A 461373-nucleotide genomic window follows, 5' to 3' on the forward strand; every position below is an offset into this window, starting at 1 on the left:
TAGCCGGGACTAAAACTGTAGTAGCCCGAAGTAAGCGTCCAATCTAACCCTTTAGTAATGTTATGCTGCAAACGCAAAGTACCGCCGTACATAAAGCCACCCCCGGGATGATATTTCCCTGTCACAATGGCTGCTTCCGCGCCAATGCCTAAGCGCCATGGCGCATCGGTATTGGTTTGCGCTTTTGCACCGGTACTTAGCAGTACAGTTAAACATGTTATGGCTACAGCCATCCCTCTCATCAAATTGCTTGTTCTGTTTTTCATGTATAAGTGTATTTAGATTTATTTACCGGCAAATTTTTACAAATACTACATTAAATCAAAGTGAAGACAACTTATTTAACCATTATTAACATTAACATTTAACTAATATTTAACAATCATCAACACAATAAAAAACCCCTCACGGTTAGCACCGGAGGGGTTTCCTATAATAATTTGCGTTGTTACAGATCGAAGCCATAAGCTACACGCAAGCCTACAAAGCCAAGAGAGCCGTCGTTAGAAAGATGCTCATAACGACCGCTTACTTCCCATGGTCCCGATGCATAGCCTAAGGCAGGAGATAGATCGAGCAGGGTTTTGCCATTTTTTGCCGTAGAGAACGCGGCGCCAACTTCAGCGCCAAAATACCAGCCCTCGGTAAAAAAAGCCTTGATACCGGCCTTAAGAGGCACCAGGTTTACGTCGGCCCCGGTTACAGTGGCGGTTGTGGTGCCAAATGGTGTTAAAATGCTCGATGTATAGGTTTTACCAAAAAAGTGATAATAACCAGATGTAAGCGTGAACGCGAGATCGCTGCTCAAGCCGTACTGCAAGCGTGGCGTAATACCAATGCCGATGCTGGTAGCATCGCCAAAATCGCCCAGGCCCTTATTGACTTCAAGGCCAATGCCTAGGCGCCATTGCCCGTCTTTAATGGCTTGCGCCTTAGCGTTAAGGCCCGATAAAATTGCGGCCACAATAAATGCCGCTGCACTAAGTAATTTGATCTTTTTCATGGTTGTAAGGATTTAGCGGTGAATAATGGGGTAATAACAGGGCTTAAGCCCATATTGTTAGCAAAAGTTACATAAAAATTATTCCATACAAAAACCCCTCACGATTCGCATCGGGAGGGGTTTTTATTGATGGTTGTTTATTAGTGATTATAAACCAAAGCCATAGGCTATACGGGCACCAACCAAACCATAGTTATTGCTTTGGCCCGAGAAGTTTTCATAACGTACACCTACATCCCAGTGGGTATTGGCGTAACCTAAACCCGGAGACAGGATCAATTTGGTGCTGCCACCGCTGTTGGTTTCAAAACCGGGGCCACCTTCGGCACTAAAGTAAACGTTATCGGCAAAAAATGCTTTTAAACCTACTTTTAAAGGCACAATACCCAGCGAATTATATTTCACCCCGGTATTGCCAAACTCTTTCCCGAACATGTTGTAATAACCCGAGGTTAATGTCCAGGCCAGGCCTTTATCGGCGCCATATTGTAAACGTGCGGTACCGCCCAATTCAAAATTCGAAAAATTATGCGCATTACCGGTAGGCGCGCCTGCTTCTAAACCTATACCAAAACGCCATGGGCTGTTATCTTTACTTTGCGCTTTAACTTGTGTTGTTCCGAAGAAGATGGCAGCGGCTGCTATGGCTGATGCCATTAATTTAGTTGACTTTTTCATTTTGTTTTTCATGTTAGTGAACAATTTTTAGATTGTCGTTATGTCCACTTTTGCAAATACTTTGCCAAGCATGCCAAAAAAATTTTACCGGCCGGTTACCCTCCATGCCAATAACACTAAGTTAACATAGGCCACATTTGCGGTTAAATACTGAAAATCAAGCGACAATCACGCATAAAAACGCACCCCATTTTACTTTTATCATTTAAAAGTCAGGTTTGGGAGGGCGATTTATGGCACAAAAATTTGCTGCAAAGTTGTTCAGTATCGGCTGCAAAAACTGTACTGTATAGCGGAAGAATTGAACCGCTGATTTGTTTTGATTACATTGATTTCGCTGATGATTGCCGTAGTGCGATCAGCGAAATCAAAAAAATCATCTAAAAATCAGCGGTCAAAAAAAGCCATCCGTTCTCACGGATGGCTTCCTTATATAAACTGAATAATGGGGTATTCGTGGTTAGTGCAACAAGTCCTTGTCGGGCTTGTAGTTTTCGTGCAGTTCGGCCAGCTTCTTTTTGCCGTAGGCCGCTTTAGTGATGAGGTAGAACAGCACCGGCACTATAAATATAGCCAGCGATGTAGCACCTAACATCCCGCCAAATACAGTCCAGCCGATGGTTTTACGTGCCTCGGCACCCGCTCCTGACGCGAACAGCAGCGGTGCCACACCCAATATAAACGCCATCGACGTCATGATGATAGGCCTTAAACGCAGTTTCACTGCTTCAAGCGTGGCTGCTTCCAGTTCCATGCCCGCATCTACACGTTCCTTGGCAAACTCAACGATCAGGATGGCGTTCTTGGCGGCCAGACCGATTAGCGTAATTAAACCGATCTGCGCGTAAATATTATCCACCAGTTTAGGCATCAGCGTAAGCGCCAATATCGCACCGAACGCGCCCAACGGTACAGCTAACAGAACCGAGAACGGCACCGACCAGCTTTCGTAAAGCGCTGCTAAGAACAAAAATACAAATCCGATGGATAAAGCAAAGATGTACACCGTCTTGGATCCGGAGAGCTTCTCTTCACGGCTCAAGCCAGAAAACTCGTAGCCGAAGCCCTGCGGCAGCGTTTGCGCCGCTACTTCCTCCAAAGCTTTTAACGCGTCGCCACTACTGTAGCCCTCTTTGGGGTTACCATCGATCTCGGCCGAGCGGAATAGGTTGTAGTGCGATATCAGCGGCGCGTTTTCGATCATTTTGTACGATGTCAGCGTGCTAAGCGGCACCATCGTACCCGATGAGTTACGTACAAAGTACTGCCCCAAATTATCCATATTGGTGCGGTAATTAGTATCGGCCTGGGCCAGCACCCGGAAATTACGGCCGTAGATGGTAAAATCGTTAATATAGGCACTGCCCATGTAAGTTTGCAAGGCATTATTAACATCCGAGATCTGTACACCCAATCGTTTGGCCTTTTCCCTGTCGATGGTTAGCTGGTAAGCCGGGGTACGGGCGGTGAAGAACGAAAACGCCTTACCTATTTCCGGTCGCTTATTGGCTGCGGCCACAAAGTTTTGCAGTACCCGTTCAAAGTTCTTGATATCGCCCCCTGCCTGCTTTTCTTCTAAAATAAAGGCAAAACCGGCCGTGGTACCCAAACCCGGGATTGCCGGCGGCGGGATCACCACCACATTTGCTTCTTTAAACTTACCCAATTTTTTTTGCAGGATAGGCACCAGTTGCAGCGATGTAAGCTTGCGTTTTTCCCATGGTTTCAACTGCACAAATATGGTAGCGCTGCTGGATTTGGTGGCGAAGCTCACCACGTTCAAACCGCCCAATGCCGCGAAGTGATCTATCTCGGGCACCTTTTTCAGCGTGTCCATCATTTGGTTCAATATCGCTACGGTACGCTCGGTTGACGATGCTTCGGGCAAATCGTAGGTGATGTAGATACGGCCCTCATCCTCGGTAGGGATAAAGCCCGTTGGCTTTTGCTTAAACAGCATAATGGTGCCAACAACAATACACACCAGGATGATGATCACAAACTTAGAGTTTTGGATGCCCCGGTGCACGCCATTGCGGTATTTGCCGGTAACCCTATCGAACCAGGAGTTGAACGCGAAGAAGAAATGATCAAGCCCTTTCGATTTTTGATCTAACTTATGTGGTTTTAATAATAAGGTACATAAAGCCGGGGTTAAAGATAAGGCCACAAATGCCGATATCAGCACCGAAATAGCGATGGTGATAGCGAATTGCTGATACAAGCGGCCAACTATACCCGGGATGAAACCCACTGGTACAAATACCGCCGCTAAGATCAGCGCGATGGCGATAACCGGGGCCGAAATATCGCGCATGGCGTGCTGCGTAGCCTCTTTGGGCGACATGCCCTTTTCGTCCATATAATGCTGCACGGCTTCCACCACCACAATGGCGTCATCCACCACAATACCTATCGCCAGTACAAAACCAAACAATGTAAGCGTATTAATGGTAAAATGCAGCGGGATAAAGAAGATGAACGTACCGATGATGGATACCGGGATAGCCAGCACCGGGATCAGCGTGGTGCGCCAGCTTTGCAGGAACAGGAATACCACCACAATTACCAGCACCAGGGCGATAATTAGTGTTTCTACCACTTCATGCACCGATACCTTTACCACGGTGATCGCCTCGAACGGAACTACATAATCGATATCCGCAGGGAATGATTTTTTCAGTTCCTTCATAGTGGCGTAAACGGCGTCGGCAGTTTCGATAGCGTTACTGTTTGGGGCCTGGTAAACCAGCAGATACGATGCGCGGTTACCATCAACGTACGAGTTACCGGCATAGTTAAACTTACCCAGCTCTATACGGGCCACATCCTTTAAATGCACCACCGCGCCGGTATTTGGCTGCGTACGTACGATCACGTTGCCAAACTCCTCGGGCTTGGCCAAACGGCCCTTTACGATTACTGAATATTCGAAGGTTTGGCCACGCTCCTGAGGTGTCGCTCCTACGGTACCGGCGGCTACCTGCGCGTTTTGCTCGTTCAGGGCGGCGGTAACGTCGGCGGCGGTCATGCCCAGGGCGGCCAGTTTATCCGGCTTCAGCCAGATCCGCATACTGAAGTCATCGGCGCGCGATACCACGTCGCCCACACCTTTGGCGCGCAGCAAAGCATCCTTAATAAATACGTTGGCGTAGTTATCTATAAAAGTAACGTCGTGTGTTTTGTTAGGCGAGTACATGGCCACCAGCATCAGGATGCTGGGGTTCTTCTTACGTACGGTTAAACCCAAACGCTGCACTTCCTGCGGAAGGGTTGGCGTGGCAATGCCCACTCGGTTCTGAACATCAAGCGCGGCAATGTTAATGTCGGTGCCCACCTCAAAGTTGGCGGTCATGCTCAGCGCGCCGTTGTTGGTGCTGTTACTTTGCAGGTAGGTCATGCCCGGGGTACCGTTCACCTGTGTTTCAATAGGCGTGGCCACGGTTTGTTCAACCGTTAAGGCATCCGCGCCGGTGTAGTTGCCGGTTATGGTTACCGTGGGCGGTGTAATTTCGGGGTACTGCCCTACCGGTAAACTGGCTATAGCTAAAATACCCACAATCACGATCACTATCGAAATTACGATGGCTGTAACGGGGCGTTTTATAAAGGTTTCTGCTATCATTTATATCTCTTTTAAGATCCCTCTCTCAATTTAATTTTTTTGTTTGGCGGGCGCGCCGGCGGCGGGTTTGATGGGACCAAGCGTTACCTTGCCACTATCGCGCAGCCGCTGGAAGCCCTCGGTAATTACCTTATCGCCTTGTTTTATACCGCTCATGATCACCACGTTATCGTTCAACCGTGGACCTATCTTCACCTTTTTTTGCAGGGCGATGGTATCGCGCTCCATTTTGGTGGTATCGGGTTTGGCTTTCATGGTGGTATCCTTGGTTACAAACACAAAGAACTCGCCCATCTGCTCGGTAACGGCCTTGAACGGAATAATTATACGGTTACCCGATTTATTGTTCAGCACCTTTAACTGGGCGCTCATGCCATCGCGCAGCACATCGTTAGGGTTATCAAACTGCACACGTACTTTAATAGTGCCTGTTTGATTGTTCACGCCGCGGTCGATAGCTAAGATCCGGCCTGACTTATTATATAAGGAGTCGTTAGATAATTTCAGGCGGAAGGTACTGTCGGTAGGATGCTTTTGCAGATCGTAAAAACGGGCGATATCCTGCTCGTTCACTACCACGTCAACCGCTATCGGGTTCTCGGCCGATATGGTGTTCAGCAAGGTAGTACCCGGCGTAACCTGTGCGCCCAGTTTCACCTGCGAAATACCGATGCGGCCGCTGAACGGCGCTTTAATAATGGAGTAAGACAGATCGGTGCTTGCCGATACCAGCGCGGCTTTTGCTACCGCAACCTGGCTTTTAGCGGTCTCAAACGATGCCGCGGCATTATCTACCGTTTGACGGGCAACCGCATCAGCTTTTAACAGCATATTATAACGGTCGATATCTTTTTGGGCCTTTACCAAATTGGCCTGGGCGCTACTTACGTTGGCCTGCGCCTGATCATAAGCTGCCTGGTATTTACGGCGGTCTATCTCGTATAGCGATTGGCCTTTTTGCACCACGTCGCCATCCTTAACAAAAATATTGGTAATAAAACCTGCCACCTGGCTGCGCAGTTCAACACTGTTAACGGCAACTACGGTACCCTGGTACTGGTCGTAATAAACGGCATTGCCCTGTTGGGCTTCAACTATGCTTACCGCTGTTGGGGGTGGCGGTGGGGCTTGCTGGTCGGTTTTGCTTTTGCATGATGAGATGGCTAATAAAGCTACCGGCGCAATTAAATATAGATATGTTCTTTTCATAGATCGTATTGTCGGGGTGATAATTATCATTTGTTAACAGTGGCAACGGTGCCCAATGCCTTTTGCAGGTCAACTTTGCTGCTCAGCACCTGGAACAGGGCGTTAAAGTAATTCAACTCGGCCGTGCGCAAATCTGATTGCGACACGATGACATCAAGGTAAGTTTTAATGCCCTCGCGGTATTGCAGGCTCACTACATTATATACATCACTGGCCAGGCTCACGTTTTGCTTAAGCAGTTGCCAGGTATTATAATTGCTTTTGTACGATGCCAGCGCCTGTACATATTGGGTATTGATCTGGTTGCGGCTGTTCACCAGGTCAAGGTCGGCCCTGTCTGTCTGTAACCTGGCCTTCGACAGGTTTTGCAGCCGCCGCTTACCGGTAAATATCGGGATGTTAAGTGATAACCCCACGTAAGCATTCGGGAACGACTGGTTGTACAAATTGCCAAGGCTATTACTGAAATAATTTAAATTATAAGCACCGTTGGCCGAGAGCGATGGCAGGAAGCCATATTTATAATAATCGATATTCAAAGCTGTAAGATTACGGCGGGCCTGTAACTGGCGGTATTCTATACGGTTGGTATAGTCCAGTATCTGATTGGTATCGATAATCGCCTCGCCCTCAAACCGGGTAGAATCGTAAGCCAGGGTTAGCGGGCGCTCGGCCGGCATACCCATCGTTTGCCTTAAATAGGCCGATTTACTTTTAATAGCCTCCTCGGTTTGCTTGCGGGTAGCCATCGAATTATTCAGGGCGATGGTAGCCTGTTTGTAATCGGTCTTATCAGCCACGCCGGCATCGTAACGGGCGCGGGCATCTTTCAGGCTGCGTTGCAGGCGAACAATGTCTTCCTTAATAATATCCAGCTGGCGCTGCGATAAAAGCACATCATAAAAAGCCTTGCTTACATCGGTAATTACGTTGATGGTGCTGCTGATGGTGTTATCCTTATAATACTCGCGCGAGTATTTGGATGCCTTTGATGCCAGGTTAACATCGTTATTATAAATAACCTGCGTAGCCTGTATACCTATAATAGATACATTGCTGATGGATGAATTAGCAACGCCGTTGGCGGCCTGCGGGCTACCTTTAAAATAATGCGAGGCGCTATTGGCCGAATTAACCTGTGGCAACCAGGCGGCCATACTGATGCCGATATCGCGCTCGTTAATGGCCTCATCAATACCGGCCTGCCTTACGGCGGGTTGGTTTTGCAGGGCGTACTGGATACATTGATTTAAATTTAACAGCGGGGGCAGGCTATCTTGCCTTACCTGGGCCAATAAACAGAACGGAAGTAGGAACAGGGGTACTATCGCAAAGCGAAATTTGTTTTTCATACGGTAAATTAGAATGCACAACTAACAATAGCTTACAGGCAAAGTTTCACCAATCAGGGGGAGCAGATGTGCGAATATTGCACAAATTAACATAGCATTTGTTATTTAATAAATCTGTTACGTTATTTTGACATTATAACTACGGGGAATGGGTTATGGCAGATATGTTTATATGCCCAAAATAGAGTTAATAGTTTTAAACAGTACTATTGTATATTTACAGTTCATACCGGATCAGCAAAGCCTCCGAAAAAATTAAAAAAAGAAAATACAAAACTATGGCAGTATTTTAATAAAAATTTTAATTACTTTGCATGTTGGGAAATAACACTACCGGGTAAAGGGAATGTTAAAAAATTTGCTACCTTGATATAATAGTTTAGCTATTTCATGGTACTTTTACAAAAAATTAAAGTTAAGTTAATACATGGGTAAAAAACTACATGATAAGATTGCTCAGTTCAAAGATGCGGCAATAATAAGAGAAGCGGGACTTTACCCCTACTTCAGGCCCATTGAGTCTGGTCAGGACACGGAAGTTATTATTGATGGTAAACGCGTGTTGATGTTCGGCTCAAACTCCTATTTAGGATTAACCAACCATCCGAAAATAAAAGAGGCGTCGAAAAAGGCAATTGATAAGTATGGTACGGGATGCGCGGGATCGCGTTTTTTGAACGGAACACTTGATATCCACATCGAACTGGAAAGAAGATTAGCCGCATATGTTGAAAAAGAAGCCGCTGTTTTATTCAGCACTGGTTTCCAGGTTAATCTGGGTGTTTTATCATGCATTACCGGCCGTAACGATTACTTAATTTTAGACGAATACGACCATGCTTCGCTGATTGATGGCAGCCGCCTTTCATTTTCGCGCGTTATTAAATACGCCCACAATGATATGGCCGACCTGCAACGCAAACTAAGCATCCTGCCCGAAGACGCTGTTAAGGTTATCGCTGTGGATGGTATCTTCAGCATGGAAGGTGATATCGTTAAACTACCTGAAATTGTACAACTGGCCGACCAGTACGGCGCAAACATAATGGTTGACGATGCGCACAGCCTGGGCGTTATCGGCAATAAAGGCGCTGGTACCGCGTCGCACTTTGGTTTAACTGACGAGGTTGACCTGATCATGGGTACCTTCAGTAAATCACTGGCATCGCTGGGTGGCTTTATCGCTGCCGATGCCGCTACTATCGATTATTTAAAACACCGCGCACGTGCCTTAATGTTTAGCGCAAGTATGCCGCCGGCATCTGTGGCCAGCGTTATCGCCGCGTTAGATATCATCGAATCGGAACCAGAACGTATTGATAAGCTTTGGGCTAACACCAACTACGCTATGCGTTTACTGTTAGAAGAAGGCTTTGACCTGGGCCCAACTGAAAGCCCTATCCTGCCTATCTACGTGCGCGATAACGAGAAAACTTTCCTGGTTACCAAGCACCTGCAAGAGGCCGGTATCTTTGTTAACCCGGTAGTATCGCCGGCTGTACCGTCAGATTCATCGCTGCTGCGCTTCTCGCTGATGGCTACTCATACATTCGAACAAATTGAAGAAGCTATTGAGAAGATCACCAAAGCATTTAAAGACGTTGGTGTAACCGCCATCAAAGAAAAAATATAATTTTTTAAAGCATAACGCGCAAGGATGGTCTTTTTAAACAAAAAGACTACCTTGCGCGTAGTTTTTTTATAGTGTTACCGTAAACCATTATCAAACCTGTATCAATTATAAAATCCCCTGTTTGTGAAAAAGATAGTTTCCGTAAGTTCTAAAAAGGATTTAGCCGCGTTTATTGATTTCCCGCACGACCTGTATAAGGACGACCCTTACTACGTGCCCGAACTTTTCATCGCGCAGCGCGATCTGCTGACAAAGCACCCTTTTCATAAACACAACCAGGTACAGTGCTTTTTAGCTTATAATGGCGATAAGATAGTTGGCCGCATTGCTGCTATACTTAACAACGCCCACAACAGCTATAATAAGGTTAACGATGGCTTTTTCGGATTTTTTGATTGTGTGAACGATACCGAAGTGTCAACCATGCTGTTTGATATCGCCACCAAATGGCTGAAAGGCAAAGGCGTTACCGGCAAACTATTAGGCCCCGTAAATTTTTCGACTAATGAACCATGTGGTTTACTGGTGGAAGGATTTGACAGCTCGCCTTTCCTGATGCAGACTTATAACTATCCTTATTATGCGCAACTGATAGAGAACTTCGGTTTGCAGAAGGATGTGGACCTGATTGCCTGGCATTGGGATGGGCAAGCTTATGATGACCGGTCAGTGCGTCTGCTCGACTCGCTACAGGAGCGCTTAAAGCGAAATAATATCATCATCCGCAAGGTTGATCTAAAGAAGTTTAAGGAAGAAACCATTAAGCTTCGCGAGGTGTACAACTCAGCCTGGGACCAGAATACCGGCTTTGTACCACTTACCGATGATGAGTTTGATTATTTAGCAAAAGACCTGAAACTGATCCTTGATCCCGACTTTGCCCTTGTGGCCGAGCAAAACGGCAAGATAGTGGCCTTTGGTTTGGCCCTGCCCAACTATAACGAGATCTTTAAAAAGATAAAGCGAGGCCGCCTGTTGCCTACCGGCATTTTTAAACTGCTGTTTGGCAAAAAAGACATCCAAAGCATCCGCATATATGCCCTTGGTGTAATTGACGGCTATCGCAAAATGGGTATCGAAGCTTGTTTGTATGGTACCATTATTAAGGAGTACAAGCAAAAAGGCTACAAACATGCCGAAGCCGGCTGGACGCTGGAAAACAACACCATGATCAACGAGGCGATAAAAGCCATTAAGGGCGATCCATATAAAAAATACAGGTTATACCAGAAACAGATATGAGGGAACGGGTTTTAATAACAGGTGCAAGTGGTTTTGTGGGATATCATTTGGTAGAGGAGGCACTGAAAAACAACCTGGAAGTTTACGCGGCAGTACGCAAAAGCAGCAAAACAGATCACCTGAAAAAGCTGAACATTAAACTTACCTACCCCGATTTTAAAAATGTAGCATCCTTAAAAAAGGATTTTGAAGCAAACCAGTATCATTATGTGATACATGCCGCCGGTGTTACCCGTGCCAAAAACCAGCAAGCCTACAACGCGGTGAATGTTGATTATACCGTTAACCTGGCTAAAGCCGCCGCCGCATCGCCACACTTCAAAAAATTTGTTTTTATCAGCAGCCTGGCCGCTTTGGGACCATTGCACACGCTTACGGGTATTATTAATGATAATAGCATCCCGCACCCGGTAACATCGTACGGCAAAAGCAAAATGATAGCCGAACAAGCCATTAAAACAATACCGGGTTTAAATTGTACCATACTACGCCCCACCGGTGTATACGGCCCGCGCGATAAGGATATATACATAGCATTGAAGCAATTTTCTAAAAGTTTTGAAGCCTATATAGGCCATGCCCCTCAAAAACTGAGCTTTATTTATGTAAAAGATCTGGCAGCGGCAAGTGTAAAAGCCTTATATAGCGGTAAAAACAAAGCTTATAACCTAAGCGATGGTAATTTTTATGATAGATACGAACTTGCTGATATAACAAAGGATATATTGCGCGTTAAAACCTACAAATTTCATCTGCCGGTCAACTTTGTAAAAATTATTGCATCCATGGCCGAAATTATTGGTTCTTTGCGCGGACGTACCCCTGTATTAAACCGTGAAAAGCTGCATGAGCTAATGGCCGCCAACTGGTATTGCAGTATTGAGGAAGCCCGGCACGATATGGGCTTTTACCCGCAATACGATTTAAAGGCCGGACTAACTGAAACCTTAAACTGGTATAAAGCTAATAAGTGGCTTTAAAACTTTTTGTACTTTATATTTATACTGAAAAATAGACTCGAAAAATGAAAATTAACATCCAGCCTGCACAGGGCAAATTGGGTATTTTGATACCCGGCCTTGGTGCAGTAGCAACCACCATCATCGCAGGGGTTGAAGCCGTAAAAAAAGGCATCTCCAAACCAATAGGCTCGCATACCCAAATGGGTACCATCCGTTTAGGTAAAAGAACGGAAAACCGTAACCCTAAAATTAAAGACTTTGTACCACTGGCAAGCCTTGACAATGTTGTGTTCGGCGGCTGGGATGTGTTTTCGGACAATGTATACGAATCGGCCATGAACGCCGAGGTACTGGAACCGGGATTACTGTTTGCGGTTAAAGATCAGTTGGAGACTATCGTTCCGATGAAGGCGGCGTTTGATAAAAACTACGCTAAAAACCTGACCGGCACTCACGTTAAAACAGGTACCCGTTTAGATATGGCTAACGAGTTGATGGCCGATATCCAAAACTTTAAAGAGAAAAACGGCCTTGACCGCGTTGTGGTATTATGGTGCGGTTCTACCGAGATCTACTACGAAGCAAGCGATGTGCACAGCACCCTGGCTAAGTTTGAAGAGGGCCTGAAGAACGATGATCACCTGATTGCGCCAAGTATGCTTTACGCTTACGCAGCCCTTAAATTAGGTGTACCATTTGTAAACGGCGCGCCAAACTTAACCGTTGATACCCCCGCTTTAATTGAACTGGCTAAAGAAACCAAAACCCCTATCGCGGGTAAGGATTTCAAGACCGGCCAAACCCTGATGAAAACCATTCTGGCACCAGGTTTAGCTGCACGTTCGTTAGGCGTACGCGGCTGGTTCAGCACCAATATTTTAGGTAACCGCGATGGTTTGGTACTGGACGATCCGGATAACTTTAAAACCAAAGAAGTTTCTAAACTGGGTGTATTAGAGGACATCTTTAAACCAGAGGATAACCCTGACCTTTATGGCGATATCTTCCACAAGATCCGTATCAACTACTATCCGCCTCATGGCGATAACAAGGAAAGCTGGGACAACATTGACATTTTTGGCTGGTTAGGCTACAAAATGCAGATCAAGATCAACTTCCTGTGCCGCGATTCGATCCTGGCGGCCCCGGTTGCGCTGGACTTGGCCCTCTTTATCGATCTGGCCAAACGTGCCGGTATGGTAGGTATACAGGAGTGGTTATCGTTCTACCTTAAATCGCCGCAAACCGCACCTGGTCTGCAGGCCGAGAACGATATCTTTAAACAATTAATTAAACTGGAAAACACACTACGCTACTTAATGGGCGAAGACCTGATCACACATTTAGGTTTAGACTATTATGATGATGTGTTTGCTAATCAATAATTGATTTTTTGTGTTGGTGGTGATTTAACCACAGAGGACACAGAGATTTTCACAGAGGGCACGGAGATTTTCTTCGTGCCCTCTGTATTTCGTCTGAACCTGAACTTTAGGAATTTAAGAATGTACAGAATTCCGTGTATTTTATTAATTCTATAAATTCAGCTTCAAAAAATCTCTGTGTCCTCTGTGCTCATCATATTGCTTATCTCTGTGTTCTTTGTGGTTAAATTCGCCACAACAACACCCCATCTGTATTATTGTCATCCTAATTCCATACCACTATCTTCAACCAACATTTGACTTTTTGACCACAATAGTCTGTTGGGATTTTTTTTAACTTTGAAACGTTTTTACAGGCTTGTTAAACACGCATATATACTATACAAACTAAAAAGCATTTTAGCCCGTATGTAGGTGTTTATGAAAGGATTAAACCCCTTTAAACAAAACATTGTAAATAATGCTTTACCCCGCGTACTAAAACAAAACCCTTAAAAGGCAATTGTATCAGTAATGTTAAGCATCGATTCACAATTATTTACGGCAAAATAAGTTTGTATTGCGTAATTGTATTGAACACATGAATTTTAATCGCTTTATAAAAAATTTACTACTCCCCCTACTTTTACTATTTTGTTCAATACCTGTATTTGCGCAAAGTACCATTGTTAGCGGCACCGTTACTGATGCCAACACCAAACAACCACTATCTTTTGTTACCGTAGCTTTCAATGGCTCAACCATCGGCATTAATACTACCGACCAGGGTAAATACACATTGCGTACATCGCGCACCAATCTTACCCAAATAAAAGCCAGCTTTGTAGGCTATAAACCAGCCTTACTTACTATAGTTCCGGGCAAAACGCAGGTGATCAATATCCGCCTTTTCCCCGAAGCACAGGCTTTACAGGAGGTTACCGTAAAATCGGGTAAGAAGCAGAAATATACCAATAAGGATAACCCGGCGGTGGAACTGATTCGCCAGGTAATTGAGCACAAGCCGCAAAACCGCCCTGAGGCCTACGATTTTGTGGAGTACCGCGCTTACGATAAATTACAGTTATCATTCATCAACGTATCTACCCAACTGGCCGAGAAGAAGTTTTTCAGGAAGTATAAGTTTATTTTAGATAACCGCGATACCACACTTGTACCGGGCAAATCGTTACTGCCCATGTACCTTGATGAAAAGCTGACCCAAAACTATTACCGCAAAAACCCTGAAAAGAAACGCACGGTGGTGTTAGGCCAAAAAAGTGTAAACTTTGGCGCTGCTATAGATCATGACGGCCTTGGCCAATACATTAAGCATATTTATGCCGATGTAGATATTTATGATAACAATATCTTCCTGATCACTAATAACTTTTTAAGCCCGATATCAAATTCGGCACCTACATTTTACAAGTTCTTCATCACCGATACCGTGATGGTGAACAATAACAAGCTGATAGAGTTAAGCTTCACCCCGCGCAACACTACCGACCTGCTGTTTGAGGGCAAGATCTACATTACCCAGGACGGTAACTTCGCGGTGCAAAAGGCTGAACTGATCGTTAACAAAAACATCAACCTTAACTTTGTAAAATCGCTTACGGTTAACCTGGATTTCGAACAAAATCCGGATGGCCGCTATCACCTGAGCAAAAGCGATATCCTTGCCGATTTTGGCCTGAACAAGAAAAAGAACGGCGGTATTTTTGGCGATCGTACCATCACCTACAAAAACTACATTGTAAACAAGCAACTGCCCGATACCACTTATACTAAAGAAGAACCAATAGAAGTATCGGACGAGGTGAAGCACCGCAGCGATGATTTTTGGGAGAAGAACCGTTTAGATACTTTAACCACGGCCGAATCTAAGGTGTATAAAAATATCGACAGTCTTTCTAAAATGCCGTCGTTCCGCCGTACGATGGATATCGCAACGCTGGTACTGGCCGGTTATAAATCATTCGGCCCCTTCGAGATGGGCCCGGCTAACGCATTTTACAGCTTTAATCCTATAGAAGGCTTCAGGCTGCGCCTTGGTGGCCGTACCACACCCGAATTGAGTAAGCGTTACTATTTTGAAACCTACGGTGCGTATGGTTTTAAGGATGAAAAGTGGAAGTACTTTTTCAGCGCCACCTATTCACTAAACGATAAATCCATTTATAAGTTCCCGCAAAACTATATCCGTGCCAGTGTAAACCGCGACACCAAGATACCAGGGCAAAACCTGCAATTTGTGCAGGAGGATAACTTTTTGCTATCATTTAAACGCGGCGAGAACGATAAATACCTGTACAACGATTTTTATAAGCTCAACTACGTGCACGAGTATTACAGCCACTTCTCATACGCGCTGACTTTGAGCAACTGGACACAATCGCCTGCCGGCTCTTTGTATTTTATACAAAATGCCAACACCGCGAATGCCAATACCATCCACAGCTTAACTACTACCGAGGCCGAGCTGCAACTGCGCTACGCCCCGCACGAACAATTTTACCAGGGCAAGATCTATCGTATCCCTATCCCTAATACCTACCCTATTTTTACGGTTAACTATACACAGGGGATAAAAAATGTGTTCAACAGTTCGTATAATTATCAAAATATCGATCTGCGCTGGGACCAGCACATCCTTGAATCGATATTCGGTTATTCGGATATTTCTGTTGAGGGTAACCGCATACTGGGTAATGTACCTTATCCGTTGTTGAATATTCACCAGGCCAATCAAACCTATGCCTACGATATCGAATCGTACAACCTGATGAACTTTTTAGAGTTTGTGAGCGACAAGTATGTAGCCCTGAAGATCGATCAGCACTGGGAAGGTTTCTTCTTTAATAAGATACCGCTGCTAAAAAAATTAAAACTTCGTGAAACCACATCGTTTAAATTATTGTATGGTAGTGTAGGTGATAATAATAACCCCAACATCCACCCGTCGTTATATGCCTACCCGGTGCAGGCTAATGGCGCGCCTATCACCTATGGTTTAGGTAATACCCCTTATATGGAGGGCAGCGTTGGCGTGGAGAACATATTTAAATTTATACGTGTAGACGCGGTAAAACGCTTCTCATACCTTGATCATCCGGGCATAGCCACCTGGGGTTTACGTACCAGGGTTAAGTTTGATTTTTAATTTTTGTATTTTTAGCTGCTTTTTAAAACAGATCATGGACACGCAGGCACCTACTTCATTACGCACTAACCTGCAGTTAGGCATTTACAAGGTGATAGACCCCTTTGTTAAACTTTTAATAAAGCTGGGCCTTACGCCAAATGCCGTAACATCAATTGGTTTTGTGCTGAATGTGGGTGTAGCCGTGATATTTATCATCGGGGCCGAAGAAGGCAACCGCGGCGACCTGAGCTATGTAGGCTGGGCGGGCGGCCTGATCTTATTTGCCGGCTTGTTTGATATGCTGGACGGGCAGGTTGCGCGTTTGGGCAATATGAAATCAACATTCGGCGCCCTGTACGATTCGGTGCTCGACCGTTACAGCGAGCTCATTATGTTCCTGGGTATCTGCTATTACCTGGTGGCGCACCACTATTTCATCAGTTCCATCGCGGCTTTTATCGCCATGATCGGCTCGATGATGGTAAGTTATGTGCGTGCCCGTGCCGAGGGGCTTGGTGTTGAGTGCAAAGGCGGCCTGATGCAACGCCCTGAGCGTGTGGTAACTATTGGCCTTTGCGCCATTTTGTGCGGAGTAATGTCTATTTACCTGGGCGGAAATTACAAATTGTTTATCCCTGGTATTAAATATCACGTGTTCGAAACCATCTCGATATTTACCATCCCAATCGTCATCCTTTCGTTTTTAACAAATATTACCGCTTTTAACAGGTTGGTTGAAGCCAAAAAATCGCTGTTAGAGAAAGATAAGAATAATAACAACCTTAATTAATGCGCCCTCTATTTCTATTATTACTGGTATCCTCCATATTTCTGCAGGGGTTTACCAGTCAAAAGGTGAAGATCAATGCCGACGGTGATACCGTAAAAAGAAACTTAAGAAAAGAACTTCACTTTCCCGAACCGACAAACGTTAGCAAACTTTTCTACATTCAGCGCGACCCTAACACCAACACACTGATATACGAACTGAATACCGATAAAAGCGGCAACCTGGATACCGATAACCCTATGCACGTATACTGGATAAAGTATGCCGAGAAAGGCCAGCGCGAAGAACTGAACTATATACAGCGCAAATTTGCCTACGGTATTACCACCAAGCCTATAAAAAACGATGAATATGATGTGCGTTTTGTAGCTTATAAAAAGCTTCCGCTCAACCTGCAGCGCAGCAATGACGGGAAATATCATATCTTCGCCACAATTGCTAAGAAGCAAGCCATACTAAATCGTATATTTGTTAAAATTGACGGCGGATCGTTCTGGATACCCAACATTATTTATGTGGAGATGACCGGCACCGACCCATCGACAGGAAAAGAGATAGCTGAGCGTTTTAAACCCTGATTGAGCAATGAAAAAGAACTATGTTTCGAACTCTACCGAGAGTGTACGAATGTTTAAAAGCGACTTTTTGGAGAGTCTTTCAAAGGTGCATTTCACCGTGCCCCTGTATGTATATATCCCCGTGATACTGGCCTGCACTTATACGGCGCTGGCTGTTACCGGTTTAGGCGTGGTAAACTTTATCGAAATGTTTATCGCCGGGCTGTTCATCTGGACGCTGACCGAATATGTACTGCACCGCTTTGTATTTCATTTTGTACCGAAATCAAAATGGGGTTTGCGTCTGCACTTTATCTTCCACGGCGTACATCACGATTACCCAAGCGATGCCTTGCGCCTGGTGATGCCGCTTTCGGCAAGTATTCCACTGGCTACCGGTTTCTTCTTCTTGTTTAAGGCCCTGTTGCCGCATGATCATGTGTATGGTTTCTTCGCCGGCTTTATCCTGGGTTACCTGTTTTACGATATTGGCCACTACGCCATACACCACTTTAACTTTAAAGGCGGCATGTGGAAAAGGATCAAACAACACCACATGCTGCACCACTATGGCGATCCGAGCCGCGGCTACGGGGTAAGTTCGCCGTTTTGGGATAAGATCTTCCGTTCCGATTTCGCTAAAAAATAGTATGCAGCAGGCTAAGGCCCCGGGCGTTACGGTTAACGCCCGCTCTATTACTTTTCTAACTGTTGTTTCGGTAGTTTATTTGTTACTATCGCGCTTTTTCATCGGCCCCAAAAGCGATGAACTGGTGCTGGTGGTAATTGTGAACGTGCTGTTTTATGCCGCGCCTATCACCCGCAAGTTTATTTTAGGCTTCTCGATATTTGTGATCTATTGGATCATATTTGATTCGATGAAGGCTTGGCCTAACTACCGTTTTAACCCGGTGCATATTAAAGAGCTTTACGATTTTGATAAAGGCTTATTCGGTACCTGGTACCAGGGCAAGCGCATCACCATGAACGAATACTGGCTGATCAATCATACGCCAACTGTCGATCTGATCACGGGCTTGTTCTATTTATGCTGGATACCCGTACCGCTGGGTTTCGCTACTTATTTATTCTTCACCCGCAAAAAGGAATTCCTGTATTTCGCCCTCACATTTTTCACGGTGAACATACTGGGCTTTATTATTTACTACACCTATCCTGCCGCCCCGCCATGGTATGTGCAAATGCGTGGCTTCCAGTTCATCGCTAATACACCCGGTAACACCGGCGGCCTGGCCCGCTTTGATAGCCTTGTACATGCCGATGTTTTTAAAGGTATTTATGTAAAAGGGTCAAACGTTTTCGCGGCCATGCCTTCGCTGCATTCATCGTACCCGGTTATTGTGCTTTACTACGGCCTGCGCAACAAGCTGAAGTGGGCGAATATCTTTTTCGCCATGGTAATGTTGGGTATTTGGTTCACTGCTGTATACGCCAGCCATCACTATGTGGTTGACGTATTGTCAGGAATAGTGTGTGCTATAACAGGCATTTCTTTATTTAATTTTATAGCCAAACTTAAACCGGTACAATCATTTTTAAATAAATACGCAAGTATTATCTCCTGATATCAGCTTACCGATATTCGTTATCAATATTTTTAAATACTAATTAAATCCCCTTATCCGCTCTTTAATCCGGGAACCGGCCCTGGATAAAAAACGGCATATTATTTGCACGTGTAGGTTTAACTGAAACTTATATGAAAAAAGCACTACTTATTTTCATTATTTGCTTTACCGCATCTGTGCAGCGTATACATGCTCAAATGGCGGCGGTTTCAGGCAGTTCAGTATCCGCTGTAACATCATCCAGCTATATATCAGGCGCTATAACCGATACTATAAAGTGGGATGCCTTTATAACTAAAAATAAGGCAACTTTAGCAAAAGCACAGGCTGCGATTGCTGCAGCAAAACAAGCGGATTCATTAGATTTTGTTACCATGCTGGCCACCACCGCTAATGACCTGAAAAACAACATTGGCGTATACGGCTTATTTTATCCCAAAGTAGAAATAGCGAAGGTTGAACCTCAGCCCGAAGCTGTAAAGATCAATCCATACAAACACCAGGATTCGCTGGCATTTATCCACTTGCTGTTAGCCAACACCGATAGCATGAAAAGCCGGATAGGCTTGCTATCCTTTGTCCCAACCCGAAGCATCACAGCCGAAAGGGTACTGATAGTGTCTGATAACGACAAGCACCCCGAAGTGCTGGCATCGACAGATGTAAGTATGGCCTATTATGTACGCGCGCTGGAAAAGGCCGATACTGCAAACAACCCTTTTAAACCGGTTACCGATGATGAATTGCAGGCCAGTTTGGGGAAAAGAATAGCAGCGTCCTTTAAAGACCTGGCAGCTACCGATACGCTGCAACCATCGATGCGCCCGCAAACACCGGCACCTATTGCCCAGCTTAAACAACAGCTTGTGCTGGTTACCAATGATACCATAAGAGGATCGTACTATCAGAAAATAGCTGATTATTACCTGTTAAAATACGATTCGGTAACGGTGAGAAAAACAAAGCTGGCCTACCAGGAAGCAGCTATCGAGTATACCATGAAGGCCCTGCATTCGTATTCAAAATACAGCAATAACCTGGGCCTGCGCACCTGCTTTAATAACCTGGCACGTGTTTATAAAGATCAGCGGAAGTTTAGCCAGGCTAAATGGTTTATCCTGCAATCAAACACCATGTCGCGCCAGATCAACGATGTGCCTAATATCATCTCCAGCCTGGTGGTTTTGGCCGATATTAAAATGGCGATAAAAGATTACAGCCTGGCCAAAGGCGATTTGGAGGAGGCGTTAACGCTGTCTACCCAAAATAAATTCCCAAAGCAGGAATCGATAGTGCAGGTAAGCTTTTCAAATCTCTATACCAATTTAAAAGATCCTAAAAAGGCGACCATCGCCTTAAAGCGCCATGATTTTATAGAAGATTCCCTCGTAAAAGCCGAAGAAGCCCAACGCCTTGCCGAACTGAAAGCACAGGATAGCACCAGGCAGGTCAAAAAAAAACTCTATACCTCAGCTGGCAAAAAAGACTTGAAAACAAACTCGCTCAAGAAAACAGTTTCATTATAATATTAATTGCGACTATTACGTTAATAGTTGCCACCCTGTTAATTTACTATCGTAAAAAGAAAAAGTAATTTTCGCGCGATTAAACCCGGGCTTTAAAGGGCAGTCTTATAGACAATTATGAGAAAAATGATTTTCGGAGGGGTACTACTTCTCATTTTAACCATCGCCATCAGCACCGGTCGCTCACAACAGCCACCGCCCACGGGCGAACGGTTTAAACAGGATTTTTTAAACTACATTAACTACAACCGCGCACGCGGCTGCAATTGCGGCACCAAATGGTTTCCGCCTGCGCCACCCTTAACATGGAATAATATGCTGCAAAAATCGGCTTACGGGCATGCTAAGGATATGAACGACAGGCGCTACTTCAGCCACGACAGCAAGGATGGGCGCAGCATGCAAGACAGGATCGTATTTGCCGGCTACATTTTTAAAGGTTACGAAAGTTTTACCGTTGGCGAAAACATTGCCCAGGGCCAGCAAAGCATTAACGAGGTAATGGCCGACTGGTTTAAAAGCGAAGGCCACTGCCACAACCTGATGAACCCCGCGTTTAAAGAGGTAGGCATATCGCAATATAACGATTACTGGGTGCAGGATTTCGGGGGCAGGGTACCTTTCGCGCCGGGAGTACTGAAAAAGATCCAGGAGGGGAAAATAAAATTGAGCCAGCAGGTATCGGCGGCTAACTGATAATTTTAACCACAAAGGGCACAAAGAAACAGGAACACAAAGTTCATAAAGATTTTTTACGCTATGCAAGGCCATATGTATTAAACTACATGTGGCTTTTTATTTTTTTGTGTGCTTTGTGAAAACCTTTGTGTTCTTTGTGGTTAAATAATCAGCCATATAGATGTATCTTAGTATCTATGAAAACAACCCTCTGCATCGCCGCCCTTGGCTTACTTATCGCCGGCAACGTCCACGCGCAAAAATCGCCGGCCGCCTTTACCTTTAATGGCAAGCTAAGTGGCAAACCTATGGATTCGGTTTTTGTTGATTATGCAAATGCTGATGGCAAATACACACATGCCGCCGAAGCGATAAAGAATGGTACCTTCAGCATCAGCGGGAACATTAATCACCCAACAAGCGCGAGGTTGTTGTTTAAAACATCAGGCGAGGTAATTCCCCGTACTGCTCTTGAAGCCCGCACCCGCCAGTTTTATATTGAACCCGGTACTATAAGCCTTACCGGCGATGCAACCGACCTGAGGACACTGAAAATAACCGGCTCGAAAACCGAATTGGAATACCAGGAATTGCAGGCAAAAGTGTTACCCATACGCGATGAGATGAAGCCGGTGCTGGATGAATACTACGCCGAAAAAGACCACGAAAAACAGGCCGCTATCCGCGATAAATTTGAGCCTTATCAAAACCGGATCAAGAAGGCCACCTACGCTTTTTTTATTGCGCACCCTACCTCCTATATTACTGCCGACCAGATCAAATTCTATGTTTCCTCAATGCGTTTGGATTCGATCAAACGTGTATACGATGGTTTTAACACCGCACTGAAAGAAAGCGATAACGGTAAGGAACTGGCAAAAGAGATAAAGGATATCGAATCGGGTTCGCCAGGTGTTTTGGCGGCCGTTTTCAGCAAGAACGATATTGATGGTAAACCCCTTTCCCTGGCCGATTTTAAAGGCAAGTATGTAATGCTCGATTTTTGGGCCAGTTGGTGCGTGCCCTGCCGCGCCGGTAACCCACACATGATAGCGCTGTATAATAAATACAAAGGCAAGGGGTTGGAAATTATCGGCATATCCGACGATGACACCAAACCCGAATTATGGAAAGCCGCCGTTGCCAAGGATGGTGTAGGTATCTGGAAACATGTACTGCGCGGACTAAACATGCAACTGGCCATGAAGCGCCTGCCAAACCCAAATGACATCAACAGCCTTTACGGTATCCATACCATCCCCACCAAAATACTGATCGACCCGCAAGGAAAGATCGTCGGCCGCTTTGGCGATAGTATTGGCGGCACGGATGAGGATATGGATAAAATGCTGGCTTCGGTATTTAAGTAAAGAGCAATCTTCATGCACAGTTCCTTATAATCAGAAACATCTCTGTGCTCTTTGCGGTTCTACCTTTGTGTTCTTTGTGGTTAAATTTACTGCCCTGTTCTTCTAACAGGAGTAGAGGTTGCATAAGTATGGGCAGATATCCACATCAATCGTTCATCATTCATCACACTGCAATAATAAATTTGTCCACACACTCATTTGCCAAATTTTAAGGTAAATTTGGATAACCTGACATCGTACTTATATATGAAATTTCAACAATTGTTAGAGGAGGTAAAGCAGCATGTACTGGCGTATTACGAAGTGCACCACGATGAAACCCTCATCTATCACGATTTGGCGCATACCAAAGATGTAGTAACCAACGCCACCCGCATTGCCAACCATTACCAACTAAGCGACGAGGATTTTTTCATCGTAATAGCCGCCGCCTGGTTTCATGATATCGGCTATTTTACCGATAAGCAAAACCACGAGGCCCGTGGCACCGAACTTGCCGCCGAACATTTAAAAAGCCTGCATGTAGATGACGCCGTAATTGAGAAGGTGCGCGGCTGTATAATGGCCACCAAAATGCCGCAAAACCCAACCGGCTTGCTACAGGAAATTATTTGCGATGCCGACCTTTTTCATCTGGGCACCAACAGTTTTACCGACCGTACCAAGCAACTGCGCAAGGAATTTGAAATTTGTAAGCATGCCGATATCGACAAACAAACCTGGCGGCAAAAAAGCATCGAGCTGCTGGGCCAGCACCGCTATTTTACAGATTATGCCCGCCTGTTATTGAGCGATCAGCAGGAGAAGAACCGTTTAAAACTGGTGGAAAAACAAGAAAAGGCAATGGAAAAAGAAAAGAAGGAAAATGCAGTGGTGCCTGCCGATACCACAATCGATACTAAAGAAGACCATACGCACGACGACCATGATAATGATGATGATGGCCCGCACCTGGAAAAGGTAAAAAAGAAATCGAAGGGCGACCGCCCGGAAAAGGGCATCGAGACCATGTTCCGCATTACATCGGGCAATAATCAGCGCCTCAGTGATATGGCCGACCAAAAGGCGCATATCCTCATCACGGTAAACTCCATTATTCTTTCGGCCATCATTAGTTTGGTATTGAAAAAGCTGGACGAGAACGCGTTTTTAACCATCCCAACATTTATCCTGCTGACCATCAGTTTAATATCGATGATATTTTCTATCCTGGCTACCCGTCCAAATATCCCCAACGGTACCTTTACCCAGCAGGATATGGATAATAAGACGGTCAACCTGCTGTTCTTCGGTAATTTTTATAAGATGGACCTGGATACCTATACCCATGGCATGATACAGGTAATGAACGATACCGATTTCCTGTACGGCACGCTGATCAAGGACGTATACTCCCAGGGCGTGGTGCTGGGGCGCAAATACCGCTTCCTGCGCGCGGCATATAACATTTTTATGTTTGGGCTGGTGATAGCCGTATTGGCTTTTATAGTAGCTTCTGTGATCCATACAGCCGACACGGCACCTGTAGCACCGGTACGTTAAACATATGGCTGAATATACTTTTTTCGACCGCGACCTGAGCTGGCTCTCCTTTAACGACCGCATTTTACAGGAAGCAGCCCGCAAGGATGTGCCCCTAATGGAACGGGTTAACTTCCTGGCCATCTTCTCATCCAACCTCGATGAGTTTTACCGGGTGCGTATGCCGGTATTGTACGCGCTGGATAAACTGGGGAAGCTAAAAGATACCGCGGCAGGTAACAGTCCGCTGGTATTGGCACAAGCTATGATACAGCACCAGCAGGAACAATACGGGCAGATATTTAACGGCGATATTGTTCCTGGCTTAAAAGAAAACAATATCCATTTGCTGGTAAACCAGCCCATCCCAAAGAAGATAAACGATGCGGTGCAGGATTACTTCTTCAGCCAGGTGATGGCCTTTTTGCAGCCAATTGAGTTATCAGATAAAAAGCACTTCTTCCCGCAAAATAACCAGTTATATTTTTTGATAGACCTGGAATGTGCCGATAAAACGTCGAAGGTTATTGTGCTGGATATTCCATCAGGTAATCTGCCGCGCTTTTTTAAAACGGAAGCTGATGAGAAGACCTACATTCTTTTTCTGGATGACATCATCAGGTACAATCTGGATAAACTGTTCCGTAGCGAAAAGGTGATGGGCTGCTACTCGTTCAAGATCACCCGCGACGCGGAACTTGACCTGAAGGACGAATACTCCGGCGACCTATCGGTACAAATAGAAGAACAACTGCAAAAACGGGACCTGGGTATCGCTACCCGCTTTTTATATCAGCCAGGTATCCCGCTGCGCATATTGCATTTAATGAGTGATAGCTGGGGACTGCCTACGTCAAGCCATGTGCAGGGTGGCAATTATCATAACTTGAAAGACTTATTCGGCTTACCGGTAAGTATTCCGGCGCTGCGATACGATAAGTGGCCGGCCATCATCTACAATCCGGTTGATGATCACGAAACGATATTCGAACGCATCGAAAAAAAAGATTACCTTATTAATACCCCCTATCAATCATACGGTACCATTCTCCGCTTTTTTAACGAGGCCGCGTTGGATGAATCGGTAGAGGAAATATACGTAACCCTGTACCGCGTAGCCAGCGATTCGCGCATTGTAAACGCCCTGATCAGCGCAGCATCGGTGGGTAAAAAGGTAACTGTGCTGGTTGAACTGAAAGCCCGTTTTGACGAGGCCAACAACCTGAAATGGGCCAAGCGAATGAAAGCCGCGGGAGTGAGCATCATCTACAGCATCACCGCCCTGAAGGTACACGCCAAGGTGGCTTTGGTAAAACGTAACATTAACGGGAGGGTAAAATATTACGGCTTACTGGCTACCGGGAACTTTAACGAAAGTACGGCCGCCTTCTACACCGATCATATCCTGATGACCACCAACGGCGCTATGCTACGCGAAATAGAACTGCTGTTCATCTTCCTATCGCGCCGGGAAAAGCCCACATCGCCGGATCTGATACCGTTTAAGCATCTGCTGGTGGCGCAGTTTAACTTGCAAGACCGCTTTTTAGCGTTAATAGACCGAGAGATAGCTAACGCCCGCAATGGCTTACCGGCCAATATCACCATCAAACTTAATAATCTGGAGGAGAAGATATTGATAGCCAAGCTATACGATGCATCACAGGCAGGAGTTAAGATCAATATGCTGGTACGCAGCATTTGCTGCCTGGTACCAGGCGTTGAGGGCATGAGCCAAAACATTTCCATCCATCGCATTGTTGATCGTTACCTGGAGCATGGCCGTGCGTTCATTTTTCATAATAACGGGCAGCCCGAGGTTTATTTAGGTTCGGCCGATTGGATGAACCGCAATATTTACCGCCGTATTGAGGTTTGCTTTCCGATATACGACGAACAGATAAAGGCCAATATTATCGCCATGATAAACATGCAATTGCAGGATAACGTACAAGGAGTAGCCCTTAACACCAAACTGGAGAACATCCCGGTTGTAAACGATGCCCCGCCGCTGCAATCGCAAAAGCAGATATATGAATTTTTAAAGCAAAAGGCCCAGCCATGAAGTTAAGTATGCGCATCATCGTGTTAATTGTTTTGCCGGGTTTATTATTGGGCATGGCTTGTATGGATAAAAAGCCATACAGCAGCCCGCCAGGCTACGATCTGAACAACCCCGTAAAATATAATATGCCCGAAAAGCTGACCGAAATATCGGGCATTACCTTTCATAACGGCAAACCCGATTCGCTTTATGCCGAAGAGGACGAAAAGGGCCGCGTGTACTATTTTAAGCCAGGCGATAAGGAAGTGAAGCATACCGAATTCGGCAAGCCAGGCGATTATGAAGATATCGGCATACTGAACAATCGCGTCATTATGATGCGCAGCGATGGCGTTTTCTTTGTATTCCCCCTTGCGCAGGTGCGCCTGGGGCAGATCGGCGATGTGCAAAAATGGAATAACCTGTTGCCTGACGGCGAGTACGAGGGACTTTATGCCGATGAAGTCAGCGGGCAGTTTTACGTATTATGCAAGCATTGCAGCGATGAGAACACCAGTAAAAAGTCAACCGTTTACAGCTTTAAGGTATCTGCCGATGGCACATCAGCCAAACAAAGCGGGCAGTTTGATATTAATGTAAAGGATATCGAGGCTATGACCGGCAGTAAAAAGATCGCGTTCCACCCATCAGCCCTTACAAAAAATACGGCTACTAACGAGTGGTACATCCTGTCGTCGGTAAACAAAATGCTGGTAGTAGCCGATAACGCGTGGAAGGTTAAAGCGATATATCCCATCAACCCGGCACTGTTCAGGCAGCCGGAGGGCATCGCCTTTGATAACCAGCGCAACCTGTATATCTCTAACGAGGGCGATAAGGTTACGCCGGGCAATGTTTTAAAATTCAACTACAAAAAATAAAGTATGGGGAGTTTTTACCGATCGTTAACAATGAAATGTCTGCCGGCAATTATGGGCGTGGCTTTAGCCTTGCCTGTTTGGGCGCAGGTGAAGCCGGTTAACGATAGTGTAAAAGTGCCTGTAGAACCCCTATTTAACCGGGCCGGTAAAAGCCACCGTTTCTTTTTCGGCGAAAGCTACCGTAAGCTATGGGCCGAGCCGGTAACTATGCGGGTATTTCATTTGGCGCAGGAAAAGGGCGGGTTAAAGATCCTCCAAACAGGCGGCGGCATGCAAACTAAATCGCTACGATTAAAGGATTCATCCGGGCAGGAATGGGTATTGCGCAGCGTGCAGAAATACCCGGAAAAAGTGCTCCCCCCTACCCTGCGTAAATCTATCGCGGCTACGATCATCGACGATCAGATCTCTACCGAACACCCATTCTCATCACTCGCGGTACCACCGCTGGCCGAGGCGTTGGGTATACCGCATGCCAACCCCGAGATAGTTTATGTACCCGATGATCCGGCCTTCGGCAAATATCAAAAGGATTTTGCCAGCCAGGTTTTCCTGTTTGAAGAGCGCGAGCCGCTGGATGCCGACAAAACTGACAATACCGACAAGGCGCAGAAAAAGTTGCGGGACGATAACGATAACAGTGTAGACCAAAAAACGGTGCTGAAAGCGCGCCTGCTGGATATGCTGCTGGGCGATTGGGACCGACACGAGGACCAATGGCGCTGGGAACGCAAGGATGGCAAAAACGGCATTGTTTACGAACCCGTTCCCCGCGACCGCGACCAGGTATTTTACAGTACATCGGGCGTATTTCCATGGTTGGTATCGCGGCATTTGCTGATGGCAAAGTTCCAGAGTTATGAAGACCATATCCGCTCTATTAACCGCTGGAATTTAAACGGCCGTAACTTCGACCGGTATTTCCTTATCGGCCTCGACCAAAAGGATTGGGAAGAGGGTATTGCCGAAGTACAAAAAACGCTAACCGATGACCTGATCTACAAGGCGCTGAAGCGGATGCCCCCCAATATTTACCGGATCTCGGGCGAGGACATCGCTAAAAAACTGATCGCCCGCCGCAATATTTTAAATAAGCAGGCCATGAAGTATTATCGCTTCCTGGCGCAAGCGGTGGATATCCCACTATCTGATAAAAAGGATCATATCGACATCACTAACGAGGCTTCGGGCGCGGTAAAGGTGAAAGTCAACAAAATAAAAAAGGACGGTACGCTTGACCAGGCAACTTATAAACGCACATTCGATCCGGCCGATACCAAAGAGATCCGCATTTATGGGATGGGAGGCGATGATCAATTTGTCGTGCACGGCGAGGCTTCATCGCCAATTACCGTACGGATGATAGGTGGTGATGATGAGGATACCTTCGCTATTGACAGTAATATCACCGGCAAGGGCAACCGCTACGTTTACGACCGTAAGGACGAGAAGAATAACCTGCCACCATCTGGCCAAAGCCACCTGCGCACCGGCACGGATACCATGGTGAATAACTATAATCCTAAAAACTTTAAATATAGTTTTTTACAACCATTGATACTGGGCAGCTATAATAAGGATTATGGCGTACAATTCATCGGCAAGTTTATTTACCAAAAACAGGGCTTCCGTAAGGAGCCGTATGCTTTCAGGCAAAGTTTGCTGGTGAATTACGGATTCGGCACCAACTCCCTGCTGCTGAATTATAACGGCGAATTTAAGCAGGTTGCCGGCAAAACCGACCTGCTGGTGAACGTGCTGAGCAAGGGGCCAAATTATACCAGCAACTTTTTTGGCGTTGGTAATAACAGTGTTTTTGTGAACGAGGGCAAGCAGAAGATCCGCTATTATCACAACATTTATGATTACCTGAGCGCCGATGTGCGCTTGCGCCATGTGTACGATAACTGGACCATCAGCGGTGGCCCCGCAGCCCAATACTATAGCGGCAACCCAGGCGATAACGCCAATAAATACCTGGGTGCATACGATCAGATGCATCCTGATGAGACCGTTTTCAGCAGACGTACAAACGTTGGTGCAGTAGCGGATATATTGCTGGATACCCGCGACAAAAACAGTACCGTACCGCATCGCGGCATTTACTGGAGCACAAGTTTAACCGGCATGAAGGGCATCAGCAAATTGGCGACCGATTATGGTCAGGTACGATCTGAATTTGGCTTTTATATCAATACCGGCGGCGAGGGCGACTCGACCTTTGTGATAGCCAACCGTATAGGCGGCGGTACTACCATCGGCAACGCGGCTTATTATCAGCAACTAAAGTTAGGCGGTGCCGATAACCTGCGTGGATATTATAACTGGCGCTTTACCGGCAAAAGCATGGCCTATCATAACATCGAGTTTCGGTTAAAACTGGCTGATTATACCTCGTACTTACTGCCGGGCACATTGGGATTGATCGCTTTTAATGATATTGGCCGGGTATGGTCGCCGGGCGAAAATTCGAGCCAATGGCATGATGGCTATGGCGGCGGCTTATACTTTTTACCCGGGGGATTATTTTTGATACAGGGAACGGTGGGCTTCTCTAAAGAGGGTGTGTATCCGTATGTATCGGCGGGGTTTAAGTTTTAGGGCATCAAACTGCTCGTTTAACCAACTTGTCATTTCGAACGATAGTGAGAAATCTTATACGGCTTTGCTTATCGCACGTATAAGATTTCTCTGTCGCGCCACCTCACTTCCCCCGCAAGCTCTATCGAAATGACAAGGGGTACGTGGCGCGTCGTTTACTTCTTCTCCAACTTCGAAGCCGCCGCTTCATCTAAAAACCACTGTACATCATCATCTTTGCGAATCAGTTGCGCAGGATATTCCTGAATATCTTCCGCGTCTTCCAATACGTGGTGAACGGCGATAGCCTTACCTTCACCGTAAACTAAAAAGGCGATATGTTTGGCCTGGTTGATCATCCGGGCGGTCATGCTGATGCGGAACACCTGCTGATCGTGCAGGTAAACTTCCTGTACCGATGAACTGCGGTCGTGCAGGATTGGGGTATGCGGGAACAATGATGCCGTATGCGAATTATCGCCCAACCCCAGCAGCACCAGGTCGAACACGGCATCTTCACCTTTAAAGTAATTGTTAATGGTAACGGTGTATTCTTTTGATGCGCCCTCCGGCCCTGAAGAAGTATTCACCGCGAAGATGTTCTCCTTAGGGATATTCAACGGATCGAACAGGGCTATTTTAGCCATCAGGTAATTACTGTCCTTATGATCTTGCGGTACGTTACGCTCATCGCCAAAGAACAGGTCTACCTTGGTCCAATCCAGTTGGTTTTTATATTGGGCAGAGGCCAGCAGTTCGTACAGTTTTTTTGGTGATGAACCACCGGATAAGGATACCGAAAAGCGGCCATGGGCAGTTATGGCTTCGTTACCTTTGGCTATAAAAAAATCGGCCAGGCTGGTTAAAACCTCAGCTTCGGAATTGGCGATATTTAGTTTTACAGACATATTAAAAAAATGTAGAGACACGATACTTCGTGTCTCTCTTTGTAAAAAATTGCAGAGGCACAATACCTTGTGCATCTTTGTTATAATATTAAAAGAGACACGAAGTATCGTGTCTCTACAGTGTTACTTCTTCCCATTCAGCGGCAGCGTGAACCAATGGAAACCGTCACGGGCTATTAAAGCCTCGGCATTCTCAGGTCCCCACGAATCGGCTGAATAGTTAGGGAAACTCAGGCTCTTTTTATTCTGCCATGCGTTCAAGATTGGCATTACCAGTTCCCAGGCGCTTTCTACCTGGTCGCCACGCATAAACAGGGTCTGGTCGCCCAGCATGGTATCCAGCAACAGGGTCTCGTAAGCCTCTGGTGCCTGGTTGGTATAGGTACCTTTGTAATCGAACACCATATCAACGGCATTCAGTATCATATCCAATCCCGGACGTTTGGCCTGTACCTGCAGGCGGATGCTCATTTCGGGCTGTATACTAATGATCAGCCTGTTCTGCTGCCAGCTTTCAGATGATTCTGAAGGGAATACCCTATGCGGCACATCCTTAAACTGGATGGTAATTACCGATGCCGATTGGTGCAGGCGCTTGCCCGTACGCAGATAGAACGGCACATCTTTCCAGCGCCAGTTATCTACAAAGAATTTAATAGCGGCAAATGTTTCCGTGTTCGATTCGGGGTTCACGTTAGCTTCTTCGCGGTAGCCGGGCACTTCTTTACCCTGCATCCAGCCTTTGCTATACTGGCCGCGCACGGCCGAATTACGCACATCATCCGGACCAAATTTACGCATAGCCCGCAGTACTTCTACTTTACGGTCGCGCACCTCCGCGGCATCAAAACTGATCGGGGTTTCCATAGCCACCAAACAAAGCAATTGCAACAGGTGGTTCTGTATCATATCCCGCAGCGCGCCCGATCCTTCGTAATAATCACCACGGTCTTCTACACCCAGTTGTTCGGTAACCGATATCTGCACATGTTCGATATAGTTACGGTTCCACAGCGGCTCGAACAACGAGTTGGCAAAGCGGAAGGCCATAATATTCTGCACGGTCTCTTTACCTAAATAGTGGTCTATACGGTAGATCTGGCATTCATCAAAAATAGTAGCCAGCAACGCGTTCAGTTCTTTTGCCGAATCCAGGTCGTGCCCGAATGGTTTCTCGATAACGATACGCACACGCTTGGTATCAGCCGTTAATTTGGCTTTGGCCAGGTTAGATGCGATGATCGGGAAGAAGTTTGGCGATACGGCCAGGTAATAGATCACATTGGCCTTGGTCTTCCAGTCAGCGTTAAACTTGTCTATCTTCGAGCCAAATTCTTTATAGGTCTCAGCATCTTTAACATCCGATACCTGGTAGAAAACGTGCTGCGAAAATTCGTCCCACTTTTTCTTTTCGGCCTTGCCGCTGCGCGAAAAGCTGTTAATGCCCTCCAGCAGGGTCTCCCGGTACGATTCGTCGGTATACTTGGTGCGGCCGGTGCCAATAATGGCAAAGTTGGCCGGCAGCCAGCCGTCTAAAAATAAGTTATATAGCGCAGGGGCAAGCTTGCGCATATTCAGGTCGCCGGTACCGCCAAAAATAACAAATACGGTAGGGTCGGTGTGTATGGTCGGGTTCATGTTCTGTTGTTATTAGTCGTTCTTAGGCACCCATTGTGTATGGAAAGTACCTTCTTTACCGATCAGTTCGTAAGTATGGGCGCCAAAATAATCGCGCTGTGCCTGGGTAAGGTTAGATGGCATCCGGGCACTGCGGAAAGCATCGAAATAGCTTAGGCTGGCCGTGAATGCAGGTGCTGCTATGCCCGCCGTTATGGTTTTTGATAGTATGCCGCGCGCGCCTTTAACCGCTTCGGTAACCAGTTTGGCTACGCTGTCATCAAGCAGCAAGTGCGCCAGTTGGGCATTTTTGGTGTAGGCATTATAAATATCATACAGGAACTGCGAGCGGATGATACATCCCGCGCGCCAGATCATGGCTATCTCGCCCAGTTTCAAATCGTACTTATACTCGGCCGATGCATTGGTTAACAGGTGCATACCTTGCGCGTACGATATGATCATGCTGAAGTAGTAAGCCTGCTCCAGTTCTACCAGGTCCTGCTCAAGGTCGGTCACATCTAACGATGGCTGATCGCTGTAGATAGCACCGGCCTGCTCGCGCAGTTTTTTGTATTTAGAAAGGTCGCGCATGGATACGGCGGTATCAATAGTTGGGATAGGTGCCTGCAGATCCATGGCCACTTGCGATGTCCATTTGCCGGTACCTTTGGCGCGGGCCTCGTCCTTAATATCGTCTATCAGTAAATGATCGGTGCCCGGTGCTTTGTACAGGAAGATATCTTTGGTAATATCCAACAGGTACGATTGCAGCCTGCCCTCGTTCCATTTAGCAAACACCTGCTGAATATGGTCGTTATCCATCTTCAGGCCTTTTTTCATGATCTCGTATACCTCGGCCAGCAATTGCATTTGGCCGTATTCGATACCGTTATGCACCATCTTCACAAAGTGCCCGGCAGCACCCGGGCCGCAATAGGTTACGCAAGGTACACCGTCATCAGCTTTGGCGGCAATGGCTTCCAATATGGGCTTCATTACCTCGTAAGCTTTTTTATCGCCGCCCGGCATCATGCTTGGGCCACGGCGTGCGCCAACTTCGCCGCCCGATACACCCATGCCGAAGAAGTGGAAGCCTTTGCTTTCCAGCTCTTCCACACGGCGGTTGGTATCGGTAAAGTGCGAGTTACCGCCATCAATTAAAATATCGCCTTTATCCAACAACGGCAATAGTTCGGCTATCACATCATCTACTATCTTACCGGCGGGCACCAGCATCATAATGGCGCGGGGCGTGCTCAGGCTGGCAATAAATGGTTCTACCTCGCTAAATCCTTTCAGGTTCTTATTCTTATCTTCCTGCTCCAGTAAAGCGCCTTTGCTGGCATCTTTGTCAAAACCGGCGCCGGCAAAGCCGTGGTCGCCCATGTTAAGCAGCAGGTTGCGGCCCATGGTACCCAGGCCGATCATCCCGAAAGCGTATTTTTTTTCTGTATCGCTCATTGTTAGTTGAGGTTTTCTGTTTTTAATTGTTCTAATATCTGTTTGGTTGTTTCAAAGTCGGTATGCTGAAAAGCGCGGATGCCCAGCTTTTGCGCGGTGTTGACGAACATCAAACGGTCGTCAAAATAAACGCATTGTTTGGGCGATACCTGCGCAATGCCCATAGCCAATTGCCATATGCCGGGGTCGGGCTTGCGCATCTTTACCTCGCACGAAGATATAAAAGCATCGAAACAATCGTGCAGGCCAAATTTCTTTACCCGGTAATCGTTCAGTTCCTTGCCCTCGTTATTGATGGAGATAACGCGGAAACCGCAGTTCTTTTTCCACTTTTTAAGCCAGGCCAGCATATCGGGCAATTCAACCGACTGCTCGTACATAAATGCCTTAAAATCTTCGCGGGTAAACTGGCGTTCCTTGTTAAATATCACGGTGTCCAGATATTCATCAAGCGTAATGCTGCCAATCTCGTACACGTTAAATATGAAATTATGCAGGGCGTTCACCTCAGCATAGTCCAGTTTAAATTGTTCGGATGCCAGCTTGCGCGATTCGTGCCCCCAGCCATTGCTGAGCAAAATGCCGCCCACATCAAAAAATAAGATCTTTATCCGGTCGCTGTTCATTTGCCTGTGGCTTAGCTTTTATTTTTCTGATCTTCTATAGCTTTCAGCAGTTTTTCAAACGGCTTGTTAAATTTATCAATGCCTTCATCTTCCAGCTGCTGGGTGATCTGGTCGATATCGATACCGGCGGCTTTCAGGCGCTCCAGGTCTTTAGTCGCCTTATCTGTACCTTGTTCGAGTGTATTGGCTGCGATACCATGATCGCGAAAAGCATCAATAGTTTCCAGCGGAACGGTATCAACGGTATCCGGACCAATCAATGCTTCTACATACTTGGTATCTTTAAAAGCTGGGTTCTTGCTGCTGGTGCTGGCCCAAAGCAGGCGTTGCGGTTTGGCGCCTTTAGCTTCCAGTGCTTTCCACCTGTTGGTGCTAAACACGCGTTTGTAGATCTCGTAAGCTTTTTTGGCTGATGCGATGGCTACTTCGCCTTTCAGATCGCCTAAGCCTTTTTCATCCAGCATCGGGTCAACCAAAACATCTATGCGGCTCAGGAAGAAACTGGCTACCGATGAGATGTGCGAAATATCGTGCCCTGCTGCCAGGTGGTCTTCCAAACCAGCGATATAAGCTTCGGTCACTTCCTCGTAACGCGGCAGACCGAATAATAGGGTTACGTTGATGTTGATGCCTTTGGCGATAGATTCGCGGATGGCCTGAAGACCGGGTTTAGTGCCCGGGATCTTGATCATCACGTTCTTGCGGTCTACCTTTTTCCAAAGTTCTTCGGCTTGTTTGGCGGTACCTTCGGCATCCAGGGCCAGGAAAGGCGACACTTCCAAACTTACGTACCCGTCCGAACCTGTTGGTTCTTCGTTATAGATACCCTCAAAAAGTTTGGCCGCGTTTTGGATATCCTTTATAGCTACTTCGAAAAACAACTCTTCGTTAGTAGAGGTGGTTTTAGCTAATTCGGCAATGTCCTGATCGTAAGCAGAACTGCTGCTGATGGCTTTTTCAAAAATGGCCGGGTTTGATGTTACACCCCTTATGCCGTCATCATCAATTAAACTTTTTAGTTTACCGTTAGCGATGATCTCGCGGTCGATAAAATCAAGCCAGATGCTCTGGCCGAAATCGTGTATTTGTTTTACTTTATTAGTTGCCATGATAGAAGTATTTTAAATGTTAATTGATAGAACAAGCGCTCTACAATGTCTACTAATTTTATATACTAAGTGGGGCGCTAAGTTATATTATAATTTGTTATTCACAGTATTAAGTTCAATTTATAGCTAAACGATAAGTTTTTAACTATTTGCCGCCATTAAAATTTCCAGGTCGTAACCCATAAAAAGGCCGCTTTCTATTACGCCTGTTATGCTTTTTATTTCTTTTTCTAAGCCCTCGCCTATTTCGCCAAATTTACAGTCGATAACCAGGTTACCGTTCTCGGTTATTACCGGGCCATCCTTCCCTTTTGCCGGGCGAAGTTTGATCTCGGTAGCATCCAGCTTTTTCAATCCGTTTTCTACCAATAATAAAGCCTGCGGAAAAACCTCTATCGGTACCGGGAAATTAGTGCCCAGTTTATCCAGCACCTTGCTTTCATCAACAATAATATAATTACGCGGACTGCTGCGCATCAGCATTTTCTCTTTAAACATGGCCCCGCCCCTGCCTTTTATCAGGCTTTTGTTGGGATCCACTTCGTCGGCACCGTCGAACAGCCAATCGGGCGTATGTTCCATCAGGCTGGTAACCGGTATACCCAGCTTGCTGCAAAACATAGTGATCTCCAGCGAGGTTGGAATAGCCTTGATGTTCAGCTTCTCGGCTTTAACCTTTTCAGCAATGGCCAGCAAAGCCAGGTACGATGTAGAGCCCGAGCCAACGCCCAGCACATCACCGTCTTTTACTTTGGCCGCTATTTCATTGGCCACTTTTTCTTTACCACTGCGGTTAATGATCTCTGCCGACCATTCGAGGTTGTTTATTAAATTCATTCTTTTAGATTAGAATCAGGAAGTATGGAGTCAAGAGTCAGGACACTTTCTTGATTCCTGACTCTTGACCTCTTGCATCTTACCCCAACAGCGCTTTCGCCTTTTTAACTACATTATCAACGGTAAAGCCAAAATGCTTGAACAGGTCATCTGCCGGGGCCGATTCGCCAAAGGTGGTCATGGCCTGGATATCGCCCTCATCGGTTATATATTTATGCCAGCCCATGGGCGATGCAGCTTCAACCGCTAAACGTTTACGGCTGGTTTTCGGGAATACTTTCTCTTTATATGCGGCATCCTGTTTCTCAAATAATTCCCACGATGGCATACTTACCACGCGGGTAGATATGCCGTCTTTTTCTAATTGCGCCTGTGCCGCTAAGATCAGCGATACTTCCGAGCCTGTAGCCATCAGTATCAGGTCGGGCTTGCCGCTGGCTTCCGAAAGGATATAGGCACCTTTTTCCAGGCCGGTGGCTTTGCCGTATTTGCTTTGATCGATAATGGGCAGGCCCTGTCGGGTGAACACCAGTACAACCGGGCCACCTTTATGTTCCAGCGCTACCTTCCAGGCCTGGGTGGTCTCGTTGGCATCAGCCGGGCGGATCAGCGTAATATTCGGTATCGACCTTAATGATGCCAGTTGCTCAACAGGCTGGTGGGTAGTGCCATCCTCGCCTAAGCCAATGCTATCGTGGGTATAAACAAATATAGGGCTGATCTTCATAATGGCCGCCAAGCGGATAGGCGGACGCATATATTCAGAGAAGATCAGGAAAGTTGCGCCAAACGGTATTAGTCCTTTGGTCAGCGCCATACCGTTCAATATCGAACCCATGGCATGTTCACGGATCCCGAAGTGGAAGTTACGGCCATCACGGTTTTCGGACGTGAACGAGTAGAACTCCTTCAGGTTAGTTTCAGTAGATGGGGCCAGGTCGGCCGCGCCGCCGATCAGGTGCGGCAGGCTTTCGGCAATAGCGTTCAGCACTTTGCCCGATGCCTGGCGGGTGGCCATCTTTTTGTCGGATGGTTCAAACTTTGGTAGTTTATCCAGCCAGCCTTTGGGCAATTTGCCCGCGGCGGCCTGTTCGTATTCGGCAGCCAGCTCTGGGAACTGCTCTTTGTATTCGGCATACAGGTCGTTCCAATCGTCTTCTTTTTTGCCTTTGGCTACGCCTATTTCGTGGTAGTATTTAGCAACCTCGGCAGGAATATTAAAGCTCTTATCCGGATCGAAACCGAAGAATTTCTTCACCAGTTTCATTTCTTCCTCACCCAGCGGCGCGCCGTGCGAACCTGCCGTACCCGATTTATTTGGGCTGCCATAAGCGATCAGCGATCGTACACGGATCAGTGATGGCTTCTGTGTTTCGGCTTTGGCGTTGATGATGGCCAGTTGCAGGGCGTGGATATCGTTCACATCATCTACATGCTGCACGTGCCAGCCATAGGCTTCAAAGCGGTGGTTCACATCCTCGTTAAAAGCGATATCGGTGCTGCCTTCTATAGAGATGTGGTTATCATCGTACAGGTAAATGAGGTTGCCTAATTCTAAATGGCCTGCCAGAGATGCCGCTTCGGATGTTACGCCCTCCATCATATCACCGTCGCTGCAAATGGCGTAAATATGATAGTTGAATATCGGAAACTCTGGTTTGTTATACCTTGCCGCCAAATGCTTTTGGGCGATAGCGAAACCTACGCCATTGGCAAAACCCTGTCCCAGCGGACCGGTAGTTACATCGATACCCGGTGCCAGGCCGTACTCGGGGTGACCAGCTGTCTTGCTATTCATCTGGCGGAAATTCTTGATATCATCCAGCGAGATATCGTAGCCCAGCAAGTGTAAAAAGCTGTATTGCAGCATACAGGCGTGCCCGGCCGAAAGGATGAACCTGTCGCGGTTGGCCCAATCGGGGTTTTTAGGGTTGAAGTTGATAAACTCTTTCCAAAGCACATGGCCCATTGGCGCAAGCGCCATCGGTGTGCCGGGGTGGCCCGAATTTGCCTTCTGCACTGCATCGGCCGACAGGATCCTGACGGTATCGATGGCTAAGGTTTCGATGTTTTTATCTGCTGACATATTTTCTTTTTATGGTAGATGTATTGATGTATTTCTTTTATTTAGGCGACTTAACCGAGGAATGCACACCCTCCAGTTTGCCGGTTTGCCATAATCGTGCCCCGCCTTTTATCCCGTCCTCGTTGGTAACCAGTTTCATATTATCTTCCAGCTTAAAAGTAAGCCTGCGGGCGTTGCCGCCGCCTATATATAAATAGTCGTAATTGAATACGGTTTTTAAAACTTTAAAAACCTTGGTCATGCGTTTGTTCCATTTTTTCAAGCCGAGTTTATCCAGCGCCTTATCGCCCATGTACTCATCATACGCCATCCCTTTAGAGAATGGGTGGTGCGAAATTTCCAGATGCGGCAGCAAAACACCGTTTAGAAAAAACGCGGTACCGAAACCTGTGCCAAGGGTGATCACCATTTCAAAGCCGTTACCGTTAACTACGCCCAGGCCGGCCATATCGGCATCGTTAACTACTTTAGCGGGTTTGCCCAGCTCTTTACCCAATTCGGTTTGCAGGTCGAAACCTCCCCATGCCTTATTCCCTAAATTGGGTGCCGTAACCACTACGCCATTTTTAATATAACCGGGGAAGCCAACTGAGATCTGGTTATATTCCGGAAAGCCTTTTACAAGTTTTTTAATGGCGTCCATCATATTTTGCGGGGTAGACGGCATGGGCGTATCTTCCTTATCATACTCCATGGTTAGTTTGCCTTGCTTATTAAGGATGGTAGCCTTTACGTGCGATCCGCCGATATCGATAGACAGTGTATGCTGCCCTGTGCTTTTTTTCATATTGGGGTTAGATAGTTGGTTGAAAACGAATAATCAAATATCAACAATGCCAATGTAAATATGGTTAACGCGGCATCACAATATTAACATGAAATTGTAAAGCTTGTTTCGGCATTGACCGATGGGGAGAGCTTTTTACCGCGATATTGCAAATAGTGGCAAAATGTGAATAATAATGGCCTGCTATCAACCAGGCAACTACATAAAAACGGCCCGGATGCTTTCGCACCCGGGCCGTTTTACTTATTAGGATTGACTAATATCTAATCTCTAATCATTAGTTATAAATGAAGCTACCATCGCCACGGCGTTGCATAGTGCGGCCGTTACGTGTTGGCCTGCCGCTCCATTTTTGCAGGTTGAGGCGGAAACCCACCAGGAAGTAGCGGCTTTTGGTACTGGTAACTGTGTTTGTGATACCTGTAGCACTTACAGTTTGTGTAAGCGGGTTAGCCTGGTGCAGGATATCGTTCACATCGAATGTTAATGTAAACGAACGTTTTTGACCAAACTCTTTTTGGAAACCACCATTAATCAATAACGGGCTGTTATTTAATGTTGGGATACCGGTTACGCTGCTGGTTTGGGTGGTAAAGTTTTTAGAAGCATCGTAATGTACCTGGAAGGTTTTCAGGAAATAGAAACGACCATCTAAACCGAACGAATTATTAACAGCCTTGCTTGATGGGCTATTTTCGGCAGTAGAGAAGGTTTTGGTTAACGATGTACCAAAGAATGGGTTGATCTCTACGTTATCAGATGGATTGATACGCGGGCCAAAACGCTCGTTAAAGTTCCAGCTTGTTTGATGGTAAGTCTGGCCCTGGTTCATATTGATGCTATAACCGTAGTTAACGCCACCGTTTATGGCGATATTGTATCTTCTGTCGGCCAGTTGTTTAGAGATGTTATAGTTACCTCCATAAGAGCGTGCGCCACTGATGTTTACATAAGTGATGTCGCGAATGGTACGCTGCTGCGTAGAACCCGGTATAGGCACAAATATCTGGGTGGTATTGCTGGCTACCTGATCGGTGTAAAAGGTAGCGTTACCATTGAACGACAGGTTGAACCTTGAGTTAGGGAAATAGTTATTATACGTAGCGGTAATGTTATTAGTTAAGCCTGCACGCAGGTTAGGGTTACCGGTAACATAGTTATTAGGGTCGGTTTTATCGGTAAACGGTTGTATCTGATCAAACGCCGGCTCGGCGTTATTGCCATTGTAGTTAAGGGTAAACCTTTGTGTACGCGACCATGAGTAAGCGAAACGGAACAACGGAATGATCCTGAAGTTATACAGGCTGCTGTTTACGTTGGCACCGATTGTATTGTTAAACTTGGTACCCTCGATACTGTATGGCTTTAAAGTAGTACCTAACGAAAGGTTTACTTTAGAACCGTTGTAACGATAGTTGAAATTCAGGTTAGTTTCGGTGGTTATATAATTAAAGTTCAGGTTGGTTTCTTTTACACCACCGGCTGTAAGTATCGAGTCGGTTGCATTTTTGGTATCGTGCGAATTACGATTCACCTGGCCGTTAAACTCAAATTGCGAAAACTGGCCCAGTGGTTCAGAATAGGTCATGCTACCACGCAAAGCATCGGCATTGTTTGTTTTATAAGTTAACAGGTGGGCGCTTTGGCTTAATAACAGGTTATTGGTAGTAGCATCAGCATAGTTATTGGTAAGGCTCACCGTTTCACCGTTCGATTCGCTATCGGTGTGGTTATAGCTTGCCTGGAACGAGAAGTTGCGGCGTGGTTTTTTAAACCTGTGATTAAAGAACGCTATTAAACCATAATTGGTATTAGGCGTTTTTGACGATGTAGTACCGGTAACGGTTTGGTGTTCGAAACCGTGGCCGGTTTGAGTATAATCGTTTACATTGTCCGAGAACGAATCGTTAAAAGTTTCGGAGGTTGAGTAATTATAGCTTGGCGTTACTTGCAGGTAATTCAGGCTATCTATCTGGTAATCTAATTCAAAGGTTGCGCTGCGGCCATTCCTGTTGTTCTTAAAATCGCCATTGCGTTTAAAAATATTGTTACCAAAGTTATTATAGCGCGTGCCGTAGCTATCACTGGTGCTGGTATTATCGCTAAAGTTATAAGTAGCGCTACTAACTACCTGTACTTTAGGGCTGTACTGATCGCGATAGTTTAATGATAATGGCTGTAGCGATTTTGTAGTACCTGGATTCCCGCCGCCACCGCCGCCAAGCCCGCGCGCAGCAGTAGATTGTATACCGGTTATAGCATTACGGAAGTTACCTATTAAACCCAGTTGCTGGTTAGCATTGATGCGCTGCGCAAAAATATTAGCGTTATACTGATCGTAGTTACCGGCCTGGCCAATTAAACGGGCAGTTGTACCAACCGAGCGGTCGGCTTTGGTGGTTACGTTCAGCGTTTTGGTCGGGTCGCCGGTTTTGATACCGGTACGGGCGGCCTGATCGCCGTAATCGTCAATTACCTGGGCATATTCAATAATGTCGGCAGGCAGGTTTTGGATAGCCTGGGCCACATCGCCACCGGCATAGTCCTTACCATTCAGTTTTACCTTGGTAACGGCCTGGCCCTGGTGGGTAAGGCTACCATCGCTGCCTACTTCCATACCTTCCATCTTCTTCAGCAACTCATCTAAAGTAGCATTAGGGCGCACTTTATAGTCGGTTGCACGATATTGCATGGTATCAGGCTTGTAAGTGATGGTTGGCGTACCATTGATCACTACTTCCTTTATCATGGTGCTGGAACCTTTCAAAATAACCGGATCAAGCGTCAGGCGCGGAACCGCGTCGTTCATCTGGAACTTCTTTACGTAAGGCGCGTTGCCCAAACTGGTTACCGTAATGGTAAAGATGTTCATTTTTACCGATTTAAAAATAAAGATACCATCGGCATTGGTTGCTGTACTCAGGGTATCATGAGTTGATACCAGCTTTACAACTGCACCGGGAACGGTATTATCGGTTGAATCCTTAACAATACCACTTACCTGCCTTGATGGCAGCGGCGGTGGCAAAGCGTTGTTACGTTGCTGGCCCCCGGGTATCTGCGCGTATACAGCAGCAGTAAACAGCAGGGCGGCGATTATTAGTAGTGTTCTCTTCATCAGTGATAAGTATTAAAAAGTATGTGCAATATGCGCCCTGCCTGCTTTGCAAACAGGGCAATTAAGGGTATTAAATAATTTTGATCAGTTAATTTTTATTATTTTTTGGCCAGGGTATACTTTGCCCAAAAATCGGTGGAGCTAAACATATTGGCCATGTCGAAACCGCCGCCGCCGCCGAAACCACCACGGCCGCCGCCGCCGCCGCGGTTTCCACCACCGCCGCCACCGAAGTTGCCGCCTCCGCCGCCGCCACGGTTACCACCGCCGCCGCCATTTCCGCCAAAGCCGCCACCGTTGTTGTTACCGTCCCCGCCACCACGCTGGCCACCGAAGCCGCCGCCATCGCGATTGTTATCATCGCGGTTACGGTCGCGGTTCATTTGTATACCGTTTATCTTCAGGTTGTATGCTATCTCTTTAGTTTTATCAAGCGAGATACCTAATTGCGAAAAAGGCACAGCCAGTTCGCAAATAAAATTGCCATTGGCATCGTAAGCTACCGCGCCCTTCAGGCTGTATTCGTTATAAATAGATACCACGCTATCCGGAATATCTTTAAAACCTTTCAGCTTCATTTCTTTAACAGCAGCTACCGCAGTACGGCGCATGCTGTTAATAGTAGCGGTATCAGGAGGGCCACCCTGCTGTCCGCCGCCGCCGCCCTGGCCGCGCTGACCTCTTTGCCCCCCCCCCATCGCGCCACGCATAGCCGAACGGTTGATCAATGGGAAAGTGATAATGAACGCGTCTTTATCTTTCTTTTTACCTTCGGTATTTAATATAAAATCAATACCGCCGGCCATAATTTTATTAGCGGTAGATTGATCGTTGGCTTTAATGGCAAAATATAGGTTCTTGTCATCATTGCTCACGGTATAGCTAACGTTATCTGTTTTGTTATTAGCTTCTAAGGAGTTACCATACTCGTTAAGTTTGCCATCAACTTTAACATTTGCAGGCGCCCAAACGCCGGTTTCCTGTACGCTTTGCGCCCTGGCTGCAAATAAGCCCATGCTTGCGGTTAAGCAAAGGCCCAGTTTAATTAATGTTTTAACATTAGTGTTCATCGTTATATTTGGTTAAATAGGGTATATTCTAATCTTAATCATTTTCATGATGGCCTATATAGGCCAGTATCTTATCCTTATAATTATCGCTTACCGATATTTCGCTCTCGCCTATCATCACCCGGTTCTTTTTAAACGCCGTTATTTTATCCAGTGCCACTATAAACGATTTATGCACCCTCGCGAAGGCATCAGCCGGCAGCTTATCCTCCATAAAACGCATACTTAGGCGCGTAATTACCGGTTTTGTTGCACCAGCCAGGTATATCTTCACGTAATCCTTCAGGCCTTCTACATACAGTACATCGGGTATATTGATGCGCACAACCGAGTAGTCGGCATTTACAAAAATATAATCCGGTTCGGCCGGGGCCTTTACCTGTACCTGTTGAACCACAGGTTGTGCCCCCATATCTTTTTGCTGGCGCAGGCTCAATAATTCGTAAGCCTTATTTACCGCCTTTAAAAACCGATCGAACGATACCGGCTTCAGCAGGTAATCAACCACATCGAGGTTAAAACCGTCCAGCGCGTAATTATCATAAGCGGTGGCCATTATTACCAATGGTGGATTTGTTAAACTGTTTAAGAACTGTATGCCCGATATCCCCGGCATCTGGATGTCTAAAAAGATCAGGTCAACCGGCTCGCGGCGCATAAAGTCCATGGCTTCCATGGCATTTTTGCATTTTCCCATCAATTTCAGATACGGGACCTTCATCACGTTATCCTCCATCAATTCAAGGGCCAGTTTTTCGTCGTCGACTAATAGACAGCGTACCATTACTTTAGTTTAATTTTCAGGGCGGCAATAAATATATTGTCGTTCTGCATTATGTCCAGGTTATAATCCTCTTTGTATAGTAATTCAAGCCTCCTGCGCACGTTCACCAGCCCAATGCCCGAATCTTTATCCTTGGTATGTTGCTGAGGTGCAACAGTGTTCATCACTTTGAAATCCATCCAGCCGGTGGCGTCGTCCACACTTAAAGTGATGTTGATCTGTGGGTCCTCAACCATGCCAACCCCATGCTTGAATGCATTCTCCACAAAGGGGGCAAGTAACATTGGCTCAATATAGTAAGCATTTATGTTATCAGGAGGGTTGAACATAATTGTTACATCGTCGCCAAAGCGTAATAGCTGTAAAGCGATGTAACTTTTAAGGTAATCAACCTCGCGGCCCAGCGATACGCGCTCGTCGTCATTTTCATACAACATATAGCGCATCAGCTTGGAAAGTTCTATCAGCGACGGCTCCAGCATATCCGACTTTTTACGTGCCAGCGCCACCATATTGTTCAATATGTTGAAAATAAAGTGCGGGCTCACCTGCGAGCGGAGGAAGCTCAGTTCGGTCTTTAGGTTCTCGTTCTCTTTTTCCTTACGGATCTTTTCCTGTTTGGCATTATCGATAATGATACGGTAACTGATACTGATACCCAGGATGAAGATATAAGGTATAATGTTAAAAATGCACCAGAAAATCAACCTGTTACGCCTATCCCCGCCAAAATCTCCATGAGGGCCACGAGGGCCGCCGGGGCCAAAATCTCTCCGCTCAATTCTTCCATGCGCTACGCGTCCGCTATCTGCATGCTTGTCTAAGGTAATGCGCTGCCCGGTTAACGGCCTGGCTTCTACAACTTGCATGGTCCTGAAGCGCTGAGGCTGCGGAAATATAACATCATCTATTTTACGCAATAAGAACATTACAGATATGACCAGCACAACAAGCGATAACACGTATAACCATAACTGTTTGCGGCGTTTATATAATACCGGGTACAGGTAATACGCGTTGAAATAGAAAATGCCCGCATAAAGCGCGTTATTGAACATTGTACGATAATGCCACATATTGAACCCCTTCCAGGTAGATGGGTTACGGAAAAGGTATGGAGATATGATGTATAGCCCCCAAAGCAATATGTGTATTGCAGGGACTAAATATTTGCCAGAGAATATCTTTTTAAGTGCCATTAGGTATAAAAGTACCGTTAACCGCAATACCCGTTTTGCATAAGAGACAAAAGCGCCGTTATTTTAGACGAAAGCGTGGTTTTTTGCGATGAAATTTGGGGCGGTGTTGGTGGTGATTTAACCACAAAGTTCACGAAGGAACAAATTGGGGCCACCACAAAGTGCACAAAGGGCGTTATTTTATAAAAGATCTCGATCGCAAGAATCTTGTATGATCATTGCATGGCTTTGTGACCTTTGTGAAAAATCTTTGCGCCCTTTGTGGTTAATTGCCATCAAAACTCACACGCCGAATTTCATCCAGCCCTCTCCCTCGTACCCGAAGATGAATTGTTTGGGGTTAATGATCTCGGCCAGTATTTCTATCGAATCTACTATCCGTGGCCCCGGTCGGTTGAAGTAGTGGTTGCCATCGGTGATATAGAGGCGGTTATTTTTTACGGCCTTCAGCGCGTTAAAGCCGGGTTGTTGCAGCAGGATGCTCACTTCGCGCAGGGTGCGGTCCATGCTGAAGCCACAGGGCATCAGTACGATGATATCCGGGTCAGCAGCAGCGATATCATCCCACTTTACATAGGGCGAGTGTTTCCCGTTTGCAGCCAGTACGGGTGTACCGCCGGCTATCTCCACCAATTCGGGCACCCAGTTACCGCTGATCATTAATGGTTCCAGCCATTCTATACAGGCAACGGTGGGTTTAGTATCTATAAACTTCAGTTTATGTTTGATGATATCCACCCGCTCGTGCAGGCGTTCCAACAGGTCGGCGCCGGCTTCGGGGACATTTAAGGCATTGGCTACAGCGGTGATATCGTTAAAAATATCATCCAGTTTATTAGGCTGCAGGGATAGGATGCTGGTTTGCTTATCCAAATAATTATCCAGCGCCTGCTCTACCTCTTGCAAGGATACCGCGCAAACCTCGCACTGGGCCTGGGTAATTACCACATCGGGTTGCAGGGCTTTGATCTGTTCGCGCCTTACTGTATATACCGACAGTGCGTCGGCCAGTATCTCCTTAACTTTAATATCAATCTCCAGGCTGCTTAAGCCATCTTCAAAATTTGCTTCCGAACATACGGGCAGTTCTTTTACCGCTTCGGGGTAGTCGCATTCGTGCGATCGGCCTACCAGGTTTTCCTGTAAGCCCAAAGCGCATACAATTTCGGTAGCGGCGGGTAGTAATGATACAATTTTTTGCACCGGCATCAATTTCATTTTTTATTAGCAGGTGCAAATAACGGCAAATTCAATTTTTAACCGAAATATATCTGCCAAACTAAAAACCTTGATTACTTTTGGGTGATGATATTCCTTACCTTTTTCCTTGGCCTGTTCACCAATTTTATTGGCTATATCCCGCCGGGCAATATCAATTTAACCCTGGTACAGATCACCATAAACCGTGGAATGAAGCAGGCCATGCAATTTATCATCGCCTTTTCAAGCGCCGAATTTATCTTCACCTTCATTATCATGAATGCCGCCAAATGGCTATCGGCGCAAGTTCATTTAGATGTTGTTATCGATTGGGTGATGGTCATCCTTTTTGGCACGCTGGGCATCATTACCTGGCTGCACCGCAAAAAACCACCCGAAACCAAATACAAGCCACATCAAAGTATTAAATACGGCATACTGCTGGGCTTCATCAACCCCATGCAGGTTCCCTTTTGGATGATAGCCGGCACCTACCTTATCACACACGAGTGGATCATCACCGGAAACATCGCTTTAATTATTTTTAGCTTGGGCTCAGGCGCGGGGGCTTTTTTGTGCCTGTTCCTGTATGGCAGGTTTGCCCGGTATATACAAAGCAAATTTGAACTAAGCACACGGGCTATCAATACGGGTATTGCCATCCTTTTCTTTTCGTTCGCGGGCTATCATATAGCCAAAAGGGTTTATTTTTTGGTGCGCACGCCGGTTAAGCAGCAAGCGCGGGTTGCGCCTAAGAATAATCAGCCCGGGGAATATCCTTCCTGATCAAACCTACATCCCCACTACAAATCCCGACAATTAAGACTGTTTATTTATTCGCGCCTTCATTCTATCATTCAGATGGTTATATTTACATACCTATATCACCCTTGCCTGCCTTATGGGAAAAGTAAATACATCCGGGATACGCCGTTTTGCAATAAAGTTACTTTTCATCGCCCTGCTTTTGGGGCCGATGCTTGTAATAGCGCAAAACCAACCGCTAACTCCCGCACGGCAAATAGTTGATGCTATAAATACATACGCCAGCAACGCCGCGATAGAAAAACTATACCTGCAAACCGATAAAACCAACTATAGCGCGGGTGATACCCTTTGGTTTAAAGGCTACCTGTTCAACGCTGCCGACCTGTCGGCATCCCGCAAAAGCGGGCTGCTGTATGCAGAAATTACTGACGAGAATAATAAAGTAGTGAAGCGCGCCATGTTATCGGTTATTGCCGGGCAGGTTTGGGGCAATATCCCGCTTTATGAAAATGCCTACCCTGCCGGCTTGTATACCCTGCGCGCTTACACCAACTGGATGCGCAATTATAACGAAGCCTACGTTTTTAAAAAGCAATTCAGCATTACCAGCATCAATACCGGCGAGGGCTGGCTCATCAACTCGCGGCTGGATATGGCCGAAAAGGAGGGCAAGCCTAACGTTAAGATGACGCTTGATTTTACCGACCTGAAACAAACCGCCATTGCGGCCCGCGATGTGGAAGTAACGCTAACCGAGGGCCGCAAAAGATGGTTCAGGAATAAAATGATGATAGGCGTGGATGGCGCCCTGGACTTCAACTTCAACCTGCCCGAAAAAGCCGATCCGCAGAAATTGACCATCAAAATAACCGAGCAGAAAAAGGATAATACCGGGGCTACCTATCTTGTTCCTGTACTGTTAAAGCGCCCGGAACATACTGATCTGCAATTTATGCCAGAGGGCGGCGCACTGGTAGCCGGCTTGAAAAGCAAAGTGGCCTTTAAAGCCATAGCCGAAGATGGTAACGGCACCGATGTAAACGGTGTGGTTTACAACAGCAAGCAGCAGCAGGTGGCCATATTTAAATCGGCACACAGGGGCATGGGGTACTTTTACCTGCAACCGCAGGCCGGCGAAACTTATACCGCCGTCATAAAAAACGACGCGACTATCAGCAAAACCTATCCCCTACCACTGGTTAAGCCATCGGGTATGGTATTACGGGTGGCGGATGTAATGGGTACAGATTCTGTTGCGGTAAACATTACTGCCAGCGCAGATATGACCGATACGCCTGGCATTTATTATCTGGTAGCCCAATCCCGCGGCATGGCCAACTATGCGGCAGCTTTTAAGCCCGATGTACACGGCAAGTGGATCAGTATCAGCAAAAACATTTTCCCAACGGGTATTACCCGCATCAGCATCCTGAACCAAAGAATGCAGCCATTGAACGAGCGCATCATTTTTGTAGATCATCACGACAGGCTGTGCGTAAACATCAACAGTAATAAAAAAACCTACGGCAAACGCGATAGTGTTGGACTGGATATCACGGTAACCGATCAGGCCGGCATGCCGGTACAGGGTATATTCTCGATGGCGGTTACCGATGACAGCCAGGTGAAGGTAGATTCGATGAAAAACAGCACACTGGTTAACACCTTGCTTCTTACTGCTGACCTGAAGGGTAATGTGGAAGACCCGGGCTACTATCTAAAAGATATCCCAACGGAAGAAACCACGCGCGACCTGGATAACCTGTTGCTGACACAGGGATGGGTAAACTACGATTGGAGCAAGGTTTTCAACCTGGCGCAAGCACCCGCGTTCCCGGCCGAGCAATCGTTTACCATCAAAGGAAAGGTGCTGAATATATTTAATAAGCCGGTAGCCAATTCGGGGGTGGTACTGCTCTCAAAAAAGCCGGCCCTGGTGCTGGATACGGTCACCAATGCTTCCGGCGTGTTCGAGTTTAAAAATATTTACCCATCGGATACCGCTGCTTACGTTATACAGGCCCGCAATAAAAAGGGCAAAAGCTTTAACGTGGGCATCGAGATGGATGAATTTGTACCACCTGTGTTTGCAGCCATGAGTGGCCGGCTTATACCTAACTACCTGAATATGGACAGCCTTAGCCGTAAGGCCGTTAACACCCGCATGGCCAACAAACTGGAGGAAAACAAAATGATGGGTATCCACCAGTTAAAGGAGGTGGTGATCACGGATAAAAAGATCATCAAAGACTCGAAAAACCTGAACGGCCCGGGCGAATCGGACTTTGCCATGAACGAAGCTGATATAGAAAAAGCCGGTAAAACCACACTTGGCGATCTGTTGCGGGCCAACATTAAAGGCTTTAGCGACCGCGGCGGCCGGTATTATGTGGTGAATAGCGAAGCGGTTATACTGATTATTGATGGTGTGGCCATACATAAACTGATGACCGAAGGCATGCGGTCGTACAAGGACTTGTACGATGAATCGTTAAATTATTTTACCGCCGAAGACATAAAAGGCATCGAGTTTATGCAGGCCGGCCGCTATGGTATGGCCTACTTTGCCGAGTATATGCATCCCCTGCAAAAGCCTTTTGATTTTTGCTATGTGGAAGTGACCACCCGCGCCGGCAAAGGGCCTTATTACACCCACACTCCGGGTGTTTATGTATACAAACCGCTACCGTTTGCGCTGCCTGCCGAGTTTTATTCGCCAAAATACACGGTTAAAACCAGGGCCGTTTTGCCCGATATCCGCTCCACTATTTACTGGAAGCCCAATATCATTACCGGCAAGGACGGCAAAGCGCAGGTATCATTTTACACCGCCGACAAGCCCGGTACCTATACCCTTATGCTGGAGGGCAGCGATATGCAGGGCAGTATTGAAAGTATGCGAACGAGGGTGGTAGTGAAGTAATTTTCAAACAGTTTGTCATTGCGAGTGATAGCGTGGACAACCGACCAACGGGAGCTCATTAATGCCTTGATGAAAAATCAATACATTAATAATCACATAGGACATGCAACGAGGACCTGCCTATGAGATTGCCGCGCCGCTACGCTCCTCAATGACATTGTTTTTATTTACTTCTTCAAATTCCAGATTTTCTCCGCCTTTCGCCCAATCAGCCAAAACGATGCGGCCAGGATAGAGAAGAATACGGCCATATTGGTCTCGTTCCAAAAGTACTCGAAGTATTTGGTGTACAGGAAGATGATCAAAAAAGTAATGCCGAACTCGCGTGCAACGACATCATTGGTTTTTAAGCCGAACAACATAAATCCTGCCGCTACCACAGCCGAGATAATGCCCCAATAAAACAAGCTGATCTGCTTTACCTGCCACCACAGGCCCAAATCGCCGTAGTTGCCAAAAATGGTGAGCATCCACAGCGCTAAAAAGAAATAGAGCAAGCCTACTACATAGGTCAATTCCCAAAAATACTGCATCCATTTGCGGTTTTTAAGGATGTAGCAGGCGACAAGCAAAACCAAACCAAAGCCTACAAATCGCAGCGGGTAGTTCATCCCCAAAAAGTAATTGGTCCAATGCGTTTGATAGCCGGTTTCGGTACCGAACCAACTGCCCAGCGATATCAGCGCAAACAGCCATATCAATCTCGAGTTAAAGCGCCAGGCCAAAAAGCCATATACAAACACCGATATAAGGAACAGGATGGAAAAGTGATGCGAACCATCATCAAAGGTTTTACCGAAATAGGCAATGCTACAGGCCGTAAACAGGATACCCGTAAAAATAAAAGCCTCGTTACTGAATATCTTTTCGGGGTTCTTCTTTCCACGCCGCCGACCGTAGTAGAAAAGCAGGGCAGCTATAATGCCCGATCCAACAGCAATTACAACGTTAGGCGTATAATACAGGCTTTTTATCCAAAGGATCACCCGGGTATCGATCAGCAGCGAGCCAAAGGCCACTACACCGCAGAACAGCGCCACCCAAAACGAGTACTTGGCCAGCCGCATCCAGTCGAAGCCCTTTACTTCGATAGATTCACGCAGTTTTTCGGCACCAGGCGCATCCAGTAAGCCATCCTTTTCCCACTGGGCGATGGTTTTGTTTAAAAATTCGCTTTCCTGTTTATCCAGTTGCTGCTTCATGGCTGGGGATGAAGATAAAAGAATAATGCGTGAATTGAAATTTTGTTGGGGACGATGATGGCAATTTAACCACAAAGAACACAAAGTTTTTTCACAAAGTTCACAAAGGATCTGCCATCGTTAACAGAGACCCATCAGCTTAAAAATTCTTTGTGAACTTTGTGGTTCCTGTCTTTGTGTTCTTTGTGGTTAATTTGCCCCTAAAGCCGACAAAACATCTAACTTATCCTGCGCTAATTGCGCTTTCAGGGCGTCAAGCGAATCAAATTTCGCATCCCCCCGGATATAGTGCAGAAACTCCATCCTAACGGTTTGGTTGTAGATCTCGCGGTCGAAATCGAAGATATTTACTTCGATATTACGGGTGATGCCGTTAACTGTTGGCCTTGTGCCGATGTAGGCCATGCCTTTGTATTGTTCGCCGTCGATATCCAGCTTAACTGCAAAAATGCCGTCGCCGGGGATCAACTTATAAGTTTCCAGCGGTTGGATATTTGCTGTCGGATAACCGATCTGCCGGCCGATCTGATCGCCGCGGATGACCTTACCGGTGATGAAGAACGGGTATCCTAAAAAGGTATTGGCCGTCGCGATATCGCTTTGCAGCAGTGCTGTGCGGATACGGGTTGAACTTACAGCCACCTCGTTAATATCCTGTTCGGGAATTTCCATCACATCAAATCCGTAAACCGGGGCAAGGCGTTGCAGGTCTTCCAGGCCGCCGCTGCGGTCTTTACCAAAACGGTGATCATACCCGATAACGATCTTTTTGGTACCGATCTGCTTTACCAGCACAGTTTCGATATATTCCTGCGGGCTTTGATTAGAGAAATCGCGGGAGAACGGGGTGATGATCAGGTGATCTACGCCCATCTCCTCCAATAGCGAAGCCTTCTCGGCTATCGTGGTGATCAGCTTCAGCGACTGGTCTTCGGGATGCAAAATCATCCGCGGATGCGGGAAAAAGGTAAGCAGCACGCTTTCGCCGCCCGACGCTTTCGCCAGTTCTATAATATTGGATATAATTTTGCGGTGCCCCTGGTGTACGCCATCAAACGTGCCAATGGTAACCACCGCGCCATTTACCGCCTTAAATTCATCAATATGATGGTAGATCTTCATTACTTTTTGTGATTCCGCAGATTTTTGGATGATTTCACCGATGTGTTCAACTTCCGAAACTTTATACAAAGATAATCGGTGAAATCATTCCTGTATCGGTGAAGCCTCCTTCAATTGTCTAATTGAAGTCACTAATTCCATTACCTCGTGCGCGTCTTCTATCTTAAAATTGCCGCTGCGGGTACGGCGCAGGCGCGACAGGTAGGCCGCGTTGTTCAACGCCTTACCAAAATCGCTGGCCAGCGAACGGATATAAGTCCCCTTGCTGCATACCACCCTAAAGTCAACCTCGGGCAGTTCGATACGGGTCAGTTCAAACGCGGTGATGGTTACATTGCGCGGCCTAAGTTCCACCTCTTCCCCCCTGCGGGCTTTTTCGTACAGGCGCTCGCCGTCTATCTTCACTGCCGAATGCGCTGGTGGATACTGCTGTATATCACCTATGAATTGCTTGCAGGCTTCATGTAACTGTTCTTCTGTAATGTGGGCGGTATCAAATTTTTGCTCCGGTTCGCTTTCCAGATCGTAAGTTGGGGTGGTTGCACCGAGCGTGAAAGTACCTGTATATTCCTTTTCCTGCGCCTGGAAACTGTCTATCTGTTTAGTCATCTTCCCGGTGCAAACGATCAGTAAACCCGTAGCCAGCGGATCGAGCGTGCCGGCGTGTCCTACCTTTAGTTTAAGGGGCTTAAAGGCGTTGCGTATTTTGCCAACCACATCAAAGCTGGTCCAGCGGTAGGGTTTGTTTACCAGCAATAGTTGCCCGGCGGCGTAATCTTCTAATTTCAAAATTTGCTTATGTTATCGGCTGCCGTAAAAACTACGGCAGTTTTAATTCACGGCAAAGGTAGTCATTTTCGTTTTTACGGGGGGGGTATCGACTTGCCCATTAAACAAATAACCCCGCCGCAAGCGGCAGGGCTACGGAATATCTTTCATCAACAGACTATTTCTTCTCCTCTACACGCTTTAGCATACCGTGCAGGTTAGTGCCCTGAAAATTCACATCAATGGTGATGGAATCGCCGTAAAACTTACCTACGTTTTTTAACGGCGTACCATTAAAATTAAGGTTAAATACAAAATTATTACCGCTGATCTTACCATCGGTAATAGGGATAGAACCCTGGTCGGAATCGGCTGTACCGGTTAATGCCTCGCCATCTACTTTAAAGGTATATTTAACAGGAAAATCGCCATTAGGGGTTTTTATTGAACCCGTCCACTTGCCGGTCAGGTCGGCAGCTATGGCCAGGCAAATTAAAAAAGCGCCGCACACCAGTGCAATGGTAGAAAACAATCTCTTTTTCATGGTTTTAGTTTTTTATCAAAGATAAGAAAAGTCGGAAAGTCCGGAAGTCCGAAAAGTCCGGAAGATAATTTTGAAAAGCATCCTAACCGGAATATCTTTCGGACTTCCGGTCTTTCCCCACTTCCCGACTCTATTACGGCAACCGGTAATAATAGATCGGCTCGCCCACACCTTCGCTGGCGGTATAATAACCTTTGCCATCGGGGGTAAAACCTATGGCTTCGCCTTGCTTTTCCTGCTTGTAGTACAGCTTTTCGGGCTTTTTAGTCATGGCCTGCCAAACGGGTACGCCTTCCGGCCGTTTCCAGTAGTAAACGTGCTTATAGTTGCGCAACAATATTTGGGTGCCATCTTTGGAGATATCGCCGCCCGTTACCCATTTAAATGGCGGTATGCCACCTAAGCGGATGGTGCTGCGTTTGGTCAGCGTTACCGTATCACCTGTTTTATAAGCCAGCGGTGTAGTATAGATAGTAACCGCGTTCTTCCGTTTAGAAACAATGTATAGCAGTTGCTCTACCGGGTCAACCATCAGCGTTTCGGCATCTTTGGCACCATCGGGATACTTAACGTGCAGTGGCGCGGTATCTACATGTTTAACGCTGTCGGTAATTGAGGGTTCCTCGAAGCGGTAGATGGTTAAGTATTTACGCACAGCCTTGTTATCGCCGATATCGCCCAGGTAAACATAGCTTTTATTTTTATCCGGGCCGGGGCCAACCGCAATATCCTCGCAATCGCGCGCGCCAAGGGGCTCGGATGGATCGCCCTTGTAGTAGTAAGTTGCCTTCAGCTTACCCTCGGGCGTAATGGCGAAGAAGCGGCTGGTATCACCGCTATCGTTATGGATATAGTAAATATTGCTGTGGACAGATGACGCCGCGATGCCCGAAGTTTCGTCCAGTACACTGCCTGTAAGATAACCGGTTATCGTTTCCTTTTCATGCCTGATCTTTTGCGCGTAGGCGGCAATCAGCGTAAATATGATAAAGGCGGGTAATAACACCCGCTTCTTTTTGATGAGTTTAATCATTACTGCAAAGGTAACGTATGGTTTATGAAGTTATTATTAAATAAGCCCGTTTCTTAACCTTTGTCTATGATCTTATCATAAAAAAGTTCTTTTAATACTCGTTTTGTAGCGTTGTATTTTTACAACTGTTTTACGATGCCATATATTTAATCGCTCATCAAAACATCAAACACTTGCCATTAAGGCGGTTTTTATCCATTTACATATCAAAGAACGTTTATTTTGAAGTTTGCAAAACGTTTACTTTACCAAATTATATTTGGAGATTTAGATCTATCTAAAAAAGCCGGGTTTGCAAAAATCGTACAACAGGAACGTTGTACAGGCTATTAGTTGCTACAATATACAAAAATTTCGGCACCAAAACAAACGCTATAATTATTGCCCGGTATTAAACTAATTCTATTTGCGGGGCGTTATAATTATAACACAAGGTTAACTGTGTATCAATATGAAAGCAGATAACAAACATTACCGGTTTATCAACAGCGAAACCGGCAACACCCTGTATTATTACGCGCTCGACGGCATCCTTGACGAGGGACAGATAAAAGCCGAACTGGATAAAATAAAAGCGCAGGTTGCCATACAAAACAGTCTTTATGTAGATATTATTTATTGGGAGGAAATGCGGGAGGATGCGTTTGCGTAGCGTATTTTCCCGTCATGCTGAGCGGGAGCGAAGCATCCCCGTTAAGCAGAGCGTCCTTGCATGGTTTGGGATGCTTCGCTATCGCTCAGCATGACGATGGGGCATTATACCCCAAACCTGTACATCGTTGATGACTTAAACATCCCGCCCCTGCTTAACAAGGTAGACGGAAACGTGGGCTGGTTGGGCGAATCGGGGAAATGCTGGGTTTCCAGCGCAAAGGTGGTGCGGAAATCATCTTTGCTGCCGCCTTTAAAGGTATTGGTGCCATCCATAAAGTTGCCGGTGTAAAACTGCATACCGGGTTCGGTGGTCAGTACCTCCATTACAATGCCGGTTTGGTCGCCGGTTACCTTGGCGGCCGGGATTAGCTTTTGCCCTTCTACTTTATTTAATACGTAATTATGGTCGTAGCCGCGGGCAATGTTTAGTTGCTCATGGTCGGCTTCAATACGTTCGCCAATGGTATAGGGTTCGCGGAAATCGAACGGCGACATAGCCACAGCCGATAACTTACCCACGGGGATCAAATTTTCGTTAATACGGGTGTAAGCTGCTGCGTTTATCTGCATGCTATGGTTAAGGATACTACCGCTCCCCTCGCCATTCAGGTTAAAATAGGCATGATTGGTAAGGTTTACCACCGTATCACGGTCGGTAGTGGCCTCATAATCTATCAGCAGGGCGTTATCTATCAGGGTAAAGATCACCTTCACCTTCAGATCGCCGGGGAAGCCATCTTCTCCATGGGGCGAAAACAGGGTCATCACAGCGAACTGGTCTTGCGCCTCGGTTATCTCCCAAACCTTATCGTGGAAACCGCTGCCGCCGTGCAGGCAATTAGGGCCGTTGTTTACAGGCAACTGGTAAGCCGTATCCTTTATGGTAAACTGTCCATTGGCAATGCGATTGGCAAAACGGCCAATAGTAGCACCGTAATAAGGGGCAGTTGCGTTCAGATAATCTTCAACCGTAGCAAACCCGGCTACCACATCAACGGAGTTGCCATCCTTATCGTTCACCAACAACCCCGTAACCCTTGCGCCATAATTGGTAAGCGTAACCTGTAAATATTGATTTTTAAGTGTGATAAATCTGGCTTGCATGTCGCGTCGGGTAAATGTGGTATCCGTCAAAAGTATAAATTATCTGGTTTCGACGGATACACTGAACATTATTTTACAGCTAAAGGCGCTATTAAAAGCTGTTGGGTGGCCTTATTATTTTTCAGGTGATGAAAATTACGTAAAAATTAATGCTTGTACCTATAAACACCTGTAAAATTATCCTTAAAGCCATTTCCCGTAGAGGCACGATACTTCGTGTCTCCCATATGCATATCAAAAAGAGACACGAAGTATCGTGCCTTTACGGAGATCTGCAAAAACAAAAAAAGAGCCAGATAATTATCTGGCTCTACGTTATACTTTGTTGTAATCAACTATTGCTTCAATATCCAGGCGAAGATCAGCGGGGCCACAATGGTAGCATCGCTTTCTACAATAAACTTAGGCGTATCGATATCCAGCTTCCCCCAGGTGATCTTTTCGTTCGGTACCGCGCCCGAGTACGAGCCGTATGAAGTGGTACTATCCGAGATCTGGCAGAAATAGCTCCAGAACGGAATGTTTTCCATTTCCATATCCTGGTACAGCATTGGTACCACGCAGATCGGGAAATCGCCGGCAATACCGCCACCGATCTGGAAGAAGCCGATGCCCTTACCTTCCGAGTTTTTCACGTACCAGTCGGCCAGCCATGCCATGTACTCGATACCACTTTTCATGGTGGTGGCTTTAATTTCGTTTTTAATCACGTACGATGCAAAGATGTTACCCATGGTGCTGTCTTCCCATCCCGGCACCACTATCGGCAGGTTGCGCTCGGCAGCGGCCAGCATCCACGAGTTTTTAGGATCTATCTCGTAGTATTGCTCCAATTCGCCACTCAGTAATATTTTATACATGTATTCGTGCGGAAAGTAGCGCTCGCCATTGTCATCGGCATCTTTCCATATTTTGTGGATGTGCTTTTGCAGGCGGCGGAAAGCTTCCTCTTCGGGGATGCAGGTATCGGTTACGCGGTTATAGTGGTTCTCTAACAGGTCCCACTCGTCCTGCGGGCTCAAGTCGCGGTAGTTTGGCACACGTTTGTAGTGCGAGTGTGCTACCAGGTTCATAATATCCTCTTCAAGGTTAGCGCCGGTGCAGCTGATGATATCTATTTTACCCTGGCGGATCATCTCGGCCAGCGAAATGCCCAGTTCGGCGGTACTCATGGCGCCGGCAAGGGTCACCATCATTTTGCCGCCTTCCAGCAGGTGTGTTTCGTAGCCTTTGGCCGCGTCCATTAAAGCTGCCGCGTTAAAGTGCAGGTAGTTACGCTCTATAAACTGAGAAATTGGTCCTCTTGTAGTGCTCATGTTTTTTCAGATTTTTTGCAGGGGCAAAGGTAAGGATTACGTGGCGAGATTAACCACAAAGGGCACAAAGATTTTTCACAAAGGTCACAGAGATAAATTTAGCTGATTTAAGCCTTCAAATTTTTTTAAATCCCCAAAAGCCTTTGTGCCCTTTGTGAAAAATCTTTGCGCCCTTTGTGGTTAAATTACCATCTTGCCAAACAAAATCCCCCTATCTTAGTTCCCAAATCTGATCATGAAAAAACTTATCGCCCTTATCGCCCTCGCGCTGCTGGCCACTCCCCTGTTCGCGCAAAAGAATCTGTTGCCCAAATTTGTACGTAAAATGCTGTTTGAAAAGGATAGCAGCAAGCATAGCAGCTACTTTCTGCTGCCGGTATTAAGTTCGGCGCCGGAGACCGGCGTGGAGATCGGTGGTTCGGTATTATATTCGTTTTATACCGATACGCTAAGTAACGATACCCGGGTATCCAACATCTTCGGTTATGGCACCATCACCACCAAAGGCCAAAGCCGCCTAAGCCTGAGCACCGTTTACTGGGCGCCGCATAACACCTGGAAGTATACGGCGGGCATCAGCTATATTAACTTTCCGTTCGATTTTTATGGCATCGGGCCGGACACCTATAAAGCCAACAAAGATCACCTTGGCCAAAAACGCTTTAAGCTGAATGTTGAGGCCGATAAACGCTTTGGAAAATATGTTTATCTCGGCTTTATGCTTGGCGGCTTTGATTACAAATTCACTAATGAAAACCCGGGCGGCAGCTTTGATACCAACCCCAATGTGGTCGACAAAAAAGGCGGTACCAGCGCGCTGGCCGGACCCGTATTTATTTTTGACACCCGCAATAACAATACATACACTACCAGGGGAATTATGATCACCAGCTATTTTAACCTGTACCAGGGCCTGGGGATAGATTACGACACTTACAAAGGCGGCTTGTTTAATATCGAAATATCGCAATACAACCTGCTCACCAAACGCCTGGTGCTGGGTTTTGATATACAAAACCAAAACCTGACCGGCGCCCGTTCGCCGTTTTACCTGCTGCCTACCCTGGGCAGCGACGAGATGATGCGCGGCTTTTACAACGGCCGCTACCGCGACCGTAACCTGATTGCCGGCCAGGCCGAACTACGCTACCGCCTGAGCGATCGCATAGGTATTGCCGGTTTTGCTGGTGGCGGCACGGTGTATAATAAATCGTTCACGCTATCCAGCCTTAAACCGAACTACGGCGGCGGCCTGCGCTACTTCTTTGATGTGGAAAAGGGACTTACCATCCGTGCTGACTACGGCTTTGGCCAAAAAGTGCCTGGCGAGGAAAGGCAGAGCGGGTTTTATTTAGCGCTTGGGGAAGCGTTTTAGCCCCCGGCCCCCTAAAGAGGGAGTAAATGTGCAGATGCGGAAATGTGCAGATATGCAGATGAAGAATTACTAAAGGATATTATTCTCCCTCGTGGATGGTAATGTACCTTTTGCCATCCCAATAAATAACTATTCCGGCAACAAACGCTTTATCTTCAAGCTTGTAGACCGAAATGGCAAGGTACTTTAACCTGATCTTTTTTCCACCTGTTATGTCACCATCTTTACTAAAAATGGTTTGGTTAGCGGTAAAATTTTTCAGAAGCTTCCAGCCGCTTTGCCAATTAATATCGCTAAAGCCCTCCCCCGCGATCTTTTTACCTGCCCCAAACAAAGTGATCTCATGGCGTTGGTTTCCGGCAATTATCAAAACACCTTTTTTGCCCGATACTTTTTCTGCTACCTGAACCGCGATATCTTGTTTTCCATCACCGTCAAGATCGGCAATAAGGATGCCTGGCTTGCTGGCTTGCAAAATGGTGTAGCTTGCGTTTAATTTATGGTCGTTATAAGAGCGGGTAAACCATGACGGCAAAGGGGCACTTTCGCTAATAAACGCGCACAAAGTAAGAAATACTATCGAAGCTGTTCTAATCATACTAAAAATTCCATCATCTGCACATTTGCATATACGCACATCTGCACATTCTCAAAACTTGATCAAAAAATCCTCCTTCTCCTTCCCTTTTCTAAAGTACACCAAGCCTATCCAAAACAGATCGACGGTAATGCTTACCTGCGGGTGGGCTTTTATTTCGGCCCAGGCTTCCTTCATGCCCTCGCTCCAGTAAATATCGTCAAAGATGAGCAGGCTACCTTCGTGCACTTTGGGCAGGCACCATTCAAAATAGCGCAGGGTGGCTTCTTTTTGGTGGTTGCCGTCTACGTAAACAAAATCTAATTGGGACAGGCTGTCTATCAGCGGGTGCAGGGTATCGTCAAAGTTACCGACTTGTTGCCCGATCGTATTGGCCCCCTCCTGCTTAAATACCTCGCCGGCTACGGCGGCGGTTTGCGGGCAGCCTTCCAGCGTGTATGTTTTGGCTTTCGGCGCGGCTTGTTGCAGATATAGGGTGGTGATGCCCAGGCAAGTGCCCAGTTCTATGATATTGCTGGGTTGCAGGTCGGCTACCAGGCGGTAAATGAGTTGCGCTAAGCGTGGAGATTTCAGGGCGTTTTTGGCAATAACACTTACCGCTTTTTCACGGTTTTTATTCAGGTGCGATCCGGCACCCAGATCGGTCACCGTAATGGTTCTATTGTCATTCAGCAGTCGTTTTCGCGCGTTTTCAATTTCGGCGTATACTTTTTTTTCAGAAAAATCGTAAATTACCTCATCAACCAGTCGGTACACAAAAGGCGAATGCAAACCATGCCGGGTTTTGGCCGTAAATTTGTGTTTTAAGTAATCTAACGCGAACCTTATATTTAACATCCGGTAAAATTATTAATATTTTTGGTTGGCTAAAAAATGATAGAGAATACCAAGGAAATAGCATCACTGATACGCCTGCTGGACGACCCGGACGCAGAGATATTTGAGCATGTGCACGATAAGCTAAAATCGTACGGCAGCGAAGTTATCGAGTACCTTGAGGGCGCCTTCGGGCAGGCCTTCGACCCGATATTGCAGGACCGTATAGCCAACCTGGTGCACGAGATACAATTCAACTCGCTTAAAACCGAATTGCAGTTATGGCAGCAAGGCGGCGCGTTCGATCTGCTGCAGGGGGCCCTCATCATTAATAAATACCAATACCCCGATCTTGACGAGCAAAAGATCATCAACCAGATAGAATCCATTAAGCGCGATATCTGGCTGCAAATGATATACGATGGCAGCCCGGCCGAACACGTAAAGCTTATTAACCACGTGTTGTACAGCATCCACGGCTTCAGCGGCAACACTGCTAATCACCAGGACCCGCAAAACAGCTACCTGAGCCAGGTGCTGGAAACAAAAAAGGGCAATCAGATCTCGCTGGCTATTATCTATTCGGTCATCGCTCAAAAGCTGGATGTGCCTATTTACGGCGTCAACCTGCCGCAACATTTTATTTTGGCTTATACAGACGATAGCCTTGTGAACGAATTTGAAGGCGGCATCCTGTTCTATATCAATGCTTTCAACAAAGGCTTCATTTTTGGCAGGCGCGATGTAGATATGTTCCTGAAGCAACTTAACCTGAAACCAGAAAAGCAATTTTACGAACCCTGCAGCAACAGCGAAATTATTAAACGTGTGTTGCGTAACCTCATCAGTTCGTACGAGCATTTAGGCTCTACCGATAAGGTAAAGGAGCTGACCCAATTGCTGGAGATAATGGGGTAAAACCCAACTGTAGAGACACGATACGTCGTGTCTTCTGTATGGATATCAAAAAGAGACACGAAGTATCGTGTCTCTACAATTTATTACCTGAATAACCTACCCAGATCAAAACTAAATCCCGGGATAATTAACGATGGCAATTGTTGCGGCTTTAGCGCCTTTTGCTTTAGCTGGTAAACATTATTCTCAAGCGCGTAAAGTTCGGCGTTTTCCATTATCGGGTCGATAATAATGTATTCTTTAACGCCATGCTTTTCATAGATGTCCTTCTTTTCACGTAAATCAACATATGCACTTGATACCGACAATATTTCGATAATCATATCTGGCGCACCATTAACCTCACTACTTTTGATAATTTTTTTTCGCTTTTCGGAAACATATACTATATCAGGCTGATAAGTATATCCATCGTCAAAACGGACATCAATTGGGGCATACATTATTATGCCCTTGTTGCCTGATTGATTCAAAAACGAAACAAGATCGATAAAAACTCTGCCTGAAACGATTTGGTGTACCACTTGCGATGATGGCTCTGGTGAGTTCCACAACACCAAATCATTTTCAATTAGTTGATAATTGCCCCCCTCCGGCAATGCCATGTAATCTTCAATTGTGTATCTCTTTTTCTTTTCGCCGAGAAGCATATGTTAAATATAACTAATTTCGTACCAATTATGAAAAGCACCAAACCCACCATCCTTGTAGTGAACGACGACGGCATTACCGCGCCCGGCATTAAAGCCCTTATCAGCGTAATGCAGGAACTTGGCCGGGTAGTAGTTGTAGCGCCCGATAGCCCGCAATCGGGTATGGGGCATGCCATTACCATTGGTAAGCCGTTACGCTTAGACAGGGACGACCTGTACGAAGGCGTTGAGATGTACCGTTGTTCGGGTACCCCGGTTGATTGTGTGAAGCTGGCCGTAACCCGTGTGTTCCAGGGCCACAAGCCAGATCTGTGCGTATCGGGCATCAACCATGGGCTGAACAATGGCATCAACGTATTGTATTCGGGCACCATGTCGGCAGCGGTTGAAGGCGCTATCGAGCACATCCCCTCCATCGGCTTTTCGCTGGATGATTATACCTGGCAGGCCGATTTTAACCATTGCCTTAAATATGTAAGAGAGATAGCACAACAGGTATTGCAGAACGGCCTGCCCGTTGGCACGCTTTTAAACGTAAACTTCCCCAACACCCCGCACATTAAGGGTATAAAAATATGCCGCCAGGCCAATGCTAAATGGGCCGAGGAGTTTGACGAACGGGTTGACCCCTACAAACGCCCTTACTATTGGTTAACCGGCGTATTTCAGCTGAACGATAACGGGCAGGATACCGACTCGTGGGCTTTGGATAACCACTACGCGTCGGTAGTACCTGTGCAGTTTGATATGACGGCGCATCACGCCATCCCTGTTTTAAACAGTTGGAAGTTTGATGTATAACCTTATTACTTTAAGGTAACCACGTTATAATCTATGCCGATAGGGTTTCCCTTCATGCCCAAAGTAAGCGGATAATTGGCGTTGTTTAAGATCCAAAGCGAGGTTTTACCGTCGGCTGTAGCGGCAAAGGTGGCATCAACGGCTTTGCCGTCCACTTTAAAGCCGTCGGCGTTATCTTTTACGGTGTATGTTAATCCACTGTAAACAAAGCTTTTTTTATCTACCATCGTTTTGTAAGCGGCTTTAGAGATGCACATAAAGGTTTCATCATCGGCAAGTGCGGTTACCGCATCTGGCGCAGGTTGGTCACCGCCAAATTTGGTGCCGCTTTCTAATCCTTTAGCCTTCATGGCATAAGTGCCGCCGGTACCCGATACATTCCAGTCGATATTGATCACATCGCCCAGGCTTTTAACGGTTAAGCCCAGCACTAAGGATTGGCCATGATAGTCAAGGTCCATGCTAACGGTGGTTCCTGCCTTAATTTCAGGCGATAGTTTTTGTGCCTTAACGGCGATGGCAAACAAGACGATAAATGCCATTATAAGTACTTTTTTCATATCGGGTATGCTGGTTTTGTTGTTTGCCCAAAATACTAAATTACATTTAAATAAAATATTAAGCCCGCAACAAACTATTTACCAATTACTGACGTATTATTGAAATAAATACCGGTATCTTTATCATATCTTGAAACAAAACCGGCAGCACTTACCGAACCTGCTAATTTTATAAATGAGGAAACACCTACTATATCTAACATTTACGTTTATTGTAGCTGCTTTTGCCACAAGCTGCAAAAAGGACGATGATATAGCCAAGGCAACCGAAAGCAAGGTGGTACAAGGTAGTATTATGGGGGTAAACGGGCCAACTTCGGGCCTGGTTGACCAGGAATTAACCTTTAGCCTGGTATGGCAAAATACCGATGGCACTTTAAAACTCCATCACCTGCAGGATTCGGTAGCTAACGACACTACCATGGTGAAGCTTTTCACGCTCACCAATATTGCCGATACAACGGCAGCGGCCAAAAACCTCAGCATCGCGTCCTATAAATTCAAAGCCGCCAAACCCGGCACCTACTACCTGAAATTTTACAAGGCCGATAGCACCGGCAAAGCAGCCATTATTGATACGCTGAATATAAAATAAGCTTAACTAATTGTATATTTGGTATATACCCATTATACCTATGTTACGCCGCAAACATCTTACCTTATTACTTATTATGCTCAGCGTTGTTATCGGCGCAAACGCGCAAAACACGCCTGCTACTCCATCAAACTTTAAGCTGTTTTTTGAAAAGATTTACCTGCATACCGACAGGGACACCTATGTAAAAGGCGACACACTTTGGTTTAAGGCCTACTTAACCAATGCGCAAACCAATAAGCCCATAAAAACCAGCGGCACTTTATATGTAGACCTGATAGCCCCCGATGCGCACGTGATAAGTACCGAATTTGTTCGCCTAAACAATGGATCGGGCAACGCCGATATTGAACTGACAGACACACTTGCCGCCGGCAAATACCGCCTGCGGGCCTATACCAACTGGATGAAGAATTTTGGTGATGCCTTTATTTACGAAAAGGAGATCACCATAGTCGATTTATCCGCACCCGCAACGCCGGTTACTGCAAATAAAAAAGATAAGAAGAAAGCCAGTCAGCCGCAAACTGCGCCCATAATCGCCCCGGCATTGCCTACCGTCCGCTTTTTCCCCGAGGGCGGCTCCATGATAGCAGGCATCAGTAGCCTCATAGCTGTAAAAGCCGAAGATGCTAACGGCAAAGGAATACCGGCAACGGGAGCGGTAATATCTGCCGCAGGCGATACCATTGCCCGCTTTAAATGCGATGATCTGGGAATGGGATTATTCGCCCTTCTACCTGCAAAAGGACAAACTTACAGTGCTACTGCAAAAGTGGCTAACAAGCAACTGCCTGTGCAATTGCCCGCAGTGTTAAGCCAGGGACTGGCTTTACAGGTTAAACAAACCGATAGCTTATTGCATGTGGTGATCAGCAATACCTCGGCAGACCCGGCACAATATACTTTAACAGTTAAACATAGCGGCCAGACTATTATCAGCCAGGCGCTGGCATCTTCGGGACTACAAACCGCGGCAAAGATCTCCAGCCGTGATCTGCCTGAGGGCATTGTCGCGGTCGCCCTTTACGATACTCAGGGCAAGCCCAACTGCGAGCGGCTGGTGTATATTCATCACCCGGATTTTGGTTATGCAAAAATCAGCACCGATAAAAGAGTTTATGCGCCGTTTGAAAAAACTACCGTGCAGTTTGATACCGATGCCGGGGCAACCAACCTCTCGGTAGCCGTGGTTGATGCCATGGCAGTACCGCAGCAGGCTGATGATATCCTGTCGTACCTGATGCTGGGGTCTGAACTGCATGGCCATGTTGAACAGGCGCGCCGTTATTTCGACGCGAACAATGCCAACCGTTTTAAACAGCTTGATCTGCTACTGCTTACCCAGGGTTGGCGCGATTTTATTTGGCGTAGGCTCACCGATACAACAATACATATAGATCATACAGCCGAAAAGGGCATTAGCTTATCTGGATTTGTAAAGGATGAAGTTAACCACAAGGCCATGCCGGCTTTAAATGTTTCCCTGTACGCATCCGGCCTGGAGGGTACCAAGTTGTTTGCAACCCGTACAGATACTAAGGGCCACTTCATTTTCGCCGACCTTGCCATATACGATAAACAGTTTGTAAAGCTATCATCCATAAATCTTAAAGGCGATAGCAAGGGTACGGTTTATGTAGATACCTTTTTCACGCTGCCCGTAAAACCAGTGCTCAATAAGCGGACGGATACCCTGCCCGATACCGTTACACCCGCCATTGCCGCCCTAATAAAAAAGGCCGGCACGGCTAATCAGCTAAAAGGCGTTACTAACTTAAAAGAGGTGAAAATTACAGCAAACAAAAACATAGTAACCTTAGATAACGGGCGAAAAATGATGACCTGGGGCGATCCGCAGATATTTAATATTACCCCGCAGGATAATCAATACAGAACGCTTACCTGGTTTTTACAGCAACGGGACAAGAGGGCCATATTAAATGATGCGAACCGACCGGGTGTAGCTTATATGATTGATGGCAAAAAAACACAGCCCCTGTTAATGATAAATGGCAGCATGTTCCATATTGATAAGGAACTGTATTTTAATATGCCAATTGAAAAATATAAACGTGTGGAAGTAACGCAATTAGTGGCGGGCTCCAGGGCTTTTTTCTTGATATCAGCCTATACTAAACAGGCAAACCCGCTGATAGATAATCCCGGTTACTTGGGGCTTGACGTGCAGGGCTATTATCAGGCCCGCACCTTTTATAAACCGGTTTACGAGGGCGAAGCTAATCCGCCCAAAACCGATATGCGCACCACCATCCATTGGCAACCTTACCTAAAAACCGATGCCGATGGCAAGGCCACATTTAGTTTTTACAATACATCGGGCAGCACCACGGCCAGCATTATTGTACAGGGGATAAAAGATGATGGTACGCCAATAAGCGAAGTGCTAAATTATGAAGTGAAACAATAACGAAACCGATTCACGCTACCAGTGTTTGTTTTAAAGAAACATCAGCACCGCTATGAAAAAGGGAGATACCGTACACTGGAACTGGGGCGCATCGCAGGCCGAAGGCAAAATAGAGAAAACGCATAAAGAGCCGGTTGAGAAAAAGATAAAAGGCGCCGATGTAAAGCGGAATGCCACAAAAGATAGCCCGGCCTACCAGATAAAGCAAAAGGATGGTAGTATAGTATTAAAATCAGAAAGCGAGTTAAAAAAGGGGCCGAAATAATTATTTCTTTCGGATAGGGATCCACAATTCTTCCTCGGATGCAGGGCTATCCTGCTGGTATTTTTCGCCCATAACGGCAAAATGCGGGCGGTCGTCAACTTCATATTCAGATTGCGGTAGCCATTCTCTAAAGATATAATCGTATGTGCGTGCGCCCTCACTGGCGGGACCAGTGTGCAGAAACACGGCATATAAGCCCTCAGGAGTGTTCAACATTTCCATTCCCACAGGAATTTCTTCCACTTCAGAAACTTCCACCGCCGCCCATTTTTCAAATTGGCTGGCCGGATTAAAATTGGCGAAGAAACCGGTCGGGTAAACCTCCATCGAGTACAACTCGGTACCGACGGTATGCTTTATCTCTTTACGCTGCGGCATAAAGCCGCGCCACAATTCAAAAGTTTTGTTTTGAACAAATGACATGGTAAAATGCTTACCGATAAATGTTTTTGCGGGGAGGGTTGTGGTGCGGAGGTGCATTAGTTATCCTTTATGGTTTGCCATCCATATCTCATCATAAACTCATCTACTTCTTCGGCAAATGATTTCTTGGAGTGGTGTATTTCCTGATTTTTGATATAATTAATTACAGTTTTTACCTGTGATTCACTAACTGATACAGCAAAGTAATCATCCTGCCAGGCAAACTTTTCGATAGTCAAATTATTTTGATTGATCCAAAAGGAGGACTCTCCTTTTATAAGTTGACTTATTTTGGAGATATTTTGGTCTTTACCTAAAGATATCAGGCAATGTATATGATCGCTATATCCGTTAATAGCTTGCAGAAAAATATCTTTATCTATACAGTTTTCGGAAACATGTTTGTAAACATCATATCGAAATTCCTTTTGCAATAAAGGTTCACGATTCTTCGTGGCAAACACTAAGTGAACCCAGATTTTCACAAAAGACATATATGATAAGTTATAGTTGACCTTATAATTTATTTTGGCTAAAGCCAATTTATTTAATGCTTACGTCCGTCCCATAAATGGGACGGCAATGAATTTGATTTGCATTTTGCACAAGAATACACGCTAAAACGCCTTGATAAGCAAAATTCATTGCCGTTGGCTTTAGCCAACGGATTGCAAAACAAACAAATCCTGGCTTTAACCAAACTCGACTATTCCGGCTAAAGCCAGCTTCCTTTTATATCTCTGTCCGTCCCATAAATGGGACGGCAATGAATTTGATTTGCATTTTGCACAATAATACACGCTAAAACACCTTGATAAGCAAAATTCATTGCCGTTGGCTTTAGCCAGCGGATTGCAAAACAAACAAATCCTGGCTTTAGCCAAACTCAGCTATTCCGGCTAAAGCCAGCTTCCTTTTATATCTCTGTCCATCCCATAAGTTGGACGGCAATGAGCTTGATTTGCATTTTGCACAAGAATACACGCTAAAACGCCTTGATAAGCAAAATTCATTGCCGTTGGCTTTATCCAGCGGATCGCAAAAACATAAATCCTGGCTTTAGCCAAACTCTTTATACTATCGCCACCCTTTATAAGCATTGATCAACCCATTGGTAGATGCATCATGGCTGCTAACTTCCTCATCACCCTTCAACTCAGGCAATATCTTACCGGCCAACTGCTTGCCCAACTCAACGCCCCATTGGTCGAAGCTATAGATGTTCCAGATAATGCCCTGTACAAATATCTTATGCTCGTACATAGCGATCAGCGAGCCCAACGAACGCGGGGTGATCTTTTTAACCAGGATGGAGTTAGTCGGGCGGTTACCTTCAAATACCTTAAATGGCGCCAGTTGCTCAATTTCGGCTTCGCTTTTACCTGCGGCTTTTAACTCTTCAACTACCACATCGTAGGTTTTGCCGTTCATTAAAGCCTCGGTTTGAGCGAAGAAGTTTGATAATAGCATCTGGTGGTGCTCGCCCAGTGGGTTATGGCTTTGCGCAGGGGCTATAAAATCGCAGGGGATCAGTTTAGTGCCCTGGTGTATTAACTGGTAGAATGCGTGCTGGCCGTTTGTGCCTGGCTCTCCCCATATAATAGGACCGGTTTGATACTCGATAGCTTTGCCATTGCGATCGGTTGATTTACCGTTGCTTTCCATATCTCCCTGCTGGAAATAAGCCGCGAAACGGTGCATATACTGGTCGTATGGTAAAATGGCTTCGGTCTCTGCTTCGAAGAAGTTATTATACCAGATACCCAATAAGGCCAGTATCACCGGGATGTTTTGCTCAAACTCGGTAGCGCGGAAATGGTTATCCATAGCATGGGCGCCACTCAGCAATTCCTCAAAATTATCAAAACCAATGCTTAAGGCAATAGATAAGCCGATGGCGCTCCATAACGAATAGCGGCCGCCTACCCAATCCCAAAACACAAACATGTTGGCGGTATCGATACCAAAAGCCTCAACCGCTTTTGAATTAGTGGATAAAGCCGCGAAGTGCTTGGCCACATCAGCCTCTTTAGCACCGGCAGCCAGGAACCAATCGCGCGCGCTGTGGGCGTTGGCCATGGTTTCCTGCGTGGTGAAGGTTTTGCTGGCAATCAGGAACATCGTGGTTTCCGGGTCGAGGCCCTTTAAAGTCTCGGCAATGTGGGTGCCATCCACGTTAGATACAAAGTGCAGGTTAAGGCGGGTTTTGTAAGGCTTCAGCGCTTCGGTCACCATCACCGGGCCTAAGTCTGAGCCGCCGATGCCGATATTGACCACATCGGTAATTTGCTTACCGGTGAAGCCCTTCCACTCGCCGCTAATCACGGCCTCGCTAAAGGTTTTCATCTGTTGTAATACCGCGTTCACTTCGGGCATCACGTCTTTTCCATCGGCTAAAACGGGGGTATTACTTTGGTTACGCAGGGCGGTATGCAGCACCTGGCGGCCCTCGGTAACGTTGATCTTTTCGCCGCTGAACATCGCGCCCACTGCATCTTTTAGCCTACACTCACGGGCCAGCTGTATCAACAAAGCAACAGTCTCGTCGGTAACACGGTTTTTCGAGTAATCTACAAGGATATCCTCAAAGCGGGTCGAAAACTTTGTAAATCGTTCATTATCAGATTTAAATAAAGCCTTCAGATCAATGGCAGCTATATCTATAAAGTGATCCGTAAGGTATTTGTACGCGTTGGTGGTAGTAAAATCGATGTTTGGCAGCATAATTGAAGTATTTACGTCAAAACTAACCAATTAATGCTTAAACCGGTATTAATGTTTTTAAAAATCTGACATTGCTTTGCTGTAAACCCGCCCAAATTTGTGTATTTGCTACACATGCAGCTAAGTGTCTGGCTAACACCGTTTCTCTGTGTAATGTCAACACACTAAGTTAGTGTCAACAATACACCATTAAAATTGACAAATTCCTAAAGAATTTTTAAATATATTTTGATTATTAAAATTTATAATTGCTACATTTGTTGTATTGATAAATAAATGATGCTTTTGTCATCATTTTGTCAATCACCATTAAAAAACGTTAAGCCATGTTTGAAAAACTGTTTTTACTTGTTAAAAATAACGCCGGGACGGCCGTTATTAACAATCCGGTAATTGCCGCTAAAGATCGTGATGCAGTGATCATTGAAGCTTCAAGTTCTATCATCGAGGTTTTTAAAAACCAGATGGAGAGTGGCAAGATCAATGATTTGGTCAAGTTTTTTAAGTATTCGGGTGTTTACAGTACGGCATTAATTACAAGCATGGTAAACCGCTTTGCCAATAAACTGAATAAGTTTTACGGTATCGAGCCAGAGGCGGCCCGCAATGTATCGGCAATGCTGATACCGCCCGTGTTACAGCAATTGGTGCAACAATCAAAAAGCGGCGAAGAACAGGAGTTCGCGCCGGACAATATGCTATCAAACCTTAACGGTAACCGTGCAGACATTAGTTTGCTGGTTAAGGATATGATGGCCGCTTAATTAGCCCCCATATTAACTCTTTATAAGGGCCCTGCATTTTTTTGCAGGGCTTTTTTTGTCACCGGTACCGTCATTCTGAGCGGTAGCGAAGAATCCCAGGCTATACATGACCATTCTGCATACCGGGGATTCTTCGCTGGCGCTCAGAATGACGGAATGGAGTTAACTACCATCCCATCTTCGTATCATCCCCCCTTGGATCAGCGCCGCCCTGGTAGTAGCCCCACTTGGTTACTAAAATGGCATCTACGCGACCAATGCCGGCGCCAGGGTTTATCTTATAACCTTTTTTGGTGAGCTTATCAATAGTAAGGCTATCCAACGCATCCTTTTCGGTGTTTACCACATCGGGCAGCCATTGGTGATGAAAACGTTTGGCCGATACGGCACTCTGCATACTCTTATTAAATTCTATCACATTCAGGATAGTTTGGAAAACTGATGTGATAATGGTCGATCCGCCCGGCGTGCCTACCACCATAAATAGTTTGCCGCCTTTTTCAACAATGGTGGGTGTCATTGATGACAACATCCGTTTACCCGGCTGTATGCTATTAGCCTTACCGCCCACCAGGCCGTACATATTGGGCACACCTTGCTTCGAACTAAAATCGTCCATCTCATTATTCAATAGAAAGCCGGCGCCAGCTACCACTATTTTCGACCCGAATGAGCCATTCAGTGTAGTAGTGATGGATACGGCGTTGCCCTCCCTGTCGACAATAGAATAGTGGGTAGTTTGGTCGCTTTCGTAACCAACAAAGCTGCCGGCCTGTATGCTGCTGCTCGGAGTTGCCGCGGCCCAATCGAAACTTTTCATTCTCGAATCGATATAGGCTGGCCTCAGCAAACTATCAACCGGTACCTTGTAAAAATCGGGATCGCCCAGGTATTTAGAGCGGTCGGCATATACCCGGCGCTCTGCTTCTACGATCACCTGAACGGTCGAGTCCTTATTAAAACCCCATTTACTTAACGGATATTTCTCAACCGAATGCAGCAATTGCAGCAGCGCTATCCCCCCGCTTGATGGGGGCGGCATGGTAATGATCTTATAATCCTTATACATCCCCACAATTGGTTTGCGCCAAACGGAATGATAGTTCTTCAAATCTTCTTTGGTGATCATGCCTTTGCCGGTTTGCATTTCGGCTATTAACATATCGGCCACCTTGCCGGCGTAAAATCCATCCCGGCCTTTATCTTTTATCAGTTCAAGCGTATTGGCCAGGTCGTCCTGCACCAGCAGATCGCCCTCCTGCCATTTGGTATCTTTCAGGAAATATTTTTTACCGGGGTTACGCTTTTGGAAATCGGCCGCGTTGCGGTTCAGGTCGTCGGCCAGGCGCTTTGTTACCTTAAAACCATCGCGTGCCAGGCGGATGGCGGGTTCCACCAGGTCAGCCCATTTTAGCTTGCCGTATTTTTTGTGGGCTTGTATCATGCCATCCACGCTTCCCGGCACACCCGATGCCTGGTGGGTGCTTAAACTCATGCCCGGTATCACGTTCCCTGCCGAATCAAGGTACATATTGGCGCTGGCCGTGGCCGGTGCCTTTTCCCTGAAATCGAGCGTATTGGTTTGCCCCCTGCCCGATCGGTATACCATAAAACCGCCGCCGCCAATATTACCAGCCTCGGGTAAGGTTACCGCCAGTGCAAATTGTACAGCCACAGCCGCGTCTACCGCGTTACCGCCTTTCTTTAGTATCTCCACGCCTACCTTCGCCGCATCCGGATAAGCACACACCACCATGCCGTTATAGTACTGGTCGCTACTATCGCGACCTAACTGGCCGCGCACGCAGCCGGGTAAAACAATACCGGCCAGCAAAAGCATACCAGCTATAAAACAATACTTGCGGGGAATAAGGTGTTGCATGTGGGATATAATTTGGTTGACTAATTTAGAAATTAACCACAAAGTACACAAAGGTTTGCACAAAGGGCACAAAGAGAAATTATCTTAATAAAGAGAAGTATCTGTTGCCCATTGATAGCAACAAAAGCACTTTGTGATCTTTGTGGTTTCTCTCTTTGTGGCCTTTGTGGTTAAACTATCAAGCGCTATTTGCTGTCATAACACCATAAAACATCAAAAAATACGTTAATGGCATCAGAAGTATTATTTACATACCCTACTTTACCATGAAAAAAAGCACGATACTATTATTCTTCTTAACTTCATTTTTACTGTTCAGCAAGCGATCGAAAGCGCAGGATTACCAGGTGGCAGCCGGGTTGAAATTCGCTTACGAGTATGGCCCATCGGGGAAATATTTTATTGATAAAACCGATGCCATCGAGGCCGTTATTGGCTTGCGTAATCATGGCGCGGTGTTTACCGGTTTGTGGGAACGCCACCTGCCACTGTTCGAAGTTGACAAACTGAAACTTTACTATGGCTTCGGCGCGCATATCGGTGCTGTAGGCGATAACACTAACCCCAAATTTAACCATACGCTGCTGCTGGGCGCTGATGGTGTTGTGGGGGCTGAATACATCATCCCCGATTCCCCCATCGGCATCAGCCTTGATCTGAACCCGCGACTGGAATTTGGGCACGGGCCATATTTCGATCTTTCGCCGGGCATTGGGTTGAAGTATATTTTTAAATAGGGACTAATTAGCTTAAGATTTAGCCACAAAGGTCCCTAAGGTTTGCACAAAGTCCACAAAGATCTATTTGATTTTTGTGGACTTTGTGCTTTGTTTCTTTGTGTACTTTGTGGTTAAATCGCCCCCATTATACGCCTATCGAACTATCAATATCTTATGCCCATAAACCTTCCCGCCAAGGGTAACCTGTAAAATATAGGTTCCCGTTATCTGTTTGCTTACATCCATCACGGTACTAAAGCTACCCGAAATTATCGCCTGCTTTTGCGAATACACGGTTTGCCCGGCATTGTTCACCAGCGAAAGCGTGAGGTTATCATTGGCAGGGGCGTTAAAGGCTACGGTTATCTTTGTAGTGGCCGGCACCGGGAATACCGACAAGCCGATAGCTGAATTATCAGGATGGCGCGCTACCACAGCGAAACGATAATTATCTGAAAACACAGTACAACCCGTGCCCAGTGTTACGCCAACCTTGTAGTTACCGCTTTTAGTAGGTACATAGGTTTGGCCGTTGGCGCCTACTATCAAGCTATCGTTATAGTACCATTGGTTGCTATTGCTAAAGCTCGAACTCAGCAGGCTATCGCGTTGTGTTACCACCGGTTTGGCCAATGTTACCGCCTGCCGGGTAGTGGCTGCGCAACCCGCACTTTTTACCTGCATATTGTACAGATAGTAATAAAAGTTTTTATTGTAGGTTGTATCCGACGGATTGGTTGGCGATGTGGCATTATTCCCGGTGATACGGATAGCACCACCTAAATTATACGGATAGCCCATTACGCCGCCATTGTTTCGGTACAAGGTAGCGGTAGCGTCATAACTAACAGATACGGTATAATTACCCGCCGATGGGAATAACAAGTTAAGCGTATACACCCGGCCCTGGTCGTTAGGGTCGTCCGTTTGTGCGCCGGCCCCCGGTGTGGTGCGGGTGGCTACAGCGTTAATGGTTGCGCTTGATACGGTTTGTCCGTCGGCGTTGTTCACATTGAAAGTGATCTTACCCGGATTACCGATATACAACCTGGCGCTTTGAATAATTACAGGTACGCTTGTACTTACATTAATGGCTGGTGTAAACTGGTTATATCCGCCTGCCGTATACACGTTTTTAGTAGCCGGGCCAAGCGTGCCGCTCAGGTCGTTCACTCCGGCATAAAAGGTATTATTAACCGGTGTTTGCGCGGTATAGGCAGGCGCACCGGCAGCAACAGGCAAAACATCGTTTATGTTTTTATACCAAAGGATACCACCATCGCTATTACCTGTTAGGATATAACGTTTGGTATCATCGCAATAATAGGCTTGCAATGCATTGGCCGACGATGGCGTACCGGTAACCACATTGGCGGTAACCGTATTATTAGCGGTAACCGGGTCGCCGCTGAGATTGGTTGTGGCGCTTATGCGATAGGTAGCTCCCGACACGGCATTGAACGTACCCTGCAAAATAAAATCATCCTCGGCCGATGGCGGCAACACGAAAGTGTAGGTCTCGTTTAAAGTAGTAACCGAGTTATCGGGATTGGTGATGGTTACCGTTACCGGGATGTTGCTGATATTGGCGCTACCGAAATTCTTAACACGCACAGTTACATTTGTTGGCCCGGCGCATGCGCCGCCGGGGGTAGTACTGCTCACCGATATTACACCGGCATCGGCGGTGGTTTTGGTGAATTGCACACGATAATCCTGTGTTTCGCCTTTGGCATAAGTGCCGCAGGGCGTTATTGTCGCCGGATCGGTAGTTTCGCTCAGCACCACACGCATCAGGCTGTAATTATCGGCCACTACATTACCCGGTACGCTGATTGTACCAGTATAAGTCCCCGCACCTGCTATTACGTTTGTTGTAGCGGCCAATTCGGAAACCGGGTCGAAGGTACCATCGCCATTGTAATCAATATAAACCTTGGCTATCTTATTAAAATTGGCGCCGCAAGTACCGGCAGTTATGCTGATGGGATAGGTTTTTCCCTGCTCCAGGCTTACAGTGGTTGATGTATAATCGCTATAGCTGGTGCAGCCCGCCGCCGGGGTATTATTAAGATTTGAAAGGGTGATATTATTGATTCGCGAATCGGCGCTTGACGCCGGGGCCGATGCGCAGTAAGCAGCGCCGCCTACACCGGTAACGATAAGCGAATAAGGTTGTGATCCGCCGGATAAGGTACCTTTATGCGTTATGGTGATGGTATAAGCCTTGCCCGGCGTAGCGCCTGCTACATATACCTGCTCTACATTATCCCGGATATTATCGCCGGTTGTAGCGGCAGCCGATGGGTTAGCCGGGTCTAATACCCAGGGTTTAAAGGTAGTTGTTCCATCGCTGATACGGATATCCAGGTCGTTCACCAGTTTAGGGGTGCGATCATTGATCGTGGTACCCGCGGTAGGTGTTCCCTGCACATCTGTCCACACAATGGTAGCCGATAAAACGCCATTACCCGATGCGATAACGTTTACGGTTGATGCAGCCCCCTGCGCCAATATGCTTTCCCTGATGATGCTTTTAGTGCCGGCATCGGTGATGGCCTGGGCTGCACGCTTCATATCCAGCAAACCCCAGCCATAAATATAATCGGGGCCAACGTTGCCACCATCAAAGGCGGTATGGCAAACCAGGCCCTTCAGCGTGGCCGATTTCATGAAGGTGCCGTTATTTTTTTGCTGGTAATATTCCTGCAGCAAATAAAGCGAACCGGTAACGTTTGGCGATGCCATGGATGTTCCCGAAAGGGTGAGGTAAGCCGTGTTACTGCTGCTGCCTGTTGAAAGTACGTTAACACCCATCCCTACAATATCAGGTTTAACACGGCCGTCATCCGTTGGCCCCCAACTACTGAAAGGAGCTACCACCAGGTCAGATCGGTTGCTTGGCCCATAAGGCAAAGGGTTAACTGCGCCTACGGTTAATATGTTTTTGGCGTTCGCGGTCGAGTTAAGCACATCATAGGCATCGTTACTACTCATACCGGCGGGGCGGTTACCTTTATCAACAATAGTTTGATCGGTACGGCTGCGGTAACCCCAGTAATCGGCACCAACTGCGGGGCCGGTTTCGCCATGGCTATTTCCAGATGATTCCACAATGAGGTAGTAAGGCGCGTTGTAAGCTATCTTATCCCACGATTGGGTACGGGTATCATAAAAGCCAAAGGTATAATCTTCGGTATCGCCGGGCAAGCCATACCACTCCCAGCGGTTTTGACTGTCGTTAAAACTCCAGCCCGATACGCCACCGTACGAGTGGTTAGACAGTAACAAGCCCGTCGCGGCGGCGGCCGTCATTTCGGTTACATCGTTATTAAAATCGTAGGATAACAAAGAGGTAGCACCATAAGACATGCCCTTAGCCGGAGCATAAGTACCCTTAGCTATCATGGTACCGGCCACGTGCGTGGCATGGTCTATTACCGTTGAACCTGCATCTTTAATACTGATGGTTTTACCCGTAAATTCCTGGTGAGTGGCCAGCACCCAGCCACCATCCCAAATAGCCAGCTTGTTAGCCATTATAGCGCTCGATCCGGTAAGGTTCAAACCCAACAAACCGCCGGGCTGAACGGTGTTGGTACCCGTGGTGGCCGCGGCAATCACATTATCGGTAGTGCGCAAATAAACCGGGAAACCGAGGGCGTTAACCCCCTGCAAAACCAACACCGAGCCATCCCCGTTTTTACGCCTGATGGGCCACCCCTTAGTACGGGCCAAATTAACAGCTTTTTGATAATTAGTTTTGAAGGCCTGATCGGTTTGAGTGGCAAAGTTGGTCAGTTCCTGTTTTTGGGCATTACTTACCAGCACTTTTTGCGCGTTCGCCCAGGCAGCAGAAAGCAATATCAACAAAAACAACCCGCAGCAACGGCGTAAAAATTTTGCCATACCCAATTATGTAGCTAACTGTTAAATGTTATAAAACCCATGCATTGGTTTTATAAATTCAAATATTAAATATGTTTATACGTTAATTTGAATAACCGCCGTTAAATCATCCATACATTAATCATACGGCGGAGAATTTAACAGGGGCTAATAGTTTATAAATATATATGAAATCTAAATACCTGATACCCGCGGCAATTATTTTTCTTTTTGCCTGTTCGGGCCTAAGATCGGCCGGACAAGTTAAGCAGGGGATTGAGGGCTATGTGTATTTACTGCGGGGCAACCAAATGCCATCGCCGGGCAAACCTATTAGCAAAGGCCGGGGCGTAGCCCGCGATATTTATATCTATCAACCAACAAGCACCGGGCAAACTACGGGTAACCGGCCGGCTTTTACATCGATAAAAACAAAGCTGATAGCACAGGTAAAAAGCGATAGCGCCGGTCATTATTTTGTAAAATTACCGCCAGGCGATTATTCCGTTTTTATTAAAGAAGGCGCCTGTTTTTTTGCAGCAGAGAGTGATGGCAGCGGGACGTTAAATCCCGTAAAGGTTAATACAAATATCGTTACCCTAAAAAATTTAACCATCACCCTAAATGCGACTTATTAATTATCTTAATAGGAAATAAATCAACGGGTAATTAATTCCCCAGGCTGTAGAATTGTTTCCATATGGGGTAGCCGATGCAAATTATTTATTATTCATAATTTTCCTTTAAAAGCAACGCTAAAGCCAACATTCCTGTATGTTGTGGTAATTAAGTTGTTATTATCGTGTTACAACTCATAATAATACTTGTTTCGCATTATTTTTGTAATGTACTAACGATCAATTTACGATACTGTGAAGAAACGTTTACTCAGGTTCATTTCTCCCCTCATACTTCTCATCGGCTTTTTGTCGACCGCTTCAGCCCAAACAGCTACGTTTGCAAATTTAGATGGCGGCATTACCCCAAATAGTATAAGCAATGGCCAAACGCAGATCGTTCTTTATGGCTTTAGTGCAACCGTAAGCGGTGGTTCCATTACGTTTAACAAGTTTTATGTACCTTGTAACAACAATACTTTCAGTACTTATTTAACCAATGCTACCCTATTCAGGAGCCCTACCAGTACTTTTAGCGCTGCTGCCCCCGGTACGCCAATAGGTAATGCAACCATTACATCAAGCGTTGTTACTATCGATAATATTTCGGAAACTGTCAGCGGCACTAACTATTATTTCCTGGTAGTTGACCAATTGGCTGGTGGTTACACACAACCATATTTTAATAACACCAACCCAATTGCGGTTGACGCAAACGGAACAACCTATAATTCGGGTTTTAGCAAATACCGGGATTTTAACTTAAATGCCAGCACGCCGTATCCACTTACTGTTACGCCTGTACTTACCACAGGTGGTGGGTTAACGGCATCTACCACCGTTATTACATCGGGCACCAACACCCTTCCGCTGTTCGAGATCGCTATAAAAAACAACTCAAGCAGCAGCTATACTTTCAGCGATTTGATTTTTGGCAGCAACCAAACCAACCTGGGCCAGTTTTTTAACAAGTTTTACCTTTACGTAAATACCTCAAACGCGCTGCCGGGATCTGCAAGTGCTAACACAACAAGCAGCAGCGGCACGGTAACATTTAGTGGTTTAAGCCAAACGCTGGCAGCAGGTGCAACCAAATACTATTATTTAGTTGCAGATTGTTCGGTTACAGGAAGCTTGCCGGTAAACGTTCAGTTTAATATGCTGAATAACGTTACCAGTATAAAATCAAGTTCGCCCAGTGTAGCCAACTACGATGATTTTACCGTTTATGGCAATACTTACAACATCAACTATACCAACATCTCTGTTTCATCGCAACAGAACGGTATAACAAACGCCACGCTAACCGCGCATCAAACCGATATCGTTCTGTTTGGTTTCGGCGTTACGTCAAGTGGTGCTGTTACCTTATCGGGTTTCAACATCAATAGCAGCGGCCCGGCATCCACATACTTTAGTAATGCCAAACTTTACCGCAACGGCAGTGGTACTTATCCCAACTCGCCTGTACAGGTGGGCACCGTTTCATTTTCAGGAAATTTCGCGGTAGTTACCGGCCTGACGGAAACGTTCACCGCCGGGCAAACCAAGTACTATTTCCTTGTGGCCGATAACGTCGGGGGCGGTACATCCGCAACTATCGCATTCAATTTCACCAGCGGGCAATCCAGCAATGCCATTACCCAAAGTGCACCCGCGGCATCTACTTATAACACCTATGCTATAACGGGTAATACGTTTACCATACCATCGCCGGCTGTTTATACGGTTAGCGCCAACAGCCCTACAGCCAATGGTATATCATCGGGCGCACTATATTACGGGCGTAAAGATATTGTGGTATTTGGCTACGGTGTGGAAGCTTATGGCGCGGCGCTGACGTTCAATTCAAGCAGTATCATAACTTCGGGCGGGCCAAGCAGCTATTTTTCAAACATCAGGGTATATCGCTCTACCTCACCCGTTTTCCCGGGTGGCACTGCAACCTATACCTCAACTAATATATCCGATTGTAATTGCGGTTATTATCGGTTTTCAGGTTTTACAGAAACTGTACCGGCCAACACCACTTATTATTATTTTATAGTAGTCGATTATACCAACTCGGGGGGTAGTGCTCCTAAAACACTGCAATTCAGCTTTTCAACCAGCCAGGGCAACTCTGATAGCCAGGTGCTTAGGAGCAGCCCGTATACATTGTATAACCCAAGCAGTTTCTCTGGTCCGGCATTCAGCGTGGTTAATACCGAAGAATGGAAAGGCACTGTAAGCGGCGATCTAAACAACGCTTCAAATTATGTAGCTAAAGGTAGTTCAAGCGGTGGTTTTATACCTACCAGTACTACTATAGTACGTGTGGGCGGCGTATCGTATACCAATGCGCCAAACATTAATGCCGATTTAACCATTGGCGGCCTCGCTATAGAAAATAATGCCACCGTAGCGTTAACCGCTACAGCTACACTTGGCTCAACCTTAACGCTTAACAATGGTTTAACCATAGGCACAGGCGCGACTTTAAACTTCAGCGCAAGCGGGGTTAGCGGAAATATCACGCTTGCTAATGGCGCTGTTTCCTATATCGAAACTACCGGTCGCTTAAATTTAAGCGGCTCCAATGTCACCGTTGATAATTCGGCCAATACAACCGGTAGCTTTACGTTAAACTCAAGCGCAAGCGGTACGGGCTCTATCGGGGCAATTACCTATCCATCTGTAGTAAAGGGTACTTTTGTGGTGGAGCGATATTTTACAGGTGGCGCTTTATCTAATCGGGGCTGGCGCTTAATGAGTTCGCCGGTAAACAATTCGGGCACTAACCCGCTAACAACGCTCAATTCGGGATTAACAAGTTCTGCCACTTATAATTTTTCGAGTTTAAAAACCAATCTCCTGATCACGGGTACAGGCGGAAGCGGGGCAGGCTTTGACCAGCCCTCGGGCTATACCGCAAATGGGGCTACAATATTGTTCTATACCCCAACCGGTGCAAGTTCAGGCACATTTACATCGCCTTCGGCACCAACATCAACAGCTGCTGTAGGTTCGGGCTTTTACTTCTATTTCAGGGGAGATAATACCACCAACAAGATCTATAAAGTAGTTAAATCAGGCAATTACGCCACTCCCGAGTCGAACGTTGTGGGCCTGCAGTCGGGTACCATAAATCAACAGGCATTTACCGTTAACTTAATTAACGGGTATAATTTAGTGGGAAACCCTTACCCTTCTACCATTAGCCTGGCTTCTTTAACATTAACTGGCGGCGCTACGGCCTTCGCTTATACTTATACAAGCGGCGGTACCAGTGTAACAAGCACGCCCATAGCTTCGGCACTAATAGCAAGCGGACAGGGTTTCTTTATCCGGTCGACCAATACGGGCACCGTTAAATTTACCGAAGCCCTAAAAAGCACTTCACAGCTTACCGGCAGCAACTTATTATTAGGCACACCATCAACTACCGCCGAAGGTAATATTAAACTGCAAATGGTTCAGGATAGCGCTAATTACGATTTTGCCCAACTGCGTTATTTGGATACCTATGATAAAAATTATAACGAGACTGAAGATGCAGACGATTTTAACGGCAGCGGGCAGGTAGTATTTTTTGGCGCCATGACTGCCGATAATCACCTGGTAGCTATAGCTTCGCAACCGTTGGATAAAAAACTGACCTCGGTTTACCTAAGCGTGAACGATAATTCAAGCGGGAAATTCAAGATCAATAAGGTCGACCTTTCTAACATACCCGATAAATTTGATGTTTTTCTGATGGACCATTTCAAAAAGGACTCCATCGACTTACGTAAAGACAGCACCTATGCATTCACCATGGATAAGACCAACCCTGCTACCTATGGTAACGCGCGCATGGAGGTTGTTATACGTACCAAAGTACTGCCGCCATACCAACTACTTACCTTTACCGGCAAGCGCAACAGTAACAATAATGTATTAAGCTGGACCTCTAAAAACGAATACACTTATACTTATTTTGAACTGCAACGCAGCTTTGATAATAAAACTTTCGAAGGTGTAAATAACGCGTACTCTACCGGCAATGGCAGTTATACGTTTACCGATCAGTCAAACCAACCACTGATCTATTACCGCCTGAAACAAACCGATATTAACGATAATGTAACTTACTCTACCGTCATTATCTTAAAATCTGAGAACAGCAACATATTCAGCGTGTATCCTAACCCTACCGATAATACCCTGCACTTTGCATTAAACCAGGATGTTAAAACATCGGTTACCTTACGTGTTTATAACTCGCTGGGGACATTGATGAAGATAAAAACCTATACCAGCAATAGCGGCGACCAGGACGTTTCTACCCTTACACCGGGCAGCTATATGGCCGAGTTGGTAGACGATTACACGAAAAAATTAATTTCATCTGCTAAATTTATTAAGCTTTAGTAAAGTATTATGAGAAAAGGATTTAAAGCATTATTAGCGCTAACTATTTTACTGATCTGTTCGGTTGCAACAGTGTGGGCGCAAGTACCTTGTTCAGGCGATCCCGACGATCCGGGTTATGATCCGAACGGTTGCCCCGCCCCGCTGGATACCTGGGTTATAGTATTGGTTGCCCTTGCCCTGGTGCTGGGTTACAGGCATTTACAAAAGAAGCAAAGCACTGCCACATCACTTTAATATACTATATTTTAATTTATTTATTAATATTATAACTATTAATAAAATATAAATTAACCAATATTATATTTCACGTATTTTTCTGATTTTTAGCTATTTAGTTGAAAAATTAAGATAAATTAGTTTATCTATTTTATCCAAAAAGATAGATAAGCCCGATTGTGAAGCGCCTCCTGAGTATTATATTATCTGTACTGATCCTGTGCACCATTGTATCGCAAAATACATATGCGCAAATTAATGTTACAGGTGCCAATGCCGGCGGAAATGGCATTACTTCAAATCCACTGGTAAGCGGCGATACCGGCGATGTTTTGTTTGGATTTACGCTAACCAATACAACCGGATCGGCAATACCAATTAACCAGTTTGTTTTAGGGGCGACACAGGCTTTCGTTGGCAATGCTTATTTATATCGTTCGGCCGCGGGGAGCACTTCTTTTAGTACTGCAACGTCTATACAATCACTTGGTAGTTTAGCTACTTATATCAGCATAAATGTATCAGAAAGCATCCCTGCAAACTCTAAGTATACTTATTTTATAGTAGGCGACCTTAACAGTATACCGGGCTATGTTACATTGCCGTCAACTATACAATTCAGCTTTAGTTCAGCTATCCAAAATTCGCCGTATACAACCTACGGAAGTGCTTTTAACGGCACCAATTTCACCATCAATAATCCTACTTACAGTATATCTGATGCAAGTAATACCAGTAATGGTATGACCGCAAGCCCTGTAACCACCACTCAAACCGGCATTGTGCTATTTGGCTTTGGTGTATCGGCAAACGCAACCACTACCGTAAGCGGCTTTAACCTTAATAGTACCAGTACCCAAAACTATCTATCGTACTATTTAGGTAATGGTAAATTATACCGGTCTACCTCCAGCACGTTTACCGTTGGCACATCAACGCTGGTGGCCAGCGGAAGTAATGTAAGCTTTAGTAATTACCAGCATACGCCCGGTGTCACCATCACCAATCTTAACGAAACTATAACGGGTACCAAGATCTATTACTTTCTTGTGGCCGATTTTAATCAAACATCGGGCACGCTCCCTGCTACAATTCAATTTAAGATCCAAACATCCTTAGCCAACACAATTGTTCAAAGTTCGCCTAATAGCGCCAATATTGCGTCGTCAATCAACATAAACGGCAACAATTTTGTGCTGCAAAACCCCACCTACACTATTACCGGCGCGAATGCTTCGGGTAACGGGATCACCCAGGGTACCCTTACGCCCGGCCAAACCGGCATTGTATTATACGGTTTTGCCCTGAGTGCCGATGCTAACACAACGGTAAGCGAATTCCATTTGTACAATACCTATACACAGGGCGTAGCGCAGGCTTATTTTAACAACGGAAAGATATACCGTTCTACATCAAGTACATTCTCTTTGGCTACTGCCACTCAAATAACGGGAAGCGCGGCCGTAGCTTTCGGGTACGATAATAATAGCGGCATCAGTATTACCGGCTTAAGCGAATCCGTCAGTTCCACCCCGGTGTATTATTTTATTGTGGGCGATTTTTATACGGGGTACTACGGGGCGTTATCCGCCAGGTCGCAATTCGTTTTCAGGACTTCGCTCTCTAATTCTATTGTTCAAACAAGCCCCTCATCGGCCAATATAGCGGTAGGCTCCAATGTTAATGGTACAAACTTTACGCTCGATCTGCCTTCGGTAACATTTACCGGTTACAACACCACAAGTAACGGTATATCTGACGGTGCCTTGTATTATGGCCGTACCGATATTGTATTGTTCGGTTTCAGTGTGCAATCTACCGGCCTGATAAATATCACCAACTTCCATATCAAAACCACAGGCAACGAAAACTCTTATTTTTCAAATTGCAGGCTTTACCGTTCAACAACCAATGTATATCCGGGTGGCACGCCCCTGTATACTTCGGCAAATGTAAGTGCAAGTGGCGGCGGCTATTTTGATGCCACGGTAACCGAATCGCTTACGGGCAGCACCACCTATTATTACTGGCTTGTAGCCGATTACAATTCGGTTACTTACGGCGGTGTTAACACCACGTTCAGATGCAGTTTCGCGAAGAATCAATCTGGCCCCGCAGCCTTGCAAAGCGACCGGGGCGATTTCAGTCCATCTGGAACCATCAACGGCTTACAGTTTGATATTGCAAGCACAGAGAACTGGACAGGGGGCACCAGCAACGATTTTACAGTTGCGGGCAATTTTACCTTATTAAACGGTGGTACCGGTTTTAAGCCCACGACAACTACATTTGTTATTATCGGTACAGCCGGCTATACAAATGCACCCACAATTACAGCCAATACAACTTTAGGCGGCCTTACATTTGGCTCAACGCAAAACCCGTCAATAACCATTAATTCGGGTGTTACCTTAACCATATCATCCGGCAGTGGCGGTGGATTATATATCAACCCGGGCAGTACCCTTACCGTAAATGGCCCGGGGACGTTAAAGTTAAACAACAACACCATTTCTACCATTGCATCAACGGGCAGGTTGGTATTAGCCGGTGGCGCTACGATAGATAACACGCTGAATACGGGCGGATCATTCACCTTACTTTCCGACGCGAGCGGTACCGGATCGATAGCAACCATTCCTTCAAACTCCAGTTTAACGGGCACCTACACGGTTCAGCGATATTTTACGGGCGGTACACTGGCCAACCGCGGTTACCGGTTAATGAGTTTCCCGGTAAATACCAATAGTATACGCCCGGTTACCACATCGGCTCTTTCTAATTTCACAAGCTTTAAAAGCAACCTGCTCATCACTGGCGCAGGGGGCAGCGCCAGCGGCTGGGATCAACCATCTGGGTATACTGCTAACGGCCCTACCATACTTTTTTATAATACAGCCAACAATAACTTCACCATCCCTACAACTTTCTCGGCTACAACTGCCGCAGCGGGGCAGGGTTTTTACTTTTATTTCAGGGGTGATAATGTCAACAACCTAACCAACAAGGTAATAAAATCCGGCACTTACGCGGTGCCGGAAACAGGTATTGTAGGTTTGCAAACAGGCACGCTAAACCAGCAGGATTTTAACTATTCGTTATCAAATTCAAATTTGGGGTACAACCTGGTGGGAAATCCGTATCCATCATCTATAAGCGTTACGCAAGCATCGTTAACCAATACCAATAATACGGTGTATACTTACACATCGGGCGGAACCAGTATTACCGCTCACTCGGTAACCTCTACCCCATGGCAGATCGCCAGCGGGCAAGGTTTCTTTTTAAAGGCCACCAGCAGCGGGGCTTCCATCGCGTTTTCCGAATCGTTAAAATCAACCGGGCAACCTACATTACTGATGGGAACGCCGGCAGCTGTGCCCGAAGGCAATATTTTATTGCAAATGGTTCAGGATAGCGCCAATTATGATTTTGCCGAACTGCGGTTTATGGACAGCTACAACAAAAACTACGTTGAAGCCGAAGATGCCGATGACCTGAACGGCAGCGGCCAGGTAGTATTTTTTGGGGCTATGACCGCCGATAACCACCTGGTAGCCATCGCCTCGCAACCCTTCGATAAAAAGAGAACATCGGTTTACCTGAGCGTGAACGATAACACCAGCGGTACTTTTAAAATTAATAAAGTAAACCTGAACGCTATACCCGATAAGTATGATGTTTGGCTGATGGACCATTTCAAAAACGATTCGCTTGATCTGCGCGCCGGCACAACATACAGTTTCGCAATCGATAAAAATAATGCCGCCACCTATGGCAGCGCCCGCCTTGAAGTAGTTGTGCGTACTAAAGTTTTGCCACCCTACCAGTTGCTTACCTTCACCGGGAATCACATCAAAAACGATAATGTGTTGAACTGGACAACTAAGAACGAGTACACGTATACCTATTTCGAACTGGAACGCAGTTTTGATAACAAAACCTTCGAGGGGGTAAATAATTCGTATTCTACCGGTACCGGCACTTATACATTTACAGATCAATCAAACAAGCCACTTATTTATTACCGGTTGAAGCAAACCGATATTAACGATAATGCAACTTACTCATCTATCGTAATATTAAAGTCGGACAATAGCAGCGCATTTAGCGTTTATCCTAACCCTACCAGTAATACCCTGCACTTTGCACTGACACAGGAGGTTAAAAAAACAGTTACGTTACGCTTATATAACTCTATGGGGACATTGATGAAGGCAACAACCTACACCACTAATAGCGGCGACCAGGATGTATCTAACCTTACCCCCGGCAGTTATATGGCCGAACTGATTGACGACAACAACAAAAAACTAATAGCATCGGCAAAATTTATTAAGCTTTAGCGAAGTAAAAAATGAGAAAGGGGTATAAAGTATTATTAGCGCTAACTGTATTACTACTTGGTTTTATCAGCACATACGCGCAGGTGCCCTGTTCTGGCGACCCGGATGATCCCGGCTATGACCCTAACGGCTGTCCTGCACCGCTGGATACCTGGGTGATGTTATTAGCGGCAATAGCTATTTACTTTGGCTACCGGCACCTGGGAAAAACAAAAAGATCCCTTTCTGCCCTGTAAGAAAGGGATCTTTTATTTTTAGGGATAATCTTTTATCGCCCCGTTTTATTTATCTGTAATTTATTCAATATACCATCTACTATTTGCGGCAAATCGTTTACCGCACGTTCGGGATTATTCACCTCTCCAATGCCGTAGCCACGCCAGATAACTTTGTGGGTGTTGCGGTCAATAATATCCAATATTAAAGTACCCTCCTTGTAAGGCACGTGGTAAACATCATCGCCTACATAAACAGGGTATGCACCACGCCAGCCATAATAAAATGCCCGGCCGCCACGGTAGTAACCACGCGGATAAAAACCACCATAGCTATAACTATAAACAGGCTCGTTATAAGTGTGCACCTTGTTATCAACCATTATGGTATAACGCACCAGCAGGTCGGGGCGATTGGCCTTCAAACGCAGGCCTTTACTTTCCAGGTCGGCGGTAGCCTGGTCTTTAACCTTCTGATCGGCCAGGTCGTTATCAAAATAAGGGTTTTTGGTATTATTTGCGGGCGGCAACCAGGCAAAGGTGCTATACCTGGCTACATTGCTGCTGCTCCCAACCGAATAGTAATTGTATGATGAGCAAGCAGCCACAAGGGCAACTACCGCTAACAGCAGGCACCCGGTTATTGATCTTTTCATTCTCTTTTCTCTCCTCTCTCTCTAATTGATATTAGATGGAACAGCAGCTAAAAGGTTTAGTTTTATTAACTAATAAGAAATTCAACCTCCAAATAGCGTATAATTAAGCCTGCTTGTTGCAGATCGTCATATATATATGCTTCTTTTTTCACTATATAAATATCCGGAAAGGGAAAATACCGATAATAAGTACTATAAATGGTGGCGTAAGTTTGTCAGCGCCCTAAAAAACGGGCTTGTGTTGAAAAAATGAATTTCTGAACAAACGCACCTATCAATTTGTAAATCAATTTATTGCGTGTTCATTTTTTGTTCAAAAAACAAGATTTTTTGTTCATTTTTTTTCTTCTAATGAACAGCCGCCCCTTTCCACTACACAATAATCTGCAGCTTTTAATTATGCGCCTGCACGATAGTTCCGGACAGTGTGTTACGATAAGTACTTACCAACTATCGGCATCCTGCGGCCCATACCAAATGCCTTAGGCGATACCCTGAGAATAGGTGGTGTTTGATAACGCTTATGTTCGGCCGTATTTACCAGGCGTATTACGCGGCGTACCACCTGCTCATCGTAACCCAGTTTAATGATATCTGTTGATGATAGTCGATTCTCCAGGTATTCTTTCAGGATAGCATCCAGGATATCATATTCAGGCAACGAGTCGCTGTCTTTTTGATCGGGCCTTAATTCGGCCGATGGTGGTTTAACGATGGAGTTGATCGGGATGATCTCGCGATAGCGGTTAATATATTGTGCCAGCTGGTAAACCTGTATCTTGTAAACATCACCCAAAACTGATATACCGCCGCACATATCGCCATAAAGCGTACCGTAACCCACGGCAGCCTCGCTTTTGTTTGATGTGTTAAGCAGGATATAACCAAACTTATTACACATGGCCATCAGCACCACGGCGCGGCTGCGCGACTGGATATTTTCTTCGGCAATATTAAACGGCAAGCCCTGGAACTGCGGGTGCAACGCGGCTTCAAACGAATCAGCTATCTGCCGGATGGGTACAATCTCCGACTTACAGCCCAGGTTACGCACCAATGCCTCGGCGTCGGTAATGGAATGATCTGTAGAATAGCGCGATGGCAGCAATACCGCCATCACATTTTCAGGCCCCAATGCCTCGGCAGCCAGGGCACAAACCACAGCCGAATCTATACCGCCCGAAAGACCAAGAATGGCACTCTTAAAGCCTGATTTATAGAAGTAATCGCGAATGCCTAATATCAGGCCATCGTGTATCTGCTCAATATCGCTTTGACGCATTTGGCGCGATGTTGTTGGCTGTAGTAATTCTATCGATGAATTATCTTTCAGATCGTAATAGGTGATCGCTTCTTCAAAATAGGGCAGTTCGTCGGCCACCTTACCGTCCTTGTCAAACACCAGCGAACCGCCGTCGAAGATCAGTTCGGTATGCGCGCCTACGTGGTTCACATAAAATAGCGGCAGGTTATAACGGCGGGCGTTATCGCCAAGCACCGCGATGCGCTCTTCATCATGATTATACGCAAAAGGTGATGCCGCGATATTGATCATCACATCAGGCTTTTCCTTTATCAATTCGTCCATCGGTCGGGTGATATACAGCGGGTTTTCGATGGTGTTCCACAGGTCTTCACAGATGGTCAGCGCAATGCGGTGGCCTTTAAAATCGATACACTTAAATGAAGTTGACGGCTCGAAGTAGCGGTATTCGTCAAACACATCATAGTTGGGCAACAATGCTTTGTTTACTACAGCGCTGATCTTGCCATCAGCAATAAAATACGCGGAGTTGTTCAGATCCTTACCTTCAGGATTACTGTTTTTTGTTGGGATCCCGACGATGCAGGCAATATCGGTACACCCGGCAGCAATTTGCAGGGCGGCTTCCTCCCCCCTTTCAATATACTCCCTAAACTCAAGGAAATCGCGCGACGGGTATCCGCAAATACATAGTTCGGCAAACACCACCAGATCGGCGCCTGCCTGTTTTGCTTTTTTTATACTGTGGATAATTTTTGCCGTGTTCGATTCAAAATTACCAACGTGGTAGTTGAGTTGTGCTAACGCTATCTTCATTATATACGGTTGATGTTCGCGGGGCATGTTTGATAAAATGCAGCCCAAAAACTATAAATTTGCCGAAAGCATAAATATGATACGAGGCATCGACAAATCAAAGCAAATTTACTTAATTTTTATCACCTGCATCCTGCTGGTGTCCTGTAAGCAAGGTAAAAAAGTAGATGTGAGCAATATCCATGTCGATGTTAAGATCGAACGCTTTGATCATGATCTGAACGACATGGCCAAAAAGCCCATGCCCGAACAGGCCCTTTACATGCAACGCAAATACGGTGCCTTCTACCAGGATTTTATTGAACGTATTTTGCCTTTGGGTAGTATTAAAGACACCGCTTATTTTGCCAAACTACGCCAAATATTAGCCACAAAAGATTATGCAAACGTAAAACACGATGTAGATTCGGTGTATCCCAATCTTGATAATGAGGAGGCCGAATTAACAGATGCCTTTCGCCGCATCAAATATTATTTCCCTAAAAAGGAGTTGCCAAAAGTGTATGCCTATCTCTCGGGCTTCCAGGCGCAAACCAGCATTGGCGATGGCTATTTTGCAATTGGGCTGGATATGTTTTTAGGTGCCGATTCACGATTTTACCCGGCACTGGTGCAAATACTCCCCCGCTACATTACCCGCCGCTTCACGCCCGGCAACATCGCGCCACGGGTAGTTGAAGGCATTGTTCGTGAAGACATGTACCCCGAACCTGATACGCATAAAACCCTGCTGGATAAAATGATCTACGCCGGCAAGGTGATGTACTTTATGGACCAGGTGCTGCCCGATGTGGCCGACACCACCAAAATTGGCTACACCACCGCGCAAATGAAATGGTGCGAAGACTTTAAATCTAACATTTGGGGATACTTTATGGAAGAAAACCTATTGTACGAAAGCGACGCCCAAAAGCTTGACAAATACATCAGCGAAGCGCCATTCACCCCCGGACTTGGCGAACGCAACGAATCGGCACCGAAGCTGGGCGTATGGACCGGCTGGCAGATCGTGAGACAATACATGGATAAGAACCCCGATGTTACCCTGCCACAACTGATGGCAATGGACGACGCCCAGAAGATCTTGACAGGATCGAAGTATCGGCCGAAATGATAATGGGTCATTATATTTGCAATAGATCGCCGCGCCATGAGTTACATCCGCATACAGCCTCATCCACAGCTTGAACAACTGATAGAATGTTACTGGATGGTGGAAAGCGATGACCCGGCCATCCAAACAGAAAAGATCATTCCCGACGGTTTTACCGAACTGATATTTCATTACGGCGATCTTTACCGTGCAAATATCAGCGGGCAATGGCAAACACAGGGCCGGCACTTGCTGGCCGGGCAGATCGGCAATTACTTTTATTTAGAGAATACCGGCAAGGCTAAAATGATAGCCATTAAACTGAAACCTGCCGCACTGACACAGCTTTTCGGATTACAGATGAGCGATTATACCGATAGGGTTGTCACGCTTGACACTATACCGAACCGGGCCTTACAACAGCTACAAGATATCGTGCTTCAGTTTGAAGATGAACAACAAGTAAAGGAAGCGTTTGACACCTGGCTGCTCCCCTTATCTCATTCGGTTACTACCACGCCGGTTACTGCTGCTATCGATCTTATTTTTAAACAAAACGGTATGGTTACCGTAAAAGAAATGACTGAAGCCGCATGCATTGGCGAACGCCAGCTGGAACGCCTTTTTAAAAGATATGTAGGCTTAACGCCAAAGTACTATGCCCGCATCATTCGCTTCAATTATATCTTCCAAATTGTACAAAGCAAAAGCGCCTCATGGGCCGATGTGGTTTACCAGGCCGGCTATTACGATCAATCTCACTTTATCCGCGATTTTAAAGCCTTTACCGGCGAAGACCCATCGGCCTACTACTTTGATGCCGATAATATGGCCAATTTCTTTCTGAATAAATAAAGATTATTGAGGTCGGGTTTATACAATACCGGCGTTAGTGCCGGGGGTATCTTTGCTGAAAACCATTACATAACATGAAAAAATTATTCGTCATTATTGCCGCGCTATTATTTACATCGCAGGTTTACAGTCAGCAGAATACCAGTAAAGAATTTGAAAAGCTGAAATGGCTGTGCGGTACCTGGAAACGCAGCAACAGCAAACCCGGCCAAAGTGGCACCGAAACGTGGGTGGCTACATCCCCCGCCAAACTTACCGGCAAGGGCGTTACCATGCGGGGCACCGATACTGCCTTTGTAGAGAAACTATCGATAGTAATAAAGGGCGGCGATATATTTTATGTGGCCGATGTTAGCGGTAACCCCGAACCGGTATACTTTAAAATGACCACTATTACTGCCGATGGCTTTGTCTGCGAAAACCCCGAGCATGACTTCCCTAAAAAAATAGCTTATCAACTGATTGGTAGCCGCATCAATGCCAGCATATCAGGCAATGGCAAAAATATTGCTTATAATTTTGAGCGATTGAAATAACAGAGAGCCGTAGTAAAACAAGAAGCGCGATGGAACTCCATCGCGCTTCTTGTTTTATTTATGAGCAAATGCTGCTTACTTCATTATGGTAAACACGGCTTTCAGCGCGATCAGGATACCAATGATAAAAATCACGTTTGAGATGCTGGTATACATGAACGAATCGCCTGCAAAACGGAAGTATACACCTACTATGCCGATGATGATGGCGATAGTTAACAATACATAGTGGCGGGTTGCGTTTGCTTCTTCTGCTGAGTGGCTCATGTTGTTAAATTTTGTTTGTGCAAAAATAAAAATGTTTAACAAATAAGTGGCATTTGTTTTAATATTTTATGCACTTGTATCACTAACTATACCACCTTTTAGCCTGTAGCGGCGAATGATCAGCCAAATAATTATCGCTATAGCTATCAGCGTCCATAAGTTGGCACAGCCAATGATAATTTCCTTAAATATATACCAGCCGTTGTTTAACGCAAGGCCTAAACGGTTAAAAAATGGTAGACCATAAGCCGATGGGTCATCATTGGCAATTATTTCCTTCTTGATGATATTGCTTTGGTACAGGTTCAAGTTCACCATACTATACCTCACTGCTTCATCAACACGCTTGTTATCTATCTGCTGGTCAATAATATCATCTTTTAACAAAAGTACATCAGCGGCATGCTTGATCACCACCTTACCTTTCTTTTGTTGCGCTATGATATCCCGGCGACTATTCATTTTCAATTTGTTCGACAGGTAATCGAGGGTGCGGTCTTCAATATCCATTTTTCGCTGATCTACATAAAGCCCCATTGCCGCCACCTTGTCCATGAATTCTTCCAAATTTTCAGAAGGTACTTTTACGGTCATATCGGCCGATATATTTAGCGCGGTAACCCGCATAACAGAATCGCTGTTTACGCGCACATCATTACTTTTTTCGGCGCGCGAGTTCATTTGGTGGTGCATTACCATTCCTTGGTATTGCGTGGTAAGGGCAGATATATCTGTGCTGGTTTTTTCAACGCTTTTTACTTTAAATCTTATATCCGCAGTTTTAATAAGTTTGGGAATGGCGACCGAATCTGCCGCTGACCTTCCTATAGTAGCCGAATCGGCTGAGGAACTTGTTACTTCATAATGCCCGGTACTTCCGCTTTTGCACGCGGCAAACAGTGTGGTGCCGGCCAGCAGCGCCATTAAAATTTTTGTTTTCATGATGACAGTTTTAAGTGGTTTTAGTTCACCCTTTTAAAATTGCCGGCCGGCTTTAATTTCGGAGTGTGTTGTTTCTTATTTTTTAATTGATACCCGCAACACGATAAATGTAACCCTGGATCATTGTAAAATAAATTGTTACAATTATTAAGTGGGCCGTGGACAAAGACCAGTTTTTTTGTCATCAGCAGAACCATTTGGCTTGCCAAAAGTTAATCAGTATAATAATCAATAATACCTAATATTATGGCAGGCAAATTAAGTGTAACTGTTACTAAGCACATCAACGCGCACGTAGCCAGCGTTTGGCAGGCTTTTACAGACCCGGCACTGATCAAGCAATACTTGTTCGGCACCACCGTAACATCCGACTGGAAACTGGGCAGCGATATCACCTACACCGGCGAGTGGGAAGGCAAAAGCTACAAAGACAAAGGCCAGATCATTGATGTGATCCCCTTTAAAAAATTGCATACCACCTACTGGAGCGGCATGAGCGGCAAAGCCGATAAACCCGAAAATTATGTAAACGTTTATTACGAGGTTGAACCCGAAGGCGATGGCAGCAAGGTGAGCATCACGCAGGATGGGATTGAAAACGAAGCCGGGGTAGAGCACATGAAAGAGAATTGGGGGAAGGTGTTGGAGGGTATGAAGAAGTTGTTGGAGGGTATTTCCAACAACTAACCACATCGTCATTCTGAGCGATAGCGAAGAATCTCAAATTGGCAGAGCGGACATGCAGGGACGACCTGCCTGTCGGGGATTCTTCGCTATCGCTCAGAATGACGTGTTTATCTAACCAAAAAAGCCCCATCCGCTAATGCGAACGAGGCTTTGGATTTTGCTATTTAGATTATGATTAGCCGTTTGATAACGCAGCCGCGCCGCTCACGATCTCGGTCAGCTCGGTAGTGATGGCTGCCTGGCGGGCCTGGTTGTACGATAATTTCAGCGACTTTAACAGTTCGCCGGCGTTATCGGTAGCCTTGTCCATAGCGGTCATACGTGCACCGTGCTCCGAAGCGTGCGAATCAAGCACCGCTTTGTAAAGCTGGATCTTGATGTTTTTCGGGATCAGTTGCTCAACAATCTCCTCTTGCGATGGCTCAAGGATGTAGTCGATATTGCTGGCCGGTTTAGCATCTTTATTAGCCGTAGCCTGTGTTTTTGGTACAGGTAATAATTGTTCGGTAGTAAGGATCTGCATAGCCGCGTTCTTGAACTGGTTATACACCAATTCTACACGGTCGTATTTACCATTCACAAAGCCTTCCATAATGGCTTCGGTAATTTTAGATACGTTGGTGAAGTTAAGCGCGCTATACACCTCGTTATTGTTGCCAATTACGTTGTACTTACGACGCTCGTAAAACTCCTGCGATTTTTTACCGATAGCAACAATAGATACGTTACCCGCTGCCAGTTGTTTGCTGTATTTCTCAGCGATCATGTTGTTGGCGGTTTTGATAGCGTTAGCATTGAACGCGCCGGCCAAACCACGGTTTGAGGTAACAACTACCACCAGTACACGTACCGGTTCGCGTTCCTGCAAATATGGCGATGAACCATCTTCCAAACTGGCCGATAGGTTGCCCAGCAATTCCTTTAGCTTGGTAGCATAAGGGCGCAAAGCTACGATGGCATTAGTGGCACGCTTTAACTTAGCAGCCGAAACCATTTTCATAGCTTTGGTGATCTGCTGCGTTGAGCTTACCGACTTTATCCTGTTTCTTACTTCTTTTAAATTAGCCATGTTCTAAATGTGCAAATGTGCGTATGTGCAAATATGCAAATTGACTTATCTGTTAATTAATTCATGAAGATATGCATCTGCACATTCGCACATTTGCATATCTGCACGTTAATATTTCCCTGCCAACTCCTTAGCTACTGTTTCCAGTACGCCGGTGATGTTGTCGTCCAGTTTACCTGCTTTTAAACCTGCTAATACTTCAGGGTGGCGCAGTTCAAGCTGGCTGGTGTATTCTGCTTCAAATTCCTTGATCTTGTTAACCGGTACGCTACGCATCAGGTTCTTGGTACCAGCGTAAACAATAGCTACCTGTTTTTCAACCGTTACCGGCGAATATTGGCCTTGTTTCAGGATCTCTACGTTACGGGCACCTTTATCCAGTACGTTCTTGGTAGATGCATCCAGGTCTGAACCGAATTTAGAGAAAGCCTCTAACTCGCGGTATTGTGCCTGGTCAAGTTTCAAAGTACCTGATACTTTCTTCATCGATTTGATCTGGGCGTTACCACCTACACGCGATACCGAGATACCTACGTTGATAGCCGGACGAACACCCGCGTTAAACAAGTTCGACTCCAGGAAGATCTGACCGTCGGTGATCGAGATCACGTTGGTTGGGATATAAGCCGATACGTCACCTGCTTGTGTTTCGATGATCGGAAGCGCGGTTAACGAACCACCACCTTTTACCAAATGCTTGATAGACTCGGGCAAATCGTTCATCGCCTGGGCGATAGAATCGTTAGAGTTGATCTTAGCGGCACGCTCTAATAAACGGCTGTGCAGGTAAAACACGTCACCTGGGTAAGCCTCACGGCCCGGTGGACGACGTAATAACAACGACACCTCACGGTAAGCAACAGCTTGTTTAGAAAGGTCATCATAGATGATCAGTGCAGGGCGACCGGTATCGCGGAAGTACTCGCCGATGGCGGCACCTGCAAATGGCGCGAAGAACTGGGTTGGTGCAGGGTCTGAAGCGTTAGCGGCTACTACGATAGAGTAAGCCATAGCGCCGTTCTCTTCCAGTGTACGAACGATGTTCGCAACGGTAGAAGCTTTCTGACCACAAGCAACATATATACAAATTACAGGCTGGCCTGCATTGTAAAATTCTTTTTGATTGATGATGGTATCGATACAAACCGCGGTTTTACCGGTTTGACGGTCGCCGATCACCAGCTCACGCTGGCCACGGCCGATCGGGATCATCGCGTCGATAGCTTTGATACCGGTTTGCAGCGGCTCGGTTACCGGCTGACGGTAGATAACGCCCGGAGCTTTACGCTCTAATGGCATTTCATAAGTCTGGCCAGCGATAGGGCCTTTACCGTCGATAGGCTCGCCCAGTGTGTTAACCACACGGCCCAGCATACCTTCGCCAACTTTGATCGAAGCGATCTTGTTGGTACGTTTTACAGTATCACCTTCTTTAACACCGTCCGAAGCACCCAGCAATACCACACCTACGTTGTCTTCTTCAAGGTTTAATACGATACCTTGTAACGCGTTGTCAAATTCAACCAGCTCACCTGATTGTACTTTAGTTAAGCCGTAAACACGGGCAATACCGTCGCCCACCTGTAATACGGTGCCTACTTCTTCTAACTGAGTTGCTGACTGAAAGCCCGACAACTGCTGACGCAGGATTGCCGATACTTCGTCTGGTCTAACCTCTACCATTTGTTACTTTATTAAGTGTTAGTTTTAATTATTGTACTACCCTTTGGGCAAAATCTTTCTTAATTGTTTTTAAACTGCTGCTTACGCTGGTATCGATCTGGCGGTCGCCAACGGTCAATACAAAGCCGCCGATAAGATCGGGGTTAACTTTGGCATGCAATACCACATTACCACCGGTAACGGCTTTCACCTCGGCTGTCAGTTTTTGCAAGTTTTCTGCCGATAAAGGCGCGGCACTTACAACCGTAGCGTTAATAATGTTTTTGATCACATTGTACTGGTTCACAAACTCCTGCGCGGTTGGATATAAGATCTCGCCACGGCTTTTGTTTACCATGATATGGAAAAACGATGTGGTAACTTTACTTACCTTATCGGTAAAAATAGCATCCAGTATCTTCTTCTTTTTGTCGTGCGCGATAATAGGGTTGCGCAAAACAGCCTGCAGCTCGCTATTGGCTTTCAGGGTTTTTATAAAAAAGTCCATATCGGCCTTAACCGGCTCCAGCGAGTTTTGCTCCTGTGCAAGGTCAATCAACGATTTGGCGTACCTGGTGGCAACTGTTAATTCAGACATGCTTTTTATTTAGTTGTGAGTAGTGAGTAGTTGAATGAGTGAGCAGTTAGTAAGTATGACCTACTCACTATTCTCTGATCACTATTCACCAATCACTCTACTTCAATTTCACTTCTTTTAATAGGTCGCTTACCAGTTCGTCCTGCTTTTTAGCATCTTCAAACTGTTTGCGTAATATCTTCTCGGCAATCTCGATAGAAAGGCTGGCTACCTGGTTTTTCACATCAGCCATAGCGATAGCTTTCTGATTGTTGATCTCGATACGGGCGTTCTCTATCATACGGGCGCCTTCTGCCTGTGCAGCTTCTTTAGCTTCGCCAACAATCTGGTCTTTCAGCTTTTTAGCTTCAGCTAAAATTACATCACGCTCGGCACGGGCTTGTTTTAACAACGCATCGTTCTCGTTGGTCAGGCGCGACATTTCTTCTTTAGCAGCCTCTGCTTTAGACAGGGCTTCTTCAATATTACGCTCGCGCTCGTTAACAGCACCTAAAATTGGTTTCCAGGCAAACTTGCGTAAAATGATCAACAGGATAACGAACGAAACAAGCGTCCATACAACTAAACCAATCGCGGGTTGAACAATATCCATAATTACTTTATATAGCTATCTTATAATTCAAATTTTAAGTTTTTAAAACATAGCCCGGGGCCAACCGCTCCGGTGCTATGCTTTAATTTTTCTGGTGCCTGATATTACATCAGGGCAACTACCACGGCAAACAGTGCAACACCTTCTACAAGGGCCGCAGCGATGATCATGTTAGTTTGGATCTTAGAAGCAGCTTCTGGCTGACGGGCAATACCTTCAACAGCTTTACCACCGATTTGGCCAATGCCGATACCAGCGCCAATTACAGCTAAACCAGCACCTACAGCGCCAATTTTACCTGAAACACCTGCAGCTACTGCGGCCTGTGCGATCATTCCGATCATTCCAATCATTGTTTGTTAATTTAAACGTGTATATATAATATAATTAATAATTCAATTTTAGTGTGCCGCGTGGCTATGGTCATCAACAGCCATACCGATAAACAGCGCTGCCAGCATAGTAAAGATAAAGGCCTGCAGGAATGCTACCAATAGCTCTATACAATCCATAAACACTACAAACGGTACTGATACGGTGGCCATCCACATTGTTTTAAAGATGTAGATAAGCGATATTAAGCTCAATACGATAATGTGGCCGGCTGTAATGTTGGCAAACAAACGTATCATCAAAGCAAATGGCTTAGAAATGATACCGATCAGCTCTACCGGGATCATGATAGGATACAGCCAAAATGGGATATCCGGTAAAAAGATATGTTTCCAATAATATTTATTACCGCTGAAATTGGTAACTAATAATACGATAACTGATAAAGTAAGCGTAACCGCGATATTACCTGTAAGGTTAAACGCGCCCGGGAAAATAGGGATTAAACCAAGCAGGTTGTTTATTAAAATAAAGAAGAAGATGGTAAGCAGCAAGGGCATATATTTAGTATGCTTTACACCAATGTTTGGGATAGCCACATCATCGCGCACAAACAGCACAAGAGGCTCAAGGAATGACTGCATGCCCTTAGGCGCCTTGCCTTCACGCTTCTTATAAGCGGCTGACATACTGCCAAATACAACGATCAAAATGAGCATACCCATCCACATGCTGGCTACGTTTTTGGTGATGGAAAAGTCCCACACTTTTTTGGTGGTTTCTTCATCAACCTTACCTGCAGCGTCTACTACTTTTATCTTATCTTTCTCTAAAGCGTAAGCGTAATGTGTGCCCTGGTAAACTTCATGAGCGCCTTCTTCACTTTCTTTTACTTTAGCTGAAGAAAATATTTCCAGGCCCTTATCAGTAAATAATATTACAGGAAGCGGAATTGACAGATCGCCAAGGATGGTAATGCGGTGCGAATCGCCGATGTGCTCGAAAATTATCTCTTTAACATCAGGTTCTTTTTTTGCGCCTTCGGCATGTTCCTCCTGAGAGAAACCGCGAACCGGAAATGCGGCCAGCATCACAAAAAAGGCACAAAAGAGCGAAAGTTTAAAATTTTTTAAGTTCAAAATCGAGCTGTTATACATCTAAATGAAGTTTTCTACCTTAAATTTTGGTTGCGCAAGTTACGCAACAAACCATAAACTTCAAAGGCCGTGTTTAAGAAATATACATAAAAAAAATCGGCCGCGAAACTAAGCTTCATTACATGGTTTTTTCGCAGGAAAATCAGCACAAAAAACAATGTGCCCAGTATCTTTAACGTAGTTGCCGCAAGGAACGCCGGGGCGTATGATTCGGCATTTTTTTGCTGCACAAGCAGCACTGTCATAATTACTATAAACGTTAATGCCGATAAATAACCAAATAATAACCAAAATTTAACAATAATATATTCGGTTTGGCCGGTGTATATTAATACAGCAGGCGGTATGGCTATCAATAGCACAAATACCAGGTAACGGATAATGGTGTCGGAGATCTTCAATTTTTTACTGCGCGTATAACAAGGTACATAGATATAAATACACCAGCCAGCGACATAGCCGCTGTAACCCACTTGGTTTGGTGCCCGGCCGACTGGTCTATTTTATAGCCGGCATAAGCCATCAGCCCGATAATAGCGATCATTTGGAAGGCAAGCCCGGTAAACTTAGCATAAGCCCTGCCTTCGTTGCCCAGATCATCCTGTTCATTTTTAGCCATGTGCAAATTTATTAAACCGTTCCGGTACTATTTAGTAAATTAGCAATACTTTTATAAAATAGCAGCTGACAATAGACAATTATACCTGCAACAGGCCGTTTTAGCAAAGCACATTAACCTTTAACAACAAAGTATTTGAAGCGCGCTTCTACATTATATAGTTTTAGATATTTAGCATTTACAGTTTTAGCATCGTTGCTGGCCATTGGCTGTTCTTTAGAAAAAGAGAGCGGCTTTAACCGCACTATGCAAAACCTCACCGCGCATTATAACATCCTGTTTAATGCCAACGATCTGCTGCGCCAAAAGCAGGAAGTTTACCAAACCAGTTATATTGATGCTTACAACCAGTTGTTAAGCGTTTACCAGGATACCGCCGCACACCCTAACAACGCTGTTGATAAGGAGTTGGAAGCCGCCATTACCAAAGCCAATACCATTATCAGCGTAAAAGAACAAAGCCATTATATAGGCGATGCCTATTTGGTTTTGGGCAAGGCCAATCATTTGTACGGCCATTATTTTAACGCGATAGAGTTTTTCAGGTACGTTACCCTTTCCTTTCCAAAACAAAAGGCCCTGGTGCAGGAAGCCCGGGTATGGCAGGCACGGTCGGCCATCTACCTTAACCAAATGGATCAGGCTAAGGAACTGATCGACTCGACCATTAAAAATGTGAACCCTAAAAAAAGTATTACCGGCGATGTTTACGGTACAGCCCTGCAATACCACATGAACATGGGCGAGTATACCGATGCCGAAGCCATGGCCAAACTGGCCGTAAAATATGCCAATACCAAGCAGGAACGCCTGCGCCGTACATTTATACTTGCCCAGCTACAGGAACTGAACCGTGAACAACAGGATGCTTATCAAAACTACAGCAAGGTTGTAAAAAGCAATGCCTCGTTCGAGATGGCTTTTAATGCCGATCTGAACCGCATACGCCTGGAAGACGAACACGCCAACCGCAGCCTTACCCGTATGGAAAGGTTAAAGCGTTTGCTGCGCGATGATAAGAACGTTGATTTTACCGACCAGATCTATTACCAGATCGGCCTGCTTTATTTGGCCGGCAACGATATTGATAACGCGATAAAAAACTTCCAGCTATCGGTTAGGTACAGCACTAAAAATCAAAACCAAAAGGGCCTCTCCTATTTACGCCTGGCCGATATCAGCTTTAAAAATCAGGGCAATTATGTAAAGGCCAAAAAATATTACGATAGTACGCTGCTTAACCTCTCGCCCACCTATCCTGATTATACGCAGATCCAAAAAAAGAACAACAACCTGCAGGTGCTGGCCGACCGCCTGCAGATCATTGGCCACGAAGACACCCTGCAAACACTGGCCAAACTGGATGAGAAAGACCGCAACGCGCGTATTGAAGAAATGGTGAACCGTCACACCCAGCAACTGCAGGCATCGGCTTCTGCTATCGATCCTTTAAATAATGCTTACACCAACAGCATTGCAGCCGGTGGCAGTTCGGCAACGGGTACCAGCAGTTTTTATTTTTATAATTCGGCATCTATAGCCAATGGCTATGCCAGTTTTAAACGGGTGTGGGGTAACCGCAAGCTGGAGGATAACTGGCGCCGCAGCAGGCACATCAGCGGCGATGCTGTAGCCGCCACGCCAACCCAATTCCAAAACGCCGATCCGGACGCTGTAGCTACACCGGCAAATTCAAAAACGGTTGATGAGATCTCTTCTAATAACTATAAGCAGGAATTACTGCAAAACCTGCCGCTTACGCCGCAGAAATTAGATCAATCTAACCAGCGGGTTTATAATGCCTATACCGATATCGCTAATTTTTACCGCGATATCCTGGATGATAAAAAGGAAGCTATAGAGGCTTATCAAACCCTGCTCACCCGCTACCCTAACGACCCGAACAAGCCGGCCGTGTTTTATAGCCTGTATCGTTTGTATTTTGAAACCGGTAACGCGGTTAGGGCCGATGAATATAAAAACCGCTTACTTAAAGATTATGCTTCGAGCATATACGCGCAGGTGATCACCGATCCTGATTATAGTAAACGGATTGATGACAGGGATGCCGGCTTTAACCTGCTTTATAACCAGGTTTACGATTTATATGCCAAACGAAAATATGCCGATGTGATCAATAAGGCCGATAGCCTGCTGCGGGTATATCCCGGCAGTAAATTTGCCGCCCAACTGAATTACCTGCGTGCTATCTCCAATGGCCATAAAGAAAAGTTCGATCCGTTCCGCAGCGAACTGCTGGCCATTACCCAAAAGTACCCGAACGACAGGCTGATCACCCCGCTTATTAACCAGCATATTGTATACCTCGAGGAAAACAAGGCCAAAATGTCGGCCCGCGAGTTCGCGCTGATGGATAATGATCCATCCGAAGAACCTTTTATCCCGGCAACGGTTCCATCGCAACCAGTGGTTAAAGCGCCTGTGCAAAATCAGCCGCAACAAAAACCGGTGGTACAAAACCAGCAGCCGGTAAAACAAACCATTACTCCGCCTGCAAATAATAACCCGGTAACACAACAACAGGTTCCGCCACCGGTAAATAACCCGGTTGTTAATAATACGCAGCCACCAGCCGCTACAAACCCGGCACCGGGCAACCCGTCCGTAACGCCAACGGCACCGGCGGTTAAAAGCATATTTTCGTTAAAAGATAGTACCAATTACTATTTTGTGGTAAATGTAAGTACGGGTACGGTCAACCTGTCGTCATCACGTTTTGGCATCGGGCAGTTTAACAGGGCAAATTACCAGGGCACCGGGATATCGCACCAGTTAAAAAATGCCGGCGATAACAACCAACTGGTTTATGTAGGCCGCTTTAATAATATAACTGCTGTAAAGAATTATGCCCGGGCCATTATCCCGCTGATGCCGCAGATAATGAAGGTGCCGGCAGATAAATACACGTTTTTTATCATAACACAGGAAAATCTGGATAAATTAGCCGACAAAAAAACGTTAGACAGCTATATAGACTTCTATCAAAAAAATTATTAGTACATGATTGTTAAGCTTGCACAACAAGATATAAGAAGATATAACCGCTTTATCTGGAAGATCGTTATCGGCGGATTTGCCATTGTTGTACTGCTGTTTGTAGCGGTAGGCCTTGGTTTGTTCGGGCCGCTGCCATCTTTCCGCGATCTGGAAAACCCCAAAAGCAACCAGGCCAGCGAGGTACTGTCTGATGATGGAACCAGGCCATTAGGCTCGTACTATTGGGAAAACCGTTCGCCGGTTACTTATAAAGAACTATCGCCCAACCTGGTGCACGCCCTGGTAGCGACGGAAGATACCCGCTTTTACAAGCACTCGGGTATCGATTTTAACCGCGTTTTTACCATCGTTTTGTATAACATGATAGGTAAAAAACAAGGAGGTAGTACCATTACACAGCAATTGGCGCTTAACCTGTATTCAGAACGATCGCATAATAAGGCTAAGCGTTTTATACAAAAGCTAAAAGAATGGATAACCGCTGTGCGACTGGAACGCCATTATACCAAGGAAGAGATCATTACCATGTATTTTAATACCGTTAGTTTTGGCGATTACAATACGTTTGGTATTAAAATGGCTGCTCAAACGTATTTCAGTACCACGCCCGATAAGCTAACGCCCGATCAGGCTGCCGTATTGGTAGGTATGGTAAATGCCCCTGCCCTCTTTTCGCCTATCAGGCATCCTAAACGCTCGCAGGACCGCCGCGATTTTATACTGGGCCGTATGGCCGATGAAGGCTTTTTAAGCGATGGCCAGGTAACCGAATACCGTGCAAAGCCGCTGGGCCTTAAATTTCACCGGATCGATCATAACGAAGGGTTAGCGCCTTATTTCCGTCAAACGGTTAAGGATGAGATCAGGAAGATATTAAAGGATAACGGTATAGTTAAACCTGATGGCACCCAATATGACCTTGACCGTGATGGATTGAGAATATACACTACCATTAATGCCGATATGCAAAAATATGCCGAAGAAGCGCAGGCTACTTATATGCGCAACCTGCAGGCACAGTTTAACGAGCAATGGCGTGGGGTAAAATTATCTAAGTCGATACATAATTACGATCTGCTGATCAGGCAGGGGATGCTACGATCTGACCGTTATGCCTTTTTAAAGGATCAGGATAAAACCGATGAAGATATCCGTGAGGATTTCAACACGCCTACCTCTCTGCAATTATTTACCTGGCACGGCAAGATAGATACGGTGATGAAACCTATCGATTCGATAGTATACAATAAACTGTTGCTGCGCAACGCTATGATGAGTATGGACCCTGTTACAGGGCACATCAAAGCGTGGGTGGGCGGTATCAACTTCGAACATTTTAAATACGACCAGGTGAAACAGGGCGCGCGGCAGGTTGGATCGACAGCCAAGCCGTTTACCTATTCTGTCGCGATGGAAAATGGGGATTCGCCGTGCAGGCAGGTAAACAACGTACCCGATACTATCTACACCCCCGGCAGCGCCCCATGGTGCCCACGGTCGGGACCAAAGGAAACCATACCCGGTATGCTAACCCTGCGCCAGGCATTGGCCCACTCGCAAAACTGGATAACCGCCCACCTGATGAAGGAAATTGGCCCGGTGCCCGTTATGGAACTGATAAAAAAAGCAGGCATAACCACTCAGGTGCAACCATATCCGTCTATTTGCCTGGGCGTATTTGATGCCAGCGTTTTCGACATGACAGGCGCTTATACCATATTTGCCAACCAGGGCATTTGGACACAGCCGACCTGGCTGCTTCGTATCGAGGATAAAAACGGAAACGTGCTATATACACAACATACGCCTGTTAAGCAGGTGCTAAATCCGCAAACCGCCTACGTGATGACCTATATGCTGAAAGGTGTAATTGAAGAAGGCACAGGTGTACGTTTACGCTATAAATACAATCTGAATAATCCAATTGGCGGTAAAACCGGTACTACCAACGACAACTCCGATGGCTGGTTCATCGGCATAACACCACAACTGGTTACCGGCGTATGGACAGGTTGCGAAGACCGCGATATTCACTTCCGCAGCACATCGCAGGGCGAGGGCGCCAATTCGGCATTGCCTATATTTGCCTTATATATGCAAAAGGTGTACGCAAACCCGGCGCTGGGAATTAAGAAGAATGTAGACTTTGTAAAACCCCAAAACGGCGTGGAAATCGTAACCGATTGTAGTGTTTATAACCAGGCGCAAACTGGCCAGCCTGCATCACCAGCCGCGCCCGATAAAAAATTGGGGTTTTGATGAAAATCCGAAAAGTCGGGAAGATCGGATGTCGGGGAGCAGAAGTTTGAAGTCGTAAACTAAAAGTCAGCAGTCAAGGTCAAACTAATGACCGATGACCAATGACTAATGACAAAAAATGTTTGATTACAGGGAAGCTTTAAAGAAGATACCGCACAAGCCGGGGGTTTACCAATACTGGGACAGCAATAACGAGTTGATGTATATTGGTAAGGCTAAAGACCTGCGCAATCGTGTGGCATCGTACTTTATTAATAAGGATACGCAGTTCAACGGTAAAACGCGGGTGCTGGTATCCAAGATCCGCAACATCACCTTTACCATTGTTGATACCGAGATTGACGCCTGGCTGCTGGAAAACAGCCTGATCAAGAAGCATCAGCCGCGATACAACATCAATCTAAAGGACGATAAAACCTATCCCTGGATCATTATTAAGAACGAAAACTTCCCCCGCATTTTCTGGACACGCAAGATCATTCGTGATGGCTCAAAATATCTTGGCCCTTACGGCTCGGTGGGGATGATGCATACCATACTGGACCTGATACGTGAAACCTATCCCCTGCGCACCTGCAATCTGCCACTCACCCGCCAGAATATTGATGCAGGCAAGTTTAAGGTTTGTTTAGAATATCAGCTGGGCAACTGCAAGGGGCCCTGCCAAAACTATCAGACAGAAGAAGACTATCAGCAAAACCTGGAAGAGATCACCAACATACTGAACGGTAAAACCGGGGCAGTGGTAAAGGGACTGAAAGCCCAAATAGACGCGGCTGCCGCCAATCTTGATTTTGAACTGGCCCATCGTTTAAAAAACAAGTTTGATGTGCTGGAGAACTATCAAAGCAAGTCGACAGTGGTGAACTCATCAATTACTGATGTGGATGTATTTAGCATCGCGTCCGAAGAGAAGTATGCCTTTGTCAACTTCCTGAAAGTGATGAACGGCACTATTACGCAAACCCAAACCATCGAACTAAAGAAGAAACTGGACGAAAGCGACGAAGAATTGCTCACATTTGCCATAACCGAATTTCGGTCGAGGTTTAACAGCCAATCGAAAGAGATCGTTGTTCCGTTTGATATTGAACTGGATGACCCGGCTATTAAGTTTACCGTGCCTAAATTGGGTGAAAAGAAAAAGCTGCTCGATCTATCGCAAAAGAACGTGATCTTCTTCAAGACCGAACGTATCGATCAGTATGAAAAACTAAACCCGGATGTGCGCACCGACCGCCTGCTAACGCAGATGATGAAGGACCTGCGTATGAACCAGCTGCCGCGCCATATCGAGTGTTTTGATAACTCCAACTTTCAGGGTAAGTACCCGGTATCAGCTATTGTGGTATTTAAAAACGCTAAACCATCTAAAAAAGATTACCGTTTCTTTAACGTAAAAACGGTTGAAGGGCCTAATGACTTCGCGACGATGGAAGAAGCTGTTTTCCGCCGCTACCGCCGCATGCTGGATGAAGGGACAGCGTTGCCCCAGTTGATCATTATCGACGGGGGTAAAGGCCAATTATCGTCGGCCATGAAAAGCCTGAAATTGCTGGGTATAGAAACACAGGTAACCATAATAGGGATCGCTAAGCGGCTTGAGGAATTATTCTACCCCGGCGATCAGTACCCGATGTATTTAGATAAAAAATCGGAAACACTAAAGATCATTCAGCAACTGCGTGATGAAGCCCACCGCTTTGGCATTACCGCCCACCGCAAAAAACGCGATAAAGGGACGCTTACCACCGAATTGCACCTTATACCCGGCATTGGTAAAGTAACGGCGGATAAACTGCTGAAATACTTTAAATCTGTAAAAAAAGTGCGTGAAGCTACCGAGGAAGAATTGCTGGAAGCGGCTAATCTAAAGCAGGCTAAGGCGATAATGGAGTACTTTAAGGCACAGTAACTACTCCAACCCAACCTGTCATTGCGAGATACGAAGCAATCTCTACACACTTAGATCAGATAACAAAGGCCGATACATACGTAGAGATTGCTTCGTATCTCGCAATGACGGGTTGGAAAGCAAAACGGCCCCCGAAATTCGGGGGCCGTTTTTGTAATTTTGTTCAGGCAAATTAATACTGCCACAAATCCAATTCCCAGTCCATTAAAGTTTTCTTAATGCGTTGCGATTCGTATAAGCGATCAATCCCTTGGGCGTAATCCTTGATACGTTCGTCTTTATTGTTCGATTGTTTTACCACATAGGCAGTAAACAGGCGTTTCATAAACACGTCATCGAAACTAAGGCCGGTGGCATCGTTGTCGCGGTTCACCACTTCTTTAGTAGCCAATACCTGGCGGGCCTCAGGAAAGTAGATCCAAAATGCCGGTTGCAGGTCAAGTTCAACGCCCGGAGTAGCTTTAGGTTTGATCAACGGCGCGATACCAATAATACGGGGTTCAAATACCGAACGTTGTTTGTCAAACATCCAGTCTTCCTTTATCCTGAAGCGCACGATGCTATCCGGATTAAATTCGCCGGCTACCATGTTGCTTTTAATTACGTTATTAAGCGAGTCGCGTTTTTCCACCAGCGAACTATCTGCCATGCGGCCTTTAGCTTCTTCGGGTTTTAAGGGTTTGGTGAACATGTCGCCTCCCGGATCATCTTTGGTCGGGTTCGGGTCATAAGCGGTTAACTCACCGGCCATAACGGCATCCATCAGCACATCTATCAACCTCGATTTTGGCGAAGCCAGGTAAGTGTTTGATTTCTCGCGCACATCTATCTCCTGCCAAAGGCGTTTAGAAAACACCACATCCGATTCGCGAAGGTTTGCGTAAGGCGTAACACGCGCACTCAGGATATTGGATTTCTTATAATAACCATCCAGCGGCCTTTCAAAAGGTTTGGCCGGCACGGCAGCTTGCTTTTTGGTAGTATCGGTTACCGATGGCTGTTGCTGTACAGGCGGTGGCACCGGTTTATTAGCCGCGTTATTATTAGCAGCCTGCTGCGTGGTTGAGCCGGCGTTTTTTATCCCGGCGTTTTTATTAGGAGCAGTTGTTTTTTTGCCCGGTGTTTTTGCACCAGCCTTTGGCTTAGCCTTTTGTGCAAAAGCTGCCACACTAAGGGTGCAAAGTAAAATAATTAAAAGCTTCTTTTTCATATGCTTCTTAATTAGCTGATAATACGATACCGCCTATATCTTGTTGCACCCCATCGGGGCCAACGGCGATAATGTTTGTAAATACTACAGTAGTACCGGGCGTAACGGTGTTTAAAGCCGCCTTAATATCGGGCGATAATAAACCACTGTTGCCGGTTTTCTGAATAGGGTCCTGCCTTGGTTTAATTACCAGCAGGTTAAAGCGTACAACGTTAAATTTAGCGTCGAAGTCAAAACCTTTTAATTCGGCAAAGATCCTATCCTGCGACTTGATATTAGCTGAACTTGTAGTACCCGTGGTTTTTCCTGCAAATTGCGGTATAGGAGGCGGAATGCGTTTGGTACGGAATTCGGTACTACCCAACACCTGTACCTTACCACCGCCAATATCGCCGGATACAGTAACGGTAGCCTTGCCGATATTGCTAACGGTAGCGGTATAATGCCCGGCCGAACCAGATAATTCACCGCCTTCAATGCTCACTTTCAGTTTTTCTTTAGCTATACCCGGGGCAGATACCGATATCGGGTTTGGAACGCCGATGTATAGTACATTCATCTTATCGGGCGATACTACAGCCGATGGCTTGGCAACCTGGTAAGTTTGTGGCCCTGTGTTGTATGTTTTCGAAGTACCGTCTGTTTGCTTAACGGTAACGGTGCCTGTCCAGGTATAAATCCCTTCTTTGCTGGTTACTACAGTGTATTTACCTTTACCTTCAGTTGTTGGTAAAATACTACCACCTACAGCCACTACGGGATTTGATTTTGAATCTGACGCTGTCAGGAATACTTCCGCGGTATAAGGTTGCCCTGCTATTACATAGCTACTTGGCGCCACGGCTACCGCATTAAATTTATCAAGCGTTACCAAAGCCTGATCCATCTTGCCAAAGATCTTTTTAACGATCTCGGTCTCGGCATTCTTGGTATCGGCTTGTATCTTTGTTAATACAGTTAAGCCCGCTGTTAGTGGCGTGCCGTCGCCAAAGTTGGCATCTTCCCATGAGGTAACTTTACCACCGATCTTCTGGTCTTCGGCGTTAAGGGTAAAGGTGACACTTCCCTGATCTTTAGTATTTAACAAGCTGATCAGTTTTTGACGGGTGTCTAAAATTTTCTCTTTCAAAACCTTCGCCTTACCTTCAGTTATCATCATACGTGGAGTAATATCCAGGTCCGAACGTTTGGTCACATCCTTCGTCAAGGTGTCAATATCTTCACCCTCTTTTATCATTTGCTGTTTCAGATCCTCTACATATTTATTCAGATCATCAGCATATCCCTTTGCCATTTTAGCGGTATCTAAAATAGGCTTAGCCCTTACAGGCGATTCTTTTAGTTTTGTTGATTCGAATGTAGAAAACAGCTGATCCAAACTTGCCTGCGAATTATTTTTAGCAGTGTCCATGCTGTTGCGCAGGTTCCTGAACGCGTTCAATACAGAATCGGATACGTTTAATGCCAACATAGCGATCAGCACCAAATACATGATGTTGATCAATTTTTGACGAGTTGTTTCTTTACCTCCGGCCATTCCTTATCAATGTTACTTTATGATGTAAATACTAAAACTTTGTATTAGGTGCGTGGCTGGTTCATTGCCGATAACATATTACCATAAACCGAATTTAACGATGCCAGGTTCTTAGCTAAACGGCCAACTTCTTCTTTAAACTGTTTCGAATCTTCCATCGACTCGTTAAAGTTGCGCATGGTAAGATCCAGGTTAGAGTAGAACTTGTTCATCGATTTCAGGTGCGCGCTCGAATCCTGTAACTCCAATTCGTATACGGCGTTAAGTGCGGACAGGTTTTTGGCTAAGCTATTCACCTGATCGTGGTAAGCTTTCGAATCGATGTTAGAGTTAGCCATTTCACTAAGGTTGGCCGAAGCCTTCTCGAACGCTACGCTCAGGCTCTGGTAGCCTGCGCTTGCCGATTTCATGCTCGCTGCAAATTCGTTAGTAGCCATACCTGCATCGGCAACTTTTGAAATTGACGATACGGTAGTACCGAAACTACGTAAGCCATCGCCCAGGCTACCTATCAGTTCCGGGCCAATTTTAGCATCAGCCAGCATCTTATCTAATGCTGCTGTTGATGATGGAGCAGATCCGCCACCAATGCTTTTTGCCGATGATGCTGGCAGTTCGCCATCATAATCGTCGCGAAGTTCAGGATACACACGTTCCCATGCCAAATCTTCGCCGGGTGCAACAAAGCCGGTAATAAAGAACAGGGCTGCTTCAGTTATTAAACCCGCCTCTATCCATGTATCACCTCCGTGCATGTGCAATATTTTCATCATTGCACCAATAATAACCACACTCGCCCCCCATGATATCAGCGTGTGTAAAACTCTCGTAGCAGTAAGTTTCTTTTTGCCAGCCATAAAATTTTTTGAAAAGTATTTTTGATTAAGTTTTTAAACTACTGATGATAAAGATTAGCGCCTGTCTTTAATATCGCGGCCCAGGAACGAAGAAACGCAACGGAACCCGATGTACGATTTAGCAGAATCCTGGTATTCGAAGGTGCGTGATGAGTTTTGCAGGAAATAACCTATATCCTTCCACGAGCCACCTTTTACTACTTTACGTTTCAACACTTCCGGATCGGTAGCCTTTGCTTCAACACTGTAGGTTGGGGCTAAGTCATGCACAAAAGATGGTGCCGATTCGTCGAAAGTTGAACTTGTCCACTCGGCTACGTTACCGGCCATGTTATACAAGCCGTAATCGTTAGGGAAATACGAGCGTACGTTTACGGTATAAGTACCACCGTCATCGGTATAATTACCACGGCCGGGTTTGAAATTGGCCATTAAACAGCCTTTGGCGTTTTTAATATAAGGGCCGCCCCATGGGTAATCGGTACCTATCCTGCCACCACGCGCAGCGTATTCAAACTCGCCCTCGTTTGGCAGCGAATATGGCTGGCGGTGCGATTTTGACTGACCAATTTTATCTTTATAAGCATCGTTATAGCGTGAGCGCCAAATGTTGAAGGCACGTGCCTGCCGCCAGGTAACACCCACAACAGGGTAGTTACGATAGGCCGGGTGCGAGAAGTAGCCCTGCACCATCGGTTCGTTGGCGGCGTACGAGAAATCGCCCAGCCAGCACAGTGTATCCGGGTAAACCGGAACGGTATCGCGCAGGATGAAATCAGAACGTTTTTTGGTTTTATCGTTGCGGTAATTGGCCGCGTCGCGTAAGATCAGTGTAGAATAATTGTACTTTAACAGGCGTACATCCACTTCATCACGGTCGAAAACACGGTCATCGCCCTGGTAAAACATACCCTGCAATTTACCCAAATTAGGGTTTACTTTGCCTTTAGCGTTACGCCAGATAGGGTTGCGCGAAACTTTATTCCAATCGATGTATTTGTGGGTTGCCTGCGCATTTGCAGCAGCACCTTTAGGCTTAATGTAGTAAGAGTCGTCGTTAAGGTAATTGGTAATGGCTATCGAGTCGCGCACCCAGGTTACAAACATTTTGTATTGCGCGTTGGTGATCTCGGTTTGATCCATGAAGAAAGGGGCGATGGTAACCTGCTTGTTTTGAGTGATTTGCGCAAAGGTTACATCCTGATCTGTTTGTCCCATTAAAAAAGATCCGCCGGGTATATAAACCATTCCGTAAGGTATTTCGGCACGGAATGATCTTTGTGCCGGTGGCCTGATCTCCCCTCTGCTGGCATCGGCCCCTTTGGGTCCGCACCCATACATACCCGCACACACCAGTAGCACTAATAGAAAGTATATCTGCTTCATTTTAAAAATCAAATCGATTAAATACGCAATAGCATTAATTAGCCCCCGAATATATTAATTTTGAGTAATTAAATTATAAAAATGTTTTATTAATTGGCAGGATATCGTTAAAAAGAACAAAATAAATAGCAATTTATTGTGTCCATCTGCCAAATTATATATTAGCACTAAACCCGCAGTTACGTTACGGCTTTATACGAACATAGCCGAAAATAAGTTTCGGCTATGTTAAAATATCGATTGAAAAAGACTGTATCTTACTACAGCCCACTGGTTTATTTTTGCTATTTGTTTACCTGCTTGATATACTGCTCAATAGCCATCGTCATGGATGGGGCATTAGGCGTTGGGGCAGGGATGTCCAATATCAAACCGGCTTCAAGCAGGGCTTTGTGCGTAGTTGCACCAAAGGCTGCAAGGCGGGTGTTATTCTGCTTAAAATCGGGAAAGTTTTTATATAGCGACTGGATGCTGCTTGGGCTAAAGAACGCGATGATATCGTAAAACACCTCGGCCAGGTCGCTCAGGTCGCTGCATACGGTACGGAACAATACCGCGGGGGTAAAATTGTAACCGTTATCCAGCAAAAACTTCTGGGTTTCCTCGGCTGCAACATCGCTGCACGGGTACAGGAATTTTTCGGCGTGGTGCTTCTTCAATACCTCGGCCAGATCGGCAGCGGTTTGTTTACCGAAGAAGATCTTACGCTTACGGTACTGGATATATTTTTGCAGGTACAGCGCGATATTTTCTGTCAGGCAGAAATATTTCATATCTACCGGCACCTCAAAGCGCATTTCTTCGCAAATACGGAAAAAATGATCGGCCGAGTTGCGGCTGGTAAATATCACGGCTGTAAAATCGGCCAGGTTAATTTTCTCTTTACGGAAAACATTGGCAGGTACACCTTCAACATGGATAAAAGACCTGAAATCTATCTTCAGGTTATACTTTTTAGCCAGTTCGGTATAAGGGTTCTTATCGTTCTCTGGCTTGGGCAAGGTAACCAGGATGCTTTTAACCTTTTTCTTTCTATCTTCCAACTTATGTTTCTTCTAACGTTTACCTGATACTATATATTCAGCGCCTTTATTAATATCAAAACAGGGCAAATTTCGAGGGCACAAAGATAGATAAATAAATAAAATTTATGAAATCTAAAATTCGAAATTATATTTACGCTGCTTCGCAGGTACTGCCACACAAATATCACAATGGTTAAAACAAGCGCCACGCCCAAAATAACCGGGGCAAACTTTGCCGGCAACAGGCAAAAGCACAATGTTAAAGGCAAAAAAACAAAGGCGATGTTAAAATAGGTAAGGTACAGGATAGAGATATATTCGCCTACTACTTTGTTTACATCAAAAATAAAACCGATGAGCCTTAACACCAATAATTTAAGCGCGAAAAGCACCACGATAATAACTGATAACGAAACAAATAGCTGGAAGCCTGATATGGGATAATACCTGCCTTTTACTACCGATACCTGGTAAATAAACAAGCCCGATATTAGCCCGAATAAAACAAACAGGGCCAAAAAAGCGCGCGAATTGAGCAGGCTTTCCTCTTTACCGGCCTGCACCGACCGCTTGTTATAAAACGAATGAAATACAATGGCGATATCCTTATCCATCACCATGTTCACAATGCCGGTATAGAGCACCAGTACAACAATAACCCCGATGATCCAGGGGTCGCGTTGCTGGCGGGCGCTCCCCTCCTTAACTATACTGGTTGATTTAAAGTGGACATCCAAAAAACCATAGCCGTGATATACCAGATTGCTATCCTTTAAAATGGCAACCATCAGCATATTGACGCGGTTAGAATCGGGGTACCGGATATACTGCGTGGCCACCGAATCGTCGATAAACTTTTGCCGGGCAGCCATTGCCGCCGCTACCGAATCGATAACATGATTGCCGGGGCGATGATAACGGTTAGTATCGGGCTGCTGAATTGCACCGGTATCCTGTGCTAAAGCCTGCAGGCAAAGGGTTAAACAAAAAACACACAGCACTAATAAACGCATACGGAGGACTATATCGGCCAAACTGACTTACGCTTGCAAAGGTAAGCAATTAGTATTTAAGTCGCCGTTTTTTGCGATTGCCGTATGTTATGCTTTTATAAAATAGATCTCATTTAACCGGGAAACGGCTAACGATCAGGCGGCTAATTCAATATCATGTACCGATAGCATTTTAACTTCGCCCTGGTAGGTTACCCATATATCCAGCCAGCCGCTGCTATCGTATCCTAAAAAGGTCATATATGGTTCTTCTTCTCTAAAGCCGTCAAAGTGATTGCCTATGTATCTCAGCATGTCGCCTTTACTCATGTGTTGTTTGCTCATAGTTTTTGTTTGTTAAGTTTATAAAACCCATACAGAAAAGCCTGCCACTTTACCGCTGCGATGCAAGGGTAAACCATAAGATCAATAAAATGAACCGGATAGCAAGCTTGTTAATAGCAACACCCGTATCCGCAAATTGTTGCGTTTATCCACAAAGTGTTGCATAACTCCACAAAAGGCAATTTACTGCAAAAACCCTAAATAACTGATTACCTGAATATTAATAATATATCAAATTTTTGGTACAGTTATGCCAACATGCTTAACATATTTCAAAACATTAAATAATAACAACTATGAAAAAAGTGATCTTAGCCGCTGCGGCATTAGCTATGGTAGGCCTTACAAAAGTTAAAGCAAATTCAATTTCTCATAACCAGCATGTTGCCGTTGTTGCCAGCCAGGACAGCGTGCAAAAAACGCCTGTTAAGTTAGAAGATCTGCCCACACCTGTAAAAACCGCTTTGGCAAGCGAAGCACTTAAGGTTTGGACCCCCACTTCGGCCTTCCTGGTAAAATCGGGCACTACAGAATACTACCAGGTGAACGTTAAAAAGGATGCCGAGGAAAAATATATCAAGTTAGACAAAGACGGAAAAGTTGTTCAATAGACTTCGCGCTTACGCTTATTGGCAATAATTTTAAATCTGACGAAATACAAAAGCCGGGATATTAGCCCCGGCTTTTGTATTTTTGCAAGCTACCTACATGCTACCCGCTATGGCTAACATACTGCTTGTTGAAGACGATACCACCTTTGCTCAAATGCTTACCTTTTTTGTTGAAAAGCATGGACATAAAGTGCAAAGCGCCCAGCGCATTAAAGACGCCTTTAAACTACAGCAGCAACATACCTATCAGCTGATACTACTGGATTACCGCCTGCCTGATGGAACAGGCTTAGATCTGCTGACCCAGATACGCGAAACAGGATCTGCAATACCTGTGATCATTATGACCAGCTTTAACGATGTGCGCACGGCCATCCGCGCTATCCGTTCGGGTGCATCGGAGTATATCACCAAGCCGGTAAACCCCGATGAGTTATTGATGGTGATGAACGAGGCCCTGGCCGATAAAAAGCCCGCGGATACAAAATCGGATACGAAACACCCTCAATTTATACGCGGCAACAGCCCCTATGCCGATAAACTGCACGAATACATTAACCTGGTTGCCCCAACCGATATGGCCGTATTGGTACAAGGCGAAAGCGGTACCGGCAAGGAATACGTAGCCCGAATGATCCACCAAAACAGCAAGCGCGCCGATAAGCCATTTATAGCTATCGACTGCGGGGCGTTATCGCGCGACCTGGCAGCCAGCGAGTTGTTCGGCCATGCAAAAGGGGCTTTTACCGGTGCTGCTGCCGATAAGAAAGGCCTTTTTGAAAGTGCCGATGATGGCACCCTGTTTATGGATGAAATAGGCAACCTGAGCTACGATGTGCAGGTAAAACTCCTAAGGGCGCTACAGGAAAAAGTGATACAGCCCCTGGGCAGCAACCGGACTATCCCCGTAAATGTGCGCATCATTGCCGCTACCAACGATGACCTGCTGAACAGCATCAGCGCCGACAGCTTCAGGCAGGACCTTTACCATCGCGTTAACGAATTTAAGATCCAACTATCGCCCCTGCGCGAACGGGGCAACGAACTGGATAACTTCATCCGGCATTTTATCCAGCTATCCAACGCGGAGTTAGGCCGGCAGGTACAAAACATTTCGCCCGAGGCAATGGAAGTATTGCATCGTTACGACTGGCCCGGCAACCTGCGCGAACTGAAGAACGTGATCAAACGTATGGTGTTGCTCACCACGGGTGAAACAGCCGGAGCCGCCGCCCTGCCCGATGAAATGCTGTGGAGTACCCCGCCCGACCAAACGCCGATTGCCGCATCCCCCGAATCTGATCTGAAAGCCCGGAACGAGGTAAACGAAAAAGCGCTGATACAAAAAACCCTGCAACAGGTAAAATACAATAAATCAAAAGCGGCCAAACTGCTTAATATCGATAGGAAAACGCTTTATAGTAAGATGGAACGATACGGGTTGTAGCTGACTACAGGTTATGGCACCCTCTTTCCGCGCAGCGGAGAGCGGGTGCCCGGGCGAAGCAATGGGCGGGTGGATCTACCCGTAAGCAAAGGTTAACACAATATAACATATTTTGCATGTTGAAGTATTTGTAAATATTTGATAATAAAATATTTACAAATAAAAAATATGATTTTTACCCAAAATAGTGTTAACCTTTTATCCAGCGAATGAACAACCACACATATACATCTCATTCACAGCGTTTTATATGATTTTAAACCAGCAAAGCACTTAAGATCACGATACCGACGACTGGTACTGATATTCCTGCGCGGTAAGCGTCAGTTGATGCAATTGCGCTGAAAGTTTTAAGAAATATTCGGACCGGGCGGTGGTAATTTGTCCATCGCGGTTCAGTTCCATTTCGGCCATGCGGAAACTGCCGGCCAGTTCCTTTGCCCCCACCTGCGCGGTTCGGCCGGCTATGCGGTGCGCTATCAACGCGGTTTCTTCAGCATCCTGCTTTTCTAAAGCCCTGCCTAACAGCTTAATATCTTCCAGGCTATCATTCGCAAAGCGGGCCAATACTTTGGCCGTTTGCCCGGTATCGCCAAAGGTCATTTTTTCAATGGTGACCAAATCAAAGCCGGGTTTAGCAGTGTTATCGGGCAAATCCGCGCCGCCGTTTTTTATAAAGCGTAATAGTTCAGCCTCTTTAAAAGGCTTCATCAATACGGCATCAAAACCTTGTTTCGAGATATAAAGTTGCTCGCCCGGCGTAGCCTGCGCGGTAAGCGCGAAGAGTTTAACATGTTTAGGTACCCGCTCGAGCAGGCGGCGGCATAATTCAACCCCGCTCATTTCGGGCATGCGGATATCCATCAGCACATAGTTCACCGCATCGTCCCAGGCAGCGCCCAGCACATCAATCGGCGAATTGAAACAATGATGGGCTATACCATTCCGCGTGAAAATATCGGCACAGATATCTACAATAAAAGGATCATCGTCAACCAACCATATCTTCCCTTCTATACCCGCATTGTTGTCAGCCAATTGTGGTTCCGGTCCGGCAACCGGCGCTTCGGCATTGGCATAGGTAAGGTGAAAGGTGAACCGGCTTCCTTTACCCAACTGGCTGCTTACTTCGATATCGCCACCCTGATGTTCTACCAGTTCGCGGCTGATGGCAAGGCCAAGCCCTGTGCCTACACGTTTGCCAGCTTGTTCAAACTCGTTAAAAATGCGCGCCCTGTCCTGCACACTCAGGCCAATGCCGGTATCGGTAACACTAAAAGTATAATGCCTGCCATCCGGCACCCGTTTGTTATCTGCCTGCAGTGTTACACTCCCCTTTTCGGTAAATTTAATGGCGTTGCCCAACAAATTGTACAATACCTGTTTTAAGCGGAACGGATCGCCATTTACCCAGGTCTCGCTGATATTATTATTTACGATCAAAGCGAGTTGCTTATCCCCAGCCTGCGGGCCGATCACATTAATAACTTCGTCAATCACATCGGTAACCCTGAAAGGCTGATGCACAAAGTTGAATTTACCCGAAACTATCCGGTTGTAATCCAGCACCTCGTTAACTATTTGCATCAGGTGGGCCGATGACTGCGCTATCGCCTCCACATCCTTTTTTTGCGGATGCTGTTGCCTGTTTATCCGCTCGGAGTAGCCGATGATAGATTGCAGGGGCGTGCGCAACTCGTGGCTCATGTTAGATAGGAACCTTTGCCGGGCGATGTTATGGTATTCGGCTTCTTCCTTAGCCTGCTCTATCTCTTTACGGTAGCGGTTAATGCGGGCAATATCCATTAAAATAAAGTACAGCAACAACAGCGTGATGGCCAGAAACACCAGCATAATTATGCTGATGCGCCGTATACTGCTATCAACAACGTTACGGGCCGCGCTGTTGTTCAGGGCAACTTGCGCAATGCCGTCTGCCTCAACTTGCCTTAGTATGGTTACTATCTGGCGCATTACCTGTGCCCCCGAACGTATCAGTATGGCTTCCCTATCCACAAACCGGGCGCTTTTCTCTTCCTGGCCGGCCTGTACCAATTGTATGGCTTTATCCAGTTCGCTGATCAGGCTGTCTTTTATGGCTTTGCGGATGGTATCGCGCGTTACTTTTAATTCCTCGTTTACTACGCTATAGGGTGTATTATCCCTTTTAACGGGTTGCTTTTTCCCAAATAGCCTGTTAAAAAAGCCTTTAGGTTTAGCTTCTTCGGAAGAGGGTGCATCATCAGGATAAAAAGTAGTGGTGGATGTTTTTTTCACCGTAGATGTTACCATACTATCCGCATCGGCAGATTTTGTATCCACAATATTATTAAGCGATTGTATCTGCGCCGAGAACGAACTGTTATTCACCAGCCGCTCGCGCACTTTTAAATAATCAATGTAGATCTTGTCCCTGTCCAGCAATAACTTTTGCAGGGTTTTAAGGCGCTTTACCTGTTTAGGTTTATCGGCATACAGGTACTTAAGGGTATCTATCTTTTTGCCCAGTCTTTTGGTCTCGCCCGAGAAAACATCGTAACGGTATGGATCGTTCAGATCGCGCGCGCTTTGTGCCTGGTCTATACGCGATACATCCCGGGAAATTTCGTTAATGAGGCGCAGCTTATCATCGGGTGCCGATACGTTCTCGAACGCGGTAAGCATGGCCCTGAACGTATCGCGGCTGATCACCCATGCCATCAGCAAAGCCATGCAGGCCAGCAAGGCGGCAATAACGATTTTACCTTTAACTGATGTGAAGAAGTTATTTACGCGCAAAATGTATTTCCCTTTCCTACCGCAGCAGACTGTTTTGAAACACTAAAAAAGCGTATTTGTTTTATTAAAATAGGCTGCCAGTTGGTATCTTGTTGCCTTGATAAACTAAATCCGGATCTAATTAACAGACGATAGCAATTTGCCCGAAAACCCTTATGACAACCGAAAATTTAAGGAATAACAACTTTGACCTGCTGCGCTTTCTTTTGGCAACGCTGGTGATATTTAGCCATTGCTATGTAATTTACTACGGTAAACTGTTTGATATTGAACCGGGCATGATACTTACCCGCAACCAGACAGATCTGGGCGGCATAGCGGTAGATTTCTTTTTTATCATCAGCGGCTTTTTGATATTGCAGAGCTATTTATACAGCGGCGGGATATTCAAATACCTTAAAAAACGGTTCCTGCGCATCTACCCCGGCTATTTTGTGGCCTTTGTACTAAGCATATTGCTGTTTGGTCCGCTGGGCACCCTGCCCGATCATTCGATGGCGAGCCTTAAGCACTATTTTGTAACGATTGATAAAAAGCTGCTCCTCCTTAATATTTTCACACTGCAAAAACCGGTTGGCGGGCAATGCTTTACCTGGCTGCCCCTGAAGGCCCAGTTAAACGAATCGCTATGGACGATAGAGTACGAATTTATTTGCTATTTACTATTGCCCCTGCTGTTGTTCCGATGGCTTATCGGCAAAAAGTGGCCTATTGTCGCCTCGTTTATTGTGATCTATGTGGCTGTGATATTACAACACTTTTTTCCATCGGCAGTTACCGAAAAACATTTCCCCGTTGCTTTACTATATGTGGTCGACCCGGTGCTGATCCCCAGGCTTATGGTATACTTCCTTGCCGGGGCCTGTTTTTATTTATATAAAGAAAAAATCAGGCGCGTTGATAGCATAGCGCTTATTGCATTTGTAATAACGGTAATTAGCTGCGTTTGGATAAAAGCTATCGACCTGGTTTTGCCTTTTACGGGTACTTACCTGGTATTTTACCTGGCGTTTCATCCCCGTATCAAATTCCATTCGTTTGCCAAAAAAGGCGACCTTTCTTACGGGATGTACCTGTATGCATGGCCTGTTCAGCAATTGCTTACCTACTTTCTGTACAAACACCTTAGCCCGGTGCGGCTGTTTGTGCTGGCGGTACCGCTAACCTACCTGCTGGCCTGGCTTAGCTGGCATTGCGTTGAAAAAGTATTCCTGCAATTTAAAAACAGGCGTGTTGCCCCTAAAGCCGCGGTTTTAAACCATCCATAAGTACATAATTGTATCTTTGCCGCCGTGGCCGGTATTTATATCCATATCCCTTTTTGCAAGCAGGCTTGCCATTATTGCGATTTCCATTTCAGCACATCGCTAAAATACCGTGATGAGATGGTGCAGGCGCTGATAAAAGAGATTGCCCTGCAAAAGGATTATCTTAATAGCGAAACTATCCATACCATTTACTTTGGCGGCGGCACGCCATCCTTACTGAATGCAGGCGAGATCAATACCATTATCGATACCATCAGCAGCCTGCATACCGTTGCCGCCGATGCCGAGATCACCCTGGAAGCCAATCCCGACGACCTGCATCGCGAGGCCATACAGGCTTTGCGCCAAACCCCCGTTAACCGCTTTAGCATTGGCATACAATCTTTTTTTGATGAGGACCTGCTATGGATGAACCGCGCACACCACGCGCAGGAAGCAGAAGCATCGGTAAAGCGCGCGCAGGATGCCGGCTTTGAGAACATTACCGCCGACCTGATCTATGGCTATCCCTTGCTTACCGACGCCAAATGGCAGCATAACATAGCTACCATGCTGGGGCTGGATGTGCCACATATATCAGCCTATTCGCTTACCGTTGAACCGCGCACCGCTTTGGCCAAATTCATCAAAAGCAAAAAGCAGCCGCCTGTTAGCGATAAGCAAAGCGCCGATCAGTTTATTATCCTGATGGATACCTTGCAGCAAAAAGGATTTGAGCATTACGAGATCTCTAATTTTGCCAAACCGGGGCATTACTCGCGCCATAATACCAATTACTGGCGTGGGGTAAAGTACGCGGGCATCGGCCCATCGGCACATAGTTTTAACGGCGATACCCGGCAGTGGAATATCGCTAACAATGCCAAATATTTAGAAGGCATCAGCACAGGTACCATCCCCGCCGAGACCGAGCTACTTACCGAAGAGAACCGCCTGAACGAATACATCATGACATCGCTGCGCACCATGTGGGGCCTCGACCTGCAAAAGCTGGAAGCCATAGCGGCAGGCACCAAACCCATGTTGTTAAAAGAGGCTACCCTTTTTTTAGAAAAAGGCTGGTTGCTGCGCGATGGGGATACGTTGATCCTTACACAAGAAGGGAAGTTGTATGCGGATCATGTGGCGGGGGAGTTGTTCTTTGACCATGATTAAAGGATTTAAAGACTGACAGGATAGCCACTATCATTGATCGTGCTTTTGCTTCTGGCCATAATAATTATCAATCATGGCCCAATAGTCATCCGAGGTTGAAACACCATAATCAACTTGTGGTTCTTTATTGCCATCACATAAAATACTGCCCACTATATTATCATCTTTGGTACAATCTATATTAACTTTCCTACCGTTCGCTAAAACAACCGTAACAACCTGTTTATGAGTTATGGTAGTTTTTAGCCATGGGTTCTTTTTTAATGAATCTATCACCTGGCTCATATATTCATCAAAATCGCCCATCATTTCATTAGCCCCCGAATCCTCACCCTCCTTTTCAACCATTGCATCAAACTCTTTTTGTGTGGGCATAAAAAACACCATCTGCTCACCGCGCACTACAAGCGTATCTTTAGATTGCTCCCTTTTTAAGGGGACATATTCGGTTTTTTGATGCTTTTTGGCAACAGACGCAACAGGCACTTTTTGCGATGCGAAATAGTCGATGAGCAACAGTATGGCGATAAAAATAAAGGCTATTATTATGGTGCGTTTCATAAACTATTTTTCGAATAATATATATAATGCAGTACCCTTCATCTCTAAAACATCTGCATCAAAAGCAGCTTTTGCTTCTTCGTTAACCTGGCTACCCTTAACAGCCATCACCCAGTTGCCTTTAGGTATCTTTACGCCCTTGCCTTTGGTATCGCCGTTGATGAGTACCAGGATGTTCTTCCACTTATCGCCATTGGCATGATCTTTCAGTTGGTAGCCAATCACCATCGGGTCGCCGGTATCTATAAACTCCAGGTGCTGGCGGATCATAGCTGCCGATGGCATCCGGAATGCCGGGTGGTTTTTACGCAGCGCTATCATTTGCTGATAATAATTAAACACCGCTTTATAGCGCGATTTTCGGCTCCAGTTCAACTCGTTAATGCTATCGGGCGAGTTGTAGCTGTTTCCTACAAGGTTTTTGGTGCGCAGCATCTCTTCGCCCGCATGCAGAAAGGTTACACCCTGCGATGTGAGTACGATGCCATTGGCCAGCTCGTCCATTTTTATCAGGTCGGCTTCAGATGCGGTGGGGTTAGATAAACGCAGCCTGTCGAATAGCGTAGGATCATCATGACAGGATACATAGCAGATACTTTGGTAAGGCTCCTTAGCCCATGGCGCTTTTGAATAGTTAACCAGTTTATAATTGATCTGCGGGTGCTGCACCGCGCCAACGATACCGAATTTCACGCTTTCGGCCGTATTTGGCGCGCCGCTTACAAAGCCTTTTTGTTTTACATCGTTAAAAGGGCCGCGCAGACCGTCGCGCATATCGTCGCCAAAGGCGGCTATTTTATCCAGTTTCAGGGTGTTCTTTTTCACGGCACGTAATTCTTCAGGCAGGGGGCTTGCACCTACTGTCCAACCCTCGCCATATAGGAAAATAGTCGGGTCAACCTTGTGCAGCGCGGCGCTTATTTGGTTCATAGTCTCCATATCGTGTACACCCATCAGGTCGAACCGGAAACCATCTAAATGGTACTCTTTAGCCCAATACACCACCGACTCGATCATGAACTTACGCACCATGGCGTTCTCGCTGGCCGTCTCGTTACCGCAGGCCGTAGCGTTAGCGTAGCTGCCATCGGCATTGTGGCGGTAAAAATAGCCCGGTACCGCCTGGGTAAAGTTCGAGTGGTCAACATCGGCGGTATGGTTGTACACCACGTCCAATATCACCCGCAAGCCCTTACGGTGTATGGCCTGCACCATCTGTTTAAATTCGCGGATACGCACCTGCCCGTTATACGCATCGGTAGCGTAGCTGCCCTCGGGCACATTATAGTTCAGCGGGTCATAACCCCAGTTGTATTGCGGCGCGTTCTTACTTTCATCAACCGAATTATAATCGAACGATGGCAACAGGTGCACGTGCGTTACACCCAATTGTTTAATATGATCAAGCCCGGTAGCCTCGCCTTGTGGGCTTTTGGTGCCGCTCTCCGTCAAGCCCAAAAACTTTCCTTTATGTTTAATACCAGAGTTGGCGGCGATAGAAGCATCACGCACGTGCAGTTCGTAGATGATGATATCGGTAAAATTCTTCTGCACAGGCTTTTTATCGGCTACCCAACCGGCCGGATCAGTGGCCGCCAGGTTAACTACCATACCGCGCTTGCCGTTAACGCCTACTGCTTTGGCATACATATCCGGGGATTCCAGCAGCCATTTGCCATCTACCTGCGTTTGGATGGTGTAGTATTTGTTTTGGATATCGCCCTTGATAACCGTTTGCCAGGTGCCATTAACGCCCTTAGCCATATCGATAGTTTTTAACGCCTTGCCGCCATCGCCTTTTGCATATAGCCGCAATTTAACAGTGCCTGCCGTTGGCGCCCATATTTTGAAACGGGTTTGGGCAGCCGTGTAGCTTACCCCCAGATCGGTACCGCTATAAGCCGGCAAGGCAGCCATATCATGCTGCGGGCGAAACGAAAACAAAGAAAGCGCCATTATTAAACACAACGATATTTTATAGCGTGAAAGTAACATGTCTGAATAGATTGGTTTGATAAGCTAATTTACATGTTGATTACACCGATTTGAGAATGATTTCACAGATTTTTCTTCTTATAATTTCTTCATCGGTGAAATCATTCTTAAATCGGCGCAATCTCACTATAATTTATAGTAATAACCTATTAAAAAATATCGTGCACACTTTCTGTAAAATTGGTGTTATTTATATCAAAAAGCTATTTTTTATTGTCTAAGATTGCCAATAATTATAAGCCCATTATTAATATAATTAATACCAGCCATGCTAACCGTCGCTACCCCGCACCCTACTGTTATCCCCGAAACAGGATCATTGATCACCCATTTACGCTGCCCCGAATGTGGCAAAACCTATGTGGCGACGGCGGTGCAAACGGTATGTAATAACGGCACCTGCAACTCATCGCTTTTTGCGGAATATAAACTGGACGGAACAATTTCCAAAGAAATGCTAACCGGCAGGCCGGCTAACATGTGGCGCTACCGCGAGTTAATGCCGGTGATTGATACCGGGAACATTGTTACCCTTGGCGAGGGCTTCACGCCTATCCTGCCCCTGCAAAACCTGCAACATATAGCAGGCGATATCAACGTTTTTATCAAAGATGAAGCGGGCAACCCAACCGGCTCGTTCAAAGCACGGGGAATTGGCGCGGCCGTATCAAAGGCTAAAGAATTAGGCATAGACACCATTGTCACACCAACAGCAGGCAATGCGGGTGGCGCGCTGGCAGCCTATGCGGCTAAAGCTGGGATTAAAGCGATAGTTTACATGCCGAAACTCACCCCCAAGCTATTTAAAGATGAATGCCGCCTGTATGGAGCTACCCTGGTAGAAATTGACGGTAGCATTAGCGATTGCGGTAAACTGGCCAACGAGGAAGCGCTGCAGAACGGCTGGTTCCAGGTATCTACCCTTAAAGAACCTTACCGCCTTGAAGGCAAAAAAACCATGGGCTACGAAATTGCCGAACAGTTTAACTGGCAACTACCCGATGTGGTACTATACCCCACCGGCGGCGGTACCGGCTTGCTGGGCATATGGAAAGCCTTTGACGAGATGGAACGCATGGGTTGGATAGACAGCCATCGCCCAAGGATGGTAGCCGTACAGTCGGACAGTTGCAACGGCATTGTTAAAGCTTTTCACCGCGAGCACAGCGTATCCGAATTTACCGATGGCGGCTTCACCATAGCCAACGGCCTGCGCGTGCCCAAACCTTATGCCGATAAGTTAATACTAAAGGTACTGCGCGAAAGCCAGGGCAACGCCCTCAGCGTAAGCGATGCCGATATGGAAGCAGCTCTGAAAGAAATAGCCCGCAACGAAGGCATGCTGATAGCCCCCGAAGGCGCCGCCCTGTGGCATGCCTTTAAGCAATTAAAAGCCAGCAACTGGCTGCACGATGGCGAGACCGTGTTGTTACTCAACACCGGCAGCGGGTATAAATATTTGGAGAACCTATCCTGAAGTGTGATAATGTGGCAATTTAACCACAAAGGCACAAAGATTTTTCACCAAGGGCACAAAGGCTTTGATAACTTATTAAGTAAAAAAGCTTTGTGCCCTTTGTGTTAATAAACAGTATGCTTCTTTGTGTACTTTGTGGTTAAATCGCCGTTAACACGCCCCCAACAAACTGTCATCTCCATATCAAAAACAATATCCCGGTTTTGATGATTTTATAATCGGCTATATTTTTGCCATGTTAATTTAATATGAATATGGGTTTAAATCTGGCGCCTATTGACAGGGTAGATCATATCAGCAAGGAAGATTTTATTAATAATTACTTAATCCCGCGCAGGCCGCTGGTGATCCAAAAAGCTACCGAGACCTGGCCTGCCCTGCAAAAATGGACCTTCGAGTATTTAAAGGAAGTTGTTGGCGATAAGACAGTCCCCTTGTACGATAGTTCAAAAGCCGACCCCTCCAAACCCATCAACGCTGCGGCTGCGGAGATGAAGTTTGCCGATTATATCGACCTGATCCAAAAGCAGCCTACCGATCTTCGTATCTTCCTGTTCGATCCGATCAAACAAGCGCCGGCCCTGCTGGATGATTACGTTGCCCCCAAAGACCTGATGGGTGGTTTCCTTGACAAATATCCTAACATGTTCTTCGGCGGCGCCGGTTCGGTTACGTTTTTACATTACGATATCGATTTGGCGCACATCTTTCATACTCATTTTAATGGGCGTAAGCATGTGATTCTATTCGACAACAAATGGAGTGAGCGCCTGTACCGGATCCCCTTTGCTACCTACGCGCTGGAAGACTATGATATTGAGAACCCGGATTTTGAAAAATTCCCGGCTTTAGATGGTATTGAAGGGCAGGAAGCTTTTCTTGAGCACGGTGATACCTTGTTTATGCCTACCGGTTACTGGCATTGGATGAAGTACCTTGATGGTTCGTTCTCTATTTCGCTAAGGGCCTGGGATAAATCGTGGGTGGTGAAGGCTAAAAGTTTGTATAACCTCACTATCCAGCGTAAGTTTGATGATGTGATGAAGAAGAATTTCAGGGTGAAATATATGGATTGGAAGGAGCGCCTGGCTGTTAAGCGGGCTAACCGAGCGCTGGAAAACGCTAAGCCGTAGTTTCTTGTCATTGCTGTAAAGCAAGCCGGGGATGCGCGATGGAGCGACGTGGCAATCTCTTCGCGGGTAAACCAGCTACGAGATTGCCGCGCTATCGCTCGCAATGACAAGTTATTTATAAATGTGTTACGAAAGTTCCGGCAAACCAACCTTCTCTTTCAACCGCTGCAAATAAAGCCCAATCTCCAGGTCGCCCATGCCGTATATTTTTTCCGTTTCCCAAAATTTCATACACATATCCTGAAATTTGGTGATGCCGCTGTTATAAATATCCAGCAATTTTTGTTCAACGTAATTCAAACCGGCTTCATTCAGTTGCAGGCGCTTTAGGTGGGCTTGTAAAGCGGGCTTCAGCAAATGCAGGCTCCCCCAAAACTGGGTATTAGCAAGATACTGCTCCAAATGTTCAGCATCATGTTTTACATACATTTCCCAGGTTTCGGCGGCAATGGTAAAGTCCACTTCGCTTAGTTGCAAGCGGATGTTATCGTACAGGTATTGCAGCTCTTCGCCGTTCAGTTCGCCCATGCCGGCAAAATCGGGCTTGCCGGGAAACTCGCCCGGACTGATCAGGTAAATATTCGGTGCCGATAAGTCGGTTAACTGGTGCAGGTAGTTCATCACGCCCAGCATATTGCTCTGGCAGTGCAGATCGTACTCGAACCACAGGTTAATTTCGTCGTGCGGTTCGGTTAACTGGGCAAGGTGGTCTACCATATCCCGGCGGTAGTCCATATCGTTATCGTCGAATGTTTTGCAGATCCACTGGCAGCGGGTTTCCCAAAAGTGGGCAGCGCCGATGTTCATTTCCAGTGGGCCTTCGGATAAAACTTCGCGCCAAACCATGGTATCGCCATCGATACTGGTTTGCTTAAAACCATACAAGGTCGAGTCGCCGTTGAGGATGTGCAGGGTGCTCATATATTACAGATCAGTTTTTTTTTTGAGTGATTTAAACTTAGAGCCTATTATTGTGTAATTGTTACACTTGTTCTTCTTCCTTTATTAATGATACCATCCACACAATGAGCAGGCCGAATGCAGACATCATTCCAAAAGCAACCCTTAAGCCCAGCCCCTGCGCTACAAAACCCACCAAAGGCGGCACCAGCAAAAACCCCAGGTACCCAATAGTTGATATGGCCGCGATGGCCAGCGCGCCGCTCATGGTTTTTGATTTACCCGCCATACTGAACACCAGCGGCACCACACACGATACCCCGGCCCCAGTCAATACAAAACCGACACAGGCGATCACAGGATATGGTATCAGCGATGCTATAGCCATACCAGCAAAGGTAAGCCAGCCACTATAATATAAAATCGACTTCACACCGTAGCAGTTCACCAGGGTGTCGCCAACAAACCGGCTGATGGTCATGGCTACCATGTAAAATACAAAACCTATTGTAGCAGCATGTTTGCTGGTATGCACCGCTTTTTCAAAATAGATGCCGCTCCAATCGTACATCGTATTTTCGCAGGCCATACAGGCAAAGCATATCAGGGCGAACTTGAGCAGGAATTTATCGGGCAGGGAAAACACCGGCTTTTTTTGCTGCGCCGATGGTTTATGGTAAATCGTATCCGGAAAAAACAATAGCGCAGTTACAATCATGGCAATCCCTACGCCCGGAAAATGCCAGTTCGGGGCAATATTAAACATCACCATCAGGTAACCTACCGCCGCCCCGGCAAAACCGGCCATGCTCCATATTCCGTGGAAAAAAGTCATGATAGACCTATCGTACAGCGATTGAACGCTTACCGACTGTGCGTTGAGCGACAGGTTGAATAAATTTCGTGATGAGCCAAAGAAAAACAATATGGTTACCACCTGCCAGGTATGAGTCGCAAAACCCATCAATATCAGCATCAGGTTAAATACAAGGGCCCCCGAAAGCATAATGCTGCGGCTGGTAAAACGGCTAAGCAGTTGCCCTGTGACCGGCATGGTGAGCATTAACCCGGCCGGCATAGCAAATAGTACTGCCCCCAGTTGAGCCTCGTTTAAGTGAAGATGCGCCTGTATAGATGGTATGCGCGACGCCCATGCCGAATAACCGAACCCGGATATAAAATAAAATATGGTGCTTGATAAGCGGGCCTTACGCGGGGTTTTGTAGGTAATGATGGCATCGTGATGGGGCATGGCGCAAAAATAGTGGAAAATGTGCAAATGCGTGGATGTGCAGATATGCAAATGAATGCTATGCCAATTGCGATGAATAAATAAACAACAGCGCTATACAATCAGGATAGTTGCAGCATTAATAAAAGCAGAATAATTAATACCTTAGCGGCGCTTCGGGCACCCCATTTAGCTTGAAGTCAATCTTTTTATGAGCAATTTTTTAGACGAAAACTTCCTACTGAAAACAGAGACTGCCCGCAGGTTGTACCACGACTATGCGAAGCAAATGCCGATAATTGATTACCATTGCCACCTGCCGCCCGATCAGATTGCAGCTAACGGTAATTTTGCCAACCTTACCCAAATTTGGTTATACGGCGATCATTATAAATGGCGTGCCATGCGTGCCAACGGTGTGAACGAAAAATACATCACCGGCAACGGTACCGATTACGAAAAATTTGAACAATGGGCAGCCACCGTGCCATACACCATGCGCAACCCGCTGTATCACTGGACACATTTGGAGTTACAACGTTATTTTGATGTGCACGACATCGTATCATCAACCACTGCTAAAAAGATCTACGACGAGTGTACCGCCAAACTGCAAACGCCCGAGTTTAAAGTACGCAGCCTGATCCAGAACATGAACGTAAAGGTGGTATGTACTACCGACGATCCGCTGGATAACCTGGAATACCACCAGCAAATTAAGGCTGATGGTTACGGTGTAAAAATATTACCGGCCTACCGCCCGGATAAGGCCATGGCTGCCGATGATGTTGCCGGTCTGAACGCTTACATTGATAAACTGGAAGGTGTAACCAATACCAGCATCAGCACTTTTGATGATTACTTATCGGCATTAAAGGCCCGTCATGATTACTTCGCGGCTAACGGCTGTTCGGTATCCGACCACGGCCTGGAGCAGATCTATGCCGAGGATTATACCGATGCCGAGATCAGCGCGATATTTGATACCATCCGTGCCAATGGCGTGTTGATGCCGATGGAGATACTGAAGTTTAAATCGGCCATGCTGGTTTACTTTGCCGAGTGGGACCATGAGAAGGGCTGGGTGCAGCAATTTCACTTAGGCGCTTTGCGTAACAACAATACCCGCATGCTGTCCATCTTAGGCCCGGATACCGGCTGGGATTCTATCGGCGATTTTAGCCAGGCGCGTATGCTGTCTAAATTTCTTAACCGTTTGGATACCCAGGATAAACTGGCCAAAACTATTATCTACAACCTTAACCCGGCCGATAACGAGCTGATGGCTACCATGATCGGTAACTTTAACGATGGTTCGGTTGCCGGCAAGATCCAATTCGGTTCGGCCTGGTGGTTCCTCGATCAAAAAGACGGCATGATCAAGCAGATGAACGCCTTATCTAACATGGGCTTATTAAGCCGCCTGGTAGGTATGCTGACCGATTCGCGCAGCTTCCTGTCGTACCCCCGCCACGAGTACTTCCGCCGCCTGCTGTGTAACCTGTTTGGCGATGATGTGGAGAATGGCGAACTGCCTGCTGATATCGAGTGGATCGGTAAGGTGGTGCAGGATATCTGCTTCTATAACGCTAAGAATTATTTTGGCTGGGATGTTTAATCGCGATTAGGTCATTGAGCCATTCGCTGCGCTGTCATTGGGGCATTGAGTCATTTGGCAATGCAGATAAAACAAAAAGAGGCTGTCTCAAAAGCGAGGCAGCCTCTTTGTTTTTGAGCGTAATTTTCAGTAACTTAAAGGCATGGGAGGAAAAGTAGTCTTTAAGGAATATGATCCTGACCAGTTAACCTTTTTACCGTATAAACTGGAGGAACTGGTACCGCAGGGTCATCCGGTACGTATTGTATCGAAGGTGGTCGATCAGGTAGATGTTAAACCGATTAACCGCAAGTATAAAGGCGGCGGGGCATCCAGCTTTCATCCGCGGCTGATGCTCAAGCTGCTGATCTACGGTTATCTGACCAACACGTATTCTTCACGGAAGTTGGAAGACCAGGCCGCGCAGAATGTACATTTCATGTGGCTTTTAGGCATGAAAAAGCCTGATCACAATACCATCAACCGTTTCCGGAGCGAGAAGCTGTCGGGTGTTTTAAAGGAGATCTTCTCACAGATCGTATTGTTATTACAGCAGGAAGGTATCGTCTCGCTGAAAGAAGCTGTTTTTACCGATGGTACCAAGATCGAATCGGTAGCGAACAAGTACACTTTTGTATGGGGCAAAAGCATTAAGAACAGCAAGGAGAAGATGAAAGCCCAATTGGATGAACTGTGGAGTTATGCGCAAACCATCGCTGCCGAAGAACTTAAAGACACCGCACCGCTGGAATACAGCGAGATCAACCCGGAAAAAGTAAAAGAAACGATCTCAAAGATCAACGCCGCCCTGGACGATAAGGAAGATGTCGATAAGAAAGTAAGGCAGAAGCTGAACTATGCCAAAAAGCACTGGCCGGAGAACCTGGCCCGGTATGACGAGCAGGAAAAGCTGTTAGGCGGTCGCAACAGCTTTTCGAAGACCGACCCGGGTGCCACCTTCATGCGGATGAAAGAAGACCCTATGCTGAACGGGCAGCTTAAACCCGGATACAATCTGCAGATCTCCACCCAGGAGCAGTTCATCTTGAACTATAGCCTGCACCAAACCACAACCGATTACCAGACCCTTCCATCACACATCGAACAATACGAAACTTTATATCATGCACTTCCAAAAGCGGTAGTGGCCGATGCGGGCTACGGTTCGGACGAGAACTATGGCGTATTACAGCAAAAAGGCATTGAAGCTTATATCAAATACAACACGTTCGACCAGGAACAAAATAAAGGCATCAAAGCATTCGGTAATGACAGTTTGCACTATAATGAACAGGAAGATTACCTGGTATGTCCGATGGGACAACACATGCAGCATATCGGCACCGGGCAGCGGGTCTCCACATCCGGCTATGTGCAACTGATCAGCCGCTATCAGGCGCAGAATTGTGAAAACTGCCCCATGCGGGGCGTTTGTCACCAAGCAGCCGGTAACCGCGTGGTGGAGATCAACCACAGCCTTAGAATACACAAGCAGATAGCGAAAGAAAGATTGAATACCGAACAGGGCATCAAATACCGAAAGCGACGGCCCGCAGATGTCGAACCGGTGTTCGCCAACCTGAAGCATAATCACGGCTTCAGGCGATTCCTGCTGAAGGGAATGTCCAAAACCGAGGTCGAAATAGGGTTATTATCCATCGCACATAACCTCAGAAAGTGGAAAGCCTGATAAAAAAGGCTTTTTATCCGATAAAAACACCTGAACCAACTCAAAAAAATCGAAAGCAGGCTGATACAGTCCCGCTTTCCTAATAACTCATCTAAATCGGCATCAACGAAAAAACCGCCTCATAATTGACTTATGAGACGGCCTCTTTTTGTTTTATACTCAAACTCGTCATCCTGAGCGATAGCGAAGGATCCCAAACTATGCATATCAGCTCTGCTTGTCGGGGATCCTTCGCTATCGCTCAGGATGACGGGTTGGTTACTTCACCGCCTTTATCGTCTCCTTAACTTCACCGCACTCATCCATATCTTTACCGTAATACGGGTTCGATATTTTGTCGCTGGCGCTTAACCAGTAAGCCTTTTTCATAGGGCAATACTGGCGGTACAGGGTAACGTCGTTGCTTTTCATGTTTTTGATCAGGCCGTAAAAATCGTCAGACAGTTTTTGGAAGTGCTCACGCTGATGAGCAATATCGGTCGATTCGGCGATATGGTCGCCGTTGAAGCGTAGTTTTTGGCCGTATTTGGTCCAGGCGGCTTTTTGGGCGGCATCCATAGTGCTGGCGTTTACTTCCTTAACAGCGGCGGTAAACAGTTTGGCCTGCGCATTGGCGGTTTTGCTGTTATCGGTAGCCAGGGCGTCCTTCATGCCCAAATAAGCTTTTATCAGGTGGCTGATGGCGGCGTTATCCGCGGCTTTCACCTGTGCGCCAAAGGCCATAAATAATATCAGTGCAAATGTTTTTATTGTTCTCATATATTTTGTTTGATTTAATGAGTAAAGGTAATAAACAATTGTAAAAACTGAACGCCGCTGCAAACCAGATCGTACCGTTTCACCCAAAATTCATGGGCTTTTTATATCTTGCTTCATCCAAAGGATAAAACCCAATGAAGTTATACCGCTATATTTTATTTCTGTTATTCATTACTTTAAAAGCCACGGCCCAGCAAACTATAGTTTATAACGATATGGTTTACCGCCCGGAAATTAAAAGTGTGCAGCTAAGTATTTTGGGCAAGGATGGTTCGTTCCCGGTAATTAATTTACGCAGCAATGATCAGCTGTTACTGTCGTTTGATGATCTGACCAACCGCAGCCGCTATTATAATTACACCCTGGAGCATTGCGATGCCGAGTGGCATTCATCAAACCTGTCGCCTACCGAATACCTGCAAAGCTTTACCGAAGACCGCCTGATGGATTACCGCTATTCGGTAGCTACGCGGCAAAAATATGTGCATTACGAGTTGCAACTGCCCAATCAAAACATCATCCCCAAAATTGCAGGCAATTACCTGTTAAAGGTTTACGAGGACGGGGATCAGAACAAGATCGTTCTTACCCGCCGCCTGTATGTGCTGGGCAGTAAGGTGGGTTTGTTTGCCGATATCACCCCATCGCAAAATACGGCGCTGCGCCAAACCAACCAAAAGGTCAATTTCCAGGTGGAATATGGCGGCCTGAATGTGCAGAACCCTTACAACGATATCCGTACCTTTATTATGCAAAATGCCCGTACGCAAACGGGAATCATGAATAGCCGTCCGTCCTTTATCCGCGGCACACAGCTGATCTATAATGATGTAGCCACCAACGATTTTCCCGGCGGTAACGAGTTCCGGCATTTTGATATCCGGACGCTGCAGGTAAATTCCGAACGGGTAAACCGCATTTATCGCGACAGCATCAACACCGTTATCCTGCTTCCCGATCACCCGCGCGACCGGCCCGATTATACTTTTGAGTACGACAATGATGGTAAATACTTCGTCAACAGCACAGATGGCCGTGATGCCCGCACCGATGCCGATTACGCGCATGTTTACTTTAGCTTCGCAAGCACCAAAACCGGCCGCGAGGGCGATATCTACATCGTTGGCCAATTTAACAACTGGCGTATGGATGCCAGCAGCAAACTGGAATACGATAACGGCACCGCCCGCTTTTACATTAACCTGCTTTTAAAACAAGGCGTGTACGACTATGCCTACGTTTGGGTTGATGCCACCACGCACAAACCCGATTATACCCTGCTGGAAGGCAGCCATTTTGAAACCGAGAACGATTACCAGTTACTGGTATATTATCGCCCGGTAAGCGCGCGATGGGATGAGTTGGTGGGGTATCGGTTACTGAATAATTCGACGAAGCGGTAAGAAACACCATTTGTCATTGCAAGGAGCGTAGCGATGCGGCAATCTCATAGGCAAGTCCGGCTTGCTTGTCCTGCGAGATTGCCACGCTATCGCTCGCAATGACAAAATAAGACTTAATAACTCACCACCACTTCACCATCCGCTAAAGCTATCGCTTTACCCTTCGCATCTCCAAACCCATGCCATACCACTTTAGCCTGGTTAAACCTCGAGGTAAAATTCCCCTCAACTGCCGATAACGACACCTGCCTTTTCTTCGGATCGAAGCATATAGTACGTTTATAATAAGCCCCCTGCTCATAGCTGTAAGTCAAGCCGTCATCTTCGTAGTAAACAAATTCCGTAGCCTGCCTGCCATTCCAGATGTGCAGTTGCAGGATGCCGTCCCCTGGTTCGTTGGTGCTTTGCACTACGCTTTGCAAGGGGATGATCGCGCCCGCCTTGATGAATACCGGAAGATCAGTTAGTGGCGCATCCGCTTTTATGATCTTTCCGCCGTTCAGTTTTTTATCGGTGCCTAATCGGTACCACTCGCCGGGTGGCAGGTAAACTTTTATGGTACGCTGCAAACTTTCGGCAGGGGCAACAAGCATATTATCGCCAAACATAAACTGGTTTTGGTGATCGGCATCGTATACATGCAGATCAAACGGGTGTTCGATAGCCAGCGTACGGCTAATTGGCAACCCGGTTTGGTGCGATTGGTAAAATGAGGAATAGATGTAAGGCAGCAATTGGTATCGCAATTCGATATCTTTTTTAATGATGCGCTGGTTCTGCTTGCCCCAGCGCCAGGGTTCGCGCATAATGGTACCCATCATCGCATGGTTACGGAACATGGGCATATACACCCCAATGGAGTTCCAACGCACCATCAGTTCGGGCGTAGGGTTGCCGCTAAAGCCGCCGATATCCACCCCAGTAAAGGATACACCGCTTATACCCAGGCTGTTTACCAACCGGCAGCCCAATAGCATATGGGCGTCGTTAGCGGTATTATCACCCGTCCACACGGCCGAGTAGCGTTGTATGCCGGAATATGCCGCGCGGGTAAGCACAAACGGGCGCTTTCCGTTTAGTAAATGTTTGGTGCCATTATAGGTAGCGCGCGACATTTGCATGCCATAGGCATTCCGAACCTCGGGCATATAATGTTCGCCAAATTTCACAATGTTGGGTACGTTTTGGCCCCAGGCGGCAGGTTCGTTCATATCGTTCCAAAAGCCTTCCACACCGGGTTGGGTCAGCGCGCTAAATGATCGGCCCCACCATTCACGTACTTCCTTATCAAAAAAATCGGGGAAGTGGCAGCGGCCCGGCCACACCTCGCCGATGTAATTCTCGCCATCGGGATAGGTGGCAAAGTAGTTATTGGAGATGCCCTCATCGTATTGCTGATAACCCTCTTCTATCTTAATGCCGGGATCAACAATGGTCACCAGTCTAAAACCCATACTTTTCAGTTCATCCAGCAGGGCTTTAGGATCGGCAAAGGTCTTTTTATCCCAGGTGAAGATCTTGAAGCCATCCATATAGTCGATATCGCAATACATCACATCGGCCGGTATTTTATGCTTGCGGAAGGTTTTGGCTATGTCCAGTACTTCGGCGGCGCTCATATAACTCCAGCGGCATTGCTGGTAGCCGAGGCTCCACAGCGGCGGCATCTCCATACAACCGGTTAACCAGGTATAATCCTGTATAATATTGGCCACGCCCTGCGCGCCGAAGAAGTAGTAGTTCATATCGCCGCCGGCGGCGCCGAGCCAGTACATGATATGGTCGGTACTGGCGCCAAAGTCAAAGAACGAACGATGCGTATTATCCAGGAAGAAACCGTAGGTAAGGTTGCTGTGCAGGCCTATAAAAAAGGGAAAGGTTTTATACAGCGGATCGGTCTTGGGCCCGTAATCAACGGCGTCGGTATTCCAGTTTACGTAATTGCTGCCGCGGCGATCAAGATCACCGGTCTTTTCACCCAAACCAATAAAGCGTTCGTCTTTAAATAGCTTGCGGTAACTGGTTACGTTATCTCCCTGCCATAAGGTGCCGAAGCGCTCGTCGTCACCGTTTAGTAAAATGCCATCGGGTGTGTAAAAGTTAAACCGCAGGGGCGATTTGGTTATCCGCAGTTCCAACTGACCGGTGTGGATACACACTTCATCAGGCGATTCATCGTAACTGACATTCTTATCCGGCTGTTGAACGACGGCGAACGAATGATCATTAGCGTTAAACCCGCGACTGATATTTACCCGGATAATAGTTGGTGAGTAAACCCAAACCCTTGCTTCTGCATTTGCTGTTTTTATGAGGGTACAATTATCCTTATTACTGATGTGTTGAATGTTTCCTGTTAATTCGGTGTGCATGATTAATCAACAGGTTTTATTGCTATTGGTTTTGAAACAGACATCCACCGAACTGCAAACATCCCTGCTTGCCGGGGATCGTTCGCTATCGCTCACGATGACGATATAAGTAACACAATTCATCTACCAACTTCCAAAATCAATAGACGAACCCCTGGTTTCAATATATCAAACCCCAAAAACCGCACATAAGTGCCTGATTTATAAAAAATAGTGCTTTTTGAGGGTTTGGTCGAGTTATATCCAAAGGTGGTCTATTAGATATTTTCAGCTCGGATATTCTTTGTTGTTTTGGTCATTGAAACAATCAAACAACAAAATATTAACCACATAAAAATCTTAAATATCATGAAAACTTTAATCAAATCTTCAGCCCTTATAGCAGTATTAGCCTTAGTTAGCACCGGCGTATTCGCAACCGAAAACCCAGGCAAAAAAGCCGCACCTGTTGCCGCTAAAAAAGATGTAGTGGTGTTCACCGCTCTTGCACAGGACAAAGGCGTTGGCGTGATCATTCACAAAGCCGATGTAAGCAAAACATCAGTAGCTATTTACGATGCCGATGGCAATGTAGTGATGAAAGATATCCAGGCTAAAAACAGCAACGACGTGTTGAAAGGCTATGTATTAAGCGCTTTGGAAACCGGCAAATACACCATCAAAGTAACATCAAATAAGGAGGTTACCAAACGCGTGGTAAATATTTATACCGACGAGAATAATCAAAAAGCGTTCTTGTTCGAATTATAATCCGTCTCCCCTGGAATTTAGTGCAGGTTTATAATAAAGTTTAATTAAATGGAAAAATCCCGCTTGTTGGCGGGATTTTTTGTTTCGTTCCAACCCGTCATAGTGAGCGATATAATCCCGGCGGCCTCTAATGGTTTTTTATGACATGCCGATGAAAGCTCCCTCTAAATCTCCCCCAAAGGGGGAGACTTTGGAACCCTCTCCTCTGGAGAGGGCAGGGTGAGGCTTCAGCGGAAAAACAAACCCGTCATAGTGAGCGATAGCGAACTATCCCCGATAAGCAGAGCCGCTCTGTAAAGTTTGGGATAGTTCGCTACGCTCACTATGACGGGTTGGGTGGGTGTAGTTTACTGCTTACGCCCACAAATTAGCCGGATAGGTACCGTTAGCTACCAAATCCGAGATATTTTTCTGTACGATAGGTTTATCCTCTTTATAAGTAACACCAAACCATTTTGATGAGGTTGGGATCACTTTAAAATCGGCGGTGCCGGTTTTGATCAGTTCGTCGGCAACCAGTGGGATAAAGAACTCGGCTTTAGGGTTGCTTTCGTTAGCGTCAACAAAGCGTTTAAACATTTCTTCGCTTTGCTTGAAAACGGCCGGGGTGAAGCCCCAGAAATTCATCGATACGCGGCTATCGGCCGATAGTTCAGTTTCGCCGTTGGCATCTTTGTAATAAATATCGCCGTCTTTCCAGTAAACTTCGGTACGTTCGGTAACACCAATCATATTGCCTTTATCATCCATATCGCAAACACCGCGCGATACCGATCCGTAATCAGACAGGGTATTACCGATCTGGTAACCTACCAGCGAGTAATGGTCGTCGCGCACTTCTTCGGTCAGGAATTTGGCCATTTTTTCAAACGCGTCGTAACCGTAATAGTCATCGGCATTAATCACGCAAAAAGGTTCGTGCACCTGGTTGCGGGCAGCTAAAACCGCGTGGGCAGTACCCCATGGCTTAGCGCGTTCGATGGTTTTATCGATACCGAACTGCGTAAGATCGTAGCTTTGGAAAACGTAATCGGTCTCTACCTTGCCAGCCAGTTTAGGCTCGAATATAGCTTTAAAGTTATCCAGAAATTCCTCGCGGATGATAAAGCTCACCTTACCGAAGCCTGCTTTAATAGCATCATAAATAGAATAATCAATAATGGTTTCGCCGTTAGGGCCAAAGCCATCTACCTGTTTCATGCTGCCATAGCGGCTGGCCATACCTGCGGCCAGGATCAAAAGTGTTGGTTTCATTTGTTTAAAAATGGGGTGATATGTTTTTGTTAAAGGTGATTCTCTATCTTTTGTTTTTGCAGTCTCAAAATATCTTACGGACTTCCTGTCATCCTATCTTTTCGGACTTTCGGACTTTCCCGACTTCCGGACTATTTGATATACCTGAAATCCTGTCCGTCTTTAATATTCAGCAGCACTTCGTATATCAGGCTGATCACGTTGTCTACATCTTCCTTATGGATCATTTCAACCGTGGTATGCATGTAACGCAACGGTAACGAGATCAGGGCCGATGGCACGCCATCGTTAGAATAAGCAAAGGCATCGGTATCGGTACCTGTAGAACGAGATGAAGCCTGGCGCTGGAAAGGAATATCGGCTTTTTTAGCCGTTTCTATCAGCAACTTATTCAGGTTATTTTGTACAGCCGGCGCGTATGATACTACCGGGCCACGGCCACAGGCCAGATCGCCCTGGGTGATCTTGTTGATCATCGGGGTAGAAGTATCGTGGGTAACATCAGTAACAATAGCCACATTCGGTTTAATGCGATGGGCGATCATCTCGGCACCACGCAAACCAATCTCTTCCTGAACCGCGTTTACGATGTACAGGCCGAAAGGCAGCTTCTTTTTGTTCTCTTTCAGTAAACGGGCAACCTCGGCTATCATGAAGCCGCCGGCACGGTTATCCAGCGCACGGCCAACGTAGTAGCGGTCGTTAAGCACCATAAACTCGTCTTCGTAAGTAATTACGCAGCCTACGTGGATACCTAATTTCTCTACCTCTTCCTTACTGGTGCAACCGCAATCAAGGAAGATGTTTTTCAGCGTTGGCGCTTCTTCTTTTTCGCCGCCTAAGCGGGTATGGATGGCCGGCCAGCCGAACACGGCTTTCACAATACCGTTATCAGTATGGATATTCACACGTTTTGACGGAGCGATCTGGTGATCGGAACCGCCGTTACGGATCACATAGATCAAACCATCGCTGGTGATATAGTTTACAAACCACGAGATCTCATCGGCATGGGCTTCAATAACTACTTTATACTCGGCCTTAGGATTAATTACGCCAACGGCAGTGCCATAGTTATCGGTATAATATTCGTCGATGTAGGGTTTGATATAATCAAGCCACATTTGCTGGCCCATATATTCAAACCCTGTTGGCGATGGGTTATTGATATATTGCTCGAAAAATGCCAGCGATTTTTTATTAACTACCGCTTTGTGCTTTTTTTCGTCCTGTTTATCCTCTGTTTTCTTTTTAGACATATTCAATTCGCATTAGGGATGGCGAATGGCAAATATAACAAAGCGGTTGATAATGCGGTAATTAATCGGGATTTAATCAACCGGGATGGTGTTGTTTTTACACCCGCCAATTTCAGGCAAACTTATTACTCGCTTAACATTACGTTGATACGTTATGCCGTTATTTGCCGGTGAGTAATTCTTTTAATTTAATTGAACGTTTAGTTAGTTTGGGACCTGCGTATGTGGTACATGCGCAGGTTTTTTTATTAGTATCAGGCCATCACCGATAGCATGCCAAGTACAGGCAGGGCCAACCGTTCATCACCGCTGATTGAAATATAATTTAAAGCTTCATCACGGGTAATTCCTTTTGTAAACAAACGCCACGCGATCTCCCCGTCAATAATAATGGTTGCATTAGCAGCGGTATCTGTATCGCTTGTAAAAAGCTGCCATGCTCCCGGTTGTTTACACAAATACCATGTGTCGCCTCCATTCCCTGTAATGCTCATCTTCACCACAGTCCCTTCTTTAGCGTCAACTTCGCGATAGGTATGCGGCAAGGCCCGGGCAAAGGTATCCAGTAAAGGGTAGTATAACTCAGCCGTCATTAATGGCGCTGTTTGGCCAACCGCCAGCCTTATTTGCTGTTGATGATGCCAAATTTCGGTATACTGCCGTGCAACATGAAACCAGTTTGGCGATACGTCTTCGCCAGCCCAGGCTACAGAAAACACAGCATTCTCAAACGGTGGCAACTCTTTTAACAGCGCATAAATCTGCGGCCCGCTTTGCGCCAGCTGATCGGTAATTACAGCCGGGCTTAACCGCCGCGCCGCAACAACCCAGCTATGATTAAGCTGATTTAAATAACCCACAAGGCTTTGATAGGAATTAATAACCGTACCATCGTGGTGCGAATAATGATCACGATATAACGAGATCAGCCGCAGGTCGACATCCAATAAATGGGCGGCAATATCTTTTACACTCCAACCTTTGCATATCGTTGGGCGCTGCCAATCATCCGCGCTAAGTCCACGTAATAGCTCAACCAGGTGGCTTTGTACTACGGGGAAAAATGCCAGGGTATCAATTGGTTTAACAGCATCCATACTAACTATAAGCACTTATTAAAACAAGCCCAACTGCCCTTTATCATCCATTTCAATATCATCGGGGTTGGTGATCTCGAAATCGATCTTTTTTGCAGGTGGATCAACCGGTTTTTCTTCCGGTGATTGCACAGATTCTTCTATTGATTCCACAGATTTTTCTTCCGATTTCACCGATGTTTCCGGTTCAAAAGCCGGTGCCGATGGCGCTGCTTCGGCTACCGGCTGTACATCTTTCGCAGGTGGGATATCGGCTACCTCTTTTTCTTCAGGAGTGGTCACAATCTCAGTTTCCTCCACACTGTTTGGTTCCGGATCGGGCACATCGGCTTCGTCGTCATGTTCGCTAATGAGTGTTATGCTTTGCACCGTATGTGCCGAGAGGCGGTTACCCATGGCCTTCATGCCTTTTACATCTATCAGGTCGGCCAGGTTAATTTCGGCGGTTTCCGGTGTCAGGGTTTTGCCTTTTAGCTGCTCCACACTTACGATAGGCTGCGCCGCGCCAGATATCAGGATGAGTTTAGATCCGCCTTCATCGCTGATGACGCTGGTTTGTTTGCCGATCACCGTATTTTCGAACACAAAGCGCTTCACCATGTAATTCTTCGATTTACCTTCGAAATGCACCAGGGTATAAACCTTTTCAGGGTTATACTTTTCTATCAGGATCATCTTATCATCAAAGTGGTTATTCAAATCGAAGCTGGTCAGTTCGTACACCCCATTACCAAACATGGTCAGGATCTTATCTTCACCATCAAATTCGCCCAGGTATTTACCACGGCTATCGGCATTCAGGCGTTTCAGGATATCATCATACCAGATCTTGCGGCCGGCCAGCGTAGATACCCCTTTACTTTTCAGCACGATTTTTTTAACCGGGTACTTGGTAATGATATTACCCATACTGCCGCGGCCTTTAATAGCCAGTTCGGCAAAGTCTTCGTCAAATTGTAGCTTCTTTAGTTTAGAATGTGGTTTCAGTTGGATATTCACCACTTCGGCCTCGCCGTTAGGGTTGGCGCTGAAGTATAATACCTTGCTGCCTTTACTACCCTTGGTCAGGTCGTATTCCTTATCGCGGGTAACGCCAACTACGCTAAAGCGTTTGATATATGATACGCCGCTAGCACCATCCTTGTAGATCATATTGTAAACCGTTCGTTCGTCGTTCTTTTTGAATACGGCCACGTGCAAGATATCCTTGCCAACGAATACCTTCTCCTGCACCTTGGTGATAATCGCCTTACCATCTTCGCGGAATACGATGATCTCATCGATATCCGAGCAATCGCATACAAAAGCAACCGATTCATCACGCTTTAAGCCCGAGCCGATGAAACCGTCGGTTCGGTTAACATACAACTTGATATTAGCCAGGGCCACTTGGGCGGCTTCCACCTTATCAAAGGCCCGTAGTTCCGTTTTGCGTCCGCGGTCTTTACCAAACTTCTCCTTCAGCTTCTCAAACCAGTCAATTGTATAGTCGGTCAGATGTTTCAGGTGATGCTTTACCTGTTTTATCTCGTCGTTCAGGTTTTTGATCTGCTCGTCGGTCTTTTTAAAGTCGAACCGGGTGATACTGCTCATCGGTTTGTCGATCAGCTTTTTGTAATCCTCGGGCAGTATCTCGCGGTAAAATTGCGGGAAGAATGGGGTGAACAACCTTGTCAATGTTTCTACCACCAGCTCAAAGGTAGATGAGCTTTCATAGTCAGGGTGTTTGTACATCCCCTCCTGTATAAATATCTTCAGTAAGGAACTGAAGAAGATCTTCTCCATCAATTCGGCCAGGCGTATCTCCAGTTCCTGCTTCAGCAAGGCTTTGGTGAACAGGGTGCTTTCCTCAAGGATATCGTTCACACTCATAAAGTGCGGCTTATCATCCCTGATCACACAGGTATTGGGCGATATGGAAACCTCACAATCGGTAAAGGCATAAAGGGCGTCGATAGTAACATCAGGCGAGATCCCCGGCGCCAGGTGGATCACGATCTCCACATCCTTGGCCGTATTATCCTCTATTTTTTTGATCTTGATCTTACCCTTATCGTTGGCAGCTATCACACTGTCAATCAGCCCGCCGGTAGTGGTGCTGAACGGGATCTCGGTAATAGCCAGCGTCTTTTTATCGCGCTCTACAATTTTGGCGCGCACACGTACCTTCCCGCCGCGCTGTCCCTCGTTATAGTTAGAACAATCGGCCATGCCACCGGTAGGGAAATCGGGCACCAGATCGGCACGTACACCACGCAGGATCCCTATCGAAGCGTCAATTAACTCTACAAAATTGTGGGGCAAGATCTTGGTAGCCAAGCCTACTGCAATACCCTCGGCACCTTGCGCCAGCAACAGCGGGAACTTCACCGGCAGGGTGATAGGCTCTTTGTTACGGCCATCATAACTGGCCTGCCAAACGGTAGTATCGGGGTTAAAAACAACTTCCAGCGCAAACTTGCTCAGGCGCGCTTCAATGTAACGCGGCGCAGCTGCCGAGTCGCCGGTTATCGGGTCGCCCCAATTACCCTGGCAATCAATCAGCAGGTTTTTCTGGCCTATCTGCACCATAGCATCGCCAATAGAAGCATCGCCATGTGGGTGATACTTCATAGTGTTACCAATTACGTTGGCGGCCTTGTTATATCGCCCGTCGTCCATCTCCTTCAGCGAGTGCAGGATACGGCGCTGAACCGGCTTTAAACCATCGTTAATATGGGGAACGGCACGGTCGAGGATAACGTACGATGCATAGTCCAAAAACCAATTCTCGTACAATCCATCAAGCGATGTGACGTTGTGCAGTTTGTTTACTTCGTTATCTAAAGGCTCATCGTGGTTGCCTAAATCTTCACTCATTAGCAGCTATAAAAATTATGGATGGGTAAATATAAATATAGTTGCCCTATTTGGGTGCCATGAGTTTTGCACATTGGGGTGTTGGAAGGTTGTGGTGGTGATTTAACCACAAAGGGCACAAAGGTTTGCACGGAGGACACAGAGGTTTTTTGATCGGCGACATCATCAATCAATGATCTGTGAAATCAATCTTAAATCCGTGAAATCATATCATAAAGAAAATGAACGTTCCGTGTTTCATAGCGGCCGATAGCCCCGCTTTCTGTCCAAGTTTTGCCTGCCCCCACGCAGTTTATCGCACGCAAAAGCTTTCCCGCCAATCGGGTTTAGGTTGGGCGGTTCGTGCAGTAATTAATCAATCCGCTATGCAGAGCGATAGCGAAGCATCCCCGATAAGCAAAGCCAGCGTGCATGATTGGGGATGTTTCGCTGCCGCTTATGACGGGATGGCGAATGCTTGTCCGGCTGTCCTACTGGCAGGGATCAGGACAAGTAGGACAAGAACAGGACAGACTCTGCTCACCGTACCAAATAATCGCCCAAATTCTAATCCTGTCGTAAGTCTCTACATCATTTGCACATTTGTAATTTGCACACCTGCACATTCACACCTACTCCTTCTGCCCCAGCGAGAACCAGTTACCCGAATCATCCTTAAACAAAGCCTCGTATCCGTAAAACTCCTTTGTTGGTTCTTTAGTAAACTCTACACCTTTAGCTTTTAATTCTTCGTAGGTAGCCATCAGGTCTTTACATTCAAACACACCGAAGCCGAAAGTACCTTGCGCAACCAGTTCGCGCATTTGGGCGGCAGCTTCTTTTTTAAACATCATCCCCTCACTGATGCCCATCAGGGCAATTTCCAGGTCGGGTTGTTCGGGCGGACAAACGGTGAGCCAGCGGGCGCCGGGGCCCATAGCCGCATCGGTATGTACGGTGAAACCTAATTTGTTTACATAAAAATCATAAGCGCTGTCCTGATCGAGGACGAAGATGCTGACGTGGTTTAATTTGGTGATCATTGTTGCTGTTGTTAGTTTTAGCAAAGATGATCAAGCCTAATTAATTAAACTTCTTGAAAATTGCTATTCTTTTATTGTCTGGGGGCGTTCGCTACGGCAATGACGACAACACTCACCCCGACCTCGCTACGCTGGTCGACCCTCTCTTCGCTTCGCGGAAAGAGGGCTGGAAGTAATATCGGACAACCCCGTCCCCTCTTTTTCCGAAGGAAAGAGAGGGTGGTCGGGCGAAGCCGCGACCGGGTGAGTCTTAGCCTTGGTTAGTTTCCATGCGCGATCTTGTTTTTTCACAATGACATTACGCTACACCCAACCATTCTGCTCGGCAAAGCAATTGGGGATGAACCTGAGCGGAGCGGCACTCATATCGGCGGCACGTTGCAATTGGGCGTTACGATACTGCGCCGGACTAACTTTAACATACCGCTTAAACAAACTGGTAAACGAACCAATGCTGTCAAACCCCACCGCGAAGCAAACCTGTTGTACCGGCATATCAGTTTTTAATAGCAATTTGGCTTTATCGATACGCACACCTGTTAAATACTGATGCGGCGTTTTACCATATATCTTACTAAACAACCGGATAAAATGATAACGCGAAAAGTAAGCCTGGTCTGATATAGCGTGCAGATCGATAGCCTGGTGGTAATGGCTATCCATATACAGTTTGGCCTGCACAATGCGACGGTACAGGTATACTTGTGGATATGTTGGCTTCGCTGTCATTGGTTCCTTTTCATTTGCATATCTGTAATTTGCACATCTGCACATTAATTCCCCCTTTAGGGGCTTAGGGGGCTTTCCTTGCGTTCCTTAACATCTGCCCATAATTCCATTTATGCACCGCAGCGTTGATGGTATTGGCTATGCGGTTAGCGCGCGTAGTTTCGGTCTTGGCATCGTTTATCCATTTGATAAAATAATTACGGTGCGATTTAACCAGCGAGTTGAAGAACTCCAGCGCTTCGGGTTCATAATCGAAACACTCCTGCAGATCATCGGGCATCTCTACTTTAAACTCGGTATCCTCTTCTAAACTTACCTGCAGCATAGCGCCTTTATGCTTACGGATGCCTTTACGCATTTCGGCATTAATGGCCATAATAAAAACTCCTTCGCCCATGGGCATCAATGCAACTCCGGCGATAGGGAAACTATCCAAAGTACCCCTTACCCTGAACGATTTGCGGTTATCCGGTTTCAGTTGCTGCGCGATATCGGGCGGGATCTCGATATAGGTCCAGCCGGTCTTCTCGCCTTGCCCGGCAAATTGCAATATAATGGTGGTATAGCTAACCATCTGTTAATAAGATATATTTATTGGCTATCAATTAGGTTAAGGATACGGCCTAAATGTTAAAGTTTTGTTAAAACTAACAAATTAGTGCAAAACGCTGTAACGTTTTGCTTTCTCCCCGCATCTTATAATCAGAAAATAACAACAAAATAATTTACAACCTTAAAATACAATATTATGAAAACTTTAAAATCAATCGCCTTAGGCTTCGCATTATTAGCAACTGTTTGTGTAGCAAAAGCAGCAGATAAACCGGTAGAACGTTTAACCAAAAACTACGCCATCAACACCTACATTGATGCAATGGCCCACGGCAAACTGGCCGGCGTGAGCGATGTGCTTGATGCGACTGTAAAATTCAGCATGCTGCGCGGCGACAAAGTAATGAGTTACGGCAAAGCCGAAATGATCGGCTTCCTGAAAAACAACCAGAACGTTGAGCAAACCTGCACTGTAAGCACATCGGTAGTAGAAAGCAACGACGACCTGAGCGTAGTGAAGGTAGATATGAAATACGACGGCTTTGTGCGCAGCAACTACGTAACTATGGCCAACACCGGCGAAGGCTGGAAGATCACTAACGTGTACAGCGTGTTTAAATAACCAATATAGTTAAGTTTATAGTTTTGTTTATGGTGAAAGGCCCGGAATATCCCGGGCCTTTCTTGTACCTCTCTACAACCACATTTTAAGCCTCTCCTTTGGGGAGGTTTGGAGGGGGGCTAAAAATAACCCGCAATCACCTTCTCCCACCTGTCGTATCCATCTAAATTCAAATGCAGCATATCCTTTTGAAACATAGCCGAATCTGGCTTTGAGGCCGGGGTAAGCAGGGTGGTATTCATATCGATATAGGTTACGTTCTTTTGTGTTTTGATGTAGGCGTCTATCATCATATCGCCAAGGGCAACTTCATTATAATATTTAGCGCGACTGGGGCTCCATTTCATCGATAGAAAATATACTTTGGCATTGGGCAAGTTTTGTTTGATCATACCCAGCAAGGTTACAAAGTTATCGTAAACTGATTGCGCACCTGCTCCGGCCGCGATATCGTTATCGCCCACGTAAATAAATATCTTCGACGGCTTATAAGGATAAACCACCGACGGCATATAATACTTCACCCATTGCGATATCTGCGAACCGCCCACGCCACGCATAACGATGGGTTTATTGGCAAAATGCTTAGGCAGATCGACCCATTTACGGATAGACGAGCTGCCAATAAACAGGTAACCGCCTGCTTTAGGCATGGCCAAACTATCCTGCTGTTTAAAGGCTTTAATCTCATCCTCGAACGGATAAGCCAATTTAGGCTTCTGATCCTGGGCAAATAGTGTGGTACTTAGCAGCAGGGCCGCTATCAGTAAAAACTTGCTCTTCATTTATAATAGGTGTTATTGAATAACCAACCGGTCCTCGAAAAACATAAAGGGCAGAAAACTGCACACGCCCTGGGTTATCCATACCGGTCCGTCGATGCAATATAGGATTATCCGCAATTGCTGGTCCTGTTTTTTTTCATATTCGGCCATAACCTGCAGGCAGGAGCCGCATGGGGTAACGGGCTTGATGATGTCGAAGTTATCGGTATGGGCCGTAATGGCGATGGTCTGTATCGGATCATCCGGATGATTAGCACCCCAATTGAACAATGCCACCCGCTCGGCACAAAGGCCCGATGGGTAAGCTACGTTCTCCTGGTTGCTACCCAATACCACCCTGCCGCTTTGTAATTGCAAGGCCGCCCCTACCCTGAATTTTGAATAAGGTGAGTGCGAATTTGCCATCGCCCGCACGGCTTCGTTACATATATTTTGATCTGCCTTGCTTAACTCTGCTAAAGTACTATACTCCTCAAAGGCTATTTTTATTTCGTGATTTGTCATTATCTCAGCCCGCCAAAAAAAGCAGGGGAAACAATATCGGGAATAGTTTTGGGATATGCAAATCTTCCCTTTTACCAACTTGTCATTGCGAGCGATAGCGCGGCAATCTCGTAGTACGCAAATCAAACTACGGGATTGCCGCGTCGCCCCACTGCTCATTCCACCCCGCTGCTCCTCGCAATGACAAAGCTGCATTTACACTGCCACCGGCAACACTTCCTCTTCCGTGGCCACAACTATCCCCGGGTTCACCGTCTCATCATCTTTTTCCACCCGCAGGTTACCGATGATATGCTGCTGGCGTGCAGGGGTATTCTTACCCATAAAGTACTCCAGCATGCCTTTAATATTGGCATCTTTCAGTATTACCGGGTCAAGGCGCATATCTTTACCAATAAACAAGCCGAACTCCTCGGGCGAGATCTCACCCAAACCTTTAAAGCGGGTGATCTCTGGTTTTACGCCCAGGCGCTTGATGGCATTCACGCGCTCTTCATCGCTATAGCAATACACCGTTTCCTTTTTATTACGCACGCGGAACAACGGCGTTTGCAGGATGGATACGTGCCCGGCTTTTACCAAATCGGGGAAGAATTGCAGGAAGAAGGTCATCAGCAGCAGGCGGATGTGCATACCGTCCACATCGGCATCGGTTGCTATTACTACGTTGTTGTAACGCAGGCCGTCAATACCGTCCTCAATATTCAGGGCGTGTTGCAGCAGGTTAAACTCCTCGTTCTCGTATACCACCTTTTTGGTCAGGCCGAAGCAGTTGAGCGGCTTACCTTTCAAACTAAATACCGCCTGCGTCATTACATCGCGCGATTTGGTGATCGACCCGCTGGCCGAATCGCCTTCGGTGATGAACAGCGTGGTATCCTGGCGGCGCTCGTGTGTATCTTCAAAGTGCAGCTTGCAATCGCGCAGCTTGCGGTTATGCAGCGATGCCTTTTTAGCCCGCTCGTTGGCCAGCTTCTTAATGCCGGCTATGTCCTTACGCTCGCGCTCCGACTGCATAATGCGCTTCAGCAGGCCATCGGCGGCGGCGGGATTTTTATGCAGGTAGTTATCCAGCTCTTTTTTAACAAAATCGTTAATAAAGCCACGTACAGTCGGCCCGTCCGGACCAACATTTTGCGAACCCAGTTTGGTCTTGGTCTGCGACTCGAACACCGGCTCCTGCACCTTTATTGAGATGGCCGCCACAATGGACGCACGGATATCCGAAGCATCGAACTCCTTTTTAAAGAACTCGCGCACGGTTTTTACCACCGCCTCGCGGAAGGCTGCCTGGTGCGTACCGCCCTGCGTGGTGTTCTGTCCGTTCACAAACGAGTAGTACTCCTCGCCGTATTGTTGACCGTGGGTCATGGCTATTTCTATGTCTTCGCCCCGCAGGTGGATGATGGGGTAGCGGATGGTATCGGCATCGGTATTGCGGCTTAGCAAGTCGTACAGGCCGCGCTCCGAAAAGTACTTCTGCCCGTTGAAGTTCACCGTAAGGCCCGCGTTCAGGAACACGTAGTTCCATATCATGTTCTCCACAAACTCGGGAATGAAGCGATAGTGGCGGAAGATGCTGTCATCCGGAAAGAAGTTAATGGCCGTCCCGTTGCGCTGACTGGTCTCCTTTTCAGGCTCCTCGCGCACCAGTTCGCCTTTGGCAAACTCGGCTATCTTGGTACGCCCGTCACGGTACGATTGCACGGTGAACGACGTACTCAACGCGTTAACCGCCTTGGTACCCACACCATTTAACCCCACCGACTTCTGGAACGCCTTGCTATCGTACTTACCACCGGTATTGATCTTCGATACGCAGTCGATCACCTTACCCAGCGGGATGCCGCGACCAAAATCGCGCACGGCCACCTTATGGTCGCTGATGTTGATGTCTATCGTACGGCCCGCCCCCATCACAAACTCATCAATCGAGTTATCTACAATCTCCTTCAGCAGCACGTAAATCCCATCGTCATAAGCCGAGCCATCGCCCAGCTTACCAATGTACATGCCCGGCCTAAGGCGTATATGCTCTTTCCAGTCTAAGGACCGTATACTATCGTCCGAATATTCTACTTGTTCTGCCATTTATTCTTACCTCTTTTATTAGCAGGGCGCAAATTGCCCCATCTGCAAAAATAATAATAGGTGGGATATGTGTGTAGGTAAGTATTCCACATATTAACATCAGGGCGGGTGCTTTGAAAAGGTATTGGTTCCCTCCCATTTTAGGGGTTAGGGGGTTGCTTATTTAGAATATATCCAAATAATATTTACCCTATATTATTCAACAAAATAGCTGTATTTTTTTGTAGTTTCGCCACTTTAAGGCTGTAGGGCAGCTTAGTCGCCCGCAGCTATCCTTTTACCTCAAAAAATCAATAGAAAGATGGCTTTTGATTTAGATATGATCAAAAAGGTTTACGACCGTTACAGCACCCGCATTGAGGCTGCGCGTAAGGCTACCGGTAAACCGTTAACTTTAACCGAGAAAATTTTATATGCCCACCTTAGCGAAGGCGATGTGAAAGCTGCCTATAACCGCGGTGTGGACTATGTTGACTTTGCACCCGATCGCGTGGCGATGCAGGATGCTACCGCGCAGATGGCGCTGCTGCAATTTATGCAGGCGGGCCGCCCTAAAGTGGCTGTACCATCAACCGTGCATTGCGATCACCTGATACAGGCCAAAGTTGGCGCTACCGAAGACCTGCACACCGCTGTTGATACCAACAAAGAGGTGTACGATTTCCTGGCATCGGTATCTGATAAATATGGTATCGGTTTCTGGAAGGCCGGTGCGGGTATCATTCACCAGGTAGTGTTAGAGAACTACGCTTTCCCGGGTGGTATGATGATCGGTACCGACTCGCACACACCTAACGCGGGTGGTTTGGGTATGGTTGCTATTGGTGTTGGCGGTGCCGATGCCTGCGACGTAATGGCCGGCCTGCCATGGGAGCTTAAATTCCCTAAACTGCTGGGTGTTAAATTAACCGGGAAACTTTCGGGCTGGACATCGGCAAAAGACGTGATCCTGCGTGTGGCCGGTATCCTTACCGTAAAAGGCGGTACAGGCTTTATAGTTGAATACTTTGGCGAAGGCGCGCAGTCGCTTTCGGCTACCGGTAAAGGTACCATTTGTAACATGGGTGCCGAAATAGGTGCTACCACTTCGATATTTGGTTACGACGAGAAAGCCGCCGCTTACCTGCGCGGTACTGAGCGTGCCGAGATAGCCGACATGGCCGATGCTGTTGCCCAGCACTTAACCGGCGATGCTGAGGTTTACGCCAACCCTGAAAAATATTTTGACCAGGTGATCGAGATCAACCTGAGCGAACTGGAGCCGCATGTGAACGGTCCGTTCACCCCGGATCTGGCCTGGCCGCTGTCTAAATTTGCTACCGCTGTTAAAGAGAACGGCTGGCCAGCGAAACTGGAAGTTGGTTTGATCGGTTCGTGCACCAACTCATCATACGAGGATATTACCCGTGCCGCATCGATAGCTAAACAAGCTACCGATAAAGGTTTGAAAGCTAAGGCCGAATACACGGTAACCCCTGGTTCGGAACTGGTGCGTTACACCGTTGAGCGCGATGGCTACCTGGATACCTTCGAGCAGATTGGTGGTGTGGTACTGGCTAATGCCTGCGGCCCTTGCATTGGCCAGTGGGCACGTCATACCGACGACCCTACCCGTAAAAACTCTATCATTACTTCGTTCAACCGTAACTTTGCTAAAAGGCAAGACGGTAATCCGAATACACACGCCTTTGTAGCATCGCCGGAAATTGTTACCGCCTTTGCTATCGCTGGTGATCTTACCTTTAACCCGGTAACCGATACGCTGACCAACGAGGCCGGCGAGCAGGTAAAACTGGATGAGCCAATGGGTATCGAACTACCTGTAAAGGGCTTCGCGGTTGAAGATGCAGGTTACCAGGCACCGGCCGAAGATGGCAGTGGTGTACAGGTGATCGTTAGCCCTACATCGGCACGTTTACAATTGCTTGATCCGTTTAAGCCTTGGGAAGGTACCGATATTACCGGCCTGAAACTGCTGATAAAAGCTAAAGGTAAATGTACTACCGACCACATCAGTATGGCCGGCCCATGGTTAAAATTCCGTGGCCACCTGGATAATATCAGCAACAATATGCTGATCGGCGCTATCAACTTCTTCAATAATACTGCCGATAGCGTGAAGAATGAACTGACCGGCGAATACGGTCCAGTTCCGGCTACGCAACGCGATTACAAAGCGCATGGCATCGGTTCGATAGTTGTTGGTGACGAGAACTACGGTGAAGGTTCATCGCGCGAGCATGCCGCTATGGAGCCACGCCACTTAGGTGTACGTGCTATACTGGTAAAATCGTTCGCCCGTATCCACGAGACCAACCTGAAAAAACAAGGTATGCTGGGTATCACCTTTGCCGATCCTGCTGATTACGACAAGATCCTGGAAGATGATACCATCGATATCACCGGCCTGACCACTTTTGCACCAGACAAACAACTGGGCATTACGCTGCATCACGCCGATGGTACTACCGAAAGCTTCCCTGTTAACCACACCTACAATGCACAGCAAATAGAGTGGTTCAAAGCCGGCGGCGCGCTGAACATCATACGTGCGCAGCAAGGTAAGTAAGTTAAGCCGAAAGGTTAAAGGCGAAAGCTAAAAGGCCTCTTGCCAGACAATATAAAGCCGCTCCTGAAAAAGGGGCGGCTTTTTTTGTGTACCCAATCGTCATCCTGAGCGCGAGCGAAGGATCCCTAACTATACAGAGTGGCCCTGCTGATCGGGGATGTTTCGCTCGCGCTCAACATGACGTGGACGGACCGGGCGTACGTCGTAGGCAGCGATGAGTTTTATACCCATTGCTATGGTTGCCCGGAGATGTTTACATGAGGGTTTGGGTTGCGATACGCGTTACAGGTAGCGATGGGTTTGAAACCCATCGCTATATAGGGTTATCCGGCTGGGTGGAGTAGAAACACCAGAAAGGGTGCTAAATAAGATCAGGATGTTTAATTTTAATGCATCATTATCTATCTTCATTTTTTAAATAAACAAAAAGCCATTTCATGAAATTGATCATAACTATTTTTTGTTTTTGTTATGTGCTAACAGTTAAAGCACAAATTGGGACCCAGCATGTTGTAGAACCCACTGGCAACTATAAACAAATAGACTTGAGCAAGGAGTTACTGGTGATAAGTAGAATTAGCGACCCCAACAACAAGCAGAAGGCGAAATTGATCGATTCGGTGGAAAGTGTTACTAATAATTTCACTCCGTCTGTGTTATATATCCTGTCCTCGGTGCTGTTTAGCGATAACCAAAAAGAGAGAGGGATGTTCTGGTTTTATGTTGCACAATTAAGGGCCAGGTACGACGTGAACCGCTGCGCCGACAAAACCGCGTCAGCTGCACGTTATAATCAAATGATCGGCCCTCCAATTAACAAATACGCGTTTGAACATTTAGATACTTTAGAACGCATCATAGCACGGGTGATAGATTTTGTCAGGAATAATAACGAAAATTATGACCAGCGGTGGATCAATATGGAAGGAATGGGAGCGTTTGACTCTGCCATGAACCCCGATCATAAAAACGAACCATTAAGCATACCGAAAGATAAATGGGCAGCTATTAAAGCAAAGACCATAGAAGATTATAGTAATGGTTTTAAAGAGACTCTGGCCTCACAGAAGGCAAAGCACTGATCGGCCTGATGCTGAGACTAACTTGTAGATGACCTGAACGTAAATTGAACTCAAATTGATCTAATGACACCCGGAGCAGAAAAACAAATAAGCCAATTTTTGGCAGGCAAAAGCGAACATACCTTAAGCCTATACCATCATCTCCTAAGCCGCTTTGAACAGATCGGCGATATCATGGTTGAGCCTACCAAAACCATGATCGGTATCTCCAACAATCATAAGCGTATAGCCTGGGTAACGCAACTGGGCAGGAGTTTTATACATGTAGTATTTCCGTTTAAGCGTGAATATCCCGATAACCTGTGCTTTGTTAAAATGGGCCAGGTGCCGGGCCAAAACCAATTCAATCATCATTTCCGGATGAATTTGATAGACGACCTGAACGATGAAGTAATGGGCTTTATGCGACTGGCGTATTTTGAGGAGAATGTATAACACAAAAAGCCCCGGTTTCCCGGGGCCTTAACGGTATAGTAAAGAGAGCTGTATATCCAACTTTATCTGCTACCGGGTATCAATAGTTTAATAGCTTAGTATGCATCAAAACTCGGCATTAATGCGTCACTATAAAATAATGTAAATCACGTATTTTTTTGTGCGTGGCAACCCGCGGCCCCTCCCCGGGTAATTTCTACCCAAGTCTTCAGCATCTCACATTTGAACATAAAAAAAGAGGCCGTATCATAAATCAAATGATGCGGTCTTTATTTTTTTAGCCTAATAGCTGAATTTGGTATTGAGTTTCTATGGAATTTTTTGAGGGGGAGGGGGTAGCTTTCTTGGGCGAACCTGAGTGGTAAAACGACTCATTTAAGCCGCTTTTTTCCTTAGATTTTGTGCGATTGCAACTAAACCCCATTCTATTTCTACTTTTTCCTTGCCGCGGAGCATAAACCGTTTAAAGCCATGGTTCTGCTTAATATTACCAAATACAGGTTCTACATCAAAGCAGCGTTTCTTTCGCCGTTGTATGCCTTCTTCACTGTTTAACAGCTCGTGCGCCTTTTGTTTCAGGCGGTTCAGGTTTTCATTGATTTCAATGATCCGATTCCCTTTTGATTTATGGCAAATACCGTTCAGCGGACAGTTAGCGCAGTTAACTGCCTGGTATCTTTTTACCGTTTGTTCAAACTCCGTGCTTGTTTTTCTTTTACTTGTTCCGATGAAATTCATTTGCTGGCCCATCGGGCAGATGTAACAATCTTTCTCCTGGTTGTAAAAAAGCTTATTTGCTGCAAAAGGGTGCTTGTTGTTGTGATTCTCATTTTGTTCCTTATCGAACATCCCATACTTTACAAAGGCGATTGTTCCTTTTTGTTCCAACCGCGTGTAGTTCTCCTCGGAGCCATATCCGGCATCGGCTGTAAGCACTTGCGGTGCTTTGCCAAAGCTGACTTCATGCTGCGCTAAATGAGCACTTAATGTATTGGTGTCTGTGGTGTTGGAGTGAATGGTGTAATTGACAATGAACTGGTTGGATGTGGATATCTGAACATTATACCCCGGTTTTAACTGGCCGTTTTTCATGTGGTCTTCCTTCATCCGCATGAATGTGGCATCCGTATCGGTCTTGGAATAGCTGTTGCGTTCACCCAGCAGAGCTTCCTGCTGCTCATAGCGGGCAATGGCCTGCGGGTAATGTTTGCTGATATACCGCAGCTTGCTTTTGACCTGTTTGGAAACATCCTCACGCGAGGAAAGCTTCTCATTGAGTTTATCTACTGCGGCATTGACCTTTTCACTGTCAATAACAGTAAAGTCAGGCGGATCAGGCAGCCTGTCTTCTTCTTTTGCTACGCTTTGGGCATAGTCCCATATCTCTGACAGCTGCTTTTTCATCTTTTCCTTATTGGTCTGAATCGCTTTCTTCCAGACAAAGGTATACCGGTTTGCATTCGCCTCTATCTTTGTCCCGTCCGTATTCACTTCTTCAATACTGAGCAGGCCTTCCTCTGCCAAAAGTTTCACCACATCTTCGAACACATCACGCAGCGCATGCTTCAAACGTACGCCCCGGAAACGGTTGATCGTATTATGATCAGGATAGTTCATCGAACTCAGCCACATCAGGTAAACGCTTTCCCGGCAGGCTGCTGCCAGCTTTCGGCTGGAGTAGGTGTTGGTTACATACCCATATACCAGCACCTTTAACAACATTTGCGGGTGATAGCTTGAACTCCCGCGGATATGATAAGCTTTCAGCAATGGTTCCAGATAGAGCCTGTCGATCACATCGTTAACTACACGCACCGGGTGCGATGCCGGAACTAATTCGTCAAGTGTCGGAGGAATAGCCATCAACTGCCGTTGCTGGTAGGGCTTGAATACAGGTCTTTTAGAGGACATACTACGCTACTTTCGATACATAAATATATGAAAATCAGATTATTATATCAACTAAATACCCCTCTTTATTCCAATAAATTATGCACAAATAAAAAAGAGGCCATACCATGATTTATGATACAGCCTCTTTATATAAAAGGAATCCTTATTTAAGGGTTAACTTAGTTAGACTCCTCGGTTTTGCTTTTTTTAGCTTTGCTTTCAGCACCTTCCATTTGTTCTTTCAGTTGTGCTAAAACGCTCAGGTCGCCTAAAGTCGATTTTTCAACCGAATCTTTTACTTTCTTAACCGCGCTGGTAGTAGCTTTCGCTTCTTTTTTACGGTTTTCAAAGTCAGCTACCCTTGCTTCGCTGCGCTGATCTTCCCAGATACGTGAGTGAGAGATAACAATACGTTTGTTCTCTTTGTTAAACTCAATGATCTTGAATTCTGCAGTTTCGTCAGCTTTTAAAGCTTTGCCATCCTCTTTAACCAGGTGTTTGGTTGGCGCAAAGCCTTCAACACCGTAAGGTAAAGCTACAATGGCACCTTTGTCGGTCACTTTCAACACGGTACCTTCGTGGATAGAATCAACACCGAATACGGTTTCGAAAGTATCCCAAGGGTTTTCTTCCAGTTGTTTGTGGCCTAAGCTCAGTTTGCGGTTCTCAACGTCAAGTTCTAAAACTACTACGTCCAGCTTCTCGCCTACTTTAGTGAACTCGTTAGGGTGGTTAACTTTTTTGCTCCAAGAAAGGTCGCTGATGTGGATCAAACCATCGATACCATCTTCCAGTTCAACAAACACACCAAAGTTGGTCATGTTTTTAACTGTAGCAACATGCTGTGTACCAACCGCATAACGGTCAGCAGCTTGCTGCCATGGATCAGGGGTCAGTTGTTTGATACCCAAGCTCATTTTGCGCTCGTCGCGGTCAAGTGTTAACACTTGTGCTTCAATTTCGTCGCCTACTTTCAGGAATTCCTGAGGGTTGCGCAGGTTTTGCGACCACGACATTTCTGATACGTGGATCAAACCTTCAACACCAGGGATAATTTCAAGGAACGCGCCGTAATCGGCAACGGTAACAATTTTACCTTTAACGTGCGAACCTACCTTGATATCTTCGGTAAGGCTTTGCCAAGGATGCGGGGTTAATTGTTTTAAGCCCAGGGCGATACGTTTTTTCTCGTCATCAAAGTCAAGCACTACAACGTTGATCTTCTGATCTAACGCCAATACTTCACGCGGATGCTCGATACGGCCCCAGGAGATATCGGTAATGTGCAGTAAGCCGTCTACGCCACCAAGATCGATGAATACACCAAAGTCGGTAATATTTTTAACGGTACCTTCCAATACCTGGCCTTTTTCCAATTTGGCCACAATTTCAGTTTTTTGGTTTTCCAGATCGTCCTCGATCAGCACTTTGTGCGATACCACTACGTTTTTAAACTCGTGGTTGATCTTAACAACTTTGAACTCCATAGTTTTACCAACGTACACATCGTAATCGCGGATAGGCTTGATATCGATCTGTGAACCTGGTAAGAAGGCTTCTACGCCCATAATATCAACGATCAGACCACCTTTGGTGCGGCTCTTCACAAAGCCGGTGATGATCTCATCATTATCAAGAGCCGAATTAATACGCTCCCATGATTTTTGGGTTTTAGCACGCTTGCGTGATAATACTAACTGACCGTTAGCATCTTCCTGCGACTCAACAAATACGTCAACCTTATCACCGATCTTCAGATCAGGAGTGTCGCGGAACTCAGAAAGCGATACCATACCATCAGATTTGAAGCCGATGTTTAATACCACATCCTTGTTGTTGATGTTTACCACAATGCCTTCAATGATCTCACCCTGGTTAATAGAGTTAAAGGTCACATCATACATTGCTTCCATTTTTTCGCGGTCAGCAGCGCTGTAATTGCCGAATTTTTTGTCGTCGGCGTCCCAGTCAAAATCCTGGTTCGAAGTGGTGATGTTGGCCTTAATGTCCTCGATCGACAGTGAATCTGCTTCAGATTCAATTACCTCTTCGTTTGCATTGGCTGTAGCTGTACCCAGCTCAGCTTCTTTTGCTTTTAATTCGTTTTCTACTTCTTGTTTTTTTGCCATTAAATAATTTGTCTCCTTTTCCCAACTCAATTGGGACTGCAAAGGTAAGAATATATTTTTGACAGATAAAAATTATTTTATTGTTAAATATTGATTTTTAAGGGGTTTTGTGATTTTTAATTTCACCGATTTAATGGCAAGTGTGCAAACGATTTCACCGATTTTGTTTTACCCTAATAATTAAGCAGGTAAAAAATCTGAAGATCTTTGAAATAAGTTCAATCAGGATTCCGGCAAAATCGCTGAAATCATAATTAAAATTATGGCGTTGCCTGCGGCCCGGGCTGTACGCTCATACTGCACAGGCATTAGCCACAAGCCGGTATCCGCTCCTATCCAACGCAGTTTTGTGGCAAGCCTTTCGCCTTTAACCTTTCAGCTTTTACCTAACTTCTCCTCTATCTCCTCAAATATCTCCATAAAGCTATCGTATATCTTCAGGCGGTAGTTCATGATCACTCCAGTAAGGGCAGCCTCCTGTTCGGGGGTGAAGGGGTGATGCCATACCCGCATGCAGATCCGCTTCAAAGCGTAGGCCACCTGCGATGCATCTACGTAGGTCTCCAAATAGCGGTGCTTCTTAAAGGCTTCAAAAAAGGTGAGGAATACATCGGTATTCTTCATGCCGCTGAAGGTGAGAAATTCGTTGATCACCTCTTCGTCACAACTGCCCAGGTGATTGTAAAAGCCATCCACAGTAATTTTGCCGGTGGTGAGCAGCAGGTTATCCAGCAACAATTCGATAGCGATATGGCCCAAAAAGAAGGGCTTCACCGGCGATCCCTCGATAACTGGACGTAACACCTCTTTCAATCCGCGACTGTGGCGAATAAAAAACTCAGACGAATGGAAATGCTTGTCTATCTCCAAATGCTTCTGCCAGCCGGCAATAATGGAGTTGATGGTATCCTTTTGATGGTGCAATTTTTCGGGGTGCAGGATAATGGTTTTATCGGCGTTTTTCAACAGGTCGGGTAAAACCGTACCCAAAATGTGGTAGCAGTTGGCCGAATGCCTGTCAAAGTAATAGTGCGATAAAAAATTCATAGCGTTGGTGTTATGGCAAGATAACCATAGGGGTCGATATCTGCAAGTTAGGAAACCGTTAAGAAATCGCTAATACGCGAAATCCCGTCCGTTCCAGAGACATTAGGCACGGGATATGCAATTATAAAGCAGTGTTTTAGTGAGAGCCCAATGATTGATACCCGGAAAATTATATAGCGATGGGTTTGAAACCCATCGCTACGGAATGATCGATATTGTCATCCAAATCTCATCAAAACTTCATCTTTAATTTTTAACTTGCGGTTCCTTAATTGATTATAAATTATAAATATGCCCGGAACATATACGCTCCGTAATTTAATTTGTTCACTGCTAATTGTCTTTGCCGCCTCTTCTATAAACGCGCAAAACCTGCCATTGGACAATGCCTTTGCCCATAACGATTACCAGCACCGCCAGCCCCTTTTCGAGGCGCTGAACAATGGCTACACCAATATCGAGGCCGATGTTTATATCTACAAAAACCGTTTGGTAGTTACCCATGTGCTACCGCAGATCCATCATCACCGCCAGTTAAAAAACCTGTACCTGCAACCACTGGCCGACCAGGTAGCAAATAACAACGGCGAAGTTTACCCCGGTTACAAAGGCACCATTACGCTGATGATCGATATCAAATCGGACGGGGAACGTACCTACCAACTACTAAAACCCATGCTGGAGCAATACCGCGAGATGCTATGCGGCTATCAGAACGGCGAGTATAAAGCCGGACCGGTGCGCATCGTTTTATCAGGCCACAAACCGGTGCAAACCATTCGCAACGACCCTGACCGCCTGGCTTTTATTGACGAAGACCTGCGCCGCATTAACCGTGATACCACCATCGCTGCCGAAAACGCACTGGCCATGGCCAGCTGCAAATATTCTAAACTGTTAAAGTGGCGTGGATCGGGCTTACTTTCGCTGCGTGAGCGTATTAAGCTGACCAACTTTACCGCGCAAGCCCACCTGCTGGGTGCCAAGGTGCGCCTTTGGGGTTCGCCGGATAATGAAAAGGTTTGGCAGCAACTGCTGCAATGCGGTGTCGATCTGATCAATACCGATAAACTGACCCGCCTGCGTAATTTCCTTACTAAAGAGGGAGCGCCGGCTGTACAGGCTAATTAGCAACCCACTATATATAAATAAAACCAAGGTGTTTGTGCGTGCACGGGCGCCTTTTTTGTTTTAAAAATCCGTTGTCATTGCGAGGGGCATAGCAACGTGGCAATCTCATAGGCAGGTCCTCGTTGCTTGTCCTATGGGATTGCCGCGCTATCGCTCGCAATGACAAGCTGTTTTAGTTTTAAATTAAGCGTGGACGCTTAATTAGGAGTTGCGGCAAGCGTAGACGCTTGCCGCGGCGGTTTTCAGCCAATGACTAATGACAGTGCAGCGAATGACTAATGACCAAGCTTACTCCACCACTATCTCATCAGCAAAAATGTACGATGGGCTGCCTTTACTTTCATGCCAGTCGGGCAGCGGACCGTATTGCTTAGCGATAAGCCTTATATACCGGGCTTTTGTATTCAACTGGCCTACAAAGTTTTGGATGCTGATATTTTCGTCCTTAATATCGGTTTTGGTTTCCACCTTAACCACATCGCGATAGGTCTTGCCATCGTCCGATACCTGGTACTGCACATATTTAGGGAACACGATCCATGAGCGCGAATCTTGCAAGGTATTCAGGCTTACTTGCTTAACCTGCTTCACTTCGCCCAGGTCAAGTATGGCCACCAGGTCCTTGCCCTGGTAACCCTGCCAGTTGCCTAAACGCCAGTTGGTGCTGCCATGCAAACCATCGATCAGGGCATCTTGTCCCTCGGCCGGGTAGTTGGGCAGGTATTTGTTGATCAGCGTCAGCTTTACATCGCCCTTGGTTTTGGTGAACGTGCCTGAGTTGACCATGCTGCTTTTATCATCTTTAACCGCGATGGCTTTGATAGTAGTGGTAGCGTTAACGCTTATCGGTGCGGTAAATAGTGTGGAGCTTGTTGTCGGCGTTGAACCATCAAGCGTATAATATAGCTTAGCGCCTTCGTTTCCGCTGGTAATTTCCACGGTAGTTTTATCCTTAAATGTGCGCGCGCCGTTGATAAAGTAAGGATTAGATACGATAAGGTTATCGGTGATCTTCGACGTTGGCTTTTCCAGTTCCTGCATAAACAGGCGGTTAGGTAGCCGGCCGGCAAGATACTCAAACTCGCCGCCTTTGTTCACATCGTCGTAATCGAGATAGAGCTTATTATAAGGCTTCTTATTCAGGTTCATACCCTGCAGGTAGAAATTGTTTTGCGATACGGCCGTATTGGTGATGGTGAACTTTTTGCCATTCTCCAGGCTGATCACAGCTTTATCAAACTGTGGCAAGCCAATATTATATTGTTGCTGACCGGGAGCCACATTATAAATGCCAAGGGCACTCATCACATACCAGGCCGACATTTGCCCGCAATCCTCGTTTCCGGCTAAACCATCGGGACCGTCCTTATACTCCTCCTTCATAATCTTGCTTAGATATAGTTGGGTCTTGCTCGGATCATCGGTAAAATTATAAAGGTAGGCCATGTGATGACTAGGTTCGTTACCGTGGGCGTACTGGCCGATCAAGCCAGTAATATCCGCCTGTTCGCGGCCACTCAGTTTACTGGTGGTGGTAAACAGTTCATCAAGTTTGGCTTCAAACTTTTCTTTGCCGCCCATTTTTGCCATCAGGGTCTCCTCATCATGCGGAACAAGGAAGGCGTATTGCCAGGCATTGCCCTCGGTATAGTTGTTGTTTACCTCGGTAGGCTCGAATGGCAGGTACCAGCCACCGTTTACACGGGCCTGCATAAAGCCGTTTTGGTTGTTGTACTGATTTTTCCAGTATTGCGCCCGCTGGATGTATTCTACGTAATCCTGCTGTTTGCCCAGCATTTTGGCAAATTGGGCTATGCACCAGTCATCGTAAGCGTATTCTAAGGTTTTAGATACCGATTCGTGCTCGTCGTCGGCCAAAACTACGCCGTTCCTACGATATGAGTCTAAGCCAAATTGATCGCGGTTAACAGCCGCCTTCATGGCGCGCAGGGCCTTATCAGTATTAAAATCACGGATGCCTTTGGCGTAGGCATCTACTATCACCGGGATGCTGTGGTTGCCCACCATGCAATACGTTTCCGATGATCCTACCGGCCAGATAGGTAGCAAGCCGCCGTCATCATACATCGCTAAAAAGGTTTTGATAAAATCCAGTGTGCGCTTTTTATCTATCAGGCTTAGCAGCGGATGCTCGGCCCGGTAGGTATCCCAAAGGCTGAAAATGGTATAATAATTAAAGCCGTTGGCGGTATGCACCTTTTGATCCATCCCGCGGTATTGCCCATCCACATCGTTATAAATATTGGGGGCCAACATGCTGTGGTAAAGCGCGGTGTAAAATATACTGCGCTTGATCTTACCGTAATCTATAAATACCGGCTTTACTCTTTGGTTTGGGTTGGCATTATAGCCGCCGTACGGGTTATATCCATTATATGCATTCTGCATGTTCTGTACCGATTGCGGCACGGGCGGCGCACCACCCTCCACCTGTATCTTGGCGAGTTCGTTCACCCATTGATCGTGCGCGGCTTTTTGCACCTTCTTAAAGTCGAAGTCCGGAACCTCGGTATCCAGGTTCTTCAAAGCGCCATCGGCACTTACCGACGAGATCCCCACCTTGCTGATCACCTCGCCGGGATTATCAAACACCAGGATCATCTTTACGTTTTTGCCTTCAACCTTGCTTTTGCCCTCCTGCGGCTTATCATTCAACGCTATGCTGTAGCTTTTGAACGGACGGTTGAATTTGGCGTAGAAGTATACATACTGATCGCGCGCCCATGAGCGGGAGCGGCGAAAGCCCCTAACCTCATGGTTACTGATCATCTCCACCCACGATTCGATCACGTTATCGCGATGTTTCAGATCGATCAAAATATTAGCCTGCTGCGTGCTTGGGTAACTATAGCGATGAACACCAACCCTTGTAGTAGCAGTCAGTTCTACCCCGATGTTGTATTTATCCAGCCGGGTTTTATAATAACCGGGCTGTCCGCTCTCGTTCTTCTTTTTAAACGGAGAGCGATATTCAGTGTTCAACCATTGCGGATCACCTGTGGTAGGCATAAACAGGATATCGCAATAATCGGCAATGCCGGTACCGCTCAGGTGTGTATGCGAGAAGCCATAAACTAACGAATCGGTATAATGATAACCCGAGCAGCCGTCCCAGCCCTCTAATCTTGTATCGGGGCTTAGCTGCACCATTCCAAATGGAACAGCAGCACCCGGGTACGTATGGCCATGGCCGCCCGTACCTAAAAAAACATTAACACTTGGGGTATTATCTACCTTTTTTTGTGCCGATGCATTCAGGCTTAAACACCCAACTGCCACCGGTAAAATATAACGGAGTAAAGACTTCATCAATAAGCTTTTTTGAACTTGATAATAAACGCAAATTAAGGGTTTAATGTTGTTTTTGATAATTGTTTTTTAGGTTAACCACAGAGAGCACGGAGGTTTGCACAGAGGACACAGAGATTTGCTTTTATAATTACTTATTGAACTTTGCCTCTGTGCCCTCTGTGCAAACCTCTGTGTTCTCTGTGGTCAAAAATCGCCACCTGTAACCTTTCACTCATATTCACATCTAAAACAAAACATCAATCGTTATATTTGTTATACACCTATACCCCAATTATTATGGACAAAAGAGACACAAGCATAGTTTATGGCATATTGGGCATATATGCCATCATGATCAGTTGGTATTATAACCACTCTATTATCCTGGCGCTCATCAGTTATTTGTTATGGCCGGTTTATTTGATCTACGAAATGCTGATCGGACATCTGGCGCACGGCCTGTGGCGGGAGATACCGCTATCGTACTTTAAGTAACCTTAAAATTAAAGCGGCACCCATACAGGTGCCGCTTTTGGTTATATATGAATAGGGGATCATATTTTTGTGATGGCAGAAGCCATCAGTTATTTATCTGCATATCGGGTTACTCACCCGGTCTACGCTTCGCTAAACCACCCTCTCTTCGCCTGCGGCGGAAAGAGGGGAATTGATTGATCGACCACACCTCCTGCCCTCTTTTCGCGCAGCGAAGAGAGGGCCGACGAGCGAAGTAACGTCGGGGTGAGTCAACTCCCGATTACGAACTCACCGCTCCGATCCGCTTCAACAACTTCCTGTTCTCACGACGATGGATCAGCTTGTAAACCATCGCGTAAATAACCGGCAGTATCAGCAGGGTTAGGATGGTTGATGTTACCAAACCACCAATTACCACTACGGCTAAAGGTTTTTGCGTTTCGCTGCCGATGCCTGTAGATATCGCTGCCGGCATCAGGCCGATGGCGGCCATCAGGGCGGTCATTACCACCGGGCGTACGCGGGATATCACACCTTCTATAATGGCTTCATCCAAATGCTTGCCGGCTTCCAGGTTTTTGCGGAACACCGATACCAGGATCACACCGTTTTGGATACAAACCCCAAACAGCGCGATGAAACCGATACCTGCGGATATACTAAAGTTGATACCCGTAATATGCAAGGCCAGGATACCACCGATCAACGCGAACGGTACGTTCAGGATAACCAGTGTGGCATCCTTTACATTACCAAATGTTACAAACAGGATCAGGAAGATGACCAATAAGCAGATCGGCACCACGTGCGCCAGCGTAGCCGACGCGCGGGTTTGGTTCTCGAACTCGCCTGCCCATGTAATGCTATAACCCTGGTCGAGGTGGACCATACGGGCTACCTTGGCTTGGGCCTCGGCAATGGTACTACCCAAATCACGGCCACGGTTACTGAATTTTACGGCGATGTGGCGGGTATTATTATCACGATAAATAAACGCCGGACCGGTAATGGTTTTAATATCGGCTATCTCCTTAATGGCAATCTTCGATCCATTAAGCGTTGGCACCATCAGGTTTTCAATCTTATCCTGTGTATCGCGGAAATCCTTCTGGTAACGCACCCGGATATCGAAGCGGCGCTCGCCCTCATATAGTTCGGTGGCGGCCTTACCACCGATGGCCATCTCAATAACAGCGTTTGCATCGGCCGTGGCTACGCCATACAGGGCCATCTTGCGCTGATCCAGTTCTATCCTGAATTCGGGCTGGCCAAGGTTGCGCAGTACGCCTAAATCGTCCACACCTTTAACGGTCTTCAGCACCCGCAATACCTCGTCGGCTTTTTCATCCAGCACCTTAAAATCAGGACCGAAGATCTTCACCGCCAGGGCCGCGTTCACACCGGCTACCGCTTCCTCTACGTTATCACGTATCGGCTGCGAGTAGTTGAATACCGCACCGGGAATTTTGGTCAACTGCGCGTCCATCTGATCGATCAGCTCGTCCTCGGTTAGGCCTTTTGGCCATTCCTTTTTGTTCTTTAAGTCAACCTGGATCTGCACATCGAAGAAGCCCTTAGGGTCGGTACCGTCGTTGGTGCGGCCTACCTGTGCCAGTGTTTGCTTTACCTCGGGGAATTTTTCCAGTATCTGCATCATTTTCTGGTTGATGCTTTCGGCCTCCGGCAGCGATACGCTCATCGGCAATTCGGCCTCTACCCAAAGGGCGCCTTCATTCAGGTCGGGCAGGAACTCGGTACCCAGGAATTTGGCCGAGAAGAACGTTACTGCCATAAACGCTACCGCTATCAGCAGGCTTAGCTTTTGATTACGATAGGTAAAGCCAAACATCCTGCGGATACCGTTCTCAAAGAACAGCACTACCGGATTATGCTTCTCTCTAACATTCTTTTTCAGCAGGATGCTTGATAAGGCGGGCACCAGGGTCAAAGTGAAGATCAGCGCACCCAGCAAGGCAAACCCTAAGGTATAAGCCAGCGGCGAGAACATTTTACCCTCCACCTTTTGGAAAGCGAAGATGGGGATCAAACAAGTGATAATGATCAGCTTGGAGAAGAAGATGGCCTTGCCCATTTCGGCGCCGACGTTCTTAAACAGGCCCAGTTTGGCCAATTTGTTGAACTTCTCCATACCAACTTCATGCGCCCGGTGATCGAGCGCCACAAAGATGCCCTCCACCATCACCACGGCGCCATCTATAATGATACCAAAATCCACCGCGCCCATACTGAGCAGGTTGGCGCTCATGCCCTTTATGCGCATACAAATAAAGGCAAACAGCAGCGCCAGCGGAATGATGATGGCCACCGTTAAGGTAGTACGCCAGTCGGCCATGAACAGGAACACGATCACCGTTACCAGCACGATACCTTCCAGCAGGTTATGGATCACAGTTTCGGTACAAAAATCCATCAGGTTGGTACGGTCGTAAAAGGTATCTATCTTCACATCCTTGGGCAGCACATTATTGTTCAGGTCGGCCACCTTGGCGCGTACCCTTTCCAGTACTTCGGCAGGGTTTTCGCCTTTACGCATTACGATAATGCCCTCAATCACGTCCTTTTGCTTATCGCGGCTAACTTGTCCCAAACGCGGCAGACCGGCTTCGTGCACGTCTGCCACGTCCTTAGCCAGGATAGGCACATTGTTTACGTTTTTGATGATGATGTTCCTGATTTCGTCCACGTTACCGATCAAACCAATGCCACGTACCACGTAAGCCTGGTCATTCTTCTCGATCACGTCGCCGCCTACGTTAATGTTACTGCGGTTAATGGCCGTAAAAACATCAAGCGATGTCAAATTATACTTTTGCAGCAGCGCCGGGTTCACACTTACCTCGTAATCTTTTTCCTCGCCGCCAAAGCTATTCACGTCGGCAACGCCGGGAACGGATTTAAACTGGCGGTCCAGGATCCAATCCTGTATAGCGGTCAATTCGTGCAGCGATTTGGTCTTACTTTTCAGCGTATAACGATATATCTCACCAGTTGGACCGTAAGGTGGCTCTATCTCGGGCTTTACGCCATCGGGCAGATCGGCATTGGCCAGGCGGCTTAATACCTGCTGGCGTGCAAAGGCATCGTCCACGTCATCGTCAAAAATGATACGGGTGTATGATAAACCGAAAGCCGAAGTGGTACGCAGGTTCGATTTTTTCTGCACCGAGTTCAGCACCGTTTCAATAGGGATGGTAATAAACTTCTCCACCTCTTCGGCGCTGCGGCCGGGCCACTGGGCAATGATGATGATCTGCGTGTTGGTTACGTCGGGGAAGGTCTCGATGGGCGTATTGGTATAACTCCATACCCCTATCACCACCAAAATAGCGGTCATAAAGAACACAAAGTAGCGGTGCCTCAGCGAGAAGTATATGATATTTTTAATGAACTTGTTCATTGGTTGGTCATTAGTCAGTGGTCATTAGTAATTAGTATTTTTTGGGTAATTCCCACTTCTTAATCAGCTGTAAGCGCATCGTAAAGCAGCAACTGGTTTTTAGAGATCACCTTGTCGCCGGGTTTCAGGCCGCTGGCTATGTAGGTTATGTCATCCACTGTTTTTATTACGCTTACTTCGCGTACCTTCAGGTCGCATTTATCGTTATAAACCACTACATAGTTCTTGCTGCTATCAAAAACAATGGCTTTGGCCGGTACCGATACTGATTGCTGCTGTTCGCTATTGGTGATCACCACGTTGGTGAACATCTCCGGCTTCAACAGCATATCCGGGTTCGGCAGGGCGATCTTGATCTTCATCACCTTATTATCAGGGTCTAATACCGAACTGATCTCGTTCACCTTACCCATAAATACTTTGCCGGGATAGGCGATGGTGGTTACTTTGGCGGTGTAACCAACTTTTACTTTGGCGATGTCTGATTCGAACACATTAGCCCAGATCCATACATCCTTCATATTGCTGATGGTGAACATGCTGCCATTGTTATCGTTGCGGATAAAGCTGCCGGCAGTGATATTTTTCTCGATGATATAACCGCTCTGCGGGGCTTTGATGGTTAGCATGCCGTTTTCATCAGTATGGCCGCCACCGTTAATGGCAATGGCCGATTTCACTTTGCGGTTGGCCGCTACGGCCTTGTTGTAGTTCTCTTTCGCTTCGGTATAATCGCGCTCGCTGCTGATGCCGTTCTTGTACAGGTATTCGGCCTGGTCAAGCTGGCGTTTGGCTACGGCAACGTCCGAATTGGTCGACGACAGGTCGGTATAGTTACCGGCCACGTCGGCGCTGCGCATTATCGCCAGGGTCTGTCCCGCGCTTACCTTATCGCCCAGCGATACTTTTACCTCTACCACCTGCCCGCTGCTGAAGGGGAATACTTTTACCACATTGTTATCATCCGAACTTACTTCGCCCGATAGGGTCAGTTCATTTTTGATAGTGGATAGTTTGGCGGTATCTATGGTAACCATTTTGCTTAGCGAGTCGCTGATGCAAACCTGCTTGCTGGCGTTATCTTCCTGTTTCTTTTCGTGGCAGGCGCTAAGGCTTATTACCGCGGCTACACCGGCCATCAATATTTCTTTTTTCATTCTAATTTGGTATTATCAGTGTTTTGATTGATCAGGGTTTAATTATGGTAGTGCCGGTGGCATAATTCAGATCGGCGATGGACTTTTGCAGGTTATACTGTTGCTGTAAGATCTTCAGCTTGGTATCCTTATAGGTATCAAAAAAGTCAACGAACTCGATCAGGCCGATCTGCCTTTCCTTAAAGCTTTTCAGCATGCTGTTAAACAGTTTATCGTATTGCTCGTTAAAAGCCGTTTGCTGGGTACTGAACAATTGCTGGTTCAGTTTATATTGATTTACAGCCGATACCACATCGTTCTTCAAATGGCTTTCGTTGTCGCGCAGCGTGGCTTCCTGGCTCATCATATTATACTTGGCCGACTTGATATTGCCCTGGTTGCGGTTAAAAAATGGCAACGGCAAACCTATTTGCAGGCCGTAGTAATTCTGCGCGTAGCTGCTGTTCTTATCATAGGCTACCCCCACGGTTATATCGGGCGAGGCCATGGCTTTTTGCAGGGTGAGGTTATGCGTGGCCGATTCCAGCTGGTACTGGTTACCCAGGTAATCGGCGCGGTTGGCTTTGGCCTGCGCGATCAAGGCCTGCGGGTCAAGCATTACGTTCTTATCAGGTGTAGTATTGATAACAGGTACTACAAAAGCGGTCTCTTTAGTTTGCAGCAAGGTTTTCAATTCGGTTTGCAGGTCATTGATCTGCTTGCTGTTCTCTATCATATCGTTCTGCAAGCCGAACAGCAGGGCTTTTAACCTGATGAGGTCTTTCATCGAGGTATTACCTACATCGAATGATTTTTGGATAGCGTTCACCAGGTTAGTGGCCGATTCGATCTCGTTTTGATAAACCTTAGCCTGGTCTATTAGGGTAGCCAACTGGCTGAAATCCAGCTGCAGGTTATAGCGCAGGTTGCGCATCAGATCGTTAAAGGCGGCTTCCTGAACTTTGGCGTCGTCCTTAGCTACCTGTACTTGTTTACCACGCTTGCCCGCGGTTTGGAACACCTGGCTCAATTGTACAAACACCTGCCCCAGGCCGTCCGCGCTGTTATGATAAAAGAATTTCTTGCTCCCGCCGTCGTAAATGTTCTGATCGGTACTTAAGGTGGGGTTGTCCCAAAGTTTGGCCTGGTCTACCAGTGCTTTTTGGGCTTCTATATTATATTTCTGTGCCAGCAAGGCCAGGTTGTTTTGCAGGAATTGCTTTTCGGCATCCTGGAAGTTCATTCGCAGGGTGTCGGTTTGGGCCTGGGCACCTTTTGAAAAGGCAATAGCAAGCACACAGAATATCCCTATTCTAAATTTTTGTTTTAGCATGAGTTTAACCAATTCTATACGCTACAAAAATTCATAATCAGTATGAAGTTTCTATGAAGTGGGCACCTCACCATGCCTCTCCAAAATAGAGGGTTCTAAAAATGCCAACATCTGCTCCGGTGCCTGTGTCCTCACAGGCAACTTACATCATTCGTTTTACAGGTATTTGTACAGCCGTTCAAGATAAACCTGATAGTAGTGGAAACCCCGGAGCGTGTAAGGGTTTGCGCAGCAGACAAAGCGAGGAGTTGGAACGAATAGCAGGAACAAACTTTAAAATATAGCAATGGCCTTGCTTTTCAAATCTGTCTGAACCCTGATTAAGCAGATTCACACGATTACAGGATTTGCACGGGCAATGACCTAATGACAGCGCAGTGAAATGACTAATGACCAATGACTAAATGGGCGTTGCCTGCGGCCCGGGCTATCCGTTCCAAGTCCTCGCTTTGCCTGTGCGCAAACCCTTACACGCTCCGGGCTTTCCTCTCCTATCCAACGCGGAACAGCGCAACACCAAAAAATCACATCCCGTTTCCATACGCCAATGATATTTTATAGTTTAGGCATGTGAACATTGCACCCGCCGACAAGCCATGAAGGATGAACTGATAATTGAGACCATTAACATTACCAAGAATTTTTTTGGTAATAAATCGTCGGGCGTTAATAATATTACGCTGTTTATTCCGCGGGGTAAAATAACCGGCATTGTAGGCGAAAGCGGCAGCGGTAAAACCACCCTGCTCAACCTGTTATCGGGCAAAATGGTACCCGATTCCGGCGATGTGTTTTTTCACCAGGAGCTGTTGCCCGACCGTGAGAACGCCCGGCAGGAGGTACACCGCCACATTAAATTCCTGACGCAGGACCACTACGAAATGGACCTGAACGCCACCGTTTGGGAAAACGTAAAAGCCGGGTTAAGTGATAAAGACCTGCATTACGAAACCAAAAAAGTAACCGAAGCGCTGAGCAGTTGGAGCATCCAGCACCTTCACGACCAGATTTTTAGTAAACTAAGCGGCGGCGAAAAGCAACGTGTTACCATCGCCAAGGCGCTCATCAGTACACCTGAAGTATTATTGTTAGATGAGCCTTTTAACCAGGTTGATGCCCGTTTTCGGGAGGGCCTGCAGCAGGATATCCGCACCATTGTTACCAAAATGGGCATTACTGCTATCCTGGTATCGCACGATCCGGCCGAACTACTCTCCATGGCCGATCAACTGATCGTGATAAAAGAGGGCGAGATAGTAGAAAGCGGCAACCCGTTTGAACTTTACGAGGAACCCAAACTACTTTACACCGCACTGATACTGGCCAGTTGTACCCAGCTAAGCCCGGCGCAGGCCAGGGTTTGCGGCATTACATCGCGCCGCGGCAGTGTAGTTGTTTATGCCGAAGATGTAAAGGTGAGCAAGGGTATTGCCAACAGCTGGCTAATAAGCCGGATATTTTTTAAAGGCATTTACGAGGAGCTGATTGTAGAATACAAGCAGGTAAGCGTCCGCGTGCTGAATATGGCTAAGGGTAAATATAAAGTGGGCGATAAGGTGAGCATCAGCATCCGCAAGTATCACGAGTTTGGGAAGTGGGCAAGGTAAAACGCTCCCGTCATTGCGAGGTACGAAGCAATCTCTAAGCTATGCTCAGGACTTTGCAAAGCCGCCCCCTGTATGTAGAGATTGCTTCGTACCTCAATCACGGAATGATAATTATCACAACGGCAGCGTAAAATAAAACGTAGAACCCACCCCCTTTTCGCTTTCGGCCCAAATGCGGCCATCATGACGATGGATGATCTCGGCGCTGAGGTACAGGCCTATTCCAAAACCTGAAATATTGCGGGTGTGTTCGCTGTTTACCCGGTAATACCTGTCGAACAGGTGCGGCATATCGTTGGGTTTAATGCCCATGCCTTCATCCTTTACACTTACCTGCACTTCGTTACCTATAACTTCGGCACTCACAGTTACCAGTTTGCCCTTAGGCGAATATTTTACCGCGTTTGAGAGCAAGTTGGATATTACCGACCCTATCTTATCCGGATCGGCATCAACCTTCAAATCACCCTGGGGTTCAAAAACAAAAGTATGCGACGCGACGGTCAGTTTAATTTCACCGATCATTTCATCAATCAGAGCGTTCAGTTCAAACGGGCGTTTTTCTATTTGTAATTTACCCGATTCCAGCCTTGATATATTCAGGAAGCCATTGATCATGCTGCTCATTTTACGCACCTGAGTGTTGGCTTTTTCTAATGCCGATGGAACAAAGGCGTCTTCATTATTGTGCAGCTTCATATTCAACACCTGGATCAGGGCCGAAAGCGAAGTTAAGGGCGTTTTCAACTCGTGGCTGGCCATCCCAATAAAATCGTTCTTGCGTTGTTCGTCCAGCTTTTGCTCAGAAATATCCCGGGCAATTTTCGATATCCCAATTACCGCGCCCGAAGCATCGTGGATAGGCGAAATGGTTAGCGATACATCTATCTGCCGGCCATCGCTGGTTAAACGTTTGGTTTCAAAATGATCCACCCGCTCACCATTCCGCAGTTTCGAGAGGATCACCGGTTCTTCGTCCTGCCGCTCTTCGGGTATCAGTTTCAGTATCGATTGCCCTACCATTTCTGCTTCCGTATAGCCAAACATACGCTGGGCGCCGCGGTTCCAGCTGGTGATAATACCCTCCAGCGATTTACTCAATATCGCATCGTCTGATGATTCCACTATCGATGCCAGTTTGGCGCTGCGTTCTTCGGCACCCTTCATATCCGATATATCCTGCGCTATTACCAGGCCGGCATAAACTTCGTTGTCATCATCAAACAGTGGCACAAAATCTACCTGGTAATCATATCCGTCATAGTCCTTGCGTTCCACCCTGATCTGTTCACCGGTAAACATGCGGTCGTACAGGGGTTTACTGGCCTCATAACGTTCGGGGGGCGACACATCTTTTACCACTTTGCCTACCAAATTATTTTCCTGGAAGCCAAATCGTTCCAGCAGGTCGCCTTCGGCGGCTAAAAGTTTATGATCCTTGTCTACCACCAATATCAGCGAACCAGGGATATTCCCGGCAATGGTGCTAAAAAGTTTTTCACTTTTTTCAATAACGCGCTTACTATCGGCCAGTGCCTCGTTGGTCGATAACAATTCTTCGTTCATCGCTGTCAGTTCTTCGTTCAGCGCCTGGGTGTCCTCTTCGCTGTCGGCCAGGGCACGGGTGCGTTCGGCCACTTTTTGCTCAAGCGAGTCGTTCAGGCTTTGCAATTCCTCGCGGGCTTCTACCAGTTCCTCGTTTATAGCAATCAATTCTTCATTACCCGCACTTATTTCTTCGTTGGCAGCGGTCAGTTCTTCGTTTATGGCGGCGGTTTCCTGTTGCTGCAACAGCAGGTCATTATTCAGGCGGTCCTTTTCGCGCACATCGGCCATCACCCTAAAATAGGATACTACGGCTATGATCATCGCCACAGCAAGCGCCACAATGATAAATATAGGAGTAAGTGTAGTAAAGGTTTGAAAACGGCCGGTACGCTCCTTCAACAGCGCCTGTTCTGCTTTTTCAGCACGATCTACCGCGGTGCGCAGTTCGTCCATAGCGGCCTTACCGGCATAAAAATCGTTATCGTTCATCACATCGCCTCTATCGCGCTTTTCTATCATGGCTTGCAGGATAGACATACGCTGAACCATCACATCGCGCACATGACCTATATTACGCTGTTGGTCCGCATTGTCAGTTGTGTGTTTTTGAGCTTCATCCACCAGTTTCAGTGCCTCGCGGGGGGCACCGTTATATGGCGTCAAAAACTCTTTACGCCCGGTAAGCAAGTAACCGCGCTGCCCGGTTTCGGCGTCCTTCATCAGCGACAGAGCTTTCTCCAGTTTTTGGATCACCATAGCGCTACGCGACATAGAATGGTTGCTATCAAGCAAGCTAACCACCGTTTTGTAGGATACCACCCCTACCAGTAATAACATAGCAATAGAAAACCCATACCCGATTTGCAGGTTACGGTTAAACTTTCGGTCCATAGGTTGACGAAGTGTTAATTTAGCGAACAGTTTAAAGTTAATGATTTAACTAAAAATTTGTTTTAAGAAAACACAAAATACGTATAAATACCAAAGCCCCGGAGTTTCCCTCCGGGGCTTTGTAGGTAAATAAACGAGGGCACTTTACTTCTTATCGTTTACATCCTGTCCATCTCGGATCTCGTCGTTGGCATTTTTCACTAATATATCGCCGGGTTTCAGATCGCCGTAAACTTCTACTTTATCGCCGGCCTGCAGGCCCTTTTGCACGTTTACCCATTCGGCTTTGTGGTTAACCACACGTATCACAAATACTTTTTCGGTTGATATGGCCAGCGCGGTCTTCGGGATCACAAAGGCGCTGTCGCGGCCGGGCAGTGGCAGGTTTACTTCGGCATACATACCGGGCAGCAGTTTTTTATTATTGTTCTGCACATCCATTTCTAAACGCTCTGAGCGCAGTTTTTCATCCAGCGCGCCGGCTAAACGGGCCACTTTGGCTTTAAAGGTTTGATTAGGCAACGAACGTACGGTAAAACTCACCTCGTCTTTAGTGCTCAGGCCACCGGTTGATGATTCGGGGATAGATATCACCAAACGCAGTTTGTTTTGCTGCTGCAATACCAGCAGCGGGCCGCCTTTGCCGGATGGACCAACGTAGGCGCCCAGGTTTACATTACGGGCACTGATCACGCCATCAAACGGCGCGCGGATCTCTAAATAATTGCGATTTGCAGTTACCTCTTCCGATGCTGATTTAGCCGCCTCTACGTTAGCATAGTCGGCGTTTTTGCGGGCCTCGGCCTGGTCAAGGTCGTTTTGCGAAACCGTTCCTGGTGTTTTGCTGGTATTCAGCAAACGCTCGTAATTGGCTTTACTGGCCAGGTAAATAGCCTGCTGCTGCGCGATGCGCGATTTAGCCGCCGACAGTTGCGAGTTGATCTCGGGCGCTTCAAGGCTTACCAATAACTGGCCGGCCTGCACCTGCGAGCCAACGTCAACCAGCATTTTCTTAACGTAGCTGTTTACCTTGGCGTATAATTCCACCTGCTGATAAGCGGTCAGTTCGCCCGGTACCTGAAGGCTGGTGCTTAGTTTGCCTTTTTCGGCCGTAATGGTCTCAATAACCGCCGGCGCTGCCGATGCACTGTCCGCGGCTTCGGCTTTTTCTTTTTTGCCCGAACCGCAGGACGATAATATGGTAAGGGCTGCTGCCAGCGCTAATACAGTTGTGATATGTTTATTTTTCATGATGATGCAGGGGTATATAAAATTTACTGTCTTTATCTTCCGGATCTAAGGATACCGATTGGGTGGAGGCATTGCCCTGTACCCAGGCAAATACCAATGGTAAAATTAACAAAGCGGCAAAGGTTGATGCCAGCAGGCCGCCAATAACCGCGCGGCCTAAGGGCGATGTCTGGTCGCCACCCTCGCCCAGGCCTGATGCCATGGGTATCATACCAACGATCATGGCCACACTGGTCATCAGGATGGGGCGCAAACGCAGGGCAGCCGCTTCGCGGGCTGACTGTAGGGCATTGCCATTATGCTTGCGTAGTTCTTCTGCATTGGTGATCAGCAGCACCGAGTTGGCGATGGACACCCCTACCGACATGATCATACCCATGTACGATTGAAGGTTGAGCGTAGCGCCCGTTAATCTTAACAATACTAACGAACCCAGCAGTACTGCGGGAACCGTGGACAATACCACCAGCGATACTTTGAACGACTGGAAATTAGCCGCCAGCATCAGGAAGATCACCACAACCGCTACTAACAGGCCGTTCTGCAAACTATCCAGTGTATCGGTTAACGTACTGGTTAAACCGCGTGTATAAACATTTAACCCACGTGGTAATTCACCAAGGCTTTTAATGGCCTTTTGCACATCGTTATTGGCGGTGCCCAGGTCCATCTTATTCAGGTTGGCGGTAACGGTGAGGATAGGCAACGAACCGATATCGTCATTCTCGCCGTTGGTGATACCCTCTTTAATATCAGCCACATCACCTAAAACCGGGCGCGGATTATTACTTAGCAAAGGTATCTCGCTGATATTCGACTTGCTGGCCATCTGATATTCGGGCACTTCTACCTGTACGCTGTAGCTCAGGCCCACCTTCGGGTCTATCCAAACGTTCTTTTCGGTAAAACGCGATGACGAGGTAGACGCGGTTAATGAACGCGAGATCTCGCTCACCCCTACCCCTAACTGCGCGGCACGGATCCTGTCGATATTGATATTGATGGCCGGGTAGTTGATGGATTGCCCCAACTGCACATCGCGCAGGTATGGGATCTTTTTTAGTTTATCCATCACCTTATAAGCATAGGCGGCGTTCTGCTTTTTGTTTTTGCTGCCGATAACCACCTCTACCGGTGTCGGCGAACCCTGGCTCAGGATCTTGTCGGTCAACTCAATTGGCTCGAACGACATATTTACCTGCGGCATTTTCTTTTTTACTTCGGCACGGATCTTTTCCTTCAGGTCGTCAAGGTCTACCTTATAATCCTCTTTAAGATTTACCTGTAAAACCGCTTCCTGCGGACCGGCCATGAAAAGATAGATAGGACTGGTTGAGAATTGCCCCGGGTGCTGCCCCACCATCGCCGATGTGATCTCGATGTTTTCCTTACCGACGATCCCTTCCAGTACTTTAATCGTGTTCAGCGTCATGATCTCAGTACGCTCCAAACGTGTACCATCCGGCGCGCGCAAACGCACCTGGAATGTACCCGAGTTTACCTTAGGCAATACATCGCGGCCAATAGTGGTAATCAGCAATGCCACCACGGCGATAGCGCCCAATACATAAACTGCTACAATAGCTTTACGGTTTGGCAGCATCCTATCCATAAAGCGCATATACCGCTGCCTGAAACGATCGAACTTGCTGATCTTGCCATCGGCACCAACTTCGGGGTGTTCAACCAAAATCTTCTTCTGGTCCCAGGTATCATCTTCTTCCTGTGCCACGGCTTCGTTAAGGTAGTTGGCATGCTCGTGCTTATTGACCATGATCCAGTTGGCCATTATCGGCACAAAGGTTTGCGCCAGCAGGTACGATATGATCATGGAGAACCCGATAGCTAAAGCCAGTGGCAGGAACAGCGCGCCGGGGATACCCTTCATGGTGAAGGCCGGGGCAAATACCGCCAGGATACAAAACAGGATCAACAATTTAGGAAAGGCGATCTCCTTACAGGCATCCCAAATGGCCAGGGCCTTGGGCTTACCCATATCAAAGTGCTGGTGTATATTCTCTATCGTCACCGTCGATTCATCCACCAAAATACCTACTGCCAGCGAAAGGCCGCTTAGGGTCATGATATTGATGGTTTGATGGAACAGGTTCAAAAACAAGATACCCGATATGATAGAGATAGGTATGGTGATGATCACGATCAAGGCACCACGCCTGTCGCCCAAAAACAACAGAACCATCAAGCCGGTTAATATCGCGCCGATAGCACCCTCGCTTACCAAACTTTTTACCGAATTAATTACGTAAACAGATTGATCGAACACGTACGAGATCTTCACATCCTCGGGTAGCAGGGCCTGAAATTTGGGGATATTCTTTTTCAGGTTTTGCACCACCTCCCAGGTCGACGCGTCGGCCGATTTGGTGATGGGCAGGTAAACCGAACGCTTGCCGTTAACCAGCGCGAAGCTGGTGGTGATATCGGCACCATCTTCTATAGTAGCTACATCGCGCATAAATACGGTTTGCACGCCATTTTTATATAAAGGGATATCGCCAAAATCGGCAATATTTTTTACGCCCGTGTTGGTTGGTGTTAGGTAGTTGTAATCGCCAATGCGTACGTTACCCGCCGGCGATGTCTGGTTGTTATCGCGAAGGGCTGCCACTAACTGATCGGGTGTTAGGTTGTGCGAACGTAACAGTTCGGGGTCGGCTTTGATCAGGATACTGCGCACGTTGCCACCAAATGGCGCGGGCGATATCAAACCTGGAATAGAACTGAACGAACTGCGTACGTAAACGTTAGCCATGTCCATCAATTCGTTGTTGGTGCGCTTGCTGCTGCTTAATACCAGCTGCCCTACCGGCAGCGTTGAAGCATCGAACCGGATAATGAACGGCGGTTGCGAGCCGTTGGGGAAAATAGCCTGGGCCCTGTTGCTAAAGGTCGACACCTCCGCTGCCGCCTGCGCCATGTTGGTGCCTTCGTAAAAAGTAAGTTTTAATAGCGTTAAACCCTGGATGTTACGGGTCTCGATGCTTTTTACACCTGATACGTACAGCAGTAAGTTAACATACTGCCGCCCAAAGTACGACTCCATCTGATCGGGCGTGAAACCACCGTAAGGGTGCGAAATATAAATAACCGGAAGGTTAAGGTCCGGAAAAATGTCGATCTTAATTGTACGGACAGCGCCTATCCCGAAGAAGAACAGACCAGCCACAATAACCAGTATGGTTATGGGTTTCTGCAATGCGCCTTTTATCATTCCCATGTTTTATTCCTGCTGCTTATTGTTAAAAATTATTGATAAAGATGCCAAAATCGCCGGTGGCGGCAGCCTTGTACAGCATGGCCTGCCACACATTGTTATAAGCAATGTCGCGGTCCGTTTCGGCACGGTTAAGGGTAAACAGCGCCGTGGTAACATCTACAATGTTTGACAAGCCGTTTTTATATAGCGTATTTTTTTGCAGGTAGGCATCGCCGGCGGCTTTTACCTGTACCGGCGCTTCCCGGTAGTTTTTCATAGCGTTGCTGATGCGGCTTTCGGCCAGGCTTTGCTGAGCGATCAATCGTTGACTTACCACATCGTACTCATCCTTATATTGCAGCGAAGTATACTTTTGTGATTGTACCTGGTATTTCACCCGTAGCGGGTTGGTCAGGTTCCAGATCATCCCTACCCCGAACAGGTAATTGTAGCGGGTTGGATCGACACCGGCACCATAGCTATGGGTATAATCGCTGGTGTTGGTGCCGTAATCATACTTAAAGCCCGATCCGCGGCCCTGCATCACCCCAAATAAACTAAAGGTTGGATACGAGAAGGTTTTATAGTATTTAGCCTGCTCATCGCTTACGCCAATGCGGTTTTCGTAAAATTTAAGTAAGGGATGGTTTTGCACCGCAAGCGCCGCTGCCTGATTAACCGATTTTGGTGCCGAGCTTACAAAAATGCTATCGAGCGCGAAGGGCTGCGCCGGGATACCCAGGTATTGCGCCAGTATATTGGCTTGCTCCTGTTCTACATCCTGCGCACGGGTCAACGCTATTTTAGCGTTAGATACCTCGGCATTGGCCAACGAGCTATCCACACCGGCATTCAGGCCGTTCTTTACGCGGGCAACCACCACGCGGGTAAGTTCCTGCGCGCGGGCCAGGTTATTCTCCTGCGATTTGGTCAATCGCTGAGCAGCCAGCAAATTAAGATAAGCGCCTGCCACACGCACTTCGTGCTGAAATTGTTCCTGCACCAGATCGGTTTCGTTCAGGTTTACTACTGATTGCTGCACTTTGATCTTTTCCTTAGCGCGGCCAAAAGTGAAAAAATCCCAGTTGATGTTGCCCAGGTACAAGGCCCCAAAGGCCGAGTTCCAGTTCTGGTTGTTCAGTGCCGGGCCTGATGCTGCCGAGTTTAAGCCGCGGTAGCCGTAAAGCGGGCCGTTCTGTCCGTTAATAGTTCCGTAATCCTGCTGTGCCGAAATGTTCAGATCGGGCAGGTACTCTGATTTTGTTTCCTTTAAGTATGCTTTTGAAGCATTTAGCTGGCTGGCTTTGGCTTTTATGGTGCCATAATTATCTAAGGCTGTTTGTATAGCCTCTTTCATGGTGAGCACTTTTTGCCCGTGGGCATTAAAAGCAAAAAAACAACCCGCTAAAACTAAAAAAACACAGAATGAATGTTTTTTCATGTAGGGGTAGTGTAGAAAGTACGCGGCAAATGTAAATGTATGCAATGCATGAAAAAAATGAATTATTTTTGTAGATACTATTAGTTTATTTCATGATATGACAAATACGTCAGTAAACCATTAACCGGCTATGAATATCGCGCTGCACCATTTCCGTTTGGTTGATACCATTAACAAAGAAGGTACCCTTACCAAAGCCGCCGAAAGCCTGCACCTTACCCAATCGGCCCTGAGCCATCAACTGAAAGAACTGGAACGTGAAATGGGGGTCGAGGTTTTTCAACGCCAAGGTAAGCGTTTATTACTTTCCGAACAAGGCGACCGCTTTTTGCAGAGCGCCAAGAAGATCCTGGCCGAGATCCGGTCGCTGGAGGAAGATATCAGTAACTTTAAAAACGGGCAGGTGGGTAAACTGAGTATCAGCATGCAAAGCTATACTTCGTACCATTGGCTGCCAGCCATTATTAAGGATTTCCGCAGCCGCTGGCCCGATATCAATATCCAGATAGTAGCCGAAGCCACCCAGCGCCCGCTGGAATATCTGTTGCGGGGTGATATTGATCTGGGTATAGTCCGCACCCAAATGGTGAATACGCTGATACAGTATGAAAAGGTTTTTGAAGACCAACTGGTGGCCGTCATGTCGGCTGATCATCCGCTGGCGAAAAAAGAAGTTATTGATTTCACCGATTTCCACGATGAGGAAGTGATACTGGCCATCTACGATCCATCGTACCAGGATACCCCCCTTTTTGATGCCATGATGAAGGAACTGCAGGTAAAACCCCGCCACTGGCACCGCATCCATTATACCGATGCCGCTATGGATATGGTAGCTGCCAATTTAGGTGTGGCGGTGATGAGTGATATGGTAATTAAACCCTACCTGCAAACACGCAACATTGTAAGCCGACCGTTGCCAGATATTATAGCGCCGCGTACCTGGTATGCGGCTACTAAACAGCAAACGCCTGCTTTGCAGAATTTTTTGTGCTGTATGAAGGGGTATTTTCAGACTTGTTGTGGAAAATCTTTATAACCACTGTGGTTAATTCTCCATCACAATTTCGTAATATTGAATTAATGAACACCGAACTACTGGAAGAATACATAGCCGCTAATAACTTAAATGGCATTAACACCTTGTTAAGTGAACACCCGGCGCTGGCTAAGGCGCAAACCAGTCATGGGGTTTCGCCGCTGATGTTATCGTGTTATTTTAGGAAGCCGGATGTATCTGCCCTGTTGCTGAAGTATGTAGACGAGGTGAACTTGTTTGAAGCCGCGGCCGTGGGTAAGTTTGATGTGGTGGCTTATATTATCGGTAACCACCCCGATTCGGTTGATGACTTTGCGCCCGATGGATTTACACCGTTGGGGCTGGCCTGCTATTTTGGCCAGGCCGAGGTGGCGCGCTACCTGATCATGAAAGGAGCCGATGTTAACCTGCCATCAAACAATGGTTTCCATGTGTTCCCTATCCACTCGGCTGTAGCTGGTAATTATGCCGATATCACCCGCGCGCTGGTTAATGCCGGGGCACAGGTTAACGTTAAACAACAGGCCGGCGCTACTCCCCTGCATTCGGCCGCGCAAAATGGCAATGCCGATATCCTGATCCTGCTATTGGAACATGGTGCCGAAGTGAACATCCGTATGGAAGGTGGCAAAACCGCGGCCGATATGGCTAAGGAAAAGGGCTTTGATGAGATAGCGGATATCTTGAGTTAGTCATTGGTCATTAAGGAATTTCTTTTCGTTTTATTTGTTTGGGTTGAAGACTTAAAAACAGTTCCTTTGCCTGTACCTCAATCTCTTCATCATGAAATTTAGAAAGATACCCCTTCTTTGCATATCGCTGCTGCTTTTGGTTGGCGGTGCTTATGCGCAAAGCTTCAATACTGCCAAAATGGATAGTCTGTTGGATGCAGTGAATGCCAATAATAAGGGCATGGGCAGCTTGGCCATCACACATAATGGTAAAATTGTTTACCGGCATGCTATCGGCTATGCCGCATATCCCGAGAAGATCCAGGCTACGCCTGAAACCAAGTATCGTATCGGTTCCATCAGCAAAATGTTTACTACCTGCCTTATCTTTCAATTGGTAGAGGAAGGTAAGCTTACGCTGGATACCAAACTGGCTGCCTTTTATCCGCAGTTGCCCAATGCATCTAAAATTACTATCGGTATGATGCTACAACACCGTAGTGGTTTGCATAACTTTACTAATGATGCTGCTTATCTTTCTTATATGACCCAGCCTAAAACTCATGATGAAATGCTGGCCATCATCGCGAAGCAAACATCCGACTTTGAGCCTGACAGCAAGGCCGATTACAGCAATACCAATTTTGTGCTGCTGGGATACATTGCCGAAAAGATCACTAAAACACCATATCCAGAGCTGGTGAAGAAGCGCGTGGTGGATAAGATAGGTTTAAAGGATACTTATTATGGCGGCAAGATCAACACCGCTGATCATGAGGCGCACTCTTACAAGGCAGGTGCACCATGGATAAGTGAGACCCAAACCGATATGAGCATCCCGGGCGGCGCCGGTGCAATGGTATCCACCGCGACAGATCTCGACCATTTTATCGAGGCATTGTTTGCCGGGAAGATCATCAACAAGGAGCATGTCGCCATGATGCAAACCATAAAGGAGGGCTTTGGCATGGGAATGTTCCGCTATCCAGTTATTGGTAAAACGGGCTTCGGCCATACGGGCGGCATAGATGGTTTTGGTTCGCAGGTGATCTATTTCCCGGCTGATGAAATGGCGATATGCTATATCCACAATGCCGACGCGGGCGCTGGCGCCGAGATCATCCAGGGGGCTATCGGTATTTATTTTAACAAACCATACGCTATCCCCAATTTTAAAACCGCCAATATTAAAAGCGAGGACCTGGACAAATTCCTGGGCGAATATGCCAGTCCGGGATTCCCGCTGGTTATTGCGGTAAGCAAAAACGGCAATACCTTAACCGCGCAGGCTACCGGGCAGGGCGCCTTCCCGTTGACGGCAATCTCGTCGACAGTATTTGAATTTACAGCCGCAAATATTGTGATGGAGTTTGACGCAACTAAAAAGCAAATGACCCTGAAGCAAAGCGGCCATACCACCTTATTCACCAAAAAGGAGGCCGACATTAAGCTAAGCAGCACCGATCTGGATAAATACCTCGGCGTATATGCCAGTCCGGGAGTGCCATTAAAGATAACTGTAACCAAAGATAATACCACACTGATGCTACAGGCTACCGGGCAAGGTTCGTTCCCGGTTACACCAATCGGCGTAAATTTATTTGAGTTTACAAAGGCAGGTATTATTGCAGAATTTGACCCGGCAAAAAAACAATTGGTTTTGAAACAAGCCGGTCGCAACACTATATTTACAAAGGAATAATTTAACAGGGACAATTAAATTAAGAAATGAAGGCAGAAAAGACCATTATGGTAACCGGCAGGGAATACCAGCATATAAAAGAATACTTAGAAACTCACGACGCGTATAATTACCGGACGGGGAACGAATTTGACCCACAGATAGTTAAGGTAACCGAGATATACCTGGATACCGACCCCGACTTTACCCGCAACCCCAAACAATTTGCCCGCATAAACGATGATCTGCACGTGCAGGTGAAAATTGTTTATGAGGAAGAGTGATCCATCTTTATACTCAACTTGTCATTTAGATAGAGCAGCGATGGAATTGAGCGGGCGTACGAAAGAGAGATCTTGTACGCGTGATAAGTTTCTCCTCACGCAACCGCACTCCCAACCGCATGGTTCGTTCGAAATGACAAACTTTTAATTGCACAAAAAAAGCCGGACGGTGCCGGCTTAATATTTAGAAAAATAAAATAATAGCTAAACAGGTTTAAAACCTGGGTTTGCGGCCATTGCCACCGCCGCCGTTGCTTGGGCGGGGGCCCTTGTCGTCGGCAATGTTAACACGGATAATGTTGTCATAATAACGTTGTCCGTTCATGTATTTAATGGCTTCCTTGGCTTCATCCTCGTTCACCATTTCAACAAAACCAAAGCCTTTGCTTTGCTTTGTTTGATGATCTTTAATAATGCGGAGCGATTTTACCGGCCCGAAATCACTAAAAACCTCTGTTAATTCCCCTTCTCCAACTTGCAGGGGCAGTCCTGAAATAAATACCTTCATTAAATAATCTGAAATTGTTTTTTGATGGCACAAAGATACAAAATCGCTCGCCGGGAATTGTAGTAGAAAGGTAAAGAAGCTGTGAAGTTTATGAGTTCATGGCTAATAGTTCATTGTTCATGGCAACTTCTATAACGTCAGATCGCTATGAACTATGAACCATTAGCTATGAACCACTAACCGAACACCGTCTTCCACAATGCAGCCACTTCGCGCTTAACCGATTGCGGACAGCGCTCCTTAAAACGGATGGCGGGGCGGGTATCCTCTTCATCCATAATTATGGGATGTGCCGGGTGCATTACCGTAAAGTAGTTGGCCATATCCAATTTTTTTTCGTGGCTGGTATGATGCACCAGCGTACCAAATTGGGTAAGTTTTTTATAAAAGGCGTTCATAAATAACAGTGCTTTTATCCATCAATAAAACAACAATAAAATAACGGATAGTTAAATTTATTGTTCAGTATGATAACGCACTATTTACCAACAAGATATCTACATAAAAAGCATCAATATTAACATGATGTTAACAGGATGTGTTAACAAAACATATTGTTTATAAACAACTTATCAAAAGATTCAAAAATTAGGCTGGCAAGCACCAAATGCATTTTCGGGGTTATAAAGCTACCTATAATTAACCCAAACGAAAAGGAAAATTTTGAATAATTAACACCCCACAATTAAATTTTGATGATCTTATTATTGCCCCGCTTATCATCGTCATCATACGGTTTAGGGATCGATTTTACGATGCCGATAAGCGTATGTGTGATGGCGCCCATGGCGCCGATGCCAAATTTAACAAAGGGCTTCATCACGCTCAGGTCGTAGTGGTGATGTTCGGACAGGTTTGCTTTACCTTTATTTAGTTTTTTTATATCGCGCAATGCCATACTTTGTTCTTTTATTAATGTAATATATAATTACAAGCCACAATGGCCGTAATTTGTTTTGAGCAATGTTTAACGTAACATGCGCCAATGTTATTATCTTAGCTTTAAACCCTCAATATGGAAAACCCTGTATTTTTTAATTTTGATGATATCGTTGTAAAGGAAATTGCTCCCGGCTTTTTTTCTAAACTGATACATACCGATACCAATACCGTAAACTTTATAGAGGTGGCGGCAGGCTGCTCGGTGCCGCTGCACCGGCACATACACGAACAAATGTCGTTTGTAATAGATGGCATTTTTGAGATGACCATCAACGGCGAACCGCGAAATTTGGATAAAGGCCAATACTGCATCATCCCCTCAAATGTGGAACACGGTGGTGTAGCTATTACAGATTGCAGGCTGATCGATATTTTTAGCCCCGCGCGGGAGGATTACAGGAGTTTGAAATAATCCATAGTCGATGAAACTACACCGCTTCTACCAGGGAAAAGATCTTCTCCTTCAGTTCATCCGGCTTGAAGGGTTTGGATACGTAATCGTTCATACCCGAATCGTATACTTTTTCTTTGATATCGAACAAGGCCGATGCCGTTAGGGCAATAATGGGGATATTGGCCTTTTTAGGGTCGGGCATTTTGCGTATTTCTATGGCGGCGTCGAAACCGTTCATTACCGGCATTTGCAGGTCCATCAATACGATGTTGAAGTTGCCGTATTGCACCAGTTCAATGGCATGTTCGCCATTATCGGCAAAGGTGGGTACAATGCCCCATTTGCTAAACAGCTTCTTCATCAGCATCACGTTAACCGGGTTATCTTCGGCAATCAATATCTGTAAACCGGCATTAACATATCCAGCCGCATCCTGTGCTGGTTGAGCGACAGCGGCTTCCACCGTTTTTTCGGTTGATACCGGGAACTCCATATTAAACGAGAATTCGGACCCGGCACCCACCTTACTGGTTACGTGCATTTGTATATTTTGCAGTTCAAGCAGGCGTTTTACAATGGCTAAACCTAAACCAGTACCACCGTACTGACGGGTGGTAGTGATAGATTCCTGTGTGAAGGGCTCGAATATGGCCTCCATATTATCCTCCGCAATACCAATACCTGTATCCTTTACTGTGAAGTTAACCGTAAGTGTGTTGTGCCTGTCGCCCAGCGATGTTACCCTTACCCAAATATTGCCCTGCTGCGTAAACTTAATCGCATTGCTCACCAGGTTAAAAATGATCTGGGTGATGCGGGTAGGGTCGCCAAACAGTACTTTGCTTTTCAGGCGGTTATCCACATCCAGGTAAAACTTCAGGCCTTTTTCCTCTGCCTTGATGATCTGTCCGCCGCAAATATTACCCATCAGTTCAACCAGGTTAAACTTGATCTTTTCAAACTCTACCTTGCCCGATTCTATCTTGTTAAAGTCCAGCACGTCGTTTACGATAGACAGCAGGTTGTTGGCCGAGAACTTCAGGATATCCAGGTTATCCAACTGATCGGCCCGTGGATTACTCATCAGCATCAAATTGGTCATCCCGATCACGGCGTTAAGCGGCGTACGGATCTCGTGGCTCATGGTGCTCAAAAACTCCGATTTGGCATGCGATGATTTTTCGGCCTTTTCTATCGATACCTGGTAAGCCGCGTTCAGACGCCCCTGCTCCTGGCTGGTTTCATTTAGCTTGCGTATATTATTGATAAAGGCGTTGTAAAAGTGGCTGTGGATATAAATGATCATGATGAAGTTGGCCAGTATGCTGATGATAATGGTCGACTGATCAACTTTTTCGGGCTTAAAGGAAATGAAATAGCTGTTGCCGTATTCAAACACCATAAAGGCCAGTACCGGTATCAGGTTAGCCAGCGAGTAGAACAAGCCCCATCTTTGCCCCAACATATAAAAGCTGAACAGCACCGACAGGATAATAACCTGGATGGAGATGATATCGACGTTTTGGATGATGATAAAAACATCTAACAGGTTAACCACCAGGGCCAGTATCAGCAAGGTATGCGATATAAAGCGCCAGTTAGGTATCCACGTTAAATATTTAAACAGCAGGACAACGCAGATCAGTAAAATACAGGCAATAGATGTAAAAACAACCTGGTGTTGTAAGAAAACATTAATGGTTAACGCCGCTAATGCCACGGCTGCCAAAAACAAGCCATAATACAGCAAACGGATACGAGCCTCATCCAGCATGGATTGCTCCGGCGATAGGATGTTCCTTAGGAAAATATTAAAGAAATTGGGCTTTTTCTTCATTTGCAGGTTGCAACAACAATTTTTAAATATAAAATAAAAATTAATATCTGCTGTACATCCCAGCTTTAATGCAATTAGTTTGCCAACCCGTTTAAATTATCAGTTAGAATTTTAATTTTCGCTTCAGTATCCGCCTTCTTCTTTAATTCGTTTTGTACAATTTCCGGTTTAGCGTTTTGCATAAAGCGCTCGTTACTCAGCTTTCCCTCAATTGATCGCAGCAAACCCTGCAGGTATGCTATCTCCTTTTCCAGGCGCTCACGCTCGGCCGCTACATCTATATTGCTGCCCAATGGAATATAAAACTCGTCTGTTCCTACCAAAAAGCTTGATGCGCCCGCTACAGCATCGGTAACAAAAGTGATCTCGCTTATGTTTCCAAGTTTGGTAATAATTGCTTTAAACGGATCGTAATTAATACCAGAGTTAGCCTTCACCATTAAAGCCAGGCTCTCCTTAGGCGACATACCCTTGCTGCTGCGTGTGTTGCGGATCTCGGTTACCAGTTGCTTAACCACTTCAACACCGGCAGTTAGCTGTGTATCAATTTCCCCAATGGCGGGTAATTGCGCCACAATGCAGCAATCGGCAGTGATGCGCTCGCCAAACAGTTCATCATGCCATAATTCTTCGGTAATAAATGGCATAAAAGGGTGCAATATTTTAAACACATCGGCAAACAGGCCAATAGTAGTTTCGTAGGTTTCCCTGTCAATTTTTTGCTTCTCCACACCGGCCTGGTAAGCAGGTTTTACCATTTCAAGGTACCAGGCGCAAAAGTCGTCCCATACCAGTTTATAGGTATCCATCAAAGCTTCCGACAGGCGATATTGCGCAAAGTTATTTTCTATCTCGCCCAAAGCCTGGCTAAAGCGGCTTTTAAACCACGCTATAGCAACCTGGTTTGTCGCGGGCAAACTATCATCCGGTTCCCAGCCCTTTATCAGGTTAAAGGCATTCCAAACCTTATTGGCAAAGGCGCTGCCCTGCTTGCAATAGCTCTCGTCGAACATCAAATCGTTACCGGCAGGCGAGCACAACAGCATCCCAACACGTACCCCATCGGCGCCAAATTCATTCATTAAGTCGATAGGGTCGGGTGAATTACCTAATTGCTTCGACATCTTACGGCCCAGCTTATCGCGAACGATACCCGTCAGATAAACATTCCTGAACGGCAGTTCGCCACGGAACTCGTGCCCGGCCATGATCATGCGCGCAACCCAAAAGAATAAGATCTCGGGCGCGGTTACCAAATCGTTGGTCGGGTAATAATAGCTGATGTCGGCATTGTTAGGGTCCTTAAAACCATCAAATACCGATATCGGCCATAACCAGCTTGAGAACCAGGTATCCAATACGTCCTCATCCTGACGGATATTTTCAAAGCTTAAACCGGCATTTTTAAATTCCTGCACAGCTTCGGCTTGTGTTTTAGCAATTACAAATTTACCGTCGCCATTGTACCAGGCCGGTATTTGCTGCCCCCACCATAACTGGCGGCTGATACACCAATCCTTAACGTTCTCCATCCAGTGGCGGTAGGTATTGATGAACTTATCGGGGATCAACTTGATATCGCCTTTCAGTACATAATCAAGCGCGGGTTTGGCCATTTCCTCCATCTTGCAGAACCATTGCATAGATAGCTTGGGTTCGATAACCGCGTCGGTACGTTCGCTAAACCCAATCTGCGATTTATAGTCCTCAACCTTTTCCAGCGAACCGGCAGTATCCAGCAGCGCGGCGATCTTTTTACGGGCGGCAAAACGCTCCTCGCCTACCAGTATCTGGGCATTGGCGTTCAGTGTGCCGTCATCGTTCAGGATATCGATAACCGGCAGGTTATGTTTTTGACCCAGCTCGTAGTCGTTCAGATCATGCGCCGGGGTAACTTTCAAACAGCCTGTACCAAAATCCATGGTTACGTACTCATCCAGTATTACCGGTATCTCCCTGCCGATCAGCGGGATCATTACCTTTTTGCCGTGCAGATGGGTATAACGCTCGTCGTTAGGGTTAATACAGATGGCCGCATCGGCCATAATTGTTTCGGGACGGGTAGTGGCAATGGTGATATACCTGCCGCTTTGCGACCCAACAATTTTATAGTTGATATAATAAAGTTTCTGGTTAACTTCTTTACGGATAACTTCCTCGTCGCTAACAGCTGTTTTACCTTGCGGGTCCCAGTTTACCATGCGCACGCCACGATAGATCAATCCTTTTTTATACAGGTGGATAAACGTATCGATAACGGCATCGCTCAGGTCATCGTCCATGGTAAAACGGGTACGCTCCCAATCGCAGGATGCGCCCAGCTTTTTCAACTGTTCAAGGATGATACCGCCGTACTTCTCCTTCCACTCCCAGGCGTAGCTTAAAAATTCCCCGCGGCTCAGGTCTTTTTTGTTGATGCCGCGCTCCTTCAGCATGGCAACCACCTTTGCCTCGGTAGCAATACTGGCGTGGTCGGTTCCCGGTACCCAGCAGGCGTTTTTGCCTTTCATGCGGGCACGGCGTATCAGTACATCCTGGATGGTGTTATTCAGCATGTGGCCCATGTGCAGCACACCGGTAACATTTGGCGGAGGGATAACAATAGTGTAAGGCTCGCGCTCGTCGGGAACGGAGCGGAAAAATCCATTGTTTAACCAATAGCTATACCATTTGTCTTCGGCTTGTTTGGGCTGATACGTTTTAGATGTACTCATAAGGCTGCAAAAATACGGTTTTTGTGGGAAAGGCGGAAGCAGGGGTGGCGATTTAGCCGCAAAGGGCACAGTGGGAGAGACACAAAGGTCACGGAGGTTTATAAGAGGCTTTATCCAATAGCGTTTATTGCTTCAATTGGGGTTAAGACCGCTATGCTACTTTTTTTATAATCTTTTGTATTGCGGGTCACTATAACATCAATTTCGGGGATGCTAAGCGCACAGTAATACTGAATGGCATCTTCGTAATCCTTAAAATCAGTTTTTAACGACTGCCTAATGACCGTGTCGGTCACGTCCACTATCGCTGTCATACTGGCCAGTTCCGCAAGCATAGCTATTGTAACATCGCCTGATAACGACCGGCGTAATATGTAATAAATGTTATTATAGGATACCGCTGATATGTATATTTTACTTTTGTTTTCAATGGCCACGTTGAAAAGCTTAGCGGCAGCCAATGCAAAGGGTTGCCTATTAGCTAAAAAATCTATTACAACATTGGTATCCAGAAAAATGTGCTTCATACAAGTTACTTGTATTTTTTCATTAACAGGTTACCCATTTCTTTCTTGTGATCAAAGTCTTCGGGCAATGTAATTATGCCCATCAACCGAGCTACTTTGGGCGATAATTCTTCAGCCTGTTCTTCCGGCGCAGCTATCGATTTTAAATAGTTTTCTACAATATCCGATAAACTCTTTCCCTGCTCCCGCGCGTATTTTTTAGCGGAGTTAATTACCCCGTCTTCCATTGTTAAGGTGAGTTTTGTTGTCATTTCACACGTGTGTTTATACTATCAAATATACGTATGCACAGAAAAAATATCAAATTAAATTTCCTGTTGTATATCGCTAAGGAGAAAGCTAACTAAGCATGCTTCTTTTTATGGAATACCAGTGATGCCGCTACACTTATTGCCAGTATAGCCAAAATGACCAGCAGCGAACGCATAGTGGTAAGTCCGATCGCTTCGGCATATTCCCCTGCCAGCATTTTGATGCCGATAAAGGCCAGCAGTACGGCCAGACCGGTTTTGAGGTAGTGGAACTTATCGATAATGTTAACCAGTAGAAAGAACATCGACCGCAAACCCAGAATGGCGAAGATATTGGAGAAGAACACGATATAAGGATCTTTTGTAACCGAAAAGATAGCAGGGATAGAATCGACCGCGAAAACAAGGTCGGTTACCTCGATGATCAGCAGCACCAGAAACAGCGGGGTGATCAGCTTTTTGCCGTTTATTTTTATAAAGAATTTGCCGCCCTCGAATTTGGGATGCACAGCGAAATATTTTGAGGCGAATTTTACTACGGCATGGTTCCCGGGGTCAATCTCTTCTTCTTTGTTGCGGTTAACAAACATCATTATGCCCGTATACACCAAAAATGCCCCAAAGATATACATCACCCAATGGAAGTGTGTAATGAGTGATGCCCCCACAAAAATGAACAGGAAACGCATCACTACCGCGCCAATGATACCCCATAACAATACTTTGTGATAGTATTTGGGGTTAACCGCGAAAGCAGTAAAGATGAGTACGATAACAAAGATATTATCAACCGACAATGCGTACTCAATAACATAACCCGTAATAAACTCCAGCGCCAGGTTTTTGCGGTACAAAGCAAGGCTACCGGTAAAATCGGCGGGATTAAGCTTAAGGCGGTGCAAATGATCGGTATTGATCTGCTGCAGGCGGGCCATGCTATCTACATGGTGCAACATATCGCCCCAGTTATATATCAGCAGGTAAAAGCCTAATGCCAGTGCAACCCATACCCCGCTCATGATACTGGCCTGTTTAATAGATACCGGTTTATTCGACTTGCCGAATAAACCCAGGTCAATAGCCATCATGAGAAATATGAACACCAGGAAACCCAGTATCAGCATTAACTCGCTCGACATCGTTTTTTATTTATTGCGTTCAGTAGTAAAGCGTACCAATTGCTCAAGCCCGGTACGCGCATCACCCGGGGTAAAGGTGTTTAATATTTCGAAGGCCTCGTCCTGGTATTTTTTCATTTGCGTTTCGGCGTATTGTAACCCGCCGGTTTCGTTCACAAATTTTACCACCTCGGCTATTTTCTTCGCGTCTTCATTATGGTTTTTCACCAAATTGATGATATGCTTTTTTTGCGATGCTTCGCAGTGCTTCAGCGCGTAGATCAGCGGCAGCGTTACTTTTTTCTCTTTAATATCAATACCCAGCGGCTTGCCCACATCGTCGGTACCAAAATCAAACATATCATCTTTGATCTGGAACGCGATGCCGATCTTCTCGCCAAACAAACGCATCTTCTCTATCGTAACCTCATCAGCTCCGGCCGATGCTGCCCCACAGGCACAACAAGCGGCAATAAGTGATGCTGTTTTTTGGCGGATCACCTCGTAATACACCGGCTCGTCGATATCCATGCGGCGCACCTTCTCTACTTGTAACAACTCACCCTCGCTCATTTGTTTTACCGCTTCGGATACTATTTTCAATAAATTGAAATCATGGTTATCGATAGAGAGCAGCAAACCTTTGGATAACAGGTAATCGCCCACCAAAACGGCGATCTTATTTTTCCACAGCGCGTTGATAGAGAAAAAGCCGCGACGCTGGTACGAATTATCCACCACATCGTCGTGTACCAGTGTAGCCGTATGCAGCAACTCCACCAAAGCGGCGCCGCGATGGGTAGCCTGGGTAATGCCGCCGCACAAACTGGCCGAAAAGAACACAAACATGGGCCTGATCTGCTTGCCTTTGCGTTTTACGATGTAATGGGTGATACGATCCAACAGCGGCACCGAACTTTGCATAGATGTTTTGAACGTGCTTTCAAACGCGTCAATATCGGCAGCTATGGGTCTTTTGATCTCGTTAATGCTCAGCATCGGGCAAATCGGCGCAATAGTTTATGTTGTAACAGATGTATTTGCAGCAAACATAAGTTAAAAAAACCGTACTGCCTTTGGGCAACATTTTTTTTTGACGGGCATTAAACCATTGCTGCTTTCGATTGTCATACTGTTACAAGAAATTATACCGGGCAATTTTGGTTTTTTGGCCGAGTAAAAAAGTAATTTTTGTACGTTAAGTTTTTGGTTTAGAGCGCGGCCCTCCCAGGCGGCGCTTTTTTGTTGTATAACAACAGGATTGTGTTACTTTTGCAATCCCAAATAAAACGGAGGGGTGTCTGAGTGGTCGAAAGAGCACGCCTGGAAAGTGTGTATACGCCAAAAGTGTATCGAGGGTTCGAATCCCTCCTCCTCCGCTTAGAGGGATGATTGAAAAATCATCCCTTTTTTTCGTAAATCAAGAACCCGTTTTCTTTCATTTTCAGATGTTTGCACGAGAAAAAATCCAACGTAGCAGGTGTTTAATAAATGCCCTTTTCATAGTACAAGTTTTCATCAAACACTTGCGATATATAGGCGGGGCAACCCTATCTGGTATATTCGCCGGCAACCTTTGGATACCCCTGCTCAGCCGTACCGCCGCCGGGGACTGTGCCATGGACATTATTATGTTATAAAAACTATTACACTAATGATAAGCAGGATAATTGCCCAATAGGGCACTGCGCTCGTGCATATATATTGCAGGTGTTTTATTGTTTTGCTGGTCAAAGGGGTACATTGGTTTCACTTTTGTATCGGAAACCGCATGCTTAATATATTCGCTTTTGTAAATGGCGGGGCTTTTACCGGTTATTTTTTTAAAGTATTTGTGGAAACTGGAGAAGCTGTTAAACCCGCTTTCGGTGCATAACTGCTTAATGCTAATCTTATTTTCTATCAGCAGTTTGCAGGCGTTGCCTACTTTTATCTCTAACAAGAACTGCGAATACGTTTTCCCTGTACGCGATTTAAAATACCTGCAAAACGAGTTTGGACAAATATGTGCCACATCGGCTATATCTTTTAATTGTATCTGGTTACGGAAATGATTAATAGAGTATTCATAAATAGCATTGATGCGGTCGTTTTCGGTTTCTTTAAGACCGTATTTAAAACCCAGCGATGACAGGGTTTTTACCTGTTCACAATTAGCAATATGCATTAGTGCCTGTAGTAGCAAAGTAAGCCTCCGGATGCCTGTGGCAATGGCCATGCTTTCCACACAGGCAACAATTGCAGCTTTGTGCCGCCCGTTGATCTGCAGCCCGCGCTGTGCACGTTCCAGCATTGTTTTAACCGGCTTATTCTCTGCTAACTGCAAAAACTTTTCTCCCCAAAAGAGTTCTGAAAAATGGACCACAACAATATCTGCTGTGTTTGCAGGCCCGGTATACTCCTGGTCAAAACACCAATAATGCGGCAGGTTGGCACCTACTATTACCAGGTCGCCACTGGCAAAACGGCTAATGCTATCGCCAATAAACTGTGTACCGCATCCTTTTTTAAAGTAAACGATCTCCACCTCGCTGTGGTAGTGCCATCTGTTGGCATTAAATGGAATAACGGTATGCCGTACACTGAACGAGTGTTCGGGGTCGGTAGTTATTTTAAGTAGTTTAGATTTCATGCCTGATCCGGGGACTGTTGTTTATACCTATTATTTGAGTTTAGCGTAACACGTAGGATATGCTATGCCTTAAGATAGCCTGAGTTTGCAGTAGCCCCGGTTGGGCCGGGGCACTGTTCACTGCAAATTTCCCGGGAACCAAACCGGGCATCAGGGGGCATCGTTCTGTTAATTCCAGTTTGGAAAATAACGGCTGTTATCATATTTAGGGCCGGTTATTGTGCCGTCAACCTGGGTTTGCGGTATTGGTCTCAACACATGAAAGTTCTTGATATTGGCACGGGCATCGGCATTATGCAGTTTCACGCGTGTTAGTAAAGTGCCGGTGCGTACCAGGTCTTGCCACCGGCATAGCTCGCCGCACATTTCCCTTGCACGTTCGTCCAATATAAAATCAAGGTTCACATTAGCCGCTGTTATATCCATAGCAGCAACATTGCCGGTTGGATAGGCTGCCCGCTCACGTATGGCATTGATGTAAGGCACTGCCTCGCCTGGTCTGCCGTCCATTAACAAGGCTTCGGCCGCTATCAGATATGTTTCTGCCAACCGGTAGATAATGATTGGCCTTACCGATGGGGCATTAAGATCGGTACGCTTGTCATCATAATATTTTATCATGGTTGGATACAAGGTATTTACATACTTGCTTGGCGGTATTACCTGGTAACGGTATTTAGCTATCTGTGCAGCCGTCAGTTCAATGCCGGGCATATAAATTGCCGTATCGCCCACCATAAATTTGGGGTTCCCGCTACCATCTTTAGGTAAATTTGCCGCGTTATTTGCCAGCCAAACCGATTGAAATGTTTTAAAATAACGGGTATCGTTGGTTTTATCTTTAAAGGCGGTATCGGTTAACCAGCGGGTCGGCATTACCCTGGCATAAGGCCTGCCATAATAAATATCGCGCTGCATACCCGGCTGTACTTCATAACGCGGCACAAACAAGTGCACATACAGGTTATCCGGCCCGCTGTTGTTTTGCGCGGCCGAGCCATTGTAAGCCGCGCTTGTGGTATGTTGTACCGTCCACAAAACTTCGGCATTGGTTTCGTTTCCCTGTGCATACACTTTACCAAAATCCTGCAACAGTTTTACACTACCGGCAGGGGCAGCGGTATTGATTACATTTGCTGCGGTAGCTGCGGCATTTTTAAAATCATCGGGCTGTTTAACCGCAGAGTACCCTCTTGTAAGATAAACCTTGGCCAATACGTGCATGGCAGCAATTTTTGTTGCTTTTCCGGGCAGTACATTTAGTGTTTGCGGGCTTGCCGGTAAGCTACCCATCGCATCGTTCAAATCCTGAATAATAAGCGTATAAACATCGGCCAGCTTATCGCGCGATGCCGAAAGTGTAGGCTCGCTTTGGAAGTGTACGTTCACGGTTACATCGGCCCAATTCTGAACAAGTATAAAATAATAATTGGCCCGCAGGAACTTTGCTTCGGCTATCATTTCGGCCTTGGTTGCCGCATCAATGCCTGCTAATGCCGGCGCATTATCAATTAAGCCGTTACAGGTATTAATAAAGGTATAACAGTTTTTCCAGATGCCCGAAACGGTGCCGTCTGATGTATTGAAGCCACTACTATAACGCACAAGCGCGCCGGTGCCGTCAACGCCGGCCTGAAACTCGTCGGTACCACCTACCGACATTTCAAAGTAAGTATCGGGGCCATAAATGGTCCGGAAACCGGCATATGCAGCGTCCAGCCCGGCCTGTATGCCTTGCTGGGTCGTAAAAAAGCCGGGCGTTAAGTTGGATAATGGATGTTCTTCCAGTTTTTTATTGCAGCCAACCAATATAGCGGCCAGCATTATACTAATAATGGTATAGCTATTTATCTTTTTCATATTCAAGCTGCTTTAAAGCGTTAAATTCAAACCAAACAAAAACGAGTATTTCGCCGGTGTATCTTCAGCAAGTTTACCTGCCGACTCAGGGTCGATACCGTTGAACTGATTAACATAAGGCGAAAAAAAGATGAACGGGTTTTCAACCGTAGCATAAAATTTTAAGCCCCGGGCGCCAATACCGGTAAGCCATTTTTTGGGTAAACTATATCCCATGGTAAGGCTCCTGATTTTAAGGTATGACGCACTAAAGTAACTTAGCAGCGAAGAATAGGGCGTGTTGGTATACGCGTTGGTTGGTTTAGGCCAAAAGTTTTGATGATTGGTTGGTGTCCAATAATCTATGGCGAGGTTATTATAATTACCCTGCAAGGTATTTAAAAAGCTGCCGCTTTGATAAATGGCCGAAGTAAGCGTTCCGCCTACGCGATAAGACGCCACCACCGTAAAATCGAACCCTTTATAGCCAAACCTATTGGTTATACCGCCCGAAAACAGGGGTTGTTCTGACCCGATGATCATCCTGTCGTTAGCGTCTATCTTACCATCACCGTTTAAATCGGCTACCCTGATGGTGCCGATAATGGATTGGCCGCCGGTAAGCGGGGTAAGGCCAAGTTGTTTTGCCATAGCGGTATCGGCAGCTGTATTTTGCCAGATCCCCATCTTTTTATAATCATAAATTGAGCTGATGGGGTGCCCCACAAAAAGATTATTGGAAATATCAATCGTTGTCCCATTGGCCAGGGCCGTTAGTTTGCCCCTGTTAAAGTTGATGTTAAAATTTGTATTCCAACTAAACCCTCTTTTACTGCCGGGGGCAATGTTTACCGAGTTGATATTAATTTCAAGCCCTATATTTTCTGACCGGCCCACATTAGTAAGTATGGTGTTAGGGATACCGGACGTTGGCGGAAGGGTTTCGGGCAGCAACAGGTTACGGGTATATTCCCGATAAGCATCAATACTACCAGTAATACGGTCATGCAGCAAACCAAAATCCAAACCGGCATTTAATGTACGGGTATATTCCCAGTCGAGGCTGTTATTTGGCACACTGGTCGGGTAAGCGCCAATGGTATTTTTGCCCCCGTAATTGTAGGTAACGGTCGATAAGCCTCCCTGTGTTTGATAAGGGTTAATGGCGGCATTACCCACATCTCCAAAACTAAGCCGCAGTTTCAGGTTCGAGAAAACGGTATAATCCTTCATAAACTTTTCCTGCATTACATTCCAGGCAAAAGCCGCTGAAGGGAAAAAGTGATAATTTCTTCCCTCGCTTAGTTTTGATGAGCCGTCAGACCGGAGTGTCAGGGTTAAAAGGTATTTATCCTGATAGCCATAATTCAACCTGCCCATGTAAGATATCAGATCGTACTTGGCATATGAGCCGCTACCGGTAAGGTTTGAGCCCACCGCGGGGTTAAAATATTGTACCCCATCAGATAAAAGATTATTATAACTGAATGAGGTGGACTCTGTCTGGTTTTCCTGTAAACTGTATAAACCGGTAAAATTGATGTGGTGATCTTTCGCAATGGTACGCTCGTAGTTCACAATATTTTCCAGGGTGTAATTGTAGAGGTACGAGTTACGGTTGTTTGCGGTAGATTGCGAGCCCTGGTTATTATAGGTTGCAGCCGCGTAAAAATTGCCATAAGTTTCAGGGCGCACTTCGGCGCCGCCGTTAAAGCGGTAACTTAAACCTGGTGCAAGTTTTGCTTCAAGATAGGCGGAGTTAAACGATCCCAATCGTTTACGGGTCTCGATAGATGCACCCGGCACAAAATTGGCCAGGGGGTTCCAAACCTGCTTGGCGCTGCCATCTACATAACCTACAAGCGCGCCTGTAGCATCATCATAAGGTGTGGCCAGCGGACTGGCACGCAATGCCTGACCAAGCGGATTGGCGTTTTCGCCATCGATATATGAGAGGTTATTTAACGAGCTTAACCCAATCCTTACATATTTTCCCAGCTTTTGGTCGATACTTAATTTTAACGAATAACGCGTAAAAGCCTGTCCCGGGTAAATGCCGGTTTCTTTATAATAGCCCGCGGCAATATCATATTGCGTTTTTTCGGTACCACCCGATACCCCCAATTGATGGTTAGTTTGGAAACCGGTTTTATAGATCAAATCCTGCCAGTTAGTGCTTCGCCCGGTTTTTAATGAGGCTTGCTCCTGCGCGCCGAATGCCCCCTCGGTAATAATACGGGGATCATCCGGGCTGGTATAAAGTGGCTTGGCCGCTGCCGCGTTAAAAAATGCCCACTTTTTCAATTGTGTATATTGTTCGCCATTCATTACGTTATACTGGCGCACAGGTTTAGAAAAGCCGGCGTAACCACTATAGGTGATTACCGGATCGCCTGACTTACCGCGCTTGGTAGTAACCAGTATAACGCCATTAGCGCCCCTTGAACCATAAATAGCAGTTGAAGAAGCATCTTTCAGTATCTCTACCGTATTAATATCGTCTACGTTTATATCCTGGATACTGCCGGTATACGGGATACCATCCACCACAACAAGCGGGTCATTCGACGCTGATTTAGAGCGGGTACCACGTATGGTTATGGATGGCACGGCGCCCGGATGACTGTTACCGCCATTTTTTTGAATATCCACACCGGGTGCCTGGCCTTGCAATGCCTGTACCAGGTTAGATGAAGGCACTTCTTTTAAGGCTTGTGCTGATACGGATGAGATGGAGCCCGTAATATCAGACCTTTTTTGGGTACCATAGCCCACCACCACAACCTCGCTGATCGATTTCAACTCCTGCTCAAGCGTTATCCGGATACTGGTACGGCCTTTTAACTGGACATTTTGGGTAGCATACCCTACCGATGAAATGATCAATGTAGCGTTAGGGTCGATATCGGTTAGGGTGAACGCGCCGTTTGTGTCGGTCACGGTTATTTTGCTGGCTCCGGCAACGGTTACAGTGGCGCCCGGGACAGGGCCGCCTTCGTCGGACACAATACCCTTTACCGTAATATTAACTGCTACTCCTGTTTCAATTACTTTTGGATCGCCTGTGCCGGTAGCAGGCATTGATGGGATATCCTTTTTCCTAAAGATCACAATGTTATTATTGATCTCGGTATAGTTAAGCGGTGTTTTTAAGAGCATATCGTTCAGGATATCCCCAATAGCGGTATCATCATAATCATGTGCAGCGGTACTGTAACCTGTAAGTTCTGCCGGGTTATAGGCAAATTTCACCCGCGCCTTTTTTTCTATTTTTTCGAGCGAGGCTTTCAGCGTTTCTTTTTTTATAGAAATACTGATATGCGATGCCGTAACCTGACTATGGGCCGTCTTAGCAAAAAGCAACCCGGAGAAAGCTATCGAGCTAATAATTACCAGGAATGATGACCTCATAAAAAAAACGAATAATTGAGTTGGTTTTTTTATCATATTTGTTAGGTTTTAATTGATCAGAAAATGCTGGTGATCGGTTTAGCTTGAGACCCTTTCCAATTACCCGCATGGTCATTTAACCGGTACCCGGACTAACTTGCCCGGGTATCTTTTTATGAGCGTATAACTAGTACAGCCTTACCTCCTTTCCTTTGATGTTATAATGCAGGCTATAAATGGTTTTGATGATCTTAAGTACCTGTTCCATATCATCAGCGCCCGAAAAATGAATGGTTACGATGGTATGTTCCATTTTTTTACGGTCATAGTCCACTTTAACATTGTAAGCATTCTCCAGGCATACAATCATATCTTCAAAAGGTACATCATACAGGTTCATTTCCCGGTTACGCCAGGCTGCTACCTTTTGGGCATTAATGGTTCTTAATTTATAAGTGTGCTGATGCTGATCGTAGATGATCTCATTATCCGGATGTATCATGGTAAACAGCTTCGTGTTATCGCCCACGGCTACAAGGCCGTTTACCACGGTTACCCGTACATCTGTTAATTTAGGATAGTACTTAACATTGAAAGCGGTGCCCAGCACCTGGGTATGCAGGCTGCCGTAACGAACAATAAACGGATGTTGCTGATCATGTTTTACATCAAAAAAAGCTTCGCCGTTAATTAACTGAATTTCACGTATGTCCGAAAAACGCTCGGGGTATTGGATAACCGCACCCGAATTTAACCAGGCCGATGAACCGTCTGGAAGGATGACTGTGGTGATATGGCCTTTCCGCGAAGATACGGTTAGCATTTTACCCGGTCCATAAAAATCATTCATCAATAACCACGCGGCGCTACAGCACATCAATATGGATGCAGCTGCGGCATACCAGAATTTTTTAGACCTTATTAAAGCTGGCCCGTAACCAATTTGCCGATGGATATTCCTGAGCATATCCTTTTCGATGGTTTTCATCGCCTTTTCATCCTGAAAATGCGCTTCAGTATCCGCAATGGTATGAGGTGGTCCTTTTTTTCTGAACATGGGTGATCGGGATATAATTGGGTTTATATCTGCTTATACACCTAACCCGGGCACAGGTACCAGATTTATTTAAAAAAAATGATAAAAATCAGGGAGAGGAACACACCAACCTTGGCGCGGAGTATCCTAAGGGCGTTTGAGAGTTGGTTTTTAACCGTACGCGGAGCAATATTTAATTCGCGCGAGATATCATTTACCGACAAGTGTTCGCGACGGGAAAGAATAAATACCTGCTGCATTTTTTCCGGCAGGTCATCTATATGCCGGTCTATCTGTACGGCAAGTTCTTTGGCCAGGTATTCATCCTCGTTAGTATATTCGTATACTCCGTGCGCATCCCAAACTTTTTGCAAGCCATTTTTACGCACAGCTTCCTTTTTATAAAAGTTAGCGATGCCATTATGCAAAGCTGTATACAAATAGGAAATATGGAAACGGTTAACCTCTATTTCCTGCCGTATATTCCAAAAGTTAACAAATACATTTTGAACCAGGTCTTTAGCATCATCTACCGAGCCTGTAGCCCGATAGGCCACCTGGTAAAGCGGGCGCCACGTTTGCTTATAAAACTGATCGAATGCCTTGATATTCCCTTCACAGATCAGAATTATCAATTCATTTTGAGACAGCTTTTTCACAAAGCAATAATTAACTAAATAAGGTAAAAACACAGGGAATTAGCAGGCACTAAAACCCCTTTTCGTAATTGGCTACACAAATAACTAAATATTAGCTTAGCATTTTTTATAACCAAATCGGCAAATTATTAAGCTTTTTTGTCATCGGTAAAACAGGTGTTTGGCGCTTCTAAATATCTATTTCCCCCGAGGTCAATTTTATTCTGTACACCGCGCAAATAACCACAAAAGCCTTCAGATCGTCTCCGAAGGCTTTTTGTGGTTAAACCAATTTATTAAGTTATTTTAAATAGGGGTTATTGTTGAGTAACCGGTGTAAAATATATCAATTGCAGTAGCATCAGGCCTATAGCCTGTTCTATATTTTACAGGAGTGCCGCTTTTATAATTTGGCAGCGTGGTTGTATTAATAAATGCCGCCGGATCTGATGGCCGCTTGGGGTTTAATACCGGTACATCAACCAGCAAAACATCTTTGCCGGTTGTAGCGTCTGTATAGGTTATTTCTACCTTAACGGCCTGCGGGCTCACGCCAAACCAGTTCATTGTTGCTGTTTTGGTTGTCGCGGTATAAACGGCGTTGTTAATCGGCCGGTTGGCTATAGAGGCAGCATAAGTATCTCCGTATACGGTACCTATTACTTCAGATTTTATAGAAGTATGGCCGGCGTTATCATAGTTATACACCTGGAATGTGTAGGCGCCCTCGGGCAAATTATTAAGGGTAAGGCGGATGGTATCGGTATTGGCTGTTTTTTTAACAGCCAATACGCTTGAATCCCTTTTATTATTCCAAAATACTTTGCATTGGGTAATTTTAGGGTCCGATACCAGCAGCCAGGTTAACAAAACGCGGCCGTTACCACTGTACGAGCTAAGCGCATCGGCCCGGCCGGTATATATCTTCTCGCCGCCTGCTAAAAAGTCTTTGTAAACATCGGTCTGCTTGCCGCAGGATGTTAGTATAGTTACACCCAGCATTAAAATAAAAGTTAGCCTGTGCCGGTATAATAGTGTATGGTTATGTTTTATCAATTTCATGTGTTGTTGTTATTATGGCTGTACCTGCCCGTAAACGGATAGTTCAAATAAATGGAAGAAGCCCGTCATGCCTTGTGGCGAGGCCCAGCAGTCTATATTTTTCCAGGCTACGTACCTTACGGCAGGTATATTGCTCGGGAACTGGTATTCCTGGCCACTGGTGGCAATAAATGTATCATCGGTAGTATTAACACCCAGCGGCGAACCCGATGGTTTGATCATTACTTCATGATCTAACAACACCCAGCTGTTTACATCGGCGGGGTTATTGGTACCCCAAAGTTCCCATTCGTGCGGGTTACCATGGTTAAACTCAAAGCCGCCAACGCGTTGCCATAAAATATACCTGCTTAAACGCGCCTTCACACCCAGGTCAATAGGTATCCAGATCGGTTGGTCAACGTTTTGTTTGGTATGGAACATGCTGGTGGTATTATCATCATACAAGTTTTTTATGGGGTAGCTTGAACTGTAATCCACCGCTTCTTTCATGGCAACGCCCGATAAAGGCAGCGGCGCGATTTGCGGGATAGGATACTTTTTACGCATATCGGCAAACTTGGTTTTGTCCAGCTTTACTTCATAAACAGGGGTCAGGCTAAATTTTAGGGTGTCTGATTTATTTCCCCAGTGATCGCGTACTACTAATGCAAATTTTTGCAACACGGGGTTAAGCCCCCTGATAGAGAAATTACCCGATGGTAACGAGGTATAGTAGCCATCAAGCTGTTTCCAGGTACGTTGCTGCTCATCATACAACAGCGAGAATATGGCCACATTTGCAGAGTCGGGGTTAGCAAAGGCGCAGTTGAACCCGCCAAAAGATGCCTGAGGGTTTAATGATACCGCCACCTTTTTAACCGGGGGAGTTAGGGGGCTTACTTTTACCACTACCGGCGATGATACCTGTTCGCTGCGGCTTACCGCATATAGCGTTACATCGCGCTGTAAGGTATCGCCAAAACCCTGTACAGTGATTGATTTTTGATAAAATGAGGCCTTGGCTTCCTGCTGAACACCGTTAAGCGTATAAACCGCTTTTACATACAATAAATTGGCATCATCGGGTAAGGCATAGCTAATAATGGCACCGCCCGATAAGTTTTTTACCTGCGCGTTGCTAACCGGTTTAGGAGCTAACCCATCCGCTGTTATCGGGCTGTGTACATCGCTTTTACATGCGGCTATTGCGCCTAAAAATAGCAGGCAATAGCATAAGAGTTTAATTTTTTTCATTTGATTGATCTTTAAAAAATTAATTACCAACCCGGGTTTTGTACCAGGTTTTTATTGATCCTTAGTTCGGCTGTTTCTATAGGCCATAAATAATCGCGCAGGGCAAAGCGCTGGTTGTACAGTAATACCTCTTTATAAAATGATGGGGCATCTGCCTGGGTAATGTCCCAGCCTTTAATAGGGTTATTTAGCACAATGTGCGCGGTTTTCCATCTGCGCAGGTCCCAGTAGCGCTGCCCCTCAAAAGCCAGTTCAATGTTGCGTTCGCGCTGGATAATCTCGCGCAAGCCATCTTTTGACTGGAATTTAGTTGGGTTTGAAGAAAAGTTGGTCCATGATGATTCTACCGTATTTAAACCTGCCCGTGCACGCACCTGGTTAATCCACAAGTAAACATCCGGGCTTGGGCCGCCTTTCTCGTTAAGGGCCTCGGCATACAGTAAGTACAGATCAGCCATACGCATTTCGGGCCAGGCAAATTGTACAATGTTGCTGGCAAAGTTACCGTCAGAGCCGGTCGTACTTTCGATACTTACCAGCTTTTTAATGTAATAGCTGGTGATCGAAAAATTGCTGATCCCCTGCCTTGCACCCGGTTCGCCTTTGCGGCCCATTACATATAGCGGGCCACCGGCTACGTTTACATCATAGTTGTTGTACCAGTTGCCAAACCAAACACCGCGGTCAAAACCCAGGTCGGCATAAAAGCGGGGTTCGCGGTCGTAATGCAAAGCAACTGTTTTCTCGCCATTTTTAACGTAAAACCTGTCGGCAGTACCGGCGGTCCTCAGGGCGTATTTATTGGCGTAATCGTAGGTTTTATCTTCGGTAACGGGCACCCCGTTTTTGCTGTAAAACAGCTCTACCATTTTAAGCGGCGGGGCAATAATACTTTTGGGGTTGCTGGTACTGGTAAACGCCGCCAGGTCGGCCATGCAATAACGCTGCATATCGGGCGTGTGCGAGTTAAGGGCAGGCCAGATCACCTCGGTATTATTAACTTTTGCCGTAAGCGCGGTACGAATGTCTAACTGTAGCTTAATGGTATCATTAATACGCCAGGCGGTATTACCGGCAAATTTTGATAAGGCATAACCGTTTGCCTGGCAAAAATCAATGGCCGTTTTACAGGCAGTAGCCGCACTGTCCCATTTGGCCGGTACATAAGTGGTATTGAAAAGGCGGCGGCCTTTATTATCAACAAAGTTTGTGTAATCGGTATTGCCATTAAATAAAGGGCTGGCGGCGGTTACTAAAACCTTTGCCTTAAATGCCAGCACAATAGCCCGCGAAATGCGGCCCAGCTCCGATGTTTCGTTGATGATCCTGTCGGGCAGGAACTGGTTAGCTGCCGCATCATTCAATAACTGACGGATATAATCAAAGCAATCATCCACCGGGTCGCGGTAAACCTGCACCTCATCCGGGCTGGCAGAGATAGGCAGGTTCACTTTCATTAAAGGCACAGGGCCGTACATACGTACCAGGCAAAAGGTATAATATGCTTTTAAAAAGGTAACTTCGCCAATCCAGCGTTGCCTTTCATACTCATTAATATCGGGTACCCTGCCTATATTATCTAAAAAGATATTGCAATTCCTTATCCCATCAAAAAGGGCTGTGCCATGTTTGGCGCCGCTCCAATAGTTGGCCAGCGGTGCATCGGGGTTCTGCAGGCCCTTGGCTATATTAAAAATATCGGCGTCAACGTCCCTTATCGGGTCCATATACCACACTTCATCGCCGCCATTAAACGCTATATTATTGTTGAACAAGCCATTTTTGGGCATGTATGAGTAGCAGGTAAAAAGAAACTTTTCTGCAGAGCTGCGCAGGGTAAACGCGTTTTCTACCGTTGCAATATTATCCGGAACAATGTCGAGATATTTTTTGCATGAGGATACTGTCCCCAGCAGGCAAATTATTAATATGATCTTTATACTTTTCATCTTCAAATAGTTTTAAAATCCGGCCTGGATACCAAAATTGATTACACGCTGGTTAGGGTATTTAAGGCCATTGCCCCCCATCTCTACATCCCATAATTTAAAGCCGCTTAAGGTTGCCAGGTTGGTACCGTTAGCATATATGCGCACGCTGGCCAATCCGGCTTTACGTACTAAATTTTTAGGCAGGGTGTAACCTATTTCTACCTGCTTAACCCTCAGGAACGATCCATCGCGCATAAACCAGGTGCTGGGCTGCGCGTTATTTACGTTGTTCGCTGCATCGGGGCTAAGGCGTGGCCATAGGGCATAAAGGTTCCGGTTTCCTTCAGACCAATGATCATCGGCGTACGCTTTTAAAAGCTGGTTTACGGGCTGCATACCCGGGTAGTCGGTCGATTTTTCGCGGTAGTTGGTAAACGGCGCGGTAGCTGTAGGATCTATCCAAAACGATACGTGTCCCGATCCCTGGAAAAACGCAGAGAAATCCACCGATTTATAGCTTGATGAAAAACCAAAACCGTAGACGATCTCCGGACTGGTAGGGAAACCGATGGGTACCATATCATCCTTATTGATCACGCCATCGTTATTAACATCCCTGAATTTGATATCGCCCGCGCGGGTGGGCGCGCTGCCAAAGTTTTGTGTGGGCGAGCTCCGTACCTCTTCATCGTCTACAAACAAGCGCTCGGCGATATAACCCCATTGCTGGCTGATCGGGCGCCCCACATGGTACGACCACGCATTAGGGTACATCGGCTCCTCATAGGCCGAGAAGAAATTACGTGCATAAGTAAAGTTGCCCAGGATATTAAAGGAAAGGTCTTTCCCGATACGACTGTTATACGTTAAGCTGATATCAACCGAGGTAGACCTGGATTTGCCCACATTAGCCTGTGGGGGCGACCCTTCCAGTCCCATAGTAAGTGGTATAGAAGCCCTGGGCATCAGGATGTTTGAACGATGTTCGATGAAATACTCGGCAGTGATATCCATTTTGCCAAAAAGGGTCATCTCTACGCCAAAGGTTGAGTTGCGGGCCGTTTCCCAGGTAATCTCGTTATTATCATAACGCGATACCGAGATACCATTGCGGCTATAAGCAGCATCGGTACCAAAGGCCGCGGCATACGCAGCATCGTTCATATTTACGTTAGACAGGTAGAAAAACCTGTCAGACGCGCTGCCGATAGCGTCATTGCCCACAAGGCCATAATTGCCCCTGATCTTAAATTTATCAACTACCTTTTTTAAAGGGTCCCAAAATTTCTCGTTAGAGATATACCAGGCCGCCCCTACTGAAGGAAAGAAACCAAAACGGTGACTGGTAGAGAAACGTTCGGAACCGTTATAGCCAAAGTTAAACTCCCCGAAAAAGCGGTTATCGTAAGCGTAAGTGGCCCTGCCACCTAAAGTAATATTTCGGGATGGTAACGACTCCAGCAAAGTTGGCGAGTTGCCATTTGATGAACTTTGCATGGTATACAGCAACATACCAGTTACGGTATGTTTTTTAAATGAGCGGTTATAGTTGGCCGCAACCTCTGCGTGGAATGTTGATGACACCACCGGTGTACCTGGAGCGTAGCCTAAATAATCAGTCCCGGTATCGGGGTTAATATCATTTAAAGAATAGGTATTGCTTATCCTGTCGTAACTGGTTGGATTAACATAAAAAGGAATATAATTACGCGATACCGAGAAGTTAGCCCTGCGGTTGGTGTTCATCATCCCTCTTAAGGAAAGGCCCTGGGTAACGATATCGGAAAAATCCTGATTAATCTCGTACTGGGCACCCATTAATGAGGATGATGAGGTTTGATAGCCCTTAACCATATCTGCATACGGGTTCAGGTACTGCCCCCTGTCGGCATTGCCAAACAGGATATGGCCGGTGCCTTTGTGCAAAGCATCTGGCTGATAGTAGGGCTGAAACAGAACAGGGCTGGTTTTAAGCATCTCCAGGTAAAATGCCGAGCCGCCGCCAATAGGGCCAACGTACTCATCAAACGTACCAAACAAGCGCACTAATGCAGTAGTTGATTTGGTTACCTTAACATTTACGTTTGAACGCAGCGAAAACGTTTTCATATTAATGTTGCTGTTGAAGTTGTTACGCGGATCAACTTTAAGGATACCATTGTCCTGATTAACCGCGCCGGCAACATAATAAGTAGCAATTTGGCCGCCTCCGCTTAAGTTTAAGTTAAGGCGCTGGTTGTTGGTTTGTTTTTTAAAAAGCTCATCTTTCCAGTTAACAGCCGGGTACATCCCCGCATTAATGCCCGATTGGGTATTATCTATCTTTTGCTGCGGGAATAGCTCGCCTGCATTAGGGTTACGGGTTAGCAGGGCCTCGTTATTTAGCTTCATATAGGTAATCGGGTCGGCCAGCTGAATATCCCGGGTTGGTGCCGATATGGAGTTTTCAAAGCGGATACTTACTTTGGCTTTGCCCTCTTTACCCTGTTTGGTAGTTACTAAAATTACGCCGTTGGCACCCCTTGCGCCGTATATGGCGTTGGCGGTAGCATCTTTCATGATAGAGAATGTGGCAATATCGTCAACATTTAAACGGGCTAATTCGGTGGTGGTATACTCCATCCCATCGATCAGGATAAGCGGATCTTTCTTGTAACCAAAAGTTGTTGCCCCGCGGATAAAAAACTCGGCATTATCAGCCCCCGGCTCGCCACTACGCTGATAAGAGATAACACCAGCCAGCCTGCCGGCCAGTGCGGTAGTAAGGTTGCTGGATGGTACCTTAAGCTCGCCGGGCTTGATGGTAGTGATTGAACCTACCACCGATTCCTTTTTTTGCGTGCCGTAAGCCACCGTAACCACTTCTACACTATTTAAGGCATTTACATTGGGTTTAAGAAGGACATTAATATTATGCTGGTTTTTAACAGGTATTTCCTGGGTAGTATAACCGATCATGGTATAGATCAGGATAACATTTTCATCGGGTACATCCAAAATGTATTTACCATTAAGATCGGTTGTGGTACCAATGCTTTCTTTACCCTTAACCCTTACCGATACGCCCGGCAATGGCCCCGTAGAATCGGCTACCGAACCCGTTATGGTAATTTTAGCAGCCAGGCTCATTAACGGGTCCTTCTTTTCGGTAACAACCAGAGTTTTTGAGATAATAATATAATTATCCTTTTCGCTGTACGATAAATTGCGTGGGCTTAGCAGCAAATTAAGCGTCTGGGCGACAGTACGTTTACCCAGGGGCAGGTTAACATGGTGAAATGCCTGAACATCGGCAGGTTTATAGGCAAATCTGAAATCGGTAGATTTTTCGATCTGTTTTAAGGCAAATTCAAGGCTGTTGTCTGATATGCTTAATGTTATTATTTTTTCTTTAACATTCTGGCCTGTTGCCGTGCTGGCCGTTACCATGCCGCAACAGGTTAGCAGTACCGACAGTATTAATGCAGTACACCTCATAATGAATACTAAGTTTGTAAGCTTTCGATAAGGGGTATTACTTTTGATAAGTAATAATAAATTCATACTTTTAATTGATTTTAAATTGATTGACGAGATCGGTTTTTGATCGCTGTTACAGCAATTAGTTGAACATAGGCGCTGTAACATTACTGATCGCTGTGGTGCCAGCCACGGCGGTCAGTTTTCAAAAAAAAGAAATAGTGCAGGTGTATTTAAGGAGAAATTTTGATCATAATGGGCTTATTAGGTTTATTATTTGGGTTAATTAGTTAGTTTAACTGTTTTCACATCACCACTGGCTGAAATAGTGTAATGGAAGGCGTTAAGCCGGCTAAGCACATTTAATACTTTTTCCAGGCTTTCTTTTTTCAAAAACGATGCAGAAAAACGCGTTTGGTTACCGCGAAGGGCTTTAATATCAAATTTTACATTATACCAGCGTTCAATTATTTCTGCCGCTTCCTGTATATTCAGGTTATTTAATATCAGGCTTCCGTCTTTCCAGCCGATAGCATCGTTGGCATTTACCAAAAACTCTTCGGCTTTTTTATTTTGATAGTTGTAGGTTAATTTATGGTTGGGTGTTAGTATACCCAATTTATTACTGCCCTCAAGTACACTTACCTTGCCCCGGGCTACCGTTACATTCAACTTTTTATTACCATATGCCTCAATGTCAAAAGCGGTTCCAAGCACCTGTGTTTTTATGCTGCCGGTATGTACAATAAACGGCCTGGCGGCATCGTGCGCCACATCAAAAAAGGCTTCGCCTTGTAAAAACACTTCGCGTGTTTTGCCTGTAAAATCTTTCGGATACTTTAATATACTGCCGGCGTTTACCGCTACTACCGTACCATCCGGAAATTGAAACTGGGCATGGTGCCCCGCCGGGACAGCATACTGAAGATAGGCTACCGGGGCCGCTTGTTCTGTACCGAACAATTTATATCCGGCTATGCCAACCGTACCGGCTATCAACAGGGATGCCGCCACCTTAAGCCAATTTTTTTTAAATAGCCCCAAACGGCTATTTACAGCGGGGGGTGTTTTTAGAAATCGCGGATCGTTAATGATCCGATCGTAAACGCTTTCTCTTTGTGGCTGCGAGACAGGGATATGGTAAACGATCTCTTTCCAAACGCTGTCCATTGCCTCGTATAGGGCTTCGTTTTGATGGGTTTGATGGATCAGTTCCATCAATTCATCATACTCTTCACGACTGATCCTGTTTTCAGCGAAGCTTATTAAAAGCTGCTGTAAGCGTTTTTCGTTCACCTGGATGTAAATCTATATACGGTTTATACAGGTAATACACACAAACGCGCCGCAAGGACTACTGTAATGAAAATTATTTTTTTTGCAGCAGGAAAGCGATCAAAAGAAAAATACTGAGATGAGAGCGGCTGAGTTGCACGCGCAGGGTTTTAACAGCCCGAACCAAATGGTTTTTAACGGTATTGCGCGATATATCCAGTCTTTCGGCTATCTCATCATAGCTAAGCCCATCGCGGCGGCTGAGGCGGAAAACCTGTTGCTGTTGTTGGGGCAGCTTAATGATCGATTCTTCGCTGAAACGTTCCAGGTCGGCAACCAAAATGGCCTCTTCCGTTTCATTATGCGCTTCATTAAACCATAACCAAAGTTTTTCCTGCGCCGCTTTTGATGTGGCTATACTGCGCAAAACGTTTAAAGTTTGCCTGCGGGCCATGGTATACAAATATGGGCCAATTGGATAACTGGCGTCAAGCTTCTCCCTGTTAACCCATAAATTCAGGAAACTTTCAGAAACAATTTCTTCGCTCTGTTCTTTGTTTTTCAGAAAACGGTAAGCAAAATAATATATCCGCCTGCTGTATAACTCATATACAGCAGCGAAGGCAGCCTCATCACCATGCGACAAGCGTACAACAAGGTCGGTTTCAATATATTGAAACTGCTCCATCAAATTGAGGTTAATTTCCTAAAAACAATAAAAAGTTTAACAGCAATTACACTCAGGGTGGTATAATTGGTTTATAATTGACTAACCGCAAGATGTTTATTATATATTAATTGCCATTCCAGTCAATTGCCAAAAAAGTAAAACATATTGGCATTTTCAATTAACCAATTATCTGGGGATATCCGCAATACCAGTGATCCGGCAACGGGATCCCCAACTGGTATTACTGAACTACTGGCTCGGCCATTGATAGGAGGTTTAGGGCATAATCTCCCTTATCACCTTAAATATTCCCTGTAGATGTTTCATCAGTTCTTCCGGGTCCCAGCGAATCAACAATGCAAAAACGCCGCTTACATTAAATAAGCGGCGTTTTTTAGTTTAAGGATCAATAAGTGATAGCAAATTTGGCAGCAAATACAACTATGTAATCAACATATATCAGGGTATTTACTGAAAACTATTACTCATCTGGAACAAGGGCAGATACATGGAAATTAATATTACCCCCACGATAAGGCCAAGAAAAATGATAATAAGCGGCTCCATCATGCTACTAAGCGTGCCGGTTTTATACTCCACCTCTTCTACATACTGTTCGGAGATTTTACCAAAAAAATAATCAAGTTGATTGGTTTCTTCGCCCACTTTAACCAGTTGTATCATTTTGGAAGGATAAACCTTAAACTGCTGCAGGGCCTGGTGCAGCGGCTTGCCGTTAATAATATCCTGCTCCACTATTTTCAATGATGATTCAATCGGGTAAAAACGGATCATTTGCCTGATCAGGTCGATTGCTTTAATTAGCGGCAAACGTGCGCTGATCAACAACCGCATAGAATTACAGAAACGGGCAAGGTAAATTTTTTGAACAAGGTTACCCACAACCGGTATACGCAATAACAGGTCAGAAGATGTTTTTTTAAATTGCTCCTTCTCTCGTAAACTATAGATTAGAATGGCGGATGCGATCACAACGATCATAAACAAGCCAACCCCGTTTTGCATACTTTGCGATATGGCAATAATACGCTCGGTTATCCAGGGTAGTTGTCCGCCGAAACGCTTAAATATATCGCCGAACATGGGTACGATAAACTTCAGCATAAAGAACACCGCGCCCAGCGAGGTTGATAGCACGATACAGGGATAGGTTAGGGCCGAAATGATCTTACGGCGCTGTTTGATCTTGTTTTGATAAAAAGCAGCCATATCCTTCAGCACTTCGGTCAGTTTGCCGGTCTCTTCGCCTATTTGCAAACTAAAAACCTCGTATAACGAAAACTTACCACTCCGCTGCAATGCGAGCGAGAATGGCGCCCCGGCTATCACTTCGGCTTGTATTTGCTGCAGCAGGGTTTTGTCCTTATCTTTTTGCTGGTCGGCAGTGATCAGTTCAAGGCTGCTTTTTAAATTAACACCGGCAATTAGCAAAGAGCTAAGCTCCAGGTACAGGTACTCTTTTTTCTTATCGCTTAATTCCTTACTGCCAAAGTTGATATCACGGTTTAACAAAGCCACTAAACCGCCGGCTTCGGTTGCCGGGGTTTTCTTTAGCTGTTTGCCGGGTGCTTTATATTTATTCAGGTCAATGGTCGGCATGCGGGTTTTGGTTGATCAGGTTAAACGAACTATAGGTTTTATGATAATGATAAACAACCGTATCCTTTTCCGACTTTACAGAAAACGACAGGTCATCTACCAGGTTCGACGGGGCGTTTGATGCGAAACCGGCTTCCTGTTTTTCAAATAAAGCAATAACAGGCGTATGACTTAGCTTAAAACTATCGGCAATACCTTTAACACGCACCACCATGCTGTCCCGGAAATGGTATACTGCCTGCTCTGCTCCATAATCGCATATCACGGCGTTATCCGCAAAAAAAACATGCTGACTGCGGTCAAAATCTTTTTTTAGTAATTCATCAAGCCGGGTAAGCATGAATAGCCGGTCATTTTTGGTTTTATAGATAGAATAGGCATGCAGCACAATAGTATAGGCGCTATAGGTCATGCCGATCACCAGGGCCGATATCAGCAAGGCGATGGCCATTTCCACCAGTGTAAACGCAGCTGCGCGCTGTTTCATTTTAAAATGATCAATTTTTTAAGTTCGGTTATTTTAACCATATTCTCGTCATATATGGCCAGGTCAAGTTCATTCAGGGCAGGTTCTGCCTCATATATTTTTATTTCCTGTTCAACCTTCCAGTGATCCACATAAAAAATTTTAGACTCAACCGCGGTACTGTCTTCGCAACGGGTGCAAATATCGTTTAATATGGCGCGTGCCTTTAATTGCTTCACAGAAACCGAGCTGCGTGTAATATTGGCAAAAATACCCAGCGCGATGCCAAATATCACCACGATGATCAGCATGGCAACAATTACTTCCAGCAATGATGAAGCTTGCACCCGTTTGCCCGGTTTTAGTTTTGTTCCAGCCATTGCATAATTTTTTGAGGATTCCGCGTTACCGGCACCACATCGGGTGCAAGGTAATACCTGGAAAGCCCGGCCATGTCCAGTTTCGTATTGATCAGGTAATTTTCATACCGGGTATAAGTGCTTTGATAAAAAAAACGGCTGGTAAAGGCGCTGCCATTCACCACAACACCATCGTGCAGGCCCAATGTACCCTGCGCATAAATTTGTCCGCTCACGGTAGTATTTTTGCCCAGCTCGATAAATGGCAGCATTTGCGGCCGGCTTTTTTGCTCGTAAGTAAACAGCAGGCCGCTAAAGCTGCTCTGATCGCTCAGTCTAAGTATCTCCTGCCCCTTACTTTCATTTAAGCGGATAATGCCGGCGCAGGAAGGATAATCAAACCTGCAGCGCCGCCCAATGCTTACCGAATCGGAAGCGAACAACTGGCAATTGCCTTTAAAACCACTTTTCACCACAATAGCCCTGGCAAAAACGATCACGTTTTTTAGCAAGGCGGTACTATCCACCGTGATTAAAGTGTCCGAAAGTATAACTATGTTCCCCTCAAGCTTTATATTTTGCAAAGTATATGGCCGCTTTTTCAATTGAATAAAACGGGTAGCTTTTAAAAAGGAGCCATAAACAGAGTCATCCTTAAGCAGCAAACTATCATTGGGATGCTTATCGGTCTGAAATTTATTTAATAGCTGCAGCCTATCCTGTTTTAAAGGCGGCAGTTGCTTATCGCTGTTGTATTGATGGCCCGTTATAATGCGCTTATCACCACTGTAGGGCTTATTTTCAACGTAGGCTGTTCGTATACCCGATTTAGGGACAAAGGCATTACCATTGATCATGGTCTTCCCGCTTACCGATAAAGAGCGGTCTTCATCGATCAGGTATAGCACCGCCCACTTTGCCGAATCGACCGGGTGGGCCATTGTAAAAACTTTGTATAAGGTGTCGGATTGTATAAATGCCCGGACTATGCCCATATCGTATACGCCCCACAATTTCTTTTCTATCTGCACAGAGTCGTTATCCTTGCCAAACAGGCTGATTTTCTTCGGCGTATCCCATTCAGTATGGCCAGCTAACAAATAATTCACTGCAGAGCCTACGTTATTTTGCAGCAGGTTGTAACGTGCCTCACGAGCGTGTTGTATGCGGTAAAAATAAGCCGAAGCAACTAACGTGGCACAGATAACGCCTATTACCAACGCGATGACAATAACAATATACAATGCAGAGGCCCTTACCATACGCCTATTTTTTTTGTGGCAGGGATGATGATGGGCTCTTTTTGCCTGGGTTGGGGTGATGCTTAAAAACATTAACCTTTTGCCAAAAGGAGGTATGCTTTGTTTCAGTTATAAGTTTGCCATTATGATAAGTAACAACCTGTACCGAATCGGCGCTGATATAATTTTTAACCTGACCGTTCAACAGATCATCCCGGTAAGCGCCCGCTTGTTTTAGCATTCCCTTCTCATCAAAAACTTCAAACTTTCCGCGCTTAAAGCCATCTGCCCAGTTTACAGACTCTAAAAGCACACCGTTCTCATTCCACTTTTTCCACAGCCCGTTTTTCAGTCCTTTCAGGAAATTCCCCTGCTCCTTCAGGTTTTTGTTTAAAAAATACTCGTTATAGCTACCCTGCAGCAATTTGCCACTATAACCACCTTGTGTGGTGTGGATAGCATTGGCACTATACCAGTAATAAGTTTTTTCATTATTTACAGGCGCCCAACTGTCCCCCGGCATCAGCTCGGCCAGTATGGTTTTATCGCCTGCGACTAAGCGCACCCGGTTGACCCCTGTCGACTCGGGTATTTTTTGCGCGATTGCTGCACCAATAATCAGGTATAAAAAAGCGGTCAGGTATATTTTCATGGTGTGCTATTGTCGAGCTTTATAAATTTTGTAGTGCCGTTATAACTGATCCTGATCGAATCCTGCATGTTTTTGATCAGTTTTACTTTGTCCTGCGTCTCGCCTTCCTGTAGCATCGTATTTCTGCCATTAATGGTAACCAACGCTACCAGTTTTTTTGACGATGGGTTACGCACAAATCCCGAGTATTTTATGAAACCCCAATTGATGGCCGGTGGCAGGACTGGTTTAGTTATTTTCACATCCGCGCGTACTTTTACGGTTGTTGTATCCTTCTTTGCTTCATTGCTGAAGGGGTTACGGTAACTCATCGTTAATTTACTTGTGTCTGGCTTCAGGGAATGGTCGTCATAAGGTTCCTTGAATGTGCTTGTTGTAACCGGCAGTGGTATCTTATCATCGTTATGGTAAACGGCCGCAAATACCCGGTAAATGATCAGCCCCCAAACCAGTGTCACCAATCCCCCCAATACATAAACCATCTTTTTGCTTTTCATACGGCGCTTTGGGGTTATTGTAAAACAAACGACCGTATATCACTGGTTGGCCCTTCGTTACCGGCAGCATCAATACCCGATACCTTCCAGTAAATGGTGCCACCTGGGTTAGATGTTGGGGTAAACACATAACTGGTATTGCTTAACAATACGGGGAATGTGGCATTATACGCAGTAACCGAATCTGCCTTAAATACATATAGCTTATACTTTGCAGCGGTAAGGGCGCTATTCCACTGTAGGGTTACCGGCGAATTGACGGTTTGCCCCTTTGCAGGCAAGCTCAGCACTACTTTAGGCGGCGGGGTATGATCGTAAGTGATCTGGCTGATGGTCGACCATAATGCCTGTGCGGTATCATTCTCGGCACGCACCCGCCACTGGTAAGTCTGGTCTTTCGGGAAACTAAAATTAAACTGTTGCCCCGGTATTACCTGGTTGTAAACCAAAGTATTTTCATCACTGAAACTATTGGTATCAATTTGCAAATGATATTTGGTAGCCCCATACACATCGCCCCATTGAAAGGCAACGCCTGCCTGGTTAGTGAGCAGTCCATTACCTGGCGAACCGAGTTTTACCTGTTGCTGCTTGATAGAGCTGTACAGGATACGAAAGCTTTTTGGCGTACTATAAACGGTTTGCGAGCTTCCATTTTCGGCCCGCACCCGCCATTGATATTCGCCCGGATTTAAATTGATGGTAAATTTATTTGTTTTCACCACGGTGTCGAGCACCAGTGTGCCTACCGAATCGAACTTGGGGCTAACCACCTGCAGCCTGTACTTTAAAGCATCGTCTACTTCGTCCCACCAAAAATTCACATTGTAGTTAGCGCTGTTATAACCATTGGCAGGTGCTTCAGGGGTTATCGACCGGTCTTTAAGCGACGGCTCGATAATATCTTTGCATGAATTGAGGCCTGCTGCAATAAAAACAGCTAAGAATAATGATAAGGGTATAAGGTTGAATTTCATTTAAATCAAATTAAAGAAATTTTTTGAACTAAATTTACCATTTTACGTAAGAGAGTTGAAATAAGTTGAAGTATTTTTCGTCTGATTTAATTTTCTGAAAAAAATTATAGTTATTTTTCTACTTTAGTTTCCAGATTCTTTATAAAATGAAACCACCTAAATCCTTATTCAAACAGCGTGTAAAAGCCTATACCCTTACCGAGATACTGGTAGTGCTGGTTATTATCGGCATTTTGGTATTACTGGCCCTGCCAAATTTGCTTCCATTAATTACAAAAGCCAAGGCAACCGAAGCAAAGCTGCAACTGGAACACGTGCAAATGCTGGAGAAAAATTACTTCTACGAACATTCCAAATATTCCAAAGACCTGGTTGAACTGGGCTATATCCAGGAAAAACTATCTACCGAAAAAGACGGCCGCGCTAATTATCGTATCGAAATAGCCAGCGCATCAAACACAGGTTTTGTTGCCCGGGCCACCGCCGTGGTTGATTTTAATGGCAATGGTACATTTAACATATGGGAAATGGACCAGGATAAAAATTTAAAGGAAGTTACTGCCGACTAAAGTGCTGTTAAAAGGAATTATCCTGCTGATATTATTAGCAATTTTTATGCAAGACATGAGGTCAAGGTCGGTTGTAGTTTGGTTGTTCCCTGTACTGGGGATAGCACTGTTTGTGCAGGCTTATCTTAAGGGTACATCCTATGGATATGTTTTGCAAAATATCGGCTTCGATCTGTGCTTTTTAAGCATTCAACTGTTATTGGTTTCCGTTTACTTTTCGATAAAGAGCCGTAAATGGGTATGGATCACCAGGGAAATGTTGGGATGGGGCGATATCCTTTTCCTGGTAAGCATAGCCTGTTATCTTTCGCCTGTAAATTATATTTTATTTTATGTGGCAAGCCTGGTACTGATACTTGTGGCTTATATAGCAATCCGTAAGTACACCCATGAACAGGGGCATATCCCCTTAGCAGGCCTGCAGGCACTGTTAATGGCGGTAATATTAATTGCAAACTGGCAGATTGCCAGCTTTGACCTGACCAGCGATGCCTGGCTGATAAAAACGGGGATATGATGGAGATGGAAGAAATTGTTTTAACAAGTGAACAACTACACAGCCTGACCAAAGAACAGGCCTGGTATTATCGCGTACTACCCAAACTAAAGAACAATAATTGTTTTGAACTTTATTGCGAGGATACTATTACTGCAGACAGCCTGTCGCAGGAACTGGAGATATTATTAGGCACAGCTATAAAACTAACAGCTATTCCGGCCGAGCAGGTCTCGCGCTTGTTGTCCAAATATTACTTACAGGAAAACGCGGCATACCAGGGCTTGCAGCCGGCGGCAGCAGACAACGCGGATGATTTTTTGACAGAACTGATCAGGGAAGCCAAAAACCTGAAAAGCAGCGATATTCATATCGAAAGCTATGAAGCTAAAAGCCGGGTAAGGATAAGGATAGATGGTATGATGGTAGAGCGCTACTTGTTAAAACGCGAAGAATATCCGGCACTCATCAACAAAATTAAAATATTGGCCAACCTGGATATTGCCGAAAAACGCCTGCCACAGGATGGGCGCATCCATTTTAAACAGCAGGGCCAGCAATTTGATATCCGCGTATCGGTACTTCCTACCTTACATGGCGAAAAGGTGGTATTAAGGTTATTGAGCAATGACGCTACAGATATTGACCTGAATAAGCTTGGCTTTTCGGACATTGACCTGGATAATTACCTGCAAGGTGTAAAACGACCGAACGGGATCTTATTGATCAGCGGGCCTACCGGTTCGGGAAAAACGACGACCCTTTACGCCACCTTAAAATTGCTGAATAAAGAGACGCGCAACATCCTGACCATTGAAGACCCGATAGAATATACATTGGAAGGGGTGAACCAGGTACAGCTGAAAGAAGCTATCGGCCTGTCTTTCGCGGCCGCGCTTAAAACATTTTTGCGGCAGGACCCGGACGTGATCATGGTTGGCGAGATACGCGATGCGGAAACAGCCAATATGGCCATACGCGCCGCACTGACCGGGCACCTGGTGTTATCCACTATCCACACCAACTCGGCCTGGGGCACGGTTTCCCGTTTGATAGATATGGGCATACCGCCGTTCCTGGTAGCCAATACCTTAAACACTACTGTAGCCCAGCGGCTCATCAGGCTGTTATGCCCGCATTGCAAGGTGCAAAAACCATTTACGGCCGATCTATATCCGCGCCAGTTTAAACCATATAGCACAGTTACGCAACAATACTTGCCCCATGGCTGCGAACAATGCTACTACAGCGGCTATAAAGGCCGGAAGGCGGTATACGAAGTAATACCGATAGATCAGGAATTGGGCACGGAGATCAAAATGGGGAATGCCCGCATATCCGGGCATTTGGAACAAAGAAACATCAAAACGCTGGCAGAAAATGCCTTTAACCTATTTAAAAATGGAGAAACCTCGCTGGAAGAGATTTACCCCTTGCTTTTTAATTATTAATACCTTGTATGCATAAAAAACTTACGTTATTTCTTATTATCTTATCCTTTTTCTGTACCGCAACATGGGCGCAGCAAAAAGACCGCATACAGGTGATCCAGCAGAAACTGGAGACGCTGGCCCAGACTGTGCCGGGTTTAAATCAAAAAGTGCAGCTCTCTATAGCCAATGTTAGCATACAGGATTACCTGAACGCTATTTCGAAGGCCAATGCTATTAGTATGAGTATCGACCCAAAGTTGAATATGCGGGTCAACAACAATCTTACCGATGTAACAGCTATCAATGTGCTTGTTTTTTTGGCCGGTCAGTATAACCTGGATATTTCAATAGTAGGTTCCATATTGGTTATTGCCCCTTATCAAGACCCTAACCAGTTTATTAAACCACCGCTCAGGGAAATTCCGGTCCGTTATGATGCACCCACAAATAACCTTTCCCTTGAATTAGCCAACGACAGCCTGATTACTGTGGCAAAAAAAATAACCCGCCTTTCTGGCAAGAATGTGGTAGTGCCCACAACGCTCCAGGGCAAGCGCGTAAATGGTTATTTCGCATCAGCTCCGTTTGATATGGTCCTGGAAAAACTGGCCTACTCCAATGAGCTTAAAATGCAGAAAACAGCCGATGGTTTTTATTTATTTCAGCCACTGGCCGATGGCGAAGAACTATACGTGACCGGCGACCACAATACAGCGGTGCGGCGGGTATTTAAACCGGTTACCCCAAACACCACAGGCGGCGGGCTTAATATTTACAGCAAAATGGTGGGCGGCCAAAAGCTCCTGTCGGCTGATGTGAGTAATGGCAATATTCTTGACCTTGTTCGTACCGCATCGCAGGAAATGAACAAAAGCTATTTCCTTTATTCTGATTTAAAAGGTACGATCACCGTACATGCCAACGATCTGTCCTACGATGATTTTTTAAGCGCCATATTCCGTGGTACCGAGTACACATTCCATGTGGATAATGGCATTTACATGATGGGGAGCCGCAAATTAGAGGGCTTGCGCACCAACAAGATCGTTGCCTTACAAAACCGGTCTATCGATACCGTGATGGCGATGATACCCAGGGAATGGATGAAGGATGTGGAGATAAAAGAATTTCGTGAGCAAAACACATTATTGTTATCCGGATCGGCACCACAGATAAGGGAACTGGAAACATACATTAATCAGTTGGATAAAATTGTGCCAATGGTGATGATCGAGATCACACTGGTTGATATCAATAAATCGCGCACGGTGGCTACCGGCCTAAAAGTTGGGGTGGCCGATAGTGCTGTTAAATCGGGCGGCACATTGCTTTCGGGTTTCGATTTTACATTCAGCGCTTCATCCATTAATGGCTTGCTGGATAAACTGGGCGGCTCGTATGCTAACCTTGGGCATGTGGTACCCAACTTTTACGCCAGTATTAAGGCCCTGGAATCACTAAACAATGTCGAGGTACATTCTATACCTAAGCTAACCACGTTAAACGGGCATGCCGCTACTTCAAGTATCGGCAGCAGGAGCTGGTACCTGGTTCAAACCCAAAACGTTATTCCGTCCATATCGTCGCCTACCATTAATTATACACAGCAATATAATAGTGTGGATGCGAATATGATCATCAATATCAAGCCTATTGTTTCGGGTGATGACCAGGTAACCTTAGGTATCAAGATAGATATTACCGACTTTAACGGCACCCCTCCGGCAAATTCTCCCCCCCCAACGTCCACCAGCAAATTTGAATCGATCGTCAGGGCGCATAACGAGGATATGATCGTGTTAGGCGGGCTGGAAAGAACAATTGACAGTGATAACTCGTCGGGCACGCCGTTGCTTTCGCGCATCCCTGTAATCAAGTGGTTTTTCAGTACCAAGACCAAAACGCACCAAAAAGTAGTTACCCTGGTATTTATTAAACCTACAATTATCAGGTAACGATGCTGAAGCGGTTCTATCATATCGACCAGGCTACGGGTGTCAGCATTAATAAGCTGTCGGACACCAGCTTTGAAATTGATCTGTGCAGCATATCCCTGTCAAAAGATCAGTTGAAGCTTGAAAAAAAGATAATTGGCATAACCAACCTCGACGAACTTACTAAACAAGCACCTGCCGGTAGCCCGGTAGCTATTAACCTGACAGGAAAGGGCATTCTTACTAAAAGTTTTGAACAGGTTGCAGCGATAGATCACTCTAACTTTTCGCGCATCCTTCCCAATGCCAACTTCAGCGATTTTTATGTGCAGCATTTCGTTTCGGGGGAGCGGTCTTATGTATCGGTGATCCGTAAAACAGACGCGGACCAATGGATAGCACGTTTAAAACAGATCGGGTTAAAACCATTATTGCTAAGCCTGGATATATTCCCGGCAGATATGGTTTTACCACAACTTAATTCAACTGTTCGTAGCCTCTGCACCGGCGGATATCATATTACCTGGGATAATGACGGAGAATGGACAAATGTTCAGAGACAGGAACCCGGTCAAAAAAACGAACCCCTGAAAATTGATAATGAAACCATCGGCGAACGGTTACTGCTACCCTACGCGGCAGCCTTCGGACTGGCCATGACAGGGCGGATACCACTTGTTTCGGCTATTGTTCCTGAATTAAGTGCAGACTTGAGCAATGAGTTGGAGAACAGGAAATTTAAGGCTGGCGCAATCGCGGTTTTATGTACGATATTTCTCTTACTGATCGTCAACTTCGCTGTTTTCTCCTGGTTAAATGATAGTAATAATGAATTGATGGTTAAAGTAGGTTTTTTAACGCAAAGTACCAGCGACCGTACTAACCTGGAAAATAATATACAGCAAAAAGAGTTGCTGCTGCGCAACAGTGGCTGGCATAGCGGGGTATTGTCCAAAAGCATCCTGACCGACCAGATGGCCGCCGAAATGCCTGCGGGAATTAAATGGACATCGCTGAACATTGACCCGGTTGACAATGCCAACGGCCGTACCTTAAAAAATATCTCTTTTTTTGACCGCCGCATCACTGCGACCGGACAGGCAGAACAGGTGATAGCCGTTAACGAATGGATAGCCCGGCTAAAAACCAAGCCATGGTTAAAAAACATACGCCTGGATAGCTACAACTTTAATCAGGAACTTAATACCGGGCAATTTACCTTAATCATCAATTATTAATGTTAGCTAAGTTGCCCATAAAGAAAAAACACCTGGTGCTGGCCGGTACCTTTGTATCGCTGCTGATCTGTTACCAGTTGGCCTTCAAAAAAACCATTGCCGCCTGGCAACTGCATAGCCAATTTAGCCAACAATTGGCTACACAAAGCAACCTTACTTATCAGCCCGCCTATATGGAGCGGAAAAATAAAAACCTGGATACCATTATCAGCCGGCTTAAAACAGATACGGCTTTTTTCAGAGAAAATGTGATCTCAAAAATATCGGTATTAGCTCAAAACCTTCACGTAAAAATAATAGCCTTACCGGTAGAAGATATTTACTACCACACTCCCCAATCGGTTATCCAACGCATGGATATGGAAGGTGATTTCTTCTCGCTGCTTAAACTGCAATACCAAATTGAGCATCTAAAAGGCATTGGCTTGTTTCGTTCGGTAGAAATTAAAAGCAACAGGCTGCAAACAACAGATACTAATGAAGCTTCATCTAAACTAATTATGACAGTTTGGATGTGTGGGATAAAATAATAGCTTGATTATTTGCTTAATAAATTTTAACTTACACCCATTACCACGAAACCTTTAATTGTTTGGTTTCGTATACCTACTAAATCTTATCACATGAAAAAAGCCTTATCGGCAGGTATTGTCCTGCTTTCAACAATTTCATTTATTTCTAAAGCGCAAACATGGTCGGGTTCTACGCCAGGCAATATCTATTACAATTCAGGTAATGTCGGCATCGGCACAACGTCGCCGTCCAGCAATCTCACGGTATCAGGCGATATTGCCTATTACGCTTCGGGCACCTATCCCAGCTTATTGTCCAACAGCTACTCCAATACCTCCTGGCACGGGCCCCGCATCGGCTTTTCGCGCTATCGAGGTACTGCCTCAAGTCCATCATCGCTCGCAAGCGGGGATTTCGCCGGATGGTTTGACTTTTTTGGCTATGACGGAACGACGGCGCAGCGTGTCGGGCAATTTGTAATGACCGTGGATGGTACGGTCAGTACGGGGGTCGTTCCCGGCAAGTTTACGATCGCCACTGCGAACGCCAGTGGTACCAATACCATCCGGTTGACCGCCTACGCCAATGACTATGTTACGATGGCCAACAATGGCGGCAGGGTAGGTATTGGAACGGAATCGCCTGATGCTAAACTCGCTGTTAATGGCACTATCCACTCCAAAGAAGTTAAGGTTGACCTGACAGGATGGCCTGACTTTGTATTTAAACCTGCTTACAAACTCCCTTCTCTTGCAGAGGTTAAAACCTATATCGACAAAAACCAGCACCTGCCCGATGTGCCGTCCGCGCAGGAAATAGCAAAGGATGGCCTGAACATTGGCGAAATGAACAAGCTGCTGATGAAAAAGATAGAGGAACTAACACTATACCTGATAGAAGAACACGATAAAAACCAAAAAGAAATAGAGCAGCTAAAGCAGCAATTAAAAGCTGTAACAAATAAATAATTTAAATATACCAAGCCCCTTATCACTTATGAAAAAAGCCTTAACGGCAGGTATTGCCCTGCTTTCAACAATTCCATTTATTTCTAAAGCGCAAACCTGGTCGGGATCAACACCGGGTAATATTTATTACAATTCGGGTTTTGTAGGCGTAGGTGCCAGCAGTCCGCGAACCATGTTAGAAGTTGCGCCACCGTCAGGAAATAAACCCGCTGCTATTTTTCGTTTATACGGTAATACCTCGTGGGGTCATGTGCTCACTTTATCTACCGATGGTGCGTATGGGAATGATGATGCCAGAATGCTATTCAGTTATCGCGGCGGTAATAAGCAATGGGCAATAGGTGGTTACACTAATTCCAACCGTTTTGGTATCTGGGAAGATAGTGGTGATGGCATATTTGGCTCCGGAGGTTTTGGCACCGAAAGGTTAACAGTGGCAGCAGGGGGTAATATAGGTATTGGCACATCAACACCACAGTCGGCTTTGGATTTGGGCGATGGCACAAATGGAAGATCGATTGTTTGGAGCGGCGGTGGAGGTAACTGGTATTCCAGCATTGGCACAAGCTATAGCTCAGGAGCTACCAATGTTTTGAACGGTCTCAAACTGAATACAACAGCCGATCAAACACTCTCTTCATATACAGGTTATGTGGCTGCGTCAGGTACCCGTTGGGATCTGTTATCGGGCGATATTTCCTTTTTTAATGCTCCGCCGGCTTCTCAAACAGCCAATACTGTGTTTAATTACGCCGCCAATACTAAAATGATTGTTAAGTCATCCGGCAATGTAGGTATTGGTACTTTGAGTCCTGCAGGGACATTACAGGTTAAGCAAAGCTCATATGATCTTTTGACGGGTACATATACATTAGATATTGGTTTAGGGGGTACTTCAGCAGGATGGGCACGGGCATTCCGGGTTGTAAATTCCAGTAATTCTGATGGTAAGGATGGCGGGGCATTTGGCGCGGTTGGTTCGGGTACTGCCCCAAATTACGTTTATATGTCTATACCAACAGCCGATGCGACCGGGTATGATTCTCAAAAGATCATAGCACTTGATAATTCTGGAAATGTTGGTATCGGCACAACCAACCCACAAGGCTACAAGTTAGCGGTAAAAGGCAGCCTCATAGCCGAAGAGATTAAAGTTAAATTATCTTCGAGCTGGCCCGATTATGTGTTTAAACCATCCTACAAGCTCCCAACCCTTGCGGAAGTTAAAACCTATATCGATAAAAACCAGCACCTACCCGACGTACCGTCGGCCGACGATGTAGCTAAAAATGGCCTGGATGTAGGCGAAATGAATAAACTGCTAATGAAGAAGGTGGAAGAATTGACACTGTATCTTATTGGGCAGGATAAGGCTAAGCAGGACCAGCAGAAAGAGATCGACCTTTTAAAGCAGCAGTTAACAAACTTAACAAAGATAGTCAACCAAATCCAGCAACACTAAACCTATATCATCATGAAAAAAAGCGCCTTGGCAATCATTGCTATCCTATCCGCCATTTCCTTTACTTCAAATGCGCAAACATGGTCCGGCTCTACCCCCGGAGATATTTATTATAACTCCGGCAATGTCGGCATCGGCACGACAAGCCCGTCCACCAAGCTTAGTATATACGATAACAGCAACACCCTTAAGATGCCCCGCCTGATAAAGGACGGCTACTATGACGAGCTGGGCCTCTATAACTATTCCGCTACCGACTACTACCGCACCGACCTCAGCTTCCGGAGGGCGCGCGGAACGGCGGCCTCGCCGGCTGCAAGCCAAAGCGGCGACTGGCTCGGCTCGTTCAGCTTTTGGGCGGCCAATTCCGGGGCATCGTTCTCCAATCCCAGCGCCAGCATCGTCGGTATCGTTGACGGCACGCCCGGATCATCCTACGTTCCGGGCAAGATCGTCTTTCAGACATCGGACGGCAGCGCGACCACCACAGACCGCATGACGATCAAAAACAACGGACATGTGGCGATAGGCACCGGGGATGGGAGCGACCTGCTGACCGTTGCCGGAAATACCCGGGTTGTCGCTTACGCGGGCAACGGGTTCCTTGGCTACGACGCGGCTACCGGCGGGAACCACGTATTCAGCCTCACCCGGCAATCTAATGACCTTGCCCTTTCTGCGCTGGGCGGCATCGGGTTCAGTACGCTCAAAACTTCGCCATCTGCCAGCTACAGCATGTTTATCAACACGTCGGGCGATGTCGGCATCGGCACGACAAGCCCGTCCACCAAACTTAGTATATACGATAACAGCAACACCCTTAAGATGCCCCGCCTGATAAAGGACGGCTACTATGACGAGCTGGGCCTCTATAACTATTCCGCTACCGACTACTACCGCACCGACCTCAGCTTCCGGAGGGCGCGCGGAACGGCCGCCTCGCCGGCTGCAAGTCAAAGCGGCGACTGGCTCGGCTCGTTCAGCTTTTGGGCGGCCAATTCCGGGGCATCGTTCTCCAATCCCAGCGCCAGCATCGTCGGTATCGTTGACGGCACGCCCGGATCATCCTACGTTCCGGGCAAGATCGTCTTTCAGACATCGGACGGCAGCGCGACCACCACAGACCGCATGACGATCAAAAACAATGGAAAGGTTGGCATCGGCACAACGACGCCCGACCAACTACTGTCGGTCAACGGCACCATCCACTCCAAAGAAGTACTGGTCGACCTGACCGGCTGGCCGGACTTTGTATTTAAACCAACCTACAAACTCCCTGCACTTACAGAAGTTAAAACATACATTGATAAAAACCAGCACCTTCCGGAAATACCGTCAGCGCAGGAGATAGAACAAAATGGATTGAACGTAGGTGAAATGAATAAGCTGCTAATGAAGAAGGTGGAAGAATTGACACTGTATCTTATTGAGCAAAATAAACGCATAGAAAAGCTGGAGTCGCAAATTAAACACTAACCGATCAAAAAAATAATTGGGACTTATAAAATAGGGTTAGTTAACCTATTGGCTACTATTGGTCAGGGGTATTCGCCTGTAAACTATACATCGTTAAACGTTAATAAACATCTTCAAAACTACTAAACCTTCGTTATGAAATTATTTTTCGCCGCATTATTAGCCGGATTTATTTTAATCACTAACTCTTATGCACAGGACGGCAGTTTTAATAACTTGAGTGCAGAATCTTTCACAAAGGGAGCCGGTGTAAACGATTATTATGGATGGGGAAAGACAGTCAATAACCTAATCGATCCGCGCCCTAATTCGTCATCTGGCGGCGCGTTTATTATAAATGCTCATCAAGGCTTAACCTTTAGCGCTCATTCGGTTTATGGCGGTATCCGCTTTTATAATCAATCGTACCCAGGCGGTCCCTTAGACCCTAATAATGGTGCAACAATGGTAATGAGTATTACGGGTAATAATGTTGGCGTAGGTACCACAACACCGTATGGAAAATTACATGTATATCAAAATACAGTTGACCAACCTGGATTAGTTATCCAGGGCAATTGTATTAATGTTGATGCCAACCAGCATTATATAGCAATGACGCTTGATGGCGATTATGGTAATGCGAGTGGTAATTACTCGCAAATACGAAGCTACAGTAACCTCTATGGAGGTTGGGGGAGTCAGCTTGCTTTTTTCACAACGCAATCGGGCGTTGCCAATACAATAAACGAAAGGATGCGGATTGATGCCAATGGTAATGTAGGTATAGGGACTACCAATGCTCAAGGTTACAAGTTGGCTGTAAATGGCAACGTAATAGCCGAGGAAATTAAAGTAAAGCTGCATACAAACTGGCCTGATTACGTATTTAAACCTGTTTACAAACTGCCCCCCCTTTCAGAAGTAAAACAATACATTGATAAAAATCAGCATTTGCCCGAAATACCCACCGCCGCAGAGATGACTCAGAACGGTATTGATCTGGGCGATATGAATACCAAACTATTGAAGAAGGTAGAGGAACTTACCTTGTACATGATAGAGAAAGATAAAGAGATCACTGAATTGAAACAACAGGAAGCCATAAATAAATTACAGCAAAAGCAAATTGATGAACTGCAAAAACAAGTGAAAGCAATGCTAAAAACTAAACAATAAAAATAGCCCTAATCATTAAACCAAACCCAATCACAACTTTATGAAAAAAACTTGCCTGGCTATTATAGCCGTCTTTTATGCATGCACTTTTGTTAATGGCGATGACTACAATAATGGCGGCGGGGTGATCTATGGCAGTATCCTGGGTGATATGTACTTTGCCCCAATAGCAAGTACGGGCGGCGCGAACAGGGTACTTTCCGATGCGGACATCGCCAATCGCGTTGCCCTTAAAATTTCTTCAAACGGCGTCGTGTACGCTAAGGAACTGAACATTCAGACCAGCATATTTCCCGATTACGTATTTAAAAAAGACTATCGCCTCATGTCTCTTCCTGAACTCAGGGCATATATTGACAAGAACAAGCATCTGCCTGAAATACCATCCGCCCATGAAGCCGAAGAAAACGGCGTTAACCTTGGCGAGATGAACAAGCTATTGTTGAAGAAAGTGGAGGAACTTACGCTGTATCTGATCGAGAAAGATAAAGAAGTGAACGATCAAAAAAAGATCAATCAAAAGCTCATAGACCGGCTTGATGCTTTGGAGCAAAAAGTAAATACTGCAACAACTCAACCTATACTTAAACATTAATACCTAACCGTCATGAAAATAAAATTAAACTTTATTATCGCTTTAATTTTGCTGTTAAAAACGGCATCTGTTTTAGCACAACACGACCCAACCAATTACATTAAGCCCCAATTAGTGCCCGCTTCGCCAACTGCGGCTAACCTGGGTAAATATGGTGATGTCCCGGTCAACATGTCAACCGGGATGGCTAATGTAAGCGTACCTATATTCACTGTACAAGGGCAGGATATTAGCCTGCCCATTAGTTTATCGTATAATTATAATGGAGCCAGGCCATCCGAACAAACAAGCTGGATTGGTTTAGGCTGGTCTTTACAGGCCGGTGGTGTTATTACCCGCCAAATACGTGGCCGAATTGATGAGAATAATACTACCGATCCGTATGCCTACGAAAATTTATACAACACATCGCTGATATACGATACAGGCGATACATTTTTACGGGCGGTGGCCACCGGAGACACCTACGATACTGAACCTGATATTTACAGCTTTAACTTTAATGGGCACTCGGGAAAATTTATCCAGATAAAGAACCAGTTTTACGTTTTTCCTTATCAAAAAATAAAAATAACGGGCGATGCTGGTGTGGGCTACAGCATTACTACCGAAGACGGTACCAAGTATGATTTTTATACTACCGAAAACACTACCGTAAAATCAACTCCGGGCGGTGCTAACTGGGGTACCTACCATTCTGCCTATTATCTTAACCAGGTAACAAATGCCGCTCAAACAGAATCTATTTTTCTTACTTATCAGGGCGAAAGCGACGTCATTCAAAACGGGGCCTACTCTCAATCGTACGACAGATCTAATTTCCGTACATCGGGATGGTTTAACCCTTACGATCCCGGCATTGGTACCGAATCTACATTATACCCCCTTCAAACAACCATGCCTTCGCGGGTTTCGGCAAAAAGGCTCGACCGGATATACTCTTCCAAATTTGAGGTTGATTTTATACCTGAAAGTACGGAGCGGCAGGATCAGGCAAACAGTTATGCCCTGCATAGTATCCTTGTAACAGCATCGGGTGGTTCGACAATTAAAAGCGTGGTATTAAATCACGATTACTCTGATTCGCAGTATTTGAAACTATCGTCGGTAAGTGAAATAAATTTGCAAAATGATGGCGGCTTGACCTCCCCTACCGATTCTTTAGTGCAAAAATTTACATATGCCGACGGACTACCGGCACGGAATAATCCAACCGTTGGTACCGACCACTATGGTTATTATAACGGCACTACAACTAACCTGGGTGGCAAACTAATACCCGGTTATATAGCCGGTTCGGACATTGGCGCCAACCGGGAACCGAACCCTGCATTCGCAATGGCGGGGATACTTACAAAAATAACTTATCCAACCGGTGGTACAACAAACCTGGAATATGAAAGCAATACGTTTACCGGCGCTGCCAGGAAAGACAATATAGGGGTTTCAAGAAGCGCTACCAGGCACGATTACACTACCACAAACGATTTTTATATCTTCTCGCGGCCGTTTACTATCGATTTGACTCAAAAAGTTTACATCTCATTGTCCCGCTTTCCTAAAGATACGGTAGGGCCACCTGATGACAATCTTAAACTTAAAGACAACAAAGACCCCGAAGCGGTGATATACGATAGTTCGAATAATGTAGTATATACCGGCCGGATAAATGCCTACTCTCTAAATGGTGGCTACCAGGATAGCATAATGATGTCGCCGGGTACTTATACCTTAAGGGTTGAGTGCGACGCTACCGAGAATTACACTACGGCTGGCGTGGGCTTTACCAAAACCAGTACCGAATTAGAAAACATTAACGGGCATGGCTTAAGGATTAAAAAGATAACATCTAACCCTGTTATCGGCACGCCATTAGTTAAAACCTATGCTTATGAAGGTGGCACAGCATTAATGCCGGCTTACGATTCGCACGATTATTACCGCAGGATTCACGACGACCCTACACCTGGTTTCGAAGGTGTGTATCACGACTATAGTTACACCATTTTCAATTCATCGTTAGAACAGGGTACCGCATTAGGCCTGCCTTTTTATTACCGAACTGTAACCGAATATACCGGACCAGATACCGCCGCTTTAAAATCGGTTTACACATTCGACAGCCAGGACGATGGCAGCAACTTTATGGGTATCGACCCTGTAGGCGAATATCATTACAAAAAGGTGGGTAATAATTATAACCTGCTAAGTTCAAAAGTTAGCCAGTATACTATCGGGACTATCGATGCCTATTTTTATGGAATAAAAACCTATGTAAATATCAGAGAGATATATCATTACACGCATTATAATGATTATAATTACTATGCCCCAATTGGTACTTATGTACGTTCGGAGTTTAAATACCTGCAAAGCACTAAAGAAACCACCTATAATACCGATACCCTATCAACAACCACTATAAACGAGTACAGCCCTACCACGCATAACCTGCTTAGTGTTAAAACGCTGTCATCCGATGGGGTATTAACCACACAGAAGTTTAAATATCCCGAAGATTACAACAGCACCATTGGCGGCAGCCTGGTTACCGCCAATGTAACAGGGCCTATAGAAAAACAAATCTGGCGAAAAGCCCCTGGTGGATCGTCGGTAATGATAGGCGGCAGTATTACCCAGTTTGACAATACCCTGCTGAAACCCACGGCCATCTACGCGCTGGAAAACACAACCGGGCTAAGCACTTTAAGCAACGAAACTCAAGACGGAAGCAGTAAATACAACACGCTGCTAAGCGACAGCCACTACCAGCAGAAAGTGAATTACTATTACGATAGTTATGCCAAAATAAACCGCCAGCAGTTAACAGGCGGCATCAGCATGTCATATAAATACGGCAACCACCCGGTGGCGGGTGTTTATTTGGTGGCTATAGATACCAACCAAACCAACTACCCGGTAGCCGAATGTAAAAACTGCCAGCCAACCGAATTTTTTACCGAGAACTTTGAAGATGGTTCTTATACAGCGGGCGCGGCGCATACCGGCAGCAAATATTATAACGGCACCAGCTATACCGTTAACTGGACTTTACCTAACAGCCGCTCTTATGTAATTAGTTACTGGTATAAAAGCGGTACCTGGAAATACAGCGGCGAAATAGCTTTTACTGGCACCTATACCATGAGCAATGGTACCGCTTACGATGATATACGTGTATATCCTGCCGATGCGCAGGTATCAACCTATACTTATAACCTGGGGGTTGGCCTTAACGCCACTATTGATGCCAAGGGCCTTACCAGTTATTACGAGTATGATGGCTTTAATCGCCTGCGAAACATTAAAGACCAATATGGCCGCATCCTTAAAAACAATAGCTATAACTATGCAGCGCCGCGATATGCCAATGCCGAAATTAACCAGGTGTTAACGCGTGCAAATAGTACCTGCAGCAGTGGCAATATAGGCGCCCGCTACGTTTACCGTGTACCAGGCGGCACTTACCTTTCTACCGTTAGCCAGGCCGATGCCGATGCCCAGGCCCAGGCCGAAGTAACCGCTAACGCGCAAACTTCAGCCAATGCCAATGGCGGCTGTGTTATACCAGTACAACTAAGCTTTGTTAACCATGTTACTAACGGCAGCGCGCAGTTATACACCCTTACTGTAAAGAATGCCCAGGGCGAAATACTTTATACGTTTAATACGGCAGCGCTTACCAGTACCACCACCCCGGCTTTAATACCCAAAGGTGTTTACACTTTTGAGTTCTATACCTATGGCGATTGCGTTGATAATTTAGATTACGGCTGGAATAACCTGTACCTCACCAAAGGCACATCCACAACAGCTTACAAAAATGTACTGTCTGATTGTATCAGTACCTATGTGATCAAAAACATCGACCTTACCGATACCGGGCTTTGCACAATTAATATGGAAGGCAACAACGTAGATTAACCTAAACCTGATGAAAGCAATGAAAAAACATTTAAAACCTTTAATCCTGTTGGTGCTTGCGTTAACAGGTATATATGGCGCTGCAAATGCCCAAAGCAACACGCGCAATTATATAATGACGCGTGTGCCGCGCACCCCCATAAAAACCAATGGCCGGCTGGATACGCTAACCAGTAATAAAGATTCGGTACAAAGCACTATACAGTATATTGATGCCCTTGGCAGGCCGGTGCAAACTGTACAAATGTTTGGCAGCCCTACCGGCAAAGATGTGGTGCAAGGCCAAATGTATGATGAGTTTGGCCGCGAGATGATCAAATACCAGCCCTATACCCTAACACCAACCGCGGCGGGCCAATACCAGCCCCTGGCCGTTTTTGGTACTGGCACCTATAGCGGCAGCCAGCAGTATAACTTTTACCAGCAAAGCGGGCAGGGTTATGTAAATACCCCGGTGGCCTTTGCTGCCAGCATTACCGAACTGTCATCTGTAGGCAGGCTAACCGAACAGGGGGCGCCGGGCACAGCCTGGCAGTTGGGTGGCGGCCATACCGTGCGTATGGATTATGCTAACAATAATACCAAGCCGCTTAGCGATACCGCCAACACCCGCCGCGTGGCGCGCTATACCGCCGTTGCCAACAGCAATGGCAGCCGCACACTTAGCCGCGACAGTAGTTTTACTGCCGTATATGCAGCCAACCAGTTAAGCGTAACCATTACCAAAGACGAGAACTGGGTAAACGGCCGCGCTGGCACGGTTGAAGAATATAAGGATAAAGACGGCCGTGTGGTATTAAAGCGTACCTACAACTACAAAAGTGGTGCGCTTGAAACCTTGAGCACCTATTATGTGTACGATGATAAAGGGATGCTGGCCTATGTGCTGCCGCCCGGTGCCAACCCTGATGCTACCGGCAGTATTAGCAGTACCACGCTTACCAATTTTTGTTATCAGTACCGATATGACGACCGTGGCCGCATGACCGAAAAACGTATCCCAGGTAAAGGTTGGGACTTTACGGTATATAACATTATAGACCAGGCGGTAGCCACCCAGGACAGCATGCAGCGCGTAGCCAACAAATGGATATTTACCAAGTATGACGCTTTGGGCCGCGCGGTGCTGACCGGTATATGGGATAACAGCAATACTGCCATTAGCAGGACAAGCCTGCAAACTACGCTAAGCGGCCTGACCACCAACCTTTGGGAAGGCCCGCAAAACAGCGGCAGCGGTTACACCACAGTTGCATGGCCCACCAGTTATACTACGCTGCTATCGGCCAATTATTACGATACCTATAGTAATATCCCAGGCCTGCCATCGGGCTATACAGCGCCCGGTAACGCGGTATTGAGCATGGCTAAAGGACAAGTAACCGCCACTAAAACTGCTGTGCTGAACAACCCGACAGATATGCTGTGGAGCGTACATTATTACGATGATGAGGGTAAAGCCATAAAAGTGTACCAACAGCATTACCTGGCGGGGGTGCAAAGCAATTATAATTACGATGAGGTAAGCACAACGTACGATTTTAATGATGAGGTAACAGCCACCACCCGTAATCATTACATAAAAAACAGCGGCAATACTGATAAAGTATTAGGCGTAAGCGTAGGGAATACTTTTGCTTACGACCATACCGGCCGTAAATTGCGTACTTACGAGCAAATAAACAGTGGCACCAATACCATACTAAGCCAAAATGTTTATAACGAACTAAGCCAGCTTTACCAAAAAAACCTGGGTGGTATTAACGACCCGGGTAGCGGCAGCACACCGTCCACACTAACATTAGGCAGCGGCGATGCGGTAACCAGCGGGAGCGTAACCAAAACAGCTTCGGGAAGTATTACGCTTAGCCCGGGCTTTTATGTAAGTAGTGGGGCTACATTTAGGGCATATATATCGGGTTACCTGCAAACCATTACCTATAACTATAACGAGCGGGGCTGGCTGCGTACGACAGGGAGCAGTGGCAATTTGTTTAATATGGAACTACAGTACGAAACGCCCACAAGCGGCAAGCAGTACAACGGTAACATAGCTCAGATGGATTACAATACCACTAAAGAGACCAACCCGGGCAACAGGACGTTTGCCTACAGTTACGACAAGTTGAACCGCCTGACCAACGCTGCCTTTACCGGTGGCCTAACAGCCGACGGCCTGGGCGAAACCATAGCTTATGACCAGATGGGTAATATTACATCGTTAACCCGTGCTGCCCAAAGCTATGGTGCTTTAGGCTATAGCTACAGTGGCAACCAGTTAACCGGAGTAACCGGCACAGGCTTTACTACCCGTAGCTATGCTTATGATGGCAATGGCAACGCCACCAGCGATGGCGGCAGTAAGAACATTGCTTATAATTTATTAAACCTGCCACAAACCGTAACCCAAAGCAGTACCACACTGGCTACTTACACTTACGATGCGGGGGGCCAAAAACTGCGTAACACCGGAAGTGACGGTACCTGGGATTATGTAAACGGCATTGTTTACAAAAATAACGCGATTAGTTTTATACAAACCGAAGAAGGCCGTGCCGAGCGCAAAACAGACGGCAGCTATAATTACGAGTATAACCTGAAAGACCATTTAGGTAACACCCGTATTAGTTTGGATAGCTATGGCGGCGTAGCCCGTGTATTGCAGGAAGACGAATACTACAGCTTTGGCCTGCGGAAAACCTACGGCGGTTATGATTTTTCTAACAATAACCGTTATCTTTATAATGGCAAGGAGATACAAACCGATTTAGCTAATCAGTACGATTACGGGGCGCGCTTTTATGATCCGGTGATTGGGAGGTGGACGAGTGTGGATCCGCTGGCGGAGTTAGGCAGAAGGTGGTCAACCTACACTTATGGATTTAATAATCCAATTAGTGTAATTGACCCAGACGGCATGTGGGGAGACTACTATAACTCAGATGGATCCTATTACGGTAGCGATGGGAAAAATGACAACAAAGCATACGTGGCTGATGGTGTCACCAAAAATAATAAAGGGATTGTAACTTCAGCCAATAATGCTAAGGAGTTATCGTTAAGCCATGACAAGTTTGCGATATCTTCCAATGTGGTTAAACATGAATCTTCAGGAGATGCGTCAGAAAGTTTATGGATAGCTAATGCTGCTAACAATGCTAAAGACAATAATGCTATAGATTATAAGAGACAGAACTCAACTTTATATGATCAACTCACCGATCAAAACTATTCAACTACTCCAGCTTCAGCGCGTAAGGCTTTAGATGATAATGACAAGAGTAGTGATGCGAAGAATGCAAGAGCAGCTGTTATTAGCGTTTTATCTGGTAAAGCTGATCCTACTGGTGGAGCTGTACTTTGGGACGGCACCGACTTCTTGCAAAAAGGGGAACATCAGGCTAAATTTAAACAGTATAGTTGCATTGATATAGGAGCCTCTGATTTACAGAAATATGTTAACGCAAATAAGAAAACCAGTCCAGAGGCAACCTTTAAAACAGCCATTGATGGTAGAACATCCTATGAGGGATCTGGTAAGGGTAAAAACTACTCACTATACTCTACAGGCGTTCAAGGAAAATCAATATTCTGGAATATAGGAAAGAAGAAATAATATGATAGCTCACAGAAACCTCTATTTAATTGTAACAACAGTCATTGCAGCGACGATGACCATTGTAGTATCATCATCCTTTAGAACTAATCGATTTCCCATCAAGGTTTCTTCCGATACAATCTATCCCATGATTAAGGGTAACTTTGTTAAAAGACTAACAGTGGGTAAAGGTTGCGATCAGTTCAATGGCTTTTATCGAAGACTTGGGATTACAATAGCCAATTATTATACGATTAAGGATTCGCTAACTATAGATTTAAATAAGGATGGTATAAAAGACGAGTTATTGATACTATCACCTACTTCTTTGGATGACACGAAGTCAGATTGCACCTTTAAAATTGACAAAGAACCACATAGACTGTTGGTAGAGGTCATAAATATAAAGGGAACTTCAAAGGTACGTGAAGTTTACCCCAATGTAGTATCTAATATAGGTGGGGTGTTGTCTCATTACGATGGCATCTTTAAAACTATGAAAGGGTTCAAAATTGTCCATGAAGCTGGCGAAAGATACTCTTGGCATTATACCACAGAGTTTGAATTCTTGAAAGGTGAAACTGTGCTAACAAAGATTCAAAAGACCTGTTCATTTAATGGCAAACATAAAACTGTAGAATACAAGTATCCTTATAAGGCAATAAAAAGTATTAATATCCCAGATACTTTAAATAAACAATGTAACTGTGATACGTATTGGTCTAAACTTGATAAATAAAAGAAAATGGGTCATGTATCAAAATAGTTAGTAGTTATTTAGCTGTTTGAAAATCAACGCTATCGCTTTGATGGCATATTTAAATTTCTTAAAAGCGGGTAATACTAAGGTATCATCCGTTCAAGCCCAACCAAGTGTTGGGCTTTTTTATTTGGAATAGGCTTTCTTAGCTTTGTAATCTCTTAACAGGGCATCTATAACAGAATACAGTTGTTTCCTGTCTTCATCCGTTATGGTTGATATTTCTACAACACGATTAAGTAAGTCGTTATCAATTTTAAGTTCCGATAGATCCTATCAAGTAATCATGATAGGATTGGTCATTATTATCAGGATCCCTCCATACACTTTTTTAATTATCAGCTATTAATAAACAACCGATACATAATTAACCCGCCATTATTATAGCCTTAAAAAAAAATGTAAATAAATTTGCGCAACTCAAAAGTTGCATATATATTTGCAACCTGAGAGTTGCTAATTAATTATCAAAGAATGAAACAAGATATATTCCAGGCCATAGCCGACCCGACACGCAGGGCAATTTTAACGCTGCTTGCCATCCAGGCGCTGACACCAAACGTAATGGCCGAAAAATTTGACATGACCCGGCAGGCGGTATCAAAACATATTAAGGTGCTTCATGAATGCGACCTGGTTAAAGCCGAGCAAAGCGGCCGGGAAATTTATTATCACTTTAACGCGAAAAAAATGCAGGAATTTGACCACTGGTTAGCCCAATTCAGGCAGAGTTGGGAAACACAATTCAATCAACTCGATCAACTATTATCGACCATTAAAGAACAGGGCACGGAATAGTATTAATACCAATAATTATTAACCAAACATCTATAAACAATGAACAACGATTTGCTATTTGATTTTAATGTTGACAAAACAGCCAAAATGGTTTACATCACCAGGGAGTTTAACGCCGGGCAATCTTTAGTATGGGATGCCTTTACCAAAGCCGACCTACTGGACCAATGGGGAGCACCCGCCCCTATGCGCGCCAAAACTAAATATATGGATTTTAAAGTAGGTGGCAGGCGCTTTTACGCGATGATAAGCCCCGACGGGCAGGAGCGCTGGGCGGTGCAGGAGTATACATCCATTACCCCAAAAACTAATTTTAAAATGTACAACGCGTTTTCGGACAAAGACGAAAACCGCGAACTGCCTGGCTCTGAATGGGATTACAATTTCAGCGAGCAAAACGGCATTACCAAAGTGGATATTACCATTTATAACGAATCGTTTGAGCGGTTGGAAAAACTATTAGAGGGCTTCAAGATTGGCTTCACCATGACCTTGAAGAACCTGGAGGAGTTGTTGGCTACCTTATCATAGAAAATACTAACACAAAAATTTACAAACACTTTTAAATAAAAATTATGAGAGCAATTCACCCATGGATCAACTTCAACGGCAATGCCGAAGAAGCTTTTACCTTTTACAAATCAGTTTTTGGCGGCGAGTTCACAAAAGTCATCCGTTTTAAAGACCTGGCAAGTGCCGACTTCCAGGTTCCGGAAAACGAAGCCAACAAAATAATGCACATCGCCCTGCCTATCGGCAAGCACACCATGCTAATGGCCAATGATGTGCCTGAATTTATGGGCAGGGTAAACGAAAACGAAAACCGATCTAAAATAGTGGTCAGTGCCGAAAGCAAGGAAGAGGCTGATCAGGTATTTAATGGCTTATCGGCAGGTGGGGACATTGAAGGCCCTATTGGCGAGGGACCCTGGGGTACTTATGCAGGTATGTTCAGGGACAAGTATGGCATTGAATGGATAGTGGAATTTGACCCAAATTACAACGGGTAAACTTAATTGAAGAAGAAGCGGGCACTTACATATTGCCTTGCCATACTATCAATAAAAACGCTACTTGATAACAGGAGTGGCGTTTTTATTGATAGCATGGCAGCAATGTCAAATTTGTTTACCGCATAGATAGTACACGGTGCATGCCGTACATTTGGGAAGGCGAAGCTCCCGTTTCATTACCTTAATTTCGCCTGCAACAGCTGATCTAATTCCCTAACCTTTTCAGGGTATTTCCGCGCAAGGTTGTTTCTTTCGGCCGGGTCGGTTTTTAAATTAAATAGTTGGGGGTCTCTGCTGTTCCCTGTTTCAATATTTACCAGCTTATCTAATGCCGGACCATTACCGGGGGGAATATATTTCCAATCGCCTTTTACAATAGCGAGTTTGTCTTTGGTGTTACCTTCTATCAGTAATGCCCGCCCGCTCTTGTTTCTTCCCAGCAGCGCGTCCAAATGATTCTCACTATCGACAGCTTCATTACGCGGAACGGCCTGATCAAACATCGCGGCGAACGATGCCAGCAGATCTACCTGGCTAAACATCGCATCGGAAACACCTGATTTTAACTTCCCGGGCCAACTCACAATAAAAGGCAACCTGGTCCCGCCTTCCAATAAGCTATACTTGCCTCCGCGAAGTCCGCCTAACTGCTCTCCGTGGTAACTTTCGGAAGCGCCGTCAAGATAACCATCATTCAGCACCGGTCCGTTATCGCTGCTTATAATAATTAGTGTATTTTGTTCTAACTTATTTTCCCTTAGGTATTTAACAATTTGTCCAACGGCCCAGTCAAGTTGCAGTATGGCATCACCACGATACCCAAGGCCACTTTTACCCTTAAACTGCGTGGCCGGCATACGCGGAACATGGGGTTCGATTGCATTATAACATAATAAAAAAGGTTGCTTTTTATGCGATTTGATCACCTCGCCAGCCTTATCTACAAAAGTGTAAGTAAGTTCTTCGTCAACCCAGCGCGCTTTGTATCCACCCGACATAAAACCGATCCTGCCGATACCGTTAACAATTGTATTGTTATGGCCCTGATTAGGATCGGCTTTTACTTTCAAAAGCTCGGGGTTTTCTTTCCCTGTCGGATCATTGCCAACCTTTTTGCGATAATTTACCAGTATCCTGTCGTTAGTATCGGAAGCGATCACGTAATGGTTCTCCAAAAAAACGGTCGGCACGCGGTCAGCCGTCGCGGGGAAGATAAATGAGTAGTCGAAGCCAACCTCGTTGGGGCCTGGCTTTATTTCGCCATTCCAATTTTTGTTAACGCTATCACCTAAGCCAAGATGCCATTTGCCAACCAACGCGGTATAATATCCTGCTTTTTTAAACACTTTAGGCAAGGTGATATGGTTGGCGGGAATGATGAGTTTTGCGTCGCCGGGTAATATGCCGGTACCGGTTTGGCGCCATGGGTAAATACCCGTCATGAGTGCAAACCGGGAAGGAGTGCATGTTGGCGAAGTTGAATGGGCATTTGTAAACCTGATCCCACTCTTAGCTACAGCGTCAATATTAGGTGTCTTTATTATTTTCGATCCGTAGCAACTTAGATCTCCATAACCCAGATCATCGGCGTAAATAATAACAACGTTAGGCTTTTGCTGGCTAAATACAGAAAGGGCATTTAAGAAAAGAACACCTGCTATAAAACCCAGCTTTGGGAATTTAAAGCCAAATACCGCTGAACCTGCTTTTCTCATAATTTCAAGTTTATTCATTAAGTCTACCCGAGGTAAAAACGCTATGGGCATTCGCCTACCCTTTGGCAACAAAAACTAATTTTTGCCTGGCTTTGGTGTTAACGCTAACTATATTGTTTTGTGGTTTAAGTTTTTTACCAGCCAGTGTAAAAGCCCCTTTTGGCAATTTGATATTTAGCCTCCCCCCCTTCTCTGCCACAACCCGTACATACATCGCTTTACCATTTTTATAGGTTGCGCTCACTAAAAACGCGCCTTCCGCGCGGAGATTCTTGAAAGAACAATTACTCCAGTTGCCGGGTATCGATGGAAATACCTCAATGTATCCGCCCCGACTTTGTAGCAGTAACTCATTCACGCCCTGCGCAAAAGCAAAGTTCCCTTCTAAAGTAAAAGGCCGATAAGTGAACCCGGAGTACTGTCCACCTTTTTGATCGCCGTTTAGATGGAAACTGTTTGCAGAGCAGAAATTTGAAGCGAAGATCTGCAACTGTTTGATCGCCTTATCGGCTTCATAAGCCCTTGCATATAAACAGGCCATCCAACTGAAGGAATATCCGCACCATCCCTTTGTCCCCTTTGCTTCCAATTGTTTAAAGGAGTTAATTATCCGGATTTTATCTTCAGGTCTGTTCACGTCGAGCAGGGCCAAAGGGTAAATGGCCATATAGGGCGACATATGTCGGTGCGATGAGGTTAAGTTTTGCCCCGGCGCGACGGCAAATCCCGTTTCATTGGTTTCAAAATCAGGCAGTTGCGACAAGATGGTTAGCCAATGTTCCTGCCCGGCTTTGTCGCCTTTAACCTGGCTTACCTCGGCAGCTGCTTTGAACAGGAACTTGGCTAAACCCAAGTCAAAATTGCTCCACTCTTTAAACCAGGCAGTAATAGCGTTGTCATTATATTCGGGACTGGAGCTTAGCGGCAACTTGCGTACACCATTTTGCAAAAAGGTGATCCCTTCTAAAAACTTAGCGGATTGGGTAATATATGGATAGGCCTGTTCTTTAAAAAATTGCGGATCCATGGAATACTTCCATTGCCAGTAAAAATGCTGCGCGCACCAGGCGCCTACCGTTGGCGATTGCGAATACTGGATCCAGCCGCCCATGGGGTAACCACTCAGGGTAACCACACCGGGTATATTAATGCCATCAACACCAAAGTAGGCTTTTGTGTATTTTTCGCTCTCCCCTTTTACCTTCCAAAGCCAGTCGGTAAACGTTTTCCCCTCGGCCAGGTGGTTTGATGTATAGGTTGGCCAATAGCTTAACTGCGTGTTCAGATCGTTGTGGAAATCGCCTTTCCACGGGGGCAAACTCGCGTTATCAGCCGTCCAAACAGCTTGTAAGGTAATAGCGGGCGCGCCTTTCCGGGCTACCGACCCTAATTTATACTGTTCAAGATAATACTGCCGCTGCACCAATTCATCGGGAATAGAAATAGAAGATTTGTTCCAAAATTCAGCCCACCATTTAACGTGGCTGTCCCAACCGGTTGGTTCCTTTGCCTTTTCCGATATAGCCGGAATATCTGCCGGGGCATCCTTGGTAACCGTCCACAAGCCGATCAGTTTGTTTCCCATCTTTGTCCAGCGGATCAGTATTTCGTAAAAATGGCCATCGTAAACCGGTTGCCGGTAGCGGATGGTATTGGCGGTTTTGATAACCTCCCCTTTGGCATAACCTAATTTCTGCAGGCCCTGGCCCGCGTGGGTATTATCATTGGTTGCCTTTTCGTTCCCAGCATAGTTATGTACGATCAGTTCGGGTAAAACATCCGTGTCCTTCAAGTTTTCGAAACCAAAAAAGCCCTGGTTTTTTGTAGCATGGATATAACAGTTAAACACCACGCCACTTTCAAACTTCACGGTATTTAAGGCCGTTTTTATGTCTAATACGTTCGAGATTACCTTACCTAAACGGCTAATATTAAACTCGATGGCGCCTGCAGGCAATTTGGTTGGATAGGGCTTGGTATCATAAGGTGCATCTAAAGTTTGCTGCACAATGCCATACTCCTTTTTATCAACCTGCTGCTGCACCCACTTAAAATTGTAACGGTTCAGATCGGGCATGGCCTGACGTTCGTCCCAAAGGTCGGCCCTGTCTAACGATAAACGCAGCTTATCACCTTTACCCCAGATCAGCGCGCCCAACATGCCGTTACCCAGGGGCATCGCCTCATCCCACCTGCCGGCCAACTGGTTAAAACGCAGGTTGTACGCGGACAGGTGCTGCCCGAAACCAATTTGATAAACAAAGCTAAAAAGCAGAATGGCGATTATCTTTTTCAAGTGAACAATGATCTTATCGAAACAAATTTAGTTTTGCGGCGGGAAATTGTAAGGCATCCACCCTTCGTAAACGGATAACTCTTTTTGTGTACGCTCGCTAACCGGGATACCCCATTTGATGAAGAATGGCGCCAGGTTTCTTTTAATGACCTTTGAGAAAGTAGCTACGAACAGATCGGGCTTTTGGCTCTCTGGCGTCCGGATATCCTCTGTCGCGAATTTTTGGTACTCTCTAAAAAAGGCTTTAAAACTTTCCCAGCCAAACGATTCGTGGATCTGCCTGAACATGATGAGACCTAAGAACGGATCCTTTTTCCATTTCTCGTAATCGGCGCCCTCTGCAAAGTACTTCTTCATCGATTTTTGGGTATTCTCTGATGAGATGGCCGAATGCGCGTCATCCCGTCCGCCCAATAACCTGTCGAACATATACAGGGAAAAGAAGTTATTGCTTACCTCCGTCGATCCGCCAAAAACCCAATCCAGGTTTTGCATATTATGGCCCAGTTCATGAAAAAAGCCCCAGTTTGCGCCCCCCTTGCTGGGTTTCATCAATACGGCCGGATTCGCGGCCACATCGATACTTGAAGTACTGCTGCTCGGGCTATGATAGGTCATAAATGGATAACCGCTATGCATAGCCCCTGCGCTGATCTGCGCATCAACTACCATCCTTTGCGCCCGGTAAAATGGCATTTTTATCTGCGCAAGGTCCATCTCGCCACCAACTATCAGATCCCATAGTTTCATTACTTCGGCCGGGTGATCTACCTGTTGCAGGTCTTCGTTAGCAAGGGTGATGATCATATTTGCCGAAGCCAGTTCGCCCCATGGCGCTTTATTATTTAATAATTGCGCTTTCCATTCCTCGTCGGTGGTTTTGCCTAAAACAAATAGTGGCGCGGCAACAGCATGGCTAATGGCGACATCGCCCTCCCAACTTGCTTCCCTTGGCGGATAGGTGATGTAAATTAAACCGCCAAATGGCGACGCGACCCTATTTTTACCTTTTGACAACTCCTGTACTTTAGTAATGATGGGCATCCTGCTCCATGGCCGCTCATTTGCATCCCTGCTATTCAGGCGATCGGAATGCGCGCCGATCTGTACTTTTAAATACCGGGTATCGATACCGGCAGGGACATCGATCTCAACATATTCGCCCGGAACGGCATACAAACCTGTGCTGTACAAAATATTGGCCCAGTTACCCGAATAACGCATACGGCTAACAATGGGCACCAGGCTATCCACTATCTTTTGGTGTTTGATATTAATGGTGCGTTTGGTGAATTGGAAGCCCTCTTTTACGGCGCCCGGAAAATAGGCCGCCGATGGATGAGCGCTTACTTTTTTATAATCTTTAATGGCTAAATTGGTTTCGCACCACTGAGTGATCTGCCTTTTGAAAGCGGTATCTTTTGCCGCTAATTTGTTTTTCGGGCCGATAATTACCGTCGCCGGGTTCTTTTCGGCCTCCTGCGCGAAAGTGGTTAAGGATAGCGCTACTAATGCAATGGTTATCAGTTTTTTCATTGGTGTTTTTGATAGGTATGTGATTGATGTTTTATACTTTTTTTAACCGGAATACCTTTGTTTCATGTGAGGTGATATCGCCGGTCCATTTATTAGCTTTACCGGTAACCTTATGCTGCCACAAGTCCTTAATTTCATATTTATCCGGCAGGCCCAGATCGGCAAAATTTATTTTCGTGGCTTGTGTGATGCCGGATTTATTCAGGACGGCTATCGCAAAATCGCCATTCGCCAGTGGGCGTACAAAGACATCCCACACATCAGTTTTAATTTTTCTTTCGGCCTGTTTACCCAGGGCATCCTGGTTTAGGGCAATAACTTCTGTATTGGTGAATATGGTTTTAGCATCTTCATCCATTTTGCGGATATCGCAGCTGGCATAAAGCGGCGAATTAAGTATACAATACAAGCTCATCTGGCTGCGGTATTCAGCCTGGCTACACCCTTTACCATTGAAAGCGGATGACGGCCCTTTTAAGCCATGCAAACCAACCACCAGCATATCCCCGTCATTCCATCTGCCCGGGCCAGAGAATTTTGCCAGTCCCGCCATTTTATCCACTACGTTATAAATTCCTACACCGCCTTTCCCTTCGGTATCCATCCATTTATCCCTGATATCATAAGTTGTCCGCCAGCTTTGTCCGCCAACTTCGCTCCCCCAGTTCCAGGGCTCGCGGGGTCCCCATTCGCATATCCCAAAAACAATATCCCGGCCCGATTTGCGCAGCGCCGAAGCCATTTTACCGTATCGTTGTTTTGCCGTGGCTACATCTTCGGGCGCGTTGCAATAATCATATTTTAAATAATCGATACCCCATTTGGCAAATGTCCGGGCGTCCTGTTCTTCAAAATTTAAGCTTGCCGTATATTGCCCGCAGGTTAAAGGGGCCGCATCCGAATAGATGCCCAATTTTATCCCCTTGCTGTGCACATAATCGGCCAGTGCCTTTATACCCGATGGAAATTTTTTAGCATCGGGTATGATATTGTTTTTATTATCCCGGCCGCCCTGCCATCCATCATCAATAAATATGTAATTGAAACCCGCCTTTACCATCCCGCTGTTAACCATGGCGTCGGCAATTTCTTTTACGCCGGTTTCGTTCACATTCACTTCCATTAAATTCCAGCTCATCCAGCCCATTGGTGGTGTGGGCGCTAGTTTCACTTCCTGTGCAAAGGCCGTTATGCCGGTAACGAGCAAAGTGGCAAACAGGTTTAATTTTAGATATTTCATCCTGGTACCCGTGTTTATTTAACTGGCCTGATATAATAGCTATAACTATAATCCTTAAATGGAATTTGATACTGGATCAGTGGCATCGAACCCCAGCTATCTATCCCCTGCACGCCTAATTGCTGCAGATCCATGTGTACAAAGATCTGATTGCGTTTTACCAGTTCACCGGAGTGGTATTGCTTTTTGGTGGCTTCGGGATCCAGATCTTCAACCGCATAAGGCAATGCGCTGAAACTTAATAACTGATCGGTAAACTCAAAGCGCAGGCCTTTGCCTGCTTTGTTAGTGAACGCTACCCAGCGTACATCCGTTTTATTTCCGCTCTCCTGCGGGCGGGCGTAAGCGAAATACTGCGCATCAACAGTAGAGATGTAATTACCGATCAACGAGGCTGTTTTCCTGTCGGCATAGTTTTCTCCCGGGCCGCGGCCATACCATTGAATGTTGCTGTAGTTTTTATCCAGTTGCAGATCGTTACCGATACGCATCAGGCTTTTATAGTTGCCGCTAAGGGCTTTAAACTGGTTTTCTACCTTGATGGTACCATCTGCCAGTATGGTATAAGTTTGTATGGTTTTCTCCTCGCCCTTTAATAAACTGGCGGTTACGGTAAGCTGAACTGTATTCGGTGTGGAAGAAACTGTTGTCTGGATGTTGTTGGCCGCATCATCATATACATTACGCCACATCCTTAATTTGGTGTTTAAACCTGCGCCAATATCGTTATCGGTCGGTGCGCGGTAAAAACCGGGCTTCGGTCCCGAAACTAACAGTTCCTGTCCTTTTGAAATATAGCTGATGAGGGTTCCCTTTGCCAGGTCGAAGGTCGCGGTAAAGTCGGTTCCTTTTATAATAGCCTTTCCATCCGTTTGGGTCAGGTTCAATGCCTTTTTAACTTCGGCATAATTACTCCCTTTGGGCACCCCGGCTAAAGCAATTTGCTCGTAAGCAATGTCATAGCCTTTCTCTAAAAATGGTTCAGGCGTTTTTAAGCGATAGTATACGTTTAAGAAATACTCCTTACCATCGGTATAATTTGTTTTAAAAGGCAGTGTAATTGTTTTTGTTGTGCGCGGCGCGATATCCAGATCGGGTACTACGCCGCTTTGAATAACTTTTCCATTTTCCACTACTTCCCAGTTCAATTGCATATTGCTGATATCCCTAAAGAAATAGCTGTTATTTACGTTGACCTGGTTGGCGCCGTTAAATGTGGTTTTAATGTATTGCTGAACTTTTTTTAGCTCTACAGCCATCGGCGTCATCCTGCGGTAGGCGGTAACCACACCTTTTACACAGAAGTTATTATCGCTGAAATTATCATCTACCGGGCCACTCAAAGGAAAATCGCCACCGTAAGCCATAATGCGCTTACCGTTTTTAACGGTATCTATCGATTGGTCTATCCATTCCCAAACAAAACCACCTTGCAATTTGGGGTTGTTCTCAATGGCATCCCAATATTCTTTAAAGTTACCTAAGCTGTTGCCCATAATATGCGCATATTCGCTCATGATAAACGGACGAGTGCTTTTAGAAACAGAATACCGGGGCAGGTAGTTGGGAGATGGATATTGCGGAACGATCATATCGGTATTGAAATCGTTTTCCGCCCGCTCATACTGTACCGGGCGACTGTCGGTTTTCTTCAACCACTCGTAAGCTTCGTAAAAGTTTACGCCGTTGCCTGCTTCGTTCCCTAAGCTCCAGGTAACTACGGCTGGGTGGTTTTTATCGCGTTCATACATCCGCTGCACACGCGCCAAATGCGGGGCCTGCCATGCTTTATCGTTAGCAAAGGTGGTTTCTAAACTATAATAACGGCCGTGGCTTTCGATATTTGCCTCGTCTATCACATACAAACCATATTCGTCGCAAAGCTGCATCCAGTAAGGATCGGGCGGATAGTGCGAGTGGCGAACGGCATTGATGTTCAGTTTTTTCATCATCTCCATATCCTTTTCCATATCGGCATGGGTTAAGGTATGCCCCTGGGTGGCATTATGCTCGTGCCGGTTTACCCCTTTCAGGAAAACGCGTTTTCCGTTCACCAAAAAATCGCTCCCTTTTATCTCAATCGACCGGAAACCGATGCGCTGCGGAACAACTTCGAGCACTTTTTCATTCTTATCCTTCAGTGTGATATAAAGTGTATACAGATAGGGTATTTCCGCGCTCCAGTTTTTTACGTTATCTATCTGCGCGTTAAATGATATATTTTGATGATAATTGCCCAAAACCGTAGCCAGTTTTCCATCCTCTTTCCATACGCTGTTGTTTTTGGCATCAACCAAATCAAGCGATACATAAAAGCTATCAGGTTTACTATGGTTGGTTCGTTGATCTATACGGTAGTTATCAACTTTTATATCTGCGGTCAGCAAACCTTTGGTATAAGTTTGATCTAATGTTGCCGTGGTTTTAAAATCGCCTATGTTTAACTTAGGTGTCGAATACAGGTAAACCTCACGCTCGATACCCGAAATGCGCCACATATCCTGGCATTCCAGGTAACTGCCGTCGCTCCAGCGGTAAACCTGCAAAGCGATCAGGTTTTCTCCCGGTTTAACATATTTGGTAATATCAAACTCGGCGGCCAGCTTACTGTCTTCGCTGTAACCTACCTTTTTACCATTCACCCAAATAAAAAATGCCGATTTTACAGCACCCAGACTTATAAAAACCTGGCGCCCGTTCCAGTTCTCGGGAATGGTGATCTTTTTCCGGTACGAGCCTACCGGGTCATTATCCGCAGGGATATCAAATGGCGGGGTCATGCGCGCGCCGGTTAACTGCCGGCCGGCAAACTCGTAGGGCTGGTTTACGTAGATTGGGGTGCCGTAACCGTTGGTTTCCCAATTGGCAGGCACCTTAAAATTATCCCATTTGCTATCATCGAAATTGGTTTGGAAAAAATCCATTGGCCGTTTGCGCGGGTCTTTTACCCAGTTAAATTTCCATTGGCCGTTAAGCGAAATAAAATAAGCCGAATTTTCTTTGGCGCGTTTTTCGGCCAAAGCCCTGTTTTCAAACGCGTAAGCGCTGGCCCGCATGGGTAGCCGGTTCACTTCTACAATGCTGGGAGTTTGCAGTTCGGTAGGTAAATCCTGCGCCTTTGCAAACAGGGTAAATAATACTAAAACAATTAAACTATAGTTTATTTTCTTCATATCGTTTTTATGGTTTGGCCAATTGGCGTTAACCTCAGTTTCTTATTTAATTTGTTGGCGATTAAAACTTAACCGTATTCAGAGCTTTATCAACCAATAAACCGTCTACCGGCTTCAGGTTGAATGTTACATTACGTTTTGCCTTTAGTTTGATAATGAACAGATCGGCATCTCCATTTACTGTTTCCTTATTACCAACATTTACAAAAGTTGGATACAGGGATTTGATACCATTGCTATGTAAGCGATCGTAGGTCAGGTTATCCATTTGTTTTACAGCAAGTGCTTGCACACCAACAAATTCAAAATCCTGCGTATTGTAAGGCAAGCCAAAACTAATGGCGTTTACATTAGATAAACCGGCACCTTTTACCGTTATTTCAACAATATCACCATTTTTGAAGGTAGTACCCGGTGTTATCAAACTGATACTACCCGACAATTGGCCCGCTTTGCCAATTTTTGCTCCACCATCCAATTGCGTAGCCACTACCGAAATATCATAAGCATCTATCAAATTATTCCGGTTTATATCGCCATTACTGATATAGCCGTCAAAATCACCGTCGCCTTTACGCAAACCGGTATAGTTGCGGTACGATGTAAGGTCATTATCATCAATTACCTTATCGTTATTGATATCCCCCGGGATATAACTCGCTGTTCCCGGTACCTTGAACACGTATAACTCCCTTCCCGAGCCAAAGCCGCCAACGCCTTCGCTTACCGAGATTTTAATAAAGCTGGCAGATGGGCGGCCCTTAAATTCGAATGTTTTAACACTATTGTTCCTTGCCCACTCAAAGTTTCCGGCCGGTACCCAGTTAGACTTATCGCTGCTATAGTAAATAGTGCCCTTCAGTAAAACGCCATTACCGGCATCTGTACGGGGCAGGTATTGAATTTTCTCTAACTGGTTTACGCTTCTAAGATCCATTACCACATCAAACGGAACCGAGTTTTGGCCCCATTTAGTGTGCCAGCCATTATCCTCATCAAAATCAAACAGTTTATTGATGCCCGATCCGCTTTGGTTTTCGGCAGTGGTGGTTGCTTTAATGCCTTTTATGGCAAATTGCAGCGGGTTGGCCGTGGTTTTAGCATTGATATTTACCCAGGCAGAGTATCCGCTTTTGTTTGCGGCCCTTAGTTTAAACCCATAATCGGTTTCCGGCGTTAAAGCATCAAAAAGAAAGGCGGTATCCCTGATGGTACTGTACAGCATGCCCTTAAATTCGATCTCGTAAAAATCGGCATGGGGCACTTTTTGCCAGCTTGGCTGCAGGGTAAAGGCGTTCCTGTTCTTCTCTGTAACCCGGGCTAATGCAGGGGCGGTTAAGGCTCCGGTAGAAATACGGATCCGATCACCAGGTTCAAAATAAAAACCTTTAACACGCAGGATCACTTCATTTAAGGTAATATCGGTAGTACCGAGTTTCACCAATAGCTGCGGGTTTTTAGTGATGACTACTTTCTCAAAGCCGCTTCCTTTAGTAGCAAATTTATTGAGGTTAGGCGCCGTATCATAATAATAGGCGTTTTGTAATTGCGCAAACTCCTGTGCCGATTTAGCGGCTTTTAATACCACACGTTTGCCGCCAACTTCTGCTTCAATCGCAACAGCTGGCCTGGTAACGTTTATTACAAACGAGGTCGCCTTATTTTTCACAAAGCCATCGAAATTACCTTTGGTGGTTTCGATAGAAATCAGGGCATCATGACCAGTTACAGCAGATGTGATCAGGGTAGATGCCCCAGTGCCTGATTTGTAGGCTTCCGTTTTGCCGTCATCGTCGTAAGCTGTAAAACTGCTTTTACCTGCGGGATAAAATTCATACGTACGTAAGGCCGTGTTTATCTCCGAAACGTTATTGTTAGGGTTTGCCATAGGGATGATGGCCCCGCTTTTTACAAAAACCGGGAGCTTCCATATCGGCGCGTTAAAACTGTTGATGATGCGGTCGCCGTCATATACTTCGCCCGAGAAATAGTCGATCCACTTCCCTTTTGGCAGGTAAATGTTGTTGCGGATATCATTCCCTTTTTCATCGGGCTTTGTGGACTGATAAATGGGGGCCACCAAAAAGCTTGGTCCGAAAAGGTACTGATATTGAGTTGCTGATCCTTGTGTATACGCGTTGGGGGCTGCTAAAAACATAGCCCTGATGATGGGCAGGCCATTCACTGCTTCTTTAGCGATACTATACTGGTAAGGCAGCAAAGCCGATTTCAGTTTCAGATAGGTACGGTTGATAGAAGCTACCGGTTCGCCCTGCGCATGCGGATATTTCTGGCTTGAACCCCAGCCATCCATATTAAGTTGCATTGGCGTAAAGGTTTTCCACTGAAAATCGCGGGTATTGATGGTTTCGTTTTTGCCGCCGAAAATACCATCCATATCAGAAGTAATATTGGGCTGACCCGATAAACCGGCGCCGATATAGGTAGGGATATGAAAGCGGATATATTCCCAGTTGCCCCCGGTCTGGTCGCCCGACCAAACTGTGGCATAACGTTGTGTACCTGCCCAGCCATCTAACGAAATAATGAACGGCCTTGCATTATCGCCATAAGCAGGAATGATCTGACCGACATCGGCAACACCATTCAAGCCGAAGGAATAACCCGCCCCAACCCAGGCCACATCGGTTTTTAAAACGCGTACACCGGCATCCTTCACTTCTTTTATAATATCCCGTTGCAGCAAGGCACTAACCGTGGGTTTTGGATGCAGGTCGGATTGTGTCCATAAACCAATTTGCACACCGTTTTTATGGGCGTAATCGCCAAAGCTTTTCAGATTGGCAATATTGCCGTCCAAGGCTTCAGTTTGGCCGTAACCAGCCCCATACCCATCGTTGGGCAATATCCAGCCCAGGGGCATATCATTTCTTTTATAACGATCTATCACCGCACGGGCCGAAAACTGGTAGTTATTCTTTTCGCCATTCAACGATTCTTTGATGCCGCCATTATCTTTCTGGCTTTCTTTATATTTTTTCCCGTCCTCGAATAAGATCCCGGTGGTGTCCGTCTTCCAGTAATCACGGTTAAAAGCGTTCAGGTGCCCTTCGTAAAAACCAAATTTGGGTAGCAAGACCGGGTTTCCGGTTAGCTGGTAAAAATCACTCAGCAAAGCCGCGGCGCCCTGATCTACCATAAAGAAAGCATCCAGGTAATCGGTTTCGTGGGTTAAACTTACCGTGCCTTTGTTTGCAGCGCCAAAATCGTAACGACCTTTTTTAAAGGTATAAAACATTACACCATAGCCTTTAGTACTCCAATAAAACGGGGTAGGCGACGCTACGCCCCCATCCGTCCAGCTATTTTGGTTTTCGATAGCTATCGACCGGCCTTTATGCGAAAAATGGCCATTCTGCACGCCGCCGCCATAAAAGTACTCGTCGGGTTGCTCCTTTAAGGTTAAGGTTACCTTACTCCTCGTTATGGTAATAGGAGCTGTTTCTTCAGCTACGATAGCCTGATGTTTTTGATCGGCTATTTTTAGTAAGCCTGATTTTTTATCTATTAAAACGGTGATAGCCGCGGTAGAAATATTGATTTGCCCATTTTCGTCTTTAACCGAAATTTTCGACACCGGCTTACGGGGGTTATTAACCAAAATTTGCGCAGCCGGCTTCGCTTCCGGGTCGCGCATTTTACCGCCGCTGTTATCCTGGAATAAACGGAAGATATTTTCTCCGTAAAAATCCAGGGTCAGTTGCTGATTATCCGCAAGCGATATTTCTACAACGGTCGCGCCAGCTTTTTTTGCGCTGATCACTTTAGTCCCCTGTGATTTTTCCTGCGCTAATAATGGTAAAGTTGATTGCGCATAAAAAAAAGCCACAAAACAAAAAATTGCCTTTATGATGTTATCACCCGAAAAAAATTTCATTACTCTAATTTGGTTTATAATAGCCAAAATAGGCATGTAAACGCTTTTATCCCAAGGGTAATGCAGCGCAAACGTTTGTTTTGAAAAAAACATCGATAGCTCAATCATAAAATTTAAGGCGCAGTGATCTGTTTATAGCATAATTTTCAGGCAGGAAGTAAGTTTATTTCAGGTTTGTAACTGATTTTATAGCGCCTAAGACCGGATATTGTAACCATAATCAACCTACGAGGATATTTATCGCCGGAATCATTGTATTTTACTTTACGCAAACGTTTGATATTTTTATGAAATAAATTTTATCTTTAAAATCTGATAAACCATAGGGGGAAAACTTAATGACAAAACCAGCGACAATTACAGAAATTGCGAAGAAGTTAAATGTCTCTCCTTCTACCGTGTCCCGTGCTTTGCACGATCATCCGAGTATTGGCCAGGCAACCCGCGAGAAAATAAAACAAACTGCCAAAGAACTAAATTACGAGCCTAATGAAAGGGCTATCCTTTTTCAGAAAGGTAAAACTTATACCATCGGAGTGATCTTGCCCGAACTGGCGGAAGCTTTTTTTTCGACAGCGATAAGTACAATTGAGGATGTGGCCTATAAAAAGAACTATACCATTTTACTGGCACAAAGTCACGACGACCAGGAGCGTGAAAAACTACTGGTTGAGAAAATGAAAAACCACCGGGTTGACGGGTTGATCATCTCGGTTGCCAAAACCACCTCTAATTTTGATCACTTTGAACTATTAAAACGCTACAATATCCCGGTAGTGTTTTTTGACAGGATCCCACCCTTAAAAAACATCCACTATGTGGCCTGCAATATCGAAACAGGCAGTACTTCGGTAGTTGATTACCTGCTGAAAAGGGGGCACAGGACCATCGGACTTATTAACGGGCCTAATTCTTTAATTGCCAGCGGGCAACGGAAAGATGGATACATTAAAGCCCTGCAAAAAAACAGGTTGAAGTTTGATCCAACACTTATCGCCAATTGCGACCTGTCGGAAGCAGGCACAAAAACAGCTTTGGAAACACTGATAGCCAACAACAGGAAACCCACAGCTATTGTCACTTTTAACGATTACGTATCGGTATTTGCCATTAAACACGCTAAAAACCTGGGCCTGATAAAAGCCAATGGATTAGAGTTTGTAAGTTATGCCAATACCCCGATGATCAGTTTTATGGAAAACAGGCCAGTGGCTTCCATCGAACAGTTCCCTAAAATACAGGCACAGCGGGCAATAGATGTTTTATTTGACCTGTTGCAGAACGAACAAACCGAAGAACCGTTTTTTTATAAAATAGTTATCGAATCTGAACTGGTAGAAAATAATTAAGCTTATATATCTGCTTAAAAATAAAATGCCCTCAAAGGTTTTTTGAGGGCATTTTATTTTTTCAAGTATGGTTTGAATCTATTTCAAAAACTCAATTTCGAACTGGTTAAGGAATGGGTTTCCATCAATGCCAAATTCCGGAAGGATTTTAACGTTCAGCCAGTAGAGTGTGGTGGCGGCTACTGATGACGAGGTTAACAAGATCGACTTTCCACCGGCCGCGCTTGCATCGGCAGTAACCGAAGGGGGAACATCAGTCATAGATACCCAGGTAAAAGCACCACTCAATATCATGTCATATCCGCCGGGCGCTTTATTGTTCAATACACCTTCAGCACCTTCGTTAATCGGCCAGTAACCGGTTAAGTTGGCATATTTAGGGTGCTGGGTAATATCCTTCAGGTTTTTATTGGCTAAAAGCGTAGCTGCATCAAGGGCTGTATTAAAATAACACAAATCAGCCGCCTGGAAGGATAGGGCCGTACCGCCGTTATCTACGTTTTTATAGCCGATGGTTAGTTTTTCTGTGGTGCTGAGGCTTTTCCTGCTTAGGATGTTTGCCGTGGTTACCGCTACCCCATCCAAATAAGTTGTTAAAGTACGGGTGGTTGCATTATCCATTTTTACGGTAAGCGCGATGGTGTGCCAGCTTAAGTCGGCAGCGTTACCGCCTGAATATTCTACTTTACCGGAACCGCCGTTCAAGGTACCGCCAATCGCGGCAGAAACGCCGGCGCCGCCCTCTCTGAACATCCAGCCTGTAATTGAAGACCCGATCATTGATGTGCTTTTAGAAAGGAAGCCTGGATATGATGTTTGCGAATTAAATTTCACCTGCATCTGTACGGTAAAATCCTTTGTATCTCCCGCATCGTACAAACCCTTGTCATCCAAAACCTGCGCTAATACGCTGGCACCTTTAAACAGCACCGTGTTAAAGCCTCTTTTCTTTACCTCCTCTTCTTTCAGGTTTTTATTGGAAGCGATCAAAAATCCGGGCTTCGGATCAACATCGCTGCCGCCATGATCTGTGGTTACGATTACCAGCCAGTCTTCCGTAGCGTAAGTTTTGCGGGCTTTTAACGCTGTGATCAAATTCCCTACATATTCATCGGCCTTTAAAACCGCGTTTTTGTAAACCGCGTTAGTGGCTACAAAACCACCGTTGGCACCTGCCGCTTCCACGTCCCTGAAGTTAACGATCATACTGCCCAGCGGCGCGCTGTTATTGATGATGTTAATTGCCGAATCTTTTACGGCTACGTCGGTACTTACTATCGGTGCATAGTCTACCACCTTTACATAGTTCCTCAGTTCTGTCCATGGGGTTACCATGGCTGTTTTTACCGATTTATATTGCAGGATATAATCGAAACTATTCCTGAACACAGCCGGAGCATCGTGTGAATTATCCTTAGGTGTAGGTAAAAACGAGTTGTCTTTTATCTGGTGTTTGCTATAGCTTACCCCGGTAATCATGGTCGCCCAACTGGCTACATCGTTAGCAACCTGGCCTTTCAATACATCATAAGTATATTTTGATGTTTTCCTGAGCGCTTCGATATTGGTTGGCGCAATGGTTTTCAATTCCGAACCCGTAAGGCCGTCGATACTAATAACCAGCACCTTTCTTTGCGTAGTTGTGGTAGCCTTAAACTCCTCGAATACAGGAGGTGGATTATCGTATTTCTTGCACCCCGTATAAACTATGCCCATTAATAAAGCCAATGGGAAAATGCGAGTGATCATCTTTTTCATAAAAATTACTTAGGGCTTAATTAAATTCATTTCGGCAAACACTACATAAGGGTTTGTGGTATACCCGCTTTTAACAACTACTTTAAAGTATTTCGCGTTCACGTTGCCGTTGGGGAAATTATACTCATAACGGTTCGGGCTGTTAGGCAAAATAGTTGTACCGATGCTTGTATAGTTGATATTATCCCGGCTGCTAAAGATCTCTACTTCCTTGGCATCGCCCGCGCGATTGGTACCCGCGCGACCATTAAAGTACATACCCTTGATAGGCATATTGGCGCCCGCGCTTAAGATAAACGTAAACGGATAGCTTTGAGCCGGCGTAGGGTTGGTGTATTGCGAATGGAAATAGGTTGTTAAGTTATTATCCACCAAAGCCGCGGTTGACCCTTCCTGTGCCGGCGAACTTGCCGACAACACCGTGGTGGTATAAACTATAGCCGCTGTACCGCCGGTTTTGTTAAGCGGGTTATACGTCCATATTTGTTTGTTTAACAATGGATACTTCAAGCCTATTTTTGCTTGCGATTGCGTGCTGATTAAAATACCCCAGGCTTCGAAAAATGGGATCAGGTCGGTATTGCAATATTCTGATAACTTCTCGTACACAAAATCGTGCTTATCCTGGTCGTTATTGGCTAAACGCTGGGCATGGCGTGCTTCGGTATAGAGTTTCGTCATTGCGCCATAGCCATACAGTTCAAAGATCTGTACAAAAGGGGTCATCCTTTTAAAAGGATCATCTATCGCCGCATCACTGTCAAAGTTTTTGGTGCCTGCTGTACTGGCATAGGTAATAGCCAGCGGGAAGCCGCTCGACACCGATGGGTGCAGAGTATTGTAATTGGCGTTTATCCGGTTGGCCACTTTAAAGCTGAACAGGTTATTGGTGGTTTCGCCCAGCGTGCTCCAGCTCCATACAGTAGGTTGCTGGCAGTTATGGCCAAACTCGTGGTAGGAGCCCCAGGTATTAACGCTGGTTTTTAAACGGGTGGCGCTGGTAAACGCGCTGAACCATTCCATATCATTTAAACCAACAAATGGGAAACCGTTGTGGCCATACCCGGCAGATAACTGGATATCCAATACCCCGCGCCACTGGCCTTGCGGGCTCCTGTCTTTGGTATCCGCGGCATTATCTGATAAACCCATCCAACCGTTGTAGTCTACATCAAAAACCGTGTTCCATAAAGATAGTGGCTCAGCAATATTGGTTAATGGTTCGGTAGTGCTGTTAAACTGGCTTACGATCTTATCGCGTGGCACTAAAAACACAACCCGTTTAGAGCGCAGTTCTAACCAGGGCACTTTCGAAGCTAAAACCCGGGCCTTCCAGGCATCGTGTGTATCAACACCTAAAATAAAATCGGGCGACACAACAGCTCCGGAAATAGTAAACTCAACCGGTGTTGGGATGGCAAAGGAAGCGCTAATGTAAATGGTACCGCCATAAATATTGCGCATGTAGTTTACGCCGGGATACAGTTCCTGCCTGTTAAAAATGATCGGGTCGCGTAACAGTGGCGCTTTCCCGGTCAGGTCATCGGTTTGCCCGCCAATTTGCATGCTTAACCCATTTATACCGGCAGGCACTACCAGTTTAATTAATTCGCCCGGTGCGGCATAATAGCCGGTACTGTATTGCGCCTGAGGCGCTACCTGTATCCGGAGATTATCGGCTGTTTGCGCGGTAAAGTTTAGGTCTAATGTAAATTTCTGATTGGTAACCCTCGGCTCCGTCTGATCTACTAAACCCGGAAAAACACGGGCCTTCGCGTAGCCAGATCTGTCGATATTGGCCATATTGGTATCAACAGTTATGCTTTTTTGATTTTGGGAGGCATCCTCGTAACCGTCGGGCACCGCGATCCCGTATTTTTTACAAGCTGTAAAACCACCTGCCAGCAATAGGATGGCAATGAAGTTTAAAAATCTATTTGAATTCATATGCTCGATTTTCTTGTCTTTTAAATTAATTGTTGCGCACATCTGTATAGGTCGGCTTCCAGGTTTTGCCCTGTAACGCCCAACTGTTTGGCACAACTACGCCCATCCACTGGTAGATCTCAAAAGGAACATCTACGCTGTTGATCACCACGCGGTAACTCGCGGCGGTAATTTCAGGACTGATGTTAGGAGATACATCGGTAAACGGCACAAAGTTCACGTTACCGCTGATGGTAAAATTGTTTCCTTTGCCCGATTTATCAGCAATTGTGTTACCTGTAGATTCGTTACCGGGCCACCAGCCGATAAGGTTGGAAAACCGGGCGCTTGTTGGCAATATCTCCTTACGCATGGCGGCAATCACATCGGCATCTGAAAAGGCGACGTTGTAGATGGCCAGATCTTTGATATAGCTATTGGCCAGGGTGTTGGCATTGGTGCCAATCTCCGTACCTAATCTTAAAGGGTTAGTGTTATCTACGTTTTTTGTACCTATAGTGCTGCTCGAATTTTTAACGCCATCTGTAAACAACCCAACCACCCTGGTGCTTCCGCTTCCGGAAATTACCATGGCAATGGTATGCCAAATTCCATCGCGTACCTTGCCGCCACCCGGGCGTGGGGTGCCACCCCAGTCAAGTTGGTAGTTATCATCACCATACAGGAAACTCCAGCCGGTGGATGCTGTACCGTAAGGAACTGATCTTTTACCCAAAAAGTGTGGGTAACGCTGAATGGCCGCGGCATCGCTGCGTAGTTTAAACATCAGCGTAAAGTCGCCGGCGGCGCCAAAATTACCTACGCTGGTGTTCGATAGATTTGCAACCGCCCCTGATGATAAAGTAGACACGAAATTAGGCGCATAACCCGAGTATGGAAACGCGTCGGGATCGGGTTTTGGGGCTACCTGGGTTAAAAAGCGTGGGTTGTAAAATATCACGAAGCTGTTTTTGGCAGGGTCGCCAAAGGCGCCTAAATTACCCGCACCCGGCTGCGCCGGGATAGTACCGCCTTTGTTTGAGGCGATCACCACCAGCCAGTCTTCCTTAGCAATAGTTGCCCGTGCCGACAAGGCCGACATCAGGTTACCTACATAAGTATCAAGCTGGGTAAGCGCATTTAAATACGGGGTAGATGTATCGGTATAACCACTCGCCGCACCTACTGTTTCGGCGCTGTGGAATTGCGCCAATACGATACCCGCGTTCGCGTTTTTCAGCTCATCTACTGTCGCGTCCTTCACTTTAGCGTCGTCGTTCTCGAAGTTGGCTTTGAAGGTGGCATCAGTCGCCAAATAATCGTTAAAAATTTTACTTGAAGCGATCGAGGCTGTCCTTAACGCAGGGTTCACCTGTTTAAAACGAGTAAACATCGACGGGAAATTTGCCAGCTGGTTCCCCGCAAAATCTTCCGTTGTTATTTTATGCTGATCACTGGTTACGCTTGTCATGGCGGTGGCCCAGCCCCCGGCATTGGTGATCGGCGTTGAATTGAAATCCGTCAGGCCATCATAAGTATAAATGGCTTTTTTAACCAAAGTAGCCAGGTTTGGCGGATTTAATATTTTTATCGCGTTCCCACGTACGCCGTCCAGTATAATATAAAGCACCTTTTTTTGCTTTAATACCACACTTGCCGTATCATTTGGATATTCTGTCCTGAGTGTGCTCGGGAAATCCTTATTACACGAGCTACCCAAAATCAGGGTCAATGTTAAGCATGCCAAACCAATAACATTGATAAGGAATCCTTTTTTAGTATTGTATACTTCTCTCATCTCTGTATTTTTTTGCGTTAATTTTTAATTTCAACCCTTACGATGTTGCCCATTTTCTTATTGTCGAAGCGCTGAATAGAGCCGACCAATATCACCGCGGGGTTGCCAAGCGAAGATGTTGTTTCGATCATCTCGAACAACTGCCCATCAAACTGGCCGGTGTTATTGTATCCCGCAGCCAGCGACGCATCGGGGTTTAAGATCATAAACCCTTGACGGACAACCGAATTATAGGTTTTAAAATTACCCGCTACAATTATTTTCCCGCTGCTTAGCTGCGCGGCATAGGTAGCCACACCGGCCGATAATGCACCGAAATTGAAGCTATTATCGATACTGCCATCAGCATTAAGCATCGCTACCCCTTTTTTGGCGCTGCCGCCATAGGTAGTAAAAGCGCCGGTGATGAAGATCTTATTGGTGGTAGCGTTATAGGTAATGGAGCTGATGTTATTATCGGCGCCGGCCCCCGCCTTGAAAGTTTGATCCACGCTTCCATCCAGGTTGATCCGGACGATGTGGCTCGCGGCTGTACCGTTAAAAGTAGAGAAGGCTCCTACAAGTATCAATTTGCCATCGGCCTGCTGAATGGCATCGGTAATTTCACCATTCCCCGCCGCGGGGCTTTGCTTCGTGGTCATATCGAAATGGAAGGTAGAATCCATCGATCCGTCCATCTTCATACACACCATCTGCTTGATGCGGGTTACATCATAAACTTTAGTATCGTAGGTCGACCGGTCGTAGTACACTCTAAGGTAAGATTCAAATCTTCCCACAGCGTAAATGCGATCGTTAAACACAAATGATTTCCTGATCATCCCGGTTACACCGCCGTTAAAGGTTGGTACAGTGTCCTTGTTTTTCTTAAAATCGTTTGGTGTTGGGTTGATCACGTCAATAATGGTACTATCCAGGGTGCCATCGCTGTTTAAGGTGGTAATACCGTTGATATTGATCCTTTTGCCCCTGGTTGAGTTAAAGCTGGCGAAAGCACCTGAAAGCAATAACTTTCCGTTGGATAACCTGTTTACGTTATATACCGTTCCAGAAGCGCCTTTACCGAAAGTGAGTGTAGTGGCATAAACACCCTGCGCGTTTATCTGCGCAATACCGCCGATAGGCAGGTTGGTGATGGCACGGTTATCAAAATTATTAAATGCCCCTGTGAGCAGATAATTTGAGGTTGGTAATCTTAAAATATCATATATGGTGGAGTTTGAACCTACGGTAGCCTGGAAAGACGCGTCGATGCTTACTTTTCCGTCTATCCGCAACAGCGGGCCAAAAAAGGTCTGCCCGTCTATAATTACCGACATGCCGCCGCTGCTGGCATCATTGGGTACTTTTATCCGAGCTGTGCTATCGGTTGAAGCTAAAACGGTAGCCTCCACCTCGTTTACATAAAACTTGTACTTGTTCTCATATTTCTTTAATCCACTGATGCTCACGTTCACCTCGGTACCGGGGGCGGCAACTTCAGGGTCAGGGAAACCTGTACCAAATTTAACCCCAAGCGGCTGTTTACCACCTCCGTAAGGGTTTTCTCCAATGATCTCTTTTTTACAGGAACACAAGCCCAGCACTGCCAGGGCCAATACTAATTTGCCCAGGCGAATTGTTTGTTTGCTTATAAAATGATTCATGTCAATATTATTTATGGGGTTGCGGGTAAAATACCGTCTGCAATTACCTTATCAATAAATGTCCGTGTGTTAAAACCGAAGTTGTGCTTGCTGACGAGCGTTGTCCCCGAGAACACGCTTTGCGCAAGAACATGCACAATACCATTGGTAGGCGCGATGTCCGACGACGAAACCGGGATATTAAGCAGGTTAGCTGTCGGGGTGGAAAAATCGGGGATGTACGACAGGTACAACTGGCGGTACCCGGCATATTTTACAAATGTTTTCGGGCTCCCATCGGAATTACGCTGAGTTACCGCGTCGTTAAAGATCACGCCGATATTCATGGTCCTTCCACCGTACGAAGTGTAGCCCTGGCCCGGAAAGGCGGTGAAAGCGGTGGTATCCAGCTGCGGATAATCCTTAAGGCGATAGATCCCTTTAAAGATGTACATCGACAGTTCGTCCTTCCAGGTTTGGGGTTTTATTTGCTCCAGTTTAGAAACTGTATCGCGTCCGTTCTTCCGCAGATCGGCATTTAAAGCCTTTATACTTTTATAAATGGTTGAACTTGTCGGCGCGAAGAAGGTGATCTGTTCCTTGTCGAAAACATCATTCATCCCGGCAATATTGATCACCCGTGTCAAAGTATCAAAGTTAACCGGCTTCGATTTAAGGTAGGCCAGGATAGTGCCGTTGAAGTTTGGATCTGCCTTCCCGGTATCCTGAAAGTATTCGTCCCTTTTGCACGAACTGAGTAAACTAAGCCCGAGCAGCATGAACAGTGTTGATTTTAAAATTATTTTATACATCACAGTTTGGTTAATAGGTTATCTCCAAAAGTTATTTAATGTCATGTTGGGGTTGTTTGTCAACGCGCTGGCATCAATTGGCCATGTCCAGGCACCGGCATTAAAATCGGTTACCGAGATGGGATATTTGCAATACTTGCTGTCAGTTACCCTTTTGGTCCGCACCAGATCGTAATAGTAGTGCCCCTCGCCCATGAGTTCCCTTACACGTTCGTAATAGATATCATCTTTCAAAACATCTCCTGTAGAATTGATGGCCGCGGCACCTGCGCGTGCCCTTACCAGGTTCAGGTAGCGTTTCGCTTCGGCATCGGCGTCGCGGTCAGCATTGGCCTCGGCAGCTAATAAATACGCGTCGGACAGGCGGAAGATGATAATGTCGTCATCATTTAAGATATTCAGACCATCGGCATAAACGTTGGCAAATTTTTTAAACTGGTAGTTGCCACTGTTCGATGTACGGTTTTCAAACCAGGCATCTTTGCGTCCGTCGGGTGTACCATCACTGTAAACCTTATCCATCCATTCTTTTTCGTAATAGGCTAAACTGGCGGTAGTATTTACCGTTCCTTTTAATGGATAATGGCTTAAAAGGTACCCCAAATTTGACAAAGCCGACAACTTCTCGCCATTGTTAGAGTTTTGGAAAACCTCGAACAGGCTCTCTTTTGTACGACCTTTAAAAATCAGCTTATACTGGTCGTTATCATAAGGCAATAAGCGGTAGTCGGTAGATGTTTCCAATTCTTTGCCCAGGTTGATCACCGCGTCGTAGTACCCTGCTTTGTTAGCATCGGCTGGGTCAAATCCGGCCGCCCACATGTTCATGTGCATTAATAAAGCAATGGCGCTGCCACGCATGGCCCTTACGCCCACTTTGGATGGGTCTGAATATGTCCAGGGCAGATCGTTTTTTACTTCCTGCATATCCGCGATGCAATTCTTCAGAACGGTTACCATCGGTGTGCGCGGCAATTTGTCTTCGCTAAAGGGCTTGGTGTAGTAAGGCACATCGCCAAACAACCTCACCATCATGAAGTAAGAAATGTTGCGCATAAACACGGCTTCGGCTTTGTACTGCCTGCGCTCGCTTTCAGAAAGGGCGCCCGCAGGCACTTCATCTATTTTGGCGTACAAAATATTGGCCGCGGCAACCACGTCAAAAAATTCTTTCCAACGGGTATTGGTTTGCAGCACAAAGGTTGATGTCCATGCCGAGTTGGCCTGCAGGGCCTTCAGGTTATTGGCAGTTAACAATGGTAAAAAGCTACCCGCGCTCACGTTCACCAATGGGGCGCAACGCATATCGGGAACTTCCGCAAAACAGCTTCCCTGGCCAACTTTTGCCCTGAAAGTGCTGTACAAACCGTTGGTAAAGCCTTCTACATCGGCTTTGGTTTGCCAAAAATTGTTGCCCGACAGGTTATCTACCGGCACAATATTTAAAAACTTTTTGCAGCTAACAAGCGTAGCGATTACTGCTGTCAGCATAAATATATAAGTATATTTTCTCATCGTCATAAACTTAAAATTCAATGTTTAAGCTAAGGGTGTAGGTGCGTGGGTTCGGATAGATGGCCCCGCTGTCGCGTCCCAGGTCACTCACACTCTCCGGACTGGTACCCGAATAGTTAGTGATCATGAAAACGTTGCTTGCGGTACCGCCAATTACCACACGGTTCATGCCGTACCTGGCGGTAAATTTTTGGTTAAGGGTGTATCCCACCGAGATATAACCCAGTTTAAAATAAGAGCCGTCTTCCTGGAACAAGGTTTGGTTGGTACGGAAAGGGTTGATAATAGATGCCCTCAGGTAATCGTACGGGTTAGGGTATTTTGCTACCTGCCCAGGTGTGGTCCAGATATCATAAGCCGTAAGCGGCACTACCCCCATCGGGTTAACACGGTATGAACCCTGTATGGCCAGCGGGTTGCTAAATGCCGCAAACTGCGAGGCCAGCGAGTTGTTCAGCACATCCCTGCCGAAAACGTAGTTACCCTGCACCTGCATACTGATATTCTTGTAGCGAAAATCCATAGTAACACCGCCGTTATAGCGGGGCTGCGAGTTGCCCGCGGCAACCAGGTCCCGGTCATCCAATACGTAATCGCCATTCAGGTCGGTAAAGCGGGGATCGCCAGCTTTATAGTAGCTTAAAACTGATGTATTAGAACCAGCGCGGTACCTTAAACCTGTTAAAGGATCAACCGGCACCTCGGCAGTAGTTGCATATACGCCTTTGGTATTATAGATATAGTTGGTTAAGCTGTTTTGGCCCAAACGATATAAGATAGATTGGCCGGTGTCATCGAGATAAACAAACTGCCTGACACCATCCGGCAAATGCGCCAGGTAATCGCGGTTAATGGCACCGTTTACGCTGATGGTCCACTGAAAAGGTTTAGACGGGGCAAAGATCCTGGCGCTTATTGTCGCTTCGTACCCGATGTTTACCACGCTGATCTCGTTGGTTTTGATATTGGCGAACGAACTAACGTTTGATAGCGGCTTTTCCCGCAGTTGGTTATCAACCTGTTTGTAATAAGCCTCCAATGTACCGAACAAGCGGTTTTTCAGGATACCAAATTCAAACGCGCTGTTGTACGTGGTGTTTTTGGTTGGCTGCAGGTTTGAGTTTGGTAAAGTGTTCCGGTCCATCACCACGGTTGAAGCACCGTTGTACGAAGCGCCGTTTACATATCTGCCATAAACATCATAGATATTTCCCTGCGGCTGCAATACCGTACCATAACTCAGTTTGAAAGACGCGTAATCGAACCAGCTATGCCATTTTTCGGTGAAGGTCTCGTTCTGCATATTCCAGCGCACACCAATGGAGGGGCTTTTGATATAACCGGCGTCAGGACCGTTGCTCGAACTCCTGTCCATACGGTAAGAAGCATCAAGCACGTAGCGCAGCTTATAGTTATAGCTAAAGTTACCGGCAAACGCTACCGACCTGAACTGATCGAAGTTATTTAAAGTACCGCCCAACGATGTCAGGTAGTTATCTACACCAACAATAGGGCCACGGAGAAAGTCGTTTACTACCTTATTATTCTGGATAACATCGGCCTTAAAGTTCCTCGACTCCAATTCGGTGAACGCGTATGCACTAAAATTGTGGGCATCGGCCCCTTTAGCATCTTTCAGGCTGAAAAAGTAGGCCAGCAGGTTCCGGTTATATATATCGTTCTTTACACTATTAAAGGTATACAGCGATGCCGCGTTACCGTTGATAGTTGACGGTAAAAAGTTATCCTCGACACCGGTATTAAATGTATAATTGAAGTTTGAAGTAAGGCTAAGCCCTTTTACAAATTCGTACTTTAATTCTGTGGTGGTATTCAGTTCGGTGGTTTTATTGTCGTTATCCGTTGTTACCGCTCCCAGTACACTATTCACCGAGGAGAACAAGGAAGGCGACGGTAGCAAGGTGGATGCCTGTCCTCCCGTAGCAACCCCGGTGTTTAACAATCCGTTACCGCTACCTTTCTGATTTTTGCCCAGTGTACCGTTAATGGTGGTGTATAATTTGAATTTAGAACTTGGCATGTACTGCATGTTCATCCTCAAATTAGAGCGGGTGAAACCGGTATTTTCCTGGATACCCTTCTGATCGAAGTAACCAAAGTTTACCTTATAGTTGAATGCCTGGTCGCCACCGTCGATACTCAGGTTATGATTTTGGTTGTAGGTAGACCGATAAAAGTAAGATTGCCAGTTTGTTGAATTGTTATAATAGGCGTTCAAGCTGTCGGCCACGTACTCGGTAGCGCTTAACAGCCCTAAGGCGCGGTAATAACTGGTATCGCTTTTCAGGATCTGCTGAATGCGCAGGTCGCGTTCGGCTTTACCGCCAATTACCTGGCGAAGCTTTGGCGGCGCGCTAAAGAAGAATTGCGTATTGTACCTGATCACCGGTACTTTTGAATTCCCCCTTTTAGTGGTGATCAAAATAACACCGTAGGCACCTCTCGAACCATACAAGGCGGTAGCAGAAGCATCCTTTAATACCTCGATGCTTTCCACATCCTGCTGCGGAATTAATGAAATTGGGCTGATCCCCGGACCGGCAGACTGGAAACCGTATTGAAAGTTGCTGTTATCATCAATTGGTACACCATCTACCACAAACAGGGGGGCAGCGGGCTGCAAATATGCCGAGCCGCCGGAGCCGCTTACGTTGATATTTGATAAACCACGGATACTTATTGAACCGCGCATACCCGGCGAGCCGGTATTTTGCTGGATATTCAAGCCGGCTACCTTACCCTGCAACATATCGGTAATACTTGCCACAGGAACGGCCTGCAGATCTTTACCTGATATCTTAACGCTTGATCCTACCGATACTTCCTTAGATTTACTAACGTAACCCTGAACGGTAACCTCTTTCAGTTGGCTATCGTCCTTTACCATCTTAACCGTTAATTTTGTTTTCCCGGCCACGCTCATCTTCACCGATTTGTAGCCGATAAAGGTGAATTCCAGTACGGCGTCATCAGGTACCGATACGGTAAAAGAACCATCGGCGTTTGTGGTGCCGATAGCCACCCTGTTGTTATAAATATTTACGCTCGGTAACCCTCCCACATTGTCGGAAACGGTACCGGTAACCGTTTTCTTTTGCTGTGCTTTTAAGCTCTGCCCGATACCCAGGAACAGACACAAAAAAGCTATTATATAAAAATATCTCATGCTATATAGATTAGGTTCGTTGTCTTGATTAATCATTGGTGAATTTGGGTCGCTCGGTTCTGAACCAGAAGGTGATCTCCCAATCCCCTTTTTCGAAAATGGCATAGTCTAAACTTAGCAGCGCCACCTCCTTCACATTGCCGAAACCCTGGCGCTCGTACCTGAATGTGGACCTGGCCTGTTGCCCGGTGCCTGTGGTATATGGCGTTGGGTAAGCAACCAGCGGGATAGGGTAAGCAACTTTGTAGGTTACTTTTTCAGCATCCTTTACCATATCGAAGCCATGCACTAAGCCCCCCCACTGTGTGGTGTTAAACTTGTTGGGATCGATAGGGTTAAAAAGCGTATCGACAAATTTGAAGGTGAGGGAATTGCCCGTATCGCTCTTTTTATTGAACAAGGCGATGACATCTGACTGGCCCGATAAAAACCTGCCCGTGCGCTCGCCCCTGATATTGCTGATAGTTGGGGTAATGCCCAAAGCTGTAGATTGACCGGTTGCCGCATTGATGGTTGATGGTTCGAAAGCGCGTTCTTTGAATGGACGCAGCCTGAAATCTTTAAAATAACGGCGGCCGCCTGAGTTGGAAACTTCTACATCAAACACATAACCCGAATCTGGCTGCGCCTTTACAAAGCTTGAATTTGCTTTGGCCCACATTACAAACTGACCGGAGTGCTCGCGGATCTCGAACAACTGGTGATTTTCGATGGTGCGCTTCGCTTCAATTTCCGCGAGAGATTTTTCGGTACCATCATAAGCGGTTTTCCAAACCTGCACCGGGAAATAATCCGTTAACTCCGGAGCGGGTTCGCCTGTAAAACGGCGCATGTTTACGATCTTAAAATCCAGCGGGATGGATGATGTTCCGGCGCTGAAATTATCGGTAAACAAAGTGTTGCGGCCTAATACCGGCTGATAGATCTTAACGCTGAACTGTGCATCGTTACTTAACGATAAGCGCACATCGGGTATATTCTTTTTGCAGGCTGTTAATACGGAAATGCTTAACACCGCCAAAGTAAGAATTGATAAAATTTTGTTATTGCTCATTGCTTTCAATGTTATTTATTTACCCTAACCACAAATTCATTAAAGCCGTAATCGTGCAGGGGCGCCAGGATATTTACAATGGCGTTTTTTGTTTTGATATTCACGGCATTGGTATTGGCGTTCTCCCAGTACTTCTCGAAAATCGACCCTTTGGGATCGCTGAAAATAACAGCCTGCGGCCCGCCGCCTACAAAGCCCGAGGCGTTTAGCTTATTGTACTGCACGTGCATGGGATAGGCATATTTAATGCTATTGATATTCAACCCGTCGGCAAATGGCGCGTAACTGTCGGTTGTCCTGATATCCCTTAAGATGTACCTTGTTGTCAGCACGTCCAGTTCATTCAGGTCGCAATCCTTCAGGTACATTACCTGTTTACCCTGCGCCTTACGCTCGATGTTCAGGTTTTTGATAGCCGCCTGGAAACTTTGGTTGGTTGGCGCGAACAGGGTTATATTTTTGGTGCTCAGCGAATCCTTCAGGGCCGGCAGCCTGTCCAATACAACCAGTAAGGAGTCGAATGTGCCTTTTTGCGCCTGGAGATATTGTAGCGCGGTGCCGTCAAATTCCTTCACCTTATTTTCGTAGTCGTAATAGATGGAGTCCTTTTTGCAAGCGGTAGCTACCGAAAGGATGATCAACACCAGGGCCGACCATTTCGAAAAGCGCTTTATATTTTTATTTCTCATCATGTTATCGTTTAAAAAATTGCCGGTAATTAATTCCAGTATGGATTTTGTTTGATGGATGGATCCGCGCTCAGGATATCTTTAGACACCGGCCAGTAAATGCCATCGTTGCTTAGCAGGGCATTAAAAGCAGGGTTATTCTTCTTGATACGGTTAAGTCTTACCAGGTCATACCATCTCCATCCCTCGCCCATCAATTCTCTCCGGCGTTCAGCAAAAATGGCGTTGATCACATCGGCCGATGAAGTAGACTGGAATGGGGTGATACCACGCAAACTTGAGGCCCGGTTAAGTGTAGCTATCGCTTCGTCCCTTTGCCCTAACACGGCCAGCGCTTCGGCACGCAGCAGGGTTACTTCTTCATACCTGGTAAACAGTACGGCCGAAGTAAACAAGGCGAAATTGCCACTGGTTTGCGCATCGGTAATACACTTGATCTTACTAAAGATGGGTTGCTCTGAACTGTAGTTGGTGAAATAGTTTTTACGATACAGCTTGGTTAATGGATCGATGCTGAAACGCAGGTCATTCAGATCGGTGAACGATTTCCGGATAGTATCTTTGGGAACATATATCTCCGGGTTGGCTTTTAAAATTAAAGGTGCTGCCAGTGTTAATTGCTCTATGTGGCCGTTTGCCGTAGCCTCGCCGTTGCCATATTCAAACCCGAAGCCAACTATTTGTACAGCGCGTTTAAAAGCAAAGGGGCTATAAGCGTTTACGTCTTCGGTTAATTCATCTACGCTGATGTATTTTACACCAAAGCTACCATCTCCGTTTAAGCTGGTAATATTATCCATGAAGTATTTGGTGTAAACCTCACAATCAAGGTAGTTACTTTGCCAGGCCGCTATGTGGGCCAGGATAGCGTAGGCAGAAAGTTTGGTAAACAATACCCCGTTCCAGGTAGCCCAGCCGTTACCGTAGTATAAACCCGGCAATATAGGGTCGGTGCCGCCATACCTGAAAGGCAATACCTTAATGGCCAATAATAATTCGGAGGTGGCGAATGCTAAAACTTTGTCTTTTGGCGTGCGCAGGTGCGCGTCAAACTCACCATCGTGCGAGGTGGTCAACAGCGGTACATCACCCCAGATGCGCACCATATAAAAATAGGCGAAAGCCCTTAGCGCCCTGGCCTGGGCCACGTCAACCTGGTTGTTAACAGGGGTATATCGCGGGTCGTTCGCTACAATTTCCCTCGAGCGTTCTATAAACAAACTCGCGGCATTAATTACAGCATAAAAGCGTTTCCAGTTGCTTACCCGTTCAATTACCGGGTACGACGCGTTTAACTGCCCGTCGATGATCGCTTTCAGGTCCGAGCGGTTGGTTGATGTAAAATCCCCCTGCCTCAGGTCGCCCATTAGCCAATGCGTGTTATCGGCCACCATGGCGGTGCGCATCAGGGTATAAATACCTATCAGGCTACCTTTCGCGTCTTCGTAGTTTTTCCAATTGTTTTGTTCGGCTGCAGCGCTGTTTGGCTGTACATCTAATATTTTTTTACAGGAAAAATTTATTGTGGTGAATACAACTGTTAGCAGCAACAGCAAAAACTTGTTGAATTTCATATGATTGTTCTTTGTCATCGTTTTCGCCTCCTATAGATCTAATTTTAAACCAACGGTATAGGTGCGGGCAATTGGCAAGCTGGTACCATCGTAGTAGCCCGTGTAATTGATCAGCTCCGGATCGGTTCCCGAAAACTTGGTGATGGTTAATAAATTGCTGCCGGTGAGGTACAGGTACGCCCTGCGGAAACCCAATTTGGCTTTGCTGATGAATTTCGCCTTCGACAGATCGTAACCGATAGTTACCGACCGTAATTTCATGTAAGAAGCGTTCTCTAAAAACAGGTCCTGATCTACACGGTAGGGGATCACATTGCTCCATGGGTTATAGATCGGGTAGCTTTTCAGGTTGCTTGAAGTTTGCCAGGTGGTAACCTCTTTAATTGAATTGATGTCATTCGCAGATTCGCGGTTGGCAAAATCATAGCGGTTAGCATCAAATTGATTGATAGCTTTTTGGCCAAGGGCAAAAAACAGGTGGAAGTTCAGTTCAAGGTTTCCGTATTTAAACTCGTTCATCCAGCCGCCAACTACTTTTGGCAACCTGTCGTCTTTAAACTGTTTGTCGGCATCGGTAATGTTGTAATCGCCGTTATAATCAACCCATTTCGGGTCGCCGGCTTTTAAGGTTAAACCGTTGAAAGACATTTTTTGACCTGTCTTAGGGTCGGTCGGCACCTCGGCATCGGTATTGTAAATGCCATTGTTGGTATACAACCAGTAACTTCCCGACGATTGGCCTACCTTCAGTTTGTCATCGCCTATCACTAATTCGTTTAAGCCATCAGGCAGAGCCTTCAGCTTATTTTTGTTATGGTTCAGATTCAGGCTTGATGTCCAACCGAATGATCTTCCGGATGGTATGATCACGCCTGAAATTGTGAGGTCGGCACCGGTATTGTTAATTTCCATCCCGTTTTTGTAGATGCTGGAATAGCCATTCTCGCCAGAAACGGGGATGTTCAACAATTGATTTTTATCGCTGCGGCTGTACAGAGTTAAGGATGCGCTCAATCTGTTGTTGAACATGGTAGACGACGCGTTGATATTTATCCTGTCGGCATAAGGCAGGGTTACGCCATAACCAACCCAGCCCGAGTTGTATGGCCGTGTAATGCCCTGGAAGCCGCCAAAGGTCGGGATGGTCGGTTCTTCGTACCAGCCATATTCCGACCGGTATTGCGGGCCAGCTGAAAACCGGTCTTCCATAAATGGTTTAACCACCCTCGACCATGATGCGCCGACGGTTAATTGGTTAAAGAATTTATTGTTTGATAGATATTGGTTCTTCAAATTCCAATCGGCGCTGAAGGCCGGAGTGGTTACCCACCTGTTGTCTGGCTGGCCGGTAGAAGAGCCGTCTCTTCTTAGCACCGCGCCCAGGCTTAATAAGTTTTTGTACCTGTATTTGGCCGAGCCATAAAATGATATCAGGCCGCTTTTTGTCCGGTCTGTATACCTGAACAAGTAAAAGTTATTGATAGCATTCAGGTAATTGCTGTTGCTCGAATTACCTTCAACTACGTTGATCTTGATAAAATCGCTGTTACCATCATAACCTCTCGCGTAGTTGTACTTGTAGGTATCGCCCTGTATGGCCTGGCCAAGTTCAAAGTCAAACGTGTTGTCCTTGTTCAATTCGTACGCGTAGTTTAACTGGTTGTTTAAACCGAAACGCTGGTTATACCCGAAATAACCCGAAACATAGTTGATCCCATCCATCAGCGTAGTCGGGAAGAATGCGTTCCGGATACCCTCGTTGTAATCGAATACCAGGGCCGTGTTGAAGTTTATTTTGGGCGTTAATTTAAAGTTTAAGGATAGCGAACCGTTTACCAGGTTGTTCCGGTTCTCGTCTACCACCTTACGGTACTCATTCAAAAACAGCTGGTAGTTGTCTTTATTAGGGGAAAGCGGGTTCACAAAATCGGGCAGGTACCTTACTTCTGCATACCTGTCTCTCAGGCTTTTGTTTCTGTCCCTGTCCATTCTCGACGCGTTTAAGAAGCTTGATACGGTTAGCCAGCTAAACGGCGTCATGTTGATGTTGAAGAACGCGTTGTATTTGGTTAAAGCAGTGTTATCGGCATTGCCGGCATTCTTTGTTCCCGAGCCAAAAAAACGGAAGTTAGCTTTTTCGGTACCGCCTGTTATACCCAGGTTTGCAGAAAAAATTGGCGCGTTTTGATAGTAAAGATCATTCCAGTTAGATTTTCCGAAATAATCCAGGTTGGTAGAATCGCGCAGGTATGAGGCGTAGTTATTCAGATTTGCCTGGCTGGCATATTTTTGATAGAACGGTTTGCGGAACTGATTTTCGAACACACCGTTCACCGTGCTCACGCTGCTGGCCTGCACCATGCCGTAATACGAATTGAAACTGATCTCCCTCAAGCCGCTTTTCGCAGCTTTGGTAGTGATCCAAATGGCGCCGTTTACCGCGTTGGGCCCAAGCTTAGCCAGGGATACCGGATCTTTGATCACCTCTATCGAAGCGATGTTATCGATATCGATATTGGCCAGCAAATTGGTGGCCGGGCCGATGCGGTTGTAATCGTATTTCTGCACATCGTATGCAAAAGGGTGCTCCTGTACCAGGTACACGCCGTTAACATACACCGCCGGCTGCTGGCCGTAAATATCTTTTTTGGTAAAGATAGGGGCCGACGCGCCCTGGATCATCATGCTTTGTTCGCTTCCGGGTTCGCCGGTTGTTTCCTGCACGTACAAGCCCGAAACATTCCCTTTTAACATTTGTTGCAAGGACAAATTGGGGATGTTTCTTGAAGCAGAAACCTTGATAGAATCGCGGTTCCCCTTAAAACGGGCACGGGCGCGGATACCGCGGCCAATGGAATCGGTAGTAGATGTATCAGCTTTTGCTGTGTGCTGCTGAAACATCAAATGGTTTATATTCAGCGCAGTTTTTGAGCCTGTATAATTAATGCGGTCTGCTTTGGCAGCAAGCGCAAAAAGCACCAGGAAACAAAAAATGGCAGGACTTTTTTTATCCATTTTTATTGCATTAAGTTGAATTGGTTAATAGCTGTTGGTTTAGAAATGGGGTTGGTTTTTAATGGCGATTAGGCATTAGTAACGGCAAATAGTTGGGTAATTAGTTTCGTCATATTTGATTGTTTTGGTTTTACTGTTTTTAATTGGCTGCTGATCTTTAGTGTCCTTATCACGTGCAAGCGGAACTAAAAACCGGCAAGTCGAAATTACATTCAAACGACAATCACATTTTAATTTTACGCTGCGCAAACGTTTGCGCACAAATTAAACCCACCTGCACCTACAGGTGTATCATATTGAAAGAAAGCTGTTTCGGATTTATCTCAACGAGGTGAGAAAGGCTTATTTTGAGGGCAAAACGAAAGTAATTGCAAGTATTTTATCGCTATTTCACTATACAGAGTTATTTACTGTAATTCAAACAGTTATTGATCGGGAAACCGGTATTCCCTTTAAGTTGTAAAACCACAAATGTTTACGCAAACGTTTGTTAAGAAATGATTATGATTATATTGAGCTATTGTGAATAAGATAGGATATGAACTGAAGATGGCCACCGGCCGCGCAAGCAACACAATTCATTGATTTTAAACAACATGTACAATAGACTTATCAATCATAACAAATCAATCGCACAAAAATGCCCCGCCTTATTCCTTACAATGTTGTAGGTTAAGACGGGGCGCATAAATTTCAGTCAGATGATTCTTTCTCGCTATATCCGAACGGCATTGTGGTTGATCAGCTATCCTGGTATCTCCAGCTATTTACAATGCTCTGAAATGCCTCTTCGCTTTCAATGTATCTATTGAGCAGCACGATCTGGTTTACCGCACGGTTTAAATTATGATCAGGACCTGAAACACGGTAGTAGATATCGCCATTTAAAAAATCGGTAAGGAAACGCAGGGCCTGCATAAAGATCATAAACTTACCGCTATAAATAAACAGCTCTTTTTCAGAATCGTTCAGCACTTCATCCATCTCCTCCATATAGCCTTTGTGGATTGCCTCAAACACATCCAGGCGAACGCTTATGTTTTGGAATTTGGTTTCTTCTTCGTTTGCAGGCGAAAGATAGGTACGCATCATATCGCCAACATCGCTTATAAAATAGCCCGGCATCACCGTATCCAGGTCAATTACACAAATGCCATCGCCGTTTGTGGCATTTAACAGCACGTTGCTGATCTTCGTATCGTGATGAATTACGCGCAGGTTCAGTTTTTGCTGCTGGATGATCACTTTAAAGTCATCAACAATATAAACGTGCCTTTTTATTTCTTCAATCGCCCATTGCGCCCTTTCCAGCCTGTCTTTACCCGCGCCGGTCAATGCCTGTTGGTATTGCTCCAACCGAAACGGAAGGTTATGAAAATCGCGTATGGGTACATTTAATTTTAAGGGATCGTAACCGGCCAGCATCCTGGTAAATTTACCAAACTGCTTAGCGGCATGGTAGGCTTGCCCGGCGTGCCGTACTTCATCAATGGTGGTAGAATCGGGCACATAAGGGAAAAGCCTGTATACCCCATTTTCGGTCTCAAACACGTGCTCGCCGCTTTTGGTGGTAAGCGGCCCCACAAAGAAATATCCCGGCGCTACCTTATCCAGATATTCTTTGATCATCACCATGTTTGCAGAGATCTCCTTTGGCTCGGAAAACACATTCGTATTTACTTTTTGAAGAATGTATTCGCCCCCGCTCCCTGAAACCTTCCAGGTATTATTGATCAGCCCGTTACCGATCTTTTTATATTCAGCAACTTTCCCATCCAGCCCAAACCCAGCCAATACTTGCTCTATCATTGATTTACTTATATTATTTCAAAATTTATAATTGTGTCGACGGCTTAAAAACCGCTATCATCCAGGGCAAAAGTATTTTTCCGCTCCTTCCATTTGCCCTTTGTAAAATCGGGAAATTTTTGCGGCATATTTCCTTCTTTAAGCGATTGGGTGGAAAGCGGCGCGATCACACTCATCGTTACCGAATCGTATACATCTATCGGGGTTTGTTTTTTGTACTTTACCGCCTGGATAAAACCGTTAAATACAAACCAGTCCATACCGCCATGCCCGGCTCCTACGGCTTCTTTTTCGTATTTTTTCCAAAGCGGGTGATCGTATTTCTGGAACCATTCATTAACCGATTCCCATTGATCGTTCCCTTTGGATTTCTTTTCAATATAGATCGATTTATTTACATCCATCCAGATGCCGTTGGTACCCTGTACCCTGAAACCAATTGAATACGGCCTTGGCAGATGGGTATCATGGCTAAGCATCACCGTTTCACCATTTGCACAGTTGATCATCGTTGTGGTAACATCGCCATTCTTATAGTTCAATTTCGCATTCGGGTGCCCGGGAGCCAGGTCTTCCACATAAGCAGCCAGGCCCCTTGCCTTAGAACTGAAAGACACAAGGTTTACAAAACGGTTGCCCCTGTTAATATTGGCATATTGCATAATTGGCCCGGCGCCATGGGTAGGATACAGATCGCCATCCCTGTCAATATTAAACTGTGTGCGCCATTGCGCCTCGCTTAATGCCTTTGGCCCGTATTCTACACCTCCGCCATAATAGTTTTTACCATCATTGAACAGTACATTCCTTAAATTGTGTTGATAGCCGCCTTCAAGGTGCACTATTTCGCCAAAAACGCCCTGCCTCACCATATTCAGCGCAGCCATTACATCCCTGCGGTAGCATACATTCTCCAGTGTCATGTAAGGGATCCCTGTTTTTTCTGATGTGTTTACAATATCCCAGTGGTCTTGCACGGTAAGGCCGGCGATTACCTCACAGCCAACATATTTACCCGCGTGCATAGCATCAATGGCCTGGTCTTTATGAAACTGCCAGGGTGTTGCGATAATAACGGCGTCGATATCTTTACGTTCAAGCAATTTCTTATAAGCGTCTACCCCGCCGGTATACTCAACCGGTGCCGGTTTGCCGGCTTTTGCAATAAACTTGCGGCAAGTATTGAGCGAGTGTTCCTGCGTATCGCAAATGGCAACAATTTCCACATCATCCCTAAGCGTAGCTTCCGAGATATGGCTCATGCCCCTGGCACCAACGCCAATATAACCAAGTCGCACTTTTGTGTTATCGCTTTTGGCAAACAGGGTGCCCCCCGGCAAAATGGTAAGCCCTGCCGCGGCTATGGCGGTATTTTTAATAAATTCTCTACGTTCCATTAGTTGTATCTTCTATTTAGGATTGGTTTTTAATATGTGTTTGCTGTTTCCTGGTTCAGCCAGATCTATCTTTTGGTTAGCGTATAACTCCCCACTTCCGCGCCCGAATCATTTAACATGCTTACTTTTAGCTGCTCTTTATTGGCAACTACTTTTGTTATCGTCCGGGTGCCCGTTTGAGGCCCGCCGCCAATAATAATGGGATAGCTGTTTAAGCCGCTGGCCGGCGCATGCACCTTATAGGTATGCGTATGCCCGCTCAAAACAATATCTACTTTAGCGCGGTTCATAATGGGTTCAAAAACTTTAGTGCAGTGAACAGGCCCATGCGCATCGCCCGAATAACGGGGCGGAATATGCATTAATACCACACGGAAAGCCGCTTTTTTAAACTCTTTGCGGTTAACTTCCTGTTCAAGCCAGGCTGCCTGTTCTTCCCGGTAGCGGTCAAAATCAACCAGGTCGGCATATACCGGGTGCGTGTCTTCTTTATCTTCTCCGGTATCCAGTATCACAAAGCGTACCGGGCCTAAGGTAAATGCCGCGTTAGCCACATTGTCAAAATAGTCGGCTAAATTCCTGGCGAATTTACCCCGGGTCTCATGGTTACCCCTCACGTATACAAACGGCGTTGTTTTAGCAAAAAGATCTACACATGGCTTTAGCATGTGGTTTATAATTTGCTGTTCATCTGTTTGATAATCAAAAACATCACCATTAAAGAAAACAAAATCACGTTGATTCCCCTTATCCAGCTTTAAAAGATCAGGGATGGAGTTTGGCCTGTCGTGAATATCATTCAGCATTACAAAGGAGATCTCGTTTTTCTTCAGATCAGGGTTTACAAATGATTCTACCGCGCCTGAAACCGTTTTCCCATAAGTAACTTTATATGGCTGAAAATCTGTTATTTCCTTCGAAACTATTTTATAATAATACGTACAATTTGGTTTCAGATCTTTTAACCGGATACAATTTAAGCGCTCCGCCGGCTTTAATCCTAATTTTCCATCACCATAAGCCTTTTTATCCAGGTTGTTTTGCGATTCGCCGTACTCTACCCAGCTATTACAGTTTTTAGTAGTTATCCATAAAACCGACATTTCATTATTAAAATCGGTTTGCAGATAGGGCCCGGCAGCAATCTCAAGGGCTTTATCATCAGCCACGGTTGGACTTGCGGTGGCTATTACCGGATTTAATAGAGAGATGCCCCCTATTGTCAATCCTGTTTTAAGGAAATTTCTCCGGTTTCCGGTTGATATATTGTTTTTCATGTATCTAAATTTCGGTGGCGGCATTACAGCTACCTGCTTTTTACGATAGGCTTAAAATGTGGCTTATTATTGTCGTTCGAATGTACATACACTTTAAATCCTGAGAAGAAAATATCAGTCCCTAAGATTGCGCAAACGTTTGATTTGGTTGCGTTTTCGCCCGAAAAATGATATTGCTTGAGCAACACCGGCATCAATACGTTCTTACAGTTCGACAGGTATTTCAAAACGCTCGAATACGCCGGTTCCAAAATATTCCGGACGGTGAAAATCGGGATTAGTAGCATGCACCGCGTTCCAGGCCAGGTAATGCGGAACTGGCAGGTCATCGCCGCATTTAAAAAAATTAAGGCGACAGGTCATCCCCCCAAAACCCTCAATTTGATGAAACTCGAAAACTGCTGTCGGGATAGCTATGGTTAGCTCCCATTCAAATAGCTGATCCTGCTGGTTAAACTTTACCGAGGTTTCAGTACGGATCAGCCCGAGCAGTTGACGGTTTAGAAACTTCCTGTTGGTTTTGCCGCAACCATATTCTCCCAAAACGGTACCGGCACAATTAAACTCCAGGTTATAATAGTTCAGGTCATGTTCAAACGCGATAAAACACTCAACGCAACTATCTTTATACACCGGATCATTAATATTTCGATGAACCGCTGCAATATCCCTCTCCCTGACGTAATATTTCAAAAAGAGCATATCCCGGCTGTGCCCAATTGCAAAGCTGACTACCGGCTTCGGCTGTACATCCAGCCAAAGCAGATGCGACAATGATTGTTTAGTAAAATTATCCAACCGGGCGCCAATACCTGAGATCGTATCGGCCTGTGGCTTGTAGGCCATAAATGGAATAATTAAGTTATTTGATCTGTTCATCTGTATGATGTTCTATTACAGTTTTTTATAAATTTACTTTGTTTATCGCAATTACGCGTCCTGCAATTCGGTAGCTTTCAGGTATTTTTCCCATGCCCAGGCAGATCGCATCATTTCATCTATCCCCAATGTTGCCTTCCAGCTAAGCAAACGGGCAGCCTTGCTTACATCGCCCCAAACCTTTTCTATATCGCCAGCCCTTCTCTCGCCGGTTTTGAAGATCAGTTTTTCGCCTGTGGTTTTATTAAACGCGTTAATAGCCTCCAACACTGAATAGCCATTACCAGTACCGATGTTAAACACATCGTATTTTACCTCCTTTTGCTCTTCCAGGTATTTCAGTGCGGCAACATGCGCCTTAGCTAAATCTACCACATGGATAAAATCGCGGATGCAACTGCCATCAGGCGTATTATAATCCCGGCCGAAAACGGTAAGCGGGCCTCTTTTGCCACTTGCACTTTGGGTGATAAAGGGCACCAGGTTTTGGGGAACCCCTCGCGGCAACTCACCGATCAGCGCCGAGGCATGCGCACCAACCGGGTTGAAGTATCGCAGCGAAACGATCTGGTAATTATCGGCAGTCCGGGCCACATCCTTCAATATTTCCTCGGCCACCTGCTTGGTATTACCATAAGGCGATTCCGCCTTCTTTATGGGTGCATCTTCAGAAACCGGTAACACATCGGGCTGACCGTAAACCGTACAGCTTGACGAAAAAACAAAAGCCACCTGCCGTTGCGCAAAACATTGCAGCACATTGATCAGCGAACCGAAATTATTATCGTAATACTTTAAGGGTTGCTCAACCGATTCGCCCACGGCTTTAAACGCGGCGAAATGGATCACCCCGGCAATATCCTGCTGATGCTCCATAAAAGCGTTAAACCTTAACTTATCGCACAGGTCAATTTCATAAAACTCGGGCGTTACCCCAGTGATCTGCCTGATCTGCTCCAGCACCTTTATGTCTGAGTTAGACAGGTTATCGATAATAACCGGGTGGTAACCGGCATTGATCAGCTCGACCACCGTGTGCGAACCAATATAACCCGTACCGCCGGTAACCAATATCTTCTTTTTCATGTATGTAATGTGTTATGCTTTATATAAACCTGTAGTTCGCTTCCCTATTTTGTATCCAAATGCTGCATAGTACCCGATAAATAAATAGGCAGGCACCATAATTAAATAAGCGCTCCGGGTATCGTAAGCATCGGCCAGTGCGCCGTAGATAAGGGGTAATATGGCGCCACCTGCAATCCCCATGATCAGCAACGATGAGCCAATTTTTGTAAAACGGCCCAAACCATTTAAGGCCAGGGGCCACAATGCGGGCCACATTAGCGAGTTGGCCAGCCCCAACAGCGAGATAAACAATACCGATGCCATGCCCTGCGTAAATACGGCCAGCAGTGCAAACACCACACCCAGTATCGCCGAAAAACATAAGGCTTTGTCCTGCGTAAAATAGCGGGGGATGCATACAATACCTACCAGGTAACCCACGATCATACAGGAAAGGGTAATGGTAGAGAAAAACCGGGCAGTTGCTAAACTGATACCCTGCGAAACGCCATAACTAATGATGGTATCACCAGCCATTACCTCTACCCCTACATACAGGAACAAAGCTAATACACCAAGCAACAGGTGCGGAAACTGAAATACGCTTCGCTTATTGCTGTTAGCCGCCAACAGGGCCTCGTCTTCATGCTCGGTATCAATCTCGGGCAGCGGCGAGCGGTAAACCCATACCGTCAATATCAGTAATACAACGATCATGATGACATAAGGCATGATCACCCTTGATGAAAGTTCGCTCAGGGCCTCTGCACGCTGGGTAGCGGTCATGGTTAATAGTTTTGCTTTTAATTCATCGGCACCTTTTAAGGTGATTGCTCCCAGTACTAATGGCGCGATAGCCCCGGCTACTTTATTACAAATACCCATGATACTTATCCTGCGGGCAGCGCTCTCTGCAGGACCCAAGACGGTAATGTATGGATTGGATGCCGTTTGCAATAAGGCTAAACCTGTGCCTTGTATAAACAAACCCAGCAGGAACAGCGAATACACGCGCGTGTTAGCAGCCGGGATAAATACCAGTGCACCAACCGCCATTACCAGCAAGCCCAGGGCCATCCCTTTTTTAAAGCCGGTATATTTAAGCAGCGCGCCCGATGGTATGGCCATTACAAAATACGAGATGTAAAAAGCCCCGGCAACCAGGTACGATTCGAGGTTGTTTAACTCGCAGGCCATTTTCAGATACGGTATCAATACCGAATTGAGCCAGGTTACAAAACCGAAAATGAAGAACAATACACCGATGATCAGTATCGGAGGGATGCCAGCCTTTTGTTGGCTTGTGGTGGCAGAAGGAGTGGTTTGAGATACCATATTGCGTTGTTTTTTAAATTAAAAGATCCATCTTTTGAAAGCTTCTATCGCTTCGTAATTAGCCAGGCCCAGTTCATCATAAGCGCGGGCAGTTTCGCCGGTGCGGTGCTCGGCCCTTACCCAAAACTCGCGGGCATCATCGCCGGGAAATACGGGTACATCTTTTTGCGACTGATGCTTGAAAATAGCTTCTCGTTTACGTTTCACTTCTTCGGGCGAGAGCGGCACGGCCATTTCTATCTCGTGTATCTCAAACTCGTGCCATGCGCCACGGTACAACCACAGCCAGCAGTCTTTAGCCCATTCGTCAGTAGCTTTCAGGCGGTTTAGCGCTTCAAGAATAATATCAAAACATACTTTATGCGTGCCATGCGGATCGGCAAAATCGCCGGCGGCAAATACCTGGTGTGGTTTTATGGCGCGCAGCAGATCCATGGTTTGCACAATATCGTCTTCAAAGCTCACCTGTTTGCTGGTCTTCAACCTGTCGTAAAAAGGCAGGGCCTGGAAGTGGATCCGCTCGTCCGGTAAACCCGCAAAGCGGGCGCCCGCGATAGCCTCCCCTTTCCTGATCAGCCCTTTAATGGTTTGCACCGGTTTGGGGTCGGTTTGGTTGGGCTGCTTGGTTTTAAAGAAAGCGCGCATATCATCATACAAAGCCTTCAGCACGGTAGTATCCCGGCCCTGGCTTTGTTCAAAATCCATGCTGAATTCTACATAACGCAGCACATCATCATCCCAAACGGCCGTATTGCCCGATGTTTGGTAAGCCACATGCACCTCATGCCCCTGGTCGGCTAGGCGGATAAAAGTGCCCCCCATCGAGATTACATCATCATCCGGGTGCGGCGAGAAAACGATGGAGCGTTTCTTTGCAGGCTGCGCGCGTTCGGGGCGTTGCCTGTCGTCGGCATCGGGTTTACCTCCCGGCCAGCCGGTAATGGTATGCTGCACCTTGTTAAAAATATCGATATTGATATTGTACACTGGCCCTTTTTCTGTAGCCAGTTGGGCCATGCCGTGGTTATTATAATCTTCCTCCGTCAGTTTCAGAATAGGTTTTTTTAGCGTTTGCGCCAGCCAGATCACCGCTTTTTTTACCAGTTGGGCATCCCAAATGCAATCCTTAACCAGCCAGGGCGTATCAAAGCGGGTCAGTTCGCTGGCCGCGCCGGTATCCAAAATAAACTCTACATTGTCTGATAGTTGCAGGAAAGTAGCCGGTACATCGGCCGAAATTTCTCCCTCAACCGCTTTTTTAATAATGCTGGCCTTCTTTGCATTCCAGGCCATCAGGATAATTTCGCGGGCTTTAAAAATTGTACCCACACCCATGGTAATGGCTTTGGTGGGTACATTCTCTTTCCCGCCAAAATCGCGCGAGGCATCGCTGCGGGTCAGGTCGTTCAGGGTTACCAGGCGTGTACCCGAATTTGGCGCCGAACCCGGCTCGTTAAAACCAATGTGGCCGGTACGGCCAATACCCAGTAATTGTATATCAAGCCCTTTATAAGCGCTTATCTTTTGCTCGTAGGCCAGGCAAAACGCCTCCACCTTTTCCCGCGAAAGCGCGCCATCGGGGATATGCACATTCGCTTTATCGATATCGATATGATCGAACAGATGCTTGTTCATAAAGCTTACGTAGCTCTGCTCGGCATCCGGCTGCATCGGATAGTATTCGTCGAGGTTAAAGGTTACCACGTTTTTAAAGCTTAATCCCTCCTCGAGGTGCAGGCGCACCAGTTCCTGGTAAACCTGTATGGGCGTAACGCCCGTGGCCAGGCCTAATACCGCTTGTTCGCCGGTTTGTTGCCTGGCCAATATCAGGTCGGCAATACGGCGCGCTACAGCCTTACTGGCTGCAACCTGGTTGGAGAATATGGTTACCGGCAGTTTTTCGTACCGGGTTTCTTCTAATAAATTTAATCGTGACATATTTTTTAATAATGCTGCCTATTTAATAAAAAAGCTACGTGTTTGCCTGATATCGGCCGAGGATGAACCGGCCATTACTTTAAACTCGCCGGGTTCAAGTACAAACTCCATTTTTCGGTTATATAGCTTCAATTCTTCCCGTGGGATGCTGAAGTGCAAGCTGCGTTTCTCGCCGGGAGCAAGATGTACGCGATCGAATCCTTTTAACAGTTTCTCGTAAGTGGTTACCGAACTTAGTACATCGCGGATATAGATCTGAACTACTTCATCCCCTGCCACTTTGCCGGTATTGGTTACATCGACGGTTACCTGAATATCGGCCCCATCTTTTTCCACCGGCGCTATGCTCAGGTTACTATAGGCAAAACTGGTATAACTTAACCCGAAACCAAACGGATACAACAGCCCCTTGGCTTTCGCTTCTTCACCGTCATCAGTTTGCGCGCTGGGCTTGGATGGGAAATTCAGCGGCAACTGGCCTACTGCTTTAGGAAAAGTAAGCGTTAGTTTGCCGCCGGGGTTATAATCGCCAAACAGTACATCGGCAATTGCGGTACCACCTTTTACCCCCGGGTAGCCTGCGTAGATGATACCATCCACATATTTATCTATCCAGTTGATGGTCATGGGCTGTGTGCCGATAAGTACCACTACTACTGGCTTGCCAGTGGCTTTTACGGCCTTGATCAGATCTAACTGGTGCCCCGGCAGATCCAAACTGATACGGCTTTTGTTTTCGCCGGCTGTGCGTGTATTACCACCCAGCACCACTACCACCGCGTCGGCCGATTGGGCTACCTGCACGGCTGAATCGACCATGGCCTGCTCGCGTTTGTCCATTGGCTGGGGCAGGATCTCACTTTCGGGCCAGGTTTTATCTACCAGGTCAGCGCCTTTGGTATAGCTTACTTTATTGTTACCCAGTTTATTTTGGATACCCTGCAATACATTTACACTTGGCGACATCAACGGACCGTAATGCGTATGCGCATAGTCATCGTTTGTTGCATTCGGACCGATCACTGCCACACGGTTCAATGTTTTAGACAAAGGCAGGATATTGCCTTTGTTTTTTAACAGCACAATACTCTCCAGCGATGCCTTTAAGGCCACAGTCTGGTGCGCGGCGCTGTTAACCAGCTTACGGCTTTCGGCAGCATTTTCCACATAAGGATGATCGAACAAACCCAGTTTAAACTTTACCCGCAACACATCTTTAACGCGGCTATTAATGGTATCTATAGGGATACGGCCCTCATTAACCAGTTGTCGCAGATAAATGATGATACTATCGGGTTTACGGAAAGTAGTACGCACATTCATGCCTGCCATAAAGGCCTGGTAAACGGCATCTTTTAAATTAGCCGCCACATGGTGCTTGCCTGATAGATATTCCAGCGCATCGCTATCGCTCACCACATAACCTGCAAAATGCATTTCTTCGCGCAAGCGTTTGATCAGCCAGTAATCACTGCCTGAAATGGGGATGCCGTCATAATCGTTATAAGAACTCATGACGCCCATTGGAGCAGCTTCCTTAAACACATGTTTAAAAGGATAAAGCAATATATTCTCCACCTCGCGCGGCGCCACCTGCGGATCTGTACGGGCAAAACCTTCGCGGGCTCCTTTGTTGGCGCTGTAAACAGCAAAGTGCTTAACCGTTGAAGCGATTTGGTTATGATCCTGCATACCCTTTGCCATGGCTACACCCAAACGGGCCACCAGGTAAGGGTCTTCGCCATACGATTCTTCCAAACGGCCCCAGCGCTGGTCGCGGGCCACATCAAGTATAGGGGCATACACGTTGGTATACCCAAGGGCGCGTGCTTCTTTACCGGTAATTAACCCTTCCTGATAAACCAGGTCTTTGTCCCAGGTCATACCCATATTTAACTGCGTGGGGAAGCCGGTTGCTTCGTAGGCTTCTACCCCCCGGATACCTTCGTTAGTAAAATCGGTAGGGATACCCAGGCGGGTTTGTTCAATAAAGAAACGCTGGGTTTCATTCATCGCCCAAATATGTTTTTCCATATTGGCAGCCAGATTTGAGTTTGATAATTTACCCCAGCCGATAAACCCGTTCAGGTGTTCATCAATATTGGCAATGCCGTCTTTCCAGATCTCGTTCTTCCAACCCGGGGTAGGTAACGAATCTTTTAACACCCGCTTCCAGCCATACAGGGTTGCCATCTGGCAGGTTTTCTCTTCCAACGTCATTTGCGAAAGCAGGCTGGCGATACGCTCATTAATACCACGCGACGGATCTTCGTAAATATCTTTCCGGCCGTTTTTATTCAGATCTATCCAACCCGATCTATAAATACCTTTTTGAGTTTGGGCATTCATGACACCGGGAATGAGCAAAACTGCAACCAGGCCACTTAAAAGCTTTTTCATATTAAAATGTATGCGGAAACGCTATTGTTTATAAATGATTTAAAGCAAATGTAATAAAATTTGCGTGTGCGCACACGCAAATTAAAAATTTTATACCATATAGGCAAATCACTCATTTTTAAGCTGTCAATTAATATTTAAAAAATCGGTATCCTCTCCCAGGAAATAGTTGAGGTTTTCTTTCACAATGATATCCAGCGGCAGATATTTCATCATTGGTATCTCTTTTTTCAGCACAAGATATTCCGATATCAGTTGCAGGCTCCAGAACCCTTGTCCCCTGGCATTTTGGTTGATGAGAAATGTGATCAGCCCGCTTTGCAAAAAATTAACGTTTTTAGGTAAAAGGTCGTACCCTATTATTTTTATTCCATTAATTCGTCGCTCTTTAAGATAACCGGCCACCTGGTAGGCTTTGGAAGTGGTTACATAGATGGCTTTAAGATTGGAATTATGTTCTATCACCTTATCCATCTGCGCTTTAAACAGCGAATAATTTGAACTATTCAACTCTTCCTTCAGCAGGTCGTACTCTTCAAGATCGTTCTGTACAAAGTAATTCCTGAATCCCTGCTCTTTTTTGCTCATGTGGAAAGCGTTGGAAATATCCTCGTCGAAATGGGCGATGAGGACCGTACCATTATCTGGTAAACTGCTGTGCACCAATCGCGCGGCCAGCATACCACTTTGGTAGGCGTCCTGCCCTACATAACAAAGCGGGTATATATCGGCAATTTGTGTATTGAAAAGTACAAAGGGGATCTTTTTATCCTGCCAGGTTTTAAAAAAGGGCAAAACTTCCCGGTAAAATATAGGGGATACGATAATGCCATCCGGTTCGCTATTGTTAAGCTGCCTGGCCTGCTCCACAAATGACTTCACATCGTAAGGGTCGAACAAAAAGAACTTAACAACTACACCGTATTGCTTCAACTCACGTTCGGCACGTTTTATCCCTTCCCTGGGGTCTTTCCAATAGGTATCGTACTGATCGTCAGGAATGAGGGCAGCTACCTCGAATGTCTTTTTTGAACCCAGCGCCCGCGCGATAAAGTTCGGCTCGTAATCCATCTCCTCCAGTATCTTCAGTACGCGCTCAGCTACTTTAGGCGAAACCCGCCCTCTTTTATGGATAACGCGGTCTACCGTACCTGTCGAAACCTTTGCTTTTAAGGCAATATCCTTTATCGTTATCTTCCTGTCAGACATTCTTTTTACGCTCTCCCTGATTGTATCTTCATTATTTATCCTGCTGCTTTACAACACGGTGTTTGCGAGCACGCACAATAAATAAAAAGCATGAAAGTAACAAATTACTTGGTTACTGCAGCCATTATTTAATTCACTGCAGGTAAATATTCATCATTTCCTTAATTCAGCTACCTGAAAGACAGGGAGTATTTATTTAATCTTCCGATTTTAAGGCTTGTTGAATTAAATTTAAAGCAGCTGGCGAAAAGTTTAAGCCTAAAGCGAAACTATGCCCGTGAGTATCCATTTTTAATAAGGATTTACGCAGGATATTGATCATTTTTTGCGGATCGTTTTCGTACTTCTTCCTAAAATCCTCGTACTGGTATTGCAGAAAAACTAAACAAAGCGCATTTTCCATCGTTTGCACATCGGCGTCAACCTTTATCCGCTTTTTCAGGATGATCTGGCTTACACGATCCACCTGTTCATCGCTATATCCGGCCTGTTTCATCAACTTACCTGTTATGGCGGCATGGTGCAGCGCCAGGTCTTTACGCCATTTCAGATAGGGCTCCCTACCCTCGGGGTAACTTTCGCGCGGTATTTCCCAACGGCCAATATGCTGGCTGCGCGATGCCAAAAGTAATTCTTGGTTTGCATTAGGGTCGAGCTTTAAAACCCAATCATACAGTTTAATAGCAAAAAAATATTCTTGCGGGTAATCAGTCCCATCCCATTCAAAACCACGCGGGTCTTGCCGGTTATAATCGTCAAAAAGTTGAAAAGCGGTTGCTAAATTATTCATCGCCTTAAAATACTATCTTTTGTCTATCAACTCAAAACTATCTTCCGATTCACAAACAGGGCATATGTAAACGCCGAGATCTTCAAATGCAGTTCCGGCCGGGATATCATTTGATGCATCGCCGTAAGTTTTATCATAAACAGTCATGCAATGTTTGCAGCTATAAAGCAATTCATCTGTAGTTGTAGCATCCCCCTTATCAGGCACATCCGTCAAAACCTTTTTTTTGCTTTGCGAAAGCTGGTAATAACTATTGCAAAGCTCGGTTAGTTGCTGTACCAGGTTTTCTTTCCTGATCCGTTTTCTATAGGAAATATAGTTTTTAGAGTTAGGGTTAAAATCAACTGTATGTAATACCTCGAACGCGCCCGATGGTTGTGTTTTTATAATTATTGAACCAAGCAACCCGGTTTTAGGCTGTGTTTTTATAGCGAAGCTTAGCCGATAGGTGCGCAGATCGGCCTCCTCAAACTCGCGGACCAGTTGCTGTTTCAGTGCCAGCCCCGCTTCGCACATGTCTTCAATCTGCCAGTTCAATTCGTTTGATGCATGGCGGATATTAAGGCGGTATTTATCAAGGATATAGCCCCAGTCGTTACGGTCGTTAGGTTCTATCCCTTTTATCAATATCGATTTCCATGGCGTGGTATACAATTGCCCTATCCGTGTTTTCAGGCACAGGTTACATACATCTTTTAAAAAGCCAATATCAAACAGTTCGTTCCTGCGATAAATGCCCAGCCAGTATTTATTAGCATAACGGTTAAAACCCTCGTAATACGGCAAGTAGAAATCGGGCAGTTGCAACGGCCCCGGCAATGGCTGTGCCGGGATATTTAAGGTTTTGCCCGCCTTTTCAAAAAACAGTTGCTCATCAATGTGAGGGGCATCATAAAACAAAGACTTATTCTTCAGGATAACATCTTCGGCCCTTTTGCTGATGGTTGGGATATCGTCCGAATAGATAAGAGATGGCCAGCAATAAAACTGATTGGTTTTTGGAAACCGGATATGCAGGTACCAGTAATTGCTCACATCCGAACTGATGAAATTAAAGTTGCCGCTAAAAAATGGTATAAAACTTTGGTGCCGGTCTATCAGGTTTATTTTTAGTTGCGGCTGATAATTGAACAGGTCGAAAATATCTTTATAAACACCTTCCCGCAGCCAGCTCTCGTGATTGAAAATGGCGTCGCACACGTAGGAACTCATGATATTGGGATACTCATCAGCATCAATTTCATAACTGGTACCCGCACGCAGCATCTCCAGTTCCATATCTTCCAGCTCGGCGGCATCAACAGTAAAAAACAATTGCTGCCGGTTACCGAAACGGATATGTCGCGCGCCCGCGTTTTCGGCTATCACCAGTATCTCGTAAAGATCTCCTGCTGATGCCACGCCGCCAGGTAAGTTTATTTTAATGAGATGTTCCATACTACGCCACTCTTTGCGAAACCAAATTCTTCAGGCCTTCTTCCAACAGGCGTTTCACCTCGGGCCGGCACGATCCGCAACCGGTACCGGCGCCTGTTGCCGCGCATAGGTCTTTCATATTATCACAGCCTTCCATCACTTTTTTGCTGATGTTTTCAGCCCCCACATTATTGCAGCTGCATACCAATTTCCCTAAAACCGGATCGGCCTTGCTACCGCTGCGCAGTAGTTGCAGGCGTTTTTCGCTTAGTTCGGTTTTATTGGCTATCAGTTCTTTAAATTCCAGGAATTCGCTTTTATCACCTATCAATATCGTACCTACCAATTTATCCTGGTGGATGATGCACTTTTTGTAATAGCGTTTGGCTTTATCAATAAATACCACCTCTTCGTACCCCGGCTCGTCGGGGCACTCGGGCAAGCCGATACTGCACAGATCGAAACCGTGGATCTTAATAATATTCATAAATACGCTGCCCTTATAATAGCTGGCTATATCGCCATTCAGGTAACCGGCAACAACCGCGGCCTGTTGTTCGGCAGCGGCAGTAATACCATATAGTGTGCCGTTAAATTCGGCAATTTCGCCAATGGCATAAATATCCGGGGCGCTGGTTTGCAGGCGCTCATTCACCACTACGCCCCGTTTACAGGCCAGGCCGCATTCGCGCGCCAGTTCAAGGTTGGGTGTGGTACCAATAGCCAGGATCATGGCATCGCAATCAATCTTTCGACCGCTGCGTAAGCCTACACCAGTTAACCTGGCCCGACCGTAAAATAGCTGCACCTCATCATCATAATAAATATCGCAGCCCTGGTCAACCATTTCTTCGTGCAATAGCTTACTGCCCAGTGCATCTAACTGCCTGTTTAAAAAGCTGGATGTACGCTGCACAATGGTGATACGGATGCCTATCTCGCGCAATGAGGCCGCCATCTCCAAACCAAGTAATCCGCCCCCTACAATTACCACATGCCCGTTCTTTTTAACATGTTTTTTAAAATTATCGGCATCAGTACGGCTGCGCATGCTGAATATGCCCGGTAACGAAGGCACATTTTTAGGGATAGCCGCCCGGCTGCCGGTAGCCATGATCAACACATCATAAGGGGTTTTGATCCCGCGCGAATCGGTTACGCATTTGTTTTCACGGTCTACATTCGTTACACTAACGCCGCGTAGTAAACTAATGCGGTATTCTGGTTCTTCCTCGTCCTTCATTTTCACCAGTTGCTCCCACTGTTGTTCGCCACTGATGTAATCGGGCAGCATCACACGGTTGTAGAATGGAAAATCCTCTTTACTGAAAATGGTGATACGATCGTTCGGGTTCAGCTCCCTGTACGATTTTACAAAACCGTATGCCCCAGCCCCCGCGCCTACCACTACAACACGCTGAAATGGCTTTTTATATTTGGCGATATTAACCGCGCAATATTTAAAATCAGGCTCTTTCGATATTGGGTCGAGCGCATCGTTAGTGAGGTTATTAGCCCGATGCAGATCGCTGCCCAGTATTTTGCCCCAGTGCATCGGTAAAAACACCACACCGGGTTTTATCTGGGTAGTTAGCTTAACTTTCACTTGCACTTCGCCACGGCGCGACGTAACAACGGTTATATCGCCATCCTTTAAATGCATGGCAGCAGCATCGCGCGGGTGTATCTCTATAAACGCTTCTTTAATATGCTGGTTCAGTTTGTTTACCTTACCTGTTTTGCTCATGGTATGCCACTGGTCGCGGATACGGCCGGTGGTTAATATAAACGGATAATCAGCATCGGGCCTTTCGCTGCTAAAAGCATCGGGCACCGCATGGATGATGGCTTTTTGCGATGGGGTATAGAACTTCCTGTCGGCAAAAAGGCGTTCGGTGCCGCCGGCCTTGCTTTTCTTTTTATAGGGCCATTGTACCGATACCTGTTCTTTCAGCACCTCGTAACTCAGACCGCTTATATCAATATTGGTTTTAGCGGTTAGCTTAACATGTTCGGCATAGATCTCGGTACTGTTCTTAAAATCAAAACCCGGGTAACCCATTTTACGGGCAAAGCGGCAAATGATCTCAGCATCAGGAATGGCTTCGCCCGGCGCATCGGTGATCTTGTTCAGGTAGCTGACCCGTCTTTCCGAATTGGTCATTGTGCCCTCCTTTTCGGCCCAGGCAGCGGCGGGCAGTATCACATCGGCATAAGCCAAAGTTTCGGGCTTATTGCTTACCTCCTGCACCACTACAAATTTGGCTTTTTTTAAAGCTTCTTCGGCCAAACGCACATTGGGCAAGCTGGTAAGCGGGTTGGTACACATGATCCAGATGGCTTTCAGGCGGCCATCGTTCAGCGCCTCAAACATTTCGGTGGCGGTAAGGCCCGGTTCAGGGCTGATGGGTTTACCTTTCCAAAATTGCTGCACTTCCTGCCGGTGCAGCGGGTTCTTCAGGTCGCGGTGGGCGGGCAACAGGTTAGCCAAACCGCCTACTTCGCGGCCACCCATGGCATTGGGCTGCCCGGTAAGGGATAATGGCCCCGAACCGGGCTTGCCCACATGGCCGGTTATCAAATTCAAGTTTATAAGGCTCAGATTTTTGTTTACACCAACAGCGCTTTGGTTCAATCCCATGGTCCACATGGAAATAAACCCTTTGGCTTCGCCGATGTATTTAGCGGCCAGCCGGATATCGCGCTCGCTCACACCACATATTTTTGCCGATTCGACCAGGGTACGTTTAAACACCAGTGCGCTGTATTGTTCAAAACCCTCGGCATGGCTACGGATAAACCCGATATCGATATCGCCGTTTTCGATCAACAGGCGGCCGATAGCATGGTTCAGTGTAATATCCGTACCGGGGTTAATTTGCAGGTGCAGATCGGCCAGGCTACAGGTATCTGTTACCCGGGGGTCAACCACAATGATCCTGGTATCAGGGTTGGCGGCTTTATGCGCCTCTACCCTGCGCCACAGTATCGGGTGGCACCAGGCCGGGTTAGCGCCGGTAACATAGAAACAGTCGGCCAGTTCAATATCATCATAGCAAAGCGGTACGCTATCCTCACCTAAAGCCAGCTTGTAAGCAGCCACCGCGCTGCTCATACACAGGCGCGAATTTGTATCGATATTATTACTGCCGATGAAGCCTTTCATCAGCTTGTTCACCACGTAATATTCTTCGGTAAGGCATTGCCCCGAGGCATAAAACGCCACCGAATCGGGCCCGTATTTTTCAATAAAGGTTTTAAAAACAGCAGCGGTACGTTCAAGCGCGTCGTCCCAGCTTACTCTTTGCAGGGGCATACTTTTGTTATAACGCATTTGGGGGTATAGCAGCCGGTCGCTTTTATCGTTAACGGTGTAGTGCAGGTTCATCCCCTTGCTGCACAGCATCCCTTTGTTTACCGGGTAGTCTTTATTCCCGGAAACGGTAATATCCCCATTCTTTTCCTTATTCACCACCACGCCGCAACCCACCCCGCAATAACAGCAGGTAGACGTTAACGACGTGATATTTTTTCCGGGTGATGACATTTTTTACAGATTAATTTATACCGCTGCCACTATGCCAGCGGGCTGGTCTTCGTTTGCTGTTTGCTTGCGGAAACGGGTAATGAGTATGATTACCGCTACTACCATTACCGTGTAACCGATATAGCTAAAAGCCTGCACATAAGTAATGGCCGATGATTTGAACAGGAAGCCGAACAGCATCCCCCCAAGGTTACCGCCCGCGCCTACTATACCGCTTACCAGGCCTACATTCTTTTCGTTGATAAACGGTACGATACCGTAAGTAGCCCCGTTACTCATTTTAAGGAACAGTGCGAACGACAGCATGGAAATAATAGCAATGAGCAAACTACCTGCCTGTGCGAACAACACCAGCCCGCAGCCCTCTAAAAGCAGCACCCCGGCCAGTAAAAGGCCCTTACCCCGCATACCATGTTTTTTCCCAACCTTGTCTGACACGATGCCGCCCAGCGCCCGGGCAAAAATGTTCATGAAGCCGAAAATCCCCGCCCAAAAACCTGCCGAGCTTTGCGAAAGATGGAAAGTATCTACAAAGTGCAGTGATGCTACGTTATCAAAGGTTACTTCCATTCCAAAGCACATAGCGTAAGCCATGGTCAAGGCCCAAATGCGCCAGTCGGCCAGTACGCTCCAATCTGTTTTGGTTGATTTGCTTTTATAACCTATTTCATCGTAGTTACCATTGGGGGTATCTTTGGTATATTTATAATACACAAAGGCGATCACCAACATCATGCTGCCGGGAACGATCATGGCATAGCGCCAGGCTTGAGCCGGTGTATAACCGAAACCTACTATGGCGGCAAAAATTAATGGCATAACCATATTGGTAACACCGCCGCCCAGATTGCCCCAGCCACCGGTAACGGCATTGGCCGTACCTTTTATATTAGATGCGAACATCATAGAGGTGTGGAACTGCGTGATCACAAACGATGCCCCGATAACCCCGATAGCCAGCCTGAACATTAAAAACGTAGCATAGCTGTGTGCCAGCCCTACAAAAAATACAGGCAGCGAACCGATAAGCAGTAACCTTACAGCTGTTTTGCGCGGCCCCCAGGTATCGCACAGTTTACCCATAATTAAACGGGCTATAATGGTTGAACCTACCGAAGCTATGATGATATTACCGATCTGTGCTTTAGTTAAATGTAGTTCGGCACGGATGGTGGGCATTAACGGCGCCAGGCCGAACCAGCCGAAGAAACATACAAAGAACATGAGCCATGTAATATGGAACGTGCGCATTTGTATGCCTTTGGCCGAAAATATATTGAGTTTGGTGAGTTGCTTTTCCATGATCTTTCTTTCTTAATTGAGTGATTATTTATTCAGAAATTCTGGTGTGATATTGAGTTGCAGATATGCCCATACCGGGTTAAGATGTGCCGAGCCGGGGGTAATGTTTTTGGCATATTCCATGCTTTGTGTAGCCCCCATGTATGACAAGCCCAGGGTGGCCATGGTGAACTTATTTACCTTATAACCGGTCGTCAGATCGAACTCCGTGCCGAGGTATTTGTTTACCGCATTGCCCACCGCATCTTTTTGATTGTTAGCCAGCATAAAATAATGGTTAGCCAGTTCGGTACTGAAGCGCTTATTGGCCGATGTATATTTCAGCTTAAGATAAGGGTTGCTCAGACCGCCTGCCGGGGCACCACTAACGGCGTAGAAATAATCCATCAGCCCCCAAAACTTGTGCGGGGTACCATAAAGCGGATCGAACCGGTGATTGGTTTTTGAGGCAGAGAATGCATCGTTACCCGACAGGTAATCCCAGCCAATAGTATAAGCCATTTTACCGGGATTATACGCGGCGGAGAAGGTAAACATAGAAGCATCAAGGCTTAAACCGTCCTTATCGTGCCCGCCCTGGTAATAATAGCCGCCGGTGAAGGCAAATTGGTTTTTAGCGCCCAATACTGGGTTAATTAATAAACCTGCGGTATAACGCAGGTTCACCCCCGGCTGGTTGTAACGGTAACCATAAACATAGCCAACATCAGTACCGGCGGTATTCTTAACCGAATCGAGCACGTATTTGCCGAACTGATCGGCAAGAAACAAGCCCGATATTTTGGTTTTATTAAATTTCTTAGCGATGTACAAATATTGCATGGATTTATAATCCTGGTTAAGGCCGTTGGTACCGGGTGGGTTCAGTAATGCCGGACTGCCATTTTTAGCGCTGATGCCTGCGCTGCTAATAAGCGGGATCATCCCTGCCGGGGTGTTAACCAGGTTCCCTTTGCTGTCTTTTACCGTTGCCGGAATATTGGCAGGCGTATAGTAAGTACTGTTGTAGTTTACAGCATCGGTGTTTTGGTTAAAGGCAGCGCCAAGATCAAACTGCCAGCCTTTTTGCAGGGCTTTAAATACTACCGCGTCATGCCTGCGGCCTTGCTGCAGCCAATCGGTTGAACCCAGCAGGCGCTCATCATCATAAACAATTTCCTGGCGGCCTATTTTAATGGCGAAATAATCTAAGGGCGATATTTTAAAGGAAGTATCTTTTTTATTTGAAAAGACGATCTCGGCCCAGGCTTCGTGAATACTCAAGCGGTTGCCATCGTTAACGGTAATGGTTGATGCATCCTGCCCCCAAAGCCGCACATCCTGAACAGAAGTTTGAAAAATAAGGTGGCCCGATCTGTAATTAAGGGTCAAACGCGTTCGCTGTGAAACGAAGGCAGCATTTTGATTGCCAATAGGTTGTAGCGTACCGTAGCCATCGCGTAACTCACCACGGGGCCGTAACTGCCCGGTGATGGTAAATTGCGCCCTGACTGTAAATGCAGTCAGGCTAAGGCACGCGACAAATAGAACAACCCTGCATTGTTTAAATACATTTTTGTACATTTGGTAAGGTTTTTTAATTTGTTAAAGCAATTGAAAACTGATAACCCTGTCCGGGAATGCGACCTCCCGGCGGGGCTTTTTTTTGCAATATCCTGTCTATTTTACTTCCATATTTTAATTTTTCTAATTTATTAACCAAATAGCTTATTTCATTTTTATAAATATATTCATTTTGATGAAAATTTTCAATAAAAATTCAATAATTGATGAATTTTTATGATTAATACCATATAAATGATAGTTTTTTAATAAAAAATCAATATCAAAAACTAATAAACATTCATTTATATCATATTTTCAATCAAATACTACATACATTTAGTGATAAAATCATTTTTAATATTATTTTAAACATAAAAATCACTAAATACATAGCGAATAACAAAAACTGCATGTATTTTTTGATTTAGGCAATAGAAAAAGTACTTTTATGTCGCAACAAACAGAAAAAACATAGTGAAAGAGCATAAAAAGTCTCAAAAAAATACACAACTCTGCGACACAAACACCTGTTTTATGTGCAAGCATTGCATAAAAGAGTGGCATCCGGCTATTTGTGCTAATAAAACCAACATTAAACTAAAAAAGGGGGATCTGCTTTTTAAAGAAGGCGATCCGGTAGAGGGTATCTATTTTGTATACAGCGGCAACATTAAAGTTTACAAACAATGGGATGCAGACAAAGAACTCATTATCCGCTTTGCCGAAAATGGCGCCATATTGGGCCACCGCGGCATTGGCCCCAATCTTAACTACCCCATATCGGCAGCGGCGCTTGAACCATCAGTAGTTTGCTACGTAAGCATGAAGTTTTTTGAGAGCACCCTAAAGGTAAACGGCGAACTAACCTATCAGCTGGTCAATTTTTTTGCCAGCGAATTGCGTAAGTCCGAACGCCGCATGCGCGACCTGGCACACATGCCTGTTAAAGGCCGGGTAGCAGGCGCGCTTATTAAATTACAAAAACAATTTGGCACCCGCCCGGATGGCTTTATCAATATTACCCTTAGCCGACAAGACCTTGCTTCGTTTGCCGGAGCAACTTACGAGACTGTTTTCCGGGTGATCAACGAACTGGTGAACGAGCAAAGCATCAAGCTATCGGGCAAGGATATCGCCATCATCAATCACAATGCACTTAACATCTTGCGACAGCACGACAATTAAGCCTGCGCTACCCCAACAAACACCCTGCCATCGACCACTTTAACTGGATAGGTTTTAATTTTATAATCATCGCCGCTTAAACACTCGCCACTTAACAACGAAAATGTTTTTTTATGGAACGGGCAAGCCACTTTTGGCTCGCAAGCCTCGCCGGCGCTACCGATCATTCCACGCGACAAGGACATTTGTTGTTTATGCGGACACAGATTTTGTGTTGCATACCACTCGCCCCTGCGGTTAAAGTTATATATCGCTATCTGCTCGTCGCCATGCTTCATACAAACACCACCATTTTCGGGCACATCATCAGCGTAGCAGGCCAGCACCCAGTTAATATCGATTAAGGTTTCCATATTGTTCTTTTTAGTCCGAAAGTCGGGAAGACCGAAAGTCCGGAAGTTATTTATCCTTATTACCAATGTCCGGACTTTCCGACTTATGCGGACTTCCGGCCATCACTTCTACCATACCGCTTTTACCTGTTCACGCATTCCTTCAAACTTCACCGTCGGGTCTTTTTCACCCGGCGCGTTCACAAAATGCGTAAAGCGCCTGCGCAATTCGGGGTTATTCACTACTTGCTTCCACTCGCAATGGAAGCTATCTACCAGCAACTGCATTTCTTCTTCCAACTGATCGGCAATACCCAAACTATCGTTTATTACTACATTTTTCAGGTAACTCATACCACCCTCCATTTTATTCAACCACGTAGCGGTACGTGTAAGCGGGTCGGCAGTTTTAATGTAGAACATCAGGAAACGATCAAGATATTTCACCAGTGTTTTACTGTCAATATCAGCAGCCAGCAGTTGCGCATGCTGCGGTTTCGACCCACCATTGCCGCAGACATATAAATTCCAACCCTTTTCGGTAGCGATAACACCAAAGTCCTTGCTTTGCGCTTCAGCACATTCGCGGATACAGCCACTCACCCCGCCTTTTAGCTTATGCGGCGACCGCAAACCTTTATATCGCTCCTCTATCTCAATAGCAAACGACACACTATCATGCAAACCAAACCGGCACCAGGTACTACCCACGCAACTTTTCACCGTACGCAACGCCTTCCCATATGCATGCCCACTCTCAAAACCAGCATCGATCAACTCTTCCCATATCAGCGGCAGGTCGCTTACATGCGCCCCAAAAAGATCGATACGCTGACCACCGGTTATCTTAGTGTAAAGACCATATTTTTGAGCCACATGGCCTATAACGATCAGTTTTTCGGGCGTGATCTCGCCACCCGGTATACGCGGCACTACAGAATAAGTACCACCTTTCTGGATGTTGGCCAGGTAACGATCGTTACTATCCTGTATCGTATCTTGCTTTACGATCAGGTCATTCCACAAGCTGGACAGCACACTGGCCACCAACGGCTTACATATCTCACAACCATCGCCTTTACCAAAATGATCGAGCACCAGGTCGTAATTCTTCAACTTATTGATCTTCACCAGATCGTACAATTCCTGGCGCGAGTAATCAAAATGCTCGCATATTACATTTTTAACATATTGCCCATTGGCTTTCAATGTACCTGCAATCAGATCCTTAACCATAGGCACACACCCGCCGCAGCCCGTTCCGGCTTTAGTACATTTCTTTACCGTATCCAGGTCAATAGCACCATCATTCACCACTCCACAAATATTCCCTTTGGTCACCGCCTCGCACGAACAGATCAGTGCATCATCCGGCAAATTCATCACACCGGCGCCATCGCCCTGCTCGCCGCCACGCGCGCCCAATATCATATCTTCAGGATTTGGCGGCAGCGCAATTTTATTGTTCACCGTCTGCAGCAGCATATTATAAGCATCAGCATCACCTATTAATATACCCCCCAACAACAACTTACCATCGTTACTAATATTAATACGCTTATAAATACCTTTGTGTGTATCCTCAAATACAATGATTCGGCAGGCTGGTTCGGCAATAAATGCATCACCAAAACTTGCCACATCCACCCCTATCAACTTCAGCTTGGTACTCATATCAAAACCGTGAAAGCTTTTTTCGCCGGCCATTAAGCGCGCCACTACCACATCTGCCATTTCATAACCGGGGGCAACAAGGCCGTATATCATATTATCGTACAGCGCGCACTCGCCTATGGCAAATATGGCATCATCACTGGTTTGCATATACTGGTTCACCATAATACCGCCTCGTGTACCTACCTGCAGCCCTGCCAGCCTGGCCAACTCATCGCGCGGACGTATACCAGCCGATATCACCAGCATATCCACCGCCAGTAAAGTACCATCGTTAAACTGCAGTGCTTCTATTTTATGATCACCTGCAATACAAGCGGTACTTTTGTTCAGATGGATACTCAAACCCAGGTCGCTTAATTTTGCCTGCAGCATAGCACTGCCCGCCGCGTCTATCTGCCGGGGCATCAATCTTGGGGCAAACTCGATAACATGCGTTTGCGGGATCCCCAGGTCAATTAATGCCCTAGCAGCCTCCAGGCCCAATAGGCCACCACCCATTACAGCGCCACTTTTTGCTTTGACCGCGTAAGCTTTTATCAACTCCAGGTCTTCGATGGTGCGATAAACAAACACACCCTCCTTTTCGATACCCGGAATATCGGGTACAAAAGCAGACGAGCCTGTAGCCAACACCAGGTAATCGTACCCAAGCGTGATGCCTTTTAAAGAATGAATGGTTTTAGCTGAACGGTTGATCTCCCGGATCGGGTCGTCAAGATGCAGCTGGATATCATTATCAGCATACCACGCCAGGGTAGACATGGACAGATCGTCGGCCGTTTTACCGGCAAAATATTCGCTCAGGTGCACACGGTCGTAAGCGCGGCGCGGCTCTTCACCAAAAATAATGATATTAAAGGCCGATGTTTTAGATACCAGTTTCTCGCAAAACTTATATCCTACCATACCGTTGCCAACAACAATAATGGTTGGTTTTGACATAACAGATCTTTTAATTGTTAAAGCAATTTATATGTAAAGCGCATTTAATTTGCGACCAAATGCATTTACAATAACAATTATAACCAATTACATCGTTTATTCAGCAATAATTTGGTATAAAAAATCAATATTTTGGCAATTTTTATGATTTTAACAATAAAATAATCATATAAAACTCAATTTTTATCAGTTTTATATTAAAAAATCACCTTTAAACACTATATTTGGTAATATATAGTAAAATGAAGAGATATTTTAATCATAAAACATTAATAAAATATAATTAATCGAGAAAAATGACCACAAAACCCATTATACCCCAATTAATTGTAATGGGCGCAGGCCCGGGCGATCCGGAATTGATAACCGTAAAAGGCCAGCGGATATTGCAACAGGCCGATGTGGTGCTTTACGATAACCTGGCCAATAAAGAGCTATTAAACCTTACCAAGGAAGGCTGCGAACGGATATACGTAGGAAAGCAACCATACGGCGAGTATACCACACAGGAACAGATACACGAGATGATAGCTCATTATGCCTATACTAAAGGAATAGTAGTACGATTAAAAGGCGGGGACCCATTTATATTTGGCCGGGGGTATGAAGAAGTGGTATTTGCAAAAAATTTAGGCATACAAGCTCAATTTGTCCCTGGAATTACCAGCATGCAGGCGGCTGGGTTTGAAGATATCCCTTTAACCCACCGGTCAATTAGCGAGGGCATTTGGGTAGTAACCGGCACCAAAAAGGATGGCACCTTATCAGCCGATCTGCGATTAGCGATGCAAAGTAATGCCACCGTAGTTATTTATATGGGCATGAAGCAACTACCAATAATAGCCGATACTTATATAAAGGAAGGCCGGGGTGATACGCCTGCCGCAATTATACAGCACGCATCGCTGCCACAGCAAAAAGTGGCTAAAGGTAAAATTAAAGATATGCCGGCATTGGCCACCCAACAAGGGCTAACCTACCCGGCCATTATTATTATTGGGCAAGTAACAGATATTAACGCGCTAAACTTATGAAAATACGCATTAAAGGAAACTCATTACGATACAGGCTGACGCGGCCCGAAGTTGAACGCTTTGCATCCGACGGCTACCTGGAAGACACGACAGATTTTGGCGCAACACGATTGACCTATTCGTTGCAAAGGATCACGGGCGGTAATTTATCGGCCTGTTTCGAAAACAACAATATCACTATATACATGCCCCATTTAATGCTGCAGGAATGGAGTACCACCGAACGTGTAGGCTTTGAAAATACAGATCAGGGGCTTTACCTGCTGATAGAAAAGGATTTTATGTGCCTTGATTTACCTGCCGCCGAACAGGCCGACAATTACCCTAATCCATTAATGATGAGCAAATGAGAACGGCATTTTGTTCTTATTTAACTTATTAACTATCTCCCCGAATTTTCCTTCCGGCATAAATATCGCCTTCTATTCTCAAGACTTATCTCACCTAATAAGCCTGTTCATATGTCGAATATCCACGTTCGCATAATATTTTTTCAGGTGCGATGCGACCTTTCTATCTTTTATTCAAATTCAGCAGCCGGGAGTAATTATTTTACGCTCAGCTATTCATCTGAAACAATCTCAAATCAATATATAAACCTTATTTATCAACCACAATGCACAAATTACTTTTTAAGGATGGTGTCGTCGGGCGCGACATTTCCAACCTTCAAACAGACATCTCCGCCCTAAACGCCATTGTACAGGCGGCCGTGAATGTGGAATTATTCACCATTCCGCTTTACATGACCACGCTTTACTCGCTACAAGGCACACACCAGATCACCAGCAGTAACGCCTTATACGAAAATCGCTGGTGGCCGGGTATGGCAACATCCGCCGCTCCCTCAACACCTAACGAGAATGCTTTTAATGCTATTTTCAGCGTATTTATTGCCGAAATGTTTCACTTGCAAATGGCATCTAACATTTGCCAGGCGGTAGGCGTAGCGCCTAATTACAACAGCCCGCTGTTGCAAAACCCAACTACTTTTGGCTGGACCTGCTACGGCCCTACTAATACCATTATCCCGCATATCCTCGATTTCCAGGATACCATCGCTCCATTCAACTCACTTGTGGTTAACCTTGGCCCGGTTAATAAAACACAGATGGAACTGTTTTTGGCAATTGAAGAAACAGAGGCCGCAGCCGAAGCGATCATTCAACCGGATAAAAAAAGCAATTATTTCCCGTCTGTGCCTTTTGCTAACTGGCAGGCAAGTAATACCGAGGCCGATCTGCCGCTATTCGGCAGCATCGGGTGGATGTACAAATGCTTATGGGAATATATTTCTATAAGTTACACGCTTCCAGGTGGCGCTACAACAACATTATGGGATGAAATTTTCAAAGGTACGCTTCCTACACAACAGGATATTTTCAACTCTACAGCAGGGAGCCACGTCCCCGAATATCCTGATATGTCGGCATCTGTCACCAGCACAGATAGCGATACAGCGCTGCAACAACTATTTAATATGATAGACGGGATCACCGACCAGGGCGAAGGTAGTGGCGTCGGTGCGCAAATTAAAGCCAGGCTTGGCCTTAATTTACCAACAACGGTAGAACAGCAATTCCAGCCAAACACCGAAGCTTTGGAATTAGATTATCCATCATACAACGATCAGGGCAACCCAGAACCGAGCGCCGATGCTGCGGCACGCTCACATTTTGGCAACTGCGACCACTTTGAAACCTTTACCTATGTTGCAGGATTACTGGCAGCCGGCGGAATTGTTACCTGGGACATGTGGTTTGATCAAGGCAATACCTGGACAGCCGAAATGCTGCAATCCATCCCCGGCGGGAAATATAACGACGCACTACCGGCCGCAGCAGATATAGCCAACGCGCTTAACGCGCTGAAGCAGGAAGATATTACTAATAATAACAGTACCAACTATAACCTGATCAGCCAGGCAGCCGCGGGTGCCATTTATGGGGTTACAAGTGTGCTAAACACCTACTGGAGTACACCGGGCGCTACCTTCCCATACCCTGCCATGGGCGGCACAGGCGATCGGACCGCCGTATGCTGGGCCGTTTTTGGCAAAGCGCCAGATCTATCGCTGGGCATCGTACCTCAGCAGGCAAATAATATATACTATGGCTGCCAGGGCTTAGGTACAAATGCAACCGACAATAATAATAACTGCGCCGCGCAGGCAGCCTATCATACCTGCATAGGTTCAAATTCGTGTATGGCACAGGGCGGATGCGGGTTTATTCAAACTGTTAACGGCGGCCATACCTGTAATTCGGAAATTGAAAAAGTAAAAGCCACCAGTTCGCATAAACCAGCGGATACCGTAGGGGGAACAAATGGCTGTACACCAGTTTACTACAGTGCCCCTGGCGATAACCGTTGCCAAACATTTGGCGGCTGCGCGGTGCCTATTTCCGCATCGCAATTATATCCTGCACCATACGCCAACATGACCGGGATTGAATTATATAGTTTCCAATCGGGGCAACCCGTTCCGGTTTCAAGCCTGCCCCCGTATACAGAAGGTACACCTGTATATCAAATTGCATGGCAGGCTTACTGCGATGTTGTAAAAAGTAACGGTGGCACACCGCCTGCAGAACCACCCGCGCCAAGCAATATACGCCTTGCATTCCCGCCATCCACCTAAACTTTTGATACGTTCGCTATATGAACACAGTAAACACACCACGCCTGGGCCTGCCAAATTTGGGCCTGGGCGTGGGTTTAAGGCACCAGCACTTTAATTACCTGATGAAGCATCCGCCACAGGTTAACTGGTTCGAGATCATTTCTGAAAATTTCATGGATGATTTTGGCTTTTCCAGGCATGTGCTGATGCAAATGAGAAAACAGGTGCCAATTGTAATGCACGGCGTGTCCCTATCAATAGGCAGTACCGACGCGTTAAATATGGATTATCTTAAAAAACTAAAGGCCCTTGCGGCAATAGTTGAACCCGAATGGATATCAGACCACCTTTGCTGGACGGGGGTAATGGGGGTTAATACCCACGACCTGTTACCAATGCCGCTTACCGAAGCCAGCCTGGACCATGTTTGCGAACGGGTAGACCGTGTACAGGAATTTTTGCAGCGCCCTATTGTGCTGGAAAATCCATCAACTTATCTAGAGTTCAGGGCTTCTGAAATGCCCGAATGGGAATTTATGTCGCGCATGGCCAAACGCACGGGCTGCGGCTTACTGCTCGATGTAAACAATGTTTTTGTATCAGCACATAATCATCACTTTAATGCCGAAGAATATATCACTAACCTTCCGCACCAGCACATTGTACAAATACATGTTGCCGGCCCAACTGATTTTGGCGAGTTACTGGTAGATACCCATGACAAACCAGTACCCACACAGGTGTGGCAACTGTACTTATTGGCCCATCAACTTACCGGTGGAGTAAGCATATTGTTAGAATGGGATTCGGACATACCCGAATACCCCGAGCTGGTGGCCGAGGTTTTTAAAGCCCGCGAAGTTATAAATGGTAACATTCCTAATATAGCTGTACAAAGTGCGGTCCGGTTGCCTGTATCAAACCCTGTGCACTTTCAATTAGCCGGTAATGAGTAAACTACAAACAGCCCGGTTGCAGTACTGGCTAAAAGATATTTTGATTAATTACGGCACGCTGCCGCAAAAACTGTACACAGCCCGGCAACAACACGGCCTGGACGCCGACACCGTTGTAGCCAATAACGGAACAGCATCGGTTTATTCGCGCCTTAACGTTTATACTACAGGCTATAAACTGCGGCTGGTAGAATGCCTGCGGGCTGATTTCCCGATACTGAAAAAATTTGTAGGCGATGTAATGTTCGATACTTTTGCCGATGCGGCTATTGCATGGCAGCCTTCAACTACCTATACCCTTACCAACCTTGGTTTGGTTTTTCTCCGCTTCCTTGAAAGTACAAAACCTGTAAATATTCCGGATGGGATACCAGCCGCTATGTTTGATTTCCCTGCTGAAATTGCCCGTGTAGAACGGGCGAGGCAGGAAGCTATCCGTGCGGCAGGGGATGAAGGACAAAATCAAATATCGGGGCTGGACAAGCTGGATAATATATTGTTTATGACCCGGCAGATAAGCGTTACCGATTGCCTGAGACTTGTAGAGCTAAAATTTCCGCTGAAAAAGTTTTTTATGGAAATGTGCGCGCCCGGAGCCAAATGCGAAATGCCTGCGCCAGTAACAACATTTATGGCAGTAAGCCGCAAAAACTACCGGATAACCATGGAAGAATTACCCGAATGGCAATACCGTTTTCTACAGTTATGCCGGCAAGGTTTGCAACTTTTAGAGGCCGTTAAGGAAACATCCCGGTTGGTTAACCGTTCAGAGGGCGAATTATTGGCTGAATTATACGTTTGGATGCCCTTTTTGGTCAATAACGGTTTTATTGTTTTGAATTGATCCGTTCTATATATTCAAAAAGCAAGGGCAGCTTTTGGCTGCCCTTGCTTTTTCTGGTAATGTATCAGCCCCCTTACTTATTCCCAAACAGCCTAAGTTTAAGTCCGAACTCAAAAGCGCCACGGGTGTAGTTGCTCAGTACACCCGTCTCCAGGTTGTAGCTGAAGTTCAGCAGGTAGCTCTTCTGGTCCAATCCTACGCCAAGCCCCATGCTCTGGCTGGTGTGATAGATGCCCTGCAGGAAGATCCCGTAGTTGTTCATCGTGAAGTTGAAGCCCAGGTCGCCGATATCCTTGTAGCCTTTTACTTTCCGGTACGCCACCAGCGGCTCCAGCGTCAGGCTGTTGTCGGCTGTCTTCATGTCGATCTTATAGCTTACCGCCGTGATGAACAGCAGCCTGTCGGCATCGAAACGCTGGTCCGAGGCTTTGAAGAATACCGACTTCAAATTGGGCAAAGCCCCGCTTACCGTCAGCTTGTCATTCGTATAGGCCATCCCGAAGTCGCCGTCCACATAGGCTTTCAGCTGGTTGTACTGCGCGATCTGCTGATCGGTCAGGTCCCCGCTTACTTTGTTGTAGTCGATATGCGCGTCATTTACGCCCAGCGATACCCCGAAGCTTAGCTTTTCGTTCTCGCTGTTCAGCGGTAAATGGTAGGCATAGCTGCCCATCACCCGCGTCTGCCTGATCAGCCCTTCCTGGTCGTCGTTCACGTTCAGCCCGATGCCTACATTCCGGGCCGGCTGCATGTCGGCCGTGAACAGCGCCGTCTTCGGCGTCCCCGGGAAGTTGCTCCATTGCTGGCGGTAACCGATGTTTAGTCTCAGTGCCTGCTCCATCCCCGCCATCGCCGGGTTGTACTGGTAGGGGTTTTGAAAGTACATCGCCTGAAAAGGGTTCAGCTGGGCTTTGGCCCCAAGGGTTCCGCTGATGAGCAGTACGCTCATCAGCAGTTTCCCCGCGGTTTTGATGATATGGGTTGGGTTGGTGATTATGCTGGTTTTCATTTGTTGCTTTGTCTTTTTTACTTTTTACTTTCGACTTTTGACTTTTGACTTACTCCCCTACTGTACTTTCAGTATCGTAATGAACCCTTTCAGCTTCTCGTAGCTTGGGCCAAGGTCGATAATGTAATAATAAGTCCCCTGGGCCAGCGGCGCGCCCCGCAGCGTGCCGTCCCAGTCGTTGTTATAGCCTTTCTTGCTGTATACTTCCCGGCCTGCCCGGTCGTAGATCGTTACCGTATTGTTCGGGTACAGCTGGATATCCTTGATCACCCAGCTATCGTTCTTCCCATCCGCGTTCGGCGACAGTACGTTCGTCGGTACAATAGCCGCCGGGGGCAGCGGACGGTGTACTTTTACCGTATACGTTTGTTTGGTTGTGCCGTCCTGCGCCGTTACGACCAGGGTGATGGTATTATCGCCTGATTGCAGCGCGACCGGTGCCGAGGCTGTCCCGTTGCCGCTGGCTATGCCGTTGACCGTAATGGTCGCTGTCGGGTCAAAGGCCGGGGTCAGCGTTACCTGCTCTACCGCGAAGATCACCGATGCTTCATAGCTGTATGTACTGCCGCTGAATACCGGAGACAGGCTGCCTGAACTGATGGTTAAGTTAGCCATCGTGGCATTCGTCAGCGGTACCACCGTGAACGTGCCGCTGGCATACGTGAACGTATAGTTCGGCGAGGCCGCCCCGCTGGCAATAATGGCATAGGTGCCCGGTGCTGAGGTGATGGCGGCATTGGTATTTACTGCCGGCTGGGTGCTTAATTTGGTAGCGTCATCGCCATTGGTAAAACCGCTGTACGTTACCGTAAGCGCAGGGTTGGCTACGCCGTAATTACGGCTCTTGTTATCGGCCGTGATATTCAGCACTGCTTTATTCACCGTCAGTGTGCCGGTATTGTAGATGATGGTATAGCCCGGCGCTACCGCGCCTGCCGCGGTAATGGTATACGTGCCTGCCCCGCTTGCCGCTGTGGCTGTGGTGGTTGCTGTGGCTGCTGTGGTCAGGCTGGCCTGGGTATCGCCGTTCACAAAGCCGCTGTAGGTTACGGTTAAAGCTGGGTTAGCGCCACCGTAGGTTTTCGTTTTGTTATCGGCGGTGATGGTCAGCGTGGCATTGTTTACCGTCAGCGTACCGGCTGTATAAGCGATGGTATAGTTACCCGACGCGGCACCGCTTGCGGTGATAGGATAATTACCTACCGCTGAGCCGGCCGTGGCCGTGGTGCTGAGCGTAGGTTGCGTAGTTAAGCTGGCATTCGTATCCCCGTTCACAAAACCGCTGTAGCTGGCAGTTAGTGCCGGGTTAGCCGCGCCATATATTTTAGACTTGTTATCGGCCGCGATGGTCAGGCTGGCTTTGTTTACCGTCAGGGTACCATTGGTATAGCTGATGGCATAGTTATTCGATGCCGCGCCGCTTGCCGTGATCGGGTAGGTGCCCGCTGCCGATGATGCGGTAGCCGTGGTAGCCAGCGTTGGCTGCGTGGTCAGCCTGGTGGCATCATCGCCATTGGTGAAGCCGGTATAGATCGCGTTCAGCGCCGGGTTGGCTGCGCCATATACCTTGGTTTTATTATCCGCGGTAATCGTCAGCGCTTTCCGGCCGATGGTCAGGTTATCGCCGGTATAGTTCAGCGTATAGTTACCGCTGAGGCTTAATGTGCCTTGTTTGATGGCGTAGCTGCCTGCGTTCTCGCCTGCATCCCGGGTTAGGCTTCCGGTGAAGGTGTCGCTGTTCACCAGCGGCGTGTTGCTGTACGTTAGTGCCGGGTCGGTATCGCCGTAGGTTTTGCTCTTTGGTGCGGCGGTTACCGTGATCGCTTTCGCGCCGATAACCAGGTTATCGCCCGTATAGCTTAGCGTGTAGTTGCTGCTGAGGCTTAATGTACCTTGTTTGATGGCGTAGCTGCCTACATTTTCGCCTGCATCTCTTGTCAGGCTTCCGGTGAAGGTGTCGCTGTTCACCAGCGGCGTGTTGCTGTACGTCAGTGCCGGATCCGTATCGCCATAGGTTTTGCTCTTTGGAGCGGCCGTTACCGTGATCGCTTTCGCGCCGATGGTCAGGTTATCGCCGGTATAGCTTAGCGTATAGTTGCTGCTTAATGCCAGTGTGCCTTGTTTGATGGCGTAGCTGCCTACATTTTCGCCTGCGTCCCTGGTCAGGATTCCGGTAAACGTGTCGCTGTTCACCAGTGGCGTATTGGTATAGGTCAGTGCCGGATCCGTATCGCCATAGGTTTTGCTCTTTGGCGCGGCGGTTACCGTGATCGCTTTCGCGCCGATCGTCAGGTTATCGCCGGTATAATTCAATACATAGTTGCTGCTCAATGCCAGTGTGCCTTGTTTAATGGCGTAAGGACCTACATTCTCGCCCGCATCGCGGGTTAAAGCACCGGTGAATGCATCCGAACCTACTAACGCTGTATTGGTATAAGTTAATGCCGGGTCAACATCGCCGTAGGTTTTAGATTTTAGCGCGGCGGTTACCGTAATAGCTTTTGTACCGATGGTAAGATTGGCACCTGTATAATTCAATACATAGTTGCTGCTCAGTGCCAGTGTGCCTTGTTTAATGGCGTACGGACCTACATTTTCACCTGCATCGCGGGTTAAAGCGCCGGTAAAGGCGTCTGAACCAACTAATGCGGTATTGGTATAAGTCAGCGTCGGGTCAACATCGCCATAAGTTTTATTCTTAACGGCAGCGGTTACCGCAATAGTTTTAGCGCCGATGGTTAGGTTATCACCTGTGTAATTTAAAGTATAGTTACTGCTTAATGCCAGTGTACCCTGCTTAATTGCGTAAATGCCTTTGTTCTCGCCAGCATCGCGGCTTAAAGCGCCGGTAAACACATCCGAACCTACCAATGCTGTATTGGTATAAGTCAGCGCCGGGTCAACATCGCCATAGGTTTTAGATTTTGGCGCGGCGGTTACGGTGATAGTCTTAGCACCGATGGTCAGATCGGCACCAGTGTAAGATAAAGTATAGTTACTGCTTAGCGCCAGTGTCCCCTGTTTAATAGCGTAGGTACCTTTGTTCTCGCCTGCATCGCGGGCTAAAGTGCCGGTAAAGACATCGGTACCAACCAATAGTGTATTGGCATAAGTCAGTGTCGGATCAACATCGCCATAAGTTTTTGATTTTGGCGCGGCTGTTACGGTGATGGCCTTCGCATCGATGGTCAGGTTGGCACCGGTATAGCTCAGCGTGTAGTTGCTGCTCAGCGCAAGTGTACCCTGTTTAATAGCGTAAGTACCTTTGTTCTCGCCAGCATCGCGGCTTAAAGCGCCGGTAAATGCATCCGAGCCAACCAGTGCGGTGTTGGTATAAGTCAGCGCCGGATCGGTATCGCCATAAGTTTTGGTCTTAGCATCCGCTGTTACGGTGATGGCCTTTTTGCCAATCACCAGGTTAGCGCCGGTGTAGCTAACGCTATAGTTGCTGCCCGGTGTTAAAGTACCCACTTTAATAGCATAACTTCCTGCATCCTCGCCTGCATCACGTGTCAGCGCACCGGTGTAGCTATCACCACTGAACAGCGTAGCGCTGGCGGTATAAGTTAAGGCCGGATCGGTATCTCCGTAGATTTTGTTCTTAGCATCCGCGGTTATGGTCAGCGGGAACGCGCTGATGCTGCCTGTGGTGGTGGCTGTGGTGGTGCTTAGCGTGTAATTATCCTTTTGCGCACCCGCCAGTACAAAAGTATTGACTGTTACCGTTTTGCCGGTGCCGGCGTTGGCATTATCATACGTGGCTGTTCCGCTTACCGTTACATCATCAGTACCAACCTTACCACTCAGGCTATAGTTGCTGCCGGTAAGGGTGGCCGATGTCGTCCCGTCGTAGAACTTCGTGATCGATGGACTCACGTTCAGCGCAGCGGTCAGTTGCTTCGCGTTGATCGCACCTGTGGTATTGGTTACGTAATTTACCGAATAGTTATTGCCGCTGTTACCATCGTTAATAACCAAACCCGCGGCTGTCAGCGTTTTGCCGGTGCCGGCGTTTTTGTTGTCGAATGTTTGCGTTGGATCTGTACCTACCACGTCTCCGGTTTGCAAAGCACCCACAACAGGTGCAACGCTTGAAGCATTGGTACCATCGTAGGTCCTGGTATCCGCCTGTGCGGTTACATTCAGACTCTTCGCGGTAATGGCACCGGTGGTGTTGGTTACATAGCTTACATTGTAGTTGTTGCCGCTGTTACCATCGTTGATCACTAAACCCGAGGCGGTCAGCGTTTTGCCTGTGCCTGCATTTTTATTATTGAATGACTGGGTCGGTGCCGTAGCCACCAAGTCGCCACTTACCAATGTACCTACTACCGGCGCAACGCCTGAGGCGCCTGTGCCATCGTAAGCCTTAGTATCGGCCTGGGCAGTTACAGTCAGATCTTTGGCTGTAATAACACCTGTGGCGTTGGTTACATAGTTTACGGTATAGTTGTTGCCGCTGTTGCCATCGTTAATTACCAGGCCGCTTGCAGTAATGGTTTTACCTGTGCCTGCATTTACATTATTATAGGTTTGCGTTGGCGCGGTACCCACTACATCGCCGCTTGCTAAACCTGTTACAACAGGACTTACGGACGATGTATTCGTTTTATCATAGATCTTTGTATCGGTTTGCGCTGTTACTGTAGCGGTGGCGACAGTGATAACACCTGTAGTGTTGGTTACGTAATTTATAGTATAGTTATTACCGCTGTTACCGTCATTAATTACCAGGCCGCTTGCAGTCATCGTTTTACCTGTACCTACTTTGCTGTTATCATAGGTTTGCGTAGGCGCGGTACCAACCACGTCGCCGCTTATTAAACCAGATACTACCGGTGCTACGCCCGACGCTGTTGTTTTATTATATGTTTTGGTATCGGTTTGGGCGGTTACCGTAGCGGTAGCCACAGTAATTACACCGGTGGTATTATCTGTATAAGTAATATCGTAATTACCCCCGCTATTGCCATCGTTGATCACCAGGCCAGATGGGGTGATGGTTTTAGATGTACCTACATTGGCATTAGTAAAAGCTTGTGTTGGCGCTGTGCCAACCACGTCAGTTCCCTGCAAGGCACCAACTACCGGGCTAACCGACGAAGCGGTTGTTTTGTTATAAACCTTAGTATCGGTTTGCGCGGTTACCGTTACGGCAGCCTTAGTGATATCAGCGCTCGTTGAGGCTGTAGTATTGTTTAAGGTATAATTAGCCGATGCGCCGCCGCTTATCGCGATGCTGCTTACACTAACGCCCTTGGCTGTGCCTGCGTTCTTATTATTAAACGCGGCTGTGTAAGTTGTAGTAAACGTATCGCTGTTAACACGGTTATCGCTCAGGGTTACGCTTGCTGTAGCATTGCCATCGTACGTTTTGTTTACGCCGGCAGCGCTTACGTTTAAGGTAGCCTTGCCAACAACAATATCGCCGTTGGCGTAGGTAATATTATAGTTGCTTGCAGAGAAACCATTGGCACCTACTGCCAAACTTGGTACAGCTGTGCCTGTATTAGTAGCCACTGGTGCGGTTGCCGCAGCACCAGTGCCATAGGTCATGGTAACCGAACTGATGGTATTACTATTTTGGAGGCTGCCTGTTGTAATTGAATACGCGGTTGAGCCTGCGCCGCTGGTTAATGTATTGCCGTAAGTTTTATTGGCAGTACTGGCCGTAATGGTCAGGTTGTATTTGCTTACCGTACTTGACGGTATGATAGCCGTCACATTAGTCGCGCCTGAACTTGTTAACACCACCGAACCAGAATACGAGCCTGCATTATTGCCGCTTTTCAGCCTGACATAAACAGGGGTTGATGCTATGGTACCCGCCGCGCCTACAGTTACAGTTGATGTGAAAGTGCTGTTATCGGTACTTACTTCAAAACCCGTTGGCGGTGTTACCAAAATACCCGCCGTCATATCGGTGCCCGATACGCTAAAACTATCAGACGTAGATGGCGAGCCGAATGTACTGCTGAATGCCGATAAATTACCGGTAGCGGCTATAGCCGGGGTTGGCGCAGCCGTTACAATAATGTTTCCGTAAGCATAACTGAAATTATAATTTGATGGATTGAAAGTACCACCGGTTGCCGAAGATATTTGCACCTGCCCAACATAAGTATTCATGGCATCGCTTGCTGCCGCGCCTGTACCATAAGCAACCGTAACGCTGCCGACAGTTTCGCTGCCGGCCAGGCCAGCGCTCGAGAACGCCGTATAGCCAGTGCCGCCGGTTAATGTTGCGCCAAATATTTTGGTAACATTGCTGGCGCTTATCAATACAGTTGTTTTGGCAACCGTACCGTTATAGGGGTTATAGGTGATATTATAATTACTCTCAAGGAAGCCGCCTGTACCGGTAGCTGCCGATGGCGTAACCACATAACCTGATCCTGCGCTGGTAGTTGCCGACAAACCGGCCGCGTTAGGTGTAAGGGTAACACCGGTTAAGGATTCGCCGGTGGCTAAAGTTCCCGAAACCGAAAAACCGGTGGTAACCGCACCTGCTGTCAAAGCAACGCCGTATTTTTTTGTCGGGCCGGTAGCGGTTACTGTTAAAGCCAGCTGCCCTACCACAATATTGCCGGCCGTATAGGTAATGTTATAGTTGCTTGCTGTAAAAGTACCGCCGGTAGCCGCGCTTGGTACAGCTGTACCCGTGTTGGTGCCTACCGCAGCATTAGCCGCAGCACCGGTACCATAAGTAATGGTAACGCTGCCTATGGTTTCAGAATTCTGTAAGCCTGATGATGTAAACGCCGTTGAACCCGATGCTGTTGTTAGAGCTGATCCATAGGTTTTGTTAGCGGTATTAGCAGTAATGGTAAGCGGGGCAGCTGTTACCGAGCTGGTTGTGGTTGCCACACCAACATTGGTTGCACCTGCGCTGCTTAATACCACATTGCCCGAATAAGTGCTTCCCACCGCGGTATTTTTTGCCAAACGGATGTAAACCGGGGTAGAGCTGATGACACCGGCCGCGCCCACCGTTACCGTGCTGCTAAAGGTGCTGTTATCTGTACTTACTTCAAAACCCGATGGAGGGGTTACCAGGATGCCTGCCGCCATATCCGTTCCGGATACGTTGAAAGTTCCTGTTGATGAAGGCGTACCATAAGTAGTGCTCAAAGCTGACAAGGTACCTGTACTATTGATAACTGGGGATAGTGAACCTGTAATGGTTAAAGCGGTGGCATTGCCTGCTGCCTGAACAAAAGTATAGTTTGTGGCAGATAAACCCGAGCCGTTAATTGGATAGCTGCCTGCCGGACTACCTACGGTAGCCGTTGTTGCCCATGCTACCGTGCCTGTTGTAGCGTTTGCCTGGTTATCGGTGTTTTTAAAGCCGGTAACCGAGCCGCTGAATGTTGGGTCTGAAGCCCCTGCCGCCCTTGTAGCCGCGTTGGCGGTATAGGTAAGAGTTGCCTTGGCTACATTACTTGAAGTTGTAGCAATGGTAGCATCAGTAGCACCAGTGCTTTTCATGGTGATATCGCCACTATAATCGCCTACTGTAGTAGCTGCCGCTAAACGCACGTAGATAGTACTTGTAAGTGGCATACCGCCGCATGGGAATAGGGTTAAGGTGGTATTATAGCCGCTGCCAGCGCTTACGGATATCTGGTATCCTGCGGGCGCGGTAATTAGTAAACCGCTTGTTAGGTTAGTGCCGGTTACCACAAAGGTGGTTGGCGTGGCCGATGCCGTACCGTATGTTGTATTAACCGCTACCAGGGTGCCGCTGGTGCTTATGGTAGGGTTAGCAGATATAGTTAAAGCCGTAGCGTTTCCTGCGGCCTGTGTAAAGCTGTAGTTGGTTGCCGAAAGCCCCGAACCGTTGATCGGGTAACTGCCTGCTGTGCTGCCCGAAGTAGCAGTGGTTGTCCATGCCAGCGTGCCGGTAGTTGCGCCGGCCTGGTTCTCGCTGTTTACAAAACCGGTTACCGTACCGCTAAAGGTTGGGTCGGATGCGCCTACCGCGCGTGAAGCGGCGTTGGCGGTATAAGTTAATACAGCTTTAGTTACCGTACTGCTTGTTGTTGCCACGGTAGCATTGGTAGCGCCGGTGCTGCTAAGCGTAATATTGCCGCTGTGTGCGCCCGCGGTTGCGTCTTTAGCTAAGCGTACATAAACCGTACCGCTATAGCTGCCACCACTTTGTGTTAAGGTTAATGTTGAAGTATAAGTACCGCCCGATGTGGTCGACATTTCGAAACCGGTTGGTGCGCTTACCGAGATATTGGCCGTAAGGTTAGTACCGCTTACGGTGAAACTGGTTGGTGTGGCACTCGCTGTGCCGTATGTGGTATTAACCGCCGCAAGTGTACCGGTGGTGCCAATAGTTGGGGTAGCAGCACTGCCGGCGGCCCATGAAAATGCATCTAATCCTAAATAACTTATATTGGCAGCCGAAATTATTTCGAGCCTGGTAATTGACTTGCTTGAATTGTTACTACTCCCAAAAGTCGACATATCGATTTTGGTATAACCATTATTAACACCAAGATTGGTATTCCAACCAGAACTTTGAGAAGCGGTAAAAACCAACGATGCCCCGTTATAACCTTTAATCGTAATAGCACCACTGCCTTGAAGCGTGAGGTTATTGTCTGATATATATAAATAAAAACTTTTTACAGCAAAGGTACTTACCGGGCCACTTGTTAAACTAATACTAAAATCACATGGTGTATTGGAGAACGAATTGCCCGTATTATCTATAAATACGTCGTCTGCCGCCGTTCCGTTCCAGCCGTAACCAAAACCAACATTGTCGGCATTAATATAGAATGGGCCACCAGAAGTAGCACTTAAACCAAAGGTATATGAGTTTGAACTAAAACTACTAGCATGATTAACACCGTTTTCAAAGTTGTAGGAAAAAGTTTGCGCAAACGATGCAAATTGGCTTGCCAGTAATATAACCAGCATAGCATACCTGTAAACATGCCTTTGCTTTGTTTTTAAAAACAGCCGGATAGTTGATGATAAAATAGCCGTAGCATTGGTTAAGGCGGGTAATCGTTTTTCCATTGAATAAGATTAAATAATTCTGAAACGTAACAATATGTATGTTTTCTAATCAGGCACAGCTACCGGAGCTTTTTTATTCCCTATCGCTGTATTTTATAGTTTTATATTTATCAGGTACACTGCCGGTAAAGGCTTTTGTTTGTAAAGATGGGCTTACGGTTTGTATCCCGTAAGCCCCATCCTGATTGGCTAAGCATTAATGCCAGCCATGCCGGCATTTATTAATTCATCAGCTATTAGGGTCTTGGCGGATAATTCCCGTATAGGCAAATAATAAAATTTAATGGTAAAAAGGGCTGCATATCCGACACGGGTGTAGTTGTGCCCGTAGTATTTCCCCCCATCGCTACGCTATAAGGGCTCATCGCAAGCATACTGGCTGTATTTTGATTATCGGTGTATTGCGATGCTGTAATCCTTCCGCTGGCTATACCATTGGCAACAAAGCCATTTGCGGGTGAGGTTGTAGCGGGAGGCGCGTTTACACCATTTAAAGTATGGTTGTGTCTCGGTAAAGTTGTCGAATCAAGCGTATAGGTTTCAGAGCCCACAGTTTCGCCCCAATTAAGAGGGGTTAAACCTGGGCCAGTACCCATCCCGACAGGTATAAGGCCCTGTAAATTTGGCAAGCCAAAGGTAGAAGTACCATTACCGCCATAGGTAGCACCTAATATACTGAATAACACACTGTTTTGTTGAATTGGTATAATTTGCCCGTTGCAAAAAGCCCAGTTCTGCGGAGCGTAAGTGCCGCAGAAAATCCTTATTTCTCCATAGTAAGCATCCATAATTATTTCGTTAAAAAAAATTAATGTAAAAATGATTGATTAATTAACCGCGCGGCGGGTAAATACCTACCAGGGCGATGCAAACATCCAACCCTGTAAAAGGTTGTATATTGTTTACCGGTGTTGAAGCGCCTGTGCTGCTGATTGCCGGCCCTGCCATGGCCGATAACTGGGAGGCTTGCCCCGGCGCAGGCGCGTATAAAGGAACGGCTGCAGGGGTTGTTGCCAGCATATTACCGACGGGCGTTGGCTTATCTGCTGTGCTGGTGTTTGCTATTAACGAATGGTTATGAGCAGGTACATTTGCCAAAACAAGTGTGCTGCCGGCGGCGCCACCCGGCTTGCCCTGCTGGTATTTTTGACTAACGTGCATAGGTACCCGGCCGCGCAAATCGGGCAGGGCAAAGGTAGTTGAGCCATTACCACCAAATTGTACACCTAATAAAGCAAATAAGGCCTGATTAGTGTTTATAGGTAACAGGGTGCCATCGCAGGCGGCCCAGCCCTTTGGTACAAAACCATAAGGGAATATTCTTAATTCTCCAATGTAAGGATCCATAATATTTTGCTTTTTAGTTTTGAGGTGGAAAAATACCGGTTAAGGCGATAATAAAACCTATTGCCATAGATGGCTGCACAATAGATACCGGCAGGTTGGCTCCGCTGTATCCTATACTTGCCCCGTACATAGCCACAGGGGTTGGCAAAGGCGCCGGTGGCGTTGATGTATTGGTAACGTAGGCCACGGGGGTTGTTGTGCTTAGCATTGAATTGGTAGTGGGGGTATTGGTTGCAGCGGGGGCATTTACCGCGGTCAGCACATGCGCATGCGGCGGCAAATTAGCGGCAGTAAGGGTTGCCGTTTCAGAACCACCCATTTGCCCAAGTACAACGGGGGCTAAGCCCGTGCCTGTGCCTTTGTGCACCGGCGCGCGGCCCCGCAAATCGGGCAGGCCAAAGGTAGTTTGCCCGTTACCACCGTATGTGGTTCCCAATAAGGTGAACAGGGCCTCGTACTGACTGATCTGTAGCGTACTGCCATCGCAATAGTGCCAATTTTGCGGGGCATAGCTTCCGGCAAACATCCTGATCTCTCCAAGAAAATTGTCCATAACTTTGTTTTTAAGGTTTATAGTAATTTAGTTAATTCTCTTTTTTAGGTGTTGCCTGCATTTTTGCCATAAATATTAAAAATTGCCTAAGCCTTATACACACAATTGGTAACGAAGGCCGCGTTTGTGTGTATAAACTGTACCTTTTTTGGGTACAGGCAGAAAAAGCAACATGCTATTTATAGCATTACAGGTTATAATTTAATTGGTATATAGGCTTAAGTTTAATGAACTGATGCCGGCTGCATGGCTTCACTTGCTCCAAAAATATCCCCGGCCTGTATTCCCAGGGCCGCGAATTTCGCCCCGCTTATCACCCCCTCGTTCAGGCTTAAAATATTTATGCGCAGCATTTGCCTGTTTAAACATTGCACATATACACCATCCGCGCCGGCATGGATAACCGTTCCGGGCTGCACATCCTGCCCGCTTTGGCCCTCAACCTGCGATACTTCGAACACACGCACGGGCAACTGCCTAAAAAATGTTAAAGCCCCGCCAGCCGCCGGGTTACAGGCATTCACCAGGCTATCTATCTGCGCGGCGGTTTGTATATCCCATTTAATGGTAGTATCATCTATATCTAAACGTTTATGGTATGAAGCCCGCTGTTCATCCTGTGCAAGGGTTGGTAAAAAAGTACCCTCGTTTAGCTTGCGCAATAATTCCATAACCATGCCCGCCGCTGTGGGTATATGGCGACTAAAACAAAGCCCCCATGTTTCGCCAGGGAAAAGCGGAAAAGGTTGTTGCAATACGATGTCGCCGCTATCAAATCGCCTGGCAACCTTATGTATGCTCACGCCGCCAACCTGTTCGCCATTTTTAAGTTGATGGAAAACAGGATCGGGGCCCCGATAAGCTGGCAGCAAGCTAAAATGAACATTGTAAAATCCCAGCAAGGGCATTTGATATATTATAGCAGGAATACGGTAACTAAAACCAAACATAATCGCCGCATCCGGTTTTACCTCGGCAAACAACTGTTCAACAACAAGCACCAGGCTGCTTTGGGTTACTTCAAGAAATTTTATCCCCGCATTTTCGCACACAATTTTTAACTGCCCGTTTTGCGCGGGTATTTTATCAGTTGATACAACGGCCTTCAGCCAGCCTTCCGAACGAAGCTGATCAAGCGCGGCAAATGCCGGCAATAAACTGGTAAATAAAACAATACGCATCGCAAAAAATATATAGTATAACCGTGCTGTTAAATAAGCTAACTAACTATAAGTATGCTATATTAAATAATGGCGACTGTGTAAATAAGTAGCGGCATTGCGGTAAACAGGCTTTACGCAACAAGATTTGGTTGTTTAAACGAGACATGTGCAAGGGTTTATAATGGTTATTTAAATGTATCGTATTATTTACAATACCTGCAACTTTAATAAATTATATATTATTGATTAAAATCAGTTTATTTATTATTAAAACATCCGATTATTCTCCCCAAGACATCAAGATATTTTCCTTGAACGAAAACTACACAAAGACAGCTACACTTTAAAGAAAATTACACCAACAGGGCTTTTCGCTATACCAAACAAGGTATGCGCTATCTATATTTTCAAAAAAACGAAAGAACCGAACGACAACTAAAAGGAATATTTTTCATACATTAGTAAATATATTATACAAGTCATAATACGGTGCATATCCCTGTAATTGAACAGGTGGCCTGCGTTAACCTAAATCGACACAAATGAACACCTGTTATGTAATAGACGACGAGCGGCACGCTATTGATACCCTAACACGCTATATCGCCAAACTACCCGGTTTGCAATTAATAGGCAGCCACATAAACCCGTTACATGCTATCGATGCCGTTAACCGCGCCAGAAATGTGGATATTGTTTTTTTGGATGTGGATATGCCAGAATTATCAGGGCTTGAAGTTGCCGATATCATTTCCCCCTTCACTTCTGTTATATTTACCAGTGCACACGCTCACTACGCGGTTGATGCTTTTGAAAAAAACGGGATTGACTTCCTGTTAAAACCCATCTCGTTCGCACGTTTTACAAAATCGGTAACTAAGGTGGTTAACGCTATTGCTTCAAAAAAAATACAAGTACCTATTCAGACGCATTTTTTTATAAATCCCGGGATAAAAGGTAAGGTGGTCAGACTTGACTATAATGATATACTTTTTATTGAAGGCTTAAGTAATTATGTAGCGATTTACACTACCGATCAGAAACATATTACCTATCTATCGATGAAAGAGGTAGAAAACGCCATACCAGAAAGCCGCTTCATCAGGATACACAAATCATACATCGTCAATATTGATAAAATAAAGTCGGTAGACGGCAACCATGTAATTCTGTCTAAATCAATCGAGTTACCTATCGGCAGTTCATTTAAAACCTCTTTCGGGCAAATAATTGACGCGATTACACTTAAGGGATATCGCAAAACCTATTAAACGCAAAAAAGAAAAAAACTATTTACCGATACAAAACCTACTAAAGATATTATCCAGCAAATCGTCCGTTGTAACCGTGCCGGTTATCTCGCCAAGATAGTGTAACCCCTGCTTAATATCCATCGCTAAAAAGTCGGAGCTTACCTGGTTGGCAATGCCATCAAGCACGCGAATAAGCGCCTGCTCTGTGCGTTGTAAAGCTTCAAGGTGGCGGATATTGGTGATCAGGGTTTCATCTGCACTTAGCTGGCCTTTCACGGTACGCTGGTAGATGAGTTGTTTCAGTTCATCAATATGCTGTTTCTCTTTTGCGGATACCTCTACAAGGTCGGTACCATCCGTGAGTTGCAGGTTTATGGCAGCGCTTGCAGGCAACAAGTCGGTTTTGTTGGCGACGATGATAGCAGGGATGCCTGGTTTTACCAGTTCGGCAATATCATTGGCAAGGTCTGCATCAGATAGTGCATTCGCATCATACACATACAAAAGTACAGCCGTTTGGCTGATCTTCTCCATCGTTTTCTGCACACCTATCTGTTCAATCGTATCAGTAGCTTCGCGGATGCCGGCGGTATCTATCAGGCGGAAGTTGATACCGTTTATGTTCAATACCTCCTCAATTGTATCGCGGGTAGTACCGGGGATATGGCTTACAATAGCACGGTCTTCGTTGAGCAGGGCGTTGAGCAGGGTTGATTTACCTGCATTTGGCCGGCCGGCAATTACGGTATTTACACCTTGCTTAATGGCATTACCTAATTCAAACGATTGGATCAGTTTACCTATAACCCGTTCAATATCCAATACCAGTTGGCGTAATTGCCCGCGATTGGCAAACTCTACATCTTCTTCGCTGAAATCCAGTTCCAGTTCTACCAACGATGCGAAGGTAACCAGTTGCTCGCGCAGGGCCTGTAATTGGTTGCTGAAACCACCCCGCAGTTGCTGCATGGCGGCCTGTTGGGCGGCTTTGGAGTTGGCAGCGATCAGGTCGGCTACGGCTTCTGCTTGCGATAGGTCTAACTGGCCGTTAAGGAAAGCCCGCATGGTGAACTCCCCTGCCCTGGCAGCACGGGCGCCTTTTTTGATGAGCAGCTTGATGATCGACTCAATGATATAGTTTGACCCATGGCAGGATATCTCTACCACGTTTTCGCGTGTGTATGATTTCGGGGCGATGAACAGCGACATCAGCACCTCGTCCAATATTACGCCGCCATCAACCACATGGCCGAAATGGATGGTATGCGAATCTTGTTTGGTCAGATCCTTACCCTTAAAAACGCTGTTGGCAATAATAATGGCTTCGGGGCCTGAAAGGCGTATCACGCCGATGGCTCCAACACCGTTAGCGGTGGCAAGGGCTACTATGGTATCTTCTGTTTGGTTCATAGCTAATAGTTCATGGTTCATAGTCATCCTTAACCATGAACTATCAACCGTTTGCAAAGGTCGCAAATTACTATGAACTATCATCCATCAACTATGAACGCAAAAAATTAACTTCGCAGCCATTATGGTAACTCACTTCGATGCTTCGCTGGATGCTATATCCGTTCATCATATTGGCAATCAGGCCAATAATGAGATGTATGCGCTATCTAAACAGCCGCTTGGGCTAAATGATGAAATACTGCCTAAACTGCTGATGAAGTATTTCCTTACCCCGTTCGAAAAATCGACCGAGGTTTACCACCTGATGCACCCCAGCGACCTGGAGTTGAATACGGTTTACCATTTCGCTACCGAAGTGTTTGATGATGCTGAAAAGTTTCACGGAGCCAGTGAGCAAATAGCCAAATACCTGTACAATGTATCTAACCATCCCAATATTAAACCCGGCGAACTGTATGTTGTGCTTTTCCGCAATGTGCAGATAGAGGGAAATGAACTGGATGTGCTGGGCATTTTCAAATCAGAAAATAAGGAGACCTATCTGAAAGTTTATCCCGATACCGGCGGCTTTACTGTTGATTATGAAGAGAATGCCATCAACATCAATAAGCTGGACAAAGGCGTACTCATCTTCAATATCGAAAAAGAAAACGGTTACAAAGTAGTGGTAATTGACAAAAACACCGGCGGCCAGGATGCCGCCGTTTACTGGAAGGACCAGTTTCTGCAACTGAAGATCCGTAACGATAGCTTTAACCAAACTAATAATACGCTCAGTATCTACAAAAATTTTGTTACCCAAAAGCTGGATGATGAGTTTGAAATGAGCAAGGCCGATAAAATAGACCTGCTGAACCGCAGCATGAAATATTTTAAGGAAAAAGAAACTTTCGACCTGGATGAATTTGCCGGTGAGGTGATCGGCAACCAGGAGGCTATCGAATCATTTAAAACCTATAAAAACAATTACGAGCAGGAGTTTGACAGCCCGATACACGATACCTTTGAGATATCGGGTAATGCCGTAAAAAAACAGCAGCGGGTATATAAAAGCGTTTTAAAGCTCGACAAGAACTTTCACATTTATATTCACGGTGATAATAAACTGATAGAGAAAGGCTTTGACGATGATAAAGCGATGAACTATTACAAGGTTTATTTTAAGGAAGAACAATAGCCACTACAGCTATTATATACTGAACAGATCTGAACGCTTTTTGAACAGATTTTGAACACGTAATACACTGATATACATTACGTTTACAGGCAATGTTCAATGTTCATTAAAAATCAACTTCTTACCTTTTTTACGGTACCGGTATATTGTGCCGCCAGTTTTTTTCACAAGGGGGGGGGATGTATTCCAACGCAGCGTTTATTTTAGCAAAGAACAATAAGTTAATATGTAAAGTTGTTAACTTTATATTCTCTGTTATAAACCAACATCAATGAAAGCATTATTAGCCCTTGTGCTGGTTGTTTTAATTTGCCACGGCGCCAAAGCGCAGGAGGCCACATTAGGAAAATCGCGCGCGGAGATAAGGGAGCTGATACAATCAAACAATGCCATTAAGCTAACAAAAAGTACCGATTGCGATACGCTGAGCATGGATGGCGGATTAAAAACCATGATGTTCTATAAAAACGATGTTTGCTATGCTTCAAAAAGCGTGATGCCCATGAAGTACATGGATATGGTTACCGAGCAGATGAGCAAAAGCCAGTACAAAAAGCTAAACGATACCACCTGGACCAACCAGGCCGGAACCGTGAAAGTTGAAATTACTGTTGATAAGGATAAAAACTGCTTTACGGTGAATACCAGCCAGGCACAAGCTTATTGAATATATGACTTCCCAACAGATAGTTCTTACAATATTATTGGTTGCACATTTGGTATCGATGACGTACGCGATTGTGCGTATAAATAAGACACCTCTGTTTTCAATTCCTCAAAAAAGGGTAAACATTTTATTGGTGGCGCTGCTACCGTTTATATGGACGGTACTGATCTATTATATCTTAAAAAAAGAACCGTCATCCTACGAGTATCCTGTAAAAAATGACCGGTCATCTAACGGTTTTCACGAAAGTGGAAAGGGCATTGTATGCCCTCCCTCAATAACCCATTAAATAATACAGGAGGCATAAATCTTTAACATCAGGCTTCAATAACGTCTGCCTTACCCAGGTTTTTACCTGCAATATAATACCACACAAACATAATAATCACCCCTAAACTTACCGAAACATCGGCCATGTTAAATATACCCGTTTGCAGGAAACCAAAACGCAGGTGCATAAAATCGGTAACTGAGTTATATAGCAGCCTGTCATAAATATTGCCTATGCCGCCGCCGATAATAAAGCAGGCCGCTATAAGTGGTATTTTAGGCAGGTTCTTTTTAACCATCAGGTAACCCACAGCAAAAACCAGCACCAGTACTGGGATCAGTGTAAGCAGTACAAATTTTAGTTTAGGCGATATACTATCACCCAGGCTCAGGAACGCGCCGGTATTCTCTACTTTAGTTAACGTAAAATGGTTATACAGCAGGCTGATGTTTTGATATTCGCCAATATTTTCTCTAACGATATGTTTTGATACCTGGTCGCAGCCAATATTAAGCATAATGATTGCGGCGATAAGGATGATACGTACAGGTGCGGAAATTTTTAATTTCATGGTGCTTGGTGTTGTGGGTAATAAAGGTATTTATTTTTTATAATAAAAATACTCCGTCATCCTGAGCGCGGGCGAAGGATCCCAAATTATGCGTTTCCGCTCTGCTTATCGGGGATCCCTCGCTATCGCTCAGAATGACGATGGGTGGGGATGAGCGTTGTGGCCATTGTACTCACCCGGTCGTTGCTTCGCTCGACCACCCTCTCTTCGCTGCGCGAAAAGAGGGGATGGGATAATCTGATACTGTTCCTGCCGGCTGCCGCGCGCAGCGAAGAGAGGGCCGACCAGCGTAGCGTTGTCGGGGTGGGTCAAAATGCCGATACGCTAAGCACCTACCCCTTCGTTATTCCCGCCGAGTTAAACTGCAGATCGTACAGTTTACGGTAATAGCCATCCTCAATGCGCAGCAATTCCTGGTGGGTGCCGCTTTCCATAATCCCGCCATGATCCAGTACAATGATCCGGTCGGCGTTTTGGATGGTGGAGAGACGGTGCGCGATAACAATAGCTGTACGGCCCTGCATTAGCTTGTTAATGGCATTTTGGATCAGGATCTCGGTCTCAGTATCAACGGATGAGGTAGCCTCGTCCAATACCAGTATGGCCGGGTTATATACCAGCGCGCGGATGAACGATATTAGCTGAGCCTGTCCGGCAGATAGGGTCGCACCACGCTCCATCACGTTATAGTCGTAACCGCCGGGCAGTCGCATAATAAAATCGTGTGCACCTACGTCTTTTGCTGCCGCGATGATCTCTTCGCGGGTGATGGCGGGGTTATTCAGACTGATATTATTGGCAATAGTATCCGAGAACAGGAACACATCCTGTATCACCGTAGCAATGCGCGACCGCAGGTAGCCCACCTCGTAATCGTCGATATTGATGCCATCAACTGTAATTTCGCCTTTACCGATCTCGTAAAAACGATTGAGGATATTAATGGTAGATGATTTACCTGCGCCGGTGGCGCCCACCAAAGCCAGCGTTTCGCCGGGGCGGATGTGGAAGTTAATATCCTTCAGCACCCAGTTCTCATCGTTATAAGCGAACCATACTTTATCAAAGCGGATATCACCTTTTATCTCGCTGCGAACAGTGCCTTTATTTGGCGCCACATCATCAGTATCCAGAACCTTAAAAATACGGTCGGCGCCCACCATACCCATTTGCAGGGTGTTGAATTTATCGGCCAGTTGACGGATGGGCCTGAACAGCAAGTTTAACAGCGATATAAAAGCCAGCACGGTGCCGGCTGTAACATGTCCCGATGCGGAAATCCCGTTCAGTTGCTGATCGGAAAGGATTCGTTTACAGCCATACCAAACCAGCAGACCAATACAAATGGAAAATAAGATCTCCACCACCGGAAAGAAGATAGAATAATACCAGTTTGAGCGGATGTTGGCATCGCGGTATTTTTCATTCACCCCCATAAACTTGCGCATCTCCTGGTCTTCGCGGGCAAAGTATTGGATGATACTGATACCCGAAATATGCTCGGCCAAAAAGGTATTGAGTTGTGCTACCTGCGTACGCACCTCCTGGAAGGATGATTTTATCGCCTCCTTAAAAATATAGGTCGACAGCATCAGTAAAGGCATCGGGATCAGTGTGATCAATGCCAGTTTCCAATCTTTGATCAGCATGCAAACAATAATGGCCACAACCAGCAACAGATCGCCAATGATACTGATCAACCCCTCCGAAAATATGTCGGCAATGGTTTCCAGGTCGGATACAGTACGGGTGATCAGCACACCAATAGGCGTTTTATCAAAGTACCGCAGGCGCATACTGGTGATATGATTAAAAATATCTATCCGCAAGTCGCGTATTACCGATTCGCCCAACGAGTTGGTCATGTAGGTTTGATAGTATTGCGCTATGGTTTGCACCACCAGCTGGCCCAGCATCAGGCAAACAATAAATACAAGGCCATTGTAGTTACTCACTACAATATACTCATCAACCGCCTTTTGCATCAGGATGGGTTGCGCCAGTGCCAGTACGGCCAAAAACACGGTCAGGAAGCCGGAAAGGGCAAAAATGCCGCGGTAAGGTGTTACATAATGCATCACCCTTTTCAGTAATCGCCAGTCTATTGCTTTTCCTGTTACTTCAGCCATGAGTCCCCCAAGCCCCCAAGCCCCCTAAAGGGGGAGTAAGAGGCCGTTGTTTTTATATTTTCAAATATGGTTATTTCTTTCGTTACATGCCCTGCTCCCCCTTTAGGGGGCTGGGGGGTAGGTACGGATACTTTACCTCCGTTAAATACAATCCGCAGGCCGGCACCGATGTACCGGCATTGCTGCGGTTTTTACTTTCTATAATGTCCCGCACTGCTGCCGGTTCAATCTCTTTGCGTCCCACCATCATCAAGGTGCCCACAATAGCCCGAACCATGTTACGCAAAAATCTGTCGGCGCTGATGTGGAACACAATGCCCTCTCCATTATCAACCCACTCCGCCCGGCTTATCTTACAATTGTTGGTAAACACCTGTGTGTTTGATTTACTGAAGCAGCTAAAATCGGTATATTCCATTATCATCGCGGCCGCGCGGTTCATCAAATCCACATCCGGCTTATCACGCTGTAACCACGAGAAGCCGTGTTTAAACGGATCTTTACCAAAATGAATATGGTACTGGTACGAGCGCTGCGTAGCATCAAAACGGGCATGCGCGTCTACATTTACCGGGATAATGCGTTTAACGGCAATATCGTAGGGAAGTAAAGCGTTCAGGCCTCTTGTGTCCATGGTCCATGGTCCATCGTCCATGGACAGATCAAAATGCGCGTAAAACTCCGTAGCATGCACACCGGTATCTGTCCGCCCGCAGCCGGTAGTTTCTATCGGTTGGCGCAGGATGGTACTTAATGCTTTGTTCAGCAATTCCTGCACGGTAACCGCGTTGGGCTGTATTTGCCAGCCATGGTAAGCGGTGCCGTTATAAGCCAGTTCAATAAAATAGCGTTGCTGATCGGTCACGGGGCAAAGTTAACATTCCAAAGGGTATTGACTATCCGTAATTTGTCAAACTATCCTATCTTTGCTTCAAATACAAACCATATGTTACAAAGAGTACAAAGCATTTACCTGCTGTTTGCCGCCCTGGTTATTTTCGCGCTGTTCCTGTTCCCGGTGGCGCATAATGTGTACATCAACGGCGTGCCCAGCACTATAAAAGTTACCGGTATTTATCACGATGTTAACGGCGCGCAGCAACAAACTACCACGTTCACCGCGCTTAGCATAGTTACCGCCATAGTTGGCCTCATCCCCCTGGCGTTGATATTTATGTATAAAAACCGCAAGCAGCAAATCGTTTTTTGTTACATGGCCGTACTGCTTACCATCGGCTACAGCTTTTGGGTATCACAGGCCATCCAGTCGGCCACTGGCGGGTTTACCATGGGTACCAGCAATTTTGGTATCGGGGTTTTCATGTCCAGCCTGAGTATCGTGCTGATGCTATTTGCTGTGAAGGCTATTCAAAAGGATGAGAAGCTGGTAAAATCGGCTGATAGGTTGCGGTAAGCGAATGTGCAGATGTGCGAATGTGCAGATGTGCGTATCTGCAGATGTGCAGATTATTTGGATAATGACGAACATCTGCATATTTGCACATTTACATATCTGCACATTAACTGAAACCCAACACAATGTAATATTGTTATTCCCGCATGGCGCTTCAAAAACAGCACATTCTTATTACCGGCGGCACAGGCTTACTGGGCAAGCAACTGACGCCACTTTTGCTGAATAAGGGCTATACGGTAAGCCACCTAAGCCGCGAGCCTGCGAAAGACCCCAACGTCAAAACCTACCTGTGGGACATTAACAAGGGGCAGATAGATGAGCAATGTATCGATGGTGTGGACATCATCATTCACCTGGCGGGTGCCGGTATTGCCGACAAACGCTGGACCCCATCCCGCAAAAAGCTCATTATTGAAAGCCGTACCAAATCCATCCAATTAATTTACGATCTGCTTAAGCGTAAGCCCCACCAGGTAAAAAAAGTCATCTCCGCATCGGGTGTTGGTTATTACAGCGACCGGGGCGATGAACTGATGCACGAAACCGATACCCCCGCGCACGATTTTATGGGCGAATGCTGTATAGCCTGGGAAGATGCCGTTAACGAGGGAGAAAAATTGGGATTAGATATCCTGATCTTCCGTACCGGGGTAGTATTAGAAAAAGGCGGCGGCGCACTGCCTAAATTGGATACATCAGTAAAATGGGGCGCGGGAGCACCACTTGGTAATGGTAAACAGTGGATGTCATGGATCCATCATCACGATGTATCAGCCATGTACTTGTATGGTGTTGAGCAAACCGGGTTAACTGGTATATACAACATGGCGGCCCCGCACCCGGTTACTAATCAGCAATTAACCCAGGCCATCGCCAAACAACTTAAACGGCCGCTTTGGCTGCCGCATGTTCCGGCATTTTTATTAAAATTAGTTTTAGGCGAAATGGCGACCATAGTTTTAGGCAGCACCAAAGTAAGTACCGATAAAATTGAGCAGGCTGGTTTTACTTTTAGATATCCGGACATCGGGAGCGCTTTAAAGGAGATATATGACTAAGGCCCCCATCAGCATATTTTGGTTCAGGCGCGATCTGCGGTTGGATGATAATGCCGGATTATACCACGCGCTAAAAGGTGGCTCCACAGTGCTTTGCCTGTTCATATTCGATAAAAGCATACTTGATGGACTGGAAGACAAGGACGATGCCCGGGTAACCTTTATCTATCAAACTATAGAAAAGCTGCACACTCAATTGCAAAAACAAGGCAGCAACCTGCTGGCTATTTACGATACCGCCGAAAATGCCTGGAAGAAAGTTTTAAAGGAGTATAACGTAGCAGCGGTTTATACCAACCACGATTACGAACCTTACGCCAAAGCCCGCGATGGCCAAATCCATCAATTGCTTAAGGAAAAGAACATCCCCTTTAACACCTATAAAGACCAGGTAATATTTGAAAAAGACGAGGTAACCAAGGACGACGGCCTGCCGTACACGGTGTATACGCCTTATATGCGCAAGTGGTATACTAAACTTAAACCTTTTTACCTGAAAGCTTATCCTGTTGGTAAATACCTGCACAACCTGTATAAAACCGGGCTTACAGCACCCCCAACCCTAAAGGAAATGGGCTTTGTAAAAAGCGACCTCAAATTCCCGGATACTGGTTATGAGGATGTGATAGCCGATTATCATGAAAAACGCGACTTCCCTGCCATAAAAGGCACATCGCACATTGGCCTGCACCTGCGCTTTGGTACCGTAAGCATTCGCGAACTGGCGTGCAAGGCACATCATCATAAAGATAAAACATGGCTGAATGAGTTGATTTGGCGCGAGTTTTTTATGATGGTACTATATCATTTCCCAAAAACTATGGATCATGCCTTTCGCCCGGAGTACGACCGTATAAAATGGCGCAACAACGAAGAAGAGTTTGAAGCCTGGTGCAAGGGCCAAACCGGCTACCCTATTGTTGATGCCGGCATGCGCGAACTGAACGAAACCGGTTTTATGCACAACCGCGTACGCATGATGGTAGCCAGCTTTTTAAGTAAAGACCTGTTAATCGATTGGCGCTGGGGCGAACAATACTTCGCCCGTAAATTGCTGGATTATGAAATGAGCAGTAACGTAGGTAACTGGCAATGGGCCGCGGGCTGTGGTACTGATGCCGCGCCCTACTTCAGGATATTTAGTCCCGACGCGCAAACCAAACGTTTCGACCCCGAACTGAAGTACATAAAAAAATGGGTTCCGGAATATGCCGACTTTAGCCGGTATCCAAAACCCATCGTCGATCACGCTTTCGCGCGCGACCGTTGTCTTAAGGCATTTAAAACCGCCTTCAATAAATAATTTAATCTATCGATAGTACATTCATCTCGTAACGCATGCAGCTATTAACCGGGATAGTGCCATTAGCGGCAGAGATAGTGCCGTAAGCCATCCTGGATGGCATAATTAATGATAGTTTAGCACCTGGTGTTACCAATTGCAACCCTTCAACAAAACCTGCCTTAACTTCGCTGGATAATTCTGTGCTTATACCTACACCTGTGTCGTTATTATACTGGTCGCCAGTCATAAACCCATTCAATAAATAACCGGTATATTGTACAGATACGGTAGATGTATTTGTGATAGATGCGCCGCTGCCGGCCTGCAATATCTTGTAGTAAAGGCCCGATGTTGTTTTAGTATAACCGGTAAGATTATTGGCGGCAATGTAATTTTTGCAAACCGCGTCATCGTAAACGTCCTGCCCGCTCACTTGCTTGCCACTTACCGGGTCGGTAACCTTATCTGTATTAATAAGGTTGATATAATAATCAAGGCCCTGGTTACCCTTTACCCTGTTATTAGCATCGCTGCTACCCGTTCCAAAACCCGATGAGCCATAGCCAAGGTGCGATGGTATCAGCACGCGCGCCCTTGTACCTTTTTTCTTTAATATATTAATAAGGGCCAGTTGCACACCTTGTGGCAAGTTATTACTTGTTAGGTGCCCTACATAATTGTAAACATGGTTAACAATGGTATCTGCGGCTATAAATTGTCCGTCGAAACTTCTTACCGTAAAAACTATTGCTACCTTATCCGGGAAATCAACGGCCGATCCGGTGCCGGCGCTAAGTATTTTGTAATAAATGCCTGTAGTATCACCTGCCGACAGATCACGCTGCATCCCGGTAAGTCCGTTACCGCTGATGTAATTCTGCATTTCCTGGTCGTCAAATTGTTTTATGTTCAAATCGGTGCTTTTACGGCACGAGAACAACCCGGCGGCCACACAAAAAAACAATAGCGTAAAAAGTATTCGTTTCATTTAAAATTAGTTCGTTACATCAAAAAGTTCAATATCAAAATCAAGTATCGAATTGGCCTGCAAACCCAGCGACAACTGATCGTATGGGCCATAAGCATACCTGGATGCTATGAGCAAACGCACCTTACCGCCTTTTTTCACTTGCGATTTGGTAAGGCCATATTGCCAGCCCTTTATCATATCACCCAGCCTGTACGATGGATGAAAATTAGTTGTTTGCGTAAACACCTTACTGCTCCCCATCACCCTGCCTTCATAACCCACAGTTAACAACGATGAGTTAGTGATCAGCGCGGCCTCGTTACCGGTTTGGGTGTTTATAAACCATACACCGGTAGTATCGGCATTGCCTATCATCACTTTAGTTGCCTGCAGGTTATTTTTGCTGATATAATCAACAATCAGCTGGTCATCAATTTTGGCCTGTGCCTGCACTTTTTTTATAGCATCGTCAGATTTTTTGCAACCCGCGATAGCTAACACGCATAAACAAGTGATCAATACCCTAATCATCTATTTTCAATCGGCAAATTTATTCTTTTAAATGGAAACATCAGCAGCTTAACATTTTTTAACATATAAAGCCGTTAAATAACCATTTTGCAGCTACATCAACAGCAAAACGAATTTTCACCGGTGATATTTCACTACCGTTCACTAATAAATTATTTAACACGATTTTATTCCGGCTTGAAATTTAGCGTGAGTGTATTGATCTTCTTAAGGGTATTGATCAGTTGATCTTTATCCTTTTCGCTGATGTGGGCATTCAGGTAATTGTTAAACTGCTTAACAAGCGCACGCGCCAGGTGGCGTTTTTCTTTCCCCAGGTCGGTAAGGTATATTTTAACAGAGCGTTTATCGCCTTTGTTCGATTCGCGGTAGATGAGGTCCATCTGTTCCAATTGGGTCAGCATGCGCGAAAGGCTGGTTGATTTTAGCCCAAGCAACGCGGCAACTTCCGATACGGTGTTCCCCTCCTTCTCATCAATATTAATAAGCAGGTAACCGATAGATTGAGTAATGCCAAAATCGGCCACTAACTGGTTGTAGCGGTTAGCAACCGTTTGCCAAACTATCTTCAAAAAGTAGTCTATAGTTTCCTGGTGTTTTATATTAGCCGCCATAACATTCAAAAATAAAAATAAAATCCATCAATTTACTGTACTACAATAAATGCCCGGTTTACAGGCCAATATATCGCATAACTTCGCAATTTCTTAACCGAACTTTAAAACAAAGCTAACTTTCAAGTGATTATACTTGTATCGTTTCACTTTATTAATTTGGAAGAGATGAGTTCAATACTTGAAATAACAGAAAAAGAATATTTGATCAAATTAAACCGCAGCCGGTTCAATTTATCATTTGTGCGCAGCTTGCTGAAGATGGTGGAAGTATCAAACCCGTCAGACGATGTGGAGATACCCGACAGGCATATCGCTCCAAACCAAAACCGCAATTCGGAGCCTGATTATTTCGGTTCGATAGACGAAAAGTAGTTCTAAGCCTTTAGTCTCAAAAAGTAAGTCAGGGCAGATTATACCTTTAAAGGTATATCCTTTTTACTTTTAACTTTTAGACTTTGGCCTTAAGACTTAAAAATTGCGGTAACCGCGTACAACCTGCTTATCCATCTGTGCCATCTGGCCCTTCATCATTTTTATCTGTTCGGCCAGCAGTTTATTTTTATCGTCCTTTGCAGCTTCCTGCAAATACATTTGTGCTTCGCGCTTGTTACGTTTGGCCATAGCGATACCTGCCAGGCTTAGTTTAGCCAGCGCCACATTGTGCGACATGCGCATACCCAGGCTTAACGATTTTTTGAAATATTTTTCTGATTTCATCGGCGTGCGGCGCGATTCGATCAAGCCCATCAGCAGGTTATAGTAACCGTACTGATTTTTGTGCAGTTGCTTTTCGTAGTCGGTTATTTTCAGTAACCATCCCTCGGCTTTTTCCGAATTTTCTTTACGCAGGTAAAACTGCGCGATGATCATATTCTCGTTAAAGAAGAAGCTTAATAATACTACGCCTCCTAAAAACAACACCAGTATCCCCCAGCCCCAAATGCCAAAACCGGCCATGGTTACGGCAGCACCCATTATCACACACGCTATAATTAAGCGAACAATATTTGACATAATTTGATATACTTTTTTACAGGCTGCAAATATCCGTTAATTTGCACTCTAAATCAAATACAAAGCAATAATTATGTCGATAGGATTACCGCCATCGTGGCTGGATGTTTTAAAGGGCGAATTTGATAAGCCATACATGGCCCAACTGAAAAAATTCCTGCAGCAGGAAAAGGAAGCCGGCAAGGTAGTTTATCCCCGCAATGCCGATATTTTTAACGCGTTTAATAAAACTCCGTTTGATAAAGTAAAGGTGGTGATATTGGGGCAAGACCCCTACCACGGCCCCAACCAGGCGCACGGCCTGTCGTTCTCGGTACAAAAGGGCATCGATATCCCACGGTCGCTTATTAATATCTATAAAGAGCTTGCTACCGATATCCCTGGCTTTGTGAAGCCATCACACGGCAACCTGGAAAGCTGGGCCGAACAAGGAGTACTGCTGCTGAACGCCACGCTAACCGTCCGTGCAGCCGAGGCCGCATCGCACCAAAAAAAGGGTTGGGAGCAATTTACTGATGAGGTGATCCACACACTATCCGAAAAAAAGAAAGGACTGGTATTTATCCTTTGGGGAGCCTATGCCCAATCAAAAATACCGCTGATAGATCAAAGCAAGCACCACATCATTAAATCGGTACACCCATCGCCCCTATCGGTAGAGCGTGGTTTTTGGGGTTCGAAACCCTTTTCGAAAGCTAACGCGTTTTTGGAAAAAGAGGGAGAGACGCCGATTGATTGGCAGATACGTTAAGATGTGCAAATGTGCGTATATGCAGATGTGCAAATGATGGATATGCTGTAACTTTCTCATCTGCATATTTGCACATCCGCACATCTGCACATCAGATCAATACTCCAACGGCACTATCGGCTCCTTTTTACTGGTCGACATGATCATCATCGTCTGGAAGGTTTTTACCACGGGGATGCGGCTGATCTTTTCCATGATCAGTTGCTCGTAGGCTTTGATATTGCTTACGTAAACTTTCAGCAAAAAGTCGCACTGACCAGTTACGTGGTGGCACTCGGTAATCTCTTTGATGTTTTGTATCTCATCCAAAAAAATCTGGATGGTGTTCTTCTGGTGAAAGTCCAGCGAGATCTGGATAAAGGTTTTAATACCCAGGCCCAGCTTCTCCTCATCTACCAGGGCATGATAGCTTTTTATGTATTCGGCGTTTTCCAGTTTGCGCACACGCTCAAGCGTTGGCGCCGGCGAAAGGCCAATTTCGTTTGACAACTGCAGGTTGGTAATACGCCCGTTTTCCTGTAGTATTCTTAGTATCTGTAAGTCTGTTTTATCAAGTTCTGCTGCCATGTGGGAACAAATATAGAATTAAACAAAATTAAATTTTTTACAAAACCATCAAAACAATAAATAATTTTTTTCTTGTTTGATTTTTAGATAAGTCTAAATTTATTATTAGATTTGCCTTAATGAATACTTTTACCGAGGAGAATTATCTTAAGACCATATACCACTGCGTGTTAGATTCGGGCAGCGCCAGCACCAACCAAATAGCCGCGGCCACTAATACCCGCGCCGCGTCGGTTACCGATATGCTGAAAAAGCTGGCCGAAAAGCAACTCATTAACTATACCAGGTACCAGGGGGTAACCCTGACCGAAGAAGGCGAGAAGATAGCCTTAGGCATCATCCGCAAGCACCGCTTATGGGAATACTTTTTGGTAGAAAAGCTGGATTTTAAATGGGACGAGGTGCACGAAATGGCCGAGGAACTGGAACACATTTCATCAACCGAGTTGATTGACCGCCTGGATAAGTTTATGGAATATCCTAAGTACGATCCACACGGCGACCCTATCCCCGACCGTGATGGCAAGTTTAAACGGCAGGAATTGAAACCGGTATCGGGCATGGTGATTGGCCAAAGCGGCGTAGTAGCCGGCGTTGGCGATCATTCGCCAGCGTATTTGCAATACCTCGAAAAAGCATCGCTAACACTGGGGACCAGCCTAACTGTAGTAGAAGTAGTAGCGTACGATCATTCGGTGATCATACAGATCGACAACAAGAAGGTAAACATCAGCCGCGAGGTGGCGAAAAACTTATTGGTGGCTATATGAGCAAAAAACATACACAAGCGCAATCTTTAGCAAACGTACACAGCACGGTTGATACCAATAAGGCCACCGGCTGGAAGCGCCTGCTGGCATTTATAGGCCCGGCTTACTTAGTGAGCGTAGGCTATATGGATCCCGGCAACTGGGCTACCGACATTGCCGGCGGCAGCGCCTTTGGCTATAAACTGATCTGGGTGCTGTTCGCCTCGAACATGATCGCCCTACTGTTGCAATCGCTTGCAGCGCGATTAGGCATTGTACGCGGATTGGACCTGGCACAGGCATCAAAGCATAACTACCCGCCCTTTGTTAATTTTTGGCTATATATACTGGCGCAAATAGCCATCATCGCCTGCGATCTGGCCGAGATCATCGGGATGGCCATCGGTTTAAAACTGCTGTTCAACCTGCCGCTGATATGGGGCGTATCGCTTACCATTACCGACACCGTGCTGATGCTTTGGCTGATGAACAAGGGCATGCGCAAGCTGGAGGGCTTTATTGTATCGATGATCTTTATTATCGGCCTGTCGTTTTTGATAGAGATGTTTATTGTAAAGCCCGATGTAATGGAAATTGCCAAAGGCTTTTTGCCCAATAACCTGTTTAAGGGCGATAAGGTAAGCCAGCAAATGTTGTACATCGCCATCGGGATCATCGGCGCCACGGTGATGCCCCATAATTTGTACCTGCACTCGTCGCTGGTGCAAACCCGCAAGATCAACCGTACTAACGAGGGGATCCGCTCGGCCATTAAGTTCAATTTATTCGATACCACCATCGCCCTTAACCTGGCCTTTTTTGTAAACGCGGCGATATTGATACTGGCCGCCAGCGCCTTTTTCCGTAACGGTTATTTTGAAGTGGCCGAGATCCAGGACGCCTATAAACTGCTGGAACATATCTTCGGCACAACAGCCCCGGTGTTGTTTGCTGTAGCGCTGATCGCCTCCGGGCAAAGTTCAACCATTACCGGTACGCTGGCCGGACAAATTATTATGGAGGGGCATATCAATCTGCGTATTGAACCATGGATGCGCCGCCTGTTGACCCGTTTGCTGGCCATCCTGCCGGCAGTATTCACGATATTACATTACGGCGAAAGCGGCCTTGGCGGACTCATCATCCTAAGCCAGGTGGTATTAAGTTTGCAACTGGGCTTCGCCGTTATACCGTTGATCCACTTTACATCAGATAAAAAGCGCATGGGCGATTTTGCCATCAGCACTAAAGTTAAAATAGTAGCCTGGGCCAGCGCCATACTCATCGTATCGTTAAATGCCAAGCTGGTGGTAGACCAGGTAAACGAATGGCTGAAGGAAAGCCCTAACAGCATATGGATGTACGCTGTGATAATTCCGGTGGTGATTGGCGTGGGGCTATTGCTTATCTACGTATTTATCCGTCCGCTGATATTTAAGTATCGCGAAACGCCTAACTATGTGCCGCATGGCTTGGCTGAGGCTTTGGACGAGATGGATCCCATTACGTATCATCACATCGGCATCACCATCGATTTTTCGAAGAACGATAAAGACACCATCCGCCACGCGATGATGCAGGGTGGCAAAAGGGCTAAATACACGCTGATACACGTAGTAGAAACCGCAGGCGCGCGTTACCATGGTACCGAAGTAATGGACCATGAGACCCAAAGTGACGTGGATAACCTGGATAAGTACGTAGAAGAAATAAAAACCCTGGGCTATCACGCCTCCGCGCAAATTGGTTATGGCTTCCCGGCCGATGCCATTACCACCGTTGTAAAAAAACAGGAGGTTGATTTCCTGGTGATGGGATCGCACGGGCACAAGGTGTTGAAAGACCTGATCTATGGATCGACGGTAGATAAGGTACGCCATAACGTGAATATACCTGTGCTGATTGTTAAGCCGCCTAAGCGGTAGACGTTCCAAAAACAAAACCCGTCATGCTGAACGTAGTGAAGCATCCCCAAACAGCAGGGCGAACTTTGTATAGTGGGGATCCTTCGCTATCGCTCAGGATGACGGATTGAACCCCGTACCGGCTTCAGCATGCGACTGAAGCCAGTAAATATATACATCCAGTGTGATTTTTTTCGCATATTTGCATCTCCCAAAAGGAATGTGATGAGTAAGGAAAACATCTATATCAAGAATAAAAGGGCTTATTTCGAGTACTTCATATCCGACAAATATGTAGCCGGGATAAAACTGCTTGGTACCGAGATCAAATCCATCCGCGAAGGTAAGGCTAACCTTAACGATGCGTTCTGCACATTTATCAACGGCGAATTATACGTGCGTGCCCTGCACATTTCTGAATATACATTCGGTTCGTTTTACAACCACGAGCAAAAGCGCGACCGGGTACTACTGCTCAATAAAAAGGAGTTGAAAAAACTGGCCACCAAAGGCGAGGAAAAAGGGTTTACGATTGTACCGCTTGCCCTGTTCATCAGCGAGCGTGGCTTTGCCAAATTGGAAATAGGCCTGGGCCAGGGTAAAAAGCTGTACGATAAGCGGGAGACCATGAAGGAGCGCGATACCAAGGTTGAGATGGACCGCGCAATGAAGCAGTAAGCTGTACTCCTTCATCTTATCCACCGCGTCATTGCGAGGCACAATGACCGGGGGGGGTTATAAGGCTTCTAACTCGTCTTCTTCCCCGTCAGCAATAACACAATACCGCCAACAACTAAAATACAACCTGCATAAGGCGGCCAGTTAACCGTGTGCTGCTTATCTGCCGAAACCTGGATAGGCCCGGCATCAATTACTTTTTCCTTTTTAGTATAAGTGAAGCCGGTATAGATCAGCATAAGGATGCCGATAACCAGCAGTATGATCCCGATAGGTCTGTTCATCGCATTAGTTTTGGTATGATGATAATGCGATGAACAGGGAAAATGTTTTACCTATTGGGCGGTTAATTCAAGCACGTTACTGGTTTGCTGTAGCGTGCTGCCTCTTGGCATGCCGAGGCCGATGGTCATCAGGTAATCGCCGCTGAGGGTTTTGCCATTGTCGGGCATGGTGCCTTTAGTGCCTTCCATCAGGTTAATTTCGGTGATCTTATATTTCTTTTGCGGGTCAAGGCCTTGCAGTTTTACGTTGGTCATTACCTCCTTGTAGCGCTTATTTAGGAAGTAATTAAAAAATACGGCTTTATCTTTTTTCTCGCTCACAAACATCATGTCGGCACGGTTCTCATCGTAAGGAGATATCAGGCGGTACAGATCGCCCTGCCAGATCACCGGGCTTAGCCGGGTATAATCGGCAACAGCCTGGTGGCTAAATTTCAACTCAGCCGGTGTCATTTTATCTACATCGATATCGTAACCCATGCGTCCCATCATAGCCACATCGGTACGATATTTAATGCTGGCCGTTTTATTCCACGAGGTAATGTGCGCCGCCATGGTGTTCGACGGAAAGAAATTGCTATAGCCCCACTGTATATAAATACGTTCCAGTGGGTCGGTATCATCGCTCAGCCAAAACTCGTTGAAGTACTTCAGCGCGCCGTAATCGGTACGGCCGCCGCCGCCGCTGCATAGCATAATGGGCAGGTGCGGATATTTGGCACGTACGCGGTCTAACACTTTATAAAGGCTCAGCACATAATCCACATACAGGTGACTTTGCTGATCTTTCAGGTAAGTAGAATAGGCGTTGCTCATGGTACGGTTGCAGTCCCATTTAATAAAGGCGATGCCTGGGTTTTTGGTCATCATATTATCCAGAATACCGTACACGTAGTCCTGCACCTTGGGATTGGTCAAATCGAGCACTAACTGGTTACGCTGATAGTTCTCATCGCGCATGGGGTTTTTCAATATCCATTCGGGATGCTTTTCGTACAGTTCGCTTTTGGGGTTCACCATTTCGGGCTCAATCCAAATACCAAATTTAACACCTTTGGCTTCGGCCTGCTTTACCAGGTATTCGATATTGTGCGGCAGGATAGATTTATTCTCGTCCCAATCGCCCAAGCCTGCTTTATCGTTCACACGAGGGTACTTATTACCAAACCAGCCGTCATCAAGCAGAAACAGCGGAACGCCTAATTTATTAGCGCCATCAAACAAGGTTACCAGCTTCTGCTCATCAAACTTAAAGCCGGTGGTTTCCCAGTTGTTCAGCAGCGTCATGCGGGGTTGGGTGCCATCAAGCACACCGTATTGGCGTGCCCATTTATGCAGGTTGCGGCTGGCCTGCCCCTTGCCTGTTGTGCTGTAAGTGAGCACCAGCGCGGGGGTGGTAAAGGTTTTGCCGGGCGCCAGGTGATATTCAGATCCGTAAGGGTTAATACCGGTAATTACCCGCAGGCTGTTCAATTGGTCAACCTCAAACTGGAAGCGGAAATTGCCTGTCCAGGCCAGTGTGCCCAGCATCACCTCGCCGCTGGTCTCATCGGCCTTTTTATTAAGTGCCAGCATAAACAAGGGAGAGGTGTATTCGTTGGCGCGGGTGCCCAGTTTACTGTCTATCACTTTGCTGCCATTGGTCAGTTCGCTTTCCTGCATCTTCGCTTCGGAAGCCCAATCACCATGAAACTGTGTAAGGAAGTATTTATCCGCATCAAAATGCAGCATGTTTGATGCATAACTGGTTAAGGTAAGCGCGCTTTTTTCGGCGTTCTTAATTTCTGTCCAGGCTTTTATTACGTCTTCCTTATCGTAGGCCAGGTAGTGCAGTACCACACTTACCGGGTATTTCGGGTCCTTCAGTTCAATGCTGGTCTCAGTAGCGCCATCGGCGGCTTTGGTTTGGGCGTCGCTAACATATTGCAGCACCAGTGATGGGTTGCCGTCGGAGTGGGTCACTTTAATGGCCGGCTCAAACTGATCTTCCATACTGCCGGTGATATAAGCCTCATGGCGGGTGGATACCAACGCGGCGTTATCGGCCGGGTTAAGCAACTTTTTACCGAAATAGTTTTGGTAAACGCGGCCATTAACGCCAACACTTAACAGCAGGCTGATGTTATTGGTTTGTACCGCAATTTGCTTTGGCGCTTGTGCTTCGGCATTAAAAAAACAGGCAATAGCCAACAGGCCAATGGTAATTTTTTTGATCATATCCCCGGGAAATAATTTGGTCGATGGTTAATATTGTGCTTATGCCGCAAAATTATGGGCATGCTGCAAGGCAATTATAGTTCAAATTAACCATTTATTCAATGGACTAAACCAAAGTTAAAATGGACAATTTTCTTTTTAAAGGATGAGCTTACTGGTGCAGGCTAAACGCGTTACCGTCAGGATCGGTAACTGTAGCGAACCTGCCCCAGGGTGTTTTCTCAATCGGGCCGGGTTCAATGCCGTTAGCCTGCATGTTCTTTACTTCCTGTTCGATGTCATTGGTATCAATCACCAGGCCGCGCACGCTGCCCGCCGGCATATTGGGGAACCAATTAACAAGGGTAATGCTGGTTTCGGCGCCGGGGATACCTAACTGTATCCACGTTTGGCCGGGCATGGCATTTTCTACAATCAGTTTAAAACCGGCTTTCAGGTAAAACTCCTTAGCGCGTTGCTGGTCGGTTACGGGGATGGATATGATGCTGATCTTTTTGAGGGCCATTTGATTTTATTTGGGCAGTTTCTTTAGCAATTCCTTTGCAGGGATGGATTTAAATGAGCCATTATTATCACCTACAATTAATTCCTCATTATTTAATGCAGCCTTCTCAGCCATCTTACGGATAGCTTTGTTAACACTTTCCGTTATCTTGACAGCAAACTCGTTGATATCTGTTGGCACTTTACTTATCATGACTTTTCTTAACGATAGTATCCCAAATATCGTTATTTATAACTATTTCACCTAATTCTTTTGAGCCATGGGCTACGGTTTCAGAAAAATCCATATTGCTATTTACCAACCATCTGTTGCATATAGGTATGTATAAATTTAACAGGTTTTCAATTCCCCTATGATATCTTCGCTTAATTACATCGTCAGGAATATGATGCCCACCCTTACTCACACGCTTTGCTACACGTTTTATCGCAGCTTCCGGCGAGCTTAACCAAAAATACAGCAACGTAACTTCATACCCCATGCCTTGCGCCCTTTTTATAAACGATACATAACTACGTGTAGCCAGCGTTGTTTCAAAAGCAAAATCGGCCCCTGTATCCAATAGTGTGTTTATCCTTTGCAGCATAATACGCCCGGCTTCCCGCGCTACACCTTCGGGATTGAAGGGTGATAATCCGGCGGCAATGTTATCGGCATTAACAAATTCATGGCAGTTCAGCAATTCGGGTAGTACCGTATAGCTGGCGGTGGTTTTCCCTGCGCCATTGCAGCCGGCAATAATATATAAGTCAGGCATCTATAACCACGTGTTTATACAAATCTACAAATTCAAATTGTTTGAATTAACACATCCACAACATCATACCCCCCCTTTTGGCCTGATGATTGCTTAATTATTCCCGTAAACAGCCGTTAATTTTATGACAGAGCCGATAGACTTTTTAGTAAACAGCCCCGACGGGCAACGCAGTATTACCATCGATCCGATATTAGTTACCCCCATGAGTGGTATTACCTACGCCACTGGTCAGTACGATCTGAAGGAGGGAAATGTAGGCATCGGTACACTCACCTTTAACACCAACAACGACTGGAGTTTTGATGGCGTAACCGACCTGCTAAGCGAGCAGGACTTAAGCCGGATAGCCCGCTTTATTAAAAGTAAAGACCATACGCCCGCCGGCTTAAGCGACAGCCCAAAAGCAGGCCCTGCCGAAGCCCCGGCAACTAAACCGCAAACGCTTTATTTTTTAACTGAAGCAAATGGTAAAAAGATAGACGTGCGCGTAGTGGTCAATTATCCTTTTTACGATGTAAGCCTGAGCGGGCGGCCGGCCGCGCAATTAGAGCAGGACCATCACAGCAACTGGTTCGTCACCAAAGGGCAAATGGATGATGGTTTGGTGCAGGCTATAGGGAAGCGTATAGCTAAGGAAATTACCGGGTATTAATAAGCTATAAACTTATCCATCTGTTCATCGGTAAATTTAACGGTATCGGCCAAAAATAGGTTACCATCCATATCCAGTTCCTGGCGGATGTTGGCTATATGGATACGCAGCGGCATTACATGCAGGTGCACATAACCGCAAACGCCGTTAAAATGTTCGATACCGCGAATATTGCCATACTTGCCTGAGGACAGGCCAACCAGGGCGGCCTTCTTCTCATAAAAACTGGCCGGGAAATCACAGGCGTCTATAAAGGTTTTTAATACGCCGGGGAAACTGCCGTTATATTCAGGTATTACAAAAAGGAACTTATCGGTATTTGTAACCAGTTCCTGTATCGGCCTGAAAGCTTCGCTGCGCTTACCGTACAGATCGGTGCCGATCAGGGTTTCCGGCAGATCCATCAGCGATAATAAATTAGTTTCTAAACCTTTTGAAGCCAGCCTGCGCTGGTAATATTGCGCCAGTTTAAGCGTTGAACTATTCGGGCGGTTTGTTGATGCGATGATAGTAACCATATTTTGCAGAGGTGAAAGGCTAAAGGTAAAGGGTTAAAGGTCAAATTGGAAAAGCCGATGTCTATCAACCTCTTACCTTTTACCTTTGGCCTTTCACCTAAAAAACACTCAAATTTGTTTGTAAATAGGGCAAAGCTGTGGATTACTTCAATTATTAAACTCGTATCTTTAGCCCCGGTAAAAACTGTACGAAAATAGCTATTTTCGTGTTTGCTTTCCGTTATAAAAAATCATTGATCAATTATAATTTATAAAGTATAATGGGTAAAATAATTGCTTTGGCTAACCAAAAAGGCGGTGTTGGCAAAACCACTTCATCTATAAATCTTGCTGCAAGCCTTGCCGTACTCGATTATAAAACATTGTTGGTGGATGCAGATCCGCAGGCTAACTCTACCTCGGGTATCGGTTACGATCCGCGTACCATAAAGGATAGCATTTACGAATGTATTATTAACCAAACCGATCCGCACGTAGCTATCCAACATACCGAAACACCTAACCTTGATCTGCTGCCCGCGCATATCGATCTGGTAGGTGCCGAGATAGAAATGATCAACCTTACCGACCGCGAGTACAAAATGAAAGCCGTGCTGGATAAGGTGATCGATGAGTACGATTTTATTATTATCGATTGTTCGCCGTCGCTGGGTTTAATTACCATCAACGCGCTTACAGCGGCCAACTCGGTTATCGTACCTGTACAGTGCGAGTACTTCGCTTTGGAAGGTTTAGGTAAATTGTTAAACACCATTAAGATCGTCCAAAACCGTTTAAATACCAATCTTGATATCGAGGGTATTTTATTAACTATGTACGACGTACGTTTGCGCCTGAGCAACCAGGTAGTTGAAGAAGTACGCTCGCACTTTGAAGACCTGGTGTTTGATACCATTATACAGCGCAATACCCGCTTAAGCGAGGCGCCAAGCTTTGGCATGTCGGTAATTATGCACGATGCCAACTGCAAGGGCGCTATCAATTATTTGAACCTGGCACGCGAGATCATCCGCAAAAACGGACTAATGACAACCGAAGAAACCGCCAGCACAGCAACCGTTTAAGATAAATGAGTTTAGATAGAAAAAGAGGATTAGGAAAAGGTTTAAGCGCGCTGCTTGATGATTCCACGCAGGTAAACAGCCATGCCGGCCCCACAAGGTCGGTAGCTACTGCCCCCGAGGTTAACGATGCCGGTTCGGTAAACGAGATCAGGATTGACGAGATCGAGGTAAACCCGTTTCAGCCACGTACCGAGTTTGAGGCACAGGCATTAAACGAACTGGCCGACTCCATTAAATTACAGGGATTAATACAACCTATTACTGTAAGGCGTTTAAGCGCGCATAAATACCAGCTGATATCGGGCGAACGCCGCTTACGTGCCTCCAAAATTGCAGGTTTAACACAGATCCCGGCCTATATCCGCACAGCGAACGACCAGCAGATGCTGGAAATGGCGCTGATTGAAAATATCCAGCGCGAAAACCTGAACGCTATTGAAACGGCGCTCAGTTTTCAGCGTATGATAGATGAATGCAACCTGAAGCAGGAGGAACTGGGCGAGCGCGTAAGTAAAAACCGCACAACCGTTACCAACTACCTGCGCTTGTTAAAACTGCCACCGGCTATACAGGCTTCCATCCGCGATGGTGGTATCAGCATGGGCCATGCCCGCGCGCTGATATCGGTAGAAAGCCCGAGCGACCAGCTTTACATCCACCAGATGATACTGAAGCAGGGCCTTTCGGTGCGTAAGGTTGAAGAAATGGTGCGCAACATGGCTAAAAACGCCGGCAAAAAACCGGTTGAAAAGGCCGACTCGCCACTAACCTACCAGGCACAAAAGATCCAGGACGACCTGGCATCGAAATTTAGCAGTAACGTAAAATTAAAGGTAAGCAGCAAAGGCGCCGGCAGTATCGAAATACCATTTTTGTCGGAAGATGACCTGAATCGGATCCTCGAAATGCTGGACTGGTAGCCGGAACCATATGACACTAAATTCAACATTGCTACGTTAGGCTTGGTAATATGCGCCAGTATCTCATCATTATAAGCTTATTAGGCATTGCCTGCTTTGCCGCAAAAGCGCAAACAGCCGATTCGCTTACCCGTAAAAGCAAAACCGATAGTGTTTACCGCAATCAGGATACCGACCCGGCCAAACGCTTTGTACCTAAGGCAAAAAAGGAAAGGGTTTATCACCCTGATAGCACCCACAGCCCGCGTAAAGCCTGGACACGTTCGGCTTTTGTACCCGGTTGGGGGCAGGTATATAATCATCACTGGTGGAAAGTGCCTGCCATTTACGCGGGCTTAGGTTCGTTAGGATACGCTATTGTATCTAATCACCAAAGTTATAAAGACTTTTTAGCGGTGGCCAAGTTTCAGCAACAGGGCAAACCCTATACCGACCCGATGTTTGATAACGACCCCAACCGGGATTTATATATCCGGTACGGAACAATTTCAAAAGAAGGCATTATTAATGCCAAGGATGGCTATTTCCGCAATTTTGAAATAAGTATCCTGGGTTTTATTGCCGTATGGGGCGTAAACATTGTTGATGCCTATATTTACGGTAAGCTGCAACACTCCTATTCTATGGATAACAACTTTAGCTTTAAAGTTGAACCAACTATCTACCAGCCTGTTTACGCTTCAAATTTTAATACTACCTTTACGCCTGCACTAAAAGTCACCATTACACTACGATGAAGATCGCTATATTAGGTTACGGAAAAATGGGCAAGATCATTGAGAAGATCGCCACCGACCGTAAACACGAAATTGTTTTAAAAATAGACGTTACCAACCAGGACGAACTGACCACCGAAAACCTGCAAAAGGCCGACGTGGCTATCGAGTTTAGTACCCCGGGTACCGTATTAGATCATATCGATGCCTGCTTTAAAGCCAAAGTGCCGGTGATTGTGGGCACCACAGGCTGGTATGGCCACCTGCAACGCCTTAAAGACGAATGCGAGCAAAATGGCACTACTATGCTTTACGCTTCAAACTTTAGCGTTGGCGTAAACATATTCTTCCATATCAATAAAATGCTGGCTAAGTTGATGAACAACTACCCTTATTATGATGTGCAGGTAGAAGAAATTCATCATACCCAAAAGCTTGATTCGCCCAGCGGCACAGCCATTACCATTGCCGAAGGCATTGTTGATGAACTGGATAACAAAAAGGAATGGGTGAACATTCTGAGTACCGATGGCACCGAAGGTTTGGCAGACACTATCAAAGCAGATCAGTTACTGATCGAATCCTTCCGCATAGAAAATGTACCCGGTACCCATACCGTGGTATACGATAGCGAGGTGGACAGCATTGAGTTTAAGCATACCGCGCATAACCGCAATGGCTTTGCCCTCGGCGCCGTTTTGGCTGCTGAATGGGTACAAGGTAAAAAAGGATTTTATTCGGCCAAAGATATGTTTAACTTTAGCCTGTAACCATTATAGATATTTAAAAACCCCTGTATCGTGAACGTTGTTGAAATTGTAATTTTTGTTGCCTTATATTACATACTGCCTTGTGTTGGCTTAGCCAAACTATTTGAAAAAGCCGGCGAAGCCGGTTGGAAGGGCTACATACCGCTGTACAACTGGTTTGTAATGATACAGCTAAGCGGCAAACCCGCCTGGTGGTTTGTATTATTACTGCTGCCCGGCATTAACATCCTGGTGCTGATTGGCGTACACCTTGATTTTGCAAAATCGTACGGCAAGTTTGGCTTAGGTGAGCAGATACTAAGCGTGTTGTTTCCATTTGTGTATTTACCTAAATGGGGCTTTGATGAGCATACCAAATACTTAGGCAAATCAACCTCGCCCGATTTTAAAACGAAGTATCAAAAAACGCTGAAGAAATCGTCAGGCCGCGAATGGACCGAAGCTATCATTTTCGCAGTGGTTGCCGCTACCCTTATCCGTACCTTCTTTATCGAAGCATACACCATCCCAACGCCATCAATGGAGCGGTCGTTACTGGTTGGCGACTTCTTGTTTGTAAGTAAGGTAAACTATGGCCCGCGTACACCGATGACACCTATCGCATTCCCCTTCGCGCACCATACCATGCCGCTTATCGGTACAAAAGCTTATTGGGATGGCATCGAACTGCCATACTATCGTTTACCTGGCTTAAGCGAGGTAAAAAAAGGCGACGTGGTAGTATTCAACTGGCCAATGGAAGCCGATTCGCCACTGTTGCGCCCGGTTGATAAGCGCGAAAACTATATTAAACGCTGCCAGGGAGCCCCTGGTGATACTTTATCAATTGTTGACGCCCAGGTTTACGTAAACGGTAAAGCCGCGCCAAACCCTCCGGGCGAACAGATAGATTATGCCCTGCAAACCGATGGCACCGAGATAAACCCTACCGTACTGGAAGATCTTAACATTAACTATTACGAGGGCCAAAACCCTACCATGACCCAGGAATCGGCCACTAAGCTGAAAAGCTTTAGCAATATTAAGGTTGTTAAACCGCTGATCCAGCAAAAAGGCATGGCCGACCCGCAGGCTTTCCCTGGCGATATTAACCATAAATGGAATGCGGATAATTTCGGCCCGCTGATCATCCCCAAAAAGGGCTGGACCGTTAAGCTTGATAGCCTAAGCATTCCGCTATACAAACGCGCCATTGAGGTTTACGAGCATAATACCGTAAAACTTGACGGCAAGAATGGCATCATCATTAACGGTGTTAAGGCTGATAGCTATACCTTTAAAATGAACTATTACTGGATGATGGGCGATAACCGCCACGATTCGTTAGACTCGCGCTTCTGGGGCTTTGTTCCTGAAGATCACATCGTAGGTAAAGCCCTGTTCATCTGGATGAGCTGGGATGACAACGGTTCGTTCCTGAACAAGATCAGGTGGAGCAGGATATTCAGAGGGATACATTAATTCGTTTCCAATATTAAACAAAAGAGGCGCCTGATGGGGAGGGCACTGAAAAAGTCCAATAGGGAAAAGGGAGCAGAAGGCGAAAGTTTTCTGCTCCTTTTTTAGTATATTAAAGTGTCAAAAGAAAGACACTAAGATGCTCATTCAGCAACAGCAGATCCAGTTCAGTGCATACTCAGGGTTATATGACCTGATCGTTCCGAAAGATAATCTTCTGCGGAAGATCAATGACCTGATAGATTTTACGTTTATCTACGAGGAATTGATCAGCAAATATTGCACAACCAATGGGCGGACAGCCGAAAGCCCTGTACGGATGTTCAAATATCTGCTGTTGAAAACGATCTATACGGTTTCAGATGTAGATGTGGTGGAACGTTCGCAGTATGACATGTCCTTCAAATATTTTCTGGAGATGTCTCCAGAGGAAGGGGTTATCGATCCGAGCTCATTGACCAAGTTCAGAAAGCTTCGGCTGAAGGATAACGATCTGTTAAACCTGCTCATCAATAAAACGGTAACCATCGCCATTGAAAAGGGGATCATCCGGTCAAAGTCCATTACAGTTGATGCTACACATTCCCTGTCAAGATCAAATCCGTATTCAGCCTTAGAAGTATTAAGGGAGCGCTCGAAACGGCTTCGCAAAGCGGTGTATGCCATAGATGAAGATATGAAGGCAGGGATGCCGGAAAAGAACACCACGGATGAACTGGAAAAAGAACTTGCCTATTGCAGTGCATTGGAAAAGTATATTGAAGCCGACCCGCCGTTAAGCCAGATACCTGCGGTAAAAGAAAAGCTGAACCTGTTGAAGGAGACGGTAGCAGACACGCAGGAGCACTATACGTTATCCAAAGACAAGGATGCTAAAACCGGCCATAAATCGGCTGATAGCTCCTTCTTTGGCTATAAGACCCATCTGGCGATGACCGAAGAACGCATCATTACCGCAGCGGTGGTCACCTCGGGTGAAAAAGGCGATGGCCCGGAACTCCCTAAGCTTTTGGAGATCAGTCAGCAGAATGGCATTGACGTAAAAACGATCATCGGGGATTCTGCTTATTCAGGGAAAGAGAACCTTGAAATGACAAATGAACAAGATATCAAACTGGTGGCTAAACTCAACCCGTCGATCACCCAGGGCTTCAGAAAAGATGAAAATAAGTTTGATTACAATAAAGATGCTGATCGGTTCGTCTGCCCGGCCGGGCATCTGGCTATCCGGAAGGCGCGCGGGGGTAAAAAGGATATCGGAGAGAATCAGGTTGATACTTATTACTTTGATGTTGAAAAGTGTAAGGTATGTCCATTGAGAGATGGTTGCTATAAGCCTGGGGCCAAAACCAAAACCTATTCCGTTAGCATTAAATCAGGTCTGCACCAACAGCAAATGGCATTTCAGGAAACTGACGAGTATAAACAAAGCAGCAAACACAGGTATAAGATCGAAGCCAAGAACAGCGAGTTGAAAAATGCTCATGGTTATGACCGGGCAATAGCCTACGGAATCGAAAATATGCAGATGCAGGGCGCCTTGGCTATCTTCACCGTCAATCTGAAAAGGATCATCAAATTGATGAGCTAAGTCTTAGCTAAAATAGCGCTTAGCCGCACATCGCTACCCTAACTGGCCTGTATCATCAACGACAAATAATCTTCCTCCTGTAAACTCAAATAAAAAAGCGACCAAGTAAAGGTTGCCTTTCTCTTGATCGCTTTAAGTGCGCCGTTTTATTGAGCTACTTTTTCAGTGACCTCCCTGATGGGCGCCTCTTTTGTTTGATGGTAGTGTCAGTAAAAGCGAGGCCTCGTGCGATTCCCTCCCCTGGGAGGGGGAGGGAGGGGTTTAACCATTACTCGCTATCGTATAAACCCCTCCCTGCCACAACACAATTCTGCCGCACCCCTCCCAAGGGAGGGAACTTATCGTTTCTATAACCTAACCCACTCCCCCATCTCCCCACTTTCAAACAACGCGTCTATCACCCGCATATTTCCCAAAGCATCACTCAAAGGCGTAGGCACAGGCGCATCATCCAAAATAGCTTTAGAAAAAGCGTCAACCTGCAGGGCGTACTGATTAGCAACAGGTATTTCTATTTCTTCTATCACCCTGTCACGCTGTAAAAACATCCGGTTAGGTTTATCGTTGTGGGCATTACAGGGCAGTTCAATTTCCAACCGGCCTTTGCTGCCGATGATGTTTATCCGTTGATAAGGCTCCAACTGGGTAGAGCAGGTAAGCGTGGCGGTATGGCCGTTGCCAAAATCAAGCAGGCCGGAGGTAAGGCTATCCGTTTTAAATTCAGGATCGAGATGTACCAGGCCCATTACCCGCACCGGTTCAGCGTTAAACACATATCGCGGGAACGATACGCAATAACAGCCGATATCCATCAGCGCGCCACCACCGGTATCAACCCGGTTGCGGATGTTATTCCCATCCATATTGCTGTACGAGAAGATAGACTGCACATGCTTCACCTCGCCCAGCAGGCCAGCGTTGATGATCTCCTTTGCCTTTTCCCATTGCGGGTGAAAGCGGTACATAAAAGCCTCCATCAATTTTAAATGCGGGTACTGCGCAGCGCCGTCAATCAGTCGTTGCGCGTCGGCGGCATTCAAGCCGATCGGTTTTTCGCACAATACGTGTTTACCGGCGGCAAGGGCTTGCAGGGTGTAATCCACATGTAAGTGATTGGGCAGCGGGATATATACCGCATCGATATCGGTGGCCGATAACAGTTCTTGGTAATCATTATAAACTTTAGGGATACCCAAATCGGCGGCGGTTTGCCGGGCTTTGCTTTTATCGCCCGATGCGATGCCGGTTACTTCGGCGTATTGGCATTGCTGTATAGCGGGGATTACTTGCGTGCGGCCAATTTTGGCGGTACTAAGTATACCCCAGCGGATTTTCTTACTCATTGGTTTTGATATTTTTGGCAGATATTAAATGTACTATTTACAGTAAAGCTAATTTACACCCATTTGCCAATTAAACAGTTAACCGTGTTGAATTAATTGCATACCGGGCATTTTTTAGCGTTTATAAATATTGGGTATCTTTAAAAACTTAACCAAATCAAAACCATACTAAAAGACATGACATCTGCAAAAAACAAATTGCTGGCAGCTGCCGCGCTGTTACTTTTTTCAGGTTCGCAAGCCTTTGCCACTGGTAAGCCCGCGGCCGAGAAGGATTCGACCCTGCAAAAGGATTATATTTTAAATACCATGCACCGCGTGGCCGACTGGCAACTGAACGCCTGGAACACCACCGGCTTTAAGCACAATAAAGTAGACTGGACCAACGGCGCAGCCTATACCGGTCTGTATGCCTTAGGCAGCATGAAAGGGAACGACAAATACCTTGATTTTTTGGTGAAGATAGGAAACGATTTGAACTGGAATACAGGTAAAGACCGCTTTATGGCTGATGATTATTGCATTGGCCAAATGTACTCGTTGCTGTACACCAAATACAAGGATAAAAAGATGATCGCGCCATTCACACTGCTGGCCGACAGCATTGTGGCCAAACCGCACGACGAAGGTTTGGAGTGGAAGAACCGCATCCAATCGCGCGAGTGGGCCTGGTGCGATGCCTTGTTTATGGGGCCAACCGCGTTGAGCTACCTCAGCACCGCCACCGGCGATCCAAAATACCTGAACATCGCCGCCAAACTATGGTGGAAAACCACCGATTACCTGTACGACAACGAAGAACACCTGTACTTTCGCGATGGCAGCTACTTACAAAAGAAAGAAAAGAACGGCAAAAAGGTATTCTGGAGCCGCGGTAATGGCTGGGTATTAGGCGGCCTGGTGCGTGTGCTTGATAACATGCCTGCAAATCACCCCGACCGTAAGAAGTTTGAGGCCCTGTATAAAGATATGGAAGCCAAAATCGCATCCATCCAACAACCCGATGGCAGCTGGCATGCCTCGCTGCTTGATCCGGAAAGTTACCCGGTTAAGGAAACCAGTGGCACCGGCTTTTACTGCTACAGTATTTTATGGGGATTGAACCATGGCTTGCTTGACGAGAAAACCTACTGGCCGGTAGCTAAAAAGGCCTGGGCGGCATTAACATCATCAGTACACCCCGATGGTATGCTGGGCTACGTACAACGCATTGGCGCCGCGCCCGATAGTGTGGACCTTAACAGTACAGAAGTTTATGGTGTTGGCGCTTTCCTGCTAAGTGGCACGCAGTTGTACCAATATGTGAGCAAGCACCCTAAAGCGTGGTAGTGGCAATTTAACCACAAAGGGCACGAAGGTTTGCACAAAGGCCACAAAGGCATAGCTAATAATAGCTTGTTTTGTGACCTTTTTTTAATTCAGAAGAATTGAAAATAGCTTTGTGACCTTTGTGTATTCTCTCTTTGTGTGCATTGTGGTTAAATAGCCACAATGCCCTACAAAGCAAACTTATACCCTATTCCCCTTACCGTTTGCAGGTATTTAGGCGAATCGGGGTTATCTTCAATTTTTTTGCGCAGGCGTACAATGTGCATATCTAATGTGCGGGTATTTACATCGGCGTTGTAGCCCCATACTTCCATCATCAGTTCTTCGCGGTTTATCACCTTGTTTTTATTCTTCAGGAAGTACAGCAGTATACGGTTCTCTAATATGGTCAGCTCTACCTTTTTGCCATCCTTTACCAGGATGTGGGTATTGGGCTGATGCTCCATATTAGCAAACTTGTACGATTCGGACTTCTCGCTATTCAACGAGAATTTGATCTTGTTGTCGATCAGCGCCACCAGCACATCCATGTTATATGGCTTAGTGATATAGTCGGATACGCCAAACTTATAAGCGTCTATTTTATCAATATCCTGCGCCTTAGCCGTGGTCATAATGATCAGCTTATCAAAACCCTGCTCGCGGATATTGCTGCAAACCTCGCTGCCCTGCTTGCCGGGGAGCATCCAGTCAAGTAATACAATATCGGGCTGTTCGGCCAATATCATTTTTTCGGCTTCATCACCATTAGCGGCTTCAAAAACCTTGTAACCTTCAGTTTGCAAACGCTCGGCTACCAGGAAGCGAAGGTTTTCATCATCTTCTACCAGTGCAATTTTTATTTCTTTGTTCATGCTTTGTTTTAGATTTGAGATGCGAGATATGAAAACCCGGATTCAAGATATGAGATTAAAGATGTGAGATAAACGCACACCCCTACCTTCTTGTATCTTGAATCTAAATTCCTGAATCTCTCACCTCCATTTCAATTATCATAAGGAAGCGTAACTATAAATTCCGATCCCTCGTTTACCTTGCTTTTAACAGCAATTTGTCCATCCATAAAGTTAACCAGTTCTTTGCAGAAAGCCAAACCAAGGCCCACACTGCCGTTTTGGTTATATTTATTTTCTATACGGTAAAACTTTTTAAATACGTTAGCAATCTCACTTTTAGGGATGCCAATGCCTTTATCAGCAAATGAAAATACAATATTTCGTTTCTCCAACAAAATGCTTATCAAAACTTCCTTTTTATCCGGATGCGAATATTTGTAGGCGTTCTCTATCAAATTCTGAAAGATACTGCCCAGCAGCACCGGGTCGGTAGAAAAGGTTTTCACGCCCTTACCAATTTTATAACTCAGTTTCAAATCGGGATATTTCAGGCGGAAGGTATCTACATATTTTATAACAAATGCTTCTACATCTGTCTCTTCCGATTTTATCTTGATCGACCGGTTCTCTATCTGGGTAAACGATAGCAGTTTGTTCATCAGTTCGTTCAGCTTATCGGCTTCCTCGTCCAGTATTTTACCGTAGTGCTTGCGTTGTCGTTCGGTTAGTTCGGCCTCGCTTCGCAGGTTCGATCCGGCAATTTTTATTACGCTTACCGGTGTTTTAAACTCGTGGGTAAAGTTATTAATGAAATCGTACTGCAACTTAAACAGTTTAATATTGATGCCCAGGTTACGATAGATCAGCCAGCCGATCACCAGTACAAATATGTAGATGAGTACCACAATGCCAGCGGTAGGCAAAAACCTCCGCCTGATCTCGGAAATGAGGTAATTACTATCCGATTTGAAATACAGCTTATAGTTAACAAAGGCGCCGGGGAACGCAGCTTCGGTAAACAACTTATCGGTACCCGTGTCAACCGGGTCATAAACCACAGGTTGTATCGATATATCGCGATACAACTCTTTATGCGTGTTCTTTATTTCCAGTTGGTAAGGATCGAGAAAGAACGTCATCATGTTTTGCCTTGAAAAGGCCGATGGCTGCCCGCTTAGTTGCAACTCGCGATAGGTTTTTATCTCCGTCGGCCGGGGTATGTTCATGTAGCTGATCTTGTCGGGCTGTACATTATAAAAAGTTTTAAACTTTTCGTCCTCGGTGGCATTGCGGGTAGTATCAGCCTGCGAGATATAGTTACTCAGCTTTTCCGCCATTAACTTAAAATCTTCTTCTTCGGCATGGCCCGATTTCCGCATCCCGGTTAGTACCCCATCATTTTGCGTATACTGATATACGGCGCGGGGGGCAATATCCAATTTGCCTTTGGTATGTTTTGCGGTGCGGTTGCCAATGGCTATATCATAAAAAACAATGCGCTGCACAAAAGGATATTCATCAAACACCGAATCGGCATACCGGGCGGCCGAAAGTGAATCGAGATAGCCGTAATACGAAGTGATCTCGGGTATCTTGTTTTGAAAAAGGTAAAAGTAGGGTTTGGTGGTTTGATCCCAGATATCGTTCTTTTTTGAGTAAAACTCGTTTTGGATGGATTTGGTGGTGAAGTTATAAGTAATTACCAGCGCTATCACCAGCGTTACCGATATCATGACCAGGAAAGCGCTGATCAAAAAAAGGTTCTTCCGGAAAACGTTTTGAGTAACCTGCATACAAGCAAACCTACGGTTTAACCCGCATATTATTATCCAGGAACTTCTCTATATCGGCATACACCTGCATCCTGCTTTCTTCGTTAAAAAAGGAACGCTCATTATCCTTATAAACAAAAGTTACAGGCACTTTACGATTTTTCAACTCGCGTACAAACAACTTCAACTCGCTGATATTGGTACGCGGATCCCGTCCGCCCTGGAATATTAATAGTGGCAATTTAATTTTATCAGGATGAAACACCGGCGATATAGCCCTAAACATATCGGCATCGGTTTCGGGGTTACCAACCATTTCATATCGCATTTTCAACTGCGATTTTAAAAATGGCGGTACATCTTTTATATAACTAATAAAGTTGATAAGCCCTGATTGCACAATGGCGCAGTTATATAACTCGGGATGATTGGCTATACCATATAATGCCGAGAAACCACCAAAACCGCTACCCATAAGGGCTATCTTTTTAGGATTGGCTATTTTTTGACTGATGAGCCATTTTACACCATCGGTAATATCATCCTGCATTTTGCCACCTACCTGCTTAAAGCCGGCACTGTGAAATGCCTTACCATAACCGGTAGACCCGCGGTAATTCACCTGGAACACCGCATAGCCGCGGTTTGCCAAAAACTGCACCTCGCTGCTATATCCCCAACTATCACGACGCCATGGGCCGCCATGCGGCATTACCACTACCGGCAAATTAGTTTTGGTTTTAGTTTGCGGCAAGGTTAAATACCCGTTTATTACCAGGCCATCGCTTGCCTTAAAAGAAACGGGCTGCATGGCGCACAATTCATCAGGTGTAAGACCGGGGTTGGTTTCGCCTATTTTTGTCAGCTTTTTCCCATCGGGCTGATACAGGTAATACGAGCCTGGATCGCGATCGGTATAGGTATTAATAATGTATTTCTTCTCGGCACTGTCCCTGTCTACTATCCTTATTTTATTGCCTTTCAGTTGCACGCCCAGGTCGTGGTAGATACCCTCTATCCCTTTATCAAAAAAATGGCTCTGCTTTTTAGCATCTTCCCACGATACTGATTCCAATTTATGCGAGTATTTTGAAAACCCTACGTCCGACAGGTCGGCCGCGTCGCTGGCATAGATCACCTTTTCTTCCTTACCCGTCTGCGCGTTTATTTCAACTAAAGCGCTTTTATCGCGGTTCACGTTAGATACGGCATAGAACAGGTCTTTGTGCGTAGTGAACATGATCGGTTCAACCGAGTTTTTAAAGTTGTTTTTGATGATGGGCTTAAACGGGGCTTCATCTGACGGGCGATAAAGAATCGTTTCATCTACCCCGTCAGATACCTTAGCCAGGTGGATCTTCCCATCCGCATCAGGAAACCATTCGCTCACATTGCCGGGATTAACTACGTATGCCCTTAATTCTGAGGTGCGGATGTTGAGGCGATAGATATCAAAATTGGCCGAATCGCGCTTGTTCATGGCAATGGTGATCACATCCGGCTGCTGCTTGTTTTTGGTCATGATCAGCTGCATGGTAGCCTTATCCTGCGAAAGCAGTGTGCGTACCCGCCGGGTAGCCACGTCAAGCGCGCAGATCCTGAACTGACGGAACGAGATCATATCCTGCGAGAACACGATCTGGTTATTATACGTCCACGAGTAATCGCGGCGAACGGCATAATCGGTAAACGATGTTACCCGTTGCTCCTGTCCCGTAGCCAGGTCCTGTACAAACAGGTTCTGCTTTTTTTGGTACGGTTTCAGGTACGATATGTATTTGCCGTCAGGCGATATTTTGAATGTACTTTTTTCAGGGGTTTTAAAAAAGTCGCGCACGGGTATCTCCCTCACCTGCTGATCTCTACAGCCCTGTAAGGTAAACACCAGTAAAACAGCAACAGCGATATTTTTTAAATGATATAGTTTATCCACTTGGCCCTCGCTTATATTAATCAGGTTAAAATAGATAATTTGTTTAACGGATGCAGTATGTCACTACAATTTTACTTTCCTGCCGCTTCTTTTTTTTCTTAGCTTAGTATTCAATATGCCTCGAAAAATTGATATAAATATCCATGAACATTTAAACCCGTGGATAAAGAAAAGTTTAGATCTGTTTAATAATAATAACTATTTAGATCAAATACTGGAAATATATCCTTTTCAAATTGCTGTACCAACGCGGTTGAACAAAGAATTGAGCAGGGAGATCATGATGGCTCATGCGGCTCGGGACACCCCCAAATTATTCAGCTTGTTAAAAAACCTTACCAAATTCCCCTACGATGACCCGATATGGTATTTATTAAAATCCGTTAAAGGGTGTTTTGATAATAACCCGCGGCAAGTGCAGCGTATAGCAGATTCTTTATATTCGATGACGGCCGAAGAAGTGGTGGTCAGGCTGGAATCAGCGCCCAAGATCAACACCCAAATGGGACCGATGTTTACCAAGTGGCTTAAAAACAGATATAAATCTTTGCATGCGGATGAGTTCATGAACTCGGATACCGGAATAGTGAATCTGCATGCCAGCGAAGAAGAAGCTAAAAGGTTTGTTAACGATGTACTAAAGCAGGATCTGCCTAAAAGGCCCGATCTTTTTGTAAAAGTAAACAGTACCTACATTATTGGCGAAGCCAAATGGATAGGGCAACCAGGCGGCAACCAGGAAAAACAGGTTGGCGAGGTAGTACAATTTTGCTCAAAACAACGCGGTTCTGTAATTCGTATCGGTATTGTTGATGGTTTCCCCTGGGCTATACATAATTTAAGCGGCAGGTTAATTAATAATAAAGAGGCGGTAAATATCCAGGAATCGCCCTATAATATTATCAGTGCGCTGCTGTTAGATGAATACCTTGGTGGGTTTCTGTAACATGCTCAAACAGGTTGTATTTTATATCTTCCTTGTTAAAAAGCTTTTTAATGGTATCAATAGCATGTTGCGAATTATCTATACCTACCCAATGCCTGTTTAATTTAGCGGCGGCGATAAGTGTAGTCCCCGAACCTGCAAAGCAATCTAAAACAATAGATCCGGGATTGGAAGAGTTGAGGATAATACGGTTTAACAAATCTATATTTTTTTGCGTAGGATAGTCAGAGTACGATAATCCTTTATCCTTATATTCCCAAACATCCTGGGTTTTAACGCCGGCGTGGTCTTTCGCGTAAACAATTTTTCGCGGGTTCCCTTTTTCCGACCATTCTATCAATCCCAAACTTTCAAGCCGTGTCAGTTCTTCCCGGCTATACCTCCAGTGCCTGCCTTTAGGGGGCATTAAGCCGTTCCATTCCTTCCCGGTATCTCCCGAAAGGGTTTCGCCGGGGGCATGTAAGGGGTGGGTAGTGTATCGCCCATGCTGAGGGTGTTTTTTAGGGAACAGTTCCTCTATTTTCCTTTCAGACAGGTCTTCTTTTATATTATTCCAGATATTGTTATCCCGCTTCTTCGCGTAAAAAAGGATCATGTCCGAATAATTCCCGTAGGCATTTCTTGCAAAGTTTTTTGGGTTGCACTTAATGCGGGTAATATCATTGATAAAATTGTCGTAGCCAAAAATTTCGTCCATTACAATTTTAATGTAATGCCCTATCTTTTTATCTATATGCAGGTAAATGCTGCCTTTATCCGAAAGGATATCCCTCAATAAAATTAACCTTTGCCTGATAAACTCTATAAACTCATTATGCGTCAGTTTATCCGAGTAAGCGTGTTGATTGTCGATATCAGCAAAATCATTACCTGTGGCAAATGGCGGGTCGATATAGATCAGGTCGACCTTGCCTTGCAGTTCTTTACTTAATATTTTTAATACTTCTAAATTATCGCCAAAAAATAAGCTGTTATAAGGGCCGCTGTGTTGCTGATCGGTATGAGTTAACGTCCCACTGGCGCTTTCGCTAAGCAGCGCGTGTTCCGAAACCTTACCATCGTAATCTAAAATACAATTGCGGCTTTTTTTAAGATAAAAGCGTACCGGCCTTTCGAGTGTTGAATTTGATAAGATAAAGTTGATGAAATCATCCTCTAATATTCTATAACTTTTGTTTACCTTAATTGCATTCAGCTCGTTATTTATAATATATTTAGAAACTGTTTGGCGGGTTACTTGTAACTTTTTAGCAACTTCATCAATAGTTAGAAAAGTATTTCCCATATTAGATTACTGATTTCGACACAAATTAACCGGTTTTAACACAAATCAACAAGTGACATAAATGTTTTTTTATCTAAAAAAATATATCACATTGATCCTCCTGCTTTTAGGATTTAGCACGGTGTTTGCCCAAAACACCGACCTGCAACTGGCGCAGCAATTTAGCGCCAATGGCGAGGAGCAAAAGGCCCTGGAAATATATCAGCGCCTGTATAAGCAGGATAACGATGCCTACTACACCGGCTATCTGAATAGCCTGCTTGCACTGAAAAAAACAGACGAGGCCGAGAGCATCACCAAAAAGATGATGAAAAAGCACCCGGCCGATTTTCAGTATGCCATAGCGCTGGGCAAGGTATACCGCGAGCAGGGGCACCCCGAAAAAGCTGAAAAAGTTTACGATGACCTGCTGAAGAACCTGCCTACCGATTATAATAGTATTGTGCAATTAGCCACCCAGTTTTACCAGTCAGAAAATTCGGATGTGGCCGTTCGCATATTTCAGCAGGGGCGCAAGACTTTACATAACGATCAGGCATTTACGCTTGAACTCATCAGCCTGTACCGTTTTAAACATCAGAAAGCGCCGCTGATCAACGAATACCTCAACTTTTTACCGTTGAATCCCGGCTATATCAATTCGGCCGAAAACACCATGGCCGGCGTATTTGAGAACAATGCCGATTACGATATGCTAAAAACCGAACTGCTGAAACGTATACAGGCCGCCCCTCAACAAGTGATATTTGCCGATCTGCTTACCTGGCAATACCTGCAAATTAAAGATTACGAGCAGGCCCTTAACCAGGCCATAGCACTAAGCCGCAGGCGTAATGACGATGGCAGCAGCATTTTTGAACTTTGCCAAACCCTGGTAAGTAACGAAGCTTATGACGAGGCCATCCGCGGGTACGAATACATTATCGCCAAAAGTGCAAAAGACCAGCAGATCTACGTAGCCGCCAAGGTTGAACTGATCAACACCAAAAATCTTAAAGTAACATCGGGCAAGTACACCCAGGCCGATCTGGAGGGCTTGGAAAAAGATTACTTTGAACTGCTCACCGAGTTTGGCCGGAACAATGGCACCGCCTTCGCCATGCAAAAACTGGCCCGCTTACAGGCATTTAAAATGCACAAACTCCCCGAAGCGCAAAAGCTGCTGGAGGAGATGATCAAGCTGCCCAACCTCAATACATCTATGCTGGCCGCCTGCAAGCTTGATTTGGGCGATGTGTACGTAATGAGCAACCAGCCCTGGGAAGCTACCCTAATTTACAGCCAGGTTGAAAAAAGTAACGCCGATGTAGCCACAGTACAGGATGCTAAACTGCGCAACGCCAAACTGGCTTATTACACCGGCGATTTTGCATGGGCCAAAGGACAGTTAGATGTGTTGAAAGCTGCTACCACCCAATTAATTGCTAACGATGCCTTGAATTTATCGCTGTTAATTAAGGATAATATTGAAGAGGATAGCACCGGCGCCGCCTTGAAAATTTATGCCCGTGCCGATTTGTGGATATTTAAAGAACAGCCGGATAAAGCCCTGATGGCGCTTGATAGCATCGATAAGAAATTCCCCAATAACGAACTGGCCGATGATATCCTGATGGCGAAGGCACGCATCCATATCCAGCAAAACGATTATTCGGGTGCCGCCCCTTTACTGCAAAAAATAGTTGACGAGCACAAAACCGAGCTTTGGGCAGATGACGCGGTTTTTATGCTGGGCGATATTTACGAGAACCACCTGAATGATAAAGAAAAAGCGAAAACCTTTTATCAAAAGATCATCACCGATTACCCCGGCAGCCTGTTTATTAACGATGCACGCAAACGTTTCAGGATTTTAAGAGGCGATAAAATGAACGGCCAACTATAAAATCCGTATTTTTGCCCTGATGATCGTATACAACGAAACCTACGTAATGGATGAAGCCATTAAAGACGAATGGCTTACCTGGATGCAAACAGAACAGATACCGGCCATTATGAAAACCGGTTGGTTCAATTCCTATAAAATTCTTTCAGTGTTAGATTCGCCAAACGAGGGCGTAACTTATTGTGTGCAGTTTATTACCGATAAAGAGGGTAACTATACATACTTTCGGAACAAGCACTCAAACTGGTTTCACCAACTACATAACCAAAAGTTCGAGAACAGGTTTGTGCTTTTTAATACCTTAATGCAATTGATTGACGAAAAATGAATGTAAAAACCACCGCCATTGATGGCCTGTTAATAATCGAACCACGTATTTTCCCTGATGACCGCGGTTATTTTTATGAAAGCTATAACCAGCAAAAATACGTTGCCGCTGGAATTACGGATACCTTTGTACAAGACAATCAATCGTTCTCTCAAAAAGGGGCTTTACGCGGCTTACACGGCCAGGCCGATCCATTTGCACAAGGTAAACTGGTGCGTGTTATTCAAGGCCGGGTACTGGATGTAGCGGTTGATATCCGCAAAAACTCGCCAACCTACGGACAGTATGTTACTGTTGAATTGAGTGGAGATAACCATGTACAATTTTGGGTTCCGCCCGGCTTTTTACATGGCTTTGTAACGCTTGAGGATGATACCATTTTCACCTACAAAGTAACCAACGTTTACGATAAAGCTTCAGAAATAGGTGTGATATGGAACGATCCAACTTTAAACATCGATTGGGGTATCGACGCTGGCGATGCAATATTATCACCAAAAGACCTGGTACTGCCTTCGTTTAACGATTTTGTAAGTCCGTTTTAGGTCATTAGTCATTAGTGAGAATATCACTTTGGCTATATTGTTTGCCTGATTTCTAATCTCGGATTAACTGATCACTACCCGCAAATCTTTTGGCATCCTGCCGTGTAGCAAGAACCTGGCCGCGTCGGGATTGCCATTTTGCCTGGCGGTTTCGGCGGCGGCTTTCCAATCGTAAGTGCAAAGTACTTGTTCTATATTAATGTCATTGCCTTCTGCGCTAACTATCGCATATTTGGCATGCGGCGTCATCGACTCCATTGCGAAACGGTGCTCGCCGGTACCCAGGTAAGCCGGCAAGCCAACACTACCGGGATTCAGGATAATTTTTCCGTTCGATAACCAGATCATCCGGTTTACATGCGAGTGGCCACACAGGATAATGCGCTCGGCTATGTGTTGTGTTTTTGCAATCAGATCTTCATCGTTATAAACAAATACGCCGTTGGCGGTTACCTTTTCTAACAAATACTCATTATCGCTTTCGGGCGTGCCGTGGCATACAAAAAACAAGCTATCACAGGTAGCGGTTTTCGGCAGCCCTCGCATCCAATTGATGCTTTCGTCCGACAAATCCCCTACCACTCTATCCATACCCGGTTTATGCTTGCCCGATGGGTTATCAATAGCTTCCAGTATTTCTCTGTCCGTATTCCCGGTGATGCATAACATCGGGTTTTGGCGCAATAAGTCTGCAACCTTCTCAGGCTCCAACGCTCCGAAAAAGAAATCGCCCAGGTTAATGGTATTACTGATACCACGGCTTTTAATATCTGCTAAAACTGCTTCCAGTGCTAAAGCATTGCCGTGTATGTCTGATATAATGGCGTATAGCTGCATAAACCTCTCCTAAATCCTCTCCAAAGGAGCGGACTTTAAAATACAAGCTTCCCCAAAAGCCCTCCCTTTCGGGGAGGGTTGGGAGGGGTATTACTTCGTTATCAAATTATACAGCTCATCCAGCTTAGGTGATAGTACAATCTCTATGCGCCTGTTCCTGGCTAAACCTTCAGGTGTATTGCTGGTGTCTATCGGTTGGAATTCGCCCTTGCCGGTGGCTGTTAAACGGTGAGGATCGATATTTTCGACTTCGGTAAGATAGCGGGTTACCGATGTGGCACGTAATACGCTCAGGTCCCAGTTATCTTTTATCTGGCCAAGGTTTTTTATCTTTTTATCGTCGGTATGGCCTTCAACTGCCATATTGATATCCGTTTCTTTATTTAGTACCGCAGCCAGTTGTTTCAACGCTTGCTTACCCTTATCATCAATTATAATACTGCCCGACGGGAATAGCAACTTATCGGTAAGCGATACATACACCTTGCCATTACGGATATCAACCGACAATCCGTTCTGCGTGAAGCCTAACAGCGCTTTTTGCAATTTTTCCTTCAGCGCATTGGTAGCTTCGTCTCGTTTGCGCAAAATATCTTCCACCTCTTTCAGGCGTGCTTCACGTTTGGCCAAATCGCCTGATAGCTGAGTTACTTTGCTTGATGACGCATTGTATTTACCATTCAGCGCGTCGATATTTTTGTTGGCGGTGGCCAGGTTATCGTTCAGGTCGCTGATATTCTTTTTCAGGTCGGCAATTTCGTGATGCAGACGGGCGGTATCGCCTTGCAGCCTACTGCGTTCGTCTTCCAGGCTCATCGTGCGCGACGACAGCGAATCGCGCTGGGCCAGCAGGGCTTTATATTTTTTAGGCGACAATACCACGCACGATTGCAGCGCGATACCGGCAAACAAGGCTAACAGCAAATACTTCATTTTCATATCATATGATGGGTTAGTGGTTAAACAAGTGCGTTTTGTAAAAAGCCAAGCAAAGGGTAAAGTTCCTTAAATACCCCGGCAACATTTTTCGCGATATCGATTTTTTTCAGTTCGGCATCTTTAAGCTGATGAACAGCGGCAAAGCTTTTTAGTTTCAGCAGGCTGATGTTTTCGTTATCAGCGTCATAACCATTAGGGATGGTTTTCAATTGCTCCTGGTCACGGAATTCACCAAATGTTTTTTTGAACGAGGACTTATCTACGATGGCTTTAAAATCGGTAGCGTTGTAATCTATCTCCTGGCGGATCATTTTTACATGTTCGCCCTCAGGCATCCAGTAGCCCCCGCCTACAAACGAGTTACCTGGTTCGATATGCATATAGTAGCCTATACCGGCAGCGTACCTGCCCTGGCTTAGCTTATGAATGCCTATCCAGTGCTTATACGGGGTTTTATCTTTGCTGAAGCGGATATCGCGGTAAATGCGCATGATGCATTTTTTTGGATCGGTGTGCGCATCCACCAGGGGATCTATCTTGCTTAGCTCTTTTAAAACATCGCCGGTAAATTGTACAATGTTATCATAAGCAAGCTGGTATTTGTCTTTATTATCAAGGAACCATTCGCGGTTGTTATTTTCCTTTATTTCGGTTATAAAGTCAAGCGTTTGTTGGGTGATCATCGGTATCTAAATGCGGCTGGTAATGTATTTTGGGCGACAGCCAATATAACATCAATATACGCGAATATCGGTAATTAAAAGGCGCCAGCAAAAGGCATCCCGATAAAATGACACTTAAATATAACCAGGGCGATTCCATATTGCCGGTAAGCAACCATGTGCCTAAAGCCAGCGTAACCAGTTCGGCTACGTTCATGGCGTAGCTTACGTACATGGCGGCGTAAAAGTACCCCGGCTCTATCTCGAACAGTAAATTACAATGCGGGCAAACATCGCGCATCCCCGCCGACCGCAGCGAATACATCGGCCCCTTAAACATATCTCCCCTGCGGCAACGCGGGCATTTGCCATGCAACATTGCCCATACTTTAGGTGTTTCGGCCATTATCTAATAGTAATTTTGGGGTAGATTTTTAGAAAATCAAAAAGTATGATCGTACAATAATTCACTCAAAACGAATGATGAACTACGCGGGGTTGGCCGCATTTTTGCGACGGTATTTTCGATACCACACGAAACCCACCGTACCTACGGCCAGGTAAGGGGCTGCAAGCAGATACATCACGCCGTTATTTAAACCTTTGGTGGTACCGGCGCCGCTTTTGTTATTGGTTTCTACCATGGTAGAACACATGGCGCATTGCGCGTTTGCAGTTTTCACACTGCCCGCGGCCAGCATCAACACCATAACAGCTAAAAGCAATCGGAAGCTTTTCATGTTACAAATTTACGGAATATTTCGGGTGATTTAACCACAAAGGACACAAAGAATTTGCGGGAATAAATAAGCACAAAGAACACAAAGAAAAACACTGACACTCCAGTGGTTTGTGCAAATTATATTCCTTTGTGTCCTTTGTGAAAACCTTTGTGCCCTTTGTGGTTAAGTCAAATCATCACTAAAATTAAAAATGATAATACGGCGATATCAACAGGTAAACCACTACGCCGGTAATGGTTACATACAGCCATATCGGGTAGGTCCAGCGTACCAGTTTGCGGTGTTTTTCTACCTGCATTTGCAGGCCGCGGTAAAAGCTTAGTAATATCAATGGTAATACGGCAGCGGCCAGGATGATGTGCGATATCAGTATGGTTAGATAAATGGTACGTACGCTACCAATCGCGGCTTTTTCCATCGCGTCCAGCACGCCATCACCATTAATGTCGCCAAAGATGGTCTCGGGCGCCATATAGTGAAACGTAATGTACGATACCAAAAACAGCGAGGACAAGCAGAAGGCTGCTATGTTGATGCTTTTATGCACCGCAATATTCCCCATCCTGATAAAGATGAGGGAAAGCACCAGTAAAAACGCACAGGTACCATTTAAAATGGCGTTTAGCTTAGGCAGGTAAATAGTGAACGATGGCAGATGTTCGGGCGGAGGCAATACTTTCCTGTTCAGTAACACTACTACTAAAAATACAAACACCGATACAGCGGCTACAAAACGAAATATAAATTTATCTGTCATTCTTTTTATTATCGCTATTCACACTGGCTTCAGTTTATAACTGAAGCCCATTGATATCTGCAAGTCTGTGACTTGCGTTGCTATGTTAATAAAGTCACAGACTTTATCTTATCCGCAGGCTTCAGTTACAAACTGAAGCCAGTGGGGGTTGTTGGTGTCAACACCAACAGTTGCCCAATGTAGAGCCACATATTTGTGGCTCAAGCCTGCGCGACCGATCTGTATACGGGAGACGCAATTATGCGTCTCTACAAAATCAATACAACGGCTTCTCCTTCTTCCGCAACTCTTCCGATATCTGCACCTTCAACTCATCCACCAATCGCGTAACATCCGTGGCGGATGTACCATCGTAGTACCCCCTGATGCGGCGCTCCGGATCCAGCAGTACAATTTTGCTGCTGGCTATAAATTCGTCTTTACCGCTTTGCAGGGCATCCACAAATAGTCCCTTGCGGGCCAATGTATAAATTGTGGTGGTATCGCCGGTCAGGAACTTCCATTTGCTGGCCGGCTGCCTGTATTGGGCGGCGAAGCTTTTCAATACGGCAGCGTTATCTCTTTGCGGATCGACCGTTATCGATGCAAACGTTACCAGCTTGTTTTTGATGTAATATCCCGCCAGGCTATCCATATTGGCATTCACCTTTGTGCAGATATCCGGGCAATGGGTATAAAAAAAACTGATCACCAGTATTTGCCCCTCAAGGGTTTTGAACGATACGGGTTTGCCATCCTGATCCAGCAAATTAAAGTCGCCCGCTTTGTGAAAAAGCGTATCGGGGATCTTTTTACCATGAAAGGTATGAAATGTGCCCGAGAGCGGCTTGGGGCCATAAAAGGGCAGCGGTTTGTACCTGTTTTTACCCTGACTGGTTAGTAAATAATATAAAAATCCTGGTACCGCTAATATCAGTACCAGGATCACTATCTTTTTTATGCTGCTCATTTATCTCAGTAACCGGCAGCTTGATGTACATCTACCCAATGGTGGCTTTCGTTGGTCAGCACCAGTATTAAACCGATGATAAACAGAATAGGCACTATAATAGTGTAAATTAAGGCCGTTGCTTCAAATTTTAAGTGCATGAAGAATGCAACAATAAAATAAGCTTTTGCAAGTGTTAATATAATGTATATAGGGTTAGCCACGCCGTATTCAATTATATGGTGCGGCACCATATAAAGTGCTATAAAAAACTCAATAGCGGTTATAGCGGTCAGGATCCCCAATACCTGGAAGATCTTCTTCTTGGTCATTCCTTCGTGGTCGCCGTGATCTTCGTGCAGATGGTGTGTTGCTGATGACATAATATATCAGGTTGTGATGTTTTAAACTAAATAGAAGAATGTAAATACAAATACCCAAACAAGGTCTACAAAGTGCCAGTAAAGGCCAACTTTTTCAATCATCAGGTAGCTGCCACGTTTTTGGTAGGTGCCCAGTAAAACGTTAATCGTTATAACGATATTGATGATCACCCCGCTAAATACGTGGAAACCGTGGAAACCGGTGATAGTGAAGAACAGGTTAGCAAACTGCTGTGTATAAACCGGGTTAACCAGTTTCTCATCGTGGAAGAACTCTTTTAGCGCTTCGTGGCTTGGGATATGTCCCCACCAAAAACCTTCTTCGTGCAGGTGTGTCCATTCTAAAGCCTGGCAACCCAGGAACATGAAACCACCAATAACGGTAGCTATCATCCACCAAACAACCTCTTTTTTAGCATTACGATGACCGGCCTCTACCGCCAAAACCATCGTTACCGAACTGGCGATCAGGATAAAGGTCATGATACCTACAAACACCAGTGGCGCGCCATGGGTTATGCTGGTTAATGGTACTGATTGGAAAACCAGATCGGGTGCAGGCCAGCTTGGAGAGCTGAAACGCAACGCGCCGTAAGAGATCAGTAACGTTGAAAATGTAAACGCATCCGAAAGCAGGAAGAACCACATCATTAGCTTGCCATACTCAACCGAGAATGGCGAACGGCCCCCGGCCCAGGCTGTGGTCTTTACTTCGTCAATTTGTGATGTTGTTGTACTCATCTGTACTAAAATAAGAGATGTTTAAATTTGATTCAAAAGTAAAAAAACGTATAGATAAATCCATATAATATCCAAGAAATGCCAAAAAATAGCTGACATTTCCATCCGATATAAATTCTTAACCTGTGGTATCCCTTTAATGCTGCCCGCCAATGCAGCGCCCAGCCATACCAGGCCGCCCAAAATGTGCAGGATATGCATAAAAGTGATCACATAAACAAACGACCGCGACGCGTTCGGGTCGGTTAAAAACACCTGCATTTTGTACGACAGGATGTACCAGCCATAAACCTGCAGGCATAAAAAGGTGATGCCTAAACCAATGGTGAGCCATAAAAACAGTCCCTGCAGGCCGCGCTCGTTCTGTTTGGCCGCCCTTGATGCCATAAACAGCGTAATGCTGCTTATTACCAGCACAATAGTGCTGTACCTGAACGATGCAGGCAATATCACATTCAACCCGTGCCCCTTGCCGCCGGCATATACGATAAAGCCGCTGCTAAAGGCCGCGAAAAGCATAAACGAGCAGAAAATAAAGATCCACATGTTAAACTTTTTGGCGCCAAGCTGTTGTATCTTCTCGTTATCTTGTTGTAACTGAGCCATCATTATTTATTTCGCAATAAAATCAAACAAAAACATTAATTGCACCACCGGCAAATAAAAGAACGATCCGAACATCAGCGATCGGGCCGCTTTAATTTCGCAGGTGCGCAAAAGTACAAATCCCTGGTATAAAAATATCAAACTGCACACCAGCGATACGCCCCCTACATAATAACCGCCATAGTGGTAAATAGTTGGGAGTAAACTTACCGGCACCAGGATGGCGGTAAACAAAAACGTAATGGCGGCGCTCACTTTATCGCGCCCGCCGCTGGGCAGCAGGCGGAAACCCGCCAGTTTATAATCATCGTCAAGCACCCAGGCGATAGCCCAAAAATGCGGGAACTGCCATACAAATTGTATCCCGAACAGGATCAGGGCAATTTCATCTATCCGGCCATGTGGCTGCGCGGCTACATAACCGATAAGTGGTGGCAATGCACCCGGTATAGCGCCAACAAAAACCGCGATGGGTGATTTTTGCTTCAAAGGCGTATAAGCGAATGCGTATAGCAATATCGAAAATACCGATAGCAGGCCGGTCAGCAAATTCAGGCTGCCCAGCAGATAAGTTCCGGCTATGCCCATACCCAAACCCAGTACCAAACCTTGCCCGGTGGTCATACGTCCGGCAGGCATCGGGCGGTCCATGGTGCGCTTCATCAGCTTATCCAGGTCTTTTTCAATCACCTCGTTAAAGCAATTGGCTGCCGATGTTACCAAAAAGCCGCCGATAACCAGCTTCAGCCAGTTGATCCACATTTGTGTGCTGTACAACGAAGCCTCGGGATTAGGGTTATGCTTAACACCAATAATAAATGATATCGACGCCGAGAACACTACCAAAAAGGTAAGCCTGGTTTTGATCAGTTTTGAAAAGTCTTTCCCTGTCATGCCAATGCCCCCCTGTTATTAACCGACCGTGATAAATTGAGCAGCAGGTAAAACTGCGCGCCAAACACCAAACTGGCCAGTACAATGTGCGATGCCTGCGCGAAAGGCGGCAGCGCGAAGTATGACAGCGCTATGCCTGTGCCTATTTGCAGCATGATCATCAAAAAAATAAAACTCATTATTTGCTGCTGTATGGAGTGGCGGCTGTAACTTTTGCGGATCAAACCATACAACATCACATTCAACACAAAAACTGCCAGCGCTATGTCGCGGTGTTGGTTAAATATATCACCGGCTTTTGCTACCCAATCCTGGCGGTAACCGCCTTGTAAATGGGCCGAAACCTCGTCTATCTTTTCGCGTACCGATGTACCAAAAGTGATCTGTACAATGCTTAATATTAATACGGCCACGGCCAGCAGGTATAAAAAGCCTTTTATAGCCATTTTGGGCCTGCCCACCACTTTCGCGGCGTGGTAACTATAAATGCACAATGCCAGTATGGCTAATGCCAGCAGCATATGTACAGTAACTATCCATGCCACCAAATTGGTTGAAACCACGATAGAACCTAACCATCCCTGGAAAACAACCAAAAGCAAGTTAAAAACGCTTGCTACAGGTATCCAGTTATTAATCCCCCTGTAATTGAATGAGTAGATAGCCGTCAGCAATAAAAATATGCCTGATAAAACGCCTGCTATGCGATTGGCATATTCTATCCAGGTTTTAACAGCATTAAATTCTTCGGGAACCAGTATCGACTTGTCTTCGCGGATGCGGGTGGCAAGTTCGCTATAGCCAAATACATCAAGTGTTTTAGCAAAGCGGTCGTTCTTTTTCTTGCGACCGGCCACGTATTTCTCTTTATAATCGGCCGGTAATTGCGATACGTTGGTGGGCGGGATATAGCCACCAAAACATTTAGGCCAATCCGGGCATCCCATACCCGAACCAGAGCTGCGCACCACACCACCCGCCAAAATCACAACAAATAGCAAAATAATTGCAGTAAGGTTAAATTTCCGAAACCGTTCTTTTGCTGATGCTTTACTCATTCTTCTTCTAAGTCGCGACTCTTAAGCCGGTAGTTCTAAGCCTGTAGTCAGTAGCCTTAAGTCGATAGTCCGTAGTTAGAAATACCTTAGACTTGATGCTTAAGACTTCAAACTTGCTGCTTAAGGCTTCAAACTTGATACTGTCTTTTAAAAAACTAAGTCTTAAGTCGGGAATTTGACTTCGCTCTCCGGACTTAAGACTTAGGATATATTGAACAGGGGCAATGCCCTGTTAATTAGCTTTCTTGGTTGCCCGATTTGTTTTTAGCCACCCACTCGTGGTAAGCTTTCAAACCCGCCTCATTATCTTCGAAATCGTGCTCGGTGTTAGAGCTCATAGTTTGAGAGAAAGGCGTAGTTTGCGGGATAAAATCATGATCGGCACCCGGCTTGCTGTAATCATAAGGCCAACGGTAGATGGTTGGGATCTCGCCCGGCCAGTTACCATGCAGGTGCTCAACAGGTGTAGTCCACTCCAGGGTATTTGATTCCCATGGATTTTCGGTGGCTTTTTTACCCCAGAATATCGAGTGAATAAAGTTGATCAGGAAGCCAACCTGTGCTAAAGCTGATATGATAGCAGCCCATGTAATGAACATGTTTACTGATAACCAGCGTTTCATCGATTCGAACTCGGTGAAAGCATAGTAACGGCGTGGCACACCATCCAGACCCATAAAGTGCATCGGGAAGAATACCAGGTAAGCGCCAATAAATGTCAGCCAGAAGTGCAGGTAACCTAAACGGTCATCCATCATCTTACCGAACATTTTAGGGAACCAGTGGTAAACACCGGCCAACATACCGAATATTGCTGCCGAACCCATTACCAGGTGAAAGTGGGCCACTACGAAGTAAGTATCGTGCAGGTTGATATCCAAAGCGGCGTTACCCAGGAAGATACCTGTTAAACCACCAGAGATGAAGAACGATACCATACCGATAGCGAAAAGCATAGCAGGCGTAAACCTGATGTTACCGCGCCACAGCGTAGCCAGCCAGTTGAATGTTTTTACCGCAGATGGTACCGCGATGATCAGCGTAGTGATCATGAACACACCGCCCAGGAACGGGTTCATACCCGTAACAAACATGTGGTGGCCCCATACGATGAACGACAGTACAGTGATACCGATCAGCGAGTAAACCATCGCGTGGTAACCGAAGATAGGTTTGCGTGAGTTAACCGACATGATCTCTGATGAGATACCCATGGCCGGCATAATTACGATATATACCTCAGGGTGGCCCAGGAACCAGAATAAATGCTGGAACAGGATCGGGCTACCACCCTCAAATGATAATACTTTTCCGTTTAATACGATGTCCGACAGGTAGAAGCTGGTACCAAAGCTACGGTCGAAGATCAGCAATACCACACCTGCAACCAGTACCGGGAATGCTAATACACCCAGGATAGCGGTAAGGAAGAATGCCCAGATAGTCAAAGGCATTTTCCACAGGTCCATACCTTTTGTACGCATGTTTAATACGGTACTAACGTAGTTGATACCGCCCAACAATGATGAAGCGATAAAGCACACCATACTGATCAGCCACAGGGTCATACCCAGATCAGAACCTTTCATTGCTTTTGGCAATGCAGATAATGGCGGGTAAATTGTCCAGCCACCGCTTGCAGGGCCTTTTTCAATGAAGAACGAGCTTAACATGATCACGCTGGCAGTAAAGAAGAACCAGTAAGATAACATGTTCATGAACGGCGATGCCATATCACGCGCGCCAACCTGTAAAGGGATCAGCAAGTTACTGAAAGTACCGCTTAAGCCGGCAGTTAACACAAAGAATACCATGATGGTACCGTGGATGGTTACCAGCGAGAGGTAGAAACCCGGGTCTAAACGGCCATTAGGCGCAAAGCGGCCCAGCAAAGTTTCTAACAAAGGGAATGCCTTATCAGGATAAGCCAACTGGATCCTGAAAAGTATAGATAAGATCATCGCGATAACGGCCATCGTAATACCTGTGATCAGGAACTGCTTGGCGATCATCTTGTGGTCCTGACTGAAGATATATTTGGTCAGGAAAGTATCGTGATGGTGCTCGTGATCATGGTCGTGGTCATGCTGATGTGCTCCGTGATCTTGAACTGATAATGTTGACATAATTGCTATCTGAAAATATTAATTATTTAATGCTAACCTGTTAGTACCCTGGTTCACCGGCTGATCGTTACCGGCCAGTTTCAATTCTTTTCTTAAACCATCGCTCAGGTAAGGTTTTTGGTGGCTCAGCCAGGCCTGGTATTCAGCCTCGGTTACCACACGAACAAATTTCTTCATGTTATAGTGACCGTCGCCGCATATTTTGGCGCAATACAGCAGGTATTCAAAGTTAGGATCGCCCACTTTCTCTCTCATCTCCTGGGTAGTGAAGCGTGGTACAAATTTAAAGTAGGTTGGCAAGCCCGGCACCGCGTTCATTTGCAAACGGAAGTGCGGCATGTAAACGCTATGGATAACGTCCTGCGCAGTAATGTTCAGCCTGATCGATTTACCTTTTGGAATAACGATGGTATCGGCACGCAGGTCATCAAACGAGTTGCGGTCCTGGAAATTAACGCCTAAGTTATTCAGCGCACTAACCAGTTTGTAGTTCTTTTTACCTAACTCGCCGTCTTTACCCGGGTAGCGTACTTCCCATGCAAACTGGTGGCCGGTAATATCAATGTTGATATCGCCTTTAACATTGGTGGTATTGGTGATGGTTCTCCAGGTGAAGAAACCGAACACAACCAAAACAGTTAATACGATAGCCGGGATAATGGTCCAAACCTTTTCAATAGTGTTATTGTGGGGCAGGAAGAATGCACGGCGTTTTTTTGAATATCTGTAAACAAACAGGAATACAAACAGCAATACCTGGGTGATAACAAATACGATGAAGGTGAACACCGTAGTTGTCCAGAACATCGAATCGGTTTTTAAGCCGTGCTCTGATGCTGATTCCGGCAGCGACATGGCGCCCTGTACCGAGAACGACCAGTAAGCACCGTAAGAACCGCCGATCAGGAATATCAGGCACAGTACACCCATAAAATTATTCCAGTTGAACGGTTTTTTACCGTGAAGCTGATTGGTCAAATCGTACACCTTTATAATACGGCCTACAATGGCAATGCCAACACAAACCAGTACAAAAAGCAGTACATAGTACTCCACGCCGGCCCACATTGCCGCTTTATCCTCGTCGGTAGTGGTTGAAGCTGTTGTAGCAGCGGCGGTTTGCGCCATCAGCACCTGTGTGCCGCCTAACAGTAACGCAGCGAACAGCGCAGCTATCTTTTTAGAATTTATTAAATTTCTGAATCCCATTATTGTGTTCTTTTGGTATTCTCTTATTATTTACGATATAACGATTAAATATGGTGGTGCAAGCTTTCCTGTAAAAACGGGTGCTGCTTTGGTATAAGCGATTTAAATTTGCTCAGCGCGGTCAGCATCAGGAAGGTGAACAAACCTGCAAAACCGATAAACGTACCAGCCTCTATCCAGCTGATCTCCTGCCACCATTGCTCCTGCGGACCAACAGTACCCGGCATGATCATCATAAAGTAATCTAACCAGTGGCCTACGATCAGTATCAAACAGGTGATCTTTAACACCTTGGTCATACGCTTAGCGTCGCGCATCATCAGTACAAATAACGGACCGCAGAAGTTAAGTACAATGTTTAACCAGAACCATGGTTTAAACTGCGGCTCCCAGCGGCGGTAGAAATATACTGCCTCTTCAGGTAAGTTAGCATAGTAGATCAGTAAGAACTGGGCGAACCATACGTAAGTCCAGAAGATAGAGAACGCGAACATGAACAAACCCATGTTGTGCAGGTGGTTTTCGGTGATCCATGGGAAATAACCTTGTTCGCGCAGTTTAATAATAACATAGGTCATTACCGCCAAACCGCTAACCCACATGGCGGCAAAGTTATACCAGCCAAACATGGTAGAGAACCAGTGTGCCTCTAAAGACATGATCACGTCGAAAGCGAATACCGGCGTGGTGAAACCAAATATCACCAGGAATATGCACGACATTTTAAAGCTTTTCTCGTAGTTGCTCATGCCGCCCAGTTCGTCCTCGTTCTGCGAGTATTTGATCAGCAGGTTACCAAATATGGTATAGCAGCCTAAAAATGCCAGCAAACGGATCAGGAAGAAAGGTATATTCAGGAACGATGCCTTACCTGCCATAATCGGGTCGTAGTTTTCGTTACCCGGTGTAGATACCCCCTTCATAGCCCACAGTTTATACAGGTATGGAGCGACAACGGTTTTACCATTTTCTTCGTTAACTACATTATGGGTAAGGAATAAACCCGCCAGGATGATCACGATCAGGATCAGCGAAGCTATACCTAAGTTTTTTGCAAATGCCTGCGGTATACGCAATATCGCTGCAGACCAGCCTGCCTGCGCCGCGTATTGTACCGCGCAAAAAAATACGCCGCACATACAAACGCAGGTAAAGTAATAGCCCATCAGCAACAAGTTGGCAAAGGTACGCTCGGCCTGGCCTATTAAAAAGCCCGCCAGTATTACCAAAACACCAACTATAATGCCGGCCAGGCTCCAGGTTTTCGCCTTGCCTGTAAATTCGTATTGTCCGTCAAAATTATTATGAGTGCCCATTTAATTTTAATTTCTTATAAAGTTTGTAAATGGTGAACGTACATGATCACCTTCCAGCGTTCCTCAGGCGATAACTGCGATGCGTACGATCCCATCGCGTTGTTACCATAAGTAATGGTATGATAAATTTTACCGTCTGTGAGATCCTTCATGGCGCCACCGCGAGATGATTGCCCTTTAGAGTATGATGGCGGTGGTGGATAACCGTGCTGAACTACCAAACCATCGCCCTGGCCTGTTTCGCCATGGCAAGGCGAGCAAAAGTGCATAAACAATACCTTACCTTCGGCATAGTTAGCTTGTGTTTGTGGCAAAGTGCTATGTACTTCAGCGCCGGCCAGTTCATAACCTTCTTTGGTTTTCGGATAATCAAATTTCACAAAGCCCACAGGGATAGTTCCATTTGGTGGTACCTGCGCTGTTTTACCATCTGCAAAATTCGGATTTTTCTGATCCGGGTCGTATGCAATGTGTTCGTACATATTGGGGGCGTATTCCCAACCGGTACTTCTTTTATCCTTGCACGATGTTATTAAAACCGTGGCAGCGATAGCGGCAACCGATGCACCCAATATTCTTAATTTATTCATAGCTAACATATTTTCTGTCGTTATGCTTAACTTCTACTGCTCCCGCTTCTTTTAATATACTGTCGATATCGGCATGCGGGGTATTGCCTTTAGCGTCAATTGCTATTACAAACCTGTCGTCTGTAGCCCTGTAGTCCATTACCCTTGGCGTACGGCCCGGGAACAAATGGGTAGCGAATAAAAACGTTGCCACCATACCAAAGGCTGTAAATAATACGGTCCACTCAAAAGTGATTGGAATAAAGTCGGGTATAGCGAATGGATTTTTACCACCAATGTTCATCGGCCAATCGTGCACCATGGTGAAGTAGATGATAGCGAATATGGTACTGCCACCCAAACAACCGAACATGAATGCCGCGTAACCCAGGCGCGATTCCTTAATGCCTAATTTAGCTTCGATACCGTGGATAGGCATCGGAGTATATACATCATAGATAGGCACGCTGTTTTTTTGCAGTTTCTCGATCCCGTGTAACATATTATCCGGATCGTCAAAAAGGCCCAATATAAATTTAGTACTGCTCATCATTAATTGTGTTTATTGGTAATCAGCTACGTCTACGCTATCAAATTTGGTTAACGATTCTTTGTAGAACTGAACATGGCTTGGGTCAAGGTGGCCTTCGTCTATCAATTTCTTCTTAGCCTGCTCGCTCGATCCTTTCAGCAACAGTTTTACCTCGGCCATCGCTACTGATGGCAGCACCCTGATGAATAACAGGAACAGGGTAAAGAACACACCTATCGAACCGATGAATACGCTCACGTCTATCCAGGTTGGGTAGAACATCGCCCAGCTTGATGGGATATAATCCCTGTGCAGCGAGGTTACGATGATCACAAAACGCTCGAACCACATACCGATGTTCACTACGATAGATAATACCCATGAGAACGCGATATTGGTACGCCATTTCTTCACCCAGAACAACTGCGGGCTAATTACGTTACAGCTCATCATGCTCCAGTATGCCCACCAGTACGGACCGGTTGCACGGTTAATGAAGGCGTATTGCTCATATTCAACACCCGAATACCAGGCGATAAAGAACTCGGTTAAGTAAGCCACACCCACAATAGAACCGGTTAAGATGATGATCTTGTTCATCGATTCGATGTGGAACATGGTGATGTAGTTTTCCAGCGCTAATACTTTACGGGCTACCAGTAACAGGGTTTGCACCATGGCGAAACCCGAGAAGATAGCACCCGCAACGAAGTATGGCGGAAAGATGGTGGTGTGCCATCCCGGCTCAAGCGAGGTAGCAAAGTCCATTGATACGATGGTGTGTACCGAAAGTACCAGTGGTGTAGATACACCTGCCAGGATAAGCGATACGGTTTCAAAACGCTGCCAGGTTTTTACCGAACCGGTCCAGCCGAATGAGCATATCGAATATATTTTGCGGCGGATGCCTTGTGCACGGTCGCGGATGGAAGCGATATCGGGCAATAAACCAGTGTACCAGAATACTAACGATACCGAAAAGTAAGTCGAGATCGCGAATACGTCCCAGATCAGCGGTGAGTTAAAGTTAACCCAAAGCGAGCCGTACTGGTTAGGGATCGGCAGCGAGTAGATCGCCATCCAGGGGCGGCCCATGTGCGCTACAATGTAGGTAGCGGCGCAAATTACCGCGAAGATGGTCATCGCCTCGGCCGAGCGGTTGATGGAGTTACGCCAGTTTTGACGGAACAGTAACAGTACCGCCGAGATCAGTGTACCGGCGTGACCGATACCTACCCACCACACGAAACCGGTGATATCCCAGGCCCAGCCTACTGTTTTGTTTAAGCCCCACGAGCCAATACCGAACCAAAACGTCCAGCTTACGGCAAATACCCAAAGCAAAGCGCCAAGCGATGAAACGGTGAAACCGATCCACCAGGCCTTAGTAGGCATATTTTCTACAGGGCGCAAAACATCCTCGGTAATTTGGGCATAGGTAATATCCTTGCCGGTAATTAACGGTTCCCTGATTATTGATTCATTATGAGATGCCATATATATTAATCTCTGTTGTAATAAAAATTAAGCCTGTTGTTCGTTAATATTTCTCACTTTAACCTGGTAACCAATACCCGGCTGTACGTTCAATTCTTCCAGTACATAGTAAGTACGCTCGCTCTTCAGTGCTTTTGATACTTCCGAGTTAGGATCGTTAGCGTTACCGAATACGATAGCGTTAGCGGTACAGGTTTGCTGGCAAGCCACTTTAACGTCGCCATCTTTCAATGGGCGTTTCTCTATCTTGGCTTTCAATTTACCGGCCTGGATACGCTGGATACACATCGAGCATTTTTCCATCACACCACGGAAACGGGTAACCACATCAGGGTTAAGCACTAATTGCGTGTACTCGCTTTGCAGGTAGTTTTCAAAGCGCGAATCGTTCCAGTAGTTGAACCAGTTGAAGCGGCGTACTTTAAACGGACAGTTGTTAGCGCAGTAACGGGTACCGATACAACGGTTGTAAGCCATGTGGTTCAAGCCTTCGCTCGAGTGTACGGTAGCCAGTACCGGGCAAACGGTCTCGCAAGGAGCGTGATCGCAATGCTGGCACATCATTGGCTGGTGCACAACCGATACGTTATCAAGATCGGTTAACTTAGCTATTTCCTTTTCTTTAGTTACAGCGGTATTTCCGTTATCGTTAAAGCTGTAATAACGGTCGATACGGATCCAATGCATCTCGCGACGACGGCGAACCTCGTCCTTACCTACAACGGGGATGTTATTTTCGGCATTACAAGCAACCACGCAGGCACCGCAACCGGTACAGGCGTTCAGGTCGATAGCCATAACCCAGTTGTATTGTGGTCTTTCCCAATCGTCCCAAAGGCTTTCCGAATTGTAATCCTTCTTCTTTTCACCACGGCCGCTACCTGCTGCCGGATCTTTTAAATATTCTTTAAAGGAAGCTTCGCGGATAACGCTGCGGCCTTCGTAGCTATGGTGTGTTTGTGTTTGAGCCAGCAGGTTTATTTCGCCGGTCTTTTTTATAGTAGCAACAGTGGTGGTTTGGAATGTACCATTGCGGAAACCGTAGAAAGGATAAGCGTTAGCACCTACGCCATCGCCAACTTTACCGCTGGCAGTACGGCCGTAACCCAAAGCTACCGAAACGGTGCCCTGTGCCTGGCCAGGCTGGAATAATACCGGTACTTTAATGCTATTACCGTCAACTGTAATTTCAACTACGTCGCCTTCTTCAGCTTTTAATACTTCACGGCCAAATTTCTCAGATACTGCGGCGAAGTTATCCCAGGTAACTTTCGATACCGGATCCGGCATTTCCTGTAACCATGGGTTGTTGGCTTTGTTACCATTACCAACACCGTTGTTTTGATATAAGGCTAATTCTACGTCGCCATTGCCTTTTGCAGTTAAAGCAGGGCTTTGATTAACAATAGCTTGTGCAACCGCGTTCAGGTCCTTGCTGAAGGTGTAAACGCCGGCAGGTTTAGCGGCAGCTTTTACAAAACCTGTTTGCAGCAGGGCTTCCCACGATTTTTGACCGGCAGCCATACCCACTTTAGGGAAGATGGCGGTATCCCAGGTATTACGTACAAAAGTGTAGTAATCTTTAACAGCGGCATCGCTCCAGATCAGCAGGGTGTGCTCGGCCTGGCGGGTGCTATATACCGGGTTGATGGTTGGCTGTACAATGCTGTAATAACCTTCCATCACCTGCGCATCGCCCCACGACTCTAAGTAGTGGTGGTTTGGCGCTAATACGTTACAAAGCTGGGCAGTCTCGTCTTTCTGATCGGCAAATGAAACCTTCAGTTTCACTTTAGACAACGCTTCGGTAAAGTCTTTTGATTTATAGTAGTTATAAGCAGGGTTGGCATCTATAAATAATACAGCGTCAACCTCTCCCCTCTTCATCTCACCGATGAAATCAGCAAATTCCTGATCGTTACCGGCGTATTTGTAGTTCGGGGTATCCAGGTCGATAGTAGTACCGTAGCTGCCTAACAACGAGTTGATGGCGTTAACCAGCACCTGCGCGGCAACATCGTTAGTACCCGCTACTACCAGGGCTTTACCTTTAGCGGCAACCAATTCCTTAGCAACAATAGTGATAGCGTTGGCCAACACATTGTTATCTATTTTTTTAGTACCTGGCAAGGTAGTGCCCGAAATGGCGTTATATAAGGCAACCAATGCTAAACCTTCTTCCGATGGTTTCAGCGGAACGCGGGTATCGGCGTTGGTACCGGTCATGCTCATACCAGTTTCGAACTGGATATGGCGCGACATTTTCTTTTCTTCTAATGATTTTGCGTTACGGTTTGATACGTATTGCAGGGTGTGCTCTTCACCAGCTATCCAGCTACCTAAAAAGTCGGCGCTGAAGCTTACAATTACATCGGCTTTATCAAAATTATAGTGCGGCACCACGGCTTTACCAAAGCTGTTTTGGTTAGCCTGAATAATACCGGTGTATGATACAGCATCATAATTGATGTGTTTGGTGTTTGGATAAGCAGCAACAAAGCCGTTGATAACCGCTAAGGTTGAAGGGCTGTAAACTGTTGATGATACGATGCGGATCTTTTTGCCACCGGCTTTAATGGCAGCCAATTGGTTTTTAACAAAGGCATCAACTGCATCCCAGTTGCTTTCGCCACCGTTCATTTCAGGTTTTTGCAGGCGGCCCGAGTTGTAAAGATCTAATACCGAAGCCTGGCCCTGCGCGCTAACGCCACCCTTGGTAAGGATATCGGCAGGGTTACCCTCAATTTTAATAGGGCGGCCCTCGCGGGTTTTAACCAGGATAGGCTGGCCCTCGAAGCTGGAAACATAGTAGTTTGCCACGCCCGGAGTAACCTCTTCCGGTTTAATAAGGTATGGGATAGACTTGTGTACAGGTACTTTTTGGCAAGCTGCCAGTGTAACCGCACCCACACCAAAACCCAGCGCCTTTAAAAAGTCGCGGCGGGGAGTTTTGGTTGATAAACCGCCTCCGCTCAGCACATCCTCGATAGGGATGGGCTCGGCGAATTCGTGTTTATTCATCTCAACAAATTCCGGCGTATTGTTTAGTTCTTCTAAACCTTTCCAGTATTTTTTATTGCTGTCCATTTAAGCTATATAAACTGTAATTGCTACGTTCTATTTAATTATTAATAGTGGCACTTGCCGCACTCCAAACCGCCCATTTGCGCTTCGGTGATCTTCTCACCTTTCTTAATGCGGTCGTGAATGGCTAACATGTTTTCGTAATAAGCGTTGCCTTTAGTGCTGATCTCGGTGCGTTTGTGGCACTGAATACACCATTTCATGGTCAACGGCGAGTATTGGTAAACCTCTTTCATGGTTTCAACCGGGCCGTGGCAGGTTTGGCATTTTAACTGGCCAACCTTAACGTGCTGCGAGTGGTTGAAGTAAACCAGATCAGGCAGGTTGTGTACACGTACCCATTGGATTGGGTGTGCTTTAGTGCTGTCGTATTTAGACGTGGTTGGATCGTAACCCAACGCGTCGTAAATTTTGTGTATCTCTGGCGATTCGGTCTTAACCGAGTTGTGGCAGTTCATACAAACGTTAAGCGACGGGATAGAAGCGTTTTTAGATTTGTAAGCGCCCGTGTGGCAGTACTGGCAATCGATCTTCATTACACCGGCGTGTAACTCGTGCGAGTATTTGATAGGCTGCACCGGCTGGTAACCAGTGTGTACGTTGGTGTTCCAAAGCGTTTCGAATGTCCAAACGCTGCTGATCACCATACCGCAGAACAGTACAAAGAATACAAACTTTTTATTTTTAGCCAGTTCTTTCAACTTAGCCATGCTGTCAACTTCAGCAACTTCTTCGTGCTCAGCAATAAGGCCCTGTTTCTTTAACAGCAGGCGCTCTAAGCTACCAACGGCCCTGTTCAGCACCAGGATCACCACAAACGCGATAACCACGATACCCAACAAACCGAAGATCATCAGATCGCTTGGAGCAGAACTCTCAGCCGGAAGGTTCGGGTTAACCGCAGGAGCTTCAGGTTTCCAGGCACGGGCGTAAGCAATAATGTCGGCCACGTCGCCATCGCTCAGATCGGCAAAAACGGTCATGCCTTTTTGCTGAAACTCGTTGTAGATCTTTAAAGCTTTAGGGTCTTTAGCGTCTATCAGCGCCTGGTTGTTCTGGATCCATTTGGTCAGCCACTTGTCATCAGTTTCTGATTTGATGGTTGGCGAAAGCGCCGGGCCGGTCATTACCTGATCCATTTTGTGACAAGCCGTACATTTGGCTTTAAACAAGGCCTCACCTTTTTTCGCATCTCCCTGTGCACGGGCAGCAAAGCCCATTACCGCCAATCCGGCGATCAGTAAAACCGACCTGGAAAATTGTTTAAGAATCAATGAGATACTTCTCATAAAGTGTATTTGTGCTTAATAATTTCTGTTTTTTTGTTTGAAAGCTGAGGCAGATGCATAGTTTACCCCCGATTTTCAGTCCACAAAAGTAAAATTTATTACAGTATCGCTGACAAATTAATGACACTAAACTATAATTTATAATTATTCTAAATAATCAACAAAAACAGCCTAAACGATATCAAAAACGCAGATTTTGACGATCAACCCCCATTCCCGGATTTTATCAACACCCAACTTCTTTTTGCAAAATTTGTTAATATCTGTCGTAAATAAATGTTGTTATGGCATTTTCAGCAATACCGGGGGCAAAAATTCGGTAATCGTAAAAAAAGAGCAGCTAAAGTGCCAGTCCCGTAATTTTCAGGCAGATATCCGACGTTCTATTTGTTCCGTATCCTGAACAACATCTGTTATTTATCGACACATTACCGTCATCCATCGGCACCTATATAAACAGCATACAAAAACAGGCTGATATTTAATTAAAATTAAACAGCCGCGCTATGGAAGTTTTAAACAAACAAAAAAGGTTATTGGTTTTAGATAAGAACAACAGGATCCAATCTGTTGTTGACGAAATGATGTATTACGGCGATTGGGATGTCTCGATCACCTACGATCCTTATGCCGTATACGATATGGCCCAAAGCTATAAACCCGACCTGATCATCCTGGATTACCTGCTGCTGGATAACGATTGCGCCCTCATCTGCCAGGATATTAAAGACGATGCCACCCTGCACCATACCCCCATCATTGTGGTAACCGCCTACAAAACCCGTAAAGCCCGTGCCGATTACTATAAATGCGACGCCCTTTTCATTAAGCCCCTTGATATGGAGGTGCTGGCTTCGCGCATGGACTATTTGATCGCCTCGTAAACTATCTGATCTATATATACCTGTAGAGGCACGATACTTCGTGCCTCTATTTTTGCAAAGCCTGAGACACGAAGTATCGCGTCTCTACAGTTATTTATACCTATCCGCCGCAAAAGCCCCAATATCCATCGATAAAGCCTGGCCCGTTATCAATTCGCTGATCAGTTTCCCTGTGGCAGGCCCTAAACTTAAGCCCATCATCCCATGCCCGCCGGCTATCAGCAGGTTTTGATATTGCTGCACCCGGCCAATATACGGCAGTCCGTCAGGCGAGCACGGCCTGAAGCCATACCATATTTTTGATTGCGGCGGCACCTGCGGTTTAAGATCGGGCAGGTATTTTGGGATGGCCTCCACAATGCCTTGCACTCTGTTCATATTGATCTTGTCATTCAGCGGGCCTAATTCCATCGTGCCCCCAAAACGGATCTGATCGCCCATCGGCGTTACCGACACCCGGGCTTCCATCAGCAGGGCGGCGATGTGCATGCGCCTGGCCGGTTCATCAAACATAAACGAATAGCCCTTGCCCGGCATCAGCGGCAGCTTCAACCCCGCCAGCTTAGCCACAGCCGGCGACCATGCGCCACCTGCTACCAATACTTCATCGGCTTCGTAAACGCCTGTAGTAGTATGCAGCTTGCCGATTTTATTTTGCTGATGTTCTATCTTGGTCACCTCGCTATTGCGCTTAATAATTACCCCAGCATTTTCAAGATAAGCCGTAAGTTGCTTCATCAACACGTGCGGTGCCAGGTGCGAATCGCAGCGATAATGTACCGCGCCCGCTACATCCAGTTGCAGGGTGGGTTGTAATTGTTGTGCTTCGGCAGCTGATAGCACTTTGACATCCAGCCCAAGTTGTACCGCCCTTTCGGCCATGTGGATCTCTTCTTCGCCGGTGCGCTGGGTTTTATACAGCATCAGGATGCCGTTATTCTCCAGCCCGAAATTGAAGCCGGGTTCTTTGGCGATATCCTGGTAAAGCGCCTTGCTCAACAGCGACAAGTCGCGCAGGGGAATAGCCGCCTTCTCTACATTGTCCTTCGTAGCGCTTTTCATAAACTTCAAGCCCCAACTGATCAGATCGGCACTTAAGGACGGCCGCACATAAAACGGACTTTTGCTATCGAACATCCAGCGGATGCCCTGTTCGATCATCCCCGGCGCAGCCAACGGTACAAAATGGCTGGGCACGATCATCCCCGCGTTACCGAACGAGCAATTATCGTCCAGCGTACCTTTATCTAAAATGGTAACACTGTAACCCGCCTTGTTTAAATAATAAGCCGAGCTTAAACCGATGATACCGCCGCCTATGATTATTACTTTTTGCATTTTGTTGTGTATAATGGGTACCAGTGTGGACACAGGCACCGGATGTATCTCCGTGGTCTGTGTCCACACAGACCAACCAATCCGTCATGCCGAACTTGTTTCGGCATCCCACTTGATAAGTTGCCAGGCGGCTCTTCTGATGGGATACCGAAACAAGTTCGGCATGACTTTATATTTTATATCACCTGGAACCCATGCGCATATGGGTCATCATCATCTATCTTAATCGTATTATACCCGTAAACCCTCGCCCAGCCTTCAATACTTGGCACAATGGCCGGTTGGCCGGCAACCTCGGTTACCTCCTCTACCCTGCCGGTAAATTTGCTGCCGATGATGCTTTCGTGGATAAACTCGTCGCCTTTTTTCAGTTTACCTTTGGCAAACCATTGCGCCATGCGGGCCGATGTACCGGTGCCGCAGGGTGAGCGGTCGATAGCCTTATCGCCATAAAAAACAGCGTTGCGGGCGGTTGATGTTTCATCGATCACTTTACCAGCCCATAATACGTGTGTACAGGTGTTGATGGTTGGGTTAAGCGGATGCACGAAGTTATACTTTTGGTTGATCAGCTTGCGGATCTCGCGGCTCCAGGAGATCAGTTGATCTGCCGTATAATTTTCCAGCCCGCTGAAATTTTCCTGCGGATCGACAATGGCATAATAATTACCGCCATAGCTCACATCAAAAGTAATGCGGCCTAAACCGGGGCAATCCACCTCCAGATCGGTAGCGGCAAGATAGGCCGGTACGTTGGTCAGCTTTACCGAGGTTACCTTTTGGCCCTCCTGTTTATATTCGATCAGCACCAAACCAGCCGGGGCCTCCATGCGCACCATGCCCGGTGTTTTGGGCTGGATCAAACCCTCCTCGATAGCGATGGTAATGGTGCCGATGGTGCCGTGGCCACACATGGGCAGGCAGCCGCTGGTTTCGATAAACAGCACAGCCACATCGTTAGCGGGATCATGAGGCGGATACAGGATACTGCCCGACATCATATCGTGGCCCCTTGGCTCGAACATCAGTCCCTTGCGAATCCAATCGTACTCTTTTAAAAAGTGCTGCCGCTTTTCGCTCATGTTAGCGCCGTGCAGCACCGGTCCGCCGCCTGCCACCAACCGCACGGGATTGCCACAGGTGTGGGCATCTACACAGAAAAATGTTTTTACTGCCATATTATTTCGTCCATTGCTGGTTTACCATTCGCCATATATTTAAAGGGTTGCCGGGCTTCAACTCGTCGGGCAACAAAGCCGGCTCCCAATTCTGCCAGCTTACCGGCCGCACAAAACGCCTGATGGCTGATGTGCCGACAGATGTAAAACGGCTATCGGTAGTAGCCGGGAAGGGGCCGCTATGCTGCATGGCCCCGCAAACCTCCACGCCAGTCGGCACACCGTTCAATATCACACGACCGGCAATATCTGTCGCTTTATTTATCAGGTCTGTATATCCGCCTAATTCACTGTTCTCTGCCATCAGCGTGAGCGTTAACTGGCCTTCTAATGATGCAACCACTTCAGTTAACTGCACTATATCATCAGCCACTACCAGTAATGAATATGGGCCAAATACTTCCTCCTTCAGTTTAGCGTTAGCCAAAAACTGCGCGGCACTCACCTTGGTCACTACGGCCAACGCCTGGTTACTTTTAACCGCCTTACTGGTTGCCTGCGCTATCACCTCTACACCCGGTTGCTGAAGCATATCGATAGCCAGATGCTCATAGTTAGCACAAATGCCACCCGTAAGCATGGTAGCTGATGGAATAGCGCCCACGGCTTCCGCCAAAGCGGTTTCAAACCTATCCAAGCCCGCCGATTTAACACCCAGCATTAAACCGGGGTTAGTACAAAACTGTCCCGCCCCTAAAGTTATAGAAGCTGCGTATTGCTTAGCCAGTTCTTCGGCTTTATTTTCTAACGCCTGCGGTAAAAAGATGACTGGGTTGATGCTGCCCATCTCGGCAAAAAGCGGGATAGGTACCGGGCGCTGCTGTGCTAAATGATACAGCGCCATACCTCCCTTGTACGAACCGGTAAATGTTACCGCCTTCGCCAGATCATGCTGAACCAGCGCCGTGCCAACCGTAAAACCATCATCATACAACAAAGAGAAAACGCCATCAGGCATGCCTGTTTTTTGGGCGGCCTTCATTATCGCTTCGCCAACCAGCGCGCTGGTACCGGGATGCGCTGCATGGGCCTTTACCACCACCGGGCAACCGGCAGCCAACGCCGAAGCCGTATCGCCACCGGCAACTGAGAATGCCAGCGGAAAATTACTGGCCCCAAAAACCACCACCGGACCAAGCGGTACCAGCATTTTGCGGAGATCCGGCCGGGGCAGTGGCTGGCGTTCGGGCAGGGCTTCATCAATCACAGCCTCCACCCACGAGCCTTCGGCTACCAGGTCGGCAAACATTTTAAGCTGTGCGGTGGTTCGACCACGCTCTCCCTGTAAACGGGCTTGCGGCAAACCGCTTTCGGCCATGGCGCGGTCGATCAGTTCATCACCCAAAGCATCAATTCCGGCAGCTATCGCGCGCAGAAATTCAGCTTTACGGTTTTTGCTGATGCTTTTGTATACCGGATAGGCAGTAGCGGCCAATTGCATGGCATCGTTAACTATGGCAGCGCTGGCGGGATAAAAATCACCGTCGAGATTTGTTGCCGTGGCCGGGTTGGTGGCTTTAAAGGTTGTGCCCTGTAGAGGGGCGTATTTAAAGCCGATTATGTTTTGTCCGTTCATTGTTTAAAATTTAAGCATAACAATACGTCATCCTGAGCGATAGTGAAGGATCCCAAACTATGCATTTTTTGATCTGCTTATCGGGGATCCTTCACTATCGCTCAGGATGACGGCTTGGTTGAGAGATGAAGTCTCTTACACACCCCAACTCCCCGCCGGCAACTCCGGCCTGTTAGCGATGGTGGTATTAATAATATCCAGCACCCGCTCCCGCTCCGCGCCAATGATCTTCAATCGCGGCGCGCGTACTTCCTCGGTGCCCAAACCAGTACAAGCTTCGGCCAGTTTAATGTATTGCACCAGTTTGGGGTGAATATCCAACTCCAACACCGGCAGGAACCAGCGGTAAATGGCCAGCGCCTCTTCGTAGCGACCGGCCTTCATCAAACGGAAGATGGCCACCGTTTCTTTAGGGAACGCGCAAACCAATCCGGCCAGCCAACCATCGGCGCCAAGGGCCAGGCTTTCCATCGCCAATGGATCGACACCGGTTAGTATCTTAAAGCGATTACCGAAGCGATTGAACATACGGGTAATATTAGTCACATCGCGCGATGATTCTTTCACAGCCTCGATATTATCGTATTCGGCCAATTGGGCGAACATATCAAGGGTAACGTTGATGGCGTAATCAACCGGGTTGTTATAGATCATGATGGGGAGCGAAACATTTTTGGCAACCTCGGTAAAATAGGTTACGGTTTCGCGGTCATCTGCCTTGTAGCGCAATGGGGGTAACAGCATCAGGCCGTCGGCGCCATTATCTAAAGCCTGCTTGCCTAAATTGATAGCCACCTTTGTGCTTTGTTCGGCGATGTTGAAGATAACCGGGACGCGACCGTTTGATAGCGACACGCTATGCTTCAAAAGGGCAATCTTTTCTTCACCCGTCATGGTGCTGGCCTCGCCCAGCGAACCGCCGATCACAAAACCGTTGATGCCGGCTTCAATTTGTGCCTCGATATTTTTGCTGAACGCGGCGAAGTCTAATTCGTCATCGGCTGTAAACTTGGTAGTTACCGCGGGGATCACCCCTGTCCATGTTACCTTCATAATTTTTTTTTGGTTGGATATGTATAGTGCAAAGCTAACGAGGCGGATGGATACTGGTTAACTGTAAATTAGCTGATATTAACCGGATATTAACCATATTGCATTTTAAAAGACATTCCAAAAGGCAATATTTAGTCAAACAGCGTTAGGGATAGCAGCGGATACCGGCCTTGTGGCTAAGGCCTGTGCAGTATGAGCGGATAACCCGGGCCGCAGGCAACGCCCAATTAGTCATTAGTCATTCGCTGCGCTGTCATTAGGTCATATCTACACTGTCTCATTGTTGTGAGGTACAAAGAAAATACAAACTGTTTACTCTGCCACTTTAGCCTTGTAACCATCCAAATACTGCCGTGGCGATGTACCCATAATGCTTTTAAAAGTGCGGTTAAAATTGGTGAGGCTGTTGAAGCCGCAGGTATAGGCCACCGTGGCAATGCCATCGGTTTGGCTGGTGGTGAGTTTTTTGCAAGCTTCGTTTACGCGCAGGCGGTTTAAAAAGGTAACAAGGGTTTGGCCAGTATGCTTTTTAAAATAACGACAAAAGGCTTGTGGGGTCATGTGCGCTTCGGCGGCTACAGCTTCCAGACTGATGGCGGTATCATAACGCTGCATCAGGTAGTTATAAATATGGCCGATGCGGATCCCCTCGCTCTCGCTCACCTGCTGGGTGCTAACATCCGACAAGGGCGTCAATTCATTATTGGCCAAATACAGCGTTTTCAGCAATTGCAGGAAGAGAGTCAGCTTATCTACATTACCCGCTTCACGGATAGCTAATATTTGTTGAAAAACAGCCGGTGCCATAGCTGCAGGTATTTTGAAACCGCCCGCATACTGCTGTATAAAACCACGCAGCAAGGTCATTTCGGGCAGACTGAATAGCGGCTCCAGCTTGCCATTCGGATCGAAAAAGATCATGGTCGATCGCGATTGCCTGTTACTATCCTGCGCGAAATATTCGGGATTGCTTTTAAATAAATGCGGCTGATTAGCGCCCAGCATAAAGATGTCTCCGGGTTTAAAGGGATGCATGGCCGTGCCGGCCAGCAGGGTACCCTCGCCCTCCTGTATCCACATTAGCTGTGCCTCGTGATGGCGGTGCAGGTAGGGATAAAAGGCAGCCATGATATCTTCCTGCACGATGACTGAGTTCTCGTGCGCGACGGGGAGGGTAAATTGGAGGACTTTCATGATGCTGGATTAAACATACAATATATTAGCATTATTTACAATTCAGATAGTGGGAATATGGTTAATATTTGGTTAGAAATTTAGGCTAAAGCCCCTTTTGTATTCTTTAATTCCGTCCCCTAAAGAGGACGGCAATGAACTTTATCCATTATTGCTGGTCTCAACCTATAGCTAACATCTTTTATAATTACATTCCATAAATGAGTTGGCAATGAATTTAGAACCACATTCATTGCCGTTGGCTTCAGCCAACGGATGGTTGGCGCGCTTTTCATTGGCTTTAGCCAAACCCGCCTGCAATGTTTTTAACTATTCTTTAAACAAGCTCAGTCAAATAAATAAATCCCTGCCTTAAGAAATGTTTTATCTATTAACTTTACATTTGTAAATTAAGCTACGTAAAGGATGCCGGTAAAAGGAAACCAGTTTAAAGCAAATACATTTAAGGGAGATAACGAACCAAGGGAGAGGGGCAAACCCGGCCGCGAAAAGCCGGCGCGGGAACGCGTGGAAATGCCTCAATTTAATTTAAAAGATGGCAGGGCGATAAAAATAGCCGGCTTAATTTGCCTGGTTTGCTCTATATTTTTTCTCATCGCCTTTACCAGTTACCTGTTTACCTGGCGCGAAGATCAAAGCTACCTGTTTCCCACCAATGGCGGCTGGGACAATATTTTTAAAACCGGGCAGGAACTAAAGAACAGCGCCCCTGATGCCGCCCCTGTGGTTGGCAACTGGCTGGGTAAGCTGGGCGCGCTGCTGGCCAATCAGTTTATTTATGAGTGGTTTGGCGTGGCCTCGTTCATCTTCATCGCCGTATTTTTTATTATCGGGTACCGACTGTTGTTTAGGGTGCAGTTGTATTCTATTGTTAAAACTTTGGGCTACGCCTTTTTCGGGCTGATATTTATTTCGCTGACCATTGGCTTTGCCCACGGCTTTGTGAACGATTACCCGCACTTTTTAGAGGGTTGGTTCGGCTACGAAAGTAACCGCATGTTGGACGCGCTGATCGGCCAGGCTGGTGTGGGCTTTGGGCTGATATTTGTAGTGTTGGTATTTTTGGTGATCGCCTATAACATTGATTTTAAACTGCCTGAGCGCAAGACTAAGGAAGTGGCTTTGGCCGACGACCTGGGCCTGAACACCCTCGCCGCCGAACCTGTTGAATTGGAGGACGAGGAAATATCTGAACCTGTAGAATGGCGCAAGAATGGCCGTAACCATGTGCCGATGGAGAATACCGAACGTTTGCAGCAACCAAACGTATCCGTCCGTCCGCTTAATTTAGAGGTGGATGACGAGCCGGTTGTGCCACGTAACGTTGACCCGAGCATACAAAACACCATGCGCCACGAGCCGGTTACCCTGATGCCCGAACTGACCGCCGAGCCTGAGGCCGGAAGCGATATCCCGCTAACAGTGGAAACCGCCCGCCCTACCCCGATAACCGCCATTGAGGAACCCGATACCAATAAAATGGCCGGCGACCTGGTGGAGCAATTCGGCACGTTTGACCCAAAGCTGGACCTATCAAGCTACCGCTATCCTACGCTGGATCTGTTAGAGAATTATGGCTCGAACAAGATCTCTGTTAACCCAGAAGAACTGGAAGCCAACAAGAACAAGATTGTTGAAACGCTGAACCATTATAATATCGAGATCGACAAGATCAAAGCTACTATTGGCCCGACTGTTACCTTGTACGAGATAATTCCGGCGCCGGGTGTGCGGATCTCTAAAATTAAAAATCTGGAGGATGACATCGCGCTGAGTTTGGCCGCTTTGGGCATCCGTATCATCGCGCCTATGCCGGGCAAGGGTACTATCGGTATCGAGGTGCCTAACCAGCACCCTGAAATGGTTTCGATGCGGTCGGTACTGGCTACCGAGAAGTGGCAAAGCAATACTATGGACCTGCCCATTGCCATGGGTAAAACCATCAGCAACGAGGTATTTATTGCCGACCTGGCCAAGATGCCGCACTTGCTTGTTGCCGGTGCTACCGGACAGGGTAAATCAGTAGGTATCAACGCCATCCTGGTATCATTGCTATACAAACGCCATCCAGCCGAATTGAAGTTTGTACTGGTGGATCCTAAAAAGGTGGAGTTAACCTTATTCCGCAAGATAGAGCGCCACTTTTTGGCCAAGCTACCTGATGAGGCCGATGCGGTTATTACCGATACCAAAAAGGTGGTGAATACCCTTAACTCGCTTTGTATTGAGATGGACCAGCGTTACGACCTGCTAAAAGATGCCGGCGTGCGTAACCTGAAGGAATACAACACCAAATTTGTTAACCGCAAGCTGAACCCTAACGAGGGCCACCGTTTTTTGCCATTCATCGTACTGATAGTAGACGAGTTTGCCGACCTGATGATGACCGCCGGCAAGGAAGTAGAAACGCCGATAGCCCGTTTGGCGCAGTTAGCCCGTGCCATTGGTATTCACCTGGTTATTGCTACGCAACGACCGTCTGTAAACGTAATTACGGGTACCATCAAGGCCAACTTCCCGGCGCGTCTGGCGTTCAGGGTATTATCGAAAATAGATTCGCGCACGATATTGGATTCGGGCGGCGCCGATCAGCTGATCGGTCGCGGCGATATGCTGCTGGCTACCGGCAGTGATTTGATACGCCTGCAGTGCGCCTTTGTGGATACGCCGGAAGTTGAAAAGATCGCCGAGTTTATTGGTAACCAGCGCGGTTACCCATCAGCCCTGTTACTGCCCGAATTTTTAGGCGAGGGTGAAACCAGCAGTCCTAAAGAATTTGACCCGGACGATCGCGACCCGATGTTTGAGGATGCCGCGCGTTTGATCGTATTGCATCAGCAAGGCTCTACCTCACTCATCCAGCGTAAACTGAAACTTGGCTATAACCGCGCCGGCCGCATTATTGATCAGCTAGAAGCCGCAGGCATTGTTGGCCCGTTTGAAGGCAGCAAGGCACGGGATGTGCTATATCCTGATGAGTATAGTTTAGAGCGTCATTTGGAAACTTTGGCCAAGGGGGAAGACTAACCCAGTGTGGCAATTTAACCACAAAGAACACGAAGAAAGGGAAACACAAAGATCGCAAAGCCTTTAATAGTTTATAAGAGCTCTGTGATCTTTGTGAAAAAACTTTGCGCTCTTTGTGGTTAATTTGCCACCCACACTTTAAACCCTCCCAAACAAAACCCATCCAAATAACATTTATACAGCACAATGAAAAAAGCTACCCTATATATCGCCCTTGTACTTTCAACCATTACCCACGCGTTTGCACAGCAGGATGCAAAGGCTAAAGCGATCCTGAGCCAGATGAGCGCCAGGTTTAAAACTTATAATACCGTAAAAACCGATTTTACTTTTACGTTGGATAATCCGCAGGCCGGTGGCAAGCAAACACAGGGCGGCACGCTGGTTACCAGCCCTAAAAGCGGCAAATTTAAGGTAACCATGTTTGATGCGGATAATAAGACTGACATAGAGCAGGAGATCATCAGCGATGGTAAAACACAGTGGACCTACCTGAAAAAGGACAAGGAGGTACAGGTAAACAACGCCGCCAAGGCGGACGAGGAGCTGAACCCATCGCGCTTGTTTACACTTTACGAACACGGCTACAAATACATTTACACCGGCGACCAAAAACTAAACGGCAAAACCTGCGCGGTGATAGATCTGAGTCCAGAAGATGCCAACAAAGCCTTTTTCAAGATCAGGCTGTTTGTTGATAATGTGAAGAAGCAATTGTACAGCGCCACCATGTTTGATAAGGGCGGCAGCAAGTATACTTATACGCTCAACACTATCACCCCCAATACTAAGGTGTCCGACGACACTTTTACCTTTGATAAAAAAGCGCATCCAGGGGTTGAGGTGGTGGATTTGAGGTAGCATAAATTAGGTATAATGTTGTATTGGGGTATGCTGAACTTGTTTCAGCACCCCATAGTGCAGGTCTGACATGCAAAGTTCAACTTTGCATGTGGGATGCCGAAACAAGTTCGGCATGACATTTTCTACCGCCGCGGTAAGCGTTCACGCCTACCGTCATTTTTTAATGTGGGCATCTACGCTCACGAAGCAACACGCTTGAACCGGCAGTTTTGACGGAATGTTGTCATACTTGTCTCAAATCTCATATCAAACAGCTCACATCTAAAAAAAAGCCTACCTTAGCTATATGCTTTTGTTTGATATCAATTTCCTGAAGCTTACGCCGTTTGATGTGCTTGATATTGTGCTGGTGGCTTTTATATTTTACCAGCTCTTTAACCTGATAAAGGGTACCATTGCCGCCAACATTGCTATTGGGATGGTTATTGTTTGCCTGCTTTACTTCGCGGTGCAAAAGCTACACATGCAAATGCTTACTTACATACTGGGCAACTTTATGAAGGTGGGCATCATTGCCCTGGTGGTGGTTTTTCAGCAGGAGATCAGGCGGTTTTTACTATTGGTGGGCAAAAACGCGTCCTTTCAGCGTAACCGGGCCTGGTGGCAATACCTGTTTGGCAAGCGCGAAGCCGAAAAGAATAACTACGCCCGCATTAAACCTATTATCGATGCCTGCAAAAGCATGAAGCAAACCCGTACGGGCGCGCTTATTGTATTTGTGAAATACTACGACGAGCAGTTCTACCAAAACAGCTGCGAACTGCTGGAATCGAAAATATCCAAACGTCTGCTGGAAAGCATCTTTCAAAAGCACAGTCCGCTGCATGATGGCGCGGTGGTGATATCGGGCAACCGCATTAAATCGGCCAGTTGTATTTTGCCGTTGACGGATAAGACCGACCTCCCCGCACAATTCGGCCTGCGGCACCGCGCCGGCATTGGCGTAACCGAAGCTAACGACGCTACGGCCATTATCATCTCTGAAGAGACCGGCGAATTATCCTACGCCAAACAAGGCAAAGTGAAGATCAATATCAGCTTTGCGGAGTTAGAGAAGTTGCTGAATAAGGATTTTTAGTTAAAATCTAACCACGGAGGGCACAGAGAAAGAAGCACGGAGGGCACGGAGCTTTTGTTTCTTTAGAAAACTTTAAAGTAATTTCATTCTCTGTGTCCTCCGTGAAACCTCTGTGTTCTTTGTGGTTGACTCTCTTTTACAGCACACCACGCATTTTCAATTCCGCTTCCAATTTATCGGCCCCTACAAAATGGATAGACGGTATACCCAACTTTACGGCGGCTACTATGTTGCGGTAATTATCATCAATGAACAAAACGTCGCCGGGCTGTAGTTCATACCGGTTTAATAATATCTGGTAAAAATCGGGGAATGGCTTGCGGGTCTTTTCCAGGCCGGAGATCACCAGGCCATCAAACCAGTTCAAAAAATCGTAATGACGTTGTGCGATACCCAGCGTTTCTTCCGACCAGTTGCTGAGGGCGTAGATCTTGTACTTGCCGCTTGCTTTTAGTTGTTTAAAAATTTCGACCGTACCCTCGATGGCGCCACCCAGCATTTCTTCCCAACGGGTATAATAGGCGCGGATGTTGGCTTCGTGGGTGGGGTGTTGCTTTACCAGGATCTCGGTACCCTCATTAAGCGAGCGGCCCATGTCCTGTTCTTCGTTCCAGTCCATGGTGGCTATGTTGGCCAGGAAGTCTATCATTTCCTGTTCATCGTCGAAGATCTTACGGTAAAGATGGTGTGGGTTCCAGTCGATAAGTACCGACCCTAAGTCGAATATAATGGCTTTGGTGGTTGCGGGCATTTATTTATACTATTTATGGGCTAAATATACGGCTTTGACGTGGCCTGAGTGTGGTTAACCATCCTGCATCCTAAAAACGCACACCAGGTGTATCAAAACCGAACAAAAAAATCCGTATTTATATTATAATATATTTATAATCAATAAATTAAATCAAAGGCACCTAATTTGCCACATCTTGGCAATAACATAGCCGCATCTGTATGATCTTAAATTATTTCAAAATAGCCTGGCGAAATCTTGTAAGGAATAAGACCAATACCATTATCAACCTAACCGGCCTGGCCATTGGCTTGGCCTGTAGCCTGCTAATGTTGCTTTGGGTGCAAAGCGAGCTGAATGTAGATGCAGGGCACGCCAACGGCGCCTATTTATACAAGGTTTACGAACGCGAATACCTCGACGGTAAAGTTGAAGGCGATTACGACACGCCCGGATTAATGGCCGACCTGCTGAAAAAGGATATCCCCGAGGTACAATACGCCGCAGGCCTGGAAGAAGGGAATGACAGCTTCACTTTCCGGTCGGCTAATAAAGTGTTAAAGATGGAGGGTACCTATGCCGGTGCCGATTTTTTTCGGATGTTTAGCTACCCTTTGTTGCAGGGTACTGCCCAAACCGCGCTGAATACACCCGCCGGTATTGCCATATCTAAAAAAATGGCCGGTATATTTTTCGGCACACCCGCGGCGGCCATGGGTAAAACGCTGCGCTTTGAGAACCGTAAGGACCTGGTGGTAACGGCCGTGTTTGATAACCTGCCTGCCAACGCCTCGCGTACGTTTGATTATCTCATCAACTGGCAGCAATTTGTGGCCGATTACCCGGGCGTGAAAAACTTTGGTAACAGCGGCGAACTAACCTTTGTACAATTGCGCCCCGATGCCGACCTGGCCCGGGTAAATAAAAAACTAAAAAATGTGCTCGAACCTTATGCTCCGCATAAAGGCGATTTCCGCGTTGAGCACTACTTACAACGTTTTGACGAGGCTTATCTGCACGCGCATTTTACCAACGGACAGGTAGACGGCGGCCGCATAGCCTATGTGCATCTGTTTAGCATCGTAGCAATTTTTGTGCTGCTGATAGCCTGCGTAAACTTCATGAACCTAACCACCGCGCAATCGGTAAAGCGGGCACGCGAAATTGGTGTGCGTAAGGTAATGGGCGCGGTACGTGGCGTACTGATCCGGCAGTTTATTGGCGAATCGCTTATGCTTACCACCCTGGCTGTTATTGCCGCCCTGCTATTAATGGTGATGGTATTGCCGGTATTTAACCAGGTAACTCAAAAGCAAATCGTGCTGCCCTTTAGCGACTGGATATTTTGGAGCAAGCTGATCGTATTAACTTTAGTTACAGGCTTAATAGCGGGAAGTTACCCGGCGTTGTTCCTGTCGTCATTTAACCCGGTTAAGGTATTAAAGGGTGTGCTCAAAATCGGCCAAAGCGCTATTTGGTTTCGCAAGGGGCTGGTGGTTTTCCAGTTTGTGCTGTCATCGGTCTTGATCATCGCCACCATCGTGGTATCAAAACAGGTAAATTATATTCAAACCACCAATATTGGTTACGATAAGGAGAACCTGGTATACGTACCCATTGAGGGCGATCTTGGTAAAAATTACGAGGCTTTTAAAAACGCTGCTTTAAACATGCCCGGTATTGCATCGGTAAGTAAAATGGGCACTTCGCCATCGTTTATTGATGATGGCACCACAAATATCGACTGGGAAGATAAAAACCCCAATGCCACTGTTTCGTTTGCATTTGCCGCTGTGGGTTACGATTTTATCCGCACCATGAAGGGCAGTTTGATAGCGGGACGCGATTTTTCGACCAGTTACCCAAGCGATTCGGTAAACTATATTATTAACGAAACTGCTTTGGCTAAAATCGGATATACCGATCCTATCGGCCGCACTTTTACGCAATGGGGAGTTAAAGGCAAAATTATTGGTGTGGTAAAAGACTTCCACTTCGAATCGCTGCACACGCGGATCAGGCCGATGGTTATCCGATTAATGGAGACCCGCCGGGGCGATGGTTATATTTTAGCGCGGATAAAACCAGGGCAAACGCCGGCGGCGCTGGCCGGTATAAAAAGCCTGTGCGCCAAACTTAACCCTGCCTTCCCGTTTTCCTATACTTTTTCAGACCAGGCTTACTTAAAGCTTTACCAAAGTGAGGCCGTGGTGGGCACGCTCTCTAACGGGTTTGCCATATTGGCGGTATTTATTTCGTGCCTTGGCCTGCTGGGCCTGGCCATGTTTACCGCCCAGCAAAGGGTAAAGGAGTTGGGCATCCGCAAGGTTTTAGGCGCCAGCGTGGCCTCGCTGTTTAAATTAATGTCGGGCGAGTTTTTGGCATTGGTGGCAGTCGCCCTGCTGGTGGCTACGCCTTTGGCCTGGTATTGCGTGCATGTATGGCTGCAGGGCTTCGCCTACCAAACACCGGTACCGTGGTGGATATTCGGGTTAGCGGCCATACTAATGCTGGGCATCGCCCTGTTAACAGTCAGCTTGCAGGCTATTAAGGCAGCACTGGTTAACCCCGTGAAGAGCTTACGAAGCGAATAGAAATATTTTGCAGACAAGGGGTAACAAATTAAGCCAGGACTTTATATAGTGGTATAAACAGCAATATTAAATTAAAACCACATGAAAAAGATCATCACCCTGGCAATTGTATTAGCAGCAACAACCTTACTGGCCCACGCGCAATCGAATACACAAAAAGAAGTTAAAGGCACAACCTCGCCGGTTCCTGCTGAGTCTGTAACAAATAATCCGCTATACAAACCGGATAACAATTCGGGTGTGAACCCGCTTGCAAAAACAAGCGGATCGCCTATTGGCGGCATTGTAGTTAAGGGCGGGCGTAATGGTTTGCAAGCCGTCGATAGTCCTGATTCCACTGTAAAAACGGCTACAACCGGCGCGCAAAAAAGCGCGGGCAATCCAATAGGCGGCATTATTGTAAAAAGCGAGAAGAGTATTAATGAAAAGGGGATAAAATAAAAGCAGTACGTCATGCCGAACTTGTTTCGGCATCCCATTTGCATTGCTTATGCTTTCCGTGCCGGACCTATGTGATGGGATACTGAAACAAGTTCAGCATGACAATTTGTTTATTATTAAATAATTATAGCTGTGCCGCTATTTATAAACCCGGCAAAAACTTCCATAACCCCTCATACCCACTTATTACTCACCGCTATCTGCACAGCCTGCGCTTTAGATGTAATATGCAGCTTGCTGTAAATTTTAGTGATATGGTTTCGCACCGTAAACGGGCTAAGGAAGATCTTATCGGCTATCTGCTTATAGTTTAGCCCTGATACAATATACTTCAGTATCTCAATCTCCCTATCAGACAGGTTAGTATCATTTGCCGGTTGGGCTTTACTTTCTGATAAAAGCTTGAGCGTTTTGCGGGCTATACTTGGCGACATGGGTGCTCCCTGTTTATCAACCACCTCGGCAATAGCGCCCAGTATCACATCAACAGTTTCGTCCTTCAACAAATAGCCGTGGGCGCCAGCCTTTATGGCCTCAAACAGTTTATCGTTATCGGTAGATACCGTGAACATGATGTATTGCACCTGCGGATAAAGTGCCGTGCTTAATCTTACCGCTTCAATACCATCCATACCGGGCATTTCTATATCCATTAATATAGCCTGTGGATACTGTTCACACGGCAGTTCCTTCATTTTTTGCAGGTATTCGGCACCATTTGCGGCAATGAACACCACCGTTATGTGGCCGACCAGTTCCTGTAACAGCTGTTTAATTACCAGTCGGTTATCATCAACTATAGCTATCTTGTAAGGCATTATATAAATATAGGTTTTTACAGGTATTGTAAAGAATAGTACATATATACCTATTTTTTTGTTATGATGATCATAGTCCCTTTGCCGGGTACACTACTCATCTCCAGGCTGCAACCAATTTCCGAGGCGCGATGTTCCATGTTTTGCAGGCCGTAATGCTGGTCGGCATCAATCTGTGCCGGGTCGAAACCGATGCCGTCATCGGAAATACTTATCTGGTATTTATCATCGTTACCGGTCACATTAATTTTTATCAATGATGCCTGCGCGTATTTAATACTATTGGTTACGGCCTCCTGGCAAATGCGGAACAAGTTCAGCGCCCCGGTTGAACTAAGTTGTACCTGCGCGTTATCCTCTTTTTCGGTAAATTCCATATCCATACCGGGGAAATACTTCAGTTTCTTCTGGATAAACATTTTCAGGTTATCAGCAAATTCCTCCAGCGTTACTTCGTGCTTGTTCAGGGCCCAAATGGTTTCGCGCAGCACATCAATTACTTCCTTCGATCCCTGGTGTACATAGTCCAGCTTCCTGTTCTTTTCCTCGTCGGTAATAGGCGCACGGGCTTGGGTGATCTCGCGAATACTTTTATTGATCAAACTCAACTGCGTACCTATATTATCGTGCAGGTCGCGCGAGATGCGTTCGCGTTCCAATTGTATCTTTTGCTGTAGTTCGTAGGCGCGCAGTTTTTTACGGTAAGTGTTTCGCTGGATAAGGCTTGCCGCCAATGCGATCAGCGAGACCCCTGCTAAAGCTTCCAGCAATACGAACCAGCCGCGCCGCCAAACCGGGGGGATAATGGTGATATCCAACACTGCCGGCGCGCCCCATACCCCATCGTTATTGGCAGCCTTTACCTTAAAATAATAATGCCCGGGCTGTAAACCGGCGTAACGGGTAAAGCGATTGTTGCCACTGTATATCCAGGCCCGGTCCATATTTTCCATAATATAGGCATACTGGTTACGTTGTGGATCGGTATATTCGGGCAGGCTAAATTCAAAACTCAGGCTATTTGCAGTATATGGCAAGGTAAGTTTGCGGATATAGGGCGAAGCCGTATCTGTTTGATATGGTTTATCAAAAAGCAGCACACGGGTGATATTAGGTTGTGGATTATGCGGATTATTTAAAACCTGCCGCGGGTAAAAAGCACTAATTCCGTTCACCCCGCCAAAAAGCAGTTCGCCATCGGGGGCTTTAAAATAAGCGCCTGCATTAAACTCGTCTGATTGTAGGCCGTCGGATACATTAAGGTGGCGGAATAGTTTTTTTTGATGATCGTACCGGCTGATACCCTTGTTATGACTGAACCATATATTGCCATCATTATCCTTCAACATACCATACAGGTGCTCGTTACGCAAGCCATTCTGCTCGGTATAATAACTCAGCACCTGCTGTTTCCTATCCATTACATAAATACCAAAATTGGTACCAAGCCACATGTTTCCGCTATTATCCTGTGTAATGGTTTTTACCTCAGTTTTGCGCGGCAGGTTTACTTTGTTCCACACATCACCTACGCGCCTGTAAACACCCTTATAGGTACCTATCCACAAATTGCCCTCATTATCGTTAAACCAGGATGACATACTTTCTCCCTCAAAACGATGGTTTAGCCTGGCGGTAAAGTTGCTGCTTTCTTCCTTTAATTCGATCAGGCTGCCACCTACATTGGTCATCAGCTTCCCCTGCGCATCGCGAAAAATGAGGTAGCGGAAGTTTCCTTTGCCAAAATTATCCGCGTAAACCTGCTGTACAGCCTCATCAAGCAATTTAAAGCGGCGGGTAGTTTTATCAAACAGGTAGGGCTGTACATGCCCGTTTGATCGCGAACTGCCGGAAAGCATCAGCAGGCGGTTTTTATCTATGGGGTAGATAGCGCCAACAGCGTTGATAACAGAGGGCAACTGATCGTGCACATTGATATTTTGTGCAAGGCCTGTTTTTTTATCGAAAACGTTTAGCCCAACGCCCGAATTGCCGGCGTACACCTTATCACTATCAGCATAAACACAATTGATGTTATTGGTAAGCGCACCCGAACGGTATACCCGAAGCTTTTTATAAGGGTAAACCATCATAACAGTTCCGTTGCTGTTGGTACCTATCCAGGTATTGCCTGATCTGTCGATATAAAAACACCAGGCCGATAGTTCGTGCTGCCGTTCGTTGCCGGTATCGCCAATATACTGTATAACCCGGCCTGTATTGATATTGAAATAATAGACGCCTTTACGGAGGGATCCCAATAAAGCTACCGAATCTGACAAACGCAGGCTACAGGCCAGATTGGGTTCAACACCGTTATTGGTAAGGTTAACATTGCGGATATCCAGGGTTGTTTTATCAATGATCACCACGCCTTTACTGGTTACGCCCAAAGCCTGCCGCGTGTTAATATTTACCAGCGAATTGACGCGTATATCCAACTCCCGGGTTTGCGCCGAGGCCATATCATATATCACAAAATGTGTGTTGGTAGCTATCCATAGCTTATTAGCGGCAACAAAACCGCTGTACCAGGAGTGCGGCTCATCGATATGGTTTAACTGCGAAATGTTGAGTTTGCTTACCCGGTGATCCCGCTTGTTTATTTTCACCACGCCATACTCGCATATTCCGGCGTAAATAAAACTGTCGTCTTCGCCTAAAAAGTTATTCTCGGCGGTGATGACGTTATGTGGTTCTATCTTTATCAGGCTGATGAAGTTATCCGTTTCGGGATGATAAAGGCTAAGGCCGTTATAAGTGATTACCCAAAACTGTTTAAGCTTATCCAGGTGTAAGCGGATGCTTTTATCGCCGATGATACTGTGCGGGTCCTTTGCGTTTCGCCGATAGGTTTTAAAACTGAAACCATCGTAACGGGATAGCCCATCCTCGGTACCGAACCACATAAAGCCATCACGGTCCTGCGCTATACTTTCAACCGTACTTTGGGGCAGCCCGTCGTTTACTGTATACACCGTAAACCTGCCGGGTTGTTGCCCAAAAGCCGAATATAAAACGCATCCGCAGAGCAATAATGCGGACAGGCAGAACCGAAACATATTAAACGAAAATTAGGTACAGATGCTCTATTGCAAGCGTAATTTGGTAAAAGTAGTTTTATTTCAGATTAGTTGCATAGTGTGTTGCCTTTAAAAATTAGCATATCCCCGGGATTTTGAGGTACCCCGGGGATATGCTTAACCAACTTACATACAACGATGCGCCCATTTACCCAATACACTGCTTATGAAGAAACTTTTACACCCATTACGTTATCTTTTTGCCGAAGCCTCTGTAGTGAATGTGCTGTGCCTGTTCACGGTTATTTTGTTACTGTGCCTTTCGGCTAAGCAACTGGCTATTATTTTGGTGTGCATTGCCAGCATGTTCCGTAAAATAACAAGCAACCAATAAAGCACATCAATTTTAATACGGATGGTACAAATTATAAATAAACATTAAGCTCTCCCTTTACTATTTGTTAAGGGTTTCCACTCATACCCTATGAGAAACGGAAACTTAAAGCCCGCGGAATCATCGGCCCGCGGGCTTATTATTTACAAATAATGGCCAGCGGGAATTGATATGACAGAAAAAAAGCACAAAGTTCTCACCCCGTGCCTTCAAATCTGGATTTAAAATTTTAAAAACAAGCTACGGCATCAGTACGTTATTAACGCCGTTCACAATACCATTGGCGCCAATCAAATCGTACAATACCACCTCGGTAACACTGCCCTTGCTGTTGGTTAACTGTAGCGTGCTTGTAGGGCTGATGCTTAATGTAAGCGTTTGCCCATCTATAGTGGTTAGCGCAGCCTTGCCTTTGCCTGCTTTTAACGCCGCAATAATGTCGGCCTTGGCATATTTGCCGTTTACCACATGGCCTTTTAACAGGGTGCCCAGTTTTGCCGGATCCTTCATTAAACTATCCAGTTTACCTGGCGCCAGTTTGGTGAACGCGTTATTATTCGGCGCGAATATGGTGTATGGCCCGCCTGTTTTTAGCGATGCCTCCAATCCGGCTGTTTTAACGGCTGTAGCGGCAGTGGTATAATCTGAATTGCTGTTTAAGGCACCCACAACATCAGCCGCACCTACAGGGGCAGCTTTGGTGCTATCGGTTTTTACGGGTGTTTTTTTAGTGGTATCGGTTTGGGCCATTACCTGGCTTGCCGTGAAACAAAACATTATCGACGCGGCGGCTATTACAAAAGACTTTTTCATGTTGCTGATATTTATTTTTCTGATTCTATTTAATAAGTAGCCGTCTTTCGTATATCGTTCCTTTTGTTACGCCTCTAAAAAAATTCTTAACTATAACTTAATTAAAAACTCCATTGTTTGGGAAAAATTGCCTTTTGATGGGTAACAGGCTGGTTATCAGCTTTAAAAAATGGGGTATTTTATTGATAAATGGTTGATTTAACCACAGAGGACACGGAGGTTTGCACAGAGAACACAGAGGTATAAATGAAAAAAATCTGTATTCTTTTTGTCCGTTTGCAAAACTCTGTGACCTCTGTGATTTTTCTCTGTGCACTCTGTGGTTAAATAGCCCAGTAAAATATATTTAGCAAAAATGCTAAATATATTTTTACCTTTACATCAGTTTACAAACATCGCCCGCATAATGGCCGCAAAAAAAACACTCGGCGAACAGCAGTTAGAAGACTTTGACCTCGTGTTTAAAGCCCTCTCCCACGCTACGCGCCGCAATGTGTTAACGGTATTGCAGGCACGCGGCGGCACCATGACAGCAGGCGATATCGTCAGCCGTTTCTCGTACGCATGGCCAACCATGACCCGCCACCTGCAACAACTGGAGCAGGCCGGGCTGATATCGGTTGATAAGAAAAGCCGGGAGCAATACTACACACTTAACACCCCGCGACTGAACGAGGTGATGAACAACTGGCTGAAATGGTTTAAGGAAGAAGAACCGTTATAAAAACAATATGGAAAAGAAAGTAGATACACGAGGCACCGTAATGGCCATGGCCACTTACAAGGCTAAACCCGGCAACGAGGCCGCCCTGATGCAACTGGTAGAAAAGCACTTGCCCGCCCTGCGCGAACTGGGCCTGGCTACCGATAAAACAAACTATGTAGCCCAAGCAAAGGACGGCACCATCATCGAGGTATTTGAATGGACATCAACCAGCGCCATCAGCGCGGCGCACCAGCACCCGGCCATATCGGCTATATGGGAAAAAATGATATTGATCGGCGAGTTCCCGCCCATCAGCACCCTGGCAGAAACACAACGCCCGTTCCCCGGCTTCGCGATGATCGGTTAGGCTAATTGTAAAACCTTAACATCTCCTTCATCAATTCTGCAAGGGTATCCACAGGCATATCCTGCTCAGGGTCGATCAGGAAGATCTTCATCCGGGCACGCTTTTCCAGCAGCAGGCCCGGGTGATCCATCCGCTTACCCTCTACAAAGCCGATGTAGGGCTGATGGTACTTTTTGTGCACCCACAGGTAGCAGCACATTTTGCCCCGGTAGCAAAAGAACGGCATACCGTACTTCCATGCTTCGGTGATGTTGGCGTCCTGCTTCAGGATGTATTCGCGCAGGAATTGCAGGCAACTTCTTACCGGTTCATCCTTTTGCAGGTAATATTGGTCAATGGGGCGCAATTGCGTCATGCTGTTTCAAACATACCCATATTTTTCGCTGATTTGATTAGCTTTAAATCGCAATATGAAAAAACTCCTATTACCATTTTTCCTGTTGATCTACATGGTGTTAACCGCCTATCAAAAACCTGGGAAACCAGCACCGGTATCACTGATTGTATTAGGCACCATACAGGACGGCGGATCGCCCCATATGGGTTGCAATAAAAACTGCTGCCGATATCTGTTCACCCATCCCGATTACCGCCGCAAGGTGGTATCCTTAGGTGTAATAGACTCGCAAAACCAACAGACCTGGTTGTTTGAAGCTACGCCCGATATGCCAGCCCAAGCCAAAATGCTGAAGATAGCATCCGGTTTTCAGCAAAAAGAAACGCCCGACGGCATATTTGTAACGCATGCGCATATTGGCCACTACACCGGGTTGATGTACCTGGGCAAAGAAGCCCTGAACAGCAAAAGCGTGCCGACTTATGCCATGCCCCGCATGAAAACCTTCCTTGAGAACAATGGCCCCTGGAACCAGTTGGTATCGATAAATAACATCGCCCTGCAGGCCCTGCAAAATGAACAGCCGGTAATATTAAGCAACAATATTAAAGTTACGCCCATCATTGTACCGCATCGGGATGAATTATCGGAAACTGTTGGCTATAAAATTGAGGGACCGAATAAAAAGATACTGTTCATCCCCGATATTAACAAATGGGCGCTATGGAACAAGGATATCATCCATGAAATTGCCGGAGTTAACTATGCCTTTGTAGATGGCACCTTTTACAGCGGCGAAGAGATCCAAACCCGCAATATTGCCGAAATACCGCATCCATTTATTATTGAAAGCATGAAGCTGCTGGCCGGTTTACCCGCCCGTGAAAAAGCCAAAGTTTATTTTATCCACTTTAACCATACTAACCCGGTGATCGATCCTAAAAGCCCGCAGGCTTTAACGGTTTTGAAGAATGGATTCCGGATTGCGCAGTTTGGGCAGCGGGTGGAGTTGTAGCCAAAAAAGCGGGGGGAAACGCGCGATTCCCTCTCATAGCGAGGGTATAGGGGGGTGTCGTTACGATGCACATCGCATAAACCCCTCCCTGCCACTGCACCGCCGCCTGCACCCCTACTAAGGGAGGGAACTTTAATAACGCTACACTATCCTAATCCCATACTTATCCAATAACCCCGGTACGCCATCAAGCGAAAAGCTTGCCTTACGCAGGTTATTTAATTCCGGATCGATAGTGTAATTGAACGAGGTGGTAAAATTAACCGACGACAGATCGGTACCGTTAAATATGGTGCCCGACAGATCACATTGATCAAATGAAGAACCCGAGAGGTTACCCTGCGTAAAATTGGTTTCCTTTAGCGATGATTTGATGAATTTGGTCTTCAGCATTTTTTTACCCATAAACGATGAGTAATCCAGTATGCAGTCATCAAAAAACACGCTGAAGAGGAAGTCCTGGCATTCGTAAAACAGCAGGCCCATTATTTTGCAATGCTTAAACTGCGCATCATTAAGGGTGGCGCGTGTCAGCTTGGTCATGGATAGGTTGCAATGCTCAAAAGTACACTCCAGGAATTTATTGTTACTGAAATCGCTGCCGGTAAAATCGCACTTTTTAAAGGTACATCCCTGAAATTCGCGACCGTTTACGATCTGCCCGGTAAAGGTTTCGTTTTCGAAAAGGTGATCGTCGTATACTTTCTCTTGCATTGTTTATAAAATTATTACGTCATGCTGAGCGATAGCGAAGTATCCCCGGCTATGCATTTCCGCTCTGCTTATCAGGGATGCTTCGCTATCGCTCAGCATGACGTTTTGTTTTTCCGCTGAAGCCTCACCCTGCCCTCTCCAGAGGAGAGGGTTCCAAAGTCTCCCCCTTTGGGGGAGATTTAGAGGGGGCTTTCATCGGCATGTCATAAAAGCCATTAGAGGCCGCCGGGATTATATCGCTCAGCATGACGGTCGGTGTGCGACCTACTACGCTACCACGCCTTATCCCCTACCAGCGGCACAAACCTAAATGTATCCAGCGTCATTTCCTCAAAATCGTTTTCTCCTACACGTAGCACTGTGATCATTTTTTGCGATTTTTCATCGCCAACGGGGATCACCATCATGCCTCCTATCTTCAATTGCTTCAGCAAAACACCGGGAACCGTCGGCGCACCGGCGGTAACAATGATCTTGTCGTACGGCGCATGCGCGGCTATCCCTATCGAGCCATCGCCTAAAAAGAAATTGGCTTTGTAGTTCATTTTATTGGGTAACACCCAGCGGGTGCGGTCGTACAGGTTTGCCTGCCGCTCGATGGTATATACCTTAGCGCCCAGCTCAAGCAGTACACAGGTTTGATAGCCCGATCCGGTGCCGATCTCCAGCACCTTATCACCCTGGCAAATATGCAGCAGTTCGGTTTGGTAGGCTACGGTATAGGGTTGCGATATGGTTTGGCCCTCGCCAATAGGGAAGGCAATATCCTTATAGGCCTGGTTCCAAAAGGTCTCGTCGAAAAAATAGTGGCGTGGCACGGTGCCAATGGCTTCCAGCACGCGCTCGTCGGCAATGCCTTTTTTCCTTAAAACCTCAACCAGGCGCTTCCGTGCGCCTTTTTCCCTGTAATTATCAATAAACTTATAAGCCATTTACAGGTGCTAATTTAGGCAAAAAAACAGGCGTTTATTTAGCGGATCATCACATGAAAACATGGCATCACACTAAATAATTGAGTGTATGGAAAATAGGTTACTAACAGCAGGCTACTGGATATACTTTATCTTGATCACGATCTTTTTATCCTTATCAAAACCATCGGCCTTAATACTGGGGCGATGCGCATCGCTGGGGAAAAACAGGAAGAAGGTGCCCGGTACGGCGGTGTACACCGTTCCCTCGGCCTCGTAACGGGCTACGTCCCTGGCTTCATCGTAGGGTACGGTAACTTTAGCCTTAGCTACCGGGAACACGCTGATCTTCTCGGCACCCTGTATCACATATTGCAGATCGATCACCTTACGGTGCGATTCCCACAGCGTTTTATCAAAATCCTTGGTAGGGCTTTCGGTCACCGAAGCAAACAGGTCGGTACCTTCAATCGGATATTTACCCGGGGCAAGTTTATCCAGATCGGTGTTTTTTAGATAGGCGAAAGCTTTATCCCATTGGTCTTTATTGGCGGCATACTGGCGGGCAAACTCGGCAGCGTCGGTCGATTCGTGCGGTACAAGCTTTAATCCGTTTAAATAGGCCCGCGCTTTGAACCATTTTTGGGCATCGGTTTGCGCAAACGCGGCGCAGGTTGCTATAATAAACAATAGCAGCAGGGATAACTTTCTCATTTTCGGTTGATAATTGATTTGCTTAAAGGTAAATAATAAGGATAGTATTTATCCAACCTGTGCCATCCTGTTTTGTGTTTGATCCTGTTAAGCCATTTCTCCCAAAAAAACGCCCCAGGTGTAGCATTAAGGTGCTTTTTAACGTAATCTCTATAAACCCGATCATCAAAATGAAACCTATAAAAACACTACCTGTGCTACTGCTGTTAGCAGCCGCCGGCTTATTTACCAACTGCAAAAAAAGTGATAAGGCAGACCCAAACCACCTGGTAAAAGTAGAAGCTACCGTTTATAACAGTGGCGTTGTAGCCGCCGATGGCTGCGACTGGACCATAAAAGTTGGAGACGTATCTTACCACCCTGATAACCTGGGCAATGATTTTAAAGTGGATGCCCAGAAAGTAATTATCGACGCGCAGATCATGGATCAAAAATTTATATGCGGCTGGAGCGCGCAGTTATCGTACCTGCGTTTGAATAGTATTGTTAAGAAGTAACGCGTGGCCAAAAAAGGTTAACACAATGTAACATAGTTTACAACAAAATTTTGTTTAATATATTGATAATCAATTGATTAATTTCAGAAATGAGCAAAACTATGTTACACGGATTTTTTGCAGATAAAATCAGCTTTAATGAGGCTTAAATATGCTTCGTAAAACATCGAAAAAATCCGGAAAATGCAGAGCCAGATAATTATCAGACTCTCGGGTATGCCCGGCTCCTATGCCCGCGTTTACCTTGCAAATGCGAGGCAGATAATTATCTGCCTCTACAATTAATACGGATCCACATCCGGCTGTATAATACTGCCCTTGCTTAGCTTGGTGGTATTAAATTGCAGTATCACATCCTTAATTGTAGCTTTTACTTTTGGCAGCGATATGCCATCCTTTTCAAACTTCATCATGATGGATTTGATAAAGTAATTGCGGATACGGCCCACCAGCGGATATTCGGGGCCGATCACCCTATCGTCAAAATGCTTACGCAGCTCTTTGGCCAAATATTCGGCCTGGTGGTACAGCACTTCGGGGTCTTTATGCTTAATATCTAACTGGATCAGGCGGTAAAACGGCGGATATTTGAAACTCTTCCGTTCGGTCATTTCGGTATTATACAGGTCAACGTAATCGTTCTCTATCACCTGCTTAATTACCCGGTGACCGGGATCATATGTTTGGATCACCACCTTACCCTGCTTACCCCGGCGACCTGCACGACCACTCACTTGCGAGAGCATCTGGAATGCCCGCTCATTAGCGCGGAAGTCGGGGTATTTCAACAGGCTATCGGCGCTGATAATGCCGATGACGGTTACCCCTGCAAAATCCAGGCCCTTGGCCACCATTTGGGTGCCGGCCAAAATATCTATGCGGTGTTCGTCCAAATCGTTCAGGATATTTTGGAACGCGTTTTTAGAGCGGGTGGTATCCAGATCCATGCGGGCTATACGGGCTTCAGGCAGCAGCAACTTCAGTTCATCCTCCACCTTTTCGGTACCGAAACCTTTATATTCCAACTGTGTCGATCCGCAGGCGGGGCATACCGATGGCGATTCTTCCTTGTAGCCGCAGTAGTGGCAATGCAGCTTGCCGCTGCTTTTATGATAGGTAAGGCTTACATCGCAATTAATGCACTTGGGGGTGTAAGCGCAAACCTTACAAATGATGATGGGCGCGTAACCCCGGCGGTTTTGAAACAGGATCACCTGCTCCTTATTGGCCAGTGCCGTGGTAATATCATTCATCAGCACACTGGTAAAGTGCGACTGGATGGTTTTCTTCTTGGTTTCTTCAGCAATGCTTACCACTTCGGTCGTTGGCATTTCTACCCCACCGAAGCGTTCGGTCAGTTCCACAAAGCCGTACTTACCATTATGGGCGTTATAGTACGATTCCATCGACGGCGTAGCCGAACCCAGCAGCACCTTAGCCTTATACATATTGCCCAGGTAAATGGCCGCGTCGCGGGCGTTGTAGCGGGGAGCGGGGTCAAATTGTTTGTACGATGTTTCGTGCTCTTCGTCCACTACGATCAACCCCAAATTACTGAACGGCAAAAACACCGAAGAGCGCGCGCCCAGCACTACACGGTATTGCCCGCTCAGTACCTTTTGCCAAACTTCAACCCGTTCGTTATCATTAAAGCGCGAATGGTATACGCCAATGGCATTACCGAAGTATTTGCGCAGGCGTTCCACAATATGGGTAGTGAGAGCAATTTCGGGCAACAGGTAAAGCACCTGGCGGCCACTGTTTACCATCTCTTCAATCAACCTGATAAAAAGCTGGGTTTTGCCCGATGAGGTTACACCGTGCAGCAATACTACATCCTTCCCTTCAAACTCCTGCCTGATCTCGCCTAAAGCCACCAACTGTGCCTCGCTCAATTCAAAATTGGCTTCCAATTCATCATCACCGCTTTGCAGGCGGCTTACGTTTTTTTCTTCAGCAAAGAAAACTTCCTTTTCTATTAATGATTTGATGATGGCCGATCCGGCACCGCTGGCCTCTGTCAGCTCGTTTTTAGAAACCGCCTTTTGCTTGCGGGATAGCTGGATATAAGCCAGCACGGCGTCGGCTTGTTTAGGGGCACGCTTTTCAAGGATGCTGAATAACTCCTTAAGCTGATCGGGATCGCGGTAAACCGGATTGAGTGTGATAAAGGTGCGCATACGCGGCTTGTAGCGGTCGCTCACTTCTTCAGATATCAGGATGATATTCTTCTCGAACATCAGCTTTAATATCGGCATTACTGTTTTTTGGCCCAGCAGCTTGGCAATGTCGCTAACGGTCAACTCAGGTTGGATTTCCAGCGCATCAACGATCAGGTATTCGCGATCATTAAGCGTATTGCGGTCTATCTCGTACTCTTTGTTAAGCTCTATTTTGGTTTCGCTGGCCAGTTTCAAGGCTGATGGCAGGGCGGCGTTCATTACTTCGCCGGTATTGCACAGGTAGTAATCGGCCAGCCAGGCCCAAAACTGTAGCTGTTGAAGGCTTACAATAGGTGCGGCGTCCAGTATATCCATAATATACTTAGCCTCGTACTTTTCGGGCGCCTGCTCGCTAATGCGGGCGATGATGGCCGTATACATTTTGCTTTTGCCAAACTGCACCACCACGCGTTTACCCACGGCCACCTCATCGTTCATTTCGAACGGAACCCGGTAAGTATAATTAATAGCAATAGCCAGGGGCAATATCACTTCAACAAAAAGCGTTTTTCTGTCGGTATGTTGTCCCTCGGCAAATTCTAACATAAGCTTGCGCGTTTTTATTTGTTACGGAAGGCAGCTAAGGCCAATGTTACCCAGCCGGCAATAAACAGGAAGCCACCAAGCGGTGTTACCGGGCCAAGCGCCGTAAGCCATGGCCAGCCCAAAGCATCGCGGCAGGATAGCAGGTAAAGCGAGCCCGAAAAAAATACAATGCCCAGCGAAAACAGATAGTAGCTGGCCATGATCATGCCGTTTTTAAAACGGGCAAAGGTTGACAGGAACAGCAGGGCGAAAACGTGGTAAAAATGATATTGCACAGCTGTATGCCAGGTTTCAAGGTGCGCAGGTGTAAGCACAGCCTTTAAGCCATGCGCCCCGAATGCTCCCAAAACAACGGCCAGCATGCCAAAAAACGACGCGGTGATGATGATCTGTTTATTCATGTAGCAGGATAGACCGCTAAGTTACCATTTGCAGGCATTAAATTAACGGATTTGACTAAAAATCCTACCTTTGGATGATACAACCATGAGGAAACTGATTATCACCACCCTTATTTTATTGATCGCCACCGTGGCGATAACGGTTGTGTATTTTAAAAATCTGAACCCGCCCGCCGCGCATACTGCCAAAGTGATGCAAAACATCCCCAACACCGCGGCGCTGATCTTCGATTTTGCTAACGATAACGGCTTCTACGATATTTTTGATAATAACAAGTTGCTGAACAGCCTGATAGGTGACAGCAAAATGAAGAATCTTTCGGTACTGCGCGATAAGTTATTGAATGACCCGCTGCTGAAAAACTTCTTTACCGAACAGCATATTTATATTTCCCTACACGGCGAGCAGCGGGATAGCATCGATTTTTTGATCACCGTATCAGGCGGCGAGCAATTCAGCGCTACGCATTTAGACCAGTTGGCGAAGCAAAAAAAATCGGCCCTTATCGTAAGCGAAATTAACCTTGGCGGCAAGGAAGCTTATAACATCTACCTTAAAGACCTGAAGAAGCGCTTTTACCTGGTTAACCTGGGCAACCATATCTTATCCGGCAGTTTTTCTAAAGACCTGGCCACGCAAAGCGCGCAGTATAAACCCGGAAAGAATAGCCCGCCGTTTGTACTCGTTCCCGATCAGCAGAACAGCAATTCGCTGGCTAACCTGTACGTTAACTATGGGCAGTTGAACGCCGTGTTCGACCAGTTTTTTTTGATAAAGAACTACAACCTGCTAAAACCCCTGCGTAACCTGCCTGCCTTAGGCGCCTTAACGCTAAATTACAAAAGCGATGCGCTGATGTTTAACGGCTTCAGTACCATTACGCGTAACCAGCCACTGAGTTATCTCAATGCGTTTGTAAACCAGCAACCGGTTGAGGATAAATTGAAGGACATCTTCCCTTCCACAACCGCGGTTAGCAGCAGCTTTGCCCTGTCGGATACTAAAAAGTTTGTTGCCGATCTATCGCAATATCATGCTAAAGCCGGCTTAACCAACGAAAAGACCGAACTATTTAAAAAGGTTAAAAGTGAAACCGGCGTGCAACTGGATAAGGAGTTTGCCCCCCTGCTGGCCGGCGAATTTGCCATGCTGACCACCCGCTTTGATGAGAAGCTGGCTATCGTAGCTTTAAAAGACGGATCGGCCATGCGCCCGCTGATGGTAAATATCAGCACCATGAGTAATGATAATGTCGGTCAGTTTAAGTTTAATAAACTGCCGTTCTTTTTACTGGGCGATGCCTTCAGCATATTAAACCATCCCTATTTTATGATCCTGGATAATAACCTTATCCTGGCCAATAGCGTAAAGGAACTGGATAGTTATAAGGACAGCTATCTTAACCACAAGTTCCTTTCGAAAACCAGTAGTTATACCGAGTTTGATAATTTGATGGCCGAACGTTGTAATGTGGCCTTCTTTCTACATTTCAGGAATATGTTCCCCATTTTAAAGCGCGACATGAAACCGGCCTTTGTAACATTGTTCAATACAGAAGACGGCGGCCCTAATAAATTTTATGCTTTATCGTGGCAATTCAGCGCATCCGACCTTAATTTTTACACAAATTTCTGCATCCGTCTTAACCATCCCGATAGTACATCAAGTAATAATTAAATTAAAAAAAAAGGCAACTATTGGTGCAATTATTGCGTTAAAAGTGTTAGAAATACATTTTTAATTATTTAACACGATATAACTTTAGTTTATATCTTTATTGCAAGCACTAACCAACTACTGATACTACGGAATGAAGAAATTTCTAATTCTATTATTTTTCCTGGCGCTTCATTCCCGGTTATCAGCACAGCAATTTGCACAGTATAATACCGGTACGCTTTACGACTCGTTCGAGAACCCGTCGCAGAAAGCATTTATACCCGATAGCAGCCGTAAGATCGCTTTCAACCTCTTCTTCCCTAATTTTAACGTTGATGCTACACTTTCGGGCAACGGGGAGAGATCGTTACAAAGCCGGGCTTTCTTAGGCCGCTATACCGAAGAGTTATCGCTAAGTGGTAAAAATTTCAATTATGTAAGGGGTAATACCAACGCTTACCTTTTTATGCTGAAACTGTATACCAATTTAGAGGGAAACCAGGAAGTGGGCATTTTCGCGGGGACCAAGTCTGAAGCACGGGGTGCATTCTCCGACGCGTCGATAGCGGTACTGGCCGATAACACCACATTTGCAAGTAATAGCTATACCGATCTTTTTAATGATCGCTTTAATTACCAGATCTATCATCAAATTGGTGCTACCTATCGTACCGACGTTGATGACCGCTTATCTATTGGTGTTAAGCTAAGCGCTTTGATGGGTATCGTGTATAATAAGATTAATATCGACCGCTCGGTGGTTAATTTCGACAGGCCGAATGATCAGGCATTTTTAAGTCTTGAGGGTGATTACTATGCCAGCTTTGAGCCGGGTAAATTTACCAAACACGATCTATTACCCAGCTTCCGCAACCCTGGTGCCTCAATTAGTTTCGGCACATCGTACATTACAGATGATAAAACCCACGTGCAGTTTAACATTAAAGACCTGGGCTTTATCCATTGGAACAAGCAATCGCTGGTAGGGCATTTTAACAATACGGGGGTGATACAAGGCTTGTCAGAGCGCGGTGTCGAGGACAGCGTTACCAACACTACCGCGGCATTGGTGCAAAGTAACGGGATAGAGCGTAGTTTTACTACACCAACCGATGCGCGAATGGAACTGAGCGCATCTAAGGCTTACTGGCTGTATGGTTCGGCCATAAAGTATACGCCCACGGTTATTCTTTCAAAACAATTATTCTATCCCGGTTTTACCGGCGCTATGGTAAACCATTTCCAGTACAATAACTTTGTAGCTACGTTAACAGGCACTTACGATGATATGAAGTATTTAAGCCTGGGCGCGCAGTTTATGGTAAAATCGCCCAATGCCGAGTTTTTTATCGGCAGCGAACGGATCGGGCAAACCGTCGGCCTACTATCAATGGCACTTAACGACGACCCAAAACGAACCATTAACGCGGGACGTTATACCGGCAGCAATTTTTATATAGGCTTCTCTTTTAAATTCGGGCAGGTTATTGAACACCGGGAAAATGCCAGCTACATACCCATGGGCGATAACCGCGGCTTTATTAAACGTTTTATACAACGCATAACCGGCAAAAGCGATTAGGCCTTTTTTACCCCGGCAATAAAATCCTTTAGATAATACGGCTCGAAATAAGCCACATCCTCAAACTCCCGGTTATTGAATTTGGTTAAGGCGATAGGAGCCATATCGGCAGCATCATTAATGTAATCATTAATAAAGCGGGCATTAGGATGGGTGATGGTATCGCGGCACTTTTCGGCACCATCGCCAAAAAAGTAAACTACATAGTTATTCAGCCAACCAGCAAAGCTGTCCTGATCAATGATCAGCGCGGCCGTTGGCATTGCTTTATCACCGGCGGCATCAAATATGGCGGTAAACACCTCCATGCGGCGCGCGTCGATCATGGGGCAAAACAAGGCGTTCTCCGGATAGTTCCCCTGTAGTTTGCGCACCATCCCGGCTGCCATGGCCTGTAAGGTTTCTATAGCTATTAAAGGTTTATCTAAAGCGTAGCATAAGCCTTTAGCGGTTGATACGCCGATACGCAAACCCGTGTACGAACCCGGCCCGCAGCTTACCGCAACAGCATCCAGGTCTGTATAGGTTTTGCCTGCCGTGGCTAACACTTCGTCAATAAACAAGGTGATCACCTCGGCGTGGATATTGCGTTGGTTTAACAATTTGCCGGCCAGCAGTTGCCCGTTTTGCGTTAGGGCTACCGAGCAGGCGGTAGTAGCGGTTTCTATTTGTAAGATCATTTTAAGTTAAAAGTCAAAATTAAAAAGTTACAAGCGTCGGCCTAAAGTCGTGGGTTAAATATTCCTGACATTTTTTGACTTATACTTTTAACTTTTTGCTTATCACGGTACCGGGTCGTGCCCATGCCCGCCCCAGGGATGGCAGCGGCCAATGCGCTTCAAAGTTAACCATCCGCCCTTAAATGCGCCATGTTTTTTTATAGCTTCTACTCCATATTGCGAGCAGGTGGGTGTATAACGGCACGCGGCGCCCGTTAACGGAGAAATAAAATACTGGTATATTTTTATCAGCAGCAGGAATATGCCGCCAATAATGGCTTTAAATATATTCCACACCCACCTCATCATTTGGCAATTTGCTGGCAAAGCTGAACAAATAGTTTCAGCATCTTCTTCTCAATAAAATCGTACGCGGCAATTTCGGTACCTACGTAAACCAGCGATAAGGCGATGTGCTTATCGTTCTCCATCAAAAAATCGTACAGAAATTGTTGCTTGTGCAGGCGGTAAGCTTCGCGGGTGCGGCGTTTCAACAGGTTACGGTCAACCGCGTGCTTATAGCGTTTTTTAGGCACGGCGAAAACCACCTGTGCGGGTACCTTGCCAGCGGGGACAGGCATCCACGAAACCTTGTAGGGATAACATAAAAAAGAAGAACCGTTATGAAAAAGGCCATCAATAAGCCTTTTATTACATAACCGTTCTTCTTTTGTAAAAGTGTACTTCATTGCCAATTGACCGGAGATATGATTGCGCATAACCGGTCATCACTCCATTACCGGAGCAAGCAATCCGTATTATGCTTTATGACGGCGCTCGTCAGATACTGTTAATCTTTTTCTGCCTTTAGCTCTTCTTGAAGCTAAAACTCGCCTGCCGTTAGCAGATGCCATACGCTCACGGAAACCGTGTTTATTTCTTCTTTTACGCTGAGAGGGCTGAAACGTTCTTTTCATGACTATATATTGCTATTCGTTCCTTTTTAAAACAGGAGTGCAAATGTAGCGTAATTATTTTAAACTTTCAAACGAATTTTAAAATATATCAACACACTAACGGATTGTTATTAACACTGTATAGTTCCGGAGAGTATAACTATTATAAACAACACTATAAACAAGCCGATACAAATGGCAGACCCCCATAATACAATACGAGCGAAATTGTTATGGATCATTTCCAAAACGGCACCGGTAATGATACCAATAAGCGGAAGAATGCATGCCAGGATACCATAACTTAACCAGGCTGCACCCGCACAAACCACAGACATAATTACTCCAAAAAATAAAGCATACCAAAAACGCATAGCTTCAAATATATTATTTTTTGGAATTTAAATATTAATCGTAATATTGCGATTGAATTATGGGCACCACCAAAACAGAAATATTCACCGCCGGGCAAAACCGGCTGGCTATTATGCTAAAGGCGTTGGCGCATCCCGCGCGGGTAGCCATCCTGCAGCATATCATAAAAGCTGATGCCTGTATCTGTGGCGATCTGGTTGATGAACTGGGATTAGCACAAGCCACCATATCGCAGCATCTGAAAGAATTAAAAACCGCCGGATTGATACAGGGTACGATTGAAGGCGTAAGCGTATGTTATTGCATTGAACCTAACGCCTGGAAATTGTTGCAAAGCGAATTGACAGCATTTTTAGGCTCATATACACCAACAGGTAATTGTTGTTAAAAAATTTTTACAAACCCATCGTAATATTGCGATAAAAAAGCACAAGAAAATGAAATGGAGTGATTTTAAAACAAGACTGGAGAAACACCCAGAACTTGAATTGCAATTTCAATATGCCGAAAACAACCGGGTAAACGCGGCATATCATATCACCGAAATTAAACAGGCGCCAATTACCTCGGTTGATTGCGGCGGCGTGGTAAACCACTGGACGGAAGTGATCATTCAGCTTTGGGAGCCGGAAGGCCAGCAACAGGAACGTGCGATGAAAGTGCAAAAAGCGATATCAATTATTGCCGTTGTAGAAAAAGCTCTGCCATTGGCGGATGACGCTATAGTAAAAATTGAGTTTGGTAATGCCGGCTTTGATACGCGTCAAATGCTGCCTAATCAAATTATTGTACAAAACGGCGAATTGCTTGTTGACCTGCGACCAGATACCGTGCAATGTAAAGCACAGGACAGGGGCGGCAGTTGCGGTCCGGCCGCGGACGATTGCTGCGCCCCCGCCAAGCCTAAATTGCAAATGATAAATTTGGCACAGGCCGATGCTTGCTGTACGCCGGGTGGCGGGTGCTGCTGATGGAGGCTCACCCCGACGTTGCTTCGCTCGTCGGGGTGAGTAAAATGAACATTAACACGAAATACACGCAATGAAAAATATATTAGTACTATGCACCGGCAACAGTTGCCGCAGCCAGATAGCCGAGGGCTATTTACGCTATTTTGCGGGCGACCGCGCCAACATTTATAGCGCCGGGATAGAAACCCATGGCGTTAACCCCAAGGCCATCGCCGTAATGGCCGATGACGGCATAGATATCTCCAACCATACGTCAAACAATGTAAATGAATATTTAGGTATTGATTTTGACCTGGTGCTAACCGTTTGCGATAACGCGCAGGAGAACTGCCCTTACTTCCCTACCCAGGCTAAAAAACTGCACTACAACTTCCCCGATCCGGCCAAAGCTACCGGAACACCAGAGGAAGTGATGACCGAATTTAAACGGGTGCGTGGTATGATAAAGGATTATTGCCAGGAACTGGTTAATGCGGAACTATAAACCATTAATAGCCGAATTTACCGGCACATTTTGCCTGGTATTTTGCGGGGCAGGCGCGGTGGTGGTTAATCAGCAAACGCATGGCATTATTGGCCATGCAGGTGTATCGGCAGTGTTTGGGTTAATTGTTATCGCTATGATCTACAGCTTCGGCAGCGAATCGGGCGCGCATATTAATCCGGCGGTTACTATTGGTTTTATGGCAGCAGGGCTATTTCCACCCAAACATGCTTTGTCTTATATTTTAGCACAGGTAGCCGGGGCGATCTTGGCAAGCGCGGCATTAAAAGTATTATTTCCGGCTAATGAGTACCTGGGTAGCACCATTCCCGCGGGCAGCGCCTTGCAATCTTTTGTTCTGGAAGTGATCTTAAGTTTTATCCTGATGCTGGTTATCCTGAAAACATCGCAAGGCGCGAAGGAAACCGGCACACTCGCCGGCTTAGCCATCGGCGCCACCGTAATGCTGGAGGCCTTATTTGGCGGACCTGTCAGCGGGGCCTCCATGAATCCCGCACGCAGCATTGGCCCGGCACTGGTATCGGGGCATGTATCAGTTTTATGGATATACCTGATCGCGCCAACACTTGGCATGGGGGCAGCCAGTTATCTATTTCGCCCGTACCGATCAGCTAATTTGAGTTAGCTGTATAATTAACATTGGATGTTGCCCATTACAGCAATTAAGCCAATGGCTATTAAGGTTGCCAGTATCGAACCGCAAAGCATGCCCCAGGTAATGTTTCTATCAATACTGGAGGTTTTTATTGACACCAGTATACTAACCGACAAAAGCAATAAAGGCGGAATGATAATAGCATATAGATGACTAAATATACTAACACTTGCCATGCTGCAAGCACTCAATAAAGCCATAAAAACACCTGTATATACGTACCGCATATCCTAAGATATATATTTAGTCCTCCAAAATTAAACTGTCTCCGGCGATGATTTCAAAGACGAACCCCTCTTCAATGTGATCACCGTAATCTCTGGCCAGATACCCAGCCTGCCCGAAAATGCCAGGAAGCCAAAGCCGCGGTTGATATACAGGTAACGGTTATGAAATTTGGCTAAACCACCCCAATGCTTGTAACGGTACTGCACCGGGCTCCAGCGCAGGCCCGCCGCTTCGATACCAAACTGCGCCCCATGGGTATGTCCCGACAGTGTAAGATGGATGTTTGCCGGGTGGGTTTTAACGATCTCCTCCCAATGGGTTGGGTCGTGCGAGAGCAGGATCTTGAATGCCTTGGGGTCAACACCTTGCAATGCCTTTTCCAGGTCGCCTACTTTTTTAAAGCCGTGGCCCCAGTTTTGCACGCCGATCAGCGATATTTTTTCGCCGCCTTTTTCCAGTGTTACGTTCTCGTCCAGCATCAGTTTATAATCCATAGCCCAATGGTTAGCTTTCAACTGCTGCAGGTTAGCGGCCTTTTCGGCTTCGCTATCCCAATGGATATAATCGCCATAATCGTGATTGCCTAAAATAGAGAATTGCCCAAACGGCGATTTCAACTGGCGGAAGCGCTCGATATAGGGTTCTATCTCAAAGGCTGCGTTATTCACCAGGTCGCCGGTAAAAACAAACAGATCGCTTTTTTGCGACTGCGCCAGGTTAATGCCACGTTGTACCGCCTCGGCGCTATCAAAGCTGCCCGAGTGGATATCCGATAGCTGGGTAATGGTAAAGCCATCAAACGCCTGCGGCAGATCGGCAAAGTACAGGGTTTCACGATGTACTTTATAATGATATTTCCCGCGCAGTATGGCATACATAAAACCGCTGAACGGTATAGCGGCGATGATCACCGCCAGCTCACTGATAAACTTACGGCGCGAGGGGAAGTAACGCTCGCCGGTGTTTTTATTGGTGCCGATATGGTTAAATATCCCCACAAAAAAGCGCGCGATATCGCCAAGGAACAGCACCAGTATAAATATCAGTTTGGTTACAAAAAAGCTAATGAACAGGCTCAGCATATACTCGTGAAAGGGCCGCATGCCCTGCGCGGTACTGAAGCTGCCGAACCCACTGATAAACAACACCGTAACACCTACCGATATAATAAGGTAACCATAAAGCACAATGCCCTGCCAACGCTTGGACGACCAGTCTAAGGTTAAAGTGCGCAGGCCATGGTACACGTACCAATCCATCAGTAAAGTGATGGCAGCTATGATGAGGAAAACTTTTATAAATCCACCGTTATGCATATATCAATTTTGTATGAATGGCACACAAAATAAGGAAACGATTGAATTGTGGAAATTGTCGGGGTAAAAATGACAGAAAAATAGTGAATTGGGTTTTCGTTGGGGTGATTAACCACCAGTTTATTTAACCACAAAGGGCACAAAGGTTTTTCACAGAGGACACAGAGACTTTTAATAACTCATTTGAGGTTAAAAGGCCACAAAGTAAAGGTGTAATAGCTGGCTTATTAAAAAATTATCGGAGAGGTTCCCTTTGTGCAAACCTTTATGTTCTTTGTGGTTAAACCATCAGCAACAAGGGAATTAGTAAATTACAACACAGCAGGCCGGGTTCGCAAGCACCGGCCCGCTATGTTTAATTTCAAATCGCTCAGCACTTCATCAATAGTTTAAATAACCTTTGGGGAAAGGGATATTTAAATCGTTACTTATTTCAGTTAATTAAAAAGGTATTAAACCTAAGGCAAACCTAATGCCAGTGGCTAAAAAGATGCTTTTTAGCTTATATACTGACGATATTATTAACTATTGGGAAATTTTCGCGGTAAGTTTTTACTCAAAATGGGGCGAGTGTTTCCCCATTGCCGCGTTAGCGATTGCAGCGGATACCGGCCCTGTGGCTAAGGCCACGTGCAGTATGAGCGGAAAGCGCGGGCCGGAGGCAACGCCATTATTTCTTAATTCAAATTAGTAATGCGGATGACGAAACAGTTTAGATAATTGAAAAGCACTGCTACTGCTGCTATCAAGTGTTTGTTCCCGTGCTTCTCTCCAACTCCTCGCTCCCGCACGCATGTCAGCCCTGGCTGTGGGGTTTCCGCTTCGCCCGGGTTTATGTTGAGCGGTTGTGCAATTTGCATTTGCATATCTGCACATTTTCATATTTGCACATTCGCTCCCCCTTTAGGGGGCTGGGGGGGCTAATTTTTCCTACTTTTGCCGCCATGGCAATTACGCAAAACTTCGATAGTATTATTTTTGATCTGGATGGTACCCTGTGGGATTCGACAGCTAACGTGGCCCTGGCCTGGCAAACGGCCAAAAGCAAGGTAGATTACGTGAAGGATGACATCACCCAACAAACCGTACGTTCTATTACCGGTATGGCTTATAATGTGATATTTGATACCCTGTACCCTTATCTTGACGAGGAACGCCGCGAAGAATTTAAAACCCTGTGCGCTAAGCACGAATTGGAGATACTACATAGCAAAGGTGGCGAGTTTTACCCCCAACTGGCCGAAACACTTGCCTACCTGAAAAGCAAGTATCGCCTCTTCATTGTCAGCAATTGCCAGCGCGGCTATATCGAAGTGTTTTTAGGTATGGAGGATATGCTGAGCTATTTTGATGGACACCAATGCTACGGCACTAAAGGGCAGCCTAAATATCAAAACATTATGGATGTAGTTACCGACTTTAACCTACAGACACCCGTTTACATTGGCGACACCACCGGCGACCGTGATTCGGCGCAAAAGGCAGGCGTGCCATTCATCTTTGCCGATTACGGCTTCGGGAAGGTTGATGATGGTTATATTGCCCGTATCAGTCGGTTTGGCGATTTGCAGCAATTGTTGTAAAAATGTGTTTTAACAACAATTAACACTTGTTTTTTGCGTTTGTATGGGGAAAAATCGCATCTTGTAAGCGGTTTGCCCTTATCCAACACAATGAAGAAATTCCTGCTATTAACTGTTGCCTTATTTTTTTCAATAAGTCTTTTTGCCCAGCAAAGTGGCGTTAGTGGTTTAATTACCGACGAAGCCGGTCGGCCCGTTCCATTTGTGAGCGTGCACATAAAAGGCACCACCCGCGGTACATCAGCCAATAGCGAGGGCCGCTACACCCTACCCCTTCCCACCGGCGAATATGAGCTATTATACAAAGCCATCGGTTTTAAGCAGGGCAGCAAAACCATCACTATTAAAGGCGCCGAAACGGTTAACATCCAACTGAAGACCGAAACCTACGAACTGAAGAACGTAACCATCCGCGCAGGCGCCGAGGATCCGGCCTATGCCATCATCCGTAAGGCTATTAAAAAACGTAAGGGCTACCTGAACGAGGTAAAGGCCTTTAGCTGCGATGTATATATCAAGGGTTTGCAAAAATTGCTGGACGCTCCTAAGCGCTTCCTTGGCCGCGATATTAATGAGGTGGCCCGCGAGGCTGGCCTGGATTCTAACCGCCGCGGTATTATTTACCTGTCGGAGTCCGAATCGAAATACAGTTTTAAGCGCCCTAACGAAGAGCACGAGGAAATGATCTCATCAAAGGTATCGGGCAATAACCGCGCGTTCAGCTTTAACCGCGCCAGCGATTTTAAAGTAAACTTTTACGAGAACCTGCTGGATTGGGACGGCCTGAGCAACCGCCCCTTCGTATCGCCCATTGCCGATAACGCCCTGTTTTACTACAACTATAAATACATGGGCTTCACTACCGAAAACGGCGAGACCATCAACAAGATAAAGGTGATCCCCAAGCGCGCGCACGACCCGGTTTTCGACGGTTACATCTACATTATTGATGATAGCTGGCGCCTGCACAGTGTGGACCTGTCCATGTCTAAGCGATCCAACATCTTCCTGCTGGATACGCTGAAGATCAACCAGCAGTTTTTACCGGTTGATAAAAACGCGTGGATGCCATCGTCGGTTAAGTTTGAATTTACGGGCGGCTTCCTGGGCTTCAAGTTTGGCGGCTATTTTATCGGCATCTTTAAAAATTACGATATCGAACCCGGCTTCGCCAAAAACTCGTTTAACGAGGTGATGCGCATTACCAAAGGCGTCAACAAAAAGGATTCGACCTATTGGCAAAACTCGCGCCCTATCCCACTAACCGACGAAGAGATCACCGATTACAAGAAAAAGGATAAACTGGCCGCCAGGCGCGAATCGAAGCCCTACCTCGATTCCATCGACGCGAAACGCAACAAGTTCAATATTGGCAAGCTGATCATCGGCAGTGGCTATTCTCATTACAACCGTTATGACAGGGAATCGTACCATTTCAATTCATTGAGCCAATCATTATTATTTAATACGGTGGAAGGTTTCGCAATTGATTATGGCGCCGGCTTCAGGAAGCAAATAGACAGTAATACCAACCGCAATTTAAACTTGGCTGGTAAGATCCGTTATGGCTTCGCCAATCAAAAATGGCATGGCAGCATTTATGGCAATATATCCAACCGCGAGTTATCATTTAACTGGGCGGCAGGCAGCGATGTGGTAGATATGAACGACCGCCAACCCATATCGCCCTGGTGGAATACCACGCACAGCTTACTGTTTCGCCAAAATTTCGAGAAACTCTACGATAAGCAATTTGCAAATTTAGGGATAAACACCCGTGTTATCGGCACCTGGACGGCCGGCATCAATGCCGAATATGCCAACCGCAAATGGTTGCCTAATGCATCAAACTATAGCATATTTAACCCGGGCAACAGGCAGTACACATCAAACAACCCGCTACAGCCTAATGCCGATGTGCCGCTTTTTGCCGAAAACCAATCGTTTAAGGTTACGCTGCGCACCAGTTACGATTTTAGCAACAAATACTCCACCTATCCCAACGGCCGCCGTTACGAGCCATCCAAATACCCGCGTGTAGATCTGAACTTTACGCACGCGTTTAGCAATGTATTTGGTTCGGATGTGGATTACAGCCTTGTTAATGCCGATATCACCAAAAGCAATATGAACCTGGGCATGCTGGGCAAAACATCGTTTTACATTGGCGCAGGCAAATTCTTATCAGCCAAAAGCCTGACTTATGTAGATTACCGCCACTTCTCGGGTAACGAGATCAGGTTTTATACCGCCGATATCAACAAATTCATGCTGCTGGACTACTACACCTACAGCACACCCGACCAGTACCTGGAGGGCCACTTCGAGCAAAACTTCTCGGGCTTTTTCCTCAACAAGCTACCGCTTATCCGTAAGCTAAAGCTACAGGAGATCGTAGATGTAAACTACCTCACCACCCCTGCCCTGCATAACTATACCGAACTGGGCTTCGGTGTGCAGTACCTGGGCTTCAGGGTGATGTTTGCCAAATCGTTCAACACAGGCGATAATTTGAGCAATGCGTTGCGGATTGGGGTGAAGCTTTAAACTCAAGAGTTTAACCACAGAGAGCACAGAGATTTTCACAGAGGACACAGAGTTAGGATAATTATAATTTTATCTCTGTGTCCTCTGTGGTTCTTTCTCTGTGCCCTCCGTGGTTAAATAATCAGCAGAATCGTGGTTAAATTGCCATCACTTATTCCTATCTTAGCACTCTTTTAACATTTGTAATGAACACATTTTACGGGACCGGGGTGGCTATGGTAACCCCTTTTCAGGCAGACGGACAGGTTGATTACGAGGGTTTAACAAACCTCATCAACCATTTGATTGACGGCGGCGTGGAGTACTTAGTATCATTAGGTACAACAGGCGAAAGCGCTACTTTAAGTAAGGACGAGAAGAAGAAGGTATTTGAGTTTACTGCCAAAACCGTAAATAAGCGTGTCAGGTTAATAGCCGGTATTGCCGGTAATAACACTTACGAAGTGGTTGAGCAATTGCGCGCGTTCGATACTACCGGTTACGATGCCATCCTGTCGGCCAGCCCGCATTATAATAAACCAACGCAGGAAGGTATTTACCAGCACTACCGCGCCCTTGCAGAAAATACACCATTGCCTATTATTTTATATAACGTACCCAGCCGCACCGGCAGCACCATGAGCGCTACCACCACCCTGCGCCTGGCGAATGATTTTAAAAACATCATTGGTATAAAAGAGGCTTCGGGCAGCTTTGATATTTTTAACCAGATCATGCGCGATAAACCGGAGGGTTTTATGCTGATATCGGGCGATGACGCGATTACCCTGCCCATGATGGCCCTGGGTGCCGTAGGTCATATCTCGGTTGTGGGCAACGCGCTGCCAAGGCAATCGTCGGATATGGTGCGCTTGTGCCTGCAGGGCGATTTTAAGGCTGCTACCAAACTGCACAGCAGCCTGGTTGAGTTTACCCATCTGATGTTTATTGATGGTAGCCCGGCCGGCGTTAAAACCGCGCTGAAGCAATTAGGCGTTTGCGGCGATGTGGTACGCTTACCACTGGTGCAGGTGGGCGCCAAAACCGCCGAAGCTATTATTAACGAAACGCAAAAAATATCGGCAGAAAAAATATTTGCATAATTGCCGATACCTATAAAGCTAAAAAAGCCGGCCCCTAAAACAGAGGCCGGCTTTTCTATATCATGTAAAGCGTAGTTTAAAACTATTCTTTGTTTTTAGCTTCCTGTACTTCTAAACGTATGGCTTGTGCCAGGTTTTTCAGTTCCTGCATACCTTTACGCACACGCGTACCGGCAGCGCTGTTGCCTTTGTTGTAAAATTTTTCGGCATCAGCTTCCAGCGATGCGATCAGGCTCTTCACTTCATTAAATTTTTTCATTTTAAGTTACTCCTTTAAATAGTTGAGGTTTATTGTTTGTTTAAGCTAATCTAAATTGTTTTTTTATTAAAAAAAAATTTTCAAAGCTAAAAGCGCTTCAAAAAGCTATTATTTTAAGGTTTTTAATAAAAAATATCGTTAATAATATGCTTTTGGTAAATATGTTTAAACATGAAAGCTTATTTAAACTAATAAGCAACACGGACAACAAAACTTATTGCTATATTTTACATATTTAATTTGGCATATATTTTTATCCCGTTACGCATGGCTTGCCCAATAGAATATCCTTGTGAAATTATACGGATAAATCCTTCAGTTTGTTCCATAAAAAACGCCCCCGGTAAACCGGGGGCGCTATATCTATTTCATTCATTTGCACATTTGCACATTTGCATATTCGCCTATCTGCACATTAGTTACTCCCTTTAGGGGCTTGGGGCTACCTGTCCTTAATATCCTTATAATCGCGGGTGGTGGCGCCAACATAAACCTGTCGCGGACGGCCAATAGGTTCTTTATTTTCCTTCATTTCCTTCCACTGCGCTATCCATCCCGGTAAGCGGCCCAGTGCAAACAGCACGGTAAACATTTCGGTTGGGAAACCTAAAGCACGGTAGATGATACCCGAGTAAAAATCTACGTTAGGGTATAACTTACGTTCCACAAAGTACGGGTCTTTCAAGGCTACTTCTTCGAGGCGCTTGGCTATATCCAGCACCTCGTCGTCGATACCCATTTCTTCCAATATATCGTCGCAGGCTTTTTTAATGATCTTGGCGCGCGGGTCGAAGTTTTTGTATACACGGTGGCCAAAGCCCATCAGGCGGAACGGATCGTTCTTGTCCTTCGCTTTTTTGATCCATTTATCGGTATCGCCGCCGTCTTCTTTAATTTTTTCCAGCATTTCTATCACCGCCTGGTTAGCGCCGCCATGCAGCGGGCCCCACAGGGCAGATATACCTGCCGAAATAGAAGCATACAGGTTAGCATCACTTGAACCTACGATACGCACGGTTGATGCCGAGCAGTTTTGCTCGTGATCGGCGTGCAGGATCAGCAGCTTGTTCATGGCGTTTATCACTACCGGTTTCAGTTCAACTTCCTCGGTGCGCTGGCCAAAGGTCATGTGCAGGAAGTTGGTTACGTAATCGTATTTATTTTGCGGGTAGATGAAAGGATGGCCCAACGATTTTTTGTAGATCCAGGATACGATGGTGCTCATCTTGGCGATCAGCTTAATGATCTCCAGGTTGATCTCGTCGGCATTCAGGCCGGGTTTCAGCGATGCCGGGTTGAAAGCTGCCAGGGCACCGATCAGCGACGACAACTGCCCCATTGGATGCGAACCCGACGGGAAACCATCGAAGAATTTCTTCATATCCTCGTGCACCAGGGTATGGCGGCTGATAAGGGTTTGAAACTCGTTCAGTTGGCTGGCGGTTGGTAATTCGCCGTATATCAAAAGGTAGGCAACTTCAATAAAGGTCGATTTTTCGGCAATTTGCTCTATCGGGTAACCGCGGTATTTCAGTATCCCCAATTCGCCATCTAAAAAAGTAATGGCGCTTTTGGTAGCACCGGTATTTTTGTAACCAACATCAAGCGTGATATAACCCGACAGGTCCCTTAATTTAGAAATATCGATAGCTTTTTCATTTTCCGAACCCTCAATTACGGGCAGATCATATGTTTTATCCCCTATTTTTAGCTGTGCTGTTTCCGACATAGAAAATTTAATTGTATACGTAACAAATGTAATTAAATCTGCGTATTATTATCCCCTCATAAAAAATTTACTGTTTGTAAAATTATCTTTGCTAAATTATAAACCGACAGATATTTTTACATAATAGCTTCTTTCCCGATTGTAAATGTATACGCTGACAGGGGTCTTTTTGCTCGCCAATGAAAACAGAACCTCCGGCTTTATGCTGGCAGGCTTTGCTTTGTTATTGGTAGCCTTAGCCGGCTTTATGCTATACAAAAAGCTAAAGCGCCTGCGCGAAGAACCTGAAGAAGACGATGATGAACCCGAAAGCGAACCCATTGCCCCGGCACAACCGGCTGTAAAATTTACGGCAGCAGCCCCAGCGCCGGAGCCTGAGTTAATTGCCCCGCCCCCACCGTCAATACCTGCGCCGGCACCTGTTATAACGGCAATACCTATGAAGGCACCTGCCGAAGAGCCTGTACGGATGCCCGAACCGGTCTATCATCAAAACGGTGTGGTAAATGCAGACAGCAACAAGGAATTATCGGCCATACTTAATTCGTTAACCGATATTATTTTTGAGTACGACGAGCATAAGGTTTGCCTTAACCTTTGGTACAATAAGGCTGCTAAGTTTGCCGTCGACCTGGAAATATTTCGCGGTAAAACAGTTACCGATGTGCTGGGCGCCGAAAAGGCAAAAACCATTAACGACGCGCTGGACTTTGTAGCCGCCAATGGTGTAGCTACTACTATCGAGTTTTCATCGTTCTTTGGTTCGGGCAAGTGGTTCCAATCGCACATCAGTCCGGTGTTTGATGAGAAGGGACGGCTTACGGGCAACACCACATCATTGGTAACAGATATTACCGAACTAAAAAAGCACGCTATAGCGTTAAAGGCCAAGCAGCAGCAATTGCTGGAAGCCCAAAAAGTTGCCCGACTGGGCGACTGGGTGTACGACCTGGAACATAAGCAAACTACGTGGTCGGAGAATTTGTATGCCTTACTGGAGATAGACAGCCTGCCCAAAGGGCAAAATCACTTTGAATATTACATCAGCCGTGTGCAGGCCGATGACCGCCGGGCGGTTTACCAGTTCTTCGCGGATGTATCGGGCAATAACCACCACGATAATCAGCATAAGATATTAACCGCCAAAAACAACCTGCGCTATTTCCGCATCACCCGTGGCGATGCTGTTAAGAACGATAAAGGGCAGGTGATACGCGTTACCGGGGTGATACAGGATATTACCGAAAACCGGGTGATTGAGCGTACCATTAAAAAAACACAGCTTGAATTGCGCGAAGCACAAACAATAGCCAAAATTGGTAACTGGAAATGGTACCCGGGCCAGCGGGACATTGCATGGTCGCCCGAGGTGTATTATATATATGGTGTAGACCCAAACACTGTTAAAGCAGGCTACAGCCACTTTAAATTACTGCTTAAGTATGTGCACCCAAGCGATAAGGGCATATTATTAGGCTTCCTGAAAAACCCTATCAATTTACGCCGTTCATCGTACGAATTCCGGATCATCACGCCTGCCGGTAAGATCAAATTCCTGAGCTTGGTGATCACCAAGGTTAAATATGATGAACAAGGCTGTGTACGTAGTGTAATAGGCACTTTACAGGATATATCCGACCGTAAAAATGCCGAAATTAATATCCAGCAAACCGAAGATAACTACAAGCAGGTGCTGGAGGGTATTAAACTGGCAGCCATAACGCTTGATAAAAGCGGGAATATCGTTTACTGCAACAAGTTTTTGGCCAACCTGCTGGGTTACCGGCAGGACGAAGTGGTGGGCCTTAACTGGTACGCTAATTTTATCCCGGATAATTTAAGGTCGGTTTTTAAGGATTGGTACGTAAACCATCACATCAAATCGCACTATGTTAACCCCATCATATGCCATAACGGAGAGCAACGGGTCATCAGCTGGCAAAACACCACCATTTACGACGAGAACGGCCATATTAAACAAACCACCAGCATTGGCGAAGATATAACCGATCAGCAAAAAGACCGGCAATTACTTATTAATGCAAAAGAGCAGGCAGAAAAGTCATCGCATTTTAAATCGGAATTTCTGAGCACCATGAGCCATGAGATCCGCACCCCGATGAATGCGGTAATTGGCACTACTAACCTGCTGCTGGAGGAAAACCCGCGCGCCGATCAGCTGCCTTACCTGAACAGCCTTAAATTTTCGGGCGAGAACCTGCTGGGCATTATCGACGATATACTTGATTACAATAAGATAGAGGCCGGCAAACTGGAATTGAACAAGGTGGCCCTTAACCTTAACACCCTGATCAATAATATCAGGCAATCGTTCCAGGTGCGGGTGATGGAGAAAAAACTGGACCTTATTGTAGAGGTAGACCAGCTGATTCCCAAAAACCTGCTTGGCGATCCGATCCGTATCAGCCAGATATTAAATAACCTCATCAGCAACGCGGTTAAATTTACCCATAAGGGTAGCATTACCATATTGGTGCGCGAGGAAACCCGCAATGGCAATAAAATAAAGATCAACTTCACCGTTGCCGATACGGGTATAGGGATAGATCCGCAAAACCTGGAGAAAATATTTGAACCTTTTGTGCAGGAAAACAACCTTAGGGAAAACTATGGTGGCACAGGCTTAGGCTTGGCCATTATCAAGCGCCTGGTTGAACTGCATGGCAGCCGGATAAAGGCAAGCAGCGCCCTGGGTAAAGGCACGCAGTTTAACTTCACTATCGAATTTGAATATACCGCCGAACCGGTGAGTAAACCGCAGCTAAACCCGGTACAAAAAATGCAGGAGGGCGACCTTACCGGCATGAAGGTACTGGTGGTTGACGATAATAAAATGAATATCCTGATAGCCAGTCGCTTCCTTAATAAATGGAACGTCACCATCAGCGAGGCTAATAATGGCCTGGTAGCTACCGAAATGGCCGCCCAAAACAGTTACGACCTCATTATTATGGACCTGCAAATGCCGGTAATGGATGGCTTTGAGGCCACTAAAGCAATTAAACAAACGCAACCCGATCTGCCTATCATCGCCCTAACCGCCGATGCCATGCCCGAAACTTACACCAAAGCCCACGAATGCGGCATGGACGATTACCTGACCAAACCCTTTATGCCCGAGATACTGTTTGAAAAAGTATCCAAGCATTATAAGATACCGGTTGTGGATTAGTCATTGGTCAACAGTCAAACATGCTGCGCATGTTTGCAGAAGCAAAAGAGGCCCGGTGCTTACGCATCCGGGCCTCTTTATTTTCACTAATGACAGCGAAGTGAAATGACTAATGACTAATTGGTTCGGATAGCTTCTACAGGGTCGAGTTTTGAGGCGAACCAGGCTGGTATAATGCCTGATATAATGCCGATGCTTACTGATATACTAATTCCAAGGATCATGTTGCTGACATCGAGGACGATCTGCACATCAGCCGCGGCCTTAACCCCTATGGTGAGCAGGTAAACCATACCTAAACCTATCAGGCCGCCCAGCAAGCAAAGTATAATTGCTTCAATTAAAAACTGCAGCATGATAAAGTAGTTCTTTGCGCCCAGTGATTTTTGGATACCAATGATATTGGTACGCTCCTTAACCGATACGAACATGATATTGGCAATACCGAAGCCACCTACCAATATGGAAAAACCACCGATGATCCACCCGGCTACGTTGATAAAACCGAATAACTGATCCAACCCATTTGAAAGGATAGTAGCTTTATTAAGCGCGAAGTTATCTTCTTCGCCGGGGCGCAGCATGCGGATAGAGCGCATCAGGCCCTTCAATTCGCTTTCCACCTCGCCTTCGGTGATGCCGTTTTTGCCTTTTACCACTACCTGGGCGTTGTAACGGTCGCTTTGTATATCAATAACGTTGCGGGCGTAGTTAACCGGCATCAGGATCTGCTGGTCGTTGGTCATACCGATCATGCTATCACCCTCTTTGGCAAACACGCCGATAATGGTTACATAGCGCCCCATCACCTTTATACGCTTTCCTATCGGGTCTTCGTAAGGGAATAACCCTGTGGCTACATCGGCACCTACTAAAACCACCGGGGACCCCGCGCGCGATTCGGTCTCTGTAAAGTAACGCCCGGCCTGCAGATCGAAGACGCGGGTAAGATAATAATCGTGGCTGGCAGCGCTGATGCGGGCATTCTCCACAAAATTACTTTTATATTTTACGGTGCGGTTATCGATATAGATCTGGTAGGTTACACCAAGGGCGGTCTGTGAGCGGTCGCTTAGCTTTTGGTAATCGCGTAGATTAGGGCTGGGGCGCTGCAGGTATTTCCACCAGGGCGAGTCGCCATCCATCATCCACGGAAATTTTTGAATATAGATACTATTGCTACCCAACTTGTTTACGCTGGTTTGCAGGTTGTTACGCAGCGTATCTACCGCCGAAAAAACGAAGATAATTACAAAAATACCGATGGTTACCCCCAACAGGGATAACATGGTGCGCAACTTATTCTGACGCAGCGCGTCGAACGCGAATATGAAGCTTTCCCTAAAGAGTTTTAAAAATATCATGCCGTGTTTAAATTAGACACACAGTAGCCCCTTTGGTTACAGCTTTTGTAAATTTTATTTAATATGACCTAATTGCCACACAAACACGGGGTTTATCCGTTTAATATTACTAAAAAATTTATACATTTGCCCGCTAAAATTTTATTTAAATAATAAACAATGAAATTATCTCAATTTAAATTCAACTTGCCCGAATCGCTGATAGCGCATACCCCGGCTGCAGCGCGTGACGAAGCCCGTTTAATGGTTCTGCACAAGGATTCAGGTAAAATTGAGCATAAAATATTCAGGGATGTTTTGGATTATTTCGACGATAAAGACGTAATGATCCTGAATAACACCAAGGTTTTCCCGGCCCGTATGTACGGTAACAAAGAGAAAACCGGCGCCACCATCGAAGTTTTCCTGCTGCGCGAGCTGAACAAAGAACTGCGCCTGTGGGACGTTTTGGTTGACCCGGCCCGTAAAATACGCGTTGGTAACAAATTATATTTTGGTGATGACGACCTGCTGATCGCTGAAGTGGTAGACAACACTACATCGCGCGGCCGTACTATCCGCTTTTTGTTTGACGGTACCGACGAGGAGTTCCGCCGCAACATCGAGATCCTGGGCGAAACCCCGCTGCCAAAATATATCAAACGTAAAGCTACAGCCGAAGACAAAGAGCGCTACCAAACCATATTCGCTAAAAACGAAGGTGCCGTGGCTGCCCCAACCGCCGGCCTGCACTTTAGCCGCGAACTGATGAAACGCCTTGAACTGAAAGGTGTGGAGTTTGCCGAGGTTACCCTGCACGTAGGTTTAGGTACCTTCCGCCCGGTTGAAGTAGAGGATTTGACCAAGCACAAAATGGACTCAGAGCAGATCATTATCGAAGAGAAGCAGGCTAACATCGTTAACCGCGCTATCGAACGTAAAAAACGCATCTGTGCCGTTGGTACTACTTCTATGCGCGCTATCGAATCGGCGGTATCGGCTAACCGTACCCTTAAACCGGTAAACGACTGGACCAGCAAGTTCATCTTCCCTCCGTACGATTTCAGCATCGCCAACTCGATGATCACCAACTTCCACACGCCAGAATCGACCCTGTTAATGATGATCTGCGCGTTTGGCGGTTACGAACATGTAATGAATGCTTACGAGATAGCTATTAAAGAGAAATACCGTTTCTACAGCTATGGCGATGCCATGCTGATCATCTAATATTAGATTTGAGACGTTAGATTCGAGATGTGGGATTGGGAAACCGATCTCACATTTTTTGTTTATAACTAAACCACTTTTAAGGTTTTGATCCGTTGAAAATGTTTTTTGTTGAGGGTTGCTATTGGTAAACGTTCAACAAGGCACGTAGCGGCAATAAAGATATCCCTAAACTCAATCAACTTGTTCTCTGCTTTTAGTTGCAAAAAGATCTCCGCGGCTTTTACAGCGATATCTTCGGTGAAAGAAAGTATGGTTAGATTCTTTAACAATGTATCTATCTCGCTGCGTTTTACGGGAGTATTGGCGCCTAAATAAAGTTCATAAACTGAAACCGCCGATATAAAAAGGTCGCTATTGTCAGAGAGTTGATAAAATGTAGTTGAGCTTTTGTTTTTTGCCCGAAGGTGTTCAATAAAAATACTGGTATCGATTACCATTTTTCTGAACCTAAGTTTTGAAAATGATTTTTTGCGTCTTCAATCGGCTTTAAGTCATCGTCAGACCAAACAGATACTTCAAGTAAATTTTTCTTCAGATCAGATAATTTTTCAGTCTTTTCTTGTTTAAAAGATACCCCAAGCTCTTTCAGCAATTGCTTTACCAGTGCACTTTTATTTTCCGGGATATTGATCATTAACCGTTCCATATAACAAAAATACTAAATAATAAACTTCAAATTATTTAATACAGGTCAATTTAAATACCAGAATTTATAATTTAGCCATGTATGTCTCATATCTCAAATCCATCATCTCATATCTCCGCATACGCCATCATCGTCGCCGGTGGTTCCGGTTCCCGGATGCAGTCGGTAGTGCCTAAGCAATTCCTTCTGTTAAACGGCCGCCCGGTGCTGATGTATACCATTGAGGCTTTTGCAAGATCGGCCTACCAGCCGGAAATCATTGTGGTGATGCACCCCAATTACCACATCTACTGGCAGGAATTATGCGCCGAACATAGCTTTACCATTCCACATCAAATAATCAGCGGCGGCGATACCCGCTTTCATTCCGTAAAAAATGGTTTGGAGCTGGTAGCAGATGACAGTCTTGTTGCCGTGCAGGATGCCGTAAGGCCCATTACCAGTACCGAAATTATAGACAATGCCTATACCCAGGCTGCCGAATACGGCAACGCCGTAGTAGCCGTAAAAAGCCGCGACTCCATCCGCAGCCTTCGCAACGGTGTATCGCAAAGCTTGCTGCGCGATGAGATATACCTGGTACAAACCCCGCAAACTTTCAAGTCGGGTTTATTGAAGAAGGCCTACCTGCAGCCTTTTAACGATGGCTTTACCGATGATGCCAGCGTGGTAGAGAAAGACGGCCACATGATACATATTTGTGATGGTGATTATCAGAACATCAAGATCACTTTCCCGGAGGATATCGCGATTGCGGAATTGTTGCTGAAAAAACAACGTCATTCTGAGCGATAGCGAAGAATCCCCGGCCGTGCAATTACGCTCTGCTTATCGGGGATCCTTCGCTATCGCTCAGGATGACGATTGGATATGATGCTTCGCTTGCGCTCAGCATGACGGGTTAGTGTTACACCGCCCACTCCTTCTTCATCGCTCTGCCCAGCAAGGCATTGGCCTTATCGTTATCAAAGCGTTCCTTAGCTGGGTCCCATTTCAACGGTACGCCTAACTCGTAAGCTATGTTACCTATATTACATACCGTGGCGCTGCGGTGGCCGGTCTCAATGTCGGCTATCGGTTTGCTGCGTTTACGGATGGCATCAAGGAAATCTTTATAATGGTTATCGCTAAAATATACCCGCTTATCGTTACCGCCAATGGTTTTGGTGGCCAGGGACGCCGGGGTAGTTACCAGCTTTTGGCGCTGTATCTCTAATGTACCTTCGGTGCCGTTAAATTGGATGCTGTGTGGCTTGCCGAAGTTCTCGTGCGTCATTACGATACCATTGGCATAGGTATAGGTAAGGAACTGGTGATCGGCATCGGGCGGGTTTACCGATACGGGGCCGGTGCCGTCCATATCCAAGGCCCATTGCACAATGTCAAACATATGCGCGCCCCAGTCGGTCATATCGCCGCCACCTAAGCCTTTAAAATCGCGCCATTTGCCCCAGGCCGAGTCGCCTATCATGGGATCGAGCAGACGATTATAATGCACGTATTCGTTAGGACCAAGCCACAGGTTCCAGTCCAAACCTTCGGGCAAAGTTTCCTCGGGCAGATTATACGGCACCGGCGGACCGCCAATGCTCACTTTTACGTTTTTTATCTGCCCCAAATAACCGTTCCTGATCAACTCCACCGCCTGCCTGAACTCGCCCGATGAGCGCTGCATGCTGCCGGTTTGGAACACACGTTTGTATTTACGCACGGCATCGGCCATGGCCCGGCCTTCTTTCACGGTAAGCGATAAAGGTTTTTCACAGTAAATATCTTTTCCCGCAGCCGCAGCGCGTACTGCCACAGCGGCATGCCAGTGATCGGGCGTGGCAATTACCACGGCATCAATATCTTTTCGGTTCAGCAGTTCGGTAAAGTTGTTGTAACCCGTGCAGCCTTTATAGGTGCTTTGCTGCCCTGCATCGGCATAAAATTTATTGGTGATGTTGATAAAGTTATCCACCTTAGTTTTATATACATCGGCCACGGCTACCAGTTGCGCCTCATTTGTTTTCAAGAACGCACCTTGCAAGTACAAGCCCTGCCGCCCGGCACCTATCCATCCCATAGTGATCTTATCGCTTGGCGCCAAATAACCCACGCCGCCCAGCACATGCCTGGGTACAATAAAAAACGCTGACAAAGCGGCCGCGCTGCCCAAAAACTTACGGCGGCTGATGGCGCTGTTGCCCGCCTGGTCTTTTTCCTTTTCCATGTTAAGCCTTTAATTGTTGCTTGCAGTAATCTAAACATTTGCCAACCTCTACCAGGCTGTCGCCGCCCTTGTATTCGTACTCAATATGGGCAGGGATGGGATAATGCATATCGCGGATCAATCGCAATACCGGGCCTATCGGCGTATCGCCCTGGCCTAATGGCTGGTTCTCGCCCTGGTTCTTTTTACGGTCCTTCACGTGTATGCAGTAAATACGGTCGTGGTGTTGTTTGATGTAATCAATCGCGTCGAACCCGGCGGCGGTAAAGTGGCCGATATCCAGGTTAATACCAATATAATTTGAACAGCCAGCCATGCCCCTGGCAAAGCTATCAGGCGATGAAAGCTCGTTAGGGTTGTTCACGTTCGAGTGGCCGTGCATGCCTACCCTTATCTTGTACTTTTTCGCGTAAACATCCACCCGCTTCATTACGCTTACGGTGGCCGATGTGGTAATGGTATCGGTACCCAGATCGCGCGCTATACGGAATACCTGCTCTATCTCCTGTTCGCTAAAATTATCGCGGAAGCCATCGGTATAAGCCATAATGGTAATACCCGCCGCATCGAATTTGGCGCGAATGGCTTTCATTTCGTCGGTATGGTCTTTTGCCCGCCAGCCCTTCAAATCTGTTTTTGGCTGGATGTGGCCGTTCCACAACTCGCAGCTGCGGATGCCTAACTGGCCCATAATTTTGATGGCATCATCCAGCGTATGATCGCGGAAGCTATAGGTTTGCGCGCCCAATACAATGCCAATCTCGGCGGCTTGTTTGGCAGCCAGTGTACCTTTCAACACGGGCGGCACAGCCACCGCCATGCTTTTGCACGATGATAAAAACGAAGGGAGCATCAGCGCGCCCAAGCCGGTAAGCGCCAGGCCGGCCCATTCCCTGCGGGTATATTTATCTGTCATATTAGTAATTGGTTTATATTTTAAAGGTAATTTTTGTGAACGAATTTTTTGGTATCTGCACATTAAAATGTGTAGCATTTACACTATTTATTTTCACATCGTGCAGGGCCAGGCTGTCGCCGCCGTTATCATCGCCATTAAAGCCTGTGGCCGTGTAAGTTTTGGCCTTAAAACCATCCAGCGCCACCGATACGTTCATCATCTCTTTTGATTGCTCTTTATTGATGATATACACCCAGGCGGTTTTACCATCGGTACTTTTAACGGCCAGGTTGATCACATTTTGTACGCTGCCCGTGCTGCTTACCTTTTGCTGGCCCAGCACATTGGCGTATTGCGTAAACATCTGGTACATTTTGTTGGGCTTGTAGTTATCCTTTTGCTTCATCAGGGCACGGCTGCTCCAATCGGCCTGTTGCGGCCATGAGAGGGGCCAGAAACAGGCCATAAACAAGCCACTTTGGATATATTGCGTAAACTGTTCCGATGCCATCAGCGCGGCCTGTTCTTCGGTTGGCGGGGTATGGTCGGGGCCCTGTGGGCCGATATTCCATTCCAGCACTACCATTTTAATATTGGGGTAGCCGGCATCGGCAAATATCTTTTCAAAGATGCCGCGCTGCTCCGAATAAGGCGCAATGCCGCGGTGCTTCATCGCTCCCTCCTTTTGCCAGTTTTCGTAAGTGGCGTTCTTAAATTTCCAGTACATGTGCACATCCACCAAATCGATGTTTTTACCGGCTATAGCCAGCAATTGTTTAGTGTACATGGCGGTGTTGGGGTGCGTGTTTACGATGATCTTAATCGCCGGATCTATCTTGCGCATGGCATTGGCGTAGGTGTTTACCGATTCGGCGTACTGCTCAGCCGTAAAAGTAAAATTGGCATCGGGTTGATAGGGTTCATTATCCAGGTAATAGTATTTCACCTTTACGCCCGATGCGATGCAGTGCTTCATCAACCGGATGGCTTCATCAACACCCTCCTGCACCCGGTTATACTTCATGCCCGACCCCATATTAATACCCACCAGCGGTTCGGTATGCTGGGTTTTCACTACGCCCAGGTATTCATCGATATCCATAAAGGTCGACGGATCGGTATTTTTAGCAGGATTATAATCGGGCGACCAGCTGTCGCTCCAACCCTGCCCGGTCGGCTTTTCCCAATGGAATTTAGTAACCACCGTACCGCCGGGATAGCGCAGTTGCCGGGTACCGATAGCGCTTAACATTTCCGGCACCTTGCCTTTGCCGCTCTGCCAGGCGGCATCGCCCTCGTAGCAGTATACAATATTAAAACCCATGATATTCGGGCTAACTATGCCCTGTTCTTCGGCTGCGTTTATGTTGATGGTGCAATCGGGCGCATCGGCATGGTTGGTGATGAACGACAGGCTCAACGCGATAACAAGGCAGGCAGCGGGTTTTAAAATGGGTTTTAACATGTATCTATTTTATTTAGTGTCATCCTTCACACAGCGGAAGCCGAGGTTGTTGGACGCGCTGTTGACCTCGCCCTTGGCGCGGCTACCCGCACGGTAGCGGATGCAATACTGATCGCTACAGAGGAACGAGCCGCCCCGCTGCACACGTTTTACCGCGCCGGGTTCTTCGGGGTCGTAACTATCCGTTGGGCCCTGCGGGTTAACCGCCGGGCTGTGTTTATAATAATCGGGGCGGTAAAAATCGTGGCACCACTCCCATACGTTGCCGTCCATATCGTACAGGCCATAGCCATTGGCCGGGAAGCTTTTTACAGGGGCTACACCTTCATAGCCATCCTCTTTGGTGTTGGCATCAGGAAAATGGCCTTCAAAAATATTGGCCTGCCATTTGCCGCCAGGCTTCAACTCATCGCCCCAATAGTATTTGTGCGATCCTTTGCCGCCCTGCGCCGCGTACTCCCATTCGGCTTCGGTAGGCAGGCGCTTGCCGGCCCATTTGGCGTAGGCGGCGGCATCGGTATAACTGATATGCACCACCGGTTCATTCTGCTTACCGTTGATGTTACTTTGCGGCCCGAAAGGGTGTTTCCAGTTAGCCCCGTTCACATAGCGCCACCACTGCATCGGGTCATCCAGCGATACGGGTTGCGGCGTTGGCGTAAACACGCCCGATCCCGGCACCAGGTTCTCCTTCGGCACGCCGGGAAAATCCTTTGGGTCGATAGGGCGCTCGGCAATAGTGAGGTAGCCGGTAGCGTTCACAAATCGGGCAAATTCGGCATTGGTTACCTCGTGCTCATCCATCCAAAAGCTTTTAACCGTTACGGCGTGCACAGGTGCCGCGTCGGGAAAGGCAGGATCGTTTGAACCCATTTGAAATGTCCCTCCGGGGATGTGTATCATTTTTAATGGCACGGTATCCGCAGGTGCAGGCGTTGCCGCTGTTGTTGTAGCGGTAGCCGCGTTGCCGTTCTTCGCGGGTTGGTTACAAGCTGATGCCATTGCGATTAATGCCGATGCTAACAGGATGTGATGTTTTTTAATGAACATAGTTTTTTGTTGGATGCTAAATGGTTAACCATTCCAAAGGTCGCGTCGCGCGGACTCACCCCGACTACGCTTCGCTGGTCGACCCTCTCTCCGCTACGCGGAAAGAGGGCGGAAGCAATGCTGATAATCTGTCCCCTCTTTTGCCAAAGGCAAGAGAGGGTGGTCGAGCGAAGCAACGACCGGGTGAGTCTAAACTACCACGTCCCCTTGTATAAATGATCTTTTTTCTTCTCTAAGATAGGTTTTAAAGGGATTTGCAGACCATTAGTTTTAGCCATCCAGTCAAATAATTTATCATTTAGTTCCTTAGCCGTTTGCTGATATTGAGGATCGCGGATGAGATTGTTCACCTCGTAGGGGTCTTTTTGGATATCATACAACTGGTCGATATCCCAAACACCCCAGCTGCGGATAAACTTGTACCGGTCCGTCCGCACCGCGTATTGCGTTGGCGTTTGCGGGAAATTACTTTCCCAATAGTATTCGTAAAAAAACTCGCTGCGCCATGGCACATCCTTACCCTGCATCAGCGGATAGAACGACATGCCCTGCATTTGCTTCGGCTTTTTCACACCAGCCATTTCCAGTATTGTGGGGGCAATATCCACGTTCAACACCATTTGTTTGATCTTGGTGCCGGGTTTTATCAGCGCCGGGCAGCGGGCCAGCAGCGGCACCCGCATCGATTCTTCGTAGGCCTGCCGCTTATCGATCAGCCCGTGCTCACCAAAGGCAAAGCCGTTATCGCCCATGTATATCACCAGCGTTTCCTTATCCAGGCCGTTATCCTTTAAATATTGCAGCACCCGGCCAACGCTTTTATCAATGCCCAGCAAGGTTTCCAGGTAATCCACATAAAACTGGTCGAAGTCGGTAGCGCCATGGTACATGTAATCAACCCCATGCCAGCTGTAGCGCTGCGCGCGCACCCATGCGGGGATATCCTTATTATTAAAGGTATACTTGCTGCCATCGGCACGCACACCCCGGGTAAACTTCTTGCTGGTGGGGGTCTCCGTCATAAACATCGATACCGGGTACTGCACCTGGATATTTTTGTATTTGCCTTTATCTTCCTTAGATGGCATAAAATCGGCATGCACGGCTTTGTGCGACAGGTACATGAAGAAGGGTTTGCTTTTATCGCGCTTCTTCAGCCAATCAAGGCTCAGGTCGGTTAAAATATCGGTGATATAGGCGCTGTCCTTATACTTCACAATTTTACCGTCGATGTTTAATACCGGGTTATAGTAAACGCCCTGACCGTTAAAGCTTACCCATTTATTAAAGCCTGGCCGCGGATGGCCATCGCCCCCGCCCATATGCCACTTGCCGAAGAAGCTGGTTTGGTAACCCACCTTTTGCAAATATTGCGGGAAGTAAATGAGCGATACCGGCGCCGGCGATTCGTTATCTACTACCGTATGCGTATGCGCGTATTGCCCCGTAAGGATGGAAGCCCTGCTGGGCGAACACAGCGAGGTAGTAACAAAGGCGTTTTGAAAATGCGCGCCCTCATTGGCCAATCGGTCAAGGTTAGGCGTTTGCAGGCCGGGCACCTTTCCGGTGAAGCCCATAAAATCGTACCGGTGATCATCGGACAGGATATAGATGATATTGCGGGGCCTGGTGCCTGGGATGCGTTCAAAATTCTTTACATTATTTGGCGGCATTTGCGCAAAAGTCGGTTGGATACCGGCCGGCAAAAGTATCAGCAAAAGCGCCACACGTAGTTTCCCCGTAAAATTGATCTGTTTAAACATACGATAGCTGTTAACAATTGGCACCCGTAACCCGGCTTAACCATATATTTATATAGACACAGCAGACCTGTAGCCTTACCATATATCAGACCGCACAAATTGTAACATTTATGTTGCAGATAATTTTACTGGCGTGGAAATTCAGACATTGACCTGTAACTGACCATACGCCCCTTTAAATAGCCCATGCAGCCATCGGAAAAATTAAACGATATCCTTTTTTACACCCTGGAGAAAGCCATTAAAACCTACCGGCAGTTTGCCCAAAAAAACATTACTAAGGCCGGCTTTGATATCACTATTGACCAGTGGCTGGTTTTAAAAACACTGCAACAGCAACCCGGCATAGCCCAGCAGGAAATAGCGGCCATGGTGTTTAAGGATTTCGCCTCGGTTACACGAATTATTGAACTGCTGGTAACCAAGGGCTACCTGAACCGCAGCGCCCACGCTACGGACAAACGCCGGTCTAACCTGACGCTGACGGATAAAGGGAACACCATTATTAAAGATATCCAACCATTGATCATGTCGAACAGGAAAAGGGCGTTGGAAGGTATCAGTGGTGAAGAGTCGGATCTGTTAAATGGGGTATTAAACAAACTGACGGGCAATTGCCAGTCATCAGGCTAAATTACGCTTATTGCCAAAAATCAGCAGCAGGTATACTAACAGATCTTTTGATATCCTTGTGCGCAGGTTTTTAAGCGCCATTTGCAGCAGGTTGGATACCGTTTGCGCGCTGATGCCCATCACTTCGGATATTTCATCACGGCTCATCTCCTGGAAGAATTTAAGGTAAACCACCTCTTTTTGGCGTTTGGGCAGCTCCTCCATATTCTGGGCTATCGCCCGGGCGATGTTCCTGCCATATTCTTTTTCGATAATGCGGCTCTCTACCGATAGCTCCATATCAAACAGGTCGCTGCTATTCTCTACATCATCAAAACTCTGGAAACGGCTAACCGATTGGATCTTGCGGTGCAGCGCCCGACGTAGTGAGGCGGTCAAGTAGGCACGGGGATTAACATCATCGCTCAGGTTGGCGCGCTTTTCCCAAAAGCGGATGAAGAGTTCCTGTATGGTATCTTTCACCAATTCCTTATCATCGGTAAACTTGGTGCCGTAATTAACCAAATGCCTGAAATGCTGCGCGATCAATTGCTGAAACGCAACCTTGTCGCCCGCCAAAAACAACTTCCATAAATCGCAACCCTGCTGAAACATGACCAGGTATTATAGTAATTGGTTCATTAAATGTACAAACATTATAGATAACCGGCACAGGCTGTAATAAAAATTACTGTAACCGCATAGTCCTGTTCTTTTCAGCATATTAATTTCAATTAGGCAGATCGTTTTTAACAAACCATGATACAGGTTATATTATCAGAGGACGAAAACCGGTACAGATACCAGTTTTTTATCAATTATTTTTTGTTTTCCGTTGTGATGCAGGCAGCAAATACTCAATTGCGATTTTACGGAACCAACGTTACCGGGATGATAGCTGCATGTTAAGTAATTATTAGGAAATCATCCGGTGTTAAGTAAACGACAGATCAAGGCATCTGTATTTAAGTATTTTTTAAGCTTACCGGCTCAAAATCAAGCATTTTAATAAATGAAAATTCTTTTCCCTTATGGAAATAAATTAAATTTGTCCCTAATTTTTCTAATACGAACGAATAACAATTTATAATGCTCCGCCCAAAAACTAATCTCCGCTTAATCAACCTTATCCTGCCTGTAACATTTACGCTTTGCGTGCTTTTAGCACCCGGGTGTAAAAAAGGCACAAAAACATCCGGCGAAGACACCGGCCCAACGGTTACCCCATCGCTAAAAATAGACAGCACCACTATCACCAGCGGCACGGCCGAGGGATCGAAAGAAACCGGCGCCAATACCGATGACCAGGTAGAAGGCTCGACTTTTGGTAGCGTAGTAACCATTGCCTTTGGTACTACGGTGAATATCACCAATGCGGTATCGGGCGTAACCATTGTACAAAGCGGCGCCAACCTGGTGATCACATCAAAAGTTGATGGCGTTGAATATAAAGTATCCGGAACTACCACCAACGGCTCGGTTAAGATCTATAGCGATAAAAAGTTTAAGCTTACGCTGAATGGCGCTAACATCACCAGCACCAGCGGACCGGCTATTAACATCCAATCTAAAAAACGCTGCTTTGTTGTTTTGGCCGATGGCAGTACCAATACGCTGACCGACAGCCCTACCTACCCTACATCAACCGAAGACATGAAGGGAACCTTCTTCAGTGAGGCCCAACTGGTGTTTAGCGGCACGGGCAGCTTAACGGTGCAGGGCAACTATAAGCACGCTATTTGCAGCGACGATTATGTACACATCCGCACCGGCACCATTACGGTTACCGGCGCTGTTAAGGATGGCATCCACAGCAACAGCGGCTTTATTGCCGATGGCGGCACCGTGAAGATCACCGCTAATACCGGCGACGCCATTGAGTGTGAAGAAGGCAGCATGATCATTAACGACGGAAAGTTTACTCTTGCCAGCAACGAGAAAGGAATCAACGCATCGTACGAGGGTACCGACGCGACCATCACGCCTTATATCAATATCAACGGCGGTACTTTAAATATTAATGTTGGAACGGGCGAAGGTATTTCCACCAAATTATCTGCCATCACCATTAACGGCGGCAATATCGCCATCACTTCGTCCGACGATTGCCTGAACGCGGCCAAAGCAATCAATATCAACAGCGGCTTTTTGTACCTGTATAGTAAGCTGAACGACGGTATGGATTCGAACGGCACCATCACCATAACCGGTGGCAAAACTGTTGCCATTGGCACCACCGCCACCGAGGCTGGCCTTGATTGCAATACTAACGTGATGAAACTGACCGGCGGCGTGGTAGTAGGCATAGGCAGCGAAACCAGCGGCCCAAGCGCTACGGCATCAACCATTAACTCGCTGGTAATGGGCAGCGGCACCGCCAACCAACTGGTTCACATTGAAGCTGCCGACGGTACCGATGCCATGACCTTTTTAGCGCCTTTAAACTATACCACCATGCTTTATGCCTGCGCCAAGGTAAAATCGGCAACGGCTTATACCGTTTACACCGGTGGCAGCGTGGCAGCGGGTACAAACTTCCGTGGCTTGTATACCAGTGGCAACTATACTAAAGGCGATAAGAAATCGATATTTACTACCAGCGGAGTGGTGACACAAACGGGCGGGACAGTTAGTACGAAATAAATCTATACAGCTGTAGAGACACGATACTTCGTGTCTCCCCGTTGAAAATTATACGTTATGGCAATGTAGAGACACGATACTTCGTGTCTCTTTTTGTTTTTTGGATCTCCATAAGAGAGACACGAAGTATCGTGTCTCTACATCATTTTACTTCTTCGCTCCCGCCTTCAACTGCGCCTCAAAATAATCGTGGAAATACAGTAACTGGTATTTAATGGAGTTTTGCCAGTAAGGCCAGTTATGCGCGCCGGGGCGAACATAAAAATCGTGCGGGATGTTGCGCAGCATCAGCAGATCGTGCAGGTTGCAGTTTACTTTATAAAAAAAGTCTTCGGTGCCACAGTCGATGATGAGCGACAGGTGACCCGGCGTTAGCAGGTTCACCATATTGATCACCGTATTCTTTTCCCAGTATTCAGGATGTTCGGCATAGGTACCCAGTTTCTCGGCCATCTTCCAGTTATTGGGGAACGGGCGTATATCCACCCCGCCGCTGGTGCTGCCTGCCGCACCAAAGGTGTCCTGGTGCTTGAAGGCTAAATATAAGGCACCGTGACCGCCCATGCTCAAACCAGTAATGGCGCGGCCGGTGCGGCTCTTTAACGTCTTATAATGATTATCGATCCAGGCTACCAGTTCAGTACCTACATAGGTTTCATACTTCCAGTCGGATAACACGGGGCTGTCCAAATACCAGCTTGATACGTTGCCATCGGCGCAAACCACCATCATATGGTAGTTATCGGCAAGCTCCTGAATGGCCGGGACATTATTGGGCCAGTCGGAATATTTGCCGCCGAAGCCGTGCAGCAGGTAAACCACCGGCATGGCGCTCAATTTATCGTAATCGTTAGGGCGAATCACCACCGCTTTTATCTTTTTGTGCATGGCATCGCTGTAGGTCTCTACGGTATCCACCTTAGCGGCGATGGACAGCTTGGCGATCAGTAATAAATTAAACAGGACAAGGCCCGCACGGAACAATTTTTTCATGATGATGGATGTATGGATTTATCAGGAGCCTCACCTAATCAAACTAATTTCTTAAGCCTCTCTCCTTTGGAGAGGGGTTTGGGGTGAGGTTCCCACACCCCAAACATAATAAATGTCATTTTAACACACAAAGGCCGTTTATGAATATTTAAACATCTGTATACAAATAAATTTGCAATTGTATAAGCACTTATATAATTTGCGGTATGAATTTATACCAACGTTTAGGATATCTTGCTTTAGGCAGCCGTTTAAGGCGATTGAGCGAGGCGTTCCTTTCCGAAATTACCTATGCTTATCAACAGGAAGGCATTGAGTTTGATGCTGCCTGGTTCCCGGTGTTTTACCTGCTATCGCAAAACGAAGCATTAACTATTAAGGAACTAAGCGAACAAACCGAGGTATCGCACCCGGCTGCCAGTCAGTTGATTACCAACCTTAAACAAAAAGGCCTGGTAATGGCCACTCCCGGTATCGACGATGCACGTAAGCAACTTATTACTTTTACCGGGAAGGGCCGTGCGCTACTGCAACAGGTGTTGCCCGTTTGGGATGCCATTATGTTAAGCATGGATGAAATTAGCCGTAATCAACCCGGCTGCGATGCCATGCTGCCCGCCATTACCGCATTTGAGCAGGCCCTGCAACAGCACGATCTATATAACCACATCAGCAAAAATCTGAACAAACAACTAACCCCCGCCGATAAATGAACACCACCTTCCACTACGGCACCGAACATTTAACCATTGGTATTTGCCTTGATATTGCCGCGGGCAAAACCAAAGGTATTATTGGCGATGATGCCCGCGCCGCTATCCGCAATTCGCGGGGATATGTAGAGCAGATCGTTCACGAGCATCACCCGGTTTATGGCATCAACACCGGTTTTGGCCCGCTTTGCGATACCCGCATATCCGAAGAAGATACCTGCTTGCTGCAAAGCAATATCCTGCGCAGCCACAGCGTGGGCGTGGGCAACCCTATCCCGCAGGAGATAGCCAAGATCATGATGATCACCAAGGTGCATGCCCTGGCACAAGGTTTCTCGGGCGTTGCCCCCGAAACTTTAGACAGGCTGATCTGGCATATCGATAACGATATTATCCCCTTCGTTCCCGAAAAAGGTTCGGTAGGTGCCTCGGGCGATTTGGCTCCCCTATCGCACTTATGTCTGCCCTTAATTGGTTTAGGCGAAGTATTTGAACATGGACAAAGGGTAGCATCGGATACCGTCCTTAAAAAACACAACTTACAGCCGCTAATTTTAGGCCCTAAAGAAGGCCTTGCTTTAATTAACGGCACCCAATTTATACTGGCCTTTGCGGTAAAAGCCGTACAACGATTGAACGATGCTTTGAATCGTGCCGACCTGATCGGGGCCATGTCTTTAGAAGGGCTGATGGGTTCGGCCAGGCCTTTTGATGCGCGCCTGCATAACATTCGCCCATATAAAGGCACCAAATATGTGGCTAAGCGATTAGCGACCTTGTTAGATCATTCCGAAATTAACACCTCGCACGCCAATTGCGACCGGGTGCAGGATCCCTATTCGCTGCGCTGTATGCCGCAGGTACATGGTGCATCGCGCAATGCCTGGCTGCATTTAAAGGAGTTGACAGAGATAGAGTTAAACTCCGTTACCGATAACCCGGTGATATTCAGTGCCGATGATACTATTAGCGGGGGAAACTTCCACGGGCAACCGATGGCTCTGCCTTTAGATTACGCCACCGTAGCCGCCGCCGAACTGGGGAATATTGCCGACCGCCGCTGCTACCTAATGAGCGAAGGCCGCTACGGTTTACCCAAATTGCTGGTGAATGATGCCGGATTAAACTCGGGCCTGATGATACCGCAATACACAACGGCCGCGCTGGTGACCGAAAATAAAACGCTTTGTTTCCCGGCCAGTGCCGATAGCGTACCTACATCGCTGGGGCAGGAAGATCATGTATCCATGGGATCTATCAGCGGGCGCAAGCTGCATACAGTGATCGACAATTTGGAATATATACAGGCTATCGAACTGCTATACGCCACCCAGGCGATGGATTTCCGCAGGCCGCTACGCTCTACCGAGGTGATAGAAGCCTGCCACGCGTTGGTCCGCGAACATGTGCCGCATATACAGAACGACCGCGTTTTTGCCGATGACATTAAACAACTGCACCAAATAATAACCGATGGCAGCTTTTTGGCCCTGGCCGATGCTGTTGCCGCAAAAAACCATATCAATTTAAGTCATGACGAGTTCGGAATTTATTAATACCTATGCCAACCACCCGGTGTACAAGGCGCCAACGGGTACACAACTGCACGCCAAAAGCTGGCAAACCGAAGCGCCTTTACGCATGCTGCTCAACAACCTGGATGGCCAGGTAGCCGAAAACCCCGAGGATCTGGTGGTTTACGGCGGTATAGGCCAGGCAGCGCGCAACCCCGAAGCACTACGCAAGATCATCGAATTATTGCTGGAGTTGGACGAGCACCATTCCTTACTGGTACAATCGGGCAAGCCGGTAGGCATTGTGCGCAGCCACCCCGAAGCACCGCGGGTATTGATAGCCAACAGCAATTTGGTACCTGCCTGGGCCACCTGGGAGCATTTTAACGAGCTGCGCGCCAAAGGCCTGATGATGTACGGGCAAATGACAGCCGGCAGCTGGATATATATCGGTACCCAAGGTATTTTACAGGGCACTTACGAAACCTTTGTGGAATGCGGTAACCAGCATTTCGGCGGCGACCTTGCGGGTAAACTGATCGTTAGTGCCGGTCTTGGTGGTATGGGCGGCGCTCAGCCTTTGGCCGCTACCATGGCCGGGGGGGTATTTTTAGGTGCCGATGTAGATGCATCGCGCATACAAAAGAGGGTAGATACGCAATACATCGACCGCATGACCGAATCGTACGACGAAGCGATAGCCTGGGTGAAGGAAGCCATGGCCAAAAAAGAAACGCTATCGGTAGGTTTGGTGAGCGATGCCGGCGATATGCTGGCCAGGCTAATAAAAGACGGCATTGTGCCCGATATGCTCACCGACCAAACATCGGCCCACGACCCGCTGAACGGTTATATCCCCGATGGTTTAACGTTGGAAAAAGCCGCCAGTCTGCGCGCCAGCGATCCACATATCTATAAGCTGCGCTCGCTAAAAAGCATGGCCCGCCATGTGGGCCTGATGCTGCAACTGCAACAAATGGGCGCCATAACATTCGACTACGGCAATAACCTGCGCGAGTTTGCCCGTCAGGGTGGTGAGCCGGATGCTTTTAACTTCCCGGGCTTTACACCGGCTTATATCCGCCCGTTGTTTTGCGAGGGTAAAGGGCCGTTCCGCTGGGTAGCTTTATCCGGCGATCCTGAAGATATTTATACTACCGACCGGGCGCTGATGGAGGCCTTCCCCGAAAATAAAGCGCTGATCAACTGGCTGCAAAAAGCGCAGGATAAGATCGCATTTCAGGGCCTGCCCGCGCGCATCTGCTGGCTGGGTTTAGGCGACCGGGAGAAAGCCGGTTTGCTGTTTAACGATTTGGTGCGTACCGGCAAGGTAAAAGGCCCCATCGTAATAGGCCGCGACCATTTAGATTGCGGATCGGTAGCATCGCCCAACCGCGAGACCGAGAGCATGAAGGATGGTTCGGACGCTGTGTCGGACTGGCCGCTGCTTAACCTGATGGCCAACGCATCGGGCGGGGCTACATGGATATCGTTCCATCATGGTGGTGGCGTGGGCATGGGCTATTCGCAGCATGCGGGTATGGTAATTGTTGCCGATGGCACCGACCGCGCCGATACCTGCCTGAAACGTGTGCTGCATAACGACCCGGCCATGGGCATTTTTCGCCATGCCGATGCGGGATATGATAAAGCTGAAGAATGGGCGGAAAAGTTTGGGTTGAAGGTGTGGTGAAGAAGCCCAAAGCAGAAGGCTTAAAGCATAAAGCTTTGTAATAATCAATAATGCAGATCCAGCTTTCGGCTTTATGCCTTAAGCTTTTAGCTTAAAAAAATGAAAAAACTAACCGGCCCATTCACTCAAATATTACCCATGACCGGCCTGCCCATAAAAGGTGCGCTAAAGGACGAGCAAATGCACATCATTTCGCAAGGTGGCGTACTAACCGAGAACGGCCGCATTGTTGCCTTGGGCGATTTTAAAAAGCTGCGCAAGGAAAACCCATCGGCACAAGTGGAAAAAATAACTGGTCAGCATGTTTTACTGCCGGGCTTTGTGGATTGTCATACGCACATCTGCTTCGGCGGCAACCGGGCAAAGGATTATGCCATGCGCATACAGGGTAAAACCTATTTAGAGATAGCCAGGGCCGGTGGCGGTATCTGGGATTCGGTAACCCAAACGCGGGAAGCGAGCGAAGCCGAATTGATAATCACCTTAGTACAACGCGCCGAAAGGCACCTAAGTGAGGGCGTTACCACCATTGAGGTTAAAAGCGGATACGGCCTTAACATCGATAACGAATTAAAACAACTGAAAGCCATTAAACAGGCGGCGGGGCAAACTAAAGCAAGCCTTATCCCTACCTGCCTGGCCGCGCACATGAGGCCGAAGGATTTCAACGGTTCATCTATCGAATACCTCACCCATGTCTTGCAGGACCTGCTACCCATTATCAAACAGCAGGAACTGACCAACCGGGTAGATATCTTTATAGAAGAAAGCGCGTTCAACACTTTTGATGCGACGAAGTATCTATTGGCAGCCAAGGAAATGGGCTTCGATATCACCGTCCACGCCGATCAGTTCACTGCCGATGGCAGCACGGTAGCTGTGGAAATGGGCGCAGTATCGGCCGATCATTTAGAGGCCAGTACCAAACACGAGATCAACCTGCTGGCCAACTCAGATACCGTAGCTGTAACGCTGCCCGGTGCTTCGCTGGGTTTGGGAATGAATTACGCACCAGCCCGTAAATTATTGGATGGCGGTGCTTGTGTAGCCATAGCCAGCGATTGGAATCCCGGCTCGGCCCCCATGGGCGATCTGCTGATGCAGGCCGCCGTAATGAGCGCCGCCGAAAAGCTAAGCACAGCCGAGGTATTTGCCGGACTAACCTTCCGCGCCGCCAAAGCTTTAAACTTAAATGACCGGGGTGTATTAACCGAGGGTTATCGGGCAGATATGCAGACTTACCCTTGCGCTGACTATCGGGAGATATTGTATTACCAGGGGAAACTGAAACCGGATATAATTTATGTAAACGGCGACCTTATATAGCTTGTCATTTCGACCAGCGGCAGAAATCTTATACGACTTACTTATCGCACGTACAAGATTTCCCGCTATCGCTCGAAATGACAAATTTGAGAACGAATAACACAACCGACCAATGACAAAACTAATAGAATGTGTACCTAACTTTAGCGAGGGCGTTAACCTCGATATCATCAAACAGATCACCGACGAGATCGAATCAGTAGATGGCGTTAGGCTGCTGAATGTGGATCCCGGCAAGGCCACCAACCGTACCGTAGTAACCTTTGTAGGCGAACCCAACGCGGTGATCGAAGCCGCCTTTTTAGCCATAAAAAAAGCCGGTGAACTGATTGACATGAGCCGCCACAAGGGCGAACACCCGCGCATGGGCGCTACCGATGTTTGTCCGCTGATACCGATCAGTAACATCAGCATGGAAGAAACCGCCGAATATGCCCGCAAGCTGGCCAAACGGGTTGGCGAAGAATTGCAGATACCGGCCTACCTGTATGAATATGCTCAGGCCGATAAAAGCCGCAGTAACCTGTCGGTTATTCGCACGGGCGAGTACGAGGGCTTCTTCAAGAAGATCAAACAGCCCGAATGGGCACCCGATTTTGGTCCGGCGGAATTTGATGCCAAACGAGGTGGCACGGTTATCGGCGCGCGCGATTTCCTGATCGCTTATAACGTTAACCTCAATACCACCTCAACCCGCCGCGCCAACGCCATTGCCTTTGATGTTCGCGAGGCCGGTCGTATGGTAGATGGCGTTAACCACCCCGGTACGCTGAAATCGGTAAAAGGTATAGGCTGGTTTATTGAGGAGTACGGTATCGCGCAGATCTCCATGAATTTGACCAATATCGCGGTTACGCCGCTGCATATCGCTTTTGATGAGGTTTGTAACAAGGCTACCGCCCGTGGCATCCGCGTAACGGGTAGTGAGTTGGTAGGCCTGGTACCCCTGCAAACCATGCTTGATGCCGGCAAATACTTTCTGCGCAAGCAACAACGCTCGGTAGGTGTTAGCGAGAGTGAACTGATCCGTATCGCCATTAAATCGATGGGGCTGGACGAATTGGCGCCCTTTAAACCCGAAGAGCGGATCATCGAATACCTGCTGAAAAACGATAGCAATAATAAACTCATTAGCATGACGCTTACGGGCTTCGCCAACGAAACGGCCAGCGAAAGCCCGGCGCCGGGTGGTGGTTCCATTTCGGCTTATGTGGGTTCGCTGGGTGCCTCGCTGGCTACTATGGTGGCCAACCTCAGTTCGCACAAAAAAGGCTGGGACGATAGGTGGGAAGAGTTTAGCGACTGGGCCGAGCAAGGCCAGCGCTACAAAGACGAATTATTGCAACTGGTTGACCTGGACACCGTAGCCTTCAACAAAATTATGGAAGCCTTTGGCTTGCCCAAAGGCACCGACGAAGAAAAGGCCGCCCGCAGCAAAGCCATTCAGCATGCCACCAAATACGCTATTGAGATACCGTTTAAGGTGATGCAGGCGGCGCTCAACAGCATGGATGTAATTGAAGCCATGGTGCAAACCGGCAACCCCAATTCGGTAACTGATGCCGGCGTGGCTGCCCTATGCGCACGTACCGCCGTGCTGGGCGCGTTCATGAATGTGAAGATCAACGCTTCGGGTTATAAGGATAAGATTTTTGTGGATGGCATCATCGCCAACGGTAACGAGATAGCCAAGCAAGCCGTAGCCCGCGAGGCGAGGATTGTTGAGATGGTAGATGCGAAGATCGGGTTGAGTTAGAAAGAAAATTGTCATTGTGAGGGGCGTAGCAACGTGGCAATCTCATAGGCAGGTCCTCGTTGCTTGTCCTATGGGATTGCCGCGCTATCGCTCGCAATGACAATACTTTACCAACAGTCGAATGATATCACAGCGAATTATGTGGTGATTCAACGGTTCAGACATTTAGGGCGATGCCTCCGGCCCGGGCTTTACGCTACAAGTCCTCGCCACCCCGGCGCACAAGCCAGCCCGGCTGTGGGCTTTCCGCTGCAATCCCTATCGCTATACCCGGTATCTGTGTCCCCACAGGCACTTTTTAGCCTATTCAAAAATGCTCATCAAAGCTTCCCAAAGGGCTTCGTTGGTGCTGTCGTCAAAGTCAAACTGCTCGTCTATTTGTGCAGAAAAGTCTGTTAGTTCACGGCTCATGGCTTTTTCATTTTTATTATGCAAACATAGTAATTTATACCAAAACCAAAACGGTATATGTTATATATTTATTAAACGAACAAATCCCGGTAACGGGTGTTGTTTGGATATCATCCAATAACCCCTCCCCATGAAAAAACTGATCATCTTCGACCTGGACGGCACGCTGGCCGAAAGCAAGGCTGCTATCGATACGGAAATGGCCGATATCCTCACCCGCCTTTTGCAGGTAGCCCGCGTCGCTATCATCTCCGGCGGCGACTGGCCACAATTTGAAAAGCAGGTTTTGGCCCACCTGCCCGATAAGCGATGGATGAAGCGCCTATCCATCCTGCCCACCTGCGGCACCAAGTTTTACCAGTTTAAAAAAGGCTGGCAGCCCTTATACGCCGAAAACTTTACGGCCGAAGAGAAGAGCACCATCATTAATAACCTTAACGCCGCGGTAGAGCAAACCGGCTTTAAGCCCCGCAAAACCTGGGGCGATCAAATTGAGGACCGGGGCAGCCAGGTCACCTTTTCGGCATTAGGGCAGCAGGCGCCGCTGGAACAGAAGAAAAAGTGGGACCCAAAATTCGCGAAGCGCAAAAAGATCAAGAAGATACTGAACGGAACGCTCTCGGGCTTCTCGGTAAATATGGGCGGGGCCACTTCTATCGATGTTACCAAGCCGGGGATTGACAAGGCTTATGGCATCCGCAAGCTAAAAAAGGTGCTGGACATTAAAATATCGCAAATGATATTTATTGGCGATGCCCTTTTTGAGGGCGGCAACGATTACCCCGCCCGCACCACCGGCGCCGATTGCATACAGGTGCGCGACCCCGAGGAAACCAAGCGGGTGGTGGATGCGATAACGCTTTGCCTGGACAAAAAGTAGTTTGACAGCACAACCGCTCAAATATAAACCAAGACGACGCGGAAATCCCGCAAGCGTGCGATGTTTTACATGCCCCTGCCAAACGATGAAAGGGTATTACCAGTTTAAAGCCGGTAAGCGTTATTGCTTATTATTCCTTTTCGTCCCGAAAAAATCTTTGCGTCACTTCTATTGGCCCAACTATCTGATCATTAAATTCTTCCAGTTCTTCGGCTGGCACCCATAGTTCGTTATGGATAGGGCCGCCAACATTCTGCACTTCAAATTTCTTCAGATATTGGGCATCGACAGCAAATTTGGTAACATAGCCCGAACCCGATGCCGGCACATTCCAGTCACGCGCTATCTGAACAGCATATTCCTCATTCATCACCGGGTAAAAGATAGGTTGCTGTGCCAGGCGCTTGGGAAACCGTTTCCAGCCCGACTCCTCGATCTTGGCCAGTTCGTTTGGCCCGACAGGGCGATATAGGTATGTGGTTTCTTTTGACATTGGTGGAATAAGTCTTGCCGTTTAAAATGCAGAGTCACGGTTAAGTGCTGATTCAGCAACAGCTAAATCATTAATAAATATACGTTTGATTGTATCAACAACCTCTTTTTTATTATATCTTTTAGAATTTCTTCGCGACAATCTATAGTGTTCGGTAGCTACTAATTCTGTTAATTGCCTAACCGTATTAATTTTCAGTTCTTTACCAAATAAGTAACTAAATCTATACATACCTATGGAGGCAGCAATCGCTATTAAGGCATACAGCCAATTAATAAAAAGCAAACCAAAAGAAAGAATGAAGCAAACGGTAATAAACCAGCCTAACCAGTTTTTAATGCCTAAAATATTTACCCGGATGCCGAGCTGATCACGAAATTGCCTTACCTTATAAATTCGATTTCTTCGTGGAAATATGAAAGACAGTTCTGTGTCAAGTGTCAGGCTATCCCTATCGATGGAACAAGTACCAATAATAGCATCACGAATTTTATAAAAAGCTTGCTGTGAAGTGCAGCTATTTACGCTTTCACCTTCAATTCGATCCATTACAATATCACACAAATCACCAAACGTTTTAACGTCTTTAAAGTCCCCTTGCTTAAAGTTTAGTCTAAAAGACTTTTCAATTTTCAGAATTATATCCTCGATCTCCTCAGGATCGCAATTATTCAGCTTAAAAACTTCTATATCTGCCATAGCATTTTGTTACTTGCACAAATACTACACCTGTTCTTCAAAAACCTCTGCCTACCGGGGATTGCCACGCTATCGCTCGCAATGACGTGGCGGAAACAATGCCCCAATGACAGCGCAGCGAATGAACCAATGACCTACAAAGCCCCCGCCTTGATCTCCTCCACAACAGCCGGATCAAGCAAGGTCGATGTATCACCCAAATTACTGGTATCGCCCTCGGCTATCTTACGCAAGATGCGGCGCATGATCTTGCCCGAGCGTGTTTTGGGCAGGCCGCTCACAAACTGGATCTTATCCGGCTTGGCGATAGCGCCGATGATACGGGCTACCGTCATGATGATATCTTTACGGGCCAGTTCCTGGTCGTCCTGGTGGTTAGGGCTTACCACAAAGGCGTATACACCCTGTCCTTTAATATCGTGCGGGTAACCTACCACGGCCGATTCTACCACGCTGCTATGCATGTTAATGGCGTTCTCTACCTCGGCCGTACCAATACGGTGGCCTGATACGTTCAGCACATCATCTACACGGCCGGTAATACGGTAATAGCCGTCCTCATCGCGCAGGCAGCCGTCGCCGGTGAAATACATATTGGGATAAGTAGCAAAATAGGTTTGGCGGCAACGCTCGTGATCGCCATAGGTGGTGCGTAGCATGCCCGGCCATGGGAACTTAATGCACAGGTTGCCGCTAACGCTGTTACCTTCTATCTCGTTACCTTTTTCATCTACCAACACTGGTTGTACGCCCGGCAGCGGCAAACTGGCATATCCCGGTTTCAATGGCGTGATGCCGGCTATCGGGGTGATCATGTGGCCGCCGTTCTCGGTTTGCCACCAGGTATCCACTATCGGGCATTTGCCATGGCCGATCTTCTCATCAAACCAATGCCATGCCTCTTCGTTTATCGGTTCGCCTACCGAGCCCAGTTTTTTCAGCGAACTCAGGTCTTTGCCTTTCAGCGGCTCATCGCCAAAGCTCATTAGCGAGCGGATAGCCGTTGGGGCGGTATATAATATATTTACTTTGTGCTTATCTGTAATATCCCAGAAACGCCCGGCATCAGGCCAGGTAGGTACGCCCTCGAACATCAGCGAGGTTGCGCCCTGCGATAATGGGCCATATACGATATACGAGTGCCCGGTGATCCAGCCAATATCGGCCGTACAGAAGTAAACCTCATCGGGCTGGTATTGGAAAGTGGTATCAAAAGTATATCCCGCGTAAACCATATAGCCGCCGCAGGTATGCACCACGCCCTTAGGTTTACCGGTAGAACCTGAGGTATACAGGATGAACAGCATATCCTCGGCTTCCATCTCTTCTGCCGGGCAGTCGATGTTGCCTTGTGTTTCTACTTTTTTCACTTCATCTTCCCACCATACATCGCGGCCTTTTATCATGGCTACCGGTGTGCGGGTGCGGGTAAGCACGATAACACGCTTAACCGATGGGCACTGTACCAGGGCATCGTCGATAATGCTTTTCAGCGGGATATCCTTGGCACCACGGAAACCGCCATCGGCAGTGATCACGATATTGCAATCGGCATCCTGGATCCTGTCGGCAATAGATTGCGCCGAGAAACCGCCAAATACCACCGAATGGATAGCGCCAATACGGGCACAGGCCAAAATGGCGATGGCCAACTCGGGCACCATGGGCATATACACGCAAATGCGGTCGCCTTTTTTAGCGCCGTTATTTTTTAATACATTGGCAAACTGGCAAACTTTGCTGTGCAGTTGCTTATAGGTTAGCACACGGAAATCTTCCGACGGGTCGTTCGGCTCCCATATGATTGCAGGTTTATCGCCAATGGTATCCAGGTGTCGGTCCAGGCAGTTCTCGGTAATGTTCAGTTTAGCGCCGTCGAACCAGCGCACGCGGGGTTCGGTAAAGTTCCATTCCAGTACTTTATTCCATTTTTTGCGCCATTGGAAAGTTTCGGCAATGCCGGCCCAAAATTGCTCGGGATTGTTAACGCTGTACTGATAGATCTGCTTGTATTCGTCGAAAGAAGTGATTTTCATAAGTTTACTGAATGGTGGGCGTAAATTAGTAAATTATGCTTGATGTGTGCATGGAAAAATCAAAAAGGATAGGATAGTATTATCTATCCGGCTATTATTTGATACAAGTATTTGCATGGCACGGATATTACTTATCAAATGGTTAGATTTGCTAAAACAGCCTCTCTTGTATGTTTACTAAAAAACAATTTAAGGAGTTTTATTTACCAATAGCCATAGCTATTGGCCCATTCATGACATTCTTTACGCGTGGCAATATTTTATACGGTTTTTTAATCGGCATACTTATCGCAATCGGCGCACGTTTATTTATGATAAATTTAAAAAAATACAGATCGTAGATCGATTGCTTTTTCATGAATCTTATAAAAACTACACTCGCGGTTATTATCATATCTTGCTCCTTTATATATAACAGCACCGCCCAAACCACCCGCACTGTTAAACAGGATGAAACCCTGAAGGGCCGGGTAATGCAGTTATCGCAAACCGATACCCCAATAAAAAAAGAAGGCACAGTACCCGCGGTAAAGGATACCCTATTCAGATTTATCACAAAATTTGATAAGGCTGGAAGTACTTCGCGGGTTACGGCATATATTAAAAACAGCATCAATATGTATTCGGATAAAAAAACACTGGATACTACGATAACCACCTATACGCACCACCGCGATGCGCGGGGCATACTTACCAGGTCGGATGTTGAGCAAGGGCCGGGTGAGCAAATGCGGTCTGTTATCAGCTACGATGGTGGGGGGAATATCCGGCAGGATTCTATTTTATCTGCCGAGTTAAAAACGCTTTATAAATCCGATGAGACCAATCGCCTAAGCGAAATAACCATGCTGGATAGAAAAGGCAATGTGAATATCATTGTTAAATACAATTACGACCAGCGCGGCAATGAGAGCAAAACCACGAATTTTAATACCACCGGCAAACTGAACAGCACTACCTATTTTATTTACAAAACGTACGATACCAAAGGCAACTGGACAAAACGCACCGTACAAACCGACTATAAGAACGGCACCTCATCGCCCGGAAGCATACAGGAACGGGCGTATGTTTATTATAAATAAATAGTTTAAAACTTGTGAGCAGAAAGAAAACACAAACAGGCCAGAATGTAATGATCTATATCTATCTGCTGTTAGCCTTTGGGGTCATCGCGTATCTGATATCCGGGGTATTTAACGGATCAACAGCAGACCAACTGTTAGCGTCGGGGTCCCGCTCAACAAAAGCTGTTATCATCGATGAAAAGAATTATCTGCCCAATTCGCCTGTTTCGCATAGTTTCTTCTACTATTATCAATTTATGTTGAATGGAAAAACATATAAAGGATGCTCGGGAGATCACAACTTAAAACCGGGTGATAGCATCCTGATCAAATATGCTCCGGCAAACCCTGATGTGAATACTCCCGCCAGTTATTGATGGTTTTAACATAGTTCCATCCCTGTAAAAACTTTTTGAAAATATTTTTGAGTAACCTATTGAATATTTGACAGAAAAACCTGATATTTGCAAACTCTTTTGAGAAAAAGGATACAATTAAAAAGATTTGTCATGTCAAAAATATGTGATTTAACCGGTAAAGCTGCTATGACCGGGCACAACGTTTCTAACTCGAACGTTAAAACCAAACGCAGATTTTATCCAAACTTAAAACTGAAAAAGTTTTATATCCCTGAGGAAGATAAATGGATCACGCTGAAAGTCTCTACTTCGGCTGTTAAAACCATCAGCAAAAACGGCATCACTGCCTGCATTAACAAATTTGTAAAAACAGGTTCTATTTAATTAGCAACAAGCTTTGAGCGATCGGCCTGCCGAGTTGTGAAATTCAGCGGTCATAAAAAGGTCCTCAAACCATAATATCATATTAAGATGGCAAAAAAAGGCAACAGGGTTCAGGTAATTTTAGAATGCACTGAGCATAAAGAAAGCGGCATGCCGGGCATGTCTCGTTACATTACCACCAAAAACAAAAAAAACACCACTGAAAGGTTAGAATTGAAAAAATTTAACCCGGTGTTAAGGAAGGTAACCACTCACAAAGAAATTAAGTAATTAGTTTTAACTAATAACATTTAACAATATACAGCAATGGCAAAGAAAGTAGTTGCAACCCTGAAAACAGGCAAAGGCAAAGAATTCTCAAAAGTAATTACAATGGTTAAGTCGCCTAAAACTGGTGCTTACTCGTTTAAAGAAGCAATTGTTCCTAACGAAGCCGTTAAGGACGTTATTGCTAAAAGCTAATTACCGAATAAAAAAATAACAAAAGGCCGTCTTGTATTTCACGAGAGGGCTTTTTTTGTTAACTGTCTGGAATCAGAATTTACTGAATTTTAGAATTTTCAGAATACTTTTGAAAATTCTTATTTTAAAACTCATCAATTCTGAACATCCTTAAATTCTGAAAATTCTGATCTAATGGGATTATTTGATTTTTTTAAGAAAAAGGAAGCTACCCCGCAGCAACAGCAGGCGCTGGATACCGGTTTAGAAAAAACCAAGGATAATATCTTCTCCAGGCTTACCAAGGCCGTCGCCGGTAAATCTACCGTTGATGACGATGTGCTGGACGAACTGGAAGAGATATTGGTAACATCCGACGTAGGCGTTAAAACCACCCTCAAAATTATTGAGCGCATCCAGGCCCGCGTAAGCCGCGATAAATACATCGGCACATCCGAACTGAACGGCATCCTGCGCGACGAGATACAACAACTGCTGGCCGAAAATAACAGTAACGATTTCCAAAGTTTTGAATACGGCGACCATAAACCATATGTAATTATGGTGGTGGGCGTAAATGGCGTGGGTAAAACCACCACCATAGGTAAACTGGCCCACCAACTGAAGCAAGCCGGCAACCAGGTTGTACTGGGGGCTGCCGATACCTTCCGCGCGGCGGCGGTAGATCAGATCATCCTGTGGGGCGAACGCGTTAAAGTGCGTGTGGTATCGCAGGCCATGGGGTCAGACCCGGCATCGGTAGCGTTCGATACGCTGAAATCGGCAGTAGCCAATGGCGATGATGTGGCAATTATTGACACCGCCGGCCGCCTGCACAACAAGGTTGGCCTGATGAACGAGCTGACCAAAATTAAAAATGTGATGCAAAAGGTAGTCCCCGGTGCCCCGCACGAGATATTGCTGGTGCTGGACGCCAGTACAGGGCAAAACGCCATAGAACAATGCAAGCAATTTACCGAAGCCACCAGCGTTAATGCCTTAGCCCTTACCAAGTTGGACGGCACAGCCAAAGGCGGCGTGGTGATCGGTATATCAGATCAGTTTAAGATACCGGTTAAATATATAGGTGTGGGTGAAGGGATGGATGACCTGCAGTTGTTTGACAGGAAGTCGTTCGTGGAATCGTTATTCAAATAAAACATATTGTCATTGCGAGGAGCGTAGCTACGTTTGCCTCACCTAAATCCTCTCCAAAGGAGAGGACTTAAGAAATTTCAGAACCCTCTCCTTTGGAGAGGGCAGGGTGAGGCTTCTAATAATGACAAAACTTTAATACATGAAGACAAAAGAAGTAAGCAAAGCACCAAAAGCCCCCGTTAAACAACGTGTTAATGTTGTAACCCTCGGCTGCTCTAAAAATATTTACGATAGCGAAGTATTAATGGGCCAGCTGAAAGGAAACGCTTTTGATGTGGTGCACGAGGCGGATAAAGTAGGGAAGAACGATATTGTGGTGATCAACACCTGCGGCTTTATCGATAATGCCAAGCAGGAATCTATCGATACCATCCTGCAATACAGCGAGCTGAAGGAACAAGGTAAGGTAGGCAAGGTAATTGTTACCGGCTGCCTGTCCGAGCGTTACAAACCCGAACTGGAAGCTGAGATCACCAACGTAGACTCGTGGCATGGCACTAACGACCTGCAGAACCTGCTGGGTTCGTTAGGTGCAAATTACCGCCACGAACTGATCGGCGAGCGCCTGCTGACCACCCCATCGCACTTTGCGTATTTTAAAATTGCCGAGGGCTGTAACCGCCCGTGCTCGTTCTGTGCCATACCGCTGATGCGCGGCAAACACATGAGCACGCCGATGGACGAACTGGTGCGCAACGCCCAAAGTTTAGCCAAACAAGGCACCAAAGAACTGATACTGATAGCGCAGGACCTAACCTATTACGGCCTGGATATATACGGCAAACGCAACCTTGACGAGTTGCTGCGCCGCCTGAGCGACGTGAACGGCATCGAGTGGATCCGTTTGCAATACGCCTACCCTTCTGGTTTCCCGATGGAGATACTGGACGCCATGAACGAGCGCGAGAACATTTGCAAGTACCTGGATATGCCGCTTCAGCACATTACCGATAACATGCTGAAGTCGATGCGCCGCGGTATCACCAAGCAAAAAACCATCGACGTGGTGAACGAGATCCGCGACCGTGTGCCGGGTATTGCCATGCGTACCACGCTGATCACCGGTTACCCCGGCGAAACCGAGCGCGACTTCGAAGAGATGCAGCAATGGGTAGCCGATACCAAATTCGACCGCCTGGGATGTTTCACCTACTCGCACGAGGAAAAAACGCATGCCCATAGTTTAGTTGACGACGTTCCGGATGAAGTTAAACAGGAACGCGCCGATGCTATTATGGAGATTCAGCAAGGCATCTCGTTCGATAAGAACCAGGAGAAAGTTGGCCAAACCTTTAAAGTACTGATCGACAAAAAGGACGGCGATTTCTTTGTTGGCCGTACCCAATACGATTCGCCCGAGGTAGATAACGAGGTGCTGATAGATGCCAGCGTGAACTACGCCACCGTAGGCAGCTTTGTGAACGTAAAAGTTGACAGCGCTGAGGATTTCGACCTGTATGGCGAGATCGTAAAGTAGGTTGATAATTCGGCTATACGATTGCCGTTTGTCATTTCAGACAGAGCAAGGGCAGGGCATGTGCGGTTGTGCGACGGACGATCTTATACGTGCGACCGGCTACACGTACAAAATTTCTCCTCACTCCAACACACCATCCAGCGCTGTTCGTTCGAAATGACAAG

At 46.2% G+C, this 461373-nt stretch carries 369 protein-coding genes and 1 tRNA gene (1 of these 370 cut by a window edge); 147 read left to right on the forward strand and 223 right to left on the reverse strand.

Annotated features, from left to right (window positions below; translation table 11 throughout):
• The 6 genes from HQ865_RS14410 to HQ865_RS14435 form a co-directional block, all read right to left on the reverse strand.
• A protein-coding gene (locus HQ865_RS14410; RefSeq protein WP_173415560.1) for a hypothetical protein crosses the window boundary here: on the reverse strand, positions 1-266 show its 5' end (the start). Its footprint begins 280 nt before the window's first position; the window shows 266 of its 546 coding nt (coding positions 1-266); the start codon lies at positions 264-266; its stop codon lies beyond the left edge, outside the window.
• A 182-nt stretch (positions 267-448) separates the two neighbouring features.
• Positions 449-1003, reverse strand: a complete 555-nt coding sequence (locus HQ865_RS14415) for a hypothetical protein (protein WP_173415561.1) — start codon at positions 1001-1003, stop codon at positions 449-451.
• Positions 1004-1150: 147 nt separating this feature from the next.
• Positions 1151-1681, reverse strand: a complete 531-nt coding sequence (locus HQ865_RS14420) for a hypothetical protein (RefSeq protein ID WP_173415562.1) — start codon at positions 1679-1681, stop codon at positions 1151-1153.
• Between the two features lie 460 nt (positions 1682-2141).
• The gene (locus HQ865_RS14425) at positions 2142-5306 is read right to left on the reverse strand and encodes an efflux RND transporter permease subunit (RefSeq protein ID WP_173415563.1); all 3165 of its coding nucleotides are present in this window, start codon (positions 5304-5306) and stop codon (positions 2142-2144) included.
• Between the two features lie 30 nt (positions 5307-5336).
• Positions 5337-6515: an efflux RND transporter periplasmic adaptor subunit gene (locus tag HQ865_RS14430; RefSeq protein WP_173415564.1), complete on the reverse strand. Its 1179-nt coding sequence runs from the start codon at positions 6513-6515 to the stop codon at positions 5337-5339.
• A gap of 26 nt (positions 6516-6541) precedes the next feature.
• On the reverse strand, positions 6542-7867 hold the full coding sequence (locus tag HQ865_RS14435; protein WP_173415565.1) for a TolC family protein: 1326 nt from the start codon (positions 7865-7867) through the stop codon (positions 6542-6544).
• A gap of 427 nt (positions 7868-8294) precedes the next feature.
• Between HQ865_RS14435 and spt the strand changes: the two genes are divergently transcribed.
• The 16 genes from spt (at position 8295) to HQ865_RS14520 (ending at position 29773) form a co-directional block, all read left to right on the forward strand.
• On the forward strand, positions 8295-9500 hold the full coding sequence (gene spt, locus HQ865_RS14440; RefSeq protein WP_173415566.1) for a serine palmitoyltransferase: 1206 nt from the start codon (positions 8295-8297) through the stop codon (positions 9498-9500).
• A 123-nt stretch (positions 9501-9623) separates the two neighbouring features.
• A complete protein-coding gene (locus tag HQ865_RS14445; RefSeq protein ID WP_173415567.1) occupies positions 9624-10742 on the forward strand; it encodes a GNAT family N-acetyltransferase in 1119 nt (372 codons plus the stop codon).
• The gene (locus HQ865_RS14450) at positions 10739-11722 is read left to right on the forward strand and encodes an NAD-dependent epimerase/dehydratase family protein (protein WP_173415568.1); all 984 of its coding nucleotides are present in this window, start codon (positions 10739-10741) and stop codon (positions 11720-11722) included. Before HQ865_RS14445 ends, HQ865_RS14450 begins: the two co-directional genes overlap by 4 nt.
• A gap of 44 nt (positions 11723-11766) precedes the next feature.
• A complete protein-coding gene (locus HQ865_RS14455; protein ID WP_173415569.1) occupies positions 11767-13089 on the forward strand; it encodes an inositol-3-phosphate synthase in 1323 nt (440 codons plus the stop codon).
• Between the two features lie 580 nt (positions 13090-13669).
• The gene (locus HQ865_RS14460) at positions 13670-16234 is read left to right on the forward strand and encodes a DUF5686 and carboxypeptidase-like regulatory domain-containing protein (protein WP_173415570.1); all 2565 of its coding nucleotides are present in this window, start codon (positions 13670-13672) and stop codon (positions 16232-16234) included.
• Between the two features lie 34 nt (positions 16235-16268).
• Positions 16269-17006 carry a CDP-alcohol phosphatidyltransferase family protein gene (locus HQ865_RS14465; protein ID WP_173415571.1) on the forward strand — a complete coding sequence of 246 codons (738 nt, stop codon included), beginning with the start codon at positions 16269-16271 and terminating at the stop codon, positions 17004-17006.
• Positions 17006-17584: a DUF4833 domain-containing protein gene (locus HQ865_RS14470; RefSeq protein WP_173415572.1), complete on the forward strand. Its 579-nt coding sequence runs from the start codon at positions 17006-17008 to the stop codon at positions 17582-17584. Before HQ865_RS14465 ends, HQ865_RS14470 begins: the two co-directional genes overlap by 1 nt.
• Before the next feature lie 7 nt (positions 17585-17591).
• Positions 17592-18212 carry a sterol desaturase family protein gene (locus HQ865_RS14475; protein WP_173415573.1) on the forward strand — a complete coding sequence of 207 codons (621 nt, stop codon included), beginning with the start codon at positions 17592-17594 and terminating at the stop codon, positions 18210-18212.
• A 1-nt stretch (position 18213) separates the two neighbouring features.
• Positions 18214-19149, forward strand: coding sequence for a phosphatase PAP2 family protein (locus tag HQ865_RS14480; protein ID WP_173415574.1), 936 nt, complete (start codon positions 18214-18216; stop codon positions 19147-19149).
• 134 nt (positions 19150-19283) lie between these two features.
• Positions 19284-20678: a hypothetical protein gene (locus HQ865_RS14485; protein ID WP_173415575.1), complete on the forward strand. Its 1395-nt coding sequence runs from the start codon at positions 19284-19286 to the stop codon at positions 20676-20678.
• Positions 20679-20795: 117 nt separating this feature from the next.
• The gene (locus HQ865_RS14495; RefSeq protein WP_173415576.1) at positions 20796-21374 is read left to right on the forward strand and encodes a CAP domain-containing protein; all 579 of its coding nucleotides are present in this window, start codon (positions 20796-20798) and stop codon (positions 21372-21374) included.
• 179 nt (positions 21375-21553) lie between these two features.
• Positions 21554-22726 (forward strand): TlpA disulfide reductase family protein, encoded by a 1173-nt coding sequence (locus HQ865_RS14500; protein ID WP_173415577.1) that lies wholly within the window; start codon positions 21554-21556, stop codon positions 22724-22726.
• A gap of 246 nt (positions 22727-22972) precedes the next feature.
• Complete coding sequence (locus HQ865_RS14505; protein WP_173415578.1) at positions 22973-24268, forward strand: Pycsar system effector family protein; 1296 nt, start codon at positions 22973-22975, stop codon at positions 24266-24268.
• A 4-nt stretch (positions 24269-24272) separates the two neighbouring features.
• Complete coding sequence (gene ppk1, locus HQ865_RS14510; RefSeq protein ID WP_173415579.1) at positions 24273-26312, forward strand: polyphosphate kinase 1; 2040 nt, start codon at positions 24273-24275, stop codon at positions 26310-26312.
• Positions 26309-27172: an SdiA-regulated domain-containing protein gene (locus HQ865_RS14515; RefSeq protein WP_173415580.1), complete on the forward strand. Its 864-nt coding sequence runs from the start codon at positions 26309-26311 to the stop codon at positions 27170-27172. The genes ppk1 and HQ865_RS14515 overlap by 4 nt, the downstream gene beginning before the upstream one ends.
• Positions 27173-27202: 30 nt before the next feature.
• The gene (locus HQ865_RS14520) at positions 27203-29773 is read left to right on the forward strand and encodes a BamA/TamA family outer membrane protein (RefSeq protein ID WP_173415581.1); all 2571 of its coding nucleotides are present in this window, start codon (positions 27203-27205) and stop codon (positions 29771-29773) included.
• Positions 29774-29928: 155 nt separating this feature from the next.
• On the opposite strand, the gene pgl is transcribed toward HQ865_RS14520, so the two are convergent.
• From pgl to HQ865_RS14585, 13 genes are all read right to left on the reverse strand, one after another.
• Complete coding sequence (gene pgl, locus HQ865_RS14525; protein ID WP_173415582.1) at positions 29929-30660, reverse strand: 6-phosphogluconolactonase; 732 nt, start codon at positions 30658-30660, stop codon at positions 29929-29931.
• A 123-nt stretch (positions 30661-30783) separates the two neighbouring features.
• Positions 30784-32298, reverse strand: a complete 1515-nt coding sequence (zwf, locus tag HQ865_RS14530) for a glucose-6-phosphate dehydrogenase (RefSeq protein WP_173415583.1) — start codon at positions 32296-32298, stop codon at positions 30784-30786.
• A gap of 12 nt (positions 32299-32310) precedes the next feature.
• Complete coding sequence (gene gndA, locus HQ865_RS14535; protein WP_173415584.1) at positions 32311-33741, reverse strand: NADP-dependent phosphogluconate dehydrogenase; 1431 nt, start codon at positions 33739-33741, stop codon at positions 32311-32313.
• 2 nt (positions 33742-33743) lie between these two features.
• Positions 33744-34367 carry an HAD family hydrolase gene (locus HQ865_RS14540; protein ID WP_173415585.1) on the reverse strand — a complete coding sequence of 208 codons (624 nt, stop codon included), beginning with the start codon at positions 34365-34367 and terminating at the stop codon, positions 33744-33746.
• An 11-nt stretch (positions 34368-34378) separates the two neighbouring features.
• Positions 34379-35476, reverse strand: coding sequence for a transaldolase (tal, locus tag HQ865_RS14545; protein ID WP_173415586.1), 1098 nt, complete (start codon positions 35474-35476; stop codon positions 34379-34381).
• Between the two features lie 141 nt (positions 35477-35617).
• On the reverse strand, positions 35618-36313 hold the full coding sequence (gene rpiA, locus HQ865_RS14550) for a ribose 5-phosphate isomerase A (protein WP_173415587.1): 696 nt from the start codon (positions 36311-36313) through the stop codon (positions 35618-35620).
• 79 nt (positions 36314-36392) lie between these two features.
• Positions 36393-38399 (reverse strand): transketolase, encoded by a 2007-nt coding sequence (gene tkt / locus HQ865_RS14555; RefSeq protein WP_173415588.1) that lies wholly within the window; start codon positions 38397-38399, stop codon positions 36393-36395.
• A gap of 37 nt (positions 38400-38436) precedes the next feature.
• Complete coding sequence (locus tag HQ865_RS14560; protein WP_173415589.1) at positions 38437-39186, reverse strand: ROK family protein; 750 nt, start codon at positions 39184-39186, stop codon at positions 38437-38439.
• Between the two features lie 277 nt (positions 39187-39463).
• Positions 39464-42304, reverse strand: a complete 2841-nt coding sequence (locus HQ865_RS14565; protein WP_173415590.1) for an outer membrane beta-barrel protein — start codon at positions 42302-42304, stop codon at positions 39464-39466.
• Between the two features lie 98 nt (positions 42305-42402).
• The gene (locus HQ865_RS25810) at positions 42403-43374 is read right to left on the reverse strand and encodes a hypothetical protein (RefSeq protein ID WP_175582433.1); all 972 of its coding nucleotides are present in this window, start codon (positions 43372-43374) and stop codon (positions 42403-42405) included.
• A 34-nt stretch (positions 43375-43408) separates the two neighbouring features.
• Entirely contained in the window at positions 43409-44158 is a 750-nt protein-coding gene (locus tag HQ865_RS14575) for a LytR/AlgR family response regulator transcription factor (RefSeq protein ID WP_173415591.1), read from the reverse strand.
• Positions 44158-45357 (reverse strand): sensor histidine kinase, encoded by a 1200-nt coding sequence (locus HQ865_RS14580; RefSeq protein WP_173415592.1) that lies wholly within the window; start codon positions 45355-45357, stop codon positions 44158-44160. The genes HQ865_RS14575 and HQ865_RS14580 overlap by 1 nt, the downstream gene beginning before the upstream one ends.
• Before the next feature lie 282 nt (positions 45358-45639).
• Positions 45640-46575: a cobalamin-binding protein gene (locus HQ865_RS14585; RefSeq protein ID WP_237073473.1), complete on the reverse strand. Its 936-nt coding sequence runs from the start codon at positions 46573-46575 to the stop codon at positions 45640-45642.
• A gap of 87 nt (positions 46576-46662) precedes the next feature.
• Here HQ865_RS14585 and HQ865_RS14590 point away from each other — a divergent pair, with 87 nt between their 5' ends.
• Together HQ865_RS14590 and HQ865_RS14595 are read left to right on the forward strand one after the other, a co-directional pair.
• Positions 46663-47343, forward strand: coding sequence for a LysE family translocator (locus HQ865_RS14590; RefSeq protein WP_173415593.1), 681 nt, complete (start codon positions 46663-46665; stop codon positions 47341-47343).
• Positions 47344-47458: 115 nt separating this feature from the next.
• Positions 47459-50248, forward strand: a complete 2790-nt coding sequence (locus tag HQ865_RS14595) for a hypothetical protein (RefSeq protein WP_173415594.1) — start codon at positions 47459-47461, stop codon at positions 50246-50248.
• Between the two features lie 167 nt (positions 50249-50415).
• Here HQ865_RS14595 and HQ865_RS14600 read toward each other — a convergent pair whose 3' ends face one another.
• The 5 genes from HQ865_RS14600 to HQ865_RS14620 form a co-directional block, all read right to left on the reverse strand.
• Complete coding sequence (locus HQ865_RS14600; protein ID WP_173415595.1) at positions 50416-51450, reverse strand: DUF2157 domain-containing protein; 1035 nt, start codon at positions 51448-51450, stop codon at positions 50416-50418.
• Between the two features lie 189 nt (positions 51451-51639).
• A complete protein-coding gene (locus HQ865_RS14605) occupies positions 51640-52572 on the reverse strand; it encodes a bifunctional riboflavin kinase/FAD synthetase (RefSeq protein WP_173415596.1) in 933 nt (310 codons plus the stop codon).
• 84 nt (positions 52573-52656) lie between these two features.
• Positions 52657-53361 (reverse strand): tRNA pseudouridine(55) synthase TruB, encoded by a 705-nt coding sequence (gene truB / locus HQ865_RS14610; RefSeq protein ID WP_173415597.1) that lies wholly within the window; start codon positions 53359-53361, stop codon positions 52657-52659.
• A gap of 157 nt (positions 53362-53518) precedes the next feature.
• The gene (locus HQ865_RS14615) at positions 53519-53884 is read right to left on the reverse strand and encodes a glycoside hydrolase (RefSeq protein ID WP_173415598.1); all 366 of its coding nucleotides are present in this window, start codon (positions 53882-53884) and stop codon (positions 53519-53521) included.
• Positions 53885-54017: 133 nt separating this feature from the next.
• A complete protein-coding gene (locus HQ865_RS14620; RefSeq protein WP_173415599.1) occupies positions 54018-54917 on the reverse strand; it encodes a hypothetical protein in 900 nt (299 codons plus the stop codon).
• Between the two features lie 451 nt (positions 54918-55368).
• On the opposite strand from HQ865_RS14620, the gene HQ865_RS14625 reads away from it, so the two are divergent.
• The gene (locus tag HQ865_RS14625; protein ID WP_173415600.1) at positions 55369-55569 is read left to right on the forward strand and encodes a hypothetical protein; all 201 of its coding nucleotides are present in this window, start codon (positions 55369-55371) and stop codon (positions 55567-55569) included.
• 104 nt (positions 55570-55673) lie between these two features.
• On the opposite strand, the gene HQ865_RS14630 is transcribed toward HQ865_RS14625, so the two are convergent.
• Both HQ865_RS14630 and HQ865_RS14635 read right to left on the reverse strand, forming a co-directional pair.
• Entirely contained in the window at positions 55674-56675 is a 1002-nt protein-coding gene (locus HQ865_RS14630) for an aldose epimerase family protein (protein WP_173415601.1), read from the reverse strand.
• Positions 56676-57010: 335 nt separating this feature from the next.
• Positions 57011-57991, reverse strand: a complete 981-nt coding sequence (locus HQ865_RS14635) for a deoxyhypusine synthase family protein (RefSeq protein ID WP_173415602.1) — start codon at positions 57989-57991, stop codon at positions 57011-57013.
• A 235-nt stretch (positions 57992-58226) separates the two neighbouring features.
• Between HQ865_RS14635 and HQ865_RS14640 the strand changes: the two genes are divergently transcribed.
• Positions 58227-59366: a BamA/TamA family outer membrane protein gene (locus HQ865_RS14640; RefSeq protein WP_173415603.1), complete on the forward strand. Its 1140-nt coding sequence runs from the start codon at positions 58227-58229 to the stop codon at positions 59364-59366.
• Between the two features lie 79 nt (positions 59367-59445).
• Here HQ865_RS14640 and HQ865_RS14645 read toward each other — a convergent pair whose 3' ends face one another.
• Together HQ865_RS14645 and HQ865_RS14650 are read right to left on the reverse strand one after the other, a co-directional pair.
• Positions 59446-60003 carry a hypothetical protein gene (locus HQ865_RS14645; protein WP_173415604.1) on the reverse strand — a complete coding sequence of 186 codons (558 nt, stop codon included), beginning with the start codon at positions 60001-60003 and terminating at the stop codon, positions 59446-59448.
• A gap of 12 nt (positions 60004-60015) precedes the next feature.
• A complete protein-coding gene (locus tag HQ865_RS14650) occupies positions 60016-60801 on the reverse strand; it encodes an O-methyltransferase (RefSeq protein ID WP_173415605.1) in 786 nt (261 codons plus the stop codon).
• A gap of 36 nt (positions 60802-60837) precedes the next feature.
• Here HQ865_RS14650 and HQ865_RS14655 point away from each other — a divergent pair, with 36 nt between their 5' ends.
• Positions 60838-61698: a transglutaminase-like domain-containing protein gene (locus tag HQ865_RS14655; protein WP_173415606.1), complete on the forward strand. Its 861-nt coding sequence runs from the start codon at positions 60838-60840 to the stop codon at positions 61696-61698.
• A gap of 83 nt (positions 61699-61781) precedes the next feature.
• On the opposite strand, the gene HQ865_RS14660 is transcribed toward HQ865_RS14655, so the two are convergent.
• The gene (locus HQ865_RS14660) at positions 61782-62348 is read right to left on the reverse strand and encodes a Uma2 family endonuclease (protein WP_173415607.1); all 567 of its coding nucleotides are present in this window, start codon (positions 62346-62348) and stop codon (positions 61782-61784) included.
• Between the two features lie 30 nt (positions 62349-62378).
• On the opposite strand from HQ865_RS14660, the gene surE reads away from it, so the two are divergent.
• A complete protein-coding gene (surE, locus tag HQ865_RS14665) occupies positions 62379-63152 on the forward strand; it encodes a 5'/3'-nucleotidase SurE (protein WP_173415608.1) in 774 nt (257 codons plus the stop codon).
• Between the two features lie 5 nt (positions 63153-63157).
• Here surE and HQ865_RS14670 read toward each other — a convergent pair whose 3' ends face one another.
• Complete coding sequence (locus HQ865_RS14670) at positions 63158-63712, reverse strand: hypothetical protein (protein WP_173415609.1); 555 nt, start codon at positions 63710-63712, stop codon at positions 63158-63160.
• 175 nt (positions 63713-63887) lie between these two features.
• Here HQ865_RS14670 and HQ865_RS14675 point away from each other — a divergent pair, with 175 nt between their 5' ends.
• The 3 genes from HQ865_RS14675 to HQ865_RS14685 are packed head-to-tail and all read left to right on the forward strand — an operon-like array spanning position 63888 to position 67003.
• Positions 63888-64307, forward strand: coding sequence for a hypothetical protein (locus HQ865_RS14675; protein WP_173415610.1), 420 nt, complete (start codon positions 63888-63890; stop codon positions 64305-64307).
• 40 nt (positions 64308-64347) lie between these two features.
• On the forward strand, positions 64348-66738 hold the full coding sequence (locus tag HQ865_RS14680) for a hypothetical protein (protein ID WP_173415611.1): 2391 nt from the start codon (positions 64348-64350) through the stop codon (positions 66736-66738).
• Between the two features lie 52 nt (positions 66739-66790).
• Positions 66791-67003, forward strand: coding sequence for a hypervirulence associated TUDOR domain-containing protein (locus HQ865_RS14685; RefSeq protein ID WP_173415612.1), 213 nt, complete (start codon positions 66791-66793; stop codon positions 67001-67003).
• Here HQ865_RS14685 and HQ865_RS14690 read toward each other — a convergent pair whose 3' ends face one another.
• From HQ865_RS14690 to pgi, 3 genes are all read right to left on the reverse strand, one after another.
• Entirely contained in the window at positions 67004-67483 is a 480-nt protein-coding gene (locus tag HQ865_RS14690; protein WP_173415613.1) for a GyrI-like domain-containing protein, read from the reverse strand.
• The gene (gene tnpA / locus HQ865_RS14695) at positions 67483-67920 is read right to left on the reverse strand and encodes an IS200/IS605 family transposase (protein WP_173415614.1); all 438 of its coding nucleotides are present in this window, start codon (positions 67918-67920) and stop codon (positions 67483-67485) included. The genes HQ865_RS14690 and tnpA overlap by 1 nt, the downstream gene beginning before the upstream one ends.
• Positions 67921-68503: 583 nt before the next feature.
• Positions 68504-70150 carry a glucose-6-phosphate isomerase gene (gene pgi, locus HQ865_RS14700; protein ID WP_202020391.1) on the reverse strand — a complete coding sequence of 549 codons (1647 nt, stop codon included), beginning with the start codon at positions 70148-70150 and terminating at the stop codon, positions 68504-68506.
• A gap of 326 nt (positions 70151-70476) precedes the next feature.
• Between pgi and HQ865_RS14705 the strand changes: the two genes are divergently transcribed.
• A complete protein-coding gene (locus HQ865_RS14705) occupies positions 70477-70914 on the forward strand; it encodes a hypothetical protein (protein ID WP_173415615.1) in 438 nt (145 codons plus the stop codon).
• 166 nt (positions 70915-71080) lie between these two features.
• Here the strand turns inward: HQ865_RS14705 and ggt are convergent, their stop codons facing one another.
• Positions 71081-72796 carry a gamma-glutamyltransferase gene (gene ggt, locus HQ865_RS14710; RefSeq protein ID WP_173415616.1) on the reverse strand — a complete coding sequence of 572 codons (1716 nt, stop codon included), beginning with the start codon at positions 72794-72796 and terminating at the stop codon, positions 71081-71083.
• A 266-nt stretch (positions 72797-73062) separates the two neighbouring features.
• Between ggt and HQ865_RS14715 the strand changes: the two genes are divergently transcribed.
• A complete protein-coding gene (locus HQ865_RS14715) occupies positions 73063-73533 on the forward strand; it encodes a hypothetical protein (protein ID WP_173415617.1) in 471 nt (156 codons plus the stop codon).
• 135 nt (positions 73534-73668) lie between these two features.
• Here HQ865_RS14715 and HQ865_RS14720 read toward each other — a convergent pair whose 3' ends face one another.
• Entirely contained in the window at positions 73669-77424 is a 3756-nt protein-coding gene (locus tag HQ865_RS14720; protein ID WP_173415618.1) for a S8 family serine peptidase, read from the reverse strand.
• Between the two features lie 167 nt (positions 77425-77591).
• Here HQ865_RS14720 and HQ865_RS14725 point away from each other — a divergent pair, with 167 nt between their 5' ends.
• The 5 genes from HQ865_RS14725 (at position 77592) to HQ865_RS14745 (ending at position 87213) form a co-directional block, all read left to right on the forward strand.
• On the forward strand, positions 77592-78041 hold the full coding sequence (locus HQ865_RS14725) for a carboxypeptidase regulatory-like domain-containing protein (RefSeq protein ID WP_173415619.1): 450 nt from the start codon (positions 77592-77594) through the stop codon (positions 78039-78041).
• 234 nt (positions 78042-78275) lie between these two features.
• The gene (locus HQ865_RS14730) at positions 78276-82412 is read left to right on the forward strand and encodes a T9SS type A sorting domain-containing protein (protein WP_173415620.1); all 4137 of its coding nucleotides are present in this window, start codon (positions 78276-78278) and stop codon (positions 82410-82412) included.
• A gap of 9 nt (positions 82413-82421) precedes the next feature.
• Positions 82422-82649: a hypothetical protein gene (locus tag HQ865_RS14735; RefSeq protein WP_173415621.1), complete on the forward strand. Its 228-nt coding sequence runs from the start codon at positions 82422-82424 to the stop codon at positions 82647-82649.
• Between the two features lie 161 nt (positions 82650-82810).
• Positions 82811-86977 carry a T9SS type A sorting domain-containing protein gene (locus HQ865_RS14740; RefSeq protein WP_173415622.1) on the forward strand — a complete coding sequence of 1389 codons (4167 nt, stop codon included), beginning with the start codon at positions 82811-82813 and terminating at the stop codon, positions 86975-86977.
• An 11-nt stretch (positions 86978-86988) separates the two neighbouring features.
• Positions 86989-87213, forward strand: coding sequence for a hypothetical protein (locus HQ865_RS14745; protein ID WP_173415623.1), 225 nt, complete (start codon positions 86989-86991; stop codon positions 87211-87213).
• A 32-nt stretch (positions 87214-87245) separates the two neighbouring features.
• Here HQ865_RS14745 and HQ865_RS14750 read toward each other — a convergent pair whose 3' ends face one another.
• Together HQ865_RS14750 and HQ865_RS14755 are read right to left on the reverse strand one after the other, a co-directional pair.
• Complete coding sequence (locus tag HQ865_RS14750) at positions 87246-87848, reverse strand: DUF4136 domain-containing protein (RefSeq protein ID WP_173415624.1); 603 nt, start codon at positions 87846-87848, stop codon at positions 87246-87248.
• Between the two features lie 430 nt (positions 87849-88278).
• Entirely contained in the window at positions 88279-89928 is a 1650-nt protein-coding gene (locus tag HQ865_RS14755; RefSeq protein ID WP_173415625.1) for an NAD+ synthase, read from the reverse strand.
• Positions 89929-90004: 76 nt separating this feature from the next.
• Here HQ865_RS14755 and gldB point away from each other — a divergent pair, with 76 nt between their 5' ends.
• The 3 genes from gldB (at position 90005) to HQ865_RS14770 (ending at position 92412) form a co-directional block, all read left to right on the forward strand.
• Entirely contained in the window at positions 90005-91042 is a 1038-nt protein-coding gene (gldB, locus tag HQ865_RS14760) for a gliding motility lipoprotein GldB (RefSeq protein ID WP_173415626.1), read from the forward strand.
• 36 nt (positions 91043-91078) lie between these two features.
• Complete coding sequence (locus HQ865_RS14765; RefSeq protein WP_173415627.1) at positions 91079-91876, forward strand: helix-turn-helix domain-containing protein; 798 nt, start codon at positions 91079-91081, stop codon at positions 91874-91876.
• A gap of 74 nt (positions 91877-91950) precedes the next feature.
• Positions 91951-92412 (forward strand): DUF6265 family protein, encoded by a 462-nt coding sequence (locus HQ865_RS14770; RefSeq protein ID WP_173415628.1) that lies wholly within the window; start codon positions 91951-91953, stop codon positions 92410-92412.
• Between the two features lie 75 nt (positions 92413-92487).
• Here the strand turns inward: HQ865_RS14770 and HQ865_RS14775 are convergent, their stop codons facing one another.
• Positions 92488-92679 (reverse strand): hypothetical protein, encoded by a 192-nt coding sequence (locus HQ865_RS14775; protein ID WP_173415629.1) that lies wholly within the window; start codon positions 92677-92679, stop codon positions 92488-92490.
• Positions 92680-92745: 66 nt separating this feature from the next.
• Positions 92746-93621, reverse strand: a complete 876-nt coding sequence (locus HQ865_RS14780; RefSeq protein ID WP_173415630.1) for a DUF4349 domain-containing protein — start codon at positions 93619-93621, stop codon at positions 92746-92748.
• 246 nt (positions 93622-93867) lie between these two features.
• Here HQ865_RS14780 and HQ865_RS14785 point away from each other — a divergent pair, with 246 nt between their 5' ends.
• Entirely contained in the window at positions 93868-94308 is a 441-nt protein-coding gene (locus tag HQ865_RS14785) for an SRPBCC family protein (RefSeq protein WP_173415631.1), read from the forward strand.
• Positions 94309-94483: 175 nt separating this feature from the next.
• On the opposite strand, the gene atpG is transcribed toward HQ865_RS14785, so the two are convergent.
• The 8 genes from atpG to HQ865_RS14825 form a co-directional block, all read right to left on the reverse strand.
• Complete coding sequence (atpG, locus tag HQ865_RS14790) at positions 94484-95377, reverse strand: ATP synthase F1 subunit gamma (RefSeq protein ID WP_173415632.1); 894 nt, start codon at positions 95375-95377, stop codon at positions 94484-94486.
• A gap of 108 nt (positions 95378-95485) precedes the next feature.
• Positions 95486-97060: a F0F1 ATP synthase subunit alpha gene (gene atpA, locus HQ865_RS14795; RefSeq protein WP_173415633.1), complete on the reverse strand. Its 1575-nt coding sequence runs from the start codon at positions 97058-97060 to the stop codon at positions 95486-95488.
• A 28-nt stretch (positions 97061-97088) separates the two neighbouring features.
• Positions 97089-97637 (reverse strand): ATP synthase F1 subunit delta, encoded by a 549-nt coding sequence (atpH, locus tag HQ865_RS14800; protein WP_173415634.1) that lies wholly within the window; start codon positions 97635-97637, stop codon positions 97089-97091.
• Positions 97638-97734: 97 nt separating this feature from the next.
• The gene (gene atpF, locus HQ865_RS14805; protein WP_173415635.1) at positions 97735-98229 is read right to left on the reverse strand and encodes a F0F1 ATP synthase subunit B; all 495 of its coding nucleotides are present in this window, start codon (positions 98227-98229) and stop codon (positions 97735-97737) included.
• Between the two features lie 104 nt (positions 98230-98333).
• Entirely contained in the window at positions 98334-98573 is a 240-nt protein-coding gene (gene atpE / locus HQ865_RS14810; protein ID WP_449406805.1) for an ATP synthase F0 subunit C, read from the reverse strand.
• A gap of 57 nt (positions 98574-98630) precedes the next feature.
• A complete protein-coding gene (atpB, locus tag HQ865_RS14815) occupies positions 98631-99653 on the reverse strand; it encodes a F0F1 ATP synthase subunit A (protein ID WP_237073476.1) in 1023 nt (340 codons plus the stop codon).
• Between the two features lie 80 nt (positions 99654-99733).
• Positions 99734-100120: a hypothetical protein gene (locus HQ865_RS14820; protein WP_173415638.1), complete on the reverse strand. Its 387-nt coding sequence runs from the start codon at positions 100118-100120 to the stop codon at positions 99734-99736.
• Complete coding sequence (locus HQ865_RS14825; protein WP_173415639.1) at positions 100117-100338, reverse strand: AtpZ/AtpI family protein; 222 nt, start codon at positions 100336-100338, stop codon at positions 100117-100119. Before HQ865_RS14825 ends, HQ865_RS14820 begins: the two co-directional genes overlap by 4 nt.
• 135 nt (positions 100339-100473) lie before the next feature.
• On the opposite strand from HQ865_RS14825, the gene porW reads away from it, so the two are divergent.
• The 3 genes from porW (at position 100474) to uvrC (ending at position 107530) form a co-directional block, all read left to right on the forward strand.
• Entirely contained in the window at positions 100474-103356 is a 2883-nt protein-coding gene (gene porW, locus HQ865_RS14830) for a type IX secretion system periplasmic lipoprotein PorW/SprE (RefSeq protein WP_173415640.1), read from the forward strand.
• A 3-nt stretch (positions 103357-103359) separates the two neighbouring features.
• Positions 103360-105615: a penicillin-binding protein 1A gene (locus tag HQ865_RS14835; protein WP_173415641.1), complete on the forward strand. Its 2256-nt coding sequence runs from the start codon at positions 103360-103362 to the stop codon at positions 105613-105615.
• 118 nt (positions 105616-105733) lie between these two features.
• Entirely contained in the window at positions 105734-107530 is a 1797-nt protein-coding gene (gene uvrC, locus HQ865_RS14840; RefSeq protein WP_173415642.1) for an excinuclease ABC subunit UvrC, read from the forward strand.
• Between the two features lie 172 nt (positions 107531-107702).
• Here the strand turns inward: uvrC and porN are convergent, their stop codons facing one another.
• The 7 genes from porN to HQ865_RS14875 form a co-directional block, all read right to left on the reverse strand.
• Positions 107703-108740: a type IX secretion system ring subunit PorN/GldN gene (gene porN / locus HQ865_RS14845; RefSeq protein ID WP_173415643.1), complete on the reverse strand. Its 1038-nt coding sequence runs from the start codon at positions 108738-108740 to the stop codon at positions 107703-107705.
• A gap of 7 nt (positions 108741-108747) precedes the next feature.
• Positions 108748-110277 carry a type IX secretion system motor protein PorM/GldM gene (porM, locus tag HQ865_RS14850; protein ID WP_173415644.1) on the reverse strand — a complete coding sequence of 510 codons (1530 nt, stop codon included), beginning with the start codon at positions 110275-110277 and terminating at the stop codon, positions 108748-108750.
• Positions 110278-110321: 44 nt separating this feature from the next.
• A complete protein-coding gene (gene porL, locus HQ865_RS14855; protein ID WP_173415645.1) occupies positions 110322-111134 on the reverse strand; it encodes a type IX secretion system motor protein PorL/GldL in 813 nt (270 codons plus the stop codon).
• Positions 111135-111188: 54 nt separating this feature from the next.
• Positions 111189-112520, reverse strand: a complete 1332-nt coding sequence (gene porK / locus HQ865_RS14860) for a T9SS ring complex lipoprotein PorK/GldK (protein WP_173415646.1) — start codon at positions 112518-112520, stop codon at positions 111189-111191.
• A gap of 284 nt (positions 112521-112804) precedes the next feature.
• Positions 112805-113563, reverse strand: coding sequence for a uroporphyrinogen-III synthase (locus HQ865_RS14865; RefSeq protein ID WP_173415647.1), 759 nt, complete (start codon positions 113561-113563; stop codon positions 112805-112807).
• Between the two features lie 29 nt (positions 113564-113592).
• Positions 113593-114558 carry a DUF4271 domain-containing protein gene (locus HQ865_RS14870; protein WP_173415648.1) on the reverse strand — a complete coding sequence of 322 codons (966 nt, stop codon included), beginning with the start codon at positions 114556-114558 and terminating at the stop codon, positions 113593-113595.
• A 135-nt stretch (positions 114559-114693) separates the two neighbouring features.
• Entirely contained in the window at positions 114694-114882 is a 189-nt protein-coding gene (locus HQ865_RS14875; protein ID WP_173415649.1) for a hypothetical protein, read from the reverse strand.
• Between the two features lie 296 nt (positions 114883-115178).
• Here HQ865_RS14875 and HQ865_RS14880 point away from each other — a divergent pair, with 296 nt between their 5' ends.
• Together HQ865_RS14880 and HQ865_RS14885 are read left to right on the forward strand one after the other, a co-directional pair.
• Entirely contained in the window at positions 115179-115493 is a 315-nt protein-coding gene (locus tag HQ865_RS14880; RefSeq protein WP_173415650.1) for a hypothetical protein, read from the forward strand.
• 109 nt (positions 115494-115602) lie between these two features.
• Positions 115603-116940 carry a sigma-54-dependent transcriptional regulator gene (locus HQ865_RS14885; RefSeq protein WP_173415651.1) on the forward strand — a complete coding sequence of 446 codons (1338 nt, stop codon included), beginning with the start codon at positions 115603-115605 and terminating at the stop codon, positions 116938-116940.
• Positions 116941-117219: 279 nt separating this feature from the next.
• Here HQ865_RS14885 and HQ865_RS14890 read toward each other — a convergent pair whose 3' ends face one another.
• Positions 117220-119718, reverse strand: coding sequence for an ATP-binding response regulator (locus tag HQ865_RS14890; RefSeq protein ID WP_173415652.1), 2499 nt, complete (start codon positions 119716-119718; stop codon positions 117220-117222).
• Between the two features lie 155 nt (positions 119719-119873).
• Here HQ865_RS14890 and HQ865_RS14895 point away from each other — a divergent pair, with 155 nt between their 5' ends.
• Both HQ865_RS14895 and hemW read left to right on the forward strand, forming a co-directional pair.
• On the forward strand, positions 119874-120986 hold the full coding sequence (locus HQ865_RS14895; protein ID WP_173415653.1) for an acyltransferase family protein: 1113 nt from the start codon (positions 119874-119876) through the stop codon (positions 120984-120986).
• Positions 120987-121010: 24 nt separating this feature from the next.
• Positions 121011-122141, forward strand: coding sequence for a radical SAM family heme chaperone HemW (hemW, locus tag HQ865_RS14900; protein ID WP_173415654.1), 1131 nt, complete (start codon positions 121011-121013; stop codon positions 122139-122141).
• A gap of 30 nt (positions 122142-122171) precedes the next feature.
• Here hemW and HQ865_RS14905 read toward each other — a convergent pair whose 3' ends face one another.
• Positions 122172-122702, reverse strand: a complete 531-nt coding sequence (locus HQ865_RS14905) for a hypothetical protein (protein WP_173415655.1) — start codon at positions 122700-122702, stop codon at positions 122172-122174.
• Positions 122703-122705: 3 nt separating this feature from the next.
• The gene (gene pulA / locus HQ865_RS14910) at positions 122706-124658 is read right to left on the reverse strand and encodes a type I pullulanase (RefSeq protein ID WP_173415656.1); all 1953 of its coding nucleotides are present in this window, start codon (positions 124656-124658) and stop codon (positions 122706-122708) included.
• 307 nt (positions 124659-124965) lie between these two features.
• Here pulA and HQ865_RS14915 point away from each other — a divergent pair, with 307 nt between their 5' ends.
• Together HQ865_RS14915 and HQ865_RS14920 are read left to right on the forward strand one after the other, a co-directional pair.
• Positions 124966-126174, forward strand: coding sequence for a threonine synthase (locus HQ865_RS14915; protein WP_173415657.1), 1209 nt, complete (start codon positions 124966-124968; stop codon positions 126172-126174).
• 254 nt (positions 126175-126428) lie between these two features.
• Positions 126429-127307, forward strand: a complete 879-nt coding sequence (locus HQ865_RS14920) for a cupin-like domain-containing protein (RefSeq protein ID WP_173415658.1) — start codon at positions 126429-126431, stop codon at positions 127305-127307.
• A 126-nt stretch (positions 127308-127433) separates the two neighbouring features.
• Here the strand turns inward: HQ865_RS14920 and HQ865_RS14925 are convergent, their stop codons facing one another.
• Complete coding sequence (locus tag HQ865_RS14925; RefSeq protein WP_173415659.1) at positions 127434-128228, reverse strand: DUF1835 domain-containing protein; 795 nt, start codon at positions 128226-128228, stop codon at positions 127434-127436.
• A gap of 61 nt (positions 128229-128289) precedes the next feature.
• Positions 128290-129459 (reverse strand): MFS transporter, encoded by a 1170-nt coding sequence (locus HQ865_RS14930; RefSeq protein WP_173415660.1) that lies wholly within the window; start codon positions 129457-129459, stop codon positions 128290-128292.
• Positions 129460-129649: 190 nt separating this feature from the next.
• Here HQ865_RS14930 and uxaC point away from each other — a divergent pair, with 190 nt between their 5' ends.
• Positions 129650-131056: a glucuronate isomerase gene (gene uxaC, locus HQ865_RS14935; protein WP_173415661.1), complete on the forward strand. Its 1407-nt coding sequence runs from the start codon at positions 129650-129652 to the stop codon at positions 131054-131056.
• A gap of 142 nt (positions 131057-131198) precedes the next feature.
• Positions 131199-132725 (forward strand): IS1182 family transposase, encoded by a 1527-nt coding sequence (locus HQ865_RS14940; RefSeq protein ID WP_173413881.1) that lies wholly within the window; start codon positions 131199-131201, stop codon positions 132723-132725.
• A gap of 258 nt (positions 132726-132983) precedes the next feature.
• On the opposite strand, the gene HQ865_RS14945 is transcribed toward HQ865_RS14940, so the two are convergent.
• Complete coding sequence (locus HQ865_RS14945) at positions 132984-133484, reverse strand: DUF3347 domain-containing protein (RefSeq protein ID WP_173415662.1); 501 nt, start codon at positions 133482-133484, stop codon at positions 132984-132986.
• Positions 133485-133618: 134 nt separating this feature from the next.
• On the opposite strand from HQ865_RS14945, the gene HQ865_RS14950 reads away from it, so the two are divergent.
• The gene (locus HQ865_RS14950; protein WP_173415663.1) at positions 133619-134887 is read left to right on the forward strand and encodes a type IX secretion system plug protein; all 1269 of its coding nucleotides are present in this window, start codon (positions 133619-133621) and stop codon (positions 134885-134887) included.
• 113 nt (positions 134888-135000) lie between these two features.
• Here HQ865_RS14950 and HQ865_RS14955 read toward each other — a convergent pair whose 3' ends face one another.
• The gene (locus HQ865_RS14955; protein WP_173415664.1) at positions 135001-137259 is read right to left on the reverse strand and encodes a glycoside hydrolase family 31 protein; all 2259 of its coding nucleotides are present in this window, start codon (positions 137257-137259) and stop codon (positions 135001-135003) included.
• Positions 137260-137607: 348 nt separating this feature from the next.
• Here HQ865_RS14955 and HQ865_RS14960 point away from each other — a divergent pair, with 348 nt between their 5' ends.
• Entirely contained in the window at positions 137608-138009 is a 402-nt protein-coding gene (locus HQ865_RS14960) for a T9SS type A sorting domain-containing protein (RefSeq protein ID WP_173415665.1), read from the forward strand.
• 354 nt (positions 138010-138363) lie between these two features.
• On the opposite strand, the gene HQ865_RS14965 is transcribed toward HQ865_RS14960, so the two are convergent.
• From HQ865_RS14965 to HQ865_RS14995, 7 genes are all read right to left on the reverse strand, one after another.
• Positions 138364-139263, reverse strand: coding sequence for a nucleotidyltransferase family protein (locus HQ865_RS14965; RefSeq protein WP_173415666.1), 900 nt, complete (start codon positions 139261-139263; stop codon positions 138364-138366).
• Positions 139264-139394: 131 nt separating this feature from the next.
• Positions 139395-140522 carry a M42 family metallopeptidase gene (locus HQ865_RS14970; RefSeq protein WP_173415667.1) on the reverse strand — a complete coding sequence of 376 codons (1128 nt, stop codon included), beginning with the start codon at positions 140520-140522 and terminating at the stop codon, positions 139395-139397.
• Positions 140523-140776: 254 nt separating this feature from the next.
• Positions 140777-141619, reverse strand: coding sequence for a maleylpyruvate isomerase N-terminal domain-containing protein (locus HQ865_RS14975; RefSeq protein ID WP_173415668.1), 843 nt, complete (start codon positions 141617-141619; stop codon positions 140777-140779).
• 18 nt (positions 141620-141637) lie between these two features.
• Positions 141638-144478 carry a DNA gyrase/topoisomerase IV subunit A gene (locus HQ865_RS14980; protein ID WP_173415669.1) on the reverse strand — a complete coding sequence of 947 codons (2841 nt, stop codon included), beginning with the start codon at positions 144476-144478 and terminating at the stop codon, positions 141638-141640.
• A 611-nt stretch (positions 144479-145089) separates the two neighbouring features.
• The gene (locus tag HQ865_RS14985) at positions 145090-145500 is read right to left on the reverse strand and encodes a VOC family protein (protein WP_173415670.1); all 411 of its coding nucleotides are present in this window, start codon (positions 145498-145500) and stop codon (positions 145090-145092) included.
• Between the two features lie 303 nt (positions 145501-145803).
• The gene (locus tag HQ865_RS14990) at positions 145804-146229 is read right to left on the reverse strand and encodes a helix-turn-helix transcriptional regulator (protein ID WP_173415671.1); all 426 of its coding nucleotides are present in this window, start codon (positions 146227-146229) and stop codon (positions 145804-145806) included.
• Positions 146230-146293: 64 nt separating this feature from the next.
• Positions 146294-146803: a YdeI/OmpD-associated family protein gene (locus HQ865_RS14995; protein WP_173415672.1), complete on the reverse strand. Its 510-nt coding sequence runs from the start codon at positions 146801-146803 to the stop codon at positions 146294-146296.
• Between the two features lie 174 nt (positions 146804-146977).
• On the opposite strand from HQ865_RS14995, the gene HQ865_RS15000 reads away from it, so the two are divergent.
• A complete protein-coding gene (locus HQ865_RS15000) occupies positions 146978-147403 on the forward strand; it encodes a nuclear transport factor 2 family protein (RefSeq protein ID WP_173415673.1) in 426 nt (141 codons plus the stop codon).
• Positions 147404-147522: 119 nt separating this feature from the next.
• On the opposite strand, the gene HQ865_RS15005 is transcribed toward HQ865_RS15000, so the two are convergent.
• The 3 genes from HQ865_RS15005 to HQ865_RS15015 all read right to left on the reverse strand — a co-directional run bounded on the left by HQ865_RS15005 (position 147523) and on the right by HQ865_RS15015 (position 150783).
• Positions 147523-148188, reverse strand: a complete 666-nt coding sequence (locus tag HQ865_RS15005) for a GDSL-type esterase/lipase family protein (RefSeq protein WP_173415674.1) — start codon at positions 148186-148188, stop codon at positions 147523-147525.
• Between the two features lie 12 nt (positions 148189-148200).
• On the reverse strand, positions 148201-148692 hold the full coding sequence (locus HQ865_RS15010) for a cytidine deaminase (protein ID WP_173415675.1): 492 nt from the start codon (positions 148690-148692) through the stop codon (positions 148201-148203).
• A gap of 195 nt (positions 148693-148887) precedes the next feature.
• The gene (locus HQ865_RS15015) at positions 148888-150783 is read right to left on the reverse strand and encodes a DNA topoisomerase IV subunit B (RefSeq protein ID WP_173415676.1); all 1896 of its coding nucleotides are present in this window, start codon (positions 150781-150783) and stop codon (positions 148888-148890) included.
• A 301-nt stretch (positions 150784-151084) separates the two neighbouring features.
• Between HQ865_RS15015 and HQ865_RS15020 the strand changes: the two genes are divergently transcribed.
• The 3 genes from HQ865_RS15020 (at position 151085) to HQ865_RS15030 (ending at position 154869) form a co-directional block, all read left to right on the forward strand.
• Positions 151085-153352: an aconitate hydratase gene (locus HQ865_RS15020; protein WP_173415677.1), complete on the forward strand. Its 2268-nt coding sequence runs from the start codon at positions 151085-151087 to the stop codon at positions 153350-153352.
• 437 nt (positions 153353-153789) lie between these two features.
• The gene (locus HQ865_RS15025) at positions 153790-154434 is read left to right on the forward strand and encodes a hypothetical protein (RefSeq protein WP_173415678.1); all 645 of its coding nucleotides are present in this window, start codon (positions 153790-153792) and stop codon (positions 154432-154434) included.
• Between the two features lie 63 nt (positions 154435-154497).
• Positions 154498-154869, forward strand: a complete 372-nt coding sequence (locus tag HQ865_RS15030) for a DUF5655 domain-containing protein (protein ID WP_173415679.1) — start codon at positions 154498-154500, stop codon at positions 154867-154869.
• A gap of 375 nt (positions 154870-155244) precedes the next feature.
• Here the strand turns inward: HQ865_RS15030 and HQ865_RS15035 are convergent, their stop codons facing one another.
• From HQ865_RS15035 to HQ865_RS15045, 3 genes are all read right to left on the reverse strand, one after another.
• Positions 155245-156780, reverse strand: a complete 1536-nt coding sequence (locus tag HQ865_RS15035) for an IS1182 family transposase (protein WP_173412997.1) — start codon at positions 156778-156780, stop codon at positions 155245-155247.
• 161 nt (positions 156781-156941) lie between these two features.
• Positions 156942-158891: a 30S ribosomal protein S1 gene (gene rpsA, locus HQ865_RS15040; protein ID WP_173415680.1), complete on the reverse strand. Its 1950-nt coding sequence runs from the start codon at positions 158889-158891 to the stop codon at positions 156942-156944.
• Between the two features lie 375 nt (positions 158892-159266).
• Positions 159267-159938 (reverse strand): hypothetical protein, encoded by a 672-nt coding sequence (locus HQ865_RS15045; RefSeq protein ID WP_173415681.1) that lies wholly within the window; start codon positions 159936-159938, stop codon positions 159267-159269.
• Positions 159939-160229: 291 nt separating this feature from the next.
• On the opposite strand from HQ865_RS15045, the gene HQ865_RS15050 reads away from it, so the two are divergent.
• Positions 160230-161069 (forward strand): phosphatidylinositol-specific phospholipase C/glycerophosphodiester phosphodiesterase family protein, encoded by an 840-nt coding sequence (locus HQ865_RS15050; RefSeq protein WP_173415682.1) that lies wholly within the window; start codon positions 160230-160232, stop codon positions 161067-161069.
• A gap of 288 nt (positions 161070-161357) precedes the next feature.
• Here HQ865_RS15050 and HQ865_RS15055 read toward each other — a convergent pair whose 3' ends face one another.
• Positions 161358-164399, reverse strand: a complete 3042-nt coding sequence (locus HQ865_RS15055) for a GH92 family glycosyl hydrolase (RefSeq protein ID WP_173415683.1) — start codon at positions 164397-164399, stop codon at positions 161358-161360.
• 279 nt (positions 164400-164678) lie between these two features.
• Between HQ865_RS15055 and HQ865_RS15060 the strand changes: the two genes are divergently transcribed.
• Positions 164679-164876: a hypothetical protein gene (locus HQ865_RS15060; RefSeq protein ID WP_173415684.1), complete on the forward strand. Its 198-nt coding sequence runs from the start codon at positions 164679-164681 to the stop codon at positions 164874-164876.
• A gap of 262 nt (positions 164877-165138) precedes the next feature.
• Here the strand turns inward: HQ865_RS15060 and HQ865_RS15065 are convergent, their stop codons facing one another.
• The 3 genes from HQ865_RS15065 to HQ865_RS15075 are packed head-to-tail and all read right to left on the reverse strand — an operon-like array spanning position 165139 to position 170745.
• Positions 165139-168276, reverse strand: coding sequence for an efflux RND transporter permease subunit (locus HQ865_RS15065; RefSeq protein WP_173415685.1), 3138 nt, complete (start codon positions 168274-168276; stop codon positions 165139-165141).
• A gap of 59 nt (positions 168277-168335) precedes the next feature.
• Positions 168336-169433 carry an efflux RND transporter periplasmic adaptor subunit gene (locus tag HQ865_RS15070; RefSeq protein ID WP_173415686.1) on the reverse strand — a complete coding sequence of 366 codons (1098 nt, stop codon included), beginning with the start codon at positions 169431-169433 and terminating at the stop codon, positions 168336-168338.
• A 31-nt stretch (positions 169434-169464) separates the two neighbouring features.
• Complete coding sequence (locus HQ865_RS15075; protein WP_173415687.1) at positions 169465-170745, reverse strand: TolC family protein; 1281 nt, start codon at positions 170743-170745, stop codon at positions 169465-169467.
• A 596-nt stretch (positions 170746-171341) separates the two neighbouring features.
• On the opposite strand from HQ865_RS15075, the gene HQ865_RS15080 reads away from it, so the two are divergent.
• Positions 171342-172352 (forward strand): ABC transporter ATP-binding protein, encoded by a 1011-nt coding sequence (locus HQ865_RS15080; RefSeq protein ID WP_173415688.1) that lies wholly within the window; start codon positions 171342-171344, stop codon positions 172350-172352.
• 114 nt (positions 172353-172466) lie between these two features.
• Here HQ865_RS15080 and HQ865_RS15085 read toward each other — a convergent pair whose 3' ends face one another.
• The 4 genes from HQ865_RS15085 to HQ865_RS15100 all read right to left on the reverse strand — a co-directional run bounded on the left by HQ865_RS15085 (position 172467) and on the right by HQ865_RS15100 (position 180616).
• The gene (locus HQ865_RS15085) at positions 172467-174791 is read right to left on the reverse strand and encodes a PAS domain S-box protein (protein WP_173415689.1); all 2325 of its coding nucleotides are present in this window, start codon (positions 174789-174791) and stop codon (positions 172467-172469) included.
• A 144-nt stretch (positions 174792-174935) separates the two neighbouring features.
• Positions 174936-176042: an efflux RND transporter periplasmic adaptor subunit gene (locus HQ865_RS15090; protein ID WP_173415690.1), complete on the reverse strand. Its 1107-nt coding sequence runs from the start codon at positions 176040-176042 to the stop codon at positions 174936-174938.
• Positions 176032-179280 (reverse strand): efflux RND transporter permease subunit, encoded by a 3249-nt coding sequence (locus HQ865_RS15095; RefSeq protein WP_173415691.1) that lies wholly within the window; start codon positions 179278-179280, stop codon positions 176032-176034. The genes HQ865_RS15090 and HQ865_RS15095 overlap by 11 nt, the downstream gene beginning before the upstream one ends.
• 22 nt (positions 179281-179302) lie before the next feature.
• Positions 179303-180616 (reverse strand): TolC family protein, encoded by a 1314-nt coding sequence (locus HQ865_RS15100; protein WP_237073477.1) that lies wholly within the window; start codon positions 180614-180616, stop codon positions 179303-179305.
• Between the two features lie 214 nt (positions 180617-180830).
• Here HQ865_RS15100 and HQ865_RS15105 point away from each other — a divergent pair, with 214 nt between their 5' ends.
• The 4 genes from HQ865_RS15105 (at position 180831) to HQ865_RS15120 (ending at position 184375) form a co-directional block, all read left to right on the forward strand.
• Positions 180831-181739: a LysR family transcriptional regulator gene (locus HQ865_RS15105; RefSeq protein WP_173415693.1), complete on the forward strand. Its 909-nt coding sequence runs from the start codon at positions 180831-180833 to the stop codon at positions 181737-181739.
• Between the two features lie 44 nt (positions 181740-181783).
• Positions 181784-182431: an ankyrin repeat domain-containing protein gene (locus HQ865_RS15110; RefSeq protein WP_173415694.1), complete on the forward strand. Its 648-nt coding sequence runs from the start codon at positions 181784-181786 to the stop codon at positions 182429-182431.
• Positions 182432-182522: 91 nt separating this feature from the next.
• Entirely contained in the window at positions 182523-184112 is a 1590-nt protein-coding gene (locus HQ865_RS15115) for a serine hydrolase domain-containing protein (RefSeq protein ID WP_173415695.1), read from the forward strand.
• Between the two features lie 26 nt (positions 184113-184138).
• The gene (locus tag HQ865_RS15120; RefSeq protein WP_173415696.1) at positions 184139-184375 is read left to right on the forward strand and encodes a hypothetical protein; all 237 of its coding nucleotides are present in this window, start codon (positions 184139-184141) and stop codon (positions 184373-184375) included.
• A 214-nt stretch (positions 184376-184589) separates the two neighbouring features.
• On the opposite strand, the gene HQ865_RS15125 is transcribed toward HQ865_RS15120, so the two are convergent.
• The 3 genes from HQ865_RS15125 to HQ865_RS15135 all read right to left on the reverse strand — a co-directional run bounded on the left by HQ865_RS15125 (position 184590) and on the right by HQ865_RS15135 (position 185781).
• Positions 184590-184883, reverse strand: coding sequence for an RNA recognition motif domain-containing protein (locus tag HQ865_RS15125; protein ID WP_173415697.1), 294 nt, complete (start codon positions 184881-184883; stop codon positions 184590-184592).
• A 176-nt stretch (positions 184884-185059) separates the two neighbouring features.
• Entirely contained in the window at positions 185060-185281 is a 222-nt protein-coding gene (locus tag HQ865_RS15130; RefSeq protein ID WP_173415698.1) for a hypothetical protein, read from the reverse strand.
• 287 nt (positions 185282-185568) lie between these two features.
• Entirely contained in the window at positions 185569-185781 is a 213-nt protein-coding gene (locus tag HQ865_RS15135) for a hypothetical protein (protein ID WP_173415699.1), read from the reverse strand.
• A gap of 117 nt (positions 185782-185898) precedes the next feature.
• On the opposite strand from HQ865_RS15135, the gene HQ865_RS15140 reads away from it, so the two are divergent.
• On the forward strand, positions 185899-186237 hold the full coding sequence (locus tag HQ865_RS15140; protein ID WP_173415700.1) for a cupin domain-containing protein: 339 nt from the start codon (positions 185899-185901) through the stop codon (positions 186235-186237).
• Positions 186238-186253: 16 nt separating this feature from the next.
• Here HQ865_RS15140 and HQ865_RS15145 read toward each other — a convergent pair whose 3' ends face one another.
• The 6 genes from HQ865_RS15145 to HQ865_RS15170 form a co-directional block, all read right to left on the reverse strand.
• Positions 186254-188056 carry an ATP-binding protein gene (locus HQ865_RS15145; protein WP_173415701.1) on the reverse strand — a complete coding sequence of 601 codons (1803 nt, stop codon included), beginning with the start codon at positions 188054-188056 and terminating at the stop codon, positions 186254-186256.
• Positions 188057-188130: 74 nt separating this feature from the next.
• Positions 188131-190770 (reverse strand): valine--tRNA ligase, encoded by a 2640-nt coding sequence (locus HQ865_RS15150; protein ID WP_173415702.1) that lies wholly within the window; start codon positions 190768-190770, stop codon positions 188131-188133.
• Between the two features lie 110 nt (positions 190771-190880).
• Positions 190881-191297, reverse strand: a complete 417-nt coding sequence (locus HQ865_RS15155; protein ID WP_173415703.1) for a type II toxin-antitoxin system VapC family toxin — start codon at positions 191295-191297, stop codon at positions 190881-190883.
• A 5-nt stretch (positions 191298-191302) separates the two neighbouring features.
• The gene (locus HQ865_RS15160) at positions 191303-191548 is read right to left on the reverse strand and encodes a DUF6364 family protein (protein ID WP_173415704.1); all 246 of its coding nucleotides are present in this window, start codon (positions 191546-191548) and stop codon (positions 191303-191305) included.
• Positions 191549-191640: 92 nt separating this feature from the next.
• Entirely contained in the window at positions 191641-192687 is a 1047-nt protein-coding gene (locus HQ865_RS15165; protein WP_173415705.1) for a TerC family protein, read from the reverse strand.
• Positions 192688-192693: 6 nt separating this feature from the next.
• Positions 192694-193665, reverse strand: coding sequence for a polyprenyl synthetase family protein (locus HQ865_RS15170; protein ID WP_173415706.1), 972 nt, complete (start codon positions 193663-193665; stop codon positions 192694-192696).
• A 292-nt stretch (positions 193666-193957) separates the two neighbouring features.
• On the opposite strand from HQ865_RS15170, the gene HQ865_RS15175 reads away from it, so the two are divergent.
• Positions 193958-194045: transfer RNA gene (locus HQ865_RS15175), tRNA-Ser, on the forward strand.
• Between the two features lie 272 nt (positions 194046-194317).
• Here the strand turns inward: HQ865_RS15175 and HQ865_RS15180 are convergent.
• From HQ865_RS15180 to HQ865_RS15265, 18 genes are all read right to left on the reverse strand, one after another.
• Positions 194318-195298, reverse strand: a complete 981-nt coding sequence (locus tag HQ865_RS15180; protein WP_173415707.1) for an AraC family transcriptional regulator — start codon at positions 195296-195298, stop codon at positions 194318-194320.
• Between the two features lie 168 nt (positions 195299-195466).
• Positions 195467-197158, reverse strand: a complete 1692-nt coding sequence (locus tag HQ865_RS15185; RefSeq protein WP_173415708.1) for a RagB/SusD family nutrient uptake outer membrane protein — start codon at positions 197156-197158, stop codon at positions 195467-195469.
• 12 nt (positions 197159-197170) lie between these two features.
• Complete coding sequence (locus HQ865_RS15190; RefSeq protein ID WP_237073478.1) at positions 197171-200548, reverse strand: SusC/RagA family TonB-linked outer membrane protein; 3378 nt, start codon at positions 200546-200548, stop codon at positions 197171-197173.
• Positions 200549-200714: 166 nt separating this feature from the next.
• Positions 200715-201584, reverse strand: coding sequence for a FecR family protein (locus tag HQ865_RS15195; protein WP_173415709.1), 870 nt, complete (start codon positions 201582-201584; stop codon positions 200715-200717).
• A 65-nt stretch (positions 201585-201649) separates the two neighbouring features.
• Complete coding sequence (locus tag HQ865_RS15200; protein ID WP_173415710.1) at positions 201650-202222, reverse strand: RNA polymerase sigma factor; 573 nt, start codon at positions 202220-202222, stop codon at positions 201650-201652.
• Between the two features lie 285 nt (positions 202223-202507).
• Complete coding sequence (locus HQ865_RS15205) at positions 202508-203263, reverse strand: DUF4998 domain-containing protein (RefSeq protein WP_173415711.1); 756 nt, start codon at positions 203261-203263, stop codon at positions 202508-202510.
• A gap of 12 nt (positions 203264-203275) precedes the next feature.
• Positions 203276-204499, reverse strand: coding sequence for a DUF4959 domain-containing protein (locus HQ865_RS15210; RefSeq protein ID WP_173415712.1), 1224 nt, complete (start codon positions 204497-204499; stop codon positions 203276-203278).
• Between the two features lie 23 nt (positions 204500-204522).
• Entirely contained in the window at positions 204523-206448 is a 1926-nt protein-coding gene (locus HQ865_RS15215) for a RagB/SusD family nutrient uptake outer membrane protein (RefSeq protein WP_173415713.1), read from the reverse strand.
• A 12-nt stretch (positions 206449-206460) separates the two neighbouring features.
• On the reverse strand, positions 206461-209907 hold the full coding sequence (locus tag HQ865_RS15220; RefSeq protein WP_202020392.1) for a TonB-dependent receptor: 3447 nt from the start codon (positions 209905-209907) through the stop codon (positions 206461-206463).
• Between the two features lie 264 nt (positions 209908-210171).
• Positions 210172-211185 (reverse strand): FecR family protein, encoded by a 1014-nt coding sequence (locus HQ865_RS15225; protein ID WP_173415714.1) that lies wholly within the window; start codon positions 211183-211185, stop codon positions 210172-210174.
• A gap of 73 nt (positions 211186-211258) precedes the next feature.
• The gene (locus HQ865_RS15230; protein ID WP_173415715.1) at positions 211259-211852 is read right to left on the reverse strand and encodes an RNA polymerase sigma factor; all 594 of its coding nucleotides are present in this window, start codon (positions 211850-211852) and stop codon (positions 211259-211261) included.
• Between the two features lie 450 nt (positions 211853-212302).
• Positions 212303-213454: a type II secretion system F family protein gene (locus HQ865_RS15235; protein ID WP_173415716.1), complete on the reverse strand. Its 1152-nt coding sequence runs from the start codon at positions 213452-213454 to the stop codon at positions 212303-212305.
• Positions 213441-213941 (reverse strand): PulJ/GspJ family protein, encoded by a 501-nt coding sequence (locus HQ865_RS15240; RefSeq protein ID WP_173415717.1) that lies wholly within the window; start codon positions 213939-213941, stop codon positions 213441-213443. Before HQ865_RS15240 ends, HQ865_RS15235 begins: the two co-directional genes overlap by 14 nt.
• Positions 213938-214300 carry a hypothetical protein gene (locus HQ865_RS15245; protein ID WP_173415718.1) on the reverse strand — a complete coding sequence of 121 codons (363 nt, stop codon included), beginning with the start codon at positions 214298-214300 and terminating at the stop codon, positions 213938-213940. The genes HQ865_RS15240 and HQ865_RS15245 overlap by 4 nt, the downstream gene beginning before the upstream one ends.
• Entirely contained in the window at positions 214282-215541 is a 1260-nt protein-coding gene (locus HQ865_RS15250; protein WP_173415719.1) for a hypothetical protein, read from the reverse strand. Before HQ865_RS15250 ends, HQ865_RS15245 begins: the two co-directional genes overlap by 19 nt.
• A gap of 4 nt (positions 215542-215545) precedes the next feature.
• Complete coding sequence (locus HQ865_RS15255) at positions 215546-216172, reverse strand: toxin-antitoxin system YwqK family antitoxin (RefSeq protein ID WP_173415720.1); 627 nt, start codon at positions 216170-216172, stop codon at positions 215546-215548.
• The gene (locus HQ865_RS15260) at positions 216169-216669 is read right to left on the reverse strand and encodes a hypothetical protein (RefSeq protein ID WP_173415721.1); all 501 of its coding nucleotides are present in this window, start codon (positions 216667-216669) and stop codon (positions 216169-216171) included. The genes HQ865_RS15255 and HQ865_RS15260 overlap by 4 nt, the downstream gene beginning before the upstream one ends.
• Positions 216670-216683: 14 nt before the next feature.
• A complete protein-coding gene (locus tag HQ865_RS15265) occupies positions 216684-217646 on the reverse strand; it encodes a fibronectin type III domain-containing protein (RefSeq protein ID WP_173415722.1) in 963 nt (320 codons plus the stop codon).
• A gap of 146 nt (positions 217647-217792) precedes the next feature.
• Between HQ865_RS15265 and HQ865_RS15270 the strand changes: the two genes are divergently transcribed.
• From HQ865_RS15270 to HQ865_RS15350, 17 genes are all read left to right on the forward strand, one after another.
• The gene (locus tag HQ865_RS15270; RefSeq protein ID WP_173415723.1) at positions 217793-218215 is read left to right on the forward strand and encodes a type IV pilin protein; all 423 of its coding nucleotides are present in this window, start codon (positions 217793-217795) and stop codon (positions 218213-218215) included.
• A 55-nt stretch (positions 218216-218270) separates the two neighbouring features.
• Positions 218271-218732: a hypothetical protein gene (locus HQ865_RS15275; RefSeq protein WP_173415724.1), complete on the forward strand. Its 462-nt coding sequence runs from the start codon at positions 218271-218273 to the stop codon at positions 218730-218732.
• Positions 218729-220162: a GspE/PulE family protein gene (locus tag HQ865_RS15280; RefSeq protein ID WP_173415725.1), complete on the forward strand. Its 1434-nt coding sequence runs from the start codon at positions 218729-218731 to the stop codon at positions 220160-220162. The genes HQ865_RS15275 and HQ865_RS15280 overlap by 4 nt, the downstream gene beginning before the upstream one ends.
• 8 nt (positions 220163-220170) lie before the next feature.
• The gene (locus HQ865_RS15285) at positions 220171-222099 is read left to right on the forward strand and encodes a type II secretion system protein GspD (RefSeq protein ID WP_173415726.1); all 1929 of its coding nucleotides are present in this window, start codon (positions 220171-220173) and stop codon (positions 222097-222099) included.
• A 2-nt stretch (positions 222100-222101) separates the two neighbouring features.
• Positions 222102-223316, forward strand: coding sequence for a hypothetical protein (locus HQ865_RS15290; RefSeq protein WP_173415727.1), 1215 nt, complete (start codon positions 222102-222104; stop codon positions 223314-223316).
• The gene (locus HQ865_RS15295) at positions 223316-223846 is read left to right on the forward strand and encodes a hypothetical protein (RefSeq protein WP_173415728.1); all 531 of its coding nucleotides are present in this window, start codon (positions 223316-223318) and stop codon (positions 223844-223846) included. The genes HQ865_RS15290 and HQ865_RS15295 overlap by 1 nt, the downstream gene beginning before the upstream one ends.
• Before the next feature lie 93 nt (positions 223847-223939).
• The gene (locus tag HQ865_RS15300) at positions 223940-224797 is read left to right on the forward strand and encodes a hypothetical protein (protein ID WP_173415729.1); all 858 of its coding nucleotides are present in this window, start codon (positions 223940-223942) and stop codon (positions 224795-224797) included.
• Positions 224798-224825: 28 nt separating this feature from the next.
• Positions 224826-226259: a hypothetical protein gene (locus HQ865_RS15305; protein WP_173415730.1), complete on the forward strand. Its 1434-nt coding sequence runs from the start codon at positions 224826-224828 to the stop codon at positions 226257-226259.
• Between the two features lie 12 nt (positions 226260-226271).
• A complete protein-coding gene (locus HQ865_RS15310) occupies positions 226272-227735 on the forward strand; it encodes a hypothetical protein (protein WP_173415731.1) in 1464 nt (487 codons plus the stop codon).
• A 135-nt stretch (positions 227736-227870) separates the two neighbouring features.
• Positions 227871-228893: a DUF4200 domain-containing protein gene (locus HQ865_RS15315; protein ID WP_173415732.1), complete on the forward strand. Its 1023-nt coding sequence runs from the start codon at positions 227871-227873 to the stop codon at positions 228891-228893.
• Between the two features lie 40 nt (positions 228894-228933).
• Entirely contained in the window at positions 228934-229488 is a 555-nt protein-coding gene (locus HQ865_RS15320) for a hypothetical protein (RefSeq protein WP_173415733.1), read from the forward strand.
• A gap of 12 nt (positions 229489-229500) precedes the next feature.
• Positions 229501-233412 (forward strand): DUF5977 domain-containing protein, encoded by a 3912-nt coding sequence (locus HQ865_RS15325; protein WP_173415734.1) that lies wholly within the window; start codon positions 229501-229503, stop codon positions 233410-233412.
• Between the two features lie 19 nt (positions 233413-233431).
• Positions 233432-237028, forward strand: a complete 3597-nt coding sequence (locus tag HQ865_RS15330; RefSeq protein ID WP_173415735.1) for a DUF6443 domain-containing protein — start codon at positions 233432-233434, stop codon at positions 237026-237028.
• Between the two features lies 1 nt (position 237029).
• Positions 237030-237749 (forward strand): hypothetical protein, encoded by a 720-nt coding sequence (locus HQ865_RS15335; RefSeq protein WP_173415736.1) that lies wholly within the window; start codon positions 237030-237032, stop codon positions 237747-237749.
• 495 nt (positions 237750-238244) lie between these two features.
• Entirely contained in the window at positions 238245-238568 is a 324-nt protein-coding gene (locus HQ865_RS15340) for an ArsR/SmtB family transcription factor (RefSeq protein ID WP_173415737.1), read from the forward strand.
• A 39-nt stretch (positions 238569-238607) separates the two neighbouring features.
• Entirely contained in the window at positions 238608-239099 is a 492-nt protein-coding gene (locus tag HQ865_RS15345) for an SRPBCC family protein (protein WP_173415738.1), read from the forward strand.
• Between the two features lie 44 nt (positions 239100-239143).
• Positions 239144-239578, forward strand: a complete 435-nt coding sequence (locus HQ865_RS15350; RefSeq protein WP_173415739.1) for a VOC family protein — start codon at positions 239144-239146, stop codon at positions 239576-239578.
• 179 nt (positions 239579-239757) lie between these two features.
• Here the strand turns inward: HQ865_RS15350 and HQ865_RS15355 are convergent, their stop codons facing one another.
• The 6 genes from HQ865_RS15355 to HQ865_RS15380 form a co-directional block, all read right to left on the reverse strand.
• Entirely contained in the window at positions 239758-241314 is a 1557-nt protein-coding gene (locus tag HQ865_RS15355) for a sulfatase family protein (RefSeq protein ID WP_237073479.1), read from the reverse strand.
• Between the two features lie 37 nt (positions 241315-241351).
• Positions 241352-243592 (reverse strand): glycosyl hydrolase family 95 catalytic domain-containing protein, encoded by a 2241-nt coding sequence (locus HQ865_RS15360; protein ID WP_237073480.1) that lies wholly within the window; start codon positions 243590-243592, stop codon positions 241352-241354.
• Positions 243593-243619: 27 nt separating this feature from the next.
• Positions 243620-245128, reverse strand: coding sequence for a M60 family metallopeptidase (locus tag HQ865_RS15365; RefSeq protein WP_173415740.1), 1509 nt, complete (start codon positions 245126-245128; stop codon positions 243620-243622).
• A gap of 31 nt (positions 245129-245159) precedes the next feature.
• A complete protein-coding gene (locus HQ865_RS15370; RefSeq protein WP_173415741.1) occupies positions 245160-246368 on the reverse strand; it encodes a glycoside hydrolase family 27 protein in 1209 nt (402 codons plus the stop codon).
• A gap of 14 nt (positions 246369-246382) precedes the next feature.
• Positions 246383-249541, reverse strand: coding sequence for a glycoside hydrolase family 2 TIM barrel-domain containing protein (locus tag HQ865_RS15375; RefSeq protein WP_173415742.1), 3159 nt, complete (start codon positions 249539-249541; stop codon positions 246383-246385).
• A 61-nt stretch (positions 249542-249602) separates the two neighbouring features.
• Entirely contained in the window at positions 249603-253439 is a 3837-nt protein-coding gene (locus HQ865_RS15380) for a TIM-barrel domain-containing protein (RefSeq protein WP_173415743.1), read from the reverse strand.
• Between the two features lie 338 nt (positions 253440-253777).
• On the opposite strand from HQ865_RS15380, the gene HQ865_RS15385 reads away from it, so the two are divergent.
• Complete coding sequence (locus tag HQ865_RS15385; protein WP_173415744.1) at positions 253778-254788, forward strand: LacI family DNA-binding transcriptional regulator; 1011 nt, start codon at positions 253778-253780, stop codon at positions 254786-254788.
• Between the two features lie 78 nt (positions 254789-254866).
• On the opposite strand, the gene HQ865_RS15390 is transcribed toward HQ865_RS15385, so the two are convergent.
• From HQ865_RS15390 to HQ865_RS15510, 25 genes are all read right to left on the reverse strand, one after another.
• On the reverse strand, positions 254867-256546 hold the full coding sequence (locus HQ865_RS15390) for an alkaline phosphatase family protein (protein ID WP_173415745.1): 1680 nt from the start codon (positions 256544-256546) through the stop codon (positions 254867-254869).
• 9 nt (positions 256547-256555) lie between these two features.
• Entirely contained in the window at positions 256556-258493 is a 1938-nt protein-coding gene (locus HQ865_RS15395; RefSeq protein ID WP_173415746.1) for a M60 family metallopeptidase, read from the reverse strand.
• 25 nt (positions 258494-258518) lie between these two features.
• Entirely contained in the window at positions 258519-260270 is a 1752-nt protein-coding gene (locus HQ865_RS15400; protein WP_173415747.1) for a DUF4983 domain-containing protein, read from the reverse strand.
• 17 nt (positions 260271-260287) lie between these two features.
• Positions 260288-261916, reverse strand: coding sequence for a DUF5008 domain-containing protein (locus HQ865_RS15405; RefSeq protein ID WP_173415748.1), 1629 nt, complete (start codon positions 261914-261916; stop codon positions 260288-260290).
• Positions 261917-261927: 11 nt separating this feature from the next.
• Complete coding sequence (locus HQ865_RS15410; RefSeq protein ID WP_173415749.1) at positions 261928-262707, reverse strand: fasciclin domain-containing protein; 780 nt, start codon at positions 262705-262707, stop codon at positions 261928-261930.
• 18 nt (positions 262708-262725) lie between these two features.
• On the reverse strand, positions 262726-264198 hold the full coding sequence (locus tag HQ865_RS15415) for a RagB/SusD family nutrient uptake outer membrane protein (RefSeq protein ID WP_173415750.1): 1473 nt from the start codon (positions 264196-264198) through the stop codon (positions 262726-262728).
• 34 nt (positions 264199-264232) lie between these two features.
• Positions 264233-267409 (reverse strand): SusC/RagA family TonB-linked outer membrane protein, encoded by a 3177-nt coding sequence (locus tag HQ865_RS15420; protein WP_173415751.1) that lies wholly within the window; start codon positions 267407-267409, stop codon positions 264233-264235.
• Positions 267410-267437: 28 nt separating this feature from the next.
• The gene (locus HQ865_RS15425; RefSeq protein WP_173415752.1) at positions 267438-268463 is read right to left on the reverse strand and encodes a DUF5007 domain-containing protein; all 1026 of its coding nucleotides are present in this window, start codon (positions 268461-268463) and stop codon (positions 267438-267440) included.
• 11 nt (positions 268464-268474) lie between these two features.
• Positions 268475-269155 (reverse strand): hypothetical protein, encoded by a 681-nt coding sequence (locus HQ865_RS15430; protein WP_173415753.1) that lies wholly within the window; start codon positions 269153-269155, stop codon positions 268475-268477.
• A gap of 26 nt (positions 269156-269181) precedes the next feature.
• Positions 269182-270726: a RagB/SusD family nutrient uptake outer membrane protein gene (locus HQ865_RS15435; RefSeq protein ID WP_173415754.1), complete on the reverse strand. Its 1545-nt coding sequence runs from the start codon at positions 270724-270726 to the stop codon at positions 269182-269184.
• A 30-nt stretch (positions 270727-270756) separates the two neighbouring features.
• Complete coding sequence (locus HQ865_RS15440; RefSeq protein ID WP_173415755.1) at positions 270757-273741, reverse strand: SusC/RagA family TonB-linked outer membrane protein; 2985 nt, start codon at positions 273739-273741, stop codon at positions 270757-270759.
• A 741-nt stretch (positions 273742-274482) separates the two neighbouring features.
• Positions 274483-275550, reverse strand: coding sequence for a phosphotransferase enzyme family protein (locus HQ865_RS15445; protein WP_173415756.1), 1068 nt, complete (start codon positions 275548-275550; stop codon positions 274483-274485).
• Between the two features lie 44 nt (positions 275551-275594).
• A complete protein-coding gene (locus HQ865_RS15450) occupies positions 275595-276947 on the reverse strand; it encodes a Gfo/Idh/MocA family protein (protein ID WP_173415757.1) in 1353 nt (450 codons plus the stop codon).
• Positions 276948-277012: 65 nt separating this feature from the next.
• Positions 277013-278224 carry an FN3 domain-containing metallophosphoesterase family protein gene (locus HQ865_RS15455; RefSeq protein ID WP_173415758.1) on the reverse strand — a complete coding sequence of 404 codons (1212 nt, stop codon included), beginning with the start codon at positions 278222-278224 and terminating at the stop codon, positions 277013-277015.
• Positions 278225-278428: 204 nt separating this feature from the next.
• Positions 278429-279103 (reverse strand): carbohydrate-binding family 9-like protein, encoded by a 675-nt coding sequence (locus HQ865_RS15460; protein WP_173415759.1) that lies wholly within the window; start codon positions 279101-279103, stop codon positions 278429-278431.
• Positions 279104-279154: 51 nt separating this feature from the next.
• Positions 279155-280189: a UDP-glucose 4-epimerase GalE gene (gene galE / locus HQ865_RS15465; RefSeq protein WP_173415760.1), complete on the reverse strand. Its 1035-nt coding sequence runs from the start codon at positions 280187-280189 to the stop codon at positions 279155-279157.
• Positions 280190-280201: 12 nt separating this feature from the next.
• The gene (locus HQ865_RS15470) at positions 280202-281506 is read right to left on the reverse strand and encodes a sugar MFS transporter (RefSeq protein WP_173415761.1); all 1305 of its coding nucleotides are present in this window, start codon (positions 281504-281506) and stop codon (positions 280202-280204) included.
• An 18-nt stretch (positions 281507-281524) separates the two neighbouring features.
• Positions 281525-283444 (reverse strand): glucosamine-6-phosphate deaminase, encoded by a 1920-nt coding sequence (nagB, locus tag HQ865_RS15475; RefSeq protein WP_173415762.1) that lies wholly within the window; start codon positions 283442-283444, stop codon positions 281525-281527.
• An 18-nt stretch (positions 283445-283462) separates the two neighbouring features.
• On the reverse strand, positions 283463-285844 hold the full coding sequence (locus HQ865_RS15480) for a glycoside hydrolase family 3 C-terminal domain-containing protein (protein WP_173415763.1): 2382 nt from the start codon (positions 285842-285844) through the stop codon (positions 283463-283465).
• A 126-nt stretch (positions 285845-285970) separates the two neighbouring features.
• A complete protein-coding gene (locus HQ865_RS15485) occupies positions 285971-287053 on the reverse strand; it encodes a substrate-binding domain-containing protein (RefSeq protein WP_173415764.1) in 1083 nt (360 codons plus the stop codon).
• Between the two features lie 196 nt (positions 287054-287249).
• Entirely contained in the window at positions 287250-287843 is a 594-nt protein-coding gene (locus HQ865_RS15490; protein ID WP_173415765.1) for a DUF4202 domain-containing protein, read from the reverse strand.
• A gap of 12 nt (positions 287844-287855) precedes the next feature.
• A complete protein-coding gene (locus HQ865_RS15495; RefSeq protein WP_173415766.1) occupies positions 287856-289280 on the reverse strand; it encodes a rubredoxin in 1425 nt (474 codons plus the stop codon).
• A 1-nt stretch (position 289281) separates the two neighbouring features.
• Complete coding sequence (locus HQ865_RS15500; RefSeq protein WP_173415767.1) at positions 289282-292806, reverse strand: nitrate reductase; 3525 nt, start codon at positions 292804-292806, stop codon at positions 289282-289284.
• 15 nt (positions 292807-292821) lie between these two features.
• Entirely contained in the window at positions 292822-294108 is a 1287-nt protein-coding gene (locus tag HQ865_RS15505; protein ID WP_173415768.1) for an MFS transporter, read from the reverse strand.
• 24 nt (positions 294109-294132) lie between these two features.
• Positions 294133-295671, reverse strand: a complete 1539-nt coding sequence (locus HQ865_RS15510; RefSeq protein WP_173415769.1) for an alginate export family protein — start codon at positions 295669-295671, stop codon at positions 294133-294135.
• A 516-nt stretch (positions 295672-296187) separates the two neighbouring features.
• On the opposite strand from HQ865_RS15510, the gene HQ865_RS15515 reads away from it, so the two are divergent.
• The gene (locus HQ865_RS15515; RefSeq protein ID WP_173415770.1) at positions 296188-296838 is read left to right on the forward strand and encodes a Crp/Fnr family transcriptional regulator; all 651 of its coding nucleotides are present in this window, start codon (positions 296188-296190) and stop codon (positions 296836-296838) included.
• Here the strand turns inward: HQ865_RS15515 and nirD are convergent.
• Together nirD and nirB are read right to left on the reverse strand one after the other, a co-directional pair.
• A complete protein-coding gene (gene nirD / locus HQ865_RS15520; protein ID WP_173415771.1) occupies positions 296835-297191 on the reverse strand; it encodes a nitrite reductase small subunit NirD in 357 nt (118 codons plus the stop codon). The two genes, HQ865_RS15515 and nirD, sit on opposite strands and share 4 nt — an antisense overlap.
• 108 nt (positions 297192-297299) lie before the next feature.
• The gene (gene nirB, locus HQ865_RS15525; protein WP_173415772.1) at positions 297300-299789 is read right to left on the reverse strand and encodes a nitrite reductase large subunit NirB; all 2490 of its coding nucleotides are present in this window, start codon (positions 299787-299789) and stop codon (positions 297300-297302) included.
• A 296-nt stretch (positions 299790-300085) separates the two neighbouring features.
• Between nirB and cobA the strand changes: the two genes are divergently transcribed.
• The 5 genes from cobA to HQ865_RS15550 all read left to right on the forward strand — a co-directional run bounded on the left by cobA (position 300086) and on the right by HQ865_RS15550 (position 305246).
• Positions 300086-300823 carry a uroporphyrinogen-III C-methyltransferase gene (gene cobA, locus HQ865_RS15530; RefSeq protein ID WP_173415773.1) on the forward strand — a complete coding sequence of 246 codons (738 nt, stop codon included), beginning with the start codon at positions 300086-300088 and terminating at the stop codon, positions 300821-300823.
• Positions 300820-301173, forward strand: a complete 354-nt coding sequence (locus HQ865_RS15535) for a DUF7009 family protein (protein ID WP_173415774.1) — start codon at positions 300820-300822, stop codon at positions 301171-301173. The genes cobA and HQ865_RS15535 overlap by 4 nt, the downstream gene beginning before the upstream one ends.
• Before the next feature lie 266 nt (positions 301174-301439).
• Entirely contained in the window at positions 301440-303464 is a 2025-nt protein-coding gene (locus HQ865_RS15540) for a ferritin-like domain-containing protein (RefSeq protein WP_173415775.1), read from the forward strand.
• 20 nt (positions 303465-303484) lie between these two features.
• Positions 303485-304402, forward strand: coding sequence for an MNIO family bufferin maturase (gene bufB, locus HQ865_RS15545; protein ID WP_173415776.1), 918 nt, complete (start codon positions 303485-303487; stop codon positions 304400-304402).
• Positions 304395-305246 carry an HvfC/BufC family peptide modification chaperone gene (locus tag HQ865_RS15550; protein WP_173415777.1) on the forward strand — a complete coding sequence of 284 codons (852 nt, stop codon included), beginning with the start codon at positions 304395-304397 and terminating at the stop codon, positions 305244-305246. Before bufB ends, HQ865_RS15550 begins: the two co-directional genes overlap by 8 nt.
• A 73-nt stretch (positions 305247-305319) precedes the next feature.
• Here the strand turns inward: HQ865_RS15550 and HQ865_RS15555 are convergent, their stop codons facing one another.
• The 6 genes from HQ865_RS15555 to HQ865_RS15580 form a co-directional block, all read right to left on the reverse strand.
• Entirely contained in the window at positions 305320-306255 is a 936-nt protein-coding gene (locus tag HQ865_RS15555; RefSeq protein WP_173415778.1) for a PorP/SprF family type IX secretion system membrane protein, read from the reverse strand.
• Between the two features lie 57 nt (positions 306256-306312).
• Positions 306313-315291: an MBG domain-containing protein gene (locus tag HQ865_RS15560; RefSeq protein WP_173415779.1), complete on the reverse strand. Its 8979-nt coding sequence runs from the start codon at positions 315289-315291 to the stop codon at positions 306313-306315.
• 236 nt (positions 315292-315527) lie between these two features.
• On the reverse strand, positions 315528-316079 hold the full coding sequence (locus HQ865_RS15565; protein ID WP_173415780.1) for a phage tail protein: 552 nt from the start codon (positions 316077-316079) through the stop codon (positions 315528-315530).
• A gap of 43 nt (positions 316080-316122) precedes the next feature.
• Positions 316123-316638 carry a phage tail protein gene (locus HQ865_RS15570; protein WP_202020393.1) on the reverse strand — a complete coding sequence of 172 codons (516 nt, stop codon included), beginning with the start codon at positions 316636-316638 and terminating at the stop codon, positions 316123-316125.
• 13 nt (positions 316639-316651) lie between these two features.
• Entirely contained in the window at positions 316652-317191 is a 540-nt protein-coding gene (locus tag HQ865_RS15575) for a phage tail protein (RefSeq protein ID WP_173415781.1), read from the reverse strand.
• 224 nt (positions 317192-317415) lie between these two features.
• Positions 317416-318372 (reverse strand): methionyl-tRNA formyltransferase, encoded by a 957-nt coding sequence (locus HQ865_RS15580; protein ID WP_173415782.1) that lies wholly within the window; start codon positions 318370-318372, stop codon positions 317416-317418.
• A 524-nt stretch (positions 318373-318896) separates the two neighbouring features.
• On the opposite strand from HQ865_RS15580, the gene HQ865_RS15585 reads away from it, so the two are divergent.
• Positions 318897-319625, forward strand: coding sequence for a LytR/AlgR family response regulator transcription factor (locus tag HQ865_RS15585; protein WP_173415783.1), 729 nt, complete (start codon positions 318897-318899; stop codon positions 319623-319625).
• 18 nt (positions 319626-319643) lie between these two features.
• On the opposite strand, the gene mnmE is transcribed toward HQ865_RS15585, so the two are convergent.
• Positions 319644-321017, reverse strand: coding sequence for a tRNA uridine-5-carboxymethylaminomethyl(34) synthesis GTPase MnmE (mnmE, locus tag HQ865_RS15590; RefSeq protein WP_173415784.1), 1374 nt, complete (start codon positions 321015-321017; stop codon positions 319644-319646).
• 124 nt (positions 321018-321141) lie between these two features.
• On the opposite strand from mnmE, the gene HQ865_RS15595 reads away from it, so the two are divergent.
• On the forward strand, positions 321142-322197 hold the full coding sequence (locus HQ865_RS15595) for a nucleoid-associated protein (protein ID WP_173415785.1): 1056 nt from the start codon (positions 321142-321144) through the stop codon (positions 322195-322197).
• A 271-nt stretch (positions 322198-322468) separates the two neighbouring features.
• Positions 322469-322864, forward strand: coding sequence for a hypothetical protein (locus HQ865_RS15600; protein WP_173415786.1), 396 nt, complete (start codon positions 322469-322471; stop codon positions 322862-322864).
• A 317-nt stretch (positions 322865-323181) separates the two neighbouring features.
• Here the strand turns inward: HQ865_RS15600 and lspA are convergent, their stop codons facing one another.
• The 3 genes from lspA to truA form a co-directional block, all read right to left on the reverse strand.
• Positions 323182-323706 carry a signal peptidase II gene (gene lspA / locus HQ865_RS15605; protein WP_173415787.1) on the reverse strand — a complete coding sequence of 175 codons (525 nt, stop codon included), beginning with the start codon at positions 323704-323706 and terminating at the stop codon, positions 323182-323184.
• Between the two features lie 332 nt (positions 323707-324038).
• Positions 324039-325835, reverse strand: a complete 1797-nt coding sequence (locus tag HQ865_RS15610; protein WP_173415788.1) for an ABC transporter ATP-binding protein — start codon at positions 325833-325835, stop codon at positions 324039-324041.
• 82 nt (positions 325836-325917) lie between these two features.
• Entirely contained in the window at positions 325918-326700 is a 783-nt protein-coding gene (gene truA / locus HQ865_RS15615; protein WP_173415789.1) for a tRNA pseudouridine(38-40) synthase TruA, read from the reverse strand.
• An 81-nt stretch (positions 326701-326781) separates the two neighbouring features.
• On the opposite strand from truA, the gene HQ865_RS15620 reads away from it, so the two are divergent.
• From HQ865_RS15620 to HQ865_RS15630, 3 genes are all read left to right on the forward strand, one after another.
• Positions 326782-327249 (forward strand): DUF4293 domain-containing protein, encoded by a 468-nt coding sequence (locus HQ865_RS15620; protein WP_173415790.1) that lies wholly within the window; start codon positions 326782-326784, stop codon positions 327247-327249.
• Between the two features lie 146 nt (positions 327250-327395).
• Positions 327396-328310 carry a TIGR01777 family oxidoreductase gene (locus tag HQ865_RS15625; RefSeq protein WP_173415791.1) on the forward strand — a complete coding sequence of 305 codons (915 nt, stop codon included), beginning with the start codon at positions 327396-327398 and terminating at the stop codon, positions 328308-328310.
• Positions 328303-329613: a cryptochrome/photolyase family protein gene (locus tag HQ865_RS15630; RefSeq protein ID WP_173415792.1), complete on the forward strand. Its 1311-nt coding sequence runs from the start codon at positions 328303-328305 to the stop codon at positions 329611-329613. The genes HQ865_RS15625 and HQ865_RS15630 overlap by 8 nt, the downstream gene beginning before the upstream one ends.
• Before the next feature lies 1 nt (position 329614).
• On the opposite strand, the gene HQ865_RS15635 is transcribed toward HQ865_RS15630, so the two are convergent.
• The 3 genes from HQ865_RS15635 to HQ865_RS15645 all read right to left on the reverse strand — a co-directional run bounded on the left by HQ865_RS15635 (position 329615) and on the right by HQ865_RS15645 (position 331698).
• Positions 329615-330583, reverse strand: a complete 969-nt coding sequence (locus HQ865_RS15635; RefSeq protein WP_173415793.1) for an FKBP-type peptidyl-prolyl cis-trans isomerase — start codon at positions 330581-330583, stop codon at positions 329615-329617.
• Between the two features lie 6 nt (positions 330584-330589).
• Positions 330590-331096, reverse strand: coding sequence for an FKBP-type peptidyl-prolyl cis-trans isomerase (locus HQ865_RS15640; RefSeq protein WP_173415794.1), 507 nt, complete (start codon positions 331094-331096; stop codon positions 330590-330592).
• Positions 331097-331263: 167 nt separating this feature from the next.
• Positions 331264-331698 (reverse strand): MarR family winged helix-turn-helix transcriptional regulator, encoded by a 435-nt coding sequence (locus HQ865_RS15645; protein ID WP_173417824.1) that lies wholly within the window; start codon positions 331696-331698, stop codon positions 331264-331266.
• Between the two features lie 180 nt (positions 331699-331878).
• Here HQ865_RS15645 and HQ865_RS15650 point away from each other — a divergent pair, with 180 nt between their 5' ends.
• Positions 331879-332085, forward strand: a complete 207-nt coding sequence (locus HQ865_RS15650; RefSeq protein ID WP_173415795.1) for a hypothetical protein — start codon at positions 331879-331881, stop codon at positions 332083-332085.
• 96 nt (positions 332086-332181) lie between these two features.
• Here HQ865_RS15650 and HQ865_RS15655 read toward each other — a convergent pair whose 3' ends face one another.
• Entirely contained in the window at positions 332182-332727 is a 546-nt protein-coding gene (locus tag HQ865_RS15655; RefSeq protein ID WP_173415796.1) for a DUF2892 domain-containing protein, read from the reverse strand.
• 73 nt (positions 332728-332800) lie between these two features.
• Between HQ865_RS15655 and ung the strand changes: the two genes are divergently transcribed.
• Positions 332801-333478, forward strand: a complete 678-nt coding sequence (gene ung / locus HQ865_RS15660; RefSeq protein WP_173415797.1) for a uracil-DNA glycosylase — start codon at positions 332801-332803, stop codon at positions 333476-333478.
• Between the two features lie 96 nt (positions 333479-333574).
• On the opposite strand, the gene HQ865_RS15665 is transcribed toward ung, so the two are convergent.
• Positions 333575-334045, reverse strand: coding sequence for an Lrp/AsnC family transcriptional regulator (locus HQ865_RS15665; protein WP_173415798.1), 471 nt, complete (start codon positions 334043-334045; stop codon positions 333575-333577).
• Positions 334046-334164: 119 nt separating this feature from the next.
• Here HQ865_RS15665 and HQ865_RS15670 point away from each other — a divergent pair, with 119 nt between their 5' ends.
• From HQ865_RS15670 to smpB, 3 genes are all read left to right on the forward strand, one after another.
• The gene (locus tag HQ865_RS15670; protein WP_173415799.1) at positions 334165-334815 is read left to right on the forward strand and encodes a metal-dependent transcriptional regulator; all 651 of its coding nucleotides are present in this window, start codon (positions 334165-334167) and stop codon (positions 334813-334815) included.
• Positions 334812-336719, forward strand: coding sequence for an Nramp family divalent metal transporter (locus tag HQ865_RS15675; RefSeq protein WP_173415800.1), 1908 nt, complete (start codon positions 334812-334814; stop codon positions 336717-336719). The genes HQ865_RS15670 and HQ865_RS15675 overlap by 4 nt, the downstream gene beginning before the upstream one ends.
• A gap of 204 nt (positions 336720-336923) precedes the next feature.
• Positions 336924-337376 carry an SsrA-binding protein SmpB gene (gene smpB, locus HQ865_RS15680; protein ID WP_173415801.1) on the forward strand — a complete coding sequence of 151 codons (453 nt, stop codon included), beginning with the start codon at positions 336924-336926 and terminating at the stop codon, positions 337374-337376.
• A 68-nt stretch (positions 337377-337444) separates the two neighbouring features.
• On the opposite strand, the gene HQ865_RS15685 is transcribed toward smpB, so the two are convergent.
• The 5 genes from HQ865_RS15685 to HQ865_RS15705 form a co-directional block, all read right to left on the reverse strand.
• Entirely contained in the window at positions 337445-337660 is a 216-nt protein-coding gene (locus HQ865_RS15685; RefSeq protein ID WP_173415802.1) for a hypothetical protein, read from the reverse strand.
• A 51-nt stretch (positions 337661-337711) separates the two neighbouring features.
• Positions 337712-339877, reverse strand: coding sequence for an alpha-galactosidase (locus tag HQ865_RS15690; RefSeq protein WP_173415803.1), 2166 nt, complete (start codon positions 339875-339877; stop codon positions 337712-337714).
• Positions 339878-340028: 151 nt separating this feature from the next.
• Positions 340029-340382 carry a VOC family protein gene (locus HQ865_RS15695; RefSeq protein ID WP_173415804.1) on the reverse strand — a complete coding sequence of 118 codons (354 nt, stop codon included), beginning with the start codon at positions 340380-340382 and terminating at the stop codon, positions 340029-340031.
• A gap of 6 nt (positions 340383-340388) precedes the next feature.
• Positions 340389-340574 (reverse strand): hypothetical protein, encoded by a 186-nt coding sequence (locus tag HQ865_RS15700; protein ID WP_173415805.1) that lies wholly within the window; start codon positions 340572-340574, stop codon positions 340389-340391.
• Positions 340564-341139 carry a zeta toxin family protein gene (locus HQ865_RS15705; protein WP_173415806.1) on the reverse strand — a complete coding sequence of 192 codons (576 nt, stop codon included), beginning with the start codon at positions 341137-341139 and terminating at the stop codon, positions 340564-340566. Before HQ865_RS15705 ends, HQ865_RS15700 begins: the two co-directional genes overlap by 11 nt.
• A gap of 124 nt (positions 341140-341263) precedes the next feature.
• On the opposite strand from HQ865_RS15705, the gene HQ865_RS15710 reads away from it, so the two are divergent.
• Positions 341264-341794: a hypothetical protein gene (locus tag HQ865_RS15710; RefSeq protein WP_173415807.1), complete on the forward strand. Its 531-nt coding sequence runs from the start codon at positions 341264-341266 to the stop codon at positions 341792-341794.
• Here the strand turns inward: HQ865_RS15710 and HQ865_RS15715 are convergent.
• Positions 341791-342312, reverse strand: coding sequence for an NADPH-dependent FMN reductase (locus HQ865_RS15715; protein WP_173415808.1), 522 nt, complete (start codon positions 342310-342312; stop codon positions 341791-341793). The genes HQ865_RS15710 and HQ865_RS15715 overlap by 4 nt on opposite strands.
• A gap of 260 nt (positions 342313-342572) precedes the next feature.
• Between HQ865_RS15715 and HQ865_RS15720 the strand changes: the two genes are divergently transcribed.
• The 6 genes from HQ865_RS15720 (at position 342573) to HQ865_RS15745 (ending at position 348831) form a co-directional block, all read left to right on the forward strand.
• Positions 342573-343376, forward strand: a complete 804-nt coding sequence (locus tag HQ865_RS15720; RefSeq protein WP_173415809.1) for a ParA family protein — start codon at positions 342573-342575, stop codon at positions 343374-343376.
• Between the two features lie 5 nt (positions 343377-343381).
• Positions 343382-344296, forward strand: coding sequence for a ParB/RepB/Spo0J family partition protein (locus HQ865_RS15725; protein ID WP_173415810.1), 915 nt, complete (start codon positions 343382-343384; stop codon positions 344294-344296).
• A 50-nt stretch (positions 344297-344346) separates the two neighbouring features.
• The gene (locus HQ865_RS15730; RefSeq protein WP_173415811.1) at positions 344347-345033 is read left to right on the forward strand and encodes a DUF5683 domain-containing protein; all 687 of its coding nucleotides are present in this window, start codon (positions 344347-344349) and stop codon (positions 345031-345033) included.
• Positions 345030-345782, forward strand: coding sequence for a 4-hydroxy-tetrahydrodipicolinate reductase (gene dapB, locus HQ865_RS15735; protein ID WP_173415812.1), 753 nt, complete (start codon positions 345030-345032; stop codon positions 345780-345782). The genes HQ865_RS15730 and dapB overlap by 4 nt, the downstream gene beginning before the upstream one ends.
• Positions 345783-345812: 30 nt before the next feature.
• Positions 345813-347243, forward strand: coding sequence for a signal peptidase I (lepB, locus tag HQ865_RS15740; RefSeq protein ID WP_237073481.1), 1431 nt, complete (start codon positions 345813-345815; stop codon positions 347241-347243).
• A gap of 136 nt (positions 347244-347379) precedes the next feature.
• The gene (locus HQ865_RS15745; protein ID WP_173414268.1) at positions 347380-348831 is read left to right on the forward strand and encodes an IS1182 family transposase; all 1452 of its coding nucleotides are present in this window, start codon (positions 347380-347382) and stop codon (positions 348829-348831) included.
• 347 nt (positions 348832-349178) lie between these two features.
• Here HQ865_RS15745 and HQ865_RS15750 read toward each other — a convergent pair whose 3' ends face one another.
• Positions 349179-350174: a Gfo/Idh/MocA family protein gene (locus HQ865_RS15750; protein WP_173415813.1), complete on the reverse strand. Its 996-nt coding sequence runs from the start codon at positions 350172-350174 to the stop codon at positions 349179-349181.
• A gap of 177 nt (positions 350175-350351) precedes the next feature.
• Between HQ865_RS15750 and HQ865_RS15755 the strand changes: the two genes are divergently transcribed.
• A complete protein-coding gene (locus HQ865_RS15755) occupies positions 350352-351503 on the forward strand; it encodes a glycoside hydrolase family 88/105 protein (protein ID WP_173415814.1) in 1152 nt (383 codons plus the stop codon).
• A gap of 167 nt (positions 351504-351670) precedes the next feature.
• Here the strand turns inward: HQ865_RS15755 and HQ865_RS15760 are convergent, their stop codons facing one another.
• The 3 genes from HQ865_RS15760 to HQ865_RS15770 form a co-directional block, all read right to left on the reverse strand.
• Positions 351671-352357 (reverse strand): response regulator transcription factor, encoded by a 687-nt coding sequence (locus HQ865_RS15760; RefSeq protein WP_173415815.1) that lies wholly within the window; start codon positions 352355-352357, stop codon positions 351671-351673.
• A 131-nt stretch (positions 352358-352488) separates the two neighbouring features.
• Complete coding sequence (locus HQ865_RS15765) at positions 352489-354132, reverse strand: sensor histidine kinase (RefSeq protein WP_173415816.1); 1644 nt, start codon at positions 354130-354132, stop codon at positions 352489-352491.
• Between the two features lie 10 nt (positions 354133-354142).
• Positions 354143-356044: a S9 family peptidase gene (locus tag HQ865_RS15770; protein WP_173415817.1), complete on the reverse strand. Its 1902-nt coding sequence runs from the start codon at positions 356042-356044 to the stop codon at positions 354143-354145.
• A 115-nt stretch (positions 356045-356159) separates the two neighbouring features.
• Between HQ865_RS15770 and HQ865_RS15775 the strand changes: the two genes are divergently transcribed.
• Positions 356160-356990, forward strand: a complete 831-nt coding sequence (locus tag HQ865_RS15775; RefSeq protein ID WP_173415818.1) for a hypothetical protein — start codon at positions 356160-356162, stop codon at positions 356988-356990.
• Here the strand turns inward: HQ865_RS15775 and HQ865_RS15780 are convergent.
• The gene (locus tag HQ865_RS15780) at positions 356947-358275 is read right to left on the reverse strand and encodes a DNA methyltransferase (protein WP_173415819.1); all 1329 of its coding nucleotides are present in this window, start codon (positions 358273-358275) and stop codon (positions 356947-356949) included. The two genes, HQ865_RS15775 and HQ865_RS15780, sit on opposite strands and share 44 nt — an antisense overlap.
• A gap of 91 nt (positions 358276-358366) precedes the next feature.
• Between HQ865_RS15780 and HQ865_RS15785 the strand changes: the two genes are divergently transcribed.
• The 3 genes from HQ865_RS15785 to rfbC are packed head-to-tail and all read left to right on the forward strand — an operon-like array spanning position 358367 to position 361033.
• Positions 358367-360160 (forward strand): tetratricopeptide repeat protein, encoded by a 1794-nt coding sequence (locus HQ865_RS15785; RefSeq protein ID WP_173415820.1) that lies wholly within the window; start codon positions 358367-358369, stop codon positions 360158-360160.
• A gap of 19 nt (positions 360161-360179) precedes the next feature.
• The gene (locus HQ865_RS15790) at positions 360180-360488 is read left to right on the forward strand and encodes a DUF4286 family protein (protein ID WP_173415821.1); all 309 of its coding nucleotides are present in this window, start codon (positions 360180-360182) and stop codon (positions 360486-360488) included.
• Positions 360485-361033, forward strand: a complete 549-nt coding sequence (rfbC, locus tag HQ865_RS15795; protein WP_173415822.1) for a dTDP-4-dehydrorhamnose 3,5-epimerase — start codon at positions 360485-360487, stop codon at positions 361031-361033. Before HQ865_RS15790 ends, rfbC begins: the two co-directional genes overlap by 4 nt.
• Before the next feature lie 63 nt (positions 361034-361096).
• Here the strand turns inward: rfbC and HQ865_RS15800 are convergent, their stop codons facing one another.
• The 20 genes from HQ865_RS15800 to HQ865_RS15895 form a co-directional block, all read right to left on the reverse strand.
• Complete coding sequence (locus HQ865_RS15800) at positions 361097-361870, reverse strand: metallophosphoesterase family protein (RefSeq protein WP_173415823.1); 774 nt, start codon at positions 361868-361870, stop codon at positions 361097-361099.
• A 90-nt stretch (positions 361871-361960) separates the two neighbouring features.
• Positions 361961-362809, reverse strand: coding sequence for an OmpA family protein (locus HQ865_RS15805; RefSeq protein ID WP_173415824.1), 849 nt, complete (start codon positions 362807-362809; stop codon positions 361961-361963).
• A gap of 20 nt (positions 362810-362829) precedes the next feature.
• A complete protein-coding gene (locus HQ865_RS15810; protein ID WP_173415825.1) occupies positions 362830-363492 on the reverse strand; it encodes a DUF2461 domain-containing protein in 663 nt (220 codons plus the stop codon).
• Entirely contained in the window at positions 363470-363877 is a 408-nt protein-coding gene (locus tag HQ865_RS15815; RefSeq protein ID WP_173415826.1) for a DUF983 domain-containing protein, read from the reverse strand. The genes HQ865_RS15810 and HQ865_RS15815 overlap by 23 nt, the downstream gene beginning before the upstream one ends.
• An 82-nt stretch (positions 363878-363959) precedes the next feature.
• Positions 363960-364211 (reverse strand): hypothetical protein, encoded by a 252-nt coding sequence (locus tag HQ865_RS15820; protein ID WP_173415827.1) that lies wholly within the window; start codon positions 364209-364211, stop codon positions 363960-363962.
• Between the two features lie 187 nt (positions 364212-364398).
• Complete coding sequence (locus tag HQ865_RS15825) at positions 364399-364971, reverse strand: DUF420 domain-containing protein (protein ID WP_173415828.1); 573 nt, start codon at positions 364969-364971, stop codon at positions 364399-364401.
• Positions 364972-365227: 256 nt separating this feature from the next.
• Complete coding sequence (locus HQ865_RS15830; RefSeq protein ID WP_173415829.1) at positions 365228-365920, reverse strand: SCO family protein; 693 nt, start codon at positions 365918-365920, stop codon at positions 365228-365230.
• A 5-nt stretch (positions 365921-365925) separates the two neighbouring features.
• A complete protein-coding gene (locus HQ865_RS15835) occupies positions 365926-366282 on the reverse strand; it encodes a cytochrome C oxidase subunit IV family protein (protein WP_173415830.1) in 357 nt (118 codons plus the stop codon).
• 21 nt (positions 366283-366303) lie between these two features.
• Complete coding sequence (locus tag HQ865_RS15840) at positions 366304-367023, reverse strand: cytochrome c oxidase subunit 3 (RefSeq protein ID WP_173415831.1); 720 nt, start codon at positions 367021-367023, stop codon at positions 366304-366306.
• Between the two features lie 21 nt (positions 367024-367044).
• Positions 367045-367632 carry a cytochrome c oxidase subunit 3 gene (locus HQ865_RS15845; protein ID WP_237073482.1) on the reverse strand — a complete coding sequence of 196 codons (588 nt, stop codon included), beginning with the start codon at positions 367630-367632 and terminating at the stop codon, positions 367045-367047.
• 3 nt (positions 367633-367635) lie between these two features.
• A complete protein-coding gene (gene cyoE / locus HQ865_RS15850; RefSeq protein ID WP_173415832.1) occupies positions 367636-368523 on the reverse strand; it encodes a heme o synthase in 888 nt (295 codons plus the stop codon).
• Positions 368520-369581, reverse strand: a complete 1062-nt coding sequence (locus tag HQ865_RS15855; protein WP_173415833.1) for a COX15/CtaA family protein — start codon at positions 369579-369581, stop codon at positions 368520-368522. The genes cyoE and HQ865_RS15855 overlap by 4 nt, the downstream gene beginning before the upstream one ends.
• A 236-nt stretch (positions 369582-369817) precedes the next feature.
• Positions 369818-371707 carry a cytochrome c oxidase subunit I gene (locus tag HQ865_RS15860; protein WP_173415834.1) on the reverse strand — a complete coding sequence of 630 codons (1890 nt, stop codon included), beginning with the start codon at positions 371705-371707 and terminating at the stop codon, positions 369818-369820.
• An 18-nt stretch (positions 371708-371725) separates the two neighbouring features.
• Positions 371726-372916 carry a cytochrome c oxidase subunit II gene (locus HQ865_RS15865; RefSeq protein WP_173415835.1) on the reverse strand — a complete coding sequence of 397 codons (1191 nt, stop codon included), beginning with the start codon at positions 372914-372916 and terminating at the stop codon, positions 371726-371728.
• Positions 372917-372960: 44 nt separating this feature from the next.
• Positions 372961-374232 (reverse strand): quinol:cytochrome C oxidoreductase, encoded by a 1272-nt coding sequence (locus tag HQ865_RS15870; protein ID WP_173415836.1) that lies wholly within the window; start codon positions 374230-374232, stop codon positions 372961-372963.
• 14 nt (positions 374233-374246) lie between these two features.
• Positions 374247-374831: a c-type cytochrome gene (locus tag HQ865_RS15875; RefSeq protein ID WP_173415837.1), complete on the reverse strand. Its 585-nt coding sequence runs from the start codon at positions 374829-374831 to the stop codon at positions 374247-374249.
• Complete coding sequence (locus tag HQ865_RS15880; RefSeq protein WP_173417827.1) at positions 374815-375351, reverse strand: DUF3341 domain-containing protein; 537 nt, start codon at positions 375349-375351, stop codon at positions 374815-374817. The genes HQ865_RS15875 and HQ865_RS15880 overlap by 17 nt, the downstream gene beginning before the upstream one ends.
• Before the next feature lie 12 nt (positions 375352-375363).
• Positions 375364-376830: an NrfD/PsrC family molybdoenzyme membrane anchor subunit gene (nrfD, locus tag HQ865_RS15885; protein ID WP_173415838.1), complete on the reverse strand. Its 1467-nt coding sequence runs from the start codon at positions 376828-376830 to the stop codon at positions 375364-375366.
• Positions 376831-376857: 27 nt separating this feature from the next.
• Positions 376858-379917, reverse strand: a complete 3060-nt coding sequence (locus HQ865_RS15890) for a TAT-variant-translocated molybdopterin oxidoreductase (protein WP_173415839.1) — start codon at positions 379915-379917, stop codon at positions 376858-376860.
• Positions 379918-379958: 41 nt separating this feature from the next.
• Complete coding sequence (locus HQ865_RS15895) at positions 379959-381203, reverse strand: cytochrome c3 family protein (RefSeq protein WP_173415840.1); 1245 nt, start codon at positions 381201-381203, stop codon at positions 379959-379961.
• A 506-nt stretch (positions 381204-381709) separates the two neighbouring features.
• Between HQ865_RS15895 and HQ865_RS15900 the strand changes: the two genes are divergently transcribed.
• A complete protein-coding gene (locus HQ865_RS15900; protein WP_173415841.1) occupies positions 381710-382087 on the forward strand; it encodes a response regulator in 378 nt (125 codons plus the stop codon).
• A 90-nt stretch (positions 382088-382177) separates the two neighbouring features.
• On the opposite strand, the gene HQ865_RS15905 is transcribed toward HQ865_RS15900, so the two are convergent.
• The 5 genes from HQ865_RS15905 to HQ865_RS15925 form a co-directional block, all read right to left on the reverse strand.
• A complete protein-coding gene (locus tag HQ865_RS15905) occupies positions 382178-383425 on the reverse strand; it encodes an NAD(P)/FAD-dependent oxidoreductase (protein WP_173415842.1) in 1248 nt (415 codons plus the stop codon).
• Between the two features lie 176 nt (positions 383426-383601).
• Positions 383602-384603: a 4-hydroxyproline epimerase gene (locus tag HQ865_RS15910; protein ID WP_173415843.1), complete on the reverse strand. Its 1002-nt coding sequence runs from the start codon at positions 384601-384603 to the stop codon at positions 383602-383604.
• A 1-nt stretch (position 384604) separates the two neighbouring features.
• Entirely contained in the window at positions 384605-386179 is a 1575-nt protein-coding gene (locus tag HQ865_RS15915; RefSeq protein ID WP_173415844.1) for an aldehyde dehydrogenase (NADP(+)), read from the reverse strand.
• A gap of 135 nt (positions 386180-386314) precedes the next feature.
• Positions 386315-387232, reverse strand: coding sequence for a dihydrodipicolinate synthase family protein (locus HQ865_RS15920; protein WP_173415845.1), 918 nt, complete (start codon positions 387230-387232; stop codon positions 386315-386317).
• Between the two features lie 312 nt (positions 387233-387544).
• Positions 387545-388426 (reverse strand): AraC family transcriptional regulator, encoded by an 882-nt coding sequence (locus HQ865_RS15925; protein WP_173415846.1) that lies wholly within the window; start codon positions 388424-388426, stop codon positions 387545-387547.
• A gap of 405 nt (positions 388427-388831) precedes the next feature.
• On the opposite strand from HQ865_RS15925, the gene HQ865_RS15930 reads away from it, so the two are divergent.
• The 3 genes from HQ865_RS15930 (at position 388832) to cdaA (ending at position 393395) form a co-directional block, all read left to right on the forward strand.
• Positions 388832-391453 (forward strand): FtsK/SpoIIIE family DNA translocase, encoded by a 2622-nt coding sequence (locus HQ865_RS15930; protein ID WP_173415847.1) that lies wholly within the window; start codon positions 388832-388834, stop codon positions 391451-391453.
• A 186-nt stretch (positions 391454-391639) separates the two neighbouring features.
• Positions 391640-392314 (forward strand): LolA family protein, encoded by a 675-nt coding sequence (locus HQ865_RS15935; protein ID WP_173415848.1) that lies wholly within the window; start codon positions 391640-391642, stop codon positions 392312-392314.
• Between the two features lie 289 nt (positions 392315-392603).
• Positions 392604-393395, forward strand: coding sequence for a diadenylate cyclase CdaA (gene cdaA, locus HQ865_RS15940; RefSeq protein WP_173415849.1), 792 nt, complete (start codon positions 392604-392606; stop codon positions 393393-393395).
• A gap of 136 nt (positions 393396-393531) precedes the next feature.
• On the opposite strand, the gene HQ865_RS15945 is transcribed toward cdaA, so the two are convergent.
• A complete protein-coding gene (locus tag HQ865_RS15945; RefSeq protein WP_173415850.1) occupies positions 393532-394146 on the reverse strand; it encodes an HAD family hydrolase in 615 nt (204 codons plus the stop codon).
• Positions 394147-394349: 203 nt separating this feature from the next.
• Here HQ865_RS15945 and HQ865_RS15950 point away from each other — a divergent pair, with 203 nt between their 5' ends.
• Positions 394350-396722, forward strand: a complete 2373-nt coding sequence (locus HQ865_RS15950) for an ABC transporter permease (RefSeq protein WP_173415851.1) — start codon at positions 394350-394352, stop codon at positions 396720-396722.
• A gap of 81 nt (positions 396723-396803) precedes the next feature.
• Positions 396804-397163, forward strand: a complete 360-nt coding sequence (locus HQ865_RS15955; RefSeq protein WP_173415852.1) for a hypothetical protein — start codon at positions 396804-396806, stop codon at positions 397161-397163.
• A 173-nt stretch (positions 397164-397336) separates the two neighbouring features.
• On the opposite strand, the gene HQ865_RS15960 is transcribed toward HQ865_RS15955, so the two are convergent.
• Together HQ865_RS15960 and HQ865_RS15965 are read right to left on the reverse strand one after the other, a co-directional pair.
• On the reverse strand, positions 397337-397981 hold the full coding sequence (locus HQ865_RS15960; RefSeq protein WP_173415853.1) for a response regulator transcription factor: 645 nt from the start codon (positions 397979-397981) through the stop codon (positions 397337-397339).
• Positions 397982-398031: 50 nt separating this feature from the next.
• The gene (locus HQ865_RS15965; protein WP_173415854.1) at positions 398032-400959 is read right to left on the reverse strand and encodes a ligand-binding sensor domain-containing protein; all 2928 of its coding nucleotides are present in this window, start codon (positions 400957-400959) and stop codon (positions 398032-398034) included.
• A 271-nt stretch (positions 400960-401230) separates the two neighbouring features.
• On the opposite strand from HQ865_RS15965, the gene HQ865_RS15970 reads away from it, so the two are divergent.
• Complete coding sequence (locus HQ865_RS15970) at positions 401231-401398, forward strand: hypothetical protein (protein WP_173415855.1); 168 nt, start codon at positions 401231-401233, stop codon at positions 401396-401398.
• A gap of 240 nt (positions 401399-401638) precedes the next feature.
• Here HQ865_RS15970 and HQ865_RS15975 read toward each other — a convergent pair whose 3' ends face one another.
• The gene (locus tag HQ865_RS15975) at positions 401639-402211 is read right to left on the reverse strand and encodes a fasciclin domain-containing protein (protein WP_173415856.1); all 573 of its coding nucleotides are present in this window, start codon (positions 402209-402211) and stop codon (positions 401639-401641) included.
• A gap of 406 nt (positions 402212-402617) precedes the next feature.
• Here HQ865_RS15975 and HQ865_RS15980 point away from each other — a divergent pair, with 406 nt between their 5' ends.
• Complete coding sequence (locus HQ865_RS15980) at positions 402618-402935, forward strand: metalloregulator ArsR/SmtB family transcription factor (protein WP_173415857.1); 318 nt, start codon at positions 402618-402620, stop codon at positions 402933-402935.
• 7 nt (positions 402936-402942) lie between these two features.
• Positions 402943-403284, forward strand: coding sequence for a hypothetical protein (locus HQ865_RS15985; protein WP_173415858.1), 342 nt, complete (start codon positions 402943-402945; stop codon positions 403282-403284).
• Position 403285: 1 nt separating this feature from the next.
• Here the strand turns inward: HQ865_RS15985 and HQ865_RS15990 are convergent, their stop codons facing one another.
• Complete coding sequence (locus HQ865_RS15990; protein WP_202020394.1) at positions 403286-403639, reverse strand: DUF1801 domain-containing protein; 354 nt, start codon at positions 403637-403639, stop codon at positions 403286-403288.
• Positions 403640-403694: 55 nt separating this feature from the next.
• Between HQ865_RS15990 and HQ865_RS15995 the strand changes: the two genes are divergently transcribed.
• Complete coding sequence (locus HQ865_RS15995; protein ID WP_173415859.1) at positions 403695-404636, forward strand: MBL fold metallo-hydrolase; 942 nt, start codon at positions 403695-403697, stop codon at positions 404634-404636.
• Positions 404637-404777: 141 nt separating this feature from the next.
• Here HQ865_RS15995 and HQ865_RS16000 read toward each other — a convergent pair whose 3' ends face one another.
• The 3 genes from HQ865_RS16000 to HQ865_RS16010 form a co-directional block, all read right to left on the reverse strand.
• Entirely contained in the window at positions 404778-405350 is a 573-nt protein-coding gene (locus HQ865_RS16000; RefSeq protein ID WP_173415860.1) for a pentapeptide repeat-containing protein, read from the reverse strand.
• A gap of 272 nt (positions 405351-405622) precedes the next feature.
• Positions 405623-406282, reverse strand: coding sequence for a protein-L-isoaspartate(D-aspartate) O-methyltransferase (locus HQ865_RS16005; RefSeq protein WP_173415861.1), 660 nt, complete (start codon positions 406280-406282; stop codon positions 405623-405625).
• 114 nt (positions 406283-406396) lie between these two features.
• Positions 406397-406975 (reverse strand): YhcH/YjgK/YiaL family protein, encoded by a 579-nt coding sequence (locus HQ865_RS16010; protein ID WP_173415862.1) that lies wholly within the window; start codon positions 406973-406975, stop codon positions 406397-406399.
• A 170-nt stretch (positions 406976-407145) separates the two neighbouring features.
• Between HQ865_RS16010 and HQ865_RS16015 the strand changes: the two genes are divergently transcribed.
• Positions 407146-407472, forward strand: coding sequence for a hypothetical protein (locus HQ865_RS16015; protein WP_173415863.1), 327 nt, complete (start codon positions 407146-407148; stop codon positions 407470-407472).
• 281 nt (positions 407473-407753) lie between these two features.
• On the opposite strand, the gene priA is transcribed toward HQ865_RS16015, so the two are convergent.
• Both priA and HQ865_RS16025 read right to left on the reverse strand, forming a co-directional pair.
• A complete protein-coding gene (gene priA, locus HQ865_RS16020) occupies positions 407754-410240 on the reverse strand; it encodes a replication restart helicase PriA (RefSeq protein WP_173415864.1) in 2487 nt (828 codons plus the stop codon).
• A 14-nt stretch (positions 410241-410254) separates the two neighbouring features.
• A complete protein-coding gene (locus HQ865_RS16025; protein ID WP_173415865.1) occupies positions 410255-410641 on the reverse strand; it encodes a DUF423 domain-containing protein in 387 nt (128 codons plus the stop codon).
• Positions 410642-410726: 85 nt separating this feature from the next.
• Between HQ865_RS16025 and HQ865_RS16030 the strand changes: the two genes are divergently transcribed.
• Both HQ865_RS16030 and HQ865_RS16035 read left to right on the forward strand, forming a co-directional pair.
• Positions 410727-412319 carry a hypothetical protein gene (locus tag HQ865_RS16030; RefSeq protein ID WP_173415866.1) on the forward strand — a complete coding sequence of 531 codons (1593 nt, stop codon included), beginning with the start codon at positions 410727-410729 and terminating at the stop codon, positions 412317-412319.
• Positions 412320-412452: 133 nt separating this feature from the next.
• A complete protein-coding gene (locus HQ865_RS16035; RefSeq protein WP_173415867.1) occupies positions 412453-413883 on the forward strand; it encodes a DUF5723 family protein in 1431 nt (476 codons plus the stop codon).
• Here the strand turns inward: HQ865_RS16035 and tsaB are convergent.
• The 4 genes from tsaB to rpmH form a co-directional block, all read right to left on the reverse strand.
• The gene (gene tsaB / locus HQ865_RS16040) at positions 413880-414563 is read right to left on the reverse strand and encodes a tRNA (adenosine(37)-N6)-threonylcarbamoyltransferase complex dimerization subunit type 1 TsaB (RefSeq protein ID WP_173415868.1); all 684 of its coding nucleotides are present in this window, start codon (positions 414561-414563) and stop codon (positions 413880-413882) included. The two genes, HQ865_RS16035 and tsaB, sit on opposite strands and share 4 nt — an antisense overlap.
• A 102-nt stretch (positions 414564-414665) precedes the next feature.
• On the reverse strand, positions 414666-414911 hold the full coding sequence (yidD, locus tag HQ865_RS16045; protein ID WP_394353348.1) for a membrane protein insertion efficiency factor YidD: 246 nt from the start codon (positions 414909-414911) through the stop codon (positions 414666-414668).
• Positions 414908-415321: a ribonuclease P protein component gene (locus HQ865_RS16050; protein WP_173415869.1), complete on the reverse strand. Its 414-nt coding sequence runs from the start codon at positions 415319-415321 to the stop codon at positions 414908-414910. The genes yidD and HQ865_RS16050 overlap by 4 nt, the downstream gene beginning before the upstream one ends.
• A gap of 39 nt (positions 415322-415360) precedes the next feature.
• Positions 415361-415519 (reverse strand): 50S ribosomal protein L34, encoded by a 159-nt coding sequence (rpmH, locus tag HQ865_RS16055; protein ID WP_173415870.1) that lies wholly within the window; start codon positions 415517-415519, stop codon positions 415361-415363.
• Positions 415520-415931: 412 nt separating this feature from the next.
• On the opposite strand from rpmH, the gene HQ865_RS16060 reads away from it, so the two are divergent.
• The 4 genes from HQ865_RS16060 (at position 415932) to HQ865_RS16075 (ending at position 417974) form a co-directional block, all read left to right on the forward strand.
• Positions 415932-416261, forward strand: coding sequence for an ArsR/SmtB family transcription factor (locus HQ865_RS16060; protein WP_173415871.1), 330 nt, complete (start codon positions 415932-415934; stop codon positions 416259-416261).
• A gap of 49 nt (positions 416262-416310) precedes the next feature.
• On the forward strand, positions 416311-416844 hold the full coding sequence (locus tag HQ865_RS16065) for a DUF6428 family protein (RefSeq protein ID WP_173415872.1): 534 nt from the start codon (positions 416311-416313) through the stop codon (positions 416842-416844).
• 70 nt (positions 416845-416914) lie between these two features.
• Positions 416915-417328 carry an arsenate reductase ArsC gene (locus HQ865_RS16070; protein ID WP_173415873.1) on the forward strand — a complete coding sequence of 138 codons (414 nt, stop codon included), beginning with the start codon at positions 416915-416917 and terminating at the stop codon, positions 417326-417328.
• The gene (locus tag HQ865_RS16075; RefSeq protein ID WP_173415874.1) at positions 417315-417974 is read left to right on the forward strand and encodes an aquaporin; all 660 of its coding nucleotides are present in this window, start codon (positions 417315-417317) and stop codon (positions 417972-417974) included. Before HQ865_RS16070 ends, HQ865_RS16075 begins: the two co-directional genes overlap by 14 nt.
• 287 nt (positions 417975-418261) lie before the next feature.
• Here the strand turns inward: HQ865_RS16075 and HQ865_RS16080 are convergent, their stop codons facing one another.
• Entirely contained in the window at positions 418262-419548 is a 1287-nt protein-coding gene (locus HQ865_RS16080; RefSeq protein WP_173415875.1) for a metallophosphoesterase, read from the reverse strand.
• A 944-nt stretch (positions 419549-420492) separates the two neighbouring features.
• Between HQ865_RS16080 and HQ865_RS16085 the strand changes: the two genes are divergently transcribed.
• The 3 genes from HQ865_RS16085 to dapA all read left to right on the forward strand — a co-directional run bounded on the left by HQ865_RS16085 (position 420493) and on the right by dapA (position 424760).
• On the forward strand, positions 420493-421131 hold the full coding sequence (locus HQ865_RS16085; protein WP_173415876.1) for an HAD family hydrolase: 639 nt from the start codon (positions 420493-420495) through the stop codon (positions 421129-421131).
• A gap of 90 nt (positions 421132-421221) precedes the next feature.
• Positions 421222-423678 carry a DUF5686 and carboxypeptidase regulatory-like domain-containing protein gene (locus HQ865_RS16090; protein ID WP_173415877.1) on the forward strand — a complete coding sequence of 819 codons (2457 nt, stop codon included), beginning with the start codon at positions 421222-421224 and terminating at the stop codon, positions 423676-423678.
• Between the two features lie 185 nt (positions 423679-423863).
• A complete protein-coding gene (gene dapA, locus HQ865_RS16095; protein ID WP_173415878.1) occupies positions 423864-424760 on the forward strand; it encodes a 4-hydroxy-tetrahydrodipicolinate synthase in 897 nt (298 codons plus the stop codon).
• An 82-nt stretch (positions 424761-424842) separates the two neighbouring features.
• Here dapA and HQ865_RS16100 read toward each other — a convergent pair whose 3' ends face one another.
• Positions 424843-425019: a histone H1 gene (locus HQ865_RS16100; RefSeq protein ID WP_173415879.1), complete on the reverse strand. Its 177-nt coding sequence runs from the start codon at positions 425017-425019 to the stop codon at positions 424843-424845.
• A 442-nt stretch (positions 425020-425461) separates the two neighbouring features.
• Positions 425462-426748 (reverse strand): citrate synthase, encoded by a 1287-nt coding sequence (locus HQ865_RS16105; protein ID WP_173415880.1) that lies wholly within the window; start codon positions 426746-426748, stop codon positions 425462-425464.
• Positions 426749-426893: 145 nt separating this feature from the next.
• Between HQ865_RS16105 and HQ865_RS16110 the strand changes: the two genes are divergently transcribed.
• Positions 426894-429941, forward strand: a complete 3048-nt coding sequence (locus tag HQ865_RS16110) for a PAS domain-containing hybrid sensor histidine kinase/response regulator (RefSeq protein ID WP_173415881.1) — start codon at positions 426894-426896, stop codon at positions 429939-429941.
• Positions 429942-430057: 116 nt separating this feature from the next.
• On the opposite strand, the gene HQ865_RS16115 is transcribed toward HQ865_RS16110, so the two are convergent.
• Positions 430058-431305, reverse strand: a complete 1248-nt coding sequence (locus HQ865_RS16115; RefSeq protein WP_173415882.1) for an ABC transporter permease — start codon at positions 431303-431305, stop codon at positions 430058-430060.
• Positions 431306-431464: 159 nt separating this feature from the next.
• Here HQ865_RS16115 and queA point away from each other — a divergent pair, with 159 nt between their 5' ends.
• Positions 431465-432514 carry a tRNA preQ1(34) S-adenosylmethionine ribosyltransferase-isomerase QueA gene (gene queA / locus HQ865_RS16120; protein ID WP_173415883.1) on the forward strand — a complete coding sequence of 350 codons (1050 nt, stop codon included), beginning with the start codon at positions 431465-431467 and terminating at the stop codon, positions 432512-432514.
• Positions 432515-432582: 68 nt separating this feature from the next.
• Here the strand turns inward: queA and HQ865_RS16125 are convergent, their stop codons facing one another.
• Complete coding sequence (locus HQ865_RS16125) at positions 432583-432954, reverse strand: type II toxin-antitoxin system VapC family toxin (protein WP_173415884.1); 372 nt, start codon at positions 432952-432954, stop codon at positions 432583-432585.
• Positions 432948-433163: a hypothetical protein gene (locus HQ865_RS16130; RefSeq protein WP_173415885.1), complete on the reverse strand. Its 216-nt coding sequence runs from the start codon at positions 433161-433163 to the stop codon at positions 432948-432950. The genes HQ865_RS16125 and HQ865_RS16130 overlap by 7 nt, the downstream gene beginning before the upstream one ends.
• Before the next feature lie 81 nt (positions 433164-433244).
• On the opposite strand from HQ865_RS16130, the gene HQ865_RS16135 reads away from it, so the two are divergent.
• Positions 433245-433958, forward strand: coding sequence for a 2-C-methyl-D-erythritol 4-phosphate cytidylyltransferase (locus tag HQ865_RS16135; RefSeq protein ID WP_173415886.1), 714 nt, complete (start codon positions 433245-433247; stop codon positions 433956-433958).
• Positions 433959-434070: 112 nt separating this feature from the next.
• Here the strand turns inward: HQ865_RS16135 and HQ865_RS16140 are convergent, their stop codons facing one another.
• The 5 genes from HQ865_RS16140 to HQ865_RS16160 form a co-directional block, all read right to left on the reverse strand.
• On the reverse strand, positions 434071-435378 hold the full coding sequence (locus HQ865_RS16140) for a Gfo/Idh/MocA family protein (RefSeq protein WP_173415887.1): 1308 nt from the start codon (positions 435376-435378) through the stop codon (positions 434071-434073).
• Between the two features lies 1 nt (position 435379).
• On the reverse strand, positions 435380-436294 hold the full coding sequence (locus HQ865_RS16145) for a sugar phosphate isomerase/epimerase family protein (RefSeq protein ID WP_173415888.1): 915 nt from the start codon (positions 436292-436294) through the stop codon (positions 435380-435382).
• 13 nt (positions 436295-436307) lie between these two features.
• Entirely contained in the window at positions 436308-437741 is a 1434-nt protein-coding gene (locus HQ865_RS16150) for a hypothetical protein (protein ID WP_173415889.1), read from the reverse strand.
• Between the two features lie 9 nt (positions 437742-437750).
• Positions 437751-438791 (reverse strand): formylglycine-generating enzyme family protein, encoded by a 1041-nt coding sequence (locus tag HQ865_RS16155; protein ID WP_173415890.1) that lies wholly within the window; start codon positions 438789-438791, stop codon positions 437751-437753.
• A gap of 194 nt (positions 438792-438985) precedes the next feature.
• On the reverse strand, positions 438986-440554 hold the full coding sequence (locus HQ865_RS16160) for a sulfatase family protein (RefSeq protein WP_202020395.1): 1569 nt from the start codon (positions 440552-440554) through the stop codon (positions 438986-438988).
• A 186-nt stretch (positions 440555-440740) separates the two neighbouring features.
• Between HQ865_RS16160 and HQ865_RS16165 the strand changes: the two genes are divergently transcribed.
• Positions 440741-441187 carry a MarR family winged helix-turn-helix transcriptional regulator gene (locus HQ865_RS16165; protein WP_173415891.1) on the forward strand — a complete coding sequence of 149 codons (447 nt, stop codon included), beginning with the start codon at positions 440741-440743 and terminating at the stop codon, positions 441185-441187.
• Here HQ865_RS16165 and HQ865_RS16170 read toward each other — a convergent pair.
• Entirely contained in the window at positions 441179-441781 is a 603-nt protein-coding gene (locus tag HQ865_RS16170; protein WP_173415892.1) for an RNA polymerase sigma factor, read from the reverse strand. The two genes, HQ865_RS16165 and HQ865_RS16170, sit on opposite strands and share 9 nt — an antisense overlap.
• 474 nt (positions 441782-442255) lie before the next feature.
• Here HQ865_RS16170 and HQ865_RS16175 point away from each other — a divergent pair, with 474 nt between their 5' ends.
• Positions 442256-443809, forward strand: coding sequence for a carbohydrate-binding domain-containing protein (locus HQ865_RS16175; protein ID WP_173415893.1), 1554 nt, complete (start codon positions 442256-442258; stop codon positions 443807-443809).
• Between the two features lie 147 nt (positions 443810-443956).
• Here the strand turns inward: HQ865_RS16175 and HQ865_RS16180 are convergent, their stop codons facing one another.
• Entirely contained in the window at positions 443957-444802 is an 846-nt protein-coding gene (locus tag HQ865_RS16180) for an alpha/beta hydrolase (protein ID WP_173415894.1), read from the reverse strand.
• Positions 444803-445008: 206 nt separating this feature from the next.
• Between HQ865_RS16180 and HQ865_RS16185 the strand changes: the two genes are divergently transcribed.
• The 6 genes from HQ865_RS16185 to HQ865_RS16210 all read left to right on the forward strand — a co-directional run bounded on the left by HQ865_RS16185 (position 445009) and on the right by HQ865_RS16210 (position 453095).
• Entirely contained in the window at positions 445009-445515 is a 507-nt protein-coding gene (locus HQ865_RS16185; RefSeq protein WP_173415895.1) for a MarR family winged helix-turn-helix transcriptional regulator, read from the forward strand.
• Positions 445512-447071 carry a histidine ammonia-lyase gene (gene hutH / locus HQ865_RS16190; RefSeq protein WP_173415896.1) on the forward strand — a complete coding sequence of 520 codons (1560 nt, stop codon included), beginning with the start codon at positions 445512-445514 and terminating at the stop codon, positions 447069-447071. Before HQ865_RS16185 ends, hutH begins: the two co-directional genes overlap by 4 nt.
• Positions 447049-448722, forward strand: coding sequence for a urocanate hydratase (gene hutU, locus HQ865_RS16195; RefSeq protein ID WP_173415897.1), 1674 nt, complete (start codon positions 447049-447051; stop codon positions 448720-448722). The genes hutH and hutU overlap by 23 nt, the downstream gene beginning before the upstream one ends.
• 99 nt (positions 448723-448821) lie before the next feature.
• Positions 448822-450048, forward strand: a complete 1227-nt coding sequence (hutI, locus tag HQ865_RS16200) for an imidazolonepropionase (RefSeq protein ID WP_173415898.1) — start codon at positions 448822-448824, stop codon at positions 450046-450048.
• Between the two features lie 112 nt (positions 450049-450160).
• Positions 450161-451804: a glutamate formimidoyltransferase gene (gene ftcD, locus HQ865_RS16205; protein ID WP_173415899.1), complete on the forward strand. Its 1644-nt coding sequence runs from the start codon at positions 450161-450163 to the stop codon at positions 451802-451804.
• A 541-nt stretch (positions 451805-452345) separates the two neighbouring features.
• Positions 452346-453095, forward strand: coding sequence for an HAD-IIB family hydrolase (locus HQ865_RS16210; RefSeq protein WP_173415900.1), 750 nt, complete (start codon positions 452346-452348; stop codon positions 453093-453095).
• Between the two features lie 130 nt (positions 453096-453225).
• On the opposite strand, the gene HQ865_RS16215 is transcribed toward HQ865_RS16210, so the two are convergent.
• From HQ865_RS16215 to acs, 3 genes are all read right to left on the reverse strand, one after another.
• Positions 453226-453588 (reverse strand): hypothetical protein, encoded by a 363-nt coding sequence (locus HQ865_RS16215; RefSeq protein WP_173415901.1) that lies wholly within the window; start codon positions 453586-453588, stop codon positions 453226-453228.
• A gap of 21 nt (positions 453589-453609) precedes the next feature.
• A complete protein-coding gene (locus HQ865_RS16220) occupies positions 453610-454287 on the reverse strand; it encodes a hypothetical protein (protein ID WP_173415902.1) in 678 nt (225 codons plus the stop codon).
• Between the two features lie 134 nt (positions 454288-454421).
• Positions 454422-456323: an acetate--CoA ligase gene (gene acs, locus HQ865_RS16225; RefSeq protein ID WP_173415903.1), complete on the reverse strand. Its 1902-nt coding sequence runs from the start codon at positions 456321-456323 to the stop codon at positions 454422-454424.
• 356 nt (positions 456324-456679) lie between these two features.
• On the opposite strand from acs, the gene HQ865_RS16230 reads away from it, so the two are divergent.
• The 7 genes from HQ865_RS16230 to rimO all read left to right on the forward strand — a co-directional run bounded on the left by HQ865_RS16230 (position 456680) and on the right by rimO (position 461209).
• A complete protein-coding gene (locus HQ865_RS16230) occupies positions 456680-457408 on the forward strand; it encodes a hypothetical protein (RefSeq protein ID WP_173415904.1) in 729 nt (242 codons plus the stop codon).
• A gap of 14 nt (positions 457409-457422) precedes the next feature.
• Positions 457423-457767, forward strand: a complete 345-nt coding sequence (locus tag HQ865_RS16235) for a hypothetical protein (protein WP_173415905.1) — start codon at positions 457423-457425, stop codon at positions 457765-457767.
• 132 nt (positions 457768-457899) lie between these two features.
• Positions 457900-458133 carry a 50S ribosomal protein L28 gene (gene rpmB / locus HQ865_RS16240; protein ID WP_173415906.1) on the forward strand — a complete coding sequence of 78 codons (234 nt, stop codon included), beginning with the start codon at positions 457900-457902 and terminating at the stop codon, positions 458131-458133.
• Positions 458134-458220: 87 nt separating this feature from the next.
• Positions 458221-458403, forward strand: a complete 183-nt coding sequence (rpmG, locus tag HQ865_RS16245) for a 50S ribosomal protein L33 (RefSeq protein ID WP_157539955.1) — start codon at positions 458221-458223, stop codon at positions 458401-458403.
• A gap of 36 nt (positions 458404-458439) precedes the next feature.
• Positions 458440-458595, forward strand: coding sequence for a DUF4295 domain-containing protein (locus HQ865_RS16250; RefSeq protein WP_173415907.1), 156 nt, complete (start codon positions 458440-458442; stop codon positions 458593-458595).
• Positions 458596-458769: 174 nt separating this feature from the next.
• The gene (gene ftsY / locus HQ865_RS16255) at positions 458770-459732 is read left to right on the forward strand and encodes a signal recognition particle-docking protein FtsY (protein WP_173415908.1); all 963 of its coding nucleotides are present in this window, start codon (positions 458770-458772) and stop codon (positions 459730-459732) included.
• Between the two features lie 139 nt (positions 459733-459871).
• Positions 459872-461209 (forward strand): 30S ribosomal protein S12 methylthiotransferase RimO, encoded by a 1338-nt coding sequence (rimO, locus tag HQ865_RS16260; protein WP_173415909.1) that lies wholly within the window; start codon positions 459872-459874, stop codon positions 461207-461209.
• The last annotated feature ends 164 nt before the right edge of the window (positions 461210-461373 follow it).

This window comes from Mucilaginibacter mali, assembly GCF_013283875.1.
GTDB lineage: Bacteria > Bacteroidota > Bacteroidia > Sphingobacteriales > Sphingobacteriaceae > Mucilaginibacter > Mucilaginibacter mali.

Excerpts from the sequence above, each read along its gene's own strand:
- HQ865_RS14415 (WP_173415561.1), bottom strand. The coding sequence starts at position 1,003 with ATGAAAAAGATCAAATTACTTAGTGCAGCGGCATTTATTGTGGCCGCA.
- HQ865_RS14420 (WP_173415562.1), bottom strand. The coding sequence starts at position 1,681 with ATGAAAAAGTCAACTAAATTAATGGCATCAGCCATAGCAGCCGCTGCC.
- HQ865_RS14425 (WP_173415563.1), bottom strand. The coding sequence starts at position 5,306 with ATGATAGCAGAAACCTTTATAAAACGCCCCGTTACAGCCATCGTAATT.
- HQ865_RS14430 (WP_173415564.1), bottom strand. The coding sequence starts at position 6,515 with ATGAAAAGAACATATCTATATTTAATTGCGCCGGTAGCTTTATTAGCC.
- HQ865_RS14435 (WP_173415565.1), bottom strand. The coding sequence starts at position 7,867 with ATGAAAAACAAATTTCGCTTTGCGATAGTACCCCTGTTCCTACTTCCG.
- spt (WP_173415566.1), top strand. The coding sequence starts at position 8,295 with ATGGGTAAAAAACTACATGATAAGATTGCTCAGTTCAAAGATGCGGCA.
- HQ865_RS14450 (WP_173415568.1), top strand. The coding sequence starts at position 10,739 with ATGAGGGAACGGGTTTTAATAACAGGTGCAAGTGGTTTTGTGGGATAT.
- HQ865_RS14455 (WP_173415569.1), top strand. The coding sequence starts at position 11,767 with ATGAAAATTAACATCCAGCCTGCACAGGGCAAATTGGGTATTTTGATA.
- HQ865_RS14460 (WP_173415570.1), top strand. The coding sequence starts at position 13,670 with ATGAATTTTAATCGCTTTATAAAAAATTTACTACTCCCCCTACTTTTA.
- HQ865_RS14465 (WP_173415571.1), top strand. The coding sequence starts at position 16,269 with ATGGACACGCAGGCACCTACTTCATTACGCACTAACCTGCAGTTAGGC.
- HQ865_RS14470 (WP_173415572.1), top strand. The coding sequence starts at position 17,006 with ATGCGCCCTCTATTTCTATTATTACTGGTATCCTCCATATTTCTGCAG.
- HQ865_RS14475 (WP_173415573.1), top strand. The coding sequence starts at position 17,592 with ATGAAAAAGAACTATGTTTCGAACTCTACCGAGAGTGTACGAATGTTT.
- HQ865_RS14480 (WP_173415574.1), top strand. The coding sequence starts at position 18,214 with ATGCAGCAGGCTAAGGCCCCGGGCGTTACGGTTAACGCCCGCTCTATT.
- HQ865_RS14485 (WP_173415575.1), top strand. The coding sequence starts at position 19,284 with ATGAAAAAAGCACTACTTATTTTCATTATTTGCTTTACCGCATCTGTG.
- HQ865_RS14495 (WP_173415576.1), top strand. The coding sequence starts at position 20,796 with ATGAGAAAAATGATTTTCGGAGGGGTACTACTTCTCATTTTAACCATC.
- HQ865_RS14500 (WP_173415577.1), top strand. The coding sequence starts at position 21,554 with ATGAAAACAACCCTCTGCATCGCCGCCCTTGGCTTACTTATCGCCGGC.
- HQ865_RS14505 (WP_173415578.1), top strand. The coding sequence starts at position 22,973 with ATGAAATTTCAACAATTGTTAGAGGAGGTAAAGCAGCATGTACTGGCG.
- ppk1 (WP_173415579.1), top strand. The coding sequence starts at position 24,273 with ATGGCTGAATATACTTTTTTCGACCGCGACCTGAGCTGGCTCTCCTTT.
- HQ865_RS14515 (WP_173415580.1), top strand. The coding sequence starts at position 26,309 with ATGAAGTTAAGTATGCGCATCATCGTGTTAATTGTTTTGCCGGGTTTA.
- HQ865_RS14520 (WP_173415581.1), top strand. The coding sequence starts at position 27,203 with ATGAAATGTCTGCCGGCAATTATGGGCGTGGCTTTAGCCTTGCCTGTT.
- pgl (WP_173415582.1), bottom strand. The coding sequence starts at position 30,660 with ATGTCTGTAAAACTAAATATCGCCAATTCCGAAGCTGAGGTTTTAACC.
- zwf (WP_173415583.1), bottom strand. The coding sequence starts at position 32,298 with ATGAACCCGACCATACACACCGACCCTACCGTATTTGTTATTTTTGGC.
- gndA (WP_173415584.1), bottom strand. The coding sequence starts at position 33,741 with ATGAGCGATACAGAAAAAAAATACGCTTTCGGGATGATCGGCCTGGGT.
- HQ865_RS14540 (WP_173415585.1), bottom strand. The coding sequence starts at position 34,367 with ATGAACAGCGACCGGATAAAGATCTTATTTTTTGATGTGGGCGGCATT.
- tal (WP_173415586.1), bottom strand. The coding sequence starts at position 35,476 with ATGGCAACTAATAAAGTAAAACAAATACACGATTTCGGCCAGAGCATC.
- rpiA (WP_173415587.1), bottom strand. The coding sequence starts at position 36,313 with ATGAATTTAATAAACAACCTCGAATGGTCGGCAGAGATCATTAACCGC.
- tkt (WP_173415588.1), bottom strand. The coding sequence starts at position 38,399 with ATGTCAGCAGATAAAAACATCGAAACCTTAGCCATCGATACCGTCAGG.
- HQ865_RS14560 (WP_173415589.1), bottom strand. The coding sequence starts at position 39,186 with ATGAAAAAAAGCACAGGGCAGCATACACTGTCTATCGATATCGGCGGA.
- HQ865_RS14565 (WP_173415590.1), bottom strand. The coding sequence starts at position 42,304 with ATGAAGAGAACACTACTAATAATCGCCGCCCTGCTGTTTACTGCTGCT.
- HQ865_RS25810 (WP_175582433.1), bottom strand. The coding sequence starts at position 43,374 with ATGAACACTAATGTTAAAACATTAATTAAACTGGGCCTTTGCTTAACC.
- HQ865_RS14575 (WP_173415591.1), bottom strand. The coding sequence starts at position 44,158 with ATGGTACGCTGTCTATTAGTCGACGACGAAAAACTGGCCCTTGAATTG.
- HQ865_RS14580 (WP_173415592.1), bottom strand. The coding sequence starts at position 45,357 with ATGGCACTTAAAAAGATATTCTCTGGCAAATATTTAGTCCCTGCAATA.
- HQ865_RS14585 (WP_237073473.1), bottom strand. The coding sequence starts at position 46,575 with ATGAAATTGATGCCGGTGCAAAAAATTGTATCATTACTACCCGCCGCT.
- HQ865_RS14590 (WP_173415593.1), top strand. The coding sequence starts at position 46,663 with ATGATATTCCTTACCTTTTTCCTTGGCCTGTTCACCAATTTTATTGGC.
- HQ865_RS14595 (WP_173415594.1), top strand. The coding sequence starts at position 47,459 with ATGGGAAAAGTAAATACATCCGGGATACGCCGTTTTGCAATAAAGTTA.
- HQ865_RS14600 (WP_173415595.1), bottom strand. The coding sequence starts at position 51,450 with ATGAAGCAGCAACTGGATAAACAGGAAAGCGAATTTTTAAACAAAACC.
- HQ865_RS14605 (WP_173415596.1), bottom strand. The coding sequence starts at position 52,572 with ATGAAGATCTACCATCATATTGATGAATTTAAGGCGGTAAATGGCGCG.
- HQ865_RS14615 (WP_173415598.1), bottom strand. The coding sequence starts at position 53,884 with ATGAAAAAGAGATTGTTTTCTACCATTGCACTGGTGTGCGGCGCTTTT.
- HQ865_RS14620 (WP_173415599.1), bottom strand. The coding sequence starts at position 54,917 with ATGATTAAACTCATCAAAAAGAAGCGGGTGTTATTACCCGCCTTTATC.
- HQ865_RS14625 (WP_173415600.1), top strand. The coding sequence starts at position 55,369 with ATGAAAGCAGATAACAAACATTACCGGTTTATCAACAGCGAAACCGGC.
- HQ865_RS14630 (WP_173415601.1), bottom strand. The coding sequence starts at position 56,675 with ATGCAAGCCAGATTTATCACACTTAAAAATCAATATTTACAGGTTACG.
- HQ865_RS14635 (WP_173415602.1), bottom strand. The coding sequence starts at position 57,991 with ATGAGCACTACAAGAGGACCAATTTCTCAGTTTATAGAGCGTAACTAC.
- HQ865_RS14640 (WP_173415603.1), top strand. The coding sequence starts at position 58,227 with ATGAAAAAACTTATCGCCCTTATCGCCCTCGCGCTGCTGGCCACTCCC.
- HQ865_RS14650 (WP_173415605.1), bottom strand. The coding sequence starts at position 60,801 with ATGTTAAATATAAGGTTCGCGTTAGATTACTTAAAACACAAATTTACG.
- HQ865_RS14655 (WP_173415606.1), top strand. The coding sequence starts at position 60,838 with ATGATAGAGAATACCAAGGAAATAGCATCACTGATACGCCTGCTGGAC.
- HQ865_RS14660 (WP_173415607.1), bottom strand. The coding sequence starts at position 62,348 with ATGCTTCTCGGCGAAAAGAAAAAGAGATACACAATTGAAGATTACATG.
- surE (WP_173415608.1), top strand. The coding sequence starts at position 62,379 with ATGAAAAGCACCAAACCCACCATCCTTGTAGTGAACGACGACGGCATT.
- HQ865_RS14670 (WP_173415609.1), bottom strand. The coding sequence starts at position 63,712 with ATGAAAAAAGTACTTATAATGGCATTTATCGTCTTGTTTGCCATCGCC.
- HQ865_RS14675 (WP_173415610.1), top strand. The coding sequence starts at position 63,888 with ATGAGGAAACACCTACTATATCTAACATTTACGTTTATTGTAGCTGCT.
- HQ865_RS14680 (WP_173415611.1), top strand. The coding sequence starts at position 64,348 with ATGTTACGCCGCAAACATCTTACCTTATTACTTATTATGCTCAGCGTT.
- HQ865_RS14685 (WP_173415612.1), top strand. The coding sequence starts at position 66,791 with ATGAAAAAGGGAGATACCGTACACTGGAACTGGGGCGCATCGCAGGCC.
- HQ865_RS14690 (WP_173415613.1), bottom strand. The coding sequence starts at position 67,483 with ATGCACCTCCGCACCACAACCCTCCCCGCAAAAACATTTATCGGTAAG.
- tnpA (WP_173415614.1), bottom strand. The coding sequence starts at position 67,920 with ATGTCTTTTGTGAAAATCTGGGTTCACTTAGTGTTTGCCACGAAGAAT.
- pgi (WP_202020391.1), bottom strand. The coding sequence starts at position 70,150 with ATGCTGCCAAACATCGATTTTACTACCACCAACGCGTACAAATACCTT.
- HQ865_RS14705 (WP_173415615.1), top strand. The coding sequence starts at position 70,477 with ATGTTTGAAAAACTGTTTTTACTTGTTAAAAATAACGCCGGGACGGCC.
- ggt (WP_173415616.1), bottom strand. The coding sequence starts at position 72,796 with ATGCAACACCTTATTCCCCGCAAGTATTGTTTTATAGCTGGTATGCTT.
- HQ865_RS14715 (WP_173415617.1), top strand. The coding sequence starts at position 73,063 with ATGAAAAAAAGCACGATACTATTATTCTTCTTAACTTCATTTTTACTG.
- HQ865_RS14720 (WP_173415618.1), bottom strand. The coding sequence starts at position 77,424 with ATGGCAAAATTTTTACGCCGTTGCTGCGGGTTGTTTTTGTTGATATTG.
- HQ865_RS14725 (WP_173415619.1), top strand. The coding sequence starts at position 77,592 with ATGAAATCTAAATACCTGATACCCGCGGCAATTATTTTTCTTTTTGCC.
- HQ865_RS14735 (WP_173415621.1), top strand. The coding sequence starts at position 82,422 with ATGAGAAAAGGATTTAAAGCATTATTAGCGCTAACTATTTTACTGATC.
- HQ865_RS14745 (WP_173415623.1), top strand. The coding sequence starts at position 86,989 with ATGAGAAAGGGGTATAAAGTATTATTAGCGCTAACTGTATTACTACTT.
- HQ865_RS14750 (WP_173415624.1), bottom strand. The coding sequence starts at position 87,848 with ATGAAAAGATCAATAACCGGGTGCCTGCTGTTAGCGGTAGTTGCCCTT.
- HQ865_RS14755 (WP_173415625.1), bottom strand. The coding sequence starts at position 89,928 with ATGAAGATAGCGTTAGCACAACTCAACTACCACGTTGGTAATTTTGAA.
- gldB (WP_173415626.1), top strand. The coding sequence starts at position 90,005 with ATGATACGAGGCATCGACAAATCAAAGCAAATTTACTTAATTTTTATC.
- HQ865_RS14765 (WP_173415627.1), top strand. The coding sequence starts at position 91,079 with ATGAGTTACATCCGCATACAGCCTCATCCACAGCTTGAACAACTGATA.
- HQ865_RS14770 (WP_173415628.1), top strand. The coding sequence starts at position 91,951 with ATGAAAAAATTATTCGTCATTATTGCCGCGCTATTATTTACATCGCAG.
- HQ865_RS14775 (WP_173415629.1), bottom strand. The coding sequence starts at position 92,679 with ATGAGCCACTCAGCAGAAGAAGCAAACGCAACCCGCCACTATGTATTG.
- HQ865_RS14780 (WP_173415630.1), bottom strand. The coding sequence starts at position 93,621 with ATGAAAACAAAAATTTTAATGGCGCTGCTGGCCGGCACCACACTGTTT.
- HQ865_RS14785 (WP_173415631.1), top strand. The coding sequence starts at position 93,868 with ATGGCAGGCAAATTAAGTGTAACTGTTACTAAGCACATCAACGCGCAC.
- atpG (WP_173415632.1), bottom strand. The coding sequence starts at position 95,377 with ATGGCTAATTTAAAAGAAGTAAGAAACAGGATAAAGTCGGTAAGCTCA.
- atpA (WP_173415633.1), bottom strand. The coding sequence starts at position 97,060 with ATGGTAGAGGTTAGACCAGACGAAGTATCGGCAATCCTGCGTCAGCAG.
- atpH (WP_173415634.1), bottom strand. The coding sequence starts at position 97,637 with ATGTCTGAATTAACAGTTGCCACCAGGTACGCCAAATCGTTGATTGAC.
- atpF (WP_173415635.1), bottom strand. The coding sequence starts at position 98,229 with ATGGATATTGTTCAACCCGCGATTGGTTTAGTTGTATGGACGCTTGTT.
- atpE (WP_449406805.1), bottom strand. The coding sequence starts at position 98,573 with ATGATCGGAATGATCGCACAGGCCGCAGTAGCTGCAGGTGTTTCAGGT.
- atpB (WP_237073476.1), bottom strand. The coding sequence starts at position 99,653 with ATGCTGGCCGCATTTCCGGTTCGCGGTTTCTCTCAGGAGGAACATGCC.
- HQ865_RS14825 (WP_173415639.1), bottom strand. The coding sequence starts at position 100,338 with ATGGCTAAAAATGAACAGGATGATCTGGGCAACGAAGGCAGGGCTTAT.
- HQ865_RS14835 (WP_173415641.1), top strand. The coding sequence starts at position 103,360 with ATGATTGTTAAGCTTGCACAACAAGATATAAGAAGATATAACCGCTTT.
- uvrC (WP_173415642.1), top strand. The coding sequence starts at position 105,734 with ATGTTTGATTACAGGGAAGCTTTAAAGAAGATACCGCACAAGCCGGGG.
- porN (WP_173415643.1), bottom strand. The coding sequence starts at position 108,740 with ATGAAAAAGAAGCTTTTAATTATTTTACTTTGCACCCTTAGTGTGGCA.
- porM (WP_173415644.1), bottom strand. The coding sequence starts at position 110,277 with ATGGCCGGAGGTAAAGAAACAACTCGTCAAAAATTGATCAACATCATG.
- porL (WP_173415645.1), bottom strand. The coding sequence starts at position 111,134 with ATGGCTGGCAAAAAGAAACTTACTGCTACGAGAGTTTTACACACGCTG.
- porK (WP_173415646.1), bottom strand. The coding sequence starts at position 112,520 with ATGAAGCAGATATACTTTCTATTAGTGCTACTGGTGTGTGCGGGTATG.
- HQ865_RS14870 (WP_173415648.1), bottom strand. The coding sequence starts at position 114,558 with ATGCGTTTATTAGTGCTGTGTGTTTTTTGTTTAACCCTTTGCCTGCAG.
- HQ865_RS14875 (WP_173415649.1), bottom strand. The coding sequence starts at position 114,882 with ATGAGCAAACAACACATGAGTAAAGGCGACATGCTGAGATACATAGGC.
- HQ865_RS14880 (WP_173415650.1), top strand. The coding sequence starts at position 115,179 with ATGAAAAAAGTGATCTTAGCCGCTGCGGCATTAGCTATGGTAGGCCTT.
- HQ865_RS14885 (WP_173415651.1), top strand. The coding sequence starts at position 115,603 with ATGGCTAACATACTGCTTGTTGAAGACGATACCACCTTTGCTCAAATG.
- HQ865_RS14895 (WP_173415653.1), top strand. The coding sequence starts at position 119,874 with ATGACAACCGAAAATTTAAGGAATAACAACTTTGACCTGCTGCGCTTT.
- HQ865_RS14905 (WP_173415655.1), bottom strand. The coding sequence starts at position 122,702 with ATGAAACGCACCATAATAATAGCCTTTATTTTTATCGCCATACTGTTG.
- pulA (WP_173415656.1), bottom strand. The coding sequence starts at position 124,658 with ATGGCGCTTTCTTTGTTTTCGTTTCGCCCGCAGCATGATATGGCTGCC.
- HQ865_RS14915 (WP_173415657.1), top strand. The coding sequence starts at position 124,966 with ATGCTAACCGTCGCTACCCCGCACCCTACTGTTATCCCCGAAACAGGA.
- HQ865_RS14920 (WP_173415658.1), top strand. The coding sequence starts at position 126,429 with ATGGGTTTAAATCTGGCGCCTATTGACAGGGTAGATCATATCAGCAAG.
- HQ865_RS14925 (WP_173415659.1), bottom strand. The coding sequence starts at position 128,228 with ATGAGCACCCTGCACATCCTCAACGGCGACTCGACCTTGTATGGTTTT.
- HQ865_RS14930 (WP_173415660.1), bottom strand. The coding sequence starts at position 129,459 with ATGCCCCATCACGATGCCATCATTACCTACAAAACCCCGCGTAAGGCC.
- uxaC (WP_173415661.1), top strand. The coding sequence starts at position 129,650 with ATGAGCAATTTTTTAGACGAAAACTTCCTACTGAAAACAGAGACTGCC.
- HQ865_RS14940 (WP_173413881.1), top strand. The coding sequence starts at position 131,199 with ATGGGAGGAAAAGTAGTCTTTAAGGAATATGATCCTGACCAGTTAACC.
- HQ865_RS14945 (WP_173415662.1), bottom strand. The coding sequence starts at position 133,484 with ATGAGAACAATAAAAACATTTGCACTGATATTATTTATGGCCTTTGGC.
- HQ865_RS14950 (WP_173415663.1), top strand. The coding sequence starts at position 133,619 with ATGAAGTTATACCGCTATATTTTATTTCTGTTATTCATTACTTTAAAA.
- HQ865_RS14955 (WP_173415664.1), bottom strand. The coding sequence starts at position 137,259 with ATGCACACCGAATTAACAGGAAACATTCAACACATCAGTAATAAGGAT.
- HQ865_RS14960 (WP_173415665.1), top strand. The coding sequence starts at position 137,608 with ATGAAAACTTTAATCAAATCTTCAGCCCTTATAGCAGTATTAGCCTTA.
- HQ865_RS14965 (WP_173415666.1), bottom strand. The coding sequence starts at position 139,263 with ATGAAACCAACACTTTTGATCCTGGCCGCAGGTATGGCCAGCCGCTAT.
- HQ865_RS14970 (WP_173415667.1), bottom strand. The coding sequence starts at position 140,522 with ATGTCTAAAAAGAAAACAGAGGATAAACAGGACGAAAAAAAGCACAAA.
- HQ865_RS14975 (WP_173415668.1), bottom strand. The coding sequence starts at position 141,619 with ATGGATGCTGTTAAACCAATTGATACCCTGGCATTTTTCCCCGTAGTA.
- HQ865_RS14980 (WP_173415669.1), bottom strand. The coding sequence starts at position 144,478 with ATGAGTGAAGATTTAGGCAACCACGATGAGCCTTTAGATAACGAAGTA.
- HQ865_RS14985 (WP_173415670.1), bottom strand. The coding sequence starts at position 145,500 with ATGATCACCAAATTAAACCACGTCAGCATCTTCGTCCTCGATCAGGAC.
- HQ865_RS14990 (WP_173415671.1), bottom strand. The coding sequence starts at position 146,229 with ATGACAGCGAAGCCAACATATCCACAAGTATACCTGTACCGTCGCATT.
- HQ865_RS14995 (WP_173415672.1), bottom strand. The coding sequence starts at position 146,803 with ATGGTTAGCTATACCACCATTATATTGCAATTTGCCGGGCAAGGCGAG.
- HQ865_RS15000 (WP_173415673.1), top strand. The coding sequence starts at position 146,978 with ATGAAAACTTTAAAATCAATCGCCTTAGGCTTCGCATTATTAGCAACT.
- HQ865_RS15005 (WP_173415674.1), bottom strand. The coding sequence starts at position 148,188 with ATGAAGAGCAAGTTTTTACTGATAGCGGCCCTGCTGCTAAGTACCACA.
- HQ865_RS15010 (WP_173415675.1), bottom strand. The coding sequence starts at position 148,692 with ATGACAAATCACGAAATAAAAATAGCCTTTGAGGAGTATAGTACTTTA.
- HQ865_RS15015 (WP_173415676.1), bottom strand. The coding sequence starts at position 150,783 with ATGGCAGAACAAGTAGAATATTCGGACGATAGTATACGGTCCTTAGAC.
- HQ865_RS15020 (WP_173415677.1), top strand. The coding sequence starts at position 151,085 with ATGGCTTTTGATTTAGATATGATCAAAAAGGTTTACGACCGTTACAGC.
- HQ865_RS15025 (WP_173415678.1), top strand. The coding sequence starts at position 153,790 with ATGAAATTGATCATAACTATTTTTTGTTTTTGTTATGTGCTAACAGTT.
- HQ865_RS15030 (WP_173415679.1), top strand. The coding sequence starts at position 154,498 with ATGACACCCGGAGCAGAAAAACAAATAAGCCAATTTTTGGCAGGCAAA.
- HQ865_RS15035 (WP_173412997.1), bottom strand. The coding sequence starts at position 156,780 with ATGTCCTCTAAAAGACCTGTATTCAAGCCCTACCAGCAACGGCAGTTG.
- rpsA (WP_173415680.1), bottom strand. The coding sequence starts at position 158,891 with ATGGCAAAAAAACAAGAAGTAGAAAACGAATTAAAAGCAAAAGAAGCT.
- HQ865_RS15045 (WP_173415681.1), bottom strand. The coding sequence starts at position 159,938 with ATGAATTTTTTATCGCACTATTACTTTGACAGGCATTCGGCCAACTGC.
- HQ865_RS15050 (WP_173415682.1), top strand. The coding sequence starts at position 160,230 with ATGCCCGGAACATATACGCTCCGTAATTTAATTTGTTCACTGCTAATT.
- HQ865_RS15055 (WP_173415683.1), bottom strand. The coding sequence starts at position 164,399 with ATGAAGTCTTTACTCCGTTATATTTTACCGGTGGCAGTTGGGTGTTTA.
- HQ865_RS15060 (WP_173415684.1), top strand. The coding sequence starts at position 164,679 with ATGGACAAAAGAGACACAAGCATAGTTTATGGCATATTGGGCATATAT.
- HQ865_RS15065 (WP_173415685.1), bottom strand. The coding sequence starts at position 168,276 with ATGAACAAGTTCATTAAAAATATCATATACTTCTCGCTGAGGCACCGC.
- HQ865_RS15070 (WP_173415686.1), bottom strand. The coding sequence starts at position 169,433 with ATGAAAAAAGAAATATTGATGGCCGGTGTAGCCGCGGTAATAAGCCTT.
- HQ865_RS15075 (WP_173415687.1), bottom strand. The coding sequence starts at position 170,745 with ATGCTAAAACAAAAATTTAGAATAGGGATATTCTGTGTGCTTGCTATT.
- HQ865_RS15080 (WP_173415688.1), top strand. The coding sequence starts at position 171,342 with ATGAAGGATGAACTGATAATTGAGACCATTAACATTACCAAGAATTTT.
- HQ865_RS15085 (WP_173415689.1), bottom strand. The coding sequence starts at position 174,791 with ATGGACCGAAAGTTTAACCGTAACCTGCAAATCGGGTATGGGTTTTCT.
- HQ865_RS15090 (WP_173415690.1), bottom strand. The coding sequence starts at position 176,042 with ATGAAAAATAAACATATCACAACTGTATTAGCGCTGGCAGCAGCCCTT.
- HQ865_RS15095 (WP_173415691.1), bottom strand. The coding sequence starts at position 179,280 with ATGGGAATGATAAAAGGCGCATTGCAGAAACCCATAACCATACTGGTT.
- HQ865_RS15100 (WP_237073477.1), bottom strand. The coding sequence starts at position 180,616 with ATGAAAGAGGCTATACAAACAGCCTTAGATAATTATGGCACCATAAAA.
- HQ865_RS15105 (WP_173415693.1), top strand. The coding sequence starts at position 180,831 with ATGAATATCGCGCTGCACCATTTCCGTTTGGTTGATACCATTAACAAA.
- HQ865_RS15110 (WP_173415694.1), top strand. The coding sequence starts at position 181,784 with ATGAACACCGAACTACTGGAAGAATACATAGCCGCTAATAACTTAAAT.
- HQ865_RS15115 (WP_173415695.1), top strand. The coding sequence starts at position 182,523 with ATGAAATTTAGAAAGATACCCCTTCTTTGCATATCGCTGCTGCTTTTG.
- HQ865_RS15120 (WP_173415696.1), top strand. The coding sequence starts at position 184,139 with ATGAAGGCAGAAAAGACCATTATGGTAACCGGCAGGGAATACCAGCAT.
- HQ865_RS15125 (WP_173415697.1), bottom strand. The coding sequence starts at position 184,883 with ATGAAGGTATTTATTTCAGGACTGCCCCTGCAAGTTGGAGAAGGGGAA.
- HQ865_RS15130 (WP_173415698.1), bottom strand. The coding sequence starts at position 185,281 with ATGAACGCCTTTTATAAAAAACTTACCCAATTTGGTACGCTGGTGCAT.
- HQ865_RS15135 (WP_173415699.1), bottom strand. The coding sequence starts at position 185,781 with ATGGCATTGCGCGATATAAAAAAACTAAATAAAGGTAAAGCAAACCTG.
- HQ865_RS15140 (WP_173415700.1), top strand. The coding sequence starts at position 185,899 with ATGGAAAACCCTGTATTTTTTAATTTTGATGATATCGTTGTAAAGGAA.
- HQ865_RS15145 (WP_173415701.1), bottom strand. The coding sequence starts at position 188,056 with ATGAAGAAAAAGCCCAATTTCTTTAATATTTTCCTAAGGAACATCCTA.
- HQ865_RS15150 (WP_173415702.1), bottom strand. The coding sequence starts at position 190,770 with ATGAGTACATCTAAAACGTATCAGCCCAAACAAGCCGAAGACAAATGG.
- HQ865_RS15155 (WP_173415703.1), bottom strand. The coding sequence starts at position 191,297 with ATGAAGCACATTTTTCTGGATACCAATGTTGTAATAGATTTTTTAGCT.
- HQ865_RS15160 (WP_173415704.1), bottom strand. The coding sequence starts at position 191,548 with ATGACAACAAAACTCACCTTAACAATGGAAGACGGGGTAATTAACTCC.
- HQ865_RS15165 (WP_173415705.1), bottom strand. The coding sequence starts at position 192,687 with ATGTCGAGCGAGTTAATGCTGATACTGGGTTTCCTGGTGTTCATATTT.
- HQ865_RS15170 (WP_173415706.1), bottom strand. The coding sequence starts at position 193,665 with ATGCTGAGCATTAACGAGATCAAAAGACCCATAGCTGCCGATATTGAC.
- HQ865_RS15180 (WP_173415707.1), bottom strand. The coding sequence starts at position 195,298 with ATGAAATCTAAACTACTTAAAATAACTACCGACCCCGAACACTCGTTC.
- HQ865_RS15185 (WP_173415708.1), bottom strand. The coding sequence starts at position 197,158 with ATGAAAAAGATAAATAGCTATACCATTATTAGTATAATGCTGGCCGCT.
- HQ865_RS15190 (WP_237073478.1), bottom strand. The coding sequence starts at position 200,548 with ATGAGGTCATCATTCCTGGTAATTATTAGCTCGATAGCTTTCTCCGGG.
- HQ865_RS15195 (WP_173415709.1), bottom strand. The coding sequence starts at position 201,584 with ATGTTCAGAAAAAAAGGACCACCTCATACCATTGCGGATACTGAAGCG.
- HQ865_RS15205 (WP_173415711.1), bottom strand. The coding sequence starts at position 203,263 with ATGAAATTGATAAAACATAACCATACACTATTATACCGGCACAGGCTA.
- HQ865_RS15210 (WP_173415712.1), bottom strand. The coding sequence starts at position 204,499 with ATGAAAAAAATTAAACTCTTATGCTATTGCCTGCTATTTTTAGGCGCA.
- HQ865_RS15215 (WP_173415713.1), bottom strand. The coding sequence starts at position 206,448 with ATGAAAAGTATAAAGATCATATTAATAATTTGCCTGCTGGGGACAGTA.
- HQ865_RS15220 (WP_202020392.1), bottom strand. The coding sequence starts at position 209,907 with ATGAGGTGTACTGCATTAATACTGTCGGTACTGCTAACCTGTTGCGGC.
- HQ865_RS15230 (WP_173415715.1), bottom strand. The coding sequence starts at position 211,852 with ATGGAGCAGTTTCAATATATTGAAACCGACCTTGTTGTACGCTTGTCG.
- HQ865_RS15235 (WP_173415716.1), bottom strand. The coding sequence starts at position 213,454 with ATGCCGACCATTGACCTGAATAAATATAAAGCACCCGGCAAACAGCTA.
- HQ865_RS15240 (WP_173415717.1), bottom strand. The coding sequence starts at position 213,941 with ATGAAACAGCGCGCAGCTGCGTTTACACTGGTGGAAATGGCCATCGCC.
- HQ865_RS15245 (WP_173415718.1), bottom strand. The coding sequence starts at position 214,300 with ATGGCTGGAACAAAACTAAAACCGGGCAAACGGGTGCAAGCTTCATCA.
- HQ865_RS15250 (WP_173415719.1), bottom strand. The coding sequence starts at position 215,541 with ATGGTAAGGGCCTCTGCATTGTATATTGTTATTGTCATCGCGTTGGTA.
- HQ865_RS15255 (WP_173415720.1), bottom strand. The coding sequence starts at position 216,172 with ATGAAAATATACCTGACCGCTTTTTTATACCTGATTATTGGTGCAGCA.
- HQ865_RS15260 (WP_173415721.1), bottom strand. The coding sequence starts at position 216,669 with ATGAAAAGCAAAAAGATGGTTTATGTATTGGGGGGATTGGTGACACTG.
- HQ865_RS15265 (WP_173415722.1), bottom strand. The coding sequence starts at position 217,646 with ATGAAATTCAACCTTATACCCTTATCATTATTCTTAGCTGTTTTTATT.
- HQ865_RS15270 (WP_173415723.1), top strand. The coding sequence starts at position 217,793 with ATGAAACCACCTAAATCCTTATTCAAACAGCGTGTAAAAGCCTATACC.
- HQ865_RS15275 (WP_173415724.1), top strand. The coding sequence starts at position 218,271 with ATGAGGTCAAGGTCGGTTGTAGTTTGGTTGTTCCCTGTACTGGGGATA.
- HQ865_RS15280 (WP_173415725.1), top strand. The coding sequence starts at position 218,729 with ATGATGGAGATGGAAGAAATTGTTTTAACAAGTGAACAACTACACAGC.
- HQ865_RS15285 (WP_173415726.1), top strand. The coding sequence starts at position 220,171 with ATGCATAAAAAACTTACGTTATTTCTTATTATCTTATCCTTTTTCTGT.
- HQ865_RS15290 (WP_173415727.1), top strand. The coding sequence starts at position 222,102 with ATGCTGAAGCGGTTCTATCATATCGACCAGGCTACGGGTGTCAGCATT.
- HQ865_RS15295 (WP_173415728.1), top strand. The coding sequence starts at position 223,316 with ATGTTAGCTAAGTTGCCCATAAAGAAAAAACACCTGGTGCTGGCCGGT.
- HQ865_RS15300 (WP_173415729.1), top strand. The coding sequence starts at position 223,940 with ATGAAAAAAGCCTTATCGGCAGGTATTGTCCTGCTTTCAACAATTTCA.
- HQ865_RS15305 (WP_173415730.1), top strand. The coding sequence starts at position 224,826 with ATGAAAAAAGCCTTAACGGCAGGTATTGCCCTGCTTTCAACAATTCCA.
- HQ865_RS15310 (WP_173415731.1), top strand. The coding sequence starts at position 226,272 with ATGAAAAAAAGCGCCTTGGCAATCATTGCTATCCTATCCGCCATTTCC.
- HQ865_RS15315 (WP_173415732.1), top strand. The coding sequence starts at position 227,871 with ATGAAATTATTTTTCGCCGCATTATTAGCCGGATTTATTTTAATCACT.
- HQ865_RS15320 (WP_173415733.1), top strand. The coding sequence starts at position 228,934 with ATGAAAAAAACTTGCCTGGCTATTATAGCCGTCTTTTATGCATGCACT.
- HQ865_RS15325 (WP_173415734.1), top strand. The coding sequence starts at position 229,501 with ATGAAAATAAAATTAAACTTTATTATCGCTTTAATTTTGCTGTTAAAA.
- HQ865_RS15330 (WP_173415735.1), top strand. The coding sequence starts at position 233,432 with ATGAAAAAACATTTAAAACCTTTAATCCTGTTGGTGCTTGCGTTAACA.
- HQ865_RS15335 (WP_173415736.1), top strand. The coding sequence starts at position 237,030 with ATGATAGCTCACAGAAACCTCTATTTAATTGTAACAACAGTCATTGCA.
- HQ865_RS15340 (WP_173415737.1), top strand. The coding sequence starts at position 238,245 with ATGAAACAAGATATATTCCAGGCCATAGCCGACCCGACACGCAGGGCA.
- HQ865_RS15345 (WP_173415738.1), top strand. The coding sequence starts at position 238,608 with ATGAACAACGATTTGCTATTTGATTTTAATGTTGACAAAACAGCCAAA.
- HQ865_RS15350 (WP_173415739.1), top strand. The coding sequence starts at position 239,144 with ATGAGAGCAATTCACCCATGGATCAACTTCAACGGCAATGCCGAAGAA.
- HQ865_RS15355 (WP_237073479.1), bottom strand. The coding sequence starts at position 241,314 with ATGAATAAACTTGAAATTATGAGAAAAGCAGGTTCAGCGGTATTTGGC.
- HQ865_RS15365 (WP_173415740.1), bottom strand. The coding sequence starts at position 245,128 with ATGAAAAAACTGATAACCATTGCATTAGTAGCGCTATCCTTAACCACT.
- HQ865_RS15370 (WP_173415741.1), bottom strand. The coding sequence starts at position 246,368 with ATGAAATATCTAAAATTAAACCTGTTTGCCACTTTGCTCGTTACCGGC.
- HQ865_RS15375 (WP_173415742.1), bottom strand. The coding sequence starts at position 249,541 with ATGAAGAAAATAAACTATAGTTTAATTGTTTTAGTATTATTTACCCTG.
- HQ865_RS15380 (WP_173415743.1), bottom strand. The coding sequence starts at position 253,439 with ATGAAATTTTTTTCGGGTGATAACATCATAAAGGCAATTTTTTGTTTT.
- HQ865_RS15385 (WP_173415744.1), top strand. The coding sequence starts at position 253,778 with ATGACAAAACCAGCGACAATTACAGAAATTGCGAAGAAGTTAAATGTC.
- HQ865_RS15390 (WP_173415745.1), bottom strand. The coding sequence starts at position 256,546 with ATGAAAAAGATGATCACTCGCATTTTCCCATTGGCTTTATTAATGGGC.
- HQ865_RS15395 (WP_173415746.1), bottom strand. The coding sequence starts at position 258,493 with ATGAATTCAAATAGATTTTTAAACTTCATTGCCATCCTATTGCTGGCA.
- HQ865_RS15400 (WP_173415747.1), bottom strand. The coding sequence starts at position 260,270 with ATGAGAGAAGTATACAATACTAAAAAAGGATTCCTTATCAATGTTATT.
- HQ865_RS15405 (WP_173415748.1), bottom strand. The coding sequence starts at position 261,916 with ATGAATCATTTTATAAGCAAACAAACAATTCGCCTGGGCAAATTAGTA.
- HQ865_RS15410 (WP_173415749.1), bottom strand. The coding sequence starts at position 262,707 with ATGTATAAAATAATTTTAAAATCAACACTGTTCATGCTGCTCGGGCTT.
- HQ865_RS15415 (WP_173415750.1), bottom strand. The coding sequence starts at position 264,198 with ATGCTGACAGCAGTAATCGCTACGCTTGTTAGCTGCAAAAAGTTTTTA.
- HQ865_RS15420 (WP_173415751.1), bottom strand. The coding sequence starts at position 267,409 with ATGAGATATTTTTATATAATAGCTTTTTTGTGTCTGTTCCTGGGTATC.
- HQ865_RS15425 (WP_173415752.1), bottom strand. The coding sequence starts at position 268,463 with ATGAGCAATAACAAAATTTTATCAATTCTTACTTTGGCGGTGTTAAGC.
- HQ865_RS15430 (WP_173415753.1), bottom strand. The coding sequence starts at position 269,155 with ATGATGAGAAATAAAAATATAAAGCGCTTTTCGAAATGGTCGGCCCTG.
- HQ865_RS15435 (WP_173415754.1), bottom strand. The coding sequence starts at position 270,726 with ATGAAATTCAACAAGTTTTTGCTGTTGCTGCTAACAGTTGTATTCACC.
- HQ865_RS15440 (WP_173415755.1), bottom strand. The coding sequence starts at position 273,741 with ATGGATAAAAAAAGTCCTGCCATTTTTTGTTTCCTGGTGCTTTTTGCG.
- HQ865_RS15445 (WP_173415756.1), bottom strand. The coding sequence starts at position 275,550 with ATGATAGAGCAAGTATTGGCTGGGTTTGGGCTGGATGGGAAAGTTGCT.
- HQ865_RS15450 (WP_173415757.1), bottom strand. The coding sequence starts at position 276,947 with ATGGAACGTAGAGAATTTATTAAAAATACCGCCATAGCCGCGGCAGGG.
- HQ865_RS15455 (WP_173415758.1), bottom strand. The coding sequence starts at position 278,224 with ATGAAAAACAATATATCAACCGGAAACCGGAGAAATTTCCTTAAAACA.
- HQ865_RS15460 (WP_173415759.1), bottom strand. The coding sequence starts at position 279,103 with ATGAACAGATCAAATAACTTAATTATTCCATTTATGGCCTACAAGCCA.
- galE (WP_173415760.1), bottom strand. The coding sequence starts at position 280,189 with ATGAAAAAGAAGATATTGGTTACCGGCGGTACGGGTTATATTGGTTCG.
- HQ865_RS15470 (WP_173415761.1), bottom strand. The coding sequence starts at position 281,506 with ATGGTATCTCAAACCACTCCTTCTGCCACCACAAGCCAACAAAAGGCT.
- nagB (WP_173415762.1), bottom strand. The coding sequence starts at position 283,444 with ATGTCACGATTAAATTTATTAGAAGAAACCCGGTACGAAAAACTGCCG.
- HQ865_RS15480 (WP_173415763.1), bottom strand. The coding sequence starts at position 285,844 with ATGAAAAAGCTTTTAAGTGGCCTGGTTGCAGTTTTGCTCATTCCCGGT.
- HQ865_RS15485 (WP_173415764.1), bottom strand. The coding sequence starts at position 287,053 with ATGTCTGACAGGAAGATAACGATAAAGGATATTGCCTTAAAAGCAAAG.
- HQ865_RS15490 (WP_173415765.1), bottom strand. The coding sequence starts at position 287,843 with ATGAATAATTTAGCAACCGCTTTTCAACTTTTTGACGATTATAACCGG.
- HQ865_RS15495 (WP_173415766.1), bottom strand. The coding sequence starts at position 289,280 with ATGGAACATCTCATTAAAATAAACTTACCTGGCGGCGTGGCATCAGCA.
- HQ865_RS15500 (WP_173415767.1), bottom strand. The coding sequence starts at position 292,806 with ATGTCATCACCCGGAAAAAATATCACGTCGTTAACGTCTACCTGCTGT.
- HQ865_RS15505 (WP_173415768.1), bottom strand. The coding sequence starts at position 294,108 with ATGGAAAAGCAACTCACCAAACTCAATATATTTTCGGCCAAAGGCATA.
- HQ865_RS15510 (WP_173415769.1), bottom strand. The coding sequence starts at position 295,671 with ATGTACAAAAATGTATTTAAACAATGCAGGGTTGTTCTATTTGTCGCG.
- HQ865_RS15515 (WP_173415770.1), top strand. The coding sequence starts at position 296,188 with ATGTGCAAGCATTGCATAAAAGAGTGGCATCCGGCTATTTGTGCTAAT.
- nirD (WP_173415771.1), bottom strand. The coding sequence starts at position 297,191 with ATGGAAACCTTAATCGATATTAACTGGGTGCTGGCCTGCTACGCTGAT.
- nirB (WP_173415772.1), bottom strand. The coding sequence starts at position 299,789 with ATGTCAAAACCAACCATTATTGTTGTTGGCAACGGTATGGTAGGATAT.
- cobA (WP_173415773.1), top strand. The coding sequence starts at position 300,086 with ATGACCACAAAACCCATTATACCCCAATTAATTGTAATGGGCGCAGGC.
- HQ865_RS15535 (WP_173415774.1), top strand. The coding sequence starts at position 300,820 with ATGAAAATACGCATTAAAGGAAACTCATTACGATACAGGCTGACGCGG.
- HQ865_RS15540 (WP_173415775.1), top strand. The coding sequence starts at position 301,440 with ATGCACAAATTACTTTTTAAGGATGGTGTCGTCGGGCGCGACATTTCC.
- bufB (WP_173415776.1), top strand. The coding sequence starts at position 303,485 with ATGAACACAGTAAACACACCACGCCTGGGCCTGCCAAATTTGGGCCTG.
- HQ865_RS15550 (WP_173415777.1), top strand. The coding sequence starts at position 304,395 with ATGAGTAAACTACAAACAGCCCGGTTGCAGTACTGGCTAAAAGATATT.
- HQ865_RS15555 (WP_173415778.1), bottom strand. The coding sequence starts at position 306,255 with ATGAAAACCAGCATAATCACCAACCCAACCCATATCATCAAAACCGCG.
- HQ865_RS15560 (WP_173415779.1), bottom strand. The coding sequence starts at position 315,291 with ATGGAAAAACGATTACCCGCCTTAACCAATGCTACGGCTATTTTATCA.
- HQ865_RS15565 (WP_173415780.1), bottom strand. The coding sequence starts at position 316,079 with ATGGATGCTTACTATGGAGAAATAAGGATTTTCTGCGGCACTTACGCT.
- HQ865_RS15570 (WP_202020393.1), bottom strand. The coding sequence starts at position 316,638 with ATGGATCCTTACATTGGAGAATTAAGAATATTCCCTTATGGTTTTGTA.
- HQ865_RS15575 (WP_173415781.1), bottom strand. The coding sequence starts at position 317,191 with ATGGACAATTTTCTTGGAGAGATCAGGATGTTTGCCGGAAGCTATGCC.
- HQ865_RS15580 (WP_173415782.1), bottom strand. The coding sequence starts at position 318,372 with ATGCGTATTGTTTTATTTACCAGTTTATTGCCGGCATTTGCCGCGCTT.
- HQ865_RS15585 (WP_173415783.1), top strand. The coding sequence starts at position 318,897 with ATGAACACCTGTTATGTAATAGACGACGAGCGGCACGCTATTGATACC.
- mnmE (WP_173415784.1), bottom strand. The coding sequence starts at position 321,017 with ATGAACCAAACAGAAGATACCATAGTAGCCCTTGCCACCGCTAACGGT.
- HQ865_RS15595 (WP_173415785.1), top strand. The coding sequence starts at position 321,142 with ATGGTAACTCACTTCGATGCTTCGCTGGATGCTATATCCGTTCATCAT.
- HQ865_RS15600 (WP_173415786.1), top strand. The coding sequence starts at position 322,469 with ATGAAAGCATTATTAGCCCTTGTGCTGGTTGTTTTAATTTGCCACGGC.
- lspA (WP_173415787.1), bottom strand. The coding sequence starts at position 323,706 with ATGAAATTAAAAATTTCCGCACCTGTACGTATCATCCTTATCGCCGCA.
- HQ865_RS15610 (WP_173415788.1), bottom strand. The coding sequence starts at position 325,835 with ATGGCTGAAGTAACAGGAAAAGCAATAGACTGGCGATTACTGAAAAGG.
- HQ865_RS15620 (WP_173415790.1), top strand. The coding sequence starts at position 326,782 with ATGTTACAAAGAGTACAAAGCATTTACCTGCTGTTTGCCGCCCTGGTT.
- HQ865_RS15625 (WP_173415791.1), top strand. The coding sequence starts at position 327,396 with ATGGCGCTTCAAAAACAGCACATTCTTATTACCGGCGGCACAGGCTTA.
- HQ865_RS15630 (WP_173415792.1), top strand. The coding sequence starts at position 328,303 with ATGACTAAGGCCCCCATCAGCATATTTTGGTTCAGGCGCGATCTGCGG.
- HQ865_RS15635 (WP_173415793.1), bottom strand. The coding sequence starts at position 330,583 with ATGAAACGAATACTTTTTACGCTATTGTTTTTTTGTGTGGCCGCCGGG.
- HQ865_RS15640 (WP_173415794.1), bottom strand. The coding sequence starts at position 331,096 with ATGATTAGGGTATTGATCACTTGTTTATGCGTGTTAGCTATCGCGGGT.
- HQ865_RS15650 (WP_173415795.1), top strand. The coding sequence starts at position 331,879 with ATGAGTTCAATACTTGAAATAACAGAAAAAGAATATTTGATCAAATTA.
- HQ865_RS15655 (WP_173415796.1), bottom strand. The coding sequence starts at position 332,727 with ATGTCAAATATTGTTCGCTTAATTATAGCGTGTGTGATAATGGGTGCT.
- ung (WP_173415797.1), top strand. The coding sequence starts at position 332,801 with ATGTCGATAGGATTACCGCCATCGTGGCTGGATGTTTTAAAGGGCGAA.
- HQ865_RS15665 (WP_173415798.1), bottom strand. The coding sequence starts at position 334,045 with ATGGCAGCAGAACTTGATAAAACAGACTTACAGATACTAAGAATACTA.
- HQ865_RS15670 (WP_173415799.1), top strand. The coding sequence starts at position 334,165 with ATGAATACTTTTACCGAGGAGAATTATCTTAAGACCATATACCACTGC.
- HQ865_RS15675 (WP_173415800.1), top strand. The coding sequence starts at position 334,812 with ATGAGCAAAAAACATACACAAGCGCAATCTTTAGCAAACGTACACAGC.
- smpB (WP_173415801.1), top strand. The coding sequence starts at position 336,924 with ATGAGTAAGGAAAACATCTATATCAAGAATAAAAGGGCTTATTTCGAG.
- HQ865_RS15685 (WP_173415802.1), bottom strand. The coding sequence starts at position 337,660 with ATGAACAGACCTATCGGGATCATACTGCTGGTTATCGGCATCCTTATG.
- HQ865_RS15690 (WP_173415803.1), bottom strand. The coding sequence starts at position 339,877 with ATGATCAAAAAAATTACCATTGGCCTGTTGGCTATTGCCTGTTTTTTT.
- HQ865_RS15695 (WP_173415804.1), bottom strand. The coding sequence starts at position 340,382 with ATGGCCCTCAAAAAGATCAGCATCATATCCATCCCCGTAACCGACCAG.
- HQ865_RS15700 (WP_173415805.1), bottom strand. The coding sequence starts at position 340,574 with ATGATAAGTAAAGTGCCAACAGATATCAACGAGTTTGCTGTCAAGATA.
- HQ865_RS15705 (WP_173415806.1), bottom strand. The coding sequence starts at position 341,139 with ATGCCTGACTTATATATTATTGCCGGCTGCAATGGCGCAGGGAAAACC.
- HQ865_RS15710 (WP_173415807.1), top strand. The coding sequence starts at position 341,264 with ATGACAGAGCCGATAGACTTTTTAGTAAACAGCCCCGACGGGCAACGC.
- HQ865_RS15715 (WP_173415808.1), bottom strand. The coding sequence starts at position 342,312 with ATGGTTACTATCATCGCATCAACAAACCGCCCGAATAGTTCAACGCTT.
- HQ865_RS15720 (WP_173415809.1), top strand. The coding sequence starts at position 342,573 with ATGGGTAAAATAATTGCTTTGGCTAACCAAAAAGGCGGTGTTGGCAAA.
- HQ865_RS15725 (WP_173415810.1), top strand. The coding sequence starts at position 343,382 with ATGAGTTTAGATAGAAAAAGAGGATTAGGAAAAGGTTTAAGCGCGCTG.
- HQ865_RS15730 (WP_173415811.1), top strand. The coding sequence starts at position 344,347 with ATGCGCCAGTATCTCATCATTATAAGCTTATTAGGCATTGCCTGCTTT.
- dapB (WP_173415812.1), top strand. The coding sequence starts at position 345,030 with ATGAAGATCGCTATATTAGGTTACGGAAAAATGGGCAAGATCATTGAG.
- HQ865_RS15745 (WP_173414268.1), top strand. The coding sequence starts at position 347,380 with ATGCTCATTCAGCAACAGCAGATCCAGTTCAGTGCATACTCAGGGTTA.
- HQ865_RS15750 (WP_173415813.1), bottom strand. The coding sequence starts at position 350,174 with ATGAGTAAGAAAATCCGCTGGGGTATACTTAGTACCGCCAAAATTGGC.
- HQ865_RS15755 (WP_173415814.1), top strand. The coding sequence starts at position 350,352 with ATGACATCTGCAAAAAACAAATTGCTGGCAGCTGCCGCGCTGTTACTT.
- HQ865_RS15760 (WP_173415815.1), bottom strand. The coding sequence starts at position 352,357 with ATGAACAAAGAAATAAAAATTGCACTGGTAGAAGATGATGAAAACCTT.
- HQ865_RS15765 (WP_173415816.1), bottom strand. The coding sequence starts at position 354,132 with ATGCAGGTTACTCAAAACGTTTTCCGGAAGAACCTTTTTTTGATCAGC.
- HQ865_RS15775 (WP_173415818.1), top strand. The coding sequence starts at position 356,160 with ATGCCTCGAAAAATTGATATAAATATCCATGAACATTTAAACCCGTGG.
- HQ865_RS15780 (WP_173415819.1), bottom strand. The coding sequence starts at position 358,275 with ATGGGAAATACTTTTCTAACTATTGATGAAGTTGCTAAAAAGTTACAA.
- HQ865_RS15790 (WP_173415821.1), top strand. The coding sequence starts at position 360,180 with ATGATCGTATACAACGAAACCTACGTAATGGATGAAGCCATTAAAGAC.
- rfbC (WP_173415822.1), top strand. The coding sequence starts at position 360,485 with ATGAATGTAAAAACCACCGCCATTGATGGCCTGTTAATAATCGAACCA.
- HQ865_RS15800 (WP_173415823.1), bottom strand. The coding sequence starts at position 361,870 with ATGCAGCTATACGCCATTATATCAGACATACACGGCAATGCTTTAGCA.
- HQ865_RS15805 (WP_173415824.1), bottom strand. The coding sequence starts at position 362,809 with ATGAAAATGAAGTATTTGCTGTTAGCCTTGTTTGCCGGTATCGCGCTG.
- HQ865_RS15810 (WP_173415825.1), bottom strand. The coding sequence starts at position 363,492 with ATGATCACCCAACAAACGCTTGACTTTATAACCGAAATAAAGGAAAAT.
- HQ865_RS15815 (WP_173415826.1), bottom strand. The coding sequence starts at position 363,877 with ATGGCCGAAACACCTAAAGTATGGGCAATGTTGCATGGCAAATGCCCG.
- HQ865_RS15820 (WP_173415827.1), bottom strand. The coding sequence starts at position 364,211 with ATGAAAAGCTTCCGATTGCTTTTAGCTGTTATGGTGTTGATGCTGGCC.
- HQ865_RS15825 (WP_173415828.1), bottom strand. The coding sequence starts at position 364,971 with ATGACAGATAAATTTATATTTCGTTTTGTAGCCGCTGTATCGGTGTTT.
- HQ865_RS15830 (WP_173415829.1), bottom strand. The coding sequence starts at position 365,920 with ATGAGCAGCATAAAAAAGATAGTGATCCTGGTACTGATATTAGCGGTA.
- HQ865_RS15835 (WP_173415830.1), bottom strand. The coding sequence starts at position 366,282 with ATGTCATCAGCAACACACCATCTGCACGAAGATCACGGCGACCACGAA.
- HQ865_RS15840 (WP_173415831.1), bottom strand. The coding sequence starts at position 367,023 with ATGAGTACAACAACATCACAAATTGACGAAGTAAAGACCACAGCCTGG.
- HQ865_RS15845 (WP_237073482.1), bottom strand. The coding sequence starts at position 367,632 with ATGATGGCTCAGTTACAACAAGATAACGAGAAGATACAACAGCTTGGC.
- cyoE (WP_173415832.1), bottom strand. The coding sequence starts at position 368,523 with ATGACAGGGAAAGACTTTTCAAAACTGATCAAAACCAGGCTTACCTTT.
- HQ865_RS15855 (WP_173415833.1), bottom strand. The coding sequence starts at position 369,581 with ATGAGTAAAGCATCAGCAAAAGAACGGTTTCGGAAATTTAACCTTACT.
- HQ865_RS15860 (WP_173415834.1), bottom strand. The coding sequence starts at position 371,707 with ATGTCAACATTATCAGTTCAAGATCACGGAGCACATCAGCATGACCAC.
- HQ865_RS15865 (WP_173415835.1), bottom strand. The coding sequence starts at position 372,916 with ATGGGATTCAGAAATTTAATAAATTCTAAAAAGATAGCTGCGCTGTTC.
- HQ865_RS15870 (WP_173415836.1), bottom strand. The coding sequence starts at position 374,232 with ATGGGCACTCATAATAATTTTGACGGACAATACGAATTTACAGGCAAG.
- HQ865_RS15875 (WP_173415837.1), bottom strand. The coding sequence starts at position 374,831 with ATGTTAGCTATGAATAAATTAAGAATATTGGGTGCATCGGTTGCCGCT.
- HQ865_RS15880 (WP_173417827.1), bottom strand. The coding sequence starts at position 375,351 with ATGAGCAGTACTAAATTTATATTGGGCCTTTTTGACGATCCGGATAAT.
- nrfD (WP_173415838.1), bottom strand. The coding sequence starts at position 376,830 with ATGGCATCTCATAATGAATCAATAATCAGGGAACCGTTAATTACCGGC.
- HQ865_RS15890 (WP_173415839.1), bottom strand. The coding sequence starts at position 379,917 with ATGGACAGCAATAAAAAATACTGGAAAGGTTTAGAAGAACTAAACAAT.
- HQ865_RS15895 (WP_173415840.1), bottom strand. The coding sequence starts at position 381,203 with ATGAGAAGTATCTCATTGATTCTTAAACAATTTTCCAGGTCGGTTTTA.
- HQ865_RS15900 (WP_173415841.1), top strand. The coding sequence starts at position 381,710 with ATGGAAGTTTTAAACAAACAAAAAAGGTTATTGGTTTTAGATAAGAAC.
- HQ865_RS15905 (WP_173415842.1), bottom strand. The coding sequence starts at position 383,425 with ATGCAAAAAGTAATAATCATAGGCGGCGGTATCATCGGTTTAAGCTCG.
- HQ865_RS15910 (WP_173415843.1), bottom strand. The coding sequence starts at position 384,603 with ATGGCAGTAAAAACATTTTTCTGTGTAGATGCCCACACCTGTGGCAAT.
- HQ865_RS15915 (WP_173415844.1), bottom strand. The coding sequence starts at position 386,179 with ATGAACGGACAAAACATAATCGGCTTTAAATACGCCCCTCTACAGGGC.
- HQ865_RS15920 (WP_173415845.1), bottom strand. The coding sequence starts at position 387,232 with ATGAAGGTAACATGGACAGGGGTGATCCCCGCGGTAACTACCAAGTTT.
- HQ865_RS15925 (WP_173415846.1), bottom strand. The coding sequence starts at position 388,426 with ATGAAAGTCCTCCAATTTACCCTCCCCGTCGCGCACGAGAACTCAGTC.
- HQ865_RS15930 (WP_173415847.1), top strand. The coding sequence starts at position 388,832 with ATGCCGGTAAAAGGAAACCAGTTTAAAGCAAATACATTTAAGGGAGAT.
- HQ865_RS15935 (WP_173415848.1), top strand. The coding sequence starts at position 391,640 with ATGAAAAAAGCTACCCTATATATCGCCCTTGTACTTTCAACCATTACC.
- cdaA (WP_173415849.1), top strand. The coding sequence starts at position 392,604 with ATGCTTTTGTTTGATATCAATTTCCTGAAGCTTACGCCGTTTGATGTG.
- HQ865_RS15945 (WP_173415850.1), bottom strand. The coding sequence starts at position 394,146 with ATGCCCGCAACCACCAAAGCCATTATATTCGACTTAGGGTCGGTACTT.
- HQ865_RS15950 (WP_173415851.1), top strand. The coding sequence starts at position 394,350 with ATGATCTTAAATTATTTCAAAATAGCCTGGCGAAATCTTGTAAGGAAT.
- HQ865_RS15955 (WP_173415852.1), top strand. The coding sequence starts at position 396,804 with ATGAAAAAGATCATCACCCTGGCAATTGTATTAGCAGCAACAACCTTA.
- HQ865_RS15960 (WP_173415853.1), bottom strand. The coding sequence starts at position 397,981 with ATGCCTTACAAGATAGCTATAGTTGATGATAACCGACTGGTAATTAAA.
- HQ865_RS15970 (WP_173415855.1), top strand. The coding sequence starts at position 401,231 with ATGAAGAAACTTTTACACCCATTACGTTATCTTTTTGCCGAAGCCTCT.
- HQ865_RS15975 (WP_173415856.1), bottom strand. The coding sequence starts at position 402,211 with ATGAAAAAGTCTTTTGTAATAGCCGCCGCGTCGATAATGTTTTGTTTC.
- HQ865_RS15980 (WP_173415857.1), top strand. The coding sequence starts at position 402,618 with ATGGCCGCAAAAAAAACACTCGGCGAACAGCAGTTAGAAGACTTTGAC.
- HQ865_RS15985 (WP_173415858.1), top strand. The coding sequence starts at position 402,943 with ATGGAAAAGAAAGTAGATACACGAGGCACCGTAATGGCCATGGCCACT.
- HQ865_RS15990 (WP_202020394.1), bottom strand. The coding sequence starts at position 403,639 with ATGACGCAATTGCGCCCCATTGACCAATATTACCTGCAAAAGGATGAA.
- HQ865_RS15995 (WP_173415859.1), top strand. The coding sequence starts at position 403,695 with ATGAAAAAACTCCTATTACCATTTTTCCTGTTGATCTACATGGTGTTA.
- HQ865_RS16000 (WP_173415860.1), bottom strand. The coding sequence starts at position 405,350 with ATGCAAGAGAAAGTATACGACGATCACCTTTTCGAAAACGAAACCTTT.
- HQ865_RS16005 (WP_173415861.1), bottom strand. The coding sequence starts at position 406,282 with ATGGCTTATAAGTTTATTGATAATTACAGGGAAAAAGGCGCACGGAAG.
- HQ865_RS16010 (WP_173415862.1), bottom strand. The coding sequence starts at position 406,975 with ATGAGAAAGTTATCCCTGCTGCTATTGTTTATTATAGCAACCTGCGCC.
- HQ865_RS16015 (WP_173415863.1), top strand. The coding sequence starts at position 407,146 with ATGAAACCTATAAAAACACTACCTGTGCTACTGCTGTTAGCAGCCGCC.
- priA (WP_173415864.1), bottom strand. The coding sequence starts at position 410,240 with ATGTTAGAATTTGCCGAGGGACAACATACCGACAGAAAAACGCTTTTT.
- HQ865_RS16025 (WP_173415865.1), bottom strand. The coding sequence starts at position 410,641 with ATGAATAAACAGATCATCATCACCGCGTCGTTTTTTGGCATGCTGGCC.
- HQ865_RS16030 (WP_173415866.1), top strand. The coding sequence starts at position 410,727 with ATGAGGAAACTGATTATCACCACCCTTATTTTATTGATCGCCACCGTG.
- HQ865_RS16035 (WP_173415867.1), top strand. The coding sequence starts at position 412,453 with ATGAAGAAATTTCTAATTCTATTATTTTTCCTGGCGCTTCATTCCCGG.
- tsaB (WP_173415868.1), bottom strand. The coding sequence starts at position 414,563 with ATGATCTTACAAATAGAAACCGCTACTACCGCCTGCTCGGTAGCCCTA.
- yidD (WP_394353348.1), bottom strand. The coding sequence starts at position 414,911 with ATGATGAGGTGGGTGTGGAATATATTTAAAGCCATTATTGGCGGCATA.
- HQ865_RS16050 (WP_173415869.1), bottom strand. The coding sequence starts at position 415,321 with ATGCGCAATCATATCTCCGGTCAATTGGCAATGAAGTACACTTTTACA.
- rpmH (WP_173415870.1), bottom strand. The coding sequence starts at position 415,519 with ATGAAAAGAACGTTTCAGCCCTCTCAGCGTAAAAGAAGAAATAAACAC.
- HQ865_RS16060 (WP_173415871.1), top strand. The coding sequence starts at position 415,932 with ATGGGCACCACCAAAACAGAAATATTCACCGCCGGGCAAAACCGGCTG.
- HQ865_RS16065 (WP_173415872.1), top strand. The coding sequence starts at position 416,311 with ATGAAATGGAGTGATTTTAAAACAAGACTGGAGAAACACCCAGAACTT.
- HQ865_RS16070 (WP_173415873.1), top strand. The coding sequence starts at position 416,915 with ATGAAAAATATATTAGTACTATGCACCGGCAACAGTTGCCGCAGCCAG.
- HQ865_RS16075 (WP_173415874.1), top strand. The coding sequence starts at position 417,315 with ATGCGGAACTATAAACCATTAATAGCCGAATTTACCGGCACATTTTGC.
- HQ865_RS16080 (WP_173415875.1), bottom strand. The coding sequence starts at position 419,548 with ATGCATAACGGTGGATTTATAAAAGTTTTCCTCATCATAGCTGCCATC.
- HQ865_RS16085 (WP_173415876.1), top strand. The coding sequence starts at position 420,493 with ATGGCAATTACGCAAAACTTCGATAGTATTATTTTTGATCTGGATGGT.
- HQ865_RS16090 (WP_173415877.1), top strand. The coding sequence starts at position 421,222 with ATGAAGAAATTCCTGCTATTAACTGTTGCCTTATTTTTTTCAATAAGT.
- dapA (WP_173415878.1), top strand. The coding sequence starts at position 423,864 with ATGAACACATTTTACGGGACCGGGGTGGCTATGGTAACCCCTTTTCAG.
- HQ865_RS16100 (WP_173415879.1), bottom strand. The coding sequence starts at position 425,019 with ATGAAAAAATTTAATGAAGTGAAGAGCCTGATCGCATCGCTGGAAGCT.
- HQ865_RS16105 (WP_173415880.1), bottom strand. The coding sequence starts at position 426,748 with ATGTCGGAAACAGCACAGCTAAAAATAGGGGATAAAACATATGATCTG.
- HQ865_RS16110 (WP_173415881.1), top strand. The coding sequence starts at position 426,894 with ATGTATACGCTGACAGGGGTCTTTTTGCTCGCCAATGAAAACAGAACC.
- HQ865_RS16115 (WP_173415882.1), bottom strand. The coding sequence starts at position 431,305 with ATGATATTTTTAAAACTCTTTAGGGAAAGCTTCATATTCGCGTTCGAC.
- queA (WP_173415883.1), top strand. The coding sequence starts at position 431,465 with ATGAAATTATCTCAATTTAAATTCAACTTGCCCGAATCGCTGATAGCG.
- HQ865_RS16125 (WP_173415884.1), bottom strand. The coding sequence starts at position 432,954 with ATGGTAATCGATACCAGTATTTTTATTGAACACCTTCGGGCAAAAAAC.
- HQ865_RS16130 (WP_173415885.1), bottom strand. The coding sequence starts at position 433,163 with ATGGAACGGTTAATGATCAATATCCCGGAAAATAAAAGTGCACTGGTA.
- HQ865_RS16135 (WP_173415886.1), top strand. The coding sequence starts at position 433,245 with ATGTCTCATATCTCAAATCCATCATCTCATATCTCCGCATACGCCATC.
- HQ865_RS16140 (WP_173415887.1), bottom strand. The coding sequence starts at position 435,378 with ATGGAAAAGGAAAAAGACCAGGCGGGCAACAGCGCCATCAGCCGCCGT.
- HQ865_RS16145 (WP_173415888.1), bottom strand. The coding sequence starts at position 436,294 with ATGACAGATAAATATACCCGCAGGGAATGGGCCGGCCTGGCGCTTACC.
- HQ865_RS16150 (WP_173415889.1), bottom strand. The coding sequence starts at position 437,741 with ATGTTAAAACCCATTTTAAAACCCGCTGCCTGCCTTGTTATCGCGTTG.
- HQ865_RS16155 (WP_173415890.1), bottom strand. The coding sequence starts at position 438,791 with ATGTTCATTAAAAAACATCACATCCTGTTAGCATCGGCATTAATCGCA.
- HQ865_RS16160 (WP_202020395.1), bottom strand. The coding sequence starts at position 440,554 with ATGTTTAAACAGATCAATTTTACGGGGAAACTACGTGTGGCGCTTTTG.
- HQ865_RS16165 (WP_173415891.1), top strand. The coding sequence starts at position 440,741 with ATGCAGCCATCGGAAAAATTAAACGATATCCTTTTTTACACCCTGGAG.
- HQ865_RS16170 (WP_173415892.1), bottom strand. The coding sequence starts at position 441,781 with ATGTTTCAGCAGGGTTGCGATTTATGGAAGTTGTTTTTGGCGGGCGAC.
- HQ865_RS16175 (WP_173415893.1), top strand. The coding sequence starts at position 442,256 with ATGCTCCGCCCAAAAACTAATCTCCGCTTAATCAACCTTATCCTGCCT.
- HQ865_RS16180 (WP_173415894.1), bottom strand. The coding sequence starts at position 444,802 with ATGAAAAAATTGTTCCGTGCGGGCCTTGTCCTGTTTAATTTATTACTG.
- HQ865_RS16185 (WP_173415895.1), top strand. The coding sequence starts at position 445,009 with ATGAATTTATACCAACGTTTAGGATATCTTGCTTTAGGCAGCCGTTTA.
- hutH (WP_173415896.1), top strand. The coding sequence starts at position 445,512 with ATGAACACCACCTTCCACTACGGCACCGAACATTTAACCATTGGTATT.
- hutU (WP_173415897.1), top strand. The coding sequence starts at position 447,049 with ATGACGAGTTCGGAATTTATTAATACCTATGCCAACCACCCGGTGTAC.
- hutI (WP_173415898.1), top strand. The coding sequence starts at position 448,822 with ATGAAAAAACTAACCGGCCCATTCACTCAAATATTACCCATGACCGGC.
- ftcD (WP_173415899.1), top strand. The coding sequence starts at position 450,161 with ATGACAAAACTAATAGAATGTGTACCTAACTTTAGCGAGGGCGTTAAC.
- HQ865_RS16210 (WP_173415900.1), top strand. The coding sequence starts at position 452,346 with ATGAAAAAACTGATCATCTTCGACCTGGACGGCACGCTGGCCGAAAGC.
- HQ865_RS16215 (WP_173415901.1), bottom strand. The coding sequence starts at position 453,588 with ATGTCAAAAGAAACCACATACCTATATCGCCCTGTCGGGCCAAACGAA.
- HQ865_RS16220 (WP_173415902.1), bottom strand. The coding sequence starts at position 454,287 with ATGGCAGATATAGAAGTTTTTAAGCTGAATAATTGCGATCCTGAGGAG.
- acs (WP_173415903.1), bottom strand. The coding sequence starts at position 456,323 with ATGAAAATCACTTCTTTCGACGAATACAAGCAGATCTATCAGTACAGC.
- HQ865_RS16230 (WP_173415904.1), top strand. The coding sequence starts at position 456,680 with ATGAATCTTATAAAAACTACACTCGCGGTTATTATCATATCTTGCTCC.
- rpmB (WP_173415906.1), top strand. The coding sequence starts at position 457,900 with ATGTCAAAAATATGTGATTTAACCGGTAAAGCTGCTATGACCGGGCAC.
- rpmG (WP_157539955.1), top strand. The coding sequence starts at position 458,221 with ATGGCAAAAAAAGGCAACAGGGTTCAGGTAATTTTAGAATGCACTGAG.
- HQ865_RS16250 (WP_173415907.1), top strand. The coding sequence starts at position 458,440 with ATGGCAAAGAAAGTAGTTGCAACCCTGAAAACAGGCAAAGGCAAAGAA.
- ftsY (WP_173415908.1), top strand. The coding sequence starts at position 458,770 with ATGGGATTATTTGATTTTTTTAAGAAAAAGGAAGCTACCCCGCAGCAA.
- rimO (WP_173415909.1), top strand. The coding sequence starts at position 459,872 with ATGAAGACAAAAGAAGTAAGCAAAGCACCAAAAGCCCCCGTTAAACAA.